Origin of the sequence: Shimia sp. Alg240-R146 (assembly GCF_947331465.1) — a bacterium.
In the GTDB taxonomy this organism is placed as follows: Bacteria; Pseudomonadota; Alphaproteobacteria; order Rhodobacterales; family Rhodobacteraceae; genus Shimia.
The window spans coordinates 55228-511159 of sequence record NZ_CAMZOK010000001.1; the positions used below are offsets into that span (position 1 = coordinate 55228).

The following is a 455932-nucleotide window of genomic DNA, read 5'->3' on the forward strand; positions in this document are numbered from 1 at the left end:
CACCTATGCACAAGCAGATCTAAACCTGCCGCTTTATGACGGTGATCTTGAGGACAGCGATGGCATCCCGGCTTCGGTGGACATGCTGGTGCGCCAAATAGCGGCGGCCGACGCGGTGCTGATCTCTACTCCCGAATACAACGGGGCGGTGACCGGCGTGCTGAAAAACGCGCTCGACTGGATCAGCCGCCATTCCGAGAAGCCTTTGGTTGGAAAACCCGTCGCTATCATGAGCGCCGCCGCCGGCCGCGCGGGTGGAGTACGAGCGCAAACCATGTTGCGAACCTGCCTCGTTGCATTTCGTCCCCGTATCGCGCTTGCCCCCGAAGTCGGGATAGCTGACAGCGGCAAGGCTTTTGACGACAATGGCCGCTTTGTCAGCGATCGTTCCGCGGCTTCGGTCACCGCATTGATGGACGCTCTGAAAGCTGACGTGATCTCATGACTGGGGCTTCCGAGCTCGTGGCTGAACCACATTAAGGGGCCAGCCCCTTTTTGGCTGCGCCAATTCATCCCCGGGATTTTTTTGGCAAAGGAAGTTCAGCTGGTCGGCGTGCCGATTTCAATCAGGTTGCCGTCCGGATCGCGGATGTAAATCGACAGGATCGGACCCTGCGCACCGGTGCGTTTGATTGGCCCGTCCTCGATGGGAACCCTCAAAGTGTCGAGGTGGGCTTGCCAATCGGCGACGTCTCTATTGGTCAGAAAACACAAATCTGCGGTGCCTGAGGCCACCTTTGCCGCGTGCGGCGCAAATGGCGCTGATGCGTGATGCAAGTTGATCTTCTGCTCGCCAAACTTCAGCGCCCAGCGCGTGCTGCCGTCTGCGGGCGTGAACTGTTCGGCCTGCATGCCCAGAACATCGGTGTAGAAGATGATTGTGCGCGCAATGTCGGTCACGCTTAGCACCAGATGATCGAGAGATATAACCTGTGGCACGCGCCGCCCCTTGTGCGTTGGATTGGCTCTGCTAGCCTGATGTGATGAACCATGACAGCCCTGCAGCCTTGCGTCAAAGCGACGTTCTGGATCCGGCCCGCGCGCAGGCGTTTCTGACCGCGCTGGGGCGGGACGATGAGGTTTCGGCGGGCGACGCGCTGCTGCCGTTTTTTCACCAACTTTATTTCTGGGACGCTCAACTGCCGTCCGCGTTGGGTCGTGATGGACATCCGAAGGTTGGCGGCATTATTCCCGACATGGGATTGCCACGCCGCATGTGGGCCGGCGGGCAATTGGAGTTCTTTTCACCGCTGTGTGCCGGTGAGTTGGCCACCAAAAACACAACGTTAAAGGCGGCAACAACCAAACAGGGACGAACCGGACCCTTGGCGTTTGTGACCCTGTGTCATGAGGTTACGCAAGGCGGAAAGGTTTGTGTACGTGAGTCTCAGGATTTGGTCTATCGCGAAGACCCGGACCCGACCGTGCCCATGCCTGCCGTGCCTATGGCGCGTACCGACGAAATGTTTGCCGAAACGTGGTCTTTCGACAGCACGCTGTTGTTTCGCTATTCGGCGCTGACTTTCAACGGGCATCGCATCCACTACGATCTTGATTACGCGCGCGATGTCGAAGGGTATGGCGGGCTGGTGGTGCATGGCCCTCTGCTTGCACAGCTCTTGATGTTGATAGCCGAACGCCAGCTCGGCACGCTCAAGAGGTTTACATTTCGTGCGGTATCACCGCTTATGCATATTGAAACGGCAACGTTGTGTTGGGCAAGGGACGGCACTTGTTGGGTGCGCGGTCCGGACGGGCGGCAGATTATGACCGCCAAGGCCGAATAACTGTCAAAGCGAGGCTTCAGGTCGGAACCGGTCAGGGATAGCGTCTTTGCCGTCCAGCATCAGATCCGCCATTGCCTCAGCCACGCCGGGTGCCATACCAAAGCCGATCTTGAAGCCTCCGTTTGCGATAAACTGGTCAGTGTGCAACGGATGTGCGCCCAACATCGGTGCACGGCTTTTGGCGCGCGGGCGCAGGTTGGCCCACCGCTCAATGACAGGTGCGGTGGCCAGCATGGGGAAGACCTCACAGGCACGCGCAATCAATTCCTCGAGCAAATCGTCGGTGGCGTCGGCCGACGCATATTCGCGCTCGGACGTAGAGCCAACGGCCACTGTGCCGTCCGCGTGCGGTACGACCAAAACGTCCCCCGCCGAAGTGATCGGTGCGCCACCGGCGTCCAGTCCAAAAACCGCCGCCTGTCCCTTGACGCCATTGCCCACGGTCTTGCCTTTGACCTCGCTCAGCTCTTTCAAACCAGCCACGCCTGTCGCCCAGAGCACCTGCCCTTGCAGATCGATCGCCGCCCCGACTTCCACCACGCCGCCTTTGGCGCGAATGGCTGCAACCAAGGCCTCGCAAGCACGGCGCGGATGCAATCGCGCGCTCAGCGTGTCTTCGATCAACAACCCGCTGGTCGTCTGAGGTGCCCAATCGCCTGCCGTACAGGATTCAATAACACGCCAATGCGCCTTGCCCTGCCAGAAGGTGCGCGCGCTTTCTGTTCTTTCATGTGCGAGACCCAGCGCGCGGTCCGTGTCTATCGGCTGCAACCGCCCTACACGATCGTATCCCGTCGACACGCCCCCGACGGCCTCAACCTCGCGCCAAAAAGACTCCGCGCTGATCAGGCTCTGAAACTGGAATTCCTTGGTCTCGTTCCACCGCTCGGGTGCATGAGGCGACAGCATGCCGACAACCCCGCCGCTGCACCCCGCCGCAATGCCGGTGCGATCGATAACGCGCACCCTTGCGCCGCGCTTCGCGCAGGCCCAAGCGCTGGCCAGGCCAAACACGCCCGCCCCAACAACCGTCACATCTGCTGCCAAACCCATTGCCAAATCACCTGCCTTCGCCCAAAGCTCATCTGACCTCTCAATAAGGCATGCCGACATGGGCGACCAGCACGCAGAATTGGACTGGCGGGATCAGGCCATTCCGGTCTCAACCCGGTTTGATGACCCGTATTTCAGCCTTGAGAACGGGCTGGCCGAGACGCGCCATGTGTTTCTGGCCGGCAACGACCTGCCTGCGCGGTTTGCCCCCGGGTTTCACATCGCTGAATTGGGATTTGGCACTGGGTTGAACCTATTGACTGCATGGATGGCGTGGGAGCAGGCGGGTCACACCGTCCCGCTGACATTCACCAGCTTTGAAGCTTTTCCGATGACCGCAGACGAGATGGCCCGCGCCCTTGCGGCCTTTCCGGAGGTTGCGCGCTATGCAGACCGTTTGGTCACAGCGTGGAAAGAAGACAAGACCCTCGCGACGCTAAAAGGCATCAACGCATGCGTGATCCTTGGTGATGCGCGCGAAACGCTGGCGGCAGAGAGTTTCGCCGCCGATGCGTGGTTTCTTGACGGGTTTTCGCCAGCCAAAAACCCCGAACTCTGGGATGCAAGTCTGATGGCGCAAGTCAGCGCCCACACCACATCAAGTGGCACAGCAGCCACTTACACAGCCGCCGGGTTCGTCCGCCGCAACCTGGCGGACGCGGGTTTTTCAGTAGCGCGCGTCCCCGGATTTGGGCGCAAGCGCCACATGACCACCTGCTTCAAGGCGCCCGCATGACCGTGGTTGCAGACAATCGGCGCGGCATACTGTTGATGTGCCTGACGACCTTCGTATTCGCGATGCAGGACGGGTTCTCACGGCATTTGGCGGAAACTTACAACACCTATCTCGTGGTGATGATCCGCTATTGGTTCTTTGCGGCCTTCGTCGTGGCCTTGGCCATGCGGCAGCAAGGCGGATTAGCCCGCGTGGTTCGCAGCCGATTTCCCGTGTTGCAAACCGTACGCGGCGCGCTGCTTGCGCTGGAAATCTGCGTTACGGTGTTGTCGTTTACCCTGTTGGGCCTGACCGAAACACATGCCGTGTTCATCTGTTTTCCACTGATGATTGCCGCGCTGTCCGGCCCCGTGCTGGGCGAGCAGGTCGGCTGGCGGCGCTGGGCGTCGATCGGCGTCGGCGCCTTAGGTGTGATGATCATCCTGCAACCCGGTACAGGCGTGTTTTCTCCTGTGGCGGCGATTCCGTTGCTGGGGGCGCTGATGTTTGCCGTTTATGGCCTGATGACTCGCTATGTGTCGCGCGGCGACAGTTCTGCCACCAGCCTGTTTTACACCGGCACCGTCGGCTGTCTCGTGATGACCGCAATCGGCGTGTTTTATTGGGAGCCGATGACAAGCCGCGACTGGCTTTGGATGGGGATGCTCTGTGTCTCTGGCGTGTTTGGCCACTGGTTGCTGATCAAAACCTATGAAGCCGCCGAAGCCAGCGCGGTGCAGCCATTTGCTTATCTGCAGCTACCTTTTGCGGCTGCATTGGGCATGGTCGTCTTTGGCGAGACTTTGCGGGCAAATGTTGCCATCGGCGCGTCGGTGGTGGTCGGCGCAGGCCTGTTCACGTGGTGGCGGGAACAGCGTAAGCGACCCTAACGGATGACCCGAATGGTGCCGCCTGTGATTTCTTGACCAAACGGCATTGGCAAAGCCGCTTTGCCCAGCCGCGCGCGATAAACCGGCAGACTTTCTGACACCCGCATCACATAATTGCGCGTCTCGTTGAACGGAATCATCTCGATCCAGTCCACCATCGCCTCGACAGAGCCGCCGCGCGGGTCGCCGTTGTTGGCCATCCAACGTTTGGGCCGATGCGGCCCTGCATTATATCCGGCGGAAATCATGATGATATTGCCGTCAAACTGCTCGGCCAATCCCGCCAGATAGGCGCTTCCAAGCCGCGCGTTGTATTCCGGGTCTGCGGTCAGATTGCCAATCACGTAAACCTCACCAATGTCGCGCGCCACGTCCCGCGCAGTGCCGGGCATCAGCTGCATCAAGCCGCGTGCACCTGCATGACTGACCACAACCGGGTCAAACTCGCTTTCGCGCCGCGCAATCGCCAGAGACAACTCATCCGCCACCGGCAAGTCCTGCGACACCAACGGGTGCAGCGGATAGTAGGGGCCCGGCAAGGTGATGCCGCGTTTCACAATGGTCTTGCCCATCATCACCGCGATGTGCGGTTGGCCCAAATCCTGCACCATCTCGCCCATCTGTCCCAACGCCGGACGGTCAAGACTTTCGGTCAGATGCAGCCAGAAGCGCTCCGCCAATGACAGCTCTCCGGCATCCAGCAACATCCGCGCCGCTTTGTGCACGCTGGTTGTTGTCCATGCCGCTTCACGCCAGTTGGAAAATGTTTCTTCGCCGCGCAACGCAGGATCAGCAGCCATGTTGGCCTTTTCCGCCGCCAAAAGCCCATAAAAACTCGTCTGATGCGCCGCACCGGCGACATAGGCCTGTCGCGCGGTGTCGACCTCGCCCATCGCCTCATAGGCGCGGCCCAGCCAGTATCCTGCACGGCCCAGCGAAATCGGTGTCTCCACCGATTGCGCAAAGCGGACAAAATGTGCCGCCGCCGTCTCGGGCTTGTTCAGAAAACGCAATGCCAGATAGCCGGCGAGCCACTCGCAATCGGAAAATCCATACCCCGCATCAGGCGACATGCCATGCACCGCTGCCAGATCGTAGGCCGTCTGATAGTTGCCCGCGCGCATCTGATTGCGCACCAAAGACCGTCGACGGGTTGCCCAACGATCAGCTTCGCCCAGTGTTCCTGCTTTGGAGCGCGCCAAAATAAGCTCGATCGCTCGATCGTTCAGATCCTTGCGGTGCCGCCAGACAAACCGCTCATAAGCCAGTCCCGCGTCATCCTGCAACGTGTCAGGCACCGCGGTAATCAACGCATCAACACCCGCCGCCCGATCCCGCAAGGCAATCCGCGCCTGCGACAGCGCAATCCACTCGCCCGGCACATGTTTGTACATCCGTCGCGCGTTTTCTTTCCAACCTTTCCACAACATCGCGTCCAGCCGCGCAGTGTGGTGATCCGCCAGCAATTTGCCATGCCGTTGCAGATAGACGCCCTGCGTCTCGCTATCCATCGCCATCGTGCGCCACGCCAGCACAATGCCAGCCTGCGCTGCGCCACCTTCACCTGCGGCCTGCAACACCTCGGCCTGCGTCAGCGCGCCTTGCGCGGTTTGCGGGCTGCCGTGCACATAGAACGACATCGCCATTTCGTGGCTGACACCAAAAAACGCCTCTTCGGATTGCTTGCGTAGATAGGGAAGACCGGGCCAGTCGCCACGCCGCTGCAGAAAGGCCAGCACCTCATCAGGCCGGCCCTTGCCCGCGCGCAATCGGTGCCATTCCACGATGTCTTTCGCGATCTGATCCTCTCGGCGCACTTCGGCCTTTGCCTTGTCCCAATCACGGGCGCGCACCGCATCCAATGCCGCCGAAAGATCGGCAAGCGCCAGATTTGGCGCTGCAAAATTTGCTGCAAGCGCAAGACAGAGTGCCAGAAAAGAACGCAACATGGCTTGCTTTTTCCAATGCCAGAACGGATAGAACCCGCACGATAAAACGCGCACCCATTTGCCACAACTCACAATCTTGGCAAACAAGCGACTTACCGCTAGGGTCCGCGCGATTTCTAACGGGCGTTTCCGCCCAGCTACGCAAAAAAGGAGCGTGTCATGTTCAAAGGGTCTTTCCCCGCACTCGTCACGCCGTTCACGAACGGCGAGCTGGATTTGGAAACGCTGAAGAAGCTGGTCGAATGGCATATCGGCGAAGGCAGCAACGGCTTTGTCCCTGTGGGCACCACCGGTGAAAGCCCCACCCTGACCCATGCAGAGCACGAAGCCGTGGTCGAAGAGGTCGTGCGCGCCGCCGCTGGCCGTGTGCCGGTTATTGCAGGCGCCGGCAGCAACAACACCGTCGAAGCCATCCGTTTGGCGCAACATGCCGAAAAAGTTGGCGCCGATGCATTGCTCGTGGTCACGCCTTATTACAACAAGCCAACCCAGCGCGGTCTGGTTGCGCATTTCACTGCCATCCACGATTGCTGCGACCTGCCGATCATCATTTACAACATTCCGGGTCGCTCGGTTGTCGACATGATGCCCGACACCATGGGTGAGCTGGCGAAGCTGCCCCGTATCGTCGGCGTGAAAGACGCCACCGGTGATCTGTCGCGCGTTCCGCAACAGCGCATCACCTGCGGCAAGGATTTTGTACAACTGTCCGGCGAAGACGCCACAGCACTCGGGTTCAACGCCCACGGCGGCGTCGGCTGCATCTCTGTGACCGCCAACGTCGCACCGCGCCTGTGTGCAGAATTCCAAACCGCCACGCTGGAAGGCGACTACGCCAAAGCACTGGAGCTTCAGGACCAGTTGATGCCTCTGCATCAGGCGGTCTTTACTGAACCGGGTTTGGTTGGCGCAAAATACGGCATGGCCCGTCTGAGGCTGTGTTCTGACGAGGTCCGCCTGCCTCTGACCGGTTTGTCAGACGACACCAAAGCAAAAATGGATGACGCCATGCGTCACGCGGGACTGCTGAACTAAGGCACGCTGGTCTCGTGGGCCATCGTGGCCTTACACACAGACTGTTGCCGCCGTCAGGCGGCAACGCGTTCGCCTACTTCAACCGATCACATCCGACATCAAAAAAGCCCCGACCAAAGTCGGGGCTTTTTCTGCCAGTGCCTGATGGGGAGCCAACAAAGCGCTGATCAGGAGAGACCACTCTTTAACATCAGTGCCCCGGCGTGACGGAATGGCGGGGGAACACCTGAGCCCGTCCAGCCGCGCGATCCGACCGCCACTTCATAAACCGCCTCCCGAGCCCGAACAAACCAATCAGGACATAGCTTGACTGGATCAAAAAGGCGGCAAGGTTAAAGGCGGAGGCCAGACTGATCAGAACACAAGACGCCGCACAAACAACAAGTCCGGTGTAAAGCGCGCTGTTGCCGCAGACCTTGCCAGTTTGCAAGCATGTGAACGCCACAATGTAGAGGGAAAATCCACATACACCGACCTTTTGCAAAGCGTCCGGGTGTTGCCGCAGGACATCTAAAAACTCGTACACAAAACCTCTCCCTGTTTGCACCCACACCCTAAGGTTCTGACCGGCGTCACGTCATACCCCAAACAGGGTAAGAACCAACGTAACACCCCTTTTTGTAAGGGAAAAATTGGTATGGAATGCCCTACTTTTTGGTCCAATTCACAAGAAAAGTAGGGTTTTCCGGAGGAGAAAAATGACCGAAGCGTGAGTGCGCGAGCTCATAGGCGACTTCCACCAAATCACCCGACGCTTCTGTCTTGCGGGCAATCAACACAAAGGCCGCACCCGCGGAACGTCCAGAAGGGAAACCCGCGCGCTCAGAAGCCAAGAGTTGGCAGCCAAGCCAGGCATCCCGCTCACTTTAATTGAAGGCGGGTATGTGAGTTCAGGTCAGCCAAATCGCGCAAACTGCTGCAACTGCGCCAACCACAGCGCTGCTTCCACCGGTCAACACGATCCAAAGCCAGAAGTTGTCGCGCGGCCGCATCGGGGTTTCGTTCTGCTTCATCAGAACGCCCTCCACAATGCCCGGCAAACGCGGACCAAAGCGGCTTAGGACCCGTGCGGTTTTGGCCAGATCACCTAGCACAGCCCGCGGGCCGATGCTTTTTTCGATATAGGAAGACACAACAGGCTTGGCGACATCCCAAATATTCACCCGCGGATCCAGCGAGCGCGACACGCCCTCGACCACCACCATTGTGCGTTGCAACAGGATCAGCTCGGTCCGCGTGGCCATGCCAAAGCGCTCGGTCACCTCAAACAGGTAACTTAGCAAACGACCCATCGAGATGCGGGTCGCATCCATGCCAAAGATCGGCTCCCCCACCGCGCGAAGCGCGCGGGCAAATTCGTCCACATCCTGATCGGCAGGTACATAACCGGCCTCAAAATGCACTTCGGCAACACGTCTGTAATCGCGCTGGATGAACCCAAAAAGGATCTCGGCATAAACTCGGCGGGTGTATTCGTCGATCTGCCCCATGATCCCGAAATCATAGGCAATGATGTCACCATTTGCAGCGACCTTCATATTGCCCTGATGCATGTCAGCGTGGAAAAAACCGTCCCGCAACGCATGGTTCAAAAACAGCTCCAGCACCCGATTGCCCAGCGCGTGACGATCATGCCCTGCCGCATCCAAGGCGTCATTGTCGCCAATCGGCGTGCCCTCGGCCCAGCCCAGCGTCATCACCCGCTTGGCTGAATGCTCCCATATGATGGCAGGCACCTGATAGCCGGGATCATTGACGGTATTGGCCGCAAATTCACTGGCAGAGGCGCTTTCAATCCGCAGATCAAGCTCTGAGGAAACGCCATTGTCAAAATGCTCGATTACATCGCGCGGCCGCAAGCGGCGCGACCCCGGTGACAGGAATTCGATGGTGTTGGCCGCAAAATAGAAAGCATCGATGTCCTTGCGAAACGCCTTCTCGACCCCCGGACGCAGGATTTTCACCGCAACCTCTTCTCCGGTCTCTGCCAAGCGCGCGCGGTGTACCTGCGCAATCGACGCCGCCGCAACGGGCTCGGAAAACTCGGAAAATATCTCATCGACCGACCGGCCCAGTTCGCTTTGCACTTCGGCTTTGGCGGTCGCCATATCAAACGGCGGCAGCTTGTCCTGTAACACCCGCAGTTCGGTGGCCAGATCGCCGCCCACCACATCGGGGCGTGTCGACAAAACCTGACCAAACTTGATGTAAGCTGGACCCAACGCCGTCAACGCGCGCGGCAGAGGCGGCGCATCAGGATCGCCCTTGATGCCCAGCCATTGAAACGGCCAGGTCAAACCGCGCAACACCACCCGCATCAGCTTGGGCGCTTCAAACGCGTCCAGAACCACTTTCATTGCGCCGGAGCGCTCCAACGTGGCCCCCGTGCGGATCAGTCGGATGATGTTGTGAGGACCCCTCACAATTTCCACCCCGAGTGCAGCGCCGCGATGCCCATTGTCAGGTTGCGGTATTTGGCGTTCTCAAAACCCGCCTGCCGCACCATGTCCAGAAACGTCTCCTGATCGGGGAACTTGCGGATGCTCTCGACCAGATACTGATAACTGTCGCGGTCATTCGCGATCATCTGCCCCATCTTGGGGATGATGTTGAACGAATAGAGGTCATAGACCTTCTGCATCATGTCATTCGGGATCTGGCTGAATTCCAGCACCATCAGTCGGCCACCGGGTTTGAGCACGCGATAGGCCTCATTCAGCGCCTCTTGCGGGCGGGTCACGTTTCGAATGCCAAAGCTGATGGTGTAAACGTCAAAAGTATTGTCCTGAAACGGCAGCGCCATCGCGTCGCCCGTGACCCAGTCCAGACTCTCCGCCATCTGCGCCGCCTCAGCCCGCTTGCGACCCTCAACCAGCATGGGTTCGGTCAGATCGCACACCGTGGCATGACCATGTCCTGCGCGGCCCAGAAACTTGAACGACACATCGCCCGTGCCACCGGCCACATCAAGCAACTTCTGACCGGGGCGAGGCGCCAGCCAATCCATCATCGCATCTTTCCAGATGCGGTGAATGCCCATCGACATGACATCGTTCATCACGTCGTATTTGGACGCCACAGAGCCAAAGACGCCCTGAACTTTGCCGGCTTTTTCCGACTCCGGCACAGTTTCAAAGCCAAAATGCGTGGTGTTGCTGTCTTGGGTCATCACACGGTCCCTTGTGGTTCGCGACTCTACATATCCCTCTGGCGAAAAAGGCACAATGCGGCGTTTGAGGAGAGGCCGCGTCGATCTTTCGGTCGGGCGGTTGAACGCCACCCAATTACCCGCCACAGTCTGCGTAACCAATGTTGCGAGCCACGTCATGCCTGAACTGCCCGAAGTCGAAACCGTCCGCCGTGGTCTTGCGCCGGCTATGGAAGGCGCAGTGATTGCGCAGGCGCATGTCAACCGCCCCGACCTGCGCTGGCCGTTTCCGGAGCGTATGTCGGACCGGATTACGGGCGCCACGGTCAACCAACTGCGCCGCCGATCCAAATACATCCTCGCGGACCTCGATACAGGCGAGACTCTGCTTGTTCACCTTGGCATGTCGGGCCGCATGACGGTTTCCGGCGACCCTTTGGGGCAATTTGTTCATGATCACCCGCCTGCGCAGAAACATGATCACGTTGTTTTTGACATGGACAACGGCGCACGCGTCACCTTCAACGATCCGCGCCGTTTTGGCGCGATGGATCTTCTGGACACCGCCACCGCGGACGCGCACCCATTGCTGGCCAAGATCGGGCCGGAGCCCTTGGGCAACGATTTCAACGAATCCTACCTCGCTGACCGACTCGCCGGCCGCAACACCCCAATCAAATCCGCGCTGCTGGACCAACGCATTGTTGCCGGTTTGGGCAATATCTATGTGTGTGAGGCGCTTTATCGCGCGCGCATTTCGCCCATTTGTAAGGCAGGCAAACTTTCCACTAAGCGCACGCGCAGCCTTGTCCCGATCATCCGCGAAGTTCTGTCAGACGCGATCGACGCCGGCGGCTCGTCACTGCGTGATTTCCGTCAAGCTGATGGAGAACTTGGATATTTTCAGCACAGCTTCGACGTTTACGGGCGCGAAGCCGAGCCCTGCAAGACTCCCGATTGTGGCGGTGAAATCAGCCGAATCACCCAATCAGGACGCTCATCCTTCTTTTGCCCGCAATGCCAAAGATAACTTGATCCGTTTGCCGCAAATGGTAAGGAATCACTCCTGACTGGAACAACGAAAGCACCACTCATGGCTTTTGAGACGATCATCGTCGAAGTAGAGGACCACGTGGCCCTCATCAAACTCAACCGCCCCGATGCCCTGAACGCGCTGAACCAACAGCTCATCGGTGAGGTTTTGACCGCCCTCAAAGACGCGGACAGCAACGACAAAGTGCGTTGCATTGTGCTCACCGGCTCCGAGAAAGCCTTCGCCGCCGGCGCCGACATCAAAGAGATGTCAGAGATGAGCTTTGCCGACGTGAACCTGTCGGATCTGTTCGGCGCATTTGGCGACGAGATCCAAACCATCCGCAAGCCGATCATTGCCGCCGTATCCGGCTATGCACTAGGCGGCGGATGCGAAGTGGCGATGGCCTGCGATTTCATCATCGCGGCGGACAACGCCAAATTCGGCCAACCTGAAATCAACCTCGGCGTCATCGCCGGTATCGGCGGCAGCCAGCGCCTGACCCGTGCGGTGGGCAAGGCCAAGTCGATGGACATGAACCTGACCGGCCGCTTCATGGACGCCGAAGAGGCAGAACGCTCCGGCCTCGTCAGCCGCGTGGTGCCAGCCAAAAAGCTGATGGAAGAAGCCCTCGCCGCAGCGCATAAGATCGCCGAAAAATCGATGATCGCCGCGCGCACCGCCAAAGAAGCTGTGAACCGCAGTTTTGAAAGCACCCTCTCCGAAGGTTTGCTGTTTGAGCGCCGGTCCTTTCATGCGCTGTTCGCCACTGAGGATCAGAAAGAGGGCATGACCGCCTTCATCGAAAAGCGCCAGCCGCAGTTTCGCGACAAGTAGGCTAAGCAAAAGCCTAAATGAAAATGGCCGCTCAGACAGAGCGGCCATTTTCATTTATCTGTATCAACGGCGGTGCTTAACCCGTCGTTTTATGTTGTTTCGACGTTTGTTCTTTTTGACAATTCCGGACACGGCGCCAATCGAAGCTCCAATTGCCGCGCCTTTTCCCGGATCACCGCCAGTAATTTCACCAATCACAGCGCCTGCCACTGCCCCTCGCAAGGCCTTTTTGCCAATAGATCCAGCGTCTGCAGGCACCGATAGAGCCAACAGCGATATCAGCGCAACTGCGCCACCTATAGTTTTTGCATGACTCTGCATCAGTCCACTTTGCCTCCGTCTTTCCAGGTTTCCGTGCTTTGGCTGCCATCTTGTTTGGTCACAAGAATTAGACCATCCGCCACTCCTTCAATAAACCGCCCTTGATATGTGGTCCCTTCTACATCCGTTGCCGTGCCTGTGCCGTTTGGCGCTCCGGTTTCAAATTGGCCGACGAAAGTATCCCCTGATGCGCCCTCATAGACGCCCATACCCGACGGAAATCCGTCAACAAAATCTCCCAGATAACTGGATTCATCTGCGTTGATCAGTATGCCAAATCCATTTCGAGCGTTGTCCTCTATATCGCCAAAGTACAGCTCACCTTCTTCGGTTTCGTAGTAAACGAACGCGGGCCCAATGGGTTGCCCGTCTTTGATTTTGCCCCGAAGCAGCCAACCTTCCGGCGTTTGTAGGTCGCCTTCCCCACCGGAACCATCCGCGTTCAAAGAACCGGTAAATACGTAGCCTGCCGCCGAAGTAATCGTGACTTCACCCGTCAGTTCACCCTCCGAAAACTCCCCCTGATACCGATCGAACCCGCCAACGTCATCGTTGCGAACCCACGCAGTGCCGTGACCTTCTGCTTTACCGCTCTTGAGGTCTCCGTCGTATCTGCCTTCCAGTCCGGCATCGTCCCAAAAAATTGCGGTCCCTCGCCCAATTGCTTTCCCATCGCTGCAGGCTCCACTCCAAGAAACACCCTCATCACCGGACAAAGCCCCATCGTTAAAGACTTCACAGCCTGTAATCTGATCCTCTAGCCAACCACCTTTGTCAGCTGCTTCACTTTGCCCGAAAGAAAGCGTGAGAACCGACGTCAATCCGAGCAGAACAAGTATTTTCCGCATCAAAGTACTCCTTAAAAAGCTTGTTGGAATGGATTCACCGTAAGTCCACCATCCGATTTTGTCCAATTTCTGACGGCTTAGTTCTGGGAAGCACGCTCGCCCCATTGAAGAATGACGCTTGTGTTTCATCGTCATTGTATCTAAAGAACGCCGCAATACATGCGCGTGCAGCCCGCTCTGGCTTGATCTGATTCTCTCCGAAGAACGAGAGGCCCTGTTCGGGACGTGGCACGCATTCACTAACGCACCGAACCAAGTAAAGGTCACAGATCATGGCAAATTCGCCCCAGGCAAAAAAACGCGCCCGTCAGAACGAGCGCCGTCTCGAAGTTAACAAAGCCCGTCGTTCGCGCATCCGTACGCACCTGCGTAAAGTTGAAGAAGCAATCGAATCCGGCAACAAAGACGCCGCAACCGCCGCTCTGCGCGCCGCTCAGCCAGAGCTGATGCGTGGTGTGACCAAAGGCGTTTACCACAAAAATACAGCGTCCCGCAAAATGTCGCGCCTTGCTGCGCGCGTCAAAGCGATCGCCTAAGGCGTTTACGCGCTTAGATAACTTTGTGAGGTTCCGCATCCGGTGCGGTGCCTTGCCACCCCGGCGCCAAAAAGTGCGACGCATTTGCAGCACAAAAATGCTGCACCCGCGCGGCTCCGGAAACGAATCTTATCCACAGCTAGAAATTGTTTCTCCTGCCAGAAAAACAAGCCCCGTGACGCTCGATCGTCTATTGGAACTTCCTGTGGAAAACTATGCAAATTCAATGCGTTGACTAAGGCTTCATAGATTCTTTTTTGTGAAAGCCCGAGTCAAGTTCGAAGATCAGTTGCTCGGTCCGCAGCGCACTTGCTAGGTTCGATCAGCGAGTCACATCGCCTTGGGGGGAACGAACGCCACACCGCCACGCACGACAAAGTCGTGATGCACCTCCGGCCTAGAATTTGGGGTCGGCAGAGCGGTTTTTGTGTGCGTATTGCCGTTCCTAGTGGACCAGCGCAGCTGCGCTTTGATGACCGGAATCGGATTGGGGTAGGGACGCCCCGATACCAATGGGTTTTGGTGTCCATACGGCCTTTGGGCCGACCATATGCGTTGTGACATCGTGCAAAAATGCGAAGAAAGCGGCTGGGGAACCGGCCCGACGGTGAAGGAACACGGGGACACATGACACAGGAACAATGGGGCGCACTGCGGCAAGACCTACTCAAAACGGTAGGCCAGAATAACTTTAAGACTTGGATTGAACCGATCGAGTTCTCCGACCTTGCCGATGGCGTCGCGACTTTCAGCGTCCCAACCAATTTCATTGGAAATTATGTGTCGCAAAACTACGGCGACCTGATTCTCAATCAGATGACCAACGCCGGCCATTCCGTTCAGCGCATCAAGTTTTCCGTCGCCGCCAATACGCCTGCACGCCCCGTGGCCTCTCCGGCCAAAGCCGCACCAACGGCTGCGCCCGCCGCCGAATCCCGTGGTCTGGAAATGACCGGTGCACCTCTGGACGCCCGTTTCACTTTTGACAGCTTTATCGTCGGCAAGCCCAACGAACTGGCCAATGCCGCCGCGCGCCGTGTTGCCGAAGGCGGTCCCGTCACCTTTAACCCGCTGTTCCTTTATGGCGGCGTCGGCCTTGGCAAAACCCACCTGATGCACGCCATCGCTTGGGAGCTTCAAACCCAGCGCCCCGATCTCAACGTGCTTTATCTCTCCGCCGAACAATTCATGTACCGCTTTGTACAAGCCCTGCGCGACCGCAAGATGATGGACTTCAAGGAACTGTTCCGCTCTGTGGACGTTCTGATGGTGGACGATGTGCAATTCATCGCCGGCAAAGACAGCACGCAAGAAGAGTTCTTCCACACCTTCAACGCGCTGGTGGATCAGAACAAGCAGATCATCATTTCCGCCGACCGCGCACCGGGCGAAATCAAAGACCTCGAAGACCGCATCAAGAGCCGCCTGCAATGTGGCCTTGTCGTGGATCTGCACCCGACTGACTACGAACTGCGCCTCGGCATTCTGCAATCCAAGGTCGACAACTACCGCGCGCAATATCCCGGGCTGCAACTGGCAGACGGGGTTCTGGAATTCCTCGCGCACCGCATCTCGACCAACGTGCGCGTGCTTGAAGGCGCCTTGACCCGCCTTTTCGCATTTGCCTCCCTTGTGGGCCGCGAAATCACTATGGAACTGACGCAGGACTGCTTGTCCGACGTGCTCCGCGCGTCCGAGCGCAAGATCTCCGTCGAGGAAATCCAACGCAAGGTGGCCGAGCACTACAACATCCGCCTCAGCGACATGATCGGCCCAAAACGCGTGCGCACTTTTGCCCGTCCGCGCCAGATTGCCATGTATCTCTGCAAACAGTTGACTTCGCGGTCCTTGCCAGAGATCGGCCGTCGCTTTGGCGGACGTGACCACACCACCGTTATGCACGGCGTCAAACGTGTTGAAGAGCTGCGCACAGCGGACGCCCAGATCAGCGACGATTTGGAACTGTTGCGCCGCGCGCTTGAGGCCTAACTGCCTGATTCCACCGCGACCGTGATCAAAACGCCGCGTCTTTCGGGACGCGGCGTTTTCAATTGTATCCACAACCTTGACGCCTCTGTCGAAGTGACAGACAAAGGCAAAAATGCTTGCGCCAAAAGGGGAACACGCTAGTGTGCCCCTCCCGGCAATCGAGAGGACGATGGGATGAAAATCAGTATCGAACGCAGCGTGCTGCTCAAGGCCGTCAGCCAGGCGCAGTCGGTTGTAGAACGCCGCAACACCATTCCGATCCTGGCCAACGTCCTGATCGAAGCCGAAGGCGACACCGCGCAATTCCGCGCCACTGACCTTGATATCGAGGTTGTGGACAAGGCCAACGCGATGGTGGAACGCGCCGGCGCGACCACTGTGGCCGCGACCACGCTGCACGAAATTGTCCGCAAGTTGCCCGATGGCGCGCTTGTGACCCTCACCGACGATGGCGCTTCCGGCCGACTGACAGTTGAGGCTGGCCGCTCCAACTTCTCGCTCGCCACCCTGCCGCGCGAAGATTTCCCGGTGATGGCGACTTCTGAATATTCCTCAAACTTCTCGGCCCCTGCCCCCGTGCTGCGCCGCCTGTTTGATAAATCTAAGTTTGCGATCTCCACCGAAGAAACCCGTTATTATTTGAACGGCGTCTACCTGCACATCTCGGACTCCGAAGATGGCAAGGTTCTGCGCGCTGTGGCCACCGATGGTCACCGTCTGGCCCGCATTGACGCCGATCTGCCAGAAGGCGCGCTGGAAATGCCCGGCGTGATCGTGCCACGCAAGACCGTCGGCGAGCTGCGCAAACTGCTGGACGACGACGACATGCAGATTGCGGTGTCCGTTTCGGAAACCAAAGTACGCTTTGCCACGCCGAACATCACCCTGACGTCCAAAGTTATCGACGGCACCTTCCCCGACTACACCCGCGTGATTCCACAAGGCAACACCCGCAAGCTTGAGGTGGATGCGACTGAATTCGCGCAGGCCGTGGACCGTGTGGCGACAGTGTCCTCAGAGCGGTCGCGCGCTGTCAAACTGCAACTTGATGAAGACCGCCTGATCTTGTCGGTAAACTCGCCTGACAGCGGTGCCGCCGAAGAAGAGCTCGCCGTCGCCTACAATGACGAACGTCTTGAGATCGGCTTCAATGCGAAATACCTGCTCGAGATCGCCTCTCAGGTGGATCGCGAGAACGCAGTGTTCATGTTCAATTCGGCGGGTGATCCGACCCTGATGCGCGAAGGCAGCGACGCCAGTGCCGTCTATGTCGTCATGCCGATGCGCGTGTGATCAACACCGACTTTTCGAACCAAATAGCCCGGTCCCGGACTGGGCGTCGCCCGGCCCTCTTCAGGGGCCGCTAAATGTCTCGCCTCGCTCTCACCCGCCTGACGCTCAGCCATTTCCGTTCCCACAAACTGGGCACTCTGGAAACCGATGGTCGTCCCGTGGCTATCTTTGGGCCCAATGGCGCTGGCAAAACCAACATTCTTGAGGCCGTTTCCCTGTTCTCCCCTGGCCGTGGCCTGCGCCGCGCCAGTGCTGAGGACATGACCCGCCGTCCCGAAGCCATCGGTTGGAAACTGTCGGGGCTTCTGCAATCTGGCGCCCAGAAATACGAGATCGACGTCCGCTCCGAGGAGGGCGGCGCACGACAAATCCAGATCGACGGCAAAGCCGCACCTCAGACGCAACTCGCCCGTCTCGCTCGTGTGCTCTGGCTGATCCCCTCGATGGACCGCCTTTGGATCGAAGGCGCAGAAGGCCGCCGTCGGTTTCTTGACCGCACCACGCTCAGCTTCTTCCCCGAACATGCGGAGTCCTCGCTGGCCTATGAAAAAGCCATGCGCCAACGCAACCGCCTGCTCAAGGATCAGGTTAGCGACGCCCACTGGTACGCCGCGCTGGAGCGCCAGATGGCCGTCACAGGCACCCAGATCCACACTGCCCGCGCCAAGGCCCTCGCCCGTCTGTCCAAAGCGCAGCAGCAGGCACAAACCGCTTTTCCTATCGCGGACCTCGACCTTATCCAATCAGAGGGCAGCCTGCCTGACACCACCGACGACCTGCGCGAGGCCCTCGCTGAAAGCCGCTTTCGCGACATTGCCGCTGGCCGCACCCTTGTCGGGCCGCACCGGTCCGACCTGATCGGCACCTATGCCGCCAAGGGCGTGCCCGCAAAAGACTGCTCCACCGGCGAGCAAAAGGCCCTGCTGGTGAGCTTGATCCTCGCCAATGCCCGCGCCCTGTCCGAAGACGTCGACGCACCGCCAATTGTATTGCTGGACGAGGTTGCCGCGCATCTTGATCCAACCCGCCGTGCCGCGCTTTACGACGAGATCACCGCCCTTGGCGCACAGGCCTGGATGACCGGCACCGAGACCGAGCTTTTTGACGCTCTGGGCGACCGCGCGCAGTATTTCGAAGTCACCGACGAAAATGGAATTTCCACCGTGAAACCCGCCAGCTGACTCCCGCCTCCGCGGCTTGGGAAAAATGTGCCAATCGCGTGACATCCCCCGCTGAAACAGATATAAATTCCGGAAATCAATAAAGGCGGATTGAATGTCTGACAGCGCGCAAAATCCCGAGCAATATGGCGCGGATTCCATCAAAGTTCTCAAAGGCTTGGAGGCAGTTCGCAAACGCCCCGGCATGTACATTGGTGACACCGACGACGGCTCTGGCCTGCACCACATGGTTTATGAGGTCGTGGATAACGGCATCGACGAAGCTCTGGCCAACCACGCCGACCACGTAAAGGTCAAGATTCACGCCGACAGTTCCGTGTCCGTGTTTGACAACGGTCGCGGCATCCCGGTCGACATCCACCCCGAAGAGGGCGTCTCCGCGGCCGAGGTTATCATGACCCAACTGCACGCCGGCGGTAAGTTTGACAGCAACTCCTACAAAGTCTCCGGCGGTCTGCACGGCGTGGGTGTGTCTGTTGTGAACGCGCTTTCGGTCTGGCTGGAATTGCGGATCTGGCGCAACGGCAAAGAACATTGGGCCAAGTTTGAGCACGGTGATTGCACCGAACATCTGCGTGAAGTGGCGGATTGCGGTGATGAAACCGGCACCGAGGTCCGCTTTATGGCCTCCACCGATACATTCTCAGATCTCGAATATTCTTTCGACACGCTCGAAAAGCGTCTGCGTGAACTGGCGTTCCTGAACTCCGGCGTGCGCATCATTCTAGAAGACGAACGCCCCGCCGAGCCCCTGCGCTCCGAACTGTTTTACGACGGTGGTGTGAACGAGTTTGTGAAATACATCGACCGACACAAGACCCCGCTGATGGAAGCGCCGATCTATGTCAAAGGCGAGAAAGACGACATCGGCGTCGAGGTCGGCATGTGGTGGAACGACAGCTACCATGAAAACGTGCTGCCCTTCACAAACAACATCCCGCAACGCGATGGGGGCACGCATATTGCGGGCTTCCGTGGTGCGCTGACCCGTACGCTGCAAAAATACGCGCAGGAAAGCGGCATTGCCAAAAAGGAAAAGATCACCTTTACAGGCGACGATGCCCGCGAAGGCCTGACCTGTGTGTTGTCGGTCAAAGTGCCGGATCCGAAGTTCTCGTCCCAAACCAAAGACAAGCTGGTGAGCTCCGAAGTGCGCCCCGCCGTCGAAGGTCTGCTGGGTGAAAAACTTGGCGAATGGTTTGAGGAAAACCCCCAAACTGCCAAGATGATCGTCTCCAAAATCCTCGAAGCTGCCCACGCACGGGAAGCGGCCCGCAAGGCCCGCGAACTCACCCGACGCAAATCCGCGATGGATGTGAACTTCCTTGCCGGCAAGCTCAAGGATTGCTCCGAGAAAGACCCATCGAAAACCGAAGTCTTTCTGGTGGAGGGTGACTCCGCTGGTGGCTCGGCCCAGACCGGCCGTGACCGGATGACGCAAGCCATCCTGCCGCTGCGCGGAAAAATCCTGAACGTAGAACGCGCGCGATTTGACCGCATGTTGGGCTCGCAGGAAATCGGCAACCTCGTCATGGCGCTTGGCACTGGCATTGGCCGCGATGAATTCAACATCGACAAGCTGCGCTACCACAAGGTCGTCATCATGACCGACGCTGACGTCGACGGCGCGCACATCCGTACGCTTCTGTTGACGTTCTTCTATCGCCAGATGCCCGAACTGATCGAAATGGGCCATCTCTACATCGCGCAGCCGCCCTTGTTCAAAGTGGCGCGCGGTAAGTCCGAGGTGTACCTGAAGGACCAATCTGAACTGGATGACTATCTGGTCAACCAAGGCATCGACGGCGCGTCTCTGAAACTCGGCTCCGGTGCAGAAATGCTTGGGCAGGATCTGGCCCGCGTTGTGACCGAGGCCCGCCAGCTGAAGCAGGTTCTCGACGCCTTCCCGACGCACTATCCACGTCACATTCTGGAACAAGCCGCGATCGCGGGTGCCTTTGTGCCCGGCGCGGTGGATGCCGATTTGCAAGGCGTGGCTGACAAGGTAGCCAAACGCCTGAACCTGATCGCGCTTGAATATGAGCAAGGCTGGGCAGGCCGCATCACCCAAGATCACGGCATCAAACTGGCCCGGATTCTGCGCGGCGTCGAAGAAGTGCGCACGCTGGACGGCCCGATGTTGCGCTCGGGCGAAGCCCGCAAATCCGGCAGCTTCACCGAAAGCCTGCAAGAGGTTTACGACACTCCGGCAACGCTGATGCGCAAGGACCGCAGTCAGGTCATCAACGGCCCGCTCGACCTGCTCGCGGCGATCCTTGCCGAAGGCGAAAAAGGTCTCACTCTGCAGCGCTACAAAGGACTGGGTGAGATGAACCCCGATCAGCTTTGGGAAACCACGCTTGATCCCGATGCACGTGTGCTCTTGCAGGTGAAAGTTGATGACATCGCTGGCGCAGACGATCTCTTCACCAAGCTGATGGGCGATGTTGTGGAACCTCGCCGCGAGTTTATCCAGAAAAACGCGCTTAGCGTCGAAAACCTCGACTTCTGACATTTGTCATCGGTGCACGTGGTGCGCCAAACCCAAGGTCCAAAAAGAAATGCGGCTGGCAGAGCAGAGATGCTCGCCAGCCGTGTCGTTTTGAAAAGGTCTTTGGGTCGTGTTCCCGGGGGAGGGAGGGAGGGGGGAGAGTGGGAACACGCCCAAATCTTTGGTCCGGCGAACCGGAAATAGAGTTTGCTTTGATGTATTTGTTAATTCTGGATCAGCACCCCGCAGCCCGATTGGCCATTAAGCCACCGGCAGCAGCACCACTGGCCGTCAAGATGTCTTTTCCGCTACCGCCACCCATCTGGTTACCGATAAGGCCCCCAACCACGGCACCGGTGAGGGCTGCACCTCCGCATTCAACGTCACGCTGCGACGTGCAGGCAGGTACGATGACCAAAGTCGCCATTAGGGCTGAAATTGCTACGACCTTCATGAGAGACATCCTTGTTTTTCACTCGATAGCAGTCATGTAGTATATTGATTGCGTTTTGCAAGGGACTCGATCGGACTTCTGTAAATATTTCGTCAATTTTTCGCCTACCGGCGTTAGTGCAATCATTTTACTACTGCACTAGAGGCAACCTCAATCTCTCGGCCAACCAGGCCCCGACAATCAGACTTCCCCCAGGCCTCCTTCCAATCGCGCCGCGATCGCCATACAAGGCGCACATCGCCTCATTTTCAGGACACACCAATGACCAAACGCATCGCTCTTTCCAGTGACCACGCCGCCATCGACCTGCGCCAGACGGTTGCCAAACACATCGCCGCCAAAGGCTATGAATCCGTCGACATCGGCCCCAACACACCCGAAAGCACGCACTATCCGATCCACGGCAAGGCTGCGGCTGAACTGGTGGCAAAAGGCGATTGTGACCTCGGCATCATCCTATGTGGCACCGGCCAAGGTATCATGATGGCCGCCAACAAGGTCGACGGCATCCGCTGTGGTGTGTGTTCTGATACGTTCTCCGCCGCTATGATCCGCCAGCACAACAACGCCAACATGCTGTCGATTGGCGCGCGCGTTGTCGGCGAAGGCGTCGCGCTCGAAATCATCGACGCCTTTCTGGATGCGGAATTTGAAGGTGGCCGTCACGCCACCCGCGTGGACATGATCGAGGGCTAGTTCTCTTTGCGATCGTCCACGATCGTCATCTGCGCTAACCCACTTTCGCCCAAATCGATCGCGGAAAACGGGCCGCCCTGACACATCTGCGCCGGGTCGGTGGGATCTCCCGCCGGCTCACGCGCCAGAATATCTGCGGCGAACTGTTCGGCATTGTCTTTGGGCCGATACCCCAATTGTCCGGCCTTGGTGTTGTCCACTGGCGAGCGATCGTTGTTGGACACGCCATAAATCACGCTGAACCCGACCGTGGGCGTCTCGACCGCCCGCGTCACCAACTGGATCAGATCGTCGTAACTCAGCCAGCTGCCCAACGCCCGCGAACTGGTGACCTGTGCGCAGCTCAGAATGCGCAGATGCACCGATTCCAAACCCCGCTTGTCCCAATACATCCGCCCTAGATCTTCGGTGAAACACTTGGCCAATCCGTAGAACGAATCCGGACGATGCGCGACGTCAATATCGATGCAATCCTGCTTGGCATGCATGCCCACTGCGTGGATAGAGCTGGCATAAACCACCCGCCGCGCGCCATGCTGGAACGCCGATTCCCAGACGTTGTAGGATCCCACAAAGTTCGGCCCCAACAGCGTCTCAAACGGCGCTTCATCCACGATCGCACCAAAATGCACCACCATCTCTGCGCCTTCCAGCGCCTTGTGAACGTCGTCATAGCTCGCCAAATCGGCCCGCACATAACTCTCACCAGGGTAAAGTTTGCCAATATCGTCGGCGATATCGGTGCACACCAACTCCTCTGTCATCTTCGACAAAGGTTCGCGAAGATAGGAGCCCAACCGTCCGGCCGCCCCTGTCAGAACCAGCTTCTTAAGCATCGTGCATCTCCCTGCTTATCGTTAGCGCGGCCTAAATGACCGCTTTTTCCACAAACGGCCGCCCCTCGACGATCCGCTCAAATCCAAACGGCGACAGATCGAGGCTGCGATAGCCGCCATAGGTCAGCCATTCCGCCGTGCCGCGTCCCATTGCGGGCGATTGTTGCAACCCGTGCCCCGAGAACCCGTTGAGAAACACAAAGTTCTCGACCTCTGGATGCGCGCCCAAAATCGCGTTCTGATCAAAGGTGTTAAAGGCATAGTGACCGGCCCATTCCGTCACCACTTTGATCGCCTCAAACTGCGGAATGCGCGTGGCGATGATTGGCCAGACATGATCCTGCCACCGGCTGTGATCCATGTTGAAATCATCAAATTCGACCGCCGGATCTGGATCGGCCGGACAGCCCGCGAGATAGCTTTTTGGCCCGTCCTGACGGAAATGCACACCGCTTGGATCAATGGTCAGCGGTAGGTCGCGATCCAGCGGCTGCTCGGCCGTGAAAATCCATGTGAACCGCTTGCGTGGCTCCACCGGCACTTCGATGCCCGCCATCTTGGCCGTTCGCGCGGCCCGTGGTCCTGACGCATTCACCACCTGCCCACAGGCGATCACCTCACCCGATTTCAACGTGACGCTATCGACCCGCGTGCCAGCGGCGTTTTTGGTCATCGCCACCACCTCGTTGGCGACATATTCCACACCCCGCTCGCGCGAACTGCGGCGGAACCAGTCAAACACACCGCCCCCGTCCCAATAGCCTTCGTCTTTGGTGTTGATCGACCCCAAAACAACGTCATCCACGTTGTAAAACGGATAGTCCGCCGCGATTTGCTCAGCACTCAAAAGTCGCGTTTCCGCCCCGCTTTCAAGCTGCACTTTCTGGTTCGCTCGAAGCACATCGGCAAAGCCTTCGTTGTCCGCCAAATAGAGATACCCATAGTTCTGGATATCCATCTCAGGCACCCGTGTATCGCCACCCATATAGGTCCGCAGGTTTTTGACAAAATCTGCCGCGAACTGCGAAATCTTCACGTTCAAAGGGCTGGAAAACTGCTGCCGCATGCAGGAATTTGTATGCGCGGTTGAAGAATTTTCGTAACTCGGATCACGCTCGATCACCAAGACAGATCCGTTGAAGTCCTTGTTATCACTCAAAAACCAAGCCGTGGAGGCTCCCATGATGGCGCCCCCGATGATGACCACGTCATATGACGTCTTGGTCGGCGTGCTCGCAAATCCCGCTGTCGCCATCAAAATTCCTCCCCACGTTTGGCCTGCGCCAAAACCGCGTCTATGTCCTCTTGGGTCATGCCATACTGCTCGGTCGCGAAACCGGGCGTGATGTAGCCCAATGCAAGGTCGCGCCGCACGGCTTCCCTCGCCCTCTCTTGTGGCTCGCCATAGCCTGCACCACCGGGAAAGGCCATGTCCACCCGACCGCCATGCGGCACGAATTGTTTGCCCTTGCCTTTCATCGCTGTGCCATCTCCGCGTGCGATCGTTGTGGGGGCGCCATTGCCGCCACCCCGACAGCCCAGCGCTGGATGATCGACGCGATCAAACATCGCCTGAATGTCGAATTCATGGCCCTCACGCGCCCCGACGCTCATGTATTGACCAAGACCGCCGCGATACTGCCCTGCACCGCCACTGTCAGGCCGCAACTCTTTACGCCAGATCACAACAGGCCCGACTTGTTCGGTGGCTTCAACCGGCATGGTCATCACGCCGGATGGAAAAGCCGTGGCGCTCATGCCGTCAAGCGTCGCACGCGCGCCAGACCCGCCCGAGTTAAACGTCAAAACCTCAGCCCGCACGGCATCTTCCGGCGCAGGCGCATCCATGCGCGGGCGCAGCGACACTTGGAAATTGCACAAACAGCCCGCGCCTTGCGCTGGCGCCAATCCCGGCAACAGCTTGTCGAGCGCGTCATAGACCGTGTCCGGCACCATATGGCCAATCACGTGCCGCAACGCGACAGGCGCGGGATGTACAGCGTTCACGATGGAATTGACTGGCGCGGTGATCTCAAACGGCGCAAGCGAGGCGGCGTTGTTGGGAATTTCCGGCGCGATCGCACATTTCAGCGCGTAACAGGCGTAAGCCTTGGTATAGACCAGCGGCACGTTGATGCCCTTCTTGTCCAACCCGCTGGTGCCCTCCCAATCAGTCACAATGCGGTCTTTCTCGATGCTCACTTTCACGCACAGATCAATCGGGCGGTCATAGCCATCAATCCGCATCTGCCCTTCCGCCACACCCGGCGTCAGCGCGTTGATCGCATCCAACGTGGCTTGGCGGGAATGGGTCAGGATAAAGTCGGAAATGCCGGTCAAATCGCCCAGATCAAATTCGGTTATCATCTCGATCAAGCGGCGATGCCCGATCTCGTTACAGGTCGCCAGCGCATGAATGTCACCCACCAACTGATCCGGCTCGCGCACGTTGCCACGGATGATCGCCAACAGCGTCTGATCCACCGCGCCCTTGTCGGCAAACCGCATAATCGGGATATAAAGCCCCTCTTCGTGCACATCATTGGCATCCGCGCCAAATCCGCGCCCGCCGATGTCGGTGATATGCGCGGTACAGGCGAAAAACCCGATCAACTGTCCACGGTGGAACGATGGTGTCACCACGGTGATGTCATGCTTGTGGCCCGTGCCTTCCCATGGATCGTTGGTGATATAAACATCGCCCTCGGCCATGGTGTCGCGCCCGATCCGGCGGATGAAATGCCCCACCGCATCTGCCATTGCATTCACGTGGCCTGGCGTGCCGGTCACGGCCTGCGCCAGCATCTCGCCCGCGTCGTTATACACTCCCGCCGACAGATCACCCGCCTCACGAACCGAGGTTGAAAACGCGGTGCGCACCAAGGCCTGCGCCTGTTCTTCGACGATTGAAATCAACCGGTTCCACATGACCTGAAAGACAACTTTTGACGGCTCAGACATCGGTTTTCTCCTGCACAAAGACATCAAGCGTGCCATCGGCATGGGCCGTCGCACTGCGGCTTTGCGGCACGACAATTGTGGTTTCCGCTTCGGTGATGACCATTGGCCCAGCCTTAACGGCACCTGCAGCAAAGGCCCCTCGCTCCACCACATCCGCCTGCAACACTGCGCCCTTGGCGGGGTCAAACAAGGCCCGCGTACCGCTGGCCTGAGGCGGTGCGGCGGGTGCGCTTTCAGTCACGCGATCCGCGCGTTCTTGTGCGGTAAAGGCATTCACGGACCACACCGTGATCTCAATGCCCATGCCGTCGACCACGCGCCCGAACAGCGCTTTGTATTCTGCTTCAAACAACGCTTGATAGGTCGCCGCATCCGGCTTTGCCGCTTGCTCAGCCGTCAAAGACACCGGAATCTCCCAGCCCTGCCCTGCATAGCGCATATAAACCCGATGTTCGGCCGAGATCGCCGCCTGTGCATCGCATGACCGCACAAAGGCCGTGGCTTCAGCTTCCATTTCGGCAAACAATGCTGTCACAGCGCTGCCATCAAAGGCGGCCAGACGCATGAATACCGACCGGTTGGCCTCAAAGCTAAACGGCGCCTTCAGGAACCCGATGGCCGATCCCACGCCCGCACCTTCGGGCACCAACAGCCTCCCAACGCCCAGCTTTTCGCACAATCGCGCAGCGTGCAATGGCGCGGCCCCGCCAAAGGCGATCATCGTATAATCTGCCAAGTCCTCGCCGTTCTCCACGGCATGTACCCGCGCGGCGTTGGCCATGTTCTCATCCACCACCTCGGCCAAACCAAAGGCCGCCTCGGTTGCGTCCATATCCAGCTTGGTGCCGATCACAGCCTCCAACGCCTGCGCCGACTGCGCAGCATGCAATTGGATCGACCCGCCCGCGAAATTATCGGGGTCCAGCTTGCCCAACACCAAATCCGCGTCCGTCACCGCTGGCTTGTCGCCGCCACGCCCATAGCACGCTGGTCCAGGCTCGGATCCCGCGCTTTCTGGGCCAACGCGGATCTGGTTCATCCCATCCACATGCGCCAACGATCCGCCACCCGCGCCGATCTCAACCATATCGATCACCGGAATCGAAATCGGCATGCCCGAACCTTTTTTGAACCGATACGTCCGCGCCACTTCAAACACGCGTGCCGTCTTGGGCGTCTGAGATTTGATCAGGCAAATCTTGGCGGTCGTGCCGCCCATATCAAAACTCAGCGCCTTTTCCACGCCGTGCCGCGCTGCAATGTCGGCGGCAAAAATTGCCCCGCCCGCAGGTCCGCTTTCAACCAATCGCACAGGGAATTCAGCAGCACTTTCCAGCGACATGATCCCGCCACCCGAATGCATCAGAAACACCGGACACTCCGCGCCTTCATCCGCCAACCGCGCCCGCAACCGCCCCAAATAGGACGCCATCAACGGTTTGATATAGGCGTTGGCAATCGTGGTGTTGAACCGCTCATATTCACGCATCTGTGGCGACACTTCGGACGACAGGGACACCAATATATCCGGCAAACGTTCGGCCAGCACCTCTGCAATCAGTCGCTCATGCGCGTCGTTCACGTATGAATGCAGCAAGCCCACCGCGACGCTTTCATACCCCGCCGCACCAATCTCATCGACCAGCGCCTCAACGTCCGCGCGCACCAACGGCATCAGCACATCGCCCCGCGCGTCCAGCCGTTCGCGCACCACATAGCGCCGGTTGCGCGGCAACAACGGCGCAGGCAGCGTCAGGTTCAGGTCATATTGCTCAAACCGGCTTTCGGTGCGCATCTCGATCACATCACGAAAACCCTCGGTGGTGATCAAAGCCGTCTTCGCTCCCCGCCGCTCAATCAGCGCATTGGTCGCCAACGTGGTTCCGTGGATGATCTGGCCGATCTCTTCCGGAGAAATGCCCGCCTTGGCACAAACTTGATGCATACCATCAATGATCGCATCTTCCGGCGCGCCATAAGTCGTCAGAACTTTGGTCGAGAACCACGCCCCGCCGCGTTCAAGCACAACGTCGGTAAACGTTCCGCCAATATCAACGCCCAATCGTGTTCCGGCCTGACCCATGCCCGCGCTCCTTCGTGTTCGTGACCCAAAGCCTAGCGCAGCCGTTTCAATCTATTCCAATTATTCTTTTGTATTATATCAATCAAAAAAATTTATCGTTCGTCTGTGACACCCACATCAGACCAACTGACCTGAGCCGCCAACGAGGCGGCCTCGTGCACAAAATGCGGGGCGGTCTCTTCGAAACGTGCAGAAAACCGCAACGCATCGGGACACCACAGGTACCGCAGCGCCTCAAGCTTACCGTCGGCCACTTCCTGACGCACCATGATCTCAGGCAAACAAGCGACGCCCAGACCTTCGATGGTCATCTGAATGCCCGCCGCCATATTGGTCGACGGCACCAGCCGCGCAGGCACATCGGCAAAGCCAGCCATATGATCGCTGATCTGGTCAAACGGCAATGTGCCTCGCGCATGGGTAAGGATCGAAAACGCAGCAAGATCCGGCCAGCTCAGAACCTTTTGCCCGATCCCCAACGCCGGCGATGCCACCCAGATATAAGGGAAACTGCCCAACGGCAGCGCTTGCACCGTGGTGCGCCCAAACGGCCCGCTTTGCAGTGCCAAATCCAACCCGCGATTGAACAAGGCTTCTGACAAATTGGCCGACAAATCGACTGTCAAATCTACATCAATGTTGGGAAATTTATCCTTCAAAGCACTGAGGTACGGTACCAACCAACTGTGGGCCACCATTTCAGTCACGCCCAGCCGCAACACCCCGTCAAACAGCACGTCATTGCCTGCGCCCGCGACGAAATCATCCATCGATGCCAGAACCTGTCGTGCCTTTCCCAGCATGTTTTCACCAAATGGCGTCAACCGCACCGAGCCCGCATCGCGTTCCATCAACTTGCGCTGCAACTGCGCCTCAAGTCCGGCAATCCGCGCAGACACATTGGGTTGCGTTGTGTTCAGGCGCTCGGCAGCCCGCCGAAAACTGCCCAGATCCGCGACCTGCACAAAGGTTTCGAGCTGTTTCAGGGTAATTTGCGCCAATTCCTACTCCAGCGTGCTCAGCTCGGGCCGCGCCAAACGGCCAAGTGCCTCAAGCACCACTGCCCGACAACGCGCACCAGCCCAGTCCTCGCCCAGCACCAGATCCGGCAAGTCGCCGTGCCGCAGCCGCAACCGCCGCCACTGGTGCAGGATCGCCAACCGCAACGCCGTGCGTTCCAAAACATCCACCGGAACCAGTGCGTTCAACAATGGCTTCACGACGGCTCGCAACGCGTCATATTCCTGCACAAGCGTTTCAGGCACCACCGCGGCCTCAACCCAATCAGGCAGGGCCGCCGCTTCATGCGGGACACACATCCAGTCCTCAGGGACTCCGTCTCGCCCCACAACAAGGCCCGAGCGCGAGGTCAAAACCGCGCTGTCCTTCGGCAACTGCACCGCGAAATCAGACGCCGCCAGCTGCGGCGGACCCACCACCAGAAACACGCCTTTGCGATTTGGCTGAGCTGCCCCATAAATCTGGGGTCGCACACGCTCGGTCTCGGCCCAGCCTCGCGCGGTCAGCTGGTACCGTGATCGCCGCCCCTGCCGCTGCGTCTCGACCCAACCGTCATTGCGCAACCGGTGCACGGCAACCCGCAAAGCCTGATTGTTGATCCCCATCGGCGCCACCAGCGCATCAAGCTGACTCGCACCGAGAGTGTCATCAGCCGATTGCATCAAATCGCCCAACACGGACACCACAACCGACCAGACTTTGATCGGGCCAACACCGGCCACCCGGGCAATAATCTGTTGTAGCTCAGTGGGTTCCAAAGTCTTGTTCCGCTTGGTGATCTGCGCCTACCCTAGGCGAGCCCCGCCGCCTACTCAAGACACGCCACGCCGCAACCCGCACGTGACGTCACATCCGTCGCGACTTGCCGCGTTGCCGCAGGCAGAACACACTGTAGTCAAATAGGGCCGTGTCAGGAGGAGGGCGCACCCCATGTGGACAGGACCAAAAATCACTCCGGCAGACCCTGCGTTTGCCGACAATCGCACGGCTATGCTGGCTGCTATCGACGCGCTTCGGGCGTTGGAGGCGCGCACCGCCGCGAAGTCCGAAGACCGCCGTGCTCGCTTTGAGGCCCGCGGCCAGATCACGCCACGCGATCGGCTTGCCCGCCTGCTTGATCCCGGCGCGCCATTCCTGCGCCTGCACAGCCTCGCAGGTTACATGGCCGACACCAAGGACCCGGATAAATCCTTGCCCGGCTCGACCTTCATCATGGGAATCGGCGTGGTCTCCGGCGTGCGCTGCATGATCGTGATCGACGACAGCGGTATCAACGCAGGCGCGCTGAGCCCCAAATCCCTGCAAGCCATGCTCTCCGCTCAGGATATCGCCCTGCGCCAGAAACTCCCGTTTTTGCATCTGGTGGAAAGCGCCGGTGCCAACCTGATGAACTATCAGGTCGAAGATTGGGCCTTGGGCGGCGGCGTCTTCCGCAACTTGGCCAAACTCTCCGCCGCAGGTTTGCCAACAATTGCGGTGCTACATGGCCCCTCAACCGCAGGCGGCGCCTATATGCCGGGCCTGTCGGGCTACGTGATTGGGGTCAAGAAAAACGGCATGGCGGCGCTCGCGGGGGCCGCGCTGGTGAATGCCGCCACGGGGGAGGTCGCCAAGGACGCCGACCTTGGCGGCGCTGAAATGCACGCCACCAAATCCGGCCTTGTCGAATACCTCGCAGATGACGACATCCACGCCATCGCGCTGGCCCGCCGCGTGATGGCACGGCTTGATTGGAACCGCGATCTGCCCGACCTGCCAACCCGCGATTTCGCCAACCCTACGCATCCTATCGACGACATCGCTGGCGTCGTACCTGCCGACTGGTCCAAACCTTATGACGCGCGAGAGTTGGTCGCACGGCTGGTGGATGGCTCCGACTTTGACGAATTCAAACCCGGCTTTGGTGCCGCCACGCTTTGCTTGCAGGCACAAGTCCACGGCCACACCATCGGCATCCTCGCCAACAACGGCCCAATCGATCCGGCCGGCGCCAACAAAGCCACGCATTTCATTCAGGCCTGTGATCAGGCCGGAACACCTTTGGTGTTTCTCAACAACACCACCGGCTACATGGTCGGCACCGCCTATGAACAGGCGGGCATGATCAAACACGGATCGAAAATGATTCAAGCCGTGGCCAACACCCGCGTGCCCAAATTGACCTTCTATTGCGGCGCCTCCTTTGGTGCGGGCAACTACGGCATGTGCGGCGTGGCCTATGAACCGGATTTCCTCTTTGCCTGGCCCAATTCCCGCTCCGGCGTGATGGGCGGCGCGCAAGCCGCCAAAACCATGAGCCTCGTGGCCCGCGCAGGCGCCGCGCGCAAGGGCATCGACCTTGATGAGGACCGAATGGCCCAACAAGAGACGGCTATCCAAGGCCTGTTTGACGCGCAATCCTCGCCGTTTGTGACCTCCGGCAAAGTGCTGGATCACGGCGTTATCGACCCGCGCGACACGCGCAAAGTCATCGCCTTTTGCCTCGATACCGTTGCAGACGCCCGCCGACGCAGCCTCAACCCCAACGCCTTTGGCGTCGCCAGAATGTGAGCCCCATGACACAGTCCCCAATGTTGACCCAAGCCGACGATTTTCTCACCGAATCCGAAACGCTTTATACGGCCCTCGCGGATCTCGACGCCGACAGCCTGCGCCAACCAACGCAGTTCAAAGGCTGGACCATCGAAGACGTGCTGGTGCACCTGCATTTCTGGAACATCGCCGCCGATCTGTCGGCCACAGATGAGGCCGCGCTTCAGACCCGTGTCGCCACGGTCATGGCCTCACTCAAAGAAACCGGCTCCATGCGAAAAGCCGAGAACGACACCGTGGTCGAGCGCGGCCCCGCCTTGCGCGAGGCATGGATCAGCAACGCCCGAAACATGGCGGCACGTTGGCGCGACATGGACCCCAAACAACGCCTGACGTGGGTCGGGCCGTCGATGTCCGCCCGTTCGTCAATTACCGCCCGCCAGATGGAAACATGGGCGCACGGATTTGAGGTTTTTGACACGCTTGGCAAAACCCGCTCCGAGTCTGATCGCGTCAAAAACATTGTCGTGCTGGGCGTGAACACATTTGGCTGGTCCCATCAGGTCCATTCTCTGCCTGTGCCCGAATCCATGCCACTCCTGACGCTGACTGCCCCTTCGGGCGAGGTCTGGACCTTTGGCGAAGACACCCACAACACCATCACCGGCCCCGCCACCGATTTTGCGGCTGTCGTCACGCAAACCCGCGCCTTTGCCAACACCGCGCTGACCGCCACTGGCGAAGCCGCGCAAACGTGGATGGCCAACGCTCAGTGTTTTGCTGGCCCGCCTGAAACGCCACCCGCGTCCGGCAGCCGCCATGTGCAGGAGGCGTAAATGACCAAAGCCATCCTGACCTGTGCGCTGAATGGCGTACTAACCGACCCGACACAGCATCCCGTGCCAGTGACCCCTGACCAATGCGCCGCCTCCGCCCGCGAAGCGATGGACGCAGGTGCAGCGGTGATCCACATCCATTTTCGCCAACAAGAGCACGGCAAAGGCCACCTGCCCAGCTGGGACCCAGCTGTCGCGACTGACATCGTCGACGCCATCCGCACCGCTTGTCCCGGCATCTTGATCAACGCCACCACCGGCGTTGTCGGGCCGGATTATTCTGGCGCTCTGGCCTGCGTACGCGCCCTGAAACCCGAAATCGCTGCCTGCAACGCGGGCTCGCTCAACTATCTCAAGCTGCGCTCAAATGGCGATTGGGCCTGGCCGCCGATGATGTTTGAAAACACGCCCACCAAGATCCAAGACCACATCGACGTCATGGCCGAGGCCGGAACCCTGCCGGAATTTGAATGCTTCGACACCGGCATCGTGCGTTCGGTGGCGATGTACGTCAAAAACGGCATGACCCAGCGGGCACAATACAACCTCGTGATGGGCGTCGCCTCTGGCATGCCCGTTAGTCCCGAGTTGCTGGAGTTCCTAATGCCCTTCATTCTTGAGGATAGCTTTTGGCAGGCCACACTGATTGGCCGCGAGGACATCTGGCCAACGCACCAAAAAGCCGCCGATTTGGGGGGTATGCTCCGCACCGGCGTTGAGGACACGTTCTATTTGCCTGATGGCAGCAAAACCCGCTCCAATGGCCAGTTGATTGAGGCTCTGGCCAAGTGCGCCGAAAACGCAGGCCGGGATATTGCCAGCCCTGATGAAGCGCGCGTGATGCTCAAAATCACCTAAATCAAGGCAAGTGCCGAACCCTTCCAAGAAGGCAAAACGCCCTCCCTTGGAAAGGGTTGGGCGCTGGTCTTCATCACTGGGCCAACCCTCCTTGCTCACCTAAGCAAATCGATACCTTGACCCCCGTCCACGCAGCGCCATGATCTCCCCATGCTGGACCTGATCCCGCCCGACCTGACCCAATTCGCTGCCCTTGCCCTGTTGGCGGTCAGCTTCGCAGGGTCCTTTATCACCGCGGCCTTCGGCATCGGCGGCGGCATCGCTTTTCTTGCGGCCTGCGCGGTACTGTTGCCACCCGCCGCGATCATACCAATCCACGGCGTTGTGCAACTCGGATCCAACAGCGTGCGCGCTTTGATGTTCATCCGCTACCTGATGTGGTCCGCCCTGCCCGCCTTTGTCATTGGCTCGCTTGTTGGCATCGCCGTCGGCGGCAGCGTTGTGGTCAGCCTGCCGGGCTGGGTCATTCAATCGGTAGTCGGCCTCTTCATCCTCTGGGTGGTCTTTGCCCGCCCGCCAAAATGGCTCGCGCAATGGCCCCTCGTCACGGGCGCAATCTCAAGCTTTCTGACGATGTTCTTCGGCGCCACGGGCCCCTTTGTGGCGGGCTACGTCAAAGCTTTGAAACTCGATCGCCACGCCCACACCGCCACGCATGCAGCTTTGATGACCGTTCAACACGGCCTCAAGGTCGCGATGTTCGGCGTGCTCGGCTTTGCCTTTCGCGACTGGGCACTGTTCATTGCCGGTCTGATCGCCGCTGGCGCCCTCGGCACATGGGTGGGGAAACTCGTTCTTGGCCGGATGAGCGATCACGGGTTTCATCGCATCCTGAACGTAATCCTCGTGCTGATCGCGCTGCGGCTGATCTGGGGTGGCATCAGCGCCTTTCCCTAGGTCCGAATTTCTGCCGGCGGCCTGCAGTTTTCGGAAACCCAAAGGCCAAAAACCGAACAGAAAGCTCGATTGTCGCAGCCGGCCCATCGATCTTGAAGAGAGTCTAAAATGGGCGTAATGGACCGCTATGTTTACAGTCTGCGCCCTCTATCACTTTAGCCGTTTCGACAACCACGAGGCCCTGAAACCGCCTCTCATGGAGCTCTGCCTCAAAGAAGGCATCACCGGCACGTTGCTGCTGGCCCATGAAGGCATCAATGGCACCATTGCCGGTCCGCGCAAGGGCATTGATGCGGTCATAGCGCATATTCAATCCCTACCGGGCTGTGCGAATTTTGAATGGAAACTCAGCACCGCGGCCGACAAACCGTTTCCGCGGATGAAGGTGAAGCTCAAGAAAGAAATCGTGACACTTGGGCAACCCAATGTCGATCCAACGGCGCATGTGGGTAACTATGTGCAGCCTCAAGATTGGAACGACCTGATCCAGTCCCCCGATGTCGTCACAATTGACACGCGCAACGACTACGAAGTGGCAATTGGCACCTTTCAGGGCGCCGTCGATCCGGAAACCGCCTCTTTCCGGGAATTCCCGGCGTGGTGGGAGAAGAACAAGGACCGCTTCCACAACAAACGTGTGGCCATGTTCTGCACCGGCGGTATTCGGTGCGAAAAGTCCACCAACTTCTTGATGAGCCAAGGGGTTGAAGACGTTTATCACCTCAAGGGTGGCATCCTGAAATACCTCGAAGAGGTGCCACAAGAAGACAGCACATGGGATGGAGAGTGTTTCGTCTTTGATGGCCGCGTGTCGGTTGGGCACGAATTGAAGGAAGGCCCGCACGTGCTATGCCATGCGTGCCGCCGCCCGATCTTGCCTGAGGATCTCAAGCGCCCAGAATACGAAGCAGGCGTTAGCTGCCACCAATGTGTCGATGAATACTCTGACAGCGACAAAGCGCGTTTCCGCGAGCGTCAGAAGCAGATGATGTTGGCACGCCAGCGCGGTGAACAGCATATTATCGGACTGGACTGATCCGAGGGGCAGCGCCAGTTCGTTGCCCGCTGCGTGGTCTCGACCAACAAATCAAAAGGCTGCACCGATTTCGGCGCAGCCTTTTTCGTTTTTCATCGTAAAGCTATGTCGACGGCTTAGGTCCGATAGAAATAATACCGCTCCGGCGCCACGGTTTCCGGCCCGCGCACCTGCTCAAACCCAACCAGCGGCTGACCCGAAATCAACACGCCGTTCGGGGCCATCACGTCAGCGATCATTTCAGACAACCGCGCCGCTTCGGCCACGTCTTTGGCTTTGACGCCAAACCCGAAATCATAATGCCCCAGCGCGATCTTCGTACCGTCAGCCGCAAGTTTGCGCAGCATATCCTCGGCCTCACCCTCAAGGTAGTCGGCCTTGGGGGGCACGCAGGATTCGTGACAATTCAATGCGCGATCTATCACCCAAATCCGGCGATCCGGCGCAATTTCCCGCATGTGGTCATAGGTCCGGCCATTGCCAAGCCCCATCTCGAGAAAATCGCCTTCCAGGGTGCCAATTTGGGTCAAACCCCACTCCAGCCCTTCGGCCTGTGCCGCAAGGCGACGCATCATGCTGTTGAGACGGCTCATGAAAATCCCTTTTCATCATGACGATAAAGCCGAACGGGCCCATCGCACATTTCCTGCAAAAACTGTTGTGAAAACTCCCAGATATCCGTGTCGTGCACAAGGTGGTGTGTCAGATATCCAAGCGGCTCGGCATTGTCCTGTTCGCCCGCGCGTCGCGCCTGCAACAAGGCAGCCGTCTGCGCCACCAATGTTTCAGGCGACACCAGACCGCGCGTCCCTCGCCAGAAAATCGGGTCAATATGCGTGTTGATTTGCCTAACGCCTGCCACTGGCTCCGCGACCTTGCGCGGCAAATAGGTCGAAAGCGCATCAAATTCCAACGCGGCTAAGGTCGGCAGCAAATTTACATCAAAACGGTTCCAAGGCGGCACAAACATTGGCGCCAGCCGCGCACCAAACAAGGTTTTCATCCGCGCAAGGGAATGTTCCAGATCCGCGCGCGCCGCCGCAGCATCGCGCCCGTCGCCAAACTCGGCCTTTTTGCCTTCGACCTGATTGTTGGCGTGCGCCCAGCCATGCACCACCGGCACAAACTGATCGCTCAGACTGCGCGCCAGAACCTCGGTCGCGTCATGTGGAATGACCGCCAGATGCACAGAAACGCCGGTCTTTGCACTTAGGGTTTCAAGCCGATCCAACGCCTGTGTCGGCGCAACAGCATCATCATCGCGCCACCAAAGCGGAAGCGTCATACCCGCCGCCCGCCACAGCCGGAACTCTTCTCTCAAAGGTGCCCAGTCGACTTTCATGTCCGCGCCTTCGCCAACATCTGCTCAACAATTCGCACAGCTTCCAGTGCGCCATCCAACCTGAGACCTGCCGCACTGCGTTTGCCTGCCTTTAGGACCCGAGAAAGATCGGACACCAGTGCCTCAGGCGTCATGTCCTGCGCCATCAGCACTTCAATTCCGTCCTGTGTCGACAGCGACCGCGCCCGCAGGGTTTGCTCAACTTCGCCGCCGTCATCAAACGGCACCAGCACCGCCGGAACACCGGTCTGCAACAGATCAAGCGCAGTGTTATAGCCGCACATGCTGATCGAAGCCGCCGCCCCTGTCAGCATCTCTCTGAAATCCGGACGCACAGGTTCAATGGTGATTTGCAGATTGCCGGCCTTAGCCTTCAGCGCCGCGATACGCGCGTCCCGATCTGAGCCGCCCACCAGCAATCGCCAATGCAGATGATGCCCTCGCGCGGCCTCAACCGCCGCTTCAAACAGCGCCTGCCCAACGGACCCGCCACCGGCGCTGACAATCACATCGCCCGTACCTGTGCCGTCTGGGTGTGATCCCGCCGGATCACGCGCGACATAGCCGGTGTATCGCAACAACGCTCCCACATCCGACGTGATCGGCCAGCTTTCGTCAAGCGTGGTGATTGCTGCGTCTGAATGCACCAGAACCCCGTCGTAATGCGCCAACAGAATGTCCCGTGCCCGGGTTGCTTTTTCCGGCTTACTCGGCGGCGCAAGGATGTCGCGCACCGACCCCAAAACCAGCGGCTTCACAGCCATTTCCCTGCATGCTGACAACAACGCCAGAAACTCTGCCGACAAAGACCTTCGCCCAAAAGGAAACAACTCGGTGATCACCACATCCGGCCCCTGATCATGCAGAGCACTTACGACAAACTCCTGTCGGGCCTGCAAAAAATCTGCATCCGCTTCGCTGTCGTCCTCGCGCAAAAGTCGGGTGAAATTGATGCCATCCGATGCCAAGGATGGTGCCTGAAGTAGCGTCACTCCGGACGCATCCAGATGTGGCGCAGGGCGGCCCCCTGACAACACAGCCACCTCATGGCCAGCCGCTGAAAACGCACGACCAAGCGTCAGTGCGCGGCCCAAATGTCCGGTGCCCAAAAGGTGCGTGACCGCGATCAGAACCTTCATGGGGCTACTTTCTCCAACCGCACAATATCAGGATCCGCCACCCGCAATGCATCGCCCTCGATTTCGACCAGAAACAGCCGGTTACGTTTAACGGCAAAAGGTGCAGGTCCGTCAAAATTCCAGCCGTGTGCCTTAGCCAACACCATGCGCATGATGCCGATATGACAAACCGCAAGGCTGTCCTGCCTCAAGCCCATCAACCAAGGTTCTATGCGCGCCCAGACGTCGCGCGGGCTTTCCCCGTTTGGTGGTCGATAATCCCAGCCCCAATCTTCAATATCACGAAAACCATTGGCTGGATCGGCTTTCAACTCAACGCCTTTGCGCCCTTCCCAGTCGCCCCAATCCATCTCGGTGATGGCGTCAACTGTGATTGGCGCACGCCCTGCAACGATTTCGGCGGTCTCTGCCGCGCGGCCCAAAGGACTGCTGTAAAGGTCAGCGTCACGCCAGCCCTCAGGCAGACAAAACCCGCCAAGATCGGCCCGCGCCTGATCGTCGAGCGGGATATCTGTGCTGCCTTGGATCTGACCCGCGCGATTCCACGAGGTGTGCCCATGTCTTAGCATTGCAAAACGGATCATGTGGCCTCCGAAAGCAGGGGGGCAAGCGCGTCCCAAAGTGTCGTTTGCGCGGCCCCCATCAGGTGAAACGTCCGCACACGCTCCTGCGCGGTTGACGCGCGAACGGCGTGTTGCGCCGGATCATTCAACACCTGTGATATCGCCTCCGCAAGGGCCTCTGGCGACTGTTGCGGACAAAGTCCCCCAGGCGCCACAACCTCGTTCACGCCAGGGCGATCCTGCGCCACCACGGGCACGCCATAAGCCTGTGCCTCAAGATAAACCATGCCAAAGGCTTCGTTCACACCGGGCCAAAAAAACACCCGCGCCCGCCCATAAGCCTCAGCCATACCAGACGCATCCAAAGCTCCCAAAAACCGCACCCGATCCCCAAACGGCGCCATCAAAGCCTCGACCCAACTATGTTCGGGCCCATCACCAGCAATCTCAACCTGCCAATCGCCGGTCAGGTGCGCCAAAGCCTGCGCCGCGATCTCATAAGAGGCAAGCTTGTCACCCGCCCGCATCATACCCGCCATCAAAATTATGGGCGCAGATGCCTCTGTCGCCACCGGCAAGTCGAAACGATTCAAAAACGGCGGCAAAGCCACAAGCGCCTGACCCTCCAGCAGATCCCGCCGCAAAGCGACCGCATCGCGCGACGTGAAATGAAACAAGACATCCGCCGCATCACAAGCAGCCGCCGCCTTGCGTTCAAAGCCATCCCACGGACCACCCAACCGTTTGGAGGCCCGCGTGGCCTCGATCAACACATAAGGAATGCCCAGCGCCTTGCTGACCACCGGCCCCAAAAGATCCGGTGCCTTATAATAACTGTGATAACTCACCCAAACGTCCCAGCCGCCCTGCGCGATCAACCGTTTGGCGATCTCGGCGGCCTCAGCCACAAATCCCGCCTGCACCGCCGTGTCTCCCCGCTTGTCCAACGGGCGAAACTCCGAGACGAGATCAACCGTACTTCCGGGCTGTTCCAATGCGGTCATCAGGTTTCGCGCGATGGTGCGCTCGCCTGACGCAACTGGATGATGCGGGGATTTCAGTGCAGCGTAAAATGCAATCCGGGCCATGGCTCACACCAGCCCGCGCAAACGCTCGTCCAGCTTGGCAATTCCCGGCTGCATCAGAAAATGCGACGTCAAACGGCCATAGGCTGCCTCGGCCAAGGCCGCCCGTCGCGCCGGATCGCGCGCCAAGACCTCCATGGCCTGCGCCAACGCTTCTGGTGCATCGCTGCTCAGCACGCCATGCACACCATCATCGATGAATTCCGGAATGGCGCTGACAGGTGTCGACAGCAGGCACAACTTCTGGCTGGCGGCTTCCATCAACACGTTGGGCAACCCGTCTCGGTCGCCGTCCTCGGCAATCCTGCTGGGCAAAACGAACACGTCCGCCGCGCGCATCGCTGCGATGACCTCAGGCTGGTCACAAGCGCCATGCCACGTGATGCGGTCCGCCACACCAGCAGCCACGGCTTGATCACGGAATCGGCTGTCAGAGCCGCCACCGCCGATATGGTCCCAGTGCCAATCCAAATCGTCAGGCAGCAAAGCCAACGCCGCAATCAGCCGATCAAATCCCTTTTTCTCTACCAGACGACCAACGGACAGAAACCGCACAGGGCCAGATGTATCCCGCGTGGCAGGTGGGGCAGGAAACCGCGTCAAATCCAACCCGTGATAAATCAGCTCAACCCGATCCTCACGGTCCGCCAATCCCGCCAGATGCTTTGCACCTACGCCGGTGCAGGTCGCCAAAAACGCGGCGCCGAAAGTCTCCGCTTGCAGCTTTTCGCGCTTTTCCCACTCAGGCGAAGTCCAGATATCTTTGGCATGGGCTGACACAGACCACGGCATTTGACGCAGGATTGCAGCATAACGTGCCACCGAGGCCGGCGTGTGCATGAAATGCGCATAAAGCGCGTCACCGTCACCGCTTAGTTCACGCGCCAAAACGCAGGCCTGGCCAAACCGGCGCACGCGGTTGCGTGTCCTATCGCGCCGCAAATCCTTTAGCCACGCGCCGCATGCCGCCCAAAACCCGCGCCGCGCCATCGCATGCAAAACGCCTTTGGCCACCCGCAACGGCTCCTGATGCAGGTATTCCGGCAGATAATTGACCTTAGCCTTCAGCCGGTCATGTAATGGATGGGTTTTTTTGTCCGTCGGGAACCGCAACGACCACAGGTCGAGCGTGTACCCCGCCTCTTCCAACGCCACCAATTCCTGCGCGATAAACGTCTCTGACAGGCGCGGCCAACCTTTGACCACCACCGCCAACTTGGGGCGTTGCATTATGTTCATGCCACCCCTTGCGAACGGGTCAGGCCCAAGATGTCCAACGCCCGGTTCGACACCACGTCCAACCCGTCCAACAGGCCCGGACAGAACGCCGATGACGGGCTGGGCTGTGTCGCCAGACCGTGGATCGCTTTCGCCATCGCTTCCGGTGTTAACTCACCGCGTGTTTCATCCAACATCCGCACAAGACCCAGCTCTTCGGCACGACTGGCGCGGATGAACTGTTCCAACCTTGGGCGGGTGCGCGGCACGATCACCACCGGCTTGTCAAACGACAGCACCTCACAAAAAGTGTTGTAGCCGCCCATGGACACGATGCCTTTGGCACCGCTCATCAGGTTTTCCATGCGGCTGTCGAAACCCACGGCATGCACCCGATCACCAAGTTTCGCGACTCGCGTCTCAAACTGCGCGCGCACTTCGCCGGACAGGAAAGGTCCGTAAACCAGCATTGCCCGTGGGCTCAGGGTTGGATCGGCTTCATACGCCGACAACACCAGATCCACCATTCCGGCACCATCGCCGCCTCCCCCCGGTGTTACGAGTATATAGGGGTCGGACGGAATTTCGCCATCCGGCAACTCTTCGCGCCGCAGATAGCCGGTAAAACGTGTTTTGTTGCGAAATGAGTCGGAGAAATCCAAACCCGCCGTCGGATCATGGATCGAACGCAACCCGTACACCCAGCATTCATCATAGTATTGCTCAGACGCCTCGATCGCGCCCTTGCGCTCCCATTCAGCGGCCAGAGATTCCGGATCATCCAGCACATCTCGTAAGCCAAGCACGATGTGTGCCTTACGCTTTTGACGCAGCCATGTCAGGGCCGGAATCATTTCGCCGCGAAACCCTGTGGGTTCCTTGTCGACGATCACGATGTCGGGGTCGAAATGCTTGACCGTCGCATCAATAAGACCGGCCCGTAGCTCGGTCACCTCATCGATGTGAAGGCCCAGCCGTTCGCTTTCATAATTCCCATCCGGCGTTTTGGTCACACCGGGCAGGCGGATATGGTCCACGTTGTCGGGAAAGGAAAAACGCCCCGCCACCGGTGACCCGGTCAAGATCAATGCCGACACATTGGGCGCTGCACGGGTGATCGCCCCGGCCAAAGCCCGCGAGCGGCGCAAATGACCAAGCCCAAAGGTATCGTGGCTGTAAAACAAAATGCGCGGCGATTGCGCCCGTTGCTCTGCCTTTGTCACCGCTTCTGCCAATTTTCGCCCCGTCTGAATCAATTAAAGCCGCAAGTCCGACTCGGACTTCGCCAAAACGCCTTTGATATCGTAAAGCAAAGCTTCGGGCTTTCCGAGAACCCTTATCGCCGCTCCGCCCATCTCGACAAACTGCTCGTGTCCCACGGCCAGTATGATGCTGTCATAAACGCCCACGTCCGGCGCGGAAACAAGCGTGATGCCATATTCTTCGGCAACCGCCTCGCTGTCCACACGTGGATCCCACACATCAACTTCTGCGGAAAAGCTTTGCAATTCGGTCACAATGTCGATCACCCGCGTGTTGCGCGTGTCGGCGCAATTTTCCTTGAACGCAAACCCCATGACCAGCACCCGCGCGCCAGCCGGATTGATGTCTTTGCCCAGCATCGCCTTGATGGTCTGCTGCGCCACATAGGACCCCATCTGATCGTTTATCCGCCGGCCGGCAAGGATCACTTCTGGGTGATAACCCAACTGCTCGGCGCGATACGTCAGGTAGTACGGATCCACGCCAATGCAGTGTCCACCCACAAGACCCGGCTTGAACGGCAGGAAATTCCATTTGGTGCCGGCAGCTTCCAGCACTTCAAGCGTGTCCAACCCCATCCGGTCAAAGATCAGCGCAAATTCATTCACCAATGCAATGTTCAGGTCACGTTGGGTATTTTCGATCACTTTGGCCGCCTCTGCCGTTTTGATCGATTGCGCTTTATAAAGCCCTGCCATGATGACCGGCGCATAGATCGCCTCGACTCGATCGAGGGTTTCATCATCTTGTGCCGAGATCACTTTAACGATGGTCTCAAGCGTATTATTTGTGTCGCCCGGATTCACCCGCTCAGGTGAATACCCCAGCTTGAAATCCACCTTGCGCGTCAGCCCTGTCGCCGTCTCCAGCGCTTCGCCAAGCACATCTTCCGTCACACCGGGATACACCGTGCTCTCAAGGATCACCAAGGCACCTTTGGTCAGATGCGGCGCGACTGTTTTGGCGGCCCCAAAAATCGGATCAAGATTAGGTTTTTTTGCGCGCGTGATCGGGGTGGGCACCGTCAGAATAAAGACCGTACACCCGGCAAGATCCGCGTCATCCGCACTGAATTTCGCCTTTGTCGTCGCAACGGCCGCTGAGTTGGCCTCGCCATTGGGATCACTGCCGTCAAGCAACCGCGCTATCAGGCGCGCGTTGGTGTCAAAACCAACAACCTCAAACCCTGCCTTCGCCAGCCCAAGTGTCAGCGGCAAGCCAACGTAGCCTTGACCCAAAACGGCGATTTTTTCTGCTGTGTTGTGCATCCCTGCTGTCCCACCGCAAATCGCGGCCCGTCCCTTGTGTGCCCCAAGAAATCCTCGCCTTGCGCTATCTGTTTTGTTCCGGATTGTCACGCCAAAACCATAGCCCAAAAAGCAAGCGATCCGACCAGTGCAGCTGCCACACCGTCAGTATCAACAGTTTGCCCTACAGGTGTACTCGGGTTAGACCGGAAGTAACTGTTAAGAAAGGCTTATCAATGCTGCGCTTTTTGACCGCCCTATTGATCTCTCTGCTGCTGCCTTTGGCCGCGGTAAACGCTCAAGAGGCAACTGAGGCCGAGACTTCGAATCCGGTGGCCACAATCATGCAGCAAGCCGCTGAGCAAGGCATGACTGTGATCATCATGGACGCCAACGGCGATCCATTGGCTCCTGCGGACTCCTCCGAGGAAAGCGCAGCGCAAGAAGCCCTCGAAGGCGACTCAGGCACCGCCATCATGAAAGTGCAATCCGAGGTCGATCAGTTCCGCGAACTGCTGCAACGGCGGCTCGATGCGTGGCCCGCGTCCGTGAACGAAGTGCTGTTCATCCTGCGCGCCTCCAGCCCGGACGGCAAAATTTTCACCTTCTTTGAGGTCCTTCTGTGGTGTTTAGGGCTGTTCTTTGTGGCGCTTTTTGCCGAACGCTACATCTACGGTCAGCGTATTGCCGCACGTTTTGTTGTACCACTGATTCAAGAAAACCCACACGGCTACAGCGGAAAACTCCCGTTTCTTGTCGTACGTTTTATCGCGGGCGTGATTGGCGTTCTGTTTTCGATGACCGTGGCCTTTCTGCTTGGCTTCCTGCTGCTGGGATCATCCGACGACACCGCCATCCGCTTCACCGTCGCTTCGATCTATTTCGCTTATTTCATGGCCCGTACGGCCGCCCTTATGTGGCGCATGATTCTGTCGCCATTTCTTGACCAATACCGCATCCCGGCATTCTCAACCCGCGACGCCAAGCGACTTTATCGCTGGCTCTTTCTGCTTGCAGCTTTGGATGTGTGTTCTCAGGTCTTCGGCGAGTGGCTCAAGGAACTGGGCCTGAATTACGATGTCTATGCGCTGATGACGCTTGCCTTGGTGTCGATCTTCTCGCTTGGCAACATTCTGATGGCGCTGGTGAATTACAAACCGGTGGCCAATGCTATCCGCAACGGTCGCGCCCGTGACGAAGTCAGCTTCCCGGTACGCATCATCAGCGATTTCTGGGCACCCGCTTTTATCCTGTATGTGGTCTATGGCTTCTTGGACCAGGCATTCGACCTAATCCTTGAAGTAGAAGACGCCGTACCGATGCTGGCCGCAGCCTACGCCATCTTCTCGGCCATCGTAGTGGTCTATGCGACCATCAACTTCGGCATCGAGAAATTCTTTGACCGTGCACGCCGCATTCGCGAAATGAACGCGGATCAAGACGCCAAAGACGACGCCGAGGGCGACACACCAACACCGGACCAGATCGACGAAATAGAGTCGCTAAGGCAAAAAATCGAAGGTCGTCAGATCCAAACCTTCGAACAGCTCGCTCGCCGGATTTCTGGTATTCTCGCCGTGGTTGCCGGTGTCTATGCCGCGATCCTTGCTTTTGGCGCAGGCGACATGATGGCAGATTCCCTGTCGAACCGGCTTTTGGACGTGCTGGTCATCTTGTTCTTTGGCTACATCGTTTTTCACGCGTTCCGCGTCTGGGTCGACGGCAAAATCCGGGATGAACAAGGCGACGAAGAAGAGGGCGAGCTGGGCGACGAGGGTGGTGGCAACAGCGCCAGCCGCCTAGCCACCCTGCTACCGCTGTTCCGCGCCACGATGCTGCTGGTGATCGTGATTTCGATCATTCTGATTGTGCTTTTGGAACTCGGCGTCAACGTCAGCCCGCTGTTTGCCGGTGCCGGTGTTGTCGGTCTGGCTGTGGGTTTTGGCGCGCAATCCTTGGTGCGCGACGTGTTCTCCGGGGCGTTCTTCTTGTTTGATGACGCCTTCCGCAAAGGCGAATACATCGACATCGGCGGCGTCAAAGGCACGGTCGAAAAAATCTCGGTACGGTCCTTCCAACTGCGCCACCACTTGGGGCCGCTGCACACGGTTCCGTTTGGCGAAATCCAGTACCTCACCAACTATTCTCGCGACTGGGTGATCATGAAGCTCAAGCTGCGTGTGACCTATGACACCGACGTCGAGCGGGTGCGCAAGCTGGTGAAGAATCTCGGGGTCGCACTTTTGGACGATCCGGTGATTGGCCACAACTTTATCCAGCCTCTGAAGTCGCAGGGCGTGGTCGAGATGCAAGACAGCGCCATGATCATCCGCGTGAAATTCATGACCAAGCCGGGCGATCAATGGCTGGTGCGCAAAAAAGTTTATCAGGAAATCCGCGAGCTGTTTGCCCGCGAAGGAATCAAATTCGCCCACCGCGAAGTCACCGTGCGTCTTGCTGATGGCAAAGAGGAAGAGAACCTTACTCCGAAAGAGCGCGACGCAATTGTCGGCGCCGTCGAAGCCGCGATTGACGAGGACGCCATGGAGGGTGGGCCAGACGGCGGGGACGACCGGTGATCGCGCCGCCGCTTGCGTCCCGCGGGCTTTGACCGGATCGTAACGGGTATTTTTGGCCAGAAAGAAGCCGGATTGGCAGTGCCACGGCGCGGCCACTGATTGTGTGGCGAGACCTGATCAAAAGTGGGCCCGCAGTAAGGGCAGCGCCCCGTTCTGCAGGTGTGCTCTTAGCTCCGATTCGGATCCATCGCGTCACGCAACCCGTCGCCAAAGAAGTTGAAGGCCAGCACCACAATCACAATCGGCAGCATTGGAATGGCCGTCCACCAGTAGATCTCGATTGATGCAAGATTTTGCGCATCGTTCAGCATCACGCCCCAGCTCACTGCAGGCGCCCGCAGGCCAAGCCCAAGATAGCTCAGGGCTGTTTCGCCCAAGATCATCGCGGGGATCGACAGCGTCGCGCTGGCAATCAGGTGGCTTAGGAAGTTTGGCAAAAGGTGTTTGCTGATCACGCGGGTCGGCCGCGCACCCATCATCTCGGCAGCGCGCACAAATTCCTCTTCCCGCAGGCTCAGGAACTTGGATCGAACGGCCCTCGCCAATCCGGGCCAATCCAGAATGCCCAGAATGATCGATATGATGAAAAACACCGCCACCGGGCCCCAATGGGACGGCACCGCAGCGGACAAGGCGAGCCAAAGTGGTAACTCAGGCAGACTGCGCAGAATTTCGATCACACGGTTGATGATCCAGTCCAGAAATCCGCCAAAATAGCCCGCTATCGAGCCCAGCGTGATGCCGATCAGGAAGGACACCGTGATGCCGACGAGACCGACAGTCAAAGACAGTTGCGCGCCGTACATGATCCTTGAAAACACATCCCGACCCAACCTGTCAGATCCCAAAAGGAACACCGTCGCCCCTTCGGGCGCGCAGAACAGATGTTTATTGGTGGGGATAAAGCCGGACAGTTTGTAGTCCGAACCCTCGCAGAAGAACGACAACTTCGCCGGACTGTTTGTGTCAGCCACATACTTCCAACTGAAGCTCTCAAGATCCATCTCGGCTTGGGTTTCATAGACATGCGGTCCGATGAACTTGCCGTCGTGAAACAACCGCACCAGTTGCGGCGGCGCATAAAGGTAGTCTTCCAGCCGCTCGTTGGGCGTATAAGGCGAAATGAAGCCCGCGAAAGGCAAGCTCAGGTAAGACACCAGCAGGAAGAGGGCCGAAATCAGACCCAATTTGTGTGTCTTGAACCGCAGCCACAGCAGCCTTGCGTTGGACATGTCCAATTCGGCGTTGCGTGCTTCGGCGCCGATGTCGGTTTCATAGGGGGCGTCGTCAACAAAACGCCCGTCAGGCAGAATACTCATCGCTCACGCCCTCCGAACCGAATACGGGGATCCAGCAGTGCCAGCAACAGATCCGACACCAACGTGCCGATCAGCGTCAGCAACGCCACGAACATCAACACGAAGGCCGACAGGAACACATCCTGCGATTTCAGCGCCTGCAACAACACAGGCCCGATGGTTTGTAACCCAAGAACCACCGACACCAGAACCGAGCCGGATACCAGCGACGGGATCAACGTGCCGATGTCGGCGACAAAGGGGTTAAACGCCACCCGCAGCGGGTACTTGGTCAGCATCGCGCTTTCGCGCATGCCTTTGGCACGTGCGGTTTCCACATAAGGCTTGCCCAGCTCGTCCAACAGGTTTGCCCGCAGGCGCTGCATCATTCCTGCCGCGCCTGATGTGCCGATTACAAAGGTCGGAATGATCAGGTGGATCAACACCGATTTCATTTTTTCAAACGACATCGGCTCGCCTTCAAATTTCGGATCCATCAGCCCCCCAATGGGCAGGTTCAAATAGCGGTTTCCGTAGTAAAACAGGATCAACGCCAACAAAAAGTTTGGCGTTGCGAGGCCGAGATAGCCAACAAAGGCAGAGGTATAATCAATCCACGTCTTGGAACGCGCTGCGGCCAAAACACCAAGCGGCAATGCAACTGCATAAATGAACACCACCGCCGCAAGGTTGACCAAAATGGTCATCCACAACGCGCCGCCCACCAGCTCACTCACCGGCTCGTCAAATTCAAACGACCAGCCAAATTCGCCCTGCAGCATGCCCGCAAACCCATGCGGACCGGGGACAAGCCCCATCCAGATCATGTATTGCTTCCAGATCGGCTGATCCATCGAGAATTCCTGTCTCAGGAACTCCGCCTTGGCGATGCCTGCCGACTGCCCCGTCGCGCGCAGCTCGTTGATCTGATTGGACAGAAAGTCCCCCGGCGGCAGATTGATAATCGCGTATACGAACACCGAGACCACCATCAGCGTGCTCAGCATCGTAAATAACCGGAAGACTGCAAACCGCAGCATCGCCATCAGACCGCCCTATTCCGCAAAGTAAAATTCATCGACGCGATATACGCCAAAATGCGCGCCGGGCGACCAGGCCCAGATCGCTTTCTCCGGCACGTTGCGCAGACGGTTGGACACAACCACTGGCTGGGGCGCACCATTCAACACACCAATCGCAAAGACGTTTTCGGCATGAATATCAACCATTTCCTGCCAGATCGTTCCACGTTCCACAGCGGAAAATGCACTCGCCCATTTATGCGCCAGATCATTAAGCCGAATGGCGGGGCCCATGTCAGGCGGCTCGCCACTGTCACCACTGGTCTGGTGATATTGCCCCCACTTCGGCCAGGCAAAGAACTCCTGCTGCCACGGCGCCACATAATCCGGCGAGGTGTAGGACTGCGGAAGACCGTTGTCCCACCCGAACCAGACCGCCGCCATCGATTCTCCCGCGTACACCCGGTTGCGCAGAATATCGCGCTCCAACGGACGCATCAAAAGCTTGATACCAAGGTCTTTCCAGTTGTCGATAACGATCTGCAGCGCGCTTTCGACTTCCTGCCGCTCGCCTGCGGTTTCCACCACAATCCACAGCGGACGCCCGTCGGGCAACAAACGTGTGCCGTTCTTGTCGCGCTCCGTTAGCCCCATCTCGTCCAACAAAGCATTGGCCTGATCCACATCGTAGGCCGCCCATGCCTTGCGATTTTCCTCGCGGTAAAACGGGCTGATCGGCAGCACCGTCATGCCGCCCTCTTTGGCCAGACCGAAATACAGCCCCTTGTTGATGATCTTGCGATTTATGCCCAACGACAGGGCACGGCGGAACCGCACATCGCGCAGGGTCTCACGCCAGTTGTCATCGTTATAGTTCAGGTTTGGATAAATCGCGATTTGCGATGCGGTGCCATTGCCCCACAAAAAGGTTTTGTAGTTTCCGGAGTTTTCGCCCTTTTTCAGGATCGCCGTGTCTTTGAAATCAAGACCACGCGCCTGCAGGTCCACTTCTCCGGCGTTGGCCTTGGCGGCCACAAGACCCGGCGCCACGACTTGCATTTCGACCACGTCAATATAAGGCAACTGCACACCGTTTGGATCAACGCGGTGGTAATATGGATTGCGCACAAACAAGAACCGGCTTTTGCCGTCCTTGGTGGCCAGCATCCAAGGCTGCAACGTCGGCAAATCGGGGTTGTCGAATTTGTACATGTTGTCGCTGCGATTGTGCAGCGCCGCCCAGCTGCGCACCCGCGCCTCATAAAGCGCCTCACTCAGCGTTTCTTCATCAGCATAATCCGCGTGCAGCGGCTTCAGAAAATGCGCGGGGCGATAAATGAACGGCGGCCGCGCTTCTGCCAGTTTCTGCAAAAACTGCGGGTTGGGCTTGTGCCATTCATAAATGACCGTGTGTTCATCCGGAAAGGACACAGTCGGCAATTGGCCTTCGACCCGCATAAAGTCGATAGGGCCTGAAGGCGACAGGAATTCATTGGTCGCCACGTCCTCCCACCAGTACCGGAAATCTTCCGAGGTAAAGGGATGCCCGTCAGACCATTTGTGTCCGGGGCGCAGGTGCATGGTGAACTTTATGTCGTTTTCGTTGTCGAGACTCTGAAGGATGTCAGGCACAATCTCATAGCGCTCATTATAACCCACCAGCCGCGCATAGCCGTAGACCACCATCTGGCGCACATCCTTGGCTCGGGTCACCATGGTGCGCATGGTGCCACCCGGCGTGCCCAGCTTGCGGCCACGCAGCTCCAGATCCGGAACCAACGGCACGCTTGGCAAACGCTCGGTCACAGGTGGCAGGTTGCCGGCATCAACTTCCTGTTTCCAGAACGCACCTTCGATCGGGTCCAGCGCCACCGCCACAGTGGCTACCATGCCAGTTGCCGCCCCGATGACCGCGGCCAACAGAGTTTTCTTAAACATAACAACGCACCTTGTGGTTGGGTCCGGTCTCCGTCAGCGGCGGAACCTCCAGACCGTCAAATCGGAATGCATCAGGCCAGCTTGAGGGCTCGCCGGCCCCCTGCGACACGATGTTGAGATCAATTGGGCGGTTGATGTCCGGCTCAGGCTGGGCCGCGATCAATGCCTTGGTGTAGGGATGTTGCGGATCATGAAACAGCACCTCTGGCGGGCCTTGCTCCACCACCAGACCGGACCGCATCACCGCCACTTCATCGGCAATACGTGCCACCACGGCAAGGTCATGACTGATAAACAGATAGCTCAGTTTCAGCCGGTCGCGGATGTCTTCCAGCAACTGCAAAACCTGCTCTTGAACGGACACATCCAGCGCCGAAGTCGGCTCATCGCACACCAAAAACGTCGGCCCCAGCATCAGCGCGCGGGCAATCGACAACCGCTGGCGTTGTCCGCCGGAAAAGGCGTGCGGATAGCGGGTCAGCATATTCTCACCCAACCCCACCCAACGCAGCATTTCGGCGGCCCGCTCGACACGGTCACTGACTGACCCAACGCCGTGGATTTCCATTGGTTCCACCAGCGCATCCTTGACGCGCATCCGTGGGTTCAAGGTCGAATAGGGGTCCTGAAACACCATCTGCGCCTTGCGCTGAAACGCCAGTCGCTCTGCTTTATCCAGCTCTTGGAGGTTAACAGCCTCGCCGCCCGTCTCAGCCCTGAACAGGATTGACGACCCGGCATCTGCCACCTCAGCGCCCAGCGCCATCTGCGCGGTCGTGGTCTTGCCGGACCCGCTTTCGCCCACCACAGCCAGCGTTTTGCCACGCTCAACGCCAAAATTCACGCCGCGCACGGCTTGAATGACCGACTTGGGTTTCCACGCGGAACTGCCTTTGAGCACATAGGTTTTGCTCACGTCGCGCATTTCCAGAATGTAGTCACGGTCTTCTTCGCGCTTGGCTTCCGGAATGGTTGCCGGAATTTCCGGCGCCGCCGCCATCAGATCACGGGTATAGCCGTGCTTGGGGTCGTTCAATACAAGCGGCGCAGGTCCAGCTTCCATCACGCGGCCGCGATTCATCACCACGACGCTGTCAGCCATATTTGCAACCACACCCAGATCGTGTGTCACCAGTACCACGGCCATGCCGTATTCGGCCTGCAAATCCTTGATCAATCCCAAAACCTGCGCCTGCGTCGTCACATCCAGCGCGGTCGTCGGCTCATCCGCAATCAGCACATCAGGCCGGCCCACCATCGCCATCGCGATCATCGCGCGCTGACGCATCCCGCCCGAAAGCTCGAACGGATAGCTGTCAAAAATGCGCTGCGGGTCTTTGAAACCCACCCGTTCAAACATCGCCAGAACCAGTTTAATACGTTCGGCCTTGCTGATTTTCTTGTGCAGCCGCAGCACTTCGGAGACCTGATTGCCAATCCTGTGCAATGGCGACAACGAGCGCATCGGCTCCTGAAAGATCATCGAAATACGTTCACCGCGAACATCGCACATCTGACGCTCGCTCATGGACATCAAATCCACATCCGGCGCGTCCTCGCGTCCTGCAAGCGTGATTTTACCGGACCGCATCTGCGCGGCGCCCGGCAAAATACGCAAGGCCGCACGACAACTCAGCGTCTTTCCAGAGCCGCTTTCCCCAACCAGCGCCAGCGTTTCACCACGCCGCACCGAGAAACTGACATCATTCACCACCGGCGCGGCATCGCCGAAGCCGATCGTCAGGTTTTCCACAGTCAAAAGTGCCGTCACGCCAGTTTTCCCTCACGCGCCCCGCAATCTCTCCCGAACTGCCTCATAGAACGCCAATTGGAGTGAACATGATTAATTGCGTTGTCGCAAGCGTCTCGCGCACCCCACCCGCACGTAAACGACTGAAAAAGAGCGGCTGCGCACCGCCGCGCGCACGTCTTTGACCGCTTCACACAAGGCAATCTCCGCCCCGAGACAAGAGACCGGGTGATACATCGCGCCAAAAGACGGCCCGGCATCAAAAATTGCCTGATACTGCGCCACCCACGCAGATGCGGCCATTTGATACGCATTTCGTGACGTAAATCCCTAGACCCGCAAGTAGTTACCCGTCATATTGCGAACGGAGCCCTCGGCTTGATGCCCGTTTACGGAACGTACAAAATTTCAATAGTTTGGCTGCAAAATTTCGGCCGCTCCGCAAACGGAGACGACAATGACTGACACAGACAACAGCTTTCTTGCCTATGCGGACCGACGATTCCGTCTGAGCGGTAAAGCTCTGATAGAAAACGGACATCCGTATTTCGTACCCACCGACGCGCTGGAAGCCCGCTCGAGCGAGTGGAAAGACGGCTATCTGTCGATGTCTCACTACGACTACTTGGGTCTGGCACATCACCCGGCCACCACCAACGCTGCAAAGACGGCCATCGACACGCTTGGCACCGGCGCAGGCGCCTCGCGTCTTGTGGGGGGCGAACGCCTCGGCCATCAGGCGCTGGAACGCAGCATGGCCGATTTTCTGGGCGTGGGCGGTACTTTGTCGGTGATTTCAGGCTATCTCACCAATGTGTCGGTGATTCAGCTGCTGCTTGGCCCCAAGGATCTCGTGGTTGTGGACGAATTGGCCCACAATTCCATCATGGTTGGTGCCCGTGGCGTAAAATCCGATCTCGTGACTTACGCGCACAACGATCTCGACGATCTCGAACGCATTCTGGCAGACAAACGCGACAGCTATTCGCGCGTTCTCATCTGCACCGAAGGGCTGTTTTCGATGGACGGCGACGTGACCGACCTGCCGCGACTGCTCGACATCAAAGAGCGCACTGATTGCTGGCTGCTGCTCGACGAGGCCCACAGTTATGGCGTGCTGGGTCCCACCGGCCGCGGATCTTGTGAACATTTCGGCGTTGACCCGAATCGCGTTGACGTCGCCATTGGCACTCTATCCAAAAGCTTTGCCTCATCCGGTGGCTTCATCGCTGCCAATGCGGACGTGATCGAATGGATGCGCTTCTGCTTGCCCGGATTTGTCTATTCCGTGGGTCTCGCGCCCGCCACCGTCGCATCCGCTCATGCGGCGCTCGACATTTTGCGCGCCGAACCTGACCGTGTGACGCGCCTGCGCGGCAACTCCCGCCGGTTCCTGCGCCGTGCCCGCGACGCTGGCCTGAATACCGGCACCGCCATTGGCGAGGCCGTGGTGCCCATTCTTTTTGACACTCCCGAAGACTGTGTATTTGTCGCCGAAGCCTTGATGCAACAAGGCATCTATGCGCCGCCCGTTGTGCATATCGGCGTTCCCAAAGACCTGCCTCGCATCCGGTTTTTCATCTCGGAAACCCACACCGAGGCGGATATCGACCGCGTGATCACCGCAGTGACCGAGGCCAGTTCCGCCGCCCGCGCCCTGCGCAACAGGATCAGCGCGGAATAACGCTCGTGCAAATCGCCGAGCCTAGACACACCTTCTACCTACGCTGCCTCACGACCTTTCGTCGGCTAACGGCGCTGGTCCTTTTGGGCCTGTTGCTCTCCGCGCCTGACCTGTCGGCCAAACCGCAACTGACTGTCGAGTCAGTCACCTCCAGCGCCACGCTTCCGGCGGCCAACCCCGCCTTTAAACACCCCAACGACCTGCATCAGGTCTTTTTCCTGCAACGCAACAGCAACGCCAACACCATCGTCTGGGTCGCGCAATTTGATCCGGATGGGCGCTTGAATCCCGACCGCCCAATCGCCGGATATTGGCGCCGGTTTGCGGGCCGCGGCCATGTGATGGCCTTCCGCTGGTATGAGCGTGTATTCGGATTTGGCACCAAATCCCGCGAACTTGCCGACGGATCAGGCTTTGAGGTGCGATTTAATGGCATAAAAAGCGAACAATTACTGCTCAAGCAGAACGGACCCTTTGACGCGGCGCTCTATACACGGCAAAACGGGCGCGACCTTAAAATGATCTATGGATATCTGGAAGTGGACGAAAGCGGGCTATTGCCAAAAGTTGTGCGATTGCGCCTATACACGTCTGACCCGAAAACGGGCCAGTATTCCACACACACAATTGCCGTTTCCGGTGGAGCCTTCCGCGAATGACTACTGAAGAGACCAAAACACTGATCCGCACCGTAATTGTGGGGGTTGGTAACTGTGCGAGTTCCCTCATTCAGGGCGTGTCCTACTGCCGTTCCGTCGGCGATGCCGCCATCGGGGTCAGCTTTCCCGATCTGGCAGGCTATACGCCCTCCGACATTGAACTTGTTGCCGGTTTCGACGTGGACTCGCGCAAGGTGGGCTCCACTTTGGGAGAAGCCGCTTTTGCCCCGCCCAATTGCACCGAACAATTTCACACCGACATAAGCGATCAAACCGGACCCGTGCTGCGCGGACCTGATCTCGATGGCGTCGCCGCGCATATGCTGGCCAAACCCGAAGACCGCAGCTTCCGTTTGTCGGCAGAACCCGCCCTGAGCAAAGACGAGATTGTTGCCAAACTGCGCGACCTGCAGGCCGAGGTGATGATCATCTTCCTGCCCGTCGGATCGCAAAAGGCTGTCGAATTCTACGCGGAATGCGCGCTTGAGGCCGGTGTCGCCGTGGTCAACGGCATTCCCGTGTTCATCGCCTCGCACCCCGTGTGGGCCGAAAAATTCCGCACCGCCGGCGTTCCGATCCTTGGCGACGATTTCAAAGCACAGTTTGGTGCCACAATCGTGCACCGCACGCTGGCCAACCTTGCCGAAATGCGCGGCGTCGAAATCGACCGCACCTATCAACTCAACGTTGGCGGCAACACCGACTTCCTGAACATGAGCGAAAACGCCCGGCTTGCGAACAAACGCGAAAGCAAAACCGAAGCCGTGCAAGCCGTAATGGAAGAACGTCTGGACGAGAACGACATTCGCATCGGCCCCTCCGATTACGTGCCATGGCTGAATGATCGCAAAGTTGCCTATGTGCGGCTCGAAGGCCGCCTGTTTGGCGGCGCGCGTACCAACATCGAGGTGCGTCTGGATGTCGAGGACAGCCCCAACGCCGCTGCCGAAGCATTGGTAGCCATTCGTCTGGCCCGAATCGCCTGTGACCGTGGCTTGGCCGGACCCATCGTTGACGCCTCCGCCTTTCTCTTCAAACATCCGCCGGAACAGATCGAGGACACCGACGCCCACGACGTGGTCCTCAAATTCGCGAACGGGACCGAGGACTAATCATGCCCGGTCCGGCCTTCGTCACCGGCGGCTCAAGTGGCATCGGCCTTCAAACGGCCCGCCAACTCGCCGCCCGAGGCCATGACATCGCACTGTTTGCGCGCGACCCTGGCAAACTCGCTGCGGCGCGCGAACTCATCCTATCTGAAACCCCGAATGTGACCGTGCGGGAATTCCCCGTTGATGTCTCCAGCCGCACCGAAATCACCGCAGCCGTGACCGAAGCCGTCCGCATCATGGGTGCGCCGGACTATGCCATCGCGTCAGCAGGCATTTCCGAACCGGGCCTGTTTGTCGACCAACCGCTGGACACCCACGAACGCCATATGGCGGTGAACTACTTTGGCGCGCTCTATTTCGCCCATGCGCTGGTCGACCCGATGCGCGCCAACGGCGGCGGGCGGCTTGGGTTTGTCTCTTCTGTCGCGGCGTTTTTCGGCATCTACGGCTACAGCGCCTATGCCCCCTCAAAATTCGCGCTCTCAGGATTGGGCGAAGTGCTGCATCTGGAACTGGCCGAGGCCGGTATTTCGGTCACGGTGCTGCATCCGTCTGACACTGAAACGGCGATGCTGGCCTCAGAAAACCTAACCAAGCCAGCTGCCACTGCCGAAATTGGCGAAGGCGGTGGTCTCTGGAAACCGGAAGACGTGGCAATACGTCTGATCGCTGCCATGAACGCAGGCCGCGCCACCGCGGCCACTGGCGTGCAGATGACCGCACTCGGCGCACTCTCCAGTCTGCTTGCGCCGGTTCTGCGTTGGCACCAACGCCGCATTATCAAAAAGCACCGTCGCGAATGACACCACTTCTCGTGACAGACATGGCGATGATCGCTGGCGGGCTTGTGCTCGTCGGGTATGTCCTGCTTACCACCGTGGCCCTGATCCCGGCGCGCCGTGCAGTTGGGATCGAGTTGCTCAAGGTGTTTTTCAGCGCCACGGTGATCATCTGCGTGCTTGTGGCGCTGTTTTTGACCGGCAACCCCGTGCTTATCCCCGCACTTGGCCTCGCGGCCCTTCGCATCGGCGTCGAATCCGCAGTCGTACGTATGCCGGACGGGCCTGCGCCGCTGTTGATTGGATTGCTCAGCACCGGCCTCACCGTGGCCGCGATCCTTGACGCCCGTCTTGCTGTGGCTGTGCTTGGCGTCTGGCTGTTATTGTTTGCGCGACTGGTGATTTTGCCCAACGCCTCCAATCCGCGCCCCTCAAAATCCATCCTCGACATGCTTGTGTTCCCGATCCTGCCCTTTGCGCTGTTGGCCCATGGCGCAGTGCAAGCGGATCTCGCAGGGCTGATCCTCGCCGCGTATATTCTGGTCGAGGTGTTTGACAGCCTCGCTCTGCTCTCAGGCAAACTCTTCGGCCGCACCAAAGCCTTCCCGACGCTCAGCCCGAATAAAACCGTCGAAGGCCTTATTGGCGGCGCGCTCTGTCTGATTGTGATCACCGCGCTCAGCGCGCTCATTCTAAACCAGCCGCTCTTTCTGTCCTGCGGTGTCGCGTTGCTTGTCGGCTTCTTGGCTGTTGCAGGAGATCTCTCCGCCTCCCGTCTCAAACGCATTGGCGGGGTCAAGGATTTCCCGGTTGTCCTCGCCCGTCAGGGCGGTCTTCTGGACAGCCTCGACAGCTGGATCGCGGCTGGTGCCGGGCTAACCGCGCTCCATCTTGTGGCGGCTCTGTGCTGATCGGCTTGCCAGCAAGCCCGCAGGCAGGGACTATCCCCTCATGAGTCTGCACCAAACTTTCCTGCGCCAACCGGTGCTGCGCATCATCGGCTGGCCGATCCTGTGGCGGTTGTTGCTGATTCTGGCGGTGATCGAGGCTATTTTTCTCGCCGAAGAGTTCACCGGCTTGCTGCAACTTGCACTGCGGCTGGACGGCCCCGCATCTGTGATTGGTCAGATGCTGATCTTTCGCATGCCCGCAATATTTGATCTGGCGCTGGCTTTTGGCCTTTTGATTGCCGTCTATTTCGCAGTTGGCGAAGCCCGCGACAACGGCGAACTTGTGGTTTTGGCCACAGCTGGCATTCCGTGGTGGCGGGTGGTGACTCTGGTTCTCGGCATCGGGTTGGCGGGCGGTCTGCTCAGCTTATTAAACGCCGGCTATATACTGCCTATGGCCAAGTTTTCCGAACGGGTCACAGTGGCTGAGTTGCGCAAAGACTACGTGCTGAACCGGATTCAAACGCCTGACCACAAAACCGCATTGCAAACAATCGAGGACACCACCTTTGTGTCCACCCCACCAAACGACGGCGATCCCAATCGCAACGGCAACCTTTTTGTGTTTCAGCCCGATGTGAACGGATTTTGGCGCGCGGCCACGTCGCGCAACTGGCAAATCAACGCCGTGGACTCCGACCGTCACGTCATTGCCCTGCAAAACTTGGCGGTCCACGATGTGCCGCTCGTCCCACCAAGCACACCTGCATTCATGAACCGCTACGAAGTCTCGGCAGCGGATTTCACCTTTGACATGTCCAAGGTCATTCCCGACGTCGATCGCGAACGCAGCGCTGCGGAAAGATTTCTGATGGTGTCTCAGGACCAGACCCGGCGCATCACAAACATTGCCACCCGCGCCCTGATGGTGCCGCTTGCCGGACTACTGGCGCTGGCGGCGTTGGTCGCTGCGCGCAACACCCTGACCCGCCTTCTGGCTTTGCCGTTGTCGGGCGTATTGATGTTGTCCATCGACGTGGCCAGCCGCGCCACTGTTGTTGGCTGGATCAACGCCCTGCCGGAACAGGCCATTGCCCTTCTTTCCGTGCTGCTCTACCTCGCGCCTCCGCTGCTGTTCCTTGCCTTCAAAAAGGAGGCGCTGATGAAACCGGCGGCGCGCGACCTATGAGCCTGCGTGCCCACACCGGCATCGCTATGCGGATGATGATGCGCAGCTATCTGCAAACCATCGGCTTCGTCATGTTTGCGCTGCTGGTGATCGCGCTGTCCATCGACCTGGGAAAAACCCTCGAAAGCCTGCGCGCCAAGGCGGATGCGACCGACACCCCGCTGTGGCGCCTGTTGCTGCCCTATGCCTCCTATCGGGCAACCGATATCATCACCCGCCTGCTCGGCACCGCCTGCGTTGTGGGGGGCTTTGTTGCCGTGTTGTTGCGCCATCTGCGCCGCGAGGATGTGGTTCTTGCGGCAGCGGGAATGTCGCCGCGCGTGCACTTTTCGGCCCTTCTGGCTGTCGCGCTTGTTGTCGGCAGCGTGCAATTCGGGTTTCAAAATTGGCTGCGTCCCATGGCAGTAAAAGCCCAAGTCGAAACGCAACTCGGCCGGTACGGTCGTTGGTTCGGCGCGCCTCGTCTGGACGACCAGTGGGTTCTTAACAACGACATGGCGCTGCGCGTAAGCATCATTCGCGGCGACTCCGCCCGACTGGAATCTCTCAAGATCTTCGAAGGCCTGTCTGCGCCGACCCTCACCCGCCTAATTGATGCAGACTCGGCCTTGCCTGATCCGGCCACCGGCCTTTGGGAACTGCAAAACGTCACTCTCTGGGCGCAAAATACCGGTTTTGCTCCGGTTCACGCAGACAGTTTAACCTTGGCGCTGCCGCTCAGCGCGGCGCAGCTGCAATGGTATGACGTGCATGGCTATTACCTGCCCAACGCCGTCGCCCGCGACATCTCCCAACTCACCGGCACCGCCGCAGCCACCGACGCCGCAACGGTGTTGGCCTTCCGCAAAGCCGCGCTCTTGTTGCCGGGTATTTTTGTGCTGCTCGGCGCGTCTTTGGCGCAGACAGGCATCAGGGGCCGGCGGTTCAACGCGCCGCGCCTGTTGTCCCTGGCGGCTGCGGGATATCTGTCTGTTGTGATTGTAAAATCCTTTCTCATTTTGGGCATAAACGGTCGCATCCAACCGGAATTGTCAGCCGCCCTGCCATTGGCAATTGCCTTCGCGATTGCCTGCCTCTTACAACTGCGGCACGCGGGGTATTTGTTCCGCGCCTCACCTGTCGACCGAAAGCAAGTCTCGTGAAAATCGTTCAGCTGACTCCCTATGCCATGGACCGCCCCGGCGGTGTGCAAAGCCACATCCGCGACCTGACCGGCTGGCTGCGCACCCAAGGCCATGACGTGCGTATTGTTGCGCCGCCCGGTGATACGCCGGTCGATGATCTCGACGGGTTGATCGAACTTGGCAGCGTGCGCCAAATCGCCGTGCACGGCACAAAATTTGAACTTACACGCGCCAATCGAGCTGATCTCGCGTCCTGTGTTGCGGCGTTGCGCGACTGGGGCGCCGAAGTCGCCCATTTGCACACGCCATGGACACCGATGCTGCCGCTTCAGGTATGGCGTGCACTTGATATTCCGGGGGTCGCCACTTTTCACGCGACCTTGCCCGACAGTGGCGGCTTTGATCCGCTCGCTTGGGCTTTGCGCCGGTCCGCGCATTGGTTCAACCGACGGCTTGCTGGCATTGTGGTGCCATCCAAAGCCCCGCAAGAGCAATGGCGCGCTAACAACGTTTCCCCCGTGCCGGGCATTCTCGCGCCAACCATCGATCTGTCCAAATGGCGCGCCGCCCGCGATGCCAACACCCCCGGCGACGGATTTCATGTGGTCTGCATGGGCCGGTTAGAGGAGCGCAAAGGCGCCGCCACACTGCTCTGCGCGTGGCACGAAGTGCAAACGCAACGTCCTGATGCACGGCTGACCCTCGCCGGAGACGGCCCATGCAAAGCCGACTTGCTGGAACAGGCCAAAAACCTCGACCTACACTCCGTCAGCTTTGTGCCACCACCCGACAACGCCGCCGCTCGTGACTTGATCGCCAGTGCGGATGTCTTTGCCGCGCCCGCCTTGCATGGCGAAAGCTTCGGCATCGTGCTGATCGAGGCGATGGCCGCCGGCACCCTGCCGGTTGCCGCAAGCAACGTCGGCTATGCCACCGTCATGACCGGCCCCGGCAGCGACCTGCTTGTGCCACCCGGCGACGCCCCTGCTTTGGCCCGCAAGTTGCTGGAGCTTGCCAGTCAACCAGCGCTTCAAACCAAGCTTTTGCGATGGGCCAAAGGGCACGCGGATCACTATGACGTGCGCCATCTCGGCCCTGCCTATGAGGCGTTTTTTCACGGCGCACTAGGCTGAACCAACGGTTGCCAAACCCTCTAAGGTCATGTCAGACCAAACATAGGTGTTCGTGGACACAAAAAGACTTTGAAGGACGGGGCAGCAATGCAAGGCGATCTGGTTATTTCAGCCGATTTCGGCACGTCCGGCGTCAAAGTCGGCGTGGTGGACGGCGATTTGAATGTCCTCGCCCGCGTGACCGAAACCTATCCCCTGACACTTGGCGCTGGCGGCATAGCCGAACAAAACCCTGACGACTGGTGGGGCGGCCTGACCCGCGCCGTTGCGGAGCTGCGCCAACAGGTTCCCGACCTGCGCGACCGTGCCGCGGTGGTGGTGTTTTCCGCGCAGCTCTGCGGCCTGATCTGCGCTGACGAAACCGGCCACGCCCTGCGGCCCTGCATGACGTGGCTCGACAAACGCGGCAGCGCACTTGTGCAAGCCCTGATCGGCGGCTTTCCTCAGGTGCACGGCTATCAGGTTGGCAAACTGGCGCGCTGGCTGCGTCTTGCCAATGGCGCACCCGCGAAAAACGGTATGGACGCAGCCGCCAAAATCCTGTGGATGCACCACCACGAGCCGGAGATTATGGATCGCACCCGCTGGCTAATCGACGCCAAAGACTGGCTTGTGCACCGCGCCACCGGTGTGATGACCACCAGCCCTGAAAGCGCAAACCTGTCTTGGATGATGGACAGCCGCCGCGGCCGCGAGGGGTGGTCACCACAGTTGGCAAAAATCGTCGGCGCACCGCTGGAAAAACTCGCGCCTATTGTGACCGCCGACACACTTGTCGACACCCTCACGCCGCAAGCTGCAGCCGAACTTGGCCTCTCGCCAAGCACTCAGGTTCTTGCCGGGACGTCAGATGTGACCGCCGCCGCGCTTGGATCGGGCGAGATGGAAGACGGCGCGCTGCACATTTCGCTCGCAACCTCCGCTTGGATCGCCGGTTTCCTCCCCAACCGCCGCCTCAGCGTGCCCTACTCATATGCGACTGTGACCTCCGGCCTCGACATGCGCCCGCTACTGATCGCCAGTCAGGAAAACGCTGGCTCCGCACTCGATTGGGCCGCCAAGGTCACTGCAGGCGCCAACGCCCGTCCCGGTGACGACCTCGGCGCGCCACAACCCGATGACCCGTTCTTTCTACCTTGGTTGGCGGGCGAACGTATGCCGGTCGACAACGATGCCCTGCGCGGCACGTTCTTTGGCCTGTCGCTGCACCACGACGCGACCGCCATGCGCCGCGCTGCACTTGAAGGCGTCGCGCTCAACTTGCGCTGGGCGATGTCCAAGATCAGCCGCGAAAAAGGTCTGCGCAAAACCGGCCCAGTGACGCTGGTCGGCGGCGGCGCGGCCAATCCGCAAATGGCGCAAATGCTGGCCGATGCGCTCAACCGTGACATCCTAGTTGGCGAAACCCGCCATGCCGGGATGCTGGGCACCGCAACGCTTGCCGCCAAAACGATGGGTTGGGCTGCCTCCCCTGCCGAAGCAGCCACCCGCCTGCGCAGCCGCCCGAACGCGCATTACACACCGGATTCCGCCCGCGTCGACGCACTGGCCGTCCGCGCCGCGCGCCTCGAAAAACTACGCCGTGCCGCGATCCGCAGCTATACGGCCTGAAACGGAGTTCACCATGATTGACGGGCTGCTCAAGACCAAAATCGACCCAATGTGGGAAGCGATGTCCACTCCGCTCGTTAAGGCCGGCCTGACGCCAAATCAGGTCACCGCCACGGGTCTGGTGCTGATCCTTCTGACGTCGCTGGCTTATCTGTGGCACGCCTCACCGGTGGTCTACGGCCTCTCCCTCGCGGTGGCCTTTGCCTTTGACGCGCTGGACGGCGCAGTGGCGCGCCGCACAGGTCTGTCTTCCCGATCCGGCGGCTATTTTGACGCCATGGTGGACCGCTACCAAGAACTCGCCGTTCTGGCCACTCTGGCCTTCATGCACGACCTTTGGCCACTGGCACTGGCCTGCTTTTCCGGCAGCGTAATCACCTCATATGCCAAGGCCCGCACCGCCATCGAAATGCCCGTTTCCAACACCGATTGGCCTGACTTCTTCGAACGGATGGAGCGGGTGATTTATCTCTGCGCCATGCTGTTGCTTGCCGGCGTGTTCGGCGACTGGATCATGATGGCCGGCCTTGCGGGGTTCGCCATCCTGTCTCACGCCACCGCCTTGCAACGCGCCCGCCGCGCTTTTGGCATGCTACGCGACGCCGACACAGCGCCTCAGGCCGACACCACCGATGGCCCCCGAACATAGCGCAAAATCGTCACAACACTGTCCGGCACAAAGCTCAGAACGTAGAACAGGAACGACGACAACAGCATCGGTTCTGTCGACACATAGACCGTGAACAGCGGTTTGTTGATCACGCCGAAATCAAAGTCCTTGAGAATGAAACAGCTGAGATACACCACCGCCAGCAGGACCGGCACCCAGACGTAAACCCGCCGCACCCGCGCCATAACCGGCAACATCACCTGCCCCTGCGCAGGCAACCGTCCATAGGCGGTGGTTATGAGATGCCCGACAAAAACCACTGCCGCCTGACTGAAGAAAAACAAATAGCTTCCGGTCATGTGCCCCAAATGGTGATCGGGAAAACGCCAGTGGCTCAAGATCACCAAACCCACCGATGCCATCGCCTGCAACACCACCAGCACGCAACTCACTCGCAAAAACCAGCGCAGCGTCTGCGGCGCGGCAGACCCGTTTTGCCGCAACTCATGCAACGCCGCCCAGACCAGCAGCCCGACCCCGACAAACAACACCGGTGCACAGATCGCCATCCACTCTGCAAAGGGTTCTCCGATGCGCGGATCGGAAATGGCGCGGCTGATCGTCGGCGACTTGCGTGCGGTCCTTTCCGGATGAAAGACGATGAAGTCCCACCGCGCCGTGTAAATCAACGCGTTGACCACCCAGACCACAAAGGTCGTGCACAACACCGAAATGCTCAGACCAAGTACCGTTGCTTTCTTCGGCAATTGCGTCGAAGTGCTCATGTCCGTTCCTTTGCTTTCGCGGGGTTCAGTTGCGCGTCTGAAACCACCTTGCCGCCAGCCATTTTGATAAGCCGGTCGCATTTGTGAAACTGGTGATCGTCATGTGTCACGGCCAGCACCAACTGACCCGACGCACTCAATTCCGGCACCAGCACATCATAGAAAAACGCGCGGTTTGCCGGGTCCTGATCGGCGGCAAATTCATCCAGCACAATAATCGGGCGCTTCTCCGCAAGCGCCACCGCAAGCGCCAATCGCCGGCTTTGTCCAGCAGACAGCGACCGCGTGGAAAATTTGTCATCCAACATCGATACCCGCCCGCGCAAATCCAGCTGATCGATTCGGCGCTCCAGTTCTGCCAACTCGGACTCCGACATGCCATAAGCGTGCTCAAACAGATGGAATCCGGAGAACACGCCCGTGAACAGCTCCCGATAGGCCGCCGTCATCGCATCATCCAACGCCTCGCCATTCAATCGGACTTCGCCTTTGGTCGGATGCCGCAACCCGGTGATAAGCGACAAGAGCGTGGTCTTGCCTGACCCGTTGCCGCCGCAAATAAACACGGTCTCGCCCGGCCGGAACGTCAAATCCACCGGCCCCAGATGAAACGACGTTGCATCCGGTTTGTCCGGCTCACCAATCGTGGCTTCAACTCCGGCCAATGTGATCTCGTCAAACCTGTCGATTTGCGGCCCCTCGTGGGTCAACGACGCGCTTTGCGAGCCTGCAAGGGCATGTTCCACCGAACGGATGCGGTGATACGCCGTTTCAGACTGGCTCAGGTTTGGCATGGCATTGAACAGCGTTTCAATTGGGCCATTCACCAGAAAGATGATGGACAACACCTGAAACAAAACTGTGGCATCTGCGACCTGCACAATCGGCAAGCCAATAACGACAAAACACAGCAACAGGATAATCGCGGATTGTCCCACGCCGTCGCTGGCCGCAAACAACTGCTGTGCCTGCATACGCGCACCCACGTGCTTGTCGATCACCTCTAAGGTTTCTTCTTCCAGAGCGTCCCGGCGCGTCTTTCTCAGCCGCAGCTCTTTCCAGCCGCCCAGCATGTCACCAACGCGATCGCAGTACTCCGAGAACAGTGCACTCGCCTGTGCGCCATATCTGCGGGCAGGCTTGTCCAAAAGCACGAAGCCGATTGTACCGATGCCCACCGCGACCAAAGCCGCGATCCCCGAAGCAGGGGACACATACGCCAGATAGGGCAGCGCAAACCCCAAAACGACAATCGCCCCAAATACCTCGGCCATGGACGTGACCGCGAGGGACAGCACGTTGATCTCGGTGGTCATCGCCGAATACACTTTCCCGTGCTTCTGCGACAAAAGAAAATCAATGTTGGCCCGCAGCAACAATTTCGACGTCCGCCTGCGCAACAGGCGCGACACCGAGGTGACCAAAACAAACGCCCGCATCCGCTGAAAGTATCCGGCGACCAACATCGCCAACGCGCAGACTATCAACAAAAGCGACGACCAATTGAATATGTCCCCTGCCGCCCGCGCAGTTTCGTTGATCGCAAAAATCAGACCCGCGCGTGAAAAGCTGGCAACCAGAATCAGTATCAACAGCGGATCGCGCAGCAGTCCACTGGCCCGCATCAGGAACCGAAGAACCGTCCAGCGCCGCTCGACCATCGCCCGCAAACTGCCGTCCTCGGGGCTTGGAATGTCTTTGAATTCGATGGTCATTTGCCTCACTCGCGCTCCGGTGCCACGCTAGCCGACTTCGGATTTCAGCGCCAGAGACACAATGCGTCCCGACGCGCACCACACCGACGCGATACCGACGTATTACAGCCGCGATACAGAGGCCGCTTTTTGGCTATTCCGCCCGGGCTTTGAACTCCCGCCATCGCAGCACAGCATTTGCGCCGATGTCACTAAAGGGGCGCGGTGGCAAACGCTTAGGCGGGTCTTCTTTTGCAAAGAAATCGGCAATTTCCGACGGCACTTCCGCCGCCGCCTCTGCCGCCGCAATGCCAGTCAACGTGCCTCTGGCGGTGCCCAATCCATTCTGCACACAGGCCGAAAACACGCCGCCCTCAATCTCTCGAGCCACAGCAACGCCATTGAGCGTCAAACACAGATGCCCCGCCCAGACGTGCGCCATCTCCAAGCCTTTAACTTGCGGAAAACGCTGATCAAATTTTCGCGTCATTACGCGCTTAGCCCGCGCCAAATCGCCGTGACCGGCGCGCATCCCAGGCCGCAAAACTGCACATGTTCGGGTCACAATGCGATGCCCGCCCTGACCGCCGTCGATCCGTCGCATCGTGGTGCCCATCGGGTCCGACGGCGTGATGCCCCATCGGTCCGCGCCGCCCAACTTGACCCTTGTCTCCGCGTCCAGTTCCTTTGTCATCATCGCAAACAGAAACAGCTGCATAAGCCGACCCTTGGCGACACCAAAGCTCTCCAAATGACCATTCACACCCAAGATAACCTTGCCCGCGGAAATGCCCCCTCGCGCGGTGATCACCTCCCAAGACGTTCCGTTTCTCTTGATCGCTGTCACAGGGGAATCTTCATATATTTCAACATTCTGTGCTGTCAGGCCGTTGGTCAATCCGCGCACATACCCAGCCGGCTGCAACATCACTGTGCCGGGAGTATACAGACCGGAAACATAGTGCTGCGACCCGGTCAACTCGCGCATCTGCTGCGCATCAAGCACCTCATGCGGCTCGCCCAATGCCGCCAAATGCGTCGCGTAGCTGACGTTGTGCCCATGCCCCGCATCCCCAGCGGCGCCATTCACCTTGCCAACCGGATCAAAATAATCCGCCTTGATGTCAAACTCAGAGACTGCCTGCGCCGCGAACCCAATCGCCTTGCGGTTCAGGGCCATCACCTGTCGGTCGTCACCCGCTCCCGCATAATCCTCAGACGCAAGATCATGCGGTAAGTCGATCATAAAGCCCGAATTTCGCCCAGCCGCACCCTCGGCAACGCGTCCAGCCTCAACCACCACAATTCGCGCATCTGGCGCCAGCTGGCGCAACCGTCGCGCAGCCGACAACCCTGCAAACCCCGCGCCCACAACACAAAAGTCCGCGATGATGTTTTCGTCCAAAACCCGTGCCGCAGGCTGTGGTCCAAGGATCGCATTCCACGCAGCCACACCGCGCTGCACTGGTGTGCGGCGCGCAGTGTATTCATTCACTGCACGGCCTCATCTTCGTCGTCGGACAGGTCGACCCAGATCGTCTTGAGCTGGGTGTATTGGTCGTGTGCATGCACGGAATTGTCACGCCCGCCAAAGCCCGATTGCTTGTAGCCTCCAAACGGCGTCGCGATGTCGCCTTCCCCATAGCAGTTGACCGTCACAGTCCCCGCCCGAAGCATTCGGGCACCGCGGATGGCGCGCTTGGCGTTGGCCGTAAACAGCGACGCACACAGGCCATAATCCGTGTCGTTGGCAACCTGAATCGCTTGGTCAAAGTTGTCGACTTCGATCACCCCGAGAACCGGTCCAAAAATCTCATCTCGCGCAAGAACGTGATTATTATCAGGCAGTTGAACCAGGGACGGCGCGACAAATCCACCACCGGCGGACCCACCAAAAACCACCTTCTCGGCCTTCTCAAGATACCCGCTGACCTTGTCAAAGTGCGCCTGAGAGACCAGCGCCCCGATCCGCGTTTCCGGATCCAACGGATCGCCGACATTCCATTGTTGTGCGTGGTGCTCTATCCGCTCCAGCAACTCGTCCCGCACATCGTGGTGCACGATCAACCGCGACGTGGCCGAGCAATTTTCGCCCATATTCCAATAAGCGCCGTTCACCAAATGCTGCGCTACGCGATCCAGATTTTCTGCATCGTCCATCACAATGGCGGGGTTCTTGCCACCCATCTCAAGCACAACTTCTTTGGCGTTGCTGTCCGCCGAATAGGTCAGGAACCGCTTGCCCGTCACGGTCGATCCGGTGAAAGACACCATGTCGATGTCCATGTGCCGCCCGATGGGCTCGCCGACAGCGGCCCCACCACCGGGAACAACGTTCAGCACGCCGCGCGGCAAACCGGCCTCGCTTGCGAGCTCCCCCACCCGCAAGGCCGTCAACGAAGTCTCTTCGGCAGGTTTCACGACGACCGAGCACCCCGCAGCCAAAGCCGGACCGATCTTCCAAGCCAGCATAAGCAAAGGGAAGTTCCACGGCAGCACCAAGCCAACAACGCCAATCGGCTCACGTACGACCATCGCAATATGGTCATCCGAACTCGGCGCCATCTGGTCATAGATCTTATCAATCGCCTCGGCGTGCCACTTGATGCAATGGATGGTCTCGGGGATATCCACCGTCTCGCAATCAAAAATCGGCTTACCGCTATCAAGGCTCTCCATGACCGCCAATTCCCGCGCATTGCGGGTCATCAGCTTGGCAAAACGGATCAGAATATCCTTGCGTTCTGACGGGTGCATGCGCGACCAACGCCCATCGTCAAAGGCCTCGCGGGCCTTGGCGACGGCGAATTCAACATCCTCGGCGCCACAGGCCGCAACGTCTGTCAACGCAGCGCCGGTGGCCGGATTGGTCGTCGCAAACGTCGCGCCTGACATCGCAGGCCGATAGGCCCCGTCGATATAGGCCGCGTTGGGAAAGTCCATCTGGGCCGCAATCGCCGCGTATTCGTTTTTTGTCAGCAGATCCATGTCTCAGCCCTCCGCCTGAATATTGGCAATTGTGGTTTTCAGCACGCGCACCACCTGTTCCAGCGCGCGCTTGTCATCTTTGTTCAGCCCCTTAAGCGGCGCCCGCATCGGCCCTGTGTCCATCCCGTTCAGCGTCACACCGTATTTGATGGTCTGAATGAATTTTCCGCCCTGCTCCAACACTCGCATCAACGGCATCATCGCGCTCATGATCCGGCGACCTTTGTCGAAATTCCCTTCGATGGCACAGGCTTGATAAAGCGCGATGTGTTCATCCGGCAAAAAGTTGGACCCGCCGCACACCCAAAACCGCGACCCCCACGCAAAAAACTCCAACGCCTGATCATCCATGCCACAACCCATTTGGATGTGCGGATAGTCCCGCGCCAAAAGATGCACGCGGTTGATGTCACCAGAGCTTTCCTTGATGCCGCAAAAATTGCGCGATCGACCCACGCGATCAAGGAATTCTTCTCCCATCATGGTGCCCGTACGATGCGGGTAATTATAGAGCATCACCGGAAGGTTCGCCGCCTTATCAATCGCCAAGGCATTCAACGCATTTTCGCGGTCCGTCGGCACCGCATAAGGCGGACTGGCCAGCAAAATCGCATCCGCACCCATCTCCCGCCCAGCAGTCGCAAGCGCCACGGAATCGTCTGTAAGCATCGCGCCCGTACCCATCACAAGCGGCACACGCCCCTTGATCTGCTCTTTGGTAAACCGCGCGATTTCAACGCGTTCGGCCACCGTTTGCGCATAGTTCTCACCGGTGGACCCACCTGTGATCAGCCCGTGCACGCCTCGGTCGATCAAATGCGCGACCACATTGGCCAGCGTATCGAAATTCACGCTTCCGTCCGCATAATGCGGCGTCACCACAGGCGTATAGATACCTTCGAATTGGAATAATGGCGTCATCTTGGTCCTCTAAGCTGTGCGCGCGCCAGGCAAGGCACCCAGCGGCATGTCGAGCCCGGCGGGCATCACAAAAAGTTCGATCTGGCCTCGCGACAGGTTCCAGTGGTCGATTGCTAACTGGCTGCAGGCGGCCTCATCCCGCGCCTGGATAGCGGCAATCACGTCGTCATGCTGTGCGGCGGCTTCGGTGACATTGCGTGCCATGTCATCGTCTTGCGGGCGGTAAAATGTCATCGAGATCCGCGCGTGGTCAATCAACAGGCGTTGAAAACTTGGCAGCAAATAGATGTTGTCTGCCATCTCGCCTGTGACTTCATGAAACCGGTTGTTCGCCAAAGCGCGATCCGTGCCGGAACCGCTGCGTAGCGCGGCGCGGAAATCGTCCTGCGCGGACTGCAGCGCTTCAATCTGGGCTGCGGTCCGATTGACTGCGGCCAACCGCATCACGGCACCATAGATCATCGGCGCAGCAAGGAAAAAGTCGCGTAGTGTTTTATGGCTCATCTCGCTTACACGCGCGCCGCGGTTTTCGCGCAGATCAAGGTACCCCTCGCCCGCCAAATTGCGAAACACCTCACGCAAGGGCGTGCGAGACAACGAAAACTCCTCGCTCAGCGCAGTTTCATCAAGGTCAGAACCTGGCGGCAACTCCAACGTAAGAACCGCGGCTTTCACCGACTCATAGAGCGCCTCTTTGCGGGTTTTCGGGTCGGCCGACATTGGCTCTCTCCATTCAGGAATCACATACTGTGACCACACGCTATCCATAAAAATACAATATGTATACAGAAAGAATTTCTTCTTACCCACAACCCTGTGCTAGCCTCATCACATGACCAAAACCGAACGATTTGCCATTCTTCTGGTGCCAGAATTCACGCACATCGCGTTTTCCTGCGCGATTGAGCCCTTGCGCATTGCCAATCTGATCTCCAACGAAACCCTTTATGAATGGGTGTTGGCGAGCCATGATGGCAACCGCGAGACCTGTTCCAACGGCACCGTGTCTCTGGTCGACTACAGCTTCAAAGATCTGCCAAAATGCGACCGCGTTTTTGCGCTGTCCGGAATCAATGTACACAAACACTTGGACCCCGATTTGCTTAACGCGCTGCGTCGCGAGCGTGCCACAGGGGCCAAAGTCGGCGCGCTTTGCTCCGCTGCGTTCATCCTTGCCAAGGCTGGAATGCTAGACGGCATGCGCGCGGCGATCCATTGGGATTTCCACGACGGTTTCCTTGAGGATTTCCCTGATGTGAACCTCGTCAGCAGCGTTTTTGTGGCGGATGAACCTATCATCACAGCCTCCGGCGGAACCGCCACCGCTGACTTGATGCTGCACCTGATCGAAGACACTCACGGGCCGGACCTCGCCATCGCTGTTGCCGATCAGATGGTCTATAACGCCGTGCGCGAAGGAACCGCCGAACAACGAGTGTCGCTGCAAAGCCGCCACGGCATGCGCAATCCGCATCTTGTGCGCGCCATCCAGATCATGAACGACTGTATCGAGCGCCCGCGTTCGCCGTCATTAATTGCCGAGGAAATCGGCATCTCTACCCGACAGTTGGAACGCATCTTTGGCCGCTACCTGAACTGTTCTCCGAAAAAGTACCTGATGGACCTGCGCCTCAACCGCGCCCGCAATCTGTTGGTGCAAACCGATCAATCCGTGACCGAAATAGCGCTCGCCTGCGGCTTTGAAAGCCCTGGTCACTTTGCCCGCGTCTATCGCGGGAAATTTGGCATCACGCCAACTGCACAGCAATCAAAGATCAGGTGACCAAACACCCCGCTATCTATCCTCAACCGCCGGAAACCAAACACGGAACGTTGTACCAACACCAACCTCGCTCACCACGTCAATGCTGCCGTCATAAAGCTCAACCAGCTTGCGGGTAATTGACAGCCCCAACCCCGTGCCTTCGCCGCGCTTGGTGGTGTAAAACGGGTCAAATATGCGCGCCAAAACCTCGCGCGACATACCCACACCGGTGTCCGCCACCGTGACCCTAACGCCATCCGCCTCATCAGCCACCGCAAGTGTCAGCTCGCCGCCCTCCGGCATCGCGTGGATCGCGTTCACAATGAAATTGATAAGCACTTGCTGCAATTCGGTGCGGTTGATCGCCACCGCACGAAGGCTTGGCGTATCCAGCTGCAAGGTGATCGCGGCGGTGTTCAAGAGATGCTGCACCAAGGGAATCGTGTCGCGCATTACATCCGCTGGACGGTGATGCTCCATGCCTTCGGCAAATTCATCTGGGCGAGTGAACTGCAACAGCTTGTTTACGATCAGAAAAATTGAATGCACCTGCTCATCGATCAGCTGCAGCTCGGTCCCGATACGATCCGCTTCGTCGCCAAGCTCAAGCTTCATCACATCCAGATTGCCTTGAATCACTTGAATCGGGTTGTTGATCTCATGGGCAATGCCCGCCGCGATTTCCCCCACCGCAGCAAGCTTCTCGCTTACCACCAGTTGGCGTGACGTGGCCTCCAGCTGCTGGTTCGCGGTCTCCAGATCTTTGGTGCGCGCCGCAACCCGTCGTGTCAGTTCGCGGTCACGCTCTTGGATTTGCTCCAAAAGCTCGTCCATCTGCGCTGCCACCCTTCCAATTTCATCGCCGGTATTGTCCACGCCGGTTCTGGCGCCAAGGTCTCCGCCCTCAACCCGCGTGATGGTGCGCAACATCCGTTCAAGGGGTTCAAAAATCTGCCGCGCCCAGCGCAGAAAAATCGGGACCGACATCAAAACAATGACAGCAAAAGCGACAGCAAACGTTAGGATCGTTGAAAACTTTGCATCTCGAAAGGGCTGGTCCAGAAAGCCGACGTAAAGCATTCCAACCCGATTTCCGAAACTGTCCGTCAACGGTTCATACGCCGAGATATACCAGTCGTTCACCACAAACGCGCGATCAAGCCAGACCTCGCCTTTCTCCAGCACGGTTTCGCGCACAATCGCGGACACCCGCGTGCCCAATGCGCGCTCGTTCTCAAACAGGCGCACATTGGTCGACACCCGCACATCGTCCAAAAACAGCGTCGCAGTTCCAACGCTGCCTTCGGTCAGGCTGGCACTGGGGTAAACCAGATCGTTGATGGTATCGATGAATTCCAGATTGCGGTTGAGCAGAACCCCCCCGACCAGCGCGCCGCCACGTCCCACGTTCACCGGTGTGGCCGTGTGCACCACCATGCCGCGGGTTTCCTCACTGCGATCTGTGGGCACCGCGGCCTCGGTCGGCACCAATTTGATGCGCGCCCGTTCCGCCAAATCCTGCGACACCGCCGCGAGATCCTCCCGGGCAAAAACATCGATCCGACTGGCGCCCACCCCTGCCAAGGCCTGACTGACCACCGGCCATTGCGCGAGCGTGTCGGTCTGCGCAAACCTCGGCGAGGATAAAACTGTGCCCTCGCCATTCATGTAGTACAGAAAATCCAAGCCCAAGGCGCGGCGCTCCGCCTCCAAAAGCCCTTCCAACGCCCGCACCTGTCCGCTGTCGGCCCACAGAACAAACTCGGCTGACTCCGCAACAGCGCGCATTTGCAGGTCGCTTTTGTCCAGAAGCTGCGTCAGGAACTGGTCTGCAATCGTCAGCTCACCATTGACCTTGGCGATCAACAGGTTGTCAAAACGACCACCCCAATTGGCCGCCGTGACCATGAAGAACACCGGCATAATCACCAGAGTCGGCAACAGCGCAATAGCGAGCAGACGAATGCGCACAGACCGCGCCCGCGCCACCCCGTTGTTGGGTTTGTCAGTCATTCCACATGGCGCACTTGCGGTCGATCGTCTTGCGTGACACGCCCAACCTGCGCGCCGCTTCCGCCCGGTTGCCATCGCAAGCGTCCAGCACCGTCAGGATGTGCCGGCGTTCCACCGCCGCGAGGCTGTCCACGGCCGCTACCTCGGCGTCGCTGCCGGTGGCGGCAAATTCTGCGGGCCATTCACCCACAATCAGCGAGCGTTCGACTAAGTTGCGCAGCTCACGCACATTGCCCGGCCAGTCATATCGCGACATATGCAGCAGCACACCTTCGGACAAGGCCAGCGGCGACACCCCAAGACTTTGGGAAATCTGCTGAATGAACATCAACGCCAACTCTTTCAGATCGCCAATGCGATCCTTGAGCTTGGGCATTTGCACGTTCAGAACATTGATCCGGTGAAACAAATCCGCCCGAAAACGCCCATCGGACACCGCGGCCAGCAGATCACCGTTGGTGGCAAAAATAAACCGCAGGTCCAACGGCACCTCGCGGGATGATCCCACCGGACGTACCCGTTGATGTTCAATCACCCGCAACAATGACGCCTGCACTGGGTGGGGCAATTCGATGATTTCATCCATGAAAAGCGTGCCGCCGTTGGCATTCATAAACAGCCCGTCTTGGCGCACCGTGCGACCTGCCGGATCTTGCAGAATGCGGCCAAAAAGATCCGCCTCGATAGACTCGCCTGATATGGTCGCGCAATTGATCGGCACAAACGGCTTCTCGGCTCGATCAGACATCAGGTGCAGCGCCCGCGCGCCAACCTCTTTGCCCGTACCGGTGTCCCCGGTTAGCAGCACCGGTGTCGGCAAAGGCGCGGCCCGTTCCAGCGTTGCGCGGATTTGCGCAATCTCAGGTGAGCTGCCCAGAAGGCGGGCGCGGACCTGTGTGTTGCCGCTCGCCAGTTCGTGTTTCAGCAAATAGTTCTCGCGCCGCAGGTTCACCCGATCCACACAGCGTGCCACAGCGTTCAAAATCTGGTTTGACCGGAACGGTTTGAGCACAAAATCCACAGCGCCCGCGCGCATCGCCTCGATTGCGGTGTCCATGTCAGCAAACGCGGTGATCAGGATCGTGTCGGCAAAAAATCCAAGCTTTCGTTGCTCGCCCAGCCATTCCAGCCCCGTTGTTCCGGGCATAACATTGTCGAGAATAACGATGTCATAGTGGTTGGCATCAAGCAGCCGCGAGGCCGCTTCAGCATTCGCCGCCTGTTCAATACGGCCCACGACGGGCCGCAATATTTTCATGATGAAATTCCGAATGCCCGGCTCGTCGTCCACCACAAGGACCGAGGCCGTCGCAAGGCCAATTCCAAATTCCGACGCCGCCGTGTCTCGCGGGCGGGCGCGTGTTGTTTGCGTCATCTAATCAATCCAGCCGAACGGCCTCGCCGCTTCCTTGGTCGCTGGCGGAAAAGCCGACAGCATGTAGGCCATAATAGGCGGCGATGGCGGTGCCGACGACGGCGACGCAGGCCAAGAGGAATGTCTTCATTTTAGTTTTCCCTGGTTTCGCTGTAGTGACGCAGAAATTCGATCAGGTCGGCGCGGTCTTGTGGGGCCTTGATGCGCTGAACCGGCATCTTTGTTCCCCGAATATACACATCCGGCCCCAAATCAAAAAGCGTATCAATGGTTTGCGCTGTCCAAACGATCTCGCTTTGTAAAAGTGTTGGTGAATACCTGTAATCCGAGACAGTCCCGGCGCGGCGCCCAAAAACATCCTTTAGCGTTGGGCCGGCCCGTCGCGCGCTGTCACCCGTCAGCGTATGACAAATCGAACATTTCCGCTGGAATTGCCGTTCGCCATTGCTGGCGCTGTCATTGCCATTCAAAAAACTGCGGTCGCCCTGAACCATCTTCGGCGCATCCGCCGGATCACTCAATGGCCAGCTGAACATAGCGTCATCCAATCCGCCCGCGTGAAGGTTCTTACCATCCGCCGAAAACGCCAGCGCCCAGATCGGGCCGCGATGCGTTGCCCGAAAATCCGCATGGATCGACCAATCTGACGTGTCCAGTATCATGATATACCCTTCGCCATCCCCAATCGCGAGGTACTGTCCGTCGCGGTTCTGGCTCATCGCCAGAATGGGCCGCCGGTCCAGCGTCACATCTTTGATCGTCTCCGCTGTGTGCATGTCCACCACCCGTGTGACACCATCCACCGCGCCAAAGGCCAACCAACCTCTTTCCGCATTCAAAATCAGCGTGTTCACGCCAAACCCGTTGCTTAAAAACAGCGCGTTCTGCGCGCCGCTAGCGACGTCCCATTCACGGATATCGCCATCCGATCCCGCCGAGAGGATCGCAGCGCCATCCGCTTTATATGCGATGTCATTGACGTTGCTGCCCACCTGCACCAACCGTGCCGCGCCACCATCCAAAGGCCAAATCCCGATGCTGCCGTCCCAACTGGCCGAAGCGACGCTTTGTCCATCCGGCGCCAATTTCAGCGACACCACCTTACCTTTGTGATGCCCCAGAACTGCACTGGTACCCGCGCGCAAATCCCAAAGCCGCACCGCAAAATCATCACCCGCTGAAACCGCCCGCGCGTCATCAACAAAGATCACCGCATTCACCGCCGCGTCATGGCCTTCCAGCCAGCGCGGCGCGCCGTCTTGCCAATGTCCAAGGGCGTAGTCGAAACTCGCGGTCAGGATGCTTTGACCATCCGGTGACACGGCGATCCCCTTAATGGGTCCGCCATGCCCTTCCAACGTGAAGAACGTGCCGGCAACCGCCTGCGTGGCCCAGATCATGGCCCCGAGAATCAACGCCGAGCGTCGCATTTATTCCGCCGGAGTCGCCTGATCCGCAGCGCTTGTCGCCGGATCTTTGGCCTTGGCCATCTCTTCATCGTACCAAAGCGAGTGGTGTTCCTTCGCCCATTGCTCATCGACTTCGCCGGTGCCCATCGTTTCGATCGCGCCTTCCATGCCGACGCTGCCAAGGTAAATATGCGCGATGATGATGCCCATAAACACAAAGGCGATGATGCCGTGCCACAGCTGTGCGAGTTGCATTTCACCATATGGTGTCAACATTTCCGGCAGCGCCGCCCCGCTAAAGAGTTGCGGCAGGCCCGTCATGTTCACGATCTTGAAGGTCTTGGCGAACATCGAAATTTCAAACGGGAACAGCAACGCTAATCCCGAAACCGAAATCGACACACCCAGCACAATCACGGACCAGAAAATGATCTTTTGACCCGCGTTGAATTTCTTGGCGGGCGGGTGCACCCCTTTGGAAAACAATCCCCCGGCCTTGGCCATCCACTGAATGTCGCCACGGTCCGGAATGTTGTGTTTGACCCAAAGGATGAACACAAAAATCAGGCTCAGCATAAACGCCCAGCTCATGTTGTTGTGCGCCCATTTCCCCGCCTGTGCGATCGATGAATATGTGTCATGCCCCATCCATGGGATCATGAATTTGCGCCCCGCAATAAGCACAAGACCACTGATGCCAAGCAGGATGAAACTCACCCCCATAACCCAATGGCAAAACCGCTCAAACGCATCAAAACGAATGATCATGCGGCCGGTTTTGGGGCCATCAATCATGATCTTGCCTCTAAAGGCATAAAACAGGGCAATGATCAGTACCATTCCCCCCAGAAAATACAGGCCGTACCTCAGAAGGGGACCTTCGCGGAACGTCAGCCAGCGCATACCGCCATCCTGAATGAGCAGGCCGGTCGTTGGGCCACGGGCGGTCGTGGTGGTGTCTGCACTGCCATAACGCAGCGCGCGGAACACATCCGCATCCGACGCCGCACCGCGAGTGCCAAGCTGGCCAATCAGCGCTTCGACATTGCCTTGACCGGTATTGGCTCGCCGGTCCGCATCATCGACCTTTTCACCACGTTGGCGTGCCATGATGTCTTCCAGTGTCTGCGCACCTCCGGTGGTGGCTCGCGGTTCGGTCGCATCCACAGGCGCGTCCTCCGCCGAGGCGGGAAATGCCAGCATCACACTCAAAACAATCCACAAAAGCGCGCGCATTAGGAACCTCATCCGATCAATCACCAAATGCGGGGTTCGTTTCCCAATATGGAAGACGCCCCTAAATTCAGTTTGAATTTCGTTTGTGAATGTGGCGGCCGGTGTGTCCGGCCGCCACAAATCAAGCGGCTTTAGCCACCTTTCTGTTCATAGGCTGTGCCCCAGCCCCAGGCGCCGGTGCCAAAGCCCCGTGCCACAACGCGTTCGCGATAGATGCCGGACACAACGTCCCCGTCACCCGCCAACAGCGCCTTGGTCGAACACATCTCTGCACACAGTGGCAACTTGCCTTCGGCAATCCGGTTGCGGCCGTATTTGGAGAATTCCGCATTGGAATGGTTCTCCTCCGGACCACCGGCGCAGAAGGTACACTTGTCCATCTTGCCTCGGCTGCCAAAATTGCCGGCCTGCGGATACTGCGGCGCGCCAAACGGACACGCGTAGAAACAGTAACCGCACCCGATGCACAGGTCCTTGGAGTGCAGCACCACACCTTCTTCGGTCTGATAGAAACAATCCACGGGACAAACGGCCATACACGGCGCGTCCGAGCAGTGCATACATGCCACCGAAATAGAACGCTCACCCGGGTTGCCGTCGTTGATTGTCACAACACGACGCCGGTTGATGCCCCAAGGCACCTCGTGCTCGTTCTTACAGGCGGTGACGCAGGCGTTGCATTCAATACAACGCTCGCTGTCGCAGAGAAACTTACTTCGTGCCATTTCTCTCTCTCCTTATGCTGCCCAGATTTTGCAGAGAGTACACTTGGTCTCCTGCATCTGGGTCACGCTGTCATAGCCATAGGTCTGCGCCGTGTTGGTGCTTTCACCCAACACATATGGATCGGCACCGGCGGGGTATTTGCTCCGCAGATCCTCTCCTTCGAAGTGACCGCCAAAGTGGAACGGCATAAAGGCAACGCCTTCGCCGACGCGGTTGGTGACCATGGCCATAACTTTGACCTTGGCGCCCTCCGCCCCTTCGACCCAGACCTGCGCCCGGTCACGCACGCCAAGATTATTCGCATCACGCGGATTGATCTCGACAAACATGTCCTGTTGCAGTTCCGCCAGCCACGGGTTGGATCGGGTTTCATCCCCGCCCCCTTCGTATTCCACCAGACGCCCGGAGGTCAGCACGATTGGATAATCCTTGCTGAAGTCCTGCTTCTGGATCGAGGCATACATGGTCGGCAGACGATAGAACTTCCGGTCCTCATAGGTTGGATAGTCCTCCACCAGATCGCGACGCGGCGTATACAGCGGCTCACGATGCAGCGGAATCGGATCCGGGAAGGTCCACACGACCGCGCGGGCCTTGGCGTTGCCAAAGGGCGCGCACTCATGCTTGATCGCAACCCGCTGGATCCCGCCCGAAAGGTCGGTTTTCCAGTTGGTCTTGGGACCAGCCACGGCGTCAATCGATGCACGTTCCTCATCCGTCAGATCGCCATCCCAACCAAGGTCCATCAGCATCTGCATGGTGAACTCTGGATAGCCATCCTGGATCTCGGAATCGAGGCTTGCGACACCTTCGGCCAACAGGTTGTCACCATCCCGCTCCACGCCAAAGCGCGCACGGAATGTCAGTCCGCCCTCAGAGACACGTTTGGACATGTCATAAAGGTTCGGCGTGCCCGGATGGTTCATCTCTGCGGTGCCCCAACACGGCCACGGCAGACCATAGTAGTCGCCATCCGCAGGCCCACCATTGGCGCGCAACGTCGTGCGGTCAAAGGTGTGCTGGTTCGCCATATGCAGCTTGATGCGCTCCGGCGATTGTCCGGTATAACCGATTGTCCACAGACCTTTGTTGAACTCGCGCGTGACGCTTTCAACGTTGGGTGTGTTTTCGTCTTCCATCTCGATATTGCGGAAGAACCGGTCGGCCCAGCCAAACTTGTTCGCAAACATGCCCATGATTTCATGGTCCGGCTTGCTCTCAAACAGCGGCGCCACAACGGCGTCGCGCCATTGGAAGCTACGGTTAGAGGCGGTAACAGAACCACGGGTCTCAAACTGGGTACACGCTGGCAACAGATACACACCATCGGTGCGGTCCTGCATAACGGCGGAGACCGTGGGATACGGGTCAACCACGACCAGCATGTCCAAGTTCTCCATCGCGGTTTTCATTTCTTTACCGCGTGTCTGGCTGTTGGGCGCATGCCCCCAAAGCACCATGGCCCGCACTTTGTCGGGGTTGTCCATGTTCTCGGGATCTTCAAGAACGCCATCGATCCAGCGCGACACCGGAATACCAGTGAGGTTCTGAAGCGACTTTTCCTTGCCGTCAGCACCTGTGGTCTTGGCAAACTGGTTGCCCAGCCACTCGCCATCTTCTTCCCAAACACGGGCCCAATGCGCCCACGCCCCTTTGGACAGGCCATAATAGCCCGGCAAAGTGTGGCTCAGAACGCCAAGGTCGGTCGCACCTTGTACGTTGTCGTGTCCACGGAAAATGTTGGTGCCGCCGCCTTCGGTGCCCATGTTGCCAAGGGCCAATTGCAGAATGCAATACGCACGGGTGTTGTTGTTGCCATTGGTGTGTTGCGTACCACCCATGCACCAAATCACGGTGCCGGGACGGTTGTTCACCAAGGTGCGCGCCACACGGCGCAGCTGCGTGCCGGGTGTGCCGGTCACACGTTCCACTTCCTCCGGGTTCCATTTCCGTACTTCGTCGCGGATCTGGTCCATGCCCCAAACACGGGTGCGGATGAATTCTTTGTCTTCCCAACCGTTTTCAAAGATGTGCCACAGAAGCCCCCAAACCAGCGCCACATCGGTGCCGGGACGGAACCGCACATATTCATCTGCATGCGCCGCCGTGCGGGTGAACCGCGGGTCACACACGATCAGCGGTGCGTTATTGCGCTCTTTCGCGCGCAGCACGTGCAACAGCGAGACAGGGTGCGCCTCGGCTGGGTTGCCGCCAATAATGAAGATGGCTTTGGAGTTATGAATGTCGTTGTAGCTGTTGGTCATGGCGCCGTAGCCCCATGTATTCGCCACACCGGCAACGGTGGTCGAGTGACAGATACGCGCCTGGTGATCCACGTTGTTGGTGCCCCAATATGCGGCAAACTTGCGGAACAGATACGCCTGTTCGTTGTTGTGCTTGGCAGACCCCAGCCAATATACGCTATCAGGGCCGCTTTCTTCGCGGATCTTCATCATGCCGTCGCCGATCTCGTCGATCGCTTGCTCCCAGCTGATGCGTTTCCACTCACCACCCTCTTTTTTCATCGGGTACTTCAGGCGGCGCTCGCCATGGGCGTGCTCGCGGACCGATGCGCCTTTGGCACAGTGGGCGCCAAGGTTGAAAGGACTGTCCCAACCGGGCTCTTGCCCGATCCAAACGCCGCTTTGCACTTCGGCAACTACCGTACAGCCCACAGAACAGTGGGTGCAGACGGATTTTACGGTTTGTACGGCGGTGTTGGCGGCGTCTTGCGCCTGCGCCTGTGTAACGGTGCCACCTGTGGCACCAATCGCTGCCAGCCCGCCAATGGCGAGACCGGAGCCGCGCAAAAACGTGCGGCGATCCACTGATTTTTCAGCAGCGGCAGACAGGATACTTGTCCGCTGGGGGCGTCGCGCAACCCCGTTGGTCTTTTTCCTAAGCATTGTGTTCCTCCCTTGCTGTCCCGCTTTGGGGACTGGCTCGGTATTCACGAAATCCCGACCGGTGGGCGTCACGCAACCGGTGGTCGGGGGCGGGGTGATGTCGTCCGGCTAGAACCGAGCGCTATCGAGATAGGCGCGGGTATGCGCCGTGTCCTGCATCTTGGTGCTGGACAGATCAGCAGGCTGTGCTTCGGCGCTGTCAGGCGCCATAACGGCCACGGCTGCCGCAGCAGGCGCTGCCGCGGTTGCGATTTTCAGAAAATCGCGGCGCGAAGTGCCAGTGTCATCTGCAGTCTTGCTCATTGCTTCCTCCTTGGTCGGCCGGTTGGGGTCCGGCGGTTTCGGGGTCTTTCAGATCACTCCGCCCCCATGCGGAATGCCTGCGTTTCAATCGCCATGAAGGCTTTGCCAACCGTGCCGACCGGCGCATACAGCACCGAATTTTGCGCGGCTTCGAGATCGGAAAAGAAGTGTTCGGCCCAAGGCGCGATGTGGCGAAAAAAGAAATCCTTCTGTCGGGCCACAGGCACCGCCGCGCCAAACCGGCCACGGATCATGCCCGACATCATCTCCATCAGGCTGGCGATATTGTCTTCGGGTTCGTAAACGTTGGGCGCCCGCGTGATGCGCAGCCCGGCCATATCCGCGCGCAAACTCGCCAGCGGCTTCTCATTCAAAAATCCGGTCAAATAATAGCTCGCAAAAGGCATCAACTCGCCCCGTCCAAGCCCGATGAACAGCGCGTTGAACTCGCTTTCCACCGCTTTGACGTTGGTCGCCCTCGCCACGCGGGCCAAGGTGCTCACCGCCTGTCCCAAATCGCTGTCATCGCCCGCGAGTCCGGCTGTGCGCTCCAACAAACCTTTGTCGGCTGGCCCCGCCAAAAGCGCGGACAGGAAATCATAAAGATCTGCCCGCAGCAGATCCTCTTCGGCAATAGTGGGTTGCACAGCAGTATCAGTCATTGGCTCTCCATCGCGGGGGCGGCATCTGCAAATTCAAATCTCATCCGGCGGCGCAACGTTGGCGCCATCTCCTCCGGCTCAGTCTCTTCGTCCTGGTCAACAAAAGCCGGCTCAATCGGAACAATCTCCGGCTCGGCGTCCGCCAATTCCAGACTCTCTTCCTCCGGCTCACCCTCACCCGAGGTGTCCTGAAGGTCACCATCAGCCTCCGCTGCTTTTCGGGCCATTTCCTCAACGTGTTTGAGCATGCCCTTGCCGACTTGATACGCGGTCTGAAGCCCTTCAACGACCATGGCGCTGTCGGTGAAATCTTCTCCGTAGTCCACCAGCCCGTCGACATTCGCCAACGTCGGATTGGTCAGCCAAAGCTTGCGCAACGCCCGCCGCCGCAAACGCTCCGGCACAGCTTTGGTCAAAAAGGCCGAGAAATCATCGCCCGCCTGCATATCGTCAGGGTCGCGCAACTCCAGCTCCGCCAGAATCTCTGCGTCAGGCTTTTCTTCCAGCGCCGCTTGCGCCTCCGCCTCGACCGCTTGCACCTCAGCACGGCTTTCGGCCTCTGCCTCGGCAGCAACCGCAGCCTTACGGCGCGCCCAGAAATCACCGCCGCCGTTCAATTTGGCCTCCCGGTGCGCGGCGCGCGGAAAACATCCGACAGCTGCGAAATCCGTGGATCGCCGCGCCCGTCTTCAACTCCGTCCACCCGCGACTTGTCACGCCGCCGCTTCACGAACACCTCTTCTTCGTGGTGCTCTTGAACAAAATCACGGATCAGCGCCACCAAACCTTCGGGCATTGGCACCAATTCCAACAGCTCTTCGCCGCTGTCTGCATAGTCCTGACATTCGTAAGGCGACGCCGTCGCCAACAACACGTCATAAGGATGATCTGTGTCGCCTTCCGCACCATCGCGCATCACAACACCAATGCTCGGAACGCGTGCCGACAGGCCAGTCAAATATGCTTCGGTATCGGTATGCCACAACTCTAGCGGGACTGTTGCAGCGTGGTATTCGACAACATCGCCGTCTTCGCGCAGCACCTGCCACTCAGCAGCCCCCGCGCCGGGAATAACGCTCACGGCTTTATACGCCCAAGGCGCCCACCGGCTGACCGAAGGCGTCCTGCGCACCACGATGCCCAAAGGCAAAGAGACTGGCGCTTGCCGCATAATTATCGTCTTCCTCCCAATCCGGCCAAATCGCCGGACGTCAAAAAATATTTTGATCCAGAATATGATCCCAGCGTAGACCGAGTTTGCCAAAGGATTTCAGAAAAAATGTACGGCAGAGGCAAATAACTGGACATTTTGTGCTTCTGACCTCTGCCCCTAGGGAAGGCAGGGACAGTTTGTCCCCGCAAGACAATAACCCATAGAATCACTCGGCTTTATCTCCACCCCTCAGACGCCCACCTGCGCGGGATGCAGGGGTTTACGTGGCTCAGGAAACATGCCTTTCTGACCCCCGCAAACGGGAGATTGCAGCCGGAGGAGCCAGACGACCCCATGCCCAAATCATTGATTCTATGTGATTGTTCAAACACGTCTAACGTGCATTCCGATGCGCTTTCGACCGTTGACGGCATCACCTGCTCCAAGCTCTACACCGGGCTCTGCACCCATCAGACTGACGCAGCCGCAGCCGCGCTTTCGGGTGGCGACGCAATCATCGCCTGCCAGCAAGAACGCGCCCTCTTCACCGAAATGGCAGCTGATCTGGATCTGCCTGAACCGCATTTTGTCGACCTGCGTGACCGCGCCGGATGGTCTGATGAGGCCGCAAAATCCGGCCCAAAACAGGCCGCCCTTCTGGCAGACGCCCTGCGTCCGTCCCCGCCGGTCAAGACCTTTGATATCGTCTCCGAAGGGTTGTGCCTGATCCTCGGCGCACCCGAGGCCGCGCTACAGGCCGCCGCCGACCTCAAAGACCATCTCAATGTCACCGTTTTGCTGGAAAACCCTGACGATGCCCCGCTTGATCGCAGCTTTGACGTGGTCGCGGGTCGCCTGAAGTCCGCCAAAGGCGCGCTCGGCGGGTTCACTGTTCAGATCGACGCATTACAACAACTTGAACCCTCCGGCCGCGGAGCGCTTTCCTTTGGACCTGCGCGTGATGGCGGCCGCACCGAATGCGACGTTATCCTTGACTTGCGCCGAGACCCACCGCTTTTCCCCGCACATGAAAAACGCGAAGGCTACTTGCACGCCGATCCGGGCAGCGCCCCTGCGCTGCGTGCCGCCATTCTCGAAGCATCCCACCTTGTCGGCACCTTCGAAAAACCCTTCTTTCTGGCGCTGGACCCGACCATCTGCGCCCACTCGCGGGCCGAACAAACCGGCTGCACCAAATGCTTGGATGCCTGCCCCACATCTGCGATCCGCCCTGATGGCGATCACATCGACATTGATCCCAACATCTGTGCCGGTTGCGGATCCTGCGCAGCGCTCTGTCCCTCTGGCGCCATCACCTACGACGATCCGCCCACCAGTTTTTTGTTCACCCGCATTGCTGGTCTGGCCGACGCCTTTCGGGCTGCGGGCGGCACGGAACCGCGCCTGTTGGTACATGACCGCGATTTCGGCGCTGAAATCATTTCGATGGCCGCGCGGTTTGATCGCGGCCTGCCCGCCGACGTGATCCCGATGGATCTGGAACGGGTCTCGGGCTTTGGCCACGCCGAAATGCTTGCGGCAATGGCCTGCGGCTTTGCAGGTGTTGATATCCTCGCGGCGCCAACCACAGACCGCAGCGCATTCGACACGGAACTGGGGTTGGCACAGGCGCTGTCTGGAACCCCGGAAGCTCTGCGCCTTCTGGAACCCTCAGAGCCGGCCCAACTTTGCGACGCACTCTATGGCGTCACAACCAAAGCCCCTCTGATCGAGCCTATCCTGCCGCTTGGCACGCGTCGTCAGGTCACGCGCCTCGCTGTGAAAACCCTGCAACCGGACCTCGCTGCACCGCTGCCTTTGCCAGAAAACGCCCCTTACGGCGCCGTGTTGGTCGACAAAGACGCCTGCACGCTCTGCCTGTCTTGCGCGTCCCTCTGTCCGGCTGGCGCGCTTGGCGACAACCCCGACATGCCGCAATTGCGCTTTCAAGAAGACGCCTGCCTGCAATGTGGTCTGTGCACCCACGTCTGCCCTGAAAACGCGATCACGTTGCAACCTCAGCTCAACACCGCCGACGACGCTCTGTCACAAAAGGTTGTGCACGAAGAAGCCCCCTGTGAATGCGTCGAATGTGGTAAGCCGTTTGGTGTGAAGTCCACCGTTGAGCGCATCATCGAAAAGCTCGAAGGCAAACACGCGATGTTCGCCACCTCAGACGCCGCCCGCATGATCCGCATGTGCGAAGACTGCCGTGTGAATGCGCAGTTCCATCAACAGGACAACCCATTTGCGTCCGGCGAACGCCCCCGCGTGCGCACAACGGACGATTACCTGTCCAAGCGTCGGGATCACTGATGCGCGATGGGCGCCCCAAGGTCGGCAGGGTCAATCCCCGCGACATAGGCCACGATGTCCTCGATCTCCTCCAAGGTGACCGTCACGGGCGCGATGGGCGATGGCCGCGTTTCGTCAAATTCCTCGATCACTTCGGGGATGATGGTGAACGATGGGTGCGGGTTCAGCACATAGAAGATTTCAAACCGTTCCTGCCAGTCACCCATCGTGCGCAAAACGGCAAAGGACGGCGTCGATCCGATCCCCGCCATCCGGTTGATCTCGCCAATCACGTGGCACCGTCCGCAGGCCCGCAAACTGGCGTCCTGCCCACGGCGCGCATCCCCGCTCAGCGCAACTTCCGCGACCTCTTCCTGAACCACAACCGGTTCGGAGAACACCGAGTCCCCATCAACTTTGAAGCTCAGCACCGTGCGCAATCCGATATCGCTGGTCAGCCATGCCGCGAAGGTTTCGCCGTGCGGGCTGTCCGTGGTCAGAACCAGCCCGACACCGACACCTTCCTTGGCAAAGACCGGCACGCCGGCCTCCCCCAATACCGCCTCCGCGTCACTCTCGACGACCGTGACACGCACACCATGCTTCAGCGCAAACCGAGGCAACATGAACGCCAACAATCCGCTGTCGCTGACCTCAGGGGGCGCGGACAACGTCAGTGTCTTGCCCTGTGCCGAAAGTGGCCCGGAACCCAAACCCAAACAGACACACACGCAGCAAAGAAACCGAACAAATCCCATGCACCAAGCCTAGATGCGACACTCTCCTTGCGTCAACATGGGGCAATCGCCACAAAAGGACCGAGACGATGAGCGAAGATTTCAACATGACGATGCGCAAGTTTCTCAAGCAGGTTGGCGTGACCAGCCAACAGGCCATCGAAGACGCCATGCGCTCCGCCGGATCGGACACCACGGCGGGCAAAGAGTTCTCCGCCAAAATGGTGCTCACAATCGATGGGCTGGACATGGAACATGTCGTCACCGGCAAAATCAAAGGACGCGACTGAATGGCAACTCGTGACGAAGTTCTCAATGTTCTGAAAAGCTTGAAAGACCCGGTCAGCGGCGCTGATCTGGCGTCCTCCGGCATGGTCCGCGCCCTCAATGTGGACGGCGGCGAGGTGCGGTTCGTGATGGAAATCGACCCCGCTCACGCTGCGGCGCTGACCCCGATCAAGGCTGAGGCCGAAGACAAGATCATGGCTCTGGACGGGGTGGAGAAAGTCTCCGTTGTGATGACTGCCCACGCCGCGCCCTCGGCACCGCCCGATTTAAAAGCGAACCGTCCGGCCCAGCCGCAAGGACCTCAGAAAATACCGGGAATCGACCGTATTCTGGCCGTGGCGTCCGGCAAAGGCGGCGTTGGAAAATCCACCGTCTCCGCCAATCTTGCCGCCGCGCTCGCCGCCGAAGGCCGCCGCGTGGGTTTGTTGGATGCTGATGTCTACGGCCCCTCGCAGCCGCGGATGCTCGGCGTCTCCGGCCGACCTTCCAGCCCCGATGGCAAGACAATACTGCCCATGCGCAACCACGGCGTGACGATGATGTCGATCGGCCTGATGACCCGCGAAGAGGAGGCCGTGGTCTGGCGCGGCCCGATGCTGATGGGGGCGCTGCAACAGATGCTCAATCAGGTGCAATGGGGCGCGCTGGATGTGCTGATCGTCGACCTGCCGCCCGGCACCGGCGACGTGCAGATGACGCTTGCTCAAAAAGCTGAACTGACCGGCGCCGTGATCGTTTCCACGCCGCAGGACATCGCCCTTTTGGACGCCCGCAAAGGGATCAACATGTTCGAAAAACTCGGCACGCCCATCGTTGGCATGATCGAGAACATGAGCACGCATATATGTTCCAACTGCGGCCACGAGGAACACGTCTTTGGTCATGGCGGCGTCGCGGCCGAGGCCGAAAAACTCGACGTGCCGTTGCTGGCGGAAATCCCGCTTTCCATGGACATTCGCATTGCCGCCGACGGCGGCGCGCCCATAGTGGTCAGCAAACCAAACGCACCGCAGGCACAGGCGTTCCGCACGTTGGCCCGCACTCTGATCGAAAGCGGTCACGCATGACCTCTACGCCGCAATTCCCGCCGCTCTTTGAGGGGCTTGGCCTGACCGGCGCAGCTGATCCTTTTGCCAAGGCTCAGCTACAAGCGACGATGGGCTGCGACGCGGGGCTTGTGGTCTACAACATCGCCGCCGATCAACTGCGCGCCGCGATTGTTTTCGCCCCCGAGGTCCCGCTTGAACAGGCCATGTCGGTCATGATCTGCTGCGGCATCGGCTTTCAGAACGCCCTTGGCGCATTGGCCCCGCCCGAAGTCGGCGTGCATCTGGACTGGACCGGTGGCGTCTATGTGAATGGTGCCAGCTGCGGACATATGCAGGTGGCCGCGTCCTCCTCCGATCCCGTTCAGATACCGGACTGGCTGGTCGTCGGGCTGCAGCTGCCACTGTTGCCAATCGACCCTAACACACCGGGAAACGCGCCAAATCAAACCTGCCTCTTCGAAGAAGGCTGCGTTGACATCCCGCCCGAGGATCTTCTGTCCGCCTGGGTGCGCCACACGCTGGTCTGGATCAACCGCATGGAAGATGCCGGCACAAAACCTTTGAACGATGAATGGCGCGGCCTTGTCCGCCAACTAGGCGAAGACGTGTCTTTTTCACTGGGCAACACCGCCTATGACGGCCTGTTTGTTGGCGTTGACGAATGGTTTGGCATGCTGCTGCGCAATGACGACACCACTGGCCTGATTCCGCTTTCGACCCTCTTGCAAGGAGACACCTGATGCACCTCGCCCGCGCGATCCACTTTGACGAAAGCGACCAACGCATCTTCTTTAACCCAGCCCGCACCGGCGAATGGGCCATCAGCGGTGGCTTCGAATTCTCCAACTGGGGGGACGGCGACCTGACCGGCAAAGCCCGCCAAGCTTTTGCCAACGGTTGGCTCGGTGTTGAAACCTTTGGCCGCGTGACTTTTGTGGCCGTGACCGCCATCGAAGAAGCCGAATTGGCCACTTTGGAACAAGCGCTGGCGAAACATTTCGTCGACCTCTACGGCGCGCCGTCGCTTGAGGCTGCTTTGCCCGTCGCTCGGGACGAGCTGCGCCACATGATTGAATTGTGTGATGAACATGACCCAAACACGCTTCTGACTGTCATCCGAGAGCTGTCAGACACTGGTGTGCGGGAGCAATTCAGCGCGATCAAACCGGCGGAGGCCGAGCTTGATCAATTCGCGGTGCATGCCGTGCCGGATGAATAAGCCACAATAAAAACAGTCTCTAATACGGCACAAGATGCCTATTTTGCGTTGAATGTGAACAACTGCTCTCCGTTCAGTTGATACCCGTCAATCAACTCTTTTGCGCGTTCACCGACCAACCACGCCTCCAGCTTCGCCGCCAAACCCGCCCTTACATGACTGTTCCTTTCTGCATTCACTGGCAGATAGGAGTATTGATTGAACAACACTGGATCACCCGCAAACAAGAGCGCGAGATCGCCCTTGTTGCCGAACTTAAGCCAACTGGCCCGATCCGACATGATGTAGGCGTTCATGCCCGACGCCGTATTCAACGCCGCACCCATGCCCGCGCCGACCTCGCGATACCACGACACGTCCCGCTCTACTTCGCCCGAGACCGCCCAAAGCGACAGCTCTTTCTTGTGAGTTCCACTGTCATCGCCGCGGCTGACAAATGGCGCTTCAGTCGCTGCAATGGCACCAAGAGCCTCCGCCGCCGATCCTGCATCGGAGATGTTTGCCGGATCGCTCGCGGGTCCGATCAACACAAAATCATTGTACATGATCTCTGTACGGTGCGTGCCGTAACCTGCACCAACAAACGCCTCTTCCGCAGCCTTGGAATGCACCAAAATTGCGTCCACATCGGCAGCCTCGCCCAGCCGGATCGCCTGCCCTGTGCCAACCACCAGCAACTGAACCTCAAGCCCCAGGTCGGCCTCAATTTCCGGCAACAGAACGTCGGCCAGTCCCGAGTTGTGAAACGAGGTCGTGACCGCCATCTTCATGGTGTCCGCTGCGGCCATGCCACCGGTCGCAACCAACGCGGCTGCGGCCAAAACTGCTCTGATTGTCATTCGACAATGTCTCCTTGGATAAATGCGCGCGCTTCCGGGGATTTTGGGGTCGCGAAAAAGGCCTCCGCTGGGGCGGCTTCGTGAATGAGGCCATGGTGGATAAACCAGACATCCTCTGCCAAGCGCCGTGCCTGTCCAATGTCATGGGTGGCCATCACGATACGGGTGCCTTCGGCCCGGGTCTCGGCCAACAAATCTTCGAATTCTCGGGTCGCTCGCCCGTCCAAATTGGCGCAAGGTTCATCCAGAAACACAATCTGCGGCTCGCGGATCAACGCCCGCGCCAATGCCATTTTCTGACGCTCGCCACCGGACAACACATGCGCCGGTTTGCTACCGCTGTCAGCCAATCCGACCCGCTCCAACCAGTCTGCCGAGCGCGCCCGCGCATCTGTTTGTGCAACCCCGTGCACCAATAACGGATAGGCCACGTTGTCCAAGGTCGACCGCCGCATCAGGATTGGCGTCTGAAACACAAACGCCTGCGCCGCCCGCGCCATTGGCTCGGGCACTTGCCACGTCAACTGGCCTTTGCTGACCCGCTCCATGCCGTGCAAAAGACGCAACAACGTGGTCTTTCCCGCCCCGTTCGGCCCCATCACAATTGTGAGCCCATCAGTCTCTAATTCAGCGGAAATTGGCCCAACAAGCACCTTGCCCCGCCGCCGGACAACGGCTTTGGTGACTGTCAGCGGAAGGATCGCAGCATCTACCATCTTCCGCTCCTTTCTGTGCGCGACAGGCTATGGATGATCAGGTTCACGGCGACCGCCAACCCGATCAAGACAAACCCAAGCGCCAATGCCAGCGCAAAGTTGCCTTTGCCGGTCTCCAGCGAAATCGCCGTCGTCAAAACCCGTGTTGCGTGGTCGATGTTGCCACCCACAATCATGATCGCGCCGACCTCTCCAATCCCGCGCCCGAACCCCGCCAGCGCCGCCGTCAGCAACGCCCGCCGCCCGTCCCACAACAAGGTCGCGATACGCTGTCTACGCGTGGTGTTCAGCGAAATCAGCAGGTCGTGATACTCCGCCCACAGATCCCGAATTGCCTGATGCGAAATGCTCGCGATCAGTGGCGTCAGAATGATCACTTGCGCAATAATCATCGCCGTGGGTGTAAACAGCAGCCCAAACACGCCAAACGGCCCGGACCGGCTTAGCAGAATGTAGACGATCAGCCCGACCACAACAGGAGGCAGGCCCATCAAAGCATTCAACGTGGCAATTACAAAGCGTCGAAACCGGAACCTGCGCACCGCCAACCAACAGCCCAACGGCAGACCTATGATTGACGAAATCAGCACAGCCGTCAGCGTCACCCGCAACGAGCGCAGCGAGATCTCGATCAGATCGGCATCCAGTGAGAGGATAAGTTGGCCCGCCTTCAGCAGCCCTTCGACAATCTCGTTCATTGTGGTGTTGTAATTTCCCCATCCCTTGGCCTTGTCGCCTTTTTCGCGCCCTCCTCGGCACTTTTGGCGTTTTAACCTTGATTGTTACATTTTGCTGGTTTGACAAGGGAGGGAAGCACGAATTCGAAATCTTGCCAATCAGGAGGCGCAAACAGGTGCAAAATGTCCAACCCATTGGGGCACAAAGTGACAATCTGACCCTGGCGTCTTGCGCGTGGTCCAAACCGCGTTTTCTGAATAGGTGCGACAAACGGTTGCCAGACAAAGGCAATTCGGCGTTTCATACTGGCATATGCCTGTCACGACTCAATCAATGACTAGCAATTTGAGAGCCCGGTAGCGCTGCATGCGCGCCGTCTCTCACCCGTCTGTGTAAAGGGAGGATCACATGACAACACGTAGAAACATTTTGAACTTCATCGGGGGCGCCGCCGCGCTTGCGATGACCGCAAGCACAGGGATGGCCCAAGAGGTCACTCTGCGCCTGCACCAGTTCCTGCCGCCGCAGGCCAACGTGCCAAAGCATATTCTGGACCCTTGGGCGAACAACGTCGAAGAAGCCAGCGAAGGCCGCATCAAGATCGAACGCTTCGGCGCCATGTCTCTTGGCGGTGCCCCTCCCGGACTGATGGATCAGGCCAAAGACGGCGTTGTCGATCTGGTCTGGACTGTGGTTGGCTATACTCCCGGCCGCTTCCCCTCGACCGAAGTCTTCGAACTGCCCTTCATGGTCGAAGACGCCAGCGCAGGCAGCTACGCCTACTGGAAAATGTTCGAAAGCCACATGCAGGACAGCGAATTCAAAGATATGAAAATCTTTGGCGCATGGGTCCACGGCCCTGGCATGTTCCACACCAACAAACCGGTTGCGAAACCTTCTGATCTGGAAGGCATGAAGATCCGCGGAGGCTCTCGCTTGGTGAACGAACTGCTCAAGGCCACCGGCGCTTCGCCGGTTGGTATGCCAGTTCCAGCTGTTCCCGAGGCGCTGTCCAAAGGCGTGATCGATGGCACCACGATCCCGTGGGAAGTCACCGCCGCTCTGAAAGTGCCCGAGCTTGTTGAGAATCACACAGAATTTGAAGGCACAGCCCTCTATACGCTGACCTTCGTTCTGGCGATGAACAAAGCCAAATACGACAGCTTGCCTGCCGATCTACAAGCCGTAATGGACAGCCAGTCCGGGCTTGAGTTCTCGGTCTTCGCCGGCAAAACCATGCAAGACTATGATGCCCCCGCCCGCAAAGCAGCTGCGGATCGTGGCAACAACATCTTCACCGTGTCCGAGGCCGACGCCGCGGAATGGGCTGCCGTGGTTGACCCGATCTACGCCACTTGGATTGCTGACATGAAAAAGCGCGGCATCGATGGTCAGGCGATGATCGACGAAGCCAAAATGCTCATGGAAGAGTATAAGAAAAACAACATGTAAGCGGGTCTTCCGCTTGCTTTGACCGGCCGTCTCACCTGGGGCGGCCGGTTTTCTTTTGCGCAGCCTATCCTTGCGGCGTCACATTGGGCCGCGCCTTGCCACGCTTCAATCCCAGCTGCCGTTCCCGCCAGATAATCAGGATGCCCGCAAAGATCACAATGCTTGCCCCTACCAACATCGCCGCCGTCGGCACTTCGTCAAACCAGACATAGCCGATCACCAAGGCAAACAGCATCGCCGCATAGTCAAATGGCGCCACCACGCTGGCAGGCGCAAACCGGTAGCAGGACGTCAGCAAAATCTGCGCCACCCCGCCAATCAGCCCCGCAACGATCAACATCAATGCCACGTCCCATGTCGGCACAACCCAGCCAAACGGCAGCGTCAGCAACGACAAACAGGTCGCCGTAAGTGAAAAGTAGAACACGATGGCCGATGTCTGATCCGTCTGTACCAGTTGCCGGATATGGATCTGCGCCAAGGCCCTGAACACCGCAGATCCCAACACCAACATCACGCCCAACGTGGCAACTGTCGCTTCGGGCGACTCCTGAAAAATCGTCAAACGCGGCCACAAGACGATCATCACGCCGACCATCCCAATCCCAACCGCCGACAGGCGAAAGGCGCGCACTGTTTCTCCCAAAAACATCGCCGCAAAGATGACCGTCAACAAAGGCGCCGTGAACCCGATCGCCGTGACTTCGGGCAACGGCAACATGCCCAGCGCCGCAAAATTCATCGCCATGGCGGTGGTGCCGATCACCCCGCGCCAGACGTGACCCATCTTGTTATGGGCTTTCAAACCCGACTGCAGATCACCGCGGTGCATCAGCCAAACAACGATCACAATCATCGCGAACAGCGACCGGAAAAACACTGCTTCACCGGGTGGCACGCTGTCAGCGCTGGCCTTGATCAAGGCCGCCATCACCGAAAAGAGCGCAATCGCCGTAACTTTGAGAGCTATGCCGCGAACCGGATTCATAATCTGCCTTGCCGCTTGGGAATTGCGGCGACTGTGCCGTGCCGTGGGTGCGAACACAAGGCCGCGCGGGGACTATGCAAACCCGCTCTAAAGCGTAAGCTGAGACATCACGCCAGCAACCCGCAAGGCCACCATGTCCAATGCCCCGCGCTATGAGATCGACCCCAAAGCCTTTTGGGCCGACCCTTATCCCGATCTTGCACGCATGCGCGAGACAACCCCGATTGCCTATGTGCCGCAACTGGACGCCACGCTGATCACCCGCCGCGACGATATTTTTGAGAATGAGAAGAAGACCGACATCTTTTCCTCCGACCAACCCGACGGGTTGATGACCGTGCTGATGGGGCAGAACATGATGCGCAAAGACGGCGCCGCGCATCAGGCCGAACGCCGCGCAATCTTTCCAACTGTCTCGCCCAAGACCGTGCAACGGGTCTGGAAAAAACACTTTGAGACCGCCACAGCTGACATTCTCGACCGCGTTCAACCTAATGGCCAAGCCGACATGGTCGCCGACATCGCCCGTCCGATATCCGGCGAAGCGCTCAAGGCGATGACCGGCCTCACCAACATGACGTGGCAGGAAATGGACCGCGTGTCCCAAGGCATGATCGACGGCTGCGCCAACTATGCCGGTGACCCCGAAATCACGGCCACCTGCCACGATTGCACTGCCTCCATCGACGCCCATATCGCGCAACGCAAACCCGCGCTGCACAAGGCGCCCGATTCGTCGCTGCTGTCGGTGATGATGCAGGCCGAGCTCAGCGATGCGCAGATCAGCGCCAATATCAAACTCGCAATTTCCGGCGGACAAAACGAGCCCCGCGACGCCATTGCCGGTGCCGCATGGGCGCTGCTCACCCATCCCGATCAACTGGCGAAAATCACCAACGGCAACGCTTCATGGCTCATCGCGTTCGAAGAATACGCCCGCTGGATGTCCCCCATCGGCATGTCTCCGCGCCGAATCGTTAAACCCTACGAGACCAAGGGCGTCACATTCGATCTCGAAGACCGCGTATTTTTGATGTTCAGCAGCGGCAACCGCGACGCCGCCTCCTTCACCAATCCCGACGCCTTTGACCTAAGCCAGGACGCCAGTAAGGCCATCAGCTTTGGCGCTGGTCCGCATTTCTGTGCAGGGGCTTGGGCGTCCAAATGCCTGATCGCCGAGGTTGCTCTACCTATGATCTTCGACCAGCTCGCAGGGATAGAGCTGACAGGCGACACCCCGTTTGGCGGCTGGGCCTTCCGCGGCCCTCTTAGCATGCCGGTGCGCTGGCAGGTCTAACCCCAGCTCTTGGGAACCACGGTCCCGATCTCCGCCGCCAGACCTTTGGCAAAAGCCCGCATCTGCGAAACACGTTTCTCCGCAATGACACGCCCTGTGGCGGTCGTCATCCCCTCCGACAATCGGAACAGTTTCACCGGCCAGTGATCCAACGCCCAAGCGCGATCATCCAGCGCCCGACGCTCTGCAAACGGATCAACCGGATCGTAAAGCGCCAGCTTCAAATCCCCCGCCACGGCAAATGTGCGGGCAATGCCAATCGCGCCCAACGCGTCAAGCCGGTCCGCATCCCGCAGAATGTACGCTTCCGCTGAATCAGGCTCTAAACCAGCGGAAAAGCTGTGTGTGGCAATGGCATGTTGTATTGCTTTGATCTCGGCATCCGCAAAACCCAATCCCGCCAAAATCGGCGCGGCCTGCTCGGCAGCCATGCGCGACGCTTGATCCCGTTGCGGGTTATCTTTCGGAAGATTCACAAGATCATGCAGATACGCCGCCGCCAAAAGCACGCGCATGTCCGGCGCGTCTTCACCCGCCGCTATCTCCTGACAATTTGCCCAAACCCGATCCAGATGCGCCAGATCATGTGCCGCATCCGCCGCCATATGCGCCAACACCACGTCACGCAGCGCTGCCCGCAAGGCTTCCATCAGCCGATCGTGCCTTGGTTTTCACCAACTTGGCCGCGATGCAGTAGCAGGTGATCCAGGATCACGCAGGCCATCATCGCCTCTCCGACAGGCACAGCACGAATACCAACACAAGGATCATGCCGCCCCTTGGTGATCACCTCGGTCGGGCTGCCGTCAATGCGGATCGATTGGCGCGGCGTAAGGATCGAACTTGTTGGTTTCACGGCAAATCGCACGACCACATCTTGTCCGGTGGAAATGCCGCCCAAAATGCCACCTGCGTGGTTTGAAGAAAATTCAGGCGTGCCATCGGCACCCATGTAAATTTCGTCCGCGTTCTGCGAGCCTTTCAAGGCCGCCGCCGCCATGCCTTCACCGATCTCAACGCCTTTGACCGCGTTAATAGACATCATTGCCGCCGCCAAATCAGTGTCTAACTTGGCATAAACCGGCGCGCCGATGCCGGCTGGCACGCCCCGCGCTACAACTTCGATTACGCCACCGACGCTGTCATGTTCTTTGCGCAGCGCCTGCAAGTAATTTTCCCATGCCTGCGCCACATCGGCGCCCTGCGGGATCCAGAAATCATTCTGATCAATCGCGTCCCAATCAAAAGCCGCGCGGTCAATCTCCAGCGCGCCCATCTGGGTCATATAACCCTTGATCTCAAGCTCCGGCGCCAACGCATTGATCGCCGCGCGTGCAATGCCGCCTGCGGCAACACGAGCCGCCGTTTCCCGCGCCGAACTGCGCCCGCCCCCGCGATAATCGCGGTTGCCGTATTTCAGGTGATAGGTGATGTCGGCATGACCGGGCCGGAACGTCTGACTGATCTCGCCATAGTCGCGGCTGCGCTGGTCGGTGTTCTCGATCATCAACTGGATCGACGTGCCCGTGGTCTTGCCATCAAACACACCCGACAGGATCTTCACCGCGTCCGGTTCATTGCGCTGCGTGGTGTTCTTGTTCTGGCCGGGACGGCGCTTGTCCAGCCAGTGTTGCAACATCGCCTCGTCCACCGGCACACCCGGCGGGCACCCGTCAACCGTCGCGCCCAGCGCCGGCCCATGGCTTTCACCCCATGTGGTCACACGAAAAAGATGTCCAAAGCTGTTCATCGACATAAGCCTGCCTCCAAGTCTTGGCCGACAGCCTTAGCGTCATTGACAGAAAATCAAAAGCCATTGCGCCGCATTAACGCTCACCAAAATCCAATCGTTGCGGGGCCGACACCAAGATCGCTTGCCAATTGCCAACTTGCGCCCTAGACATCGGCTTACCTCGGGGTGCCTGCGTCAAAACGCGCAGGCTGAGATGCACACTGCGAACCCGTTGAACCTGAACCGGTTAAGACCGGCGGAGGGAAGGTCGAGGGAATGAGTCCTGACTATCTCCGCCCGTCGCAATTTGGAGGATACCATGAAGTATCTGAGCTTTGCCGCGGGACTGTTTGCTGCCACCACCGCTGTGGCCGAGACACCCGTTCTCACAGTCTACACCTATGACAGCTTTGTTTCCGACTGGGGCCCTGGCCCTGCCGTCAAAGCCGCATTTGAAGAAACCTGTAACTGCGAGCTGAACCTCGTTGGCGCAGGCGATGGCGCCGCCCTTCTGGCGCGCGTGAAACTCGAAGGCGCACGGTCGGACGCCGACGTTGTGCTGGGTCTGGACACCAACCTGACCGCCGCCGCCGCAGACAGCGGCCTGTTTGCAGAACACGGTCAAACCGTGACTGTAGATGTACCAAATCCGTTTGGCGCGCCCGGCACCTGGACGGACGCAAACTTCCTGCCGTTTGACTGGGGCTACTTCGCCTTTGTTTACGACAACACCAAACTGGACACCGCGCCCACGTCATTTGACGAACTGGCCGCATCCGATCTGAAAATCGTCATCCAGGATCCACGCAGCTCCACCCCCGGTCTGGGCCTGCTGCTTTGGGTCAAAGAGCAATACGGCGACGATGCCCCCAAGATGTGGGAAGCGCTGTCTGACAACATCGTCACCGTGACCAAGGGCTGGTCCGAAGCATACGGCCTCTTCCTTGAAGGCGAAGCCGACATGGTACTCAGCTACACCACGTCGCCCGCGTATCACATCGTCGCCGAAGAAGATCAGAGCAAATCTGCCGCCGCCTTTGACAGCCACTACATGCAGATCGAAGTTGCCGGCAAATTGGCCAACACCGACCAAAACGAACTGGCCGACCAATTCCTGGCCTTCATGGTCAGCGATGCGTTCCAAACGATCATCCCGACCACCAACTGGATGTATCCAGCGGTCACGCCTGCGGCTGGTGTTCCAGACGCCTTCGCGGCACCGGTTGGCCCCGAACAGGCCCGCCTGATTGCACCGGCTGACGTGCCCGCAATCCGTGACGAGGCGCTGGCGGAATGGTCCGCAGCTCTGTCGCAATAAATCGCGCCCTTCCGGGCAAAATCGCGGCGGCGCTGGTCGCCGCGATTGTTCTCGGCACGCTTGTCGCCGTCGCCTTGCGCGCCGAAGCCGGACGCGGCCTTGGTCCCGCCGAATGGTCCGCTATCCGCTTCACCGTTTTTCAGGCCGTGCTTTCTGCCGCCTTTTCCGTTCTCCTCGCTATCCCCGTTGCCCGCGCTCTGGCACGCCGCCGCTTCTACGGCCGCCGCTTGCTGATTTCCCTCTTGGGCGCACCTTTCATCCTTCCGGTAATCGTCGCCGTGATGGGCCTACTGGCTGTTTTCGGGCGCAGCGGAATTCTCAACGAAACCCTACGCGCCCTCGGCCTGCCCGAAGTTTCCATCTACGGCCTGCACGGCGTGGTGTTGGCCCATGTGTTCTTCAACCTGCCACTGGCCACCCGACTCGTCTTGCAAGGCTGGCAAGACATCCCGTCCGAACGCTTCCGCCTTGCCGCGCAGCTTGGCTTTGGCCCCCGCGACATTTTCCGCACGCTCGAGGCGCCTATGCTGGCGCGCACCCTGCCAGGCGCTGCCGCAATCATCTTCGCCATCTGCCTCAGCAGTTTCGCAGTGGCGCTCACCCTTGGCGGCGGTCCCCGTGCCACAACAGTCGAACTCGCCATCTACCAAGCCTTTCGGTTTGATTTTGATCTCGGCCGCGCGGCCCTGCTGTCTTGCGTCCAAATCGCGCTAGTGGGTGCGGCCGCGCTCGTCGCCCTCAAACTTTCAAACCGCGACGGATTTGGCACCGGCCTTGACCGTACGGTGCAACGCTGGGACGCACAAAACACGCTCCTGCGCGCACTCGACACCACCACGATCACCTTCGCCGCTCTCTTCTTGATCCTACCAATCGCTCTGGTCATCCTACGCGGCGCACCGGCTCTCACAGACCTCCCCACCTCGGTCTGGTCCGCCGCTCTTGCCTCACTCCTAATCGCGTTGGCCTCAACGATCCTCATGCTTGCCCTCGCGCTGCCGATCGCCATTGCCGCAGGCACGGGCCGCGCCCGACTCGAAGCCATCGGACTGCTTGGCATCGCCGCCAGCCCGCTGGTAATCGGCACCGGCCTCTTCATCGTGATCAACCCGATCGCCAATCCCTTTGCACTCGCTTTGCCCGTTACGGCCACCGTGAACGCGATCATGGCGTTGCCATTCGCGCTGCGCATAATGGTGCCCGCTGTGCGTGACACTCACGCCAACTATGATCGCCTCAGCACGTCTCTGAACCTCACAGGTCTGTCTTGGCTGCGACTGTTGTTGATCCCTCGTCTGCGCCCAAATCTTGGTTTCGCGTGCGGTTTGACGGCTGCGATGTCGATGGGTGATCTCGGCGTCATCGCGCTCTTTGCTGACCCGCAAACCGCCACGCTACCATTGCAAATGTACCGGCTGATGGGCGCCTATCGGATGGAACTCGCCTCCGGCGCCGCCGTCCTTCTTCTGGCGCTGTCGTTCGGCATCTTCTGGATTTTCGACAAAGGAGGCCGCGCCCATGCTGACGCTTGACGCCCTCACACTGACCCAAGACGACTTCCAATTGACAGCTGACCTCACTGTCGCCACCGGCAGCCGCACCGCCATAATAGGCCCCTCAGGCGCCGGAAAATCCACGCTGCTCGCCGCCATCTCCGGCTTTCTCCCACCCAAGCACGGCCACATCCGCTGGCAAGACACGGATCTCACACAATTGCCGCCCGGCAGCCGCCCAATCGCGATGTTGTTTCAAGACAACAATCTGTTCCCGCATCTGACCGTGGCCCAAAACGTCGGCCTCGGCCTGCGCCCCAACCTGCGCCTGACCCAAAACGAACAAGCCAAAGTTGCGGCGGCCCTCGCCCGCGTCGGCCTCGCCGACATGCCGGACCGCAAACCCGCGCAACTCTCCGGCGGCCAACAAAGCCGCGTCGCGCTTGCCCGCGTGCTGGTGCAATCCCGCCCGCTGATCTTACTGGATGAACCTTTCGCCGCTCTGGGTCCGGCGCTCAAGACAGACATGCTCGATCTCGTCGCTGCGCTTCTGGATGAAACAAACGCCACGCTCTTGATGGTAAGCCACGATCCCACCGACGCGCGCCGGATCGCCAACCAAACTATCCTCGTGGCCGACGGCAAGGCGCACCCTCCTCAGGACACGCAAACCCTGCTCGACTCCCCACCGGATGCTCTCAAAGCTTATCTCGGCTAAGCCTTCTTCTTGCTTGAAATATCCTGAGGGGCGACAGCTCGCTGTCGCAGGGGCAAAGCCCCAAAACAAACGGGGGCCCAAAGGCCCCCGATAAATTCGCGCGCGTCATAGACGCGCCCCATACACTTACTGACGCACCAAAGCCTCATAAGCTTCGGCGATCTCGCGTGTGATGTCGCCCACCTCAAAGGTATAGTCGCCAATCTGCCCGACCGGCGTCACTTCCGCCGCTGTGCCGGTCAACCAACACTGCTCAAAATCGGTCATCTCTTCGGGCATGATATGACGCTCATGCACGGTGATGCCGCGATCCTTGAGCATGCCTATCACGGTCTGTCGCGTGATGCCGTTCAGGAAACTGTCCGGCAGCGGCGTATGCACTTCGCCATCTTTCACGAAGAAAATATTCGCGCCCGTCGCCTCGGCCACATAACCGCGATAATCCATGAACAAAGCGTCCGAACACCCTTTGGCCTCGGCCTTATGCTTGGAGATCGTGCAGATCATATACAGACCCGCCGCTTTGGCATGCACCGGAATGGTCTCGGGGCTCGGGCGCTTCCACTCAGCAATGTCCAGCTTCGCGCCCTGCATTTTGGCGTCGCCGTAATAGGCACCCCACTCCCAAACCGCGATCGCAACACGCACTGGGTTCTTCGCAGACGCGACACCCATGTCGTCCCCCGACCCGCGCCAGACAACAACGCGCACATAGGCGTCTTTCAGGCCAGATTTCTCTAGCGTCGCCACTTTCGCCGCTTCCAGCTCTTCAATGGTGATAGGCATCGGCATGTCCAGCGACTCAGCGCTCTTGAACAGACGCACATTGTGCTCATGGCTTTTAAAAATCTTGCCATTATAGGCCCGCTCGCCTTCAAAGACGGAACTTGCATAGTGCAGCGCGTGGCTCAGCACATGCACCTTGGCCTCACGCCAATCTACAAACTCGCCATCCATCCAGATGACACCGTCACGATCATCATATGCACCAGCCATGGTCGTTCCTTTCGCCAAGCGTCTTTTCCATTTATTGCGCCAATTACGGCCACTTCGGTCATAATGTTGCGCAAAACCTGCGATTCGCTACCAGTTTGCCCTTGGAGTGTCAACAAACCTGACGTATTGTGACACTCAAAGAGGCATAATGTGAATTCCGGAGGCCACATGGGCGAAGGCATCAGGAGCGACAGCCTGCTCTATCTGACAGATGAGCAACTACGTCAGGGCATCGAGGCAATGTATTTCGCCTATCGCGGCTTCACCGCCGATCCCGACAGAATTCTTGAATCGATGGCGTATGGCCGCGCCCATCACCGCGCGATCCACTTCATTAACCGCGCGCCGGGCACCACCGTAACCAACCTGCTGGCGATCCTCGGCGTGACCAAACAGTCCCTGAACCGGGTGTTGCGCACCTTGATCGAAGACGGGCTTGTCGAAAGCCGCGTCGGCAAATCTGACCGCCGCGAACGTAACCTTTATCTGACCGAAGCCGGCACCGCGCTTGAACACCGGCTGTCCGATGCACAACGCGCCCGCATGCGGTCCGCTTTTCGTGACGCAGGCCCTGAAGCCGTCTCTGGCTTTCGTCAGGTTCTGGAATCAATGATGGACGGTGAGCTGCGCCGCCAGTACAAATCGCTGCGTGACAGTGGTCGATAAGGGAACACCCACATGAACGAGGTCGACCCCCACCTACTGATTGTTGACGACGACGAACGCATCCGGAGCCTCCTGCGCAAATTTCTCATGCGCAACGGCTTCCTCGTGACCGCCGCCCGCGATGCCGCCCACGCGCGACGCATCCTGACGGGGCTCGACTTCGACCTGATCGTTCTCGACGTTATGATGCCGGGCGAAGATGGCACCTCGCTGACACGCTTCATCCGCGAAACGTCTGACACGCCTGTCATGCTGCTGACTGCCAAAGGCGAAACCGAAGACCGCATTCTTGGGCTTGAGGCTGGCGCAGATGACTATCTCGCCAAACCGTTTGAACCCAAAGAACTGCTGTTGCGCATCAATGCCATCCTGCGGCGCATGCCGGAACCCGAAGGCAACCAATCCGTGCCCAAGGTGCTGCACCTCGGCTCGATCCGTTATGACATCGACCGTGGCGAGATGTGGCAGGGCGACGAACCGCTGCGCCTGACCGCCACCGAAAGTCAGCTGATGCGGATTTTTTCCAAAACACCGGGCGAGGCCGTCAGCCGCACGCAACTGGTCGAGGAACTGGGCCGCGACAAGGGCCAGGCCCAAGAACGCGCGGTGGATGTGCAAATCACCCGCCTGCGCCGCAAGATCGAAGAAGACCCGAAACAACCGCGCTATCTGCAGACTGTGCGCGGTGCAGGCTATATGCTGGCACCGGACTAAAACTCAACAGGCGGTCAGCCCGCCTTGAGCAACGGTTTTGGCGAGGCAGAGAGGCAGCCCATGACAACAGCACTGTTCACCCACGACAGCTCTCTGAAACATCAGACGCCCGCCGGTCATCCGGAACAAATCGCGCGGATCGAGCACATCGCTGCCGCGCTCAACGCACCGCAATTTCAGACCCTAATCCGCCGTGATGCGCCTGATTGCACTGATGCGGACATTCTGCTGTGTCATCCGCAAAGCCATCTCGACGCTATAGCAGCCGCAGAACCATCGTCCGGCACTGTGGCGCTTGATGGCGACACCCATATGTCGCCCGGTTCCCTCAAAGCCGCCCGTCGCGCGGTTGGAGGTTGCGTCGCCGCAGTCGACGCAGTTCTGACAGGTGACACAAACAACGCCTTCGTCGCGTGCCGTCCGCCCGGCCACCACGCCGAACACTCCACACCGATGGGATTTTGCCTGTTTGGCAATGCCGCCATCGCCGCCAAACACGCTTTGGACCGACACGGCCTGTCGCGCGTCGCGGTTGTGGATTTCGACGTGCACCACGGCAATGGAACGCAGGCCCTGCTGTGGGACGAGCCGCGCACGCTTTTCATCACGTCACACCAGAACCCGCTTTGGCCCGGAACCGGCCTGCCCGGCGAAACTGGTGCCACCAACAACGTTCAGAACTGGCCGCTGCCGCCGCATTCTGACGGCCGCCTGATGCGGGCCACTTATCAGGCCGAAATCTTTCCAGCGCTGAACCGCTTCAAACCCGAGTTGTTGATCATATCCGCTGGCTTTGACGCCCACGCAGACGACCCGCTGGCGCAACTCAACTGGTCCACCGAAGATTTCGCGTGGCTCACGCGCGAACTTTGCGCGATTGCGGCAGAACATTGCCAAGGGCGGGTGGTCTCGACTTTGGAAGGCGGATATGATCTGAACGCCTTGGCGGCGTCGACCGCCGCCCACGTCCGCGTTTTGATGGAGACAGCCGCATGAGTGACACACCAATCAGCGAGATGAGCTTTGAAGCCGCAATGCGCGAGCTGGAACAGGTTGTCGGCCAATTGGAACGCGGCGACGTCGAACTCGAAAAATCCATCGCGCTCTATGAACGCGGGGCCGAGTTGAAAAAGCGTTGCGAAGACAAACTCAAAGAAGCCGAGGAAAAAGTCGCCGCTATCACGCTGGACGGCGACGGCAACCCCAAAGGGCTGACCCCCGTCGAAGGCATGTAATCCCCGCAGCCCAACCGCGCGACACACAATCCGCCGGATTGGGCGCTGCCCGCCCGAACAACGGGCATCAGGATCAAGACGCAGATGTTCCAAACCCGTCTCACAGAAACCGCCACTTTGATCGAAGCCCACCTGCAAATGGTGATGGCCCCGCTTGGCGACCTGCCGGTTGTCGAGGCCATGCGCTACGCCAGCGCTGGTGGCAAACGCCTGCGCGCCTTACTGGTGCTCGAAAGCGCCCGTCTACATGGCATTGCCCCCGAAAATGCGATCTGGCCGGCTGGCGCAATCGAGATGATTCACGCCTACTCCCTCGTGCATGACGATCTGCCCTGCATGGACGACGACGATCTGCGTCGTGGCCTGCCCACCGTGCACGTGAAATGGGACGAAACCACCGCCGTTCTTGCTGGGGACGCGCTGCAAACCCTCGGGTTTGAAAGCGTATCGCGCCCCGACTGTCACCCCGACCCGCTGGTGCGGGCCGATCTGACCGTGACCCTCGCCCGCGCGGCTGGCGCGCAGGGCATGGTGCTGGGTCAAGCCCTCGACATCGCCGCCGAAACCGCGCCTTTGCCGTTGACGCTCGACGAAATCACCCACCTTCAGGCGGGCAAAACCGGCGCGCTGATCGCTTGGTCTGCCACCGCCGGCGCCATGATGGCCCGCGCTGACACCGCACCACTTATGCGCTACGCCACAGATCTCGGCCTCGCGTTCCAGATTGCCGATGACATCCTCGATGTCGAAGGCGACGTTGAAACCGTTGGTAAGGCCGTTGGCAAAGACGCTGACGCCGGCAAGGCGACCTTTGTGTCCCTGCTGGGATTGGACGGTGCAAAATCCCGCGCCCGCGACCTTGTGCAGGATGCCTGCGACGCTCTATCCTCCTATGGTACGAAGGCTGATACCTTGCGGGACGCCGCCCGTTTCGTTATCTCGCGAGACAGCTAGCAAAAGGCACGCGCAATGTCCGCCAGACCTGATACCCCCCTGCTCGATCGGGTTTCTTCTCCGGAAGACCTGAAACAGTTTTCCGACGCCGAGTTAACCCAGATCGCACATGAATTGCGTTCTGAAACAATCTCAACGGTTTCCGAAACCGGCGGACACCTTGGCGCCGGGCTTGGCGTGGTCGAACTGACCGTGGCATTGCACGCGATCTTTGACACGCCACGCGACAAGATCGTCTGGGACGTTGGCCATCAGTGTTACCCGCACAAAATTCTCACCGGACGGCGCGACCGCATCCGCACCCTGCGCCAGGAAGACGGCCTGTCCGGTTTCACCAAACGCTCAGAATCTGTCTACGACCCCTTTGGCGCGGCGCACAGCTCCACATCTATTTCTGCCGCGCTTGGCTTTGCCACCGCCCGTGATCTTGGTGGTCAATGTGACGGCGGCCTTGGCGACGCGATTGCCGTGATCGGCGACGGATCGATCACCGCAGGCATGGCCTATGAGGCGATGAACAACGCCGGCCACTTGAAAAAGCGCCTGTTCGTGGTGCTCAACGACAACGACATGTCGATTGCCCCGCCCGTGGGCGCGATGTCGGAATACCTAAGCCGCCTTTACGCCGGCGAACCGTTTCAGGAACTGAAGGCCGCAGCCAAAGGCGCAGTGTCCTTGCTGCCCGAACCCTTCCGCGAAGGCGCCAAGCGTGCCAAGGAAATGATCAAAGGCATGGCCGTTGGCGGCACCCTTTTCGAAGAGCTCGGCTTTTCCTATGTCGGCCCGATTGATGGCCATGACATGGACCAGTTGCTGCCAATCCTGCGCACCCTGCGCCAACGCGCGACGGGACCGGTGATGCTGCACATCATCACCAAAAAGGGCAAAGGCTACGCCCCCGCCGAAGGTGCGGCCGACAAGGGCCACGCCACCGCAAAATTTGATGTCATCACCGGCAAACAGCACAAAGCGCCCTCTAACGCGCCCTCTTACACGTCTGTCTTTGGCAAGACGCTGGTCGATCTCGCCGCCGAAGACAGCCGCATTTGTGCCGTGACCGCCGCCATGCCCGACGGCACCGGCCTGAACCTCTTTGCCGAACGCTACCCAAGCCGTTGCTTTGACGTCGCGATTGCCGAACAACACGGCGTGACTTTCTCTGCCGCGCTGGCAGCTGGTGGCATGAAACCTTTCTGCGCGATTTATTCGACGTTCTTGCAACGCGGCTACGATCAGGTGGTGCACGACGTGGCGATCCAACGCCTGCCAGTGCGTTTCGCTATCGACCGCGCCGGACTGGTTGGGGCCGACGGTGCAACCCACGCCGGCAGCTTTGACATCGCCTTTATGGCCAACCTGCCCGGCATGGTGGTCATGGCCGCTGCCGATGAAGCTGAACTGAAACACATGGTCGCGACCGCCGCCGCCTATGACGATGGCCCCATCGCGTTCCGCTATCCACGTGGCGAAGGTGTGGGCGTCGAATTGCCGGAAAAAGGTGAGGTCTTGGAGATCGGCAAAGGCCGGATCATCTCCGAAGGCAAACGCGTGGCGCTGTTGTCCTTTGGCACGCGGCTCGAAGAGGTGCGCAAAGCCGCAGAGGCACTCGCGGCCAAAGGCATCACGCCCACCATTGCCGACGCCCGCTTTGCCAAACCTCTGGACGCGGCAATGATCCTTGATCTTGCGGCCAACCACGAGGCGTTGATCACCATTGAGGAAGGCGCCATTGGCGGATTTGGCAGCCATGTTGCCCAACTACTGGCCGAAAACGCCGTATTTGACGCGGGTCTGAAATACCGCTCGATGGTGTTGCCCGACACATTCATCGATCAGGCCTCGCCAAAGACGATGTATGACGTTGCTGCCATGAACGCCGAGCAGATCGAAACCAAAGTGCTCGACACATTGGGCATCGCCCAAATCGGAGAGCGTACGGCCTAAGGCCGTGCCCAACTTGGGCGCGACGGGGTACAAAGCGCCGGGCCGCTAAATGTTTGGGAAAAACTAGGCTTTTTCTTTGGAAAGCATCGCCTTCAACGCATCGCGATAGTTCGGATATTTCAGAACCACACCAAGTTCATGTTTGATGCGATCGTTTCTGACGCGCTTGCTGTCGGAATAGAAACTGCGCGCCATCGGGCTCATCTCTGCGTCCTCAAACGCAACTTCAGGTGGCGGCTCCATACCCAAAAGCTCGGCGGCATAGGTCAGGATATCTTGCGGTGGCGCCGGACTGTCGTCACAGACGTTGTAAATCCGCCCTGAATTGGGTTGCGTCATCGACGCCTCAAGCACCTGCGCAATGTCGTCAACATGGGCGCGTGAAAATACTTGATTCTTTTTGATGATCCGCCGCGCCGTACCACGCCGCAATTTCGCAAACGGCCCCCGACCTGGCCCGTAAATGCCAGCCAAACGGAAAATATGCAGCGGCAAGCCTTCGACAGCCTGCCATTCCGCCTCTGCTTTCACCCGCATTTGTCCACGAATGCCACCGGGATCAAGCGGGGTGTCTTCGTCGACCCAACCGCCGTCCATATCGCCATAAACACCCGTCGTTGACAGATATCCGACCCATTTCAGTCCCTTAGCCCCCGCCAAAGCCGTTCGTCCCACGCGCAGCACCGGATCGCCGTTATCATCAGGCCGAATCGAGCTCAGCACGTGGCTGACGCCACTCAGCGCCTCTTCAAAATCAACCGGCCAAAGCAGCGGCGTCACGCCATCGGCCCGCGCTGCGTCAAATTGGGTGTCATCACGCAACGTGCCGATGACCGTCCATCCCTGCGGCACCAAGCGTCGCGCCAGCGCGCGTGCTGTGTATCCATGTCCAAGCGAAAGCAGTGTCTGTGTCATGGCCGCACCCTGCCGCCCCGCGCCCAAAGCTGCAAGACCACGGCCTTGCTTTCTGCCCGTTACCGGCCTTCACTGCGTCTATGTGCCCAGAAAACGATCCCTCACTCGACGCCGCCTATGCCCTGAGTACGCCAGAGGACTCCCGACGGCTTTATGCGGATTGGGCAGGCACCTACGACAGCGATTTTGCCGCATCCTCGGATTACATACTGCACACCCAAGTTGCCCGCCATTTTGCCGCCGCCGGTGGCACCGGCCCTGTCCTTGATGTTGGCGCTGGCACCGGCCTATGCGCCAAGGCACTCGCTTTGCTTTTGGACACTGAGATCGACGGCACTGATATCTCGCCCGAAATGCTCGCCGTTGCCCGTGAGAAACACCTCTACCGGCATCTTTTCACCGGTGACCTGACCCGTACATTGCCCGTGGCAGACAACGCATATCACGGCATCATTAGCTCCGGCACATTCACAAACGGCCACGTCGGACCCGACGCCATTGATGACCTTTTGCGCATCACGGCACCGGGCGGGTTGATTGCTTTGTCTATCAACTGTCAGCACTTTGAACGCACTGGGTTTTCGAAAAAACTAGAGTCTATTACGGCCAAAACCACCGAAATTCGCTTGCCGCAGGTACGCATATACGGCGACGCCGCCACCGGCGATCACAGCGATGACACTGCCTTTGTCGCTCTCATCCGCGTCGCTTGATTACTTGCCTGTCCACACCGGATCGCGCTTCTCGGCAAAGGCCCGCGCGCCTTCGAGCTGATCTTCGCTGTCATAGAGCACGTCAACAGACCGCAACTGACGTTTGGTGATCCGGTTCATTGCATCCTGAAACTTGGCGTCTTCCGCATCGCGCACGATCTCTTTGATCGCCGCATAGACCAGCGGCGGCCCCGACGCCAACACCTCAGCCTGCTCCCAAGCCCGTGCCATCAATGTATCAGCTGCAACGATCTCGTTCACCAGCCCCCACCGATGCGCCTCTTCGGCATCAAACCATCGACCGGTCAGCAACAACTCCATCGCGATATGATACGGAATGCGCTTGGGCAACTTGACGCTTGCTGCATCCGCGACCGTACCGGATCGAATCTCCGGAAGCGCAAAGCTTGCATGATCCGCTGCAATAATGATGTCCGCCGACAACGCCAATTCCAGCCCACCACCGCAAGCGATCCCGTTTACAGCCGCAATCACTGGCTTGTTCATGTCGCGCAGTTCCTGCAGGCCGCCAAACCCGCCAACACCATAATCCCCGTCCACGGCATCACCATCCGCCGCCGCTTTCAGATCCCAACCGGGGCAAAAGAATTTCTCGCCCCCGCCGGTCAGGATCGCCACGCGTAACTCCGGATCATCGCGAAAGTCGCGGAACACCTCGCCCATCACACGGCTGGTCACCAGATCAATCGCGTTCGCCTTTGGTCGGTCCAGCGTGACTTCCAAAATGGCGCCCACGCGCCGGGTTTTTACTGGGCTCTCGTTCATTTCATCACTCCTCAAGCGCGAACGGATCGTTGTCCGCGTCTCTGTTTGCCTCATATTCTGCCCAAAACGCCGCCGCCTGCGCCGCCTCTTCGCCTAGCAAATCCGCAATCACCTGCAGGCTCATATCCGTGCCCGCCGACACGCCGGAACTTGTGTAGAATTTCCCGTCTTTGACCCACCGCGCGCTGCGACGCCAATCCACCGCGTCGGTTTGGCTAACCTCACGCACCCAATCAAAGGCCAGTTTGTTGGTCGTCGCCCCGCGTCCGTCCAACAGCCCCGCCCGCGCCAGCAACGCCGATCCGGTGCAGACGCTGGTCACAACCTCCGCCCCCGCACTGGCGGCACGCAACCACTCAAGCATGGCGGTGTTCTCAACCTCCGCCCGCACACCTTTGCCGCCCGGAACCAGCAAAACGTCATAGCGGACACCATCGGCAAACGTCGCATCAGGCATCACCGCAGGTCCGCCCGAAGACGTGACTGGTTTGGCAGCCTCGCCGACCGCTACAATCTTGAACTGATCCCGATGCATGGCAAACATCTCAAGCGGCCCGAAATAGTCGAGCATTTCAAATCCTTCAAAAATCACCGCGCCAATGGTCCGCATTACAAAGCCTTTCTGATCAATGCATCCGCCGCCACGGCACGCGTTGGCGTGCAAATCAACGGGTTCACCTCAGCCTCTTCAATGCAGTCAACGTTGGCAAGTACATAGGTTTGCAACGCCGCGATCGCATCAAGAACAGCGTCCATATCGGCCGCCGCAGCCCCGCGATAGCCACTCAGCAATTTCGCCACTTTCAGCTTGTTCAGAGACTGATTTACCTGCTCACGACTGGCCGGGATCAACAACGACGTGCTGTCGGCCAACACTTCCGTCAAAACACCGCCTGCCGCCATTGTCAGCACAAACCCATGCGCGGGATCACGCGTCACGCCAATCAGCAACTCCGCCACGCCACCAGCAATCATTTCTTCAACAAGAAAATCCTGAGTCGGCATTTCAGCCGCCGCTGCATCCACCTCTTGATGGGACAACCCCAATTTCACGGCACCCGCTTCTGTCTTGTGCGCAATGCCGCGCCCCTTCAGAACCAGCGGTGCCCGAAGGTGAGACGCGGCTTCACTAAGGCAATTTTCCCCTGAAACAGAGACTGTTTTCGGGACATCAAGACCACAAGCCGCCAGCGCGGTTTTGGCATCGCCTTCATCCAACACCTTCGCGTCACGTGCCGCACCCGGCAACGCTATTGGCTGCGCATCTGGGGCATGCAATCGGGTTGTGGCCGCAGCTGCCTCGACAGCTTCCCGCAGCCCATACATTGGCACGACGCCTCCCGCTGCCAGCTCTCGCGCTGTGTCTGCGGGCATCAGCTCTGGCAAACTCGCGACAACCGCCATCGGCCGGGCGGTCGCGGCCCGCGCCTTGATCGCGGCAGCAGTTGCACAGTCCCAGTCATGTCGGTTTTCCGGCGGATAATCGACGACCGAGACTGTCATCCCGATGTGATCCGCCATCATGGCTCCCCAGGCCCGCGCCATCGCATCTTCGTCGCGCCAGATATAGGTGTGGTAATCCAGCGGATTGGCCAACGCCACCATCGGCCCTAAAACCTTGCCCAAGGTCTGGCGTTGCGCATCTGTCAAAGCTGGAAAACTCAAGCCTGTGCCCAGCGCGGTATCCGCCATCAGGCTCGCTTCACCGCCCGAACAGCTGATCGACGACAGCGTTGGTGTTTCAAGCGGCCCGACCATGTGCAAAAGCTTCAACGTTTCCAGAAAAACAGTCAAATCCCGCACCCGGGCAAATCCCAAGCGGGATATCAGCGCCTCGGCACCGGCATCACTTCCGGCCAACGAAGCAGTGTGGCTCACGGTCGCGGCCTGCGCCTCATCGCTTGCGCCCACTTTCAGGGCAACAATTGGCACCCCTTTGGCAGAAGCCTTCGCGGCCAAAGCCTCCCAAGTCCGCAGATCGGAAAATCCTTCGATATGCAGACCGATCGCCGTGACCCGTGGATCGTCCAGAAACGCGCTGGCGATCTCCGCCTGGCTCAGCTGCGCCATGTTCCCGCACGTCGCCACATACGCAATAGGCACGCCACGCAATTGGTTTGTCAGATTGATCGCTATGTTGGAGCTTTGCGTCAGGATCGCAACACCGCGTTCAACCCGTTTGCAGCCATGTTGGTCGGGCCACAGAACGGCGCCGTCAACAGCATTGATCACACCATAGCAATTCGGCCCCAGAATCGGCATCGCCCCGGCCGCGGCCACCAAGTCTGTCTGCAAATCACTGCCGCTTGAATCCTCCGCTACTGCCTCCGAAAAACCGGAAGCAAAACACACCGCGCCTCCGGCTCCCGCCGCTGACAGGGATGCAACTGCCTCAACGGTGGCGTGCCTGTTGATACCCACAAAAGCCGCATCCGGCACGCGCGGCAAGTCTTCGATCCGCGCAAAAGCGGCGTAGCCGCCGACTTCGTCAGCCTTCGGATGTACGGGCCAGATGTCGCCCGAAAACCCGAGCTTTTCCATCTGACGAACAACTTCGCCACACCAGGCGCCGCCACCGATAACCGCAACGGACTTCGGTTGAATCAATCTCGAAAGGTCACGCTTGATCACAACGACACTCCAAAGATTCTATGCCTTCGGCGAGGATATTTTGGGCAAGAGGAAGTAAGGTTTCATTAACCATCTTCGGCCACCCTTGAGAGGCGGAACAGGCTGGGAAGCCGATGGCCGCGCAAGGGGAAGACATCATGTCTTTCACGGGAAGGGCCGCTTCGCGCAGCTCTTCCTCTTGCCCTAAATATCCCGGGGGTGTGGGGGCTGGTCCCCATCCGGCAGAAATCACAAACCATCATGCCCCCAAAGGGCGCAACAAATCGCGACTAATGATGTGGCGCTGAATCTCGCTGGTTCCGTCCCAGATCCGCTCAACCCGCGCATCCCGCCAGAAGCGTTCCAACGGGTAGTCATCCATCAACCCCATACCGCCGTGGATCTGGATGGCGGCATCTGTCACCCGCGCCAACATCTCACTGGTATAAAGCTTGGCCGACGCGATCTCGCGGTTGCACGGCAACCCGCGATCCAACCTTGCTGCCGCCGACATCGTCAACAAATCCGCCGCATCGATCTCGGTGATCATATCGGCAATCTGAAAACCAACGCCCTGGAATTTGCCGATTGGCTGACCGAATTGTTCACGCTGCGCGGCATAATCCAACGCGTAATCAAACGCGCGCCGCGCACGGCCCACGCAAAACGCCGCCACAGTCAGGCGCGTTGCATAAAGCCACTCGTTCATCACGGCAAACCCGCCATCGACCTCGCCCAAAACCTGCGCATCCGGCAGACGGCAATCGTCAAACTCCAGCACCATGTTTTTATAGCCTCGGTGGCTGACAGACTTGTACCCATCGCGCACCGTGAAACCGGGCGTATCGCGGTCCACAAGGAACGTTGTGATCCGTTTTTTCGGCCCCTTTGGTGTGTCGTCCTCACCAGTGGCCACAAACACGATGAAGAAATCGGCATGCTCTGCGCCGGAAATGAAATGCTTGTTGCCGTTCACCACCCAATCACCACCGTCGCGCACCGCACTGCATTTCATTCCGCGCACGTCTGACCCTGCCCCGGGTTCAGTCATCGCCAGCGCGTCCATGCGCTCGCCACGCACTGCGGGCAAAAGATATTTCTCACGCTGCTCTGCGTCGCACGCCATCAAAATATTTTGTGGGCGACCAAAGAAATGCGTCAACGCCATCGATCCACGCCCCAACTCGCGCTCCACCAGCGTGAATTCCAGATGGTTCAGACCAGCGCCCCCCACTTCCTCAGGGAAGTTACACGCGTAAAACCCCAGATCGAGGGTCTTTTGCTTGATCTTTTCGCCCAATTCATGCGGCACAACACCGGTACGCTCAACCTCATCCTCAAAGGGGTAAATCTCATTCTCCACAAAGCTGCGGACGGTGGAGACGATCATCTCCTGTTCTTCGGTCAGGTCAAACTGCATGGCGCGCTCCCAAATTCTGTTGCGCATAGCTCAACTGACTTGACCCGCACCATCATGCAGGATTACCCCCATGGCATGCAGTTTTGGGAAAAAACCTCCGCCGCACCGCAGCACATTGGCGTCCTTCTGTTCGAAGGTTTCTCCAATCATTGCCTTGCCAACACGGTGGAACCCATGCGCGCGGCCAACATGATCTCGGGCAAGCCGCTTTATGATTGGACTTTCCTTTCACTGGACGCCCTTCCCGTAACCAGCTCCTCTGGCCTTTCTGTTGCTCCGCACGACAAACTTGGTGCTGCGCGCGGTGATATGTTGGTGGTCATGCCCTCCTACGGCTTTCGCGACCATGGCGGCTGGAAAACCCAAGCAGCGCTTCGCTCGGCTGCCACCCGCTTTCCGACGCTTTGCGCGATGGACACCGGAAGCTGGCTGCTGGCCGAGGCGGGCCTTCTGGACCAGCACAAGGCCACCATCCATTGGGAGGAGCTCACAAATTTCGAAGAACGCTTTCCCGACATCGAAGCACTGCGCGAACGCTTCGTCATCGACGACAGGCGCCTGACCTGTTCCGGCGCGATGGCGGCTTTTGATCTGGTACTGCATCTGATCGGTCAACAACACGGCCAAGCCCTCGCACTTGAGGTCGCCCAGCTTTTCATGACCCGCGACAGCGCCCGCAGTCACACCGGCGGCGCGACACCGGCCGGTCGCGTTGTGAACCGCGCGCTCGCAGTCATGCAGGAGCACCTCGAACACCCGTTGCCGATCCCGCAAATTGCCCGCCGCGCCGGTGTCACACAAAAAACCCTCGAAGCGCGGATGAAAGCCGAACTCGGCGCCGCGCCAACAACGATCTACCGCCGCCAACGTCTTAATCTCGCGCGCAAACTGGCGATGGACACTGACCTGACTGTGGCGGAAATCGCGGTGCGCGCGGGTTACAAAAACCCGGCTGCCATGACCCGCGCGTTCAAGGCAGGGTTTGATGAGACGCCCACATCACTCAGGCACCAACGTTAGCGCGTGTACATCTGTTTCTTATGAGCCCGCGTGCGCGTTGTTCCCTCGGCCGATCCGTCATGAAACGTGCCAAACCAGCGATCAAACGGAATTTCCGAGGTGCCATAGTTGCACTCAAAATATCGGTGATGCAGCTGATGGAAGAAATCGCCGGACTTGGCGACTTCGGCGTCTTTGGCAACCAGCTTTTCAAACCCACAATGGCTGAACACCGGGCTGATTTGCTGAAAACTGGCGTGAAACACCAGATGCAGCGGGTTTGACGGCACGATCAGATGCACAAAATAGGTGGTGAAATAGAGCATGTTTTCAAACCAGTGGTTTGAAATCCCTGACCACGGTCCGACGTTCACGTTGCGATGATGCACGGCATGCACATGCTTATAAAGTCGCGGGTGGTGTTCCAGCCTGTGCACCCAGTAAAAATGCAGGCTCGACCACATCGGGATCAGCGCCAGCCAGATCACGAAGAAGACCGGACGCTCAGCGAATGTGATCACCGGCACTTTGCCAGTCGCCATAGCCCAATAAATCAGACACTGATACACCGTCGCCACCGTCATGGCGCTGCCCAGCGTCCACCAAATGTTGTCCAAAACCTGATTGTTAAAGGTGAAGCTGCCGTTCTTGCGGGTCAGATCGCGCTTGTCGAATTTCTTGCGCATGCCCTGACCCTTGCGCATATAAAGCCACCAATGCAGCCCACCCGCCACCAACGTCTGCGGGATCACATTCATCAACCAAACAGTGCCCACCCATCGCCAATGAAACGTCTGCATCTGCTCCAGCGGTGGCAAGACAAAAGCCCAGATCAAGAGCGCTATCCCAAATGGCACAGTCAAAGCTGTGATCATCAGCCACGCGCCGCGATACCACCGCACAACTGCCGTCGGCTTGGGTGGCCATGCAAAAAGCGGGTTTAAAGTGATTGGGTGCGGCGGGCGGTAATGCCACCGCTCAGCCTCAGCATCGTCAGCAAAATCATGTGGCATCGCGCGACCCTCCCAAATGGCGCATTTCACAGTGTGTCAGGTGGCGTAGTTCGACCTTTCGTCGTCCAAAATGGCCTTCAATTCCGCCAAATGCCGTTCATCCTGCTCAGGATACTCTTCCAGCTCCCGTGCGGTTTTCTCGGCGATGTCGTCAGGCAGCACGCGCAACGGCTGACCGGTTTGCAGCGCACGGATATATGTCTCGGCGGCACGCTCAAAATAATAGAGCCGGTTGAACGTATCCGCGACCGAATTGCCGATCACCAACACGCCATGGTTGCCCATGATCATCACCTTCTTCTTTGGATCGGTCAGAAGCGTGGCACAGCGCTCGCCTTCGTCCTCAAACGCCAGACCGCCATACCCGTCATCAATCACATAGCGGTTGAAAAACGTGGCACAGTTCTGATCGATCGGAGGCAAGCTGCTGTCGGCGAGGCTGGCCAGAACGGTGGCAAAAATTGAATGCACATGCATCACACAGCGTGCGTGCGGGCAATGGCGGTGAATGCCGCCGTGCAATCCCCAAGCGGTGGGGTCGGGCGCGTCGGGGCCATTCAGCGTTTCGGGATCATTGGCGTCCACCAACAGCAATTCACTCGCCTTGATGCGCGAAAAATGCACCTGATTTCGGTTCATCAGAAACTGGGTGCCTTCTTCGTTGACCGCGAGGCTGAAATGGTTGGCCACGCCTTCGTGCCAATTCAGCCGTTCAGCCCAGCGAAACGCCGCCGCCATATCCACGCGTTCCTGCCAATGCTCCATATTCGGCCGCAACTCGGTGACGCTCATGTTTATGCTCCTGCTTGGATTGGTCAAAGATCAACACTTACCCTATCAGCAGGTCTATCCTCTTTGCGACGTCGCATTTGGCTCGGCGGGCGCTCATGGCACATTGTTGCCTGTGGCGCTTTCGCAGTTATGATTTGGTCAAGCCCCCAGCCAAAGAGCCGTCCCGGGATGGAACTGCGACCACGCAAACCAGAAGGCTTCATGAGAGCCAAGGTCCTCACCATCCTTGCCCACGGCCTTGATCCCTCCAGCCTCCAGCACAAGCCTCACATTCTGAAACGCAACGACCTGCCCCGCTCGCAGAGCAAGCAATGCGGCCCCCCGTTGAAACGCAACTGCGCCTCCAGACCCTGTCACAACGCCAATGATATCTTCATGCACGGGCAGACGCGGGTCCACATCCCCAACCGGAAAAATAGGCCCGTCCGCATCCCGACCATTGCGAAAATCAGGATCGCGCCCCAACGCCAGATATTCCGCCAGCACAGTCGTGTTGGGATGCGCCGTCTTCCAGCTCGCCCAATCCGTGGTCACAACCGTGGCCTGCTCCAACTGCACCCCAATCTCCGCCAACGGACCCGTCACCGCATGACCCAGAAACGTATCGAACACCGAGTAGGTGTTGAGGTCATACATCACCTTGTTGGACCGACTCAAAAGACCGGATGTTCTCAAAACAGGCCGATCAACGCCCTCCGGCATCTGATCGGTGAAATAGGCCTGCGCGGCCCCGCATAATGTGCAGTAGGGAATACCGAGGTCGCGACCACCAAGCGTGTCGTTCACCATCTCGCGCACTTCCATAATCTGGCGCGGATAAGCTCGATACGCCCCGTTTACCTCGACGCCGAATACGATGTCATCGTCGTCCAGCCATGTTGCCTCCTCGGCCAACGTGACTTCAGGATTGTCTGCCGCAGGGATGCAATTGCAGGGCTCATCGGTTGTGTCAAAAGCCCGGTCGTCAATCAAAACTCCGCCCCAAGACACCAAGCGCCAGTCAATGTCGCCCTCAACAAAAATCTGCTCCCAGCCGGGTATGAGGCCAGTGAAAATAGCGCGCTTGATACGCAAATAGTCGGGCGGCGCCGGAATATCCCACGCAATAAGGTGATCAGTCACACCGCCCCAATGGTCCTGCTGGCCCAGATCCGCCTGCAAAAGCTCCTGCGCTGCGACAACCAGTTGCGCATTGAGCTGCGCATTGGTGATGAACCGCATCAGATCGCTGACAAGCCACGCCAACCGCGGGTCGCCTGATACTGCAACGACCTGCAACGCAGCCTGTTCCTCCGGACCCCATTGCCCTTGTTCAATACTCTGAATAAAGGCCGCTTCAATGGCCGCCGCGACCTCTTCAGAAACAGCGCCGACTGGAATTTCCGGCGGCGAGCCGAATTCTTCCACCACATAGTCCGGCAATTGCTCCGCTTGCACCGAACTTGGAACCAACAAGCTGCCCGCCGCGACAATCGCGGTCAAAACTGCGAACGCCCGCAGGTAAACTCGCTCTAAGTTGCTCATCCATTTCATTTTCAGCAGCCCTTCTTTCTTTCGGTCCGACCTCACCTGAAACGCTCTTCACATACCAATCACAGTTGCTTCAGGCCGCGTTGCCTTTCACCTGTAATTTCAAAGCGCGCTTGAAACTGTTTTCGCGAAACCTTCATCTTTGGGCCGGTTGAACATCCCCATAACAAGTGTCACCTTGGGCCATGGAACATATGCATTTTCAAAGCTGGGCCGACGTGGCCCCCCGCTTGGTCGCCGTCGCCGCAGGGCGCGAACCCGCCGACACCGTCATTCGCAAAGGGCGTTGGGTCAACGTCCACACTCGCGAGATTCTCGACAATCACGACATTGCCATTGCCGAAGGGCGTATCGCCTATGTCGGCCCTGACGCCAGCCACTGCACCGGACCCGATACCGAAGTGATCGAGGCCAATGGGCGGTTTATGATCCCCGGCCTGTGTGACGGTCACATGCACATTGAATCGGGCATGCTGACCCCCGCCGAATTTGCCCGCGCCGTGATTGGCCATGGCACCACCACCATGTTCACCGACCCGCATGAGATCGCCAACGTGCTTGGTCTTGAAGGTGTGCGCATGATGCATGACGAAGCGCTGATGCAGCCCGTCAACATCTTCACGCAAATGCCGTCGTGCGCACCATCTGCGCCTGGTTTGGAAACCACCGGTTTTGAAATCGGTCCCGATGATGTGACCGAGGCGATGAACTGGCCCGGTATCATCGGTCTGGGCGAGATGATGAACTTCCCGGGTGTGATCAACGGCAGCCAACAGATGCTTGCCGAAATCGCCGCAACCCAGAACGCAGGCAAAACCGTGGGCGGCCATTACGCCAGCCCCGACCTTGGGCCCAACTTTCACGCTTACGCCGCGGGTGGTCCTGCTGATGATCACGAAGGCACCTGCGAGGCCGACGCAATTGCCCGTGTGCGCCAAGGCATGCGTTCGATGATGCGGCTTGGCTCCGCTTGGTATGACGTGGAAACCCAAATTACAGCGATCACGGAAAAAGGCCTCGATCCACGCAGCTTTATTCTCTGCACCGATGATTGCCACTCCGGCACTTTGGTCAACGATGGCCATATGAACCGCGTGGTGCGCCATGCCATCGATTGCGGCTGCGATCCGGTTGTGGCTCTGCAAATGGCGACGATCAACACCGCGACACATTTTGGTCTGGAACGTGACCTCGGCTCCATCGCACCGGGCCGTCGCGCCGATGTCATTCTGACCAGCGACCTCAAAGCCCTACCGATTGAGCATGTCATTGCACGCGGCAAAACCGTCGCCAAAGACGGCAAAGTGTTGGTGGATTGCCCGCACTATGACTGGCCGGACCACGCACGCCAGACAGTGAACCTGGGCCGCCCTCGCACCGCTGCGGATTTTGTGATCACAGCACCTGAAGGCGCCACCAAGGTCACCGCCAACGTCATCGGCGTGATCGAAAATCAGGCCCCGACTAAGGCGCTCAGCGCCGACCTTTCCGTCGAAAACGGTATCGTTTTGCCCAATATAGAGACTGATATTGCGCAAATTGCGCTGGTAGAACGTCACCGCGCCACCGGCGGTGTGTCCAACGCGTTCGTATCTGGCTTTGGCTACAGCGGAAAAATGGCGATGGCCTCCACCGTGGCGCACGACAGCCACCATATGATCGTTGTCGGCACCGACCGCGAAATGATGGCGCTGGCCGCAAACCGCCTTGGCGAAGTTGGCGGCGGTGTGACCATATATAAGGACGGACAAGAGATCGCGCTGGTCGAATTACCCATCGCCGGCCTGATGTCTGATGCCCCTGCGACCGAGGTCGCGGCCAAGGCGCAGAATATGGTCGAGGCAATGGAGGCTTGCGGCTGCACCCTCAACAACGCTTATATGCAGCACTCGCTTTTGGCGCTTGTCGTGATCCCGGAGTTGCGGATCTCCGACCTCGGCCTTGTAGATGTAACCAAGTTTGAAATGACTGATGTGATTAAGGCTGCCGAATGACCCCTCAACAAATCCCCGTACATTCCCCCGCAGTTCCGGCCGCGCAAGCCTTCACCGATGCAAGCGCCGCCGTGGACCGGCTCGAAGAACTCTACGGCATCGCCACCACATATTTGTGTGACCAATTTCGCCACGCCTTGCGCAGTGGACCAGATGGCCACCGCATCCGCGCTTTTTACCCCGAAATCCGCATCACCACGACCAGCTTTGCCCAAGTCGACAGCCGCCTCAGCTTTGGCCACGTGTCCGAACCCGGCACCCATCGCGCCACGATCACGCGTCCGGACCTTTTCCGCAATTATCTGGAACAGCAAATCTCGCTGTTGGTTGGAAACCACGGCGTGCCCGTCACCATTGGCGTCAGCGACACACCGATCCCCGTTCATTTTGCGGTTGCCGCCAAAAGTGACATGACCGTCCCGCAAGAAGGCGCCGCCGAATTCACACTTCGTGACATTTTTGATGTGCCGGATCTGTCGACCACCAACGACGACATCGTCAACGGTATGCACAGCCACGACGAGAACGACGTCGGGCCGCTGGCCCCCTTCACCGCGCAACGCGTTGATTACTCACTGGCGCGGCTCAGCCACTATACCGCGACAGACGCCGACCATTTCCAGAACCACGTGCTGTTCACCAACTACCAGTTCTACGTCACCGAATTCGAAGCCTACGCGCGTCAAATGCTGGCCGATCCGAAAACCGGCTACACCAGCTTTGTCAGCACAGGCAATGTCGAGATCTCGGATGCAGAGACGCCGATTGCTCCGGTGGACAAACAACCGCAGATGCCGACCTATCACCTCAAACGGGCGGATGGCTCCGGCATCACTTTGGTCAATATCGGCGTCGGTCCGTCAAACGCCAAAACCGCCACCGACCACATCGCCGTACTGCGCCCTCACGCCTGGATCATGGTTGGCCACTGCGCCGGTCTGCGCAATTCGCAAAGCCTTGGCGACTTCGTTCTGGCCCACGCCTATCTGCGCGAAGATCACGTTCTGGATGACGATCTGCCGGTTTGGGTACCGATCCCTGCATTGGCCGAAGTGCAGATCGCCATGGAACAGGCCGTGGCCGAGGTCACCGAGCTTAAAGGCTACGACCTCAAACGTGTGATGCGCACCGGCACCGTCGCCACCATCGACAACCGCAACTGGGAACTGCGTGAACATGCCGGCCCCGTTCAACGCCTCAGCCAGTCCCGTGCCATCGCGCTGGACATGGAAAGCGCCACAATCGCCGCCAACGGCTACCGGTTCCGCGTTCCCTATGGCACGCTTTTGTGTGTCAGCGACAAGCCGCTGCACGGCGAATTGAAGCTTCCCGGAATGGCCTCGGACTTCTATAAAACGCAAGTCGCCCGTCATTTGATGATCGGAATTCGGGCGATGGAGACTCTTCGCGAAATGCCTCTTGAACGGCTCCATTCGCGGAAATTGCGCTCATTTGACGAGACAGCCTTCCTGTGACCCTGCGGAAACTTGCCCAAAACCCTTAAAATTGGGGTTTTTTGGCACACAATTTATTGTGTTCATCCACCATATCCCGTTAAATGCGCGACACGAGGCCCAACATTCGGGCAAATAATGGAGACCTGAAATGGCAAAACCGATGACCAAGACCCAACTCGTTGCCGCTTTGGCCGAAGAAATGGGTTCGGACAAGAAATCCGCAGGCGCGGCACTGGAAGCAGTATGCGCACTGATCACCCGCGAAGTTTCTGGCGGCGGCGCAGTGACCCTGCCCGGCGTTGGCAAAATCTACTGCCGCGAGCGCCCAGAGCGCATGGTGCGTAACCCCGCCACCGGCGAGCAGATCAAGAAAGACGCAGACAAGGTTGTGAAAATGACCATCGCCAAAGCGCTGAAAGACAGCGTGAACGGCTGATCGCGTTGATCACCTGACACTGAAAGGGTCGCCTTCGGGCGGCCCTTTTTCTTTGGCGGTCTCGCGCGATGCCTACGCGCCAACAGGGTGTGCTGCGCCTGCTCAAACAGACGCAGCCAAATTTCACAACTGCGCGCTGGGCGTAGACTGAGAAATCGCGATCTCATCGGCGTTCATGTCTTCGCCGATGCCCTCAAACAGGGGCGTCGACAAATACCGCTCGCCCGTATCCGGCAACATCACCAGAATATTGCTACCTTCAGGTGCCGTTTGTGCCACCTGCATCGCTGTGGCAAAGGTCGCACCGGCCGAGATTCCGGTGAATACTCCTTCTTCCGCCGCCAGGCGTCGCGACCACGCGATGCTGTCTGGACCGGAAACGGTCAACAATTCATCATAGAACCCGTTGTCCAACGCTTCCTGCAAAACCCACGGAATGAAATCCGGGGTCCAGCCCTGAATCGGGTGCGGCTCAAAATTCGGGTGGCTCTCTGTGGCCTGATGGGCATCGTTGCGCGTGTTCACATACCCCGATCCGATCAGCGCCGAATTCGCAGGCTCTGACAGGATGATTTTTGTATCGGGACTTTCGCGCCGCAGCACACGACCAACGCCGCTCACCGTGCCACCGGTTCCGTATCCGCTCACGAAATAGTCCAGCTTTTCACCGGCAAAATCGCTAAGAATTTCACGTGCCGTTGTGGCCTCGTGAATGTCAGCATTGTCTGCGGTCTCAAACTGACCCGCCAGAAACCAGCCATTCGCCTCTGCCAATTCCTTGGCCTTGGAATACATGCCAAAGCCCTTTTGCGCTTTGGGTGTCAGAACGACCTTGGCCCCCAGAAACCGCATCAACTGCCGCCGTTCCACGGAAAACGCTTCGGACATGGTGATCACCAGCGGATAGCCTTTGGCGGCACAGACCATCGCCAAGCCGATGCCGGTGTTGCCTGACGTGGCCTCAACCACCGTTTGTCCAGGCTTAAGCCGCCCGTCGCGTTCTGCCGCCTCGATGATGTTCAGCGCCAGCCGGTCCTTTACGGATCCGGCCGGATTGAAGGCCTCAAATTTCACAAAGACGTTCACATGCTTCGGGGCGATCCGGTTGATACGCACAACCGGCGTATTCCCGACGGTTTCCAGAATGCTGTCGTACCGCACACCGCGGCCTTGGGTTTCACGAATGCTCATGGTCTGCCACCTTGTTAAATTGCATCAGTCATTTGCCAAAAATCTAATCCCGATTGCGCGCGGCAAAAGCCCGACAAAGCCAAATAGGACCGCTATCGCGCATCTCGATCAGAATCAGAAACCAAGTCCGCAGCAAGCGGCCCAACTCTAAACCGGTTCTGCACCTTGGGCGAAATTCAAAACCGCCGTTTCACAGAAAACACTGAATTTCGATCAGATAGCCGTTCGGATCGCGAACAAAAAACGAATAGATGCCAAATCTGTCCATTTTCTCCGGGCGCCCCTGCAGATTTACACCCGCCGCCTCAAGTCGCGCGAACCAGACATCCACCGCTGCGACGCCATCGACCAACAATGTGATCATACCGCCCTCAGGGGCCACGACACGATCTTCAAAGGTTTCACACACCCCGATCCGCGCGCCCTCAGACGTAGCAAAAATCATCGCTGCGCCTGCATCCAAAAGCACCTCAAGACCCAGCGCGTCCCGATAGAACGTCACGCAAGGCGACAAGCTTTCCGTATAGACCCAACTGATCTGACCCGTGATTGCATTCATGCCGCTCTCCTGACGCTACCCTTTGGTGCATACTGATCAGAGCCCAGCGCGACAATGGCTGACCTGGACAGACCACTTCGCCGACGCGCTCCCGCCCCTTCGGGTTGGGCCTGGCCGCACCACCGCGCGGCAGAGTGTTGTGGGCCGCAACGCGCGGTGCGGTAACCACCATCCAGCCGTGTTTCTGCACCGACGCGATACCGACGTAATACTGATGGAATACAGACCCGCAAAAACCCGACGATTCAAAGTGTTAAAAATTGAGGCAAGGTGCCCCGTTGCGACTTGCTCCACAATCAGATTAGATCGCCGCGATACACATCTTCAGGACCTCCCAAAATGGATCTTCGCGCTATCGGCATGGGGCTGCTCTTTGCCTTCATCTGGTCCTCGGCCTTTACGTCTGCGCGCATCATCGTGGCTGACGCGCCTCCCTTGGCGATCTCATCTATCCGCTTTGCCATCGCAGGCCTGATCGGTGTCGCCATCGCCCGCGCTTTGGGCCAAACATGGCACCTGACCCGCGCCCAATGGCGGGCGACGCTGATCTTTGGCCTTTGCCAGAATGCCTTGTATTTGGGGCTAAACTTCACCGCGATGACCACGATTGAGGCCTCACTGGCGTCCATCATCGCCTCCACCATGCCGCTGCTGGTTGCCTTTCTCGGATGGGTCGCGCTTGGGGAAAAGCTCAGCCCAATGGCCGCCATCGGCATGGTGCTCGGATTTGGTGGCGCGGTCCTGATTATGGGCGCACGGATGGAGCAAGGCGTTGATATGTTTGGCGTTATCCTCTGTGTTATCGGCGCGTTGGCGCTGGCTATCGCCACACTCACCGTGCGCGGCGCCTCTGCTGGCGGCAACGTCATGATGATTGTTGGCCTGCAAATGTTCGTCGGCGCGATTGTGCTGTTCGCAGCGTCGCTGGCCTTTGAAACATGGGAGTTCAACTGGACACCCCGCATGCTCACGGCGTTGACCTATACCATCTTCGCTCCGGGGCTTCTGGCCACATGGATCTGGTTCGCGCTGGTCGCCCGCATCGGCGCAGTCAAAGCCGCTACCTTCCACTTTCTGAACCCGTTTTTCGGCGTCGCCATCGCCGCCGTGATCCTTGGTGAAACGCTTGGTTTCTTTGACATTATTGGCGTTGCCATCATCGCGACGGGCATCCTTGCCGTACAGCTTTCGAAACAATCGCACACGCCCAAGTGAAGCCGCGTCAGCGCGGTTTGATATGACAAAAGCCGCATGTGTTGGCACAACATGCTTATGGAATTTGTCTTTGCATATGGCGCGGGTCTGCTGACCCTGATCAACCCCTGCGTGGTTCCGGTGCTGCCGATCGTGCTGGCCACCGCTTTGCAAGCCAGCCGCCATGGCCCCGCCGCATTGGCCTTGGGCATGAGTATCAGCTTTGTTGTGCTTGGCATGGCCGTGACCGTCTTTGGGCACGCCATTGGTCTGACACCTGAAACCCTCGCCCGCGGTGGCGCCGTCCTTATGATGGTCTTTGGTGCCATCCTGCTTATCCCACAGTTTTCAATGGCGTTTTCCACCGCTACCGCCGGCGTTGCTGCGCAGGCTGACGGCACGCTTGACGCGGTGGACCGCTCCACATTGCAAGGCCAATTCCTTGGCGGCCTGCTGTTGGGCGCGGTGTGGTCGCCCTGCATCGGGCCCACTCTTGGCGGGGCGATTTCACTCGCCAGTCAGGGTGAAAGCCTCGGCAGCGCCGCGCTGATCATGGTGGCTTTCGCCGCTGGCGTGTCGACCCTGATCCTTGGTCTTGGTTATGGCGCCCGGTCGGCTTTGCAAAGCCGCCAGGACCTGATGCGCCGCATCGCGGCCAAATCCCGCCCCTTCATGGGCGCGATCTTTCTGCTCACCGGCCTCGCGCTGTTTTTCAACCTTCACCACATGATCGAATTTTGGTTGGTCGGCATCTTGCCCACCTGGTTGCTCGATCTGTCTGTATCCCTCTGATCAAAAGGATTTTTCAATGAACCGTCGCACTTTCCTCACAACAACCGTCGCCGCCTTGGCCCTGCCTGTCGTCGCGCAGGCCACCACAAACTACACACCTGGCCTTGTGAAAAAACGCCTCGCTGCAGGCGAAACCGTGTTTCTGGTTTTTGGCACCGAATGGTGCACCACCTGCGCCGCGCAAGACCGCGCCATCAACGCCTTGATGCAGTCCAATCCGGACTATGACGCCAAGGTCACTTTCATCCACGTCGATTACGATCAGTACGGTCAATCCGATCTGGCGAAAGAGCTGAAAATTCCCCGCCGCTCGACCCTCGTGGTGCTCAAAGGAAGCGAAGAACTTGGCCGCATCGTGGCAGGCACCTCCAAAAAACAGATCAAAGACCTGATGGACATTGCCCTGTCCGCAACCGTGGCATGACAGGCCGCACATCTACCGAGGCGTGTGTGCGCCTCGGATTGATCCAGACAATGCAAACATAGACACCGCCTATGTAAAACATTGGAATTTTCTAGGATCAAACCTTGGTTTCTCATTGCTAAGCTGCCCGTCACGCCAAACCAACGGGAACCGCCTGATGACCCAGACACTTGATATGTCGCGCAGCAAAGCCAGCCCCGTGGGCGAGGAAAGACCGCGCCGCTTCGTGTTTTTGCTGCTCCCGGAGTTTTCGCAAATCAGCTTCGCTTGCGCGCTCGAGGCGCTGCGCATGGCAAACGGATTTGATGGGCGCAAACATTTTGACTGGCACGTGCTCAGCAGTGATGGCACGCCTGTCGCGGCCTCAAGCGGTCTTGCCCAAATAGTCGACGGCGACCTTACAGAACTGGACCGTCAAGACACGCTGATCGTCTGTGGTGGGGACAACATCGCCACCCATTCCACACCTCAAGTGCTCAATTGGATCCGCCGCGAGGCACGGCGTGGTGTGCGCGTCGGCTCTGTTGCAAGCGCCACCTATACCCTCGCATTGGCTGGCCTGTTGACCGGCAAGCAAGCCACCGTGCATTGGGATTTTCACAACGCTATGGCCGAAAGCTTCCCCGGCATCGACCTGTTAGAACGGGTTTTTGCAATTGACGGACAGCACTTCACCTGCGCCGGCGGTGCGGCCTCGATGGACTTGATGCTTTATCTGATCGAGCGGGACCACGGCCGCGACCTTGCCAATCACGTGGCCGAGAAAATGGTCTACTCCGCGCCGCGCAGCCCGCACCACAACCAGCGCCTGTCGCTGCAACTGCGCGCCGGCAAACGCAGCAGCAAACTGACCGAAGCCGTGGAAATCATGAATGCCAACATCGAAGCGCCCCTGACCCCGTCCGAGGTCGCCACCGCCGTTGGTCTGTCCTCCCGCCAGCTCGAACGCCTGTTTCGCAAACACCTCGGCACCACGCCCAAAACCCACTACACCGGCCTTCGTCTGCGCAAGGCCCGCGACTTGATGTTTCAAACCGAAATGAAGCTCAGCGAAATTTGCTTTGCCTGCGGCTTCAACAGCCAGACCCATTTCTCCAAAGCCTACCGCGCATCCTTCGGCGTATCGCCGAGCCGCGACGATGGCCGGTTCGAACCCGCTACTCTGCGCGTCAGGTCGCGGACGATCACTATGGCTTGACCCTCCTGCGATAACTCTTTTCAAAGTAGTCTCACGTACCATATCCCCGTAGTGAGGTCGGGCAAACAAAGGCCCCAGACAAGGAGACGCGCATGACCAAGTATTTCAAAGACCCCGACGTGGTCGCCACGCTGACCGACGAACAGTTCTGGGTCACTCAGGAAAGCGGCACCGAACGCCCCGGTTCTGGCAAGCTTTTGTACAATCATGAACCTGGTATTTACGTCGACGTGGTCTCGGGTGAACCGCTGTTTGCCAGTTCTGACAAATACAACTCCGGCTGCGGCTGGCCCAGCTTTACCAAGCCCATCGAAACCACCAATGTCGCTGAATCCCACGATACGACACATGGCATGGTCCGCACCGAAGTGCGCTCCGCGCACGGCGACAGCCACCTTGGCCACGTTTTTCCGGACGGCCCCGCAGATCGCGGCGGCCTGCGCTACTGTATCAACTCCGCCTCGTTGCGGTTCGTGCATCGCGACGATATGCAGGCCAAGGGCTACGGCGCCTATCTCGACCAAGTAGAGGAGATCGACCAATGAGCGAACGCGCAGTTCTGGCCGGCGGCTGTTTCTGGGGCATGCAGGATTTGATCCGAAAAATGGACGGCGTGCTGTCCACACGGGTGGGATATACCGGCGGCGATGTGCCCAATGCGACCTACAGGGACCACGGAACCCATGCCGAAGGCATCGAGATCACCTTTGATCCGGCGCGCATCAGCTATCGCAAATTGCTGGAATTCTTCTTTCAAATTCACGACCCGACCACGCCGAACCGTCAGGGCAATGATCTTGGCATGTCGTATCGCTCTGCGATCTATTTCACGGACGACGCGCAAAAAGCCTGCGCCATCGACACCATCGCTGATGTCGAGGCGTCTGGTCTTTGGCCCGGCAAAGTGGTGACCGAAGTTGAACCGGTTGGTGACTTCTGGGTCGCAGAAGAGTTTCACCAGGACTATCTGGAAAAGAACGCAAATGGCTATACCTGCCACTTTGCGCGTCCGGACTGGGTGCTGCCAAAACGTGACGTTTCCGCCTAATCAGAGACTGTTTTAGGTCGGCCGCCTTGCGCTATCCCTCTGCGACGCGGGGCCGACCGGACGCTTCGACTGTGATCGTCGCCTCTATAAAGACCTCGCGCGCTTCTGCCATCGCGCGGGTCACGTCCCGCTCTGCACGCACCCGAATGCTCTGAGCACCCGCAGCCTCTGCGTCTGCACGCGCAAGCTCGGACAAATGCGTTTCCAGCCGCGTCAAAGCCTCTTCTTCGCTCAAAAAGTCTTCGAGCCCCACCTCCAGATGCACCCGAAATTTGCCTTCGCTGAGCGCGGTCACTGTACCCGCCCGTCGAATGGTTACACGGCCCACAACCGCGCCAATCGCGTTTGCCACGCCGCCGTGTTCTGGCAACTTCATCGCACAGCCCAACTGTTCCGCCACCGCCGGATAATAACTCCCCGCAGATGCCCCCAATCCGATCACCGCGCTTGCTAACCCGGTCTCAAGCCGGATCAAACCACGATGCCCGCCGTTTAGCCCCCGCTGCATCAAAACATGTCGCGCCAACCGTTCTGGCGGCAGATCAAACCCCAAGTCCTCTTCGGCAAAACCAGTCTCTAATAGGGCCAAACCTGTCTGATGTGTCAGTTGGTCTACAATGATCTTCGCCAAATCCTCAGGCTCCGGTGCCAACATCTGTCCTGCACCAGTGCGCCGTCGTCCAAACAACCGCAACGCCTTTTCCGCCGCCACCTGATCCCAAGCATTCACCTTGCCCAAAACGTGGGATGCGTCCGACGGCGTCACGCCAGCAACTTGCACAAGCCCACGTGTCACCAAGCGCCGCAATGCCTTGATCTCAATCCGGTTGCGCAGCACATCTCCCAAAGGAGTGACACCGGACCCAATCCGGCCAAACAACGCAGCCTCCCGGTCAGACAACCCAACAGGCTGCGCACCTTTCAGGGCGCGCACAAATCGCCCGTCATGTTCTCCCGGCACGGCCCGCACCAACTGCGCATCAAGCGCGGCGTGCACGCCGTCATGGTCATCCAGCGCCATCAGCGACACCGGCACCAACCGCCTTGGTCCAAGCGTCACACCGCCTTGCAGCCCTTCGGACACAAAATGCACCTCGCTGTCGCCGCCAAGACCAAAAGTGCGCATCGCTACGGCTTCTACCATGGTGCGAAACGGTCCGACCTGCGCACCGTCAGGATCAATCGCTGGCCGCCCTCCGCGCAACACAGCCACATCCGTAGTGGTGCCGCCAATGTCGCTGACCAATGCGTCGTCCGCCTTGGTCAACCACCGCGCCCCCACGATCGACGCCGCCGGTCCACTCAGGATGGTCTCAATCGGCCGTTCCCGCGCGAAAGCAGCGGAAATCAGCGCGCCGTCTCCGCGCACCACCATCAGCGGCGCGGTCACGCCTAGCGCGTTCAACTGCGCCTCGGCGCGTGAGATCAACCGATCAATCATGCCAATCAACCGCGCATTCAAAAGCGCGGTCAAAGCCCGCTTTGGCCCGTTCAATTTGGCCGACAAATGATGTGACGCACTCACGGGCCGCCCGGTCAACGCTGCCACCAACGCCGCCGCCTGTTGTTCGTGCGCCGGATTGCGCGTCGCAAATTGCGAGGCCACAGCAAACCCGCTGACCGCCGCGCCGTGTACGCCCACCCAATCGCGCAAGGCCGGCTGATCCAAAGGCGCGACTTCACCGCCCGCATGATCGTGTCCACCCGCCAGAACCACCACGGGATCACCGGCCAACGCCTCATCCAGCCCGTGTTTCTTCAAATCTGCGGCGTCAAAGCCAATCAAAATCAAGCCGACGCGCTCGCCTTGCCCCTCGACCAACGCATTGGTCGCCAATGTCGTGGACAGCGACGCCAACGTCACATCGCTCGGATTGACCGCAGCCTCGGTCAGAACTGCCGACACCGCCGCGCCGATACCCTCGGCAAGGTCGTGCCGCGTCGTCAACGCCTTGGCGCTCGCAATCACATCGCTTTCGTCGCGGATCAAAACCGCATCTGTATAGGTGCCGCCGGTATCGACGCCCAAAGACAAGCTCATCTTGCCATTATCCTTCTTGTTCGCTGTGAAACGGATAGCGAGGCAACGCCCGCTCGACCAGCCTGTTTGCGACACCAGAAAGAGATGTGCCCGTCACACGAGTCCGATGTCCTCGCCCAAAGCACCAGTCAAGTCGGACCAACCCTTTCGACCCATGCTTTTGTAGTGAAATGGGGCGCAACACCGCACCCGATGCAAAAAAATCCGTTTTAGTGTGAACCATCTGTGTTCTTCGACGTAGACTATGTATGCTGACCTTAAACATAGATCCCAAATGTGCAGTGTCCCACCCACCGGACGCGCCGAGACGCGAAAGAAAATTGGTGCCGCAAAAGACTCCAGAGCTTTCAGAGAACACGGTCTTGATGATCGCGGTTCGTGACCAGAGAGACCGGGACGCTTTTGCATCGCTTTTTGATTTCTTCGCTCCTCGGCTGAAGGGTTTCATCATGCGCTCTGGCACCTCCAATCACCAAGCCGAAGAGCTTGTGCAGGAGGTCATGCTGACTGTCTGGCGTAAGGCGGAACAATTTGACCCACATCGGGCGCAAGTGTCTGCATGGATCTATCAAATCGCCAGAAACCGGCAAATCGATTTGTTCCGCAAGGAAAGCCGCCCCGTGCCGGAAGAGTTGAAAGAAGACCCCGCAAGCGAACCCGATGCCAGTCAGCTTCTGGCCGTTGAGCAAGAAGCCGGTCATCTGCGCAAAGCGCTTGCAGAGCTTAAGCCGGATCAGCGGCACATCATTGAAAAGGCCTACCTCGGAGAGCTGACGCATCAGCAGATCAGCGAAGAGACCGGCCTGCCCCTTGGAACAATAAAATCTCGCATCCGGCTTGGACTGGAGAGATTGAGACATGAGTTAAAGGATCTCAAGACATGAGCGCCATTTCACATCACATACCCGATGCGATGCTGACGGCTTATGCAGCGGGCACACTGCCTCACGCCTTTTCGGTTGTTGTGGCAAGTCATGTATCCCTGTGTCTCCAGTGCCGCGCAGCGCTAGAGGCGCATCAATCCGTGGGCGGTGCGATTCTGGAAAGCAGGGAAAAAGTTTCCGTGTCCAGCAGTCTGAAATCGGACTTGTTGGCGCAACTTGATGCGCCTTTCCGCCCTGAACCTGTCTATGATCGGTCTGGCGTGTATCCCGGCCCCGTCATGGAAGCTCTGAAAGGACGTGCACCGAAATGGAAGAGTCTCGGTATGGGCGTGCGTCAGGACATTATCTCCGCTGGCGATGAGGGGTCGGTGCGCCTGCTCTATATCCCACCTGGGCAGGCCGTTCCGGATCACAGCCACAATGGGCTGGAGCTGACCCTCGTGCTGCAGGGGAGCTTTAGTGATGAAACCGGCAAGTTCGGTGTTGGTGACCTTGAGATCGCAAACGAAGATCTGGAGCATACCCCAACTGCTGATGAGGGCGAGCCATGTATTTGTTTGGCGGCAACCGATGCACCGCTGAAGTTTGCTGCCTTCATGCCCCGATTGCTTCAACCGTTGTTTCGGATTTAGGCATCTGTCCCACACCAAAGGTTCCACCAGATTGCAAATCTGAACACCCGATATCCCTCTCTACACTGTGATGACAGCCGGAGATTTCTTACGTGTTTCAAGCCACAGAAGTCGCGGTGAATGACCGGATGCAATCCGGCTATACCTACATGCGAACCGCGCCGGTCGGCGAGGCTTTTGCAGACACATTCAAGCCGCACTTTTCTCCGCAAGAGATGTTGGAAATGGGTGTGTTTGAGGGGCGCTATATGGGCGACTGCACCAAAGAGTTCCCACCTGAGTGGTTTGCAAATGCCAAGCTAAGTACCAAGGCCGATGTGTCGCTGAACTACTTTGGCGTCAAAAGCCGGCAACCCCTAAGCACGTGGCGCGAAAAGGGATGGATATATGGCCCAGATCCGCGCGGCTGGTTCCAATGGTATTGTCGGTATTACATGGGGCGGCGTCTGGATGATGTCGACCTCATCCAGATCAAACGCTGGCGCGCCTTTTCCCGCCACGCAGGTCAGATACGCGCAAACTGCTACCCCGGAGACATCTTTTGCCGTCCCCGCCAACGGCAGGGGCTGCTTCAGTGGGCTTACGACCCGTTTATCTGAGGCCGAACCGCCTATTTGAAGCCAAGAGCCAAGAAATCGGGCAAAAGGGAATACAGGCGAAGAATCCATGAAAATGGCGCAGGGAAATCCGTGCGAAAGCGCCGCTTCCGCATGGCGCGCGCAACCTTTGCCGCGGCCTTTTCGGGCGACATAAGCATCGGCATTTTGAAGGTGTTTTTCCGGGTCAGCCGTGTGTCAATAAAGCCGGGATTCACCAGCCGAACCACAATCCCACTGCCCGCCAAATCATGACGCATGGTTTCGGCCAAGCTGCGCAAAGCTGCTTTGCTGGCGCCATAGCCGATCGAATTAGGTAGCCCACGATAGGCCGCCAACGATCCAATCAAAGTCACGTCACCTTTACCGGCATTCAAGAAAGTCGGAATGATCTGTCCCAAAATGCGCATCGCACCCATAAAGTTCACGTCACACATCGTGAGAGCAGCGTCGGCGTCCCAATCCGAGGCGTTCATAGGGTCATAAGCGCCTGCATTGTAAATCACGCCGTCGATGTCACCGACCTCGGCAATGGCACCACGTACAGATTCGGCATCGGTCACATCCATCGCCAACACACGTGAGCCAGGTATATCTGCGCTCAGACTTTCCAGCCGGTCAGCACTGCGCGCAGACAACACCAGATGCGCGCCCTCGGCAGCCAACGTTCGCGCCAAGGCGCGCCCAAGCCCCTCACTCGCGCCGATAAGCCAGTAGGTTTTTCCGGAAATTGGGATCATTTTGATGTGGCTTCAACCGATGTATTGTTTGAAATCAGTACATCCGGTGCGGGTGGCTTCTTCAGGAAGGGCGCCTTTTTCACATACAGCTTCAAGGCTTGCCAATGGATTAGGGTTAGCACACGCAATGCTCCGAACGGACGGCGTATTGCGGCCCAAAGCAGCGATGCCGACGTCGCCGGACGTCTTGGTCCGGAAAGCGTGGCCAAGACCCCTTCGCTGCCGTTTTCATACGAAATTCGAATATCGATTTTGCTATCCGTGAATTCGAAATTGAAAAAGTAGCGGCCCGAAATTTTCTGAAACGGCGAGACATGCATAAGCTTGTCCGCGCTGATACGATCCGATTTTCGTATCGGCCGAAAGTCGTCATGCGCACAAAAGTAGCAGTGCCGATCCCCGAAGGTGTTGTTAACCTCAGCGACGAAAGCCACAAGTTGTCCGCCCTTCAAAGCGATCCAGAAGCTCACCGGATTGAAATGCGTCCAAAGAAAGCTGGGCTGGGTCAGCAACAACAGCCGCAAGTCAGACACAGGCGCACCGCGCTCTTCCAGAATGTCACGAAACCACGCCACTCCACGCCCCTGATTGATCGCACCACCATGTTTGTGATCCCACACCGAAAACAAGTTGAACTGGTTGCGCGACAGAAGGCTTGGATTGCTCCCGGAGTCCGGATCGCACAGCACATAATCTACGCCGTAACTGAAGGCGTTTTTGATCGGCCCGCGTCTGGCGTGAAAGCTTTGGCTCTGAATATGTTCCATCATATCAAGGTTACGCACGTCGGTGTCAGCTGGATCAAATTTCAACAAGACAATTTTAGTCAAATACATGATCCTGCACAAACCCTCCAAAACTCTGAAAACAGGCGTTTTTTGATCCAGTGCGAGAGTCCGCGCGTAACGGTCTCAAATACGCATGAAATGAGGGCCAAATGTTTGACCAGACCCACGGTGGACGAAAAAAGATAGCAATTGTTGGCGGAGGCATCTCCGGCCTTTCGGCCGCTTACTACTTGTCACCCAACCACGACATCACACTTTTTGAAGCCGCTCCAAGACTGGGCGGCCATGCGCGCACGGTATTGGCCGGAAAAAACGGCGATCAACCCGTCGACACAGGATTTATCGTCTTCAACTATGTGACGTACCCATTTTTGACGCGCCTGTTTCGTGATCTGGATGTGCCAGTGATCAAAAGCGAAATGAGCTTTGGCGCCTCAATCGACGACGGTCGCCTCGAATACGGACTGAACACCCTTCGGGCCATTCTTGCTCAAAAGCGCAATATCTTTCGGCCACAGTTCTACAAAATGATCGCCGACATCGTGCGGTTTGGCCATCGCGCCGAAGCAGCCGCACAGGATCCGGACAAAACCATCGATGAGCTGGTCACAGAGCTGCGATTGGGCAAGTGGTTTCGCAACTACTACCTGATGCCCATGTGCGGTGCGATCTGGTCGACACCCGTGAGCGACGTTGGCCAGTTCCCTGCCAAGTCCCTCGTGCAGTTTTTCCGCAACCACGCCCTTTTGGCAGGCATGCCCGAGCATCAATGGTGGACCGTCAAAGGCGGCAGCATCGAATACGTGCGTCGTTTGGAAACCGCGTTGGTGGCGCGCGGATGTACGTTGCACAAACAAGCGCCTGTGACATCGGTCACGCGCGGCCCATTTGGCGTGAAAATCTCGGCCCAAGGCCACGCAAGCGAGACATTTGATGAAATCATTCTGGCCTGTCACTCAGATCAGGCAATGACCATTTTGGGTGCCGACGCGACCTCGGCTGAGCAAGACGCCCTGGGCAGCGTTCGCTATCAAACCAACAAGGCCGTGTTGCATTGCGACGCCAACCAGATGCCGAAAAGAAAGCAGTGCTGGTCAAGCTGGGCGTACCGGTCCCAAGACGGCGATATTGGCGTCACTTATTGGATGAACAAACTGCAGGCCATTCCCGAGTCCGACCCGCTTTTTGTCACTCTCAACCCGTCCAAGGAAATCCCCGAGGCCAAGATCTACGACTCCGTGGAATACGCCCACCCAATTTTCGACGGGGCCGCGCTGAAGGCCCAGCAAACCATCCGCGACATGCAAGGTCACAACCGCACTTGGTTCGCAGGTGCTTGGAACCGTCACGGGTTTCATGAGGACGGCATTGCCAGCGCAATGCGGATTGTCGACGAGATCAACCAAATTCAACAACCACAGGAGGTTGAGGTATGTCTCTGACCACCAAGGCATTGAAATCAAAGTTTCTGTCCACCTGCGAACAGCTGCATGAAGGGCGCCTGACTTTGCGCACACCAGAAGGCGAGACGTATCGTTTTGGCAACACGGGTGATGAGGCTGAACTGGTCATTCGCGACTGGGCGGCCGTGTCCGCTCTGGCGGCCCACGGACAAGTCGGCCTGGGCGAAACCTATGTTCAGGGTCTGTGGGAAACACCCTCGATCGAAGGTCTCATGAGCCTCGCAATGCGTAATCGCGATCACTTCCCAACCTACGACAAAGGCAAGTTCGTGAACCGCGCAAAGTTCCGTTTGGTCGACACCGTTTTGCGGGCCAACTCCCGACGCGGTTCCCGGAAAAACATCCGGTCGCACTATGATGTCGGAAACGAATTCTATCAGCTTTGGCTGGACGACGGCATGACTTATTCCTCGGGCATATTCGACGGCACCGACCAAGATCTGGGCCGCGCTCAAATCCGAAAAAATGCGCGCGTGCTGTCCAAACTGGGCAATGGAGAGCGCACGCTCGAGATTGGGTGCGGCTGGGGCGGGTTTGCGGATGCCGCAACACGGGACGGTCGCAATGTGACAGGGGTCACAATTTCTCGAAATCAACACAGCTACGCCGAATGTCGGCTGGACGGCCGCGCCGATATTCAGCTGCGTGATTATCGCGACATTGACGGCACTTTCGACAACATCGTTTCAATCGAAATGATTGAAGCCGTCGGCGAAAAATACTGGCCCAGCTACTTCGCGACGCTCAAGCGCAGCCTCGCGCTTGGAGGGCGGGTGGTTCTGCAAGCGATCACCGTGAAAGACAGCTTTTTTGAGACCTATAAATCCTCATCTGACTACATCCGCCAGCATGTGTTTCCGGGTGGGATGTTGTTGTCCGACCAGGTGATCGCGGCGCAAGCAAATGCGGCTGGGCTGCAGGTGCGCGACTCCTTTGGCTTCGGACAGGACTATGCCACCACTTGCCGGATTTGGGCTGCACGGCTTGCGGGACAAAAACGCGCCATTTCGGAAATGGGATATGGCGAAGAATTTCAACGCAACTGGCAATACTACCTTGAAATCTGCGCGGCCTCTTTTGCCATTGGTCACACCGATGTCGTGCAAGTCGAGCTGGCCCATGCGTAGACTAGCGGCGATCATAGCAGGCTTGGTTTGCGCGCTTCCGGCCTATGCCTCTTCGGTGGAACGGGAACTGTCGGGCGCGCAAATGCGCGGCGCAGCAACGTTTCGATATGTTGGAGTATCCCTTTATGAAGCGCGGCTTTACACCAAAGGCGGCGCAGAGCTGAATTGGGGCGAGGATTTTGCGCTGGAAGTGACCTACCTGCGCAACCTCAAAGAGCGCGCACTTATCGACAGCACAATGAATGAATTCACGCGCGCCGGACCTGCCTTGCCGGTCCGAGACAGGCTTGAAGTCTGTTATCAGGATGTGCGCAAGGGCGACACCTACCTCGCGGTGTCTAACGGGCCGGACACGCTTGAATTCTGGCTGAATGGCGATCCCGTGTGCACGCTGCGGTACCCACAAATCAAAACACGATTTATGGCCATTTTCCTTGGCAACAACACCCGCTCCAAATCTTTCACAGCGCAGCTCAAGGGGCAGTGATGATTTACCCACGGGTCAGCCTTTTTGCCGCGATGTTGGCGATGGCGGGTATTCCCCTCTATATCCATTTGCCACGGTTCGCCTCCGTGGAGCTTGGGATCACGCTTGCCGCTCTCGGCCCTTTGTTGCTGCTTATTCGGGTTGTGGATTTGGTGCAGGACCCGGCGATCGGTTGGGCAATCGACCGTTGGCCCAATGCGCAAAACCTGTTCGCGATGCTGGCAGCTGCAGGCCTGGCAATCGGCTTTCCCTTGCTGTTTACGCTCCAATCAGGACCCTATCTCGTCGTGAAATTGGTCGGCGTGCTTGTCTTGCTGTTTTCCGCATACAGCCTTGGAATGATCCTTTTGTATGGTCGCAGCGCGACCCTTGCGGTGCGGCCGGAACGGGAAAACCTGATAACCCTAGCCGCCTTTCGCGAGGCTGGAATGCTCACCGGCGTGATTGTTGCTGCCGCGGCGCCTTCTGTTTTGGTCACAATGGGAGCGGCCGACCAGGGATACCGCGCCTATGGCTTATTCCTCGGCGCGCTGGCCGTCGGGCTTTGGGTTGTCACGATGCCAATGTGGCGCCGGCCGCCCGTCGCGGGCGAACATGTAACGGTCGCGGGTTTGGCCGATGCAGGCGCACTGAGATTGTTGGCTTTGGCCTTGGTCAACAGCTTACCGGTTGCAATTACCTCCACGCTATTCGTGTTTTTCGTCGAGGACCGCTTGCTGCTGGAGGGCATGGCCGGACCGTTGCTAATCCTTTTCTTCCTAAGTGCCGCGGCCAGCGTTCCCGTTTGGACAAAGGCGAGTCTCAGATTTGGCGCAAAGGCCGTGCTTCTCTTGGCCATGCCGCTCGCAATCCTCAGCTTTGTGGGCGCGGCAGCTTTAGCGCCGGGAAATCTGGCTGGCTTTGCGATTGTCTGCTTGATGTCGGGGGCCGCTTTGGGGGCTGACATGGTTCTTTTGCCCGCCATGTTTTCTGTTGCGCTGAACAACGCCGGACTAAACGCATCGCTTGCATTTGGCATCTGGTCCTTTGCCGGAAAATTGGCGTTGGCGCTGGCAGCATTCACAATGCTGCCTCTTCTGGATTTCAGCGGCTTTGTCCCCGGAAAATCAAACTCTGTGCAAGCCTTGACGGCACTCACTGTCGCCTACGCTGTCATACCTTGCGGTCTTAAACTCGGTGCCTTGGCGCTTGTGTGGTCACTTCCTTCAAAGGAACCTTCTGTATGAAACTGTTGTCTCTGTTTTTCTTTGCCGTCGTCTGTTTGGCTGTTGCCAAGCATATGTTTTGGAGCTTTCGCGCTCAGAACCCTAAAAACTACGCCGAAACAAACCCCGCATTCTCGCTCAAGCAACACTTGTCCGGCGACATTTTGTCGGAAGGGATCATTTTTGGGCCCAATGGCAGAATGACAAACAGTTTCGTCGCCAATATGCACGGCGCATGGGACGGAAACTCCGGGACATTGAGTGAAAATTTCGCTTATTCCAACGGCACCAAACAAGTTCGCAAATGGTATTTAAGTCTGGGCGAAAACGGCGCCTTTACAGCGACGGCTGACGACATCGTCGGCGAAGCTCAAGGGCAGGTGTCGGGATCGACGGTGAAAATGCAGTACAGAATTGTGTTGCCGGAACAGGCCGGTGGTCAGACGTTAGATGTCACGGATTGGCTGTATCTGACGGAAAACGGCACCATAATGAACAAGTCCGAATTGCGAAAATTTGGACTGAAGGTCGCGGAACTCAACGCCACCATGCGTCCAACTGCCAAGGAATCGGATTGACCACAGCCGCACAGGTTCATCCAGCGCAGCCTAGGTGACAGATACCTGTGCGCCGAGAGCAATCCGATCGATTTTCCTAAAATTCAGCCTCTCCGTGCAATACGTCTAAAATTAAGCATCAATCAACAATTCTCGTCTACGGCTCTCCTAACGGAATCAAGGACGCAGGAATGCTCTTACTTAAACGGTTGATACTCTGCCTGTCGTGGCTAATGCCGGCTCAGGCGACCCTTGCGGAGACCCTCGTGCTGGGTAGTCTTGAGAACGATGTGCGTCGCCAGTATTCAAATTTCGAATTGCTCGCCCGCTACCTCGAAGACACCCTGTCTGACACAGGCATCTCCAGCGTCGAGATCGCAGTGTATCGCGACGAACAGACCTTTATTGACGCGTTCTCCTTTGGCGAAATCGATCTCTATTTCGACAGCCCTGTCATTGCCGCCAAACTGTCTCGCGCCGTCGACGCCAAGCCTTTGTTGCGCCAATTCAAAGAAGGTGACGCCGCCTATCACTCCCACATCGTTGTGCCTCGTGACAGCCCTGTGCAGACAATCAAAGACCTGAACGGCCTCAAGATCGCTTTCGAAGAGGCCGATTCCTCGTCCGGTTTCCTGATGCCCGCCGATGTCATCACCAGCGCCGGAGGCGAACTGGTCAGGCTGCGTTCCCGCAAACGCGACGTGCCAGAGGGCAAGATCGGCTATGTATTCACCGGTGATGGCAACAATACGATGTATTGGTTGACCCGCGGCTGGACCGACGCCGCCGCACTGCATGATCGGGAAATCAACCATATTGAGACCGTGTTTCCCGGCCAGTTTCGGGTCATCAAGACCAGCCCTTCGATGCCACGTCAGGTCGTCATGCAAGGCCGCCATGTAGACGCCGATCTCTCCGCAGCGATCAAACGCACCCTGCTCGACATGCACAAAACCGAAGAAGGCCGCGTGGCAATCGGCGCATTTTTTGGAACAGAACGCTTTGTGCCTTTTGCTGATGGGCGCGCCGCGTTTGTCCCACTCTTGGACATCATTGACCGACTGACTTACGCCAAGGTGATTGCCGCCACTCCCAACACAGCCCCCAAAAACGCAAGGTGACCTCAGTGAGCATCTCCACTTCTTCTGACACGCCGACAGTTTGGCGCAAAGTCACCTACGGGCTGGAACGGCGGATGCTGTTTTACTTTGGCGCCCTGTTCACCACATGCGTTGCGTTGTTGTTCTATTCCAATGCGATCACTCAGCAGAACCTCGTCGAGGAACGCTTCAAGCAGCGGGCCTCGTCACTGGCGCATATGATCGTCGAGGTCTCCCTGCCATATCTATTTGAAGGTCACCCCTCAGAATTGGACGTGATATATGAGGAGTTAGAAGGACAGCCAGAAATTCTGTCTCTGTCCTTCGTAGACGAAAACAGCCGCTTGCTTGTTGCAGGCGCCAAAAAGCAACACACGCTCTTTCTCGGTGAAGTGGATGACCCGCTTGTAAACAAGGCACAATCTACCTCCAACGTGGCTTATCTCGTGGGACAGGAAGAAATCAATGTCGCGATCCCGGTTATCTACGGGAATTTCAATTTCGGCACGATCCGCGTAGATTTTGATGGCAGCATTCTCCATCGGGAAACCGGTGTTCTACGCCAAAAGAACATCGCTCTTGCCAGCCTTTTCATCCTCGCTGGTCTGTTGATGAGTTTCTTCCTGTCGCGACGTCTGACGACACCTCTCGCCAAATTGACACAAGCCACCGAACAGGCGGCCGCAGGGCATTTGGATCACCGCATTTTCATTCACACAAACGACGAAGTCGAAAGCCTCGCTTCGTCGTTCAACACGATGATGGATCGCCTCGCGGAGCGCGTGAAAAACCTCGAAGATACCAAAGAACAACTCAAAGTCTTCGGCGACGAAGTGCAAAAGAAAAACCAACAGCTGCAAGTCGCTGTGGAAACTGCACAACACGCCGAGACCGCCAAATCCCAGTTCCTAGCCCGCATGAGTCATGAAATCCGCACGCCCATGAACGGGGTGCTTGGCATGGCGGAATTGTTGTCAGATACCGACCTTACAGCCGCGCAGCACGGGTTGTTGGAATCGATGCATTCCTCAGGCTCGTCCCTGTTGAACATCATCAATGACATTCTGGACTTTTCCAAGATGGACAGTGGCCACATGACGGTGCGCAGCGAACCCTGCAAACCAGAAGATATCATTGAAGAAACGGTTCAGGTTTTGGCGTTTCAGGCGTCCGATGCCGGCGTTGATCTGGTCACGCGGATTGACCCTGAATTGCCGGAATTCATCCTCGGCGACAGCCCGCGACTTAAGCAGATCATCATCAATCTTGCGGGCAATGCCCTGAAATTCACAGACGATGGTTATGTGATGATCGATGCCCGCCGCACGCAGGGTGAGGACGGCACACCGATGATGCAAATCAGTGTGTGCGACACCGGCGTCGGAATCCCGCAAGACAAACTCGCCACCGTGTTTGACCAGTTCACGCAGGTCGACGGTAGTTATAGCCGCAAGCATCAGGGCACAGGCCTTGGCCTGGCCATCGCCAAAGGCTTTACCGAATTGATGGGCGGCCGCATTTGGGCAACGTCCTGCACCGGTGAAGGCTCCAAATTCTGCTTTGCGATCCCAATTTTGGAACCTGAGAAAGTGGACTTGCCTACGTCCGAAAAAATCGACCTCAAAGGCATGCGGACGCTGGTGGTACAAAACGACTCTGTGGCGCTTTTTGTGACCAACGAAAAGCTCAACAACTGGGGCGCCGCCAGTGAAAGCTTTGAAAACGGTGGCGCCGCATTGACCGCCCTCAGGGAAGCAACGCAATCGAAAACCCCTTTTGATGCCGTGCTGATCGAGGCCAAACTGCCAGACATGAATGCCGACACCTTCTTGCGCGCATGCCGCGCACTAAAAGGCGTTGCGCAGCCGCGGGTGATCTTCATCAACGACTTGAAAGAGTCTTTCACGCCTTGCTGTGACGGCGACATTTTCCCCGACGCGGAACTGCAAAAACCGCTGATCTCCGGCAATATTTTGCGGGCATTGACCGGCAACGAAACCAAAGTCGTAGATGCCATTGCCCCAACGCCAACAAGGAATCAGACGCAAAACGCACAGTCGCAGACGTCACGCGCTCAAAATAACATGAAGCCTATCCTGATCGTGGACGACAACCGCACAAACCGAAAGCTGATCGAGATCTTCCTTGAGCGTCAGGGCGTGCCATACGCCTCGGCTGAAAACGGGGTAGAAGCGATCACTCAGGCGGAAACCCTGCAACCAGATCTGATTCTGATGGACGTCAGCATGCCGGTGATGAACGGTCTTGAGGCTGCCCGCTCGATCCGGCACCGCGAAGAGGCGGCCAACGTGACCCCGACGCGTATCATCGGCCTCACTGCCCATTCTGCGCCCGAGGACCGTCAGGCCTGTCTTGATGCCGGGATGAATGACCACATGGCCAAGCCGGTAAAACTCGCCAAGCTCAGACAGATTGTGGCAGAGCTGCAATAATCACGCGCAAAACCGATTGCCAGACTCAAAAGGGGCAGGCCCATCGCCTGCCCCTTTTGTCTCATTAAGAATACCGCGCTCAAACGGCTGTTTTGGTAGCGTCCGTATCGACCTCTTCGGCCTCGACCTCAACAGTGTCCCCGTCAACCTCGGCGTCGACATCGTCTTCCGACTGATCCTCCAGCGCACCAACGATCAACGGCAGCATACCAATGCCTGCGGCCGACAAACCTTCTGTCTCCGGCGGTGCGGTCCAACTCAGCGTGTCAAAGCTGCCGCAATTGGTACAGGTCGGCGCCCATTCCGCGTGAATGTTGTGACAGGTGTCACATATCCATTGCGGACCGCGCGGCGCCGTCAGCGCCTTGGCGAGATAGCCTTTGACCACGGCGTCGCTGCCGCCTTCTCCGCGTTCGATTGCCGCCATAATGGTCAGGGCGCGCTGTGTTGGCTCGGTCTCAAAAAGATCGCCCAGCGCCCGGCGAGCACCAGGAAAATCCTCCGCCGCAATCATCAGTTCTGCGTTCAGCAGGCGGGTTTCCGAATGATCCGGCGTCGCCTTGGTGAGCGTTTTGAACCGTTTGATCCGCGCATGCGGGGTTTCGTCAGGCTCAATCGCTGCAAAAGCCGCCGCGAGATCCGGATGCGGGCTCACGTCCCATGTTTTGCGCAGCAGGCGCGTCGCATTCCGTGGTCGCCCTTGATCGACATAGCCTTTGGCCGCCAACACCGCTGCAGGCACCAGATCGGGTGACAGGCGGTTGGCCTCAATCGCCCGCTCACGCGCTTCGATCGAGTTGGCGTCATCCACAATGCCCTTGGCCTCGCCGAGCGCCAGAACAGCGTCGCGGCGACGATGTACGTCTCGCGGCATTGTGCCATGTTTGAGCTTCGCATTCAGCGTGCCACGTGCGCCGCTCCAGTCTTCGTTTTCCGTCTGCAAGCGCAGCAAAGTGTCCTGCACTTCCTCATGGCGCGGCTTCAGGGCAAAAGCCGTTTCCGCCAGCTTCAGCGCCACATCGGTTTTGCCTTCATCCAGCTTCTGTTTCATCAGCCCGCGCACCCCAACAAACCGAGTACGCTCGTCCGTTAGCAAAGTTTTGTAGACTTCTTCGGCCTTCTTGCCGTCGCCGCTCATCTCGGCCGCCTGCGCCACAATCAAATTGGTCAGCTCTGGCTTTTTAAGGAACTTCTGGGCCTTGCGCGCCTTGTCCATCGCCGCGCGCCCTTCGCCCGAAGCCAGCGCCATCAAACCATCCGCCAGCGCCTGATAGCCCTTTTTCTCGCGGTTGCGGTCAAAATAGCGGCTGATCGCGGTCTCATCGCCATTCAGGAACTTCAGTGTCGCAATCAAAAGCCCAAACAGCCTAATCACCAGCCAGGTCGCGGCCACCAGTGCAACAAGCGCCAGCGCGGTCTGGAACGGACCAAGGGTGAACTCAACGCCCCCCATGGTGATCATCACGCCGCCTTCGCTTTCCAGAAGGTGGATCGCGCCAAAGGTCACAGCACCGATGATGGCAACAAAAACAAGTATCTTAATCAAGGACCACAGCATGTTCAGACCTTCAGTTTGAGTTCAGGGCTTGCGCCAACGCGTCGGCGGCAGTTTTGGCCGCAAGGCGGGTTTGCGCCTCGGCGCGCCAGCCCTCCATCATGGCTTTGGGCGCCTCCGCGAGACTATCCAGTTCCGCCAAAGCCTCTGCCAGTTTACCGTCGCGCAGCGCCGCTTCTACCCGACTCAGGATCGCATCGGTATCACCGCCCTCTCGGACCTCAACAGAGCGCGCGCCCAATTGGTTTTTCAGAAAATTGCCAAGCTTGCTGCCCTGCGCGTCGTCAACCTTGTCAGCCCGCGCCTTAGCCAAAGCGGCCCGCGCGGCGTCGGGATAGCTTTCCAACAAGGCCGCAAGCGTGACGACACCGGTCTCCGCATGATCTGCCAGCGCTGCGCCCACCTCGGCGCCCGTCGCAGACCGATAATCCACCAAAGCACCGCTGAAAGCCGCACCGCTGTCGAGGGCAACCACGATCCGTGTCGCAGCCGACCGCGCCAACGCGGCCTTGGCTGACAAATCCGCCTTGTCCTTCAACTCGGCTGCATCTGCTTTCTGCGCAGCAACCAAGTCTTTCAGGTCATTCACTTCCCGCTCATAAGCCGCGATCGCCGCTGCGCCCAAACCTTCGTTCAGAGGACGTTTCTCGATGTCATTCAAGCGGGTTTCAAACCCGGCAACAGCATCAGACAAGGTTTGCAATTCCGCGGCTAATCCATCCACATCCGCGTGCAAACCAGCGATCTGCGCCACAGCGTCCGACACACCCTTCGCCGCTCCCGCAGCATCGTTCGTCGCCGCGCCAAGCTTGTCCTGCACGGCGGCCAACGCATCTTTCTGCGCCACCAGATCAGCCGTCACCTTGGCGATGGCGTCATCCGTCTTGGCCCCAATGCCAAGCTGATCGCCAAAATATACCGCACCGCCAAATCCAATTGCGGCCGCAACCACGCCGCCAAGCACCATCGGAAGGAACCCGCCGCGCTTCTCTGGGGCTGCAACTGGCATTGGCTCTACAAAACCCCCTTCATCGCTCACAGCTTCGTCGGCATAGGCGTCATAGTCCTCAGCCACGTCCTCATCAGCGACATCCGCCTCCCCGAACGTTTCCGCCTCAGCGTCTTCATCAGCCGCCTCATCGCTCTCTTCCGCTTCGGGATCGTTTAAAACAACCGACGCCTCGTCATGCGCGACAACCGTTTCATTTTCTGTCTCGTCAACAATCTCGGCGTCCTCGATCTCATCAACGTTGGCGTCGTCCGCCTTGACTTGATCGTCTTCCGGTTTGTTGGTCTTGTCAGAATTACCCACCTGAAGTCCTTTCGAATCCGGTTATTTCGCAGCAGCAGCACCAATCTAGGTCAGCTGTCAGCGGTCCTCAACATGATCTGATGCGTCTAACAGCCCCAACACAGCGTCAATCATCTCCGCCGCACTCGGATGTGCCACTAATTTCAGCACAAACGCATCCAGATCCTGCGCTTCCGCCGCCACCGCCGCGCTCATCGCGGCCACATACATCGGCGCCGAAACTTCGATCTTCGCCACCTCCGCTGCAAATTGCGCCGCTGAGCGGGGCGAGAAAAGGGGAACAATCACGGGGTTTTCCCGCATCAACAGTGCTTTTGCGTCCTCGGACAGGCCGCATAATTCCTGATCATAGACAATTGCTTCGCCGGTTGGCACCCCCGCCGCACTCAATCGAGTCGCCAAGTCGCCTCGCGCATACCGCCCCCTCAGGTGCAGCAGCGGCCCCTCAACAGCCCCGCGCTTCGCGTCGGCCAGAACCCGCCCGCACAGCGCCTCCGCATCGCCGCCCGCGGCCCGTGCCTGCCATCCGCGCGCCCGTGCGGCCTCGGCAGTTGCGTCGCCCACACACCACGCAGGCAAATTGCCATCCGCCATTGCCGCAACACCGCTCACCGAAGTGAAAATCACCCCTGACACCCCGTCCAACGATGGGGTTTCGCCCGTTGGCACAACCTTGATCAAAGGCGAGATCATCGCAGGCACCCCAATCCCCGCCGCGCGTATCGCCACCTCAAACCGCTCCGCCGCAGCCTGTGGCCGCGTGATCAGGATGGATGGGGACAAATCACTCATGAAAAAGGCGCCGGGATTGTTTGAGCCGCCTTCCGGTGTTACCTGCCACAAGGCACAGGCGCAACGGCAAGGACACATGACAAAGCCTCTCACCATCCTCGGACTGGAAAGCAGCTGCGATGACACCGCGGCAGCAATCCTGCGCCAATCCGGCGATCAGGCGCCTGAAATCCTTGCCTCCATCGTGCACGGCCAGACCGATCTGCACGCATCTTTTGGCGGTGTCGTGCCCGAAATCGCGGCACGCGCGCACGCCGAAAAACTTGATCACAGCGTCGAAGAAGCGCTCGCCGCTGCAAACGTAACACTGGCCGAAGTTGACGCCATTGCCGTCACCTCCGGCCCCGGTCTGATCGGCGGTGTCTTGTCTGCTGTGATGTGTGCCAAGGGCCTCTCGGCGGGCCTTAACATCCCGCTTGTGGGTGTAAACCACCTTGCCGGTCACGCTTTGACCCCGCGCCTCACCAATCAGGTTGCCTATCCTTATCTGATGCTTCTTGTATCCGGCGGCCACTGTCAGTTTCTGGTCGCGCACGGCCCGGAAGAATTCACCCGCCTTGGCGGCACCATCGACGACGCTCCCGGCGAAGCTTTTGACAAAACCGCGCGCCTGCTTGGTCTGCCACAGCCCGGCGGCCCATCGGTGCAAGCCGAGGCGCTCAAAGGCAATCCAAAAGCCTACCGCCTGCCCCGCCCTCTGCTGGATCGGCCCGGCTGCGACATGTCTTTCTCTGGTCTCAAGACCGCCCTACTGCGCGCGCGCGACGCGATCATTGCGGAAAAGGGTGGCCTCACAGTTCAGGACCGCGCCGATCTTTGCGCCAGCTTCCAAGCTGCCGTCGTGGACGTGTTGGCCAAAAAAACCCGCCGCGCGTTGGCGGTTTATATGGCCGAAGCTCCCGCAGAACCTTTGCTCGCAGTGGCCGGCGGTGTGGCCGCAAATACCGCCATTCGCGCTGAGTTAGAGACTGTTTGTGCCGAAAGTGGCGCAGCTTTCACCGCGCCTCCTTTGGCGCTTTGCACTGACAATGCGGCGATGATTGCATATGCAGGATTGGAACGCTTCAAAGCAGGCGCACGCGATGACATGAGCCTGTCGGCCCGTCCTCGCTGGCCACTTGATCAAACCGCTCCGGCGCTTTTGGGCAGCGGCAAAAAAGGAGCCAAAGCATGATTTCCGTTCTCGGAGCAGGGGCCTTTGGAACTGCCTTGGCCATCGCTTTCGCCCGAAGTGGCACGCCCGTGACACTGTGGGCCCGCGACCCCAGCGCCGCCAAGGCGATGCAAGACAGCCGCCATAACCCACGCCTTCCCGGTGTTGAATTGCCAAAAACAGTCTCTGTTACTGCCCAATTCTCCTCTGCGCTCAACGATGTGGTCCTTCTTGCGGTTCCGATGCAAAAGCTGCGTGGCCTTCTAGAAACCCACCCGGAACTTTCCGGCCGAACGCTTGTTGCCTGCTGCAAGGGCGTCGAACTTGGCACACAACTTGGCCCGGTTGCCCTGATCCGAGACGTGCTGCCTGATGCAACACCTGCGATCCTCACCGGCCCCAGCTTTGCTGCCGATATCGCACGTGGTTTGCCGACCGCACTCACGCTGGCAAGTCCCGACGAGACCGTTGGAAAAGCGCTGCAGCAGAGACTGAAGTCACCGAACATCCGCATTTATCGCACCACCGACACCGTCGGTGCAGAGCTTGGAGGTGCCCTTAAAAACGTCATCGCCATCGCTTGCGGCATCGCCATTGGTGCCGGTCTTGGCGACAGCGCCCGCGCGGCTCTCATGACACGGGGCTATGCCGAAATGCAGCGTATGGCCCGCGCCCTTGGGGCGCAGCCCGACACCTTGGCGGGCCTGTCCGGCTTTGGTGACCTCACTTTGACGTGCTCGTCCGAACAATCACGCAACTTCCGCTTTGGCCTGTCGCTGGGTCGTGGCGAAGCCTTTGATCCCACCGTCACTGTCGAAGGCGCGGCCACAGCGACCGCCGCACTTGGCCGTGCCAAGACAATGCAAATCGATATGCCCATCACCGCCGCGGTGGTTGCGATCCTTCAAGGGGGCTTGCAAATCCGCGACGCCATGGAAATGCTGCTCGCAAGACCACCCAAAGAGGAATAACCGATGTTGATCGCCCTAATCGCCAAAGACAAACCCGGCGCGCTTGAAATCCGCAAAGCCAACCGCGACGCCCATGTCGCCTATCTCAAAGGCTCTGGCGACACGATCATGATGGCCGGTCCCTTTTTGGACGCCGCGGGCGACATGTGCGGCTCGCTGATCATTCTGAACGTCGCCGATATGGCCGAGGCACAGACATGGGCCGCCAACGACCCCTATAAGGCCGCCGACCTGTTCGAAAGCGTCGAACTGAAGCCGTGGAACAAGGTGCTGGGCTGATGCGCTACTGGCTGTTCAAATCCGAACCTTCGACCTGGGGCTGGGACCAACAGGTCGCCAAAGGGGACGTTGGCGAAGAATGGGACGGCGTGCGCAACTATCAGGCCCGCAATTTCATGCGTGAGATGGCCGTGGGGGACCGCGGCTTTTTCTATCATTCGCAAAAAGAGAGAGCCGTCGTCGGCATCGTCGAAGTCTGTGCCGAGGCCCACCCCGACAGCACCACCGATGACGATCGCTGGGAATGCGTCGACATCAAAGCAATCGCACCGGTCAAAACTCCTGTGACGCTTGATATGATCAAGACTGACCCACGGCTTACCGATATGGTTCTTGTGAAAAACTCCCGCCTATCAGTGCAGCCCGTGACCGAAGATGAATGGCAAATCATCCTTGAGATGAGCGGTTCTCAAAGCTGAATTATTAGGCATAATCCCCGCATAAATATTGAACGGGGAGAAACTCATGGAATACCTTGCCGTGTTGGCCGCCGCTGCGGCCTCCTATGCATTTGGCGCAATCTGGTACATGGCACTGGCCAAACCGTGGATGCAAGCCGCAGGCGTCGAAGTCGGAGAAGATGGTCAACCTGCCAACTCCAAAAACCCGACACCTTACATTCTCGCCTTTGTTTGCGCGTTGATCGTCGCAGGCATGATGCGCCACGTCTTTGCGCTGTCCGCTATCGAAACGTTCGACAAAGGCATCATTGGCGGCCTCGGCATTGGCCTCTTTCTCGCCACGCCATGGGTTGTCACCAACTACGGTTTCGCAGGCCGCAGCCGCACGCTGATGATCATCGACGGCGGGTATGCCACCCTTGGCTGTACGATCATGGGCGCGGTTCTGACGCTTATCTAAAAGCCAGCCTCCGCAACGCAAAACGCCCGAAGGCTCATCCTTCGGGCGTTTTCACATAGAACTGTCAGACAAATCAGCCGTATACGGCCTCTTTGCCGAAATGCTTTGTCAGCATGTAATACACCACAGCGCGGTATTTGTTGCGCTCGGATTTGCCGTAGGTTTCGATCACCGAATTGATGGCTTCCATCAATGCAGGGCTGTCGGCCAGACCCAGTTTTTTCATCAAAAAGTTGGTTTTAACGGTCTCAAGTTCGCTTTCCTGCGAACCTGCCACTGTCGAGGCATCGTCGTTATAGATCGCCGGACCACACCCGATGGTCACCTTTGTCAAAAGGTCCATGTCCGGTGTCATTCCGCATTTGTTTTTCAGATCATCCGCGTATTTGGCGATCAACTCGTCACGTTTGCCCATCACTATCTCCCAGGTCGTTGGCGCAATTGCCTTGTTCGTTTTGGTGCCTCTGTTGGCTGCCTGAAACAGTAAACACGGATTTACACCAGACAAAGGGAAATCTGCCGCGCCTTTCCCCGCAAACGCGTTTGCTCTCTGGCCAATCCCAAACCGCCCGCCTAGTGTGCGCGTTTTCACGGCAACCAATGGGGTCAAAATGTTGCGTTGGGGTATCATCGGCACCGGGTTCATTTCACACGCCATGCTAGGTGCGATTGCCAAGTCCAAAGGCTCTGTTGCCACCGCGATTGCGGGCCGCAACGAGACCGCGCTGGCCGACATGCAAGCGCAGTATCAAATCCCACAGGGTTGCCCTGACACAGCTGATCTCTTGGCCTCAGACGACGTCGATGTGGTCTATATCGCCCTGCCCAACCACCTGCACGCCGACGCAACCACGGCCGCGCTCGCTGCTGGCAAACCGGTGCTGTGCGAAAAGTCCCTGACGGTGTCCATGTCCGACGCCGAGGCCCTTTCGAAGGCCGCACGCTCCAGCGGCCTATTCTTTGCCGAAGGCCTTATGTACCTCGCCCATCCCTTGATGGCTCAATTCATGTCTCTGATGCGTGACCCGACATTTGGCGAACTGCGGTCTGTATCCGGCTTTTACGCCGCCGACATCTGGCAGGTCGTGAACCCCGCAGGCGGCGGCACGCTGTATAACCTCGGCTGCTACCCCGCGTCCCTGCTGCATCTCGTGGTGCAAACCATGTGCGGCGACACGGCCTTTGGCGCACGCACGATGGCGGCGCATGGCTCCGTGAATGCCGATGGCAATATACAAGACACAACGCTGTCCGTCCGCTTTGACAACGGTGTTTTCGCCACCCTGCAAAGCAGCGACAGCCACGGCATGGCCTTTGGATTTGAGGTCATCACCACCAAAGGCGCGCTGCGGTTTGACACCAACCCTTGGCTGCCTGACGCGGGCGACAGCCGCATGATCTGGCGGCCGTTCGATGGCCCTGAACGCCCGATAGTGGTGAGCGACGCCAACGACGCGTTTTATCATCAAACCCGCATGGTCGAACGCGCTTTGATCAGCCGCACAACGGAGGCGCAACGCCCCTCGCCGCGCCTGTCTGATAGCCTAGAGATCATGCAGTTTCTGACGGATTGGGATGTGGCGGCGCAGGGATAGTCGCTTCTACGACACCAACCCTAAACGGTCTTCAAACAGATCTTCAGATTGCGAAAAGCAGATCTTCCGTTGCGCAGAGGCGACGCGCTTGTTTGTCGGTTTTAGCTCGTTTTTGCAGACCACAATTGGTCGAACGGCACGAAGAAACAGGCATTGAAAGGGGCAAGGTGGTCTCGGCCTCGAACCGTTCATTACGAGCACTTTTCTGTGCTGGGGAATTCAGGATTCCGCTAGGTATCTAACTTTTTCACACCTTCAGTTTCGAGGAGTTGGACTGTACCAAATCGGTGACGTGTAAGCGCGATCTTGAATTGAAATCGGGGCAACCGATGGAATGCTTTTTTCAAACACTGCGGCGTCTACAGTCGTCCATCGGGGCGTAGGAATTTCAAGAACGCGAACGTAATAAAAGGCCGGTTGCGACGGGTCGAAATCAGGGTCTTCCCAGTAGGTAGCAAGGTATGGGGCCCCAATACTATTGGTCCATGTCGCAGTCTCGCGGTCAACCGTGTTTCCAACATCCCCTAGACAAGCAGACTTCTCGATTTTGCGTCCTGCGCAATCGATGTCAAATATCTGTTCGGACAAGGTGCCATCCTTAGTGAGCCAGCCCTTCACAATTTGCACACGATCGAGGTTCGCACCATTCGGGTCACGCAATGCCCGGACAAGAAAACCCGGTGGACGGCCCTTTGCATCTTTGGTCAGCTCACCACCCATAGGTACGCCGTTTGCATATCCGTGGGATGCAAAGTCCGACCGCAAAGGATCACCGTCTTCAAAATCATATCCGGCAAAGACACGAACGCGCATGCGTGAACCGGTTGTCGCATAGACTTCGCGCCGCGCCATCGCATCCCAAATCGCTTCGCGAGTGTTCTCACGTGCCCATACCGCTGCAAGACCCGAAGCCGACGTTTCCCACGCATATTGCGCGACCGAAGCGTCACCCCCTACGCCTCCTACGACTTCTTCGAACCTGATGGGATCGGCGGTTGGTTCCAACGCCGTCACTTTGCCGAAATGGTTCTCCTCACGCGACGTGGCCAATGACGTGTGGCTATCCGTGGAGCCGATCATACCAAACTTCCACGGGTTGGTTCCAAGCTTTGCCTCATATGCAAGTCCGCGCTTCAAGGCTTCGCGGGCGTACTCACGAGGGATCATGTCCGGTGTTTTGGGCGCTGGTCCCAATTGCCCTTTATCCCAAGTCTCGAAATCGGCGAATGGGTCTTCAGGAGACAACATTGGGTGAGCCTCGCCGTCGCCTTTCATCTGGGTGACCTCATAGAGTGGCTCCCACTTAGCGCGTTTTCTTGCGTATTCGTCGTCTATCGGATCGCTGGTCCCCAACTTAACGTCGTCAAACATCAGCCCGTTTGACAAATTTCCGTTGTGCGGGATAGCGAGCAAACGATCCCCTGTGGCGTCCTCGTATCGCTCCATCCAATCCCAGAGGTCTTCTGGATTAGCGCTGTCGTATTGGGAAAAGGGAAGGATCGTATCCGCCGTCTCTTTTCCACCGCGAAAAATCACGTTTCGATGAAGGTTGCTGCGGTCAAATGTGGAGGTCCATTCAAAACCGATGAGCGCCGTAAATTGGCCTGGCTGATTATGGCTTTCAGCGGCTTCCGTAATTCTGTGCCAAACACTTTCGTAAAGGCCATCGACATCCGCAAGCGGGTCACTGCCCGTTGCCTTTGTCGTTGAGAAAATCTCCCAAGCTCCTGCAGGGTCGTTCGCATCCATGCGATCAATAAGGGATTTGCCAAACTCAGTCGAAGCCAGACGCGGGTCGCGTTCCACAAGAAGAGGCGCAATGCCTAGATTTTCGGCGTGATCCGCAACCACCAAAAAATCGAGAGGGCTTTGAAGCCGAGCCGGAATTCCGGTTGAGGCGGTCACCGTTTCGCCTTTGGCAAACCTGAACGCCTCATCAGGCCCGAGTGTGTTGCCAATTAAGCCGGCGTCAGCCGAGAAGCTGGTATGTAGATGAGTGTCCCCGAAGAAGACCTGATTTGGAAAATCCTGAGTTAGGTAAGGCGAGTATTCACGATCTCCAGGAACAACGAAGGGCACGTCCTCCTGTGCGATCGCAGGAACGCCAGACAACAACATAAGCGTGGCCGAAAGATATAAATGGCGCATTTGCGTTTTCCTCATTTTGTCAGGGTGTACCAGACGGACGAGGTCTGGGCGCGCCCATGGAATGTTGCTGGCTTCCCAGTTGATGCGAAATCAATGCCTGGCTTGATCGCGCTATCGATCGAAGGTCGAGCGTCGGGTTTTTGTAAAACAAACCTGACAGAATGCAGCGGCGTTTGACTTGCCTTTTGCACTGGCGATCGACGCCATGACAACCGCAGTCAAACTGAAATCATGAGCTCCTTTGCGCTCTCAAGTTTACTCAGAAATATATTTTCTCGCCAATCATCACCAACAGTGTGGTTCAACTGAAAGGCTATTGCATGAATGACCGCGAGTCTATCTGGACGACGGAGCCAATTGCCAGCAAAAACCCGCGGTGAGCACTGCCTTGGCTCTGGCAAGCAGAGGATAAAAAATCTCTTTTCTAAGGGCATCGATGACCGTTGATTTAAACTTGGCGAGCATAAAAGTTAGAGGCGCGACGATCTTCAATGTCTTCTTTTGAGGAATTCGCGGAACGAATGCCTACTACCTGCGCATAGCTGTGATCCGAGCGTTGTGCGGAATCCGTCACGACGGGCTTAACCCGACTTTCGCCGCAACCGCACCTTCCCCAAAAACCAAAAACGGCGCCCCACCTCTGGGACGCCGCTCTGTATCTCAACCAACAAAACCGCTTAGTAGCGATAGTGCTCTGGCTTGAACGGACCTTCCGCCGACACGCCGATATAGGCCGCCTGCTCCGGTGTCAGTTTCGACAGCTTCGCGCCCACTTTGGCGAGGTGCAGCGCAGCCACTTTCTCGTCCAGATGCTTGGGCAGGATGTAGACTTCATTGTCGTACTGATCACCCTTGGTGAACAATTCAATCTGCGCCAGCACCTGGTTGGTGAACGACGCCGACATCACAAACGACGGGTGGCCCGTCGCGTTGCCAAGGTTCAGCAAACGACCTTCAGACAGAAGGATCAACCGGTTGCCCGACGGCATCTCGATCATATCCACCTGTTCTTTGATGTTGGTCCACTTGTGGTTCTTCAGGTTCGCGACCTGAATTTCGTTGTCGAAGTGGCCAATGTTGCCAACAATCGCCATGTCCTTCATCTCGCGCATGTGCTCGATACGGATCACGTCTTTGTTGCCGGTGGTGGTGATGAACAGGTCCGCGTCGAGGCTCTCTTCGAGCAACACAACCTCATAGCCATCCATCGCCGCCTGAAGCGCGCAGATTGGATCAGCTTCGGTCACTTTCACGCGTGCGCCCGCACCCGACAGCGACGCCGCCGAGCCCTTGCCCACATCGCCGTAGCCACAGACAACGGCCACTTTGCCGGCCATCATCGTGTCGGTGGCGCGGCGGATGCCGTCCACGAGCGATTCTTTACAGCCGTACTTGTTGTCGAACTTCGACTTAGTGACAGAATCGTTCACGTTGATCGCAGGGAAAGGCAGTTCGCCCTTTTTGTGCAGATCATACAAGCGGTGAACACCAGTGGTGGTTTCCTCGGACACGCCCATGATCGCTTCGCGGGTCTTTGTGAACCAGCCGGGGCTTGCCGCCATGCGCTTTTTGATCTGCGCGTGAATGGCTTCTTCTTCCTCGGATGTGGCCACACCCAAATCTTCGCCCGCCTCGGCTTTGGCGCCCAGCAAAACGTAAAGTGTCGCGTCGCCGCCATCGTCAAGGATTAGGTTTGCGCCTTCTGGGAACATGAACGATTGGTCCAGGTAATCCCAATGCTCTTCCAACGACTGACCTTTGATCGCAAAGACCGGCACGCCGGATGCGGCAATCGCCGCCGCCGCGTGGTCCTGAGTCGAGAAGATGTTGCAGCTCGCCCAACGCACATCCGCGCCCAGCGCGACCAGCGTTTCGATCAGACAGGCGGTCTGGATGGTCATGTGCAATGACCCAACAATGCGCGCGCCCGTGAGCGGTTTGCTTTCACCAAACTCTTCGCGCAGCGCCATCAGGCCCGGCATCTCGGTTTCAGCAATGTCCAGTTCTTTGCGGCCGTAGTCCGCCAGTGAGATGTCTTTAACGATATAATCGGTCGCCATCGCGCCCAGCTCCTTACGAGTTATCCATCGCGTGCAGATAACACCGCAGGGTCTTTTCTACAACGGGACCTCGCCCGATTTGCCGGAACCGGATTGCGGGCGTGTTTCCTGATGCCAATCGGTGCCCGCAGCCACGATACAGCTTACACCCATGGGGTTGGTCATGATGACCGTAAATGTGCCGGTTTTTTCCGACACCCAGACTTCAACGAGCGTGGTTTTGTTGGTGGTCACACCCTGCAGCCCACCGGCGGTCAACGCCTCAGAATACTTGCTGGAAAGCCGCGCCACCACATCATCGCGCTCGGCACAATGTAGGCCCTGCGCAGCCACCGGCGGCGCGGTTGCGGCCATGCCAAAAAGCACAGCTCCACCAAAAAGTCGCTTAAACATAACAGCCTCCTTTTCACGCTGTGATCAGACAATGTGAGGAGGACACGCGGGAGGAAGCAATAAACGTGCCCCCCTCGCTATTTATGTCGGCACCACCGTGCGCGTTTGCAAAACACGGGTGATCACGTTGTTTTGTTGGCAGCACGTGATACCGGCACAAAAAAAGGATGCTCCTGAAATGTGGCATTTTTGGGGCAGTGGCAATTCCCGTTGCGCATATGCCACCCCAGCGGTAACCAAGTCCCGTTCGCAATTACCGAGGTGCACCGTGGCACGAGCCTGGCAACGCATGCTTTCGGGGCGCAGGCTTGACCTGTTGGACCCGACCCCTTTCGACATCGAGATCGAAGACATCGCGCATGGCCTTGCTTTCGTGGCGCGCTGGAATGGCCAGACCAAGGGTGACTTTGCCTATTCGGTGGCAGAACACTCTCTCTTGGTCGAAGAGCTTTTTGGCCGCATGTATCCGACGGCACCCATGAAATGGCGCCTCGCCGCCTTGCTGCATGACGCGCCCGAATACGTCATCGGCGACATGATTTCTCCGGTCAAAGCGGCCGTCGGCCCGTCCTACGGTGAACTCGACGACCGCCTGACCGCGGCCATCCACATCCGCTTTGGCCTGCCCGCCGCGACGCCCAAACGCATCAAGGCGCAAATCAAAAAAGCCGACAAGATCAGTGCATGGATGGAAGCCACCCAGATCGCGGGCTTTTCTGTGACCGAGGCCAACAAGTTGTTTGGACGCCCCGATCCAAAGGTCATCGAAGGCCTTTCAATCCGGCTGCGCCCTCCGGTCGAGGCTCGCAACGATTTTACCGCCCGCCATTCAGAACTTCTTGCCAAGATATAGGTTTTGCGCTGAATTAGTCTCTGAATTTTCCAAAAGGCCATTTGTCCGATGACCCAGATCACAGTTCGTCCCGGCGGCGAAGCCGACCTCCGCCAAGCCAAAGATCTTTTGAACGACATCATCGCGGCTGGAGGCACCACGGCCATCACCAACCCTCTGTCGCGTGAGGATCTTGGCGATTGGCTGATGGCCGATCCAGACAAAGCAATCTGGCATATTGCCGAAGACAGCGACGGCAACCTGTTGGGCTTTCAATGGATTGGCCCTTGGGGGGATCTCCCGCCCGAGGCGTGCGAGATCGGCACCTTTGTCAAATCCGGCCGCACCGGGCTAGGGATTGGCTCCAAGCTGTTTGAGGCCACCAAGCCGGCTGCACGCGGCATGGGATACAGGTGGATCGACGCCGAAATCCGCGCCGACAATACAGGCGGGCTGGCCTACTACCAATCGCGCGGGTTTGAACAGTACAAGCGCAAAGAAAACATCACGCTCGACGACGGCACCATCGTCGCAAAATGCCTAAAACGCTACATCCTCTGATCCCTATTAGGCGCTGGGCAACACATCGCGCTGCACCATCGCCCGAAGCGCGAAATTGGACCGCATGTTGCGAATGCCTTTGATCGCCATCAATCGATGCTCAAGAAACGCGTCAAACGCATCCAGATCTGCCGCCACCACACGCAACAGGATATCGCGCGAACCGCTCATCAAATAGCACTCCATCACCTCGCCCAGCGGCCGTATCGCCCGCTCAAAGGCTTCGATCGCTTCCGATCCCTGTTTCTCCAGCTCTACCGATACAAAGATCGTCACAGGCAAACCAACTTTGCGCGCGTCGACCCGTGCGCCAAAGCCGGTGATGACCCCGTCGGCCTGCAACTTTTCCAACCGCCGCGCACATGGGGTGGCCGACAGACCAACAGACTCAGCCAGATCAGACAGCTTCATTCGGCCATCATCCTGAAGCGCACTGAGAATTTTGCGATCAATCGCGTCCATAGCTGATTCCTCTAATTTTGACGCCAGAATTAGCCCAAACCCCCAATAATCGCCAGACACGGCTTGGAAGTTTGGTGAAAACCTCCATCGCACCTGTGCCAAATTCTCTCAACTTCGCGACCAGGATGACCAAAGGAAACCGCAGATGCGCATAACCCCTGTTCAGACCCCATCTCATGAAACTGTTTTGCGCGTCCATGACGCCGAAATTGGCCTGACCGGATTTATTGCGGTGCATTCCACCCACCTTGGTCCCGCAGCGGGCGGGCTACGCATGCGCCCCTATTCAAGCGAAGACGCCGCACTGACAGATGCCCTGCGCCTTAGCCGTGGCATGACCTACAAAAACGCTGCAGCGGGTCTGCCGCTCGGTGGCGGCAAGGCCGTCATTATGGGGGATGCCGCGCAAAAAACACCGGCGCAGCTGTTGTCGTTCGCCCGCGCAGTGGAATCCCTTAAGGGCCGCTACTGGACCGCTGAGGACATGGGCATGAGCCCCGCCGACATGGAACTGATGGCGCAGGAAACCAAATACGTTGCTGGCCTGCCCAACGGCAGCCATGCGTCGGGCGATCCTTCTCCAATCACCGCGCGCGGCATCTTCAATTCGATCAAAACCACCACCCGTCACCGGTTTGGAAATAATGACCTGACCGGATGCACTGTCTCCGTGCAGGGCTTGGGTCACGTTGGTGGTTACTTGTGCCAATATCTTCATGATGCGGGTGCAAAACTGATTGTGGCCGACCTCGACCAGAACCGCGTTCAGGAAATATGCGAAAAATTCGACGCCAAAGCCGCCACAGCGGATGGCATCCTGACTGCCAAAGCTGACATCTTTGCCCCCTGTGCCATCGGCGCAATCGTGAACGAGGCGTCGATTGCCGCACTTAACGTCGCCGCTGTCTGTGGTGGGGCAAACAACCAACTCGCTACACCCGAAGACGGCGACCGCCTGCACGCACGCGGCATTCTTTATGCACCTGATTTTGTCGCCAATGCCGGTGGCATCATCAACGTCGCAACCGAAATCCTGGAGATCGACAACCGCACTGCCTATGTCGACGAAAAACTCGCCACACTCGACGTCACTCTTGATGCGATGCTCACTCGCGCCAAGCAGATGAACTGCAGCCCAGACGCTGTGGCTACGTCGATTGTCGATGAAATGCTCGCTTCTAGGGCCGCCTGATACTTCAAACAGCAGCTGGCGCCGCGCGAAGTGCCAGCCTCGCCCGTTTGCGGGCTTCCTATCCCGGCCTCTTTTGAGGTCGGGTTTTCTTTTCAATGCTGGAAAGCGGCACCTACGGGTTACCGACGCAATACCGTCGCGTTGCAGACAGCCGTTTTTGCTCTAGCGCGGGCTGCGCTTTGCCAAGATGCGTTGCAGCGTTCGGCGGTGCATATTCAGTCGCCGCGCTGTCTCAGACACGTTGCGATCACACAACTCATAAACCCGTTGGATGTGCTCCCAGCGCACGCGATCCGCGCTCATCGGGTTCTCCGGTGGCGGCGGCAACTCGTCTTCCGAGCTCAGCAGCGCGTGCATGATATCCGTCGCATCCGCAGGCTTGCTAAGGTAATCCGTCGCGCCAATCTTTACGGCAGCTACAGCAGTCGCAATGGCCCCATATCCGGTCAATACAACGACCTTGGCGTCCTCACGTTTTTCCTGAAGAACCTCAACAACATCAAGCCCGTTGCCGTCCTCGAGTCGAAGATCAACCACCGCATAGGCTGGAGGTCTTGCAGTCGCAATCGCCTTACCAGCGGCAACGGACCCGGCGGTTTCTACTTGAAAACCGCGCTTTTCCATAGCCTTAGCCAAGCGTCGCAGAAACGGCTCGTCGTCATCAACGAGAAGTAGTGTTTTGTCCGGCCCGATCTCCGGCAGCTCTTTGTCCGCCATTTTGCCTCTTCCCTTCAGTATTTATCCAGTATTAGCGGGACAGACAAAGAGGGTCAAACACAGCGCCCCTACATGTTGTCGACAAAGCAGCCAACGCTTTTGGCCATATCCTCAGGCGTCGTGTCACGCCGGAAGTATTCCACAAAACCATGCCCGGGCAGGGTGAGGTAGGTGAAGGTCGAGTGATCCACGAGGTAAAACTCCTCGTCGCCATCTTCCGGCGTCTGTTTTTTGTAGTACGTGCGATAAGCTTGACTCGCCGCTTTGACCTGCTCGGCCGAGCCGGTCAGGCCAATCATGCGGGGATGCAGATACCCTGTGTATTCCTTGATCACGTCCGGTGTATCCCGCGCCGGATCGATGCTGATAAAGGCGCCGTTCACAATTTTTCCTTCTTCTTCAAGAAGATCCATCGCCTCAGCATTCCGCGTTGCATCAAGTGGGCAGACATCAGGGCAGTAGGTATACCCGAAATAGATCAGCGTGGGTTTGGTTAGAACATCCTGATCGGTGACGACGCTTCCTTCCCCATCCACAAGCGTGAACGGCCCGCCAATCGCCCCGGCCCCGCCCGCGACCTGGCTTTGACGACATTGCGCGAACTGATCGCCGTCAGATGTTGTCTGTGAAACGTACCACATCCCGCCCAAAGCAAGGATCACCACAAAAACGGCCACCGCGGCTAGCGTGCGCATCATAACACCATTCCTAATGCCAAGTTGATTGATGAGTGTCAGAGACCTAACAATTGTTAACGCGAACTCAAGGACAAAACACACCAGATGACCGATTTCTCGACCGAACTCCTGTCCAGCGACCGACGCGGCAATTGGATCCGACTGCGCACAATCATACTCGTGCGTTGGATCGCTATCATAGGCCAAGTATCAGCCCTACTGGTCGCGCAATTCGGGTTTGGGCTCGAAATCGAATACGGGCTTTGCTACCTGGCCGTCGGTGTGTCCGTCATTGGCAACCTCGTTGCGCTTTTTGTTTTCCCGGAAAACAAGCTGCTGAGCGAGACCGAAAACATGTTCATGATCCTCTTCGACATCCTGCAGCTTGGGTTTCTGCTTTTTCTGACCGGAGGCTTGAACAACCCATTTTCTTTCCTCGTTGTCGGCCCCGTGACGGTGTCTGCACTGGTTTTGTCTGTGCGTTCCTCACTGATCGTCGCGACACTTGCCATCGCAATGGTCACATTGCTTTTGAATTTCCATCTGCCACTGCGAATGCAGGAGTTTTTCATCCTGCGAATTCCCGACGTCTTCCTGTATGGAAACTGGGGCGCAATCGTCATCGCCATCATGTTTTCTTCTCTCTATTCACGTCGAGTGGTGACCGAGATGTCTTCGATGGCCGATGCCTTGGCTGCCACGCAAATGGCCTTGGCCCGCGAGCAAAAGCTCACCGACCTAGGGGGCGTCGTGGCTGCTGCTGCCCACGAACTGGGTACGCCGCTTGCCACGATCAAATTGACCAGCTCCGAATTGATGGAAGAACTGGACGACAACCCGGAACTGCGCGACGACGCCGCCTTGATCCGTGAGCAGGCCGATCGTTGCCGGGATATCTTGCGCTCGATGGGACGCGCGGGAAAAGACGACCTACACTTGCGCCGGGCACCGTTCTCCGCGGTAATCGAGGAGGCCGCTGAACCCCATTTGGACCGGGGAAAGGCCATCTATTTTGAGCACTTAGGTCTGGTCGATGGCCCCGAAATTCCGAGACCCGCAGAAATCGTGCACGGTCTGAGAAACCTGATTCAGAATGCCGTAGATTTCGCTCGCACCACCGTCTGGGTCGAAACTGAATGGGACGAAGAAAGGTTGTTTGTTCGGATCATGGATGACGGCAAAGGCTTTCCTCCACACCTTATCGGGCGCATTGGGGATCCCTTCATTCGCCGCCGGCGCTCGGAAAAGGAACGGTCACAGCGCCCCGGGTACGAAGGTATGGGTTTGGGCCTGTTTATCGCCAAAACGTTGCTGGAACGCACCGGAGCTGAACTGAACTTCGCAAACGGAACAAACGAAGAGATGGATCACAAAGACGAGGGTTTGGGCGCCATCGTAGAGGTGGTTTGGCTTCGCGCAAAATTCGACGCTGACGCATCCAATGGCGCTCTTGGACAAAACCCACGCCTAAAAGCATAATTCGGGACCTGCACCGCATTGTTAACACACTATTAACCAACCTTACGCGAAGCTTGAGAGGCGCTCCAGTGTTGGGGATTTGCTTTGTTTGATTCGAGTATCGAGTTTTTAGTTGTTTTGATTGGTGTCTGCGGCCTTGTGGTTGCAATTTTCGTGGCGGCATATTTCGCTCGCAGACATCGGCCCAGTAACGCCGTTGACCTCGGCGACGAAGCTGTTTGCATCTATAGAAACGGCGTCTTGGTTGAGGCGAACGCCGCTGGTTTGAGGCTTTTGACCAGTCGCGGCGGCACCGAAACCAATTGGCGTGCTCTGCGTCGGCTTTTGGCGGAACGCTTCCCGAACTTTCCCGAAAACCAAGGCACGGTGAAGGACCAGGACACCACCGTTCTTGCCTCACTGAATTCGCAAGATACCGACATTGTCACCATCGACCAATGGCAAGGTGTCGCACGCGTTTCCGTTCTTAATCAAAAGGTTGCCACCATAGAAGGCCCGCCCGTTGAAACCGAGATCTCGCTGCGCGCACCTTACCCGATTTGGATCTGCGACAGCGATGGCGCTGTCACTTGGTGCAATGACGCATATCACAAATTTGCCCTGTCCTTGGGCTACCTCTCGTCGCAAGAACCTCCTCAAATTTTTGACGTGCCTTCCCAAAAACCTGGGCCTCAACCGTGGCGTATCGGCATTGCTCAGCAAACCAAAGGGCTAACCCATTGGTTTGATGTCACTGCAGTTTCGTTGAAAGATGGCACGGTTTTCTTTGCAGTCGATGCCAATACAATCGTTGGCGCCGAAATGGCCCAGCGCAACATTGTCCAAACGCTGTCGCAAACATTTGCGCAGCTGCCAACCGGGTTGGCAGTGTTTGATCGAAGCAGGCAGTTGGTCTTGTTCAACCCGTCCCTCACAGCCCTTACCGATCTGCCTCCACCAATGTTGTCGGACCATCCCACAATAACCGCTTTCTTCGACGCTTTGCGCGAAAGCCGGATCGCACCTGAACCACAAAGCTCTCTGTCTTGGCAGGCGCATGTCGCCGCCATCATTCAATCAGCGGAGCAAGGCCAATATTGCGAAACATGGGAATTGCCATCGGGGAAAACCTACCGCGTCACCGGACGCCCGCAACCGGACGGCGCAATCGCAATACTGTTTGATGATATTTCGGCAGAAATGTCCCTGACACGACGGTTCCGCGCAGAGATTGACATCGCACACGCCGCGCTGGATGCGCTGGACGAACCGGTCGCGCTGTTTTCGCAATCGGGTGAGCATTTGCTCTGTAATCACGCTTACCGCAGTTTCTGGAAGGCGGATCCGGACACCAGCTTTGCAACGTACACCATCCATGACGCAACCGACCTTTGGGCCTCGGAGGTCTGTGATACGCCCGCATGGCAAGATTTTAGGAGCGCGGTTTTATCGAAAAGCTCCCGTCAAATCTGGACCGGCACACTGGCACTTCGGACATTCGGTTTGGTCGATGTCGCTCTCACCCCGATTGCCGGCGGCGCCACTCTGGTAAAGTTCCGCCGATCGGCCACGCGCGACGTTACCCTGCCCGCTTGAGACTTGCAGGCGCACACAGGGCAGGTAGTGTGGCGCCATGTCGCCAATTATTCTTTCCTCTGCCGATGATACGGCTGCTCTCGCCGTTGAGCTCGGCGCAAAATTGCAGGCGGGCGATGTGCTCTTGCTAGAAGGCGATATTGGCGCCGGTAAAACCCATTTCGCCCGCAGTTTGATCCAATCTCTTCTCACTGTTTCTGAGGACGTGCCTTCGCCAACGTTCACGCTCGTGCAAATGTACGAAACTGAACAGGCTGAGCTCTGGCACGCTGACCTGTATCGCCTTACTTCGCCTGACGAAGTGGTCGAACTGGGACTCGTGGATGCATTTGAAGACGCAATCTGCCTTGTTGAATGGCCCGACAGGCTTGCAGAATTGCGGCCCGAAAACGCGCTGACTTTGACCTTCGCGCTTGGCGAAACAACTGGGTCCCGTATCCTTACCCCAAGCTTCAACGCACCGCGTTGGGCATCTGTCGTAGGCGCGATGTCAGATGGATGAGCGCGCAGACCTAATTGGCCAGTTCCTGGCGCAGACAGAATGGCAAAACGCAACGCGCGCATTGGTGGCTGGGGATGCGTCCAACCGCCGGTACGACCGGCTCACCAAACCCAATGGCACAACCGCAATTCTGATGGATGCCCCTCCGGACAAAGGCGAAGACGTGCGGCCTTTCTGTACGTTGGCGCTTTACCTCAGAGACATCGGGCTTTCTGCGCCAGAGATTTACGACGTCGACCACCACAACGGCTTCCTGATCCTCGAAGACCTCGGAGACGCCGTTTTTGCGCGCATCATCCACGATGACCCATCTCGTGAACAAAACCTCTATGAGCGCGCGACAGATGTTCTGGTTCATATGCATGCGCATCAAGCCCCTGATCTGGATACTTTTGACAATGCGCTCATGGCGGATATGACCGACGTTGCTTTCAGTTGGTATGCCATGGCGGGGGCATCCGATTGGCAGGGTGCGTTCACAGAGTTCCATGCACTGCTCTCAGCTCTGCTGCCTCTTCATGTAGCCCCGCCAACCGTTTTCATGCACCGCGATTACCACGCAGAGAACCTGCTTTGGCTTCCACAGAGATCCGGCGTGGCTCAGGTCGGCGTGCTGGATTTTCAGGACGCCAAACGCGCCCATCCTGCTTACGATCTCGTGTCTTTACTTCAGGACGCACGTCGCGATGTATCGCCCGAAATCGAAACCGCAATGATAGCGCGATATTGCACAGCCACGGGCGTAGAGATTGCCGATTTTGACGCCGCATATCACGTGCTGGGTGCCCAGCGGAATTTGCGAATTCTCGGTGTTTTTGCACGCCTTTGCCTCCATTTCGGCAAACCTCACTACGTAGACTTCATTCCGCGCGTACACCGACTTCTCATGCGGGACCTTGATCATCCGGCGCTGGCACCGGTTTCCGCACTCTTGCGAAAAGCCCTGCCAGAACCCACCCCACGCTTCCTAAGATCGATGAAAGACAGATGCGCGACTTTCCCAACGCTGTAATGCTTTTTGCTGCCGGTTTTGGCACCCGAATGGGTGCTTTGACGCGGACCACACCCAAACCGTTGATTCCGGTCGCGGGGCGCGCACTGATTGATCATACATTGGATCATGTTCACGCGATCGACCCCGACAGAATTGTGGTCAACACGCACTACCATCACGACCAGATGGCCGCGCATTTCGACGGGTCAGACGTGCAGCTCTCTCATGAAGCGCCCGATATTTTGGAAACCGGTGGCGGACTGCGTGCCGCTCTGCCGCTTTTAGGGCAGGGGCCTGTCTTCACCTCAAATACTGACGCGATCTGGCAGGGGCCGAACCCATTTGAAGTCGCCCTGGACGCATGGCGACCGGACGACATGGACGCGCTGCTGGTTTGTGTCCCGCAAGAGCGAGCAATTGGACACAAGGGGCAGGGCGATTTTGCATTGGCTCTCGACGGACGTATCACACGCGGCCCCGGCGTGATCTATGGCGGCGTACAAATCCTTAGAACTAACGGACTAGAAGCCATCCATGAGGGCGCGTTTTCCCTCAACCTGCTTTGGAACCAGATGCTTGCAAAGGGACGTCTGTTCGGGGTCTCTTATCCAGGGCACTGGTGTGATGTCGGCTCCCCCGAAGGCATCACTCTCGCCGAACAAATGTTGGGTACTCAAGATGTTTGATCCTGCCGAGTTTCCGCGCGTCTTTGGCGTCCCCCCGGGTGCCGATTTCCCTAAGGTGCTGGTCGACGGTATGTGCCACCGCATGGCGGGCTGCCCACCTGAGGACATGGCCCGTGTAGAGGTGATCGTGAACACCACCCGCATGGCGCGGCGGGTGTCGATGCTGTTTGATGATGGGCCCGCAATGCTTTTGCCTCGCATTCGTCTGCTCGGTGATTTCTCACGCGATGCGGCGGCGGACCTACCAGCATCCGCTTCACCCTTGCGACAACGGTTTGAGCTCATCCAATTGATCACCCGCTTGCTAGAGCAACAGCCCGATCTAGCCGCGCGCGCCTCGATTTACGATCTCGCCGATAGCCTTGCTGGTTTGTTCGACGAAATGTCTGGCGAAGGCGTTGATGTGGACACCATTGAATCCCTAGACGTCTCCGATCAGTCAGGCCACTGGGCCCGTGCGCAGCATTTCTTCGCGATCGCACGCCATTTTCTTGAGGACGTGAACGCCGCACCGGGGCAGGAGGCCCGCCAACGCCTAACGATTGAACGGCTCATCAAGAAGTGGACAGATGCACCGCCGCAGCATCCGGTAATCCTTGCAGGGTCCACCGGCTCACGTGGCACGATGATGTTGTTGATGCAGGCCGTGGCAAAACTACCGCAAGGCGCCATCGTTTTGCCAGGATTTGACACTGATATGCCAGCAAACGTCTGGCAGCAGATGTCCGACGCGTTGGAAGCCGAGGATCACCCACAATTTCGATTTCGCAAATTAATGGATGCACTGGCGATCACGCCTCAACAGATCTCGCCATGGCACACCTGCACCGCGCCAAACCCAATGCGAAACCGACTTGTTTCGCTAGCAATGCGCCCCGCGCCAGTCACCGATCAGTGGTTGACCGAAGGTCCGACCCTCGGAGACCTGAAAACCGCCACCTGCGACATCACCCTAATCGAGGCAACAACCCAACGCGAAGAAGCGCTCGCCATTGCCGCGCGGATGCGCAAAGCAGCACAAGACGGTCAAACCTGCGCATTGATCAGCCCGGACCGCATGCTGACCCGTCAAGTGACGGCCGCTTTGGATCGCTGGCGCATTGTGCCTGACGACAGCGCTGGCCAGCCGCTGCAATTGTCCCCACCCGGACGATTTTTGCGCCACGTTTCGAGTCTATTTCAGCGGAATCTGACCTCAGAAGCACTTTTGACTTTGCTCAAACATCCACTCACACACAGCGGTAAAGATCGCGGCAATCATCTTTTGTGGACGCGTGAATTGGAGCTTTGGATTCGTCGCAAGGCGGTGACATATCCCGATCCGGAAACGCTGAGAGACTGCGCTCTGACCAACGACTCCATCGATGCGGGTTGGATCGAATGGGTCATCTCGGCGTTTTGCGCCAAGGAACTCTCCGGCGACGTTGACCTCTCCGACCGCCTCGATGCGCACATCGTCTTGTCGGAACACATCGCCTCCGGACAAGAAGACGGCTCGGGCGCGTTGTGGCTCGAAGGGGCAGGGCGCAAGGCAGTTCAGGTTGTAAACGACCTACGCACACACGCTCCCGTCGCAGGTCTGATCACGGCCACCGACTACAGCGATCTATTTGGCGCGGTTCTGGCCCGCGAGGAAGTGCGCGACCGCGACGAGGGCCATCCCCACATTCTAATTTGGGGCACACTAGAAGCCCGCGTTCAAGGCGCCGATCTGGTAATCCTTGGCGGCTTGAACGAAGGAAGTTGGCCCGAGGCTCCAAGCCCCGATCCATGGCTTAATCGTAAAATGCGCCACGATGCCGGATTGCTTTTGCCGGAGCGCCGCATTGGGCTTTCGGCGCACGATTTCCAACAAGCGGTTTGCGCACCTGAGGTCTGGATAACCCGTGCGATCCGCTCCGACGAGGCTGAAACCGTGCCTTCGCGCTGGGTCAACCGATTGCTCAATCTGTTAGGAGGCCTGCCAGACCAGAACGGACCAGAGGCGCTTGCGGATATGCGAAGCCGTGGGCGCGTGTGGATCAACAACATCCATGCGCTGGAGACATTCAAGGAGACGCCACCGGCGTCACGCCCTTCGCCCACACCACCACAAGCGGCGCGACCACGGCGCCTGTCCGTCACAGAAATCAAACGCCTGATCCGCGATCCATATGCGGTTTATGCCAAGCATGTGCTGCGCCTGCGGCCCCTTGATCCGCTGATGCGCTCACCTGACGCTTTGTTGCGCGGCATTATCGTCCACGAGATTCTGGAACAGCTGATCAAGGAAAGCGTGGCCGAAGATCAACCGGTCACACGAGCTCGGTTGATGGAAATATCAGAGACTGTTCTTGCCCAAAACGTGCCTTGGCCCACCGCCCGTGCACTTTGGAAGGCGCGACTTGACCGCATTGCGGACCACATCGTCACCGAAGAGGCCAAACGTCGCCAGCGCGCCACACCCATTGCATTCGAAGCCCGCGCGCGTGCCGACATAGATGACCTCGACTTCACCCTGACGGGCACTGCCGACCGGCTTGACCGCACCTCGAATGGCGACTTGATCCTATATGATTACAAGACGGGCGCCCCGCCCAGCGCGGATGAGCAAACCTATTTCGACAAGCAGCTGTTGCTTGAGGCCGCAATGGCTGAGCGCGGTGCGTTCAAAGATATAGATCCGGCCGACGTGGCAGACGCAATCTATATCGGTCTCGGCCCCAAACCCAAAGATCAACCCGCGCCGCTGGGCGAAACCCCGACCGAAACCGTGTGGGAGGAATTCACCCGCCTGATCGGTGCCTACCTCACCGACGGCAAAGGCTTCACCGCCCGCCGCGCCATGCGTTCGGATATGGACGAAAGCGACTATGACCAGCTGGCCCGTTTTGGCGAATGGGACGCCACCGATGATCCAGAACCGGAGGCGCTGACATGAGTGAAATGAATGACGCCACCCGTCAGCAGGTCATCGCAGCCCGACCTGATGCGAGCACCTGGCTCTCCGCCAACGCCGGCTCTGGCAAAACCCGCGTTCTCACCGACCGTGTGGCGCGCTTGCTGCTCGAAGGCGTGCTGCCTCAGCACATTTTGTGCCTGACCTACACCAAAGCCGCCGCAAGCGAGATGCAGAACCGTCTGTTTGACCGACTTGGCAACTGGGCAATGAAAAGCGACGCTGCACTGACACAGGAACTCGCCGAACTTGGCGCCAACCCGCAGGCAAGACCAGAAGACCTCGCCAAGGCGCGCACTCTGTTTGCCCGCGCCATCGAAACGCCCGGTGGGCTCAAAATTCAAACGATCCACTCGTTTTGCGCATCCCTTTTGCGCCGTTTTCCACTCGAGGCCGGCGTCTCGCCTTTGTTCACGGAAATGGAGACCCGCGCCGCGGCGCTGCTGCGTGAAGAGATTGTCGAAGACATGGCGCGCAGCAGTGAGGCCCCACTTATCGAAGCCATCGCATTGCATTTCACCGGACAGGATCTCGAAGAGTTGACCGGTGAGATCACCCGCAAGGCCGATCTATTCCGCACCCCGAAATCGCGCAGTGAGCTATGCGAGATCTTTGACCTCCCCACGGGCTTCGACGCGTCGTCTGTCATCAATTCGGTTTTCCTTGGCGGAGAGGCAGAGCTGATCAACAGCCTCATCGCTTTGCTACGCACTGGCAGCAGCACCGACGTCAAAGCGGCTGACAAGCTGCAATCCATTGGCGCCCTCGACGCGACAGCCATCGCCACGATGGAAGGTGTATTTCTCACTGGCGCAAGCGCCAAGGAGCCTTTTTCGGCCAAGATAGGGTCTTTTCCGACCAAAAAACTACAGACTGCCAATCCCGATCTAATCGAAAAACTCCAACCTTTAATGCTGCGGGTCGAAGCAGCGCGGGAAAACCGGATTGCTCTGACCGCCGTCGAACGCAGCGCCGCGCTGCACGGGTTTGCACACGCTTTTGTCAAGCACTACGAGCATCAAAAACAACTGCGTGGCTGGCTTGATTTCGACGATTTGATTCTGCGTGCTCGTGCACTTCTGAATGAACCGCCTGTGGCGGAGTGGGTGTTGTATCGGCTGGATGGCGGCATCGACCACATTCTTGTGGACGAGGCGCAAGATACAAGTCCGGCGCAATGGCAGGTGATCGAACGTCTGGCTCAGGAATTCACCTCAGGGACTGGCGCGCGATCCGACATCACCCGCACAATCTTTGTTGTGGGGGACAAGAAGCAGTCGATCTACAGCTTTCAAGGTGCCGATCCAGCCGAATTTGACCGAATGCGGGGCGAGTTCGCCGACCGACTGGAACCGTCGGGTCACGCCTTGCAAAACTTGAGCCTAGAGTACTCGTTCCGCTCATCTCCCGCAGTCCTGAATCTTGTGGACGAGACCTTCAAAAACCGAGAACCCGCTGGATTTCCCAACGGCAATCGCCACATCGCGTTTCACGATCAAATGCCGGGGCGCGTCGATCTTTGGCCAGTAGTCGACCCAACTCCCAAGCCGGAAAAAGATGATTGGTTTGACCCTGTTGATCGCCGCGCGGACACGCACCACACCGTCATTCTGGCCCAGCGCCTCGCCCGTGAGATCAGACGCATGATCGACACCGGCGCAACCATCGCCACAACCAAAGGCACTGACGACATTTTTGCGCAGCGACCGGTGCGCGAAGGCGACTTCCTTATACTGGTTCAGCGCCGTTCGGATCTGTTTCACGAAATCATCCGGGCCTGCAAAACCGAAGGATTGGCGATTGCGGGCGCTGACCGATTGAAGGTTGGCGCGGAAATGGCCGTACGCGATCTCGGTGCCTTGCTGAGCTTTCTTGCAACGCCCGAGGACGACCTGTCGTTGGCAACAATCCTGCGTGCGCCGCTGTTTGGCTGGTCCGAACAAGCGCTATTTGATCTTGCGCACCGACGCATACCCAAACAACACTTGTGGGAGGCCCTGCGCAAACGCCGTGAAGAGTTTTCCGACACTCTGTCGGTTCTGGACGACCTGCGCAAACAGGCGGATTTTCTGCGGCCATATGATTTGATCGAAAGGGTTCTGACCCGCCATGAGGGGCGGCGAAAATTGCTGTCGCGGCTTGGTGGTGAAGCCGAAGACGGCATCAATGCGCTCTTGTCCCAAGCGCTGGCATACGAAAAATCATCCGTGCCCAGTCTCACGGGCTTCCTGCAATGGATGGAAACCGACGATCTGGAGATCAAGCGGCAAATGGACAGCGCCTCGAACCGCATTCGCGTGATGACGGTGCATGGCTCCAAAGGCCTCGAAGCACCTATTGTTATCATGCCAGACACCGGCCGCAGGATCACGCGAACCGACACGCCCATTGTTAACGTGGACGGCAAGGCGCTTTGGAACATGTCCAAAGATATGTCCCCTAGCCATCTGAACGCAGCGCGTGACCAAATGGCGGAGAGGCTTGAGGCAGAGCGGTTGCGGTTGCTTTATGTGGCCATGACCCGCGCCGAGAAATGGTTGATTGTGGCCGCCGCAGGTGAACTCGGGAAAGACGGCAAGAGCTGGTACGACACCATCGGTGCCGCCATGCAGAGATCCGGAGCGGTGACTCACACACTGCCGGGCGGCGAGGGGCTACGGATTGATCATGGAGACTGGTCTGGACCCGTGGATCTTGCGACGCCGCGCACGGAAATCACAGAGACACATCTGCCAGACATTTTGACAACCGACGCGCCGGAACCCCATCCAATCAAGGCCGCTCTTTCACCTTCCAACCTCGGCGGTGCTAAAGCGTTGCCAGGTGATTCCGGTCTTGACGAGGACGCCGCCTTGCGACGCGGATCGCAAGTCCATTTGCTACTGGAACATTTTCCGGATCACGACCGGGCGGCATGGCCTGGCGTATCCGAAGCGCTCTTGCAGGGTGAACTGGAGCCAAGCGAGCCTGCTGACCACGAAAGCCTTCTTGCGGAAGCCATGAGTGTATTGGACAACGCTGATCTTTGCTGGCTGTTTGACAAAGAAACTCTTGCAGAGGTTCCGCTCACAGCCACTTTGGGCCAACACCGCCTGCACGGCATCATCGACAGGCTGGTGATCACACCGGACCGTATTCTGGCGGTGGATTTCAAAACAAATGCCACCGTTCCACAGACGCCAGAACAAACCCCTGAAGGAGTGTTGCGACAGATGGGAGCCTATGCCCACGGCCTTGCTCAAATCTATCCAAACCACCGAATTGAAACCGGAATTCTGTGGACCCGCTCCGCCACCTACATGCCTCTACCACACGATCTTGTGACAAAATCGCTCGCAACCACAGGATACCTTGACGCCGCGGGTCCGCAAACCTAGTTTCACTCAAACGCAAAGCTTCCCACTTTCAGGAGATCTCCAATGGCAACCGTCGCTGTCACCGATGCCACTTTCGATGAAGAAGTCAAAAATTCCGACGTCCCTGTGGTCGTCGATTTCTGGGCCGAATGGTGCGGTCCTTGTAAGCAAATCGGCCCAGCCCTCGAAGAGCTGTCCGCCGAATACGACGGCAAAGTGAAGATCGCCAAGGTCGATGTCGACAGCAACCCTGGCGCAGCAGCTGCCTTGGGCGTGCGCGGCATCCCGGCGCTGTTCATCTTCAAAGACGGCAACGTTGTGTCCAACAAAAGCGGCGCGGCCCCCAAAGCGGCGCTGCAAAGCTGGATCGACGACTCGATCTGATCTTTGTGAAATTGACGAACAAAAGGCGTCCCAGTAGGGGCGCCTTTTTTGTTGCCTAAAGCGGCCAGCCCAGCGCCAAAAGTCGGGCACGAATGCGCTCCTCGGATTCAGGACGCCCCGCATTGATCGACATCTTTTGCAAAAACCACCAGACATACAGCGCATACTCCGGCGCTGCAGCGCGAGCGGCATCAAAAGCTTCGGCTACACCCAACAAACTCACATTCGCAGCGATGTGATGAAAATCGATCAGCCCGAACAACACACACGGCTTGCCAAAGAAAAAGCCGGAGAATGCCACGCTGGAATTTTGTGTCACCACATAATCGCATCGCGACAGCAACGCCTCCATGTCCCCCATGCGCAACTCAAGCTGGCTGTATTCCGCTTCCAGTCGCTCAAGGACTGCAAACTCTTCTTCGGTGTAGCTCTCCTTGGGGTGCAATGCCGCAATCACTTTTCGATCCGGTTCTTGCGCCAAGGTATGACCGATCATCTCAACCGGGCTGCAATGCTGAAACGATCTTTTTTCCAGCAATTTCCCCTGCAAAGGCACATAGACAAAACCGTCATGTCCAAGGTTTTGAAGCGGCGCATCATACAGTCGCTTCTGCCAGAACCGATAAAATCGAACCGCCTCGTCTGGATCGATCCCATCCGTGTCAAACCGCGCGTTGGCCACATCCCAGTTCCAACGTTCATGTGTGCGCTCGATCTGCCAGAACGGATAAAAATAGTTGCGCCGAACCGTCACAGACTTTTGCGTAAACGGGCGCTCCATATGAAACAGGGAATAACCGGAACGACGCGGATCAGCCATGTTGGGGGGCTCAAAAACCACGTCGAAATCCGACGCGCGCAGCACGTCCGCCACCTTGTTCAGAAAATTATGTTCCCCCGCCTCGGCGCTTTGCCGAAGCCCCTCGGGCAGATAGAACCGGACTTTCTGTGAGCTGCTCATGCACGCGACGCTAAGCGCTCGCTGGCGCACGGGCAAGTCCAACCCTTGCCTCAACCGCAACGCAGGCTCATATAGGGCGCAAGATAACGAGGAGCGTTTTATGTCAGACGATCAATTCCCCGGTTGGCACGGCACAACAATCATGGGCGTCAAGAAGGACGGAGTGGTTGTGATTGCCGGCGACGGGCAGGTCTCGCTTGGTCAAACCGTGATCAAAGGGTCCGCCCGCAAAGTGCGCCGCCTATCCCCCGGAGGCTTTGATGTGGTCTCCGGATTTGCGGGATCTACGGCCGATGCTTTCACCCTGCTCGAACGCCTCGAAGCCAAGCTCGAAGCAACACCCGGCCAATTGGCGCGTGCCTCTGTCGAGCTTGCCAAAGACTGGCGCACGGACAAATATCTGCAAAAGCTCGAAGCGATGCTTATCGTGTCTGACGGGGAAGATATTTTTGTCATCACCGGCGCTGGCGACGTGTTGGAACCAGAACATGACGTGACTGCAATTGGCTCGGGCGGAAATTACGCACTGGCCGCAGGCCGCGCCCTGATGGACACAGATCTTTCCGCCGAAGAGGTCGCACGCAAAGCCATGGCAATCGCCAGCGATATTTGCGTTTACACCAACGGCAACCTAACTGTGGAAACGATCAAGAAATGACTGAAATGAACTACACCCGTCTGGGCAACTCCGGCCTCGTGGTTTCCCGCGTGTTGTTGGGAACAATGACGTTTACACATGGCTCCGATTGGATTCCCGGCGTCGCAAAAGTCGGCCAGAGTGATGCACAGAACATGGTTGATCTTGCCTTGGATCGTGGCGTGAACTTTTTTGACTCTGCCGACGATTACACTGGTGGCGAGGCCGAAGACATCCTTGGCAAAACCCTCAAGGGCAAACGTGAACAGGCCGTCATCTGCACCAAATTCGGGTTCCGCCAATCTGATCGGCTGGGAAACGCGGGCCTGTCGCGCAACCACATCATTTCCTCAGTCGAAGGCAGCCTACGGCGCCTTGACACTGAGTGGATCGACCTTCTTGTGCTGCACAAAACCGATTTCACCACTCCGATGGAAGAAACTCTGCGTACACTGCAAACATTGATTGATGCAGGCAAAGTTCGCTACGTCGGCGTGTCCAATTGGCCAGCATGGCAACTTGCCCGCGCGGTCCAATTCCAACGGGACAATGGCATGCAACAATTCATTGCCGGTCAATATCTCTACAACGCCGTAGGCCGCGACATCGAAGTTGACGTTTTAAGACTTGGCAAAGAAATGGGCGTCGGGCTGATGGCATGGTCGCCTTTGTCGGGGGGGCTGTTGTCTGGAAAATACGACCCGGCTGATCTTGAAAAGGGCGAAGGCCGCCTTGCGGAAGGTGATTTCCTGCAAGTGTTACCGCAACAGGCCAGCGCCGCTTTGACTGCGATGAACGCCGCCGCCGAAACGCACAATGCGTCCACCGCACAAATTGCGCAGGCTTGGATCCTGAACAAGCGCCGCGATCACACGGTGATCCTTGGCGCCTCCAAAATCAGCCAGCTTGAAACCGGCATCGCGGCTGCCAATATTTCCCTTTCGCAGGCAGAGATGGCCGCCATCGACGCCGCTGCCGCCCCCGCCCGTCGTTATCCGGAATGGTTTGACGACATGATGACCGACGAACAATTTACAAAGGCGCTGTCGTGACCGATCTGACCCCCCGTGAAATCGTTTCCGAACTTGACCGTTTTATCATCGGCCAAAGCGACGCAAAGCGCGCCGTGGCCGTCGCATTGCGTAACCGTTGGCGGCGCAAGCAACTGTCCGATGATCTGCGCGACGAGGTGTACCCCAAAAACATCCTGATGATTGGCCCCACCGGCGTCGGCAAAACCGAGATCAGCCGCCGTTTGGCCAAACTGGCGCGCGCTCCGTTTATCAAGGTAGAAGCCACCAAATTCACTGAAGTTGGCTATGTTGGCCGCGACGTGGAGCAAATCATCCGCGATCTGATGGACGCCGCCATTTTGCAAACGCGCGAGAACATGCGCGAAGACGTAAAGGCCAAGGCACACCAAGCCGCCGAAGACCGCGTGATTGAGGCTATTGCCGGCAAGGATGCCCGTGAAAGCACCCGCGAAATGTTCCGCAAAAAGCTCAAGACCGGTGAGCTGGATGACACCGTGATTGATTTGGAATTGGCCGACACATCCAACCCGATGGGCGGCATGTTCGACATCCCCGGTCAGCCCAGCGGCCAAATGGGAATGATGAACCTCGGCGATATTTTTGGCAAAGCTATGGGCGGGCGCACCACTCGCAAGTCCCTGACTGTAGCCGAAAGCTACGAAGTGCTGATTTCGGATGAGGCCGACAAACTTCTGGACGACGAAACCGTCAATCGTGCGGCACTGGAATCGGTTGAGCAGAACGGCATCGTGTTCTTGGACGAAATCGACAAAGTCTGCGCCCGCCAAGAAGCCCGCGGCGGGGATGTATCCCGCGAAGGCGTACAGCGCGACTTGCTTCCGTTGATCGAGGGCACCACCGTGTCGACCAAATACGGCGCCGTGAAAACCGACCATATCCTGTTTATCGCCTCCGGCGCTTTCCACATCGCAAAGCCATCTGATCTGCTGCCCGAACTTCAGGGTCGTTTGCCGATCCGCGTTGAATTGCGCGCCCTGACCGAAGATGACTTCGTGCGCATCCTGACAGAAACCGATAACGCGCTGACTCTGCAATATACTGCTCTGATGGGCACCGAAGAGGTCACCGTGACGTTTACTGATGACGGCATACACGCGCTGGCCCGCATCGCTGCCGAGGTCAACCAATCGGTGGAAAACATCGGTGCCCGGCGTCTTTACACTGTTATGGAGCGCGTTTTTGAGGACCTCAGCTTTACCGCGCCAGATCAATCCGGTCTTGAGGTTACTGTGGACGACGCATTTGTCGACAAGCACCTCGGCAGCCTCGCGAAATCCACCGACGTCAGCCGCTACGTGCTTTGACGACGCGGCTGGTCTCCACCAGCTTTTGGCGGCATAGTCCCGGCGAACACCATCGCCGGGGCTTTTTTGTGCGCGCTCTATTCTTTTTTCTTCTGATAGCTACTCTCAGCGCATGCGGAGCGGTGGTCTATACGCCAATCTACCCCGAGGCAATGGCGTCTCCAGCAAAGACGGACGTCTATATCGCCACGAATCGAGGGACGAACGAGGCCGGCTTTTTTGACCGGACACGCGGCGACTCGTCGGTATACCTACGCGCAACGATAAGCCTTCCATCGGACCGAAAACCCGGCGAGGCGCCAAAGCTCAGCAACAAGCCGGATTTTAGCCAGCACTACGTCGTCGCGGATCAGCAAAACTTCAGCACAGCAGGCGCTTTTTCGCGAGAAATTAGGGACGTCGCCCACAAAAGGCCTGCGGCCGAAAATGAAGTCGTTGTCTTTGTGCACGGGTTTTATAACACCCATGCAAATGCCCTGTTTCGCTCCGCGCAAATCAAACAGGACTTTGGAATTCCCGGACCGCTGGTGACGTTCAGCTGGCCAAGCGCGGGACGGGCGCTGGCTTATAATTACGACAACGAAAGCGTTCTTTATGCGCGCGACGATCTGGAAACGCTCTTGCTATCATTGGGCAGGCATGGACCGGACAAAATAACACTGGTCGGTCACTCACGGGGATCGCTGCTGATCACCGAAACATTGCGCCAGATAGAAATAAGAGAACCTGGTTGGTCCCACCGCAATTTGCACAATGTGCTTCTGATCGCGCCTGATATGCCGGTCGAAGTCTTTCGCCGCAGCGTTGCCAGGTATCAGACTTTGCCCCAACCATTCTTTCTGATGACAACAAGCGAGGACCGTGCGCTGCGATTGTCCAGTCGTATAAACGGGACCGATCAGCGTCTCGGGCAGATCACGGATCCAGCCCAACTTGGCGGCCTGCCCGTAAGCTTGATTGATGTGTCGAATTTTGCACTGTCCGATAGCAACAATCACAACCTTTTTGCGGAATCACCTGCACTCATTTCTCTGCTTAGAAATCAAACAGCAGCCGAAAATCTAATGGATTCGTTGGACACACGTGAACCAAACTCTCTGGCACAAACCGTGCAGGTCATCGGCGATACGATGGCGATCGAACTTCTTCCTACCGATGATCCGGGAGCCCTATGACCGACACGATCGCCTTTCTGCGCCAGAATCTTCGCTGGCTTGTTCCGGGGATGCTGCTGACATTTCTATCCTGCTTTGGACAGACGTTTTTCATTTCACTCTTTGCCGGCGAAATTCGCGCTGCTTTTGACCTAAGCCACAGCGCTTGGGGCAATATCTATGCGGCTGGCACGCTGGCCTCGGCTGTTCTGATGGTCTGGGCGGGCGTTTTAACCGACCACTTTCGGGTGCGCGCCCTGGGGGCGGTAGTGCTCGCGTTGCTGATTGCGGCCTGCCTCGCCATGGCCGGCGCACACGCCGTGTGGAGCTTGCCGTTTGTGATATTTGCTCTCCGTTTTGCGGGGCAGGGCATGCTCAGCCACATCGCTGTTGTGGCAATGGCCCGCTGGTTTGTCGCCACACGCGGCCGTGCTTTGGCCATTGCCGGACTGGGCTTTTCCTTTGGCGAGGCCATCCTGCCAATTGCCGTAGTTTCCGTGCTCAGCGCCGAAACATGGCGCAGCATCTGGATCATCGCCGCCTGCATCGTGTTTGCGGGCATTCCAACCCTGATCTGGCTGCTCAATCAGGAACGCACACCAAAATCCATGGTAGCCTCCCAACACGTGGCGGGCATGGGTGGCCATCATTGGACCCGCCGTGCAACACTGTCACATGGGCTCTTCTGGGTGATGGTCCCTGCATTGATTGGTCCTTCCGCCTTCAACACGGCTTTCTTTTTTCAGCAGGTGCATTTCGCTGAAATCAAGGGCTGGCAACACATCGAACTGGTCGCCTTTTTCCCAATCTTCACGCTTACAGGTATCGTTGCCATGCTGGCGACAGGCTGGGCGATCGACCGGTTTGGCACGGCCAAACTGCTGCCCTGGTTTCAGCTGCCAATGGTCGCCTCATTCCTTTTATTCGCGTCCGCGAACTCAGTTTTTGGTGTTTTCCTTGGGCTGATCCTGATGGGACTCACCGCTGGTGCAAACGGCCCGCTGGTTTCGGCTTTTTGGGCGGAGTTTTACGGCACACGCCACATTGGCGCGATCAAATCCGCCGCAGCCGCGGTCATGGTGCTTGGTTCAGCGATTGGCCCGGCCATTACCGGCACGTTTATCGATTTCGGCATCGGGTTGGAGCAACAATATGTTGGTGTCGCTTTGTACTTTTTAATTGTCTGTGCAACGGTCGGTGCGGGTATGGCGCGGTATGCGCCGACGATCGCCAGCCGAACCTAGTGCCGACGCAAATAAACGTAGTATGCGCCGCTTCCCCCGTGACTTTGATGGGCCTCCGCGACCTGCAAAACGCAAGCGGCAAGCGGCGGCATAGACAGCCATTGGGGAACTTGGTGTTTCAAAACACCCCGCCGGGTCGGAATAGGACCGTCGTCAAACTTGCTTTTGCCTTTGCCGGTGATCACCAAAACAAGCCGCTTGCCCTCGGCATGCGACCGCATCACAAAACCGGTCAACGCGCCATGTGCCTGTTGCGCTGTCAGACCATGTAGGTCAATTTTACCTTCAGGCTTCAACTTACCGCGCTTGAGCCGACCAAAGGCCTTTTTGTCCATCTGAACCGGCTGTTTGGCCACGCGCTCGGAAATAGAAGGCATCAAGTCGTGCGCCCGGCTCGGTTTCTTCGATCTGGCACCAATCTCAAACGAACCGATACGCGGCGCTATCACTTTTTCGGGTTTCGGCTTTGGTTTGGACACCTCGATGCTGCGTGCTTCCGGCAAAAGCCGCTCCGCTGAGCTGGCCACTTTGCGCCACAGCTGCATTTCTTCTTCCGTCAAACGCCGGCGTTTCACAGGATCGACTCCGGCAACATCGCATAGGCGCGTTGAATGGGCAGAAGCACAACCATCCGCCCCGGATCCTTCAGGCGCCCTGCGGCTTTCCCCGCCAGATCACCGGTGCCGAAAAAGATATCGGCCCGTTGCGCACCTTTGATCGCAGACCCTGTGTCCTGCGCAATCATCAGACGCCGCAGCGGGTTTTCCCCATCCTTCTCGATCCATACAGGCGCCCCAAGCGGTGTGAATTTCGGGTCCACTGCCACCGTACGCATCGTGGTGATCGAACGGTTCATCGCTCCCAACGGGCCTTTGTCCGCCGCAACGCGGCTGACCTCTCGAAAAAACACAAATGAATCGTTGTGTCGCAAAAGTTCGGCACCAGCGACTGGATTTCGCCGCACCCAATTTTTGATCACTTCCGCACTCACCTGATGGCGATTGTATATTCCGCGCCGCACCATTTCAGCACCGATCGAGCGATAATTGCGCCCGTTGGATCCGCCATAGCCGACTCGAACCGTCGATCCATCCGACATACGGATGCGGCCAGATCCCTGAATTTGCAGGAAAAACAGTTCAACTGAATCATCCACCCAAGCAATTTCCAGACCCCGCCCAGCCAACACGTCGCTGGTTTCAATCTCACGGCGCGTCATCCACGATCCAGCACCACGCACTTCGGGCGGCATGCGATAAACAGGAAACCGGTATTGTCCGTAAGGGCTGCGCGCACCGGTAAGCTCCGGCTCAAAGTATCCGGTAAAAAGCGGATCAGCGCCGTCTTCAATCAAAACCGGCCGAAACAGCAACTCGAAAAACTTGCGTGCGCTGCTAAACCCGCGTGCGGCGGAACAGACGCTTTGCCAATCAGGCGCGTCAAAGTCACCGCAAGTATTCAAAAACACCTGCCGGGCGGCCTCATGGTCTTCTTGAGCCCACCCGTTCAGATCGTCATATGACAGAATTTTCAGCGATGTCTCAGACACCGCACCTCCTCCCGCCATCACAAGGACAGCGGTGATTGCTGCCCGAATGCGCTGGATCATTCGCCCGTGGCAACAAGCTGCCAGTTAGGATCATCCGACCCCATGACGCGCGCAAAAGTCCAAACGTCTTTTTGGCGCTTAACCTGGCCTTCGCTGCCTTCCACGATGTCTCCGGCGCGGTCGCGTACAACCGATGTCAGCTCGCCGATGAATTTCACAGAAATCTCACCCTCACGGGTTTCGTCGTCGAAGCTTGCGGAATTGAGCGTTAATTCGCGCACGCCGATGAATTCGGCTTCGACGCTCAAACCCTGTGCCTCACGCCCATCCACAACCTGTGCAAAGCTCTCGTATACGTCCTTGCTCAGGAAGGGCAAAATCGACGCCATGTCCCCACCTTCAAAGGCCATGAGGATCATTTCGTAAGCGCCGCGTGCGCCTTGCAAAAAGTCGTTCACGCCAAAGTCTGGCTCCAAAGATTTCATCTTTGCCAATGACTTAGCGGATTCGCTGCCTTCTTCGGCATGGTCCAGAATGTCTTGATCCGGTCCACCTTCGATGACTTCGAGTGCGGGCCCGCGACGCTGTGGCGCTGATGCGCCTTCGCGCGGCGGTTCAAACCCCTCGCGGGTACCCAAAACGTTACGCAGACGCAGGATCAGAAACACGGCGATACCGGCAAGAACCAAAAGGCTAAAAAGGGGTGAGTTCATAGGAACCTCGTGAAGGGCATTTAAACAGAGCTGATTGCGACTTATGTATGTCACGCGACGGGTCAAGTCCACCTTGGCCAAGTAACGTTTGGAGTAAAGCAGACATGTGGCTTTTGTTGGCCTTTGTAGCGGTACCGCTCATCGAGATAGCCCTATTCATCAATGTGGGCGGAGCAATTGGCCTTTGGCCAACGCTTGCAATCGTCCTGGCAACCGGTTTTCTGGGCACCTGGCTGATGCGAACTCAAGGCATGATGGCACTTGGCAACCTTCAGCGGTCTTTCGCCGAGCTCAACGACCCGACCGAACCCTTGGCCCATGGGGCGATGATTCTGATTTCAGGCATGATGTTGCTGACACCTGGATTCTTTACAGACGCAATCGGGTTTTCTTTGTTGATCCCCGCAGTGCGGTCGGGCGTGTTCCACTACCTGCGGCGACGCGTAACTGTACAAAGCTTTTCGATGGGCGGCTCTCACACTACCCATCACCCCCGGACCCGCCCTGGCGATGACGTGATCGACGGCGAGTTTTCAGAGGTAGATTCACCCGACCAATCCGCCGGTGACCCCCCACGTCATCCGCCTCTTCCGCCTTCAGGTTGGACAAAGCATTGAGACGGTTGGTCTGACCTGATAAGGAGCCTTCAAAACCTTATTTCTATGGAGTTCCAAATGTCCGAAAACGGCACCGAAGCCACTCAGGCGCCACAGATCAAAATGAATGTTCTGACCCAGTTCGTGCGCGATATGTCGTTCGAAAATATCCTTGCGCAAAAGGGGGCTTCGGGCAACGCTCAGCCTGATGTGCAGGTGCAGGTCAATCTGGACGCCAAAAAGCGGACCTCAGATCACCAGTACGAAGTGGCGATCAAGCTCAACATCACCTCCAAGAACAAGGATGATGACAGCGAAATGTTCATCCTCGAGCTGGATTACGCCGGTGTTTTCCACGTCGAAGGTGTGCCAGAGGATCAGTTGCACCCGTTCCTGCTCATCGAATGCCCGCGCATCCTGTTCCCATTTGTGCGCCGCATCGTATCGGACGTGACACGCGATGGTGGCTTCCCGCCGCTGAACCTCGACAACATCGATTTTGTGGCACTGTATCGTCAGGAAATCGCCCGTCGTCAGGAGCAACAGGACCAGCCGGTCAACTAAGATTTCGGGCGCTGCCTTCCGGGGCGGCGCCTATCCCAGTTTGGACCAAAGCGCGTCCTCGCCCATCTTTTCGACAAATTCTTTGTGCGCAGCTTCTTCTTCCGATGTCAGTCGTGTCGCCAGCTTTTGCGGACGCGGGGCAGCGCGCCAATCGTCTTGCGCATTTCCGCCTTTTGACTTGTTGCCGGGACCGGACGCCAGCACCAGATCGGGCTGTCTCCCTCCAATAAGTTCAAGATAAACTTCCGCCAGAATTTCAGAGTCCAACAGCGCGCCGTGTAACGTCCGCGCCGAATTGTTTATGCCAAAGCGACGGCACAGGGCATCCAGCGACGCAGGGGATCCGGGAAATTTGGTTCGGGCAATTTCTAGCGTGTCCAACGCGCGGGCCATCGGAATTTGCGGCAGGTTCAACCAGCTCAACTCTGCATTGAGAAACTTCATATCAAACTTGGCATTGTGGATCACAAGCCGACTGTCATTGCCGATGAAATCCAGAAACTTTTGGCCAAATGCAGAAAAAACCGGTTTGTCTGTCAACGTGACCTCGCCGGCCTCCGGCGGTCTGGGTACGGCCAGCAAATCCGGACCGATCCCGTGCACACCAAACGCCTCCTCCGGCATGCCGCGCTCAGGGTTGATGTAGACGTGAAATGTTTCGCCCGTCGGCAGGTGATTATAAAGCTCCAGCGCCCCGATCTCGACAATCCGGTCACCCGAAAACGGATCAAACCCTGTGGTCTCAGTATCCAGTACGATCTCACGCATCTGCCAATTGCCCTCTGATGGTCTGCACAATCTTCTCCACTTGCGCCCGCGCATGGTCAAGCGTGTCCGTCAAAACAACATAGTCCGACTTCGCAACTTTAGCCTCATTCGGCAGCTGTTTCGCGCGAATTTGCTCAAACTGCGCCTCGCTCATCGTGCCCCGCGCCAAAACCCGTTCTCGTTGTAGTTCCGCGGGAATAGAGACGCATGCAACAGCATCCATTGCTGCGTCTCCACCTGTTTCAAACAGAATGGGGATGTCAAAAACCAGAATGTCACTTTCAGCACTTTTCACGAAATCCGCCCGATCTTTAGCAACCAACGGGTGCACAATGGCCTCAATCTGGGTCAAAAGGCTCGCATCCTTCTGGATCGCGTCCCGCAATTGATCTCGGGACACCGCGCCATCCAAAATAGCGTCGGGACAAATCGCGGCCATTGGCATGACCGCCGCGCCACCCTTTGCATACAAGCGATGCACTGCCGCATCTGCATCCCAAAGCGCACAGCCGTGATCGACGAACATCTGCGCAGTTGTCGATTTCCCCATGCCAATCGACCCGGTCAATCCCAGCTTGAAGCTCATGCCAAAACCGCTCGGCGCGTGGCCAGATCCACCGTTGGCCGCCGCCCGAACCAGCGCTCAAATCCCGGGACGGCCTGATGCAGCAACATGCCAAGCCCGTCGACTGTTTGACATCCCTTGGCCGAGGCGGCCTCCAACAAAGGTGTGCGCAAAGGTGTGTACACAAGATCTGTCACCAAGGTTTCCGCCCGAAGCCCATCCAAAGGCACGCGCAATTCCGCCTTACCAGCCATGCCAAGTGACGTGGTATTCACCAGCGTATTGGCCTCTTCAAGGATATTGCCAGCCTGTACCCATTCCGCAACTTTCACCCGCGCACCAAAATCTTCGCGAAGCTTGTCGCTGCGCACCCGCGTCCGGTTGGTCAGCAAAATTTCCGGAACACCAGCATCCAGCAAAGACGCCACAACCGCACGCGCCGCACCGCCCGCGCCAAGCACAACCGCGGGACCGCTTTTTGGTTCCCAATCCGGCGCATTCTGGCGCAAATTTTCAATGAACCCGTAGCCGTCTGTATTGTCGCCAAGAATGGTCCCGTCATCGCGAAAAATCAGCGTATTCACTGCACCGATCAACGTGGCCCGATCGGTGATCTGATCTACAAACTGCATCACGCGCTCTTTGTGAGGAATCGTGACATTGCAGCCGACAAACCCCATCTTCGGCATTGCCCTAAGTACATCACCCAGATCGTCTGCCTTCACTTCAAGCGGTATATAATGTCCAGGAAGGCCCATTTCGCGCAGCCAATGACCGTGAAGCACCGGAGATTTTGAATGGGCAATCGGATCGCCGATCACCCCTGCAAGGGGGATAGAAGGCAGTGTCATGTTTGTAGGTCTCCCCGCAGTGTAAGATAGGATAGTATTTCAACAAGCGGCATCCCGAGAACCGTAAAATAGTCTCCATCGATTTTTTCAAACAATCGCACACCCTCTTCCTCAAGTTTGTAGCAACCCACCGAATGGCGAATGCTGTCCCAGTTGCGTGCAAGGTATGCATCCAGATAGCCATCGCTAAACTTACGCATAAAAAGTCGAACCGTTCCGACAAACCTCCAAACCGGCTCTCCGTTTTCGTAAAGAACCGCTGCGGAATGCAACATGTGTCGCTGTCCGCGCAGTTGGGTGAGCTGCGTCCGAGCGTGATCCACATCGATTGGCTTGGACATCACTTTACCTTGAAAATCCAGAACCTGATCACACCCAAGCACCAATGCGCCGGGAGTTTTCGCGCTGATCTTGCGGGCCTTGGCCTCGGCCAATGCATCCGCAATGTCTCGTGGCGTGGCGCCTTCCGCTTCCAGCGATCGACGGATCATTTCCTCGTCAACGCGACCGGGGTTTATATCAAACTCAACCTCTGCATTTCGCAAAAGCTGTGCCCGAATTTCGGACCCCGACGCCAGAACAAGATTGGCATTCATGTGGAAAACTCCGTGGACAGATCACCGTGAGATAGCAGGACTCTTTTTGGAAAGACTTTGCTAATTTTGCAAGCTGGGGATTTTCCTTCCATCTCAGGAGGATTTTCAAGAATTCCCGCACAGAGGATGAGGATAACGTGTCCTGTGGGGAAAGTCCGTGTTTTTCCAATCCATCCGCAGGTTTATCCCCAGTTTCCCCTTTGGAATATTTGTCCTAAGCCATTGATATTAATATAAGTAATTCATGATTTCCCGACATGTTCAAAACTCAGAGAATGATTGTCCCTCCGTGGATAACTCCTTGGGTATCCCAATAATCCACAGAAACTGACGACCCTAAATAATCATCATCCTTTTCTATATTTCTTTATTTATTTAGAGAGGAGCAAAGCGATCCGGGAGAATGAAACCGTGGAATATATTCTGGCCGACATCTATCCATACGTTTTGTCCCTGCACATCATGGCGGTGATATCTTGGATGGCAGGATTGTTTTACCTGCCCCGCTTGTTTGTCTATCACGTTGAACGGGCTGAAACCGGCGACAATCTCGATGAAACTTTGAAGATCATGGAATTTAAGCTTCAGCGCTACATAATGGCACCTGCCAGCATTGTTGCGTGGGTTGCGGGTCTCATGCTTGTCTTCACGCCAGGTATTGTGGATTGGTCAGCGGTCTGGCCTTACACCAAAGCGATTTGCGTTATTGCCATGACCGGATTTGATCACTGGCTGATGCAGATGCGCAAGAAATTCGAACGCGGCGATAACACACTGACGGGCCGCCAATTTCGCATGATGAACGAAATACCAACGCTTCTGATGATTGTGATTGTCCTGTCAGTGGTTGTGAAGTTCTAACGTGAATTGACTCAGACCGAGTCAGCGCTTAAATATCTGCCCAACTGGCCCGTCCGGGCTATGTGTCTTCCATGTACAAAAATGACGATCCGCCCCAGCTTGGGCGGGCACAGGATATTTCCATGACACAAGAAAAGCTTGCTCTTGGCGATCTGAAGGCGAAAAGCCCCAAAGATCTTTTGGCGATGGCTGAAGAGCTCGAAATCGAAAACGCCTCTACGATGCGTAAAGGCGAAATGATGTTCCAAATTCTGCGCGAACGCGCGGATGATGGCTGGGAAATCGCTGGCGACGGTGTGCTCGAAGTGCTGCAAGATGGCTTCGGCTTCTTGCGCTCTCCTGAAGCAAACTACTTGCCGGGTCCGGATGACATCTACGTTTCGCCTGAAATGATCCGTCAGCTCTCTCTGCGCACCGGTGACACCATCTCCGGCGTAATGAAGGCTCCAGAGGACACAGAGCGCTATTTCGCTCTCACAGGTGTCTCTCAGATCAACTTTGAGGCCCCAGAGAAGGCGAAACACAAAATCGCCTTTGACAACCTTACGCCGCTCTATCCGGACGAACGTCTGAAGATGGAGATCGAAGATCCCACCATCAAAGACAAATCCGCCCGTGTGATCGACCTTGTGGCCCCAATCGGCAAAGGCCAACGCTCCTTGATTGTTGCGCCGCCACGGACCGGTAAAACCGTGATCCTTCAGAACATCGCGCATTCAATCGAGGCTAACCACCCAGAGTGCTACCTGATTGTTCTGCTGATTGACGAACGCCCTGAAGAGGTCACCGATATGCAGCGCTCGGTAAAAGGCGAGGTGATTTCCTCTACCTTTGACGAACCTGCAACCCGTCACGTTGCCGTGTCGGAAATGGTGATCGAAAAAGCCAAGCGTCTGGTTGAACACAAACGAGATGTTGTGATCCTTCTTGACTCGATCACAAGACTTGGTCGTGCCTTCAACACTGTCGTGCCATCTTCGGGCAAGGTTCTGACTGGCGGTGTGGACGCAAACGCTCTGCAACGGCCCAAACGTTTCTTTGGTGCGGCTCGCAACATCGAAGAGGGCGGCTCGCTCACCATCATCTCCACCGCGCTGATCGATACCGGATCGCGTATGGACGAGGTCATCTTCGAAGAATTCAAAGGTACAGGTAACAGTGAGATTGTGCTTGATCGTAAAGTGGCAGACAAGCGCGTCTTTCCTGCGATCGACATTCTCAAATCCGGTACCCGGAAAGAAGAACTTCTTGTGGACAAGGGCGATTTGGCCAAAACCTTTGTTTTGCGCCGTATCCTCAACCCGATGGGCACCACAGATGCCGTGGAATTCTTGCTTGGAAAACTCCGGCAAACCAAGTCCAACGGCGATTTCTTTGATTCGATGAACACCTAAAGGATGCGTGATGGCCTACGTGGCTGACACAATTTTCGCCCTAGCAACGGCCCCCGGTAAAGCGGGGGTCGCTGTCGTTCGTGTGTCCGGTTCTCGGGCGGCTGATACGGGCAGGGCACTTTTCGGGCGCTTGCCTGAACCTCGGCTCGCCGCGTTAAAGCTGTTGAAGGATCGGGACGGACGTCGCTTGGATCAGGCCCTCGTTCTCTATTTTCCGGAAAAGAACAGCTTCACCGGTGAGGAGGTTCTGGAGCTGCACTTGCACGGCTCCACCGCCGTGGTGAACGCAGTCTTGCGCGAACTGTCTGAGATGGACGGCCTGCGATTGGCTGAGGCGGGAGAATTCACCCGCCGCGCTTTGGAAAACGGGTGTTTGGATCTGGCACAGGTCGAGGGTTTGGCTGATTTGATCGATGCCGAAACCGAGGCCCAGCGGCGCCAGGCGCTGCGTGTGCTTTCGGGCGACCTTGGAAATCTTGCTGGCAAGTGGCGTACGGATCTCATCCGCGCTGCAGCGTTGATTGAAGCTACGATTGATTTCGCCGACGAAGATGTCCCTGTCGACGTAACGCCCGAAGTGACAGGTCTTCTGGCTGGTGTGCGAGCAGAGCTGGATCGCGAAATCGCAGGCGTGGATACGGCTGAACGTATTCGCACGGGTTTTGAGGTTGCGATTCTCGGTGCGCCCAACGTCGGAAAATCCACTTTGCTGAATGCACTCGCGGGGCGAGAGGCGGCAATCACATCAGAATACGCCGGAACCACGCGTGATGTGATCGAAGTGCGGATGGAACTGAATGGTTTGCCTGTGACCCTGTTGGACACGGCTGGTCTGCGCGAAACAGATGATCACGTCGAAAGCATCGGTATTGAGCGCGCTCGCCAGCGGGCTGAGGCCGCGGATTTACGGGTGTTTCTTGTTGATGGCGATACGCTTCCTGACTTTGCTCCACTTGAGAATGATGTGGTGCGCGTCGCCAAAGCCGACACGCTTTCCGATGCCAAAAATGCTATTTCCGGGAAAACTGGATTTGGCGTCGGAGAGTTGATTGCTGAAATCACGGACAAGTTGTCGGATCAGGCTGGTCGCTCTGGCGTCGCCACGCGCGAACGCCACCGTATCGCTATGAAGCGCGCCTCTGAGTCATTGAATGCAGCGCGCGCCGTTCTCGAATTGGGTCCGGACCACTATGATGTAGGGGCAGAAGAGTTGCGTACAGCGATTCGAGCTCTTGATTCCATCGTCGGCCACGTCGATGTAGAGAACCTGTTGGATGAAATCTTCTCGAGCTTTTGCATCGGCAAATAACCTCGGGACTTGGGAGTGTTTCACGTGAAACATTTTGACGTCATTGTTGTCGGAGGCGGACACGCCGGCGCAGATGCTGCCGCGGCTTCCGCGCGCATGGGCGCTTCTACGGCGCTTGTGACATTGAAAAAATCCGGCATCGGTGTGATGTCCTGCAACCCTGCCATTGGAGGGCTTGGCAAAGGCCATCTTGTCCGAGAAGTGGACGCGCTGGATGGTGTTATGGGCCGGATCGCGGACAAGGCGGGCATTCAGTTTCGGCTTCTGAACCGCCGCAAAGGCCCAGCGGTACAAGGACCGCGTGCGCAATCAGATCGCAAAATTTATCGCACTGAGATGTTGGCAGAGATTGTGGCGACGCCAAACCTGACGATTATAGAGGGAGAGGTCACCGACTTTCTCATGGACGGCTCGTCGGTGCGTGGTGTGATGCTCGTAGATGGATCGGAGATTTCGGCCCACGCCGTCGTCCTGACCACGGGCACGTTCTTGCGCGGCGTTATCCATATTGGCGATGTTTCTCGCTCCGGCGGACGTATGGGGGATGAGGCCTCCGTCAAACTGGCCGAACGCATTGATAGCTTTGCATTGCCCCTCGGCCGGCTAAAAACCGGCACGCCACCGCGATTGGACGGCAAGAGCATCAAGTGGGACCTGCTGGACAGCCAGCCTGGCGATGATGAACCCGTGATGTTCTCTTTCCTGAATAAGGCGCCGTCCGCCCGCCAGATTGCTTGCGGCATCACTCACACGAATGCAAAAACCCACGATATCATCCGAAACAACCTCGACCGCTCTGCGATGTACGGTGGGCACATTGAGGGCGTGGGCCCACGTTACTGTCCGTCGATAGAAGACAAGGTCGTGCGGTTTGCCGACAAGGAGTCGCATCAAGTATTTCTGGAACCGGAAGGGCTGGATGACGACACGGTCTATCCAAACGGCATTTCCACGTCACTACCGGTTGATGTTCAAGAGGCTTATGTCCGGTCGATCTACGGTCTTGAAGATGTTGAAATCCTGCAACCGGGTTATGCGATTGAATACGATTACGTCGATCCAAGAGCACTGGATGCTGCGCTGGGGGTCAAAGGCGTGCCAGGCCTCTATCTCGCAGGACAAATCAACGGGACCACAGGATATGAGGAGGCCGCCGCACAAGGGTTGGTGGCAGGTTTAAACGCCGCGCTTTCTGCGCAAGGCAAAGATCCGCACCACTTCAGCCGCTCCGACAGTTATATCGGCGTTATGGTGGATGATCTAATCACGCGCGGCGTGACCGAACCTTATCGTATGTTCACATCCCGCGCGGAATTCCGGCTTTCTCTTCGGGCCGACAACGCGGATCAGCGTTTGACGCCAATTGGTGTGGATCTTGGCTTAGTAGGAGAGTCGCGGCGCCGCATCTTTGGTGACAAGCAGGAGAAGCTGAACGCCGGTAGGGATATGTTGCAAAAAGAGGCGCGCACCCCAAAAGAGATCAATGCCGCAGGTATCTCTGTGAATCAGGATGGTAACCGCCGCACCGCTTTTCAGGTTCTTGCATTCCCCGAAGTAAAATTCGGCGACTTAGTTCCCCTAGACGACGGTTTCTCGTCTATTGAGCCGGAGATAGGCGAACAGTTGGAGCGGGATGCGCTCTACGCGACTTATATCGAACGACAGAAGCGCGATGTTGAAGCGATAAAGCGTGACGAGAGTCAGATCATTCCATCAAGTTTTGATTTTAGTGGCATCGAAGGCCTTTCAAACGAATTGAAAAGCAAACTGAATGCTGCGCGACCATCAAATTTGGGGCAGGCGGGTCGCCTAGATGGCATGACGCCGGCCGCCCTGACCTTGCTTTCCGCCAAGTTGCGGCAAGCCAAGCGGGAAAAATCGGCCTAATGTCGGACGCAGAAACAATTCTCGCGGACCTGAATGTTTCACGTGAAACATCGGACCGCCTAAAGAATCTCGCGGATCTACTCACAAAGTGGAACCCTCGGATCAATCTCGTTTCCAAGTCCACAATCTCTGACCTGTGGACACGCCATATTCTCGACTCCGCGCAAATCTTTCATTTGGCCCCACCGAACACATCTCATTGGGTCGATATTGGCAGCGGCGGCGGATTTCCTGGACTGGTTGTCGCCCTGATGATGGACGAACCCGGTGCTCCTCAAAAAGTCACCCTAATCGAATCCGATCAAAGGAAATGCGCTTTTCTACGGACTGTCTTGCGCGAAACCGGGGTCACAGCCACGGTTCTTACGGCCCGGATTGAACAGGCAGATCCACAAAACGCATCTGTTATGAGTGCCCGCGCATTGGCAGACCTGCCGCATTTGTTTGATTTTGCGGAACGCCACCTTGCACAAGGTGGAACGGCTCTGTTCCAAAAAGGCGCCACTTGGGAAAAAGAGGTCTCTGCCGCAAAGGAATCGTGGTCTTTTCAAGCGGATGTCATTCAAAGTAAAACAGAACCCCAAGCAGTTATTCTGAAGGTCGGAGAGCTCGAACGTGTCTGATCCCACGCGCCCAAAAGGCCCCAAAATCATCGCGGTTGCCAATCAAAAGGGCGGCGTCGGCAAGACAACAACGACAATCAACCTCGCATCTGCCTTAGCCGAAGAAGACTGCAAAGTGCTCTTGGTGGATCTTGACCCGCAAGGGAATGCGTCCACGGGCTTAGGCGTCGATGACCGTGAACTTACCACCTACGACTTGCTTTTGGGTGAGACAGACCTAAATGAGATCATTCAATCAACCAATGTCCCCGGCATTTCTATTGTTCCGGCGACGGTAGACCTGAGCTCAGCCGACATCGAGCTGATGTCCAACGAAAAGCGTAGCTTCCTTTTGCATGACGCGCTGCGACAGACCGCAATTGACCAATATTCCTTCGATTACGTTTTGATCGATTGCCCGCCATCGCTGAACCTTTTGACGGTGAATGCGATGATTGCGGCCCATTCGGTGCTTATCCCCCTCCAAAGCGAGTTTTTCGCGCTCGAAGGCCTGTCCCAGCTTATGTTGACCGTCCGTGAGGTACGCCAAACCGCGAACCAGTCCCTGCGCATTGAGGGTGTGGTGCTGACAATGTTTGATGCCCGCAACAACCTGTCCCAACAGGTTGAGCAGGATGCGCGTGACAATCTCGGCGATCTTGTCTTTGACACCAAAATCCCGCGCAATGTGCGTGTGTCTGAGGCGCCTTCATTCGCGCAACCGGTGACCGAGTATGACAGCACATCAAAGGGAGCTGAGGCATATCGGCAATTGGCCAAAGAGCTATTGATCAAACACATGAAAATCGCGGCTTAAACCGGAGGGCATCGCATGGCAGACAAGAAGAAAACACGCGGTTTGGGCCGCGGGCTCAGCGCCCTGATGGCGGATGTTACCGAAGACACTTCGCGCCAAAGCACGGACGGGCCACAGCGGCCTGATATGATTGTGCCAATTGAACGGATCGAACCCAATCCGAATCAGCCGCGTCGAAATTTTACTCCTGACCAATTGGAGGATCTTGCCAATTCCATTCGGGAAAAGGGGGTCATTCAGCCTCTGATCGTCCGTAAAAAGGGCACCGCCAACTACGAAATCGTTGCCGGTGAGCGTCGCTGGCGCGCGTCGCAGATGGCACAGCTGCACGAACTGCCCGTGGTCGTGCGTGACTATGACGACACCGAAGTGCTCGAGATCGCGATCATCGAGAACATTCAGCGCGCCGATCTCAACCCGGTTGAAGAGGCGATGGGCTATCGTCAGTTAATGGACAAGTTTGGCCACACCCAAGAGAAGCTCTCCGAAGCACTTGGCAAAAGCCGGAGCCACATTGCGAACCTGATGCGGTTGCTGAACCTTCCCGATGATGTCCTCGGTCATCTGAAATCCGGCGACCTTTCCGCCGGACACGCGCGGGCCTTGGTGACGTCAGACAACGCATCGGAATTGGCCAAGAAAGTCATCAAGGGCGGCTTGTCGGTTCGGCAGACCGAAAAAATGGCAAAAAAACCGGCCTCTCTCGTCGAGCAAAATAAGAAAACCCGCCCAAAGACCCACAAGGACGCCGACACAGTCGCGCTAGAAGGCGATCTTTCGGCAAATCTGGGCATGAAAGTCAGCGTAGATCATTTGACCGGCGGCGAATCTGGAAAAATTACTGTTTCTTATCAAACGCTTGATGAGCTTGACGAGTTGTGTCGCATTTTGACCGCTAACCGTTAGGCCGCGTCCAGATGAAAAAAAGTACCGCGCTCAAAACCACCATTTGAATGAGCAAAACGGTCGTTTTAACGCCCAAAACAAGCGAAAGCCCAAAAACAGCGACAATAGACAGTGTCGCTGCCCTTTTCGCTTTTGGACGGATCGCGCCGCTGCGATTCCAATCTTCGATCATCGGCCCGAAGACTTTGTGAGACAAAAGCCAGTCGTGAAGTCGATCGGAAGAGCGCGCAAAACAAAATGCCGCAAGCAGAAGAAACGGAACTGTCGGCAAAAGTGGCAGCACAACACCAATCAGCCCGAGACCAAGGCTCAATAGCCCACCAATAAGCCAGATGATCCGCATTTACGTCACCAACAGTTCTGCCAACACAGAGTTCAGCACCATGCGGCCCTTTGGCTGCACGCACATTCTGTCAGCCTCAACTGAGATCATGCCCAAATCGGTCAGGGTGTCCACGCGATCACCTTTTAATGGCCGGCCAGCCAAGGCTTCATATCGCGCCAGACTGACGCCTTCGCTCAAACGCAGGCCCATTAACAGAAATTCAGCCGCTTGTTCGTCCCGGGACACACCTTCGCGCAAATTTTCCCCGTTCCCTGCTTCGGCTGTGTCCAGCCATTTCGCCGGGTTGCGCCAGTTTTCAATCGCTTGGCGAGCCCCGTTCAGGGTCAATCGTGCGTGCGCGCCAGGGCCGATTCCTGCATAATCCCCATACCGCCAGTAAATCTGATTGTGACGCGATTCAGAGCCTAATGCTGCGTAATTTGACACCTCGTACGGCAACATACCGGCCTTGGCGCAAATATCCTGCGTGACTTCGTACATGTCTGCCGCCAAATCATCTTCGGGCAAACCGCGCAACTTTCCACGGTTGTAGCGGTCGCCAAATGCAGTGCCTTGTTCAATCGTGAGCTGGTACAAGGAGAGATGATCAATCGCCATGGCGAGGGCTTCTGACAGTTCCGAACGCCAGTCATCAAGGGTTTGATCTTGGCGCGCGTAAATCAGATCGAAACTGACCCGATCAAAAGTTTTCCGCGCGATATCAAAAGCTTGGCGAGCCTCTGCCACGGAATGAATGCGGCCCAATCGGTGTAGATCTCGGTCATTCAGGGCTTGAATGCCCATTGAAATACGGTTCACGCCGCCATCCCGATAAGCAGCAAACCTACCCGCTTCCACCGATCCGGGGTTCGCCTCCAGCGTAATTTCTATGTCGTTAGAGGTTGGCCAAAGGACGCGGATCCGTTCCAATATGGCGGCAACGACGTCGGGATCCATCAAACTGGGCGTGCCGCCACCAAAAAAGACAGTATTCAAAACCCGGCCAGTTGTCTCGGTGGCGACGCGATCTAGTTCAGTCAAATAGGCTCTAAGCCACCGAAATTGGTCGATTTTTTGACTGACGTGACTGTTGAAATCGCAATAGGGGCATTTGGCCTGACAAAACGGCCAATGGATATAGAGGCCGAAGCCTCCATTTTGCCAATCGTCACTCAAAACAGCCCTTCACAAAGGCCGCAACAGCACGCCCCCGATGGCTAATTTTGTTTTTTTCCCAACGGTCCATTTCGGCAAATGTGATGTCATACCCGTCGGGCACAAACATCGGATCGTAGCCAAAACCATCTTTGCCGCGCATCGGCCATACGAGATGCCCGGGCGCAACGCCTTCGAACACTTCGTCATGACCGTCCGGCCAGGCCAGAACCAGAGTCGAGCGGAACTGCGCAAGGCGCGGATGTGGCGCGTTGTTAGCTTCAAGTTCGGTGTGCGCGCGTGTCATCGCCATAACAAAATCACGCCCGCCATCAGTCTCGGCCCAATCGGCGGTGTACACACCCGGCGCGCCGCCAAGCGCGTCGATTGTGATCCCACTGTCGTCAGACAGGGCAGGGAGCCCCGTCGCCTTGGCGGCCGCATGTGCCTTGATGCGTGCATTTCCGACAAAAGTGTCTTCGGTTTCTTCGGGCTCGGGCAGATTCATTTCCGCCGCGCCCACGACCTTCACGCCGAATGGCTCAAGCAGGTGGATCATCTCCTCCAGCTTGCCCTTGTTATGGGTCGCCATCAGCAGTTTTTTGTCGGAAAACTTACGCGTCATGCGGACACCGCAGCCTCTTGTGCGGCAACCAGTTCGGCCACACCTTTCTCAGCCAAATCAAGTAGTTGGTTCATTTGGTCACGAGAGTAAGTGGAACCTTCGGCGCTCATTTGTGTCTCGATCATCTGACCATTCGCCAACATGATAAAGTTGCCGTCCACACCGGCCTCGCTGTCTTCAGGGTAGTCCAAGTCAAGCACAGGTTGACCGGCGTAGATGCCACAAGACACAGCCGCCACAGGCGAAATCAGCGGGTCAGTGATCACGTCGCCGGCCTTCATCAGCTTGTTCACAGCCAAACGCAGCGCCACCCAGCCGCCAGTGATGGATGCGCAACGTGTGCCGCCATCCGCCTGGATCACATCACAGTCGACAGTGATCTGTCGTTCGCCCAGTGCGACGCGATCGACGCCAGCCCGCAGGCTACGCCCAATCAAGCGCTGAATTTCAACGGTACGGCCACCCTGTTTTCCGGCCGCCGCTTCGCGGCGCATGCGCGACGAAGTTGAGCGTGGAAGCATACCATATTCCGCAGTGACCCAACCAAGGCCGGAGCCTTTGATGAACGGCGGAACTCGTGCTTCAAGCGAGGCTGTACACAAAACATGCGTATCGCCCATTTTGATCAGACAAGATCCTTCGGCGTGTTTGGTCACATTGGTTTCAATCGACACTTCGCGCATTTCATTAAGCTGACGGCCAGAGGGACGCATGGGCAAATATCCTTTTTTCGGTTGAGCAGGGCATAGCCGTGCAACCTATGTACACGCAACCCCGATTGACCTTTGTCTTTCAGGCTATTTTATTGGCAGGGCAAAGGCACGGGTGAATGACAGACAGCAGCAAAATTCTCGAAGAGATGAACGACCGCAGTCGCGAGGTGTTTCGCCGCGTGGTCGAAGGCTATCTTGATACCGGCGACCCGGTGGGTTCTCGCACTTTGACACGGTCATTGTCCGAAAGCGTCAGCGCGGCCACCATCCGCAATGTGATGCAGGATCTGGAGTACCTCGGCCTTCTGGACAGCCCACACGTTTCAGCTGGTCGCGTTCCCACACAAATGGGCTTACGCATGTTTGTGGACGGGCTGCTAGAAGTCGGTGATTTGAACACAGGCGACCGGGAAAAGATCGACGCCACACTCGGGAACAATTCCGGCGACGTAGGCTCCATGCTGGATCGTGTGTCCACGGCGTTGTCCGGTGTAACGCAAGGCGCTTCTCTGGTTTTGGCCCCAAAACATGAGGCCCCGATCAAACACATCGAATTCGTGTCTTTGGCCCATGATCGCGCTCTCGTGGTTCTTGTCTTCGCTGATGGTCAGGTAGAAAACCGTCTATTCACGCCCCCAATTGGGCAAACCCCAAGTTCGATGCGGGAGGCTGCGAATTTTCTGAATGCCGTGGCCGAAGGCCGCACCTTGTCAGAACTCAGCACCGCCGTGAAACAAGAGATCGCCAAACGCCGTCAGGAAATCGACAGCCTCGCCCGCGATATGGTCGAAAACGGTCTCGCGCTTTGGGCGGATGGCGAAGAACAACCCGAACGTTTGATCGTGCGGGGTCGCGCGAATCTGCTTGGATCGGAGGGTGACGAAGAAGATCTCGACCGCATCCGGACCCTTTTTGACGACCTCGAACGCAAGCGGGACATTGCCGATTTTCTGCAACTTGCCGAAGATGGCGACGGTGTGCGCATTTTTATCGGCTCAGAGAACAAACTTTTTTCACTTTCGGGTTCCTCTTTGGTGGTTTCCCCTTATATGAACGCTGATCGAAAGATCGTGGGCGCGGTCGGGGTCATCGGACCCAAGCGCCTGAACTATGGACGTATCGTGCCGATTGTGGATTACACGGCGCAACTGGTCGGAAAACTGCTCTCCGATCGCGGTTAGAGGTGCACTATGGCAGAACCGAAAGAAAATGATTTTCTGGACGACTTGGCGGACGCCGAAGCGGAAGAATTTGCTCAGTCTCTGGACGACTACGACGACGAAGCGTTGGAACTGGACGAGTTGCGCGCCGAGCGCGATCAGCTGAAAGACCGCTGGATGCGTGCGTTGGCAGATGCCGAGAACGCCCGCAAACGTGGCGACCGGGCGCGTCGCGAGGCCGAGCAGTATGGCGGCTCCAAATTGGCCCGCGATATGCTTCCTGTGTTTGACAACATGAAGCGCGCCGTCGAGACCATCACGGAGGAGCAGAAAGAAGCCTCCGCCGCGTTGATTGAAGGCATCGAGTTGACCATGCGCGGACTTCTGAAGACCTTCTCCAAGCATGGTATTGAACTGATTTCTCCGGAAGTTGGCGACAAGTTTGACCCCAACATCCACGAAGCCATGTTTGAGGCTCCTGTGCCGAACACAAAATCCGGTGAGATCATTCAGGTCTCAGCACAGGGCTTTATGTTGCACGATCGCCTGTTGCGTCCGGCTCAAGTGGGCGTAAGCTCAAACCCGGGCTAAACAATCGCTGTTTTTCTTGCTACAAAGCTCCCGAGTTTTCGGGAGCTTTTCTTTTGCGCAAACTGATTTCTGGCATCGCCACTTTTCTGATTTGGACGACTTTTGCCACCGCCCAGTCTTTTCCAGACTATGACGAGCTGTTCGTCAATGATTTTGCCTTCATTCTCAGCGTGGAAGAAGAGGCCACCATCCGGGAAAAATTGGTGGAATTGCGCGAAGAGCGCGACATTGAATTCACCGTTGTCACCATCGACAGCATGTTCAGCTACGGCCACAACGGCGACATTGAACCTTTTGCCACCGGCCTCTTCAACGAATGGGGAGTCGGCGACGCAGATCGAAATGATGGGGTTATGATGCTGATCTCGGTCAATGATCGCCTGATGCGGATCGAAGTGGGGTCCGGCTATGGCACCGACAAAAATCTCCCGATGAAAAACATTATCGACACTTCGATCACCCCGCATTTCAAGAAAGACAACTATTTCAAAGGCATGAATCTCGGCGTGGACAGTGTCATACGTGAACTTACAGGAGTCTGGCCCGGTGAATTTGATGCGACTGGGTCCGAAAAAGCTATCAACGCAACCAAGCGCATCGCTGACCGCATCGGTGATTGGATTTACGCTGTTTGGACAGCCTTGGCCGGCGGGGCATACTTCCTGTTTCGCCGCTGGCAACGCAACCGCCCACGGCGATGCCCCAACGATCGTTCCAAAATGGAACGCATTCAAGAAGACTTGGACGACGACTATCTAGAGGCAGGCCAAATCACCGAGGAACGCCTCAAAAGCGTCGATTACGACGTGTGGCACTGCATGCGCTGCGATCACCGTACCATCGAAGGCTACAAACATTGGTTTTCAGGTTACGGTGCGTGCCGCTCCTGTGGCTACAAAACCTTGGACAGCGACACCACCATTCTGGAATCTTCAACCACCACTTCGACTGGCCTCAAACGCATCGATTACGCCTGCAAGCACTGCCACGACAGTTGGAGTGTTAAGCGTGTGATCCCCAAAAAATCGTCAAGCTCATCCTCATCTGGCGGATCATCGTTTGGCGGCGGTAGCTCGTCCGGCGGCGGCGCGTCCGGCAGCTGGTAAGGACTACTTGTCCGCCAAGTCCTTCAGCTCATAGATCAGGCTCAACGCTTCACGCGGGCTCAGGCTATCGGGATGCACATCCGCCAGTTTTTCCTGAACCGGAGACGGCCCGCTTGGCGCAGCCGCAATCGGTGCCGGCGTTGCAGCAAAGAGTGGCAGATCATCGATCAGTGCCTTGTGCGCTTTGCCTTCCCGCTCGCCTTTTTCCAGCGCATCCAACACAACGCGCGCCCGATCAACGACGGCGGCCGGAAGCCCCGCCAATTGGGCTACTTGCACACCGTAACTGCGGTCTGCAGCACCTTGGATGACCTCGTGTAAAAAAATGACTTCGCCTTCCCACTCGCGCACCGTCACGGTGGCGTTGTCCACACCGGCCATCTTGCCGGAAAGTTGGGTCATCTCATGATAGTGTGTGGCGAACAGCGCGCGGGATTTGTTTACATCGTGCAGGTGTTCGAGCGTCGCCCAAGCAATCGACAAACCATCATATGTCGCCGTGCCGCGTCCGATCTCGTCCAGAATGACCAGAGCACGGTCGTCTGCCTGATTAAGAATGGCGGCCGTTTCCACCATCTCGACCATGAACGTCGACCGACCCCGTGCCAGATCGTCGCTTGCCCCGACGCGGCTGAAAAGCTGGCTCACAAGGCCGATTTTTGCGCTGTTTGCCGGCACAAAGCTGCCCATTTGCGCCAAAAGAGCGATCAAAGCGTTTTGCCGCAGGAATGTTGACTTACCAGCCATGTTTGGACCGGTCAGCAACCAGATACTTGCTGCATCACCACCTGACAGGTCACAATTGTTGGCCACAAACGGATCACCAGTTTTGCGCAGCGCCGCCTCCACAACTGGATGACGCCCGCCTTCTATTGCGAAATCATTGCTCTCGTTCACATCGGGACGCGTCCAGTTGTCATTGACTGCCAACTCGGCAAGGGCGCCCGCCAGATCAAACTCTGCAAGCGCTTTGGACGCCGTTGCCACTTCTGCAGACCGTTCCAAAATCGCGCCTTTTAAATGCTCAAACAACCGCTTCTCGATTTCCAGCGCACGGTTGCCGGCGTTCAGGATTTTGGTTTCCATCTCGCTCAGCTCGACGGTGGTAAACCGCACCTGATTGGCGGTGGTCTGTCGGTGGATAAATGTTTCACTGAGTGGCGGCGACATCATCGCATCCGCGTGTTTCGCCGTGGTTTCGATGAAGTAGCCAAGCACATTGTTGTGCTTAATCTTGAGGGCGGTAATTCCGGTCTGTTCCGAATACTGCGCCTGCATTGTCGCGATCACGCCGCGCCCCTCATCGCGCAATTCGCGGCTTTCATCCAGGTCCGGGTCAAACCCCGGCGCAATGAACCCACCATCTCGCGCCAACAAGGGTGGCTCTGCAATAAGCGCGTCTTCCAGCAGGTCGAGCAACGCGTCATGCCCTTCCAGCGCCCGCCGCGCCTCCGCCAAATCTGTGGGCAACGTACCAAGATCGCGGTCTGCAAGATCTCCGGCCTGACCCAGCCCATTGCGCACCGCCGTCAAATCCCGCGGTCCGCCACGATCAAGCGACAGCCGCGACAGCGCCCGATCCAGATCCGGAACCCGCTTCAAGCTCTCGCGGACATCTTGAGCAATATTGCGGTGCTCGGTCATGAACGAGACCGAGTCCAGCCGCCGCCGAATTGTATCCTTCACCATCGAGGGCGACGACAACCGCCGCTCCAACAATCGCGCGCCGCTGGCGGTCACGGTCCGGTCAATCGTCGCCAGAAGCGAGCCTGCACGCCCCCCCGAAAGGCTGGCAGTGAGCTCAAGGTTGCGCCGGGTCGCCGCGTCAATCTGCATCACACCTTGAGAGGCTTCACGCACGGGTGGCTGCAACAGCGGCAGCTTTCCTTTTTGTGTAAGCTCTAGGTAATCGACAATCGCGCCGAGTGCGCCTGCCTCGGCCCGCCCAAAGGTGCCGAACGCCTCCAGAGAGGCCGCCTTAAACAGCGCCGAAACCCGTTTTTCCGCCGAAACAGAGTCGAAACTGCCGCGCGACACCGACGTTGCCGACACCCCCATGTCGTCTATGATTGAGGCCAGCCCGGCTTCGGTGCCTTCCGCAATCAACAGCTCGCTTGGTGCTAGGCGCGCCAACTCCGGTCCCAACCGTACCGGCGCCAATGGCATCACGTGTAACGCGCCGGTCGAAATATCCGCCCAAGCCAAGGCCGCGTCGTCCCGCACCACCGCATAAGCGGCCAAAAAATTGTGTCGCCGTGCGTCCAACAGGCTGTCTTCGGTCAATGTGCCTGGCGTCACCAGCCGCACCACATCCCGTTTCACTACGGCCTTATAGCCACGCTTTTTGGCTTCCGCCGGGCTTTCAAGCTGTTCACACACAGCCACGCGAAACCCTTTGCGGATCAGCGTCAGAAAATATCCCTCGGCGGCATGATGTGGCACGCCGCACATGGGGATCTCGCTACCCTCGTGTTTGCCACGTTTGGTCAGCGCAATATCCAGCGCCTCTGCCGCCGCAACCGCGTCGTCAAAGAACATCTCGTAAAAATCGCCCATCCGGTAGAACAGCAACGCATCCTGATATTGTGCTTTGATGTCCATATATTGCGCCATCATCGGCGTGACGGTTGGCTTTTCGGCCTTCACTGCTCAGAACCCCCCAAGGTTTGCTCTCACTGAAATAGCAAACCACTGCCTTGGAGGAAACGCGCAAATCACGCATTCTGTCATGGACAGCGCGTCACGAAATTGATCATGTGGTCAAAAAGAGGCACAGCAAATGGCGATCTACAACCTCGGCTCCATCAATGCGGACTATTTTTACCGTGTACCCCACCTCCCGGGCCCCGGGGAAACACTTGCGGCAAACGGCCTTTCGCGTGGTCTGGGTGGCAAAGGCGCCAACATGTCCGTCGCAGCAGCGCGCGCCGGGGCGCATACAATTCACATCGGTGCTGTCGGTGTGGATGGACTTTGGGCGCGGGATCAGATGATGGAATCCGGCGTCGACACACGCCACGTGGCCACGCTTGAAGACACACCCACCGGCCATGCCATCATCAATGTCGATGATGCTGGCGAAAACGCAATTGTCCTGTTGCCCGGCGCCAACCATGAAATCCCGTCCAAAACCCGGGCCGCCGCCCTGTCAGAGGCCTCACTCGGCGACACGCTTCTGGTGCAAAATGAGACTCTAAATCAGGCCAAAACCGCCAAAACTGCCCGCGATCTCGGCCTTTATGTTGCCTATGCCGCTGCCCCTTTTGACGCAACTGCCACTGCTGCCATCCTGCCATTTCTCGATTTTCTGATCCTGAACGAAATCGAGGCCGCGCAATTGACAGCCGCAACTTCCAAGACCCCTGATGCGTTGGGCGTCGCGGACGTAATTGTCACGTTTGGCGCCAAAGGCGCGCGCTGGCTAAGCGGCGACACGATCCGCGATTTCCCTGCCATGCCGGTAACACCCGTGGACACCACCGGCGCAGGAGATACGTTCACCGGTTATGTGCTCGCGGCCCGCGATCGTGGCTTACCGATGGAGCAAGCCATCGCCTTGGCCTCCCGTGCCGCCGCTCTGATGGTCACCCGCCACGGCACCGCCGACGTGATTCCTGATCTCAAAGAAGTGGACGAAGCAAGGTTTTAGTCGGCCGCGCTTCTTTCTGGCCAAATTATCCTGGGGGAGTTCCAGCCTGCTGGGATGGGGGCAAAGCCCCCGTCAATCAATGCCCGACGAATGGCGCGGCACTTCCCCAAAGCGCTTTCACTTTGGCATCCCGCTTACAGGCCTTTCGGTATCGCTTATATGCCTCGCTCTGCTTCTTCGGGCCAAAGCGCGTCAAAACGATGTTGCTGCCTTTGTAGTAATCCTGATGATAGTCCTCTGCGTCGTAAAACCTTTTTGCACTCAAAATCGGTGTAACCACTTCGCGCTTCAAAACGGACTGAGCCTCAGCCTTTGCGGCCTCAGCCAAAGCCTTTTCGGCCTTGTTAGAGACAAAAACGGCCGTGCTGTAGCTGTGCCCGCGGTCGCAGAATTGCCCGCCAGCGTCGGTCGGATCAACAGACCGGAAAAACAAGTGCAACAGCCGTTCACGGCTGACCTTAGCTGGGTCAAAAGTGATCTTCACCGCCTCATAGTGGCCGGTTCCACCTTTCGTCACTTGCTTATAGGTCGGTTTTTTTGTTGTGCCGCCGGTATATCCGGACACCACGTCCTTCACGCCAGGAACGCCTTCAAAATCGCTTTCCACACACCAGAAACAACCTCCTGCGACAATCAGAGTTTCACTGCTTGCAGCATGAGCCTTGTGACCGTGCACGGCCGCTCCGATCAGGATCAGAACAAACAAAAGGCCGGTTTTCAGATTTTGCAGTTTCGTCATCGCACAGAACTCCTTTGACACCACCCTGCGCCTGTGTCGGCAAACCCTCAATCCCGTGAAACCGTTTGTCACAGCATGGTGAAAGAAGGTGAGCGCGTCAAAACAACCATCTTGTCCGGCCAGGGCGGTACACGGGCGCCACCCGTCGAAACACAGTGGCCACCGAAAGGCGCTGATCAAACCCTAAAGTGCGGCGCTTAGCATAAAGGATGTCCAGCCGCGCCTTACGCGGTACACAGCGCTGCTCATATACCGCCTCGGTTTCTTCAGGCGTCGTGCACTCCGCCAAAAGACGTTCTTCCGTGCGGTGATAAATCAAAGTGGCCAACCCGGTGACACCCGGTCGATCCTTCAAGACTTCCGTATATAATTCCGGGAACCGCTCGACATAGCGGCGCAACGGTGGACGGGGCCCGACAAAGCTGATGTCGCCCCTCAGGATGTTGAACAGTTGCGGCAGTTCATCCAGCCGGTAGCGACGCAAAAACGCGCCAGTCTTTGTGATCCGATGCGCCTTGTCGCCACCGGAAACGCCGCCGTCATTGGCATCCTGCGTCATGGTGCGAAACTTGTAGAGTTGAAATCCCGTATCAGGCGTTTTCATCCGCTCGGATACGTAAAAAATTGGCCGACCATCGCGGATCAGAATCAACGCTGTAATCCAAAGGAAGAGCGGCCACAAAACCAGCAACTGCACGCATACCCAAATCAAATCCACCGCGCGCCGCGCCAATGTCGTGCCTGCTCCAATCATATCGTACCTTCCTGCAGTAAGCGCCACTCAGCGATCATGTCAGCCGGAGAAACCAACCCTGTCTCTCCCGTTATTCGTTGCCACAGGGTCACGTCCAGACTCACTTCGCCAACCGCCGACTCCGGTGCCGGACGCCAAACATAGGGATAACGCGCCGCGTCCAGAAGCCCGTGCATTGGCACGGGTTTTGCCGTGGCCACGTTGATGATCTCAGGAGGAGTCTGGCAGGCAAGCAATGCGGTCACAGCGCGCCAAATTACAGTGGGCGTTGCGTAGCTTCGTATCGGGCTTTCGCCAACTGCGATACTATCAAGCGTCACCGGCTGGCCACTCTTCATGGCACCAAACAGACTGTCCGCGCCGACTGTGTTGGCCAGCCGCATCGCAATAGAGAAGGGCGCGCCTACACCTTTGTTACGATTAATCAGCCTCTGTTCCATCTCAATCTTGGCCACGCCATAGGCATTCATCGGAGCTACAGCGCTATTTTCTTCGGCTCTCATTGATGGACCGTAAACTGCGCTTGAGGAACAGTGCAAAACCCGCTTCGCGCCAACGACACTTGCAATATCAACTGCGCGGTCCGCCAGAAGGGTGTTCTCTGAAAAGTCACCGCTGCCCGGTACAGTGCCCCATAAGGCCAACACAGCCCCTGCCTTTGGCAGGCTGTCCAAATCTGTGTCCGCGTCCAATTGAAGATCGACAGGTGTTGCCAAGGATCGGCCGGACCAAATCGGGGACCAAGGTCCCAAGAGCGATGGGTTCAGTTCGGCCGACGTCTGCAACAAACGCCCTACTTTGCCCGTACTGCCCAGTACCAAAAGCCGGTTTGCTGGTGCTGCGTTTGTCCAATTCAAGTTAAGTTCCGCCGTCAAAAGCCATTTGTCCAAAACCGCACTAACGTATCTAGCGCCATGCGTGCCAAAACTGTCAACCACATCCAAATCACGGCGCGGCAGAATACCGCTTGGCGTGGCCTCAATCCGGCGCTAGCGTCGCCGCAAATCATGCGAGGGGAGCACAGTAAATGACCGATCACGTCACCACTCATCAGGCCGCTGATGACGCGCGCAACGAGGACATCAAAATCTGGCTCAACGGCCGCATTGTGCCCAAAGCCGAGGCGGTTGTCTCCGTCTATGATAGTGGCTTTATGCTGGGTGATGGCGTCTGGGAGGGGCTACGCCTTTACAACGGTCACTGGGCGTTCCTCACAGAACATATCGACCGCCTTTTTGAGGCCGCCAAGGCCATCGACCTAGACATTGGACTCGATCGGGTAGGTGTCATTCAGGCGCTTGAAGACACCCGCGCCGCCAACAATATGACCACGGATGCTCATGCCCGTCTCATGGTCACACGCGGTGTGAAAACCCGCCCGTTTCAACACCCCGGCCTGTCTCAGCAAGGCCCGACAATGACCATCATCATGGAACACTCCAAACCCTCGCTGCCGCGTCCAATTCGCTTGGCCACCGTGCCGCATATTCGCGGATTGCCGATGACGCAGGACCCCAAGCTGAATTCTCATTCCAAGCTCAACTGCATCCTCGCTTGTATCGCGGCTGAAAAGGCTGGAGCAGACGAGGCGCTGATGCTTGACATCAATGGTTTCGTGAACACCACCAACGCCTGCAACTTCTTTATCGTGCGCAAGGGCGCGGTTTGGACTTCAACTGGCGATTACTGCATGAACGGCATCACCCGCCAAAAAGTGATTGATGTGTGTCGTGCCGACGGGATTCCGGTGTTTGAACGCAACTACTCTTTGGTCGACACCTACGGCGCGGATGAGGCGTTTCTCACCGGAACCTTTGGTGCGCAAACTCCCATCAGCGAAATTGACGGTCGCCAGATCGGGTCAGGGGAGATGGGCGAAATGACCAAACACATCCGCGCGCTGTACAAGGACTTGGTGGCGCAAGACGCAGCGTAAATCGAACCTACGCAATACAGTCGCGATACCGACGCGATACAGACAGGAGTTTTGCCCCATGAAAATCGCCATGTGGAGCGGCCCCCGCAACCTTTCGACGGCCATGATGTATGCCTTTGGCAATCGCCCGGATTGCGCTGTGGTGGACGAGCCGTTTTATGCTGCCTACCTGTCGATGACGGGTCTGGATCACCCGATGCGTCGTCAAATTCTTGCGGCGCAGGTCCAAAACCCAAATGCGGTTGCTGAGGCACTTTCCGGGGCGCACCCCAATGGAAAAACTGTATTTTATCAAAAGCATATGACGCAGCACATGATCGAAGGTGTACCACGCAACTGGATGCGGGACGTGACCAACGTTTTCCTAATCCGCCATCCGGCGCGTGTCATCGCATCGTATACCGCCAAACGTGAAAACCCGACTCTTTCTGACATTGGTTTTGCCCAACAGGCGGACCTTTTTGATCTGGTCACATCTTGGGGGCATAAACCGGTGGTGATTGACAGTCACGACATCCGCGAACGCCCACGGGAAATGATTGAAAAACTATGTGATGCCATTGGGTTAGACTTTGATCCGAATATGTTGATCTGGCCCAAAGGCGGCCATGCGCAGGATGGAGTTTGGGCGCCTCACTGGTATGGCTCAGTGTGGGAGTCGACTGGTTTTGCTGGCGCCGAAGGCCCGCTTCCTCAGGTTCCAAATGAGCTCGAGTCTGTTCTGAAATCCGCTTTACCGCATTACGAAAAAATGCGGTCTGCAAAGCTGTTCTGACGTCGTCAGATCGCAAGCCAATCACCAAATGTCAGCGCAGAACAAGCAGCAAAACAACTGCAGGGTTTTCCTGCTGCGATGCAGCGTGTATGCAGAACTCAAAGTTGGTTTTCAGGGTACAAATATATGTTGGAAGTTACTGAAACGCGCTTGCCCGGGGTCGTATTGCTGACCCCCGCTAGGTTTGGCGATCACCGTGGGTTTTTTTCCGAAAGCTGGAACCGCAAGCGTATGGCTGAAGCCGGCCTGGACATTGATTTTGTTCAAGATAACCATTCTCTTTCGAGCGATGTGGGCACAATTCGGGGTCTGCATTTTCAAACCCCACCGCATGCACAAGGCAAGTTGGTGCGCTGTGGTCGAGGCGCACTATTCGACGTGGCAGTGGACATTCGCAACGGCAGCCCCACCTACGGTGAGTGGGTAGGTGAAGAATTGACGGCCGAGAATGGCAAACAGCTTTGGGTGCCACCTGGTTTTGCACATGGATTTGTCACCCGCCTGCCAGACACCGAAATAATCTACAAATGCACCGACTATTACGCACCTGATTGTGACGCAGGTTTGCGTTGGGACAGCTGCGGAATCGAGTGGGGCTTTGACGGCGATCCGGTTCTTTCGGAAAAGGATACAGCAGCACCAGCACTTGAAGGCTTCGTTAGCCCTTTCACCTTTGAGGAACCCGCAAAATGAAACTTCTTGTTACAGGCGGTGCTGGATTTATCGGGTCCGCTGTTGTGCGTTTGGCAGTGTCGCGTGGGCATGAGGTCATAAATCTTGACGCACTCACTTATGCGGCTTGCCTTGAGAACGTTGCTGATGTGGCTGAAAGCCCGCTCTATACCTTTGAAAAGGCAGATATTCGTGACCGTGCGGCTTTGGATGCGATTTTCGCTAAGCATAAGCCCGAGGTCGTGATGCACCTGGCCGCCGAGTCCCATGTGGACCGCTCGATCGACGGGCCAGGCGACTTTATCGAAACGAATATAACAGGCACTTACAACATGCTGGAAGCAGCGCGCAGCTATTGGGTGGACGCCGGTAAACCCGAGTCTTTCCGCTTCCATCACATCTCTACCGATGAGGTTTTTGGCTCACTGTCGAGCGACCCTGATGTGCAGTTCACCGAGACCACTGCATATGACCCCCGCAGCCCATACTCCGCTTCCAAGGCGGCATCTGACCACCTCGTCCGCGCGTGGCAAGAGACTTATGGCCTGCCCGTTGTCCTGACAAATTGCTCAAACAACTACGGACCTTATCACTTCCCGGAGAAGCTGATTCCGGTCGTAATTCTCAACGCACTGGCTGGAAAAGACCTGCCGATCTACGGGGATGGCTCCAACGTGCGTGATTGGCTTTACGTTGAGGATCACGCTGACGCGCTTTTGCTGGTGGCAGAGAAGGGTGCGCTGGGCCGATCCTACAACATTGGTGGTGAGAACGAGCGAAGCAACCTTGAGCTGGTGCAAACCTTGTGCGCAATCCTTGACGAGAAACAGCCAAAGGCCGGTGGCGGCTCCTACAGCGATCAGATCACGTTTGTCACCGATCGCCCCGGTCATGATGCACGATATGCCATCGACCCAACCCGCATTCGAAACGAGTTGAACTGGAGACCGAGCGTGACCGTCGAAGAAGGTTTGGCACTCACTGTTGCGTGGTATTTGGCAAATGAGACATGGTGGCGTCCCTTGCAGGAACGGCACGGAGTCGGAAAAAGGCTGGGTACCGGTTAAACACCGGTGCCCTAGCGCGAAAACCGTCATTGCAGCAGACGAAACAAGGTTTGATCATGACCCAAGTGTCGACAGCACAAAACGACCTCATTCTGGTTTTTGGCCGTACGGGGCAAGTCGCAACAGAACTGCAACGGCAAAGTGACCGCTTAATCGCACTGGGTCGGGAAGACGCGGATCTGGACGACCCCAAAGCCTGCGCAAAGATCATTGCGGAAACCAAAGCGGTCGCCGTGATTAATGCGGCGGCCTACACAGCAGTGGACAAAGCTGAAGAAGAAGAGCCTTTGGCAACACGCATCAATGGTGAATCACCAAAAGCCATGGCGGAGGCCTGTGCTGAAAGAGGCCTGCCGTTTGTGCATATCTCGACGGACTATGTGTTTGATGGCTCTGGCACGGCGCCGTGGCGCCCATCGGACCCATCGGGACCTCTCGGCGCCTATGGCCGGTCTAAATTGGCAGGCGAGAACGGCGTTTGGGCCGCAGGTGGCAATGCTGCGATCTTGCGCACAAGCTGGGTTTTCTCTGCACATGGAAACAATTTTGTAAAAACGATGCTTCGACTTGCAGAAACGCGCGATGCGTTGACGATTGTCGGCGATCAGGTGGGCGGACCGACCTCTGCCGCAGATATCGCGGGGGCCTGCCTAAAGATGACCGAAGGGATGCTCGCCGGTCAAAAAGGCGGCACCTATCATTTCTCGGGTGCACCAGACGCCAGCTGGGCGGATTTTGCCCGCGAAATCTTTGAACAGGCCGGACACATGGTGGCGATCACCGATATTCCGTCTTCCGAGTATCCTACTCCGGCTAAACGCCCCGCAAATTCGCGGATGGATTGCAGTGCATTGGCGCGCGACTTTGGCATTAAGCGCCCGGATTGGCGTGTTAGCCTCGCGGCTGTTTTGAACGATTTGAAAGGTAACTGATATGACCAAGCGCAAGGGAATTATTCTCGCGGGTGGCTCCGGCACACGACTTTACCCAATCACCATGGGCGTCTCAAAACAGCTTTTGCCGATCTACGACAAGCCGATGGTCTACTATCCTCTCAGCGTTCTAATGCTTGCGGGTATTCGGGAGGTGGCAATCATTACTACGCCCGAGGATCAGGCCCAATTTCAGCGCCTGCTGCAGGATGGAAGCCAGTGGGGCATGCAATTTACCTACATCGTGCAACCCAGCCCTGATGGATTGGCACAGGCGTTTATTCTTGCCGAAGACTTTCTGAACGGTGCGCCGTCTACGTTGGTGCTTGGGGACAATATTTTCTTTGGCCACGGACTGCCGGAAATCCTCGCCAGCGCTGATGCAAAGACCGATGGTGGAACGGTTTTTGGCTATCGCGTGGCGGATCCTGAGCGCTACGGCGTGGTCGATTTCGATGAACAAGGCAACGCGGTGTCCATCATCGAAAAGCCGGAAGTTCCGCCTTCAAATTTCGCGGTGACGGGCTTGTACTTTCTTGACGGCGATGCTCCTGCGCGTGCGCGCGATGTTGTGCCCTCGGACCGAGGTGAGTTGGAGATCACCACCCTCTTGGAAATGTATTTGAACGAGGGATCTTTGTCTGTCCAGAGAATGGGACGTGGATATGCGTGGCTGGACACGGGCACGCACGGATCACTCCTGGATGCTGGAAATTTTGTCCGCACGCTCGAGCAGCGCCAGGGTCTACAAACGGGTAGCCCAGATGAAATTGCTTTTGATCAGGGATGGATTTCGCATGATCAGCTGGCCGTGCGGGCAAAATTGTTCGCCAAGAATTCTTACGGAAAATATCTTGAACGGCTTTTGCAGGGATAACTTGGGACATCCCAGCCCAAAGGTCCTGTGACCAAGTCAATATTCTCTAAATTGGCGATTTCGGATATTTGAACGCCCTGTGCTCGCCAAACGAGCCATTGTGAAATGGCCCGTTTGCAAGGTGCGGTGTTCTGTCGTCTGCTGTTCTACAACCAGCTAGAGGGTGGTTCAAAACCCAAGTCCGTCAATTCGGATTTGATACGCGAAACATCTTCGGCAAACAGTTCAGGGAAGAAATCCGGCATCGACACTTTCACCGATTCCGTTGTGCGTTTTTCCAAGAGCGATTGCGGGTAATCAAAATTGGAGATCCCGAGAAAGTCCTCAATGGACTTCAGCGTGCCTCGTTGATCGGCATGAAGGTCCTCGTAAAACAGGGCTTTCCAAGTTTCACGCGGCAATCCGTCATTCACACGTCGCAGAACCGCACCATATTCGGCGTTGTCCCACAGAAAGTCCTTCTTGGCGAAGTCTTGGAAATCTTCGGGTTTCCAGCTGTCCAGCTTTTCAAGTTGGTTCGTGACCTGCAAATGGAACTTAGTGTGGCTCCAAAGACGTTTGATCGGATCGCGCATCGTGTACAGTACGCGCAGTTTGTCGCAGTCGCCTTGAATGTGCGGCCAGGCCTCGGCTGGAACGTGTGCGGTCAAGTTGGAAAAATCACACGCGTATTTTTGCTGCCCACGCAGATCAAAAAGGTTGCTGTACCAGTGATCGTCAACCGGGCGGCTTAAATATGAGCTGACCCAGTGCAAATTCTGGCGAATGCGATCAATGTTTGCGCGCTCAGGATCGAACCTAAACAAATATCGCTGTTTGGCATTCTGCAGCCTATTTTTGTCGCTTAGCAGACCTGAATCCACATACCGGTGATAAAAATAGTGGACTTCTTTTTCCAAAGAGAAGTGCAGCTCCGGGTGACGAGACAACACGGTGTAAAGCCACGTCGTGCCGGCTTTCATTGCGCCGATGCTGAGAAATAGATTACCAAAAAGGTGGTGGTCACTCATAGATTGCTCTCCTGAACGGACGGTCCGATGCGAGGTGCATAAGCTGGTCCGATCTCAGATATCCCAGCCAAAAGAACGGTTTAGCAGACTCTCCAGCTGGGTTAGATCGTCGCGATAGGTGCTCTTGAGGCGGGCCATTTGTTTGGGCGCCACTTCAAGGCGATTGGGGGTTGGGGACGTGGTAGTGTTCAGCAAAGACTGATCAATTAAGTCGTAAACGCGTGGGTCGATGCTCAGGTGTTCTGCCACCTTTTTCATGACCGCGCGACCGTCTTCGCGAATTTCATCTTGTGTAAGGACCAATAGCTGTTCTTTTGAAAAATGTTCCAGCCAACGGGTCAGGTGCTTTCCGTAGAGCCCGCCTTCGGTGGTGTTTTTAGAAAACAACGGGTTGCTTTGGTTTGAAGAACGTTCCTTGTTGCGGATCACTTGCGCTGCGGCAGAAATTGCGCGCTCAACAGGATTGCGCAGAATAACCATCAAGCGCACATCCGGTGCCTGCTCTTTGAATTCTTTGATAAGAGTATCAGAGATCCGCAGATAGGCCGGGGTGATGTCGCCGGTCTTTCCGCCGATATGTTTGATTTGTAAGCCGCTGAAAATACTTTCGTATTCCTTCAGGGGGCGCCCTACGGTTTCGCGACGGTCCCAGAAATGAATTTCTTTACCACGAGGGAAGTAGACGTCTGGGTGCATGCTCAAACGCTTGAACAGCCAAGTGGTTGCCGCCTTCTGAGCGCCAATACCAACAAAATCGGGTCGCGACATACCTCAAAAACTTTCTGCATTTTTCGACATGCAGGAAGTATCAGGCGCTAGATTGCCTGCGCAACCCATTTTTTCGAGTTCTTGAATATGGAAAAACCGGCAAACTCTCGCCCAAATCAGAATAAAAAGTCGTTAGTATTCAGATCGCTGAGCTGAACATCCAGCAACGTAATCTGCCCGCCATCCCCCGTCCAAATAACAACTGAATTACCGCTTGAGGATAAGATGTGATTGTCGATTAAATCTTGAAAACCGGTGATCGCGACGACGTCCCGTAAGTCCAAACGCTCATTTGAGTTCGACGTATTGAAATCAGTGATCGTGTCGTTGCCATGGCCGGTGGCGAATTCAAAGGTATCGCCGTTCAACCCCCCAGTCATGATGTCGTCGCTGACCCCGCCCACCAAAGTATCAAAGCCTGCGCCACCGTAGAGCGTGTCTTGGTCACCGCCACCACGCAAATAGTCGTTCCCAGCCTCGCCAAATGCGACGTCGTTTCCCGCGCCGCCGGAGAACCGGTCGTTTCCATTGCCACCCCAAAACCGGTCATGGCTGTAGCCGCCGTCCGCTGTATCGTCCCCGTCCCCTCCATAAAGGCGGTCGGTGCCGCCGCCACCTAAAAGCAAGTCGTCGCCGCTTTGCCCATGTAACGTGTCTGCATAGATGCCGCCGTCCAACTCGTCATCTCCAGCCCCACCCTCCAACAGGTCAAAAAGATTGCCGCCCACTAGCGTATCGTTGCCATTCCCGCCGTACAGGGAGTCATTGCCACCGTTGCCGCGCAGCATATCATTGCCGTTGCCCCCATAAAGCCGGTCGCGACCGAACTCACCCAACAACGTGTCCTGCCCAGAGTCACCCAGGAGAGTGTCGTTATCGGTGCCGCCCCGAAGGTGGTCTTGACCGTCCCCGCCTTCCAAAATGTCATTGCCTACGCCGCCTCGAAGCATATCGTCGCCATTGTTGCCTTGCAGGCTGTCCCGCCCATTGCGCCCGAAAATGGTATCGTTTCCGGAGTCCCCGGTCATTGTGTCGGCTTGGTCGCCGCCATCAAGCAAGTCGTGACCGCCCGCCCCAACCATAACGTCGGCGCCGGCATTACCAGACAGCGTGTCGCTGCCAGTGTTTCCGGTCAGGGTGTCTTCGCCGTCGGTACCAACGAGAGAAAGTCCATCCGGAGGAGGCGCCGGACTCAAAAGCTCCGCTAAGGTCATGGACCCATCCAAAAAGTCAAAAACTTCGACGTTGGTTACGAGATCGGTGCCGTTCGGACCCGCGATCTGGATCATTCCGTTTCCTAAATCAGTCACCACAACTGCGGACCGGGTTAGTTCAAAAACCAGTCGATCCGTGCCGCTGCCGCCGTCAATCGAGTCATTGCCTGCGCCGCCTGACAATACGTCGCCCTGTGCGCCCCCAAGCAGCGTGTCGGCACCACTTCCGCCTAGAAGACTGTCATTTCCGGTCCCGCCAATCAGACTGTCGTCGTCGAAACCACCATCGAGTGTGTCATTCCCTGCCAGACCAGCCAGCGTGTCGTTGCCAGTTCCCCCCTGCAAAACGTCGTTGGCAGCCGTTCCTATCAGCGTGTCATCTTGTGGGGCGGGGTCCGGGTCCGGGCTTGGATCTGGTTCAGGTTCCGGCTCTGGATCAGGAATTGGATCGGGTTGAGGCGGCTGTGTGGCAGGCGACGTCACAGGATGCTGAAGCGCTGAAATCAAGGCCGCCTGAAGTGTGGCGGCTGTCAAAGCCGTACCAGTTGAAAAAATTTCCAACGTGTCGTCCCCAAACGAGAGGACTGCACCCGAGATGGTGTAGGTTACGCTGATTTGTGCGAGTGAATAGAGGCCTGGCATCAGAGACAAATCAATCTGATCCTCTCCGACTTGAAAGTCCGTAATGACGTCATGCGCCCCGTCTGCACCGATGACAAAAATGTCTGCGCCGTCGCCACCGGTCAGGCTGTTTTGCCCGTCACCATCTCTCAAGATATCATCACCAGCGCCGCCGAGGATTGAACCGGCCCCTTCCAGCACCAGCATGTCGTCATCGGCCGTGCCAGCCAACTGCCCGGATGGTGCAACCAGAAGATCTCCAAGGTCGGAAATGTCGATCACCAACTGTGTAAGCCCAGCTTCCGTACCTGAGCCAACAAACACCTGAATTTCATCACCGATAACACAGGCTGTCAGCGCAGAGATGTTCTGGAGCCCCGTGTCATTTCCGTCTGCCAATGTGTCGAGCGCAAGCAAGTGCCCGCCCGGGATTAGGACCATAACCGTGAGTCCGTCGTCAGCGCCCGCGGCAAACACAAACACATGGCCATCGATTGTTACTGTATCTAGGGCTGTGACACCCTGAAACCGGCTGTCCTGCGTGTCCAGAACATGGTCTGTGAGTGTAAGGGCGCCGTCCGCACCCACTTGGAGGACGGACAGGCTCGAACTGGAGGCGGCAGCGACGATCAGGTATTGGGCGCCATCCAGGCCAACAGGGGTGATGTTGGTTATTGCGGAGACCGGCAGGCCATCTACAGCTCCGAATGATCCCTGATGTTGAGGTCTTCCATTGCTGTCGATGAGATATACGTCGATCCCGTGATCCGTGGATGAGCCGGTGAACAGATAATCTCCTTGAGGTGTTGTTAGGCGGCTCATGGCCGAAATAGCGTTTGTATAGTCCCCTTCGCTTCCGCCCACGGTGTCAATGAGCGACAAGGAGCCATTTGAACCTTGCTCAAAAATCTGCAGCCCAGACGCATTTGGGTTTGCCACGTACACAATCATCGCGGAACCGGCCGTGCCGGCCAGCGCCACGCCGCTATTGCCGGCGTGTGCCCCACCAGTCAGAAAGGTGTCGATGGCGGAGACCATTGTCGCGGCGGTTTGTAGCTGTAGATAGGCCAGAACCGGTTGTGACAGGCTGTCGGCAGCTGACCCGCCACCGAGCGAGACGCGCCCGCTTGTTAGTGTCGAAACATTTCCGATGCTGGCCAATGTGCCGGATTGCGGCGTCAATTCAATACCAGTGTTTGCGCCATGGTGCAGGAGCGTGATCAGACCAGTGTCCGGTGCCAAAAGGAACAAAAAAGCGTCTGAAGCGTACGAGAAGCTGCTACCGGTCAATCGACCGGTTATTTCCATTGAAATCATGAACCAAATACCTGTGCCAAAAAATTGGCGAAACCAAACACCGGTAGAGTGCCTGTCGGGCGCGTGGGGCCGTGGGCAGAAATGTGGCAAAAGGGCGGAAAGTCGCTCGGAGATTTCGAAAAACAGTTTCAAATGTGAGCTATGGGGTTTGTAGCTAAGCCGACTCGGACTACCCAGAGGACGAAACGCCAGTGCCTTTTGAATTCAGCCTTTCGGCATCTCGATGGCAACGCTAATAAGGTGATTATTAGCTTTCTAGTGCTGTGGAACGTGTGATGATTTTGTTAGATTTTTTCAAACGCGACAAACTTGCACGCTTTTCACGTGCGGTTCGCGAAGAAGGTTTGCGCGGCGCGCTGGCCCGCACCAGACAATATGTGTCGGCCCGACTGGCCGGGCGTGGCATTACGTCTGTGATCAGGCGCCGCGAGTCGCCGGGCCATCGGCTCCCGTCGGAACATCTGGCCGCGGTGTGGCTTGATCTGGCGGAACGGGACGGATTCCACATCTCTCAACCCCCTGCGATTTTAAGCCGCCGCCGAAAGGTGGCGATGATTGGCGATTTGAACTTGCCGCAATGTCGCAAATACCGGGTCGAACAATTGGATGAAATTTGGCGTTTGGCTGACGTGGACTACAGTTTTTCGCACTACGAGGATGTTGCCCGTTCGACGGCCATTTTACAGGATGCGACGCACGTGATGTTCTACCGGCTTTGCACAACGCCGGTCACAAGCATGCTGAGCTATGAGGCGCGGCGTTTGCGCTTGCCGATTCTGTATGATCTGGACGATCCTCTGTTTTCTGTGTCCGCCTATGGCACCTATGAAAACATGAAGGCGTTGCCCACTTGGCAAAAGAAGCACTTCATGAACGAGGCACCCAAATATCTGGACGTTATGAACAGCGCTGACATGCTGTCAGTGTCGACGCCGGGAATGAAAGCGCATGCTGAGCTGTACTCAACTCGTCCGGTCCATGTACGTCGCAATTTTGCCGACAGCCAAGCGTTGCAGGCGGGTGCGCGGGCGATGAAATCCCAGCCCGCGGTGGGGAACGAAGGGTTCCGCGTCGCTTTTGCCAGCGGATCACAGGGACATGAAATTGATTTCAACCTGATTGTTGACGACGTCACCGCCTTTCTGGCGGGTGGCGCAGATCGCAAGTTGGTCATTCTGGGACACTTCAATCTAAAGCTCTTGCCTGAAGGGCTTCGAGGTCAGGTCGAAACTCATCCTTTCAGCGACTACGAAACCTATCTAGAAACGTTAGCGTCTGTTGACTGCGCAGTGATGCCGTTGACGGATGACATCTTTAACCGCTGCAAAAGCGCGGTTCGGGTGATTGATGCGGCGTCTGTCGGTGTTCCCAGCATAGTCGGATCTGTCAGCGATATGGCTGAGGTTGTCGACGACGGACAAACTGGACATGTGATCCCGAAAGGTGCGAGTTGGGCAGAGTCGCTTAAAAAAATGGCGACTGACCAAACCCGCACCAAGGAAATGGGGCGCCAGGCCCGCCAACTTCTTGAAAGCCGTTGGAGCGCGCGTCTCGACGCGCCCGTGGTTGACCCCGAAATCATCCGGTGGGTGCAGGAATGACCAAGATCGCAGAAACTAAGCCCCATATTCTTGTGATCAATGTCTTTTTTGCGCCTTTCACCTACGGTGGCGCCACAGTGGTCGCAGAACAGGTTGCGCGGCGCTTGCAAAGCGAGCACGGCTTCAGGGTCAGCGCGATTTCAGTCACAAGCCAAGACGGGCTGCCACCTTATTCGGTGCTAAAGACCGAACAGGCAGGCATCGTGAATTACGTTATCAACCTGCCGTTTCACCGAAACTATGCCGAGACATACGACAACCCCCAAGTAACTGAGGTTGTGGAACGCCTTTTGCGCAGGATTGGGCCGGATGCGGTGCATATGCATTGCCTTCAAGACCTAGGTGCCGGAATTTTGCCAATGATCAAGCGTCACAACGTTCCGATGGTTCTGTCGACGCATGATTTTTGGTGGCTGTGCGAACGCCAATTCATGATCCGGATGGACGGCCGCTATTGTGGGCAAGACCCGATCCAGATTGAAGGCTGTCGCGGGTGCGTCGATGATTTCGATCAAGCCCGCAGTCGTGTTGGCCGTTTGAAAGCGGCGGCGACCGTGGCAGATGTGGTCACCTATCCCAGTCAGTTTGCCCATGACTTGAGTGTGAAGTCGGGGCTTGCCGGTCAAAAATCGATGGTTTGGCAAAACGGCGTGATCAAACCCGCCGAGGACTTCTTTGTGGCTCAAGCCAATCGCCGGGAGGCCAGCGGCGGGCGTCTCGCGTTTGGATTTGTCGGGGGACCCTCGCACATCAAAGGCTGGCCCATTATTCAAAGTGCGTTTGCCCAAATCTCACGTGAAGATTTTGACGGGTATCTGGTAGACGGCAGTATGGATGGTGGCTGGTGGCAGAACGTGGACTATTCGAAAATGAAGGGAAATTGGCAGGTTCATCCCAGATATAGTCAGGCAGAGATCGATGATTTTTATGCCAAAATTGATGTTCTCTTGTTCATGTCCCAATGGAAAGAAACCTTTGGATTGACTATTCGCGAGGCCTTGGCCCGCGGCATTCAGGTGATTCAGACCGACAGTGGCGGCACTATTGAGCATGCCGCTGTTAATCCTGATCGGTTGCTGCAGATTGGCGACGGGCCGGATGTGCTTCTGCCGCATCTTGAGGAAGTGCTAGAGCGCAATAATGCGTTTCAGTCCCCGATAGACGTTTCAAGTTTCAGCAAACAGGCCGCCGAAATGGCCGACTGCCTGAACGGTTTAATTTCCGGGTCAGATCAACGATAAAGAAGATCGCGTGAGTTTCGGTGGAGCAACAGCAACCCTAGCAAGAGCGTGACGATCGAAATGATAGAAATATAAAGAGGCGATACATAAGGCGCGTCGTAGTTGAAGTATATGCTGCGTCTCATTTGCCCTATGACATGCACAACCGGATTGTACCACAAGTAGGAATTGTAGGGCGGTGGAACGGTCTCAAACAGATAAAAGATACAAGAGAGGAACAGCAAGGGACGTGTGAAAACCCCCCAAATGCGTTCCCAAGTTGGAAATCTCAAGAAAAGGTAGCAATTTAACGTTCCGATGCCGGCAGATAGCCCAAACATAAATATCCATGCGACCAACATCTCGCTGTAGGTAATTTGCAGAGTGAGCCCATAGATCATGCCAATGGACGTAACCACGACTATAAACACGAGCAGCTGTGTCAGTGCGTTCAGCAGAAATCGCGCCAAGATGGCATCCAGATAGGAAACTGCCGGTAAAGAGAGCAATGCCCTGGAAAACTCCAGCGAGCCGGACAGTTTGTTGGAGATATCCAGAAAGATCAAAAGTGGCAGCAGGCCGGATGCATAAAACAGAGGAAAGTTCGTCCCGAGATCGGGCTGTCTGAAGGCAAGAGAGAAGATCAGCGTTAGCAACAAGATGCCAAGGGCCGGCTGTAGGATGGCCCACAAATACCCAAAGGGCGTGCGACCGTAGGTGGTCGACATTTCGCGCAGCATCAGGGCACAAAGAGTGCGGAAAGTGCGGAACGAACGCGGTTTTTGGGCTGTAAATTCAGTCTGTGGCATGGCGAGGAGTGCTGGCTTTCTAACTGTCTTATGCTATAGCTCCGATGTAATGCACTTTAGGTTTCGAGTAAACGAGAGAGCGGGTTGTGACCAAGACGACTACCTCGCCTGGTTCCCGGCAGGGCCAAGAAAAACCGGGCTCAGACAGGGACGGCCGAGCGGCTGTCCAGTCAGCGACAGGACAAAAAAACGCGGAGCAGCGCACCATGTCGTTGGATGATCAAGATAAAAAACCGCCCGCCCGTAAAGGGCAGGGTCAAAACGCTGGACAACAAAAAGGCCCAAACCAAAGGAAGGGCCAACAGCGACAGGGACAGCAACCGCAACGCCAACAGAGGCAAGGTCAGCAGGGAGCGCGCCAGCGCCAAAACCCGCCGCCCGCCGCCCAATCCGTGGCGGGACCAGCGCGCCCTCGTCGCCGACATTTCAAATTGGCACTTTTCTTTCTGCTTTGGGTTATTGCTCCGCTGTCTTGTGTGGTCGGCTATCTCTATTGGGTCGCACAGGACCAGTATGCGTCTTACGTCGGCTTCACTGTGCGGTCAGAAGAGGTTAGTTCAGGCATAGAGATCCTCGGTGGGATCTCCGACCTGTCCGGCAGCAGCACAAGTGACACTGAAATTCTCTATAAGTTCATCGGCTCTCGCCAAATGGTTGAGGCTGTGAACCGAGACTTGGACCTCGCCAGCATTTATGAAAACCCCGATGATCCGGTGTTTGGTATGCCACCGGATGGCACCATTGAGGACATGCAAGCCTATTGGCGTCGGGTGGTAAAGATCTACTTCGACACCCGAAGCGGGTTGCTGGAACTGCGTATCGTCGCGTTCACACCGGAAGATGCACAACGTGTTGCGCAGCATATTGTGAGCGAGAGTACCAGCATCATCAATGAGTTGACGGCAATCGCGCGGGAAGACACCACACGGTATGCGCGTGAGGTATTGGACCGTACAATTGAGCGCCTGAAAGAGGCTCGCCAAGCCATCAACACGTTCCGGGCACGCACGCAGATTGTGGATCCTTTGGCAGACACCCAAGGCCATCTTGGGTTGCTCAATAATCTGCAAACGCAATTGGCGATGGCATTGATTGAGTTGGACATGGTGCGCCAAACTGCGCGCTCGGGGGACCCGCGGATCACTCAGGGCGAGCGCAAAGTCCAGGTGATCGAAGAGCGTATTTCTGAGGAGCGCAACCGTTTTGGCAGCGAGACGGAAACCGAAGACGACACCTATTCTCGGCTTGTTGGGGAATACGAAGAACTTGCGGTTGAATTGGAGTTTGCCAACAGCAGCTATCTCTCGGCCTTGGCGGCCTACGATTCTGCACTGGCAGAAGCGCAACGTAAGTCACGTTATGTGGCGGCCTATCAAGACCCAACGCTGGCGCAGTCGGCTGAATATCCACAGAGATTCCTGATCAGTGCACTCACATTTGGGGCTTTGTTGCTGACTTTCATGATCTTGTGCCTTGTGTACTATTCTTTGCGGGATCGCCGATGATAAAAATCGAGAACCTTTGCAAAACCTACCATATGAATGGGCGTAGCAAAGTTGTCGCCAACAACGTAAATGCCACGCTTCCAACCCGCACTGCGGTGGCTATTCTGGGCCGTAACGGTGCAGGTAAGTCCAGCTTGATGAAGATGATCGCCGGTACAATGTCCCCGGACAGCGGACGGGTGATTTCAAGCGGAACTATTTCGTGGCCGGTGGGGTTTGCCGGTTGTGCGCACCCCCAGCTGACCGGCTTGCAAAACACCAGATTCGTGGCGCGGGTTTATGGTGTGGATAGCGATGAACTTGTTGACTCCGTTAGAGGTTTTGCGGAACTCGGACAGCACTTCTATTTGCCGGTGCGCAGCTATTCATCGGGTATGAAATCCCGTCTGGCCTTTGGCCTTTCGATGGGTATTCATTTCGACACTTATTTAGTGGACGAAGTCACGTCGGTTGGGGATGCGGTCTTCAAACAAAAGAGCGATGATGTCTTTCTGGAGCGTTTGCAACGTAGCGGGATGGTGATGGTATCACACTCAATGCAAGCGATTAGAACGCTGTGCACTGAGGGGGCTGTTTTGGATAATGGACACCTGACGTATCACACCAGTGTTGATGATGCGATCGAGCACTATCAGGACAATCTCGCCCGTCAGAACGGGAACAAACAGCGCAAACAGCAGGCCGCGCAGGGCTGAAGGTGCAAGCCGTGCGACTCAAAGGTTAACGGTCTGAAACGGTTCAGGAATCTCTGTCTGCATTTGGTCGGCAACACGTCGGTATTGCGTCGGTGCGATTTTCGCGAGACAGCATGTTTGACCACCGTGCAGCGCGCAACGGTCAGCGGCGGCCAAAAACTGTCTGATACATGATTGAAAAATCCCAGAAAACGTTGTGATTGTCCCGATAGATCACATCCAGCTTTGCCTTGCGCGGCACGCAGACGCGGCAATAGATGCGGTCGGTCTCCTCGGCAGTTTCGCAACGGTCCAGCAGCAGAGCTTCGTGCCGGTGATAGACAAGCGAGGCCAGTCCGGTGATGCCGGGCCGAGCCTTGAGCACCTCGTAGTAGATTTCAGGGAATTGCTCGACATAGCGGCGCAGAGGTGGGCGCGGCCCGACCAGCGACACGTGCCCCAGAAACAGGTTCCAGAGTCGTGGCAATTCGTCCAACCGTTTGGCCCGCAAAAACGCACCTGTTTTGGTCACACGGGATGATTTGTCGCCACCGGTCGCCATGCCATCAACGCTGCCAAGGTTCATGGTTCGGAACTTGACCAGACCGAAGCCTTTTTCCGGCGTCTTCATCAGTTCGCTGCCAAAGAATATCGGGCGTCCGTCGCGGATCAACACAAGCAGTGCAACCCAGATGATGACGGGCAACAAAACCAGCCCGAGAAACGGGGTGGACAAAATATCGATCAGGCGTTTGAAAGGCGTCATGCGTGCACAGCCCACTCTCTTGTCAGGTTTTGCAAACCGGTTCCCCCAGACTGGTTACTATCACAAATTGCTTTGGAGGAAGGTCGGTGAGGGAACCCTTAATTGTGTTCGATGCGGGTGGGGATATTTGCCAATACTCTCCGGTGCGCGCAGGTTTGCGCGGCCCTTGTGGTTCGTTGCCTTTTTGTACCTGATGGGGCACACCAAACGGGACATTTTTGATCCATCTCGATGAAATCCGGCTGAAAAACCTTTCGGTTGCGCGGTAACTTAGTCACTGATGGATAAGGCCAAATGATAAACTGATGGAAAAGCTCTGATCGTTTCCCGCAGCTTTTGAGTAGGATTTGCTTTGACGACCACTGACTTGATCACCCCTGTGCTGCTTTCCGGCGGGTCCGGAACGCGGCTTTGGCCATTGAGCCGCAAGAGTTATCCCAAGCAGTTTTCGCCACTTTTGGGAGAAACTTCGCTGTTTCAGCGCTCGGCCGAGCGCTTGAGCGGTGCGGATTTTGCTGCACCCATGGTGCTGACCAACTCGGATTTTCGGTTCATCGTGACCGAGCAGTTGGCCGGTGTCGGGATCGACCCAAGCGCAATCCTGATTGAACCGGCGGGGCGCAATACGGCGCCTGCGGTTTTGGCGGCGGCGATGTGGCAAGCGAAAAGCGACGAGAACGGATTGTTGTTGGTGGCGCCGTCAGATCATGAGGTGCCGGATGCCGCGGCGTTTCGGGCTGCGGTGGCGGCAGGCGTACCTGCGGCGCAGGACGGAAAAATTGTGACCTTTGGCATCAAGCCGACGCGAGCTGAGACCGGCTATGGCTATCTTGAACTGACGGAAGACCCCGGTGACTTTGCCGCACGGCCTTTGGCGTTGTCTCGGTTTGTGGAAAAGCCGGACGCGGATCGGGCGGCGGAGATGTTGGCGGCTGGCACCTATTTGTGGAACGCAGGCATTTTCCTGTTCGCCGCCAAAACCATCATTTCCGCGTTTGAAACCCATGCGCCCGACTTGATGGCGCCGGTGCGTATCGCGGTGGACAGTGGCAAGCCCGATCTCGGGTTTCTCAGGCTTGATCCCGAGGCGTGGGACGGCGCGGAAGATGTGTCGATTGACTATGCCGTTATGGAAAAGGCCGACAATTTGATGGTGGTGCCGTTTGGCGCGGCATGGTCCGATCTTGGCGGTTGGGACGCAGTTTGGCGTGACAGCGGTCCTGATGCGCAGGGCGTGGTGACGCATGGTGCGGCGACGGCAATTGATTGTGAAAACACGCTGTTGCGGTCCGAAGACGACGGGCTGGAGCTGGTGGGGTTGGGTGTGAAAGACCTGATTGCCGTGGCGATGCCGGACGCGGTTCTGGTGGCAGATGCGTCTCGGGCGCAAGAGGTCAAACGGGCGGTCAGCGCGCTCAAGGCCAAGTCGGCGCGGCAGGCGACCGCGTTCCCCAAGGATCACCGTCCGTGGGGCTGGTTTGAAAGCCTTGTGATCGGAGACCGGTTTCAGGTGAAGCGCATTCACGTCGATCCGGGCGCGGCGTTGAGCTTGCAAAGTCATCACCACCGGTCCGAGCATTGGATCGTCGTTGAAGGCACCGCGAAGGTGACTGTGGATGACGAGATCAAATTGGTGAGTGAGAACGAGTCGATTTATATACCGCTGGGCGCGACACATCGGATGGAGAACCCCGGCAAGGTGCCAATGGTTCTGATTGAGGTGCAGACAGGTACTTATCTGGGTGAGGATGATATCGTGCGCTACGAAGACCTCTACGCTCGAGGGTAAGGCGTCGTTGGGGGTCAGCCCGCCACCACCGCTTGCAGATCAAAGATCGGCAAAAGCACGGCCAGTACGACCAGCAAAACAAAAGCGCCAACCAGCATCATCAGCATTGGCTCTAGCAGGGCGGCGATGCGTTTGCGCTCGGCAGTCAGATCGCTTTCCACCAGAATGGCGCTGCGTTCGGCCATTGGGGCTAGACGGGCGGACATTTCACCAGCGCCGACCAGTTGGCGGGCAACGGGGGGAATGATCGACAAGCGGTCAAGCGCGTCCGACAGGCTTGCGCCTTCTTGCAGGGCGGCTTGAACGGAGTCGGCTTCGGCGCGGAACTGCGCGATGCCCAGAACACGGGCGGCATTTTCAACGGCGACCGGCACGGTTTGACGGCTGGCAAGTACCAACGCCAGCGTGCGCAGATATTGCACCGCGGCGGCACGGCGTATCAAGCGACCGACGAGTGGCAGACGCAGCAACAAGCGGTCGCGCACTGCGCGCATGGCTGGCACGCGGCTGGACAGCACAATCAGCACCACGATCGCGGCGAGGGCGATGGAAACACCTGTTATGTTGTCGCGAATCCAGTCGCTGACAGCCAGCACGCGTCGGGTCAGTGGCGGCAACGGCTGGCCCGAGATTTCGAACATTGCGACGATTTCGGGGGCGACGTTCACCATCAGGATGGCGCAAACCAGAAAGGATACAGCCGCGACAAAAGCCGGATAAACCAGTGCGCTGACGATTTCAGCGCGTTCGCTGCCAAGGCTTTCCAGGTGGCGGGCGAGTTCTTCGAAAACGGTGGCGAGTTCTCCGGCGCCCTCACCGGCGTGGATGGCGGCTGTGACATAGGCGGGAAACCCGGCGCCGGCCTCTTCCAGCGATTCCGCCAGCGTGCCGCCTTGCATCAGGCTGGCACGGGCGCGGGTGGCCACGGTTGCAAGTGCAGTGCCATCGCCGGACGTGCGGATCGCTTCGAGTGCGGATTCCACGGGCATGTCGGCGCTGAGCAGCACGGCCATCTGGCGGGTGAACACCGCTTGTAGATCCGAGTTGAGACGGGCCGCGCGGCGCAGGCGGTTGCCGAGAGACGGGCGCTGTCGGGACGCGGTGAGGTCGGACACAAACAGGCCTTGGGCACGCAAGCGCGCGGAGGCGTCTGCCTCGGTGTCGGCGAGGATCAACCCCTTGGTGCGCGCACCTTCGGCGTCAAATGCGGTGTAGGAAAACGGTCTCATGCGCCGTCGCCCACAACGCGCAGTGCTTCGGCGAGGGAGGTTTTGCCAGCGGCCACTTGCAGGAGCGCTTGGCCAATGAGGGTTTGTTCCGCGCTCAGGCCCAGACGGGTCAGTTCCATCTCAGACGCGCCACCATCGATGGCGGCGCGCAAGGTGTCGTCGACCTCGGTCATCTCGAAGATACCGACACGGCCAGCGTAGCCAGAGGTGTTGCAGGAAGCGCAGCCCTTGGGCGCATGGATCACGTCAGGCACGGCGATGTTGTGGCGGGTGAAGTGTTCGGCCTCAGCTGCTGTGGGTGTCTCGGGCTCGGAGCATTCGCTGCAGAGACGTCGCAAAAGGCGCTGGGCGATCACGCCGCGCAAGGTGGCGGAAATCAGGTAGTCGTCCAACCCAAGATCACGAAGGCGGATGATGGCCCCGATGGAGGAGTTGGCGTGCAGAGAGGAAAACACCAAGTGGCCCGTGAGAGAGGCCTGTGCGGCGACAGAAGCGGTTTCGGTGTCACGGATTTCGCCCACGAGGATTACGTCGGGGTCTTGCCGGAGAGTGGCGCGCAGGCCGGCGGCAAAGCTCATGCCGATTTCGGCGTTAACCTGTGACTGGTTCACGCCTGGCAAGTCGTATTCAACGGGGTCTTCGACCGTGACGATGTTGCGGTTGTCATGGTTGGTGAGTTTGAGCAGCGAATAGAGCGTTGTGGTTTTGCCAGACCCCGTCGGGCCGGTGGCAAGAATGATGCCGTTGGGCAAGGCAGACAAACGCTCAAGCAGCGCCACTTGATCAGCCTCAAGACCAAGCGCGTCAAGGTCCATCAGGCCGGTGGAACGGTCTAGAATCCGCAATACAATGCGTTCGCCATAGTTGCCGGGCAAGGAGCTGACGCGGGTGTCGATCAACCGCCCACCAAGACGCAGGGGGATGCGACCATCCTGCGGCAGGCGGGTTTCGGCGATGTCCAGTCCGGCCATAACCTTGAGGCGACTGACCACGCGACGCACCGGCACGTCGTCGCGCTCCATGATGGTTTGCAGAAATCCGTCGATGCGCATGCGCACGCGCAGGCCGGTTTCAGAGGGTTCGAGATGCAGATCCGAGGCGCGGGCGAGAACGGCGCGGCGCAAAAGTTGGTTCACCAGCTGGATCACGGGCGCGTCTTCGGCGTCCTCCAGAAGGTCACGTTGACGGGCGGTGCCGGTGTTGTCTTCAAGGTCAAAGGAGAGACCGTCGTCGGGCGCCGCGCCTGCGTTTGTAGACTGATAAAGCCGTTCCAACGCGCGTTCAAAGGCATCTTGGCCCAGTTGGGTGATGTTGAATGGGCCGGTAGCGCGGCGGCGCGCCTCGCGCAGGCCAAGCGATGTGGCGCGCGGGCCAATCAATAGCGCGTCGCCGTCGCGCGCGACCTGATGATCGCGGGCGAAAGAGAACGGCAGCGCGGCGGCTTGGGTGCTGTCCTGCCCGTCAGTTGTTGAAGGTGAGGCGGGTGGGGAGCGGCGGGAGGTTTCGGCTTTGGGCGACATCGTCGAGGAATCCCGCGTCAAATGGTTGGTTCAAATCCGCGCCATCAAACGGAAAGCTCGAATTGGGCGTGTTGGGGTAAAGATGACTGTCTGCGGGTTGCAAAGCAAGGCTGGCCTTGCGGGCGTCTTTGGCAACCTTTTTGGTTACCCGCTGGGCTTCGGCTTCGGTGCTGATGACCCGGGGGCGCAACATGACCAGCAACACGCTCTGATTCTTGGTGGCATTTTTGCCTCGGAACAAGCCGCCGACGAGTGGCATATTGGACAGACCGGGCACCTTTTGCGAGGTGGCGCCGCTTTCATTTTCCAGCAGCCCGCCCAGCATAATCACGTTGCCGTCACGCACCAGTACGGTGGTCGACAAGGCCCGTCGCGCGGTGATCTCACCGCCGGCTGCGGAAGCCTGACGGGTGAGATTGGAGACCTCTTGTTTGATCAGAAGGCGCACGGTTTTATCGGCGTTGATCTGTGGCGTGACGTTCAGGGTCAGGCCGACATCCCGGCGCTCGATGGTCTGGAACGGGTTTTCCGGGTTCGAGGACGTGCCCGTAGAGGTGTAGGTGCCGGTAACAAAGGGCACGTTTTGGGCCACGACAATTTCGGCTTCTTGGTTGTTGAGCGTCATGATCGACGGCGTCGACAGCAGCCGGACTGAGCTGGTGGATGCCAGCGCGGAAATGAAGCCGAAAAACGCGTTGTCTCCGCTTTGATTGCCGCCACCGATGATGCCGCCATCGCCCGGGTTCACGACGTCGCCGTTGACGGCTGCCGAAATCAGGCTAGTGAGGCTAGGGCGGCCTTCGAGGGAGAATTGTACGCCTCCGACGATGGCATTGTTGATCACGCCTGCAAACTGGCTTGAGAGATCGGAATAGCCTTCGACGGACAGTTCAAAAATCACCGCTTCTACCAGCACCTGCGTCGGGCGGCGGTCGAGGTGGCGCACCATAGCGGTGATGTCTGTCATGACATCGCGCGGCGCGGTGATCAGAAGAGCGTTGGTCTGAGGTTCGGGCACCACGCGGACAAGCTGCCCTTGATCGGATTGATCGGAAAAGCTGCGCAAGACCACGTCGGCCAGAGCGGAAGCATCGGCATAGTTGAGTTGCTCAACACTGCTGACGGTGACGGTGCCACGTTGATCCAGTTTGGAGGCGAGCGCGCGAATGGTGTGGCGCACGTCATCCGACCCGGACACAATCAGCGCGTTTGAGCGGCGATCCACAGAGATGGTCGCGCCACCACGCAGCAGGCCCATGCCCTCGATCACGCCGACCATTTCGCTGGCGTTGGCATTGTTGAGGCGGATCAGTTCGATGGTGTCTTCGCGCGGTTGGTCCAAACGGGCGATCAGGTTGGAAATGCGGCGGTGGTTCTTGCCGCGATCGGACAGAATCAACAGGCCGGCGCCGGGCACTGGGCTGATCACGGCCTCCGACGGCAAAAGCGGGCGGATCACGGTGATGACTTCGTCGAGCGAGGCATGGTTGATCTTGATCACCCGCGTTTCATATCCCGAGCTGTCGGTCGGAAGCGCAGAGCCATCAGCAAGTTCGCGGGCCACGTTCATTGGCACGATGCGGGTCACTGCGCCGCCTTCGACCACAGTCAGGCGGTTGAGTTCCAGCACGCTGAGGAAGACCTCGTAGAGTGCATCCGGCGCGAGGCCTTGCGGAGCGAGAACGGTTACTGTGCCACGCACTTGCGGGTCCAGCACAAAATTGCGGCCGGTGGCTTCTGATACGATTTGGACAAAGCTACGCAGGTCGGCGTCGCGCAGGTCCAGTTCGACCTGTGCCGACGCGGGGGCGGCGGTCAGGGTGAATTGCGACATGGCCAAAGCCAAGGCCAAAGCCAACGTGCGAATTGGGTGTCTGAACATCTGTCTGTCCGCCCTATTTGGGCTATAAATCCACACGCACAGGGCTACTTGACCGGCGAATTGCCAGAGTCAAAGGTGTCTGTGTCGCGGGATGCTCTGCCCGTGCCTCATTATAAATCGCCATTTTTGGCGTTATTTTCAGGCAGCTTACCGCAAACTGGTCGGTTTGTCGTTAGGGAATTCCCCTTCGGGGTCGAGGTCGCTGCATTCCTGTGGCCAAATCCCCTCAGTAGAGGGCTTTGCCTACTCCTCCACAAACCCCAGGAGCGCACGTTCGCCGTCTCGGTCGACCCATAGACCTTCCTCGGTGATGTCAGCCACGGTCACGCCCTCGGTCAGCAGATCCCCGACGCGCAGCAAGCGGTCGCCGGTGGGGTGGCTGACGATGGCCCAGTCGCCACGGCCGTCGTCTGAGCCGGAGCGCACCATGCCTTTGAGCGTGTATCCCAGGCTTCCGATTGGTGGTGCAGGCGGAGTAGGCGGCTGCGGTTCTCTGGCAGGGGTTGGTGGTGCGGGTGGCTGGGGCTCTTCCTTGACCGCGATACCAAAGACCGCAGGCCAACGGCGCGGAGGTTGTGGTTCTGATCGCGCAATTTGCGGCGCGCTTGTCGGGGCATTTGTCGAGGCGGTTGCAGCAGGCACGGGCGTGGTCAGTGCGGCTTGCAGTTCCAGCGCAGCGAAAGCCAGCGCCGCCAGCGCGACAAGGGTGGCAAGTGCCGCAATCAGACGCATGTCATCCACGCTGAGCTTGGGCGGGCCAAAAGGGATATGGCTGAACGCATTAACATTGGCAGCGGAAGACCTTTCGAGATTGTGGACGCGGGCGCGCGCTTCATGGTAGGGTTTTTGCAAAGAATATAAAGAGCATGTGATGCAGGCAGGATCAATTTTCAGAACCGCTTTGGCCGGCGTGTGCCTGAGTCTCGTCGTCGGGTGCGGCGGGGATGGCAACTTTGGCGGAAGCTTTTCCGACAATGGCAGTTTCCGATCGCGTTACGAATCCGCGCGGAGCGCGCTGGAAACCGGAAATTATGACCGGGCAAACCGGATTTATGCGCAGTTGGTAGAGACCGCCGGACCGTTTGAGGGCCGTATTCGACTTGAATACGCGCACAGTTTGTTGCGCGGAAACGATTATGCCGAGGCCAGTAAACAGGCGCGGTTCCTGTCGCAGGGCAGCGAAGGGTCCGAACGGGCCGCGGCTTTGGCGGTGTTGGGAACTGCTGAGCACGAACTGGGCCGTGCAGCGGCGCAAACCGGTGACCAAGTGGCCGCGCGCAGTCATTTTTCCACAGCACAATCAGCCTTGGGTGAAGCGATCAAGACCAGCCCCGACCTCGACCCGGTCGGCGCGTTAGCCAGCCGGTTGAAAGACAGCCAGTTGCGGCTGAAATCGCTGGGTTAGAGACTGTTTTTTCAGAAGTGAGGCGCCCGCTTATTGCCGTGGGCTGAGCGTCAGATCCGCCGAAATGATACCCGGAGTGTCGGTGCGCTCAAACCGGAAGCTTGGGATTTCATAGCCCCACACCGGCTCGCTTGCGGACAGCCACAAAATCAGCGGCGTGAACCCAACAGTGTCAAAGCGCAGCACCAGCGTGCCGTCGCCGGGATCTGATAGGGCGGACAGTGCGTCGCGCAAGTCGGCGTCGATCAACCGCTGCTCCACTCCTGATGCGCCGATTGGCGGAGGGGCTTTGTCGGGTGTTTCGGCTGACAAAAGGGCGTGTTCGGCGGCGCGGTCGGTGACCCACACCTCGAGTGCGCGGGCCTCTTGCAAGGAGCGCACTGCATTAGAACGGGTCTCGATCAACGGCGCGAGCCATGCAAACCAAAGCGCCAAAGGCAGTACCAGCCCAAGCAGCAACCCGAGCAAAGCGCGTTCGCGGCCTGACAGACGCCCCAGCATGTCGATCAGCCGATCGGTCACGTGCCATCCTCCAGTTGCAATTCCAGCATCACCCCGTCGCGGTCGCCACCCGCCTCAGAACGCAGAACTTCGACGCCAAGACCACTGTCGCGCAAGGCGCTGACAAGGGCCTCTGAGGCGGCGAAATCGGTGACCTCGAGCAACAGGCGCAATCCGTCCTCGGATCGGAATTCGATACGCTCAGGTGTGATGCCCGGCGCCGAAATGACGTCGACTGTGGCGGCAAACAAGGTGAGGGGCGGCAAACCGTCTTCGGTGTTCAGGGCAGCGGAGCGGGTTTCGGCAAGCGCGCGGCTGACCTGAGCGCGCACGTCCAGAACGGGGCCGCTGGGCACAAAGTTGGAGCGGACCGTTTCCAGTGTGTGCGCCTGAACGGCGCGTTTTTCGGTGGTCAGCGCATCGATGGCTAAGGTTTGGGCCGTAGCCCAGACACCTGCGGCCAGCAGTGCCACCAGCGCAGGCCAACGCCACGGTAAAACCGAGCGGCGCAGGCGGGCGCGCGTGGCAAACGGATCGCGACGCAGATCAAGCGCGAGCTCGCCATGCCCAAAAGGTTTGGCGCGGCCTGCGTCCTGTGTGAGGGGCAGGCCTGCCGCGTCAAACAGATCGGTGAGCGTTGCAAGGTCTGGCCCTTGCCAGAGAATGGATTTGGGGGCTGGACCAATTTCCAACGCGCGTTCTAGCAACAGACGCGCCAATGCGGGGTCCGCGGCGAACCCGTCGTTCAGGCCGAGACGGGCCAAGACCCTGTTGCTGTCGGCATCATGGCGCAGGCTCCAGAGATCGGGTTCGACGGGCAAGGCGAGATAATCCGGCAGAACAGCCCGGCAATTGGTCGGGGCAGCCTTGGTCCAAGCAGCGATATCGCTGCGGTCTGCGACCAGAGCATGGGACCAGCTTTCGCCGTGGCCACCCAGCAGAAAAGGGCGAATTTCTGCAGTATTAGGGTCTAATGCAGCGCTGTCACACAATTGACGACGGGCCACTTGCTCTCGGGTGCTGCCACGCAAATTTGCGGGCAGGTCAAGCGGCAGCACCGGGATCAGCTCACCGGGCACAAGCGCCACCCCATCGGGGCCGAGAGAGGGTGTGTCACCCGATTGTGTCATGCCGTTTCCTGTCTCAGGGCCTTTGGGTCAGACGATAGGCCACGCGCGGCCCAAGCGGAAGCGTGCGACGTTCAAAGACAGTGATGCGTGTCGCTTTGCGGCCACTGCCGTCAGAATTGGCGGTTGCTGTCAGGCGGGCTTCAAACCAGTCGGAACTCACGCTGAAGCGGTCTTCGTCAATTTCTCCGGCGGTCGCAAAGCCGCCGATCGCCCCTAGGCGGGTCTGGAAATCCTCGACTGAAGTGAAGGGATCTCGGGTGCGGTCAGATATCAGCTGGCTCCAGGCGGCGCGGCTGACGCCGGGCAGGACGGCGTCCAACACGTCGGCCGACGCTGTGTTGACGTTGAGTTGGCTGTCTCCGGGCAGGGCGGAGATGAAAGGTGCGAGGCGGTCAAATTCGGTGTCGCGCAAACTGGGCAGCATACGCAGTTGGTCAATCATCAGGATCGGACCACCAGCCGGAGCAATGGGCGGCACGCGTTTGCCAAATACATCCGGCGCGCTGTTTGGCGTTAGAAAACGGGTGATGTCTTCGCCACGGGAGGCGGGCACGCCAAGGCGTTGCAGCAGGCGGGCAAAGGCGGCTCGGCTGATCTCCTCTTCGGGGTTGGCGAGCCAATTGACGTTGAACCGACCCTGCAAGTCGGCGGGATCCACCGACAGCGCCCCAAGATCGAGCGGTGCGTTGTGCAGCGCGCGCGCCCAAGGTTCGCCTGCGTGGTCCACGCTGCGCCCGTCGCGCATCAGCGCGGTGCGCATCAGGGCTTCGCCACCGTCGAGCGTCAGGCGCAAACGCGCGGTGTCCTGATCGGCAAAGCGTCGGGCCTGTCCTTCGCCTGCACGCGCCAGAAGCAGCACCGCAACAGCGGCCAGCGCCCCCACAAGAATGAGCGCATTCAGCAGCACAAATCCACGCGGCGCGTTCATTGCAGCACCTCCAACACCACCAGCGTGCCATGAGCACGGGTTTGCAAGGTGACTTCGACTGCCACGGGCAACTGGTCGGTGTAGCTGTTGGTTGCGATGGGGCCACGGTCGGTGTCCTGCGCAGGCGTCGCGGCTACTATGGGCGCCGGGTCGGCGGTGCCCGAGACCCAGCCTTGCCCAGTCCAGAAACTGCGCAGCGAGAGGTCAGTCACGTCAGTCAATACAGGGATTTCCGGCGATTGTGCGGTGGCCGAAGCCGGTGACAACACTGGCCAGAGGCGACGGGCAAGCGTGCCATCCGGGGTGACCCGCCATTCGATCCGGTGGAAGCCGAGGGCCTCGATGGGCGGTAAGTCCGGTTGGCCGGTCGTCGAAAGATGAAACCCGTCCGGCGTGGAGACCAAGGCAGAGCGTGGCGCGCCGGCGTCGGGGGGCTGAAACAGCAGAGGCACTGCGGCGGATAAATCGGCGCGCAACAAGGCGAGGGCGCGTGAGAGTTCGGCGGTTTCGGTGGCGGTGGTTTCAAGCCGGTCCCGCATCCGCAGTGTGCCGGTGAGTAATTGCAGCCCCATCACCGCGACCAGCGCAAACAACGCCATGGCGACGACCAGTTCCAACAGCGACAGACCGTGGTCGCGGGGGCCTTTGAGGTGTGCGCTCATCTGCCGGGACCCGCGCCGGGACCCGCAAGCCACGTGATGCGCAGCGCACCGGGACCGCCGTCACCTTCGTTTAACTGCGCCCGTATGACGGCCTCGGTGAAACCACCGGCTGTGCCGCGCAATTCTTGGCTGACAGAAAACCGCAGGCCGCCCATTGTGACCTCGGATGGCAGCGCGCCGCCGGTGGGCAGCCGCAGGGCTTCGGCGCGGTTTTCGGCCACAATTCCCGCCAATAGCCGGACGCGTTCCTGGCCGATACTGACACCGGATTGGTCCACCGCAGCCAGCACTGCCAAAGTGCCGATTGCCATCACAAAGATAGCGACAACAAGCTCCAGTAGGGTCATGCCGGTATCGCTGTTTGGTGCGAATTTGCCTATGTTAGGGTCTAATTTGTGGCGCATGTCACCCCTGTCCACCCATCGCTTTGGCAAAGTGTGTATCCGGTGCCGCGACCGAAAAAGCGTATTTCATAAGCGCTGGTTTGGCCGTTTGGCAGAAAGGTGATGTCGGGCGCACCGAGCGGCCTGCTGGTGGCCGCGGGTCCCGTCGCGAGAAAGCTGGCGCGGCCCCGCCAGCGGATGGTATTTTCCGAGGTTTCCCACCCATCCGAGGTTTGCTGCATCAACGACACCCCTTTGGGGGTCACTCGCAAACCGCGGCGGGTTTGGCCGTGGATTGCGAGCGTTTGGCTGCGGTCAATCAAGGAGGTAAATCTGGCGGCATCTGCCGGTGCGCCGGCGGTGTCCTTGCGCAGAGGCAGGGAAATACCAACGGCCAAGACCGACATGACGGCGACCACCACAAGCAGTTCTATCAGGGTGACGCCGGTGTCGGCGGCGGGTCTCACTGGCCTTGGGTCCAGGACCCGATGTCAGCCTCCGCACCGCTGCCGCCGGGCACACCGTCGGCGCCGTAAGAGATGATGTCGAAGTCGCCATGCACGCCGGGAGAGAGGTATTGGTATGGTGCGCCCCATGGATCAACCGGCACGCGATCCATATATCCGCCGGTTGCCCAGTTTTGGGGTACGGGATCGGTCACGGGCGCGGCGACAAGCGCTGCGAGGCCCTGTTCGGTGGTGGGGTAGCGAAAGTTGTCGAGTCTGTAGAGGTTCACCGCACTGGCAATAGCGGCGATGTCGGCCTGTGCGCGGGCGGCGCGGGCCTGATCGGGGCGGTCAATGACGCGCGGTACAATCACCAAGGCCAGAACAGACAGGATCACCACCACAACCATCAGTTCCAAAAGCGAGAAACCAGCGTCAGAGGTGCTGTCGCTGCGCGTGTTGCGCTGAGTGTCTGTGTGCATGGTCTGCCCTACCTCGTCCCACCGGGTGTTGGCGGCATCATAGGCAGGGGCATGGCGTGCTGGCAATTGGCAAACGTGCGCGCGGTGCGTAGAACTTCGGTATGTTTCAGACAGATGCCACTTTGATTGATGCGGTCACGATTGCTGTTTTGCTGATTGTCCTGTCGCCTGCGGTGGGGTCCTTTCTGGCGGTTTTGGTGGATCGCCTGCCACGCGGCGAAGATGTGGTGATGGCGCGATCGCGGTGCCGAAGTTGCGAAGAGACGCTAACATGGGGGGATTTGCTGCCTTTGGTGTCGTTTGCCGTTAATCGTGGGCGATGCCGTCATTGTGGGACGAAGGTGCCACCGTGGTTGCTCGCAATGGAAGTGGCGGCGCTGGGCTTGGCGGGGTTGGCTGTCGCGCTTTGGCCGCATGGCTGGCCGGTGTCTGTGCTGGTAGTGGATGTGGTGCTGTTGTGGTTGTTGCTTGCGCTGCTTGCGGCAGACCTGCGCTGGATGCGCTTGCCGGATGTGTTGACCGGCGCGTTGCTGGGCGTGGCTTTGTTGCGGACGCTGTTGGTGCCATCGGGCGATCCTTTGCAAGCGTTGTTGGGGTCAGGGCTTGGCGTGCTGAGCTTTGCGGTCCTGCGCAGGGCGTATTGGCGGGTGAGAGGGCGCGAAGGCCTGGGGCTGGGCGACGTGAAGTTAATGGCGGGACTTGGGGCGTTCTCCGGTCCATTGGATTTACCGCTGCTGGTGCTGATCGCAGCGCTTCTGGCCCTTGCCGGAGCGGGGGCGGTGCGGTTGATGGGGCGATCCCTTGGTGCGACAACCGCCCTGCCATTTGGGGCGGCCTTGGCTTTGGCCGGTGGATTGTTGTGGCTGGCGCGGATGTTGACGCTTTGAGGTCGGCGCAATCTGTTCTGGACGTGGGCAATGGTGGAAGGCATTCTCCGGATTGACGCGCCAGAGGATGGTGGCCGTGTTTTTTACAATGGACGTAGAGATTTCATGACTCGCAGTTTTGCATTTGCATTTGCCGTATTCGCTTTGATTTCAACCGGCGCACTGGCCCAAGACGCGGCAGACGCGACTCCGGTTCCGACAACGATGGAGGAGGTTGAGGCCGCCTATCGCAGTCAGGATTTTGTCACGGCGCGCGCGGGACTAAGACATCTGGCGGAAACGGAACCGGCTGGCAATGTGATGTATCGCTATGCCCGTATTCTTCTGGATCCGCGGGCCGGACCCGTGGATGCGCCGGCGGCGGCCATCTGGTTGGAGCGCGCGGTTGAGGCAGATTATACACCCGCCAACACTTTGCTGGCGCGCGTGTTTTTGAGCGGTGGCGACGTGGAGCGGGATCCGGAACACGCTGCGCAACTGTTGCAGGACAGCGCCACCCGCGGAGATCAGGAAGCACAATATTATCTGGCGTTGCTTTATGAGGCCGGTGACGGCGTTGCCCAGAGCGAACGGGATGCCTTTGTCTGGTATCGCGCCGCAGCAGAACAGGGACATGTCGAGGCCGCGTATTCCTTGAGCAGAGCATATTCGCGCGGTGCAGGCACAGAATTGGACACGGACAAAGCTTTGCATTGGCTAGAGCGGTCCGCAGGTGACGGGCATGTTGATGCGCAGTTTTTCCTCGCTAACGCGCTGGAGACCGGCAAGGGCGCCAGACAGAACCGCAATGAGGCGCTGAATTGGTATCGGCGTGCAGCCGAAGGCGGACACATCCTGTCGATGCGCATTATCGGCACGAAATACCTTCAGGGAGAAGGGGTGTATCAAGACAATGACGCCGCCATGACGTGGTTGACCAAGGCTGCGGAGGGCGGTGAGCCGGGAGCGTTGTATAATCTGGGGGTGATTTACGGAACCGGCCAGATTGTTGAGCGCGACGATGCCAAGGCAATGTCGTATTTTGAAAGCGCCGCGGACACCGGCTTGTTGCGCGCGATTGGCATGCAGGCGGCCTTTTTGGAGGCAGGACGCGGGGCAGAGGCCGATCTGAGCCGTGCCGTGGGCTTGTATCAGACAGCTGCTCAAGAGGGGCATGTGCCTTCGCAGGCCGCTTTGGTGCGCCTGGCGGTTGGTGGTGACTTGGATGGGCTGACGACGCCTCATGACATGGTGGCGCTGGTGGCAGCCGCTGCGACGGATGGCGACGAGGCCGCATTGAAATGGTTGGAGCGGGCTTCTGAGGCTGGCGTTGGTCCGGCAACGACGGCCCTTGGCGCGCTGTTGCTGAATGATACGGCGCGTGCCGATGAAGGTGTGGCGCTGATTACGAAAGCCGCGCGTCAGGGCAATGCTTCTGCGCAGTTTCAGTTGGGCGAAGCCTTTAGCACCGGCGTGGGCGTGGCGCAGGACTATGAGGCGGCGCATATGTGGCTGAATCTGTCTGCGGCGCAGGGGCATCGTCAGGCCGGCCAAAGCCGTGATGTGTTGACCGATTTGATGACGCCAGAGCAAATCCGTGCGGCGCAGACAGCAGCACGAGAATTTCAGCCAGAGACGCCTGCTGGCGGAGTGGATCAGTGATGTCGCGGTCTTTTGGACGTGGTGCGATTGGAGTTTCCCTTGCCTTAGGATTGGCGCTGAGCGGGGCATCCGTTGCGGCGCAAATCACCCCGCAATCTGAGGCGGTGTTTGACGAAGCTAACCGGTTTCATGAAGGCACAGAGGTGCCGCAAAACCATGGTCGGGCGTCAGAGCTTTATCGTAAGGCGGCGGAACTGGGCCATGCCGGAGCGCAAAACCAGTTGGGGAAATACCTGTTTGCCGGACTGGCGCAGGGTGCGGATGGTGGCTCCGAAGAGGCCATAGATTGGTTGCGGGCGGCGGCAGAAAGTGGCGACGCGGGTTTTGTTTTTGATCTGGCAAAAGCCTTGGAGGCGCTGGGGCAGGCCGAGGAAGCGGCGGCGCTGTATTTGCAGGCTGCGGACTCCGGCAATTCCGATGCGGCCGTAAGTCTGGCGGTGCTTTATCAGCATGGGACCGGTGTGGAACAGGATTTTGAGCGGGCGCGGGAGTTGTATGAATGGCCAGCGGAGTCCGGCCATGCGCGGGCGCTCAATAATCTGGGTTTGCTGTATGTGCGGGGCGATGGCGTTGCGCAGGACTATGTCAAGGCGGCGGAGTTGTTTTCGGCGGCGGCGGAGCAGGGGTTGAAGCAGGCGATGACCAACCTCGGCGTGCTTTATGACAACGGGTTTGGTGTGCCGCAGAGCGATGAGACCGCCGCGATGTGGTATCGCCGTGGTGGGCGCGGCGTCGAAGGTGGCCGTGTTGCAGGTATTTATGACCCGCGTCTAATGGCGCTGCCGGAAGATACCCAAACGCGTGCAGCACTGCTGCCAGATCTATTGGTGCAAGCTGAGGCGGGGGATCCGGTGGCGCAGTTTCTGGCCGGTTGGCTTTTGCTGGAGCAGAGCAATCCGGTTGCCGCTGCGCGCTGGTTTACCAAAGCTGCAGAAAAAGGCCATGTGCCGTCGATGGTCAATCTCGCACGTCTGCATTTTCTGGGGCAAGGCGTTCTGCAAGACTACGTTTTGGGGCAGATGTGGGTCACCTTGGCGATGGCTGGGGGCATGCCTGAAGCCGGCGAATTGGCAGTTGGACTGGGTCTCGAATTGACGCCGATTCAGCTGAAGGATGCGCAGGCAGCCGCCGCTGCACGTTGGGTCGGGTCGGGACAAAGGTGACGCTAGGGCAATAAATTGCATATTTGGTTAAAAATAGGTTAATATTGCACCTTGTACCCGTTAGTGTCCGGCTAAGCAGGCTGGGCAATTTTTACGTCGCTTCAGATTTCACGGCCTGACCAAGCTGGCGCGACTTGTAAGGACATTTGGATGGCTCGAACCTCTATGAAACTATTTGCATTAAGCGTAGCTTTTTGCGCGGCTGTTTCGGGCGGCCTCGCTTTTGCGTCTGAACCGGTAAAACAGCACAATTCCAATGCCTTATGGTTTGAAAACTGGGGTGACATGACAAATGCCACGCTCAAGGTTCTCTCACCTGACGGCAAAATGGTTGAACTGTATCAGCCCGCCGGAACGCCGGTTTATCAGCTGCCGGGTCGGGATGTGGTGGACGGCGTGTATCAATTCGAGCTGAGCGCCGCGACGTCCGAGCGAGAAAAAATTGTCAACGTGATCGACAACGGTCGCGGCGATGCGGCCAGTGATTCGGTGGCAAAGTCGTATCACAACAGCGGGCAATTCGTGGTGTCGCGCGGGGTGATCGTTGTCCCGGAAGACATCAAAGAAGACGACAACAACTAAAATACCAAATCAAAATAACATTCGGAGAAACGCTCCGAGCACTTTTTCAGGGAGATTGAAGCATGAAAAACTTTAAGATCAATAGATTCAGAGCACTTGCGGGCAGCGCCTCGGCGCTGTGTATGATGGCCAGCGTGGCGAGCGCTGACATTGTGCACCTTGATGACGTGATCATCGAATTTAGCCTTTGTGTTGGCAACGATTGTGTGAATGGAGAAAACTTTGGCTTTGACACCATTCGCATGAAAGAAAACAACACGCGCCTGAATTTTGATGACACGTCGTCGTCAGCCAGTTTCCCGAATAACGATTGGCGGTTGATTGCGAACGACTCCTCCAACGGCGGGGCGAACTATCTTGCGATTGAGGACAGCACCGCTGGTCGCACTCCTTTCCGCGTTGAAGCTGGCGCGCCAGCCAACGCGCTGGTTGTTGAATCTGATGGCGACATTGGCGTGAAAACCCTGAACCCAGTTGTCGATATCCACGTGGTCGAAGGCAACACCCCGACCCTGCGTCTTGAGCAGGATGGGTCGGACGGCTTTACGCCACAGACCTATGACGTTGCCGCAAACGAGACTAACTTCTTTATCCGCGACGTGACCAACGGATCGAGATTGTTCTTCCGCGCCAAACCTGGTGCGCCGGAAGATTCCTTGTTCATTGCAGCCAACGGCGACATTGGTATCGGGACCGATGCGCCGGGCCGGGATTTGCATATCAGGAGCACAACTCGGACCGATGCGCAGCAGATTCTGCTTGAAAACACCGCAAACGGAGCGGTTCAGGTGCGTATGGAAACCACACTTGCGAGCAACCGCCGGTTTGTCGGGACATCGGGTGGCTCGCCTGTTTCGCAGATCAATTTGGGAGACAGCGAAGTCACAATCGCGGGTCCGTCCTACGCAGCGGACAAATATGCCGTGTTCAATGGCGCCGGCCTGACCATCAATGGCACTGGCTTGACCGTACCGGACTATGTTTTCGAAGATGACTATGACCTGCGTAGCCTGAGCCAGGTGCAGGCGTTTATCGATGAGAATGGTCACCTGCCAGATGTGCCTTCGGCGTCCGAGATCAACACGAATGGTTTGAACATGAACGACATGCAGTTGACGCTGCTGCGCAAGGTTGAAGAGCTCACACTTTATACCCTGTCCCAACAGGCAGAGATCGAGCGTCTTCGGGAAGCTGTGGAATAACGTTTACCCAGCTTAAGCTAAGCAACAAAGAAGGCACTGCGTTGATTGCGCAGTGCCTTTTTTGTTGGCTTGACCTAGAGCAATCGCGAGTCCTTACAATTCCAACCCAGCAGCTTTTCCAGACGGCGGATGTCAGGTGTAAACAGTCCCCGCAATAGGGTCGCGAGCCGTTTTGGTATTGGGTCGTGTTTTCGGGCGTGGACGGATTTTTGTTCGGGCGGTGCTGCTTCGTTCTTTGAAATTCCATAGCCCATTGTGAATAGTCGCGTTCAACGTTCCCGCGCAATCCGCGCCGCATTGGTCACCCAGTGGCTTTGGCTGAAGTCGCGGCCGGGCTCGTCGATGACGTGAACCACACCGGCCCCCGCATAGCCTTGGAGAACTTCGCGGGTGCCGTCCACAGAACCGCGCTTGCCCGCTTGCCTTACCTCTTTTCTTCAAAGCGGGTCAAAGATTTCTGTCGGCGTCGATTTGACCGAGAATTCTGATCGCTCGCGCCGATTTTGTTGCGTAAGCTGAGAGGCATGACACCTTTGATACAAAACCCTTTTCACATCCGATTTTGGATTTCCGCGACATTGATCGCCGTACTTGCCGTGCTTTTCTGGACTGGATCGCGTTATCCGGCGCTGGATGAGAAGGCGATGATGTCGGGCGCGATTCAGCTGGAAGACCCTCTGAGTTTTGACGCTGTGGTGCCGATCGATGCGGCGATGTCCACGGTGCAGAAGATTGGCTATTCGACCCTGAATTGGCTGAACACCAACAAAAAGGGCATGACGTTTGGCGTGTTGTTTGCCGCAACTTTTCTGACGTTGATGGGCTACGTCAAACAGCGCAGTTTTCGTGGCGGGTTCGCGAATGCCACGCTGGGCTTGGTCATAGGAACGCCGCTTGGGGTGTGCGTGAATTGTGCGGCTCCGATTGCGCGGGGCATGCATGCGGGCGGATTGCGCGCCGAAACTACGCTGGCGGCGATGATTGCTTCGCCCACATTGAACGTGGTTGTGTTGACCTTGGCACTGTCGCTTTTGCCGTTTTATTTGGTGGCCGTGAAAATCGCCGTGTCGTTGTTCATCATTCTGATTGCAGTGCCGCTTGTAGCGCGGCTTTTGCCAGATGAGACCCGCGCGCCTGCACCGGATATTCCTGCACCGCAGGGCTGGAGCGCGCAGGAGCTGGGGCAGCCGACGTTCGAAGGTTTCGGCGTCGCGGTCGTGGGCGTGGTGCGGGATTTTGTCCGTAACCTCTGGTTCATCTTGCGCATGACGGTTCCGTTGATGTTTCTCGCCGGATTTTTGGGAGCTGTGGCGATCACCTTGTTGCCAGGAGAGATGATCACTGCGTTACCATATGGATTTCTCGCCTTGGTGGTGATTGCCGTCGTAGGGCTGTTTTTGCCAGTGCCGATTGCGTTTGACGTTGTGGTTGTTGGCGTGTTTTTGGCCGCGGGGTTGTCGCATGGGTATGCCATGGCCTTGCTGCTCACATTGGGCAGCTTTTCGATTTATTCGTGGTTCATTGTCACGCAATCCATGGGGCCGCGCGCGGCCAATCTGATGGCGGGTGCTGTGCTGATCAGTGGAATTGTCGCAGGCGCTGCGGTGCAGGGCTGGCACAGTTACCAAAGCCGCAAGGCGCTTGAGCTTCTTACGGGCGAGGCGCCAAAGACGCAGCTGTTTATGGCAGCAGCAGCCAGTGAGGCGGATGGCAGATTGGTTGTGACAGCGACGCCATTCGCCCCTCGCTCCGCGTCCGCAGACACGCCGTTTGTGCGGCTTGAGGCCAACCAAATCGGCATCGATAAACCGGTGGAGTTTTCAATGCGGGACATGTGGCCGCCGTTTTGGGAAGGCCGCAGCCTGAGTTCGGGGGACATCGACAATGACGGGGACACTGATCTGGTGATCGCCTCAACCGAAGTCGGGCTTTATGTGTATGCCAACGACGGAAAGGGGCAGTTCAGCCGCGTGGATCTGGCGGATGGTCCGCTGGATGAGATGCCGGTGTTCAATGCGGTGCTGGTGGATGTCGACAATGATGGTTGGCGTGAGCTGGTGGTGGCCACCTATCGGCGTGGGATGTTTGTCGTCGAGAATGACGCGGGTCAGTTGCGCACGGCGGAGCCAACGCCCTTGGAAACACGCGCGGATGCGGTTCTGGCGTTGGCGCTGAGTTTTGGCGATCCGGATCAGGATGGCGATCTGGATTTGGCTTTGGGCAATTGGGCGGCCGGCTGGTATCGGCGTATCCCTGGGGAAGAATCGCGCAATCGCATTCTTTGGAACGAAGATGGCGCCCTGAGCGGCGATAAGTTTTCCGAGTTGCCGGGCATTCCGGGCGAGACATTGTCGATCCTGCTTGCGGACATCAATGGTGATGGCAACGCGGATTTGCTGGTCGGCAATGATTTCGAGATTCCGGACTATTATTATCTTGGTGACGGACAAGGTGGGTTTGGCGCGATCACCTTTCAGGATGGGATGGTCGAACACGTGCCAACCACCACGATGGGGATCAAGGTGGCGGACTTGATGAATGACGGTGTGCCCGAAATCTATGCGGTGCAGATTGCGGGCCGGTCCTCGGGTGTGTCGGATCGGCTCAAGATGCAGCCGTTGGCGCAGTACTGCGACGCGATACTGCAGGCAGACGCGCGCGCGACTTGTCAGGAGAACATGGCGATCAAACGGTGGTACAAATCGGGCAACAATTTTAACCCGAGCTACGCCAGCAAGTGCCAGACCTTGCAGGGTCGGCAAGCCGCCGAATGCAAGGCGATGTTGATCAAGGATCTGGCAATCCAGAAGCGCGACCCCAAAGTGTGCCGCCTGATCCCTGCGGACCAGTGGGTGGCGCAAAGCTATTGCGAGCTGCACTTTGCGCCGTCACGCAAGATCACCAACGCGGAGGCTGATGCCGCCTTACCCCAGATAAAGCGCGCCAACGTTTTGTTGGAAAGTGAGACAGCGGGCGGCCCGTTGATGGATACGGCGGCGGCGCGTGGGCTAGAGGTTGGCGGTTGGAGTTGGGACACCAAAGTGGGTGATTTCGACAACGATGGCTTTCAGGATGTTTACATCGTGAACGGCACTTGGGTGCCTAATGAAGTCAGTCCGTCAAATCTGTTTTTCCACAACCAAGGCGACGGCACATTTTCTGAGGCATCGGGCGCCTTTGGTCTTGAGGACTACCTTATGACGGCGGCTGCGACAGCGTTTGATATGGATGGCGATGGCGATCTGGATCTTATCAGCCAACCTGTGAACGGGCCGGTCATCGCATTTGTAAACGCAGGGCAAACCGGCAATGCGGTGGTGTTTTCGCTAAGCGACATGCGTAGCAACCGTGATGGGATCGGCGCGCTTGTGACTGTGACGGATGATCTTGGTGTTACGCGCACGCGTGAGGTGCAGCTGGGTGGCGGGTTCATGAGTTTTGATGCGCCTGAGGTACATGTGGGTCTTGGACAAGCCAGCCGAATCGTCAGCGGTTCCATTCGCTGGGCCGACGGCGAGGTGACGCCCTTGCCCGAGGATCTTGCGGCGGGCAGCCGGTATCAGGTGACCCGACACTAAAAGAAAACGGGCCCCCGAAAGGACCCGCTTTTTGGCTCATCACGGTGTGTCGGATCAGAAGATAAAGTCGCTTGCTCCCAGATCCGCAACATTCACGCCAAGCAGCGTCAAAGTGTTGCCGCCGCCGGTGTCGATCACCACATTGCCGCCCGCGGTGGACAGAATGTGGTTGTTCAACAGATCACTGATGCTGGTGATCGCGCTGACGCTGGAGAAGTCGATGTCTTCGCTGCCGTTGGTGGCGTTGAAGTCGGTGATCGTATCGTCACCGTGACCGTCCGCAAAGACAAAGACGTCAGCGTTCAGTCCGCCGGTCAGCTCGTCGTTGCCAACACCGCCGTCCAGCGTGTCGTAACCGCCACCGCCGTAAAGCGTGTCGTTGTCACCTCCGCCGCGCAGTGAGTCGTCGCCGGCTTCGCCCCAGGCTTTGTCGTCACCTGCGCCACCGGTAAAGGTGTCGTTTCCGGTGCCACCCCAGAAGCGGTCGTGGCCGTTGCCGCCTTCGCCGCTGTCGTTGTCGGCACCGCCAAACAAGCGATCCTGACCACCGCCGCCCAAAAGCAGGTCATCCCCGTTCCGGCCCAGCAGAGTGTCGGCAAAGGTGCCACCATCAAGGCGGTCATTGCCGTCGCCGCCATCAAGGCGGTCATAGAGGTTGCCACCGATTAGCGTGTCATTGCCCGCGTCGCCATTCAACGTGTCATTGCCGCCGTTGCCGCGCAGCAAGTCGTTGCCCGCGCCGCCAAACAGAACGTCCTCGCCAAACTCACCCAGCATGGTGTCCGACCCGTTGCCGCCCAACAGGCGATCGTTGTCCGAGCCACCGTGAAGACGGTCGTTGTCGGCCCCGCCGATCAGGGTGTCGTTGCCAACACCACCCAGTAGCGTGTCGTTGCCGGCATTGCCCAGCAGGCTGTCACGGCCGCCAAGGCCTCGGATCGAGTCGTCGCCTAGGGCTCCATTCACGGTATCGGCTTGGTTCGTTCCCGAGACAATCATTGCACTGTCGATGAGAGAAACCGTGGGTTCAAAGATCTGGGTGTCCATCGGGGTGCTTGACCCCGAGGCATCCACGATAAGGTCCTGCAGCGAGAACAATGCGGCCAAGGCGGTGTAGTCATCAAAAAAGTCGATGCCGTCAAATGAGTTCACAAGATCAAGGAGGCTCCAGCTGATGCCTGTGAGCGTTGCAATGGTGTTTCCGGAGGCGTCTTCAAAGGTCATGCCAGTGATCGTGCCGCTGATGGGGTCTCCGAGGGCGTTGAACGCAATGCCAGTGCCGGTCGCCGTTGTAGCCCAGCCCGAGTCATCATGCACGATTTCCAGAAGCGTGGAGGAGACTGAGACGACGGAAATGTCGCCGCTGTCGGTGTTGCCAAAAAAGGCCAGACCAACAAAGTCGTAAGAGGCATCTAGGATTGTTAACGTTGCAGGCATTTCGAAATCTCCCAAAAAAGAATGTGGCAATTTTGCGGCAAGTAATGCTTTCAGGGTGGGCCATTTCCTTAATAAAGCAACAAGAAGTTAACGGGTCGACTTCAGCTGACAGAGTCGGTGTACTCTTTGAGTTGATTAGAAATTTCACACCTCCCCTTAAAGCACCTCTGTTTCAATTTAAGAAAGATTCGATTTTATCAAACTCGCGTCATGTGTGGTCGAACCATGTCCGTTGCGGCGGCGCTAGGAGCAAGTTGCGAAGAGGTCGAGGTTCAGCTTCTGGCGAATCGCGCAAAAAAACGGGCCCCCGAAGGGGCCCGCTTTTTGGCTCATCAAGGTGTGTCGGATCAGAAGATAAAGTCGCTTGCACCCAGATCCGCAACATTCACGCCAAGCAGCGTCAAAGTGTTGCCGCCGCCGGTGTCGATCACCACATTGCCGCCCGCGGTGGACAGAATGTGGTTGTTCAACAGATCACTGATGCTGGTGATCGCGCTGACGCTGGAGAAGTCGATGTCTTCGCTGCCGTTGGTGGCGTTGAAGTCGGTGATCGTATCGTCACCGTGACCGTCCGCAAAGACAAAGACGTCAGCGTTCAGTCCGCCGGTCAGCTCGTCGTTGCCAACACCGCCGTCCAGCGTGTCGTAACCGCCACCGCCGTAAAGCGTGTCGTTGTCACCTCCGCCGCGCAGTGAGTCGTCGCCGGCTTCGCCCCAGGCTTTGTCGTCACCTGCGCCACCGGTAAAGGTGTCGTTTCCGGTGCCACCCCAGAAGCGGTCGTGGCCGTTGCCGCCTTCGCCGCTGTCGTTGTCGGCACCGCCAAACAAGCGATCCTGACCACCGCCGCCCAAAAGCAGGTCATCCCCGTTCCGGCCCAGCAGAGTGTCGGCAAAGGTGCCACCATCAAGGCGGTCATTGCCGTCGCCGCCATCAAGGCGGTCATAGAGGTTGCCACCGATTAGCGTGTCATTGCCAGCGTCACCATTCAGCGTGTCATTGCCGCCATTGCCGCGCAGCAAGTCGTTGCCCGCGCCGCCAAACAGCGTGTCTTCGCCAAATTCGCCCAACATAGTGTCCGACCCGTTGCCGCCCAACATGCGGTCGTTGTCGGAACCACCGAGCAGACGGTCAGCATCTGCACCGCCGATCAGGGTGTCGTTGCCAACGCCGCCCAGCAGCGTGTCGTTGCCAGCGTTGCCCAGCAGGCTGTCACGGCCGCCAAGACCACGGATCGAGTCGTTGCCCGCCAGACCGTCAATGGTTTCCGGGCTGGACGTGCCATCGATGATGTCGTCGCCGGTTGTTGGCGTGGGCGTGCCGCCCAGCAAGACGGCGAGGGTCACTGTGCCGTCGGAGAAGCGGAAGAGTTCGAAGTTGTCAAACACGTCGGTGCCGTCTGCCGAGGTGATCCGAACGGATCCGCCGCCCAGATCTGTTACCGTTACACTCGCCAGAGTGGCGTTGATTACGGCCGTGTCTGAGCCTGCGCCGCCGTCGATTGAATCGTTGCCGCCGCCGCCGGTGATTTCGTTGTCAGCGTCATTGCCGGTGATGGTGTCGTTGCCGGACCCGCTGATGAGGTTTTCGAGAACTGTGCCTTCAGCGATCCCAACGTTGCCAGTACCGCCGGCAATGCTCGAGAAATACCCGCCGCGCATGTCGATGCGGTTGTTGGTTGTCGCAGGCGACAGGTCAAATGTGTCAGTGCCGCCATTGTCAAAAATGGTGAACGCAACAGCGTTGTTTGCGACCGAGGAATTGTTCACACCATCAAACACTTCACCAAAGAGGGTCGCCCAATAGCCACCCAGATTGGTGTTAGCCCCCCAAGTGGTGTTGCCATTGGTGACGGTGCTCGCGCCATAAAGGTTTTGGCCAGCGACGATGTCCGCCATCATCAGGCTGACGATGTAAGCAAAGGAGGCGTTGGTCGTCGTGTTTTCTGTTTGGCTGAAGTACGACATGATCGACATCTGCCAACTGTCGTTTGAGAATGTTTCGTCAATGCCATAGGTCGCTGAGCCGTTGTATCCACCCTGGTGTCCCAGACCAAGCGCGTGGCCGATCTCGTGAATATAGGTTTGCAGGCTATATGTGCCGATTTGCGTGCCCGAATTAGACAGCCATGCTGTCGAGACGTTGATGTCGGAACTGATGATGTTGCCGCCGCTGGTACTTGTGGTGGCGTAGGCACCGCTGTCATTGTCGTCAAACGTGATGTCAGCCGAGCCGCTGGTTTCCACAAATTCCAGGTCGACGACGGCTTCCCAGACTTCCAGAGCCCAGCGGGCCAGTGCGAGGCCATCAGCGGTCAAACCGGTGAGGTTAACAGTGATGACGTTGCTGGAGGACGTGTCAAATGACCGGCCAGAGGCGCCATTAAAGTTCCAATAGCCGTCGGTGAGGTAGTTGGCGAGTTCAGTCAGCGTGGCTGGGGCAGGCGCCGCCACTTCGGTAACGCTCATCGTATATGACCCGGTGCCGGCATCGTTATATGAACCGGCGGCTACATAGAAAGTGCCGCTGTATCCAGCGATGAAAGAAACAAATGAATTGGTATTTGACGGATAACTGATGTCGTCATTTGAATAGATCAACGTGCCTGAGGAGTCATAGACACGCAAATAAGTGTCGGCAGTAAACGACGACAATGCGACTTCATAGTTTGAACCGGATGTCAGGTTGACCGCGACCCAATCGCGGTCACCAACAAAACCCAAGGATCCAGAAAACGTGTCACCAACCGACATTGTGGCCGAAGTACCCGTACTAGCGGCCGCATCACCACTTTCAAAAATGGTAGCAAGACTGGGGTCACCGCCGTCAGGGCCTTCTCCAGGGTGACGGCCGGGGTCAAATGTAGATGTTGCAGCGCACAAGAAACACATGGGGTTGCATCCTTTATTAATTTCGCTTGTCTGAAACAGGCGTTACCGAATGGTCAACGGGTGAAGAGGTCCGGCGATGACTTCAGTAAGCCTTGAGCAAACTTTGGGTAAAAAATGGCGGACATATTTTTGTCCATGACGTTGAAATCGACCGTAGGGCCGATGTTGGGTTCTGGATTTTTTGCGGTGCGCCATTCAAGGTGCCCGCCGATGCCGGTCTCTGAAATATGAGACAGACGCAGTGTCAGGGCGATGTCGCCGTTTTTCAGGGCTACGCCCGAAGCCGCATCGGTTTGGCGGATATCGGTGTTGGGCGTTGTCTCAGTGATAGCATCGATCAGCGCATCGCAAAGCGCTGCCGGGTCAGGCACATCCTGCGGACAGGACAGAGTGATCACGTTTTGAGATGAGCTGTCGCCCATTGCATACCCTCCTCCAGGGGTGAGGTGCAAAAAACAGAGAGAAAGGACACCAAACACACGCAACGAACGCGAGAAATGCAGCCACTCCCTTGGAATATCCAATGATTTTTCCCTCATAGACCCCTAAAATGTTGCTGTTTCCAGCGCATCTAAGGCCCCCACCCAAGATTTAACACAAGCATAACACTAATAGAAATTTAACCTTTTGCGAGTCTTTTTGCAGACAAAAACGCTCCGTGCAATGGAGGAATTCCTCAGCAATGCGAGTCTCTTAGAGGCGACCGAGCGCGGCGGCCACCCACAGAGCAAAGGAGCTGGCGCGGGATTGGCGGTAGAGTTTTAAATGGCGAAATTCAATCAAGCGTTGAGTGACCGGCATTTTACGCAATGCGGCGAAAGCGTCCAGCTGCGCATTGGCACGCGGAGTGAGACGCGCGCGGTGGCTCTGAAGGGCGCGGATATTCACGTCGTTCCAATCTCTGAAATCACCTTGCAGCATGCGCTTTAGGCGCTGGCCTTTGGCCCGCCAGCCGGTGTTGGCGCCGACTTCGTTGTCGGCATGCTGACGGTAAAGCAACGTCGGCGTGTCATCGTGGTACACATGTCCGCCAGCCCCTGTGATCAGTTGATAGGACCACCAGTCGTGCATCACGACTTCCTCCGCCTCGAGAGCGGCTTGCATCAACAATCGGGCGCCGACAGGGTTCAAAAGGATGGTGTTGCCAGCGGCAATATTCTGCGCCAGAGCGTTGCGAAAATCAGGCGCGCGGGGGCGGGCGGTTGACAGTTTGCGCCCGCCAAGCTGCGCATCAACCACCCATGTCCGGCTGCAATAGAGCGCGGGGTCAGTGGAGTCCAAAGTGTTCAGAGCAGACACGGCAAGCGACAGTTTCTCCGGCAACCAAACGTCATCCTGATCGCAAAACGCCAACCAGCTGTCTGTGGGCAAATGGTTTTGCGCGCGGGCCACGAGCGACATGAAATTGGCCGCAGCACCTTTGCCTGGCCCGTCCAGAACCGTCACAGGGTGGTGCTTTGCAAAAGCTTGCAGGATTGCGCGTGTCGTGTCGCTTGATCCATCGTCGCTGACCAAAAGAGACCAAGACCCGTGGGTTTGCGCCGCGAGGCTGTCGAGTTGTTCCTGCAGACACTCAGCCCCGTTGTAGACGGCCATCAGGATGCCAACGTGCGGCGTGGTCGGCTGCGATGGATCACGAACCGAAGGATCAGAGGTAACGGACATAAGTGGCCACCAAACTAGAGACTGTCCCTGTGGGGTAAAACAGTGTGGCCGACCCGTCCAGCCCTGCGATGTCCGTTTGGCGGGGTTTTGCGGTCGGGCAACACCCGTCGCACGGCCTGCGTACGGTGGCTTTAGCAGGTGTAGAGAAAGGGGCGGCAGATTTTGTGGTCACCGCAGCAACACACAGGACACCTGATGTCGGACCGATCTCCCAATTTGGACATGCCCTATTTGATGCCATCGCAGGCACAGAAACATGTCACCCATAACGAGGCGTTGCAGGTTTTGGACGCCATTGTGCAACTGACTGTGCGCGCGTTTGACGCCACGACCCCGCCTTCGGCGCCGGAGGCGGGCGACCGCTATGCGCTGGGCAGTGGAGCGACCGGTGACTGGGCTGGGCAGGACGGCTTGCTGGCGCATTGGGAGGGCACAGGCTGGATGTTTATCTCGCCGCAGTCCGGTTGGCGTGCCTGGGGGCAAGACAACTCCGAATTGCGGGTCTATGGCAGCGGTGGATGGGAGGTCCCATCGCCCACGATTTTTGGCGTAAACACCAGTGCGGACGAAACCAACCGGTTGTCGGTGTCGTCGCCCGCGACCTTGCTGACCAACGAAGGCAACGGCCACCAGCTAAAAATAAACAAGGCTGATAGGTCGGACACCGCATCTTTGCTTTTTCAGACAAACTGGACCGGCCACGCGGAAATGGGTCTTTCGGGGAATGACGACTGGTCCATCAAAGTGTCCGCCGATGGCAGCAATTGGGCCGAAGCGCTCCGCGTTGACAGTGCAACCGGTCTGGTGTCAGGCGCCGCCGTTCAGATGGATGGCACAGATCACACGCCCGGACGGTTGATGCGGGCGGACTATGGCTATGGGCCAGGAAATCTGGTGGGACCAGTTAGCCAAATCGGTAATGTCCCTACAGGCGCAGCGATCGAGCGGGGCAGCACTGCCGACGGGGACTATGTCAAATTCGCTGATGGCACGCTGGAGTGTTGGGCTACAGTGTCCCTGGCCTTTGCGGCCAATTCCCGATTGACGGTAACTTGGGATTTTCCCGTCGGTTTCGTCGCTCAGCCAATTGTGTCAGGCAGTGTTAATGCCACTTCGTTCAAGGACCATGCGACCCCGAATATCGCGGAGATCGGCGCGCTTGTGTTTGATCCCATTGGTGTTGGACCGTCTTCTATGCGGGTGGTGCTGTACCGGCTGAGCGGTACGACTAGTTTTGACCCTGCGGATTCCACCGAGGCCTATGTGCGGGCAATTGGTCGGTGGTATTAAAGGACTTCCGCACCAAACGGCGCGGCCGAAATCAATCCGACCCAAAAATGTCGCGGGTGAAAATCTTGTCCGCGACATCGTCCAGATCCGCTGAGGCCCGGTTGGCGATGATCACGTCAGCCTCGGCCTTGAACGCGTCCAGATCGCGGAATACACGCGAGTGAAAAAACTCATCACCTTCAAACGCCGGCTCATAGACAATCACTTCGATGCCCTTGGCTTTGATCCGTTTCATGATGCCCTGAATGGAGCTTTGCCGGAAATTGTCTGATCCTGCCTTCATCACCAGCCGGTGCACGCCCACCACGTTGGGCCGCCGTGCGATGATGCTGTCGGCAATGAAATCCTTGCGCGTGCGGTTGGCGTCCACGACTGCGCGGATCAGGTTCTGCGGCACTTCGGAATAATTGGCCAGCAACTGCTTGCTGTCTTTGGGAAGACAATAGCCGCCATAGCCGAAAGATGGGTTGTTGTAATGATGACCGATGCGCGGATCATGCCCGACACCTTCGATGATCTGGCGGCTGTCCATGCCAAGCGCCAGCGCATAGCTGTCCAACTCGTTGAAATAGGCGACCCGCATGGCAAGGTAGGTGTTGGCGAACAGTTTGATTGCTTCGGCTTCGTCTGAGCCGGTGAACAGAACCGGCACGTCCTGATCCAGCGCACCCTGTCGGAGCAGGCCAGCAAAGGTTTTGCCCGCATCGGTGTCTGAGCCGACGATAATGCGCGAGGGGTGCAGGTTGTCGTGAAGCGCGCGACCTTCGCGCAGGAATTCCGGGCTGAACACCACGCGATTGGTGTTCATTTCCGCGTTCACACGTTTGGTAAAGCCCACCGGAATGGTCGATTTAACAACGATCAGCGCCCTGTTATTGACCGAAAGCACATCACGTATCACCGCCTCGACTGAGGAGGTGTCAAAGAAATTGGTGTTCGGATCATAGTTGGTCGGGGTGGCCACAACCACAAAATCGGCGCCGTCGAACGCCGCATGTGCGTCTGTTGTTGCTGTCAGATCCAGCGTTTTTTCGGCCAAATACTGTTCGATCTCCGGGTCTTCGATCGGCGATTGGCGCGCGTTCAGTTGTGCGACACGATCTTCAGAGATGTCGACCGCCATAACAGTGTTATTCTGAGCCAGAAGAATGGCGTTTGAAAGCCCGACATAGCCAATACCGACAACTGCGATTTTCATGAACTGATGCGCCTGTTTTAAAGTGCTTTGGCCACAAATGCCATGAAGCAGGGCTTTGCACAAGCGAGACAGTTCTCAGCTCGGCAACCATCAAAATTCACCCACCGACCCGGTAAGTCAGCCCAACAATTTGCCCAGTTTCATAGCAACGCTCATGTCGCCCGAAACCTTGAGTTTACCTGTCATGACGCCGGTCATGGGATTGAGCTTACCGGTCAACAATTTGACCAGATTGTCCTGGGTGATCTTGATTGTGCAGTCGGTGTCGCGGTCTTGTTGCGACGCCGTGCCGTCGGCCAAAACCACGACTCCCTCGTTGCCACAATCAAACTTCAGAGATCCGTCAAAAGCCTTGGATTGCAGTTCTTTCTGCATCCGTTCGACAACCTGTTCCAGCATGAACTCTATCCTCAAAACCTGTGGTGATGCAGCCGTGGCAGGCGTTGGATAGTTAGGCAAGCGTGACGTTTCGGAACCATTAATTGGCGTTCTCGGAAAGTGATACCCACATGCGTCAGGAGTTGCGGGACGCAAGGGACAAAAGCGGTGACCGGACTGCTCTGCAGCTTGAAGTTATAGAGGTGATGTGCGGGAAGAGATGGTGCCCAGAAGAGGACTCGAACCTCCACGTCCATACGGACACTAGCACCTGAAGCTAGCGCGTCTACCAATTCCGCCATCTGGGCACGGGTTGGTGAAGCAGGCATTTAGTCCTGTGGGCGAGGGGTGTCAACGCGATTCGATGGAAATTCGCAAATTTGTTCACCCTCTAAGTGCCGGTCAAACGTATAGGTACAAAGTCGCGATGGAAAACCTGGGGTTTCATGTCGCGGTTTGGCCTTGCGACTTGTTCCGGAGCGCGCGGGGGGCTATTGCATCAGGCACGACACCAGCGGAGGCGAGCCATGTCGAAACTTGTCACTATTTACGGCGGGTCCGGATTTGTCGGACGTCACATAGCCCAACGTATGGCCAAAGAAGGCTGGCGGGTACGGGTTGCGGTGCGCCGCCCAAATGAAGCGATGTTCGTAAAGCCTTACGGGTCGGTCGGGCAAGTGGAGCCGGTTTTTTGCAACATTCGTGACGATGCCTCGGTGGCGGGCGTGATGGCTGGTGCAGATGCAGTTGTGAATTGCGTTGGCATACTGTCAGACCGAGGTAAGAACACTTTTGACTCGGTTCAGCACGAAGGCGCCGAGCGCATCGCGCGTATTGCGGCAGAGCAAGGTGTGGCGACGATGGTGCATCTGTCAGCCATTGCTGACACAGAGACGGAAAGCGATTACGCAACCTCAAAGGCGCTGGGCGAAGAGGGCGTTTTGCAGAACATGCCCAACGCGATGATTTTGCGGCCTTCTGTGATCTTTGGGCAGGATGACGGGTTCTTTAACCGGTTCGCGTCGATGTCGCGCATGGGTCCAGTTTTGCCGATCATCGGTGGCGATACGAAATTCCAGCCGGTGTTTGTGGATGATGTGGCGCAGGCCGCTGTCAAAGGTGTGCTTGGTCAGGCCGAGGGCGTTTATGAACTTGGCGGGCCGGAAACGAAAACTCTGCGCGGTTGGATCGATGAGATGCTTGCGGTGGTGCAACGCCGGCGCGCTGTGGTGAACCTGCCGTTCTGGATGGGCAATCTAATGGCCTTTGGCTTTGGTGCGTTGCAGATAGTGACCTTTGGTTTGGTGCACAATTCGGTGCTGACAAAAGATCAGGTCAAATTGCTACGCGTCGACAACGTCGTGGCAGATGGCGCCAAAGGGTTTGATGACCTAGGCATTCGTCCGCTGGCCCCTGAGACAATTATGCCTGACTATTTGTGGCGCTACCGCCCGTCCGGTCAGTATGACGCCATCAAAGATTCAGCGCGCAACTTGAAGATCTGAGCGGGACTGAAAAGACTTTCAAAGGCGGGTCCAGGTGGCCCGCCTTTTTCGTCAGCTGTAAGCAAAAAGGAGCAGCACCGCGCCAAGAATGACGCGGTAGATGACGTAGGGTGTGAAGCTGACGGATTTCAGCAGGCGCATCATCAAGGCCAGTGCGAGCAGGGCCGCAAAGAAAGAAAATACGGCGGCCAGAGCCATGTCGCGCAGCATGGCGACATCTGCTTGGGCTGCGACGTCCAGACCGAGCAAGGTGCCGCTGGCAAATATGGTCGGGATCGACATCAGCATGGCAATCTTGGCGGCATCGGAGCGCTTATAACCAAGAAACCGCGCACCGGTGATCGTTATGCCGGAGCGGGAGGTGCCGGGGATCAGAGCAACGGCCTGCCAGACACCCAGTAGCCAAGCGTCTTTGGTGGACCAGTCCGCTTCAGATTTTGTGCTGGGGCCTTTTTGGTCAGCCCACCAGAGCACAAGACCGAAACCTAACATCGTCCAGCCAATCAGGGCGACAGACCGCATAGCGTCGTTGAGACCTGTGACCTTTAGGAAAAGCCCTGCGATTATCACTGGGATTGTTGCAACGATCAGCAGATAGGCGAGCTTACTGCCGGGCGTGTCGCGCTTTCCGGTCAGGGCGCGTGGTAGGCCAAGGATGGCAAGGCGGACGTCGGACCAGAAATAGAGGATCACTGCGCCCAATGTGCCTACGTGGGCCGCGACGTCTATGGCAAGTCCCTGATCGTCTAGTCCAACCAGATTCGGCAGCAAAATCAGATGGCCCGAGGAGCTTACCGGAAGAAATTCCGTGATGCCTTGGATGACGGCGACCAAAAGAATGTGAAAGACTGGCATGGTCATCGGGTTCCTTGCATTGACACACAACGTATAAGTGCCCAATTTTTCAAAGGAAATATGCATTTTAGATCCGACTCGGACCTAAAAAACCGGCCTGATCACTAAAATTGACCCCATGCCACACAAAAAACTGATATATAGGTCAGTATGACTGACTTTTATATCCTTTCCGAACTCTTTACAGACACATTCTGACGGAAAAGTAGGAGGCAGCGACGTGGCTAAGCAACCGATGTTGAAATTTGTATCTGTGGAACGTGACATGCCGGTGAAGCGGGATGCCAGTGTGCGCAAAGAAGATTTCAATGAAATCTATGCGGAGTTCGCCAAGGCCAAGGCCGAGGAGCAGTCAAGCCGGTGCAGCCAATGTGGTGTGCCGTATTGCCAGAGCCATTGCCCGTTGCACAACAATATCCCTGATTGGCTGCGCCTGACGGCGACGGGTCGGTTGGAAGAAGCTTATGCCGTTAGCCAAGCCACCAACACGTTCCCGGAAATCTGTGGCCGTATCTGCCCGCAGGACCGTCTGTGTGAAGGCAACTGTGTGATTGAACAGTCCGGCCACGGCACTGTGACCATCGGATCGGTGGAGAAATACATCACCGATACCGCGTGGGAAAAGGGGTGGGTCAAACCCGCGTCTCCGAGCCAGGAGCGTACGGAAAGCGTGGGCATTATCGGGGCGGGTCCCGGTGGTCTTGCCGCTGCAGATCGCCTGCGCCGCGCGGGTATTCAGGTGACAATATATGACCGCTATGACCGCGCTGGCGGCTTGCTGACCTATGGCATTCCCGGATTCAAGTTGGAGAAAGAAGTGGTCATGCGCCGCAACCAGTTGCTGGCAGACGGTGGTGTGACCTTCAAGATGAACTGCGAAGTTGGCAAGGACATCTCCTTTGCCGATATTCGCGCTGCACATAACGCGGTGATCATCGCAACGGGTGTCTACAAAAGCCGTGATTTGCAGGGGCCGGGCGCCGGTGCCAAGGGCATCGTGAAGGCGATTGATTATCTGACTGCGTCCAACCGTCAGGACTTTGGCGACAGCGTACCGGAGATCGAAAGCGGTGAGCTGAATGCAGAAGGCAAGAAGGTCGTTGTGATCGGTGGCGGCGACACTGCGATGGATTGTGTGCGCACCGCGATCCGTCAGGGTGCCGACAGCGTGAAATGCCTGTATCGCCGCGACAAGGCCAACATGCCCGGCTCGCAGCGTGAAACACAGAATGCCGAAGAAGAAGGCGTGGAATTTGTCTGGCTGAGCGCGCCAAAAGGGTTCACCGGCGGCGACACAGTCGAAGGTGTGATGGTGCAGAAGATGCGGTTGGGTCAGCCCGACGCGTCGGGCCGTCAAAGCCCCGAAGTGATCGAAGGCGCGGACTATGTCGAAAAGGCCGATCTGGTGATCAAAGCGCTAGGCTTTTCCCCTGAAGATCTGCCGACCCTGTGGGACGCACCTGAGCTGGAAGTGACCCGTTGGGGCACTGTAAAGGCGCAGTTCACCACGGGTGCGACTGACCTTGAGGGCGTTTATGCGGTGGGCGACATCGTGCGCGGCGCGTCGCTTGTGGTTTGGGCCATCAAAGACGGTCGCGATTGCGCAGATGCGATTGTTGAAAAGCTTGGCGTGCCGACAGCTGTGGCCGCCGAATAAGGCAATCGGCATCGCGTCGGTAATTCGTCGGTATCGCGACGGTGCCGATGCTTGCCCCCAAAACACGAAACGTCAGAACATCTGACCAAGATGATGAAAAGGTAAACGACATGGTAACCCGGAACGGACATTGCATGTGTGGCGCGGTGAATTTCACCGCGACCGGCGTGTCGTCCGAATTCGGGGCCTGCTACTGCGACATGTGCCGCCGTTGGAATGGCGACCGTTTTGTTGGGGTGCATGTGCCGTTTGGCGCAATGCAGATCGACGGCGCGGACCAGATCACCACCCACAAAAGTTCGGATTGGGCGGAGCGGTCGTTTTGCAAAAACTGCGGATCGAACCTTTGGTATCGCCTGACCGATGGGCCGGATGCGGGAAATTATTCTGTGGCGCTGGGTCTGATTGATGATGTGACCGGCATGACGCTGGCGCGAGAGTTCTTTGTGGACCGCAAGGATTGTTTGTTCGACCTGCCGGAAGGGCGGATCCAGATGACCACCGCGGACATCCACGCGAAATACGGATTGTCAGAGGAGGCGTCCAAATGATGCGGATTGTTGGAGTTTTGGTCCTGATGGCGGGGCCAGTGACGGCGCAGACCGTTCCGGTACCAGAGAGTTGTGAGGCCTTTGCGACGGTCCATAAGGACAGTTGTGTTGCGACGTCCTATCTGCGGTGTGGCGATCAGGTGGATGCCGTGTCTTACATGTCTGGCAAATTGACGGACACGCACAGCTTTGGCCCGGATTGGGATATGGTTGCGTATTTTGCCGATGATGGCCGGATGCAGGTCGAAGCAGAAGCCGGCAGCGCGCCTGAGGCGTCGTTGACCACGGCATTTGAGACCGGTGAAAGCGTCGGTGAACGTCCGGTGATCATGACCGGAAGTGTGTTGGCGGGCAGCGCAATCGATGTGCAAAGCAAGCTGGCCTTTGGGGATGAAACCACCGAGATCAGCGGCACCACGTTTCGCATTGGCACGCTCACGCGGGTGATGACTGTGCGCAAGAACGGTGTGCGGTCGCAATATGACTTTGAGGTCTTCGCCAGCGAAGACAAATCCCTGTTCATCGAGGGATCGGCAGATGTGGACCTGTTTGGGCGCAAGAGCCGCCTGGAATGGACGCCCCGCAAGATTTCTTATCCCGGTGAGGCAGGTTTTCTGGCCACCACAAGTGACATTGCCTGCGATTGAGCAGGCCCCGATTAGAGACAAATCCAAAAGGCAGCGGTGGCTGAAAACGCCACCCACCAAAGGAACGAAGGAGAGCCCCAATGACCAAGTATGACGACAACTGGGTGCGCGAAGAAGAAGCCAAGCGCAAGTTCATGGCCGAAAACGGTCTGTATGATGAGAGCGAAGAGCACTCATCCTGTGGCGTGGGCCTTGTGGTCAGCATTGATGGCAAACCCAGCCGCAAAGTGGTTGAGGCGGGCATTACTGCGTTGAAGGCGATCTGGCACCGTGGTGCTGTGGATGCGGACGGCAAAACCGGAGATGGCGCCGGTATTCACGTGCAGATTCCGGTCAACTTTTTCTATGACCAGATCAAGCGCACTGGTCATGAGCCCATCAAGGACGAGTTGATGGCCGTGGGTCAGGTGTTCCTGCCGCGCACCGATCATGGTGCGCAGGAAAGCTGTCGGACGATTGTGGAAACCGAAGTGCTGAAGATGGGTTATCGCATCTATGGCTGGCGCCATGTGCCGGTGGATGTGACCTGTCTGGGCGAGAAAGCCAATGCGACGCGGCCCGAGATCGAACAGATCCTGATCACCAATTCCAAGGGAGTTGATGAGGAAACGTTTGAGCGCGAACTGTATGTGATCCGTCGCCGCATCGAGAAAGCTGCGTTGGCGGCTAACATCAGCGGGCTTTATATCGCGTCGTTGTCGTGCCGCTCGATCATCTACAAAGGCATGATGTTGGCCGAGCAGGTGGCGGTGTTCTATCCTGACCTGTTGGATGAGCGTTTCGAGAGTGCGTTTGCGCTGTATCACCAGCGCTATTCCACCAACACATTCCCACAGTGGTGGCTGGCACAGCCATTCCGCATGTTGGCCCACAACGGCGAGATCAACACGCTCAAGGGCAACCTGAACTGGATGAAGAGCCACGAGATCCGCATGGCGTCGGCCTCGTTTGGCGATCACGCCGAGGATATCAAGCCAATCGTGCCGGGTGGCGCGTCGGATTCGGCGGCGCTGGACGGTGTGTTTGAAGTTCTGGTGCGCGCTGGGCGGTCTGCGCCGATGGCGAAAACCATGCTGGTGCCTGAGTCGTGGTCCAAGCAGGCGGTTGAGCTGCCGCAGGCGTGGCGGGACATGTATTCCTACTGCAACTCGGTGATGGAGCCGTGGGACGGCCCTGCTGCACTGGCGATGACCGATGGTCGTTGGGTGTGTGCGGGTCTGGATCGCAACGGCCTGCGCCCGATGCGGTATGTCGTGACCGGTGACGGGCTGCTGATTTCCGGCTCCGAAGCAGGCATGGTGCCGATTGACGAGGCATCGGTTGTTGAAAAAGGTGCGCTTGGTCCGGGGCAGTTGTTGGCCGTGGATATGAAAGAGGGCAAGCTGTACCACGACACTGAGATCAAGGATAAGCTGGCCGGCGCGCGTCCGTTTGGCGAGTGGGTTGGCAAGATCCGCGACCTGGCCGGTGAGCTGCAAAGCGTGACCGAGACCGCAACGTTTGCGGGCGAAGATTTGCGGCAGCGACAAATCGCGGCCGGATATTCGATGGAAGAGGTCGAGCAGATCCTTGCGCCTATGGCTGAGGATGGCAAAGAGGCGTTGGCGTCGATGGGGGATGACACCCCGAGCGCGGTTCTGTCCAAGCTTTACCGTCCGTTGAGCCACTTCTTCCGCCAGAACTTTTCTCAGGTGACCAACCCGCCAATCGACAGCTTGCGTGAATACCGCGTGATGAGCCTGAAGACGCGGTTTGGCAATTTGAAGAACGTGCTGGGCGAAGATGGCAGTCAGACCGAGATTGTCATGCTGGAAAGCCCGTTTGTGGCCAACAAGCAGTTTGAGACATTGCTGGAAGCGTTCGACGACACTGTTGTTCGTATCGATTGTACTTTTGATGCGGGTGAAGGTGCGTTGCAGGCGGGTCTGGAGCGTATTCGCGCGGAAGCCGAAGATGCAGTGCGGTCCGGTGCCGGGCACATTGTTCTGAGCGACGAAGCGCAGGGCGCCGACAAGGTTGCCATGCCGATGATCCTCGCGACCAGCGCAGTGCATAGCCACCTGACGCGCAAAGGGCTGCGGACGTTCTGTTCGCTGAACGTGCGCTCCGCAGAATGTATCGACCCGCATTATTTTGCCGTTCTGATTGGCTCAGGCGCCACGGTGGTGAACGCCTATCTGGCCGAGGACACGCTGGCAGATCGCATTGCGCGTGGTCTGGCGGATGGCACATTGACCGAGAATATGGCGCGGTATCGCGAAGCCATCGATCAGGGTCTGCTCAAGATCATGGCGAAGATGGGCATTTCGGTGATCTCGTCTTATCGCGGTGGCCTGAACTTTGAAGCTGTGGGTCTGAGCCGCGCGATGTGTGCGGAATACTTCCCCGGTATGACCAGCCGGATTTCCGGCATTGGTGTCAGCGGCATTCAACGCAAGGCCGAGCAAGTTCACGCCAAAGGGTTCCTGAGCGGCACAGATGTGTTGCCGATCGGCGGTTTCTACAAGGCGCGTAAGTCGGGTGAGACCCACGCGTGGGGCGCACAGTCGATGCACATGCTGCAAGCGGCCTGTAACCGCGCGAGCTATGAGCTGTGGAAACAGTATAGCGCCAAGATGCGGGCCAACCCGCCCATCCATCTGCGCGACCTGCTGGACATCAAGGCGATTGGCAAGCCGATCCCGATTGAAGAAGTTGAAAGCATCACCGCGATCCGCAAGCGTTTCGTAACGCCCGGCATGTCGCTGGGGGCGTTGTCGCCTGAGGCGCACAAAACGCTGAACGTGGCGATGAACCGGATCGGTGCCAAGTCGGATTCCGGTGAGGGTGGCGAAGATCCGGCGCACTTTGTGCCGGAGCCAAATGGCGACAACCCGTCTGCAAAAATCAAGCAGGTGGCGTCGGGTCGTTTTGGCGTAACCGCTGAGTATCTGAACCAGTGTGAAGAGCTGGAAATCAAAGTTGCACAGGGCGCCAAGCCCGGTGAAGGCGGCCAGTTGCCGGGTATGAAGGTCACCGACCTGATTGCACGTCTGCGTCACTCGACCAAAGGTGTGACGCTGATTTCTCCGCCGCCGCACCACGACATCTACTCAATCGAGGACCTGGCGCAGCTGATCTATGATCTGAAGCAGATCAACCCGCGCTGTAAGGTGACGGTGAAGCTGGTGGCGTCGAGCGGCGTCGGCACAATTGCTGCCGGTGTGGCGAAAGCCAAAGCCGACATCATCCTGATCTCGGGCCACAATGGCGGCACGGGTGCATCGCCCGCGACGTCGATCAAATACTGTGGTCTGCCGTGGGAAATGGGCCTGACCGAAGCGCATCAGGTTCTGGCGATGAACAAGCTGCGCGAGCGGGTGACATTGCGGACAGACGGTGGTTTGCGCACGGGTCGTGACATTGTCATGGCGGCAATGATGGGTGCCGAGGAATACGGTATCGGCACCGCGGCGTTGATCGCGATGGGCTGTATCATGGTGCGTCAGTGCCAGTCCAACACCTGCCCCGTCGGTGTGTGTACGCAAGACGAAGATTTGCGTGCGAAATACACCGGCTCTGCGGACAAAGTGGTCAACCTGATCACCTTCTATGCGCAGGAAGTGCGTGAGATTTTGGCCAGCATCGGGGCGCGTAGCCTTGAGGATGTCATCGGCCGCGCGGACCTGTTGGCGCAGGTTAGCCGTGGATCGGCGCATCTGGACGATCTGGATCTCAACCCGCTGTTGATCACCGTCGATGGCGCGCATGACATCGTTTATAACCGCGACAAAGACCGCAACTATGTGCCTGATACGCTGGATGCGGAAATCGTGCGCGATGCGGCGCGGTTCCTTGAGGATGGCGAGAAGATGCAGTTGTCTTATGCCGTGCAGAACACGCACCGGACCGTGGGCACACGCACCTCAAGCCATATCGTGCGCAATTTCGGTATGCGCAATGCGCTTCAGGATGATCACCTGACGGTCAAGCTGACCGGGTCTGCGGGTCAGTCTCTGGGGGCCTTTGCAGCACCGGGATTGAAGATCGAAGTGTCGGGCGATGCCAACGACTATGTTGGCAAAGGCCTGTCCGGGGGCACCGTGGTGGTGCGTCCGCCAATGGCAAGCCCGCTGACGGCGGCGGATAACACGATCATCGGCAACACCGTGCTTTATGGCGCAACCGATGGCCATCTGTTTGCAGCCGGTCGCGCAGGGGAGCGGTTCGCCGTTCGAAACTCTGGTGCGAAGGTCGTGATCGAGGGCTGTGGCGCGTGTGGGTGTGAATACATGACCGGCGGCATTGCTGTGATCCTTGGCGAAATCGGCGCGAACTTTGGCGCGGGCATGACCGGTGGCATGGCTTATCTGTATGATCCGGATGGCAAAGCCGAAAACGTCATGAACATGGAAACGCTGGTGACCTGTCCTGTGACGGTTCAGCATTGGGAAGATCAGCTGAAAGGCTTGATTGAACGCCATGTTGCAGAGACCGGCAGCCGTAAGGCCGCGGATATTCTGCAGCACTGGGACATGGAGAAAGGCAACTTCCTTCAAGTGTGCCCCAAAGAGATGTTGGTGCACATCCCGCATCCGCTGACCAACGACAGCGCGGCGGTTCCGGCCGAATAAGGCAGGAATAGAGACTGAAATTGGCCCCTGCCGGTGAACAACGGCGGGGGCTTTTTGTTTGCGACTTCGGCTTTGGGCAGGAAGCCGCGCCACAGTATCTGAGGTCTCGCCGTGCTTCGGGAATTGATTTAGGATCTTTGACATCAGGTTGGGCACGGAGGAGACCTACATGCGATTTTTCAAACCGATGCTGGGCCTGGTGTTGTCGGTGCTGGCAAGCGCCTCAATGGCAGGCGAATGTGGTTACAATGTGTGCTGGGGCGCTGTGGGGATTGGGCCAAACGGCGCTTGGGGATATTCCCACAGCCAACAAAGCGAAAGTGAAGCGCGGCTTGCGGTGCGCAGTGCCTGTGAAGGTGACTGTAATGTGATCGAAACCTTTTACAACGCCTGTGGCGCCATGGCAGAGGGCAGCGATGGCAACTGGGGATTTGGTTGGGCAGAGGCGCGCGGTCCCGCTGAGGAGACAGCGCTTGATTATTGTGGCGAACACGGACCGAATTGTGCGGTTCGGGTTTGGGCGTGTTCGAAATAGGCAACGAGGCTTGCGGGGACGCGGGGGAGGCTTTACTTCCTTTGTTGAGAGCGGCAGCGGGCGTCCATGGCAAAGAAGTCAAAGAAAAAGCAGAAGAAACCTGAGTCGCGGTGGTTGCGTCGGCGGTGGTTGAAGGCGCGGTATTGGCTGCGCCGCGCGGCTGTTTGGGCGGTGTCTTTTACGGTTTTGGCCGTGGTCTTCTTTGCGATTGTGAACCCGCCAATCACTTGGACGATGTTTAGTGAAAAGCGCCGTCTAGGGCATTTGGATCATCAATGGACCCCGATGGAGCAGATTGCACCGGTGATGGCGCGGTCTGTCGTGGCGGCGGAAGATGCCAATTTCTGTTTGCACTGGGGATTTGACGTGGCTGCGATCCGCGATGCCATAGAGGATGGTGGCGGGCGCGGTGCATCGACCCTGACGCAGCAAACGGTCAAGAACGTTTTTCTGTGGCAGGGGCGCAGTTATGTCCGCAAAGCTCTGGAGGCGGTGTTGACGCCTTTGGTGGAAATCGGTTGGTCCAAGCGGCGGATTCTTGAGGTCTATCTGAATATTGCCGAATTTGACGAAGGCGTGTTTGGGATCGAAGCGGCGGCGCGGCATTACTTTGGCGTTGGGCCGGAAAAATTGAGCGCCACACAGGCGGCGCGGTTGGCGGTGGTACTGCCCAACCCGAAGGCGCGATCGGCGAGCCAGCCAACGGCGCGGTTGCGACGACGGGCGGCAGCGATCATGGACGGCGCCGAAACCATACGCGGGGAGTCGCGTGGCGCTTGTTTTGCGGATTGAATTACCCGTAAGGTCGGGGCATTGAAGGCGAAATGATCAAATCAAGTGATGTTGTGATGAATCGACTGTTCCATGTGCCTATGTCTCCGTTTTGCCGCAAGGTGCGCCTTTGCATGGGTGAAAAGCGGCTGGAGGTGGAGCTGGTCGAGGAGCGGTACTGGGAGCAAGACCCGGATTTCCTGCGCCGCAACCCCGCTGCGAAGGTGCCGATCCTGAAGATGGACGGCAAAATGATGGCCGACAGCAATGCCATTTGCGAATATCTAGAAGAAAAATACCCGGAGCCCGCGTTGATGCCGCGTGATGCGGATGGTCGCTATGAGGTGCGCCGTCTGGTGGCGTGGTTTGATGACAAATTCCACCACGAGGTCACGTCCAAGCTTTTGTATGAGCGGGTCAACAAAAAGCTGATGGGCACCGGATATCCCGACAGTGGCAATGTGAAGGCCGGTGCCAAGGCGATCAAGTATCATCTGGACTATATGGCTTGGTTGCTGGATCACCGGCGCTGGCTGGCTGGTGATGTGATGACGATGGCGGATTTCGCTGCTGCGGCGCATTTGTCGGCATTGGATTACATTTCGGATGTGGACTGGAACCGGTCGCAGGTGGTCAAGGATTGGTATGCGACGATCAAATCGCGCCCTGCATTCCGCGCCATTCTGGCGGATCAGGTACCCGGTTTCCCGCCGCCTGCGCATTATGCCGATCTCGATTTCTAGAATGCGCTCAATGGCGGGGGGCCAGCCCCTCGTACCCCTCAGGATATGTGGGGCAAGAGGAAAGGGCGCGCCGTGACGGATCTGAAGGCGCGATTGGTTGCAGAGGCGCAGGCCATCGGGTTTGACATGGCGCGGGTGTGTCGTCCGGATGCGGTGCCGCAAGTTGCGGCCGGTCTGGGTGGATTTCTGGCCAAGGATTATCACGGCACAATGGGCTGGTTGGCGGAGCGCACGCATTGGCGGTCTGATCCGGCGGCGCTGTGGCCGGAAGCGCGATCTGTGATCGTGCTGGGCGAGAGTTACACGCCGGATCATGATCCGCTGGCGGTGCATCAGATGGCGGATCGGGGCGCGATTTCGGTCTATGCGCAGAACCGGGATTATCACGACACGGTCAAAAAGCGGCTCAAGCGGTTGGCGCGGTGGTTGATTGCCGAAACAGGTGACGCGACGCAGGTGAAAGTGTTTGTGGATACGGCGCCTGTGCCGGAGAAGCCCCTGGGGCAGGCTGCGGGGCTGGGATGGCAGGGCAAACACACCAATCTGGTGAGCCGCGATCTGGGATCCTGGTTCTTTATTGGATCGGTGTTCACAACCGTCGAATTAGAGACTGATCCAGCGGAAATCGATCATTGCGGGACGTGCCGCGCCTGTCTGGATGCCTGCCCGACAGGGGCGTTTCCTGCGCCGCATCAGATCGACGCGCGGCGCTGCATTTCTTATCTGACAATCGAGCATCATGGTCCGGTCGAGGAAGAGTTGCGCGCCCTAATGGGCAACCGGATTTATGGCTGTGACGACTGTCTTGGGGTGTGTCCGTGGAACAAATTCGCCCAAGAGGCGCGGGAAGTGAAATACCACGCTCGCACAGAGTTGGTGGCACCCAAACTGGCAGACCTTGCGGCGTTCGATGATGCCGGGTTTCGAGCCCATTTTTCGGGGTCACCAATCAAACGGATCGGGCGCGACAGATTTGTCCGCAATGTGCTTTACGCCATCGGAAATTCGGGTGATTTGGCCTTACTAGAGACTGCATTGAGGTTATGTGAAGACCCTGATCCGGTTGTGGCAGATGCGGCGCAATGGGCGGCGGCGCGGCTAAGGGGCGAATAACCGGTCGTCAGTTTAGGTGTTGGCGGAGGTGGGCAGGCATGACCCGTCGGAACCTGTCAGGCCGCAAAACTTCCGCCCAGCGCGACGTTCAGATCGACGAAGTCCACAGCGCGATTGCGCCGGTCAAGCGCCAGAGCGTTCTGTGTGTCCAGAAACGCGCGCTCTGCGTCCAGAACCTGCAGGAAGGAGACCTTTTGTTCGGCATAGGCCGCGCGCGCAATTTCAAGAACCTTTGCTGCTGCCTTCTCCGCCAGAGTGGCCTTTTCAACAGCCGATGTGTTCTGATCCAGTGCATACATCGCATTGCGGACTTCTTCTACCGCGAGCACGACTTCCTTCTCCCACGCGGCCTGACGCTCATCTATCAGCCCTTGCGCAGTTTTCACCTTTCCTTGGCGGACCGGTCTGTCAAAAATCGGCAGATCAATATTCAGCCTCACAAAACCGCCCAGCGGGTCGAAGCCGGAACCTCCGTTTTCAAGATTGATGTTCCCGGTCAGGCTGAGGCTTGGATAAAGATCGGCTTCCGACACGCCAAGCAGGGCGACGGCTTCGGCCAGTTTCTTTTCGGCGTAGACGATATCAGGCCGGTTTCTGACCAGATCCGTAGGAACGCCAATGTTCAGGGATTTGTAGCTCGGCGCCGGTTGCGGCGCTTTGACGTCAAGGTCGGAACGCTGAGCGAGATTAGTGCTTCCGGCCAGTGCGGTGACTCGGTTAACCATGCGGACAAAGAACACGCGTGCGTCAGGAACGGTGGACTGCGTGCGCAACACAAGCGCTTCGGCCTGCGCCACTTCCAATTCGCTGGCCCCGCCTGTTTCCAGAAGTTTGCGTGTCGCGACCAGGGTGTCTTCCCGGCTCTTTTGGACGCGCAATAAAATCCGGATCAATTCCTGCGCATAGCGCATATCCATGTAAGCCGTGATCACTTCGTCCACAAAAAGCAGTCGCCAAACATCCACATCCGCATAGCTGGCTTCCAGTCGGGCCACGGCGGCCTCGCGCTCTCTTTGCAACTTGCCAAACAGGTCCAGTTTCCAAGTGGCTTCTGTACGCGCAAACGTCGTGGCGGTGGTAGCTTCGCCACCACCACCGGACAATTTTGCTTCGCCAACTCTGACCGTTCCGGACAAAGGGAATCCCGATGATTCTAGGATCCCCTGAGATTGCAGGATACGCGCAGCGAGGCGTTGAACGTCTTTGTTATTCTTCAGCCCATACTCAACAATCTGATTGAGAATACTGTCGTTGTAAGCGGTCCACCATGTCGCGTCATTCTTGCGCGCCGGTGTTGCGGATTCCTTTAGGAATTTGTCCGGCAGTCCAATCTTGGGTTTTTCGAATTCAGGCCCAATGGGGGCGCAACCAGAAAGCAGTCCAAGCACGACCGCCCGCCGCGAAAGAAAGAGGGCGGAAGAATTGGACCTCATGCGTCTTTGGTCTCCGGCTCTGCCGCGGGTTTGGCCTCATGCGCCAGAGGTTCGTCCCAATCAACGTCGGAAACCTTCAATTCAACAGTGTCGGCCTCATAGTTCGGCGTCATGATCTGGACGTTGTTTTCATTGAACACGTCGGTGATGTTTTTGTGCAAATCGCTGAGCAAGAGGGGGAGGTAGGAGCCACGGGTTGTAAAGGCATTGATCTGATAGTTGGTTGCGAAATCCAGCAGGCCGGTGACCAGAACAAACGGCGCGGGTGATTTTTTGAGGCCATTCGTGCGTCGGGCGGCTTCGATCAGCATGGCCTCGACCTTTTTGCGCGGTTCTTCGTATCCGATGCCCACAGTTGTGTGCAAAACCAGTCCTTTGCCGTCGATCTTGCTGGAATAGTTGATCACTTCGGTAGAGAGCAGGGTCGCATTCGGGATCGAGATCAGCTCGTTTTTGACGGACTTCAGATAGGTTTCCATTAACCGGATCTGCATCACGTCGCCATAGTGGTCGCCCACCCGAATACGGTCGCCCACGTTCATGGAGCGTTTGTAGAGCACAAACAGACCGGCCAATACGTTGGAAATCACCGAGTTTGAGCCCAACGACACCATGACCCCGACGAGAATTGTCAGCCCTTGAAAGGCCGCCGAGTCCGAGCCCGGAATATAGGGGAAACAAATCACCGCTGCGGTCAGGATCAGACCGCCACGGATCAAGTTATAGGTCGGCCAGATCCAGTGATCTTCAAAGGATTTGAGCTCCACCACCCCCTGATCAACGCTTTCAAAGAACAGATAGACGCCGCGGATCAACCAACGGGTGATCGCGATGATGATGGCGATTGTGATCAGGTTCGGCAGATACGCGACAAAGCCGTAGAGCAAGCCGAGGATCGGGTCTGTCACATAGCGGATCAGCAGTTCGGCGACCGGGCGCGTGTTGGGAAAGGATCGCAACACAAAAGACAGATAGTAATAGAAACCGGTGAACAGGGTGATGTCGACCAAAAGCCGGATCACAAATTTGGCAATGTCTGAAACGGCCTGACTTTGGACGATGTCTCGGGTGGCTTCCTGAATGGCGCGGGTGCGTCGCTTGACGATCTGCGCCACAAGGCGGGGTGCGCGTTTGCGCAGCCACAGCAAAAGGACGCAATAGAACGCGAAGGCCACCGACCAGCCGAGCGCTGTGAAGGTGCTGTGAGAAAAGGCTTCGTCCGTGCGATTGGCCCGGTAGCGCAGGATGGCTTCTTCGATGGCGTCAGATTGCAGTGAGGACAAAACCGGCAATTCCATCTGTTCAAAGTCGGAGTCGGCTTGTGTCGTGACGCTTACCAAAACGCCATCGGCGAAGATGGAGCGGCCCAACTCATTTCTCTCAACGGTCATCACAACGGTTGTGGTTTCGTTGGATTCGGCCACCTGCACGATGCGGGCGACCACCAATGCGGCGCGTTCATCTGCTGGAAGGGCTGTGGAACCACGTACGGCAAAAAGCACTTCGCCGTCCACCTCAACCTCTTGGACAAAGGTGTCGTCGTCAAGCGCGGGTTGGCCGGAGGCTTCAGGCGCGTCTTCCTGAGCCCAAACAGATCCTGCGCAAAGAAACAGAACCATCAGGATTCGCAACATGTGTGAGACAATTGCCATCCTAGCTGTCCTCCCCGGTGCAGATACGTTGCCTAAAATACTATTGAGAGAACGCTAAACGCCATGTGACGGTACTCAAAGGGATTTTTTGAAAAGGGGAAAGTCGGGCACAAAAAAAGCCCGCCGAAAAGGGCGGGCTTTTTTGTGGGTGTGCAGGGCTTAGCGGCCTCTGTGACGGTTGCGCATCGCAATCAGGCGCAGGCGCAGGGCGTTGAGCTTGATAAAGCCCGCCGCGTCGCTTTGATCGTAGGCGCCTTCGTCATCTTCAAAGGTGACGTGCTCTTCGGAATAGAGCGATTCTTCGGACCAGCGGCCCACGGTGCTCACCGAGCCTTTGTAGAGTTTCAGGCGCACGGTGCCGGAGACATGTTCCTGGCTGACGTCGATGGCGGCTTGCAGCATTTCGCGTTCCGGCGAATACCAGAAGCCGTTGTAGATCAGCTCGGCATAGCGCGGCATCAGTTCGTCTTTCAGGTGCATCGCGCCACGGTCCATGGTGATGGATTCGATGCCGCGGTGCGCTTCCAGAAGAACGGTGCCGCCGGGGGTTTCGTAAATCCCGCGCGACTTCATACCAACAAAGCGCCCCTCAACGAGGTCAAGACGGCCAACGCCATGCGCGCCGCCAACTTCGTTCAGCTTGGTAAGGATCGTTGCCGGGCTCATGGCCTCGCCGTTGATGCTGACGGGATCGCCTTTTTCAAAGCCGATTTCGATGAACTCGGGGGTGTCGGGCGCGTCTTCGGGGTGCACCGTGCGCTGATAGACGTAATCCGGTGCCTCGACGGCGGGATCTTCCAGCACTTTGCCCTCAGATGAGGTGTGCAGAAGGTTCGCATCGACCGAAAATGGCGCTTCGCCGCGTTTGTCTGTGGCGATCGGGATTTGGTTCTTCTCAGCGAAGTCGAGCAGCTTGGTGCGGCTTGTCAGATCCCACTCACGCCAAGGCGCGATCACCTTGATGTCGGGGTCCAGCGCATAGGCCGCCAGTTCAAAGCGAACCTGATCGTTGCCCTTGCCGGTGGCGCCATGCGACACGGCATCGGCGCCGGTTGCCTTGGCAATTTCGATCAGACGTTTGGAGATCAGCGGACGCGCAATCGAGGTGCCCAGAAGATACAGACCTTCGTAGACCGCGTTGGCGCGGAACATCGGGAAAACAAAGTCTCGGACGAACTCTTCTCGGACATCTTCGATGTAGATGTTCTCTGGCTTGATACCCAGCAGTTCAGCCTTTTGACGGGCGGGTTCAAGCTCTTCGCCTTGACCCAGGTCCGCGGTAAAGGTCACCACTTCACAGCCATATTCAGTTTGCAGCCACTTCAGGATGATCGAGGTATCCAGACCACCGGAATAGGCCAGCACAACTTTCTTCGGAGCCGACATGTTTATTTCCCTCTTCGTGTAACGCCAGCGCGATAACGGGTTTTGGCAGGCAGGGCAAGGTGACGGGTTAACCGGACTTGCTTTTGTTGCTCTGCATGGTGTTTTCTGCCGCAAACAAACGAAAGAAGAGGGCAGGTCATGGAAGGCTGGAACATTTTTGCGCATTCGGTGCGTATGGTTGCGCGTAATTGGAAAGAGGCGCTGAAGATATTTTTGGTGCCGGGTTTGTTGGCCGGCGTGGTGATTGTCGTGCTAATTGGGCTAATTGAGGTCGGAGACCAGGGCGACGTTGGCGCGGGTTCGTTCTTTTTGGCGGTGATCGGTTTGCTTGCAGCGTTTTTGATCATGTTTTGGAGCGTGGTCAGTTGGCATCGTTTTGTTCTCTTGGAAGAATATCCGACTGGCTGGCTGCCCCCATTTCACTTTGACCGCATCCTGTCCTATTTTGGTCACGGGCTGTTGCTGGGGTTAGTGGCAGGTGCCTTGATGCTGCCGATCGCTTTGATCATCACCGCACTTGCGTCGGCTGGGCTGGGCGTTCTTACCATCGTCGTGGCCGTCCCGGCCTATATCTTTGTTGCCGTGATCATGTACCGGCTCATTCCAATTTTGCCGGCCGCCGCTATTGGGAAACCGCTGAAGTTTCGTGATAGTCTCAACGCGACAAAGGGGGCAGCGGGGTCGATCATCGCGCTCATCATCGTACTGTTTGTGGTGAATTTCCTCGTGCAGATGGCCGCTGGATTGCTGAGCGCGCTTGCGCCACTGTTAGGTGCAATAGCTTTGCTAGGAGCGACGGTCTTTCTGTCGATGGTAAATGTAAGCGTTTTGACCTCCTTTTATGGGCTGTATGTTGAAGGCCGCGATATCGACTGACCCTTGCCACCGACACGCACTTCGGTATGTGATCGGGCATGTCTGATTTTAAATCCAGTGCCCGGTCCGCCGTTGCCGCCATGCGCGAGGTGTTTCCTGCGACGCCGCTGCAACTGAACGCTCATCTGTCGCAGCGGTTTGGCGCGGATATCTGGCTTAAACGCGAGGATTTGACGCCGGTGCGGTCCTACAAGCTGCGCGGGGCGCTTAATGCCATGCGCAAGAAGCGGGCCGAAGCGCCGGATCAGCGTATTTTTGTTTGCGCAAGTGCGGGCAATCACGCGCAGGGCGTGGCCTTTATGTGCAAGCATTTTGATGTGCAAGGCGTGATCTTTATGCCGGTGACAACACCGCAGCAAAAGATTTTCAAGACGCAGATTTTTGGTGGTGACAACGTCGAAATCCGCCTTGTTGGGGACTATTTCGACGACACGCTGGCCGCCGCCAAAGTGTATTGCACAGAGGCCGGCGCGGTTTTTCTGTCACCGTTTGACGATGAGGACGTGATCGAAGGGCAGGCGGCTGTGGCTGTCGAGGTCGAGGACCAATTGGGTCGCGTGCCGGATCACATCATTCTGCCGGTGGGCGGTGGTGGGCTGAGTTCCGGTGTGCGCAGTTATTTTGGCGAGGCCAGCCGATACACGTTTGTGGAGCCGTCCGGTGCCGCCAGCCTTGCGGCGGCGGTAGAGGCGGGGCATCCGGTCACGCTCAATCAGCTCGATGGATTCGTTGATGGCGCGGCTGTGGCCCGTATTGGCGACCTGACCTTTGCCCGACTCGCGGATGTGTCTGCTGATGATGTGATTGCCGCTTCGGAGGATCGGATCTGTGCGACGATGATGGAGATGCTCAACGTCGAAGGCATCGTGCTGGAACCTGCGGGCGCTTTGGCGGTTGATGCGCTGAGCGATGTGGCCGATCAGATCCGCGGCAAGACAGTGGTTTGCGTTGTGTCGGGCGGGAATTTCGATTTTGAGCGACTGCCCGAGGTGAAAGAGCGGGCGCAGCGGTTTTCGGGCGTGAAGAAGTATTTCATTCTGCGGATGCCGCAGCGACCGGGCGCGCTTCGCGATTTTCTTGAAACATTGGGGCCTGAAGACGATATCGCGCGCTTTGAATATCTCAAGAAATCTGCGCGCAACTTCGGGTCTGTGTTGATCGGGATTGAAACCGCGCACGCCGAAAATTTCGACGCGCTGTTTGAGCGCATCGAACAGGCCGGCATGACATTCACCGACATCACCAACGATGAAACGCTGGGCGAGTTTGTGCTTTAGGCGGCGGCCAGTTTTTGTTCGAACGCCACTTTACTGTCGACAAAGGCGTTGAGGATCGCCGGGAGGTCAACCGTTGCGGCCTTACCGGCGGCGGAGGCTGCTTCGCCCGCCTGACACAGCTGGGAAAAGGTCTCAAATCCGAGGTTAAGCGCGCTGCCCTTCAGAAAGTGCAGATCCGCCTCAAGCTGTGACAGCTCAGGCGCGGTGCGCAGACGCGCGATGACTTCTTCCACCTCATCGAGGAAAAGCTCGACAACTTCGTCAAAATCTTCAATTCCGATTTCGTCGCGCAGCTCTTGCACCCGGTCCCAATCGATCATGGGTCACTCCTTTTGTCTTTGGTTTGGAGAATCGCAGAAAAGTGTTAACAAAAGCTGGTCGATAAAATTTTTACTAAACATTGCTTTTTGTTGACGGCCCATTAAGTGGTTGCATCCTAGTGTTTTTGAAGATTCCGAAGAATCTGAAGGGTAAGTCGAACGTGTTGAACGCTAAAATGCAACCTGCAGAACAGGCGCCTGATACCGGTGTGATCCGTCGCGTTCTTGTCGTGGACGATAGCCGGGTCCAGCGCCGCATTCTGAGTGTTTCGCTGAAACGCGAAGGGTATGAGGTGATCGAGGCTGCCTCAGGCCAGGACGCGCTTGAAATTTGCCGCGAGGATTTGCCTGACCTTATTCTGTCGGATTGGATGATGCCGGGGATGTCCGGTCTGGAATTTTGTCGTGAGCTGCGTGCCCTGCCGCAGGACGCGTATTGCTATTTCATCCTACTGACCTCCAAAAGCGAAAAAGGTGAGGTCGCGCAGGGGTTTGATGCCGGTGCGGACGATTTTCTGACCAAGCCGGTCAACGGCTATGAGCTGCGGGCGCGGATCAGCGCGGGTGAGCGAATCTTGCGGATGCAGCACGAGCTGACCAACAAGAACCGCGTGATCGGCGACACTTTGGATGAGCTTCAGCGCCTTTATGACTCGCTGGATGCCGACCTTTTGGCCGCAAAGAAACTGCAGCAATCTCTGGTGCCGGATCGGTTCCGCGACTTTGGTCAGGGTGCGGTGTCCCTGCTTTTGCAATCTTCGGGCCATGTCGGCGGCGATCTTGTGGGGCATTACCGCATTTCCGACACGCGAGTCGGGCTGTATTCGATTGACGTCTCTGGTCACGGGATCAGCTCGGCGCTGATCACTGCGCGTCTGGCGGGGTATCTGTCGTCCTCGTCTCCGGAACAGAACGTCGCGATGCAGGTCTATCCGGATGGGTCACACGAACATCTGGAACCGCGCGAAGTTGTCGCCCGCCTGAACGAGATCATTCTCGATGAGATGGAGACCGAGCATTACTTCACCATGCTGCTGGCGGACGTCGATCTTGAGACCGGCAAAATTGTTATGGCTCAGGCCGGCCACCCGCATCCGCTTATTCAGCGTGTCGATGGCACCATCGAGCAGGACGGCCCGGGTGGCTTGCCTATTGGTCTGATACCCGAGGCGGAATTTTCTCAATTTGAGCTGCAAATGATGCCCGGCGATCGGCTGTTTATGATGTCGGATGGCGTGACCGAATGCCCCGACACCGAAAGTGGCATGCTGGGCGAAGACGGGTTTGAAAAGATGGTGCAAGGCCTCAAGGATCACGCCCTTGACGAAACCTTGCAAGCGATCGTCTGGCAGTTGGATTCGTTTAGCGGCGGACAGGGGTTCCCGGATGATATTTCCGGCATCCTGTTTGAGTATCGCGGCGCCTAAGCCAAATATGTCCTGACAAAATGACGGTCGCCGGAATTGGCCAATGCCTTGGTTGCGACCTCAATCGGCATCCAGACTGCCATGTGATCCGTCTCAGGTGGTGGTCCGAGGCGGCGCGCCGGGCGGGCCGCATAGATGGTGCACAGCTTCTCTGCCCATTTGTCGTATTCCGGCATAAAGGTGAACCGGCGAAACGCCCCCAATCGGCGCGGCGACGCCATGGAATATCCCGTTTCCTCATAGACTTCGCGGTGCAGCGCCGACACAGGCGATTCCCCCGCATCAATCCCGCCACCGGGCAGCTGAAACTCGTCATGTGGCGCGCCTTGGTAGGTCACCAACATGTCCTGCCCGCGCAACAAGATCGCATAGGCGCCGGGCCGCAGCACATACCGTCGACCGGCTTCTGGCGGCTTGCCAAAACGTGGTATCATTTGTGAAACCCCTTTTTGTGGCCCTTGCTGGCCCTATATAGTCGCGGTATGGCAAGCGAAGGCCGATAAGGAAACCCCATGAAACCCGCAAACACTATCGCCTGGGACGACACAGTACTGCCGTTCCAATTGGACAAATCTGACATTCGCGGCCGCGTGGCGCGTCTTGACGGCGTGCTGTCGGGCGTTCTGAAGCAGCATGCCTATCCGGAAACGGTTGAGGCGTTGGTGGCCGAAATGGCCCTGCTGACCGCGTTGATCGGGCAGACCATCAGCCTGCGCTGGAAGCTGTCGCTTCAGGTGCAGACCAATGGTCCGGTGCGCATGATTGCCACCGATTATTACGCCCCCACCGCCGAAGGCGAGCCAGCGCGCATCCGCGCCTACGCCAGCTTTGACGAAGAGCGCCTGACCGATGGTGCGCCGTTTGATCAGCTTGGCAATGGATACTTCGCGGTACTGATCGATCAAGGCGAAGGCACCAAACCCTATCAGGGTATCTCCGGTTTGACCGGTGGTTCGTTGCAGGCGTCGGCCGAGGCGTATTTTGCCCAGTCCGAGCAGTTGGCGACGCGGTTCTCGTTGAAGTTTGGCAAGTCGATTGAACCCGGTGTGGGTGAGCATTGGCGTGCCGGTGGCATCATGCTGCAGCATATGCCCAAAGCCAGCCCACATGTGTCGGGCGAAGGCGGCAGCGGCGAAGAAGGGCTGTTGTTGGCAGAAGACGTGCTGAACGAAGATGAGGCCGAGAACTGGAACCGCGCCAACATCCTGCTGGATACGGTTGAAGAGCTGGAAATGATCGGCCCCTCGGTGCCGCCGACCGACCTGTTGGTGCGTCTGTTTCACGAAGAGCAACCGCGCGTTTACGATGCGCAGGCGGTGAAATTCGGGTGCACCTGTTCCGAGGAACGGGTGCGTCAGTCGCTGTCGATCTATTCGGCGAAGGACATCAAGACCATGACCACAGACGATGGCCGCGTGACCGCTGATTGCCAGTTTTGCGGCACACATTACAACCTTGACCCCTCCACCGTCGGGTTTGAGGCCAAGACATCTGATGGAGACGCCGCGGGTGTCTGACCCCGTTGCCTCCCTGAGGGCTGCGCTGTCAATTGATAGCGCGGCCTCTTCCGATTTTGATCTCAACCCCGATGTTGTTCTGCCTAAGGGTCGCAAGCTGCGCCCCGCTGGCGTGCTGGTGCCGATCGAAATGCGCGGCGATAGCCCGCATGTGATCCTGACCAAGCGCGCCAGTCACCTCAAACATCACCCTGGCCAGATCGCCTTTCCCGGTGGCAAACAGGACGAAAGCGATGCAGATGTGATTGCTGCGGCCCTGCGGGAGGCGCGCGAAGAGATCGGCCTGCCGACCGGCCATGTCGATGTGATTGGCACGTTGCCCACACATGAAACCGTGACCAGCTTTACCATCACACCCGTTTTGGGCCTTGTTAGAGACGCATTTGACGTGAAACCCGAGCCTGGCGAAGTTGATGAAGTGTTCCGTGTTCCCCTGGCCCATGTGACGGATCCGCTGCGCTTTTCCGTGCAATCGCGTCGCTGGCAGGGTCAGCGTCGTCACTACTTTACCGTTCCCGTCGGCCCCTATTACATATGGGGGGCAACAGCCCGCATCCTGCGGGGGCTGGCGGAACGAATGGACAAGGTATGAAAGTCACCGGCGACTGGTTGACCAATCCAGCCACGCAAAAAGTCTGTGCGTCCTTGACCGATGCGGGGTTTGAGGCGCTGTTTGTTGGTGGGTGTGTACGCAACGCGTTGCTGGATGCGCCGGTGAATGACATCGACATATCCACCAACGCGTTGCCGGAACAAGTTATGGATCTGGCCAAGGCGGCTGGTCTGAACGCGGTGCCAACGGGCATCGAGCATGGTACTATTACGGTTGTGTCGCGCCATATTCCGCATGAAATCACCACTTTTCGCCGTGACGTGGAAACCGATGGTCGCCGCGCAGTGGTGGCGTTTTCCGACAGCGTCGAAGATGATGCCCGTCGTCGTGATTTCACAATGAACGCGCTTTATGCGGCGCCCGATGGCACAGTTGTTGATCCGCTGGGCGGGATGGTGGACCTGACGGCGCGCCGGTTGCGGTTTATTGATGATGCCCAAGACCGCATTCGCGAAGATTACCTCCGTATCCTTCGGTATTTCCGGTTTCACGCGATCTATGGTGATCCCAATGCCGGTATGGATTCGGATGCGTTGGCGGCGATTGCCGCGAACATTGATGGGCTTGCAGCTTTGTCGCGCGAACGGGTTGGCACCGAAATCAAAAAACTGCTTGCTGCGCCTGATCCGGCGCCCGCCGTGGCCGCGATGCGCTCCACCGGTGTGTTGACGGCTACGCTGCATGGGACCGATGACAAAGCGCTCGCGCCGCTTGTGCATCTCGAAGGAGTTTTTGGCATCGCGCCTGATCCGATGCGGCGTCTTACCTGTCTTGGTGGTGTCGGTCTGACCGAGGCGCTGCGCCTGTCCAAACGCGACTCGCGCACCTTGTCGGATCTGCGGGACGGGGTGGAAAATACGATGGGTCCCGCTGAATTGGGGTATCGGCTAGGCTTGGATGCTGGCCTGTCGGTGTTGCTCTTGCGGTCGGCGATGATGGAGCTGCCGATGGATCCGTCCGCGCCGGTCGAAATCAAACGCGGGGCTGGGGCGGAATTTCCGATCCGGCCTGCCGACCTGATGCCGGATCATTCCGGTCCAGCGCTGGGTGCCGCGCTTAAGACGTTGGAGCAGCGCTGGATCGACAGCGGGATGACGATGGGCACGGCGGACTTGTTGGCCAGTTTGGCACCTGATTAAGATCCCTTCTTCGCGACGCATTGGCGATTCAAAGGTAAGGAACCTGTCACCAAACATTCGCAACCGCGCCGATTGACAGCGTGCGGACCTTGCGGCAATCTGACCCAACCTGAAATGAAGGAGGGTGCAAGATGTATCGCGGAATCTGGTTGTCATAAGCACAAGCTGACCGCATTCGCGTGGCCGGCGGCTGCGCTTTCACATTTTGTCCTGTCTTTCTTTGGGTTTCCCCATGTTTAAATTTTTCGAAAACCTCGTCGATCCGTATTGCGACTTTGTCGAATCCGACCAGCCGCCCACCGACCTTTGGCCCTTCATGAAGGCCTATTCTGAGCCGTTCAAACGGGTGTTTTTGCTGGCCGCAATTATGTCTGTGGTGGTGGCCGCGGTCGAAATCGGACTTATCGGTTATATGGGCCGCATCGTTGATCTGCTGGTTGGTGATCCGGCTCAGGTCTGGTCCGAGAACAAGGTCGAATTCAGCCTGATCATCGCGTTTGTGCTGTTGATTCGACCGCTGTTGCAAGGGTTGGACGTGCTTTTGCTGAACAATGCCATGTTGCCGAACTTTGGCACGCTGATCCGCTGGCGGGCGCATAAACATGTTTTGCGTCAATCGGTTGGCTGGTTTGAGAACGATTTTGCGGGCCGCATTGCCAACCGCATTATGCAGACGCCTCCGGCGGCGGGCGAAGCGATGTTTCAGGTCTTTGACGCGATCACGTTTTCTATCGCCTATGTGGTTGGCGCGACGCTTTTGTTGATGGACGCCGACCCGCGTTTGGTTCTGCCAATGCTGATTTGGTTGGTGCTTTATGGTTTGCTGGTGCGGTGGACGGTTGTGCGGGTTGGTCCGGCCTCGCAAAAAGCGTCTGATGCCCGCTCGCAGGTGACGGGCCGCGTGGTGGATGCCTATACCAACATCCATTCCGTGAAGCTTTTCGCCCACAATCAGCGGGAACTCGAATACGCCAAAGATGCCATCGAATATTCGCGCGAAACATTTCAGGAAGAGATGCGGATTTTCACCATAATGGACGTCGTTTTGGTGTTCTTGAACGGTTTGCTGATTGTGAGCGTCGTAGGCTGGGCTATCTGGCTTTGGATGCAGGGGCAGGCCAGCGTGGGTGTCGTTGCGGCGGCGACGGCTTTGACTTTGCGGCTCAACGCAATGACCGGCTGGATCATGTGGGCGCTGACCTCGTTCTTCCGGCAACTGGGTGTGGTGGCTGAAGGCATGGAAACCATCGCGCAGCCAATTGATCTGGTGGATGATGCGTCAGCCAAACCCTTGCAACTGTCTGAGGGTAAAGTGGAAATCGATGAACTGTCGCATCACTATGGGCGCGGCTCCGGTGGGTTGGATGCGATTTCATTGACTATCAACCCGGGCGAAAAGATCGGCCTGATCGGGCGCAGCGGGGCAGGAAAATCGACCCTCGTGAAGCTGTTGCTGCGGTTTTACGATGTCGAATCCGGCCGTATTCTGATCGACGATCAGGACATTGCCAAAGTCACGCAAAACAGTTTGCGTGACGAGATCGGCATGGTGCAGCAGGACAGCTCTTTGTTGCACCGGTCCGTGCGCGACAACCTGTTGTATGGCCGCCCCGATGCCTCTGAGGACATGATGATTGCCGCGGCGAAGAAGGCCGAAGCGCATGATTTTATTCTTGATCTTGTCGACCCACAGGGGCGGGCGGGGTATGACGCGCACGTAGGCGAGCGCGGGGTGAAGTTGTCCGGTGGTCAGCGTCAACGGATCACGCTGGCACGGGTGATTTTGAAGGATGCGCCGATACTGCTGCTGGATGAGGCGACCAGTGCGCTCGACAGCGAGGTTGAGGCCGCCATTCAACGCACACTTTATGGCATGATGGCGGGCAAAACCGTGATCGCGATTGCGCACCGTCTTTCGACAATCGCGGAAATGGACCGGATTCTGGTTCTGGATGCTGGCAAGATTGTCGAACAGGGCAGTCACGCGGAACTGCTGGCCAAGGGCGGGCAGTATGCCGGCTTCTGGGCGCGACAGTCTGGCGGGTTCCTCAATGCGGATGAGACCGCCGAGTAAATTGACCCATGCGCGTCCGACCTGTAGGGGACGCGCATGAGCCAGATTACCATTCAGCGACTGGGCTTGCACGGCGACGGGATCGCCGACGGGCCGATTTATGTACCTCTGACCCTGCCGGGTGAGGAGGTCAGCGGCACCATCGATGGCGACCACCTGCACGATGTGCGGATTGTGACGCCGTCAGGGGATCGGGTGAAGGCGCCGTGTCGGCACTTCAAGGCTTGTGGCGGATGCCAGTTGCAACACGCGTCCGACAGTCTTCTGGAGAGTTGGAAGGTAGACGTTGTGCGCACTGCGTTGGCGGCGCAGGGGCTTGAGGCCGAGATGCGGCCGATCATTACCTCGCCCGCAGCCACACGCCGACGTGCGGTGTTTTCCGCGCGGCGCACCAAGAAGGGCGCAACGGTCGGCTTTCATGCACGCGCATCGGGCGTGATCACCGAAATACCGGATTGTCAGTTACTGGACCCTGCTTTGCTGCCTGCACTGCAGATCGTCGGGGAATTCGCCCGAATCGGTGGCTCTCGCAAGGGCGAGATCAGCGCCACGGTGACGTTGTCTGCCGGTGGACTGGACTTGTCGGTCCAAGGCGGTAAGCCTTTGGACGGTCCGTTTTTGTCGCAACTTGCACAGGAAACCGAGCGGCATAAATTGGCGCGCCTGACGTGGGACGGTGAGGTCGTTGCCACGCGCGTGACGCCATATCAAACGTTTGGTGCTGCCAAAGTTGTGCCGCCTCCCGGCGCTTTTTTACAGGCCACGCCGCAGGGCGAATCGGCGCTTTTGGCGGCGGTTCAAGACGCGATCACCCAAGGCAATAAAGGCATCGACCTGTTTGCCGGCTGCGGGACGTTCACCCTGCCGATGGCGCAGCGCGCGCAGATGCATGGCGTCGAAGGTCAGCGGGATATGCTGGACGCGCTCGACGCCGGCTGGCGTTTGGCGGACGGGCTTAAACACGTCACCACCGAGGCGCGCGATTTGTTCCGCAATCCGATCATTGCCGAGGATTTGCCGTATGATTTTGCGGTGATCGACCCGCCGCGTGCCGGCGCGGAAGCACAAGTTGCGGAGCTGGCGGTGTCTGATGTGGCCGAAATCGCCTTTGTCAGCTGTAACCCCGTGACATTTGCCCGCGACGCCGCGCGGCTGGTGCAAGGCGGGTACAAATTGGATTGGGTGCAGGTTGTGGATCAGTTCCGCTGGTCCAGCCACATCGAAGTGGCCGCACGGTTTAGTCGCAATTGAAGATATTCACGGCGACGTGACGGGTTTTTGCTACTTTCTTCTGTTATGAAATCGAGGCAAACAGGCAAAAACAATAAACCTCCGAGGCCACGTCGATGCGTTATATTCTTATGAGTCTACTTCTTGTTGTGTCCTTTGGCATGGCGGGATGTGCGTCCAAGTTCAAAACCTACAATGGTCCAGAGGTGACCAGAATTGTGGTCTTTAAGGAAGATCGGCGCATGCACTTGTTGCACCACGACAAGGTGCTGAAGTCTTATGATGTCGATCTTGGCTTTGCGCCAGACGGTCACAAGCAATTCGAAGGCGATGGTCGCACACCTGAAGGGCAGTACCTGATCGACCGGCGCAACCCAAACAGCCAGTTTTACCTCTCGATTGGCATCGACTATCCGAACAACGCCGACCGCGCCTATGCGAAGGCACAGGGAAAATCACCGGGCGGAGATATCTTTATTCACGGCCAACCGGAGGTGTTTCGCAACAAGCGACCGGATTGGACGGCAGGCTGCATTTCGGTGACCAACAAAGAGATGCGCGACATTTATGCGATGGTTCAGAAAAACACGCAGGTGTCGATCTACCCCTGATTAGCCGTCAAAATTGGCGATATCCGTGGTGGCAAAACTGGGTTGGCCCATGACCAGCGTCCACCAGATCTTGCCGTTTTGTTCTTGAAACCAGGCAAATCCCATGTCGCGGGCGTTTGGATCAAGCAGGACCGATTTAGTGTCGCTTTGTTCCATCCACGCTGCGAGAGTTTCCATTTCGGTCTCATAGGTTTCGGAGATGGTTTCACCGGTCAGTTCGCCCGCGTATCCCACGCGTGCAACCCGGTCGAGCGGTGAGGAGCCGTCGGAGCCAAAGTGCCAAGGGCGATTTTGCAATGCCATGTCGCGGGCGTGTGTGGCGGCAGCTGCGTTTAGCTGCGCGTTGTATTCTACAGGGACCGCGCCAGAAGCCTGACGCAGCGCGTTGATGCTGTCGAGGACACGGAATTGGATCTTGTTGGTCGCGCCGGACGAGATTTTATACTGTTTCGCACCAGAGTATCCGCCTGTGGTGCCACAAGCGGCAAGACCCAAGGTCAGGACAAGAAGAAGTGAGATAATCCGCATGTGGTCCCCGTTTGTGGTGGTTTTGCATTTTGCAATGATCTACCTGCAAGGAGTTGACATGAAAACCCACATCGGCGTGACTCGGCCAGTCTGACGAATGATTGATTTGCGACTGAGGCTTTCGGGCAATAATGTTACGCGAAGAACACAGTAAGGTCTGGGAGAGCACCATGACGGGTAAAAACAGTACAGAGTTGGGGCGTCGCGCCTTTTTGGCGGCAGGTGCCGCGTTTGCAGCTGGCACGCCGGCGATCGCGCAAACGGAAGACACAACCACCGAAGTTGAACGCGATATCAACGAGGCGGTCGTGCGCAACATCTCCAGCTTTCGTTCTCTGGACTGGCGGCCTTACTTTAGCTCGTTGAACAATGGCGCAGTGCTGGTGGATATCACCAGTCGGGCCTTGCATTACTGGTCCGAAGACGAGTCCGTTTATAAACTTTACCCATCGTCAGTACCGTTGACGGAGGATCTGACGCGCAAAGGCCGCACCAAGGTGGTGCGTAAAGTGGAGGGGCCGAGTTGGCGCCCGACCCCGTCGATGCTTAAACGGAACCCTGAGTGGCCACCGTATGTGGAGCCAGGCCCCGATAACCCTTTGGGCACACACGCTCTTTACCTGAGTTGGACGTATTACCGTATTCACGGCACGCACGACACGCGAAAGATTGGCCGCCGTTCGTCTAATGGTTGCATCGGTTTGTACAACGAGCACATTTCGGAGCTGTTTGCGTTGACCAAAGTGGGCACGCAAGTGTTGCTAATTTGACGACATTTCGCAGATTGGCGCTCTGATTGGCTAAACTAGTGTTTGCAAAGACTACTTTTTGCTGTTTAGACAAGGACACGAAATTTAGTCTTGGGTGCTTGCCATCGCCCTCAAACCTTTTTGATGGCAAGCGAATTCTGGAGGATACTATGAAGAAACTCGTTCTCGCTGCTGCACTGACTGCCGCTGCTTCGACTGCATTTGCTGGCACAATGGAAGATCCTATTGTTGAAGCTCCAATCATCGAAGAAGCAGCTTCCAGCTCTAATGCTGCAATCTGGGTTCCGCTGATTCTGTTGGCCGTTATCGTGGCCGCAGCAGCAAGCTAATTCACGTCTCACAACGTGTTTGGGAAAGGCGAAGCTTTGGCTTCGCCTTTTTCTTTTGGGCGCGGGTTTAGTCCGCGACCCAACCGCCCAAGTTTTGGTCGATGATTTCGCACAAAGCATCGATGTGTGGCCCGTCTGAATTCAGACAGGGGATATAGAGAAAACTCTCTCCGCCAGCCTCTTCAAAGCTCTCTTTGATCTCTTCGTTGATTTCTTCCAGCGTTTCGATGCAATCCGCCGAAAATGCAGGGGCCACAACCGCGATGCTCTTTTTGCCTTCGTCTTTGGCCAGTCGGGCAACTTCTTCCACCGTATAGGGTTGCAGCCAGTCCTCGGGACCGAATTGCGATTGGAATGTTGTGCGCAGCTCGGTTTTCTCCCAGCCCAGACGCTCCTGCAGCAGGCGCGTGGTTTTCTGGCATTGGCAGTGATACGGGTCGCCTTCCATCAGATACCGCTTGGGCATGCCGTGATAAGACACAACAAGCAGCTCCGGGCGCGTTTCTTGGGCAGCGTAGGCGGTCTCAATCGAGGTTGCGAGCGCATCAATATAGGATGGGTGGTCAAAATAGGCAGGCACAGTGCGGGCGGCAGGTTGCCACTTTTCCTGCATCAGGGCGCGGAAAAACTGGTCGTTTGCCGTGGCCGTCGTGGCGCCGGCGTATTGCGGGTAAAGCGGGAAAAACAAAATGCGTTCACAGCCAGCGGCCACCATTGCCCGCACTTTGGACATTGTGGACGGGTTGCCGTAACGCATGCAGAAATCCACCATAACCTGATCACCGTGACGGTCCTGCAATTGGGCGGCAATGGCTGCGGTTTGGTCTTTGGTAATCACCATCAGGGGGCTTTCGCCTTTTTCCTTGTCCCAAATCGATTCATAGGCTGCACCGCTGGAAAACGGGCGTTTGGTCAGAATGATCAGCTGCAGGATCGGCTGCCACTTCCACCACGGGTAATCGATGACGCGTTTGTCCGAGAGGAACTCGTTCAGATAGCGTCGCATGGGCCAGTAGGTGTGGTCATCCGGCGTGCCGAGGTTGGCCAGAAGGATACCGGTTTTGCCTTGCGGAATGGCCGGGTGATCAGCTGGGGCGTGGGCTGGGCTGGCGATGTCTTTCATCACAAATGGTCCAATGTCGTTGCGCCGTTATTTCGGCAGTTTGATTTCGGATGCGCCAAGCGCATCTGCAAGGCGGGTCGACGCGGACCCGGGGCGAAGCGGTTGCGGTTGGCTGTCATCGGGGGCCCAACCGGTCATGAAGATCATGTCAAACGTGGCCGGGATGCGGCCATTGTCCATGAAGGTCTGTACGTAGAGGTCTGCGGCGCGGATCAACACATCGCGGCGTGTCGGGCGGCGCAGACGTTGGTCCAGCGCATTGGTTTCACCCATCACGCGCAGATCTTTCATCAGGGCCCAGGGGCTTTCGTAAGTCACCTTGAGGGGCACCGAATCAGCCACCGGCAAGGCAAGCCCCGCGCGTTGTAGCAAAGCGCCCATATCGCGGATTTCACCCATCGGAACCACGCGAGGTGACAAGCCGCCGGTTATTTCGCTTTCCGCCTGCGCCAAGGAGGCGCGCAATTCGTGCAGGGTTTGTCCGCCAAATGTCACTGCCAGAAACAATCCGTCCCCACAGAGCGCACGGCGGCTTTGGATAATTTGCCCGACAGGGTCATCGGCCCAATGCAGGCCAAGGGCGTGGATCACCAGATCATGCGCGCCTTCTTGCAAGTCGAGCACATCTGCGTCGGGAACGATGACCGCGTTGGGCACAGCTTTACGCCAGACATCGGGATAGCCGGTCACGATAGCAGGTCGCGTAAACCCTCTATTAACCAAGGTTAGGCGATCCTGAACTTCCTCAATCGCGGCATCGTGCAGAAACATGCCTTTGGCATGGTCCGCACGGGCACGGTTGCGCATCAAGGCCTTGCGATCGGTGAGTTTCGGCTGGGTCTGCATGAGGCGGACAATATGACGAAGGTTGGCAAGTTTCAAACAGCGTTGCAGTGGGTTTTTCCTCCCCGTTGCGTGGCCTGTGGCGGATTGGTGGAAAGCGACTTTGGTCTGTGCGGGTCCTGCTGGGCCCAGACGCCATTTTTGGGAGGCCCACAGTGTGATTTCTGCGGGGTGCCGGTGTTGGCTGAAATAGGGGACGACACGCTGATTTGCGACGATTGCCAATCTTTTGAGAGACCGTGGCATGCTGGCGGCGCGGCTCTGGCTTATGACGGCGTGGCGCGCAAACTGGTTTTGGCGCTGAAACATGGCGATCGTCAGGACATTGCAAGGCCGGCGGCGCGTTGGATGGCTGCGGCAGCCAAACCGTTATTGTGTGGGGATACGCTTGTTGTGCCTGTGCCGTTGCATTGGAGTCGCCTTCTGAAGCGGCGTTACAATCAGGCTGCGTTGTTGGGGCAGCATATGGCGCAATATCTCGATATTCCGTTTTGTCCTGACGCTCTGGTGCGTCCCAAAGGTGGTGGCAGCACCGAAGGATTGAGCACGCAAGAGCGGTTTGAAAAGCTTTCGGGCGCGTTTGAGCCGCACCGCAAACGGGGCGCGCGGATGGCAGGGCGCCACGTGATTTTGGTCGATGATGTGATGACCAGCGGCGCCACATTGACCAGCGCGGCGCAGGCCTGTTTGCGGGCCGATGCCAAAGAAGTGTGTGTGGTAACACTGGCGCGCGTTGCAAAGGACGCCTAAATGCCTGACAAATGTTGAAACACCAAGGATCGCGCCATGTCTGCCGTTGAAATCTACACCAGCCCGCTTTGCGGGTTTTGCCACGCCGCCAAACGCCTGTTGAATCAGAAAGGTGTGGAATATTCCGAGGTGGACGTGCTTGCCAATCCGGATCGCAAACCAGAGATGATCCAGCGCGCCAACGGCGGTCGCACTGTGCCGCAGATTTTTGTTGGCGAAACCCATGTCGGTGGTTGTGACGACCTTTATGCGTTGGAGCGCGCGGGCAAACTCGACGCCCTTTTGAGCGCCTGATCTGATGCGGGTCGCGCTGCTTCAGATCACGTCGTCAGATCAACCGTCAGACAATCTGGCAATGGTCGAGGACATGATCCGCAGCGCTGCCGCCAACGGGGCGGGTTGTATGTTCACGCCCGAAGTGACGAACTGCGTCTCCATGAGTCGCCGTCACCAGTTGGAGGTGCTGCGGACTGAGGACGAGGACATGATGCTGGCACGGGTGCGCGCCATCTGTGCAGAGCTCGGTGTCTGGGTATCCCTTGGAAGTTTGGCGTTAAAAACCAATGATGCGGACGGGCGGTTTGCCAACCGGTCTTTTATGATCGACGGCACAGGCAGAATTGTTGCGCGTTATGACAAGATCCACATGTTTGATGTGGAGGTCTCACCGGAAGAAACCTATCGCGAATCCGATGGATATCGTCCGGGCACGCGCGCCAGCACGGTCGAAAGCCCGTGTGGCCATTTGGGACTGAGCATATGCTACGATCTGAGATTTCCGCATCTCTATCGCGCGCTGGCCAAAGCGGGCGCGCAGGTTCTGACGATTCCGGCGGCGTTTTCGCCAGTCACGGGCGCGGCGCATTGGGACGTGTTGCTGCGCGCACGGGCAATCGAATCAGGGTGTTTCGTGATTGCTGCGGCGCAAACCGGTCAGCATCCGGCTTCTTCAGGAAAGTCGCGCCGCACTTTTGGGCATTCGATGGTGGTTGCGCCCTGGGGAGAGGTTTTGGCCGATGCCGGAACGGAACCGGGGATCACATATGTTGATCTTGACCTGTCGATGGTGGACAAAGCCCGCAGACAAGTGCCCGCGTTGGGCCATGATCGAGAATTCGACGGACCTTGATGAACGAGAAAAGCGGCCTGGCCATCACTTTGTTTGGTGAGATCCTCATGGTGGATCAACTCGCCCGAACACGCCTGACAAAGGCGCTGCCAAAAGGCATGGAACTGTCGCATTTTTCGGTGCTCAACCATCTGGATCGCACCAACAGTGAACGCAGCCCGGCGCAGTTGGCCAAAACGTTTCATGTGACGCGCGGGGCGATGACCAATACGTTGCACAAACTTGAGCTTGCCGGACATGTACATATCCGTCCCGATTGGGACGATGCGCGGCGCAAGATGGTGGCGATCAGCCCCGCAGGTCGACAGGCGCGGGACGCAGCGCTAGCCGGAATGGAGCCGCTGATTCGTGATATTGTCGAAGACCTTGGCGATGCGCGTGTGCGCGCTGCGCTGCCGATCCTGCGGGAGCTGCGGTTGCGCCTTGAGGACGAAACCTAACGCTATTTCGCTGGTTTGGTGCTGGCAGTGACGTAGTTCACGCTGAGGTCGCGCGCAGAAATCGACCAGCTCCAGGCCACCGGGTTGAACACAAATCCCTTGCGGTCCACCGGTGTCAGGTCAGCTTTTTCCAACAGAGCAAACAGTTCGTCCGGTGTGATGAACTTGTGCCACTCGTGTGTGCCCTTAGGCAGCCAACGCATCACGAATTCCGCGCCGACAATGGCCACCGCAAAGCTTTTGGGATTGCGGTTGATTGTTGAACACAAATGCAAGCCGCCCGGTTTGAGCAGTTGACGACACGCAGTCAGAAAGCTCAGTGGATCGGCCACATGTTCAACCACTTCCATGTTCAACACGATATCGAACTGTTCGCCTGCTGCGGCCATGTCTTCGGCAGCGGTGTGGCGATAGTCGATGGTCAGACCGGATTGTTCGGCGTGCAACTGTGCCACGGGGATGTTGCCGCCAGCCGCATCCGCGCCGACAACCTCGGCCCCGAGCCGTGCCATCGGTTCGGACAACAGACCGCCACCACAGCCAATGTCCAGCAGGCGCAGACCCGAAAAGGGCTTGTCGGCTGACAAGTCACGATTGAACTCTGCCGCGATCTGGGACGTAATGTAGTCCAGACGGCAAGGATTGAGCATGTGGAGAGGCTTGAACTTGCCTTTGGGATCCCACCATTCGGCTGCCATGGCTTCGAATTTGGCAACTTCAGCAGGGTCGACGGTGGTCTGAGAGGCTTGCATTTCATTCTCTCCGTGGGTCATGTGGGCTGTCTCTAAAGTTAAGGAACGACATGGACAAAAACTCGGGCCAAAAGCGCGCAGTGCAGTACCTTTACCCTCCGGTCGAGCCATTTGACCAGAGGATGCTGGACGTGGGCGATGGGCATCAGGTTTATGTTGAGCAATCCGGCAATCCAGACGGGTTGCCAGTGGTTGTGGTGCATGGCGGTCCGGGCGGCGGGTGCAGTCCGGCGATGCGGCGGTATTTTGATCCCAATGTGTATCGTGTCATCCTGTTTGATCAGCGGGGCTGTGGTCGATCGCGACCTCATGCGAGCATCGAGGCCAACACCACGTGGCATCTGGTTGCGGATATGGAACTTATTCGTACTACGCTGGGTATCACCGATTGGATCGTCTTTGGCGGCAGTTGGGGCGCGACGTTGTCGCTGCTTTATGCGCAGACACACCCCGAAAGGACGGTATGTTTGGTCTTGCGGGGCGTGTTCCTGATGATGCAGCGCGAGCTGGAGTGGTTTTATGGCGGCGGCGCTGGGCATTTCTGGCCGGAACCGTGGGACCGGTTCACCTCCATTGTGCCCGAAGAGGAACGTGGGGATTTCATTGAGGCGTATTACCATCGCCTGTTCTGTGGTGACCGCGCGACCGAGGTGAAATACGCGCGCGCCTGGGCGTCTTGGGAGAATGCGCTGGCGTCGGTTTATTCCACCGGTGCCGGGGGCGAGGCGCCTGCGGAGTACGCACGTGCGTTCTCGCGGTTGGAGAATCACTATTTCCGCAACAAGGGATTTCTTGAGTTTGACGGGCAAATTCTGGGGCATATGGACCGCATTCGCGACATTCCCGGATTCATTGTACAGGGGCGCTACGACATGATTTGCCCGCCGAAATCGGCGCACGATCTAGCGCAAAGCTGGGGCGAGATGGCGGATCTGCGGATGGTGCGCAACGCGGGGCATGCCCTTTCCGAGCCGGGAATCAGCGCCGAGTTGGTGCGGATCATGGATCAGTTGGCCTGTGCCTGAATTGGGCGTGCTATGATGGGGCTGGACATCTGGACGTTCACATCGTCTGATCGCTGTCCGGAGTTGGAGAAATAACCATGTCACGGATCAGTAGGCGGAGCCTTTTGACCAGCGGTGCCGCAGCGGGTGTGCTTGCGGCCAGCGGTCTTGCGCTTGCGGCTGTTCCGAAAACCGGTGGGACGTTGCGGGCGGTTTTGCCCGGTGCCTCAATCGGCGACACGTGGGATGCCCGCACACACTCCGAGCTTTTCATGATGGCGGCTGCGCATGGCGCGGTGTTTGATTGTCTGACCGAGATCGGTCCTGACGGCGCTTTGCGTGGAGAACTGGCGCAAAGCTGGGACGCGAGCCCTGATGCGCGGGTTTGGACGTTTGACCTGCGCCGCGATGTGACCTTTCACAATGGCAAAGCGTTTGGCGCAGATGATGTGCTTGAGACCTTTGCCTTGCACGGGGCAGACAGCGGATCACCGGCCGCGCCTTTGCTGGCGGGTGTCCAAGACATTCGCAAGCTCACCGACCATCAGGTGCAGTTTGAACTGACCGCGCCGAATGCGGATTTTCCTTACCTTCTGTCGGACTATCATTTGGTGATTTATCCGGCGGGATATGTCGAACTGGCGATGATCGGCGGGATTGGCACGGGGCTGTATCGGGTTGCGAGCTTTGAACCTGGTGTGGTTTTTCGCGCAACACGCGTTGATGGTCACTACAAGGATGGCAAAGCGGGCTTTTTTGACAGTTTGGAGTTTCACGCGGCTTCGTCGGGTGAAGGCCTTGGGTTGCTGCAAGACGGCGCGACGGATGCCGTGGGCCAAATCAGTGCATCAGATGCTGCGCAATTGGCTGATTGGAACGGAGTTCGGCTTCAGAAAGCCACAGGCAATGCGCACGTTGCTCTGTCTGTGCTCATACACGGTGATGACGGTTTAAACCTGCGTAGGGCGTTGCAACATGGCGTTGATCGTCGCGCGCTTTTGGATAACGTGTTGCTGGGTCACGGGGACATCGGGCGGGACACGCCGGTGGGACCGGCCAATCAGTATTTCGCGACCAAACTGGACGCACCTGCGTTTGATCCCGATCTGGCGCGGCACTATTTAAAGGCATCTGGTGTCGATCGGTTGGATTTGGCGTTGAGCCAACATCTTCCGGCCCCGGCTTCGGAGCTTGGCGCTGCGATTTCGACCCAAATTGGTGCTCTTGGCTTGCCTGTACAACTGGGCAAAGCGTCTGCCGGTCTGCACGCCAGCGCCGGGCGGGCTACTGAGGATTGGGCGCTGTCGACCTATCTGACGGCAGGTGCGCCTTGGAATACGTCAAACTGGACGCATCCGGTGTTTGAAGACCTGTTGCTGTCGGCGCGGGCAGAGTTGGATTCCACGCAACGCCGGGCGCGGTACGAAGACATTCAACGCCTGCTACAAACCGAAGGCGCATTGACGGTGCCAGTGTTTGCCGACCATCTGCAGGCGGTGAGCGATCGCGTTGCCACGCCGTCGGCAATTGGCCGTCATTGGGCGATGGACAACGCACGATTTGCCGAGCGGTGGTGGCGCGCCTGAGCCGGCGCAACGATTGGCCCTTGCAGACTCAGGTCATCGGACGTATATCGCTCTCAACAGCGGCGCGGTCGGGGTAACCTGAACGCTCCACCGGGAAATATCGACGGGCCGCGCGCCCGTTTTTTTGTGCTTGGAATACATCAATGAGTGACCTGATTGCCAAAGCGGCAATTGACCGCAAACTTGCCGAGATCGTCGGCCCCATCGTCGAAGACATGGGGTTTGAACTTGTGCGTTTGCGTCTGATGGGCGGCAAGACCCACACGCTGCAGATCATGGCCGAGCGCCCTGAGGGTGGCATCGAAGTGGATGAATGCGCCCAGATTTCCAACGCGGTCAGCGCCGTGCTGGACGTCGAAGACCCGCTTGTCGACAGCTATACGCTGGAAGTTGGCAGCCCGGGCATCGACCGCCCCCTGACGCGGCTCAAAGATTTTGACACCTATGAGGGCTATGAGGCCAAACTGGAAACCAGCGAGCTGATTGATGGCCGCAAACGGTTCCGTGGCATCCTGGCCGGTGTTGAAGGTGACGAAGTCCTGATCAACATCGAAGATCAGGGCGAAGCCGTGACCGTTGGGTTGACGTTTGATTGGCTGGCTGAAGCCAAGCTGATGCTGACGGATGACCTGATCAAAGAAATGCTGAAGGCCCGCAAAGATGCGGGTGTTTTGAACGAAGATCAATTTGACGACATCGAGACCGACGCGTCCAACGACACGTCTGAGGAGTAATACCAATGGCAATCACCTCTGCAAACCAGCTTGAGCTTCTGCAAACCGCCGAAGCTGTGGCCCGTGAAAAGATGATCGACCCCAATCTTGTGGTCGAAGCGATGGAAGAGTCGCTCGCGCGTGCCGCCAAGAGCCGCTACGGCGCCGAGATGGACATCCGCGTGGCGATTGACCGTAAGACCGGCAAGGCGACGTTCACCCGTGTGCGCACCGTGGTCGAGGACGAAGAGCTTGAGAACTATCAGGCTGAGTTCACCGTCGATCAGGCCAAGCAGTACATGGAAAACCCCGAAGTCGGTCAGCAGTTCATCGAAGAAGTACCGCCGGTTGAAATGGGCCGTATCGCCGCACAATCCGCCAAGCAGGTGATCCTGCAGAAGGTGCGTGAAGCTGAGCGTGATCGTCAGTTCGAAGAGTTCCAGGACCGCGTTGGCACCATCATCAACGGTTTGGTCAAGCGCGAAGAATACGGCAACGTCATCGTTGACGTGGGTCGTGGCGAAGCCATTCTGCGCCGCAACGAAAAAATCGGCCGCGAAAGCTATCGCCCGAATGATCGCATCCGCTGCTTCATCAAAGATGTGCGCCGCGAGACCCGTGGCCCGCAGATTTTCCTGAGCCGCACCGCGCCTGAATTCATGGCCGAGCTGTTTAAAATGGAAGTGCCTGAAATCTATGACGGCATCATCGACATCAAAGCGGTTGCCCGTGACCCCGGGTCGCGCGCCAAAATCGCTGTGATCAGCCACGATGGTTCGATTGATCCGGTTGGTGCTTGTGTCGGTATGCGCGGGTCGCGTGTTCAGGCGGTTGTGAACGAGCTTCAGGGTGAAAAGATCGACATCATCCCTTGGAACGAAGATCAGCCAACGTTCCTTGTGAACGCGCTGCAGCCTGCGGAAGTGTCCAAGGTTGTTCTGGACGAAGAAGCTGGCAAGATCGAAGTGGTTGTTCCTGACGAGCAGCTGTCGCTTGCCATCGGTCGCCGTGGTCAGAACGTGCGTTTGGCCAGCCAGCTGACTGCGCTGGACATCGACATCATGACTGAAGCGGAAGAATCCGAGCGTCGCCAGAAAGAATTCGAAGAGCGCACCGCGCTGTTCATGGAAACGCTGGATCTGGACGAGTTCTTTGCCCAGCTGCTGGTATCCGAGGGCTTTACCAACCTTGAAGAGGTTGCTTACGTCGAAGTGGACGAACTGCTGGTGATCGACGGTGTTGACGAAGACACCGCGAACGAGCTGCAGGCACGCGCCCGTGACTATATCGAAGCCAAGAACAAAGCGGCGCTGGATGCTGCACGTGAATTGGGTGTCGAGGACAGCCTGATTGCATTTGAAGGTCTGACGCCCCAAATGATCGAGGCACTGGCCAAAGACAGCGTACTGACGCTGGAAGACTTTGCCACCTGCGCCGACTGGGAACTGGCTGGCGGCTGGACCAATGTGGACGGCGAGCGCGTCAAGGACGACGGCGTTCTGGAGCCCTTTGGTATGACGCTGGAAACTGCGCAAGACATGGTGATGACCGCGCGAATCGTTCTGGGTTGGGTCGATCCGGCCGAGCTGGAAGCTGCTGCCGAAGACGGCGATGGCGAGACAGCTTCTGACGAGGAGGCCGAGGCCTGATCTCAGGCCTCGGAGGTCATGACATGAGCCGCGGCGGGCGGGCCACCGAAAGGCCATCCGAACCGGAGCGTAAGTGCATCGCCACTGGCGAGGTCCTGCCCACAGTTGGGTTGGTTCGCTTTGTGGTGGGGCCGGACGAAACGGTTGTTCCGGACGTCAAAGGCAAGTTGCCGGGGCGCGGAATATGGGTTTTGGCCGATCGCGCTGCGATAACCAAAGCGGCGTCCAAGGGTCTGTTCTCTCGGGCGGCCAAACAGAAAGTACAGGTGCCGGAAGGCCTTGTAGACGAAGTTGAGCGCCAATTGGCCCATCGCGTGGTCGAGCTTGTGAGCTTGTCGCGCCGGGCGGGCACAGCGGTGACCGGATACGAAAAGGTCAAGGACTGGCTGGTCAAGGATGTGGCTGAGATTTTGCTGCAGGCGTCTGACGGATCCGAGCGCGGAAAAATGAAACTACGCCCTCCTGATGAGGGCCACTACTTTGACTGCTTGACGGCCAGCGAATTGGGTTTGGCATTTGGGCGACAAACTGTGATACATGGGGCGCTTGCGTCTGGCGGACTCACTCAACGTGTTGTAGAGGAAGCCCTAAGATTAAAAGGCGTACGCGAGAAATCGGTGGTAGCGGCCACCGGGAAGGACAAGAAATCCAGATGAGCGATAACGACGGTAAAAAAACCCTGGGCCTGCGCGGCAGTGGTCGCCCCGGTAACGTGAAGCAAAGCTTTAGCCACGGGCGTACCAAAAACGTTGTGGTAGAGACAAAGCGCAAGCGTGTGGTTGTACCGAAGCCAGGAGCAGCCAAACCGGGTGCTGGCTCTGGCAAGGTTGCGGGTGATCCTTCGCGGCGTCCAGCGGGCATTTCCGATGCCGAAATGGAACGCCGTATGAAGGCATTGCAGGCCGCTAAGGCCCGTGAGGTCGAGGAAGCAGCCAAGCGCGAAGCTGAAGAAAAGAAACGTGCGGAAGCGCGTGAGCGTCGCCGTCAGGAAGCCGAAGCCAAAGAGCGCGAACAGCGCGAGGCCGAAGAGCGTGCACGCCAGAAAGCTGAAGCAGAGGAATCTGCAAAACGCGAAGCCGAGGAAGCCGCAAAACGCGCCGCTGCCGAAGCTGCCGCGCCAGCGCCGGCACCGTCTTCTGCGCCGCAGGGCCGTGGCGCGCCGACCAACAAACCGGCACCAGCAGCCACACCGCGCAAAGCCGACCGCGAGCGCGAACAGCGCAATACGCGCGGCAAGGGTCGCGACGATGGTCGCCGGTCCGGTAAGCTGACACTGGGTCAGGCCACTGGCGGCGAAGGCAATCGCCATCGCTCCATGGCCGCGATGAAGCGCAAGCAAGAGCGCGCGCGTCAGAAAGCCATGGGTGGCACGGTTGAGCGCGAAAAGGTTGTCCGTGACGTTCAGTTGCCTGAAGCAATTGTGGTGTCCGAGCTGGCCAACCGTATGGCCGAGCGTGTTGGTGAAGTTGTGAAGTCGCTCATGAATATGGGCATGATGGTCACACAGAACGAGACAATCGATGCCGACACAGCTGAGCTGATCATCGAGGAATTTGGCCACAAAGTGGTGCGGGTTTCCGATTCAGACGTGGAAGATGTGATTTCCGAAGTCGAAGACGCGGAAAAAGATCTGAAGCCACGTCCGCCGGTCATCACCATCATGGGCCACGTTGACCACGGCAAAACCTCGTTGCTGGATGCGATCCGCGATGCCCGCGTTGTGGCTGGCGAAGCTGGCGGCATTACGCAGCACATCGGTGCCTATCAGGTGAAAACCGAAGGCGGCACAGTTCTGTCGTTCCTCGACACTCCGGGTCACGCGGCGTTTACGTCGATGCGTTCGCGCGGTGCTCAGGTGACGGACATTGTTGTACTGGTTGTGGCCGCGGACGATTCGGTCATGCCGCAGACGATTGAGGCGATCAACCACGCGAAAGCGGCAGAAGTGCCGATGATCGTGGCGATCAACAAAATCGACCGCGAAGGTGCGGATCCCAACAAAGTGCGCGCAGAGTTGTTGCAGCACGAAGTGATTGTTGAGGGCATGTCCGGTGACGTGCAGGACGTAGAAGTCTCTGCGATCACGGGTCAGGGTCTTGATGAGCTGTTGGAAGCCATCGCATTGCAGTCTGAAATTCTCGAGTTGAAAGCCAACCCTGATCGCGCAGCCCAAGGGGCGGTGATCGAGGCGCAGCTGGACGTGGGTCGTGGCCCCGTCGCAACCGTTCTGGTTCAAACCGGTACATTGCGTCAGGGTGATATCTTCGTTGTGGGTGAGCAGTACGGTAAGGTTCGTGCGCTGATCAACGACAAGGGTGAACGCGTAAAAGAAGCTGGCCCATCGGTGCCTGTTGAGGTTCTAGGCCTGAACGGTACGCCAGAGGCGGGCGACGTTCTGAACGTCACCGAGACCGAAGGCCAAGCGCGCGAGATTGCGGAATACCGCGAGCAAGCCGCCAAGGACAAACGTGCAGCAGCCGGTGCAGCGACCACGCTGGAACAGCTGATGCAGAAGGCAAAAGAAGACGAAGACGTCGCCGAACTGCCGATCCTTGTGAAAACCGACGTGCAGGGCTCTGCCGAAGCCATCGTTCAGGCGATGGAGAAAATCGGCAACGGCGAAGTTCGCGTTCGGGTTCTGCACTCCGGAGTGGGCGCGATCACGGAAAGCGACGTGGGTCTGGCCGAAGCAAGCGGCGCGCCAATCATGGGCTTTAACGTGCGTGCAAACGCATCTGCCCGTAACAGCGCCAACCAAAAAGGCGTTGAGATCCGGTACTATTCGGTCATCTACGACCTCGTGGACGATGTGAAAGCGGCGGCCTCTGGCCTGCTGAGCGCAGAAATTCGCGAGAACTTCATCGGCTATGCGAACATCAAAGAGGTCTTCAAAGTGACCGGTGTGGGCAAAGTTGCCGGCTGTCTGGTGACAGAAGGCGTTGCCCGTCGTTCGGCTGGTGTGCGTTTGCTGCGTGACAACGTGGTGATCCACGAAGGTACGCTGAAAACGCTTAAGCGCTTCAAAGACGAAGTTGCGGAAGTTCAGTCCGGTCAAGAATGCGGTATGGCGTTTGAGAACTACGACGATGTCCGCGCTGACGATGTTATCGAGATCTTCGAGCGCGAAGAAGTTACTCGGACGCTGGACTAAGCGGTCTCGACAAAATCAAAAAGAAAAGGCCGCCCGATTGAGGCGGCCTTTTCTTTTATCGGTTGAGTGTCGAAATCGGCTTTCCGGAGTAGATCTTGTCTCCGACTTGAACGGAAATTCTGCCGTCCGGCAAGTTTCCGACCACTGTGCCTTGAATAGACACACAGCTGCCCACTGTAATAGTTCGTAACATGTCAATTCCCCCAGTTGATTGACAGGTTTCTTTTGATCGTGCTGCTCGCAAGAACGTGGAAAGTCCTCACGATGCACCATTATTAACCACAAAAAAGAAACAAAAGAACCCTATCTTTGGGGGTGTGGGCCATTTCTTCCGGCGAGGCGCTTACACCCAATCCCGGATCATTGGGATCAGAGGCAAATCAGCGGGCGGCATGTCAAAGTCGCGAAGTTTTTCAGGGCGTGCCCATTTCAAAACCTGACCTTCACGCGCTCTGGGCGTGCCTTCCCACTTTCGGCAGGCAAACAACGGCATGAGCAGATGAAAATCATCGTAGGTATGTGAGGCAAACGTCAGCGGCGCCAAACAACTTTGCCACGTGTTGATGCCCAGTTCTTCTTCAAGTTCCCGGATCAGGGCCACCTCGGGTGTTTCTCCGGGCTCCACCTTGCCACCAGGAAACTCCCACAGACCTGCCATGGATTTTCCTTCTGGCCGTTGCGCCAAAAGAATACGGCCATCGACGTCAATCAGGCACACAGCGGACACAAGCACGGTCTTCACGAGCGGTAATCCGCGTTAATCGTGATGTAGCCATGCGTCAAATCGCAGGTCCAGACCGTGGATTCAAAGCCCCCCAAGCCAAGGCCAACGGTAATGTTGATGGTTTGCGCCTTCATATAGTCTGCGCCTGCGTCTTCGGAATAATCAGGGGAAACCCAGCCGGCTTCGGCCACCAGAATGTCGCCGAATTTAATCGTGAGAAGGTCGCGGTCCGCCGCAGCACCGGATTTGCCGATGGCCATGACGATGCGACCCCAGTTGGGATCTTCGCCCGCGATGGCGGTTTTCACCAATGGTGAGTTGGCAATGGCCAGCGCGTGGGTGCGCGCGTCGCCTTCTGATGCGGCGCCTTGAACGTTGATTTCCACGAATTTCGTGGCGCCTTCGCCATCGCGCACCACTTGGTGTGCCAGATCCAACATCACCTCATGCAGCGCCGCACGAAACGCGGCGTCCTCGGTTACGTCCACACCGCTTTGACCGGTGGCGGCCAACAGCAGGGTGTCAGATGTCGATGTGTCGCTGTCCACGGTGATGCTGTTGAAGGTCTTTTCGTTCAGTTCCGACAGCATCGCCTGAAGCGGGGCGCGTTCGATTTTGGCGTCGGTAAAGATGTAGACCAGCATCGTGGCCATATCGGGGGCAATCATGCCGGAGCCTTTGGCGATGCCGGCAATTTTGACCTCGCCGATGGAGGTCTGGATCACGCGGGCCGCGCCTTTGGCAAAGGTGTCGGTGGTGCGGATGGCTTCTGCGGCGTCCGGCAAATTCTGCGGGCTGAGAGAAGCCGCCATATCGGCGAGTTTCGCGGTGATGCGGTCGTGCGGCAGGGGCTCACCGATCACACCGGTTGAGCTGGAAAACACCCGTTCTTCCGGCACGTCGAGGGCCTGCGCCACTGCGTTGGTCACAGCTTTGGTCGATTGAACGCCGTTTTTGCCGGTGAAGGCGTTGGCGTTGCCCGCGTTGACCACAATCGCGGCACCCTGATCGCCGGACCTGCCAATTTTCTCCTGACAATCCAGAACGGCCGCAGAGCGTGTTGCGGATTTGGTGAAAACGCCGGTCACCACGGTGCCCGCGGCGAGTTCCGCGATCATGACGTCTTTGCGACCGGCGTATTTCACGCCAGCTTCAGTGGTGGCAAATCGGGCTCCCGCGATCTCTGGCAGCTCCGGAAACCGTGCAGGTGCCAGCGGGGAAACGTGGTCGATGGTGGCCATGATCAGTCCTGCGAAATTGGGTCAGCGATCAGATCAGAACGTTTCAGAATTTCCGGGTCGATCTCTGCTGCGTCGGTTTTTTCGATGGTCGCCTCAGCAGACAGCGTCGCGATATAGTCGCGAACCGCTTCTTCTTGCGCTTCATCGAGAAGCTCTTGGCGGGTTTCTTCAAACGACGGGGCTGTCACGGCGCGGGCATTGTTCAGCTTGATGACGTGCCACCCAAATTGCGTCTGAACCGGCGCTGAAATGTCGCCGACGGTCATACCGACCACTGCGTCCTCAAACGGCTTGACCATTTGGCCTTTGCCAAACCACCCCAATTCGCCGCCGGAGGGGCCAGACGGGCCGGTGGATTTGGACTTTGCCAGTTCTGCAAAATCGGCACCGGCCTCTAGGTCTGCGACGAGAGATTTTGCTTCGTCTTCGGTGTTCACAAGAATGTGGCTGGCGTTGAACTCGGATTCGTCGCCCAGATGCGCAAAACGACTCTCATAGATCCCTTTGAGGTCCGCGTCGGTGATTTCATGAACCGTCACAAAATCTTCGAGCGCCCTGGTCGCCAACAAGGCGCGTTTTTCGTTTTCAAGCATAAGGGCCACTGAAAGCGGTACGTCCCCGTCAAATGTGTGTGCCAGTGCTGTTTGTTGGATCAACTGTTCGAAAATGCTGTCAAAAAGCACGTTTGACGGAAGGTCTTTGTATTGGTCCGGCAAAGCATCGCGTACGGCGATCATTTGGCCGAGGGTGATGTCAATTCCGTTGACCGTGGCCATTACGGTTTCTGCGGTTGGAGCCTCTTCTGCCATGGCGGGAGTCGCAAACATCAGAGCAACGGCCCCGGCACGCAAAATATTGAGGGTTTTTGACATCGTTTCGTCCTTGGCTGTGGCCGCATGGGTCCGCGGCGTTGACACTGTTTGACACGCCCCTTACATCGCTTTGAGGCTTAGGCAAACGCTTGTTTCCCCTCTTGTATGAGGGTGACGGCGGGACAGCAAGAAATAGCCTCGCACGAATGCGTCAACGAAGGACACGACAACCATGCTCGGATTGGGAAAAATCGCCAAAAAGGTCTTCGGAACGCCGAACGACCGAAAAGTTAAGGCGACACGTCCACTCGTTGACAAGATCAACGCATTGGAGCCGGAGTTTGAAAAACTCTCCGACGCAGAGATCATTGCCAAAACAGAAGCGTTGTCGGAGCGCGCTAAGGGCGGCGAGTCGCTGGATGCGCTTTTGCCGGAAGCCTTTGCCAACTGCCGCGAGGCTGCAAAGCGCGCGCTGGGGCTGCGCGCCTTTGATGTGCAATTGATGGGCGGCATATTCCTGCACGAAGGCAATATTTCGGAAATGAAAACCGGCGAGGGTAAGACCCTTGTGGCGACCTTTCCGGCCTACCTAAACGCGCTGACCGGCAAGGGTGTGCACGTTGTGACGGTCAACGATTACCTTGCCCGCCGTGATGCGGAATGGATGGCCAACGTGTTCACCGCGCTTGGCATGACCACCGGCGTTGTTGTACCGCAGCAACCCGAAGACGAAAAGCGTGCGGCTTATGCCTGTGACATCACTTATGCGACCAACAACGAGCTGGGCTTTGACTATCTGCGCGACAACATGAAGTCCGAGCTGGCCGATATGAGCCAGCGCGAGCACAACTTTGCCATCGTGGATGAGGTCGACAGCATCTTGGTCGACGAAGCACGGACACCGTTGATTATTTCCGGCCCGTCGCAAGACCGAACTGACCTTTACATGGCGATCGACAAGTTGATCCCTGACGTGCTCGAGGAACACTACGAGCTCGACGAAAAATCCCGCAACGTGACCTTCACGGATGAGGGCAACGAATTTCTCGAAGAGCACCTTCTGGCGCGCGGCTTGTTGCCCGAAGGCCAGAGTCTTTACGATCCGGAAAGCACCACGATTGTGCACCACATCAATCAGGGTCTGCGGGCGCACAAGCTGTTCACCAAGGACAAAGACTACATCGTTCGCGACCGTCAGGTCGTGCTGATTGATGAGTTCACCGGGCGCATGATGACGGGCCGTCGTCTGTCGGACGGGCTGCATCAGGCGATTGAAGCCAAGGAAGGTTGCGACATTCAGCCGGAAAACGTGACTTTGGCGCAGGTGACCTTTCAGAACTACTTCCGCCTATATGGCAAACTTGGCGGCATGACAGGCACGGCATCGACCGAAGCCGAGGAATTTTCGGAAATCTATGGTCTTGGCGTGGTCGAAGTTCCGACCAACCGGCCCATTGCGCGCATTGACGACGACGACGCCGTGTATCGGACCGCGCGCGAAAAATTCGAAGCAATTGTCAAAACCATCAAAGAAGCGAGCGACAAGGGACAGCCGATTCTGGTGGGTACCACGTCGATTGAAAAATCCGAGTTCCTGTCCAGTGAACTCGACAAAGCTGGTGTGAAACACAACGTCCTGAACGCCCGTCAGCACGAAAAAGAAGCGCAGATCGTGGCCGACGCTGGCAAGCTGGGCGCGGTAACCATCGCGACCAACATGGCTGGCCGTGGCACGGACATCAAATTGGGCGGCAACGTCGAATTCAAAGTCCTGGAGGCGATCGCAGCCGACCCCGATGGCGATCACGAGGCCATTCGCGCCGAGATCGAAGAGGGTCACAAGGCGGATGAACAGGCGGTCAAAGAGGCGGGTGGTCTGTTTGTTCTCGCCACCGAACGCCACGAAAGCCGTCGTATCGACAACCAGCTGCGAGGCCGCTCTGGCCGTCAGGGCGACCCGGGCCGTTCATCGTTCTTCCTGAGCCTCGAAGACGATCTGATGCGCATCTTCGGTTCTGACCGGCTGGACAAAGTGTTGTCGTCGCTGGGCATGGAAGAGGGCGAGGCAATCATTCACCCGTGGGTGAACAAGTCGCTGGAGCGCGCGCAGGCCAAAGTGGAAGGCCGCAACTTTGACATCCGCAAACAGCTTTTGAAGTTTGACGATGTGATGAACGAACAGCGTAAAGTGATCTTTGGCCAACGCCGCGAGATCATGGAAGCCGAAGATCTTTCGGATGTGGCGCAGGATATGCGCCACGACGTGATCGGCGAGCTTGTTGATCAGTATATGCCGCCAAAGACCTACGCCGATCAGTGGGACACCGAGGGGCTTTATGCCGCTGCCATCGAACGGCTTGGCCTGGACGTGCCGGTGATCGAATGGGCAGACGAAGAAGGCGTTGATGACGAACAAATTCGCGAACGTCTTGAGACCAAAGCGGATGAGATGATGGCGGCCAAAGCTGTCAACTTTGGCCCCGAAGCGATGCGCATGATTGAAAAACAGATCCTGCTGCAGACCATCGACACCAAATGGCGTGAGCACCTGCTGACGCTGGAGCATTTGCGGTCAGTGGTCGGGTTCCGCGGGTATGCGCAGCGTGATCCGCTGAATGAATACAAAAACGAATCCTTCCAGTTGTTTGAGAGCATGCTCGACAGCCTGCGCGAGGATGTGACCACAACTCTGGCGCGGATTCGCCCCATTTCCGAAGACGAACAGCGCGAACTGGCGCAGCAGATGCAGCAGCGCGAAAGTGGTGCGTCGCAAGTGTCTGAGGCGGGCGCGCCGCAGGATGAGACACCTGTTCCAAACCCTGAAAATGCGGTGGAAGGCTTTGATGAAAACAACCCGGAAACCTGGGGAAATCCAGGCCGCAATGACAAGTGTCCTTGTGGGTCCGGCAAGAAATTCAAGCACTGCCATGGTCGTTTGACCTGACCTATTTGCGACAGACTTAAATCAAAAGGGCGCCTTAAGGGTGCCCTTTTTGTTTGGGAGATTGGCCTCCGTATTTTATGTATCGGAGGCTTTCATGGCCAATATGAGAAACGTGTATCGCCGCTATTCTATGGCCTGTGCGACGCTGACCATTGCCATCTTCATTGGCTTTATTATGGAACGGACCGAGGCCAGCCAAGTGCCCGTCGCGGCCCAAAGCACCGCGCCTGTGTCTGCCTTGCCTGCGATCAACGCGAGTCTCGGAGGGGGTGTTTTGTCCACTCCGAAACGGCCCAGTGCCAGCGGACTTCCGATGATGCCCAGCGACCACGGCGCGCAAGCCAGTTTGCCTGGTGTGCCCGTGTTGGTCGCGGTTGCAGAAGACGTGCCAGTCGGGCTGATTCCCCAAGAAGAAGTTGTGCCAGCCATGTCCTGTGATGTGTCGCTCGCGGCCGAAGGTACGGCTGGCGCCATGGTGCGATTGGTGCTCAATGCGCCTTGTCACACAGGAGAGCGTGTGTCGGTGCATCACGGTGATCTAAAGTTCACCGAGTTGGTTGGCGATGACGGTTTTCTGGACTTGATGGTGCCTGCGCTTTCCACCAACGCGGTGTTTGCAATGTTGTTCGCCAACGGTGACGGTGCAACTGCGACTGTCGCAGTGGACAGCCTGATGTTTTATGACCGCACGGTTATTCGATGGTCCGGTGAGAGCGGTGTAGAGCTGCACGCTCGTGAGTTTGGCGCACAATATGGCGAGGCTGGCCATGTTTGGCGGGGCCGCGCCCGCGATATTTCTGCGATGATTGGGGGCGTTGGCGGCTTTCTGACCCCATTGGGCAACCCCGAAATAGCCGAAGCGGCACGCGCCGAGGTTTATACTTTTCCCAGCGTTACAGCGGCGCAAAGCGGATCGATTGCGCTGAGCGTTGAGGCTGAAATCACCGAAAGAAACTGTGGCCGTACAATCCACGTCGAAACCGGAAAAATTGAGGCCGGTAAAACCGTGTCTTCGCGGCACATGCAGTTGGAAATTCCAGCCTGTGACGCAGTGGGACAATTTCTGGTGTTGAAAAACCTCGTCGAAGACCTGACAATCGCGCAAAAATAAGCTGGCGGTCAGGAATTCCAAATGTTGCGATTTTGTGCGGCGGTGTGCGCCGCACTTTCATTTTGTCTGAGCGCCGGAATCGTGTCGGCGCAGGATGTGACGCTCAAGTCGCACGATGGCGCCGTGGAAATCGTCGGCACCCTTTTGGGATTTGACGGCGAATTCTACCGCGTCGACACAATCTATGGCGAGTTGACGGTTGATGGGTCCGGCGTGACCTGTGACGGTCCCGGATGTCCCAATCTTATCAACTTCGTAGCGGATGTCGCGATCTCCGGCTCTGAGAGCATGGCCGAGGTTCTGATGCCAGCGCTGCTTGAGGCTTTTGCCTTGAGAAACGGGTTCACGGTGACGCGGAAAGACATCGAAGCGACCCGATTTGAGTATCATCTGAGCCAGCTGGAAACCGGTGATCTGCGGGCGCGCTTTCGGTTTCATGCCAGCAATGCGGACGAAGGGTTTGCCGATTTGCTTGCGGATGAGGCGGACATTGCAATGTCACTGCGTGAAATCCGCCCGCAAGAGGCCGCGCTTGGCTATGAAGCGGGTCTTGGCGATATGAGCGACACCAACCGCAGCCGCGTTCTGGCGCTGGACGGGATGGTGCCAATTGTGGCTGCCAACAACCCGATCTCGTCTATTTCACTAGCTCAGTTGGCAGAGGTTTTTGCCGGAGAAATCAGCAACTGGAACGAATTGGGCGGCCCTGATGCACCGATTTCGACGCATCTGGCGGCGGCGACTTCGGGATTCGCGCAAGCGGTCGAAGATCAACTGATGTTGCGAGCAAACGCGGAGTTTCAGCCTGAAGTTGCCCGTCATGATCGAAACTCCGATCTTTTGAATGCGGTGCAACGTGATCCTTTTGCCATTGGAATCACAAGCTTTTCCGACACATCCAGCACCAAAGTTTTGACACTGACAGGAAGCTGCGGCTTCTCTTTGGAAGCGTCGCGACGCACGATCAAGACCGAGGATTATCCGTTGAATGCGCCGATGTTCTTGTATTTTCCTGCGCGGCGTTTGCCCAAGTTGGTGCGGGACTTTCTGGCCTATACCCGCGGACCGTCAGCGCAGGTGGTGATCCGGCGGGCCGGATTTGTGGATCAAACCTCTGAGGAAATCGCCATAAACAGCCAAGGTGACCGACTGGCCAATGCAATTTCGGTTGTCGGCGAAGACCTGACGTTTGAAAACACGCAGGAAATGATGGCTACCCTTTTGGGCAAGACACGCCTGACGACGTCATTCCGGTTTCAGACCGGATCATCACGACTGGATGCGCAGTCACGGTCAAACGTGCAACAGTTGGCTCGCGCTATTGAAGGTGGCCGGTACGACACTAGAAAGCTATATTTCGTTGGATTTTCTGACGGAGACGGGCCGGCAAAAATCAATCGTAACATAGCCTTAAAGCGGGCTGAAACGGTCCGCGATGCTGTTTTGACGGCGGCGGAAACGGCGAATCTGGAGCGGTTGTCGTTTGACGCGATCGCCTTTGGTGAGGCCATGCCAATGGCATGCGACGACACCTCTTGGGGGCGGCAGGTAAACCGGCGGGTGGAGATCTGGGTCGACTGACCTACAGATACCCCTCGGCGCGAAAGCTAAGTTCGCGGGATTTTCCGACAATTAGATGGTCATGCAGCGTGAGGCCAAGCGCCTGCGCAGCGGCATTGATCTGATGGGTCATGGTGATGTCGCTGTCCGAAGGCGTAGGGTCGCCGGATGGGTGATTATGCACCAATATCAAGGCACTGGCGTTGAGTTCGAGCGCCCGTTTTGCCACCTCACGCGGGTAGACGGGGACGTGATTAACAGTGCCCTGCGCCTGTGCCTCGTCGGCGATGAGCGTGTTTTTGGTGTCCAAGTATAACACGCGGAACTGCTCGGTATCGCGGTGCGCCATGGTGGTGTGGCAATACGCGACCAAAGCATCCCACCCGGACAGCACGTGCCGCTGCATCACGCGGCTGCGGGCCAACCTGTGGGCTGCGGCTTCGACAATCTTAAGCTCGGTGACGACGGCATCACCGACGCCGGAAACTTCTTGCAGGCGAGGCAAAGGTGCTGACACCACGCCATTAAAATCTCCGAATGTTTCCAGCAGTTTATGGGCAAGTGGCTTGACATCCCTTCGCGGAATGGCGCGAAACAGGACCAGTTCCAGCATCTCGTAATCTGGCAAGGCAGCCGCGCCGCCAGCCAAAAAACGCGCCCTCAGGCGTTTGCGGTGATCGCCAATGTAGGACGGCACCTTGCCTGACGGCAGTGGTGTCACCGGCGCTTCGTCGGCGTCAAAAAGAGGCAAAGGGCGATCTGAAAAACTGCGGGGGTCAGACATGCTTTCAGATTGCGGGGTCATGGTAAACCAAAGGTTAATGGGGTGCGGATCGTCGGGTGACACGGGTTAATACCCTTGTCTGCATCGCGTCGGTATTGCATCGGTAAGGCGACGGTGGCGATTTCGGTTGTCGGGCGTTGGTTTCGGTGGGACAGTTGATGCAGTTTGGTGCGCCGAAACGGTGAGCCGGAATTTGCGGAGATATTCATGCGACTTTTTATTGCGGCCCTTTTTGCAACTTTATCAACCGGAGCCTTGCACGCCCAAACGATCGACCGGATTTTGGAACGTAATGAAATTCGTCTTGGGTTCCGCTCAGACGCACCACCAATGTCATTTCAGATAGAGGATGGCTCTCCCACTGGGTACACGCCGGCGCTGTGTGTGCATGTTGCGCAGGGCCTTGTGAACGCGTTGCAGGCTGACAACCTTGAAGTGCAGTTTGTCGAAGTCGATGCTAACGACCGGTTCGACAGGGTCGCGAGCGGCGAGATAGATCTGTTGTGCGGCGTGGCAACAATTACTTTGGAGCGGCGTGCGCTGGTTGACTTCTCCATCCCAGTCTACGTCGACGGTACGTCGGTTCTTTTGCCAGCGACTACGGATGAAGACCTTCGGACTTTGAACGGCAAAAGCATTGGTGTCAGGCGTGACACAACCACAGATCGGACGCTGTCCCAGATACTGGAGTTAGCCGAGATTGATGTTAAAACCACCCGGTTTGTGGATCATGAAAGCGCCATCATAGCGCTGGAGAAGCGCGAAATTGACGCTTATTTTGCGGATCAGTCCATTCTAGCCGGTCTTTGGATGTCGAGCCCGCAGCGCAATGAGTTGAAACTGGCGCGTGAAACTTTCACGTTGGAAAAGCAAGGCCTTGCGATGGCGCGCGGCGATACCGATTTCCGTCTTTTGGTGGATGGCATCCTGTCCGGTTTGTATGCCAACGGTACGGTGCGCGAGACGATGGAAAAAGCCATTCCCGGTCTGGTGCCGGGGCCCGGGTTGACCGCATTGTTTATGCTGGCGCCTGAGGTGGATTAAGTCTTTCAAATTGTCAGGTCTGGCGCGGTTCTTTTTAGTCCTACTGGTAGGTCTCTTTTGACTTGTGTCGAAAGTAGAGTTGGAGTCTTTTCCTCAAAACAACTTTGAGAAGACTATTCCATGAATCGACTAAATATCGCTATCGCGCTCATTGCCGTGTTGGCTTTGGCGGGATGTATGACGACAACGGCTGAGGCGCCAGTTCCGAGCTATGCGGGTGTGGAGAGAGAATACGTTCAATGGAACGGGAATACTTGGCGCATATACGAAAACGAAGCAGCAGGAAGAGTATTGGTCACTCCGAATGAGGAAGGTGTCGCCGCGTCAGGCCTGAGCGGAAACTCGGCCCCCAAAATTATGAGGTTGGCAGCGCAGCGGTATTTCTATGAGAGTGGTCGCAATTGTGAAGTCGGGAGCGACACTTTGCTGTCTGAAAGCGCATATGAGTTTCCATATAGCTGCGAGGCATCCACCAAATCCAAGCGCTATTGCGTGACGGAGGCGGAGTGTCGCGACTTTGCGCGCCGTGGATTCCTGGTGGATAAGAGCTTTGTGGGCATTCAGCCTGTGGCGCAGACGGTGCATTTTTTCAAAATGAAGGTTTTTGATGACCAGGACGTGGGACGTGCCCTCATTGAAAGCGAACGAACGGGACACTGGACCATCACGCCAGATGTCTTCGAGCAGAGCTTCGAAAAACACGCACGGGACACAAAAAGGCAGTGCGAAATCACCAACGTCGACGATATCGATGGTGAAAGCAAAGTGATCTTTTATCGCTGCAATTAGGGGCTTGGAGACCAGAAAAAAGCCCCGCATTGGACCATGCGGGGCTTTTCAATTTGGTGAGACAGGGCCTTACCCCTTCATCGAATCCCAGAAGCTTTTGACCGAACTAAAGAAGCTCGTGCTTTCGGGGTTGTTCTCCTCGCTGAGGTTTTCAAACTCGCGCAGCAGCTCTTTTTGGCGGCTGGTGAGTTTCACCGGAGTTTCCACCGCCAGTTCGATCATCATGTCGCCGGAGCCGCCGCCGCGCAGGGCGGGCATGCCTTTGCCGCGCAGGCGCATCTGGCGGCCAGACTGTGAGCCGGAGGGGATTTTCACCCGCGACCGGCCGCCGTCGATGGTCGGTACTTCGATGTCGCCGCCCAAGGCCGCGCTGGTCATGCTGACCGGTACGCGGCAGAAGAGGTTCACGCCATCGCGTTCAAAGATCTTGTGCGGGCCGACCTCGATAAAGATATAGAGATCGCCTGCGGGACCGCCGCGCATGCCGGCTTCGCCTTCGCCGGCAAGGCGGATGCGGGTGCCGGTTTCCACGCCTGCGGGGATGTTGACCGACAGGGCGCGGTCTTTTTCCACGCGGCCTTGGCCGCCACAGGATTTACAGGGGTTCTGGATGATCTGACCCAGCCCCGAACAGGTCGGGCAGGTGCGTTCAACGGTGAAGAAACCCTGCTGCGCGCGCACCTTGCCCATGCCAGAGCATGTCGGGCAGGTGGTGGGTTCGGAGCCGCCTTCGGCGCCGGAGCCGCTGCAGCCTTCGCACGCGACGGAGGTCGGCACGTTGATGGTTTTTTGCATGCCGCCAAAGGCGTCTTCGAGCGAAACCCGCAGGTTGTAGCGAAGGTCGGCGCCGCGTGAGGCGCGTTGGCGTCCGCCGCCGGGACGGCCACCGCCGCCTCCGCCCATGAAGTCGCCAAACAGGTCGTCAAACACGTCCGAGAAGGCCGAGGCGAAGTCGCCCTGACCGGGATGACCACCGCGTGGTCCGCCGCCCATACCGCCCTCAAAGGCGGCGTGACCATAGCGGTCGTAGGCCGCTTTTTTCTCGGCGTCTTTCAGAATTTCGTAGGCTTCGTTGGCCTCTTTGAACTGGCCTTCCGCTTCGGGATTGTCCGCGTTGCGGTCAGGGTGCAGTTCTTTGGCCTTTGAGCGGTAGGCCTTTTTGATTTCGTCTGCCGAAGCCCCTTTGGCGACGCCAAGGACCTCATAGAAGTCACGTTTTGCCATGGGTTACTCCTTTGGCTGGACTGAAATGGGCCGATCCGGAGGTCGGACCGGCCCGATTTTCAGGTCCGAAAGCGACTTAGCGCTTGCTGTCGTCGAGGTCTTCGAAGTCGGCGTCGACGATGTCGTCATCTGCCGCTGGTCCTGCATCCATGTCAGGAGCCTCTTCGCCGGCCTCTTCCTGAGCCGATTTGTAGATCGCCTCACCCAAACGCATCGCCACTTCCATGACGTTCTGGATACCGGATTTCAGTTTCTCACCGGTGATGTCCTCTTTCTCGAGGTCATCCTTGAGCGAGGCAATGGCCAGCTCAATGGCTTCCACAGTGGATGGATCCACTTTGTCGCCATGCTCTGCCACCTGTTTCTCGGTGTCGTGCACCAGGCTTTCGGCCTGGTTGCGGGCTTCGATCAGCTCGCGGCGCTCTTTGTCGGCCTCGGCGTTGTCCTCGGCGTCCTGCACCATTTTCTCGATGTCAGCATCGGACAGACCACCAGATGCCTGGATGGTGATTTTCTGCTCTTTGCCGGTGCCTTTGTCAGCCGCGCCGACGGACACGATGCCGTTGGCGTCGATGTCGAAGGTCACTTCGATCTGTGGCATGCCGCGTGGGGCTGGCGGGATGTTTTCGAGGTTGAACTGGCCGAGGATCTTGTTGTCCGACGCCATTTCGCGCTCACCCTGGAACACGCGGATGGTCACGGCGTTCTGGTTGTCTTCGGCGGTGGAGAAGATCTGCGACTTTTTGGTCGGGATCGTTGTGTTGCGATCGATCAGACGAGTAAACACGCCACCCAGCGTTTCGATGCCCAGCGACAGAGGTGTCACGTCCAGCAGAACCACGTCTTTGACGTCGCCCTGCAGAACACCGGCCTGAATGGCGGCGCCCATGGCAACAACTTCGTCAGGGTTCACACCTTTGTGCGGCTCTTTGCCGAAGAACTTGGTCACTTCCGCGATCACTTTGGGCATGCGGGTCATACCACCCACGAGAACCACTTCGTCGATCTCGTTGGCGGACAGGCCGGCATCTTTAAGCGCGGCGCCGCAAGGCTTGAGCGACGCTTTGATCAGGTCGTTGACCAGCGATTCAAGCTTGGCACGGGTCAGTTTGATAACCATGTGCAGCGGCGTTCCGGTGGCCGGATCCATCGAGATGAACGGCTGGTTGATCTCGGTCTGGCTGGAGGACGACAGTTCGATCTTGGCTTTCTCGGCAGCTTCTTTCAGACGCTGCAGGGCCATTTTGTCTTTGGTCAGATCGACGTTGTGCTCTTTTTTGAACTCACCCGCGAGGTAGTTCACGATGCGCATGTCAAAGTCTTCACCGCCAAGGAACGTGTCGCCGTTGGTGGATTTCACTTCGAACAGGCCGTCGTCGATTTCGAGGATGGTTACATCGAAAGTACCGCCACCGAGGTCATAGACCGCGATGGTTTGGGTTTCTTCTTTGTCCAGACCATAGGCCAGCGCAGCCGCGGTCGGCTCGTTGATGATGCGCAGCACTTCGAGGCCAGCGATTTTGCCGGCGTCTTTGGTGGCCTGACGCTGTGCGTCGTTAAAATAGGCAGGAACGGTGATCACGGCCTGCGTCACGTCTTCGCCAAGATAGGACTCGGCGGTTTCTTTCATCTTGCCGAGGATGAAGGCAGAGAGTTGCGAAGGAGAGTATTTCTCATCCTTGGCTTCGACCCATGCGTCACCGTTGCCACCGTCGATCACAGAGAACGGCATGTTCTTGAGGTCTTTGGCAAGGTTCGCATCATCGACGCGGCGACCGATCAGGCGCTTGACGCCGAATACGGTGTTTTCCGGGTTGGTGACGGCCTGACGTTTTGCCGGCTGGCCTACGAGGCGCTCGTCATCCGTGAACGCAACGATGGACGGCGTGGTGCGCGCGCCTTCGGCGTTTTCAATTACTTTTGGCTGCGAACCATCCATGATGGCGACGCAGGAGTTTGTTGTACCGAGGTCGATACCGATCACTTTGCTCATTCTGTATCCCTTCTACTTAAGGCGATGTATGGTGCCCGGACCCGATTTGGCATCCGTGCCCCGATCCAGTTGCTTTCCCGCAGGACGGAAAAGCGCTTCGGAGCGTATATAGGGCCACGAAATAAGCCCTGCAACCGCAAGGACGGAACGATTGGGCCTGAATCACGACATTTGTTTTGGCAATTGGGCAGAGAACGCGCACGAAGATGAACAAAAGGTTGAAAATTCGCGGATTCGAGGTGGCAAAGGGTTTGCTGTCACCAGACGCGCAACAGCGGTTGGTGGACGATTTGCGCGCCGTTGCGCGGGTCGCACCGATGCGGTCACCCGTGACTCGGTGGGGAAAACCGATGAGCGTGAAGATGACCAGCGCCGGTCGGCTTGGCTGGATTTCGGATCGGCGCGGTTATCGATATGAGGCGCGACATCCGGACGGGATGGCCTGGCCTCCGATACCAGACTCGATTCTGGCGCTGTGGCGCGAGGTCACGGCGTTGGACCGGCAGCCTGATTGCTGTCTGATCAACTACTACGGCGAAGACGCACGGATGGGGCTGCATCAGGACAAAGACGAAGGCGACTTTGACTGGCCGGTGGTGTCGGTGAGCCTTGGGGATGACGGGCTGTTCCGCATAGGGGGCACGGAACGGGGCGGCAGCACCGAGTCGGTGTGGCTGCAATCAGGCGATGTGGTGGTGATGGGAGGCGCTGCGCGGCTGGCCTATCACGGGGTGGACAGGATCCGGTTCGGCTCATCACGTTTGTTGCCGGATGGCGGACGGATCAACATCACACTGAGGGTGGTGGACCTTTAAACTCGGCACGTGCGGACCGCGTTTCAGAGACCGGTTCAGTATCCAGTGATCGAACAGCAGCCTGACAGCAACGACACTTCGCCGCCGTGGCGTTTGAACACCGCAACCGACAGGCCGAACAACCGGTCTGACATACCATCAGAGCATTCTTCGCGACGGAAGGTGGCAACGGAGTCGCCATAAGCCAAGGCCCAAAGGCCGGGCACACCGGAGGCGGAGACCATTAGGCCCGCACCGGGGGTTTCATAATCACCGGCAGGCGTTGAGAACTGCACGCGCTGGCCTTGGACAATGTCGGCGGACCAGAACGGTTCGGTGCCATAACAGCTGAGCCGTTGTGCGAGGGAGTAGTCGGGATTGGGCTCTTGCCGTGCCAGATAGCGCAGCGATACCCAACCGGAGCCTTCGCCTGTGTTGACGCGGCCCCATCTGCCATCTGCGGCGATAACTTCGACGTCTGTCGCGTTGTGGACAAGTGTGCCGACGATGGGCGCGCCGGAGGTCGCTTCTGCGCGGATGTTGAGCACATCGTCGCTGGCGACGTCGGTCACATCATGCAACGCCGGATACTCCTGTGCCCAAAGCAGCGTTGGCAAAAGCAGGAGGGCGGCGATCAGGCGAATCATCTTTTTGCATTCCAGCTAACGGAGGCATGGCGTCGGGTGTAAAATTCACCCATCAGGCCGATCATCAACAATACGATCCCAACCATCAGCGGATACATCACGGATGAGTTGCGGGGGAAGTAGTTGATGAAGGCAAAGCCACGCGATTGATCAATGCAGTGAAACAGCGGGTTCCAGTCAAACATCGCCAGCATGAAGCCCGGCAAGGTGTTGGCAACGAACATTTTGCCCGACGCAATCATATTGGCGCGGGCATAGATGGTGGACGCAATCGACACAAACGTCGGAAACCACGGTTTGAGGGCGAGAAACACAGTGCCAATCGCGAGGCCGGTGAACCAGCCCAGCAGCAACATACCAAAGGTGGGGATCGGTTGGTCAAACGAGATCGGCGTAAAGGCAACGTGATAAACAAACAGGATCGCAAAGAGCGACAAAATCTGAATGTAGAGCGTGCCAAGCGCAGCGGATGCGATCGCGATGATCGTGTTCATTGGCGCGTGTTTCATCATGGGCGACGACGGACCTTCTGATCCGACGACCGCGCCCAGCGTTTTGGTGTGCGTCAGAAACAGAAACACACCGGACATAAGATAAATCAGAAAGTCGCCGCGCAATGCCGCGCTTCGCAGGCCGAGAACCGAGAACATAACGTAGAAGGCGAGCACAAAAATGATCGCCTGAAGCATGTTCATGACAATCGACAGAACCGCATTGCCGTGTGATTTGCGCACGTCCCGCACAATCGAGTGATAAATCAGCTCGAAGATGCCAAGTGCCGACGAGAGCGTCGTTTTATGTACCGTTTGCTGAAACATGACCTGTGCCGTTATGGGGGTAGTGCTGTTATGTCAGGGAAATCTTGCCGTTCTGTTACACTGCTATCATAAGGGGCGCTGTAGTGCAGTTCAACAAATGCCCGTGTAGGAGAGTTCTTTTGAATTACGATGTGTTGATTCCGATTATCCGCAAGCTTGCAATCGAAGCTGGTGAGAAAATCATGGAGATTTACAACGCCGATGATTTTGACGTGAAGGTCAAATCTGACGACAGCCCGGTGACAGCCGCCGACGAAGCCGCCGACGCGTTGATTTCTGCTGGCCTGCGGGCGGCGTTTCCCGATGTGATGCTGGTCACCGAAGAGCAGTCCGAGAGCCACACCGCCAAGGGTGAGACGTTCCTGATTGTGGACCCGCTGGACGGCACCAAAGAATTCATCCACCGCCGTGGCGATTTCACCGTGAACATCGCGTATGTGGAAAAAGGTGTGCCGCAACGTGGTGTGGTCTATGCGCCTGCGAAAAATCGTATGTTCTTTACCCAAGCCGATGGGCAAGCGGTCGAAGAAGTTGGCGCATTTGATCCCGAAGTTGTCGGTGAAACCAGCCCGATCAACGTTGCAAAATCGGACAATGCCGCGCTGTTGGTTGTGGCCTCCAAGTCGCACCGCGATCAGGCGACGGACGACTACATCAACAAGTACAACGTCAAAGACAGCAAATCCGCTGGCAGTTCGCTGAAATTCTGCCTTGTGGCCACCGGCGAAGCGGACATCTATCCGCGCGTGGGTCGCACCATGGAGTGGGACACGGCCGCAGGGCATGCGGTTCTGTTGGGCGCGGGTGGTCAGGTTGTGCGGTTTGATGACCACACGCCACTGACCTATGGCAAAGAAGATTTCGCCAACCCGTTCTTTATCGCCTATGCGCCTGACGTGGCGCTCAAGACCGCCTGATGTCTGTTCTGATCGTCATCCCCGCGCGCTATGCCTCGTCGCGCTATCCCGCCAAACCTCTGGCGGAATTGCGCGGGGCGACCGGTGAGGCCCGCAGCCTGATCCGGCGCAGTTGGGACGCGGCCTGTGCAGTCAAAGGCGTGGACCGCGTTGTGGTGGCAACGGATGACGATCGCATCAAAGACGCCGCCGAAGCGTTCGGCGCCGAAGTGGTGATGACCTCGGAGGCCTGCGCCAATGGCACAGAGCGTTGCGCCGAAGCGTTTGATGCGCTGGGCGGTGGTTTTGACATTGTCGTCAACTTGCAGGGCGATGCCCCGCTGACCCCCGCATGGTTTGTCGAAGACCTTGTCGAAGGGCTGCGCAAGGACACGATGGCCGAAGTGGCGACCCCTGTTCTGCGTTGTGATGGCCGAGCGCTGAACGGGTTTCTTGAAGACAGGCGCGACGGGCGTGTGGGTGGCACCACAGCGGTGTTCACCACGGACCGTCACGCGCTTTATTTCTCCAAGGAAGTGATCCCGTTCACCTCCGATACCTACAGCGACGATGACGCGACGCCGGTGTTTCACCATGTTGGCGTCTATGCATATCGCCCGTCAGCTTTGGGGGCCTATCCGCGCTGGGCGGTGGGTCCGCTTGAGCAGCTGGAAGGGTTGGAGCAATTGCGGTTCATGGAGCATGGGCGGCAAGTGCTGTGCGTCGAGGTTGAGGCGCGGGGGCGGCAGTTCTGGGAGCTGAACAACCCCGAAGATGTGCCTCGACTTGAGGCGATGATGGCCGAGATGGGCGTCGCATGACGCAACCACCGGTCAGCGTGATCGTTGTAAGCCGAGGTCGCCCCAAGGCACTGCGACGGACGCTGATGGGCATTTCGCAGCTGGTTTATTCACAGTTTGAAGTGATTGTCGTGACCGATGCCGAAGGCATGGACGCGGTGCAGTTTCTTGACTTTAGCCATCAGCTAAAGCTGGTCCTGTTTGACGAGGCCAACATTTCGGCCGCGCGCAATCACGGGATTGCCGCCGCTGCGGGTGAAATTGTTGCGTTCATCGACGATGACGCAGTGCCGGAAACCGGATGGCTCTGGCACTTGATGGCGCCTTTTGATCAACCCGAAGTTTCTGCCGCCGGTGGCTTTGTACGCGGGCGCAACGGGATCACGTTTCAATGGCAGGCCCGAAGCGTGGATGGTGCCGCGCGGCATAGCGATATTGCGCTGAACAGTGACAAACCCGTGGAAATGAGCCCGGCCCAAGGGCGCGCGATCAAGACCGAGGGTACCAATATGGCCTTTCGCCGGGATATGATCGCCGAGATGGGCGGCTTTGATCCGGCGTTCCATTTTTATCTTGATGAAACCGATCTGAATATGCGCTTCGCAGAGATGGGCGCGGTGACGACGATTGTGCCGTTGGCCGAGGTGCACCACGGATATTTGGAAAGTGCACGGCGGTTGGCCAGTCGGGCGCCGCGTGACCTAAGCGGAATTGGTGCCAGCATGGCGGTTTTTCTGCGCAAACACTGCCCAGAAGCGGAGCGAGCGGCCGTTTGGAAAGCGTTTCAGCGCAATCAAAGGCTGCGGCTGGTGGATTTTATGGTCCGCGGAGAGATGATGCCGGGCGATGTAGCGAAATTGATGCGTGGGTTACGGCAGGGCTACGGTCAGGGGCTTGAACGTGACATCGCGGTATTGCCAAGGATCCCCCGGGCCGCTGATGGGTTTCGCAGTTTTGAAAGTATTTCGTCCGGTTCCGTTGTGGTGGGTGGCCGCTTTTGGCGCCGCCGCGCGATTTTGCGCGAGGCGCGCTGTCATGCGCGGGCGGGGCGGGTGGCGTCGGCTTTTGTCTTTTCGCGTACGGGACTGTTTCATCGGGTTGCCTACGATGCGGAGGGCTATTGGGTGCAGACCGGCGGGTTGTTTGGTCGATCCGGCAGAGGCGGGAAGCTGTTTCGCCTTGTCGGGTTTCGCAAGAGGCTGCAGCAGGAAAAACAAAGGGTTGCCCGACAACGTATGTTGTTGGATGAAGGCGCGATTGCCTTTGGAAAGGACAAGACATGACACAGCATCAGCGCACCGCTTTGGTGACCGGATCAGCCGGATTTATCGGCTATCACACGGCCAAGCAGCTGTTGGCTGATGGCTGGCGGGTGATTGGTCTGGACGCGATGACCGACTATTACGACGTATCACTCAAGGAGCGTCGTCACGCGATGCTTTTGCAAAACGCCGGTTTCAGCGCGATCAACGCGCGACTGGAAGAACCCGGCACGTTGATGGCGATTTTTGAGGAACATCAGCCGGATGCCGTGATCCATTTGGCGGCCCAAGCTGGCGTTCGGTATTCGATTGATGCGCCGCGGTCTTATCTTGAGGCCAACCTGATGGGCACGTTTGATTTGCTGGAAGCGGCGCGGGCCTTTCCTCCTGCGCATATGCTGATGGCGTCGACCAGCTCGGTGTATGGCGCAAACACGGAAATGCCTTATGCCGAGACCCATAAGGCGGACAGTCAAATGTCGTTTTATGCGGCCACCAAGAAGGCAAACGAGGCGATGGCGCATTCCTATGCCCATCTTTATGATCTGCCGATCACCATGTTCCGGTTCTTCACGGTTTATGGACCTTGGGGGCGGCCGGATATGGCACTCTTCAAATTCACCAAGGCGATTTTGGAAGGTAATGCGATTGATGTTTATAACCACGGCGACATGAAGCGGGACTTCACCTTTATCGACGATCTGGTGGCAGGCATTGTGGCGTTGATCGAGGCGGTTCCGGCAAAGCCGGACGCGCGCGAGACAGTCTATGAAGCCGACAGTCTGAGCGCGGTGGCGCCTTGGCGGGTGTGTAATATTGGTAACGGCCAACCGGTGCAGTTGATGGATTACATCAAGGCGATTGAAACCGCGTTGGGCCAAGACGCCGAGAAGAATTTCATGCCGATGCAGGCGGGCGATGTGCCGGCGACATGGGCAGATGCGAGTTTGCTGGAACAATTGACGGGGCAGATCCCGCAGACTCCGGTGGAGACAGGCGTGGCGAAGTTCGTGGCGTGGTATCGCGACTTTTACAACGTCTGATCAGCTTTCGCCGACGACGGTCAGCCCGACCTTTTCCGGTTTGTCGTGGGATTCAACCCAACGCGCCAAAGTGGCCTCGAGCAATTCTGTGTCGCGCTGTTGCACCGCGCGGCGCAGGTCCTGCATCGCGCCGGCAATCTCCAGTTCGGACAGGTAGTTTTCCTGCGCCCGAAGGATTTTGGGGTGTGGCGTCGTCAACATGTCGGAGCCGATCAGCAGCTCTTCGTGAATTTTTTCGCCGGGTTGCAAGCCGCTGATCACAACCGGAATGTCGCCGTTTGGATTGCGGTCATCGCGTGGAGTATAGCCCGCCGCCTCGATCATCTTATGTGCGACATCGAGGATTTTGACCGGCTTGCCCATGTCGAGTACAAAGACGTCCCCGCCACGCGAAAAGCTGCCGGTGAGCAGAACGAGGCGCACGGCCTCGTCAACGGTCATAAAATAGCGGGTGACATCGGGGTGGGTGACTGTGACCGGTCCGCCATTGCGGATTTGATCCTGAAACAGCGGGATCACCGAGCCGGAGGAGCCCAAAACGTTGCCAAAGCGGACCATGGAAAACTTTGTGGTCTCCGCGCGGGTGGCAAGATCCTGAATGACCAGTTCTGCCAGACGTTTGGACGAGCCCATGACAGATTCCGGACGCACAGCTTTGTCGGTGGAGACAAGAATGAAGCGGCGCACACCGGCGCGGCGGGCTTCTTCTGCGACGATGCGGGTGCCAAACACGTTGTTTCGCACACCTTCAAAAGCGTTGCCTTCAACGATGTTGACATGTTTGTAGGCTGCGGCGTGAAACACCACGTCGACGTCGTATTTCTCAAGGGTTTCGCGCACCAGTTCGGGGTTTACTACCGATCCCAATATGGCCACCAGTTTGACGTTCAACCCCATACCGACCAGCTCACGCTGAACCCGGTAGAGTGCGTGTTCGCTGTGATCGAGCAACACGACCTGTGCGGGCTGCAATCGGATCAACTGACGGCACAACTCGGACCCGATGGAACCGCCAGCGCCGGTCACCAGAATGTTCTGGCCGCGGTAAGTGGAGTTTGACGAGGGCAGGTCGGTTTCCAGCGCGTCACGTCCAAGCAAAGCGCGCATTTGCATGGGCTTTGACGAGGTCACTTTTTCGCCACGCAGAACCATGTCCGCAAAGGACGGTAGGGCCAGGACCTCACACCCCAGACCGCGCAGTTTTTGGGCAAGGCGCAGGCGCACCGTCTGTTCGGCAGAGGGCATGGCCAGTATCACCCGGTCAATACCGATCCGCTGCACCAACATGGCGATGTTGTTGGGCGAATGCACCCGCAAGCGAAGCACTGAAAGGTTGTGAAGGTTGGGGTTGTCGTCGACAAAACACGCCACTTCGAATTCGTCGTCGGTCTGAAGGGCGGCAGCCAGCTGCTGACCGGTTTGTCCGGCACCGTAGATCAACACCAGTTTGCGTTTGCGGCGGCTGGCGTAAATGCGTTGCACAATTTTGCGCAGTGTGATCCGCGAGGCCACCGACAAAACCGCGTAGATGATGCCGAAATTCAGCAGCGCGGCAAATGGGACATGGGGGAAAACGCCTGATACCCGGGTCAAGGCCTCACTGGCGAAGGTCAGCACACCGGCGACGATCAGGGTTTGGCCGATGTCGTCCAGCCCGTAGGCGTTGAGCTTGACCCTGTGCAGGCCGAAGAATTTGATGAGACCAGCAGCCAGAGGCAAGAGAATCACCAGATACAAAGAGAGGTCGAGGATTCGAAAAGAGCCCGTCGCGCCACGGGTTAAAAGTGCATCGCCAATTACAACTGCTGCGATCACAAGGACCAGATCCAGACAGATCAGGATGAGCCCTTTTTGTGAGCGTTTTAAGTTGGTTAGGAACTCATAGAGCATAGTTGGTCTCAGTATAAAGCATTCAGGCCGTCGGTTTTGCTTTGCCTGTAAAAAATCACTAATGGAACAAAAAGAAATTTCCCTTAAAGCAGTTATAGCATTGTTTGTGACGAAAATGGAAAATCCGCCAACGTCGATCCTGTTATGACCGAAATCGGCGGAGACTTGCACAAAATTCTGGCGTTGCGGCGCTGTGTCCGGTTGGATGCTGATGCGGCAGCCGGTTTCGACCGATTTGCAACATTAAATCTGCAATTGACCTACTTAAGCGACCAATATGATAGCCAAAACGATACAAACCTGTCATTCACTGGCCGCTAAAAGGCCGGTGCAAGCTGCAAGTATTGAGGCGACGTGAATGAATTCCAAGGCTGTTATCGCTGTGATGCTTCTGGCAGTGGGTTTGCTGGGTGGCTGTTCTCTTCCGCGTGGGGGCCCGATTAAGTCCGAAATTACAGGAAGTTCCGCGCCGGATGACATCGCGATTGAACAGGTTACCCGCGCCAGCGTTCGCGAAATTCAAAAATGGCCTGCGGCGGGATGGCATGGACACTATCATTGGTTCGCTCGCCAACCTGGCCCCGGCAACCGGATCATCCGCCCCGGTGATCTGATCACCCTGACCATTTGGGACAATCAAGACAACTCGCTGCTGCTTGGCCCCGAGCAGCGCAGCGCGCCCTTGCGGCCTGAAGAAGTGACGCTCGAAGGCTCGGTTTTTGTGCCCTACGTCGACAACATTCAAGTCAACGGTTTGACGCCACAGGAAGCACGTAGAGTCATTCAAGACCGCCTCACGCCCATTGCGCCGTCGGCGCAGGTGCAGATCGAGGTGAAGTCAGGCCGCCGTAACTCGGCAGACCTGGTGTCTGGTGTGCGCGCTCCGGGCAGTTATCCCCTGATGGATCGTAACGTTTCGCTGTTGTCGCTGATTGCGCAGGCGGGCGGAGTGGACGAGTCGGTCGACAACCCGCTTATCCGTTTGGTGCGCGGCGGCCAATCATATGAAATCCCTGTGGACAGCCTGTACAAGGATCCGGCCAAAAACGTCATCGTGCGTGGTGGCGATCAGGTGATCGTAGATGAGGAGGAACGCTTCTTCCTGGCTGTGGGATCCACGCAGAAAGAGGAGCAGGTGTTCTTCCACAAAGAGCACATCTCGGCGATGGAGGCGTTGGCCATTCTCGGAGGACTTGTGGATACACGAGCCAATCCGCAAGGCATTCTGATTCTGCGGGAATATCCTGAGTCCGCACTGCGGACAGATCGCAGTGGGCCGCAGATGCGCCACATGGTGTTCGTGTTTGATATCACAAATGCAGATGGCATTTATGGCGCGAAGAACTTCCAAATTCAGCCGAGTGACATCGTGATTGCATCGGAATCCGCTGTGAAACCGGCGCAGGCCGTGATCGCGTTGGCTGGGTCGTTGTTTGCCATAAACAACTTGTTTGACTAGGCAGGCATAGCCTGCTTCGCGGCTGTGTAGGGAAAAGGCGAGCAATTTTTCCCCTGCCTAGACGGATTGTTGTAGGTATGAGTGGCATAGTTGGCGCAGGGAGCAGAATGTTCCTTGTCTAGAAAAAGAGGTGAGTGATTCATGCGTAGAAAAGTGACCAAGGCGATTTTCCCGGTTGCGGGACTTGGCACCCGATTCCTGCCGGCGACCAAATCAGTGCCGAAAGAGATCATGACGCTGGTGGACCGGCCGTTGATTCAATACGCAATCGACGAGGCCCGCGAAGCCGGAATCAAGGAATTCATCTTTGTCACATCGCGTGGCAAAGGCGCATTGGAAGACTATTTTGACCACGCTCCGGTGTTGGAGCAAGAGCTGCGCAAGAAGGGCAAAGGCGACCTTCTTAAAGCGCTCAAAGATACCAATATGGAAAGTGGCGCGATTGCCTATATCCGCCAACACAAGGCACTGGGCCTTGGGCACGCTGTGTCCTGTGCGCAGCGTTTGATTGCCAATGAACCCTTTGCGGTGATTTTGCCTGACGATGTGATCGCGGGCGAGCATGGCTGTTTGAAGCAGATGGTTGACGCGTATGAAGAAACCGGCGGCTGCATGGTCGCCGCGATGGAAGTGCCGCCCGTAAAGGCGTCGGCCTATGGTGTGCTGGACGTCAAAGAGGATATGGGCGCGTTGGTGTCTGTCAAAGGGATGGTTGAAAAGCCGAAAGCCGATGAGGCCCCTTCAAACCTCGCGGTGATTGGCCGCTATATCCTGACGCCGGATGTTTTGCGCAGCCTGAACAGGCAGGAATCCGGCGCAGGTGGAGAGATCCAGCTGACGGATGCGATTGCCAAAGAGATTGAAGCAGAGCGCAACGTTTTTGGCTTTCGTTTCAAAGGACAGCGGTATGACTGCGGGTCCAAGGCGGGTTTCTTGCAAGCAACCGTGGCGTTTGCATTGGCACGTGATGAACTGCGGGACGAATTGGAAGTTTATCTCGAAGAGATGCTTGCAGCACGCAAGGCAGCACAATAAGCCCGTGGCCATGACTGGCTTGGAGGTTTTGGCGTGAGCAATGTTCTGGTAACCGGAGGAGCGGGCTATATCGGCTCGCACGCCTGCAAAGCGCTGCGCGTGGCCGGTTTCACGCCGGTCACCTACGACAATCTCTGCACCGGCTGGCAAGATGCGGTCAAATTTGGCCCGTTTGAGCTAGGAGATTTGCAAGATCGCGCCCGTCTGGATGAGGTGTTTGCCACCTATCAGCCGGTTGCGGTGATGCATTTCGCAGCGCTCAGCCAAGTTGGCGAGAGCATGGCCGAGCCGGGTCGGTATTGGCAGAACAATGTGGGCGGGTCGCTGACGTTGTTTGAGGCGGCCATTGCGGCGGAGTGCCTGAACGTTGTTTTCAGCTCGACCTGCGCGACCTATGGCGATCATGACAACGTCCTGTTGGACGAAACCATCGGGCAGCATCCAATCAACGCCTATGCAAGTTCCAAGCGGGCAATCGAGGATATGTTGCGCGATTTCGAAGGCGCGCACGGGTTGCGCAATGTGATCTTCCGCTACTTCAATGTGGCGGGTGCCGACCCCGAGGCCGAGGTCGGTGAACATCATTTGCCGGAAACACATTTGGTGCCGCTGATGCTGGAGGCGATTGCGGGCAAACGCGATGCGCTGACCATTCATGGTACGGATTACGATACGCCGGACGGCACGTGTATTCGCGATTACGTTCATGTGTGCGACCTGGTGGATGCACATGTGCTTGGCCTGCGCTGGCTGCTGGATGGCAAGGCAAGTCGCGTGTTCAACCTTGGCTCGGGCACTGGGTTTTCTGTCCGCGAAGTGGTGGACCACTCCCGCGCTGTTACCAACAAGGCTGTGCCCGTCATTGACGGTCCGCGTCGCGCCGGAGATTGCACCAAGCTGGTTTCCGGCTCGACACGTGCCGAGAAAGAGCTAGGCTGGACGCCAACACGCTCCAAAATGGACATCATGATTGCAGATGCATGGAGATGGCACCAAACCGGCCATTACGACCGCTAACCCGCCCGCCCGCCTGTTTGAACTGACGCGGGTCCTGACGCTCAAGGGCCGTCCACCCACAGGGGTGGATCGGGTGTGTCTGGCGTATTTGCGCGCCATTGTGCAGGACGCGACGCCCGCTTGGGGATTGGCGCGCACCAAGCTGGGATATGTGCTGGTCGACAAAGATGGCATGCGCCAACTTTTGGCACGACTGGATGGCCAGACGCCGTGGGGCAAAAGCGACTGGCTCTCGCGTTTGACACGGGATGCCGACAATTCAAAAAGCGAAACAGAGGCCGACCTGCGCCGGATTTGCGTGGCACGCACGGCGCCCTCGGGCTTGTCCCGTATGTTGCGGCGGCATCTGCCAGCGGGAAGCGTTTATATCAACGTGGATCACGCCAATTTTCCGGACCGTGTTATGAAGGCCGTGAAGTCCATCAAAGGCGGCAAGGTGGTGGCCTTTATTCACGATACTATTCCATTGGATCTCGCGGATTTTGAGGTGTCCAAACCGACAGCCGAGTTCGCCCGCATGTTTGAGCGTATGCGACTGAATTGCGATCTGCTGCTCGCCAATTCAGAGGCCACGCGACAGGATGTGGTCCGGCATATGTCAAAGGCGGGTGACGTGCCGCCCATCGTCGTGGCGCACTTGGGCATAGAAGGCGACTTGTTCCAAATCGTGAACAATGCGCCGGCGCTGGTGCCTGCGCCCTACTTTGTTTTTGTCGGCACGATCTCACCCCGAAAGAACGTTAATGTGTTGCTGGATTTGTGGGAGCAGATGGCGACAGAACGGCCCGCGGATATGGTGCCGCATCTGGTGATTGCGGGGCGGCGCGGGTGGAAAAGCGAGGCGCTGTTTGAACGACTGGATGCAAGCCCGCTGAGAGGGATATGTCTGCACGAGTTCAACCAGTTGGATGACGCCTCTCTTGGCAACCTTGTGGCGGGGGCATCAGGGCTGCTGTTTCCAAGTGGCGCGGAAGGTTTTGGTCTGCCGCCAGTTGAAGCTGCTGCTGCCGGGGTGCCGGTGGTCTGTAATGAATTGCCCGTGATGCGGGAAATTCTCGGAGATTATCCCATTTACGCAAGCGTTACAGACAGTTATTCATGGTTGCAGGCAATAAAGACGTTGGCGCAGGCTGACCGGGATGCACAGGGTGCGGACGGTCGGCCCAAGACGCGTTTTGAGCCGCCAACTTGGGAGGCGCATTTCAACGCCGTCTTAAGGGTCACGTGATAGACCGGTGAGTCAAATCCCGGGGAACTGGTTGAAGGTAAGGAAACGGATTGGGCGTTTGGCAATCATATCGGCTTCGGGTCAGACGCCGTTATCGGCTTGGCCGCTCGATCCGGAAGCGGCGCGAGCTGCGCCCGATTGTCAATCGTACTGGCAACATCAAACGCGACGATCTGCTGCTGTTTTCGACCCTGCGAAACGAGTTGATCCGCCTGCCGTTTTTTCTCGACTACTACCGTAACAAAGGCATCAATCATTTCCTGATCGTGGACAATGACAGCGATGATGGCTCGCTTGAGTATTTGTCAGAGCAGCCTGATGTGTCTGTCTGGCACACCCGCAACAGCTATAAGAAGTCGCGCTATGGCGTGGATTGGCTGAACTGGTTGCAGTTCCGCTATGGGCACGAGCATTGGTGTCTTGTGGTCGATCCCGATGAGTTCTTTATCTATCCGTTCTGCGACACGCGCCCCATTCGGGCCCTGACGGACTGGCTGGATGCGTCCTCCATCAAATCCTTCAGCGCGATGTTGCTGGATATGTATCCGCGCGGTCCGATCACCGAAACGCCCTATCGCTCGGGGCAGGACCCGATGGACATCGCGTGCTGGTTTGACGCGGGCAACTACACGATGTCCAAAAACGCCGCTTATGGAAATCTTTGGATTCAAGGCGGCCCGCGGTCGCGAGTGTTTTTTCCTGACAATCCCGAGTTGGCGCCTGCGTTGAACAAGATCCCGTTGGTCAAATGGAACCGGCGCAATGCCTATGTGAGTTCCACCCACATGCTGCTGCCGCGCGGGCTCAATCAGGTTTACGATGAATGGGGTGGCGAAAAGGCCTCCGGCCTGCTGTTGCACGCCAAGTTCATCGATACGTTTACCGCCAAAGCCGAGGAAGAACTGCAACGCAACATGCACTATTCGGCGAGCGTGGAATATCTGGCTTATGCTGAGCGGTTGCGCGACAACCCCGAGCTTTGGTGCAAGTGGAGCGAAAAATACATCAATTGGCGCCAGCTTGAGATTCTGGGCCTCATGTCCAAGGGGAACTGGGCATGAGTGTGGGAATTCTGATGTTGGTGCACACTGCTTTTGGCCGGGCCGAGCAGGTGGCGCGGCATTGGAACAAATACGGTTGCCCCGTGGTGATCCACGTGGATGCCACCGTGAAACCCAAGCAATACAAACGCTTTGTCAAAGCGCTGGAAGACCTGCCTGACGTCAAATTCTGCAAACGCCACAAATGTGAATGGGGCGCCTGGGGACTGGTGGCGGCGTCACAATCGGCGTCCGAGTTGATGTTGCATGAGTTTCCCAGTGTGCGGCACGTTTATCTGACGTCGGGGTCCTGTTTGCCGCTGCGACCCGTGCAGGAATTGAAAGACTACCTCAAGGCCCGCCCGCGCACAGACTTTATCGAGAGCGCGACAACGGCGGATGTGCCGTGGACGGTTGGCGGTCTGGATGCGGAACGCTTCACTCTGCATTTCCCATTCTCGTGGAAGCGCAACCGCTATCTGTTTGACAAATGGGTCGATATTCAGCGGTTCCTGCGCATCAAGCGGCGCATTCCGCATGGCATCGTGCCGCATATGGGCAGCCAGTGGTGGTGCCTGACGCGTCAGACCCTGTCCGCCATCCTCGAAGACCCCGAGCGGGCCACGTTTGACAAATATTTCAGCCGCGTCTGGATCCCGGATGAGAGCTATTTTCAAACCCTCGCACGTCTTTATTCGACCAAGATCGAAAGCCGGTCTTTGACGCTGTCGAAGTTCGATTTTCAGGGCAAGCCGCATATTTTCTACGACGACCACCTGCAATTGTTGCGGCGGTCTGACTGTTTTGTAGCGCGCAAGATCTGGCCGCAGGCCAACAAGCTATACAATGGCTTCATGCGCGACCCCGAGGGCGCCATCAAGATGAGCGAACCCAACCCCGCCAAGATCGATCGGATCTTTGCCAAGGCGGTGGAGCGGCGGACCAAGGGCCGCACCGGGCTTTATATGCAAAGCCGCTATCCCAACGAGGGGTGGGAAAACGGCATGACCTTTGGCCGCTATTCGGTGTTTCACGGCTTTACCGAGTTGTTTGAGGATTTTGAGCCCTGGCTGGCGCGCACCACTGGTGCGCAGGTGCATGGCCACGTATTTGCACCGGAGCGGGCGGAGTTTTCAGGGCGGCAACGGGTGATCAACGGCGCGCTTAGCAGTTCTCCGAAGCTGCGCGATTACAATTCGATTGCCTTTCTGTCGAACCTGATTTGGAACACCCGCGGTGAGCGGCAGTGTTTTCAAGTTGGGCCCCGCGACGAGGGTGCGCCGGTCTGGTTCATCGCCAAAGACCCCAACGCGCAGGTCAGCGTGATCAGTGGCGCGTGGGCAGTACCGCTGTTTAAGTCGAACCTGAATTTCACCGATATCCGGGCGGAGGCCGCGCGGCTGCAAAAGTTGGAAAACCTGCAATTGTTTGCATTGCGATCGCCTTACGCCAAGGCGCGGGTGCGGATTTGGACCATGGCGGAGTTTATCGAAGCCCCGATGGAGCCGTTGCAGACCATTATCGACGAAATCGGCATAGATCGGGCGCGCCGCCTGTCAGAAGCACCGCGCATGACCGACCTGAGCGGTTTTGGCCAGTTCCTGCAAAACCTCAAGAACCAGGGGATGCACCCCTATCTGATGGGCGATTTCCCTGTCGAACAACCCGAAGGCGGGCAGAAAAAGCCACCTCGCAAACCTTATCTGGTGCAGTAAACCCGTATGTCCAAGTTTGATTATTTTGTGGTGTTCGCAGAGATGCGCACCGGGTCCAACTTTCTGGAAACCAACATCAACGCCTTTGATGCGCTCAGCTGTCACGGCGAGGCGTTCAATCCGCATTTTATCGGCTATCCGAACCGCGATGACGTGCTTGGCGTCACATTGGAACAACGTACGGCCGATCCGGTAACCCTTTTGCGGGCCATCAAGGAAGAGCCAGGTGTGTTGTCGGGGTTTCGCTACTTTCACGATCATGACCCGCGCGTGCTGGACACCTGCCTGAATGATCCGCGCTGCGCCAAGATTGTGCTGACGCGCAATCCGCTGGACAGTTACGTCAGCTGGAAAATCGCGCAGGCCACCGGACAATGGAAGCTGACCGATGTGCGGCGGCGCAAAGACAGCAAGGTGCGGTTTGACGGGCCGGAGTTTAAACGCCACGTCGAGGATTTGCAGGATTTTCAGGTGACGCTGATGAAGGCCCTGCAGACCAGCGGGCAGACGGCGTTTTACGTGGCCTATGAAGACCTGCAGGACATCGATGTGATGAACGGTCTGGCGAAGTATCTGGGCGTTGATGAAACGCTGCCGGCCTTGGACAAGTCTCTCAAGCGGCAAAACCCCAGCGCGTTGTCGGAGAAAGTGTCCAACTTTGCCGAAGTGTCCCTGGCCCTGGCGGATTTGGATCGGTTCAACCTGAACCGGACCCCGAATTTTGAGCCCCGTCGCGGGTCGGTGGTGCCGAGCTATCTGGCAGGGGCCGTGGTGCCGCTGATGTATATGCCAGTGCGCTCTGGGCCGGAGGAAGAGGTCGCGGCATGGCTGGCGGCGTTGGACACTGTGCCAACCACCGGCTTGTTGACGGATTTCTCGCAGAAAACCCTGCGCAAATGGAAGCGCGGCAACAAAGGGCATCGCACCTTTACCGTTGTCCGCCATCCTGTGGCGCGGGTGCACGCGGCTTTCTGTTCGCGCATTTTGAAGACCGACGAGGGCAGCTACACCAAAATCCGCAACACGCTGCGCCGGGTGCACAAGCTGCCGCTTCCCAAAGATGGACCTGGGCCGGATTATGATGTTGCGGCGCATCGGGCGGCCTTTTTGGCGTTTCTGGATTTTGTAAAAGCGAATCTGCTGGGGCAGACCGGCATCCGGCAAGACGCGCATTGGGCGACTCAGTCTGGCGCGGTGAGGGGATTCGGTGATCTCGCCTTGCCGGATATGATCATCCGCGAGGAGGAAATGGGCAGCTATCTGCCCGCGTTGGCGATGCAGGTTGGGCGCAAATCCGTGCCTGATTTGCAGCCGGCAAAACCGGACGCGCCGTTTGCGTTGGAGGCGATCTATGACGAGGAGATAGAGAGCCGCGTACGCGACATCTATCAACGCGACTATATGATCTTTGGATTTGAAAAGTGGCGCTGACGTTGCGGCCCTAATGCGGGCGCGACGGTTGATCAGCGGTCAGGTCGTTCAGGCGAATTACGCCGCCTGAACCTTGTCGGTCTCAGTCAGAATAGCGAACAGGGTGTTGGCATTCTGGTTGGCCCGCAGCTTGGCACAGATCGCAGGATCCCGCAGGCTGCGCGACACGCGCGCCAAAGCCTTTAGATGTTCAACACCGGCGTCTTCGGGCGCAAACAGCGCAAAGGCGATGTCCACCGGTTGACGGTCTACGGAGTTGAAATCAACGGGTTTTTCCAAAAGGATAAAGGCGCCGATGACGCTGTCTATCTCAGGCAGACGGGCATGTGGCAGCGCAACGCCCTGACCAACACCAGTTGGCCCGAGAGCCTCACGTTCTTGCAGGGCTTCAGCGACGCGAGACGCCGACAGGTCATAGGTCGACGCTGCGAGGTCGCCGAATTCCTGAAGCAAACGTTTTCTGCTTGAGGCGGCCGTAACAACTTTGACCGCCTCTGGCTTGAGGATCGAAGATAGGTCCATCTTGCCTGTTTCTCCGGATGGGGGCTGTGCCCCTCATCGCATTAAGTCTGCGGATCAACCCAGCCTATATTGCCGTCTTCACGGCGATAGACCACGTTCAACCCACCTTTGGCTTCGTTCTTGAAAACCAATACGGGGGCTCCGGCAAGTTCCATCTGCATAACGGCCTCGCCAACGCTCAGGGATGGAATCTTGGTTTCCATCTCAGCGACGATGACAGGCTGCAGAGTCTCGGGCTCGGCCTCGTGGTCTTCTTGTTCAGGCGCGAGGATATACGCGGCTGCTCCGAAAAGTTCAACCGGATCTTGCCGTTCCTTGTGGTGATCTTTCAACCGGCGCTTGTAGCGGCGCAGTTGTTTGTCCATCTTTTCGCCGCACTGGTCAAAAGCCGCATAGATTTCAGTGGCATGAGCCTTTGCTTGTGCAGTCAGGCCAGTCGACAGGTGGACGGTGGCCTCGCATACATATTCATGAGCGCTTTTGGAAAAAACAATATTCGCATCAGTTGGGCGACCGGCATATTTTTCTAAAATTTCACTGAGCTCGGTTTTTACGTGAGTCTGCAGGGCTTCGCCGACGTCGATTTGTTTTCCGGTAATTTGGTAGCGCATCCTGTCTCCTTTTCGATGACATGTCGAACCACGGGCCACAGGCCCCAAAAATACTCAGGTTCGAATGCTGGAATTCGACACTTCCCACTCTGCAGTCTGACTTGGCCTTTTGAAGAAGGTCATTTGCGTCACTGCGAAGGGTGGCTGAAGTGTCATAATCTATATTTGAGTATTCTGACGGCTGAGAGTCAATGATGCGCGTCAATTATGCGCCAATTTTCGCTGCCAAAAATTACGAAATCCGGAAGTTGTCGCCCAGATAAACCCGGCGTACGTTTTCGTTTTCGACAACCTCTTCGGGCGTGCCTGACATCAGAACCTTACCGTCATGCAGAATATAGGCGCGGTCCACGATTTCGAGGGTTTCGCGGACGTTGTGGTCCGTGATCAGAACCCCAATGCCGCGTTTTCTAAGATCGGACACCAAGTGGCGAATGTCGCCCACCGAGATCGGGTCAACGCCGGCAAAAGGTTCATCCAACAAAAGGTATTTTGGATCCGCCGCCAGACAGCGCGCAATTTCGACGCGCCGCCGTTCACCACCGGACAGCGCCAGCGCGGGCGCGCGGCGCAGGTGTTCGATGGAAAACTCGCTGAGCAGTTCTTCGAGCCGCTCGCGCCGTTTGTGGCGATCTTTTTGAGTGATATCGAGAATGGCAGTGATGTTGTCTTCGACAGATAGGCCGCGAAAGATCGACATTTCCTGCGGCAGATAGCCAATGCCCAGTTTGGCGCGGCGGTACATCGGCAAGGTGGTGGCGTCCACGCCATCAATGACCACGCGACCGCCTTCGGGCTGCAAAAGCCCGGCAACCGCGTAAAACGTGGTGGTCTTGCCGCTGCCGTTTGGGCCGAGCAAACCAACGACTTCGCCACGGTTCAATTTCATCGAAAAATCGCGGATCACAACGCGCTTGCGATAGGCCTTGCGCAGGCTTTCAACCTTTAGGCCTGACTGGCCTTCGGTCACAGCAAGATCGGGCTTCGCCATGCTCACTGGTTCCTCAGAATAGTTTTGACCCGCCCGTGCATTTCGGCGGTGTTCGAATTCAAATCAACCGTCATTTCATCTGCAGTAATTGAGGTATTTTCCTGCAATACCATGACGTTACCCGACATGCGTACCGAGCCGTCCTCGATGCTGTATTCAGCCTTCTCGGCTTCTGCGATGTCTTTGCCTTGCACCAGAAGAACGTCCCCTTCGGCGATCAGGCGGGCAATGCCAACCGTACCGGCGCTGCTGTAATGCACATTCACTTTGTTGGCGGTCATATGCATCTCGCCCTGAACGATTTTGACATTGCCGGAGAACACCGCGCTGCCGTCGTTTTGATTGACGGAAAGGCTGTCGGCGGTGACCTCGACCGGCAAGCCGCTGTCTTGTTGCATGTTGCCAAATCCAACTTGGAACCCTTGGGCAGATGCCATTGCCGGAAACAGGCTGATGGCCAGAATGAGCAGGGTGCGCAGCATGTCTTATGGGTCCTTTGTCGTCGTTTGGGGCGTATATAGCAGTCGCACACCTTTTGTGAAAAACAAATAGATATCATCACTTTCGCCTGCGGGCCGAATTGCCATGCGGCCCGCGTCGAGCCGGCCGATGCCCAGTGTTGCGCTCACCGGTCCGCCGGTCTCGGCGCGCACCTGATCCAGGCTCATGATCAACGAGTCTGTGTCCAGTTTCAGCCCGGAACTTGTGGTGATGCGCACGCCGTCCTCAAGCACCAGGTCCTGAAAGGCGCTGTCCATCTCGCCGTGTTCGGCCAGAACGGTGATCAGTTGACCGCTGGTCAGGGTGATGCGTGTGTCCAGATCTTCGGCGACGATGCGGGAGGGTTCTTCGGGATCCGGGTTGGCCTTGGCAGCGGTGACGGCCACCAGATGACCGCGACCCGTCTGGGACGAAAACGAGGGCGCTGTCACCTGTTGGTCACGCAGGCGAGTTTCCAACTCGACGTCGGCAAAGGGGATCGCGCTTTCCAGATCGATGGTGCGGGGGACGAGGAACATGGTGGCCAACAGCACAAGCGCCAGCAAAGGCAAGATGACCTTCAACAAGGCCACCATGTTGGAATATGTGAAACCCCCTGCCATCCGGATTTAGCCGAGCCCGGCGCGCAGGCAATCGTGGATGTGTAGGATGCCCTCGGGCGTGCCGCTGCCTTCGGGGTCGACCACAAACAGACAGGTGATCTTGCGCTGGTTCATGATGGCAACGGCTTCTTCGGCAAGCGCGTTGGGCGAAATCGTCTGCGGTGCGTGTGTCATGACGTCCGCCGCAGAACGATCCAGCAAGCCGGTCATATGTCGCCGTAAATCACCGTCGGTGACGATGCCGCTCAGGGTGCCATCAGGTCCGGTCACGCCAACAACGCCAAAGCCCTTTTGGCTGATCTCGATCAGCGCGTCGGACATCGGTGTCGCCTCGGTGATCAGTGGCACGGCATGGTCAGCATGCATAAGGTCGCGTACGCGGGACAGTTGGGCGCCCAGTTTGCCACCGGGGTGAAACTCGCGAAAGTTTTCCGGCGTGAATTTGCGGTGCTCCATCAGCGCCACGGCCAAAGCATCGCCTAGCGCCAGCGTCATAGTGGTCGATGTGGTGGGCACAACGCCTGTGCCACAGGCCTCTTCGGCTTTGGGCAGGATCAGGCCAATGTCACTTTGCTTGATCAACGTGCTTTCGGCGCGGCTGGCCACCCCGATCAGCGGGATGTTGAAGCGCCGCGTGTAGGCAACAAGGTCGGCCAATTCAGGCGTTTCGCCGGAGTTGGACAGCACAAGAGCCACGTCGCCCTGCGCCATCATACCCAGATCGCCGTGGCTGGCCTCGGCGGGGTGCACGAAGTGGGCTGGTGTGCCAGTAGAAGCAAACGTCGCCGCAATTTTGCGGGCGATATGGCCGGATTTGCCCATTCCAGAGACAATCACCCGCCCCTTGGCTGATAAAAGCAGCGCCACAGCTTCGCCGATTTCGGCCCCAAGGCTGTCGCCCAACAGGCGCAGAGCCTCGGTTTCGATCGACAGCACACGTTGTGCCGTGGCGAGGAAGGTATGTTTCTCGGGATCAGTCATCAGTGGGAAAAGATGTCCTGTTCGGGCCAGCCTTCGATATCCAGCTGGGCGCGCATTGGCAGAAAATCAAAACAGGCCTGCGCCATGTTCATGCGGCCTTCGCGTTCCAGCCGGGTGTTCAGCTCTTCGCGCAGACGGTGCAGATACAGCACGTCAGAGGCGGCGTAATCGAGTTGCGCGTTGCTCAGCTCGGGAGCGCCCCAATCGCTCATCTGCTGGTGTTTGGAAATGTCGACACCCAGCAGTTCCTGCAACAGGTTCTTGAGCCCGTGGCGGTCAGTATAGGTGCGGATCAGCTTGGATGCGATCTTGGTGCAATAGACCGGCGCGGTCACTGCGCCAAAGGTGTGAAGCAAAGCGGCGATGTCAAAACGCCCGAAGTGGAAGAGCTTCAACACGTCGGGATTTTGCAACATACGCACAAGATTGGGCGCTTCTGTCTGACCTTTGGAGACTTGCACAAGGTGGGCATTGCCGTCGCCGCCGGACATCTGAATCACACACAGCCTGTCGCGGTGTGGGTTAAGCCCCATTGTCTCACAATCGATGGCCACGAAGGGGCCAAGGTCCAGCCCGTCGGGAAGGTCGTTTTGATACAGGAAGTTCGCCATTTTCGCCTCGGATTTGGAAGTGCCTAGGACTTACGGTGTCTGGGCCGGTGTTTCAATGTTTCATGCAGCAAAGCACATGGGATCACCTTTTGTAACAGCTCGGCGTGGGTATTGTGACGTATTTGCGAAGATCCTATATTGTCGCCATGGATTACAGCCCCACACTTTCAGTCGAAGACGAGTTGCGCATGCTGGTGGAAACCCGCGAGCGCGAAGCGGCGCCGCGGGTGGAGCGCGTGGAAACACAGAGCGGTGTGTTCTGGATCAAGCGGCCGGAACAGCTTAGCCTGCGATACCGTCTGCAAAAGGGCGATCCGCGCAAGGCGTTTGAGCGCGAGCGACTGGGATTTCATGATCTGAACGAGGCGCACGGTCCGGCGCCGATGCTCGTGGCTGAGGGAGAGGATTTTATCGTGCTGCCGGATTGTGGTGACAATTTAAGGTACCGCTTGAAGATCGAAGCCGACGCCGCAGTTCGGCGCTCATTGCTGCTGGATGCAGCGTCGTCTCTGGGCAGGATGCACGCGCTTGGGTTTGCGCACGGGCGCCCCAGCCCCAAAGACATGTGTCGCCGCGATGATCAAGAAGTCCTGCTTGATTTTGAACGGTATGACCGGCGCAACAATTCGTTGAAGGGACAAGCCCGCGATCTGGTGATCTGGGCTTTCAACGTGGCTGCGCATTCGCCGCATATGCGCGGGGATCTGACAGAGGCGCTTGAGGTGCACGGCGATTTGGCGCCCGCTGGTTTGCGCGCTGCTGCCGAACAGCTTTGCCGCCGGCTGGTTTGGGCGAATTGGCTGACCAAGCCGATCCAGATGCGCCCGGGCAACAAGGGACGCGAGTTCAAAGCGATTCCCGTTGTGTTGGATTTGTTTGGCACGCCCGCGTGATTGTGTGCCGTTTCATTTAACGCCGCACGCAAGATGTACCGGTTTTATAAGGAGCCGTCGCACGCCGTTGACAAACATGGTGCCTCAAGAGGGACTCGAACCCCCGACCTTGTCCTTACGAAGGACCTGCTCTACCAGCTGAGCTATTGAGGCGCTGGGGCGGTATATAGGTGCGGGTATTGGGCAACACAAGTCAATTTGAGTGCGGCAAATGCCTCCTCAATCAGTCAGCTTTCGGGCTCGAGGGCCACGCGTCCCTCGGGCTTTAACTGCCAAACTTTGCCGTCCTCAAACACCGCAGCACAAAGCGGGCGACCGTAAGCAGCGCCGCCGTCAAGGTCGATGCGGTTGCCAAAATGGGTCGCCTTTTGCAAGGCGGTGTGGCCGTGCACCACCAGCCAAGGATGGCGGGTGTCATCATCGATAAAGCCTTGCCGGATCCAGACGAGATCGTTTTCATGTTGATCCGCCAACGCAACGCCCGGCTTGATACCTGCGTGCACAAACAACAGGTCGTCGTGTTGGTGATAAATGTGCAGAGATTTCAGGAACTCCACATGCTCTTGCGGCACGGTGGCTTTGGCGCGTTCGTGTACGGCAAACAAACGGTCCTCGTACGACACGTCGATGCCGTAGCTTTCCAACGTTTGCACGCCACCAAGCCGCTTGTGCAGCCAGAAGAAATCCACCAACAGATGTGGATCGTGCCGTGGGGTGTCTTCCATGAACCATTCAAACATCCGGTCATGATTGCCTTTCAGGCAAATCCAGTTGCGCCCCGCATCAAGCCCCATGCGCAGACGTTCGATCACGCCCTGGCTGTCCGGCCCGCGATCCACATAGTCCCCGAGAAACACGATCTGCGCGTCAGGTCCGCCGTCTGCCTCGATGCGGGTAAGCATGTCGTCCAGCAGATCGATCTGCCCGTGAATGTCGCCAATGGCGTAGATGGGAGTGGTCATCAAAGAATTCCTGCGTCAGTCACTGGCTCATTAAACAAAAAACGCCGCCCCAAACAGGGGCGGCGTGTGAAACTCTTGTGATAGGCGCCTTAAGCGACGTCAAACACCAGCGGCTTCACCTGACGGAACATGTCGGTTTGGCACAGCTTGTCGACAACCGGCGCAGGCACCTGAGCATCGACGTAAAGCAAGGCAATCGCTTCGCCACCGACATCGGCGCGGCCAAGGGTAAAGTTGGCGATGTTCACGCCGTTTTCGCCCATGGTCTGACCCAAGGTGCCGATGATGCCCGGCACGTCTTCGTTGGTGGTATAAAGCATGTTGGCGCCGACTTCGGCGTCGATGTTGATGCCTTTGATCTGGATAAAGCGTGGTTTGCCATCGCTGAACACTGTTCCTGCAACCGAACGCTCGCGCTTGTCGGTCACCACGGTCACTTTGATATAGCCGTCAAAGGTGCCCGATTTGTCTTGGTTGGTGGTCGAGATCTTGATGCCGCGCTCTTTGGCGACAACAGGTGCCGACACCATGTTCACGTCTGGGTTGGCTTTCTTCATGATGCCAGCCACAACCGCACAGTTCAGCGCAGCAAGGTTCATGTCAGACACAACACCATCGTAAAGGATGTTGATGGCTTTGATCGGCTCGTCAGTCATCTGACCCGAGAACGCACCAAGGTGCTCGGCCAGTTTGATCCACGGGCCCATGACTTTGGCTTCTTCTGCGGTCACGGACGGCATGTTCAACGCGTTTTCCACAGCACCGGTCAGCAAATAATTCGACATCTGCTCAGCCACCTGAAGCGCCACGTTTTCTTGGGCTTCGGTTGTGGCCGCGCCAAGGTGCGGTGTGCAGACGACGTTGGGCAGGTTGAAAAGCGCGTTTTCTTTGGCTGGCTCTTCTTTGAACACGTCAAACGCTGCACCAGCAACGTGGCCGGATTTCAGCAATTCGGCCAGTGCTTCTTCGTCGACCAGACCACCGCGGGCACAGTTGATGATGCGCACGCCTTTCTTGGTTTTGGCGAGGTTTTCAGCCGACAGGATGTTGGCTGTGGCGTCGGTGAACGGCACATGCAGGGTGATGAAATCGGCGCGTGTCAGCAGCGCGTCCAGTTCAACCTTTTCTACGCCCATTTTGTCGGCTTTTTCTTCGGACAAGAAGGGGTCATAGGCGACCACTTTCATCTTCAGGCCACGCGCGCGGTCGCACACGATGCCACCGATGTTGCCCGCGCCGATCACGCCGAGTGTTTTGTTGGTCAGCTCGACGCCCATGAATTTGGACTTTTCCCATTTGCCGGCGTGTGTGGATTCGGACGCTTCGGGGATCTGGCGTGCCACGGCGAACATCATCGCAATGGCGTGCTCGGCTGTTGTGATCATGTTGCCGAACGGCGTGTTCATGACGATCACGCCTTTTTTCGACGCAGCCTCTTTGTCGACGTTGTCGGTGCCGATGCCGGCGCGACCGATGACTTTGAGGTTGTCGGCGTTCTCCAGCAGTTTCGCTGTGGCTTTGGTGGCCGAGCGGATCGCAAGGCCGTCGTATTGGCCAATCACTTCGGCCAGCGCGTCTTTGTCTTTGCCAAGATCGGGCATGAAATCTACGTCGATGCCACGGTCGCGGAAAATCTGAACGGCGGTTTCGCTGAGTTTATCAGAAACGAGTACTTTGGGAGCCATGTTGAGCGTCCTTTATGTCGGGGGCCGGATTGGCCTGAATGGGAAAGGTGGAAGCTGCCCGGCGAGGCCGGACAGGAATTCACTTAGGCTTGTGCTGCGATTTCGGCTTCAAAAGCCCATGCAAGCCACGGGAGCATCGCGTTGATGTCAGCGGTTTCCACCGTGCCACCACACCAGATGCGCAGACCGGCTGGCGCGTCACGATAAGCACCGATGTCCAGCGCGATGTCCTCAAGCTCCAGACGTGTTGCAACGGCTTTGGCAAAGGCCGCACCGTCTTGAATACGTGCGTCCGTGAACTTCAGGCAGACCGAAGTGTTGGAGCGTGTCGCATCATCCCCGGCCAGATTTGCGATCCAGTCATTGGCGTCGCAGAAATCAAACACGGCTTGCGCGTTGGCATCAGCGCGCGCGATCATGCCTTTCAGGCCGCCTACTGAGCGGGCCCAGTCCAGCGCGAACAGGTAGTCTTCGACAGCCAGCATCGACGGTGTGTTGATGGTCGCGCCGGTAAAGATGCCTTCGATCAGCTTGCCGCCTTTGGTCATACGGAAGATTTTCGGCAGAGGCCATGCAGGGGTGTAGCTTTCCAGACGTGCGACAGCGCGTGGCGACAGAACGATCACACCGTGGGCCGCTTCGCCGCCCAGAACCTTCTGCCAAGAGAAGGTGGTGACATCCAGTTTGTCCCAATCCAGATCCATCGCGAAAGCCGCCGAAGTGGCGTCGCAAATCGTCAGGCCGGTTCGGTTGGCGTCAATCCAGTCGCCGTTTGGCACGCGCACACCCGAGGTGGTGCCGTTCCAAGTAAAGACAACGTCGTTGTTGAAATCCACTGAGGCAAGATCAACGATCTGGCCGTAGTCGGCAGTCTTGGCTTCCGCGTCGATCTTCAGCTGTTTGACCACGTCGGTGATCCAGCCTGCGCCGAAAGATTCCCATGCCAGCATCTCAACCTTGCGTTCGCCAAGCAGCGACCACAAAGCCATCTCTACAGCACCTGTGTCAGATGCCGGAACGATGCCGATTTTATAGTCAGCGGGGATGCCCAGAACTTCGCGGGTGCCTTCGATGGCATCCTTCAACTTGGCTTTGCCAACAGCTGCGCGGTGGCTGCGACCCAATGGGGCGTCTGCCAGTTTGGACAATTCAAATGTGGGGGGTTTGGCACATGGGCCAGAAGAAAAACGCGGGTTTGCCGGCCGCGCTGCCGGTTGCTGAGTAGCCATCAATGCTATCCTTACAGATATATGCCTCTCGTTGGGGAGAGGTGTCCCACCGACGGGGATAAGGCGGATGCTGCGGCTGCACAACAGGGAAAATTTGCGATCACGACAGTTTGTCACGCAAAACTGACGCGCTTTGACCACTATCGGAAACTTGCGAAAGCAGTCAGTGTTGCGTCGAAGGGAGCGGTTTGTTGGTGCAAGCACATTTTGTTTGGAAATTCGGGCGAGTCGTAAATCTATTGGAGGAGCCAGAGTGGAGTGAATTAGAGCCGCTTCTTCTCAATCCAATTGAAGCCATGAAGGCCTACCGCAAGCGGACAGGGTTGAGCTTGTCGCAAGCTCGGCAAGCCTTGGATCAAGGTCACTTGCACGACGCCGCAATGCAAAAATATTTTGAACTCACCAACGAGCACATTGAAACTTTCACGGAGTTATATCACGTGCGACTGTCAATATACGGTCGGCCGTGCCCCGTTTGTCAGAAACTCATGCGAACTCCCGAGGCCAAATTATGTGCGGCGTGCGGCTACCAATTGCCCGATGGCGAGGTGGCCGGGCCGTGTAGAGCAACTGGCTAAATGCGCACCGCTTCCAGCGTGTCCTTCAACAGTTTGGCAGAGGCGGCCAGCGCCGCATGTTCCTCGGCACTGATTTCCGGCGCGACATCGGTGATCACGCCCCCTTTGCCAACCACGCGCGGCAGCGACAGTGGCACGTCTTTTACGCCTTCCATCTCGGGCGTCATGATCGACACAGAATGCACCGAGTTCTCATCGCCTTCAATCGCTGCGACCAGACGGGCGAGACCGGCACCGATGCCGTAAAAGGTCGCGCCTTTGCCTTCGATGATGCGATAGGCGGCGCGACGGACGCCCTCATCAATGGCGGCGCGCACGGTGTCGGTGATCGGTCTGCCTGTTTCACGAGCGAAGCTGAGCAAATCCCGCGCGCCCACCTGTGCCGAGGACCACGACAGAACTTCGCTGTCGCCATGTTCGCCCAGCACATAGGCGTGGATCGAACGCGGATCGATATCGAGGTGCTGACCCAACAGCACGCGAAACCGCGCCGTGTCCAGAATGGTGCCGGACCCGATCACGCGATGGGCGGGCAGGCCGGTCAAGCGCAAGGTGATGCCGGTCATGATGTCCACAGGGTTGGACGCGATTAGCAAAATGGCGTCCGGCGCATGGGTTAAAACCTGATCGGTCACGATCCGAAACACAGCCGCATTGCGCGCCAACAGATCAAGCCGCGTTTCACCGGTTTTCTGGCTGACACCGGCGGCGATGATCACCACTTCGGCGCCGGTCAGGTCACTATACCCTCCGGCACGCACTTCGGTTGTGGCGGCAAACGGCATCGCGTGGCTGATGTCTTCGGCCTGCGCTGCCGCCATTGCCGGATCAAGATCGATCAGCACGATTTCGCGGGCTTTGCCCAAAAGCGCGATGGCATAAGCCGCGGATGCGCCCACTTGTCCGGCGCCGACAATTCCGATTTTCATCACGGTCTCCAATCTGCATACCCCCAGACGTAATCCGGGGCTGGTCTTGTGCAAGCTGTCGTGGTCTATGACAGCCTGATTTTGCCGCCTCTCTGCACACAAAGGTAGATTTATGTTTGTCGCGACCCTTTTGACAGCCCCGTCCAAGCCTTCCCTTGATCCTGCGTTGGTGGAAAGCCTGCGCAACGCGTGGGGCGGCGGCGATGCACAGTGGTTGGCACCGGATGAGGCCGCCGAATTCTCGCTGTCGCAGATGCCGGACAATCGCTGGGATGTGTGGGCCGATCTTCAAGGCATGGGCGTTGATCTGGTGATCCAGCCCGCCGAGGGACGCCGCAAAAAGATGCTGCTGGCGGATATGGACAGCACCATGATCCAGCAGGAATGCATCGACGAGCTGGCGGACGAGGCCGGCGTTGGCGAACGCGTCAAAGACATCACCGCACGCGCCATGAATGGCGAGCTGGATTTTGACGGCGCGCTGACGGAACGCGTTGGCTTGCTCAAGGGGTTGGACGAGTCGGTGATCGCCAAGGTTCTGGCCGAGCGCATCACCTTGATGCCCGGCGGCCGCGCCTTGCTGGCGACAATGAAAGCCGACGGCGCGTACGCGGCCTTGGTGTCAGGCGGCTTCACAGCCTTTACTGCCAAAGTGGCCACCGAACTTGGTTTTGACGAAAACCGCGCCAACACATTGTTGGTGGCAGACGGCAAACTGACCGGCGACGTGGGTCGGCCTATCTTGGGGCGCGAGGCCAAAGTGCAAGCCCTTAAGGAAATCACCGCGCGGCTTGGTTTGTCTCATGATGATGTAATGGCCGTGGGCGACGGAGCCAACGATCTGGGTATGCTGGGTCTGGCCGGCGCAGGCGTTGCCCTGCACGCCAAACCTTCGGTGGCTGCGGAATGCGACCTCCGGATCAATCACGGCGATCTGACCGCACTTCTCTATGTTCAGGGCTACGCCAAGACCGAGTTTGTCGGGATCTGATACATGCTTGAATTTGGCTTTGAGGCGTTGCTGCTTTTGTTGGCGGCCGGGTTTTTCGCGGGTTTTGTGGACGCCATCGCAGGCGGTGGCGGGCTGATCACTTTGCCGACATTGATGATCGCGGGCGTGCCGCCGGTTCAGGCACTGGCGACCAACAAAATCCAAGGCATGTTTGGCGCCGGAACGGCTGCCTATTCATATGCCAAAAGCGGGCTGGTGGATCTGCGCGAGCAAGCCTTGCCCGCGGTTCTTGCCGGTGTGGCGTCTTTTGCAGGCGCCTTGCTGGTGTCGGTGTTGCCCACTGATTGGATCCGCCTTGTGTTGCCCTTACTGCTCATTGGCATCGCGATATTTTTTGCGTTTCGCAAGGATCCCGACGATCTCGACCGCACAGCGCGCCTGTCGCCCTTGGCGTTTACCTGGACAGCGGTGCCTTTGGTGGGCGCCTACGACGGATTGCTCGGGCCGGGTGCAGGCAGTTTTTACATGATCGCCTTTGTGGCGCTGGGCGGCTACGGCATCCTTAAGGCCACGGCACATACCAAGCTTTTGAACTTTGCGTCCAATGTCGGTGGTTTGGCCGGATTTATCCTTGTGGCGGAGCCGCTATGGGCGCTGGGTCTGATGATGGGTGCAATGCAAATTGCCGGAGCGCGGCTAGGGGCCAAGATGGCAATGGCCAAAGGGGCAAAGCTGATCAGACCGTTGTTGGTGGCGACATCCCTGATCCTCGCGGCCAAGCTTTTGTGGAATGCGCTCTGATCTCTCTCACGCAACCGTCATAATTTAACGTTTGTGTTAAATAAAGAATCGGGCGATGCTCAGTCCATGACACACCTGACCACAGCCTTCGCCGCTTTGTCCGATCAAACCCGCCTCAGCATGGTGGAGCGCTTGATGGGCGAGGGCGAACTTGCGGCTGGCGATCTGGTGTCTGACGCCACAATCAGCGGCCCCGCCATCTCGCGCCACCTGAAGGTGCTGCGCACTGCGGGTCTGATCCAACAACGCGCCGACGGCACCAAACGCTATTATTCTGTGCGGCCTGAAGCGATGCAGGCCATTGCAGGCTGGACCATGGACCACAAAGCATTTTGGCAGGCCGGACTTGACCGCTTGGACGCCCTATTTGCAGAGGAAACTGAATGACAGACGCCCGTTTGGAACGCGACTTTCCGGTGACGCCGGATCGGCTTTATGCTGCGGTGACAAACCCGGCGGAAGTATCTCGCTGGTGGGGTCCCGAAGGCATGACGCTGGGAGATCACACGCTTGAGTTCACCAAGCTCGGCCCATGGCATTCTGTGATCCAAGGCGATGAAGGGCGGACGATGAAGATGTCCGGTCAAATCACCAGTCTGGACCCACCCAAGTCCGTTGGCTTCACGTGGGCATGGCACGACGAAAACGATGCGCGCGGCCACGAAAGTCATGTCACTTTTACGATCGTTGAAACCACTGACGGTGCCAAGTTGATCATCGATCACCGCGACCTTCAGGACGAGGATCAGGCGCAAGGCCACAGCCGTGGCTGGACCAGTACCCTCAACTGTCTCGCGGCGCTTTTTGAATGAATTTCACCTAAGACCCTTCACAACAAGGAGACTTTCAATGCCCAAATTTATGTTCATCTACCACGGTGGTGGCCGACCCGAGACCCCGGAAGAAGGCGAAAAAGTTATGGCCGCCTGGGGCGCCTGGATGGAAGGCATCGGCGCCAATATGATTGACGGCGGCAACCCAGCTGGCATGTCCAAAACCGTCAGCGCCACCGGCGTGTCAGACGACGGCGGCGCCAACCCGGTCTCAGGCTACACGCTGGTAAATGCGGCTGACATGGACGCAGCCTGTGAAATGGCCAAGGGCTGCCCGATCCTTGAGGACGGCAAAGGCACAGTGGAAGTCGCAGAAGCGATGGAAATGTAGCAGACGTCCCGCCTGCTTCTTTCTGGCTCAAAATACCCACTTAGGCTCAGCGAAGCTGAGCCACGCCCAACCAAACGCAGACGCCCCTTGGGGCGTCTGCCTTGGGCGGGAGCGCCGCCGCCTTAACGCAGCGCAGCCCCTGCTTTCATCAAACCGGTTTGCAGCCCGTCCCAGTTGCGGATGGGCGCATCCAGGTATTTCTTGGCCTCGGGGTGCGCCGGATCGAGCGCACCGAGTTTGACAAGAATAGCTGCAATCGCGTTCTCGGATGCGCGGGTCGCGCCGTCCACGATTTTGAGCGCCACGCCCAACCCCTGTTCCGGCAGCATCGCCACGAAATAGGCCTCGGCGCCGGTTTTAATTGCCACAGTATGGCCCATCGCGCGCATCAGGTTGGTACAGGCACGGCCTTCGCCAGCCACATATTCAGGATGTTTCGCCATGGCGGTGCGCAGCCGCGCGGCTGCGGTTTCGCGGGTGCCGTTGCCTTCGCGCGCACTGGCATAAAACGCCATCGCGCGGGCCATGCCGTGCAGGGTGCTTGCGTGATTGGGGGCAGAACAGCCGTCGATACCGTATCCGGGGCTGTTTTCCTGCGTTAGCTCTTCGTGTGCGGCCAGAACCGCCTTTTGCACCGGATGGTCGATCTCGCAATACTCCGGACCTGCGCCAAGGTGTTTGGTCAGCGTCAGAAATCCTGAATGTTTGCCAGAGCAATTGTTGTGCACGCGACAAACCGGATCGCCACAGCGGATCAAGTCATCGCGGATCGCCAGATCACGCGGCTCTTGCGGGCCGCACCGCAGATCATCTTCGCCAAAGCCTTGCGCCGCCAGCCAATCCCGCACCATGTCGTTGTGGATTGCCGATGCGTTGTGGCTCGCGCAGGCCAATGCCAGATGTGTCTCCGTTAACCCCGCCGCATCGGCTGCACCGCTCTCAACAAGCGGCAACGCCTGAATCATTTTGGATGAACTGCGCGGCAACACCACGGCCTCGGGATCGCCCCATGCCTCAACAATCTCACCTGCAGCATTACAGACCACGGCATGCCCGTGATGCATGCTTTCAAGGATGTCTCCACGCCACATTTCGGTCATCAGCACAGGATCAGTCATGATTTCTCTCTTTTTCATGGGCAAAATCGTGCCAACGGGTCTTTCGCCCAAAGGCCAACATGGGTTAGACTCACCGCATCGAGACAAGAATGTCCAGCCTACAAGAAATGGCGCACAAGCCGGGGCGGGCAGTTATTTGAGGCAAGTCACAGCTTGGAGGCTGTTGGGTATGGGATCACGTTTGGTGAAAGCCTTGGTTGCGGCGACGGGTCTGTCGCTGTTTGGGGTTGCCGGTCAGGCACAGGAAAGCAGCGACAATCAGGTTGCGGCAATGACCGACTGGAGCGTCTTTGAACACAAAGACAGCGACAAGCGGGAATGCTGGGCGGTGAGCACCGCCAAAGAAAGCGTCAACACCCGCGGCGGGCAGGTGGTTGCGGTGAAGCGCAGCGACATCCTGTTGATGGTGTCGTATCTGCCGCATTTGAGCGTGACCGGTCAGGTCGGGTTCACCGGCGGGTATCCTTTTGCATCCGGGTCTCCGGTGAATGTGGATATCGACGGCAATACATTCTCGCTGATCACCGAAGGTGAATGGGCGTGGCCCGCCTCCGAAGGGGACGACGCGGCCATCGTTGCGGCAATGAAGCGCGGCAAATCCGCTGTGTTCTCTGCACAATCCTCGCGCGGGACCAAAACCAAAGACAGCTTTTCGTTGCTTGGCTTTACCGCAGCCGTCGAGGACGCGGGCAAACGCTGCAATTGACGTGACCGGCCCGCGTGTGCGGGCCGAATGACCTCTGCCAAGGTTAAAGACTGCCACATCGCCACAGGGGGGACGACCGTTGGACAAACCGACGGCGCCCAACAGAAGTGAGGTACAGGTATGGCAGATCCCAAGTTTACCGAGATCAAATATCGCGGCGCGGGTTCGCAGGACTTTATCGAGATCGCCGTTGACGCGGGCATGGATGTCTCCGGCATTCAGGTTGTGATTTATCACGCCAACGGCAACGTGCGTTCAACCAATGGCATTGGCGCCTATGACGACACCATGTTTGGCCAGGACGTCTATTCACTGGATGCTGCCGTACACAAGAACGGCGCGGTGGCGCTTGTGGTGGATGGCGTGGTTGTCAGCTTTGTTTCCTTTGACACCAGCGTGACACCCAGTTCCGGCCCCGCTGCGGGGATGACGTCCACCCAGATCGGTTCCACCGGCAACAACCAAAATCAATCCGTGCAACTTGATGAGAACGGCGATTGGATCACTGGTCCACTAAACGAAGGCACAATCCCTTGTTTTCTGGTCGGCACCAAGATCGCCACGCGACGCGGCGAGATCGCGGTTGAGGACCTGCGCCCGGGCGATCACGTGATGGTGCGCGATGGCGGGTTTGCTCCGATCCGCTGGATTGGCAGCTACACCACACAAGCGCGCGGTCCGGCATTTGAGAAAGCCGCTCCGATCAAAATTCCTCGAGGCGCGATGGGCAAAGGACAGCCGAGCCGTGACCTTTATGTGTCCCCAAATCACCGGATTTGGATGCGCGATGCCAGCTTTGAGATGCTGTTTGACTCGCGTGAGGTGTTGATTCCCGCCAAGCAACTGGTCGGCTGGAACGGCATCACGCAGGTGTCTTATGTGCCGCAGCCGGAGTATTTCCACTTTTTGTTTGACCAACACCAGATTGTTTTGTCGGACGGATTGCTGACCGAGAGTTTTCACCCCGGAGAGGTCACGCTGGATCAGTTCCAACACGAAGCACGCGACGAGCTGCTGGGCCTGTTCCCCGACCTGATGCAGGTGGCGACCGGCGGTAAAACTGCGCGGCGCTGTTTGAAGTCGTATGAGGCACCATTGGCGCTGGAGGCAAAATCAGTCGCCTGACGGGTGTTCGGCGTAAAAGCGCAAAAGGTAAGTGGCCAGACTTTTGTCCTCTTCTTCGACGAAGGGCTCGCCTGTGTCCAAACATGTCTTGATCCGATCGATCCGAAACACGCGAAAGTCCTGTCGCGTCTCGCACCATCCCGTCATGGTCCACGCACGGCCCCAGTACTCCATTTGCAACGGCCTGATCCGACGACGTGTGCGACTGCCATTTAGGGCCAGATACTCGATCGCCAGCACCAGTTGTTCGCGAATGGCGCGGCGGATGACTGGCATCAACTCGAAACTTGCCTCTACCTCGGGCGCTGCAAAGATTTCTTTGCCAAAGCCGTCGAGCGCACCGAACATCGGGTTGGGCATCGCCTGATCGATTTTGGTCAGCACGCGATTGGCGGCGTCTTGCAGCTCTGTATCCGCAGTTTGGCGCACCAACGCTGCGCCCAGATGCAGTGCCTCAAGCTCCACCTGTGACAATGCCATTGGCGGCATGAAAACCGGCGCGCGCAGGATGTATCCAACTCCGCGCTCGCCCTCGACGGGGATGCCGCTGGCCACCAGCGTGTCCATGTCGCGATAAATGGTGCGGACCGCCACCTCCATGTGCTCTGCCAGATCGGACGCACGGTGCAACCGCCCGTCGCGCAGGATCTGGATCAGGTCAAAAAGGCGGTCGGTCCGACGCATGTCAGGCGGTGCTTCCTTGGACGGTGTAATGGGTCATGCTCATAGAACTTTCGTCCAGAACGGCCACAAGGTCGAGCAGTTCGGGATATTTCTGCGGATCAAAGGCGTCTGCCACCGCCATTGCACTGGCCATAGTCTCCCACTCGACTTCATCGATCCATTCGCCATCGGCAGTGACAGCAATGCGCCGCGCCACATAGCCGGATTGTGCCTCGGCAAAAGGCATGGATTTTTCCCAAGCTGCCAATGCCGCTTCGGGCGTGACACCGTCTTTGACACGGTAACGAACAATTTCCAGTACAGACATGAACTCTCTCCTTTTTGAGGTGCTGATGCAGTCTGTCTGACACAGGCCAACTGACACGGTCTGTCAGTTGCGTGGCCCCGCACGTGTATTATTTGCAAATTGCCCTATATGGTGTATCTGCACCGCTTGATTTCCCAGATGAGTCCGGACCCATGAGCACCAGCGCGCCAATCACGCAGGACGTGATGACCATTCCCCGCAAGCTGCCCGAAGGCGGCAAGATCAACCTTGTCGGGTTGACCCGTGACCAGCTGCGCGAGGTTCTGATCGCCAACGGCACGAAGGAAAAGCAGGCCAAGATGCGGGTCGGGCAGATCTGGCAGTGGATTTATCAATGGGGCGTGCGCGATTTTCACGACATGACCAACCTGTCCAAGGCCTATCGCGCCGAGTTGGACGAGCTCTTTGAAATCGCGATCCCCGAGGTGATCACCAAGCAGGTGTCCGAGGATGGCACGCGCAAATATCTGGTGCGCATTGCCGGCGGTCACGAAGTCGAAGTGGTCTACATCCCCGAGGAAGACCGCGGCACGCTGTGCATTTCGTCACAAGTCGGCTGCACGCTGACCTGCTCGTTCTGCCACACCGGCACTCAGAAGTTGGTGCGCAATCTGACCTCTGCCGAGATCATTGGTCAGGTGATGATGGCGCGCGATGATTTGAACGAATGGCCCACCCCCGGCACCCGCACCACCGAGGACAGCCCGCGTTTGTTGTCTAACATCGTGCTGATGGGCATGGGTGAGCCGCTATATAATTTTGACAACGTGCGCGATGCGATGAAAATCGCGATGGATCCTGAAGGCATCCAACTGTCTCGCCGTCGGATTACTCTGTCGACCTCTGGTGTGGTGCCGGAAATCGCCCGCACGGCGCAGGAAATTGGCTGTTTGTTGGCGATTTCCTTCCACGCCACCACCGATGATGTGCGCGATATGCTGGTGCCGATCAACAAACGCTGGAATATCGAAGAGCTACTGCAATCGTTGGCGGATTATCCGAAAGTGTCCAACTCCGAACGCATCACCTTTGAATATGTGATGCTGCAAGGCGTGAACGACAGCAAAGAAGACGCGCATCGGCTGGTGGATCACATCAAACGCTTCAACATTCCGGCCAAGATCAACCTGATCCCGTTCAACGAATGGCCCGGCGCGCCCTACAAGCGCAGCTCCAACAACCGCATCCACGCCTTTGCCGACATCATCCATGCTGCAGGATATTCCAGCCCAATCCGCAAACCACGCGGCGAAGATATCATGGCGGCGTGTGGTCAGCTCAAGTCCGCAACGGAACGTGCGCGAAAGTCGCGCAAGCAGATTGAAGCGGAGACAGGCGTCAGCCAGGGTTGAAACGCGTGATTTTCTGACGGAACCGGATTAGGCTGGTCGCGAGTTTCCTTTGAAAGGTGCATTTATGCCCAAATTTGTTCTGTCCGCCGCCGCGCATTTGCTGGCCAACTTTATCGGTCTGTTGATCGCCAACCTTTTGCTGCCCGGATTTTCCATTGGCGCATTGGCGATGCTGATCGTGACCGTGGTGTTTACGGTGGTGTCGATGATCCTGTTGCCGATGATCCGTAAACTGTCCGAGAAAAAGATGCCGGAGTTGTTGGGTGGCATATCGTTGATTGTCACCTTTGTCGGGCTGCTTGTGACCGAGCTTTTGGTCAGCAATTTCACAATCGGTGGTATCTCGAACCTTCTTGCCGCCACTTTGATTGTTTGGCTGGGCGCACTAATCGCTGGGGTTTTGGTGCCGAAATACCTGTTTCCCTCTCTGAAAGTGCCAAAATCGTAAACAATAGCGGTGTTTGCCTAAAACTTTCCCCAATTGAGGACCAATTGCGCCCCGATCAACAGTCAGTTTCCTAATTGTCAACAAACAGAGAGGACTGACACATGGCACATGCAGATATTGGCGGCGCAATGATCGACGCGCCCGTTCTGGACATTCTGACCCGCGAAAAATCCAACTCGCTGAGCAATCGCGAGTGGCGTTTCCGCCTTCAGGGCTACGGTTATGCGATCAAAGACGTCGCAGGGACACAAGTTGTGACCAAGCTGCCCCAAGGTGTTGAACTGGGTGTTTTGCCCGCAAGCTTCCACTAAGCAGACGCCGCACAAACACAAGGGCTGCGCCCCGGACACATGCCGGGAAGCCAAGGCTCAAATCAACGCCCGGGAAGCGACCCGCGACGGGAGTAATCCTGCCAACCGTTGAGAATATCGACCGCCTCTTCGGCGGTTTCTACAAACTGGAACAGGTCGAGGTCATCGGCCGAAATGGTGCCCGCATCCGCGAGCGCCTCCCAGTTGATGATTTTTTCCCAGAACGCTTGACCAAACAGCAAAAACGGCACGCGATCCATGCGGCCGGTCTGGATCAGCGTTAAAGTTTCAAACATTTCATCCAACGTGCCAAAGCCACCGGGAAAGACGCAGATCGCGCTGGCGCGCATCAGGAAATGCATTTTGCGGATCGCAAAATAGTGGAAGTTGAAACACAGCTCGGGCGTTACGTACTCGTTTGGCGCCTGCTCGTGGGGCAGCACGATATTAAGCCCGATGGACCGCCCGCCGGCCTCGACCGCGCCGCGGTTGCCGGCCTCCATCACACCGGGACCGCCGCCGGTCACCACGACGTTTTTGCGTCCGTCCGAGGCCGCCGTCACAATCTGTGCAAACTTGCGGGCTTCTTCATAGTACTTCGAAAGGTCCGCCAGAGTTTTTGTGCGTGCGGTGTCTTTCTTGGCGGGCTCGGGAATGCGCGCACCACCAAACAGCACAACGGTGCTTTCGATGCCGTGCTCGTCCAGCGCCAATTCCGGCTTTAGCAATTCAAGCTGCAACCGCACCGGACGCAATTCCGGCCGACACATGAAATCTTCGTCCGCAAAGGCCAGCCGATAAGACGGCGCGCGGGTTTGCGGTGTGTCTGGCACCTGCTCTGCGGCTTCGCGATCTGAGCGGGCATAGGGCAACGGATGGGAGCGGTTTTCAGTCATAAAAGAAGTCCTCGTTAGCGCGATTTGTCGACAGCTAGCGCGTTCTTTGACCGCTGACCAGTGACAGCGCTGTGACCGGTGTGCCGCGTGCAATTCCGAACATGTCGCTTTGCAAGGTGACGTGGGCGGTTGAAGCGGGTAAGAAGCCTGCGACTTTGCCCTGACCGGAGACAAGAGACCAATGTCCAACGCCCAACTGGAAACCGCCATCGAAGCCGCATGGGATGCGCGCGACACCATCACGTCCGCCACCTCAGGCGAAACCCGTGAAGCCATCGAAGACACGCTGAACGCGCTGGACAGCGGCAGCTTGCGCGTGGCTGTAAAGCTGGAGAACGGCGATTGGCACGTCAATCAATGGGCCAAAAAAGCAGTGCTGCTTGGCTTCCGCATCAAAGATATGGAAATTCAGACCGGTGGTCCGCAAGGCGGCGGCTGGTGGGACAAGGTCGACAGCAAGTTCCTCGGCTGGGGTGAAAACCAGTGGCAGGCGGCAGGTTTTCGCGCCGTGCCGAACTGCATTGTGCGCAAATCGGCCTTCATCGCACCTGGCGTTGTTTTGATGCCGTCGTTTGTGAACCTCGGCGCTTATGTCGACGAAGGCACCATGGTTGATACATGGGCCACTGTTGGGTCCTGTGCCCAGATCGGCAAAAACGTGCACCTGTCCGGTGGCGTTGGCATCGGCGGCGTTCTGGAACCCATGCAGGCGGGTCCAACCATCATCGAAGACAACTGCTTTATCGGCGCGCGTTCTGAGGTGGTCGAAGGCTGTATCGTGCGTGAGGGCTCGGTGCTGGGTATGGGTGTTTACGTCGGCCAGTCGACCAAGATCGTGGACCGCGAAACCGGCGAAGTGATGTACGGCGAAGTGCCGCCATATTCGGTGGTTGTGTCGGGCTCCATGCCGTCCAAGAACGGTGTCAGCCTGTATTGCGCAGTGATCGTCAAACGCGTGGACGCAAAAACCCGCTCCAAAACCGGCATTAACGAGCTGTTGCGGGACTGATTAGTACCGGAAGTTGGCACCGAACCAGCGCTTTAGCAGCGTGTCATAGGTGCCATCTTCGCGCAGTTTCAGCAAAGCCTGATTGATTTCTTCGCGCATCGCGCTGTCTGCCGGCAGCGCGATGCCGTAGTTTTCGGGCCGGTAAACACGCTCGATCACCCGCGCCTTGGATTTGGGATTGGCGCGGACGTGATAGGCCAAAATAGGCCCGTCAAACACCACCGAGTCGATTGTGCCCGCGTCAAAGTCCGCCAGCATTTGCTGTGGTGAAATATATCCGGTGAAGCGGATGTCGCGCTGGTTTAGGAAATTAGCGCTGGTGGACCCAACCACCGTGCCAACGTCGCGCCCGTCCAGATCGTTGATGCTGTCCACGCTTTCTTGCAGGGCTTCGACGGTTACAGCGGCGGTGATCGTCGCGACAAAAACCGACACCACAAACAAGCTGGCCACCACAAGAATTACGGCAAAGAACCGACCCGGTTTTGTCTGGGGAACGCGTTCTTCAAAGCCGCCGTTGACCACAAGGTTGAGCGCCCACCAGAACGACGGAAACAGCGCGTCCTTGGCAGGGCGATCAAAATACGGCTGGTGGTTGCGCTCAAACAGCCACATCAGCATGCCGCCACCAAACAAGAGACCCAAGGCGATCAGGATGGCGGTGCCAATCTCTTGTGTCAGCAAGCCACCAACGCGGCCCAGCGTGCTCCCTTCTTTCGGCATCAAGATCTGAATGCCGCTTTCAAAAATCGGCTGGCTGAAATCCATTTCAACTTCGCGCGCCGCGGTGATTGAGATATTGGCAATCGCTCCATCCACGGCGTTGGTCTTTACGGCATCCAACATCGCGCTAAAGCTTTCAGCCGGGGCAAAGGTCACCGTCTTGCCAAGATCGTCCGCGATGGCACGCATCAAATCGATGCTGAACCCCTCAGGCACGCCGCTGTCGGTCTCAAGCATCGCAAATGGGGGTCGGTCCACCGTGGCAAAGACCAGCCTGTCCCCGACCTGCGCCGCAGCGCCGGTCGCCACCGAAAGAAGTGTCATGGCCGCCAATGCGACCGCTGCAAAGAGTTTCATGGCAAAGTTGGTCCCGAGTTCAGCATCCAATAGCCCCTGGGTGAAAATCCGGTCAACCGACCCAGATCAATTACCCAGGGGAAACCTGCGCAAAACACAAATAAATGTCGGGAAAGTATCAGGGAAACCACGTTTTAGGCGGCGTGCATCAAAGCCTTGGCTTCTTGTGCACGCAGCGAAACGCGTGCAACCGGCCCATATCCGTAGCCCATGAACTTGTCGGTGTTGGGCATATGCGCGAGAATTTCCTGCCGGGTTGCCGGATCAAAAGAGTCCAGCGTTTCGTGGCTTGGATGGTAGCTTTCGCAGTCCAGCCCATTGACGCGCACGATCTCGTGCCGGTCAAACAGCAGATGCACATAGGTTACCGGCAAACCATCGTTTCGCACGCGAACCGAGGCGTTGTTTACAAGATCACCGGCTTTGATCAGCACTTCCCTTTCGCCGAACAGAGTTGCCGCCGTGTCCGATAGCACCAGAACCCGATGGTTGCGGGAAAACGCGACGGCGTCGTGGGTTCCTAATGCGCCTGCCGCAATCTCGACCGGGGCGTCATCGCCCAGCGCCAAGCGGCTGGAGCGACCGATCCAGCGCAGCACCTGATACCCGTTGTCGCGGGTTAACACTTTGTCTCCGGGTGACAGGTCTTCGATGGCCACAAGGCCAGCCTGCGTCACAATTTGAGAGCCCGCCACAAAACAAGGGACCGATGTGGCCGATGTGGTTGAGCCAATTTCGTTTCGGGCCAAAGAGGCCACGTGGGTTTTGGCCAAGCCCAACCCGCTCAGCACAGACGTGGTTCGCGCAAGATCGTTGTGTGTGTCCGTCATTGTTGCCCCCTGTTTTGGCAATACAAGCTCACAGCCAATGTATGTTCTGCGGTACGTTTTGACCTTTGGCCCACTCGTCATTGATTTTGGCAAACCTGCCAAAATGACGGCGTATGCTGACGATCGACAGCAGGCGGGGTCTGGTCTTGCCAACAAAGTGCCTGTTAGGCGTTACCAAGTGATGATTGGCGGGGGGAGAGTGATTAAACTTGTCTCCAATTTTGGTCTGTATTTGGGCCGTCAGTTGACCTTGTCCCATCTGTCAGGCTAAGGGCTGATCCCATGAGCACATCCAAACCCGCCCCCAAAAAGAAATCGCGCCAGCAGGTTTTCACCCTTCTGGTTCAGGTTGGTCGCAAAGAAGACGACGGTCTGCCCGATGGGGCAACCGGCGGCGCGCTGATGATCTATGCCAGCGGTGTGGATGAGGCCGAAGCGGTACGCGAAACTGTTGCGATCCTTAAACAGGCGGACCTCAATCCTCTGGATGTGACGGGCTACGGCACCGTCGAAGAACGCGAAGCGCAAGGCCATGAGATCGACGCCGCCGAGCGTACGTTGATGCAACGGGCCTTGGATGAAAATTCTGTTGTGGTGGCGCAACTAACGCCGTTTTACCACGGCGAGGAAAGCGACGGCGACGCCGAGCAGCAACACTGAGTTACGCGGCGCGCTGGGCGGCCAACGTCAGGGCTTCGAACTCTCGCAACACCGGATAGGCCGTGCGTGAATGCTCCGGCAGGTTGGCGCGGGTGAATTGGCCCAGCAGACTGGCGCGCAGCACATCCTGACGCCGCCGGATACGGCCAAGATCCAGACTTTCCAGATAAGTTCCGGACGCCAAAAGCGCGTCGTGATCGGGCAGGATCAGCTGACAATAGGTCACCAACGGCTCTGTCTTGATCGGTTTGGCGGCCGATCCATGCAGCAGATGGCCGGCTGGCACCAGAACGAATTCTGACCCAAATGTGTATTCAACGCGCGATCCGCCAATCACCAAGCGTTGTGTTGGTCCCACGACAATCGGTTCCTGCAGACCAAAGAAAGGCGCCCGCAGCCGGATCGGGGTGAATTGCCCTGCGGCAGGCACCGTGCGTTTGATCGCGTTCAGCACCGGCACAGTGTCGCCTTGGGCCGTGTGCACCAGATCGCCGCGTCGGAGACTGCCGGCGGGCACATACCCGTCCGCCGTCATCACCGGCGTGTCCAATGTCATCGTCGGCGCCGGGCCGATGGGCTCCACCCGATCGCTCAGCGCGGCGTAAATCACGTCCGGTGACAACACGCGTGACAGATCGTCGTGCACGAACTCACACATGTCCTCAGGGCACAGCGCGATCGGATTGACCAACTCTTTGACTTCGACGCGGAAGGTGCCGGGGCGCTCCACGGACAGGCGCCCACGAAACCGGGCCAAATCCCAACTGTAGGTGATGCGGATCACGTCCGCCCGTCCGCCGGTGTCCAGATTGATCGCGGTGTGAAATGTTTCGCTGCCGGAATTCAGCACCAGAACCACGCCGCCACCAGGTACGGCCTGAAGCGACAATCGCACGCCGCTGCGGGTCTGGGGTGCATATCCCATCAACATTTGTGGCTTGTCATAGGGCGAGACGCGGGTTTCCACGACGAGGCTGCCCGTGGGCATCGGCGCGCGCAGATCCACCAGATCTTTGCCCGGTTTCTGTCCGTACCGTGCCAACCCGTCCAGCCGGAACAGGGTGCGTGTTCTGTCGATCAAAGCCAGCCAACTCATGTCCCGCTCCTCAACTCGCCATTGCCCAATTGGCCATGGCGGCCACTTCAAACGTTTTCAAACCGGGCCGCGCCATCTGCCCGTATCCGGTGCCGCCATTGTCAGCAAGTTCAGGAAACAGCGCGCAAAGTTCAGCGACGATCTCCGGATCAAAGCTCGCGGATGTCTGCGGTCCAGGCAGGTAGCTTTCGGTGGCCAACTTCTCGGAGAACACGATCTGATGGTCGTCAAACAACAGGTGATGGTATTCCACAGTGCCGCCATCGAGTTGACGGATGGTTTTGCCATTTACCAGATCCCGCGCCTTGATCAGCACCTCTTCCTCGCCAAACAACAATTCCGACCACGCGCCGCCAACCATGACGCGATGCAACGGAGACAACGTCAGGGCGCGATGATCGCCAAAGGTGCCTTCGTCAATCAGGATCGGGGCAAACTTGCCGCGCGCTTCCACCGTGCGGCTTCCGTGCCAGCGCACCGGCTGCGGCCCGTTGTCCAGCGTCTCCACCAGATCATCCACTGCGATATGTTCCACGGGCACTTCGCCAAACGGCGTCTGAATGAAGGTTCCTGCCGCAAAACAGGGCGCCTGCGTGATGGTGACGAAGCCGGTATCGGTAGTGCCGGTCGAGCTTTCGACCAGATAGGTCAGGTTGACGGTTTCTTCGTCGCCGTCGCCCTCGATTGTGACCGTGCCGTCCGCGTTCAGCGTGATGATCTGTCCGGACCCGAGCGTTATCGGCACGCCAACCGCAACAGGTTGCCCCGCGATGTGCGTGATAGTCAGTGTGCCGCCGGTGGTGTTGATGTCGTTGCCCAGCAAATCCACCGTGGTGGTGCCGTTCAGCGCGACATTCACCGTGTCGGTTTCGGCAACCAGCGCGGTCTGCACCGAATCCGCGCCAATCAACAACGAGCTGTCATAGCTGCTGTCTGATACGTCGGCGATGATGAACTGAATGGTGTTGATAACGCCTGAGTTGACCGGAATGGTCAACGTCATCGTCAGGGTAAACCCATCCATTTCGGTGTTATAGGCTCCGCCCGTGTTGTCGATGAACAGGCTTTCGTTTTCGGCACCGTTGATGTTGCCGGGATCCACTTCGCCATTTCCGATCGCCAGAGGTACAAACTCTCCGTTGATCTGGACGGCCACAAAATCCTGATAGATCGAGTTGACGTATTCCGGGTATTCCTCTGAGGCAAAGACGAACTGCATCGTCATCGTGTCGCCCGTGGGAATAAACTGCACCTCCAGAATGGCGCCGTCATAGGTATTGGCCCCGGCCAACCCGTTCAGCACGGAATTGTTGTCAATTCCGTTCATGTTGGAGGACTGGTTGGTGTCCTGATTGAAGTCTCCATTTCGGTTGGAGAAATTGCGCGCGTTGCCTGTGGACAGGATCACTCCGCTGTCGCCGGGAGTCACACCCGGAGAGACCGAGCCGCCATTGGTGTAAACACCGGACGCATTACCGTCGCCGGTATAGGTTGCGCCGACGACTTGAACGCCGTCCCCGAAGATGGTTTCCGCCATCTCCTCCGCGTCTGCACCGCGATCCACTGGTAGTCTTGGCATACCGCCTGCCTTTGATCTCTGCCTCTGCGCCAAAGCAGGACCAAACAGCGCGCGCACCACCGCTGTTGCGGTGCGACTCCTAACCATCACGCGTCATTTTTGACGTCTTTGATGAGGGCCCCTTGGGGCAAAACTGCTGGTGACCTGCCTCGGTCAATTGTTATTGAAACCAATTAACAGCAAATTTTCGCTTGTGTTAAGGGGCTTGCACCGTTTTCCGGTACGATGCCCACGGATTTGTGGCTTTCCGGTCCTGCCGCCCTATGCGAAACCAGAGACACACCGCTGCATTCACGCCACGAGGACACCATGACCGCCACAGACGCCGCACAGTTGACCGCCGACCTGATCCGCTGCCCCTCAGTAACGCCGACCGAAGGTGGCGCGCTTGTTTTGCTGGAAAAACAGCTCTCCGCAGCCGGATTTGACTGCGCCCGCGTGGACCGTGGTGAGGTTTCCAACCTCTTCGCTCGTTGGGGCGACAAAGGCCACGCCAAGACGTTTGGCTTCAACGGTCATACCGACGTTGTGCCCGTGGGCGACGAAGCCGCGTGGACAGCGGATCCGTTTGGCGCCGAAATTCGCGACGGCATTATGTTTGGCCGCGGCGCCACAGACATGAAATCCGGCGTTGCTGCTTTTGCGGCAGCGGCCATTGATTTTGTCTCTAACACACCGCCAAAGGGGGCAATTATCCTCACCATCACCGGTGATGAGGAGGGCGACGCCGTGGACGGAACCACTGCACTCCTTGAATACCTGGACACAAATAACGAACAGATGTCCGTTTGCCTCGTAGGCGAACCAACGTGCCCCAATGAGATGGGCGAAATGATGAAAATCGGTCGCCGAGGCTCGCTCACGGCCTATTTCACCTTCACTGGTATCCAAGGCCACTCGGCTTACCCGCACCGGGCCAAAAATCCGTTGCCGGCCATGGCGCGCCTGATGGATCGCCTGTCCAGCCACACGCTGGACGCAGGCACTGACCATTTTGACGCCTCTACGCTGGCCGTTGTGACCATGGACACCGGCAATCCGGCCACCAATGTGATCCCCGCGGAATGCCGCGCTACGGTCAACATTCGTTTCAACGACGTGCACTCTGGCGCGTCGCTCACGGATTGGATGCAAGGACTTGTTGATGCGGTTGCCGCCGACAGTGGCGTCGAGATCGGTATGACCGTGAAAATCTCTGGCGAAAGCTTTATCACGCCCCCGGGACCGCTCTCTGATCTGGTCGCCGCCGCAGTGCAGGCCGAAACAGGCCGCACGCCGGAACTCTCGACCTCCGGTGGTACGTCTGATGCGCGCTTTGTCAAAAACCACTGTCCGGTGGTGGAATTTGGGTTGGTCGGCAAGACAATGCACAAGGTTGATGAAAACGTGCCGGTTGATCAAATCCATCAGCTCAAAGACATCTACACTCGCATCCTGACGGAGTATTTCGCATGACATGGCACATCGATGCCGTGACCGACTACGCCCAATGCCAAGAGCTGCGCCGCATTGTTTTCCAAGGTGAACAAGGCGTTAGTGATGAGGATGAATGGGATGGGCTGGATGATCAGGCGGTGCACCTTCTGGCCACGATTGAGGGCCGTCCGGTTGGGTCTGCCCGCCTGCTGACCAAGGGTGAAACAGGCAAAATTTCCCGCGTTTGTGTGCTCAAGGATGTGCGCGGTTCCGGTCTTGGTGCCGCGCTGATCAAGGCCTCTGTGGCGCATTTTGAGGCGCAGCCTGACGTCATGCGTTGTATGTTGGGCGCGCAATGCCACGCCATCGGATTTTACGAGGCGCTGGGCTTTACCGCTTATGGGCCCGTCTATGACGACGCCGGCATCGACCATCGCGACATGGAACGCACCCTGTGAGACACCAACACCTGGTGATCATGGTCAAGGAACCGCGCGCTGGCCGCGTAAAAACCCGCCTCGGACGTGACATCGGCCTGACCACCGCTGCGTGGTGGTTTCGCCATCAGTCCGCCTCCCTGATCCGCCGCCTGCGCGACCCCCGCTGGCAGATCACACTGGCAGTTGCCCCTGACGTTGAGGGCCTCACATCGCGTGTATGGCCGCATGATCTGCCGCGCGCGCCACAAGGCACAGGTAACCTGGGTGATCGAATGCGCCGGATCATGCGCCATATGCCGCCGGGACCGGTCTGCATCATCGGCGCTGATATTCCTGGTATAACCCGCGCGCATGTACACACCGCTTTTCGCAGCCTTGGCGCCCACGACGCCGCTTTTGGCCCCGCCACCGATGGCGGTTACTGGCTGGTGGGTCTCAAACGCATTTCCCCACCTCCGCTGACGCTGTTTCAAAACGTGCGCTGGTCCACCGAGCATGCGCTGGCCGACAGCCGTGCCTCCTTGCCGAACCACCGCATCGCCACCGTTGCCACGCTTTCCGATGTGGATACCGTCCAAGACCTCCCGCCCCTTAGGGTTGGGCCCGGCTCAGCCCTGACGGCCTGAGCCTCGAAAATCTCCTCCTTTTGCGAAAAATGTCTCGGGGATGAATTGGGCTGAAAGCCCAAGAAGGGGCAGCGCCCCTTTCCCCTGATCCCGCTTGCGTGTTAGGGCAAACCCATGCGTATGCCTTCAAAAGAGGAAGTCCTTGAGTGGATTTCCGAGAACCCGACCCTCACCTCTAAACGTGACATTGCCAAAGCCTTTGGCATCAAAGGAGCTGCGCGCATTGATCTCAAGCGCCTCCTGCGCGAGTTGGAGGCCGAGGGTCACCTGCAAAAACGCGCCAAAACCTATCGTGATCCGGACAAGTTGCCGCCGGTGTCGGTTCTGCAAGTCACCGGACCCAACGATGATGGTGATCTTTTTGCCCGTCCGCTGGAATGGCATGGCGACGGCAAGGCTCCGACCATCCTCGTCATCACCCGCGCCTCTGATCCGGCGTTGGGGCAGGGCGATCGCATTCTGGGCCGCCTGACAGAAGTGCAGGACGAAGATCACGCCTATGAGGGCCGTCTGATCCGTCGCATTGGCACCAACCCGCGTCGTGTGCTCGGCGTGTTCCGCAAGACCGCAGAGGGCGGTCGCATCCTGCCAATCGACAAGGGCGACGGCAAAGAATGGCAGGTCATAACCGAGCAGGTTAACGGCGCCAAAGATGGTGAGTTGGTCGAGGCAGAACAATCCGGTCCCAAGGGTCGTATGGGCTTGCCGCGCGCCAAGGTGGTTGCACGTTTGGGTGATCCGTCGGCGCCCAAGGCTGTGTCGCTGATCGCGATTCACCAACACGGCATTCCCGACCGCTTTCCTGACAAGGTAATTGCCGAGGCCGACGCCACAAAACCCGCCCCTCTGGGCAAGCGCGATGACCTGCGGGACATGCCGTTTGTGACAATCGATCCGGCTGATGCGCGCGATCATGACGACGCCTGTTGGGCACATGCCGATGACGATCCGAAAAACGCGGATGGGCACGTGCTTTGGGTCGCGATTGCCGACGTTGCCCAATATGTGCGGCCCGACACAGCGCTGGATGGCGAAGCCCGCAAGCGTGGCAACTCCAGCTATTTTCCGGACCGTGTTGTACCAATGCTGCCTGACCGTTTGTCAGGCGATCTCTGCTCGTTGCACGAGGGCGTGCCGCGTGCCGTGATTGCCCTGCGGGTCCAAATCGACAGCAATGGTAAGAAGATCGGCCACCGGTTCTGTCGCGCCATGATCCGCTCGATTGCCTCGCTCAACTACGGAGAAGTGCAGCAAGCGCAGGACGGACATCCGAATGAGACCTGTGCCGGTCTGATGGAGACCGTGATCACACCGCTATATGCGGCTTATGATGCGCTCACCAAGGCACGCAATGAACGCCAACCGCTTGCGCTTGATCTGCCGGAGCGCAAGATCGAGCTGAATGACGCTGGCGAAGTCACGTCTGTCAATTTCCGGGACCGCTTTGACGCCCACAAGCTGATCGAAGAGTTCATGGTGCTGGCCAATGTCTGTGCCGCTGAAACCCTGATTGCCAAGAAATCGTCGCTGCTGTTTCGGGTACACGAAGAGCCCAGCCCCGAGAAACTCGACGCTCTGCGCGAGACCGCCCAAACCGCAGGCTATAATCTGGCCAAGGGACAGGTTCTGCAAACCCGTCACCTCAATCAGCTTTTGGATGCAGCGGCCGGATCGGACGCCGCCGAACTCATCAACATCTCCACGCTTCGGTCGATGACGCAGGCCTATTACACGCCGCAGAACTTCGGTCACTTCGGCCTCGCGTTGCGCGCCTATGCGCATTTCACCTCGCCTATCCGCCGCTATGCCGACTTGATCGTGCACCGCGCGCTGATCACCGCGCACGGCTGGGGCGATGACGGTCTGACACCCGAGATGGCCGAGCGGATGGAAAACACCGGCACGCATATTTCCGAAACCGAGCGTCGCTCTATGTTGGCCGAACGTGACACCACGGATCGCTATCTGGCAGCCTATATGTCCGAGCGGGTTGGCAACGAATTTACCGGTCGCATATCAGGCATTGCCCGATTTGGTGTCTTTGTGAAACTTGATGAGACCGGCGCAGACGGACTCATTCCGATGCGCGAACTGGGGCGCGAGTATTTCCACTATGATCAGGAAACCACCACGCTCATCGGGTCGGACACCGGCATTGTGATTGGCCTTGGCCAGCGTGTTACTGCCCGCCTGACCGAAGCCGCGCCTGTCACTGGCGGCATCGCGCTCGAACTGATTTCGCTGGATGGCGAGATCATCAAACGCAAAGGCGGCGGATCCCGACGCGGCAAAAGCGGTGGGCCTGCCCGTCGCAAAGCAACCAAAGCCAAGCGCAAGTCTGACAAGGTCAAACGCAAAGTGTCCCGCCGTCGGACCTGACGACGGGACACTTTCAGCCTTATTAGAGACTGTTATTAGCTCGCCAAAGCCTGCTTTGGCGCCGCGCAGCCTGTCATATTCCCACCTGGGTAAATCGCGGCTCGCACGCGGGTTACATAAGGCGCGAAGGTCGGAATGCTCTCAACAGCCACGCGAAGATCGGTTTTGGCCGGAAGCCGCAGAATCATGTCCAGAACAGGGGCAATCGCCGCGTCTGCACCGGTCGGCATGTCGCCAAATAAGAAGGCTTTGTTGCCCAATTTAGACTCTAACGTTGCCAAATCACGGCCCAATCGGCGTTTTCGATCTTCCGGCGAGAAGCGTGCAATGCCTTGCGATGTGAGACCTTCACGCACCGGCGCTTGTGCTTGGGCTGCGACCATTTCGCGGGCATCAGGCGGCACTTGCGCAAAGAACTCTTCGCGCATCACTGGCCAAACGCGGTCGTCCAGCCAACGATCATGAACCATGCCAAGGGTCAGGTTGTGCTCCACCATGCTTACCAGAGCGTGGGCCACGCCTTTTTCCTCGGCCGTAAGCGCAGGGTAAAAATCCGCGCCTTCTGCGGTCAGATGATCTTCGATGTTGGAACTGTCGGGAATCAAGCTGTCGCCAGCGCGTAAAACAGGCAGTTTGCCCAACGGCTGGACCGATACGTCGACCGAGAATTCGGGTTGCCAATCCACCCCTGCCATTTGCAGCAGGCAAATGGCTTTCATGCAGAATGGCGAATGGCTGGGCAGGGCGTCATTGCCCGGGAACATAATCAAATGCATCTGTGCACTCCTTGTTAAATGATAGGAGTGGTCTACCGAAGCCTCTTGCCAGTTTTTGTCAGTATGACACAGTATCCATCATTATGGCCCGCACCGATCGCCTCTTTCAGTTGATGCAAGCTCTGCGCGACTTGTCCCCGCCCGCAACGGCGCTGGCTTTGGCGCAGGAAACCGGCGTGTCTGAACGCACTATTTACCGCGACATCGACACGCTGCGCGGCCTTGGCGCGGTGATTGATGGCGAAGCCGGCTTTGGCTTCACCCTGATTGAGGACGCAACCTTGCCTCCGCTCGGCTTTGTCCCCGAGGAAATCGAAGCGCTGGTTGTGGGCCTGACCGAGGTCACGCAAATCGGCGATCCGGCGCTGGCCAAGGCGGCAAAAACGGCTCTAACAAAGCTGAAATCGCGTCTTCCGGCGGCTCAGGCGCATCGTTTGAAACATGCGGTGCTGACCGCCAAACGCTTCTACAAGCCGCCCAAAATCAGCATCGATGCCAGCGCCCTTCGCCAAGCTGCCTGGGAGGAGCGCACCATTGCCGTCGATTATGCCGACGTCAAAGGCGCCCGCACCCTGCGCGAGCTTGATCCGCTGACGATCACCTTTCTGGATGGCACCCACTGCCTTTTGGCTTTCTGTCATCTGCGTCAGGATTACCGCGTGTTCCGCTTGGATCGTATGGTTGATTTCACCGTCACTGACCGGTCGTTCCGCCCCCGCCGCATTCCGATGTTGCGAGAGTTCAAACAACGGCTGGAGGCCGAACCGCCCCGTCATATCCAGACCTGATCGGCAAATCCCCGCGCACATCTTTTGCGGGCTTTGCCAGAATCGCCGCCCGCGCTACCATTTGGGCAAAACGAGCAGGGAAACAGGCCATGCGAGCAGCACTTCTGGCACTGACATTAACCGCAACCACAGCCGTGGCCGAGGCCCCGATATCTTCGCCGCGTCCTGTGATGCGTCCCGAGCTGACCGTGACCAACGTGACGCCAACGGTTGCCGTGATGGCATCTGCGGGTTCTCTGGCGTCCAAACGCCCGGTCCTGCGTCCCGACGCTGCCGCGTTTGCGCCCGTTCCGGCAAAGGCTGCCACCACGGCTGGCTTACAGGACTGGATCTCGACCTATCGCGCTCGTGCGCTCAGCGCAGGTATTTCCGGCAGCACCTTTGACCGCGCTTTTGTCGGCGTGCGCTATAACAGCGACGTCATCAAGCGCGATCGCAATCAATCAGAATTTACCAAAACGATCTGGGACTATCTCGACAGCGCCGCCAGCGACCTGCGTGTCAAAAACGGCAAGGCGGCCTTGGCAAAACACAAAACCAAGCTCACCCAGATTGAACGCAAATACGGCGTCGACAAGGAAGTCGTCGTGGCGATTTGGGGATTGGAAAGCGCCTATGGCACCTTTCGTGGCAGCACCCCCATCATCGGCGCGCTCGCCACGTTGGCCTATGACGGGCGGCGCGGCGCGTTCTTTGAGGAGCAGCTGACCGCCGCGCTCAAGATCCTGCAGAACGGTGACGTTCGCGTGGCAGGCATGACCGGAAGCTGGGCGGGCGCGATGGGCCACACCCAATTCATGCCGACTTCTTTTCTGTCGTATGCCGTGGATTTCACCGGCGACGGCAAACGCGACATCTGGTCGGACGATCCAACCGATGCGCTGGCTTCGACAGCCGCTTATCTCAAGAATTCCGGTTGGATCAAAGGCCAGCCTTGGGGCGTCGAAGTGCGCATTCCCGACGGGTTCGACTATACACTGGCCAACCGCGAAACCTTGAAAATGCCAAGCGAGTGGGCGCAAATCGGTATCCGCGATATGGCTGGCCGCAAGGTGCCCAACCATGGCAACGCGTCAATTCTGTTGCCCGCCGGTGCGCAGGGCGCGGCCTTCATGATCTTCAAGAATTTCGATGCCATCGAAACCTACAACACCGCCGATGCCTATGTGATTGGTGTCGGCCATCTGAGCGATCGCATCGGGGGCGCATCCAAGATCCAAAGCGCTTGGCCGCGTGGCGACCGCGCCTTGACCTATGATGAGCGTATTGAACTGCAGGAGCGTCTGACCAAAGCAGGTTTCGACACTCAAAAGATCGACGCCAAGATCGGGCCTCTGACAATCAACGCTGTGCGCGATTATCAATTGGCCCGCGGAATGACTCCGGACGGCTACGCCTCATTGCGTCTGTTACAGACTTTGCGGTGATCAGAAGACGGTGACCTTCGTGCCAATCGGCAGCACTGTGTAAAGGTGTTCCACATGCGGGTTGTACATCCGGATGCAGCCGTTTGACGACGGCGTCCCGATAGAGCCCGGAACATTGGTGCCGTGAATGCGGAACAGCGTGTCTTTGCCATTCTGGTACAAATACAGCGCACGGCTTCCGAGCGGATTGTTCGGGCCTCCTGGCATGCCGTCTTCCCAACGGGCGTAGCCGGGATTGCGTTCAATCATCTCTTGGGTCGGGGTCCAGTTCGGCCATTCCACCTTGCGGTCGATGCTGGCATCTCCGCGAAAGTTCAGACCCTCTTTGCCGACCGCCACGCCATACCGGATGGCGGTGCGCTCATCCTGCATGTGATAAAGGTAGAAGGCTTGCAAAGTGACGACGATTTGGCCGGGCTCAAACTTGTGCTTGCGGGCAATCTTCACTTCACGTGGTTTCAGATGATCCATCAGCTCAAACGGTTCACCTGTCGCAGCGCGCAAAACGCTTGGCGCTGTCAGGGTGGCGCCGGTTGCGGCGGCCGTGCTCAAAAAGGTCCGTCGGTTGATCGATCGGGTCATCACTCGTCTCCTACTACACAGCGTAAGACTGCCACGACTTGACCGTTCGGGCAAAAAAATTGGGCGCAGGAAGCTCTCCATGCGCCCAATTTCATTGATTTGTGACTCCCAAGCCGCATTTCAGCATGGCACCGTCGCGATACCGGCGGGATACCGACGCGATGCGGACAGGGAATTTGGCTACTTATAGAGCCCTTCAGACTTGATCTGATCAAACGTTTGATCAAGTGCCTTGGTCGCCCGCGCAATCAGCATGTCGATCTCCTCGAGTTTGATCACCAACGGCGGCGAAATAACCATCCGGTCGCCCACATGCCGCATCACCAGCCCATTGGCAAAGCAATGCTCGCGGCATTTGTATCCAACAGTGCCCTTCTCGGCTGCAAATGGCGCGCGGCTTTCTTTGTTGGGCGTCAACGCGATAGAGCCCATCATGCCGACGATCTTGGCTTCGCCCACCAGCGGATGGTCAGCCAGCGCCTCCCACTTCTTCTTAAGATACGGCGCAGTGACGTCGCGAACGGTCTCAACAACCTTTTCCTCTTCCATGATCCGCAGGTTTTCCAATGCGACTGCGGAACACACCGGATGGCCGGAATAAGTATAGCCGTGGTTGAACTCTGTGGCGTTCACAACTTTGGCAATGTCGTCGGAAACGATCGATCCGCCAATCGGCGCATAACCCGAGCTAAGCCCTTTGGCTATAGTCATAATATCGGGTCGGATCCCCACGGTTTCAGAGCCGAACCAATTGCCGGTCCGGCCAAACCCGCAGATCACCTCATCGGCAATCAACAGGATGCCGTATTTGTCACAAATGCGCTGGATCTCCGGCCAATAGGTGGACGGCGGGATGATAACACCGCCAGCGCCCTGAATGGGCTCACCGATAAAGGCGGCGATGCGCCCTTCGCCGTAGAACTCAATGGTTTCTTCCAGTTCCCGCGCCCGCATCAGGCCAAATTCCTCGGGGCTCATGTCGCCGCCTTCGGACCACCAATCGGGTTGGCCAATGTGGTGCTTGTCCGGCAAAGGCAGGCCGCCTTGTTGGTGCATGGGAACCATGCCACCAAGGCTGGCGCCACCAAGCGTCGAGCCGTGATAGGCATTCTGGCGCGAGATGATGATCGATTTTTCCGGTTTGCCCATGGCAGACCAGTAATGGCGCACAAGACGAATGTTGGTGTCGTTGGCCTCGGACCCGGAGCCGGCATAAAATATCGAGTTCAGATTGGCTGGCGCAAGCTGCGCGAGCTTGGCTGACAGCGCAATGACCGGCACGTGTGTCGTCATGAAAAACGTATTGTAGTAAGGCAGTTCGCGCATCTGGCGCGCCGCAGCCTCAGCCAGCTCTTCACGGCCATACCCGATGTTCACGCACCACAGACCGGCCATGCCATCCAGGATTTCATGGCCTTCGCTGTCGGTCAGGGTCACGCCATTTGCGCGGGTGATGACCCGCGCGCCGCGCTCTGCCAGCTCGTCCTGCGTGGTGAACGGGTGCATGTGATGCGCCGCATCCAGAGCTTGAAGTTCTTCGGTTGGCATGTGGTTCGTTATCACGCTCATCGACTCTCTCACCTTTAGGAAATTGCACGTAGAGCCAAACGGCTCAGGGTTTTGATCAGGATATGATCAAATTATTTTTAGTCAATCGCCTCTCTAAAACCCTCGGCATCTTTCAAGGCTTGCAGCAATTGCTCCATGCCCTGAACCACGTCTAGCCGGATGGCTTCTGCTGCGGTTTTACTGTCCGCATCACGCAACGCTTGAATGGCCGTCTTGTGATTATCAGGAAGGTTTTGTGTGCCCATACGCCCGCAGACCACCCGCATCGCCGGGCCAAATCGCAGCCAGACGCTGCCTGCGACATCGGCGAGGATCGGCGCGTCTGCAATGTCGTTCAGCTTCATGTGGAATGCGTGATTCTGGCGCAAATAGGCAACAACGTCGCCGCGTGTGATGGCGTCATCAAGTGCCGAATCAATTCGGTCCAACGCCGCGATGTCTGCCTTTGTCGCCTTTTCTGCCGCACGCGCAGCCAATTGAGGTTCAAGGGTTTCTCGCAGAAAAATCAGTTCCTCAATTGCCTCTGGCGTGGGCATCGGCACCAACACCCGACGGTTGCCGCGAAACTCAAGTGCGCCTTCGCTGGTGAGCCGTCTTATGGCTTCCCGGATGGGTGTCATACCAGCGCCTGTGCGCTCAATAAGCCCCTGAATCGTAACAGGCTCTCCGGGTGCCAACTCTCCAAACAACACCGCCTCGCGCAGCCTTTGATAGACCAGCTGATGCGTCGGCAAGCGGGTTGGTTTTTCTGTGTTTGGTTGTCCTGAGCCGTCTTGAGGCAGGGTGCCTTGCATTTGTGCGTCCTGTTCCATTCTGAAGAAGATAAATCCAAAAACCATGATCAATATGCACATCTATGTTGCCATATCAAAAAAACTTGATCAAATTAATCTCGCACAACACAACCGGGGCACGGACCTCGGACCAACGGGAGACCACCATGAAAAAAACCCTGCTGACACTCACGGCTGGTGTTGCGATGAGCGCGATGGCCGCAGCCGCGGAAGAAGTACGCGTCTACAACTGGTCGGACTACATCGACGAAGACCTGCTAACCAAATTCACGGAAGAGACCGGCATCAAGCTGATCTATGACGTGTTTGACAGCAACGACGTGCTGGAAACAAAAATGCTGGCCGGTAAATCCGGTTATGACGTTGTTGTGCCGTCGGGCACATTCCTGCAACGCCAGATCTCTGCCGGCGCATTCCAGAAACTGGACAAGTCCAAGCTGCCGAACGCCGCCAATATGTGGGACGTGATTGAAGCGCGCACATCCAAGTATGACCCCGGCAACGAGTATTCGATCAACTACATGTGGGGCACCACCGGTATCGGTGTGAACACAGGTCAGGTTACCGAAATTCTGGGTGATGACGCGCCGATTACGTCGCTTGCGTTGATTTTTGACCCCGCGAATGCCGAGAAACTGGCAGCTTGCGGCATTCACATGTTGGACGCGGCGGATGAGATGATCCCGGCGGCGTTGGCCTATCTGGGTCTGAACCCGGACAGCCACGACACCAAAGACATCGCCAAAGCCGAAGAGGTTCTGGCGGCGGTTTCCCCGCACATCCAGAAATTCCACAGCTCGGAATACATCAACGGCTTGGCCAATGGTGACATCTGTGTGGCCATCGGCTGGTCCGGTGACATCCTGCAAGCGCGTGATCGCGCGTGGGAGGCCGAAAACGGTGTGGAGCTGGCGTATAACGCGCCGTCCGAAGGGGCGATGATGTGGTTTGACCAGATGGCCATACCAGTCGACGCACCCAACCCGGACGCGGCCCATACGTTCCTGAATTTCATCATGGATGCCGGCAACATGGCGGCGGCGTCAAACTACGTTTACTACGCCAACGGCAACAAGGCGTCTCAGCCGATGCTTGAGGAAGACGTAATTGGCGATCCGGCGATTTACCCAGATGAGGCGACGCTGGAAAATCTCTACACAACCACGCCTTATCCACCAAAAGTGCAGCGTGTGGTGACCCGCACCTGGACCAAGATCAAATCCGGCACCTAAGCCTGTGATCTCCGAAACCCGCGCCGCGCCATCTCGGCGCGGGTTTTTACTTTGCCCGACTCACACCGGAGGCCTATGCCATGGCGCTCGACGTGTTTGCCCCTTGGGATGATCCCAAAGCAAAACCGCTTATCCAGTTCAAAAACGTCACCAAACGCTTTGGCGATTTCACCGCGATTGATGATCTGACCGTTGATATTTTCGAACAGGAGTTTTTTGCGCTGCTGGGCCCATCGGGCTGTGGCAAGACCACAATGATGCGCATGCTTGCCGGGTTTGAAACGCCGTCCGAAGGCAGCATTCTGCTCGCCGGGCAGGATATGGCCCCCGTGCCGCCAAATCAGCGTGCCGTGAATATGATGTTCCAATCTTATGCGCTGTTTCCGCATTTGTCGGTTTGGGAGAATATCGCCTTTGGCCTGAGACGTGATCGCATGCCCAAGGACGAGATTGCCACGCGCGTCGAAGAAATGCTGCGACTGACGCGACTGGAGAAGTTTGCCCGCCGCAAACCGCATCAGATCTCCGGCGGTCAGCGGCAGCGTGTGGCGTTGGCGCGGTCGTTGGCCAAGGCCCCGAAACTCCTGCTTCTGGATGAACCCCTTGGCGCGCTGGACAAAAAACTGCGTCAGGAAACCCAGTTCGAACTGATGGACATTCAGGAAAGCACCGGCACCACTTTTGTGATCGTGACCCACGATCAAGAAGAGGCGATGACCGTAGCAAGTCGTGTGGCGGTCATGGACGAGGGCAAAATCGTGCAGGTGGCGACACCGGATGCGATTTATGAGGCGCCAAACTCTACCTATGTTGCTGACTTCATAGGCGATGTGAATTTGATCACCGGTTCGGTCGAAACCGAGGGTGAGACGTTGAGGTTTACGTGGGCCGAAAGCCAGCCCGCCATTGTCGGGGCCTCTACCAAGACCTTTGGCAAAGCTCAAAACGTGCACTTTGCGATCCGCCCTGAAAAGATAGCTATCTCGGCGCAAAAACCCGAAGATGCTGCCAATGCGGTGCCCGGAAAAGTGCTTGATATCGCCTATCTCGGCAATATTTCGACCTACCACGTGCAACTCGCCGGTGGTCAGGTCATCAAGGCGCAGACCGCCAACAATCGCCGGATTTCGCGGCGCAGCTTTACGTGGGAGGACGACGTCTGGCTCAGCTGGACCGACACCGCCGGCGTGTTTCTGGAGCGCTGATCGATGCGCCGGTTTGCCCTGATCCTTGTCCCTTACCTTTGGCTTTTGGCGCTGTTTCTGGTGCCGTTTGTCATTGTGTTCAAAATCTCTCTTTCGGATCTGGCGATGGCGATTCCGCCATATACGCCGACTTTGGATCTGGCCGAAGGCTGGGCAGGGCTTGTGTCCTTTTTCCGAGAGCTGGATTTTGAGAACTATGTCTGGCTGACCGAGGATGCGCTTTATTGGAAAGCCTATCTGTCGAGCCTGCAGATCGCGGTAATTTCCACGGTGCTGACATTGCTGGTGGGTTATCCGATCGCATACGGTATGGCCCGCGCGCCGGAAGAATGGCGGCCGATGTTGCTGATGCTGGTGATTTTGCCGTTCTGGACCAGTTTTCTGATCCGGGTTTACGCGTGGATGGGCATCCTCGCCAAAGAAGGCGTGCTCAACCAATTCCTGTTATGGACCGGTGTGATTTCCGAACCTCTGGTCATTCTGAACACAAACCTCGCGGTTTATATCGGCATCGTTTACACGTATTTGCCGTTCATGATCCTGCCGATCTATGCGTCGCTTGAACGTATGGACGAAAGCCTGCTGGAAGCGGCCGAAGACCTGGGTTGCTCGCGTTTGTCGGCCTTCTGGCTGGTCACGGCACCGCTGTCAAAACAGGGCGTGATTGCTGGCAGTTTTCTGGTCTTCATCCCGACGATTGGCGAGTTTGTAATCCCATCACTGTTGGGCGGATCGAAAACCCTGATGATCGGCAAGGTTTTGTGGGATGAATTCTTCGCAAACCGCGATTGGCCAGTGGCCAGTGCAGTGGCGGTGATCCTTTTGCTGATCCTGATCGTGCCGATCATCCTGTTCCAGCGCAATCAGCAAAAACAAAGGGAGGCTGAAGGATGAGACGGTTTTCCTGGTTCAACGCCACGTCGCTGACGCTTGGTTTTGCCTTCCTTTACGTGCCGATGATCATTCTGATCGTCTATAGCTTCAACAAGTCCAAACTGGTCACCGTTTGGGCGGGGTTCTCGACGCATTGGTACGGTGAATTGCTGTCCAATCAGTCGATGCTGGATGCGGCGTGGGTGACGGTCAAGGTGGCGGTGATCAGCTCGTCGATTGCGACGGTCTTGGGCACTATGGCGGCTTATGTGATTGTGCGCGCCGGGCGGTTTCACGGGCGCACGCTGTTTTCCGGCATGATCTATGCGCCATTGGTCATGCCCGAAGTCATCACCGGTCTGTCTCTTTTGTTGCTGTTCATTGGGTTGAACGTCGACCGCGGCGTGATGACCATCGTGTTGGCGCACACCACGTTTTCCATGTGCTACGTCTCGGTGGTGGTCAGCTCCCGTTTGGTGAGCTTTGATCAATCTCTGGAAGAGGCGGCATTGGATCTGGGGTGCAGCCCGCTTCAGGCCTTCAGGCTTGTGACTTTGCCGATCATCGCTCCTGCCGTGATCTCCGGCTGGTTGTTGGCCTTTACGCTTTCGCTTGATGATCTGGTGATCGCGTCGTTCACCTCCGGCCCTGCGGCGACAACCTTGCCGATGAAAATCTGGAGTTCGGTGCGGCTCGGGGTCAGCCCCGAAATCAATGCGCTGTCGACAATCATGATCGCTTTGGTGACCGTCGGGGTGATTTCTGCCTCGCTTGTCAACAAACGTCAGGCCGTGCGACAAAAACGCGAAGAGCAGGCCGCCGAACGCCAGTCATGACACGCATTTGCGATTCCTTTGCCTATGGCGATGGGCCGATTTCCGAAAGCTTTTGGGCGGACACGGTGCCCATTGCGCCGCGGCCTTCGCTTGATGGTGCGGCGACGGCAGAGGTTGCGATCATCGGGGCGGGGTTCACCGGCTTGAATGCTGCGTTGCGATTGGCACAGAACGCCGTGCCAGTGGCGGTGTTGGACGCCAAGCAGATCGGTTGGGGTGCGTCTGGTCGCAATGGCGGGTTCTGCTGTTTGGGCGGCGCCATGTTGAGTGAGCCGAAGATGCGAAAAACCTTTGGGCAGGACGCGACGCGCGACTTTCTCATGACCGAACGGGCCGCAGTGGATTTTGTCGATCGGCTTGCCACCGAGGCAAGTTGGGACGTGGACCGCCACAGCCATGGTGAGACCCTATTGGCGCACAAACCCGGGGCGATGGCGGACATCGTTGCCGAGGCTGCCAAGGTCGATTCGCATTTTGGCACGGCATCAACGGTGATCGAGAAAGACGCGTTGCGTGAAAACGGGCTTGGCGGGGAATTTCACGGCGCGGTGACGCTACCGGTCGGGTTCGCCCTCAACCCACGCAAATATGTGTCGGCGCTGGCTGACGCGTGTGAAGAAGCCGGGGCAGAGATCTATGGGGACTCTCCGGTCTCGGCTGTGGTCCATGAGAACGGTCACTGGTGTTTGAGCACACCTCAAGGGCATCTCCGCGCCAAAAAGCTGATCATTGCCACCAACGGGTATTCCAGCGAAACGGTACCGACCTGGATGGCAGGACGATATTTGCCTGCGCAATCCAGCATCATCGTCACGCGGAAACTCTCGCCCGAGGAACTGGCGGCGCAAGGTTGGACATCAGCGCAGATGGCCTATGACAGCCGCGATTTGCTGCATTATTTCCGCCTGATGCCGGATGGGCGGTTTCTGTTTGGCATGCGCGGCGGGATCACCACCACTCAAGGCGTGCATGAACGCATCCGCTACAAGATTCGCGCCCACTTTGATCGATTGTTCCCGGCGTGGCGACAGGTCGAATCGCCGTGGTTTCACACCGGATTTGTCTGCCTGTCCCGCGATATGACGCCTTTTGCAGGCGCCGTGCCGGGGCATGAGGGGCTTTATGCCGCCTTCGCCTTTCACGGCAATGGTGTGGCGATGGGCAGCTACGCAGGTGCGCTTTTGGCTGAGGACATATTGGGCCGCAAGGCTTTGCTGCACCCCGATATTATGCGGCGCACTCCGAGACATTTTCCGCTTGGGCGGTTCCGCCGGTTGTTGATGTATCCGGCCTATGTGGGCTTCGAGCTTTCCGATCTTTGAAGCGCGGCGCGTTCCAGCGCCAGGCCTTTGGCATAATCCGCCCGTCCATTTTGCATTTGCCACAAGCAATACGCCGCCATGCGCCAATGATAAAATGGCGCCAATGCCTGATACCGATGCATGATGTCTGGTGCATCATAGGCGGCAAAAAACTGCGCTTCATCGGCCCCGCTCAAGACTTGCCCGCGATAAAGGTGTTGCATCGCAGGTGACAGGAAAATGGCGATATCTTCGCAGGGATCGCCAACCGCGGGACATTGCCAATCGATCAGGTGCAGGCCGTTGTCGTTGCGAATCAGATTGCCGGGAACAATGTCGCTGTGCAGCAGACACCGCGCGCCGCTGCCACTGGGGCCGTGGGCAGGTTGTACTGTCAAAAGATCGCCGGACGTGTCGCATTTGGAAAGAATGTCCAAAGCCTGCGACGCCAATGCCGCTGCACCGTCGGGCGCAGTCCTTAGACCATCGGGGCAGGGCTGGTCATGCAAAGTTCGCATCAGCCGTGCGACGTCGCTGACGCCGTCCTGCCAAGTCTCTCCGGGGATATGGTCATACAGGTTGCAGACGCCCGCCTCTGTGGTCAATTGAGCGCGAAAGACAGGTGTGTGCCCGGTGTGAGACAGCGCTTGTAACAAAACGGATTCGGCATTGGGGTCGTTTGGAAACAGCGGGTTTAGCGCCGCTCCGCTATAAAGCTTGGCGACAAGATCGCCCGCGGTTGTCTGGCCCAGCCATGCGGCGTTTGTACGTCCGCCAAACAATGGCGTCCACGCAATGTCGCCCGCCAGCGCCAATGCTTCGCGGGTCGCCAAAATGACAGATCTTGGTGGGGAATGAGGAAGAGTGGGCAGCGCGGCGCTCCTTGATCAAAGCGCCGCGAAGCTAGTTTAGGATGCCCGGCTTATCAAGTCGCTGCGTCGTCAGGCTTGCGCAGACCAACAATGTCCGCTGAAAGGTATTTGGCACCGCCAACTCCGATCAGGACCATGCCACCGGTGCTGGCTTGGGCCTCGTTGATCAACGTGTAGGATTCGGCGAGCACTGTATCGAGCTCGTTGCCATCCGCCTTACTGAGCGTTTGGAACACGTAATTGCCTTCTGGGTGAGGATTGCCGCTGTCGTCCAGTCCATCCCAAGTCACGGTCTCTGCAGACGGATCGATCGTGACGCGGTCGATCTCATTTCCGTCAGAGTCTTTGACAATGAGATATGCCTCGTCGGCAAGCTTGTTGGCCATCGGATAGATTTCGACAGGTGTGTCACCGTCGAAATGCGCCAGGCCGGCAACACGGGCCTCCATGCCAATCCAGCTTGCCATGCCTGACGATCCCATTGCAGCCAACTGCTGGCTGACAAGGCTCAGCGTTTCATTGGTCAGAACCTGCTGTTCTACGGCCGAGAATTGCGCGAGTTGCGAGGCAAATTCGGTCGAATCAGTTGGGTTCAGCGGGTCTTGGTGCTGCATTTGAGCAGTCAGCATTTTGAGAAAAGTTTCAAAATCCGAGCTGATCGCGCCCTGCGAAGAGGCCGTTGAGGAGTTTGCTGTCGCCGAAGCGGCCGCCGTTGAAGTTGTTTGAGATGTCACAGAGTCCATGGGAAATCCTAGAGCCTTATGTCCAGACCGCCAGAGCCGGCGGTGGGTGATAGTAGGGGGGTATTCGGGGTGTCTGCAGAGATGGAATGCGCGGTCTCAGAAGATTGAGAGGTTTCCTCGCCGCCAGCGGATCCGGCCCATTGGGGCTGTTCGGAGGATTGCTGACCATTGGTGTCACCTTGTTCAAAGGTGAACGAGACGTCGTCATAACCCATCTCGATAAAGTCTTTCCGCAACAGCTCGATATGTCGGCGCATAAGGTCCGCGGTCGCCGGGTTTTCGGTCGAAATGGTGATGTTCATGACACCGGACACCTCGGTCATTGCCAACCGCAGACGCCCAAGTTCTGGGGGGTCCATTGTCAGCTCGATAATCCCTTTGTCAGAGGTCTTTACCGCCTCTGCCACTTGGCGCATGACGTGTGCGGGATTGTGCGTGGTTTGACTGAATCGCGCCTGTTGCGCCGCGTCCAAACCGGAGGCGACAAGCCGTGTTCCGCTTTCCTCGCGGGCGGCAATAAGCGCCTCGGTTGTGGGCGCAAGCTCGCCCTCTGGCTCGCCGGTCTGCAAGGCGGCGCTGCCCGCGTTCTGAAGCTGCGATTGGACGGCCTCTGCGGATGTCTGAGCCCGCCATTGCAGCGTCGCGGAGGGCGCGGTGGCCACTGGTTCCGAAGCCCGCGTCCGCGTCAATGTCAGCTCGTCGCTCTTTTTGGTCTTAACGTCTTTGTCAGTTGTTTTGGTCGCGTCGGTTTCTGGCACGCCCTGAGCCCGCTGCATCAAATTCGCTTGAACTGCCGCGCCACCTGAGGACGTCGTGCTGCGCACCTGCACCCGCATCGGCTCAAGATCGTCGGCAACTTCAATCTGGGGTCCAGCGGTTGCCGGCACAGATTTTTCGACGTCTTTAAGTATTGGAGTGGCGTCTTTAGGTACTGGAGTGGTGGCAGGTTGCGGCTTCACTTCTACCGGTTCCGCGATTTTTGCGGGTTTGGGTTTAACGTCCGGCCCAGCGCCAGAATTTTCCAAGTCGCGAATCGTTTTGGCAAAGGCAGAGGCCTGTTCAACCGGTGTGCGCACGGCCTCGGCGGCGACCTTTTCCGTCGGAGCTCTGACCGGTTCAGCGGATTTCTCTTTGGTCCCATCCGTTGTTTCAGCCTCGGTCTCGGTTGGAGTTTTCCCAAGCTTCACGGCATCAGAATCATCCGCTTCAGTTGCTGCCGGGTTTTCTCTTTTTTGAACAACTTCAACGGGTTGACGTCCATCGTCGCGACCGCGTTCTTCAAAGACATCCTTGAAGCCCGAACGTTCGTCCGCGCGATCGGAAGCTTTGGGTGTTTGGGTTTTCTGGGGGGCCGATTTGTCCGTAGAGGGCGCGTCGGTCGCAAGGAATGGCAAGTTCAACATGGTGACTCCGGGAGTTCTTCCGCTCACTCCACCTAGTCTGAATTTCCTTACCACTTCTTTACTGGTGCTGAGGCAGAAGGAGAAAACCCGCTGAAAACTGAAGAGAGTTTGAATGTTAACACCCCTCAATCCCAATGTGCCGACTCAGGGGCTGCAAGCCTCCGCGGCCCCCACCAGCACGGTGGAAGACAAGTTGCGCGAAGCCGCAAAAGAGCTTGAGACAACCTTTCTGGCCGAAATGCTCAGTTCCGCCGGTTTGGGGGAGACCAGCGAATCCTTCGGCGGCGGTGCCGGCGAAGATCAGTTTTCAAGTTTCCTGCGCATGGAGCAGGCCCGCGCCATGGTGGATGCAGGTGGCATCGGTCTGGCCGAAGCATTTTTTGACGCCCTGAAGGAGAGAACAGATGTTTCCAAATAAGAAAAAAGATCTGGTTGGTGAAATCGACGCCCTGCTGGATGAAGAACGCGATCTTTTGGCCGCTGGCGGCCTGACTCACCTTTCGGACCTTCTGGACCGCAAAGAGGCCTTGTTTGAACAACTCAAGGATCTAGAGGACGCTTCAGAAGAAGATCTGGCTGCACTGCGAGACAAGTCCGAGCGCAACCAGCCGCTCTTGCAGGCGGCGATGCAAGCTGTGCGCACTGTGGCGGATCGCATGAAAGACCTCTCCCGCGTGCGCAACTCGCTTGAGGCCTACACGAACCAAGGGGAGCGCTATGCCGTTCCGATGACCGCCGGCCGAAAGCTGGAAAAGCGAGCCTGAGCGGTTTGAGTCAAATGCGGTCTATCTCGAATGGATCGCTTAGCACTCCATTAGCATTTAGGGGGCAAAGATCGCCCAGCACCCACAGTAGGTGGCACCGATCCGAAATAAGCCGGACGGTATCTGTCAGAAAGACATTGAGGAGCGTCCCGTCTTCCGAGGCGCACAAACATGACACGACGAAAAATCGTCTTTTAAAGGAATAATGCCATGTCCAGCATTCTGACAAACAACGGCGCAATGGTTGCGCTGCAGACCCTGAAATCCATCAACAATGACCTGGGTGACGTACAGTCGCAGATTTCGACCGGTAAAAAAGTCAACTCTGCATCCGACAACGCCGCCATCTGGGCCGTGTCCAAAGTCATGGAATCGGATCAGTCCTCCTTCAAACAGATCGGTGACCAGCTGTCGCTGGGCGAAGCAACCGTAGCCGTCGCATCCAATGCGTCGGAACAGATGGTTTCGCTGCTGACTGAAATGCAGGATCTGGCCATCCAGGCGTCCGGTGACAACGTTGATCACGCCAAGATTCAAAATGACATCACTGCAAAGCATGCTCAGATTGATTCGATTATTGGTGGCGCGCAGTTTAACGGCGTGAACCTTTTGGCGACCGACGTTGACGGTGCCGGTAGTACCGGTATTGACGTGATCTCCTCGATTGACCGTGTCGGCGCAGCCGCACCGACCGTATCGACAATCGCAGTTGCCGGCGTTGACTTTGAGGGTTCCCTAACAACCGCAAACGCGGGCCTGACCGCCATCACCGATGGTGCGACTGCCCGTACGGCGATCACTGAGATCGAAGCCCTGTTGCAAACTGCCGTTAACGGCGCCGCAGCATTGGGTTCGTCGCAGAGCCGTCTGAGCGACCAAGGTGAATTCGTCTCCAAACTGGCAGACAGCCTGTCCTCGGGTATTGGCGCACTTGTTGACGCGGATATGGAAGAAACGTCCGCACGCTTGCAGGCGCTTCAGGTTCAGCAGCAGCTTGGCGCACAGGCGCTGTCGATTGCCAACCAAGCACCGCAGCAGCTTCTGTCGCTGTTCCGCTAACGCGTTGAGGGTCGGGGCGCAAAATGTGCCCCGACCCACCCCCCTATTCCCATAAAATAACCAGAAGGTAGGGCATAGACGTGAACGCTGCCATTAACGCCAGGAATGCCTACCGCGCGGCGCAAACTTCGACGCGGTCATTCAAAGAAACTGAATACGAATTGTTGGGTCAGATGACCCGTCGCATGATTGCAATAAGCAGAAAGGGCAAACCGGCTTTCGGCGAACTCGCATCTGCTTTGCACGAGAACCGGCTTATGTGGTCGACGTTTAACGTTGATCTGGCCAACAAAGATAACCCCATCCCCCAGGACCTGAAGGATAAGCTTGCCTATCTGTCAGAGTTTACACGGCAGCACACAACCAAAGTGCTTTCCGGAGAGGCGAATGTCGCGCCCCTGGTCGAAATTAACACCGCTGTGATGCGCGGTCTGCGAGGCGGAGTGAAATAATGAGTGGTCTGGTCTTAAAACTGAGCCCCAAAGAACGCGTGCTGGTGAACGGCGCGGTGATTGAAAACGGTGACCGCCGTGGTCGCCTGTCGATCATGACGCCAAACGCGCACATCCTGCGCCTGCGCGACGCGATCCACCCGGAACAGGCCAATACACCTGTCCGCCGCGCGTGTTATTCGCTGCAGCTGGTGTTGTCCGGCGATTCTGAAGCAGAAGACGTCGAGCGCACCCTGCTGCGCCACATCGAAGATCTGAGTCAGGTGTTCACCGACGCAGACAGCCGTAAACAGCTTGCCGTCGCTACCGAAGCCGTCATTGCGGGGCGTCACTATCAGAGCCTCAAGGCTTTGCGGGTTCTGTTGCCTCGAGAGGAGCGCCTTATGGCGGTTGCCAAGTAATGTATCAGCCCATGGTCGTCGGCTCCGGTCTTGCCGCGTGGTCATTGCTCAAACGAACAATGGACACGCAGACCGCAGCGTTTGAAAAATCTGCTGAAATCGTCAATGACGCGGAATACTTCGCGGCCAACATCGGCGATATCAAAACGGCCGAAGACCTTGTGGGCGATTATCGCCTTCTCAAAGTGGCGCTGGGCGCGTTCGGGTTGGAATCCGAGGTGAACAACAAGTTCTTTGTGCAACAGATTCTCGAACAGGGCACGATTGACGACAAGGCCCTGGCCAACAAGCTGGCGGATCCAAAATATGCCGAGTTTTCAAAGGCGTTTGGATTTGGCGACTTTGATGTTCCCAACACGGTGCTCTCCACCTTCGCGGCGGACATCACGGGCAAATACAATGAACGCGCGTTTGAGGCGGCTGTTGGCAATTCGGACGAAAACCTGCGTCTTGCCCTGAACTTTGAACGCGAATTGCCAAAAATCGCCGAGAGCGACAAAAGCGAAAACACGATGTGGTATACGGTCCTTGGATCGGAACCACTGCGCGCGGTTTTTGAAACCGCTCTTGGGCTGCCGAGTTCGTTTGCCACCATCGATATCGACAAACAGGTTGATGAACTGCGCAAACGCACCGCCAGCCTCATGGGGGATGGCGAGGTTGCGCAGTTTGCTGATCCGGAAGCGCTGGAAAAGCTCAATCAGCGGTTCTTGCTGATGTCACAGATTAAGGATTTCGAAGTTCAGAGTTCATCGCAGATTGCGCTGCAGCTGTTGCAATTCTGACGTCAGATCCATTTTCGACCGGTTAAAGCGCGCCCTTTCGGGCGCGTTTTTTGTTCAGCGCTCTTATGTCACCCGCGCTCCGGATCGCCGAAGCACGAGGTTCAACCGGTTGAACGCGTCCTGAATCGACGGGCTGTCCATGCCGCTCATGAAATTGTCGAGCTCCGGCCAGGCCTTGATCGCAACATCCAGAACCGGATCGGATCCTTCGTTATAGAGGCCGGCGCGGATCATGGTGGCGGACTGTTCGTAGGCGCCCAGCAAGCGCCGCACCTCGCCGATCGAGGCATTTTCCGGCGCGCTTGCTGCGGCGGGCAGGCTGCGCGACACGGACCGCAGCAAATCCACCGCAGGAAAACGCCCACGTTCGGCAATCTTGCGATCCAGCACGACGTGCCCGTCCAGAACGCCGCGCAGAATGTCGGCAATCGGTTCTTCCATATCCGAGCCTGCCACAAGCACGCTGAAAATGCCGGTGATGTCGCCCTGACCGTCACGCCCGGGGCCGGCGCGTTCGCAGAGCGACATGATCATGTGGGACGTTGATGGGGGAAACCCCCGCAGCGCCGGCATCTCTCCGCTGGACACGGCCACCTCGCGGTGCGCCTCGGCAAAGCGGGTGATGGAGTCGGCCATATAGACCACATGTCGCCCTTGATCGCGAAAATGCTCGGCGACGCTCATTGCCGCCATGGCGCAGCGGCGGCGTACCAGCGGTGACTGGTCCGATGTGGCGGCCACAACAATAGACCGCGCCAGCCCTTCAGGGCCAAGAACATGCTCTACAAACTCGCGCAATTCGCGGCCGCGTTCGCCGACGAGGGCGATGACCGCAACGTCGGCTTCCATATCTTTGGCAAACTGGCCCATCAACGTGGATTTGCCGACGCCGGATCCGGCAAACAAACCGATCCTTTGTCCGCGAACCAGCGGAAGCACCGTGTTGAAAATCGACATCCCGGTTTCAAGGCGTGCACCCAACCCCCGTCGCTCGGCCGGCGGCGGCGGTGCGTTTTTCAAATTGCGCATCGTGGCACCACGCATCAAAGGCTTGCCATCAAGCGGCCGGCCGTAGGGATCAATGATGCGCCCAACCCAATTGTCAGCAGGCGCAATCCCGATCTGATCACGCAACACCACGCGGTCACCGATTGCCACACCATCAGGCGCAACATCGGGCATCATTGTGACTTCGCTGCCGTGCAGCTGAATGACCTCGCCGGAGATGACATTTCCGTCGTGCAGGTGCACTTCCTGCAAGTCACCGATTCGAGAGATCGTACCAAGCCCTCGGACGCGCAGCAGGTTGCCCTCGACCGCACACACCCGACCTATATCTTTGGTTTTACTAACTCTTTCGAGTTCTGCACTTAAACTTTTAAAGCCGATTTCGCCCATTGGGTTCTCCAATCCAGTCTCCGCAAACACTTTCTAAAGGAATCAGGGTTAAGTCAGGTTTAAGTCACTCAAGGGAGAAACCCTGTTGTTTAAATCACTGGAAATTTTCAAGGCGTCACACGCCATGGCGACGCATGCTGCGACCCGCCAAGCGGTGGTGGCCGAGAACATGGCCAATGCGGATACGCCCAAATATCAAGCGCGCGATATCGCCCCCTTCAAAGAGGTGTATCGATCGCAAGAGGGCAATTCGGCCATGCGCGTGACCCGCGAAGGCCACACCGGCGGTGCGCTCGAAGCACGCTCTGCCTCTCCCTTTGAGTCAAAACTCGAGACCTCTCCCAACGGCAACAGCGTTTCTCTGGAAGAAGAGATGCTGAAATCCGTTGAGGTCAAACGTCAGCACGACCGCGCGCTGGCCATCTACAAACATTCGCTTGGCGTTATCCGCACTTCGCTTGGACGCTAAGCACTTTCGACAAAGGAAACCCAAGAAATGGGTGATTTTTCTTCGGCACTGGACGTGACCACAAGCGGTTTGAGAGCGCAATCTGCGCGGCTGCGGCATACGTCCGAAAACATCGCCAACGCTGACACGCCCGGCTATCGCCGCAAGACAGTCAGCTTTGAGGCTACGATGGCTGACGACAGCGCACGCGTGAAGGTGGGGCCAGTGCGTCTTGACCAAAAAGAGCGCACGCAGATTTATGATCCCGGCCACCCGCTTGCGGACGCAACGGGTCATTATTCCGGATCAAATGTTGATCTGATTGTTGAAATTGCCGACGCCCGCGAGGCGCAGCGCAGTTACGAAGCCAACCTCAAAATGTTCGATCAAACCCGCCAAATGCAGGCCGGGTTGATGGATCTGTTGCGTAAATAAGGAGACGAGATCATGGAAGTCAGCACCGTCCTAGCGGCCCAGAAATACACCGCCTCCAAACCGGCTACAGGCCCTGTCGAAGGTGGCGCAGAAACCTCTCAGAACGCGTTCGCCGGGTTCGCCAAGGAATTTGCGGCCACCCTGCGCGAAGGCGAAACCGTGGCCATGGCCTCGATGACTGGGCAGACAGATTCGCACACGCTTGTGCAGGCCCTAGCGCAAACCGAACTTGCGGTCGAAACCGCGGTGACCGTGCGCGACAAGGTTGTCGAAGCCTACAAAGAAATTCTGAATATGCCGGTCTGATGCTACAGGAAGCCATCTTTTTTGACACCCTTCGTCAGGGGCTGTGGGTTGCGGTGATCATTTCAACGCCGATCCTTGGCGTTGCGCTGGTGTCCGGTGTCACGGTCGGCCTGTTTCAGGCGCTGACGTCGATTCAGGAAATGACGCTGACGTTTGTGCCCAAACTGTTGTGCATCGTGATCGTCTTCTGGGTGTCCATGGGCTTCATGGCGCAGTCTTTGGTGTCCTTTTTTCAGAACCAAATCATTCCAATGATCATCGGAGGGTAAATTGGACAACGCACTTTATACAGGACTGACACGCCAATCCGGTCTCAACCGCGAAATGACGGTGATCGCCAACAACATCGCGAATGCGGCCACCACCGGGTATCGTTCCGAAGGTGTGACCTTCACTGAATTTGTGCACGCCATTCCCGGCAACGAAAGCCTGTCGATGGCCAAGGCAAACGTGCAAACCACTTCGATGGTGCAGGGCGCGATGACGCAAACTGGCGGCACCTTTGATTTCGCGGTCGAAGGCGACGGGTTTTTCATGGTGGAGACCCCGGACGGCGAACGTTTGACCCGAGCAGGTAATTTTACCCCCAATGCCGAGGGTGACCTGGTCAACTTCGACGGGCACCTGGTGCTCGACGCTGGCGGTGCGCCAATCTTCATCCCGCCGGATGCCGCGTCGGTTGATGTCGGCCCTGATGGCACGATCAGCGCCGATGGCCAGTTGTTGGGTCAAATCGGCGTGTTTGAACCTGTGGATCGCAATATGCTGAACCGCGAAACCGGAGTTTTGTTTGAATCTCCTGACGGTTCCGAAGTGGTGGAAGACGCCCGTGTTCTTCAGGGTTTTTTGGAAAACTCAAACGTCAATCCGATCGATCAGATCACTCGAATGATCCAGGTGCAGCGCGCCTATGAAATGGGTCAAAGCTTTATGGACACCGAAGACAAGCGGGTCCGTGAGGCGTTGAAAGCATTTGTGGGCAAGTAAGGGAAACTCATCATGCAAGCTTTAAAAATTGCGGCAACCGGGATGAGCGCCCAGCAATTGCGCGTTCAAACTATTTCCAACAACCTCGCGAACATGTCGACGACAGGCTACAACGCCCGACGCGCCGAGTTCGCCGACCTGCACTATCAACAGGTGTCACGTGCCGGCGCCGTCAGCTCTGCGGACGGGGCGGTTCTGCCTACCGGTGTTCAGGTTGGTCTTGGCGTGCGCGCCGCTGCGATCTCACTGCACCTCGAACAGGGCGCACTGAAAGAAACCGGAGGCGATCTGGACATCGCCATCGAGGGCAACGGCTACTTCGAAGTTGTCTTGCCTGGCGGCGAAGCCGGATACACCCGGGACGGTGGGTTCAAGCGCAGTGGTGACGGGCTTATCGTGACCAATGACGGTTTCCCGGTTGCGCCGGAAATCACTATTCCGGATGACACGCGCAGCATCTCGATCAATGCGGACGGCGAGGTCTACGCCTATTTCGCGGATTCAGTTGAGGCGGAACTGCTGGGCCAGTTCACGCTTGTTGGGTTCTCCAACTCGAAGGGCCTTGAGGCCATCGGAAGCAACCTGTTCCGCGAGACCGAGGCTTCTGGTGTTCCGTTTGTGGCGGATCCTGGAGAGGACGGTTTGGGCACGCTTAATCAAGGGTATTTGGAAAGCAGCTCAGTGGATTCCGTGCGTGAAATCACTGAGTTGATCGAGGCCCAGCGTGGCTATGAAATGAATGCCAAAGTCATCACCGCCGTCGACCAGATGCTTTCGGCCACAACCCAGGTACGGTGATATGAAACGGCTTTTTGTCATCTTGAGTATGATCTTTGGCGCTTCGGCGGCCTCCGCCGACATCATTGTCGCCACGCAGATCATTCGCGCAAACAGCATCATCACGCCAGACGTCATTGGCGTCAAACGTGGCACAGCCCAGGGGGTCTACGACGACCCGGCTCAGGTGTTGGGACAAGAGGCCCGCAAATCTTTGTACCCCGGGCGTCCGATCAAACAGGGCGACTTGGGACCGCCCGCATTGGTGGATCGCAACCAAATCGTGGCCCTGATTTTTGCTGGCAGCGGCCTTCAGATCGCGACCGAGGGGCGCGCCTTGGACCGCGCAGGCGTCGGCGAGCAGCTTCGTGTGATGAACATGGGGTCGCGGTCAACAGTGACGGGAACAGTTATGCCGGACGGAACAGTCCGAGTGTCAAAATAGAAGGTAGAAACCGTGCGATATTTGACAATTTTCTTGATGGGTCTGGCTCTGTTTGTGTCGGCTTGTGGGCGTACTGATCACCTGGGCAAGCCTCCGACGCTGACCCCAGTGCAACAGTCGCCGGAGCAATACGCTATGATGACGCCTCCTCTGCCGGAAACCTCGCGTGTTGCTCGCAACACCGATCAGGCGTCTCTCTGGAGCCGGAATCGGAAATCACTGTTGGGTGATCGTCGCGCAATGCGCCGAGGTGATATTCTGACGGTGGTTGTCGAAATGGATGAGAACGCCTCGATCGATAACCAAACTGAACGCAGCCGGTCAGGTTCTGAAAGCATGTCAGTGCCACAACTTTTCGGCATTCCACAGCGGGTCGATGGTGTGCTGCCGGAAGGTGCATCCATGGCAAACGCGGTGGAGCTTGGATCCTCCAGTTCAAGCAGCGGCGATGGGTCGGTTAAACGTAGCGAAAAGCTTACGTTGCAAGTGGCCGCGACGATCGTCGATGTTTTGCCCAATGGCGTCCTGTCAATTCAGGGATCTCAAGAAGTGCGTGTGAACTTTGAGCTACGTGAACTGTTGGTCTCTGGGTTTGTGCGCCCCGAGGATATCTCGCGCCAGAACTCGATCCCAATTGAAAAAATTGCATCCGCGCGCGTGTCTTACGGTGGCCGTGGTCAAATTACCGACATGCAGCAGCCTAGAATTGGTCAGCAGGTGCTTGATATCGTGTTGCCCTTCTGATCGGAGCCCGGAAAAATGAAAAAACTGCTCCCTGTTATTTTTGCCGTGATCGGCATCGGTGTCGGCCTTGGTGCGGGCATTATGCTGAGGCCTGAGCCCGAAATCTCGGCTGCCACCGAGGTAGATGCTGACGCTCACGCGGAGGCCGAGGCCGGGCTTTCAGAAGTGCCGCCAATTGCTGGTGAAATCAACGAGTCGCTTGACTACATGAAGCTGTCAGATCAGTTCATTGTGCCGGTTGTTAAAGACGGAAAAATGCGGTCATTGGTGCTGGTCAGTCTTGCGCTGGAAACACAGCCGGGCGTTCAAGAGAAAATCATTAATAATGAACCTCGCCTGAGAGGAGCCTTGCTGCAGGTGATGTTTGATTATGCCAATGTCGGGGGCTTTGACGGTGCTTTCACCAATTCCAGCCGATTGATGAAGCTGCGCCGTAACTTCTTTGAAGTTGCACAGTCGATTTTTGGCGACGACATCACGGATGTAATTGTCGTGGAAATTACCCGACAGGATCTGTCCTAGACCACGACAAATACGCAGTGATTGCTGAAACTGCAGCCACCGGGTCTCACTCGGTCGGCTGCTGCCGGCTGTCTACCGGCTTGGCTGTCCGCTGCTCAACTCCAGGTCCAAGATCGAGTTTACCAACCTGGCTTGCCGCTGTGCGCGTTGGGTCTGAATCTGATCGTCCAATAGTCTGTCCATCACGTCCGCCTTGCCAAAATGCGCCTGAAGCTCGCGAAAAGCGGCCTCCTTGCGGACCATCACATTGGCCAGTTGCATGTTCAGAATGCGCCTGCTGCGCGCGATCCAGCGCACCCAGTTTTCGTCCGCTCCGGTGCGTTGCAACGCGCTGTCGCTGGCCATCATTTCGCGGCCCGTGTTTTCCTTGTCCGTCAGCTCGGCCAGCAGGTTGCGCAGGCGAGATTCCTCCAGTTGCACGGATTGCATCGACGTCTGCGCTTTCTGGTAGTTGGCCTGCGTGATGGTCTGCAGGTCTTTCAGATCGTCGCTCATGTCACACGCCCCCGTGCTTTGCGGCGAATTTCGTCCGCAAACCGAATGGCCGCCGCCACCTGACGATAGTTTTCCGGCGGAATTTCCTGACCAATCTCGACAATCGCGTGCAGTGCCCGTGCGGTTGGCGGGTCACTGTGGATCGGCACGGCGCAATCATTGGCTTTTTCCCGAATGCGCGCGGCGATTTCATCCACCCCTTTGGCCACACAAACCGGGGCTTCTGTGGGCAGGCGGCTCCATTTCAACGCCACCGCGTAGTGGGTCGGGTTGACGATGACCACGTCCGCTGTTTCCACATCCGCGATCATCTGTTTGCTGGCGATCTCTTGCCCCTTTTGGCGCCGCTTCTGCTTCATATAAGGGTCGCCTTCAGCCTCTTTGGACTCGTCGGTTAGCTCCTTGCGCGACATCATGTTTTTGCGCATGAATTCAGCGTGTTGATACATGTAGTCGATCGCAGCGATCAGCGCGGCGACGATTGCCACAATTGTCAGAAACTCCACCAGAACGCGACCCAGCATCGCTGGCACCATCGCCGGATCGAGTTGAATAGAATGGGCCATCTCCGGCAGCCGTGCCCGAAGGAAAAAGCCAAGGCAAATTGAGTAGATCACCAGTTTGGCAAAGCTTTTTCCGAACTCAAACAGGCCGGTGCGGCCAAATTTGTTTTTGGCGTTTGAAATCGGGTTCAACCGGCTGGCCTTTGGCTTGAGCTTGGAGGGCGTGAACACCCAAGCGCGTTGCAGCACCAAACTCAGGATCACCGCCACCATCGGGGCAATAAACAAAGGCGCAACAGATCCTGCCATTTGCCACATAACGCCGCTAAAAGGTGCGGATGGACTGCCTTCAAAAAACAGCGGCGCGATGGATTCGGCTTGATCCAGAAGCACCATCAGCGATTCACCGGTGGCGTTAATCGTGGACGCGCCCAAACCGATCATCACCAGCAGCATGCCCATGTAAGCCGCGACCACCGACACATCCTGTGACTTGGCGATCTCACCTTTCTTTCGGGCGTCTTCCAGCTTTTTGGGCGTCGCGTCGTACGTCTTGTCGGTATCGTCGTCCTCCTGACCACTCACAGCATGCCCTCCGCTGGATTGATCATGAACGCCTCAAACAGGTTCCACCAAACCGTGATGATTGTGCCGGCGGTCAGCATCAGGATCGACAGGCCGCCAAAGGTGATCAGGGGCGCACCAATAAAGGCGACCATCAACTGCGGCATGGCGCGGTTGATCACGCCCAGCATGAGGTTGTAGAGGGCAGAAACCAGAATAAACGGCGCGGACAGTTTGAACGCCAGCGCAAAGGCGGATGCAATGTGTGACACGCCCCATTCGGTCAGGATCTCCGCCGCAGGGAATACCCCGGCTGGAAACAGCATATAGGACCCTATGAACATACCCGCGAGATGCACGTGCATGCCCATGGTAAAGGCCAGAGCAATTGCGGACACCATTAGCAGGTGACCGATCGCAGGCATCGGTTCGCCCGCGCCGCCCAACAGTTGGGCCAGCGACGTCGATTGCGCAGCAATGGAGCCTGCCGTCTGCAAGGCCAGAATGAACATGCGCAGGCTTATTCCTATGATCAGCCCGGCACAGGCCTCTGTCAGACAGAACCAGACGGTCGATTCCAAAGTGGGTTCCGGCGCGTCAAAGGCGGGGACGGCGGGGGCCACAATCATGGTAAAGGCAAACGCCACACCCAACTTAATGCGCGGCGGCACGAAATTCTGACCAAAAGCCGGCACCAGAGATACCGCAGTAGACACCCGTACGAACACCAAGAAGCCGTGCCAAAGCGCGGCCTGCCAAGCGGTCAACAGTACGTAGGCCTCTTCGATCACGTGGTCACGACTCCCACTAGGGCCGGCCGTGCGTCGAGGCCAATTTCCTCAAACGACAGGACAGGATTGGCGATTCCTTTGGCGCTTAGCACGGTGCGCAGGAACCTGCGGCGACGGGTTGACGTGACAAGCGCGGCAAAGGTGCCGCTGTTACCGGCTTCGTTCAGACGATCTGCCACCGATTGCGCCAGGGTGTTGAACATGTCGGGCGGCAGGGCCACATCCACGCTGCCGTTGTCCCCATCCACTTGGTAGGTGGAGAACATGTCTTCCCATTCCGGCGCCAGTTGCACCAAGGGGATGGTTCCGTCGTCGCGTTTGAGTTCGGATACAAGCTGAAAGCCCAACCTTTGGCGCACGTGTTCTGAAATCATTTCGGGCGACGCGGTCGAATGACGGGCCTCGGCAATGGCTTCCAAAATCAGCGGCATATTGCGGACAGACACCTGCTCGTCCAGCAGCATCCGTAAAACGCGGTGCAACAGATCAAGAGGCACCTTGTCCGGCACGTATTCGTCCAGCAATTTGCGGTTCGCAGCGGCGCGCATCTCGTCGCTCAGATTGGACATTTCATCCAGAATGCGGCGCAGCGCCTTGAACGTCAGCAGTCGGCCGAAGTTGGTTTTGATGGTTTCCAGCAGATGTGTCGCCATGACTTCGCCAGGGGTGACGATGGTGATGCCGGACAAAGCCATCTTTTCCTGTGCCGCGGTGTCGATCCAACGGGCAGGGGCGCCATACACTGGCTCGGACACATCATCACCGGCTGGCAACGCGGCCGGATTGTTCCCAGCCAGTGCCAGAACGCGTTCGGGCTGCAGTTGCGCACGCACCTGCTCCACGCCCTGCACACGGATCACATAGTATCCGCTTGGCAATGACGGTTCGTCCGTCAGCCGGATTTCCGGCAGGATCAGGCCAAACGTCGACGCCACGTGGGTGCGCATATTGAAAATTCGGGCATCAAGACCAGTGCCGGGATCAAGCACCATATTGATCAGGTCGGTGGAGAACTCGACATGGATGTCGTCAAGATCCAGCACGTCGCCCATCGATTTGTCTTTTGCGACAACTGGCGCGTCCTCTTCTTCGGCTATCTCTTCTTCTTCTTTTTCGATTTTCTTGTATCGGAAGTAGGCCACAGCGCCCAATGCGATACTACCGGCGATAAACGGTATGAACGGCAGGCCCGGCACCAGCGCAAACAAGGCCATCAAAATCGCAACCGTAACGATGGCTGCGGGGTGGGCGCCAAGCTGGTCTGCCAAGGCCGTATCGGTGGAGCCTCTGTTGCCGCCACGCGCCAAGAGCAATGCAGCTGCGATGGAGATGATGACCGCTGGAATCTGCGTGACCAGACCATCGCCGACAGTCAAAATGGCATAGGTTTCAAACGCCTGACCCATCGGCATGCCATGCACGGCGACACCCATCACCAGACCCATGACAAGGTTCATGAGCGTGATCAGCAGACCGGCAACCGCATCACCTTTGACAAATTTCGACGCACCATCCAACGAGCCAAAGAATGTTGTTTCCTGCTGTTCGCGCTCACGGCGCTCTTTGGCTTCGGTGTGGTCAATCGCGCCAGCGGCCATGTCGCTGTCGATGGCCAGCTGTTTGCCGGGCATTCCGTCCAACGCAAAGCGCGCGCCGACTTCGGCCATACGTGTCGCGCCTTTGTTGATCACCATGAAGTTCACGATCAGCAATACGCCGAACACCACGAGGCCCAGAAAAACGCTGCCCCCCATGACAAAATTAGCGAACCCCTGAATCACGTCCCCGGCGGCATCTGTGCCGGTGTGGCCCTGTCCGATGATCAGTTTGGTGGATGACACATTCAGCGAAAGCCGCAGCATCAGGGAGGCCAGCAGTATTGTCGGAAACGCAGAAAAATCGAGCGGACGCTCGATGAACAGGGTCACGGTAAAAATAAGAATCGCCAGCGCAAAAGACGCGGCGAGGCCAACGTCGAGCACAAACGACGGCATCGGCAAAATCATCATGACGATGATCGCCATCAGGGCGAGCGCCAAAAGGATGGTTGGGCTGAACAGGGCCTTCATTGAATTGGAATTCACAGCTTAGTCCCCTCCGCCAAACAAGGGCCGGCTCTCGCCGTTGCCCAAGGGGACCAAGGATCCCATGCCGGAGACGCCTGCGCCTTTGCGCAGCAAGGGAAATGCATTGACGCTGACCTGTTGCGCAACCTCTCGTCGTGGCGCATTCACGTTGTTGGCGGTGCGTGTTGCGACGCCAAGCGCAGGAATGTCAGGCAGATTTGCGAGGATTTGCCTGTAACGGGCTTTGTATTTGTTGGCATATTTCGGCGTCCGGGACTGATAGGCCGCCGCCGCAGAATCCCAAGACTTGGTTTCCCTGTAAAGCCGCGCCACGCGGTCGCAGGTTTCGCCATGTGACGCCTGCGCTATCGTTGGGCTCAGCAGCGCACAGAAAAGGCCCCTGAGAATGGTGGCGTAGCGCATTGCGATTCGCCGTAACGCAAGACGGATTTCTGCCGTCAAAACGTTGAAAAACTTCTGCTTTTTCATCCCGTGAGCTTTCTGCCAGTTCAGGAAACACCTAATGGCGGAATCTTTAGATTTGGTAAGCGCCGTTAAGACTTTCCGAGCCGGAAGCCGCTTATGAAGACGGCTCTGTCACCCGGTGCAATTCCAGCAGCTCGCTCAAGGTGTCACGGGCGTCTTTGCTGTCGCTCACTAGCGCGCGATTGCGTGTCAAAGCGCCGGTTTGCGCGTCGCTGTCTGCGGTGTCTGTGGCCGCAGCTTGCAACATGGCCTCTATGCGTTGGTAGACTTCGAGGTCCAGCGCGCTTAGTCCGCTGAGGTCTCCCCCCAACCAGGCCTCAAAGGCAGCCCGTTCGACTTCGCCCATCTCATGCAGGATTTCCGCTGCCGCCTGATGGTCACCCGCCATGGAACGTGCGCGAGCGCGCAGCGCATCGGCTTCTGATCCTGTGATACTCATCAACTCAGCTTCTGCGCGGCGCGGCAGCTTGTCTGCCAAAGCGACCTTGGCTTTCAGCAGATGCACCCCGGGCGTTGCATGCTCAATTGGGAGCGCTTGCAGCACACGTTTGGTTTGATCGTGAAACCCAAGGGCATATAATCTCTCTGCCAGCGTAACGGCTATTTCAGGCGCAAGCATGTCAGGGTTTGTCAGCTTTTGGGAGATGGCGTAGGTGAGGATATCGAATCCCTCCGCCTTGTCGATCAGGGCGCTGGCGACCTCGCTGCGGGTTTTTAAGGCGGCGTCCATACCGTCGATCTTGGCAATCTCTGCCACAACATCAAAAGCCGGAGTGAAGTCCTGTGCCAGCATGCGGGCCTGTGCGTGTGCGTTTCGCAAAGCCGGCCCCATCATGCCCGCCTTATGTTCTACGGCCAATGCGCTCACCAACGAAACCGTTTCGCTCGGAACAACGGTGTCCTGCGCAACGTGCGAGGCAATCAATTCCACAACGGCAGCTGGTGCCAATGTTGTGTTTTGAGCGGCCACTTTTTCCAGTTTTTGAACGGCGGCGTCAGTCTCGCCCAATTCAGCATGCAACGCAGCCTGAGCCATATCAAATTCAGGACCAGGGTCTGTGTTTGTCCGTTCGATCGAATTGAGCACAAGGCTTGCCGCTTCTACATGGCCCAATTCGACGAACCTGTTGCTCAAGACCGGTGCAAGATGTTCCCGCAAATTCACCGGCAGGCCGGCAAGCGTTTCCAGAGCACTGTCCACCGCTGTTTTTCCGGACAATTGTTGCCCGGACATGGCGGCCCAAAACGCCACGCTGGAGGCACAGTGACCTTGATCGAAAAACGGGTTGAACTTGGTCACATGGCCGGTTTCCACCAGTTGCGCCATTGCCGTCAAAACGGGATCTCTGTCGTTGTCGGGAATCCCGCGCAGGATTTGTTCGGCTTCAACCCCAAACGTGTGGGCAATGTAAAACCGCGCCAACGTGGTCATCGACTCTGACGACGTCAGGTCAAATTCGCCCACCATACCGGACCGGAGTTTTCCCAGATCGGTGGCAAAGTCGGTTTCTCCGGCCCAGCTTTCGATATCCAGTCGGCCGTCGGCAATGCATTCTGATGCACCCGCACGCCCGGCCAGCACAGTGGCGATCTCCTGAGCGGCCACGTCCATTGCATTGTAGGTGGTGACATTCAAAGGGTTCCGCATCATCTGCGACGCGTTGGCTTGGCCGTCAGTTAGCGCACGTTGGGGCGTGCCGTCAGGAGAAGTCATGTCTTCCGGCGTCTGAGGGTTCTGCGTCTGGGCCTCCAACAGGTTTTGCTCTGTTGCGCGATTGATCTGATTGATCACCTGTTGTGCGACCCGGCTAACTTTGTCCTGATCGCTCACATAGGCCTCAAAGTTCTGCGTCGGGTCGGGGACCTGGGCCTCAGGTGTCTCAACCGGTGTTGGCAGAGGAGGCGTTGGAACAGGCGTCGCTTCGGCCCAAGTGTAGCGGTATGGCTCTTTCTTGTCGGTCGACTCCATCTGCAAAAGGAAATTCGCAGGGATGGGCGCGACGGCGCGCGCGTCGGTGGCATCGCGAATGTCCATGATCACATGCCGGTCGTTGTACCAGGCGCTTGAGACCTCGCAATCGCAGCCCAGTTGCAAATGGACTTCGCCGGATTTGGGACTTGCCACAAGATTGCTCAGTCGGGTGCGCGGAATGCGCGTGAAAATGTCGTCCAGGTTAAAGGTGAAATCGTCGCCCTCAACCTTGAACGTATAGTCGCGCCCTGAGCCGGTTACACGCCATTGCGTGTCTGCCGAGGGCAAGGTGGCCACGAGACGTGTGAACCCCACGTGTTCCCCGGACTGAAACAGCACCGGCTCCGCCGACACGCTGGTCGCCAGAGCCAAAAATGAAACGGCAAGCCAATGGCGTGTCATGCGGCCTCCTTCTTCAGCGACTTGATGGCTTCCTCAAGTTCGCTGAACCCGGGACGGTTATGAGATGGGGTGTTCTGCCGTCCCACTTCGATACAGATGTTCGGAGAATGCTGATGCAGGTTTGCGACCAGAACTTCACGGATCAGCTTGTAGAAATGCGCATCCTCATCAACCACACTTTGGATCTTGGTGGCGAAGGGACCAACAAGACCATAGGCTAGGAAAACACCCAGGAAGGTTCCGACCAAGGCGCTGCCGATCATTTTACCGAGAATTTCCGGCGGCTGATCGATAGAGGCCATGGTCTTAATCACACCCAGAACGGCGGCAACAATTCCCAATGCAGGCAATGCATCCGCGACGGTCTGCAGCGCGTGCGACGAGTGGGCCATATCGTGAATATGCGCGTCGATTCGCTTCTCCAGGACTTCTTCGACCTGGTTGGGATCGTCGTAGTTCATAGAAGCCGAGCGCATGGTGTCAGCGATTAGGGCGATTGCTTCTTTGTCGGCCAGAATTTTTGGGTATTTGTTGAAGATATCCGATTCGGCGGGCGCCTCGATGTGCTCTTCAATGGCGACCGGGTTCTTGCGTGCGAGTTTTATCAACTCAAACATCAAACACAGAAGATCCCGATAATCCTCTTCTTTCCAGTGTGCCCCTTTGAAAACCTTGCCCACGTCCTTGAGCGTGTGTTTGACCACCGCGCCCGAGTTGGACACCAAAAAAGCGCCAACAGCGGAGCCGCCGATGATCATCATTTCCAGCGGAAGCGCCTTTGTGATGATTCCCAAATCGCCGCCGGACAATAAGAAGCCGCCGAAAATCATCACAAATACGACAATGATGCCAATGATACCAAGCACGCTGGTGTCTCCTGTTCTATCTTATCCAGCCTCAAACCACACAGTGGTTAAGACTGTTTTATTCCGTGGGCACATTTGCGTTCCGGCCGGCAAGAACCACGCTGATGGTATAGGCGGCATGCGGGCTCAGCCCGGCCATGACGCCGGCAGCGGAATCGGGGTTCATGCGGGCGATAAAGCCAGCGGCAAAGTCGGGGTCCATTTCCTCAAACAAGGCAGCCACATTTTTGGGCTTCATGGTTTCATAAACCCGTGTCAGTCGGCTTACGTCGTCATCCGCGGCGGATTCCGCCATGGCGATGACGTTGCGCAGACGGTCTTCGGCGGTTTTCAGTTCGGACAGTTTTCGGGCCACCTCTGCATCCGCGATGGACAATGCCTGCATACGGTTGCGGATTTCCTCTTCCTGCTTTTCAATGCGCTTCTCACGCTCATCAAATGCGGCCATCAGCGCGCGCAAATCTTCGGATTGTTCGCAAATTTGTGGCGAAGACATCGCCGCTAAGGGCGATTCCGTCGCGAAATCTTCGCGCGCGATCGCTTCGCTTGCGCCGATGCCAACACGCAAGACGGCAGAGGCCACAAGAAACGAAGATACGACAAGCAATGTACCACGCGGAGGCCGGGCCTGCGCCTGAGACTTGCCGCGAGCGCGTTTCCCGCCTTTTTCAGATTTTTGTTTGACAGCGGTCTTTTTTGACATCGTGCTGCCTCCTTTTCTTTTCGCTCAGATCAACTGGCGCGTTTGAACGCCATTTTCTGCGCGTCGCCGTTGGGTTCATCTTTTTTGACGCGCCGCTTGCGCTGTTTCCGCCGCTTGGCTTTGGGTTTGGCGGCCTCAGTTTCCATAGATTCGTCGGCAGCGTTCTGCCCTCGCTTGCCCTTTTTCGCGTCTTTCTCAGGCGCGCTGGTCTCGAGTTCATCCACCGGAGTGCCAAATTCGTTGTCATCAGAGTGACGCACGAACATCGTTGTTGATTCTGCCTTGCGGAACGCCTTCATCTCCTCGGGATCCGGAAGGTCGTGCATCGACGCGAGCAAAAGCTCCATGCGTTTGGAAGCGCCTTCGGCCCGTTTGGTCAATTCCTGCAACTGTTTGGTGGAGTTCCCCGCCGTCGCCTGCGCCGATTTTAAGGTGCGGGTCAGGTCATCTACCTGAGTCGACAAAACGGCAACCGCGCCACCAACACCTGCTTCTAGGTCGTTGAACTTGGCAAGGCGACGCGCCAGCACGTAGCAATAGACGCTGGCACCAAGCGCACCAGCCACCATCAGGATGTCTGCGATCATATTCATTTGGATTCTCCCGTTCAGCTCAGCACAAATTCCATGACCAACAGATCGCTCACGCGCTCTGATCCAGTCACGATTTGCACACGGCGCAACATCTGAGCGCGCAATTTCACCAGCGCGTCAGGCGATTCGATGTCTTCGGCGCTGAGCGCCCGTAAATATCCGTTCAGCACGTCGATAATGCGCGGCTTCACGCGTTCCACCTCATCCAGGTGCTCGTGGGGCACTTCCAATTGGGCGGCGAAGCGCAACAGGCTGGCAGGACCATCGGACGTCAGCGAAACAATGAAAGGCGCCAAGGCCACATATCCAACGTCGGGCAGGGCGTCTTTAGAGGTCTCAACGGTTTCCGCTGAGGCTGTGCTGGCAGGCTCCGAGCCGAATAGCATTCCGGAGTAGACAGCGAAAAAGCCACCGCCACCGCCAACCAGTGCCAGCACCAATCCGATGATCAGTGGGAGTTTTGATGCCTTTTTCGGCGCATCTTCAGTCTCGACGTTTGAGTCGGTCATAGCGAGAATCCAAATTCTTTGTTCTCGCTTTTCTAATCATACACTCACTAACCGATTGTTAAGTCGGATGCGTAAGAAGTCCCTGAGTGGCTGGATAGAAGATCCGGTCTGTCGGAGAATGAACGTGACACAAATTCTAAACACTTGGTCGGGTTTTGATATACGCCGCAAGGTCTTCATCATCGGTGCAACCGTGGCCGTTTTTGCGGCTGTTATGATGCTGGCAAAAATTGCGAGCCAACCGAAACTTACGCTTCTTTACAGTGGGTTAGAGAGTAGCTCCGCCGGTGATGTCGTGCGCTCCCTTGAGCAGCGTGGCGTGCCTTTCGAGGTCCGCGGCGGCTCAATTTTCGTGCCTGGCGGACAGCGGGACGAGCTGCGGATGACGCTGGCAAGCGAAGGTCTGCCGGCCAATACGACTCAGGGATATGAGCTTCTCGATTCGCTTTCCGGCTTTGGAACGACGTCACAAATGTTTGACGCGGCGTACTGGCGCGCAAAAGAAGGCGAATTGGCGCGCACCATCGTTGGCAGCCCGCAGATCAGCAAAGCGCGCGTCCACATTGCCAATGCCGGATCCAACCCGTTTCAACGCACCGTTAAATCAACTGCAAGTGTGACGGTCACGGCAACCGGTGGTGTTCTTCCCCAGAAAAATGCGCAGGCCTTACGGTTCCTGGTCGCCTCAGCAGTTGCGGGTCTGTCCCCTGAGGATGTCTCGGTGATTGATGGCAACGGTGGCCTTATCGGTGCGCTGGAAGAAACCAAAAGCTCAAACGGCGAGGATCGGGCCGATTCTATGCGGGCCTCTGTGCAACGTTTGCTCGAAGCGCGCGTTGGAGCAGGGAATGCGGTGGTCGAAGTCAGCATTGATACCGTGACCGAGTCCGAATCCATCGTTGAGCGCATCTTTGATCCCTCCAGCCGGGTCGCGATCAGTACAGAAACAGAAGAACGCAGCACCGATTCTCAAAACTCCGAAGGTCAGGTGACCGTTGCCTCCAATTTGCCGGACGGCGATGCCAACGACACCTCTGGGTCTTCAAACCAAAATCGTGAGACCCGCGAGCGGGTGAATTACGAAGTGTCGGAAACCCAGCGCGAAGTGGTACGCCAACCCGGCAGCATTCGGCGCCTGACGGTGGCCGTTTTGATCAACGGAACGCCACAGCTTGATGATGCCGGGAATCAGGTGATCGAGCCGCGCCCCGATGCCGAGCTCGAGGGCATGCGGGAACTTGTGGCCTCAGCGGTCGGCTTCGACGAGGCGCGGGGTGACGTGATCACTCTGAAATCCATGAATTTCCAACCCGCCAACCCGATGGGTACAGCAGCAGAAAGCTCGATGCTCAGCGGCATGCACCTTGATGTTATGTCGATCATCCAAATGGTGATTCTGGGTTTGGTGGCTTTGGGTCTTGGTATGTTTGTGGTGCGGCCACTGCTTGCGTCGCAAGGCGGCAGCACTGACGGCTCGGCGCTGGATGATAGCGGACCGGCGATGTTGCCCCCACTGGACGGTGGTGGTGACTTTGCGGCCTTGCCCGGGATGGGCGGCGATCTGCCGGCCATGGGCGATGTCGGGTTCCCAATGGCGCCCGCGTTTGACGGCGGCGAAATGGGCGGCTTGCCCGCGCCCGGCGGTTTGGACTCGCCCGAAGGCGATGCGGTGGAACGCTTGCGCTCTCTGATCAGCGATCGGCAGGAAGAAACCGTAGAAATCCTGCGCAGTTGGCTTGAGGACGGTCGGCAGGAGAAATCCGGATGAGCATTTCGCATTTGCTAGAAGATTTTGGCCACAGCGCAGAGATCGCAGCCAAATCCGCCACGCCTGAAACTGCGACCGAAGAGTCGCTGCTGGACAGCTACGAAACCGGCTACAAAGCGGGGTGGGAAGACGGCACCAAAGCGCGTGAAGATGCGCAAAAGTCAATCAGCGACGCTCTGGCGTCCAACCTTCAGGATCTGTCGTTCACCTATCACGAAGCCCACGAAGCCGTGCTTAGCGACATCGCGCCGATGGTGGAAAAGGCGATCATGACCGTGTTGCCGGAAATCGCCCGCAAATCCGTCGGCGCCGTCGTGGTTGAGGAGTTGCGTCAGATTATCGAGACGCACGGCGCCACAAAAGTGAAGCTTGTGACCTCTCCTGACGATCACGAAACGGTCGCCGCGATGTTGCCTCAGGACCTGCAATTCCCGGTGGCGCTGACAACCGATCCCGACTTGGCCTCTGGCCAGGCCCAATTTGAATTTGACACGCGTGAGCGCGAAATCGACCTGTCGGAGGTGCTTGGCGCCGTCGAACAGGCCTTTGCTGCGTTCACGCATGAAACCCGCAAGGAGGCCCAGAATGGCTGACGCAATGAAACCCGATGCAAGCAACCCGTTTACATCGGTTCCGGTGGAAATCACCATCTCCGTGGGCAAAGCCCGCCCTGCGATATCTGATCTGTTGAAACTTGGTCAGAACTCGGTTTTGCAACTGGATCGTCGTGTGGATGACCCGGTTGAGCTCTATATTGGCGACAAGATGATCGGTCGTGGTCAGCTTGAAGAGGTCGAAGGTGCCCAAGAAGGTCAATTGGCCGTGCGCCTGACTGAACTTGCGGACATGCAGGCCGGTCTGGGATGAGACGGGCGGCCATACTGGCCGTCGCCACAATCTTGGTTTTCGGCCTTGCGGTCGATCCGGCGATGGCCCAGGACACCTCGCTCGCGTCCAGTCTTGAGGGCTCTCTGACCTCGCGCAGCATTCAGCTTTTCCTGTTGCTCACTGTGCTGTCTCTGGCACCGGGCATCGCGATCATGGTGACCTGTTTCCCCTTTCTCATCACGGTGCTTTCCATCCTGCGACAAGGCTTGGGTCTGCAAGCGTCGCCACCCAACATGTTGCTGGTGTCGCTGGCCATGTTCCTTACGTACTTTGTGATGGAACCGGTTTTTCTCGCGGCTTGGTCTGAGGGCGTAACGCCTTTGCTGGCCGAAGAAATCAGCGCCGAGCTCGCTTTTGAACGCACGGTAGAGCCGTTCCGCATGTTCATGTCCAACCGCATGGATCCGGACACCTATCTGGCGTTGGCCGCGCTGCGTCCTGACGCGGCTGCCACCCTACCGGGACCGGATGCGCCGTTGTCGGTGCTGGTGCCAAGCTTCATGCTGTCAGAAATGGCGCGCGCGTTTCAGATCGGCTTTTTGATCTTCCTGCCGTTCCTGATCATTGACCTCGTTGTTGCCGCGGTTCTGATGTCGATGGGTATGATGATGGTGCCCCCCGCTATCGTGTCGTTGCCGTTCAAGCTCAGCTTCTTTGTGCTGGCTGATGGCTGGAGCCTGATCGCAGGCGCATTGGTGCGCAGTTACCTGTAACGACCGATTCTTACAGTATCGCATTTGTCAAAGCGGCCCTACTGGGGCCGCTTTTTGTTGTTGGCGCCAGCAGTTGGGCGTGCGGTTCCCTGACTAGGAGGGGGTGCCAGATGTGCTCAGAGTGTCTCTCAGACGCGGCTGCCGGTCCTTATGTCGAGCAAAAAGTGTCGCGGCCGACAAAAGGTCAGTCAAAGGGGATCTCTGACCATTTCGACAAACAAAAAGGGCGGAGCCATCTCTGGCCCCGCCCGTCTGACAACTCCCCAGACGTCAGACTTCCCGCGCATTTAACGTACGACAAACTCCGCATGTAGCGCGCCGGCCGCTTTGATGGATTTGAGGATGTCGATCATGTCATGCGGTGCCACGCCAAGCGCGTTCAGCCCGGCAATTACTTCAGACAAGGACGTGCCGCCCGCAACTTCCGCCAGGCCTGTGCCTTCGCCCTTGTCGATTTCGGCATCGGTGCGCGGCACCACCACTGTTTGACCGTTCGCAAATGGGTTGGGCTGCACTACCAAGGGCTGTTCTTGAATGCGCAGTGTCAGGTTGCCCTGCGACACGGCGACCCGCGAAATCCGCACGTCCTCACCCATGACGATAGTGCCGGACCGTTGATCGACCACCACCCGTGCTTTGCGTTCCGGCGCGACCAGAATGTTCTCGATTTGACCAAGCGCATGCGCAGCGGTTGGCTGACCTGTGCGTTGAATATCGACCTCTACCGTGCCGGCATCCGTCATCAAAGCAACCTGACGGCCAAAGGTGCGGTTGATCGCGTTTTCGATCCGTCCCGCAGTGGTGAAATCGGGTTCACGAAGCGCCAAGCGCATGCTCGTCAACGAGGTGAAATCAAACTCGATCTCGCGCTCGACGCGTGCGCCAGACGGTATCACACCAGCGGTTGGAACACCTTGTACCACGCCGCCGCCATCGCCCTGTGCAGAAATGCCGCCTGCAATAATTGTGCCCTGTGCCACAGCGTAGATTTCGCCGTCTGCGGCGTTCAGCGGCGTCATCACCAGCGTGCCGCCCAACAGGCTTTTGGCGTCACCAATCGCGGACACGGTCACGTCGATTTGCCCGCCAGCCCGTGAAAACGGCGGCAGCGTGGCGGTGACAAACACCGCAGCCACGTTTTTGGGCCGCAGCTGTTCGCCCGTCACGTTCACGCCCAAGCGTTCCAGAATGTTGGACATGATTTCTTCGGTGTAGGGCGCGTTGCGCAGGCTGTCGCCTGTGCCGTTCAGGCCCACAACCAGACCGTAGCCGACAAGATCGTTGTCACGCACACCGTCAAAGTTAACCAGATCCTTGATGCGAATTTCATTCGCCAAAACCAGTGAAGGCAAAAGGATCAGCGCGCTCAATACTTGAGCGACTTTCAGGAGAAGTTTCATCTCATATAATCCATAAGGGACATGCTGTTGAGCCGCGCAGTGATGGTGTAAACCATCTCCAACTGAACCTGCACAGCTTGGTATTGGCCGGCCACTTCTGTGGTGTCGACGGTCACAATATCGTTCTTGGCCATCGAGAAGCTGGCGCGAGAGGCAGCGTTGCCGGCGGCCGCAATTTCGATACGCTCTTCGGAGTAGCCAAGGTTGGCCCGCGTCTGGATGATTGCATCCTGATTGGCCAACATCGCTTTGCCCGCCGTGTCCAACAGCTCAAGCTTGTCGGTGTTATTTAGGCCAAGACCAGGGTCATTGGCGATGGCGGCAATGGCGGTGTCGCGCAACAGTTGGCGGATCTCCGCGTTGTCAGCTTTAATCTGAACAGAAGTGCTTTCGGTTTCGCTTAGCTGAAATGGGGAAAGCTGGTTTGCCGATCCAAGGTAGCCCACAGTTTCGAACCCACCACCTGGTGCCATGAACCAATCGTCGATCGCGGTAATGACGTCGTTAACGGTGGCCGACCCGGCCACAGCGGCGGACAGATGGGTCATCATATCAGTTGCAGAAATGGTGGCGGCCCCGTCCGTGGCAGCCCCGGCAAACATTGACTTGTCACCCGAACGACCGTTCAGCGCGGCGACCATCGTCTCAAAATCCTGCATAGCCAGATCGCTGACAGTGGTGGCTGAACCGCCAGTCCCGCTGCTGGCTGTGGTGATCAACGACTCGCTCAGATTGGAGGACATCGAATGCAAGCGGTCCAAAGTGGTCTGCATCGCACCTGTGAACAGCTTCGCGTCCAGCGTTGACTGGTCATAGCTGTCCAGAACTGTCAACTGACGCTCGATATCATTTAACGCACGAAAGTCGCCCCCAACCGATGACCCGATGTCCGATTTCAGACCCGACGCCAGCTCTTGGCCAAGCCGGTTGAAGTCATCTTTGACCGAGGTCATTTGGCGTTGCATCGCCAGATGCTGAGCCAACGTTCCAAATCCCGCAATTGACATGGTTTAGATCCTCAATAACGTGTCCATCATGTCGTCCACAGCCTGAATGATTTTCGCATTCGCGGCATAGGCCTGTTCGATGAGCATTAGGTTTTGCATTTCGGTGTCTGTGTCGACGCCCTGTGCCAGCTCCATAGACACAAGAGTGTCCTGTTGCGCGGCGGCAAAAGTCAGAGCTGAGTCGCTGGTGACACGGTTCGTTGTGTAGGATGAATGCAGGTTTCCGAACATTTCGGACATGCTGACGGCCTTGGACCCCAATGCGCCGGATCCCGGTACAGTGGAAGTTTGTACCGCATCCACCAGATTGGTCAGCAAGCTGTTGTCACCCACATCACCTGGCGCCGCCGCGCCCATCCCGTCACGCAGACGCCAATATTCTCCGGCTCCGTCGGGCGATACCAACCCATTGATGTCCAGTCGACCGGACAGGCCAACTTCATTGGTTGGATCAAAGGCTGCGCCGCCATCCGTAAAGAGGCCGGGGTCGCCCGGCGCAAGGGTCGGGTCTGCGCCACTGTTCTGAAAACGATCCACAAGGTCGCGGGCGATGGCGTCCAATTCGGCCTGTGCGGTCACGGCATGTTCGTCGCGAACTTGAAACTGAGCTGACAGTTTGCCGCCAGCCAAGGGTCCACGGTCCGGATCGGTACTGAGAGCTTGGCCATCGATGCTCAGACCAGACAATAGTCCATTGCCCTGAGTCATATGCGGCATGATCGTTGGTGTCGGTGTGAACTCGATTTCGAAGGCTTTGCCGTCCAAAAGCGTTGCACCGTTTGAGGAATAAAGCGCCACGCCACCGTTGTCGCGCTCCATGATGCGCACCGGCACAATTTCATTGATCTGGTCGATCACCTGCTGGCGCTGGTCCACCAAGGTTGCGGTGTCTTTGCCTTGCACCGCAGCCTGGGAGATCTTTTTGTTCAGGGTTTCGGTTTGCGACAGCAGTCCGTTCAGACCATCCACCATCTTTCCGATTTCCGAATCGGCCTGCTCGCGCATGTCTTTGATGCCGTCGGCCGATGCATTGATTCCCTGCACCAACTCGCTGGCTCTATCTGCCACGCTTTGCAGGCGTCCGTCACTTTCGGGTCCGCCTGTTGCCGAGATTAGCGCGGCTTCAAATGCCGAAAATTTGCCGGACAGGCTGGTGCTTTGATCGGGTGTTCCGACCAGCGTTTCGAGACGCGTAAAAAAGGTGTTGTTTACGCTGGCTTGGCCGGCCACCGCATCGGCAGTCCGCCGCTCCGCCAACAAAACAGGATCCGAATGACGGGTCACCCCGTTGATCAGAACGCCGCCGGTCTGTGCGTTGGTGCCCAATGACAGGCTGCGCACAGAATACCCGCGCGTCATAGCGTTGGCGATATTGTTGGATGTGACTTGCGCATTTCTGGACGCGGCCGAAAGGCCGGACATGGCGTTTGTCAGGGCTCCTGTAAGACTCATATCTTGGCTCCTACTTAAAATTCAGCCGCGTCAGTTTTTATCAGCGTTTGATGTTGGTGGTTTCCTGCAACATCTCATCCACGGTCTGGATGATCTTTGCGCTCGAGCTATAAGCCCGCTGGGTCTGGATCAGATCGGTCAGCTCTTGCGCCACATCCGTGGCAGAAGCTTCGCGCGCATAAGAAACAACTTCACCGGTTGGTCCTGTGCCAGCGTCCCACAGATAGAAAGACCCGCTTTCGTTGGTGGGCACATAGGTGCCGTAGTTCAGCGCGGTCATGCCGTTCGGGTTGGCCATGTCCACCAGAGGTACCTGAGCAATCGTTTTGGTGATGCCGGTGCTATAGTAGGCGTGCACCATCCCGTTTGCATCAATTTCGACCGACGTCATGGTGCCGACGGCCGAGCCGTCCTTGTTGATCGTGAGTGGCGCAAAATCATACCCAAGCTGGGTCAGGCCACCGGTGCCGCCAATTTCGCCGATGTTAAGTTCAAGCGGTCCGCCAGCCACAGTCAGAATCGAACTGCCAGTGAGAGGATCATACGCGCCACCCGATACCGTGGTTACAGCAGCCAAAGCGCCGCCATCGGTACGGCTGTCATCAAAGGTTAGGTTATACTCACCGACGACCGCGCCGCCAGAGGCGCTGTCGGTGACAACCATGGTCCATTGGTTCGTCGCCGGAGCACCGGCCGCGGCTACCACAGGCGTGAAAGAGATATCCAAGGTTTCAGAGAACCCGAGGTTGCCGAAATATTCGACGCTCATTGTGTGTGGCGTACCGGGTGCGCCGTCCTCAGTATCAATCGCAGGCAGGTTGACCCCAAGTTCCAGATTGGTTGTCGGAGAGCCCACCAGAGACGTGGTCGACAAGCGCACAGGTTCTAGGGAATCAGAGGAAGTTCGCGGATAAGACGGGATCGTGCCATCCGCATTCGCAGGCCAGCCCAACAAGGTCAGGCCCGTGTCCGACACAAGGTATCCCTGCGCATCAGGCAGGAACGATCCGGTGCTGGTCAGCATCATGGTCGGGTTGTTCACATTGGCGTTGATCTCGGTTGAGGACGCCACCGGCAGGAAACCACGGCCGTTCAACGCCAGGTCTGTCGGGTTGGAGGTCGACACCAGAGATCCACCTTCGGTGATCAGGCGGTTTGTCGTCGCCTTCACGCCACCTGCGGAATAGGATCCACCGCCGTTGCCGGTCACCATAGAATGAAAATCGGTTGAAGCTCGGCGATACCCATAGGTGCCCGAGTTCGCAATGTTGTCTGAAATAGCACTGAGTTTTGTTGAGTTCGCCGCGAGGCCTGCGACGCCCGCGTTGAGCGAGGATGAAAGTGACATGATACGCCTTTCTGCTGTAACCGTTAGGATTGGTGATAGGCAAACGCGATTAACAGCCTGCTAACGGATAAAATCTTACCGGTTTAAACTCCTAATCGCGCAGCAGGATGATCTCGATCCGGTTGTTGCGGACATCCCGGGGCATGTTTGACACCAATTCACGGTCAGCATTTCCGACCACACGGTGTAACCGATGCGGGAGCACACCATAAGTTTGCAGCATACCGCGCACAGCCTGCGCGCGGTCGGTCGAAGTATCCCAAACTTTTGATTCGCGTTGGACGATGGGCTCGGATCGCACGTGGCCCTTGATCGCGATACCACTGGTCACCATGTGCGAAGCTATTGCAATGATTTCAACAAGATCACCCGTAATCGGCATGGGTATGGCGGTGCCTTCCACAAACAGCGGCTCGTCTTCTGCGGCAAAGAGCTCGATCACCAGACCCTCGTCCGTCAACCGCGTGACCACGTGCTTTTTGATGTTGTCCTTCAGAAAGCTCTCGCCGCCGCCGCCGACCAGATAATCTTGGATCTCGACGAATTTTTCACTGACGCGGAACGCCGTATCATCGGACTTTTCGGTTCCGGGGGTGCCCGCGAGTTGGGTTGGCAGGCCGCCCCGACCAGAGCGGGACAGGATCTGCTCTTCGGTGACGTTTTTGCCGCCGAACATGTGGCTGCCGCCGCCGGCGATTCGGTTCAGCGGGATCGTGGGGCTGAAGTATTCCGCGAGTCCGAGACGTTGTTCTTCGGATGTGGCGTTGATCAGCCACATTAAAAGGAAAAACGCCATCATCGCCGTTACAAAGTCTGCATAAGCGATTTTCCACGCGCCGCCATGGTGACCGCCTCCGGCGATAACCTTCTTGCGTTTGATGATGATTGGCCTGTTGGAATTGTCTGCCATCTGAGAACCTGCTTGCACGTGCAGGGCCACATTTAGAGTCGAGGCATTACTCCAGCCTTAATGACAGCCAATTTTCCGCAGACAATTAACCTTCTTTTTCAGAGGGCGCGGATGGCTGTTCCAAGGCGGTGCGCAATTGCTGCATAACCTCGGTCCTTGGCAACCCCTCTGGGATGGGCGGCAACACCTCCACTTCGATTGTGCCCGGAAACTTCAATGCTGTGCCCGAAGGCCAGCAATGACCGGATGCAACCCGTACGGGCACCAGAGGCGCCTTGGCCAATTGATAAAGGACGCCAACCCCGGTTTGCAGCGCGTCGGTCCCGTCCGTGCGCCGTGTTCCCGATGGAAAAATCAACAGGTTGCGGCCAGCGGCCACGGTGTCGGCCCCATTGCGGAACCCTTCGCGCAAGGCGTCGCCACCACCGGCCCGCGCCACCGGAATATGGCCCAATTTCCGTGTTAATGGCCCAAAGACCGGAAATGAGAAGATCTCTTCTTTTGCGTACATCACCGGCCGGTTCAGCAAATACTGAAAATGCAGCGTTTCCCACGTGCTTTCGTGCTGGGACGCAATCAGAACCGGCCCGTCCGGCAGGTTTTCCAACCCGGTGATCCGATAGCGAATGCCGCAAAGATATCGCACCGCGCCGCTCTGAAGTCTCAAATACAGTGCACAAATGCGAAAGACCGTGCGTTCCGGCAGCAGTATCAGCGGATAGATCAGCAAAAACGGCACGGCTAGCGCAATTGAGACGCCGTAAAACGCAGCCGTGCGCAGGTAATCCACAAACCGCGGCGGGGCAGGAGGCACAGGTGCTTTTGGGGACATTTCACACTCCATGTCTGCGCAGGATCCCTGAACCTCGCGGCGCACCGGTTCTGTGTGTACGCTAAATAGGCCCGTTGCCCTTGTTATGATCAATCACACGCGCAACGGCTAGGGTGAATTTCGATGGTATTTGCGTTGACTGCGTGGCACGATCAAACAGAACGCAGCGGGAAGGTTTTTGGCGAATGACAGGGCGGGCATGTGAGAACCGGAATTCTTCGCGCACACGTCGTCTGCTTCCAGTCCTTTCGCTCTGCTGTGCTGCGATATTCGCCACCTCTCCGGCTTTGGCTTTTGAGGTCAAACTAACAGGCATTGCCCAAGACAGCCCTCTTCAGGACAGTCTGTCGGCCGGCTCTCTGGTCTTTCAGGCGCAAGCCGAAAACTTAACTGACGGTCAGGACATCGTTGCGGCCGCGCAGGCCGACTATCGGCGCCTGATCGGCATTCTTTACGAGGCCGGCTATTTTGGCCCGGCAATCCGAATCCGCGTAGATGGCCGAGAGGCCGCCGAGATTTCGCCATTTGCCAATATCACCTCGGTTCGACAGGTAGAAGTGAACATCGCCACCGGACCACAATTCCTTTTTGGTACAGCGCAGATCGCGCCGCTGGCCGCAGAAACGCAGCTGCCCGAATCGTTCCAAAGTGGTCAGCCGGCGTCGGTGTCCGCGATCGAGGATGCCGCCAAGTCTGCGGTGGATGGCTGGCGCGCGCAAGGCCACGCCAAGGCGCAGATCGCAGGTCAGTCCGTTACCGCAGATCATCGCGCCGCGGAGCTGGATGCAAAGGTCGACGTCGACCCAGGACCGGAACTGAGCTTTGGCACGCTGATTTACGAAGGCGGTTCTGATGTGCGGGACAGTCGTGTACGACGCATCGCCGATTTGCCAACCGGAGAGAAGTTTAGCCCCGAAGAAGCCCGCCGCGTGGCCTCCCGACTTCGACGCACGGGCACATTTCGGGCGGTTGATTTGCGCGAAGGCGAAACTCCAAATCCGGACGGCTCTTTGGACATGCACCTGACACTGGTGGATGACAAAAAACGGCGCATCGGATTTGGCGCCGAACTCGAAAGCCGTGATGGCCTCAGCCTGTCGGCATTCTGGCTGCACCGCAATCTGCTTGGCGGTGCCGAGAATTTGCGTTTTGACGCGTCCATCGAAAACATTGGCGCACAAAGTGGCGGCATGGGTTTTCGCATTGGCACACTGTATACCCGCCCGGCTACTTTTGACCCCAACACTGAATTGACGGTTGGCTTTGAAATCAAACAAGAAGATGAACCGCTTTATTGGCTGCGTCAGGTAGGCTCCTCTGTGTCTTTGCGCCGCGTGCATTCGGAGAGGTTTGAGACCGAGATTGGACTGGCCTTTGCCATCTCGGAAGTCGACGACAACTTCGGCACCCGACATTTTTCGATCTATGGCCTGCCGGTTCGGATGAAATACGACGCGCGTGACGACATCGTCGACCCGACACGCGGCTACTTCCTCAGCGCAACCGCCTTTCCGTACCTCGGTTATTCGGATGCCACCAACGGCTTGATGCTGACGGGTGACCTGCGCGGCTATCGCGGCGTTGGTTCTGACAATCAGGTGATTTTTGCGGGTCGTTTGCAAGTTGGGTCAATCATAGGCCCAACCATCCGTGAAACACCGCCCGATCTGCTGTTCTTTTCCGGCGGCGGCGGCACCGTGCGTGGTCAGCCCTATCAATCCAACTTTGTGTCGGTTGGCGGGATCGACAGTGGGGGCCTCTCCTTTCTTGGCCTGTCCGGAGAGATGCGAGTGCGCGTCAGCGAGACGATTTCCGCCGTGGCCTTTTATGACGCGGGTTTTGTCGGCGAGAGCTCTAACATCACCGGCGCGGGCAATTGGCACGCGGGTGCTGGACTTGGCGCGCGCTACAACACCGGTTTCGGGCCGTTGCGCGTTGACCTTGGCTTGCCGGTTTCAGGCGACACATCTGGTGGTCCCCAACTTTATATTGGCATAGGGCACGCATTCTGATGCGCTGGATTGTTCTCCTCCTTTTGGCCCTGCTGCCCATTTCGCTTATGGCGCAAACCGCCACAGAAGTGCCTGAAGCCAGCGAAGAAGACAAAGGCCGGCTAGCAACCTTTATCGAAAACCAACTGTCCGGCACGGGACGGGAGGTTGAGGTCATTGGCCTGCGCGGTGCGCTCAGTTCACAGGCCACGCTCCAAGAGTTGCGCATTTCTGACGACACCGGCATCTGGCTCACGTTGTCGGGCGTCACGCTCAACTGGAACCGGCTTGCGGTTTTGGCGGGCAACTTCGACGTCAATCAGCTCAAAGCCGACAAGATCGTCCTGACCCGTATTCCAACAACCACCGCTGACCCCGAAGCACCCAAGGCCGAAGCTACGCCGTTTGCCCTGCCTGAACTGCCGGTCAGCATCAACATCGCCGATCTTTCTGCGACGCGGATCGAACTTGGTGAGGCTGTGTTGGGCGAGTCGCTGGCGCTCTCGCTTCAAGCGCGTCTGATCCTTGCGGGTGGGGATGGAGAGGTGCTGTTGAATGCCACGCGGCTTGATGGCGCGTCCGGACATTTCCTGATTGATGCGGCCTACTCCAACACCACGCGCGACCTGCGACTGGATTTGAACGCCTCCGAGGCATCTGGCGGTATTGTCACCACACTCGCAGGCATCCCCGGAGCGCCTGCGATCGAATTGACCACGCTTGGCGCAGGCCCGATTGACGATTTCACCGCAGACATTCGCCTTGCCAGCGATGGTCAGGATCGATTGAAGGGGCAGGTCGTTCTGTCTGCGGAACCGGACCAGACCGACACCGAGGCTTTGGTGCGCACAGTGCAGGCCGACCTGCGCGGCGACATCGCGCCGCTTTTTGATGATGAATTCCGCCGTTTCTTTGGCAGTGACATCGGCCTGACCACTTTTGCCCGTCTGTTCCCGGACGGTCGCGTGACTCTCGAAAACCTTTCGCTTTGGACAGCCGCATTGAACCTGACTGGCGATCTGGAGTTGGCGGCCACGGGCATGCCCAGCCAGTTCGGCCTGAACCTGCGGATGCGCGATCCTGACGGCACGCCGATGCTGCTGCCAGTGGCGGGCGACCCGATTCAGCTGAATCAGGCGAACCTGACCGCCAGTTTTGACGCAGACAAAGGTGATCGCTGGACCTTGGACGGTACCCTTTCCGGTCTGGATGCGCCCGCAATCGGTCTGACCAAGCTTGGCATTTCCGGCCACGGTCTGATTAATCGGGATGCCCCCCGCAAGGTTTCCGCTGATCTGCTGCTGAACATGGCCGGATTGCGCATGGAAGACGCGGGCCTTGCCGAGGCCGTCGGCTCCGATGGCACGCTGTCAGCCAACCTGATTTGGAACGAAGGCGCGGCTCTCGAAGTCTCGGCATTTGAGCTGCTGTCCGGCGGTCTTGTGGCGCGGGGCAACGCAACCCTCAGCGGTTTGTCAAACTCCCTTGCTGTTGACGGCAAAGCCCGCCTTCTGGTGCCGGATGCAACCCGGTTTGCGGCTCTGGCTGGTCGTGATGTGTCCGGCGAAGTGTTGGCTGAGGTGTCAGGCAAATTCGCCACGTTGGACCGCGCGTTTGACGGTCAAGCCTTTGTGCGCAGCCGCGATCTCGCCCTCGGCGAGCCTCAGATTGATGCCCTAATCAAAGGCGAAGCCACGGTCACCGTTTCCGCCGCGCGCGACTTTGACGGGCTGACCCTGCGCGATTTTACGGCCAAGAGCGACGCCATTGACGTGGGCGCACAGGGCGCTCTGTCCAGCGCCGCCGGTGATCTCAGCTTTTTTGCCAAACTCACGGACGTCGCCTTGGTGGTGCCGGATATCGCCGGGCCCGCATCGCTGCGCGGTCGTGCGCAGATGGAGGACGGCGATTGGAGCATTGATGCCGCCGCAACTGGCCCTGCGGACACATCGGTTACCGTTCTCGCCACTCTGCCTCAGGGCGGCGGGGGCAAGGCGGACTTTGATCTCGAAATCGCGCGCGTTGAAACCTTCCTTCCCACCTTGCCGGGCCGCGCTCGCGTTTCCGGGTCGGCGGAGCAGGATGGACCCCTTTGGCAAGTCGCGCTTGATGCCACCGGACCGTTTGATTCCACTTTGAATGGGGCTGGCACGGTGGATCTTCAGGGTAACAAAAATGCTGTGAAGCTGACGGGCTCCTTACCGCTGGCCGTCGCCAATCGCGCGCTGTCGCCCAATTCCATTCAAGGCACTGCGCAACTCGACATGGCCCTCAACGGCGCGCTTGACCCGAAAAACCTTACCGGCACAGTCTCAATCGGCGGCGCGCGTATGGCGATGCCTGAATTGCGAATGGCTTTCAACGACATCGGCGGCACCGTCACTCTGCGCGAGTCCACAGCGGCGGTGGACTTTACCACGACATATTCCGGAGGTGGTCAAATTGCGGTGAATGGCACCGTTGGCCTGACCGCGCCGTTTAACGCCAACCTGCCGGTCCAGCTCATAAACATCACTCACCAACAAGGCCGGCTTCTGGAAACTTCGGTTGATGGCACCATCGCCCTATCCGGCCCTTTGACGGGCGGCGGCCAAATTTCCGGTGATTTGGTGTTGGGAAAAACCGATATCCGCATCAGCGCCGGCGCGCTGGGCGGTGTCGGCAGTATCCCCGACATCGTGCACATCGGAGAATCCGGCGATTCTTTGATGACAAGAACCCGCGCCGGTGTGATCAAAAAGGACAGCCAGCGCGGCGGCGGCGGCCGGCCCTTTGGTCTGGATATCAATGTTCGCACCGGAGAGCGGATCAATGTGTCCGGTCTTGGCCTGAACGCCGATTTTGATGGTGGGCTGACCCTGGGGGGCACGACCGCGAACATCGTGCCCGAAGGAGGGCTGGACCTGATCCGCGGCCGGATGAGCTTTGTCGGCAAGACGCTCGAGCTTGAGGAAGGCCGCGTTGCCTTGGCCGGAGGATTTGTGCCCACAGTGCGCATCGTCGCAATATCGGAACAGTCCGAAGCCACGATCCGTTTGATCGTTGACGGGTTTCTGGAAGACCCAGATATTGAACTGACTTCGGATCCGGAATTGCCGGAGGACGAGGTTCTGTCGCAACTGTTGTTCGGTCGCGACATCGCCAACATTTCTCCGATTCAGGCGATTCAACTGGCCCGCGCTGTGGCGTCGATGTCCGGTGGCGGCGGTGGTGGCGGTCTCTTCAGCCTCAACGTCGAGAACGGCGGCGGCGTTGGGCTGACCACAGGGGGCTATCTGAGCGAAAATCTCTACACAGAAATTGGCGTCGACAGCGAAGGCAAAAGCAGCATCGATCTGAATCTCGACCTCAACGACAAGATCACCATCAAAGGCCGCGTCAACTCCGAGAGCGAAACCGGCATTGGGATCTTTTATCAGCGCGACTATTGATCGCGGCGCAACGCTTTCAGACACATCTCACGCAATTGGTCGCGCTTTGCGTCGGTCAATTCCGCGCCTAAGGTGCGCTGCCATTTCAGCGTGTTGCGGATTGCGCCGCCGATAAAGCCCCCCATGACGCTGACGTCGCCCTCAATCAACCAGCCATCGGCCTGCAACTCAATCAACAGATCGCGGATAAACTTCGACGTGCGTTCAAAGCTGCTCAACACTTCTTCGGCTGGCAAAAGCGGTACGTTGGACAGGTATTCAAACAGGCTGGCCTGCTGCGGTTCCGCCCAGAAAAAGCTGATCTGATTGTCGATGTAACGTGCCAGTCTGTCTGGCGCATCCGTTTCGGGAACATCTCCGACCACAAGGTTTTCTTCGACCACGCGCGCCAAATTGTCGTACACCGCGCGGATAAGAACATCCTTGTTTTCAAAGTGGTTATAAAGCGAGCCCGTTGCGACCCCGGCACGACTGGCTATTCGCGCCATTGAGGCCTGCGTGCCGTGTTCCACCAGCATCGCCGCCGTGGCCTCAAGAATCTTGTCGCGCATTCTGCAAAATATCCCCGTGCGTTACACCATTGAACAAGTGTTCATTGACGGACACTAAAGCGCGGCGGCCTCTCGAACAAGAGCGGCGACTGACGCAATTAATGCGACAAAGATCGGAGAGGCTCACGCCATGCCCATGGGCAATTGCGCGGCATAGCTCCACTGCCGAGGAGATTGCCCGTACATGCGTTTGAACTCTCGGCTGAATTGAGAAGAACTCACATACCCCACATCCAGCGCTGCCTCGCTGACATTCATCCCGCCTGCGATTTTCATCGCGGCGTTGTTCAGGCGCATGGATTTGACAAATTGGATGGGCGACATAGTCGTCGCCTGCTTGAATTTACGATGAAACACCGCGCGGCTCATCCCGACCTGAGCGGCTAATTCATCAATGGTAACGGGTTTGTCCAAACAAGACGACAGATGCTCAATCGCCCGCGAGATTTCGTTCCCCGCCCCAAAGGCGCGCCGCGCCGAATCTCCTGCGGCCCCCTTTAGCACCGCGTAATAAAGCTCTCGAAGCCGACTGTCGCCGAGCACAGTCGTATCCGACGGGCTGTCCCCCAATTGCAGCAATCTCAGCAATGCGTCGGTAAAGGACACGTCCCATGGGGCAAGCGTGAGCCCCTGCGGAAGCGGCCCGCCTTTGGGCCGGCGAACGGCACCGGGTGCGTTTTCCATATGGATCGCGAGCTCGGTCATGACACGTGGGTCCAACGATATGATTACACCCAAAAGCGGGTTTTCGGGCGATGCTGCCGGTGTGCCGGCCTCCACTGGCATCGATGTGGGACAACACATGTACTGACTGCTGTCATAGACATATCGCTTGCCGTCCAAAATGGCTTCTTTGACCCCACTGACGATGGCCACCACGGTGGGTTCATAAACCGCCGGGGCACAACGAAGCGGCGACGTGATACGAAATAGCTGCACACCCTTGATACCGGTGTCGACCATGCCATCTTCGTGGGCACGGGATTCAATCAGGGATTTGATCTGCTGCTTGCTCATACAGGGACCGTAACACCGAGAAAATGCGCATTTCAATCTGGGTGACACGAATAGGCATGTATTAGCGACTATTTCGCCTGTTTTTGAGTGAAGATGAGATTTATCTTAGTTTTTGAGATTGAAGCATCCCTCGGCGCACCACCGCATCACCGTTGGCAGGAGAAACAAGATGACACCTAAAAAATTTGGACCCAACGGCTGGACCCCTGACCGGATCGGGTCTTTGACTGGCAAGACATATGTCATCACTGGCGCCAATGCCGGTGCTGGATTTGAGGCCGCGCGAACGCTCCTGTCCAAAGGCGCGCGGGTGGTGATGCTGAACCGGAGCACCAACAAGTCAAATGACGCCATCGCCACCCTGAAACAGGAATTTGGCACGGGCGCTGATGTGACATTCGTGCAAATGGACCTCGCCGTACTGGCGTCCGTTCGCGACGCCGCTGCGGAGTTGTTAGGGCAGGTGGCCCGGATCGACGCGCTCATATGCAATGCGGCTATCGCTCAGGTCGCCAATCAAGAAATCACTGTGGACGGCTTTGAAAGTCAACTTGGGGTGAACCACTTTGGTCACTTCCTGTTGTGCGGACTGCTCTTTGATCGCATCGAGGAGTCCTCAGGGCGTGTCGTGGTTGTTGGCAGCAATGCCTACAAAATGGGACTGAAGAAAATTCAGTTTGATGACCTGAATTTCGACACGAAATACACCGCGTGGAACTCCTATGCGCAAAGCAAGTTGGCACAGATGATGTTTGCCTATGAATTGCAGCGCCGGGTTCAAGCCGCAGGCAAATCGGTTCAGGTTCAGGTCTGCCATCCCGGCGCGTCGCGCACCAATTTGCTCAAAGACACGGCCAGCCGGTTCAACAAAGTTTTGTGGGCCATTCTCTCCCGCATCGTCGCACAATCCGCTGAAAAGGGCTCTTGGCCCGAGGTCATGTGTGCGACAGAAAACAGCCTTGAGTTGGAAAGGCTCTATGGTCCGACCAAGCGGTCACAGACGGTGGGCCCAATCGACGCCTGTCCCTTGGATGACTGCGCCCTCGATAAAGACATGGCCGCTAAGCTGTGGACGCTGTCAGAGGAAAAGACGTCCCTAAGCTGGGCGCCGTAAAAGCTGACTTCTGCGCGCTTAGGCCCATAAATCCGTCGACAGGTATTTTAACCCGCTGTCACAGATTACAACGCCAATGACGCCGCCCTTCTCTGGTCCCGCCAACAATTCAAGTGCGGCCGCGACATTGGCTCCGGCGGAAAATCCGCCGAAGATGCCTTCTTCTTTGGCCAGGGCCCGCGTTGTGTCGCGGGCTTTGGCGCCGGTGACAGTCACGAACCCATCTACCTGCGCGTCGCGCAAGAACTCCAAATCCGCCATAGCATAGCCGCCGCCCTGTATCGGATGATCAGGCGACGTGACCGCAGTGCCCGCCAAGGCGGCGGCGCCCTCCGGCTCCACAACATATCCACGCACCTTCGTGTCTAATCCTTTCAGCGCCTTAACGGTGCCGGCGTAAGTGCCGCCAGAGCCCGCAAAATCCACAAACGCCGTGAGTGTCTCGTCGCTGTCGCGCCAGATCTCCGGCCCCGTGGTTTCAAAATGCGCCCGCGCATTGCCGGTATGGTGAAACTGATCCGCCCGAAACGCGCCCCGCTCTGTCACGATCCGGCGTGCCACTTTGTCGACTTCTTCGAGATCGCCGCCCGATACCTGGCCTGTCACCGAACCCGGAAGTTGATCCACCAACACAACCTCAGCCCCCAACGCTTCCATCATCCGCGCCCGCTCCACTGAATTGCCTCGACTCATGACGGCAACAAACGGATAGCCTTTCAGACCGCACACAATTGCCAATCCAGTGCCCATGTTGCCGCTGGTCAGTTCCACCACCGTCTGTCCGGGCCGCAGATCCCCGCTTGCCTCTGCCATCTCAATGATGCCCTTGGAGGCGCGGTCTTTTTTGGAAAAGCCGGGGTTCAAGTAGTCCAGCTTTGCCAGAATTCGGCCTTCCAGCCCACGCGCAGCCACCAACCGGTCTAACCACACAGACGGCGTGCCGCCAATCACGTCTAACAAGCTCTCAGCTGCCATGTCGCTCTCCCCAGATTGTAAACGAGGACCACATTGGCGGCGAATCTGTCAAAGGCCAAGAGGGACAAACAGCGTGGTGTCATTGGTCGCGGCCAATCACTTGGATCACGCGCCCTCGAAATTTGACCGATTGGCCAAATTTCGCCGATTCCCGAAGCCAACTCAACCGGCTTTAGGCCACTCTTGGCCTATGGAGTTGGCTGGCTGAGCCATTCGCCGCGCAGCCAGCCGTGCGGTGTTCGACGCCGCTTTACCCTTCAAAAATGCCGATCTAGAGCCGCGTCACACCTCAAACATTGGAGCGGTATCATGCCGACAAGACCTTTGACGATCCTGCTTGCAGGGATCGGTATCAACCTTTCTATTGGCGTTCTCTACGCCTGGAGCGTCTTCAAAGACGCCCTGATCAATGACCTTGGCTGGACCGCCACACAGGCCTCCACGCCCTACAGTGTCGCCATCATTGTGTTTTCCATCGCCACGCTTGCAGCTGGCGTGATGCAAGACAAAATCGGTCCCAGACGTATCATCATGGTCGGCGGCGGCCTTGTTGGCGCGGGCATGATGCTTACCGGCCTGCTGACCAATCCGGTCGCAGTGGTCATCACCTTCGGGGTGGTCGTCGGCTCCGGTATCGGCTTTGCCTATGCCTGCGTGACACCTGCCGCGATGAAGTGGTGGCACCCCTCGAAAAAAGGCCTCGTCAGTGGCCTGATCGTGGGTGGCTTCGGCTTTGGTGCGGTCTATGTCGCTCCGCTGACCAATATACTTCTGGATGCCTACGGTGTGCAGACCGCCTTTGTGATCCTCGGCGCCGGTATCACCGTTGTTTCCGTGAGCCTCGGTATGACCGTGGTCAACCCGCCCAAAGGATACGTGGCTGAGGGCCCTAAAGACTGGGCACCGAAAGCCACCGACACTGGCATCGAAATGACATGGCGCGAAATGCTCAAGACCCGTCAGTTCTATTTCCTGTTTGTCATGTTCGCTCTGGCCTCCAGCGCCGGTGTCATGCTGATCGGCAACATCACCCAGATTGGTGCTCTCCAGGTCGGTCTAGAGGGCGCGGTTTACCTCGTCAGCCTGCTGGCGATTGCCAACGCAGCCGGTCGTGTGATCGGCGGTATGGTGTCGGACAAACTCGGCCGCGTGAACACGCTGATCGTTGTCTTCGTGCTGCAAGCCGCAAACATGTGGCTGTTCATGGGCATCTCGACCGAAGTCATGCTCATCGCAGGCGCCATCATGGGCGCGATGTTCTATGGCACGTTGCTCAGCGTCTTCCCGTCTTTGACGGCTGACTTCTTCGGCCTCAAAGGCTACGGCGCCAACTATGGCCTTGTCTATCTTGGCTGGGGTCTGTCGGGCGCATTGGGTCCGGTGATCGCCTCTCGCAGCTTTGACACTGCCGGCAACTTCACTTCGGCTTATATGATCAGCGCGGCCATGCTTGCGGCTGCGGCCTTGATCGCCTTCGTGACCAAACCACCTTCGCGTCCAAGCGAAGTCACAGAGCCTAAGGCGGTCCCTGCCGCAGTTTAAGCGAAGCCACCAAAAGCAAAGCCCCGCCCGATCCCAATGATCCGGCGGGGCTTTTTTGTTCCAAAGAAACCACGTTGTGACGGAGCCAACGCCTCTCTCAGATTCCGCGCCAGTCCAGCACCACCTTGCCTGATTTACCTGATTTCATCGCAGCAAATCCTTCTTTGAAATCGCCCAGGGGCAATTCATGGGTGATCACGCGGCTCACGTCCAACCCGTTCTGCAACATGGCAATCATCTTGTACCACGTCTCAAACATCTCACGGCCATAAACGCCTTTGATGGTGATTGCCTTGAACACGATGCGCGACCAATCCACCGGCGATTTGCCGGGTGGAATGCCCAAAAGCGCGATCTTGCCGCCCATCACCAGCGCCTCGACCATCTGGTCCAGCGCCTGCTGACTACCGCTCATCTCCAGACCCACGTCAAAGCCTTGTTTCAGGTCCAACTCGTGCATCACGTCGTTTAGGTCTTCTTGCGCTACATTCACCGTGCGCGCATTCGGCACCACATGACGGCTCAGCGCCAATCGATCCGGGTTGATATCCGTAATCACCACATGTCGTGCGCCAGCATGTTTGGCGATGGCCGCTGCCATAATGCCAATCGGACCTGCGCCGGTGATCAAAACATCTTCGCCCAGCAAATCAAAACTCAGCGCCGTGTGAACCGCATTGCCCAGCGGGTCCAGAATGGCGCCGATTTCATCAGGGATATCATCGGGTAGGGGCACCACGTTGAACGCGGGCAGGCGCAAATATTGCGCAAATGCCCCCTGAATATTCACACCAATGCCGCGCGTGCCGGGATCAAGGTGAAACTTGCCAGCGCGCGACTGACGGCTTTCATGGCCAATCACATGGCCTTCGCCGCTGCATCGCTGGCCAATCGACAACCCGTCGACATTGCGTCCCATTTCAACAATCTCACCAGCAAACTCGTGGCCGGTGATCATTGGTACCGGCACCGTTGCGCTGGCCCAATCGTCCCAGTTCCAGATGTGAATATCCGTGCCACAAATGCCGGTTTTGTTGATTTTGATCAGCACCTCGTCCGGCCCGATTTCCGGCACCGGCGCCTGTACCATCCAAAGTCCTTCCTCCGGCTTGGATTTTTCCAGGGCCGTCATGGTGTTTGGCTTGCTCATTGGATGATCCCCAACTCTTTACCCACCTTGCCAAAGGCCGCCAGCGCGCGATCCAGCTCGTCCTTGGTCAGTGCGGCATTCATCTGAGTGCGAATGCGGGCTTTTCCGCGTGGCACCACAGGAAAGAAGAAACCGCTCACATAAACGCCTTCGTCAAACAGCTTGGCGGCCATGTCTTGTGCCAACTGCGCCTCGCCCAACATAACCGGAATGATCGGATGTTCGCCGGGCAGAATGTCAAAGCCCAGCGTTTCCAAACCGGACCGCCAATACCGCGCATTTTCTCGCAACTGCACGCGGTCTTTGGCCCCGTTTTCAACCAACCGGATCGCCTCGATTCCGGCAGCCACAATACTTGGCGGCAGCGAATTAGAGAACAAATAGGGCCGCGCCCGCTGCCGCAGCAGGTCAATCACTGGCTGCGGCCCGGCGATATAACCGCCGATGGCTCCTCCAAGTGCTTTGCCCAATGTTCCCGTCAGGATGTCCACATCCACGCCAAAATGATCCGGCGTCCCGGCGCCGTTCGGCCCCATGAAGCCCGTCGCGTGACAGTCATCGACCATGACCACCGCACCATATTGTTTCGCCAGTCGCGTGATCTCCGGCAGATTGGCCAGATATCCGTCCATGCTGAACACGCCGTCCGTCGCTATCATGATGTGCCGCGCGCCTTCGTTCTTGGCGTGCTTCAGCATCTCTTCGAGATCACCCATGTCGTTGTTGGCATAGCGATAGCGTTTCGCCTTGCACAGACGGATGCCGTCAATGATCGACGCGTGGTTCAAGCTGTCCGACACAATTGCGTCCTCTGGCCCCAGCAGCGGCTCAAACAGCCCGCCATTGGCGTCAAAACAGGCGGCAAACAGGATCGAGTCATCTTTGCCCAGAAAATCCGCCAGCTTTTGTTCCAGCTTGCGGTGAATGTCCTGCGTGCCGCAAATGAACCGCACCGACGCCATGCCGAACCCACGCGGATCCATCGCGCCTTTGGCGGCCTCGATCAGTGCCGGATTGTCCGCCAGCCCAAGATAGTTGTTGGCACAAAGGTTGATGACATCCGCGTCGCCGACCGCAATCTCACCGCCCTGAGGCGAGGTGATCATTCGCTCACGTTTCATCAGCCCCTCGGCCTCGATGGTTTTCAACGTGTCGCGAATGTCGTTCAGGAATGCGTCTGACATGGGAGTCTCCATAATGATGGAATGGCTTCTAGCATAACGGATGTGCGTCCGAAAAGGTGGAAATTCAAGATAGCGGACAAAAATCCGCGATTGGGGAAATTGTTGAAAGCAGTGTAGCATGATTCCTTTGGCCCGGATCAGGCCGCAGGCCCCGGGCCGCGCCCGAGCCTCCCCCAGGGAGGGCGCATTGCTACGATTCAAAAGATGGTTAGACCAAAAACTTCGGTGATGGTTCGCCAAATTGAAACTGGAAGAAAAGCGCCCAACCAGGCTCGGGCGCGACCCTCAGTAATCAAGCATTCTTCACAATCAAAAAAACCCGCGCTGCCGCGCTGGCTTCAATCGCATGCGCGACATCCGCCGCGTAACGTGCGGTATCACCCTCGGTCAAATCCTGCGCCGCGCTGCCGCTGGTCACCCGCACCGCGCCTTTTAAAACAGTCAACTGCTCCGCCGCGCCCCGCGCATGCGGCTGGCTCTTCAAACTACCGCCCACCTCAAAGGTAATGTCATAGACCTCATGCCCGCCAGCCTCTTCGGGCGGCGACAAAACACGGATCAGACATCCCTGACCCATCTTGTCAAAACTCGGTACATCGCTGGCGCGCAGAACGTCGATCTTGTCGCCCGCATCCGCATCCAGCAGCCCTGCAAAATCCACCTGCAACGCCCGCGTCAGGTTCCACAGCGTCGCAATTGTCGGACTGCTTTCGCCGCGTTCAATCTGGCTGACCATGGATTTGCTGACACCGGACAGCTTGGCCACCGCATCCAGCGACAACCCTTGACTGCGGCGCGCCTCGCGCAATCGTGCGGGCAAAAGATCAAGTATCGGCAAGTCGTTATCCATCCCTCTGAAATGCTTTGATCGCGGCCCCTTTGTCAATCGTGCGCCCGTAAGAATACCGTGACGCGCCGTTTCTGCTGACTCCGCAATGCTGCACCTGCATAGTGCGACCAACACGAATTCATAGGAGGACACCCCATGTCAGACATCGTCATTCTCGGCGGCGCACGTACCGCCATCGGCACATTCGGCGGCGCACTTGCCAACACAGCCCCCATCGATCTTGGCGCGACCGTTGCCAAAGCCGCGATGGAAAGCGCAGGCGTTGAAGGCGGCCAGATCGGCCAAGTGGTCTATGGTCACGTCATCAATACCGAACCCCGCGACATGTACCTGTCCCGCGTGGCCGCGATGCAGGCCGGTATTCCCGACACCACACCTGCGATGAACGTGAACCGCCTCTGCGGATCCGGCGCGCAAGCCATCGTGTCCGCCACGCAGTCCCTGATGCTGGGCGATGCTGATTTCGCGCTGGCCGGTGGCGCCGAAAACATGTCCCGCTCGCCCTACATCATGCAGTCCCAGCGCTGGGGTCAGAAAATGGGCGACGTTAAAACGCTCGACATGATGCTTGGCGCGTTGAACTGCCCGTTTGGCACCGGCCACATGGGTGTGACGGCAGAAAACGTTGCGGATGAGCACGACGTGACCCGCGCCGATATGGACGCCTTCGCGCTTGCCAGCCAAGAACGCGCCGCAGTTGCGATTGAGGCCGGCTATTTCGATGACCAGATCGTGCCAATCGACGTCAAAGTGCGCCGCGACATGGTGCCCTTTGCCCGCGACGAACATCCAACGGCTTCGACTATGGAATCCTTGGGCAAACTGCGCGCGGTCTTCAAGAAAGACGGCCGCGTAACTGCTGGCAACGCATCCGGCATCAACGACGGCGCGGGCGCCATCATTCTGGCGCGTGCCGAAGCTGCCGAAAAGGCGGGCCTGACGCCAAAGTTCCGCGTGCTGGGTTACGCCCACGCGGGTGTGCGTCCCGAGGTCATGGGCATCGGTCCCGTGCCTGCCGTTGAAAACCTTCTGGCCAAAACCGGTCTGTCGATCACCGATTTTGACGTGATCGAAAGCAACGAAGCCTTCGCCGCACAAGCGATTGCCGTGAACAAAGGTCTTGGTCTTGATCCTGCCAAAGTGAACCCCAACGGTGGCGCGATTGCTCTGGGCCACCCAGTGGGCGCAACCGGTGCGATCATCACTGTGAAAGCGATGTATGAACTGGACCGCACAGGCGGCTCCAAGGGCCTCATCACCATGTGCATCGGTGGTGGCCAAGGCATCGCCATCGCGATTGAACGAATCTAAAACGCAAAACGGCGCGGAGCCCCCTCCGCGCCGTTTCTGCCCGCGTGTCGCGACCTCAGGAGGTCAGATCACACCACGCGGCATCCTCTTTGCTGGACCGCTGGCAGGCATCAATAAACGCCATACCCGCCACAGCCTCCGAAATCCCCGGAACAGTCTCTGATACAGCAGTTTTGCCGTCCAAAAGGTGGTCCGCCACTTCGCGATACAGCGTGCCAAACGCTTCCAAATAGCCTTCGGGATGGCCCGCCGGAATGCGCGACACATCTTCAGCCGCCGACATCGCACCAGCCCCGCCACGTGTCAGTCGCCGCTCGGCCGCGCCCATCGGTGTAAAGATCAGTTCGTTGGGATTTTCCTGCGCCCAAAACAGCCCGCCTTTGTCGCCATGAATGCGCAGCTTCAGACCGTTTTCCGTACCCGTCGCAACTTGGCTGGCAAAGATTGACCCCCGCGCACCCGAGCCAAACCGCAGCAGGATATTGGCGTTGTCGTCCACTTCGCGCCCGTCCACAAAGCTTTGCAAATCCGCTGCGAGATGGCTGGCGGTTTCGCCTGCCACAAAGCACGCAAGATTATAGGCATGCGTGCCGATGTCGCCAATCGCACCTGCACCACCCGTGCGCACCGGATCGGTACGCCATGCAGCCTGCACGTTGTCGGGGTCCGCAGGGCGGGACAGCCAATCCTGCAAGTACTCCGCATGGATCAACCGGATGTTGCCCAACATGCCCTCAGCCACCATCTGCCGCGCTTGGCGCACCATTGGACTGCCGGTATAATTATGCGTCAGGAAAAACTGCGCATCGTAGCCTTCGCAATCCGCCGCGAACGCCTGCGCAGTGGCCAGATCCGTGGTCAGCGGCTTGTCGCAGATCACATTGATGCCAGCTTCAAGAAAGGCCCGCGCCACCGGAATATGCATATGGTTTGGCGTCACAATCGACACTGCGTCAATACCGTCCTCCCGCGCCGCCTCGGCCTTCGCCATCTCGGTGTAAGACCCATAGCTGCGCGATAAACCAATGGCTGCGGCAGACCGTGCCGCTTTGTCTGGTGTGGACGACAGATTGCCTGCGACCAGTTCCCACCGGTCATCCAGCCTTGCAGCCATGCGGTGAACGCCGCCGATAAACGCGCCTTCACCGCCGCCGACCATGCCAAGTTTCAAGCGTCGCATTACGACAACCCCAACAATTCGCGGGTTTCCTGTTTGCTCAGCCCGCTGTCGGCAAAATCATCAAACGCTTTTTCGGTGACGTCGATGATGTGATCCATAATAAACGGCGCGCCTTCTGCGGCGCCCGTTGCGCTGTCTTTCAGGCAGCATTCCCATTCCAGCACCGCCCAGCTTTCATAGCCGTATTGCGCCAGTTTCGAGAAAATCGCGCGGAAATCGACCTGACCGTCGCCAAGGCTGCGGAACCGTCCAGCCCGATCGACCCACGGCTGATAGCCCGAATAAACACCTTGCCGCCCATCCGGACGGAACTCAGCGTCTTTGACGTGAAACGCTTTGATGCGCTCATGATAGATGTCGATGAACGCCAGATAATCCAGTTGCTGCAAAAGGAAATGGCTCGGATCATAGTTGATCGTGCATCGCGGATGGTTGTCCAGCCGCGCAAGCAGCATCTCAAACGTGGCCCCGTCAAACAGGTCCTCACCAGGATGCAGTTCAAACGCAATATCCACGCCCAGATCGTCATAGGCATCCATGACCGGCTTCCACCGCCGCGCCAATTCGTCAAACGCTTCCTCAATCAACCCCGCTGGCCGCTGTGGCCACGGATAAAGATAAGGGAACGCCAGCGAGCCAGAGAACGACACCGTCACATCCAACCCCAACTTGCGGGAGGCCTGTGCGGTCTTGATCAACTGATCATGGGCCCATTCGGTCCGTGCTTTGGGATTGCCATGCACAGCCGCAGGCGCAAACCCGTCGAACTGTTTGTCATAGGCGGGGTGCACCGCCAACAGCTGCCCTTGAATATGGGTCGACAGCTCGGTCACTTCGATGCCGCGCTCGCCCAACATGCCCTTTAGGTCGTCGCAATAGGCCTGGCTTTCGGCGGCCTTGTCCAGATCCATCAGACGCGCGTCGCCCGACGGGATTTGCAGCCCCTTATAGCCCAGACCCGACGCCCAATCTGCAATCGTCTCAAGCGAATTGAACGGCGCTTCGTCGCTGGCGAACTGCGCAAGAAAAAGCGCTGGCCCCTTCATATTCTTCGGCATCAGGTCGACTCCAGTTCCATAATGGCAAACGCGTCATCCGCACTGAACGGCGCGGGGCGTTCGCAGGTCGTCTTCATGTCCACGGCCTGGCCCGTTTCGCCCGCTTCAAGAATGGCGCCCATGACCTCGACCACATGGCCCGCCAGATCGTTATTGCAACGATGCGCATGCCCTTCGCGGATGGCGGCGGCCATATCGGCCAGACCGGCCCCGCGATAGTTGGCATTGTCGCCGTCGTTGGGTTGGCTGAACGGATGGCCGGTTGAAATGATCGCCTCCGACCCGTCGCCTTTGGCCAGTCGAAGCGGCCCGCCAAAGAAGTTTGGATCCGGCACGTACAACGTGCCCTCTTGCCCATAAAGCTCCATGTTGGAATGGCCGTGATCCTTCACGTCCCAACTGGTGCCGTAACTGATCACGGCGCCATTTGCGAACTGCAGGATCGAATGCACCGTAGTCGGTGTGGTGACCGGAATCTTCTCACCGTTGCGCGGCCCGCACCCGATTGTGCGATGGCTGTTTGGCGTGCTGCTCATGGCAACCACACGCGACACTGGCCCCAGCAATTGAACAAGGTTCGACAGGTAGTAAGGCGCCAGATCAAAGATCGGCCCCGCGCCGGGCTCAAAGAAGAAATCGGGGTTTGGATGCCAATGCTCCATACCGCCGCTCATCACGTGGATGGTGCCCGATGTCACGGCACCGATCTCGCCGCTATCAATCATCTCGCGCGCCTTTTGATGGCTGCCACCCATGAATGTGTCCGGCGCCGATCCGATCCGCAGGCCTTTTTCCTCGGCCAGAGCTTTCAGCGCAGCGCCCTCATCAGCAGTCAGGACAAAAGGTTTCTCGGAATAGACATGTTTACCAGCCTTCAGAATGTTGCTCGACACCTCAAAATGCGCGTTCGGGATCGTCAAGTTTACGACAATCTCGATCTCCGGATCGGCCAGCAGATCTTCGATGCTCAGCGCCCGAAGACCAAATTCCGCTGCCCGTGCTTTAGCGGCTTCCATGTTCAGATCGGCACAAGCCACAACTTTGTAGTCACGAAAAAATTGACCCATGCGCATATAGGTCGTGGAAATGTTGCCGCATCCGATGATGCCGACATTCACAGCGTTACTCATGACTTACATACCTTTCAGATTGGTCATCGACACGGCGGCAAACCGGTCTGCGTCATTTGGTTTGTCTTGCTCGGCCACAAGGATCGCATCAGGGGCCTTGGCGCGGATCAGCTTGAGCAATCCAGCCCAATCCACGACACCTTCGCCGATGTCGGACCATCCGTCCTCGTCCAGCCCTTCGCCTTCTTTGGCGATGTCTTTCACGTGCACGGCCACCATGCGGTCTGCCCATTTCTCGATGAATGGTGCAGGGTCTAGGCCTGCGCGGGCAACCCAGCCCAGATCGGCCTCCCAACCAATGGTCGGTGCGGCTTCCAGCATCACTTCCATCGGATAGGCGCCATCCGGCAAAGCCTCAAATTCAAAGTCGTGGTTGTGCCAGCTGAAAACTTTGCCGGTCGCTTTGACCTTTTCGCCAATCGCCGCCAGCTCTTGTGCAAACGCCCGCCAACCAGCCGTGTCCGTCGGACGCACCTCGGCGGCCAGATACGGCACGATGACATGGCTGATTCCAAGCGTATCGGCCAAAGCCATCATGCCATCGAAATTGCTGCGCAGATCGTCGATACCAAAGTGACCACTTGGCATGGTCAACCCGTTGGCCCGCAATGCCTCGGCAAAGCCGTCGGCATCGCCATAAACGCCGCCGTAGCCTTCGACGGACGTGTAGCCAAGCTCTGACAAACGCGCCAGAAAGGCTTCCTGGCTCGCCACTTCGCGCGAGCTATACAGTTGAAAAGAAAAACCCATTTCAGTCTCCGAAAATTCTGGGCGTCACAGACGCTCCTCGGTTGATTTGTCAAAAAGAGAGCCCTGCGCCGGGTCAAACCCGATGCGCAGCGTGTCACCTGCTGTCACACGCGCCTGTCCGCTCATGCGGAACCTGAACGGCGCGCCGGCCAAGGTTGTGTAGACCAGCGTGTCCGCGCCCATGGCTTCAAACAGCTCCACGGTGATTTCAGCTGTGAACGGTTGCGCATCAACATCCGTGCCGGTGATCACCGCCTCAGGGCGAATGCCCAGCCATGCGGGCCGTGGCGACAATGCGCCTTGCGAGGTCTCATAGCCGGAAAGCCCCATTTTGATGTCCGCAGTCAGGAACTCTGGCGTTTTGCCATCCGTGATCGAGCCTTCGAAGAAGTTGATCGTCGGCGAGCCGATGAAGCCAGCCACATATTTGTTGGACGGCCGGTTATAGACCTCGGCTGGGCTGGCAATTTGTTGCACCAAACCGCCACGCATGATCGCGATCCGGTCCGCCAGCGTCATCGCTTCGACCTGATCGTGGGTCACATAAATCATCGTGTTTTGCAGTCTCTGGTGCAGCAGTTTCAGCTCCACCCGCAGATCGGCCCGCAACTTGGCATCCAGATTGGACAGGGGCTCATCAAACAGGAACACATCCACGTCCCGCACCAGCGCACGCCCAATCGCCACCCGCTGACGCTGACCGCCGGACAAGGCCGCCGGTTTGCGTTTCAAAAGGGGTTCGATTTGCAGAACTTCCGCAGCCCGCGCCACGCGCTCAGCAATCTCCGGCTTTGGCACCTTGGCGTTCTTGAGGCCAAACGACAGGTTCCCCTCAACAGTCATCTGCGGATAAAGCGCGTAGGATTGGAACACCATGCCGATGCCGCGCTCGCTGGGTTCTTCCCAGGTCACATTGCGCCCGCCGATGTGGATTTCTCCATCGGTGATGTCCAGCAGGCCTGCGATGCAGTTCAAGAGCGTGGACTTGCCACAGCCGGACGCGCCCAGAAGGACAAGAAACTCGCCTTCTTCGATCTGAAGGTTCAGCTTGTCCAGAACGCGGATTGCGCCAAATTCAAGCGTGAGGTCTTTGACAGTTACATTGGTCATAGTCAGCCCTTTACCGCGCCGGCGGCGATGCCGCGCACGAAGAGTTTGCCAGAGGCAAAGTAGATGATGAGTGGAACAAGGCCGGTCAGCAACGTGGCCGCCATGTTGACGTTATATTCCTTCACGCCTTGCACCGAGTTGACGATATTGTTCAGCTGAACGGTCATCGGATACGTGTCGGGTTTGGTGAAAATCACCCCAAACAGGAAGTCATTCCAGATGCCCGTCACTTGCAGGATCATCGCCACCACAAAGATCGGCAACGCCATCGGCAACATGATCCGGAAATAGATACCCCAGAACCCCGCGCCATCGACCCGCGCCGCTTTGAAAAGCTCCTCTGGAACGGATGCAAAGTAGTTGCGGAACAGCAGAGTCAGAATGGGCATCCCAAAAACCGTATGCACGATCACAAGCCCCCAAACGCTGCCCATCAACCGAATGCGTGTGCCAGTGATGAACGACAGACCTTCACCGGCTTCGCGCAGCAGGATCACCATGGGATAGATCATCACCTGATACGGGATGAAGGCCCCAAAGATCAGGATGGTGAAGAACACCTCCGAGCCTTTGAACTTCCACAGTGACAGCGCGTAACCGTTCACCGATGCAATCGCGATCGACAGCGCCACTGATGGCACAAGGATCTGTACGGAGTTCCAGAACCCGCGACTCAAACCGTCGCAATTGATACCTGTGCAGGCTTCCGCCCAGGCTTTGACCCATGGCTCAAACGTGACTTCCACAGGCGGTGAAAACACATTGCCTAGCCGGATTTCTGGCATGCCTTTCAGGGACGTTACAATCATCACATAAAGCGGCAGCAAGTAGTACATCGAGGCGACAAACAACGTGCCGTAAAGCATGATGTTGCGCGGTGACATCCGGCGGCGTGGCTTTGTACCTCGCGGCGTGACGCCCGTATTGGTGGTTGCATCAGTCACGGCGCTTGCCTCCGAATTCAAGATAGGCCCATGGGATCAACACCACGAGAACGCTCAGCAGCATCATGGTTGAGGCCGCAAAGCCCTGACCAAGGTTTTGGGATTGGAACATCTTTTCGATCACGTATTTCGCCGGAACTTCTGACGAAATGCCCGGTCCCCCCGACGTCTGCGCCACCACAAGGTCGTAGACCTTGATGATCCCCGCTGCGATCAGCACGAGCGCCGTGACAAACACGGGCCGCATCATCGGGATGATCACCACGATGTAGGTTTTCCAAACAGGAATGCCTTCGACTCGCGTGGCCTTCCAGATGTCTTCATCAATGCCGCGCAAACCGGCTAGCATGATGACCATGATAAATCCCGACCCTTGCCAGATACCGGCGATCAGGATGCCGTAAATTACGATGTCGGCGTTGTTGAGCGGGTCAAAGGTAAAGCTCTCCCAACCCCAGCGTTGCACAACGCTCTGAATGCCGAACTGTGGGTTCAAAACCCATTGCCACACAAGGCCGGTTACGATGAATGACAGGGCAAACGGATAAAGGAAAATGGTACGAAAGATGCCTTCGCCACGGATTTTCCGATCCAGCAGCGCCGCCAGCGTGAAGCCGATCACAAGGCTTAAGACCAGAGAACAAATGCCATAGATCGCAAGGTTCTCGATGCTCACAAGCCAACGCCGCGTGCTCCAAAGGCGTTCGTATTGATCCAGCCCGACCCATTTGTCGGGCGCAGGCAACAGCCGCGATTTGGTGAACGAGTGATAGATCGTCCAGGCGGTACAGCCGATAAAGACCACCAGTGCGGTGAAAACCATCGGGATCGAGGCGAGTTTCGCCGTCATATTCTTGAAAAGGCGGTTGGGCCTCTTGGCGGATGTCCTTGCAGACTCCGTCCCCGCGCCGTCAGTCACAGCCATTGTCAGGGTCCCCCACTTGATCCCGCATTCCGGCGGGCCAAGCTGAATTCTGTGTCAGGTAAAAGGAAAAGAGCGCGGGGGCTGGCACATGCCAGCCCCCGCATCTTTTGCAATCAGTCCGCGTCGCCGATGATTTGGGCGTACTTGGCTTGCGCATCGGCAGCCGAGTAAGACGGATCGTTCCAGAATTCGACCATCAGGTCTTCGATCTGACCGGAGGTGTCTGCAGACAGAACCTGATCGCCCGACAACAGGATGTTACCCGCTGCAAGGATCTCCAGACCCTTTTTCATGCAATCGTTCGCAGCTGTCAGGTCGATGTCACCACGCACAGGCAGCGAGCCTTTTTTCAGGTTGAAGTTCACCTGAACCTCGGGGCTCAACAGCAGCGCGGCGAGCTCTTTCTGAGCCGCTTCGATGTCCGCATCACCCTGCTTGGGGAAATAGAACGCGTCGCCACCTGTGGAGATGACTTCGTTCACGCCCAGACCCGGCAGACAGGTGTAGTCTTCGCCGGCAACCTGTTCGGCCACCTGGAATTCACCCTGTGCCCAGTCGCCCATGATCTGACCGCCGGCCTGACCGGTGATCACAAGGTTGGTCGCTTGGTTCCAATCTTGAACATTGCTGTTTGCGGCCATGGCGCGCGCTGCGGCGGCGGCTTCAAACACTTTTGCCATTTCGGCGCCACCGGCGGCTTCGGCATCTTTCTGAACGTTGATCTTGTTCCAAAGCTCGACACCACCCACGGCAACGTTGATCACGCCAAACGCGCCGGACGACTGCCAAGCTTGCTGGCCCATTGCCAACGGAATTTTGCCAGCCGCTTCGAGAGCACCGGCAGAAGCCACATATTCATCCCAGTTGGATGGCACCGGCACACCGGCATCTTCATAGGCTTTGTGGCTCAGCCAGATCCACTGCCAGCTGTGAATGTTCACAGGTGCGCAATAAATCTTGCCATCAACTGTGCAGCTATCAAGCAGCGACGAAGGGTTGATAATGTCCTTCCAGCCACCGGCTTCGGCCACATCTGTAATGTCCAAGAGCAGACCGGCCTCGATCAGCTCTTCTGCCTGACGGCCGTGGTTCAGCTGCGTGGCGTGCATCGGATCACCACCGATGATACGGCTGATGATGATCGGGCGCGCTGTGCCGCCGGATCCGGCGATCGCGCCGTCAACCCAAGTGTGGCCAGTGGCGTCGAGCGCCTTGGCAAATTCTGCAACCGCTGCAGCTTCGCCGCCGGATGTCCACCAGTGTGTGACTTCCAACTCAGCCGCGGATACGGCACCAGCTGCGCAAAACGCGATGCCAGCGGTAGTGGCTTTCATAAAATTCATATCTTCCTCCCTAAATGGGGCCTAATCACCCCTTGTAATCGATTACATGTTCTCCCAAACTACTGTTTCACTCCAACGTCCCCGCTCCTCCGAGTACGTGGGATGAGATCAAACAATGTGTAATCGATTACAAAATGGTACATCGCTCTTAATTTGAGTCAAGAATTAAATGGAAGAAAAACCGAAATCACCGCGCACCGCACCGAAAGTTGTCGATGTCGCCCGCATTGCAGGGGTGTCTACGGCCACGGTCAGCCGCGTTCTGAACGACCCGGACAAAGTTTCTCAAACCACCCGCGACGCAGTTCTCGCGGCGGTCAAGGAAACCGGATATCGGGTCAACCGCGCCGCTCGCAATCTACGCACGAACAGCTCCCGTGCAATTCTCGCTTTGGTTCCCAATCTATCTAACCCGTTCTTTTCCAACATCTTGTCAGGACTTGAACGTGAGCTGAACGCCCAGGACTACAGCCTGCTTGTCACCGACAGCGGCGATGCGCCACTCACATCCGACCAGATGGACCGGCTGATTTCGGCCGGACAGGCAGACGGGTTGATTGTTCTGGACGGCAGCATTTCGCAAGCTGACTTTGCCAGAGTTCAGGCCAACAACCCGTCCTGTCCTGTGGTCTTCGCCTGTGAATGGGTCGAGGACGTAAAATGCCCGTCTGTGCGGGCTGACAACCTCGGCGGTGTGCAAAAACTGGTCGATCACCTCTGGGAAAATGGCCATCGGCGATTCGGTCATGTGATGGGACCGGCCTCAAATGTGCTTGCCCAAGTGCGGCGTGATGCATTCCAGTCGCGCGTGCAGGAGTTGGGCGGAGATATGCGCGAAGAGTGGACCATTCCCGGCGATTTTTCCATCGATGCTGGCCGCGCCGCTGCAGAGAGAGTTGGCGCGATGACTGAAGCGCCCACAGCTTGGATCTGCGCGTCAGACCAGATCGCCTTTGGTCTGATCGCCGGTCTCACCCGCGCTGGCATCAACGTGCCAAACGATGTCTCCGTCGCTGGCTTTGACAACATCGAAATGACCGAAGTGTTCAATCCGCCGCTGACCACCATCCATCAGTCCCGCAACCAAATGGGCCACAGCGCCGCCCGTGCCATTCTTGAGCTCATCCGTGGTCAGAAAAACGACGCGGAAATCTATATCCTGCCCGTGCATCTGGTGGATCGCGACAGCACCGGTCCCGCACCGCGCTGACAAACCGGGCAGCGTCTCAAAAAGTTGACCAAATCGTCAGGATGGCACGACCAAAGCTGGACAAGCCGCGCTCCGTCTCCCTAGGGTTGGGCATGCCACTGAGACTGAGGGGACTTTTATGACAAGATTTTTGACACTGACCGCCGCCGCGCTTGCGCTCACCACCACCACGGCTCTTGCAGACGGACATTGTGCTGACGGCAAAACGATGACCGAGGGCACGTTGACCGTCGCCACCGGCAATCCGGCCTATTATCCATGGGTCATGGATGACGCGCCCGAAAGCGGTAAGGGTTTTGAAGCCGCCGTTGCCTTTGCTGTCGCCGAAGAAATGGGCTTTGGCGCAGACTCTGTCACTTGGGTGCGGTCTTCCTTTGACGAAGCCATTCAGCCAGGGCCGAAAAACTTCGACGTCAATCTACAGCAATTCTCCATCACCGAAGAACGCGAGAAAGTTGTCGATTTCTCCATGCCCTATTACGCAGCGCCTATGGCCGTGCTGGTCTCGGGCAACGTCGCTGACACGCCTGCCGAAACGGAGGCTCTCAAAGGGTTGCTTTGGGGCGCAATGGGCGGCACCACGGCGGTGCCGATGCTGATGGATGCGATTGGCCCCAACAAAGACCCGCTGCTATACGGTGACAACGCCGATGTGACCGCCGCGATGCAGGCCAATCAGATCGACGCCGCCCTGTTTGACCTGCCAACCGCGCTTTATCTGTCCGCTGTTGTGGTTGAAGGCTCGTCCGTGATCGGCCAATTTGCCGCCGACCGCAGCGAAAACCCCGACCAGTTCGGTATGCTGATGGAAGAGGGCAGCCCGCTCAAGGCTTGCGTGGACGAGGCGCTGATGTCTCTCAAAGCCAGCGGCAAGCTTTCTGCGATCGAGGCAGAATGGCTGCAACAGACCACAGGCGTTCCACTGATCAAATAAAATGACTGACAAACCCTCGGCGGCGGGCAAGACCCGTCGCCAACTTTACGAAGACCGCCTCCGCCGCCGTTCCATGCTCATCGCCGCAAGCTCAACGCTCGCGGTGTTTTTGGCGGTTATCATTCTTGTGCCGATGTCGCCCGGTTGGGACAAAGTCAAAGCCAGCTTTTTCAACTGGGAGGTTTTCGTCAAAACCTTCCCTAAGTTGCTCGAGGCTTTCAAACTCGACGTGATGATCTTTCTTTGGTCCGCGCCCGCGATTGTCGTCCTCGGCCTTCTGGTCGCGCTTGCCCGTGATGTGCGCAGCCCCGCGCTTTTTCCTCTACGGATTCTTGGTGCTGCCTACACCGACATCTTCCGTGGCGTGCCTGTGGTGCTAACCGTCTATCTCATCGGCTTTGGCATCCCGGGTCTCGGTCTGCCACGGCCGTGGAATTCCCCCTACATCTGGGGCTCACTTGCGCTGATCCTGACTTATGCGGCCTATGTCGCGGAAATCTTTCGTTCTGGCATCGAAAGTGTGCACGCCAGCCAACGCTCCGCCGCGCAATCGCTCGGCCTTTCTGACACTGACTCGATGCGCTTCGTGATCCTGCCGCAAGCCATTCGCCGCGTGATCCCGTCGCAGATGAACATGTTCATTGCCCTGCAAAAAGACGTGGCCCTGCTCAGCTTTATTGGCCCCGTCGAGATCTTCCGCCAAGCGGGCGTCTTCAAATCGCTTTTGGCCAACTTCACGCCCTACGTCGGTGCCGCGCTGATCTTTCTCGCCGTGACCATCCCCGCCACACGCTATGCCGACTACCTCTTGGCCAAACAAAACCGCGAGCGCAGCTGATGCCAAAGCTTTCCCTGAAAAACGTGGTCAAACGCTTTGGCGAAAAAACCGTCTGCAATGGCATCTCACTGGACGTTGAAGAGGGCCAGATGGTCTGCCTGATCGGCGCTTCGGGCGGTGGCAAATCCACGCTCCTGCGCTGCATCAACCTTTTGGAGAACATCGAGGACGGTGAAATCTTTCTCGATGACACCGACATCTCTATCCCCGGCCTTGACCCGCAACCCGTGCGCCGCCGCATCGGTATGGTGTTCCAAAGTTTCAACCTGTTCCCGCACATGACCGCCGCCGAAAACGTCATGCTCGCCCCGCGTCGCGTCTATAAACGCAGTCGCAATGACCTGCGAGCGGAGATCACCGATCTGTTCACCCGCTTTGGTCTGGCCGATCACATGAACCATTACCCTGACCAGCTGTCCGGCGGGCAACAACAACGCGTCGCCATCGTGCGTGCCCTCGCGATGAAGCCCGAGGTTATGCTCTTTGACGAGATCACGTCGGCGCTCGATCCACAGCTTGTCGGGGAGGTGCTAGATGTGTTGCGCCTGCTCAAGGACAGCGGCATGACCATGGTTCTGGCCACCCACGAAATGGGATTTGCCCGCGAAGCCGCCGATAAGGTCTGCTTTCTTAGCAACGGCGAAATCATCGAAGAGGGTCCGGCAAAGGCACTGTTTGAAACCCCGCAACAGCCTGAAACGCAAGCCTTTCTGGCCCGCGCGATCAAGTAGCCTAACCAAAGTGACGCAGTGTCGCCAAACCGGCACCCGCGTATTTTTTCTGCGAATTCCGCATCACCTCGCCTAAGCTCACGCCAAATCTAGCCAGCGGCCCGCCTAACATGTCGGCGGCGCCCGCCAGAGGAGGCCACCCGTGAGCACCGCAAAAACCCATTATCGTACCTGCAACATTTGCGAAGCCATGTGCGGGCTTGTCATCACCCATGATGACACCGACGTTTTGTCCATCAAGGCCGATCCGGCTGACCCGTTGTCGCGCGGTCACATCTGTCCAAAGGCGACTGGCCTTCAGGATTTCCGCACGGATCCTGACCGCATTACAACCCCGCTGAAGAAAGTCGACGGAGAGTTTCAGCCAATCAGCTGGGAAGAAGCTTACGAGTTCGCCGTCGACCGTCTGCAGCTGGTGCAAGAGGCGCACGGAAAGGACGCGGTCGGCGTCTACCTCGGCAATCCCAACGCGCACAAATTTGGCAATCTGCTGAACCTTCCAACATTGGTGCGCGCGCTGGGCACACAGAACCGCTATTCCTCCGCCACCGCCGACCAGATTCCGCACCACGTCGCCTCGATCCATATGCTTGGCCACCCGATGTTGATCCCGGTTGCGGATATTGCCCGCACCGAATTTCTGATGATCGTTGGCGGCAATCCTCTGGTGTCCAATGGCTCCATGATGACCGCGCCGGGCTTTGGTAAACGTATGGATGAACTCAAGGCCCGTGGTGGCCGTGTCATCGTGATCGATCCGCGCCGGACTGAAACCGCCGTCAAAGCGAGCGAGCATCATTTCATCAAACCCGAGACTGACGCCTATTTGTTGATGGCGATGATTAACGAGATTTTCGCCGCCGATCTTGTCACGCTCGACACGCTTGCCGGCGTGGTGACCGGTCTCGACACTCTGCGCGATGCCGTGGCGCCATTTACTGCCGACAAAGCCGCCGAAATGACCGGCATTGATGCGGACACGATCCGTGGCCTTGCACGCGATTTCGCGACGTCTAACACTGGTGCGATTTACTCCCGCATGGGGGCCAGCACGCAGGCCTTTGGCTCGCTTTGCCAATGGGCCACCAACGCGCTCAACATCATCACCGGAAATTTTGACGCCGAGGGCGGCGCGATGTTCACCACGCCCGCGCTCGATTACGTCGGCATGACCTCCCGCAAAGGCAAAAACCGCAGCTACCCTGAAAAGCGCTCTCGTGTATCCGGCCAGCCGCTTTACAACGGCGAGTTCCCGATCTCGGTCATGGCCGAAGAAATAGAAACCGTAGGCGAGGGTCAAATTCGCGCCATGGTCACAGTCGCTGGTAACCCTGTACTGACCGCGCCCAATGGCCAACGCATCGACCGCGCGATGCAGAAGCTCGACTTCATGATGTCGATCGACATCCACATCAACGACACCACGCGCCATGCCGATCTGATCCTGCCCGCCACCGTTGCGCTCGAAGAGGTGGTCTACGACATGGTCTTCCACAGCTTCGCTGTGCACAACACTGCCGCTTATGCGCGGCCGATCTACGAAACACCAAATGGCAATCCGCAGGAGTGGGAGGTCATCGCGACTTTGGCCGCCAAGCTGACCGGCGCCAACAAGATCGGCCCCTCGCCGGAACAGGTTTTGGGTATGATGCTGCCCCAAGGCCACCACGCCGAAACCGTGACCGTGGATGCCATGCTGAATGCGGGCGGCTCCATCGACCTTGGCCCTCTGGTGCCGAACGTCACTGACCGGCTTGAAACCCCTGATGGCAAAATCCATCTCGCCCCGCAGGTCTTCCTTGACGACCTGCCACGCCTTGCTGATTTCGCAACGCCAACTTCAGAAGACTTCCCGATGGTGATGATCGGCCGCCGTCAGGTGCGCAGCCACAACAGCTGGACCCAAAACAGCCCACGCCTTGTCAAAGGCCGCAATCGCTGCACGGTTCAAATCCACCCGACTGACGCCGCGCGTCTGGGGCTTACGGACGCCGCTGATGTGGTGGTTCAAAGTCGCGTTGGTGAGGTCACCATGCCTGTCGAAGTGACCGAAGACATGGCGCCCGGCGTGGTGTCTATTCCACAAGGTTGGGGGCAGCGTCATGGCAACATCAACGCGGCCACCAAGACGCAAACCGTGTCGATCAACGATCTGACAGACGACAGCCGGATTGATCCCGTCAGCGGCAACGCTGCCTTCAACGGCGTGCCGGTGGCGGTGCGTCTCGTCAGCTAGGGGCCTCATGGCGGTGCCGGAATCGGCACCGCCGCGATACCGTCGCAATACCGACGCGATACAGACCTGCATTTACGGGCTTGCGTGGCACTGCTATCTGTCGCGCAAAGTCCAAGGAGTGCCTCATGTCCAACGCCCTGATCGTCATCGACGTCCAAAATGATTTCTGCCCCGGCGGCGCGCTTGCGGTGCCCCAAGGCGACCTGATCGTGCCCGGCATCAATGCGTTAATGGCGGACTTTGATGTGGTGGTTCTTACGCAGGACTGGCACCCCGCCGGCCACTCTTCCTTTGCCACCAGCCACGGCGGCAAAGCCCCCTATGACATGATCGATATGCCTTATGGACCGCAGGTTTTGTGGCCCGATCACTGTGTACAGGGCAGCACCGGCGCGGCCTTTCACCAAAACCTCAACGTGACCCGACCAGATATGGTGATCCGCAAGGGCATGAATCCGGCCATCGACAGCTATTCTGCCTTCTTTGAGAATGATCAAACCACCCCAACAGGGCTCGAAGGCTACCTGCGCACCCGTGGTGTGACCGGCTTGACATTGGTGGGTCTGGCCACGGATTTCTGCGTGAATTTCTCGGCAGTTGACGCAGCAAAACTTGGTTTTGACGTGACCGTGATTGAGACCCTCTGCCGCGCCATTGATCTGGAGGGTTCACTTGCCGCCGCACGAGACGGCATGCGTGCCGCCGGCGTCGCACTGTCCTGAATACAATCACATTAACGCATTGGCGGTTTTTTAAGTCTTTTTTGGCATTGAGTAAGAAACACCTTCGGAGATCTCCCGCCAATGGCTTCCGCAATTCAGGACCTGGAACAGGCACTCTCAGAATTTGACTTCCGTCACACGCCGGAAGGCAAGCTGATGCGCTTTCGAGGCGAAAGGCTGAAACGCTTTTATGCGCGGGCGGCCCTGCTCGCGATTGGCGCGGTGATGCTGGCCGTTTTTGTTGATCCCATTGTTGGTCTGTATGCGTTGCTGATCTACGCAGCGGGTGACGGAATAGAAAGCCTGTTTCTCAGAAAGGTGCCACGCCTGATCAAAGGCGGTATGTCCGTGCAGCGCGCGACCGATCTGGCGTTCTACGCCTCCATTATTCAGACGCTTTGCCTCGTTATCTTCGTCTACATTACGTGGAAAAACGTCCCACGAGAATCTGCCGTTATCTTATGTTTGTCCTTGATCGGTGGCAGTACTGTGAACGCAGTAGCTGCGATGTCGCTCAATCGTGCGATTGCCATTATGCGCATGTCGATTTTTGCTTTGGCCATCTGCGTCCTGACCTTTCTGGAATACGTTCGCTACGCCGATTTCCCGGACTATATGTATCTCAATTATTTTGGCGCGGTGATGCTGTGCTATCTCATTTTGCCGTTTGTGGCTCACGTCAAACGAGAGCGCGGCAAAGAGGATACCAGACAACGCCGCGTGTTGGTGCAAAGCCTTGCCCTTGCGAAAGCAAATGAGTCGCTTTTCGCCAAACAACAAGAAACTCGACGGCTGGCACTTGTGGCGCAACGGGCGTTTGACGCGATTTGCCTGGTCGACACCGAGGGCAGGGTGGTTTGGGCCAATGAGGCCTTCACGAAGCTGACCGGCTATTCCATATCCGAAGCCCTTGGGCGCAACTCAAGCGAGCTCTTCGGAAAGTCCGGCGCCGAAAGTGAGTCGACACAGATCCTCAATCAAGCCATTTCCGAAGGTGCCATTGGTCAAATTGTGAACAGCTTTATCGCCCAAGACGGGTCGGAAAAATGGCTTGAAACCAGCTACGGACCCGTTTTCGACGAAAGTGGAGACCTGGAGCTGATGTTCATCATCGACCGGGACATGACGGACACAATTCATCGTGAAATCGAACTGGAAGAGGCTCGCCTGCTAGCCGAGCAAGGCGAACACGCCAAGTCCTCTTTTTTGGCCACCATGAGCCACGAAATCCGCACGCCCATGAATGGCATTATTGGCATGTCCGAACTGCTGACCAAATCCGCGTTGTCGCCAAATGATCGACTTTATGCCGACACGATCCGCAATTCGGGCGAAGCTCTTTTGACGATCATCAATGACATTCTGGATTTTTCAAAACTCAACGACGGTCATTTGACGATCAAGCCCACTACGTTTGCGCTGCAGACATGTCTGGCTGAGGTGATGAACCTGATGCGGCCACAGGCCAAGGCCAAGAGCGTTGATCTGACGTTGGACATGGATCCCGAATTGCCGGCCGCGGTCGTCGGGGACGACGGTCGGTTGCGGCAAGTGCTGATTAATGTGGTCGGAAACGCAATAAAATTCACGGATTTCGGGTCCGTCGCCGTGCGTGTATCCGGACGCGTTGAGGGCAGCGATCTTTGCCTCACGATCGAGGTGCAGGATTCCGGCATCGGCATCCCGCAGGACCAGTTGGAGCACATCTTTGAACGGTTCGCCCAGGCCGATACCGCCAATACGCGTCGGTTTGGCGGCACGGGTCTTGGTTTGTCGATTTCCCGCCGTCTGGCGCGGTTGATGAATGGCGACATAACCGTGCACAGCGAAAGCGGAAAGGGAGCGACTTTCAACATCAAGATTGGCCTTGGCATCGCATCTTCCGGTGTTGTCAGCGCTACAGATGCAGCAGGCACCTCCGATTTTTCGACCCTCAAAGGCGTTCGCATTTTGCTGGCAGAAGACAACCGCACCAACCAGCTTGTGATCGAAAAATTCATGCAGGACACAGGCGTGGATCTGACCACCGTCAACAATGGGCAGGAGGCTGTAGATCACGTGACCAAAGAGGCGCCGGACATCGTTTTGATGGACATGTCCATGCCCGTCATGGATGGCCTCGAAGCCACCCGTCACATTCGCGCGGGCTCAGGTCCGCAGCCGATCATCATCGCACTGACGGCAAACGCTTTTGCTTCTGATCGCGAAGCCTGTCTGGACGCAGGTATGAACGGTTTCCTCAGCAAGCCGCTCAGGCGCAACCAATTGTTGCACGAACTAACACGAGCCAACGCGATGATCTCCTTAGATGAGCCAGCGGAAATCAAAGCCAGCTAAAAGGGTTGGAGCGCTTGCCAATACTGGGTATCAACGTGCGAACTTTGATTTAAAGGCTCTTAGAGACATGTCTGACATCGCAACACGCGTCTGGAATCACAAATGGAAGATCGACCCGATCGTCCGCTCGTTGATCGACAACGATTTCTATAAGCTGCTGATGTGTCAGTCGATTTTCCGCAATCGCCCTGACGCCCACGTCACCTTTAGCCTGATCAACCGATCCAAACACATTCGCCTCGCTGATCTGATTGACGAGGGCGAATTGCGTGAACAGCTAGACCACATCAAGTCGCTGTCTCTGACCCGCGGCGAAAGCACCTTCCTGCGCGGCAACACGTTTTATGGCAAGCGCCAGATGTTTCGCCCCGATTTTATGGAGTGGTTCGAAAACATGCGTTTGCCGGACTATCACCTCGAGAAACGCGATGGTCAGTATGAGCTGACTTTTGAAGGCAAATGGCACGAGGTCATGCTTTGGGAAATTCCGGCGCTTGCCGTGTTGATGGAGCTGCGTGGGCGTGCCGTTTTGCACGATATGCGTAAGTTCGAGCTGCAGGTGCTTTATGCCCGTGCCATGACCAAGATTTGGGAAAAAGTTGACGTTCTAAACAAGCTTCCAGATCTGCGCATTGCCGATTTCGGTACCCGCCGCCGCCACTCCTATCTCTGGCAGGACTGGTGCGTGCAGGCGATGGTCGAAGGCTTGGGCGACAAATTTGTTGGCACTTCCAACTGTCTGATCGCGATGAAACGCGATTTGGAGGCCATTGGCACCAACGCGCATGAATTGCCGATGGTGTTCTCAGCGCTTGCCGAGGACGACGACGCGTTGTTGCAAGCGCCCTATCAGGTTTTGGCCGACTGGCACGAAGAGCACGAAGGTAATTTGCGTATTATCCTGCCTGACACATACGGCACCAAAGGCTTTCTGGACGGCGCGCCGGACTGGCTGGCAGGCTGGACTGGTATCCGCATCGACAGCGGTGACCCGGCAGGCGGCGCCGAAACGGCCATTCGCTGGTGGAAAGACCGTGGCGAAGACCCAACCAAAAAGCTCATCATTTTCTCGGACGGTCTGGACACCGATAAAATCGCTGAATTGCACACGCAATTTGCGGGTCGCGCGCGTATCTCGTTTGGGTGGGGCACTTTGCTGACCAATGATTTCCGCGGCCTAACGCCGGATGACGGCCTCGCGCCGTTCTCGATGGTCTGCAAGGCCGTGAGCGCCAATGGCAAACCTACGGTCAAGCTGTCGGACAACCCGAACAAAGCCATGGGTCCGGCCTCCGAAATCGAGCGCTACAAACGTGTGTTTGGCGTCGGACAACAGGAAAAGATGGACGTGATCGTGTGACATCTACTCCGCCGCGGTGGCGAGCGGATGTTGAGTGTCCGTAACAAATCCGACGATCGATGAGATCACCGCGTTGTCGCGCAAAATCCGCACGTGTCCTAATCCTTCGGTCACGCAAAGCTCTGCGCCGGGCCAAGCCTCCGCAATGCGCTCAGCGCTGTCCAAGGCCACACGCGTGTCTTCGCGGTCCTGAAAGATCAGCACTGGTGCCGTCATAAACGGAGCCATTGCCGCCACGTGCAGGTCCTCAAAGGTTTCGCCATGACGCGCTTCGATCATCACCTGTGCGCGTCCCAAAACCTGGTCCGTGGCCCACAACGCTCTCCCCAGTTGGGTCAGGAAAACGCCAGCGTAATTCGGCGGCGCAATCAGCGCCAAACGTCCCAATGGACTGCCGCGATAGGCCGCTGCGGCCACAGCCACCGTACCCAAAGAGTGTGCGATGGTGCCTGCAAAGGGACCGAACTCCGCCTCAACTTGCTGCAAGGCGCGCAGGAATTCCGGAATGGCGGCACGGCTGTCTTCCGCCGCGCCATGTCCCGGCATGTCTAAGGACAGCACGTGAAATCCCGCGTCCGTCAGCGGCCCGACAAATCCGGCCATTTGGTCCGCCGTCCCGCTATGGCCATGCACAAGACAAATGGTCGGCGCGTTTCGATTAACCCGACCTACATAAACCGGAAACGCGGCTCCCTCTGCTGACACGCGCCACCGCACGTCAAAAGCAGGCGAGATAAACCGCTTCGATGCTCTTTGGGTTTTACGCTGCGGACTGGCAAACAGCCGGGCCAAAATCCGCGCGGCACGGGTCGGCGCAACCTGCGACAACGTTGCCATCTGCACCCTTAGTCCCGCCAATGTCGTCAATTTCTGCAGTTTTCGGGCCGATTTTGTCATGTCATCCTCCGAGTTAGTTCCAAAATTGAACTGACTTGACTATAAGTTCCTATTTGGAACTGAGTCAAGTCATGCTAAGAACACCTATGAAATGGAACGATCTCTCAGAAGAAGCTTGCCCCGTCGCCCGTGCCATGTCGGTGATCGGCGATCGATGGACCCTATTGATCCTGCGGGATTGCCTGTTCGGCTTTCGCCGTTTTGACGACATTCAACGTCGCCTGGGCATCACGCGCCACGTGCTTGCAGAGCGCTTGAAAAAACTCGAAACTGCTGGCCTTCTGGACCGCCGTCCCTATCAGGAGCGACCGGTGCGCCACGAGTACGTGCCCACTCAAGCTGCCAAAGATTTCATTCCGGTGATGCAGGTCATGATCGGCTGGGCCAATGATCATCTCGCGGTGAACAAGCCATCGCCCTACAAAACGCTGATGCGCGACACGCGCGAACCTATCGCGCCAAAAGTCATCGACGCCAACACGGGCACCGAAATCACATCAAAAACAATCTGGGTCGAAGAAAACGACTAGGCTAACCAACGGCGCGCCATTTCTATCGCCCGTTCCGCGTACTGCCGCACGGCAGGATGGTCGTCGGTGTACCGACCGATTACCCAACCACAGGACGCCAGCCCCCGCATCAGAGTAAACGCGTCAAGCAAGGCCGCCGCACCCGAGGGCAACGGCCGCACCGTGCCATAGCCGTGCAGCAACGCCGCTGCCAGGTCTTCGCGGTTGGGCTGGTCCCAGTTTTGCGACATCGCTACGCCCAGTTCATACATGCGAAACCCGAACACGCCGTCGTCAAAATCGATTAACCGCACAGCATCACCATCCACCAACACGTTTTCGCGCAGCGCGTCGCCGTGGATCAGGCCAAAATCACCCTCGTGGGTACGGTTGCCGATCACCTCGTGCAGAGCCATTCGGGCCGACAGCAACAGTTTGGCTTCTTCCGCTTTCAGGCTTGGGTTTTCCCAAAAACGTCCCCAACTTGGTGTCTCCCCCAACAACGCATCCGCATCCAGAACGCTACGCGTGAAATCTTCCGGTTTGTTCATCGCATCACTGGCAACATGCAGCCGCGCGAGTTCCGCTCCCAAAGCTTCATGCAGTGTTTCTTGCCGGCCCGGGTCCATCGCCAATGGCACGTCCCCTTCGCCCAAAGGCGCACCTTCCAACCAAGTCAGCAACGACGCCACGCGCGCGCCGCCGATCGCCAAAACATCGCCGGCCGTCGTGCGAATGGCCTGTGGCACAACCATTCCGGCTGCTACCAACGCTTCTGACCACCACAGCTCAGACCGGATCGCGTTATCGCTTTGATACCCGGGCCTGTGCAGCCGAAGTGCTGCACGACCGCCTTCAGGACCCATCGCCTCAAACACGATGTTCTCACGGTTTTTGACCAGTCGCGGCTGGGCGGTCACGCCCCACGCCTTCAAGGCCTCTTGCGCCGCGCTCAACGCGTCCTGATCGTTCACGTCACAGCCCTCATGGCGGCATCCAGTGTCTCGGCCAACTGATCTGCATTGGCACGGCTAAAGACACAAGGCGGACGCACTTTCAGTGTGTTCTCGTGTCGCCCCACGGAATGCAACAAGACACCGCGCTCGCGCATGGCATCCACCATCTCGGCACACAGCTCTGTCGCGGGCGCACCGTCTTGCCAAAGCTCGGCGCCAAAAAACAAACCCGACCCACGCACATCGGCAATCACGTCGTGCTGCACTTGCACCTGCCGCAACAGATCCACCGCATAGGCGCCGACGTCGGCCGCGTTCTGCACCAGATTCTCATCCTCAATGACCTGCAGGACCGCCATTGCGGCGGCTGCACTTACGGGATTGCCGCCAAAGGTGTTGAAGTATTTGAACTGTTCCTGAAACGCCGTCAGGATGTCTGGCCGCGTCACCACTGCCGCAACGGGATGCCCGTTGCCCATCGGTTTGCCCAGCGTGACGATATCTGGCGCAAATCCGAGCTTTTCATGCCCCCACCAATGGCTGCCAATGCGCCCAAAGCCCGGCTGGACCTCATCCGCAATAATCAAACCGCCCGCCTTGCGCACGGCAGCGATGGCGCGATCCAGAAAGCCACGCTCCAGCGTCGGGAAACCCTCGTTTGCAAAATACGGACAGACAATCAGTGTGGACACCCCGTGGCCTGAGGCCTCAAGCTCGGCAATCGCCTGTTCCACCCCTTTGGCGAAGGCTTCGACCTGACCCGCGCATGAGCCGCCGACGGGCTGCATGTTGTCCGGTGCAGGCACTTGCCGCACGTGGTCAAGGTAGCCGCCAATCGGAGTTTTGGAGGAGTTCAGCTGGCTCACGGCCGTTGTGTTACCATGATAGGTATTGTCGGTGCCGATAATGCCGGTCTTGCCGGTTACGGCTTGCGCCATGCGAAGCGCCACATCGTTGGCTTCCGATCCCGAACAGACCATCACCATGCTGTCTAGGTCATGGTCAAATTTTGCGGTCAGCGCTTCGCCATAATCCAGGATCGCATCGTGCACATAGCGGGTGTGGGTGTTCAGCGTTGCGGCCTGTCCGGCGATTGCCTCCACCACGCGCGGGTGGCAATGGCCGACGTGCGGCACATTGTTGTAACAGTCCAGATATCGCCGGCCGTCTGTGTCCCACAACCATACCCCTTCGCCCCGTGCGACATGCACAGGCTGGCGATAAAAGGTTGTCATATGCGGCCCCAATAGCCGTGCGCGCCGTGCCTGCAGATCGTTCACTTGAACACCCCCCTATTTGCAGGCCAAGTTCTGCGCCTGCGTCAGGGGTGATGCAAGCCCTGTCAATCCTCGCCGCTGATCTTGCCGCGCATTGACTTAACTTCGCCACGCACTTTCTTGGCCTTCAAGCGGCGCTGCTGGCTGCCATAGGTCGGCTTGGTCTTGATCCGCCGTTTGGGGGCGACCATGGCTTTGCGGATCAATTCCACCAACCGGTCCCGCGCGATGTCACGGTTTCGGGCTTGGCTGCGGGTCTCGTCACATTGAATGATCAGCGCGCCGTCTTTGGTCCAGCGTCGTCCGGCCAGCCTTTTGAGACGTGATTTCACTTGCGGTGGGATTGACGGAGAACGTTCTGCCTCAAACCGCAACTCGACGGCGGTCGAGACTTTGTTGACGTTTTGCCCGCCCGGACCACTGGCGCGCACGAATTGCTCCGTGAGCTCCCAGTCCTGAATGATGATTTCTTCGGCAACAACCAGCATGGTTTCTTGTGTTTCCAGCGCCGACGCATTGCCGACGTAATACAGACGCATTGCAGACAACGCTTTTTGCGGCCTGACTGCAATTGAAAAGGGCTGCCTTCCGCGTAGAAGACAGCCCTTCGAGATGATTGGAGGTGCAGCGGTTAGGACAGCACCAATTCGGAATAAAAATCAGCCAAGGGCTGCCTCAGCTGGTCTCCCTCCGAACTGTTCCGACAACGTTCTCCATAGCTTCTCTAGACAATGGGCACCTCCTTTCGATTGTTTCGCTATCCTCAGCCTGCCACAGGATGTGGATATGTCAAACAAAATCATGTGGTGCGAGCAGTCAAAGACCCCACGATGATGCGGAAAGGCACAAGTGCAAGCAAAGCGAGCAAAAGTTTTACCATCCAGTCGGCCACGGCGAGCGTCACCCAAAGTGGTGCCTCGGCGCCGAAGGTCATAAAGGGTGCTACGTCCCAGGCCCAGGAAATCGCAGCATCCGCATCCGCGCCAAAAACAGAGACGGATTGGGAAAAGGCGATCGTGAAGAACAGTGCTGTGTCGACCGTTGAGCCCACCAGTGTCGAAGCCAACGGTGCGCGCCACCACTTTCCATCCCGAAAGCGGTCAAAAATGGAGATATCCAACAGATGCGCAACCAAAAATGCGGTACCTGATCCTACGGCCACGCGAAGCGACACGGCAGGGCCGAATTCGAGAATGATCTGGCTGCCGATCAGTGAACAGATGATGCCGACAACAAAGCCGACAAGCACAACACGGCGTGCAGCGGACGTGCCGTAAACGCGGTTCATCACATCATTGATCAGAAAGGCGAGAGGATAGGTGAAAGCACCCCATGTCAGCAGGCCGTCAAGCAACAGGAACTGAACAAGGATGTTGGAAGCCACAACGACGGTGGCCATGGCAATAATGCCGGGAAGGTGGATTGTTTTCATGTCTAATAGCCCGTTTTGACAAGGTAGCGGCGACTTGGCCCCGCGTTCGTCGCGGGACGGACGGCGTTTACTCCTGTGTCCTCAAAGGATCAAGGAGAAACTGGAAGAGTATATTCGACTATCTCGGTTCGTTGAAGAAATCGGAAGTTGTCGTCGGAAATTGCCGTTACGCGAATGTCTCCCGCGTCATCGCGCCAAACGCTGATCCCCTCCAGGTTATCGTGTTTGCCTATCGCCATGGAAAAGATGATTTTTTCGTCTTCGGCGACGCCGCTGGCTACGTCAAAACTACGCACACGAGTGCGAAATCCGAAACCGTTAAAGCCGCGCTCCAACACATAAAGGCGATTGTCGGGCCCGAAATCCGCGCCCACAGGCTGAAACTGTTTATCGCGGGGCAAGGTAAAGGCCGTCGACCATTTACCGTGTTTCAATTGAAAAACCTGAATTTTGGTATTCGGTCCAATGGCGACTTCCGGCATCACATAAATAGTGTCGCGACCGTCCACAGCCAAAGCCTCAAAACCACCGTTTAGCGGCAAGGCGTCAAAGTCAGTGTGCCAGGGCATTTGAATCGGCAAATCGCCCGGCTTGGCAAACCGCTCCAACCTGTGCTCACCTTCGAAAGAAACGACAAGACTACCATCCGACAATCGCGCCAGTCCCTCGGAATCGCGCCAACCCGTGCGTTTGGCAAAATGCCCCCCGGGGCGCAAAACGCGGCTTTTCCGCAAGACCTCAACGCCAACAATCACCCCTGCCTCACGCTTCAGAGCCGCCTCAATAAAATAGCCGCGATCCGTCACGACCAGCATTTTGTTCCCATCCTCAGACAAATCAATCGCGGAAACTCCGCCAAACCACGTTTCAGTCAGATGCCAGTGATAGGCTCCGACAAAACGGGCTTTTTGCCGCTCGGTTCCGGCATGAATCAACGGCGACGTCAGTAGGCCAAGGCACAAAAGGAGCGTGGTGGTCAGGGCGATTGCAAAACGTCGACGCATTGGCCAGGCAGGTCCATCATTGTTAGTTCGCGACGAGGTTTGGGCTTGGGAGCATTCGGATCAGGCGGAGGCGGAAACAGAATATCCTGCACCCATTTTTCCGCGTCCTTACATCCATCTCCGGCCGGTGGCGAGTCTTGGTTCACACAGCCTTGCGCGCCCTTGGGACAGGCAAGCCGCACATGGAAATGATAATGGTGCCCCCACCAAGGTCGAATTTTGCGAAGCCACTTGCGGTCGCCTTTTTCTTCGTTGCACATCTGGACCTTAGCGCCGGGAAATACAAAAATCCGTGCCACACGTGGGTCGCTAGCAGCGGCTTTCAGCACTTCGTGATGCTGTTTCGTCCAGCTGCTATTCACAAATGCCCCGCGTTCCCGCCGCATGGAAATCGACGAAATACTCTCCCGCTCAGCAGCGCTCAGCGTCAACCGGCTCGGGGGCAACATCCATATATCGACATCGAGACCCATTTGATGGCTGCGGTGCCCAGACAACATCGGTCCGCCGCGTGGTTGGCTGATGTCGCCGATATAGAGCCCCTGCCAGCCGGGCTGTTGAGCTGCCTTTGCCGACAGGTCTTTGATATAGGAAATGGTTTCAGGGTGTCCCCAGTTGCGGTTGCGCGACAAACGCATGGCTTGCCACGTTGGCCCCGTCTCTGCCAGCTGTTCGCCGCCCGCGACACAGCCCTTTGAATAACTGCCAAACGGCGCAGGGGTTTGCGCGCTTCCGTCCGGTTTCGTACCAAAAAGCTGCTTAGCTTCAACACCTTGCATCGCCACGGGTACCGCCTGGCGGGTCGACACCGCCGGGCTATCCACAGTTTGCGTTTTGCAGGCGGCCAGCGCCACCAGCAGGGGAAGGATCAGGAAGCGGTGTCCCATTTTGCGTGATCTCCTGCAGGGTTGACCCAGCGTAGCAGGATCAGGCCCAACAGGAAAAGGGCGATCAGCGGTGTCACCCCGATTTGTTGACTGCCGGAAATCGCGGTCATAACCCCAATCAGGAACGGTGCAATAAATGATGTGGCTTTGCCGGCCAGCGCATACAAGCCAAACGATTCGGCCGTGCGCTCCGGTATGGCCTGACGCACCATCATCGACCGACTTGCTGCTTGGATCACGCCACCGGCGGCACCGATCAGCACTCCCATCACGTAAAAGGCTTGATCTGGCAAGGCAGACTCGGGGCTCACGGCTATGCCAAACACGCTTTCGCGGGAGATGAACACAATGGCAATTGCCACACCGCACAGCACCCAGATGCAGACTTTGATCACCGGTTTGGGGCCAAACCTCGTGTCGGCTCGACCGCCGATCCATGCAAACACCGCGCCTGCGATGATTGCCAGAATGCCAAAGATCCCCACGTCGATTACCGACCACTCCAGCACGCCAGCAGCGTAAATCCCGCCAAAGGTGTACATGCCATTGAGCGCGTCGCGATAAAACATCGAGCTGCCCAGATAGGCCAGAAGGGACGGCGTTTGCGGCAGGTTGCGAATGGTGCCCACGACGTCGTTCAGCGCCTTTTTGGTGGCCCCTTTGGGCGGCTTGGCGCTCTTGGGGTCACGCACCCACAAGAAGAACGGGATCATAAACACAGCATACCATATTGCCGTCAGCGGCCCGACAGAGCGCGTCCCCTCACGTTGAGCGGCGTCCAGCCCAAAGAGCGGATCGATGCCGATCAACGTTTTTCCAGTCTCTGAGTTTTCCGCAAAAAGTGTCAGCATCACAACCAGTGTGACTAATCCCCCAACATAGCCAAACGCCCAGCCATTTCCGGAAATGCGTCCGATCTCTTCTTTGGTGCCAAGATCAGGCAACATTGAATTGGTGAATATCGTCGCAAACTCCATGCCGATCATCCCGATTGCAAAGAGCGTCAGCGTCCATATCAAATCGAAATTGTCCGGCGCGGCCCACCACAGACCGAAAGATCCCACGACATACATCAGTGAAAACAGCCAGATCCAGCGCAGACGGTTGCCAAATGTATCTGCCATTGCGCCCAAAACCGGCGCCATGATCGCAATGATCACACCGGCAGCGGCAATGCCAAAACCCCATGCAGCTTGCGCTTCAGCCCCGTCCCCAATCAAATCCTTGATGTAGGGCGCAAAGATGAATGTGATCAAAAGCGTGTTGTACGGTTGACTGGCCCAATCAAAAAAGAACCATCCCCAAATGCGCTTGCGCGCGGAAACCTCAGACATCCCCATCCCCGGTCTGTTTTTCCTTACTTAGACAGGGGGCCGGATTAATAGCAAGTTAATCCTTCTGCGGCGGCCAGGGTCGCGTCGCGTCAGCGTCGATCCAGTTCTTCACCCATTCCGGCGCATCAGGTCGGGGTTCGTTTTGGGACATGGCCGCCATCACGGTTTGCGGCGACACAATGCCGTCTCGGCCGGTGATGGCTGCACGGTATAACGCTTGGTTTGCGCAGTCTCCGTCCTGCTTCCACATGGATTGTTCGAGATAGACAAACCGGTCGTCCCAATAGACCGCGCGGCTGTACATCGTGATTTTCTCAAACGTGCGGATGCGACGGCGATATTGCACCGATGCCCCCGCCATTGTCATGCCCCATCGATTCTCGCGCAGTGTGTTGATTAAGCCGTTGCGCCGCGCCAGGGGAATACGACCCAGATCAAACAGCGTTAGCGTGCGCCCGTTGTTGAGCTCCATCCACAGGTCGATGTCAGACGGCCAGCAGCGGTGCTCGGATACGTGGGTTCCCGTCAGAGGCAGCGGGGCTGCGTTTCGGTACTTCACCAGTTCCTTGATCATACGCGTGATGGGGTACATCGGTCATATCCTCAAATGGGGCGCGATGTGCGCGTTCAACGACTCTTGCAAGGGATCGTCAACCCTGTTCCCGCCTTGGCCTTGTGATTCAGGGCCTTGGTGCTTAGTTGTTGGCCGAAACCAACGAAAAGGATCCTTGGCGATGATGGCAATCTACGGCCCGTTAAAGCTCATTTTAGACGTCGCATTCTTTATCATGATCGCGCACATCATCATGAGCTGGCTGATAAACTTTCAGGTGCTCAATCTGCGTCAGCCGATCGTTGGCCAAATCTGGATGGGATTGAATCGGTTGCTCGAGCCGATATATGAGCCTGTTCGCCGCTTCTTGCCCGACACGCGCCCATTGGACCTCGCACCTTTGGTGGTGTTCATCATCATCATTTCACTGCGTGACTTTATTTTGCCGGAGCTGTTGTTCTGATCTTGGCCTCTTGCCCCTGACGGGTGGCTGTGGGACAGTCTGCCAAAGAGCAGACTGCCCCAAGAAACAGGTCCCACATGCCAGCCGCTGCCACGGTTTTGAGCGACGTATTCGGTTTTGAAAACTTCCGCCCTGGCCAGGAAGAAATCGTTGACGCGGTGACGCGCGGCGACAATGTTTTGGCGATCATGCCCACCGGCGGGGGCAAATCACTGTGTTTCCAATTGCCTGCCCTGTTGCGCGAAGGCGTGACCGTTGTGATTTCGCCTTTGATTGCCCTGATGCGTGACCAAGTGCGCGCTTTGCGCGAGTCTGGCGTCGAAGCTGGTGCGCTGACTTCCGGCAACACCGATGAAGAGACGGCACAGGTTTGGGATGCGCTAGGGGCGGGTCGTCTAAAGCTGCTTTATATCGCTCCGGAACGGCTTGGATCCCACGCAGCGATGGGCATGTTGCGCGACATCAACGTGTCGCTGATCGCGGTGGACGAAGCCCACTGCGTCAGCCAATGGGGGCACGACTTCCGACCAGACTATTTGCGCATTGGAGAGTTGCAGCGCGCGCTTGATGTGCCGATTGCCGCATTCACCGCCACGGCAGACGCCGAAACCCGTGCCGAAATTGTTCAACGGCTGTTTGGCGGGCTGGCTCCGCAAACCTTTTTGCATGGGTTTGACCGGCCGAACATTCATTTGGCTTTTGCCTCCAAGGACAATCCACGACGCCAAATTTTGCAATTTGCGGCGGCGCGCAAGGGTCAATCCGGGATCGTGTATTGCGGCACGCGAGCCAAGACCGAAACGCTGGCCAAGGCGCTGCGTGAGGATGGGCATTCTGCGCTGCACTATCACGGCGGTATGGACCCTGCCGAAAGGCGGGATACCGAAGCCAGCTTTCAGCGAGAAGACGGGCTGATTGTGGTTGCCACCGTGGCGTTTGGTATGGGCGTCGACAAGCCCGACATTCGTTGGGTCGCGCACGCGGATCTGCCGAAATCTATTGAGGCGTACTATCAGGAAATCGGCCGCGCGGGCCGTGACGGCGCGCCAGCGGAGACCCTGACATTGTTTGGGCCTGATGACATCCGCTTGCGTCGGTCACAAATTGACGAAGGCCTCGCTCCACCAGAACGCCGCGCCGCCGATCATGCGCGCCTCAACGCGCTTTTGGGGCTGGCCGAAGCGTTGGAATGCCGGCGGCAAAACCTGTTGGCCTATTTTGGCGAAACAGATGTTACCTGCGGAAAATGCGATCTGTGCGACACGCCCGCGGATGTGTTTGACGGCACCGAGGCAGTGCGCAAAGCCTTGTCTGCGATCCTTCGCACAGAAGAATGGTTCGGATCTGGTCACTTGATCGACATTTTGCTGGGCAATGAAACGGATCGCATCCGCGAACGCGGCCATGATGCGTTGCCAACGTATGGCGTTGGGCGCGAATACGACAAGCGCCAATGGCAGGCGGTGTTTCGCCAGATGATGGGCCATGATCTGGTGCGTCCCAATCCAGAACGTCATGGCGCATTGACGATGACTGACGACGCGCTGCCGGTGCTTCGCGGAGAGCAATCGGTGTGGTTGCGCCGCGATACGATCAAGACCGCTAGCCGCCGCCCCGCTGTCAAAACGTTGGTTAGCGAGGAACATGCGCCATTGATGTCGGCCCTGAAGGCCAAACGTCGCGCGCTGGCCGAAGCCGCAAAGGTGCCAGCTTATATCATCTTCAATGACAAGACCCTGGCTGAAATGGCCGAGTCTCGTCCTGCCAACCTTGACGAAATGGCACGAATCGGAGGGGTTGGCGCTAAGAAGCTTGCGACATATGGCGACGCATTTCTTGAGGTCATAAACGGTGACGTGCAAGAGATGCACCCCAGTCGCCGCAAAATTGCCGGTCGAGGCGACGCCACGCTTTATGATCAGCTGTTAGAAGCGCAATCCCAACTTCTGCGCGGGCCGGAAGGCATCGACAAACCCATGAGCTGTTCTGCCTCGCTTTTGGCCAAAGTGGCCAGCGCCCGACCGCGTGATGCGGACAATATGGCGCGCCTTCTGGGGGATCGACGCGCAGAGCGTTTCGGCACCGCGTTTTTGGATGTGTTGCGCGATGTGGACTAAGTTAACGAGCGAAGGAAACCAGCCATGCTGACAGTGATTTCTCCGGCCAAGCGCCTGAATTGGGATGCGGTGGACGGTCCCGTGACAGAGCCGGATTTTCAGGACGACGCCATTCGCCTGACAAAGACCATGCGCAACCTCACACTGACTGATTTGCGCAAGCTAATGGATCTGAGTCCGGACCTTGCCCGGCTCAATCGTGACCGGTTCAAAGCGTTTGCCGACGCGCCAACGCCGGAAACGGTTCGCCCGGCGGTGCATGCTTTTGCCGGCGACACCTATATCGGATTGGATGCCAACAGCCTTGAACCAGACGAGATGCGTTTCGCGCAAGATCATCTGCGCATCCTGTCCGGGTTGTACGGCGTGTTGCGCCCATTGGATGCGATACAACCATACCGTCTCGAAATGGGCAGCCGGCTAAAAACCCGACGAGGAAAGTCGCTATATGACTATTGGCGCGATGGCCCTGCCAAAGCCCTTCGGTCCCAAGCCGAGGCTGTGGGCACCGACACATTGCTTAATTGTGCGAGCCAAGAATACTTTGGTGCTGTGGATCTTAAGGCGCTGAAACTTCGGGTGGTGACGCCGGTGTTCATGGAAGAGCGCAACGGACAAGCCAAGATCGTGTCGTTTTTTGCCAAGAAAGCCCGTGGGTCGATGGCGCGCTTTGTGATCCAGAACCGGATTGCGAACGCCGAGAATGCCAAGGATTTCGACTTTGGCGGTTATGCCTTTCAGCCTGAGATGTCCGAGGGGGATCGCTGGGTGTTCTTGCGGGACTATCCAGAGAGCTGAGATGTCAGGTCTGGAGTGCCGTGACCGTTGAACGGGTTGCTGACATCATCGGGCAGAGATTGTGAAATCACATTGAACACTTCGGCTTTGCGCACAGGTTTGGTGAGATAAACGTCCAGACCCGCCGCACGGATTTCGTCGGCGTCGTTGGACCCCGCAAGCGCTGTCAAAGCCACGATCGGAGTTCGTTTTCCGGACTCCTTTTCGAGATCGCGAATATGGCGTGTCGCCTCTTTGCCGTCCATCTTGGGCATGGAAATGTCCATCAGGATCAAGTCGGGCGTTTTGGCCTTGTACATCTCGACCGCCTCTTCGCCGTTGTGGGCAAATTCGAGATCAAGGTCGAGCGGACGCAGCAGTTTCGTCAGCACCAGCCGGTTTGTCTTGTTGTCTTCTGCCGAAAGCACCCGCATCCGCCGCTTGTGTGCCCCATTTGGTGCCAGTTGCGCAGGAAGAGAGCTGCCGGCTGAGGTTTCTATGCAGCGACACAGCGCATTGCGCGAGATGGGTTTGCGCACCACAGCGGCAACAATCGGGATGTCGGCCGCTTTGGCGCGGATGTTTTCATCGCTGGTCATCAAAATCACTGGCGCGCCTGAGGCCTGCCTTTGAAGCTCACTGGCAAGATCCAGCGCGTCCAAATGGCCAGGGCCATGGTCAATAACTACCAAATCAGCCTGAGGTGCAAACGTCAGAGCGCGGTTCTTGTCGCCGCATATGGTTACCCGGGCGCCCAATTGCTCCAACTGTTTCTTAAGAAGATCACAGTTGATCGAGATGTCGGAGGCCACAACAATGTGTTCCACATTTTGCGGCAAAGGCGTCGGTATTTTTTCACAGTTTTCATGTACCGGCAGCGCAAGACGGAAGCCAAAGGACGTGCCTTCACCCTGGATACTGTCAACCCAGATCTCACCACCCATGCGATGGATCAATTGCCGTGTGATTGCCAGCCCCAAACCGGCGCCCTCAAACTCGCGGTTTTGGGCCTCATCAGCTTGGGTGAACTCGCCAAAGATATGTTCGAGCCGGTCCTCGGCGATGCCGATCCCGGTATCCTGAACCGTAACATGCAGAACCGTTTCGGCGCCGTCTTTGACGATCACTCCGACGACACGCACCAGGACGTGGCCCTCGCGCGTGAACTTGATCGCATTCTCAATAAGCTTGGTCAGCACCTGGCGCACGCGCGCCGGGTCTCCGACAAACTCTGTTGGCAGGAACAGGTCATAATCGACCAACAGTTCCAATCCACGCTCACGCGCGGGGATCTGCAACATGGCAATCACTTCGTGAATGCAACGCTCTAGATCAAATGAGTCCTCCCGCAACGCCATATTGCCGGCGCCAATTTTGGAATAATCGAGCACGTCATTGATGACCGACATCAACGCCTCGCCCGAGCTTTTTATGGTTGAAGCAAAAAGATGTTGTTCTTCGGAAAGCTCAGATTCCATCAACAGGTCCGCCATACCGACAAGACCATTCATCGGCGTTCGGATTTCATGGCTCATGTTTGCAAGGAAAGCAGATTTCGCATGTTTGGCAGCCTCTGCTGCCTCCAGCGCCGTTTTCAAGGTGGTCTCATACGCGACGGCATCTGTCACATCCATGATCAGGCTTACACGATCGCCATTCTCTCCGGTTTTCAGGATGGGTTGGACGAAACGACCATTCCACAGTTTTAATGTGAACGGCTCAATGCTGTCGTCTTGCAGCCCCTGCAACAAGGCTGCGCGTACCGTTTCCGGATCTTGCCCCTGAAAATCGATGATACCGCCGTCAAAGGCATAATCCACAATTTCAGTTATGCTGGCGCCAGGCTTGACCACATCAGAATGATTGAAGCTGGCAAGGTATGCCGGGTTGGCGGCCAGCATTTCGCCCGTATCGTCAAAAAATGCAAATCCGTCGCGCACGGCGCCGATAGAACTCCACAACCGCTGTTCCGCCTGGTCCGCGCGATTTGTCGCCGCAGCGACCTCAGACTGCATCTGGTTTTTTTCGCGCAGTAACAGCGTGTGGTCAGAGCGCACTTCCCGGATTTCGGTTGTCAATTTCTGAGTTTTTGCACCAAACCTTGTCTGGAGCGTCGACAATTCAGCTTGCTTGATTGCAAGCAATTGCTCCGCCGCAAGGCGGGCGCGTCGTTCGTTTGCAATTTTTTCGGCCAGCGACATGCGGGCGCCCTCAGACTCAAGACATTGATGGGCACATACTGTGGGTGGGAAATGAACATCAACTTAAGCCATTCGTTAAAGGTGGAATCGTTGCAATAATCCGCGCAGACATGGCACCCTCTTGCCAGGTACAGCAGGAGAGACCCATGCAGCGGCTCGCATATTTTGTTTTTTCGTTTATTTCTATTATGTTACTGACGCAGGCCGCGTCCGCACAGCAAAGCTATGTGCCTGATCGGCGGATCGTCGTCAGCCGAGATCTGGATTTTTACGGCTCTGACCTGCAAAATTTATTTGATACAACCTATGAGGCATGCGTCACCGCATGTCTTTCAGATTCGAATTGCGCGGCGTTCACATTCAACTCCCGGTCCAATGCCTGTTTTCCCAAAAGCGCGATTTCTGACAAGCAACCCTATGAAGGCGCATTGTCAGCGGAGGTGCTGACCACCACGGCCAATGCACAGAAGCTTGGCCAGGCGCGGGCGGCCGAAATTGGCTTTCTCGGCGGCTCGGATTTGCGCCGCGCACAAGATTTGGCGCTGGGCATCGGTCGTATCCACGCAGCTGGACCTTGGGAGGTCGCGGAAATGCTCAGTGCGGCGGCCGAGCGGCGCAGTGCCAAAGAACTTCTGAGTGCAATGCGGTGGACCGGTGGCGCGCTAAGTAAGAAAGACAGCAGCGATCTTTGGCTGGAGTACGCTCGACTGAACGCTGTAGTTGAGGGTAACAAGTCATCTGAGACCCGCCGTTACCGCGATCGTGCTTTCTTTGCAGCGATCAACGGATATTTACGCGCAAAGCGGGATGGCGCGCGGGTTACAGCGCTTTTGGTATTGGCGGAGCGGCTGGAGCAGCGCAACCGCGGACGCAACATGGTGCAGGCTCTTCGGTTGGCCGAAACGATTGCACCACGTGACGATGTGGTCGCGGCGCTCGACAAAGCGATTGCCAAATACGGGTTTCGTATTACGGAACATTCGGTCGAAAGCGATCTGGCGGACCCTCGCCTCTGCGTGGACTTCAACGAACCGTTGGTAAAAACCGGCGTAGACTACGCGCCTTATGTAAAACTACCGGATGCCCGCTTGGCGGTTCAGGCCGAGGGCAGTAAGCTCTGCGTCGAAGGCTTGAGCCACGGTCAACGCATCACCGCAACCTTTCGTGCAGGTTTGCCTGCGGAAAGTGGTGAGGCCCTCATCAAAGATATCGAAATCACTGCCTACGTACGAGATCGCAGCCCCAGTGTCGGCTTCGCTGGCCGAGCCTATGTTTTGCCTCGTACGGCGGATGCTGGCCTTCCTATTGAAACGGTAAACTTGGATCTTGTGGATCTGACGCTGCAACGGGTGAGCGACCGCAACCTTTTGCGCGCGATTCAGGACAGCTATTTTGGCAAACCGATGAGCTATTGGCAGATCGAGGATTTTGGTCGGGATGTGGCCGAGACGATCTGGACTGGCTCCGGTGAGGTGCAAAACACCCTGAACCAAACGATGAGCACTCGCCTGCCAATTGGTGACGCATTGAAAGACCAACCGGCCGGCGTTTATGCGTTAACCGCGGATCTGCCCGGCGCAGACATCTATGATGAAACCTCCACGACGCAATGGTTCATCCTGTCTGACATCGGAATGACGAGTCTGAGCGGAGTGGATGGCTTACATGTTTTTGTGCGCCATCTCAGCGACGCCAGCGCGTGGGATAATGCAAAAGTCACGCTGTTGTCGCGGTCCAACCGAGTGTTGGGCAGCGTGCAAAGCAACGCTGAGGGGTATGCAACTTTCGCGGCGGGTCTAACCCGAGGTACAGGTGGTGCAGCGCCTGCGCTGGTGATGATCGAAGCGGGGGAGGACTTCTCTTTCCTTTCGCTCACCGATCCTGCATTTGATCTGTCAGATCGCGGCGTAGAAGGACGTCCACCGGCGCCTCCGATTGACCTTTTTGTGACTACCGACCGGGGTGCTTATCGCGCAGGGGAGACCATCTATGTCACGGCTCTGGCGCGCGGCGATGTGGCCGAAGCGCTTCCCGGCTTGCCGGTCACTGCTATCCTGACCCGCCCCGACGGCGTGGAATACGCACGCCATGTGTCGACAAATGACGCGGCCGGTGGCCATGTTTTCCGCTTGCCCCTGGGTGCAACTGTGCCGCGCGGCGCGTGGCGGATCAGCTTTAAGACGGATCTGGACGCACCGGCTCTGGCAACCCGAAAGATTCTCGTCGAAGACTTCCTGCCTGAACGCATTGATTTTGATCTCACGCTTCCTGATGCACCTTTGGATTCCGCCAACATGCCGCCGCTCAATGTTGCGGCCCGCTATCTTTTTGGCGCGCCCGGTGCGGATCTTGATATCGAAGGTGAATTGCGCTTGACCCCGCGCGCCGAGGTGGCGGGTTTTGCGGGCTACACGTTTGGTCGCCATGATGACCCATTTTATGCAAACACCGAATACTTCAGTGGGGACGTCACGGATGCACAAGGCAATGCCGACGTGTTCTTGCCGCTGCCGGATCAAACCGCCGAAGGGCTGCCGCTTCAGGCCGACATCAAAGTGCGCGTCCTCGAAGGGTCCGGCCGTCCGGTGGAGCGCAGTCTTACCCATCCTGTGGCCGCTGCGGGGGCGATGATCGGCCTCAAGCCGGGGTTTGACGATGTCGTCGCCGAAGGCACATCGGCCAGCTTCCAAGTGGTGGCCCTGAATGCGGACCTCGCGCCCACAAAAATGAAGGTGCAATGGACCGTCAACCGCGTGCGGACCACCTATCAGTGGTATCAGCTGTATGGCGATTGGCAGTGGGAGCCGACCACGCGCCGCACCCGTGTTGCCGGAGGCGAACTTGATCTCGCCGACGGGCCGGTCACCATCGAGGCACCGGTGGAATGGGGCCAATACGAAGTGGTGGTCGAGCAGATCGGCGGGGACGCCGTTGCCAGCTCAACCGACTTTTATGCCGGTTGGTACGCGCCGGTTGATGCCTCCGACACGCCAGACACCTTGGAATTGTCATTGGACAAACCGGGCTACCGCAGCGGTGACACCGCCAATTTGCGCATTGTGCCGCGCTATGCCGGCACGGCGTTGATTTCGGTGATGTCCAATCGCCTGATTGCGATGAAGGCCGTAGAAGTGGGAGAAGGCGAGAATTTGATCCCGCTCGATGTCACCGACGAATGGGGGGCTGGGGCCTATGTGACAGCCTCGGTTATTCGACCGTCGGATACGCCTGCCAACCAAAACCCTGCAAGATCTATGGGGCTGTCTTATGCCAAGATCGATCCGGGCGCGAAGCAGCTTGCGGTGTCACTGGAAACAGTCGCCAAGGCAGACCCGCGTGGTTCGCTAGATGTCGCGGTGAGCGTTGAGGGTGTTGCTGCAGGCGAAACCGCCTATGTCACCGTTGCCGCGGTGGATGTGGGCATTTTGAACCTCACACGTTTCACAAGTCCGGATCCATCTGAGCACTATTTCGGGCAGCGCCGACTGGGTATGGAAATTAGGGACCTTTATGGGCGGCTGATTGACGGAATGAGTGGAAACATGGGCGCACTGCGCTCTGGTGGGGACGCCAACGCCGGAGCGGGCTTTGATTCTCCACCGCCCACAGAAGAACTGGTTGCTTATTTCAGTGGACCTGTCGAAGTTGGCGCTGATGGCAGGGCGCAGATCAGTTTTGATCTGCCCGAGTTTAACGGCACAGTGCGCTTGATGGCGGTCGCTTGGACCGCGACGGGTGTGGGGCAAGCAGATCGCGACGTAATTGTGCGCGATCCAGTTGTGGTAACCGCGTCGCTGCCGCGGTTCCTTGCGCCGGGTGATCAATCGCGCCTGTTGTTGGAAATCGTGCATGCCGAAGGGCCAGCAGGTCAGATGCAGTTGGATGTTGTTGCCGACGGTGTGACTCTGGTCGGGGCCGTACCAAGCGAAGTGATGCTTGCCGAAAAAGGCACCGCCAAGGTGCACGTGCCGGTCTTGGCCCAAGACGTTGGGGATCATGAAATACGCGTCGCCCTGACCACACCTGACGGCAAACAGCTTGTGAAATCTTTGACACTTCCGGTGCGCGCCAACGATCCCGAGATCAGCGATACACGGCAAATCACCTTGGGGGCTGGTGAATCTCTGACCCTTGGCGCGGATCTCTTCGCCGAGCTACGACCCGGTACAGGATCAGCAGTGATTTCTTCTGGTGCGCTGGCAAAATTTGATGCACCCGGCCTGCTTCAGGCACTGGATCGTTACCCATACGGCTGCACGGAACAGGTGACATCCCAAGCCTTGCCGCTGCTGTATTTCGAAAGTGTCAGCACAGCCCTTGGTTTGACCCAAAGGGACAAGGTGCAGGAACGGGTTGATCAGGCCGTGGCCAAAGTTTTGACCCGTCAGGCCAGCAACGGTGCCTTTGGCCTATGGCGAGCCGAAAGTGGGGATTTCTGGCTGGATGCCTATGTCAGTGACTTCCTGTCGCGGGCGCGGTCCAAAGGCTACTCCGTGCCCGATCAGGCTTTCCGTCAAGCCATGGACAATCTGCGCAACCGAGTGAACTACGCTCCGGACTTTGACGAAGGCGGCGAAGATATCGCGTATGCCATATTGGTGCTGGCCCGCGAGGGTGCCGCTGCAATGGGTGATCTGCGATACTACGCGGATGTGAAATCCGAGGCTTTTGCCACACCCTTGGCAGCCGCCCAGATTGGCGCGGCCTTGGCGTATTACGGCGACCAAACCCGCGCGGACGTGATGTTCCGCCAGGCGGCGCGCCTCATCGAAGGGCAAAGCGCGGCTGAAGATGCGCAGTTGTGGCGAGCAGATTATGGCACTCACCTGCGCGACGCGGCCGGTGTGTTGACTTTGGCTATGGAGGCCGGCAGCGCCGCGATTGATGGGGATGCCTTTGCACACCGTATCGCGGCACCTGGTCAGAGCTTGTCGACCCAAGAAAGTGTCTGGTCTTTGATGGCGGTGCACGCGCTGCTCGAAGATGACGGCGCTAGCGGGTTGAGTGTTGACGGCACGCCATTGACCGGCCCTCTGCTGCGCCGGTTTGCTGGTGACATCGCGACCACACCAATGGCACTTCGTAACGAGGGCGATGTCCCCCAGAGCGTGACAGTCACTGCGATTGGTGTGCCAGATTATCCAGTGACCGCAGGCGGCTATGGGTACGCAATCGATCGAGAATACTTTGCGATGGATGGCGCGCCACTAGATCCTGAAAACGTGCGCACGGGCGATCGGTTTGTGACCGTCCTGACCGTTGAACCGTTTGAGGACGGAGGTGCACGGCTAATGGTCAATGATCCCCTGCCGGCAGGCTTTGAAATCGACAACCCCAACTTGCTGGAAAGCGGCGATGTGCGGGAGTTGGAGTGGCTGGAAACTGCGTATTCAGAATTCAGTGAATTCCGGTCCGACAGGTTTCTGGCAGCAGTTGATTGGCGCTCGGACAAGATGTTCCGACTGGCTTATATTGTGCGTGCGGTTTCGCCCGGGACCTATCACCACCCAGCTGCGTCGGTCGAAGACATGTATCGCCCGCAATACCGCGCCAACACAGAAGCACAACAGCTTGTTGTGCTTGAGTGATGCGTCGAACTTGGCCCTTTCTCTGCGTCGCGCTGCTTTTTGCAGCGGCTGCGGCGCGGGATGGGGTGGATCAGTGGGTTGACCAAACAGAACTGCCAAGCCTTATCGCGGACACCTCGGTAGAGGTCCGCGACAGACATGGTTCGTTGTTGCGGGCCTATACGGTCGAGGACGGTCTGTGGCGGCTCGGCGCGACTGTGGATCAGGTGGATCCCCGTTTTGTCGATGTCCTTTTGGCTTATGAAGACAAACGTTTCTTTCAGCATTCAGGTGTCGACGCTCGCGCGCTGATGCGGGCTGGCATGCAAGCGATGTGGCGCGGCGAAGTTGTTTCTGGCGCCTCGACTTTGACGATGCAGGTTGCGCGGTTGTTGGAGAACTCAGGCACTGGGGCCTGGCGCGGCAAGCTGCGGCAGATGCGGCTTGCGCTGGCATTGGAGCGTCGACTGAGCAAGCAGGACATCTTGGACCTTTACCTCGTCCACGCGCCGTATGGTGGCAACATCGAAGGTCTTCGCGCGGCATCAATTGCGTGGTTTGATAAAGAACCCAACAGGTTAACCCCAGCGCAGATAGCTCTATTGGTGGCTTTGCCGCAAAGCCCGAACACGCGCCGACCAGATCGGTTTGCGAGGGCTGCGTCCGAGGCGCGGGAGCGGGTCTTGCAGCGGGCTTTGGCTGAGGGGGTGTTGACTGAGGGGGACGTTGAGGCCGCACTGAGCGAGCCTCTGCCCGCCAAAAAGCGTGTCTTCCCAAGCCTTTCGCCACATCTGGCGGATCGGGCTTTGGCCGCCCGGCCGGACGCGCGCAAGCATGATTTGACGCTGGATGCCGGGTTGCAAAAAAGGCTGGAACGATTGGCGCGTCAGACCGTCGGCAGCTTGGGAAACAAGCTGTCGATTGCCATGGTTGTCGCTGATCACAGCACAGGCGAAATTCTGGCCTCAGTTGGTTCGGCACAGTTTTCCGGAGCGGATCAGCGGCAAGGCTTTGTCGACATGACGCGCGCAAAACGGTCGCCGGGTTCAACGCTTAAACCATTGATTTACGGTCTTTCCTTCGATCAAGGACTGGCGCACCCCGAGACCATGATCCGTGATGCGCCGGTGCGGTTTGGCACTTATGCGCCGCAAAATTTTGATGGCGAATTCAGGGGGGACGTGCGGGTGTCCGAAGCTCTGTCGCAGTCTCTTAATATCCCGGTGGTGATGCTCACGGAGGCCTTGGGACCCGCCAATCTGATGGCGGCCCTGCGGAGAGCCGGGTTGGAGCCGAAATTGCCGGGCGGCAAGGCTGGATTGGCCGTTGCGCTGGGCGGAGTGGGCGTGTCTCTTGAGGAGCTTGTGCAGCTTTATGCGGGGCTTGCACGAGGCGGTGATGCGGTTGACCTGCGCTGGTTAAGTGGGGAAGAATATGCGCGAAATCAAAGTGTTATCAGTCGATCTGCGGCGTGGCACTTGGGTCATATTCTGTCCAATATCGCGCCTCCTCCTGGCGCGCCGCGGAACCGGTTGGCGTATAA

At 57.8% G+C, this 455932-nt stretch carries 433 protein-coding genes, 2 tRNA genes and 1 riboswitch (2 of these 436 running past the window's edge); of the genes, 231 read left to right on the forward strand and 204 right to left on the reverse strand.

Annotated elements, in window-relative coordinates; translation table 11 throughout:
- A protein-coding gene (locus tag PG871_RS00300; protein WP_270725020.1) for an NADPH-dependent FMN reductase crosses the window boundary here: on the forward strand, window positions 1-445 show its 3' portion. 95 nt of this gene lie to the left of the window's left edge; only the last 445 of its 540 coding nucleotides appear in the window; its start codon lies off the left edge, out of view; its stop codon occupies window positions 443-445.
- Window positions 446-540: 95 nt separating this feature from the next.
- Here the strand turns inward: PG871_RS00300 and PG871_RS00305 are convergent, their stop codons facing one another.
- Entirely contained in the window at window positions 541-939 is a 399-nt protein-coding gene (locus tag PG871_RS00305) for a VOC family protein (RefSeq protein ID WP_270725021.1), read from the reverse strand.
- A 44-nt stretch (window positions 940-983) separates the two neighbouring features.
- On the opposite strand from PG871_RS00305, the gene PG871_RS00310 reads away from it, so the two are divergent.
- On the forward strand, window positions 984-1787 hold the full coding sequence (locus PG871_RS00310; RefSeq protein ID WP_270725022.1) for an FAS1-like dehydratase domain-containing protein: 804 nt from the start codon (window positions 984-986) through the stop codon (window positions 1785-1787).
- 3 nt (window positions 1788-1790) lie between these two features.
- On the opposite strand, the gene PG871_RS00315 is transcribed toward PG871_RS00310, so the two are convergent.
- Window positions 1791-2840, reverse strand: a complete 1050-nt coding sequence (locus PG871_RS00315) for an NAD(P)/FAD-dependent oxidoreductase (protein ID WP_270725023.1) — start codon at window positions 2838-2840, stop codon at window positions 1791-1793.
- 58 nt (window positions 2841-2898) lie between these two features.
- Here PG871_RS00315 and mnmD point away from each other — a divergent pair, with 58 nt between their 5' ends.
- Both mnmD and PG871_RS00325 read left to right on the forward strand, forming a co-directional pair.
- A complete protein-coding gene (gene mnmD / locus PG871_RS00320) occupies window positions 2899-3576 on the forward strand; it encodes a tRNA (5-methylaminomethyl-2-thiouridine)(34)-methyltransferase MnmD (protein ID WP_270725024.1) in 678 nt (225 codons plus the stop codon).
- Window positions 3573-4445: a DMT family transporter gene (locus PG871_RS00325; RefSeq protein ID WP_270725025.1), complete on the forward strand. Its 873-nt coding sequence runs from the start codon at window positions 3573-3575 to the stop codon at window positions 4443-4445. The genes mnmD and PG871_RS00325 overlap by 4 nt, the downstream gene beginning before the upstream one ends.
- Here the strand turns inward: PG871_RS00325 and PG871_RS00330 are convergent.
- Window positions 4442-6394 (reverse strand): lytic transglycosylase domain-containing protein, encoded by a 1953-nt coding sequence (locus PG871_RS00330; RefSeq protein WP_270725026.1) that lies wholly within the window; start codon window positions 6392-6394, stop codon window positions 4442-4444. The genes PG871_RS00325 and PG871_RS00330 overlap by 4 nt on opposite strands.
- 159 nt (window positions 6395-6553) lie before the next feature.
- Between PG871_RS00330 and dapA the strand changes: the two genes are divergently transcribed.
- The gene (gene dapA / locus PG871_RS00335; protein ID WP_270725027.1) at window positions 6554-7429 is read left to right on the forward strand and encodes a 4-hydroxy-tetrahydrodipicolinate synthase; all 876 of its coding nucleotides are present in this window, start codon (window positions 6554-6556) and stop codon (window positions 7427-7429) included.
- Window positions 7430-7619: 190 nt separating this feature from the next.
- Here the strand turns inward: dapA and PG871_RS00340 are convergent, their stop codons facing one another.
- The 3 genes from PG871_RS00340 to ubiE form a co-directional block, all read right to left on the reverse strand.
- Entirely contained in the window at window positions 7620-7955 is a 336-nt protein-coding gene (locus PG871_RS00340; protein WP_270725028.1) for a CBU_0592 family membrane protein, read from the reverse strand.
- Between the two features lie 364 nt (window positions 7956-8319).
- A complete protein-coding gene (gene ubiB / locus PG871_RS00345) occupies window positions 8320-9852 on the reverse strand; it encodes a 2-polyprenylphenol 6-hydroxylase (RefSeq protein ID WP_270728627.1) in 1533 nt (510 codons plus the stop codon).
- The gene (ubiE, locus tag PG871_RS00350) at window positions 9849-10598 is read right to left on the reverse strand and encodes a bifunctional demethylmenaquinone methyltransferase/2-methoxy-6-polyprenyl-1,4-benzoquinol methylase UbiE (RefSeq protein WP_270725029.1); all 750 of its coding nucleotides are present in this window, start codon (window positions 10596-10598) and stop codon (window positions 9849-9851) included. The genes ubiB and ubiE overlap by 4 nt, the downstream gene beginning before the upstream one ends.
- Before the next feature lie 157 nt (window positions 10599-10755).
- On the opposite strand from ubiE, the gene mutM reads away from it, so the two are divergent.
- Window positions 10756-11607 (forward strand): bifunctional DNA-formamidopyrimidine glycosylase/DNA-(apurinic or apyrimidinic site) lyase, encoded by an 852-nt coding sequence (mutM, locus tag PG871_RS00355; protein WP_270728630.1) that lies wholly within the window; start codon window positions 10756-10758, stop codon window positions 11605-11607.
- Between the two features lie 63 nt (window positions 11608-11670).
- Window positions 11671-12447 carry an enoyl-CoA hydratase gene (locus PG871_RS00360; RefSeq protein WP_270725030.1) on the forward strand — a complete coding sequence of 259 codons (777 nt, stop codon included), beginning with the start codon at window positions 11671-11673 and terminating at the stop codon, window positions 12445-12447.
- A gap of 63 nt (window positions 12448-12510) precedes the next feature.
- On the opposite strand, the gene PG871_RS00365 is transcribed toward PG871_RS00360, so the two are convergent.
- On the reverse strand, window positions 12511-12768 hold the full coding sequence (locus tag PG871_RS00365) for a YMGG-like glycine zipper-containing protein (RefSeq protein ID WP_270725031.1): 258 nt from the start codon (window positions 12766-12768) through the stop codon (window positions 12511-12513).
- Window positions 12768-13751, reverse strand: coding sequence for a hypothetical protein (locus tag PG871_RS00370; RefSeq protein ID WP_270725032.1), 984 nt, complete (start codon window positions 13749-13751; stop codon window positions 12768-12770). Before PG871_RS00370 ends, PG871_RS00365 begins: the two co-directional genes overlap by 1 nt.
- A gap of 137 nt (window positions 13752-13888) precedes the next feature.
- On the opposite strand from PG871_RS00370, the gene rpsT reads away from it, so the two are divergent.
- The 5 genes from rpsT (at window position 13889) to gyrB (ending at window position 21127) form a co-directional block, all read left to right on the forward strand.
- Window positions 13889-14152: a 30S ribosomal protein S20 gene (gene rpsT / locus PG871_RS00375; RefSeq protein ID WP_270725033.1), complete on the forward strand. Its 264-nt coding sequence runs from the start codon at window positions 13889-13891 to the stop codon at window positions 14150-14152.
- A 627-nt stretch (window positions 14153-14779) separates the two neighbouring features.
- The gene (dnaA, locus tag PG871_RS00380; RefSeq protein ID WP_270725034.1) at window positions 14780-16141 is read left to right on the forward strand and encodes a chromosomal replication initiator protein DnaA; all 1362 of its coding nucleotides are present in this window, start codon (window positions 14780-14782) and stop codon (window positions 16139-16141) included.
- A gap of 174 nt (window positions 16142-16315) precedes the next feature.
- Window positions 16316-17434, forward strand: a complete 1119-nt coding sequence (gene dnaN, locus PG871_RS00385; protein WP_270725035.1) for a DNA polymerase III subunit beta — start codon at window positions 16316-16318, stop codon at window positions 17432-17434.
- Window positions 17435-17508: 74 nt separating this feature from the next.
- Window positions 17509-18615 (forward strand): DNA replication/repair protein RecF, encoded by a 1107-nt coding sequence (recF, locus tag PG871_RS00390; protein WP_270725036.1) that lies wholly within the window; start codon window positions 17509-17511, stop codon window positions 18613-18615.
- Between the two features lie 94 nt (window positions 18616-18709).
- A complete protein-coding gene (gene gyrB / locus PG871_RS00395; protein ID WP_270725037.1) occupies window positions 18710-21127 on the forward strand; it encodes a DNA topoisomerase (ATP-hydrolyzing) subunit B in 2418 nt (805 codons plus the stop codon).
- Between the two features lie 214 nt (window positions 21128-21341).
- Here gyrB and PG871_RS00400 read toward each other — a convergent pair whose 3' ends face one another.
- A complete protein-coding gene (locus PG871_RS00400; RefSeq protein WP_270725038.1) occupies window positions 21342-21560 on the reverse strand; it encodes a glycine zipper 2TM domain-containing protein in 219 nt (72 codons plus the stop codon).
- Between the two features lie 261 nt (window positions 21561-21821).
- Here PG871_RS00400 and rpiB point away from each other — a divergent pair, with 261 nt between their 5' ends.
- On the forward strand, window positions 21822-22256 hold the full coding sequence (gene rpiB / locus PG871_RS00405; protein ID WP_270725039.1) for a ribose 5-phosphate isomerase B: 435 nt from the start codon (window positions 21822-21824) through the stop codon (window positions 22254-22256).
- On the opposite strand, the gene PG871_RS00410 is transcribed toward rpiB, so the two are convergent.
- The 6 genes from PG871_RS00410 to PG871_RS00435 form a co-directional block, all read right to left on the reverse strand.
- Entirely contained in the window at window positions 22253-23092 is an 840-nt protein-coding gene (locus PG871_RS00410; RefSeq protein ID WP_270725040.1) for an NAD-dependent epimerase/dehydratase family protein, read from the reverse strand. The genes rpiB and PG871_RS00410 overlap by 4 nt on opposite strands.
- 31 nt (window positions 23093-23123) lie before the next feature.
- Window positions 23124-24347 (reverse strand): NAD(P)/FAD-dependent oxidoreductase, encoded by a 1224-nt coding sequence (locus tag PG871_RS00415; protein ID WP_270725041.1) that lies wholly within the window; start codon window positions 24345-24347, stop codon window positions 23124-23126.
- Complete coding sequence (locus PG871_RS00420; protein WP_270725042.1) at window positions 24347-26053, reverse strand: hydantoinase B/oxoprolinase family protein; 1707 nt, start codon at window positions 26051-26053, stop codon at window positions 24347-24349. The genes PG871_RS00415 and PG871_RS00420 overlap by 1 nt, the downstream gene beginning before the upstream one ends.
- Window positions 26046-28136: a hydantoinase/oxoprolinase family protein gene (locus PG871_RS00425; RefSeq protein WP_270725043.1), complete on the reverse strand. Its 2091-nt coding sequence runs from the start codon at window positions 28134-28136 to the stop codon at window positions 26046-26048. Before PG871_RS00425 ends, PG871_RS00420 begins: the two co-directional genes overlap by 8 nt.
- A 92-nt stretch (window positions 28137-28228) precedes the next feature.
- A complete protein-coding gene (locus PG871_RS00430; protein WP_270725044.1) occupies window positions 28229-29137 on the reverse strand; it encodes a LysR family transcriptional regulator in 909 nt (302 codons plus the stop codon).
- A 3-nt stretch (window positions 29138-29140) separates the two neighbouring features.
- Window positions 29141-29914, reverse strand: coding sequence for a PaaX family transcriptional regulator C-terminal domain-containing protein (locus tag PG871_RS00435; protein ID WP_270725045.1), 774 nt, complete (start codon window positions 29912-29914; stop codon window positions 29141-29143).
- Between the two features lie 172 nt (window positions 29915-30086).
- Here PG871_RS00435 and PG871_RS00440 point away from each other — a divergent pair, with 172 nt between their 5' ends.
- The 5 genes from PG871_RS00440 to trhO all read left to right on the forward strand — a co-directional run bounded on the left by PG871_RS00440 (window position 30087) and on the right by trhO (window position 35315).
- A complete protein-coding gene (locus PG871_RS00440) occupies window positions 30087-31706 on the forward strand; it encodes an acyl-CoA carboxylase subunit beta (RefSeq protein WP_270725046.1) in 1620 nt (539 codons plus the stop codon).
- A gap of 5 nt (window positions 31707-31711) precedes the next feature.
- Entirely contained in the window at window positions 31712-32524 is an 813-nt protein-coding gene (locus PG871_RS00445; protein WP_270725047.1) for a TIGR03084 family metal-binding protein, read from the forward strand.
- On the forward strand, window positions 32525-33382 hold the full coding sequence (locus tag PG871_RS00450; protein WP_270725048.1) for a 3-keto-5-aminohexanoate cleavage protein: 858 nt from the start codon (window positions 32525-32527) through the stop codon (window positions 33380-33382).
- A gap of 150 nt (window positions 33383-33532) precedes the next feature.
- On the forward strand, window positions 33533-34279 hold the full coding sequence (locus tag PG871_RS00455; protein WP_270725049.1) for a sulfite exporter TauE/SafE family protein: 747 nt from the start codon (window positions 33533-33535) through the stop codon (window positions 34277-34279).
- A 127-nt stretch (window positions 34280-34406) separates the two neighbouring features.
- Window positions 34407-35315, forward strand: coding sequence for an oxygen-dependent tRNA uridine(34) hydroxylase TrhO (gene trhO / locus PG871_RS00460; RefSeq protein ID WP_270725050.1), 909 nt, complete (start codon window positions 34407-34409; stop codon window positions 35313-35315).
- A 116-nt stretch (window positions 35316-35431) separates the two neighbouring features.
- On the opposite strand, the gene PG871_RS00465 is transcribed toward trhO, so the two are convergent.
- Genes PG871_RS00465 through PG871_RS00500 form a run of 8 tightly spaced genes read right to left on the reverse strand, consistent with a single transcriptional unit; the run spans window position 35432 to window position 43193 of the window.
- Window positions 35432-35908, reverse strand: a complete 477-nt coding sequence (locus tag PG871_RS00465) for a class I SAM-dependent methyltransferase (protein WP_270725051.1) — start codon at window positions 35906-35908, stop codon at window positions 35432-35434.
- Window positions 35905-36657, reverse strand: coding sequence for a polysaccharide deacetylase (locus tag PG871_RS00470; protein ID WP_270725052.1), 753 nt, complete (start codon window positions 36655-36657; stop codon window positions 35905-35907). The genes PG871_RS00465 and PG871_RS00470 overlap by 4 nt, the downstream gene beginning before the upstream one ends.
- Window positions 36654-37796 (reverse strand): glycosyltransferase family protein, encoded by a 1143-nt coding sequence (locus tag PG871_RS00475; protein WP_270725053.1) that lies wholly within the window; start codon window positions 37794-37796, stop codon window positions 36654-36656. Before PG871_RS00475 ends, PG871_RS00470 begins: the two co-directional genes overlap by 4 nt.
- Window positions 37793-38380 carry a histidine phosphatase family protein gene (locus PG871_RS00480; RefSeq protein WP_270725054.1) on the reverse strand — a complete coding sequence of 196 codons (588 nt, stop codon included), beginning with the start codon at window positions 38378-38380 and terminating at the stop codon, window positions 37793-37795. Before PG871_RS00480 ends, PG871_RS00475 begins: the two co-directional genes overlap by 4 nt.
- Window positions 38377-39447 (reverse strand): glycosyltransferase family 4 protein, encoded by a 1071-nt coding sequence (locus PG871_RS00485; protein WP_270725055.1) that lies wholly within the window; start codon window positions 39445-39447, stop codon window positions 38377-38379. Before PG871_RS00485 ends, PG871_RS00480 begins: the two co-directional genes overlap by 4 nt.
- A gap of 3 nt (window positions 39448-39450) precedes the next feature.
- Window positions 39451-40683 (reverse strand): glycosyltransferase family 4 protein, encoded by a 1233-nt coding sequence (locus PG871_RS00490; RefSeq protein WP_270725056.1) that lies wholly within the window; start codon window positions 40681-40683, stop codon window positions 39451-39453.
- A complete protein-coding gene (locus PG871_RS00495) occupies window positions 40680-41885 on the reverse strand; it encodes a glycosyltransferase family protein (RefSeq protein ID WP_270725057.1) in 1206 nt (401 codons plus the stop codon). Before PG871_RS00495 ends, PG871_RS00490 begins: the two co-directional genes overlap by 4 nt.
- A 33-nt stretch (window positions 41886-41918) precedes the next feature.
- The gene (locus PG871_RS00500; RefSeq protein WP_270725058.1) at window positions 41919-43193 is read right to left on the reverse strand and encodes a nucleotide sugar dehydrogenase; all 1275 of its coding nucleotides are present in this window, start codon (window positions 43191-43193) and stop codon (window positions 41919-41921) included.
- Window positions 43194-43408: 215 nt separating this feature from the next.
- Between PG871_RS00500 and PG871_RS00505 the strand changes: the two genes are divergently transcribed.
- A complete protein-coding gene (locus PG871_RS00505; protein WP_270725059.1) occupies window positions 43409-45751 on the forward strand; it encodes a mechanosensitive ion channel family protein in 2343 nt (780 codons plus the stop codon).
- A gap of 167 nt (window positions 45752-45918) precedes the next feature.
- Here PG871_RS00505 and PG871_RS00510 read toward each other — a convergent pair whose 3' ends face one another.
- The 4 genes from PG871_RS00510 to PG871_RS00525 are packed head-to-tail and all read right to left on the reverse strand — an operon-like array spanning window position 45919 to window position 51780.
- The gene (locus PG871_RS00510; protein ID WP_270725060.1) at window positions 45919-47070 is read right to left on the reverse strand and encodes an ABC transporter permease; all 1152 of its coding nucleotides are present in this window, start codon (window positions 47068-47070) and stop codon (window positions 45919-45921) included.
- Window positions 47067-48095 carry an ABC transporter permease gene (locus tag PG871_RS00515; RefSeq protein WP_270725061.1) on the reverse strand — a complete coding sequence of 343 codons (1029 nt, stop codon included), beginning with the start codon at window positions 48093-48095 and terminating at the stop codon, window positions 47067-47069. Before PG871_RS00515 ends, PG871_RS00510 begins: the two co-directional genes overlap by 4 nt.
- A 9-nt stretch (window positions 48096-48104) precedes the next feature.
- The gene (locus tag PG871_RS00520; protein WP_443020451.1) at window positions 48105-50009 is read right to left on the reverse strand and encodes an ABC transporter substrate-binding protein; all 1905 of its coding nucleotides are present in this window, start codon (window positions 50007-50009) and stop codon (window positions 48105-48107) included.
- The gene (locus PG871_RS00525; protein ID WP_270725062.1) at window positions 50002-51780 is read right to left on the reverse strand and encodes an ABC transporter ATP-binding protein; all 1779 of its coding nucleotides are present in this window, start codon (window positions 51778-51780) and stop codon (window positions 50002-50004) included. Before PG871_RS00525 ends, PG871_RS00520 begins: the two co-directional genes overlap by 8 nt.
- A gap of 436 nt (window positions 51781-52216) precedes the next feature.
- Between PG871_RS00525 and PG871_RS00530 the strand changes: the two genes are divergently transcribed.
- The 10 genes from PG871_RS00530 to PG871_RS00575 all read left to right on the forward strand — a co-directional run bounded on the left by PG871_RS00530 (window position 52217) and on the right by PG871_RS00575 (window position 62589).
- Window positions 52217-53443 carry an aminotransferase class I/II-fold pyridoxal phosphate-dependent enzyme gene (locus PG871_RS00530; protein WP_270725063.1) on the forward strand — a complete coding sequence of 409 codons (1227 nt, stop codon included), beginning with the start codon at window positions 52217-52219 and terminating at the stop codon, window positions 53441-53443.
- Between the two features lie 5 nt (window positions 53444-53448).
- Window positions 53449-54102, forward strand: coding sequence for a DUF4833 domain-containing protein (locus tag PG871_RS00535; RefSeq protein WP_270725064.1), 654 nt, complete (start codon window positions 53449-53451; stop codon window positions 54100-54102).
- Entirely contained in the window at window positions 54099-55214 is a 1116-nt protein-coding gene (locus PG871_RS00540) for an inositol-3-phosphate synthase (protein ID WP_270725065.1), read from the forward strand. The genes PG871_RS00535 and PG871_RS00540 overlap by 4 nt, the downstream gene beginning before the upstream one ends.
- Before the next feature lie 2 nt (window positions 55215-55216).
- Window positions 55217-56017, forward strand: a complete 801-nt coding sequence (locus PG871_RS00545) for an SDR family oxidoreductase (protein ID WP_270725066.1) — start codon at window positions 55217-55219, stop codon at window positions 56015-56017.
- Window positions 56014-56904 (forward strand): phosphatidate cytidylyltransferase, encoded by an 891-nt coding sequence (locus tag PG871_RS00550; RefSeq protein WP_270725067.1) that lies wholly within the window; start codon window positions 56014-56016, stop codon window positions 56902-56904. Before PG871_RS00545 ends, PG871_RS00550 begins: the two co-directional genes overlap by 4 nt.
- A gap of 40 nt (window positions 56905-56944) precedes the next feature.
- On the forward strand, window positions 56945-58072 hold the full coding sequence (locus tag PG871_RS00555; protein ID WP_270725068.1) for an LptF/LptG family permease: 1128 nt from the start codon (window positions 56945-56947) through the stop codon (window positions 58070-58072).
- Complete coding sequence (locus PG871_RS00560; RefSeq protein WP_270725069.1) at window positions 58069-59214, forward strand: LptF/LptG family permease; 1146 nt, start codon at window positions 58069-58071, stop codon at window positions 59212-59214. Before PG871_RS00555 ends, PG871_RS00560 begins: the two co-directional genes overlap by 4 nt.
- Entirely contained in the window at window positions 59211-60329 is a 1119-nt protein-coding gene (locus PG871_RS00565) for a glycosyltransferase family 4 protein (RefSeq protein WP_270725070.1), read from the forward strand. Before PG871_RS00560 ends, PG871_RS00565 begins: the two co-directional genes overlap by 4 nt.
- A gap of 87 nt (window positions 60330-60416) precedes the next feature.
- A complete protein-coding gene (locus tag PG871_RS00570) occupies window positions 60417-61940 on the forward strand; it encodes a xylulokinase (RefSeq protein ID WP_270725071.1) in 1524 nt (507 codons plus the stop codon).
- A 13-nt stretch (window positions 61941-61953) separates the two neighbouring features.
- Window positions 61954-62589, forward strand: a complete 636-nt coding sequence (locus PG871_RS00575; RefSeq protein WP_270725072.1) for a CDP-alcohol phosphatidyltransferase family protein — start codon at window positions 61954-61956, stop codon at window positions 62587-62589.
- Here PG871_RS00575 and PG871_RS00580 read toward each other — a convergent pair.
- The 6 genes from PG871_RS00580 to PG871_RS00605 all read right to left on the reverse strand — a co-directional run bounded on the left by PG871_RS00580 (window position 62556) and on the right by PG871_RS00605 (window position 69658).
- Window positions 62556-63335, reverse strand: a complete 780-nt coding sequence (locus PG871_RS00580) for a hypothetical protein (protein WP_270725073.1) — start codon at window positions 63333-63335, stop codon at window positions 62556-62558. The two genes, PG871_RS00575 and PG871_RS00580, sit on opposite strands and share 34 nt — an antisense overlap.
- Entirely contained in the window at window positions 63332-65050 is a 1719-nt protein-coding gene (locus PG871_RS00585; RefSeq protein ID WP_270725074.1) for an ATP-binding cassette domain-containing protein, read from the reverse strand. The genes PG871_RS00580 and PG871_RS00585 overlap by 4 nt, the downstream gene beginning before the upstream one ends.
- A 133-nt stretch (window positions 65051-65183) precedes the next feature.
- Complete coding sequence (locus PG871_RS00590; RefSeq protein WP_270725075.1) at window positions 65184-66524, reverse strand: NAD(P)/FAD-dependent oxidoreductase; 1341 nt, start codon at window positions 66522-66524, stop codon at window positions 65184-65186.
- Window positions 66521-68017 (reverse strand): aldehyde dehydrogenase, encoded by a 1497-nt coding sequence (locus PG871_RS00595; RefSeq protein ID WP_270725076.1) that lies wholly within the window; start codon window positions 68015-68017, stop codon window positions 66521-66523. The genes PG871_RS00590 and PG871_RS00595 overlap by 4 nt, the downstream gene beginning before the upstream one ends.
- A 3-nt stretch (window positions 68018-68020) precedes the next feature.
- Window positions 68021-68938: a dihydrodipicolinate synthase family protein gene (locus tag PG871_RS00600; protein ID WP_270725077.1), complete on the reverse strand. Its 918-nt coding sequence runs from the start codon at window positions 68936-68938 to the stop codon at window positions 68021-68023.
- 9 nt (window positions 68939-68947) lie between these two features.
- Window positions 68948-69658, reverse strand: a complete 711-nt coding sequence (locus tag PG871_RS00605) for a GntR family transcriptional regulator (RefSeq protein WP_270725078.1) — start codon at window positions 69656-69658, stop codon at window positions 68948-68950.
- A 112-nt stretch (window positions 69659-69770) separates the two neighbouring features.
- Here PG871_RS00605 and PG871_RS00610 point away from each other — a divergent pair, with 112 nt between their 5' ends.
- Entirely contained in the window at window positions 69771-70721 is a 951-nt protein-coding gene (locus tag PG871_RS00610) for a GlxA family transcriptional regulator (RefSeq protein ID WP_270725079.1), read from the forward strand.
- Window positions 70722-70733: 12 nt separating this feature from the next.
- Here PG871_RS00610 and PG871_RS00615 read toward each other — a convergent pair whose 3' ends face one another.
- The 11 genes from PG871_RS00615 to PG871_RS00665 form a co-directional block, all read right to left on the reverse strand.
- A complete protein-coding gene (locus PG871_RS00615; RefSeq protein ID WP_270725080.1) occupies window positions 70734-72716 on the reverse strand; it encodes a sensor histidine kinase in 1983 nt (660 codons plus the stop codon).
- Window positions 72709-74091 carry a sigma-54-dependent transcriptional regulator gene (locus PG871_RS00620; protein ID WP_270725081.1) on the reverse strand — a complete coding sequence of 461 codons (1383 nt, stop codon included), beginning with the start codon at window positions 74089-74091 and terminating at the stop codon, window positions 72709-72711. The genes PG871_RS00615 and PG871_RS00620 overlap by 8 nt, the downstream gene beginning before the upstream one ends.
- Before the next feature lie 4 nt (window positions 74092-74095).
- Window positions 74096-74221 (reverse strand): hypothetical protein, encoded by a 126-nt coding sequence (locus PG871_RS00625; protein WP_270725082.1) that lies wholly within the window; start codon window positions 74219-74221, stop codon window positions 74096-74098.
- Window position 74222: 1 nt separating this feature from the next.
- A complete protein-coding gene (locus tag PG871_RS00630; protein ID WP_270725083.1) occupies window positions 74223-75521 on the reverse strand; it encodes a c-type cytochrome in 1299 nt (432 codons plus the stop codon).
- Window positions 75522-76736, reverse strand: a complete 1215-nt coding sequence (locus PG871_RS00635; RefSeq protein ID WP_270725084.1) for a formate dehydrogenase subunit gamma — start codon at window positions 76734-76736, stop codon at window positions 75522-75524.
- Window positions 76737-76867: 131 nt separating this feature from the next.
- A complete protein-coding gene (gene fdh3B / locus PG871_RS00640) occupies window positions 76868-77461 on the reverse strand; it encodes a formate dehydrogenase FDH3 subunit beta (protein ID WP_054004314.1) in 594 nt (197 codons plus the stop codon).
- A gap of 12 nt (window positions 77462-77473) precedes the next feature.
- Window positions 77474-80368: a formate dehydrogenase subunit alpha gene (locus PG871_RS00645; protein WP_270725085.1), complete on the reverse strand. Its 2895-nt coding sequence runs from the start codon at window positions 80366-80368 to the stop codon at window positions 77474-77476.
- A 108-nt stretch (window positions 80369-80476) separates the two neighbouring features.
- Complete coding sequence (locus PG871_RS00650) at window positions 80477-80671, reverse strand: ubiquinol-cytochrome c reductase iron-sulfur subunit N-terminal domain-containing protein (protein ID WP_054004312.1); 195 nt, start codon at window positions 80669-80671, stop codon at window positions 80477-80479.
- A gap of 53 nt (window positions 80672-80724) precedes the next feature.
- On the reverse strand, window positions 80725-81333 hold the full coding sequence (locus tag PG871_RS00655; protein ID WP_270725086.1) for a TorD/DmsD family molecular chaperone: 609 nt from the start codon (window positions 81331-81333) through the stop codon (window positions 80725-80727).
- The gene (locus PG871_RS00660; protein WP_270725087.1) at window positions 81330-81950 is read right to left on the reverse strand and encodes a DUF3306 domain-containing protein; all 621 of its coding nucleotides are present in this window, start codon (window positions 81948-81950) and stop codon (window positions 81330-81332) included. The genes PG871_RS00655 and PG871_RS00660 overlap by 4 nt, the downstream gene beginning before the upstream one ends.
- Window positions 81947-82504 (reverse strand): DUF3305 domain-containing protein, encoded by a 558-nt coding sequence (locus PG871_RS00665; RefSeq protein WP_270725088.1) that lies wholly within the window; start codon window positions 82502-82504, stop codon window positions 81947-81949. The genes PG871_RS00660 and PG871_RS00665 overlap by 4 nt, the downstream gene beginning before the upstream one ends.
- Before the next feature lie 336 nt (window positions 82505-82840).
- Here PG871_RS00665 and PG871_RS00670 point away from each other — a divergent pair, with 336 nt between their 5' ends.
- The gene (locus PG871_RS00670; protein WP_270725089.1) at window positions 82841-84802 is read left to right on the forward strand and encodes a 4Fe-4S binding protein; all 1962 of its coding nucleotides are present in this window, start codon (window positions 82841-82843) and stop codon (window positions 84800-84802) included.
- On the opposite strand, the gene PG871_RS00675 is transcribed toward PG871_RS00670, so the two are convergent.
- Window positions 84796-85452, reverse strand: coding sequence for a hypothetical protein (locus PG871_RS00675; protein WP_270725090.1), 657 nt, complete (start codon window positions 85450-85452; stop codon window positions 84796-84798). The genes PG871_RS00670 and PG871_RS00675 overlap by 7 nt on opposite strands.
- Before the next feature lie 155 nt (window positions 85453-85607).
- On the opposite strand from PG871_RS00675, the gene PG871_RS00680 reads away from it, so the two are divergent.
- From PG871_RS00680 to PG871_RS00695, 4 genes are read left to right on the forward strand one after another with little or no spacing between them, the layout of a single operon-like run.
- Entirely contained in the window at window positions 85608-85808 is a 201-nt protein-coding gene (locus PG871_RS00680) for a DUF6494 family protein (protein ID WP_270725091.1), read from the forward strand.
- Window positions 85809-86873 (forward strand): Mrp/NBP35 family ATP-binding protein, encoded by a 1065-nt coding sequence (locus PG871_RS00685; protein WP_270725092.1) that lies wholly within the window; start codon window positions 85809-85811, stop codon window positions 86871-86873.
- Entirely contained in the window at window positions 86870-87595 is a 726-nt protein-coding gene (locus tag PG871_RS00690; protein ID WP_270725093.1) for a biotin/lipoate--protein ligase family protein, read from the forward strand. The genes PG871_RS00685 and PG871_RS00690 overlap by 4 nt, the downstream gene beginning before the upstream one ends.
- Complete coding sequence (locus PG871_RS00695; RefSeq protein ID WP_270725094.1) at window positions 87595-88074, forward strand: DUF6505 family protein; 480 nt, start codon at window positions 87595-87597, stop codon at window positions 88072-88074. Before PG871_RS00690 ends, PG871_RS00695 begins: the two co-directional genes overlap by 1 nt.
- A gap of 38 nt (window positions 88075-88112) precedes the next feature.
- Here the strand turns inward: PG871_RS00695 and PG871_RS00700 are convergent, their stop codons facing one another.
- The 3 genes from PG871_RS00700 to PG871_RS00710 are packed head-to-tail and all read right to left on the reverse strand — an operon-like array spanning window position 88113 to window position 90327.
- Window positions 88113-88913: a substrate-binding domain-containing protein gene (locus tag PG871_RS00700; RefSeq protein WP_270725095.1), complete on the reverse strand. Its 801-nt coding sequence runs from the start codon at window positions 88911-88913 to the stop codon at window positions 88113-88115.
- Window positions 88910-89629, reverse strand: coding sequence for an ATP-binding cassette domain-containing protein (locus PG871_RS00705; RefSeq protein ID WP_270725096.1), 720 nt, complete (start codon window positions 89627-89629; stop codon window positions 88910-88912). Before PG871_RS00705 ends, PG871_RS00700 begins: the two co-directional genes overlap by 4 nt.
- Window positions 89623-90327, reverse strand: a complete 705-nt coding sequence (locus tag PG871_RS00710) for an ABC transporter permease (protein ID WP_270725097.1) — start codon at window positions 90325-90327, stop codon at window positions 89623-89625. Before PG871_RS00710 ends, PG871_RS00705 begins: the two co-directional genes overlap by 7 nt.
- 388 nt (window positions 90328-90715) lie before the next feature.
- Between PG871_RS00710 and PG871_RS00715 the strand changes: the two genes are divergently transcribed.
- Window positions 90716-91759, forward strand: a complete 1044-nt coding sequence (locus PG871_RS00715) for a TRAP transporter substrate-binding protein (protein ID WP_270725098.1) — start codon at window positions 90716-90718, stop codon at window positions 91757-91759.
- Window positions 91760-91823: 64 nt separating this feature from the next.
- On the opposite strand, the gene PG871_RS00720 is transcribed toward PG871_RS00715, so the two are convergent.
- Window positions 91824-92747 carry a DMT family transporter gene (locus tag PG871_RS00720; protein WP_270725099.1) on the reverse strand — a complete coding sequence of 308 codons (924 nt, stop codon included), beginning with the start codon at window positions 92745-92747 and terminating at the stop codon, window positions 91824-91826.
- A gap of 133 nt (window positions 92748-92880) precedes the next feature.
- Between PG871_RS00720 and PG871_RS00725 the strand changes: the two genes are divergently transcribed.
- Entirely contained in the window at window positions 92881-94044 is a 1164-nt protein-coding gene (locus PG871_RS00725; RefSeq protein WP_270725100.1) for a cytochrome P450, read from the forward strand.
- On the opposite strand, the gene PG871_RS00730 is transcribed toward PG871_RS00725, so the two are convergent.
- Together PG871_RS00730 and aroC are read right to left on the reverse strand one after the other, a co-directional pair.
- Window positions 94041-94694: an HD domain-containing protein gene (locus PG871_RS00730; protein ID WP_270725101.1), complete on the reverse strand. Its 654-nt coding sequence runs from the start codon at window positions 94692-94694 to the stop codon at window positions 94041-94043. The two genes, PG871_RS00725 and PG871_RS00730, sit on opposite strands and share 4 nt — an antisense overlap.
- Window positions 94694-95800: a chorismate synthase gene (aroC, locus tag PG871_RS00735; protein ID WP_270725102.1), complete on the reverse strand. Its 1107-nt coding sequence runs from the start codon at window positions 95798-95800 to the stop codon at window positions 94694-94696. The genes PG871_RS00730 and aroC overlap by 1 nt, the downstream gene beginning before the upstream one ends.
- Before the next feature lie 148 nt (window positions 95801-95948).
- Window positions 95949-96058, forward strand: a riboswitch (TPP riboswitch).
- Window positions 96059-96095: 37 nt separating this feature from the next.
- On the opposite strand from aroC, the gene thiB reads away from it, so the two are divergent.
- Genes thiB through thiQ form a run of 3 tightly spaced genes read left to right on the forward strand, consistent with a single transcriptional unit; the run spans window position 96096 to window position 99305 of the window.
- Window positions 96096-97094, forward strand: coding sequence for a thiamine ABC transporter substrate binding subunit (gene thiB, locus PG871_RS00740; RefSeq protein ID WP_270725103.1), 999 nt, complete (start codon window positions 96096-96098; stop codon window positions 97092-97094).
- Window positions 97070-98626: a thiamine/thiamine pyrophosphate ABC transporter permease ThiP gene (locus PG871_RS00745; RefSeq protein ID WP_270725104.1), complete on the forward strand. Its 1557-nt coding sequence runs from the start codon at window positions 97070-97072 to the stop codon at window positions 98624-98626. The genes thiB and PG871_RS00745 overlap by 25 nt, the downstream gene beginning before the upstream one ends.
- Window positions 98613-99305, forward strand: a complete 693-nt coding sequence (thiQ, locus tag PG871_RS00750; RefSeq protein WP_270725105.1) for a thiamine ABC transporter ATP-binding protein — start codon at window positions 98613-98615, stop codon at window positions 99303-99305. The genes PG871_RS00745 and thiQ overlap by 14 nt, the downstream gene beginning before the upstream one ends.
- Window positions 99306-99431: 126 nt before the next feature.
- Here thiQ and PG871_RS00755 read toward each other — a convergent pair whose 3' ends face one another.
- On the reverse strand, window positions 99432-100301 hold the full coding sequence (locus PG871_RS00755) for a branched-chain amino acid aminotransferase (RefSeq protein WP_270725106.1): 870 nt from the start codon (window positions 100299-100301) through the stop codon (window positions 99432-99434).
- A 168-nt stretch (window positions 100302-100469) separates the two neighbouring features.
- On the opposite strand from PG871_RS00755, the gene PG871_RS00760 reads away from it, so the two are divergent.
- From PG871_RS00760 to dxs, 6 genes are all read left to right on the forward strand, one after another.
- Window positions 100470-100967: a MarR family winged helix-turn-helix transcriptional regulator gene (locus PG871_RS00760; RefSeq protein WP_270725107.1), complete on the forward strand. Its 498-nt coding sequence runs from the start codon at window positions 100470-100472 to the stop codon at window positions 100965-100967.
- A 12-nt stretch (window positions 100968-100979) separates the two neighbouring features.
- Window positions 100980-101681, forward strand: coding sequence for a response regulator (locus PG871_RS00765; RefSeq protein WP_270725108.1), 702 nt, complete (start codon window positions 100980-100982; stop codon window positions 101679-101681).
- 60 nt (window positions 101682-101741) lie between these two features.
- Complete coding sequence (locus PG871_RS00770; RefSeq protein WP_270725109.1) at window positions 101742-102677, forward strand: histone deacetylase family protein; 936 nt, start codon at window positions 101742-101744, stop codon at window positions 102675-102677.
- Entirely contained in the window at window positions 102674-102916 is a 243-nt protein-coding gene (locus PG871_RS00775) for an exodeoxyribonuclease VII small subunit (protein ID WP_270725110.1), read from the forward strand. The genes PG871_RS00770 and PG871_RS00775 overlap by 4 nt, the downstream gene beginning before the upstream one ends.
- A gap of 84 nt (window positions 102917-103000) precedes the next feature.
- Window positions 103001-103870, forward strand: coding sequence for a polyprenyl synthetase family protein (locus tag PG871_RS00780; RefSeq protein WP_270725111.1), 870 nt, complete (start codon window positions 103001-103003; stop codon window positions 103868-103870).
- Window positions 103871-103885: 15 nt separating this feature from the next.
- The gene (gene dxs, locus PG871_RS00785) at window positions 103886-105814 is read left to right on the forward strand and encodes a 1-deoxy-D-xylulose-5-phosphate synthase (protein WP_270725112.1); all 1929 of its coding nucleotides are present in this window, start codon (window positions 103886-103888) and stop codon (window positions 105812-105814) included.
- Between the two features lie 63 nt (window positions 105815-105877).
- Here the strand turns inward: dxs and PG871_RS00790 are convergent, their stop codons facing one another.
- A complete protein-coding gene (locus tag PG871_RS00790) occupies window positions 105878-106729 on the reverse strand; it encodes an SDR family oxidoreductase (protein ID WP_270725113.1) in 852 nt (283 codons plus the stop codon).
- Between the two features lie 80 nt (window positions 106730-106809).
- On the opposite strand from PG871_RS00790, the gene PG871_RS00795 reads away from it, so the two are divergent.
- Window positions 106810-107442 carry a class I SAM-dependent DNA methyltransferase gene (locus PG871_RS00795; protein ID WP_270725114.1) on the forward strand — a complete coding sequence of 211 codons (633 nt, stop codon included), beginning with the start codon at window positions 106810-106812 and terminating at the stop codon, window positions 107440-107442.
- Here PG871_RS00795 and PG871_RS00800 read toward each other — a convergent pair whose 3' ends face one another.
- From PG871_RS00800 to PG871_RS00815, 4 genes are all read right to left on the reverse strand, one after another.
- Window positions 107443-108228 (reverse strand): carnitinyl-CoA dehydratase, encoded by a 786-nt coding sequence (locus PG871_RS00800; protein ID WP_270725115.1) that lies wholly within the window; start codon window positions 108226-108228, stop codon window positions 107443-107445. It abuts the gene before it with no gap.
- A 4-nt stretch (window positions 108229-108232) separates the two neighbouring features.
- Complete coding sequence (locus tag PG871_RS00805) at window positions 108233-108838, reverse strand: DJ-1/PfpI family protein (protein WP_270725116.1); 606 nt, start codon at window positions 108836-108838, stop codon at window positions 108233-108235.
- Window positions 108838-110856: an acetate--CoA ligase family protein gene (locus PG871_RS00810; protein ID WP_270728637.1), complete on the reverse strand. Its 2019-nt coding sequence runs from the start codon at window positions 110854-110856 to the stop codon at window positions 108838-108840. Before PG871_RS00810 ends, PG871_RS00805 begins: the two co-directional genes overlap by 1 nt.
- Before the next feature lie 241 nt (window positions 110857-111097).
- Window positions 111098-112258 (reverse strand): acyl-CoA dehydrogenase family protein, encoded by a 1161-nt coding sequence (locus PG871_RS00815; protein WP_270725117.1) that lies wholly within the window; start codon window positions 112256-112258, stop codon window positions 111098-111100.
- Window positions 112259-112312: 54 nt separating this feature from the next.
- Between PG871_RS00815 and PG871_RS00820 the strand changes: the two genes are divergently transcribed.
- Window positions 112313-113278 (forward strand): GlxA family transcriptional regulator, encoded by a 966-nt coding sequence (locus PG871_RS00820; protein ID WP_270725118.1) that lies wholly within the window; start codon window positions 112313-112315, stop codon window positions 113276-113278.
- Here the strand turns inward: PG871_RS00820 and PG871_RS00825 are convergent.
- The 3 genes from PG871_RS00825 to PG871_RS00835 all read right to left on the reverse strand — a co-directional run bounded on the left by PG871_RS00825 (window position 113275) and on the right by PG871_RS00835 (window position 116586).
- Window positions 113275-114270, reverse strand: a complete 996-nt coding sequence (locus PG871_RS00825) for a sterol desaturase family protein (RefSeq protein ID WP_270725119.1) — start codon at window positions 114268-114270, stop codon at window positions 113275-113277. The genes PG871_RS00820 and PG871_RS00825 overlap by 4 nt on opposite strands.
- Before the next feature lie 36 nt (window positions 114271-114306).
- Window positions 114307-115062, reverse strand: a complete 756-nt coding sequence (locus PG871_RS00830; RefSeq protein WP_270725120.1) for a class II aldolase and adducin N-terminal domain-containing protein — start codon at window positions 115060-115062, stop codon at window positions 114307-114309.
- 138 nt (window positions 115063-115200) lie between these two features.
- Window positions 115201-116586: a DUF3179 domain-containing (seleno)protein gene (locus tag PG871_RS00835; RefSeq protein ID WP_270725121.1), complete on the reverse strand. Its 1386-nt coding sequence runs from the start codon at window positions 116584-116586 to the stop codon at window positions 115201-115203.
- A 191-nt stretch (window positions 116587-116777) separates the two neighbouring features.
- Here PG871_RS00835 and ade point away from each other — a divergent pair, with 191 nt between their 5' ends.
- From ade to PG871_RS00850, 3 genes are all read left to right on the forward strand, one after another.
- A complete protein-coding gene (ade, locus tag PG871_RS00840; RefSeq protein ID WP_270725122.1) occupies window positions 116778-118586 on the forward strand; it encodes an adenine deaminase in 1809 nt (602 codons plus the stop codon).
- Entirely contained in the window at window positions 118583-120061 is a 1479-nt protein-coding gene (locus tag PG871_RS00845; protein WP_270725123.1) for an AMP nucleosidase, read from the forward strand. Before ade ends, PG871_RS00845 begins: the two co-directional genes overlap by 4 nt.
- 130 nt (window positions 120062-120191) lie before the next feature.
- Window positions 120192-120479: an HU family DNA-binding protein gene (locus PG871_RS00850; protein ID WP_054004273.1), complete on the forward strand. Its 288-nt coding sequence runs from the start codon at window positions 120192-120194 to the stop codon at window positions 120477-120479.
- A gap of 123 nt (window positions 120480-120602) precedes the next feature.
- On the opposite strand, the gene cysK is transcribed toward PG871_RS00850, so the two are convergent.
- Window positions 120603-121670, reverse strand: a complete 1068-nt coding sequence (gene cysK, locus PG871_RS00855) for a cysteine synthase A (RefSeq protein WP_270725124.1) — start codon at window positions 121668-121670, stop codon at window positions 120603-120605.
- A gap of 190 nt (window positions 121671-121860) precedes the next feature.
- Window positions 121861-122229, reverse strand: a complete 369-nt coding sequence (locus PG871_RS00860) for a VOC family protein (RefSeq protein WP_270725125.1) — start codon at window positions 122227-122229, stop codon at window positions 121861-121863.
- A 339-nt stretch (window positions 122230-122568) separates the two neighbouring features.
- Here PG871_RS00860 and PG871_RS00865 point away from each other — a divergent pair, with 339 nt between their 5' ends.
- From PG871_RS00865 to msrA (PG871_RS00890), 6 genes are all read left to right on the forward strand, one after another.
- Window positions 122569-123444 carry a DMT family transporter gene (locus PG871_RS00865; RefSeq protein ID WP_270725126.1) on the forward strand — a complete coding sequence of 292 codons (876 nt, stop codon included), beginning with the start codon at window positions 122569-122571 and terminating at the stop codon, window positions 123442-123444.
- Between the two features lie 57 nt (window positions 123445-123501).
- Window positions 123502-124215, forward strand: a complete 714-nt coding sequence (locus PG871_RS00870; protein WP_270728640.1) for a cytochrome c biogenesis CcdA family protein — start codon at window positions 123502-123504, stop codon at window positions 124213-124215.
- 16 nt (window positions 124216-124231) lie between these two features.
- Window positions 124232-124639, forward strand: a complete 408-nt coding sequence (locus PG871_RS00875) for a thioredoxin family protein (RefSeq protein WP_270725127.1) — start codon at window positions 124232-124234, stop codon at window positions 124637-124639.
- Between the two features lie 157 nt (window positions 124640-124796).
- Window positions 124797-125837 carry a GlxA family transcriptional regulator gene (locus tag PG871_RS00880; RefSeq protein WP_270725128.1) on the forward strand — a complete coding sequence of 347 codons (1041 nt, stop codon included), beginning with the start codon at window positions 124797-124799 and terminating at the stop codon, window positions 125835-125837.
- A 92-nt stretch (window positions 125838-125929) separates the two neighbouring features.
- Window positions 125930-126382: a peptide-methionine (R)-S-oxide reductase MsrB gene (msrB, locus tag PG871_RS00885; RefSeq protein ID WP_270725129.1), complete on the forward strand. Its 453-nt coding sequence runs from the start codon at window positions 125930-125932 to the stop codon at window positions 126380-126382.
- On the forward strand, window positions 126379-126885 hold the full coding sequence (gene msrA / locus PG871_RS00890) for a peptide-methionine (S)-S-oxide reductase MsrA (protein ID WP_270725130.1): 507 nt from the start codon (window positions 126379-126381) through the stop codon (window positions 126883-126885). Before msrB ends, msrA (PG871_RS00890) begins: the two co-directional genes overlap by 4 nt.
- 31 nt (window positions 126886-126916) lie before the next feature.
- Here the strand turns inward: msrA (PG871_RS00890) and PG871_RS00895 are convergent, their stop codons facing one another.
- Window positions 126917-128926, reverse strand: a complete 2010-nt coding sequence (locus tag PG871_RS00895; RefSeq protein WP_270725131.1) for a hydantoinase/oxoprolinase family protein — start codon at window positions 128924-128926, stop codon at window positions 126917-126919.
- Window positions 128927-129174: 248 nt separating this feature from the next.
- Here PG871_RS00895 and PG871_RS00900 point away from each other — a divergent pair, with 248 nt between their 5' ends.
- From PG871_RS00900 to PG871_RS00910, 3 genes are all read left to right on the forward strand, one after another.
- Window positions 129175-129810 carry a sigma-70 family RNA polymerase sigma factor gene (locus PG871_RS00900; RefSeq protein WP_443020452.1) on the forward strand — a complete coding sequence of 212 codons (636 nt, stop codon included), beginning with the start codon at window positions 129175-129177 and terminating at the stop codon, window positions 129808-129810.
- Window positions 129807-130442: a ChrR family anti-sigma-E factor gene (locus tag PG871_RS00905; protein ID WP_270725132.1), complete on the forward strand. Its 636-nt coding sequence runs from the start codon at window positions 129807-129809 to the stop codon at window positions 130440-130442. The genes PG871_RS00900 and PG871_RS00905 overlap by 4 nt, the downstream gene beginning before the upstream one ends.
- 92 nt (window positions 130443-130534) lie before the next feature.
- Window positions 130535-131041: a hypothetical protein gene (locus tag PG871_RS00910; RefSeq protein WP_270725133.1), complete on the forward strand. Its 507-nt coding sequence runs from the start codon at window positions 130535-130537 to the stop codon at window positions 131039-131041.
- An 11-nt stretch (window positions 131042-131052) separates the two neighbouring features.
- Here PG871_RS00910 and PG871_RS00915 read toward each other — a convergent pair whose 3' ends face one another.
- The gene (locus tag PG871_RS00915) at window positions 131053-131778 is read right to left on the reverse strand and encodes an SDR family NAD(P)-dependent oxidoreductase (RefSeq protein WP_270725134.1); all 726 of its coding nucleotides are present in this window, start codon (window positions 131776-131778) and stop codon (window positions 131053-131055) included.
- On the reverse strand, window positions 131775-132548 hold the full coding sequence (locus PG871_RS00920) for a DUF1365 domain-containing protein (RefSeq protein WP_270728646.1): 774 nt from the start codon (window positions 132546-132548) through the stop codon (window positions 131775-131777). The genes PG871_RS00915 and PG871_RS00920 overlap by 4 nt, the downstream gene beginning before the upstream one ends.
- A gap of 167 nt (window positions 132549-132715) precedes the next feature.
- Here PG871_RS00920 and PG871_RS00925 point away from each other — a divergent pair, with 167 nt between their 5' ends.
- The 7 genes from PG871_RS00925 to PG871_RS00955 all read left to right on the forward strand — a co-directional run bounded on the left by PG871_RS00925 (window position 132716) and on the right by PG871_RS00955 (window position 140958).
- Window positions 132716-134008, forward strand: coding sequence for an NAD(P)/FAD-dependent oxidoreductase (locus PG871_RS00925; protein ID WP_270725135.1), 1293 nt, complete (start codon window positions 132716-132718; stop codon window positions 134006-134008).
- Window positions 133999-135156 (forward strand): SAM-dependent methyltransferase, encoded by a 1158-nt coding sequence (locus tag PG871_RS00930; RefSeq protein ID WP_270725136.1) that lies wholly within the window; start codon window positions 133999-134001, stop codon window positions 135154-135156. The genes PG871_RS00925 and PG871_RS00930 overlap by 10 nt, the downstream gene beginning before the upstream one ends.
- Window positions 135149-135643: a hypothetical protein gene (locus PG871_RS00935; protein ID WP_270725137.1), complete on the forward strand. Its 495-nt coding sequence runs from the start codon at window positions 135149-135151 to the stop codon at window positions 135641-135643. The genes PG871_RS00930 and PG871_RS00935 overlap by 8 nt, the downstream gene beginning before the upstream one ends.
- Entirely contained in the window at window positions 135643-136869 is a 1227-nt protein-coding gene (locus PG871_RS00940; RefSeq protein ID WP_270725138.1) for an MFS transporter, read from the forward strand. Before PG871_RS00935 ends, PG871_RS00940 begins: the two co-directional genes overlap by 1 nt.
- Window positions 136866-137426, forward strand: coding sequence for a DUF3833 domain-containing protein (locus PG871_RS00945; RefSeq protein ID WP_270725139.1), 561 nt, complete (start codon window positions 136866-136868; stop codon window positions 137424-137426). Before PG871_RS00940 ends, PG871_RS00945 begins: the two co-directional genes overlap by 4 nt.
- A gap of 170 nt (window positions 137427-137596) precedes the next feature.
- Window positions 137597-138526, forward strand: coding sequence for a phosphate/phosphite/phosphonate ABC transporter substrate-binding protein (locus tag PG871_RS00950; protein WP_270725140.1), 930 nt, complete (start codon window positions 137597-137599; stop codon window positions 138524-138526).
- 5 nt (window positions 138527-138531) lie between these two features.
- Complete coding sequence (locus tag PG871_RS00955) at window positions 138532-140958, forward strand: response regulator (RefSeq protein ID WP_270725141.1); 2427 nt, start codon at window positions 138532-138534, stop codon at window positions 140956-140958.
- Between the two features lie 79 nt (window positions 140959-141037).
- Here the strand turns inward: PG871_RS00955 and PG871_RS00960 are convergent, their stop codons facing one another.
- The 3 genes from PG871_RS00960 to PG871_RS00970 are packed head-to-tail and all read right to left on the reverse strand — an operon-like array spanning window position 141038 to window position 144617.
- Window positions 141038-142516 carry a heme biosynthesis protein HemY gene (locus PG871_RS00960; protein WP_270725142.1) on the reverse strand — a complete coding sequence of 493 codons (1479 nt, stop codon included), beginning with the start codon at window positions 142514-142516 and terminating at the stop codon, window positions 141038-141040.
- Between the two features lie 10 nt (window positions 142517-142526).
- Entirely contained in the window at window positions 142527-143825 is a 1299-nt protein-coding gene (locus tag PG871_RS00965) for a COG4223 family protein (RefSeq protein WP_270725143.1), read from the reverse strand.
- Between the two features lie 57 nt (window positions 143826-143882).
- Entirely contained in the window at window positions 143883-144617 is a 735-nt protein-coding gene (locus tag PG871_RS00970) for a uroporphyrinogen-III synthase (protein WP_270725144.1), read from the reverse strand.
- A 76-nt stretch (window positions 144618-144693) separates the two neighbouring features.
- Here PG871_RS00970 and tsaD point away from each other — a divergent pair, with 76 nt between their 5' ends.
- The 5 genes from tsaD to PG871_RS00995 are packed head-to-tail and all read left to right on the forward strand — an operon-like array spanning window position 144694 to window position 147881.
- The gene (gene tsaD, locus PG871_RS00975; protein WP_270725145.1) at window positions 144694-145791 is read left to right on the forward strand and encodes a tRNA (adenosine(37)-N6)-threonylcarbamoyltransferase complex transferase subunit TsaD; all 1098 of its coding nucleotides are present in this window, start codon (window positions 144694-144696) and stop codon (window positions 145789-145791) included.
- Window positions 145788-146741, forward strand: coding sequence for an NAD(P)H-dependent glycerol-3-phosphate dehydrogenase (locus PG871_RS00980; protein WP_270725146.1), 954 nt, complete (start codon window positions 145788-145790; stop codon window positions 146739-146741). The genes tsaD and PG871_RS00980 overlap by 4 nt, the downstream gene beginning before the upstream one ends.
- Window positions 146742-146744: 3 nt before the next feature.
- Complete coding sequence (locus PG871_RS00985; protein WP_270725147.1) at window positions 146745-147020, forward strand: YciI family protein; 276 nt, start codon at window positions 146745-146747, stop codon at window positions 147018-147020.
- The gene (locus PG871_RS00990) at window positions 147020-147439 is read left to right on the forward strand and encodes an EVE domain-containing protein (protein ID WP_270725148.1); all 420 of its coding nucleotides are present in this window, start codon (window positions 147020-147022) and stop codon (window positions 147437-147439) included. Before PG871_RS00985 ends, PG871_RS00990 begins: the two co-directional genes overlap by 1 nt.
- Before the next feature lie 46 nt (window positions 147440-147485).
- Window positions 147486-147881 carry a DUF1761 domain-containing protein gene (locus tag PG871_RS00995; protein ID WP_270725149.1) on the forward strand — a complete coding sequence of 132 codons (396 nt, stop codon included), beginning with the start codon at window positions 147486-147488 and terminating at the stop codon, window positions 147879-147881.
- A 73-nt stretch (window positions 147882-147954) separates the two neighbouring features.
- On the opposite strand, the gene PG871_RS01000 is transcribed toward PG871_RS00995, so the two are convergent.
- Entirely contained in the window at window positions 147955-148296 is a 342-nt protein-coding gene (locus PG871_RS01000) for a DUF2853 family protein (RefSeq protein WP_270725150.1), read from the reverse strand.
- A 196-nt stretch (window positions 148297-148492) separates the two neighbouring features.
- Here PG871_RS01000 and PG871_RS01005 point away from each other — a divergent pair, with 196 nt between their 5' ends.
- Window positions 148493-149476, forward strand: a complete 984-nt coding sequence (locus PG871_RS01005) for a Gfo/Idh/MocA family protein (RefSeq protein ID WP_270725151.1) — start codon at window positions 148493-148495, stop codon at window positions 149474-149476.
- A gap of 255 nt (window positions 149477-149731) precedes the next feature.
- Here the strand turns inward: PG871_RS01005 and PG871_RS01010 are convergent, their stop codons facing one another.
- From PG871_RS01010 to PG871_RS01020, 3 genes are all read right to left on the reverse strand, one after another.
- On the reverse strand, window positions 149732-151624 hold the full coding sequence (locus tag PG871_RS01010; protein ID WP_270725152.1) for a DUF3604 domain-containing protein: 1893 nt from the start codon (window positions 151622-151624) through the stop codon (window positions 149732-149734).
- 677 nt (window positions 151625-152301) lie between these two features.
- A complete protein-coding gene (gene ahcY / locus PG871_RS01015) occupies window positions 152302-153684 on the reverse strand; it encodes an adenosylhomocysteinase (protein ID WP_270725153.1) in 1383 nt (460 codons plus the stop codon).
- Window positions 153685-153741: 57 nt separating this feature from the next.
- Window positions 153742-154077, reverse strand: coding sequence for a hypothetical protein (locus PG871_RS01020; protein WP_270725154.1), 336 nt, complete (start codon window positions 154075-154077; stop codon window positions 153742-153744).
- Between the two features lie 289 nt (window positions 154078-154366).
- Here PG871_RS01020 and PG871_RS01025 point away from each other — a divergent pair, with 289 nt between their 5' ends.
- A complete protein-coding gene (locus PG871_RS01025) occupies window positions 154367-154930 on the forward strand; it encodes an HD family hydrolase (protein WP_270728648.1) in 564 nt (187 codons plus the stop codon).
- A 48-nt stretch (window positions 154931-154978) separates the two neighbouring features.
- Window positions 154979-155470 carry a GNAT family N-acetyltransferase gene (locus tag PG871_RS01030; RefSeq protein ID WP_270725157.1) on the forward strand — a complete coding sequence of 164 codons (492 nt, stop codon included), beginning with the start codon at window positions 154979-154981 and terminating at the stop codon, window positions 155468-155470.
- A 6-nt stretch (window positions 155471-155476) separates the two neighbouring features.
- Here PG871_RS01030 and PG871_RS01035 read toward each other — a convergent pair whose 3' ends face one another.
- Window positions 155477-155932 carry an Lrp/AsnC family transcriptional regulator gene (locus PG871_RS01035; protein WP_270725158.1) on the reverse strand — a complete coding sequence of 152 codons (456 nt, stop codon included), beginning with the start codon at window positions 155930-155932 and terminating at the stop codon, window positions 155477-155479.
- A 145-nt stretch (window positions 155933-156077) separates the two neighbouring features.
- Between PG871_RS01035 and PG871_RS01040 the strand changes: the two genes are divergently transcribed.
- Window positions 156078-157124: a Glu/Leu/Phe/Val family dehydrogenase gene (locus PG871_RS01040; protein ID WP_270725160.1), complete on the forward strand. Its 1047-nt coding sequence runs from the start codon at window positions 156078-156080 to the stop codon at window positions 157122-157124.
- 162 nt (window positions 157125-157286) lie between these two features.
- Here PG871_RS01040 and PG871_RS01045 read toward each other — a convergent pair whose 3' ends face one another.
- Complete coding sequence (locus PG871_RS01045) at window positions 157287-157841, reverse strand: ActR/PrrA/RegA family redox response regulator transcription factor (protein WP_270725161.1); 555 nt, start codon at window positions 157839-157841, stop codon at window positions 157287-157289.
- Window positions 157842-157909: 68 nt separating this feature from the next.
- Window positions 157910-158539, reverse strand: a complete 630-nt coding sequence (locus tag PG871_RS01050; RefSeq protein WP_270725162.1) for an SCO family protein — start codon at window positions 158537-158539, stop codon at window positions 157910-157912.
- A gap of 84 nt (window positions 158540-158623) precedes the next feature.
- Between PG871_RS01050 and regB the strand changes: the two genes are divergently transcribed.
- The 8 genes from regB (at window position 158624) to trxA (ending at window position 170432) form a co-directional block, all read left to right on the forward strand.
- Complete coding sequence (regB, locus tag PG871_RS01055) at window positions 158624-159997, forward strand: sensor histidine kinase RegB (protein WP_270725164.1); 1374 nt, start codon at window positions 158624-158626, stop codon at window positions 159995-159997.
- Window positions 159998-160150: 153 nt separating this feature from the next.
- Window positions 160151-161572 carry a PAS-domain containing protein gene (locus PG871_RS01060; protein ID WP_270725167.1) on the forward strand — a complete coding sequence of 474 codons (1422 nt, stop codon included), beginning with the start codon at window positions 160151-160153 and terminating at the stop codon, window positions 161570-161572.
- A 37-nt stretch (window positions 161573-161609) separates the two neighbouring features.
- A complete protein-coding gene (tsaE, locus tag PG871_RS01065) occupies window positions 161610-162074 on the forward strand; it encodes a tRNA (adenosine(37)-N6)-threonylcarbamoyltransferase complex ATPase subunit type 1 TsaE (protein ID WP_270725169.1) in 465 nt (154 codons plus the stop codon).
- A complete protein-coding gene (locus PG871_RS01070; RefSeq protein WP_270725171.1) occupies window positions 162067-163086 on the forward strand; it encodes an aminoglycoside phosphotransferase family protein in 1020 nt (339 codons plus the stop codon). The genes tsaE and PG871_RS01070 overlap by 8 nt, the downstream gene beginning before the upstream one ends.
- Window positions 163062-163754 (forward strand): nucleotidyltransferase family protein, encoded by a 693-nt coding sequence (locus PG871_RS01075; RefSeq protein WP_270725173.1) that lies wholly within the window; start codon window positions 163062-163064, stop codon window positions 163752-163754. The genes PG871_RS01070 and PG871_RS01075 overlap by 25 nt, the downstream gene beginning before the upstream one ends.
- Entirely contained in the window at window positions 163747-166674 is a 2928-nt protein-coding gene (gene addB / locus PG871_RS01080) for a double-strand break repair protein AddB (RefSeq protein WP_270725174.1), read from the forward strand. The genes PG871_RS01075 and addB overlap by 8 nt, the downstream gene beginning before the upstream one ends.
- Window positions 166671-170069 (forward strand): double-strand break repair helicase AddA, encoded by a 3399-nt coding sequence (gene addA, locus PG871_RS01085; RefSeq protein ID WP_270725176.1) that lies wholly within the window; start codon window positions 166671-166673, stop codon window positions 170067-170069. Before addB ends, addA begins: the two co-directional genes overlap by 4 nt.
- A 42-nt stretch (window positions 170070-170111) precedes the next feature.
- Window positions 170112-170432 (forward strand): thioredoxin, encoded by a 321-nt coding sequence (gene trxA, locus PG871_RS01090; protein WP_054004230.1) that lies wholly within the window; start codon window positions 170112-170114, stop codon window positions 170430-170432.
- Window positions 170433-170487: 55 nt separating this feature from the next.
- Here trxA and PG871_RS01095 read toward each other — a convergent pair whose 3' ends face one another.
- Window positions 170488-171393, reverse strand: coding sequence for a hypothetical protein (locus PG871_RS01095; RefSeq protein WP_270725179.1), 906 nt, complete (start codon window positions 171391-171393; stop codon window positions 170488-170490).
- Window positions 171394-171493: 100 nt separating this feature from the next.
- Between PG871_RS01095 and hslV the strand changes: the two genes are divergently transcribed.
- The 5 genes from hslV to PG871_RS01120 are packed head-to-tail and all read left to right on the forward strand — an operon-like array spanning window position 171494 to window position 176787.
- Window positions 171494-172051, forward strand: coding sequence for an ATP-dependent protease subunit HslV (gene hslV / locus PG871_RS01100; RefSeq protein WP_270725181.1), 558 nt, complete (start codon window positions 171494-171496; stop codon window positions 172049-172051).
- Window positions 172048-173082 carry an aldo/keto reductase gene (locus tag PG871_RS01105; RefSeq protein ID WP_270725183.1) on the forward strand — a complete coding sequence of 345 codons (1035 nt, stop codon included), beginning with the start codon at window positions 172048-172050 and terminating at the stop codon, window positions 173080-173082. Before hslV ends, PG871_RS01105 begins: the two co-directional genes overlap by 4 nt.
- Window positions 173079-174389 (forward strand): ATP-dependent protease ATPase subunit HslU, encoded by a 1311-nt coding sequence (gene hslU / locus PG871_RS01110; protein WP_270725185.1) that lies wholly within the window; start codon window positions 173079-173081, stop codon window positions 174387-174389. Before PG871_RS01105 ends, hslU begins: the two co-directional genes overlap by 4 nt.
- Window positions 174386-175564 (forward strand): alpha/beta hydrolase, encoded by a 1179-nt coding sequence (locus tag PG871_RS01115; protein WP_270725186.1) that lies wholly within the window; start codon window positions 174386-174388, stop codon window positions 175562-175564. The genes hslU and PG871_RS01115 overlap by 4 nt, the downstream gene beginning before the upstream one ends.
- A complete protein-coding gene (locus tag PG871_RS01120) occupies window positions 175561-176787 on the forward strand; it encodes an MFS transporter (protein WP_270725188.1) in 1227 nt (408 codons plus the stop codon). The genes PG871_RS01115 and PG871_RS01120 overlap by 4 nt, the downstream gene beginning before the upstream one ends.
- Here the strand turns inward: PG871_RS01120 and PG871_RS01125 are convergent.
- Genes PG871_RS01125 through PG871_RS01135 form a run of 3 tightly spaced genes read right to left on the reverse strand, consistent with a single transcriptional unit; the run spans window position 176784 to window position 179049 of the window.
- Window positions 176784-177362 carry a Smr/MutS family protein gene (locus PG871_RS01125; protein WP_270725190.1) on the reverse strand — a complete coding sequence of 193 codons (579 nt, stop codon included), beginning with the start codon at window positions 177360-177362 and terminating at the stop codon, window positions 176784-176786. The two genes, PG871_RS01120 and PG871_RS01125, sit on opposite strands and share 4 nt — an antisense overlap.
- Complete coding sequence (mltA, locus tag PG871_RS01130; RefSeq protein ID WP_270725192.1) at window positions 177359-178396, reverse strand: murein transglycosylase A; 1038 nt, start codon at window positions 178394-178396, stop codon at window positions 177359-177361. Before mltA ends, PG871_RS01125 begins: the two co-directional genes overlap by 4 nt.
- Window positions 178393-179049 (reverse strand): Tim44/TimA family putative adaptor protein, encoded by a 657-nt coding sequence (locus PG871_RS01135; protein ID WP_270725194.1) that lies wholly within the window; start codon window positions 179047-179049, stop codon window positions 178393-178395. Before PG871_RS01135 ends, mltA begins: the two co-directional genes overlap by 4 nt.
- 104 nt (window positions 179050-179153) lie before the next feature.
- Between PG871_RS01135 and PG871_RS01140 the strand changes: the two genes are divergently transcribed.
- On the forward strand, window positions 179154-179666 hold the full coding sequence (locus PG871_RS01140; protein WP_270725196.1) for an FxsA family protein: 513 nt from the start codon (window positions 179154-179156) through the stop codon (window positions 179664-179666).
- Between the two features lie 57 nt (window positions 179667-179723).
- Complete coding sequence (gene secB, locus PG871_RS01145) at window positions 179724-180209, forward strand: protein-export chaperone SecB (RefSeq protein WP_270725198.1); 486 nt, start codon at window positions 179724-179726, stop codon at window positions 180207-180209.
- 30 nt (window positions 180210-180239) lie between these two features.
- Here the strand turns inward: secB and dnaQ are convergent, their stop codons facing one another.
- From dnaQ to PG871_RS01165, 4 genes are read right to left on the reverse strand one after another with little or no spacing between them, the layout of a single operon-like run.
- On the reverse strand, window positions 180240-180977 hold the full coding sequence (gene dnaQ / locus PG871_RS01150; RefSeq protein WP_270725200.1) for a DNA polymerase III subunit epsilon: 738 nt from the start codon (window positions 180975-180977) through the stop codon (window positions 180240-180242).
- A complete protein-coding gene (gene coaE / locus PG871_RS01155; RefSeq protein ID WP_270725202.1) occupies window positions 180970-181563 on the reverse strand; it encodes a dephospho-CoA kinase in 594 nt (197 codons plus the stop codon). Before coaE ends, dnaQ begins: the two co-directional genes overlap by 8 nt.
- Entirely contained in the window at window positions 181560-182393 is an 834-nt protein-coding gene (locus PG871_RS01160; RefSeq protein WP_270725204.1) for a shikimate dehydrogenase, read from the reverse strand. The genes coaE and PG871_RS01160 overlap by 4 nt, the downstream gene beginning before the upstream one ends.
- A complete protein-coding gene (locus PG871_RS01165; RefSeq protein WP_270725206.1) occupies window positions 182390-182989 on the reverse strand; it encodes a Maf family protein in 600 nt (199 codons plus the stop codon). Before PG871_RS01165 ends, PG871_RS01160 begins: the two co-directional genes overlap by 4 nt.
- A 411-nt stretch (window positions 182990-183400) precedes the next feature.
- Here PG871_RS01165 and PG871_RS01170 point away from each other — a divergent pair, with 411 nt between their 5' ends.
- The 7 genes from PG871_RS01170 to PG871_RS01200 all read left to right on the forward strand — a co-directional run bounded on the left by PG871_RS01170 (window position 183401) and on the right by PG871_RS01200 (window position 190765).
- On the forward strand, window positions 183401-183850 hold the full coding sequence (locus PG871_RS01170; RefSeq protein ID WP_270725208.1) for a CopD family protein: 450 nt from the start codon (window positions 183401-183403) through the stop codon (window positions 183848-183850).
- Window positions 183851-183972: 122 nt separating this feature from the next.
- Window positions 183973-185244, forward strand: coding sequence for a transcription termination factor Rho (gene rho, locus PG871_RS01175; RefSeq protein ID WP_270725210.1), 1272 nt, complete (start codon window positions 183973-183975; stop codon window positions 185242-185244).
- A gap of 10 nt (window positions 185245-185254) precedes the next feature.
- Complete coding sequence (gene mnmE / locus PG871_RS01180) at window positions 185255-186553, forward strand: tRNA uridine-5-carboxymethylaminomethyl(34) synthesis GTPase MnmE (RefSeq protein ID WP_270725212.1); 1299 nt, start codon at window positions 185255-185257, stop codon at window positions 186551-186553.
- 24 nt (window positions 186554-186577) lie between these two features.
- Window positions 186578-188440 (forward strand): tRNA uridine-5-carboxymethylaminomethyl(34) synthesis enzyme MnmG, encoded by a 1863-nt coding sequence (gene mnmG / locus PG871_RS01185; protein WP_270725214.1) that lies wholly within the window; start codon window positions 186578-186580, stop codon window positions 188438-188440.
- A complete protein-coding gene (gene rsmG, locus PG871_RS01190) occupies window positions 188440-189063 on the forward strand; it encodes a 16S rRNA (guanine(527)-N(7))-methyltransferase RsmG (RefSeq protein WP_270725216.1) in 624 nt (207 codons plus the stop codon). The genes mnmG and rsmG overlap by 1 nt, the downstream gene beginning before the upstream one ends.
- Window positions 189056-189859, forward strand: a complete 804-nt coding sequence (locus PG871_RS01195) for a ParA family protein (protein ID WP_270725218.1) — start codon at window positions 189056-189058, stop codon at window positions 189857-189859. Before rsmG ends, PG871_RS01195 begins: the two co-directional genes overlap by 8 nt.
- Before the next feature lie 15 nt (window positions 189860-189874).
- Entirely contained in the window at window positions 189875-190765 is an 891-nt protein-coding gene (locus PG871_RS01200; protein ID WP_270725219.1) for a ParB/RepB/Spo0J family partition protein, read from the forward strand.
- On the opposite strand, the gene PG871_RS01205 is transcribed toward PG871_RS01200, so the two are convergent.
- The 4 genes from PG871_RS01205 to rph are packed head-to-tail and all read right to left on the reverse strand — an operon-like array spanning window position 190755 to window position 193583.
- Window positions 190755-191108 carry a YbaN family protein gene (locus PG871_RS01205; RefSeq protein WP_270725221.1) on the reverse strand — a complete coding sequence of 118 codons (354 nt, stop codon included), beginning with the start codon at window positions 191106-191108 and terminating at the stop codon, window positions 190755-190757. The genes PG871_RS01200 and PG871_RS01205 overlap by 11 nt on opposite strands.
- A complete protein-coding gene (hemW, locus tag PG871_RS01210; RefSeq protein WP_270725223.1) occupies window positions 191109-192266 on the reverse strand; it encodes a radical SAM family heme chaperone HemW in 1158 nt (385 codons plus the stop codon).
- On the reverse strand, window positions 192259-192870 hold the full coding sequence (gene rdgB, locus PG871_RS01215; RefSeq protein WP_270725224.1) for an RdgB/HAM1 family non-canonical purine NTP pyrophosphatase: 612 nt from the start codon (window positions 192868-192870) through the stop codon (window positions 192259-192261). Before rdgB ends, hemW begins: the two co-directional genes overlap by 8 nt.
- Window positions 192867-193583, reverse strand: a complete 717-nt coding sequence (gene rph, locus PG871_RS01220) for a ribonuclease PH (protein ID WP_054004206.1) — start codon at window positions 193581-193583, stop codon at window positions 192867-192869. The genes rdgB and rph overlap by 4 nt, the downstream gene beginning before the upstream one ends.
- A 116-nt stretch (window positions 193584-193699) precedes the next feature.
- On the opposite strand from rph, the gene hrcA reads away from it, so the two are divergent.
- From hrcA to PG871_RS01235, 3 genes are read left to right on the forward strand one after another with little or no spacing between them, the layout of a single operon-like run.
- Window positions 193700-194764 (forward strand): heat-inducible transcriptional repressor HrcA, encoded by a 1065-nt coding sequence (gene hrcA / locus PG871_RS01225; protein ID WP_270725225.1) that lies wholly within the window; start codon window positions 193700-193702, stop codon window positions 194762-194764.
- 9 nt (window positions 194765-194773) lie between these two features.
- Window positions 194774-195334, forward strand: a complete 561-nt coding sequence (locus PG871_RS01230; RefSeq protein WP_270725226.1) for a nucleotide exchange factor GrpE — start codon at window positions 194774-194776, stop codon at window positions 195332-195334.
- Window positions 195335-195387: 53 nt separating this feature from the next.
- Window positions 195388-196440, forward strand: coding sequence for a TPM domain-containing protein (locus PG871_RS01235; RefSeq protein WP_270725227.1), 1053 nt, complete (start codon window positions 195388-195390; stop codon window positions 196438-196440).
- 3 nt (window positions 196441-196443) lie between these two features.
- On the opposite strand, the gene mutS is transcribed toward PG871_RS01235, so the two are convergent.
- Window positions 196444-199056, reverse strand: a complete 2613-nt coding sequence (gene mutS / locus PG871_RS01240; RefSeq protein ID WP_270728650.1) for a DNA mismatch repair protein MutS — start codon at window positions 199054-199056, stop codon at window positions 196444-196446.
- Between the two features lie 163 nt (window positions 199057-199219).
- Here mutS and PG871_RS01245 point away from each other — a divergent pair, with 163 nt between their 5' ends.
- Window positions 199220-200089 carry a ribokinase gene (locus tag PG871_RS01245; protein ID WP_270725229.1) on the forward strand — a complete coding sequence of 290 codons (870 nt, stop codon included), beginning with the start codon at window positions 199220-199222 and terminating at the stop codon, window positions 200087-200089.
- Between the two features lie 76 nt (window positions 200090-200165).
- On the opposite strand, the gene msrA (PG871_RS01250) is transcribed toward PG871_RS01245, so the two are convergent.
- The 3 genes from msrA (PG871_RS01250) to PG871_RS01260 form a co-directional block, all read right to left on the reverse strand.
- On the reverse strand, window positions 200166-200828 hold the full coding sequence (msrA, locus tag PG871_RS01250) for a peptide-methionine (S)-S-oxide reductase MsrA (protein WP_270725232.1): 663 nt from the start codon (window positions 200826-200828) through the stop codon (window positions 200166-200168).
- Between the two features lie 97 nt (window positions 200829-200925).
- A complete protein-coding gene (locus PG871_RS01255; protein WP_270725233.1) occupies window positions 200926-201582 on the reverse strand; it encodes a sugar transferase in 657 nt (218 codons plus the stop codon).
- A complete protein-coding gene (locus PG871_RS01260) occupies window positions 201579-202439 on the reverse strand; it encodes an NAD-dependent epimerase/dehydratase family protein (protein ID WP_270725235.1) in 861 nt (286 codons plus the stop codon). Before PG871_RS01260 ends, PG871_RS01255 begins: the two co-directional genes overlap by 4 nt.
- A 170-nt stretch (window positions 202440-202609) precedes the next feature.
- Between PG871_RS01260 and PG871_RS01265 the strand changes: the two genes are divergently transcribed.
- From PG871_RS01265 to rfbA, 6 genes are all read left to right on the forward strand, one after another.
- Entirely contained in the window at window positions 202610-203518 is a 909-nt protein-coding gene (locus PG871_RS01265; RefSeq protein ID WP_270725237.1) for a D-amino acid aminotransferase, read from the forward strand.
- A 58-nt stretch (window positions 203519-203576) separates the two neighbouring features.
- A complete protein-coding gene (locus PG871_RS01270; protein ID WP_270725239.1) occupies window positions 203577-204293 on the forward strand; it encodes an HAD family hydrolase in 717 nt (238 codons plus the stop codon).
- A 126-nt stretch (window positions 204294-204419) separates the two neighbouring features.
- The gene (rfbC, locus tag PG871_RS01275) at window positions 204420-204986 is read left to right on the forward strand and encodes a dTDP-4-dehydrorhamnose 3,5-epimerase (protein ID WP_443020453.1); all 567 of its coding nucleotides are present in this window, start codon (window positions 204420-204422) and stop codon (window positions 204984-204986) included.
- The gene (gene rfbB, locus PG871_RS01280; protein ID WP_270725241.1) at window positions 204983-206032 is read left to right on the forward strand and encodes a dTDP-glucose 4,6-dehydratase; all 1050 of its coding nucleotides are present in this window, start codon (window positions 204983-204985) and stop codon (window positions 206030-206032) included. Before rfbC ends, rfbB begins: the two co-directional genes overlap by 4 nt.
- A gap of 56 nt (window positions 206033-206088) precedes the next feature.
- Window positions 206089-206964: a dTDP-4-dehydrorhamnose reductase gene (gene rfbD, locus PG871_RS01285; protein ID WP_270725243.1), complete on the forward strand. Its 876-nt coding sequence runs from the start codon at window positions 206089-206091 to the stop codon at window positions 206962-206964.
- 1 nt (window position 206965) lies between these two features.
- Window positions 206966-207841: a glucose-1-phosphate thymidylyltransferase RfbA gene (gene rfbA, locus PG871_RS01290; RefSeq protein WP_270725245.1), complete on the forward strand. Its 876-nt coding sequence runs from the start codon at window positions 206966-206968 to the stop codon at window positions 207839-207841.
- A gap of 146 nt (window positions 207842-207987) precedes the next feature.
- Here rfbA and PG871_RS01295 read toward each other — a convergent pair whose 3' ends face one another.
- The 3 genes from PG871_RS01295 to PG871_RS01305 form a co-directional block, all read right to left on the reverse strand.
- Entirely contained in the window at window positions 207988-208851 is an 864-nt protein-coding gene (locus PG871_RS01295) for a sulfotransferase (RefSeq protein ID WP_270725246.1), read from the reverse strand.
- Window positions 208852-208905: 54 nt separating this feature from the next.
- A complete protein-coding gene (locus tag PG871_RS01300; RefSeq protein ID WP_270725248.1) occupies window positions 208906-209619 on the reverse strand; it encodes a sulfotransferase domain-containing protein in 714 nt (237 codons plus the stop codon).
- A 116-nt stretch (window positions 209620-209735) separates the two neighbouring features.
- Window positions 209736-212762: a calcium-binding protein gene (locus tag PG871_RS01305; protein ID WP_270725249.1), complete on the reverse strand. Its 3027-nt coding sequence runs from the start codon at window positions 212760-212762 to the stop codon at window positions 209736-209738.
- Between the two features lie 284 nt (window positions 212763-213046).
- Between PG871_RS01305 and PG871_RS01310 the strand changes: the two genes are divergently transcribed.
- Both PG871_RS01310 and PG871_RS01315 read left to right on the forward strand, forming a co-directional pair.
- Window positions 213047-214372, forward strand: a complete 1326-nt coding sequence (locus tag PG871_RS01310; RefSeq protein WP_270725250.1) for a glycosyltransferase — start codon at window positions 213047-213049, stop codon at window positions 214370-214372.
- Complete coding sequence (locus PG871_RS01315) at window positions 214369-215613, forward strand: glycosyltransferase (protein WP_270725251.1); 1245 nt, start codon at window positions 214369-214371, stop codon at window positions 215611-215613. Before PG871_RS01310 ends, PG871_RS01315 begins: the two co-directional genes overlap by 4 nt.
- Here PG871_RS01315 and PG871_RS01320 read toward each other — a convergent pair.
- Window positions 215604-216401: an ABC transporter permease gene (locus PG871_RS01320; RefSeq protein WP_270725253.1), complete on the reverse strand. Its 798-nt coding sequence runs from the start codon at window positions 216399-216401 to the stop codon at window positions 215604-215606. The two genes, PG871_RS01315 and PG871_RS01320, sit on opposite strands and share 10 nt — an antisense overlap.
- 431 nt (window positions 216402-216832) lie before the next feature.
- Between PG871_RS01320 and PG871_RS01325 the strand changes: the two genes are divergently transcribed.
- Window positions 216833-217906, forward strand: coding sequence for a sugar transporter (locus PG871_RS01325; RefSeq protein WP_270725255.1), 1074 nt, complete (start codon window positions 216833-216835; stop codon window positions 217904-217906).
- On the forward strand, window positions 217903-218601 hold the full coding sequence (locus PG871_RS01330) for an ABC transporter ATP-binding protein (RefSeq protein WP_270725257.1): 699 nt from the start codon (window positions 217903-217905) through the stop codon (window positions 218599-218601). Before PG871_RS01325 ends, PG871_RS01330 begins: the two co-directional genes overlap by 4 nt.
- 142 nt (window positions 218602-218743) lie before the next feature.
- Here PG871_RS01330 and PG871_RS01335 read toward each other — a convergent pair whose 3' ends face one another.
- The gene (locus PG871_RS01335; protein WP_270725258.1) at window positions 218744-219346 is read right to left on the reverse strand and encodes a sugar transferase; all 603 of its coding nucleotides are present in this window, start codon (window positions 219344-219346) and stop codon (window positions 218744-218746) included.
- 367 nt (window positions 219347-219713) lie between these two features.
- Here PG871_RS01335 and PG871_RS01340 point away from each other — a divergent pair, with 367 nt between their 5' ends.
- Window positions 219714-221135 (forward strand): mannose-1-phosphate guanylyltransferase/mannose-6-phosphate isomerase, encoded by a 1422-nt coding sequence (locus PG871_RS01340; protein ID WP_270728653.1) that lies wholly within the window; start codon window positions 219714-219716, stop codon window positions 221133-221135.
- A 14-nt stretch (window positions 221136-221149) separates the two neighbouring features.
- Here PG871_RS01340 and PG871_RS01345 read toward each other — a convergent pair whose 3' ends face one another.
- From PG871_RS01345 to PG871_RS01360, 4 genes are all read right to left on the reverse strand, one after another.
- Window positions 221150-222364 (reverse strand): type II secretion system F family protein, encoded by a 1215-nt coding sequence (locus tag PG871_RS01345; protein WP_270725260.1) that lies wholly within the window; start codon window positions 222362-222364, stop codon window positions 221150-221152.
- Complete coding sequence (locus PG871_RS01350) at window positions 222361-223884, reverse strand: GspE/PulE family protein (protein ID WP_270725262.1); 1524 nt, start codon at window positions 223882-223884, stop codon at window positions 222361-222363. Before PG871_RS01350 ends, PG871_RS01345 begins: the two co-directional genes overlap by 4 nt.
- Complete coding sequence (locus tag PG871_RS01355; protein WP_270725263.1) at window positions 223826-225766, reverse strand: secretin N-terminal domain-containing protein; 1941 nt, start codon at window positions 225764-225766, stop codon at window positions 223826-223828. Before PG871_RS01355 ends, PG871_RS01350 begins: the two co-directional genes overlap by 59 nt.
- A 243-nt stretch (window positions 225767-226009) precedes the next feature.
- Window positions 226010-226498 (reverse strand): type II secretion system protein N, encoded by a 489-nt coding sequence (locus tag PG871_RS01360; protein ID WP_270725265.1) that lies wholly within the window; start codon window positions 226496-226498, stop codon window positions 226010-226012.
- A 139-nt stretch (window positions 226499-226637) separates the two neighbouring features.
- On the opposite strand from PG871_RS01360, the gene PG871_RS01365 reads away from it, so the two are divergent.
- Window positions 226638-227171 carry a hypothetical protein gene (locus tag PG871_RS01365; protein ID WP_270725267.1) on the forward strand — a complete coding sequence of 178 codons (534 nt, stop codon included), beginning with the start codon at window positions 226638-226640 and terminating at the stop codon, window positions 227169-227171.
- 30 nt (window positions 227172-227201) lie between these two features.
- On the opposite strand, the gene gspM is transcribed toward PG871_RS01365, so the two are convergent.
- The 7 genes from gspM to gspG are packed head-to-tail and all read right to left on the reverse strand — an operon-like array spanning window position 227202 to window position 231703.
- Window positions 227202-227693, reverse strand: coding sequence for a type II secretion system protein GspM (gspM, locus tag PG871_RS01370; RefSeq protein WP_270725269.1), 492 nt, complete (start codon window positions 227691-227693; stop codon window positions 227202-227204).
- Complete coding sequence (gspL, locus tag PG871_RS01375; protein WP_270725270.1) at window positions 227690-228802, reverse strand: type II secretion system protein GspL; 1113 nt, start codon at window positions 228800-228802, stop codon at window positions 227690-227692. Before gspL ends, gspM begins: the two co-directional genes overlap by 4 nt.
- A 13-nt stretch (window positions 228803-228815) precedes the next feature.
- Window positions 228816-229730 carry a type II secretion system minor pseudopilin GspK gene (gene gspK, locus PG871_RS01380; RefSeq protein ID WP_270725271.1) on the reverse strand — a complete coding sequence of 305 codons (915 nt, stop codon included), beginning with the start codon at window positions 229728-229730 and terminating at the stop codon, window positions 228816-228818.
- The gene (locus PG871_RS01385; RefSeq protein ID WP_270725272.1) at window positions 229727-230392 is read right to left on the reverse strand and encodes a type II secretion system protein GspJ; all 666 of its coding nucleotides are present in this window, start codon (window positions 230390-230392) and stop codon (window positions 229727-229729) included. Before PG871_RS01385 ends, gspK begins: the two co-directional genes overlap by 4 nt.
- Entirely contained in the window at window positions 230389-230796 is a 408-nt protein-coding gene (locus tag PG871_RS01390) for a prepilin-type N-terminal cleavage/methylation domain-containing protein (RefSeq protein ID WP_270725273.1), read from the reverse strand. The genes PG871_RS01385 and PG871_RS01390 overlap by 4 nt, the downstream gene beginning before the upstream one ends.
- Window positions 230781-231242, reverse strand: coding sequence for a prepilin-type N-terminal cleavage/methylation domain-containing protein (locus PG871_RS01395; RefSeq protein WP_270725275.1), 462 nt, complete (start codon window positions 231240-231242; stop codon window positions 230781-230783). The genes PG871_RS01390 and PG871_RS01395 overlap by 16 nt, the downstream gene beginning before the upstream one ends.
- Entirely contained in the window at window positions 231239-231703 is a 465-nt protein-coding gene (gene gspG, locus PG871_RS01400; protein WP_270725277.1) for a type II secretion system major pseudopilin GspG, read from the reverse strand. The genes PG871_RS01395 and gspG overlap by 4 nt, the downstream gene beginning before the upstream one ends.
- A 101-nt stretch (window positions 231704-231804) precedes the next feature.
- Here gspG and PG871_RS01405 point away from each other — a divergent pair, with 101 nt between their 5' ends.
- The 5 genes from PG871_RS01405 to PG871_RS01425 all read left to right on the forward strand — a co-directional run bounded on the left by PG871_RS01405 (window position 231805) and on the right by PG871_RS01425 (window position 237178).
- A complete protein-coding gene (locus tag PG871_RS01405) occupies window positions 231805-232590 on the forward strand; it encodes a prepilin peptidase (RefSeq protein ID WP_270725278.1) in 786 nt (261 codons plus the stop codon).
- A gap of 105 nt (window positions 232591-232695) precedes the next feature.
- A complete protein-coding gene (locus PG871_RS01410; RefSeq protein ID WP_270725279.1) occupies window positions 232696-234231 on the forward strand; it encodes a tetratricopeptide repeat protein in 1536 nt (511 codons plus the stop codon).
- Window positions 234231-235394, forward strand: coding sequence for a tetratricopeptide repeat protein (locus tag PG871_RS01415; protein WP_270725281.1), 1164 nt, complete (start codon window positions 234231-234233; stop codon window positions 235392-235394). Before PG871_RS01410 ends, PG871_RS01415 begins: the two co-directional genes overlap by 1 nt.
- Before the next feature lie 285 nt (window positions 235395-235679).
- Window positions 235680-235976: a hypothetical protein gene (locus PG871_RS01420; RefSeq protein ID WP_270725282.1), complete on the forward strand. Its 297-nt coding sequence runs from the start codon at window positions 235680-235682 to the stop codon at window positions 235974-235976.
- Window positions 235977-236038: 62 nt separating this feature from the next.
- Window positions 236039-237178, forward strand: coding sequence for a hypothetical protein (locus PG871_RS01425; RefSeq protein ID WP_270725284.1), 1140 nt, complete (start codon window positions 236039-236041; stop codon window positions 237176-237178).
- 269 nt (window positions 237179-237447) lie between these two features.
- Here the strand turns inward: PG871_RS01425 and PG871_RS01430 are convergent, their stop codons facing one another.
- Window positions 237448-237579: a hypothetical protein gene (locus PG871_RS01430; protein ID WP_270725286.1), complete on the reverse strand. Its 132-nt coding sequence runs from the start codon at window positions 237577-237579 to the stop codon at window positions 237448-237450.
- Window positions 237580-237684: 105 nt separating this feature from the next.
- Here PG871_RS01430 and PG871_RS01435 point away from each other — a divergent pair, with 105 nt between their 5' ends.
- Complete coding sequence (locus tag PG871_RS01435; protein ID WP_270725287.1) at window positions 237685-240756, forward strand: FG-GAP-like repeat-containing protein; 3072 nt, start codon at window positions 237685-237687, stop codon at window positions 240754-240756.
- Between the two features lie 54 nt (window positions 240757-240810).
- Here the strand turns inward: PG871_RS01435 and PG871_RS01440 are convergent, their stop codons facing one another.
- The 4 genes from PG871_RS01440 to PG871_RS01455 form a co-directional block, all read right to left on the reverse strand.
- Window positions 240811-242193: a calcium-binding protein gene (locus PG871_RS01440; protein WP_270725288.1), complete on the reverse strand. Its 1383-nt coding sequence runs from the start codon at window positions 242191-242193 to the stop codon at window positions 240811-240813.
- A 347-nt stretch (window positions 242194-242540) separates the two neighbouring features.
- Window positions 242541-245081, reverse strand: a complete 2541-nt coding sequence (locus PG871_RS01445; RefSeq protein ID WP_270725289.1) for a M10 family metallopeptidase C-terminal domain-containing protein — start codon at window positions 245079-245081, stop codon at window positions 242541-242543.
- A gap of 53 nt (window positions 245082-245134) precedes the next feature.
- Window positions 245135-245503, reverse strand: coding sequence for a hypothetical protein (locus PG871_RS01450; protein ID WP_270725290.1), 369 nt, complete (start codon window positions 245501-245503; stop codon window positions 245135-245137).
- Between the two features lie 271 nt (window positions 245504-245774).
- Window positions 245775-246746 carry a glycosyltransferase family 2 protein gene (locus tag PG871_RS01455; RefSeq protein WP_270725292.1) on the reverse strand — a complete coding sequence of 324 codons (972 nt, stop codon included), beginning with the start codon at window positions 246744-246746 and terminating at the stop codon, window positions 245775-245777.
- Between the two features lie 195 nt (window positions 246747-246941).
- Here PG871_RS01455 and PG871_RS01460 point away from each other — a divergent pair, with 195 nt between their 5' ends.
- Window positions 246942-248036 (forward strand): DUF2793 domain-containing protein, encoded by a 1095-nt coding sequence (locus tag PG871_RS01460; protein WP_270725293.1) that lies wholly within the window; start codon window positions 246942-246944, stop codon window positions 248034-248036.
- Window positions 248037-248067: 31 nt separating this feature from the next.
- Here the strand turns inward: PG871_RS01460 and PG871_RS01465 are convergent, their stop codons facing one another.
- The 3 genes from PG871_RS01465 to PG871_RS01475 form a co-directional block, all read right to left on the reverse strand.
- Window positions 248068-249234: a nucleotide sugar dehydrogenase gene (locus PG871_RS01465; RefSeq protein ID WP_270725295.1), complete on the reverse strand. Its 1167-nt coding sequence runs from the start codon at window positions 249232-249234 to the stop codon at window positions 248068-248070.
- Window positions 249235-249351: 117 nt separating this feature from the next.
- Window positions 249352-249633: an SCP2 sterol-binding domain-containing protein gene (locus PG871_RS01470; protein WP_270725297.1), complete on the reverse strand. Its 282-nt coding sequence runs from the start codon at window positions 249631-249633 to the stop codon at window positions 249352-249354.
- Between the two features lie 200 nt (window positions 249634-249833).
- Window positions 249834-249920: transfer RNA gene (locus PG871_RS01475), tRNA-Leu, on the reverse strand.
- 219 nt (window positions 249921-250139) lie between these two features.
- Between PG871_RS01475 and PG871_RS01480 the strand changes: the two genes are divergently transcribed.
- The gene (locus PG871_RS01480) at window positions 250140-251117 is read left to right on the forward strand and encodes a complex I NDUFA9 subunit family protein (RefSeq protein ID WP_270725299.1); all 978 of its coding nucleotides are present in this window, start codon (window positions 250140-250142) and stop codon (window positions 251115-251117) included.
- 51 nt (window positions 251118-251168) lie between these two features.
- Here the strand turns inward: PG871_RS01480 and PG871_RS01485 are convergent, their stop codons facing one another.
- On the reverse strand, window positions 251169-251972 hold the full coding sequence (locus PG871_RS01485) for an undecaprenyl-diphosphate phosphatase (protein WP_270728655.1): 804 nt from the start codon (window positions 251970-251972) through the stop codon (window positions 251169-251171).
- 220 nt (window positions 251973-252192) lie between these two features.
- On the opposite strand from PG871_RS01485, the gene PG871_RS01490 reads away from it, so the two are divergent.
- The 8 genes from PG871_RS01490 to queG all read left to right on the forward strand — a co-directional run bounded on the left by PG871_RS01490 (window position 252193) and on the right by queG (window position 262602).
- Complete coding sequence (locus tag PG871_RS01490) at window positions 252193-253629, forward strand: NAD(P)-dependent oxidoreductase (RefSeq protein WP_270725300.1); 1437 nt, start codon at window positions 252193-252195, stop codon at window positions 253627-253629.
- 110 nt (window positions 253630-253739) lie between these two features.
- The gene (locus tag PG871_RS01495; RefSeq protein ID WP_270725302.1) at window positions 253740-254180 is read left to right on the forward strand and encodes a GFA family protein; all 441 of its coding nucleotides are present in this window, start codon (window positions 253740-253742) and stop codon (window positions 254178-254180) included.
- A complete protein-coding gene (locus PG871_RS01500; protein ID WP_270725304.1) occupies window positions 254177-254827 on the forward strand; it encodes a hypothetical protein in 651 nt (216 codons plus the stop codon). Before PG871_RS01495 ends, PG871_RS01500 begins: the two co-directional genes overlap by 4 nt.
- Before the next feature lie 80 nt (window positions 254828-254907).
- Window positions 254908-259440 carry a glutamate synthase large subunit gene (gltB, locus tag PG871_RS01505; RefSeq protein ID WP_270725306.1) on the forward strand — a complete coding sequence of 1511 codons (4533 nt, stop codon included), beginning with the start codon at window positions 254908-254910 and terminating at the stop codon, window positions 259438-259440.
- A 169-nt stretch (window positions 259441-259609) separates the two neighbouring features.
- Window positions 259610-259975: a DUF4189 domain-containing protein gene (locus PG871_RS01510; protein ID WP_270725307.1), complete on the forward strand. Its 366-nt coding sequence runs from the start codon at window positions 259610-259612 to the stop codon at window positions 259973-259975.
- Between the two features lie 66 nt (window positions 259976-260041).
- Window positions 260042-260767: a monofunctional biosynthetic peptidoglycan transglycosylase gene (mtgA, locus tag PG871_RS01515; RefSeq protein WP_270725309.1), complete on the forward strand. Its 726-nt coding sequence runs from the start codon at window positions 260042-260044 to the stop codon at window positions 260765-260767.
- A gap of 56 nt (window positions 260768-260823) precedes the next feature.
- Window positions 260824-261489 carry an FtsZ-binding protein FzlA gene (gene fzlA, locus PG871_RS01520; RefSeq protein ID WP_270725310.1) on the forward strand — a complete coding sequence of 222 codons (666 nt, stop codon included), beginning with the start codon at window positions 260824-260826 and terminating at the stop codon, window positions 261487-261489.
- 45 nt (window positions 261490-261534) lie between these two features.
- Entirely contained in the window at window positions 261535-262602 is a 1068-nt protein-coding gene (queG, locus tag PG871_RS01525) for a tRNA epoxyqueuosine(34) reductase QueG (protein WP_270725312.1), read from the forward strand.
- A 56-nt stretch (window positions 262603-262658) separates the two neighbouring features.
- Here queG and PG871_RS01530 read toward each other — a convergent pair whose 3' ends face one another.
- The 3 genes from PG871_RS01530 to PG871_RS01540 all read right to left on the reverse strand — a co-directional run bounded on the left by PG871_RS01530 (window position 262659) and on the right by PG871_RS01540 (window position 267073).
- Window positions 262659-263990 carry an efflux transporter outer membrane subunit gene (locus tag PG871_RS01530; protein WP_270725313.1) on the reverse strand — a complete coding sequence of 444 codons (1332 nt, stop codon included), beginning with the start codon at window positions 263988-263990 and terminating at the stop codon, window positions 262659-262661.
- Between the two features lie 41 nt (window positions 263991-264031).
- Window positions 264032-265687 carry a mechanosensitive ion channel family protein gene (locus tag PG871_RS01535; RefSeq protein WP_270725316.1) on the reverse strand — a complete coding sequence of 552 codons (1656 nt, stop codon included), beginning with the start codon at window positions 265685-265687 and terminating at the stop codon, window positions 264032-264034.
- A 159-nt stretch (window positions 265688-265846) separates the two neighbouring features.
- Window positions 265847-267073 carry an argininosuccinate synthase gene (locus tag PG871_RS01540; protein ID WP_270725318.1) on the reverse strand — a complete coding sequence of 409 codons (1227 nt, stop codon included), beginning with the start codon at window positions 267071-267073 and terminating at the stop codon, window positions 265847-265849.
- Window positions 267074-267301: 228 nt separating this feature from the next.
- On the opposite strand from PG871_RS01540, the gene PG871_RS01545 reads away from it, so the two are divergent.
- The gene (locus PG871_RS01545) at window positions 267302-267949 is read left to right on the forward strand and encodes a hypothetical protein (protein WP_270725320.1); all 648 of its coding nucleotides are present in this window, start codon (window positions 267302-267304) and stop codon (window positions 267947-267949) included.
- A gap of 38 nt (window positions 267950-267987) precedes the next feature.
- On the forward strand, window positions 267988-269226 hold the full coding sequence (gene ilvA, locus PG871_RS01550; RefSeq protein WP_270725322.1) for a threonine ammonia-lyase IlvA: 1239 nt from the start codon (window positions 267988-267990) through the stop codon (window positions 269224-269226).
- On the opposite strand, the gene PG871_RS01555 is transcribed toward ilvA, so the two are convergent.
- Window positions 269223-269546, reverse strand: a complete 324-nt coding sequence (locus tag PG871_RS01555; protein ID WP_270725323.1) for an Hpt domain-containing protein — start codon at window positions 269544-269546, stop codon at window positions 269223-269225. The two genes, ilvA and PG871_RS01555, sit on opposite strands and share 4 nt — an antisense overlap.
- Window positions 269547-269722: 176 nt before the next feature.
- Between PG871_RS01555 and PG871_RS01560 the strand changes: the two genes are divergently transcribed.
- Complete coding sequence (locus PG871_RS01560) at window positions 269723-270973, forward strand: PP2C family protein-serine/threonine phosphatase (RefSeq protein ID WP_270728657.1); 1251 nt, start codon at window positions 269723-269725, stop codon at window positions 270971-270973.
- On the opposite strand, the gene PG871_RS01565 is transcribed toward PG871_RS01560, so the two are convergent.
- Window positions 270970-271407, reverse strand: a complete 438-nt coding sequence (locus PG871_RS01565) for an NUDIX hydrolase (RefSeq protein WP_270725325.1) — start codon at window positions 271405-271407, stop codon at window positions 270970-270972. The two genes, PG871_RS01560 and PG871_RS01565, sit on opposite strands and share 4 nt — an antisense overlap.
- Before the next feature lie 78 nt (window positions 271408-271485).
- Here PG871_RS01565 and hslO point away from each other — a divergent pair, with 78 nt between their 5' ends.
- The 6 genes from hslO to PG871_RS01595 all read left to right on the forward strand — a co-directional run bounded on the left by hslO (window position 271486) and on the right by PG871_RS01595 (window position 278157).
- On the forward strand, window positions 271486-272490 hold the full coding sequence (hslO, locus tag PG871_RS01570; RefSeq protein WP_270725327.1) for an Hsp33 family molecular chaperone HslO: 1005 nt from the start codon (window positions 271486-271488) through the stop codon (window positions 272488-272490).
- A complete protein-coding gene (locus PG871_RS01575) occupies window positions 272468-273082 on the forward strand; it encodes a CoA pyrophosphatase (RefSeq protein WP_443020454.1) in 615 nt (204 codons plus the stop codon). Before hslO ends, PG871_RS01575 begins: the two co-directional genes overlap by 23 nt.
- Window positions 273079-274242, forward strand: a complete 1164-nt coding sequence (locus PG871_RS01580) for a CCA tRNA nucleotidyltransferase (protein ID WP_270725332.1) — start codon at window positions 273079-273081, stop codon at window positions 274240-274242. The genes PG871_RS01575 and PG871_RS01580 overlap by 4 nt, the downstream gene beginning before the upstream one ends.
- A gap of 232 nt (window positions 274243-274474) precedes the next feature.
- Window positions 274475-276316 (forward strand): ABC transporter ATP-binding protein, encoded by a 1842-nt coding sequence (locus PG871_RS01585; protein WP_270725334.1) that lies wholly within the window; start codon window positions 274475-274477, stop codon window positions 276314-276316.
- A 36-nt stretch (window positions 276317-276352) separates the two neighbouring features.
- Complete coding sequence (locus PG871_RS01590) at window positions 276353-277567, forward strand: class I SAM-dependent RNA methyltransferase (RefSeq protein ID WP_270725336.1); 1215 nt, start codon at window positions 276353-276355, stop codon at window positions 277565-277567.
- A 95-nt stretch (window positions 277568-277662) separates the two neighbouring features.
- The gene (locus tag PG871_RS01595) at window positions 277663-278157 is read left to right on the forward strand and encodes a L,D-transpeptidase family protein (RefSeq protein WP_270725338.1); all 495 of its coding nucleotides are present in this window, start codon (window positions 277663-277665) and stop codon (window positions 278155-278157) included.
- On the opposite strand, the gene PG871_RS01600 is transcribed toward PG871_RS01595, so the two are convergent.
- Entirely contained in the window at window positions 278158-278685 is a 528-nt protein-coding gene (locus tag PG871_RS01600; protein WP_270725339.1) for a CAP domain-containing protein, read from the reverse strand.
- Between the two features lie 170 nt (window positions 278686-278855).
- On the opposite strand from PG871_RS01600, the gene PG871_RS01605 reads away from it, so the two are divergent.
- Window positions 278856-279455 (forward strand): L,D-transpeptidase, encoded by a 600-nt coding sequence (locus PG871_RS01605; protein WP_270725340.1) that lies wholly within the window; start codon window positions 278856-278858, stop codon window positions 279453-279455.
- 149 nt (window positions 279456-279604) lie between these two features.
- Window positions 279605-279784: a hypothetical protein gene (locus tag PG871_RS01610; protein WP_270725342.1), complete on the forward strand. Its 180-nt coding sequence runs from the start codon at window positions 279605-279607 to the stop codon at window positions 279782-279784.
- 67 nt (window positions 279785-279851) lie between these two features.
- On the opposite strand, the gene hemH is transcribed toward PG871_RS01610, so the two are convergent.
- Together hemH and PG871_RS01620 are read right to left on the reverse strand one after the other, a co-directional pair.
- Window positions 279852-280907 carry a ferrochelatase gene (hemH, locus tag PG871_RS01615; RefSeq protein ID WP_270725343.1) on the reverse strand — a complete coding sequence of 352 codons (1056 nt, stop codon included), beginning with the start codon at window positions 280905-280907 and terminating at the stop codon, window positions 279852-279854.
- A gap of 27 nt (window positions 280908-280934) precedes the next feature.
- On the reverse strand, window positions 280935-281753 hold the full coding sequence (locus tag PG871_RS01620; protein ID WP_270725345.1) for an SAM-dependent methyltransferase: 819 nt from the start codon (window positions 281751-281753) through the stop codon (window positions 280935-280937).
- 12 nt (window positions 281754-281765) lie between these two features.
- Here PG871_RS01620 and PG871_RS01625 point away from each other — a divergent pair, with 12 nt between their 5' ends.
- Genes PG871_RS01625 through PG871_RS01640 form a run of 4 tightly spaced genes read left to right on the forward strand, consistent with a single transcriptional unit; the run spans window position 281766 to window position 284069 of the window.
- Window positions 281766-282500, forward strand: coding sequence for a ComF family protein (locus PG871_RS01625; protein ID WP_270725346.1), 735 nt, complete (start codon window positions 281766-281768; stop codon window positions 282498-282500).
- 36 nt (window positions 282501-282536) lie between these two features.
- Entirely contained in the window at window positions 282537-282794 is a 258-nt protein-coding gene (gene grxC / locus PG871_RS01630) for a glutaredoxin 3 (RefSeq protein ID WP_054000897.1), read from the forward strand.
- Between the two features lie 4 nt (window positions 282795-282798).
- Window positions 282799-283629 (forward strand): carbon-nitrogen hydrolase family protein, encoded by an 831-nt coding sequence (locus PG871_RS01635; protein WP_270725350.1) that lies wholly within the window; start codon window positions 282799-282801, stop codon window positions 283627-283629.
- The gene (locus PG871_RS01640; protein WP_054000899.1) at window positions 283629-284069 is read left to right on the forward strand and encodes a MarR family winged helix-turn-helix transcriptional regulator; all 441 of its coding nucleotides are present in this window, start codon (window positions 283629-283631) and stop codon (window positions 284067-284069) included. Before PG871_RS01635 ends, PG871_RS01640 begins: the two co-directional genes overlap by 1 nt.
- Before the next feature lie 2 nt (window positions 284070-284071).
- On the opposite strand, the gene ubiG is transcribed toward PG871_RS01640, so the two are convergent.
- On the reverse strand, window positions 284072-284821 hold the full coding sequence (gene ubiG / locus PG871_RS01645) for a bifunctional 2-polyprenyl-6-hydroxyphenol methylase/3-demethylubiquinol 3-O-methyltransferase UbiG (RefSeq protein WP_270728661.1): 750 nt from the start codon (window positions 284819-284821) through the stop codon (window positions 284072-284074).
- Window positions 284822-284871: 50 nt separating this feature from the next.
- On the opposite strand from ubiG, the gene pip reads away from it, so the two are divergent.
- The 6 genes from pip to infB all read left to right on the forward strand — a co-directional run bounded on the left by pip (window position 284872) and on the right by infB (window position 292924).
- The gene (pip, locus tag PG871_RS01650) at window positions 284872-285846 is read left to right on the forward strand and encodes a prolyl aminopeptidase (RefSeq protein ID WP_270725353.1); all 975 of its coding nucleotides are present in this window, start codon (window positions 284872-284874) and stop codon (window positions 285844-285846) included.
- Between the two features lie 77 nt (window positions 285847-285923).
- Window positions 285924-287411 (forward strand): ABC transporter substrate-binding protein, encoded by a 1488-nt coding sequence (locus tag PG871_RS01655; protein WP_270725354.1) that lies wholly within the window; start codon window positions 285924-285926, stop codon window positions 287409-287411.
- 143 nt (window positions 287412-287554) lie between these two features.
- Window positions 287555-288145: a ribosome maturation factor RimP gene (gene rimP, locus PG871_RS01660; RefSeq protein ID WP_270725356.1), complete on the forward strand. Its 591-nt coding sequence runs from the start codon at window positions 287555-287557 to the stop codon at window positions 288143-288145.
- 5 nt (window positions 288146-288150) lie between these two features.
- Complete coding sequence (gene nusA / locus PG871_RS01665; protein ID WP_270725357.1) at window positions 288151-289773, forward strand: transcription termination factor NusA; 1623 nt, start codon at window positions 288151-288153, stop codon at window positions 289771-289773.
- A gap of 23 nt (window positions 289774-289796) precedes the next feature.
- Window positions 289797-290429, forward strand: a complete 633-nt coding sequence (locus tag PG871_RS01670) for an RNA-binding protein (protein WP_270725358.1) — start codon at window positions 289797-289799, stop codon at window positions 290427-290429.
- A complete protein-coding gene (gene infB / locus PG871_RS01675) occupies window positions 290426-292924 on the forward strand; it encodes a translation initiation factor IF-2 (protein WP_270725360.1) in 2499 nt (832 codons plus the stop codon). The genes PG871_RS01670 and infB overlap by 4 nt, the downstream gene beginning before the upstream one ends.
- A gap of 55 nt (window positions 292925-292979) precedes the next feature.
- On the opposite strand, the gene PG871_RS01680 is transcribed toward infB, so the two are convergent.
- From PG871_RS01680 to PG871_RS01695, 4 genes are all read right to left on the reverse strand, one after another.
- Window positions 292980-293117, reverse strand: a complete 138-nt coding sequence (locus PG871_RS01680) for a hypothetical protein (RefSeq protein WP_270725361.1) — start codon at window positions 293115-293117, stop codon at window positions 292980-292982.
- 150 nt (window positions 293118-293267) lie between these two features.
- Window positions 293268-293666 carry a (deoxy)nucleoside triphosphate pyrophosphohydrolase gene (locus PG871_RS01685; RefSeq protein WP_270725363.1) on the reverse strand — a complete coding sequence of 133 codons (399 nt, stop codon included), beginning with the start codon at window positions 293664-293666 and terminating at the stop codon, window positions 293268-293270.
- Window positions 293663-294889, reverse strand: coding sequence for a bifunctional glutamate N-acetyltransferase/amino-acid acetyltransferase ArgJ (gene argJ, locus PG871_RS01690; RefSeq protein ID WP_270725365.1), 1227 nt, complete (start codon window positions 294887-294889; stop codon window positions 293663-293665). The genes PG871_RS01685 and argJ overlap by 4 nt, the downstream gene beginning before the upstream one ends.
- 2 nt (window positions 294890-294891) lie before the next feature.
- On the reverse strand, window positions 294892-295761 hold the full coding sequence (locus PG871_RS01695) for a peptidylprolyl isomerase (RefSeq protein WP_270725366.1): 870 nt from the start codon (window positions 295759-295761) through the stop codon (window positions 294892-294894).
- A 172-nt stretch (window positions 295762-295933) separates the two neighbouring features.
- Between PG871_RS01695 and secA the strand changes: the two genes are divergently transcribed.
- From secA to PG871_RS01710, 3 genes are all read left to right on the forward strand, one after another.
- Window positions 295934-298645 carry a preprotein translocase subunit SecA gene (gene secA, locus PG871_RS01700; RefSeq protein WP_270725367.1) on the forward strand — a complete coding sequence of 904 codons (2712 nt, stop codon included), beginning with the start codon at window positions 295934-295936 and terminating at the stop codon, window positions 298643-298645.
- A 94-nt stretch (window positions 298646-298739) separates the two neighbouring features.
- A complete protein-coding gene (locus tag PG871_RS01705) occupies window positions 298740-299756 on the forward strand; it encodes a translocase (RefSeq protein WP_270725370.1) in 1017 nt (338 codons plus the stop codon).
- A 21-nt stretch (window positions 299757-299777) separates the two neighbouring features.
- Window positions 299778-301337 (forward strand): phosphate ABC transporter substrate-binding/OmpA family protein, encoded by a 1560-nt coding sequence (locus PG871_RS01710; RefSeq protein ID WP_270725371.1) that lies wholly within the window; start codon window positions 299778-299780, stop codon window positions 301335-301337.
- A gap of 1 nt (window position 301338) precedes the next feature.
- Here the strand turns inward: PG871_RS01710 and radC are convergent, their stop codons facing one another.
- Window positions 301339-302100 (reverse strand): RadC family protein, encoded by a 762-nt coding sequence (radC, locus tag PG871_RS01715; RefSeq protein ID WP_270725373.1) that lies wholly within the window; start codon window positions 302098-302100, stop codon window positions 301339-301341.
- A 17-nt stretch (window positions 302101-302117) separates the two neighbouring features.
- Window positions 302118-302309 (reverse strand): hypothetical protein, encoded by a 192-nt coding sequence (locus tag PG871_RS01720; protein WP_270725374.1) that lies wholly within the window; start codon window positions 302307-302309, stop codon window positions 302118-302120.
- Here PG871_RS01720 and PG871_RS01725 point away from each other — a divergent pair.
- Together PG871_RS01725 and PG871_RS01730 are read left to right on the forward strand one after the other, a co-directional pair.
- Window positions 302308-303144 carry an amino acid ABC transporter substrate-binding protein gene (locus tag PG871_RS01725; protein ID WP_270725375.1) on the forward strand — a complete coding sequence of 279 codons (837 nt, stop codon included), beginning with the start codon at window positions 302308-302310 and terminating at the stop codon, window positions 303142-303144. The two genes, PG871_RS01720 and PG871_RS01725, sit on opposite strands and share 2 nt — an antisense overlap.
- Before the next feature lie 120 nt (window positions 303145-303264).
- The gene (locus PG871_RS01730) at window positions 303265-303933 is read left to right on the forward strand and encodes a hypothetical protein (RefSeq protein ID WP_270725376.1); all 669 of its coding nucleotides are present in this window, start codon (window positions 303265-303267) and stop codon (window positions 303931-303933) included.
- Window positions 303934-304002: 69 nt separating this feature from the next.
- Here the strand turns inward: PG871_RS01730 and dnaJ are convergent, their stop codons facing one another.
- Window positions 304003-305157: a molecular chaperone DnaJ gene (gene dnaJ, locus PG871_RS01735; RefSeq protein WP_270725378.1), complete on the reverse strand. Its 1155-nt coding sequence runs from the start codon at window positions 305155-305157 to the stop codon at window positions 304003-304005.
- Window positions 305158-305233: 76 nt separating this feature from the next.
- Window positions 305234-307150, reverse strand: a complete 1917-nt coding sequence (dnaK, locus tag PG871_RS01740) for a molecular chaperone DnaK (protein WP_270725380.1) — start codon at window positions 307148-307150, stop codon at window positions 305234-305236.
- Between the two features lie 206 nt (window positions 307151-307356).
- Between dnaK and PG871_RS01745 the strand changes: the two genes are divergently transcribed.
- A complete protein-coding gene (locus tag PG871_RS01745; protein WP_270725382.1) occupies window positions 307357-307965 on the forward strand; it encodes an alpha-ketoglutarate-dependent dioxygenase AlkB family protein in 609 nt (202 codons plus the stop codon).
- Between the two features lie 35 nt (window positions 307966-308000).
- Here PG871_RS01745 and PG871_RS01750 read toward each other — a convergent pair whose 3' ends face one another.
- Window positions 308001-308591, reverse strand: a complete 591-nt coding sequence (locus tag PG871_RS01750) for an SH3 domain-containing protein (RefSeq protein WP_270725384.1) — start codon at window positions 308589-308591, stop codon at window positions 308001-308003.
- Entirely contained in the window at window positions 308588-309409 is an 822-nt protein-coding gene (locus PG871_RS01755; protein ID WP_270725386.1) for an ABC transporter permease, read from the reverse strand. The genes PG871_RS01750 and PG871_RS01755 overlap by 4 nt, the downstream gene beginning before the upstream one ends.
- Before the next feature lie 119 nt (window positions 309410-309528).
- Here PG871_RS01755 and cysQ point away from each other — a divergent pair, with 119 nt between their 5' ends.
- Genes cysQ through PG871_RS01775 form a run of 4 tightly spaced genes read left to right on the forward strand, consistent with a single transcriptional unit; the run spans window position 309529 to window position 313410 of the window.
- Entirely contained in the window at window positions 309529-310326 is a 798-nt protein-coding gene (gene cysQ / locus PG871_RS01760; protein ID WP_270725388.1) for a 3'(2'),5'-bisphosphate nucleotidase CysQ, read from the forward strand.
- Entirely contained in the window at window positions 310326-311126 is an 801-nt protein-coding gene (locus PG871_RS01765) for a 3-deoxy-manno-octulosonate cytidylyltransferase (RefSeq protein WP_270725390.1), read from the forward strand. The genes cysQ and PG871_RS01765 overlap by 1 nt, the downstream gene beginning before the upstream one ends.
- Window positions 311123-312388 carry a glycosyltransferase family 2 protein gene (locus tag PG871_RS01770; protein ID WP_270725392.1) on the forward strand — a complete coding sequence of 422 codons (1266 nt, stop codon included), beginning with the start codon at window positions 311123-311125 and terminating at the stop codon, window positions 312386-312388. The genes PG871_RS01765 and PG871_RS01770 overlap by 4 nt, the downstream gene beginning before the upstream one ends.
- The gene (locus tag PG871_RS01775; protein ID WP_270725393.1) at window positions 312385-313410 is read left to right on the forward strand and encodes an NAD-dependent epimerase/dehydratase family protein; all 1026 of its coding nucleotides are present in this window, start codon (window positions 312385-312387) and stop codon (window positions 313408-313410) included. Before PG871_RS01770 ends, PG871_RS01775 begins: the two co-directional genes overlap by 4 nt.
- On the opposite strand, the gene PG871_RS01780 is transcribed toward PG871_RS01775, so the two are convergent.
- Entirely contained in the window at window positions 313411-315300 is a 1890-nt protein-coding gene (locus PG871_RS01780; RefSeq protein WP_270725395.1) for a nucleoside-diphosphate sugar epimerase/dehydratase, read from the reverse strand.
- A gap of 144 nt (window positions 315301-315444) precedes the next feature.
- Between PG871_RS01780 and PG871_RS01785 the strand changes: the two genes are divergently transcribed.
- From PG871_RS01785 to PG871_RS01820, 8 genes are all read left to right on the forward strand, one after another.
- On the forward strand, window positions 315445-315621 hold the full coding sequence (locus PG871_RS01785; RefSeq protein WP_270725396.1) for a hypothetical protein: 177 nt from the start codon (window positions 315445-315447) through the stop codon (window positions 315619-315621).
- A 37-nt stretch (window positions 315622-315658) separates the two neighbouring features.
- Entirely contained in the window at window positions 315659-316759 is a 1101-nt protein-coding gene (locus PG871_RS01790; RefSeq protein ID WP_270725398.1) for a polysaccharide biosynthesis/export family protein, read from the forward strand.
- 141 nt (window positions 316760-316900) lie between these two features.
- Window positions 316901-317794 (forward strand): UTP--glucose-1-phosphate uridylyltransferase GalU, encoded by an 894-nt coding sequence (gene galU, locus PG871_RS01795; RefSeq protein WP_270725400.1) that lies wholly within the window; start codon window positions 316901-316903, stop codon window positions 317792-317794.
- A gap of 33 nt (window positions 317795-317827) precedes the next feature.
- A complete protein-coding gene (gene galE / locus PG871_RS01800; RefSeq protein WP_270725402.1) occupies window positions 317828-318811 on the forward strand; it encodes a UDP-glucose 4-epimerase GalE in 984 nt (327 codons plus the stop codon).
- Window positions 318771-320039 carry a glycosyltransferase family 4 protein gene (locus tag PG871_RS01805; protein ID WP_270728663.1) on the forward strand — a complete coding sequence of 423 codons (1269 nt, stop codon included), beginning with the start codon at window positions 318771-318773 and terminating at the stop codon, window positions 320037-320039. The genes galE and PG871_RS01805 overlap by 41 nt, the downstream gene beginning before the upstream one ends.
- A gap of 50 nt (window positions 320040-320089) precedes the next feature.
- The gene (locus PG871_RS01810; RefSeq protein ID WP_270725403.1) at window positions 320090-321100 is read left to right on the forward strand and encodes a glycosyltransferase family 2 protein; all 1011 of its coding nucleotides are present in this window, start codon (window positions 320090-320092) and stop codon (window positions 321098-321100) included.
- Window positions 321097-322794 carry a DUF5927 domain-containing protein gene (locus PG871_RS01815; protein WP_270725405.1) on the forward strand — a complete coding sequence of 566 codons (1698 nt, stop codon included), beginning with the start codon at window positions 321097-321099 and terminating at the stop codon, window positions 322792-322794. The genes PG871_RS01810 and PG871_RS01815 overlap by 4 nt, the downstream gene beginning before the upstream one ends.
- A 6-nt stretch (window positions 322795-322800) precedes the next feature.
- Complete coding sequence (locus PG871_RS01820) at window positions 322801-324225, forward strand: sulfotransferase family 2 domain-containing protein (RefSeq protein WP_270725407.1); 1425 nt, start codon at window positions 322801-322803, stop codon at window positions 324223-324225.
- Between the two features lie 57 nt (window positions 324226-324282).
- Here PG871_RS01820 and PG871_RS01825 read toward each other — a convergent pair whose 3' ends face one another.
- From PG871_RS01825 to PG871_RS01855, 7 genes are all read right to left on the reverse strand, one after another.
- Window positions 324283-324747 carry a PTS sugar transporter subunit IIA gene (locus PG871_RS01825; RefSeq protein ID WP_270725409.1) on the reverse strand — a complete coding sequence of 155 codons (465 nt, stop codon included), beginning with the start codon at window positions 324745-324747 and terminating at the stop codon, window positions 324283-324285.
- A gap of 41 nt (window positions 324748-324788) precedes the next feature.
- Window positions 324789-325358 carry a ribosome hibernation-promoting factor, HPF/YfiA family gene (gene hpf, locus PG871_RS01830; protein WP_270728664.1) on the reverse strand — a complete coding sequence of 190 codons (570 nt, stop codon included), beginning with the start codon at window positions 325356-325358 and terminating at the stop codon, window positions 324789-324791.
- A 232-nt stretch (window positions 325359-325590) separates the two neighbouring features.
- Entirely contained in the window at window positions 325591-326349 is a 759-nt protein-coding gene (lptB, locus tag PG871_RS01835) for an LPS export ABC transporter ATP-binding protein (protein ID WP_270725410.1), read from the reverse strand.
- 2 nt (window positions 326350-326351) lie between these two features.
- Window positions 326352-326831: a lipopolysaccharide transport periplasmic protein LptA gene (gene lptA, locus PG871_RS01840; RefSeq protein WP_270725411.1), complete on the reverse strand. Its 480-nt coding sequence runs from the start codon at window positions 326829-326831 to the stop codon at window positions 326352-326354.
- 3 nt (window positions 326832-326834) lie between these two features.
- Window positions 326835-327425, reverse strand: coding sequence for an LPS export ABC transporter periplasmic protein LptC (gene lptC / locus PG871_RS01845; RefSeq protein WP_270725413.1), 591 nt, complete (start codon window positions 327423-327425; stop codon window positions 326835-326837).
- A gap of 33 nt (window positions 327426-327458) precedes the next feature.
- Window positions 327459-328433 carry a KpsF/GutQ family sugar-phosphate isomerase gene (locus PG871_RS01850; protein ID WP_270725414.1) on the reverse strand — a complete coding sequence of 325 codons (975 nt, stop codon included), beginning with the start codon at window positions 328431-328433 and terminating at the stop codon, window positions 327459-327461.
- The gene (locus PG871_RS01855) at window positions 328433-329044 is read right to left on the reverse strand and encodes a ribonuclease D (protein WP_270725415.1); all 612 of its coding nucleotides are present in this window, start codon (window positions 329042-329044) and stop codon (window positions 328433-328435) included. The genes PG871_RS01850 and PG871_RS01855 overlap by 1 nt, the downstream gene beginning before the upstream one ends.
- 146 nt (window positions 329045-329190) lie before the next feature.
- On the opposite strand from PG871_RS01855, the gene PG871_RS01860 reads away from it, so the two are divergent.
- Entirely contained in the window at window positions 329191-329937 is a 747-nt protein-coding gene (locus PG871_RS01860) for a hypothetical protein (protein ID WP_270725416.1), read from the forward strand.
- 77 nt (window positions 329938-330014) lie between these two features.
- On the opposite strand, the gene PG871_RS01865 is transcribed toward PG871_RS01860, so the two are convergent.
- The 5 genes from PG871_RS01865 to PG871_RS01885 all read right to left on the reverse strand — a co-directional run bounded on the left by PG871_RS01865 (window position 330015) and on the right by PG871_RS01885 (window position 335320).
- Window positions 330015-330090: transfer RNA gene (locus tag PG871_RS01865), tRNA-Thr, on the reverse strand.
- Between the two features lie 74 nt (window positions 330091-330164).
- Window positions 330165-330899, reverse strand: a complete 735-nt coding sequence (locus PG871_RS01870; protein ID WP_270725417.1) for a metallophosphoesterase family protein — start codon at window positions 330897-330899, stop codon at window positions 330165-330167.
- A gap of 89 nt (window positions 330900-330988) precedes the next feature.
- Window positions 330989-332584, reverse strand: coding sequence for a phosphoglycerate dehydrogenase (serA, locus tag PG871_RS01875; protein WP_270725418.1), 1596 nt, complete (start codon window positions 332582-332584; stop codon window positions 330989-330991).
- An 83-nt stretch (window positions 332585-332667) separates the two neighbouring features.
- The gene (locus PG871_RS01880; RefSeq protein WP_270725420.1) at window positions 332668-333813 is read right to left on the reverse strand and encodes a phosphoserine transaminase; all 1146 of its coding nucleotides are present in this window, start codon (window positions 333811-333813) and stop codon (window positions 332668-332670) included.
- A gap of 574 nt (window positions 333814-334387) precedes the next feature.
- A complete protein-coding gene (locus PG871_RS01885) occupies window positions 334388-335320 on the reverse strand; it encodes an L-lactate dehydrogenase (protein WP_270725421.1) in 933 nt (310 codons plus the stop codon).
- A gap of 112 nt (window positions 335321-335432) precedes the next feature.
- On the opposite strand from PG871_RS01885, the gene serB reads away from it, so the two are divergent.
- The 5 genes from serB to PG871_RS01910 all read left to right on the forward strand — a co-directional run bounded on the left by serB (window position 335433) and on the right by PG871_RS01910 (window position 338237).
- On the forward strand, window positions 335433-336311 hold the full coding sequence (gene serB / locus PG871_RS01890) for a phosphoserine phosphatase SerB (RefSeq protein WP_270725422.1): 879 nt from the start codon (window positions 335433-335435) through the stop codon (window positions 336309-336311).
- Window positions 336312-336314: 3 nt separating this feature from the next.
- A complete protein-coding gene (locus PG871_RS01895) occupies window positions 336315-337073 on the forward strand; it encodes a TSUP family transporter (protein WP_270725424.1) in 759 nt (252 codons plus the stop codon).
- A gap of 66 nt (window positions 337074-337139) precedes the next feature.
- Window positions 337140-337460 carry an ArsR/SmtB family transcription factor gene (locus PG871_RS01900; RefSeq protein ID WP_270725426.1) on the forward strand — a complete coding sequence of 107 codons (321 nt, stop codon included), beginning with the start codon at window positions 337140-337142 and terminating at the stop codon, window positions 337458-337460.
- Window positions 337457-337885 (forward strand): SRPBCC family protein, encoded by a 429-nt coding sequence (locus tag PG871_RS01905; RefSeq protein ID WP_270725428.1) that lies wholly within the window; start codon window positions 337457-337459, stop codon window positions 337883-337885. The genes PG871_RS01900 and PG871_RS01905 overlap by 4 nt, the downstream gene beginning before the upstream one ends.
- Before the next feature lie 37 nt (window positions 337886-337922).
- Entirely contained in the window at window positions 337923-338237 is a 315-nt protein-coding gene (locus PG871_RS01910) for a YciI family protein (RefSeq protein ID WP_270725430.1), read from the forward strand.
- Window positions 338238-338359: 122 nt separating this feature from the next.
- Here the strand turns inward: PG871_RS01910 and PG871_RS01915 are convergent, their stop codons facing one another.
- The gene (locus PG871_RS01915; protein WP_270725432.1) at window positions 338360-339355 is read right to left on the reverse strand and encodes an asparaginase; all 996 of its coding nucleotides are present in this window, start codon (window positions 339353-339355) and stop codon (window positions 338360-338362) included.
- Window positions 339356-339524: 169 nt separating this feature from the next.
- On the opposite strand from PG871_RS01915, the gene PG871_RS01920 reads away from it, so the two are divergent.
- Both PG871_RS01920 and PG871_RS01925 read left to right on the forward strand, forming a co-directional pair.
- On the forward strand, window positions 339525-340061 hold the full coding sequence (locus tag PG871_RS01920) for an invasion associated locus B family protein (RefSeq protein WP_270725434.1): 537 nt from the start codon (window positions 339525-339527) through the stop codon (window positions 340059-340061).
- 120 nt (window positions 340062-340181) lie between these two features.
- Window positions 340182-341186, forward strand: a complete 1005-nt coding sequence (locus tag PG871_RS01925) for a Hint domain-containing protein (protein WP_270725436.1) — start codon at window positions 340182-340184, stop codon at window positions 341184-341186.
- Here the strand turns inward: PG871_RS01925 and PG871_RS01930 are convergent.
- Both PG871_RS01930 and PG871_RS01935 read right to left on the reverse strand, forming a co-directional pair.
- Complete coding sequence (locus PG871_RS01930; protein ID WP_270725438.1) at window positions 341175-341870, reverse strand: helix-turn-helix transcriptional regulator; 696 nt, start codon at window positions 341868-341870, stop codon at window positions 341175-341177. The two genes, PG871_RS01925 and PG871_RS01930, sit on opposite strands and share 12 nt — an antisense overlap.
- A gap of 1 nt (window position 341871) precedes the next feature.
- Window positions 341872-342177: a hypothetical protein gene (locus tag PG871_RS01935; protein WP_270725440.1), complete on the reverse strand. Its 306-nt coding sequence runs from the start codon at window positions 342175-342177 to the stop codon at window positions 341872-341874.
- Between the two features lie 152 nt (window positions 342178-342329).
- Here PG871_RS01935 and rlmN point away from each other — a divergent pair, with 152 nt between their 5' ends.
- From rlmN to PG871_RS01950, 3 genes are all read left to right on the forward strand, one after another.
- Window positions 342330-343529 carry a 23S rRNA (adenine(2503)-C(2))-methyltransferase RlmN gene (gene rlmN, locus PG871_RS01940; RefSeq protein ID WP_270725442.1) on the forward strand — a complete coding sequence of 400 codons (1200 nt, stop codon included), beginning with the start codon at window positions 342330-342332 and terminating at the stop codon, window positions 343527-343529.
- Between the two features lie 64 nt (window positions 343530-343593).
- Window positions 343594-343977: a phage holin family protein gene (locus PG871_RS01945; protein WP_270725443.1), complete on the forward strand. Its 384-nt coding sequence runs from the start codon at window positions 343594-343596 to the stop codon at window positions 343975-343977.
- Window positions 343978-344078: 101 nt separating this feature from the next.
- The gene (locus PG871_RS01950) at window positions 344079-344288 is read left to right on the forward strand and encodes a hypothetical protein (protein WP_270725445.1); all 210 of its coding nucleotides are present in this window, start codon (window positions 344079-344081) and stop codon (window positions 344286-344288) included.
- A 62-nt stretch (window positions 344289-344350) separates the two neighbouring features.
- Here PG871_RS01950 and PG871_RS01955 read toward each other — a convergent pair whose 3' ends face one another.
- Window positions 344351-345184: a TIGR00730 family Rossman fold protein gene (locus tag PG871_RS01955; RefSeq protein ID WP_270725446.1), complete on the reverse strand. Its 834-nt coding sequence runs from the start codon at window positions 345182-345184 to the stop codon at window positions 344351-344353.
- A gap of 181 nt (window positions 345185-345365) precedes the next feature.
- Between PG871_RS01955 and dapD the strand changes: the two genes are divergently transcribed.
- Window positions 345366-346193: a 2,3,4,5-tetrahydropyridine-2,6-dicarboxylate N-succinyltransferase gene (gene dapD / locus PG871_RS01960; RefSeq protein WP_270725448.1), complete on the forward strand. Its 828-nt coding sequence runs from the start codon at window positions 345366-345368 to the stop codon at window positions 346191-346193.
- Here the strand turns inward: dapD and PG871_RS01965 are convergent, their stop codons facing one another.
- Entirely contained in the window at window positions 346194-347273 is a 1080-nt protein-coding gene (locus tag PG871_RS01965; protein ID WP_270725450.1) for a transporter substrate-binding domain-containing protein, read from the reverse strand.
- Between the two features lie 134 nt (window positions 347274-347407).
- Entirely contained in the window at window positions 347408-348103 is a 696-nt protein-coding gene (locus PG871_RS01970) for a Hint domain-containing protein (RefSeq protein WP_270725451.1), read from the reverse strand.
- 282 nt (window positions 348104-348385) lie between these two features.
- On the opposite strand from PG871_RS01970, the gene PG871_RS01975 reads away from it, so the two are divergent.
- Window positions 348386-348763: a hypothetical protein gene (locus PG871_RS01975; RefSeq protein ID WP_270725454.1), complete on the forward strand. Its 378-nt coding sequence runs from the start codon at window positions 348386-348388 to the stop codon at window positions 348761-348763.
- A 1-nt stretch (window position 348764) separates the two neighbouring features.
- On the opposite strand, the gene PG871_RS01980 is transcribed toward PG871_RS01975, so the two are convergent.
- Together PG871_RS01980 and PG871_RS01985 are read right to left on the reverse strand one after the other, a co-directional pair.
- A complete protein-coding gene (locus PG871_RS01980) occupies window positions 348765-349859 on the reverse strand; it encodes a Hint domain-containing protein (RefSeq protein WP_270725456.1) in 1095 nt (364 codons plus the stop codon).
- Window positions 349860-349869: 10 nt separating this feature from the next.
- Entirely contained in the window at window positions 349870-351438 is a 1569-nt protein-coding gene (locus PG871_RS01985; protein WP_270725458.1) for a Hint domain-containing protein, read from the reverse strand.
- A gap of 309 nt (window positions 351439-351747) precedes the next feature.
- On the opposite strand from PG871_RS01985, the gene dapE reads away from it, so the two are divergent.
- The 4 genes from dapE to rnr all read left to right on the forward strand — a co-directional run bounded on the left by dapE (window position 351748) and on the right by rnr (window position 356299).
- Window positions 351748-352893 (forward strand): succinyl-diaminopimelate desuccinylase, encoded by a 1146-nt coding sequence (gene dapE, locus PG871_RS01990; protein ID WP_270728666.1) that lies wholly within the window; start codon window positions 351748-351750, stop codon window positions 352891-352893.
- Window positions 352890-353312 carry a GNAT family N-acetyltransferase gene (locus tag PG871_RS01995; RefSeq protein ID WP_270725460.1) on the forward strand — a complete coding sequence of 141 codons (423 nt, stop codon included), beginning with the start codon at window positions 352890-352892 and terminating at the stop codon, window positions 353310-353312. The genes dapE and PG871_RS01995 overlap by 4 nt, the downstream gene beginning before the upstream one ends.
- A 20-nt stretch (window positions 353313-353332) precedes the next feature.
- Window positions 353333-353920 carry a TIGR04282 family arsenosugar biosynthesis glycosyltransferase gene (locus PG871_RS02000; protein WP_270728669.1) on the forward strand — a complete coding sequence of 196 codons (588 nt, stop codon included), beginning with the start codon at window positions 353333-353335 and terminating at the stop codon, window positions 353918-353920.
- Window positions 353921-354034: 114 nt separating this feature from the next.
- Window positions 354035-356299 (forward strand): ribonuclease R, encoded by a 2265-nt coding sequence (gene rnr / locus PG871_RS02005; RefSeq protein WP_270725461.1) that lies wholly within the window; start codon window positions 354035-354037, stop codon window positions 356297-356299.
- Between the two features lie 35 nt (window positions 356300-356334).
- On the opposite strand, the gene PG871_RS02010 is transcribed toward rnr, so the two are convergent.
- On the reverse strand, window positions 356335-357075 hold the full coding sequence (locus PG871_RS02010) for a glutathione S-transferase family protein (protein WP_270725462.1): 741 nt from the start codon (window positions 357073-357075) through the stop codon (window positions 356335-356337).
- Between the two features lie 83 nt (window positions 357076-357158).
- On the opposite strand from PG871_RS02010, the gene PG871_RS02015 reads away from it, so the two are divergent.
- Both PG871_RS02015 and PG871_RS02020 read left to right on the forward strand, forming a co-directional pair.
- Window positions 357159-357863: a helix-turn-helix transcriptional regulator gene (locus PG871_RS02015; protein ID WP_270725464.1), complete on the forward strand. Its 705-nt coding sequence runs from the start codon at window positions 357159-357161 to the stop codon at window positions 357861-357863.
- Window positions 357864-357952: 89 nt separating this feature from the next.
- Window positions 357953-359290 carry a lytic murein transglycosylase gene (locus PG871_RS02020; RefSeq protein WP_270725466.1) on the forward strand — a complete coding sequence of 446 codons (1338 nt, stop codon included), beginning with the start codon at window positions 357953-357955 and terminating at the stop codon, window positions 359288-359290.
- Here PG871_RS02020 and PG871_RS02025 read toward each other — a convergent pair whose 3' ends face one another.
- The 3 genes from PG871_RS02025 to PG871_RS02035 form a co-directional block, all read right to left on the reverse strand.
- Entirely contained in the window at window positions 359291-359872 is a 582-nt protein-coding gene (locus tag PG871_RS02025; RefSeq protein WP_270725467.1) for a L,D-transpeptidase, read from the reverse strand.
- Window positions 359873-360052: 180 nt separating this feature from the next.
- The gene (locus PG871_RS02030; RefSeq protein ID WP_270725468.1) at window positions 360053-361441 is read right to left on the reverse strand and encodes an aspartate aminotransferase family protein; all 1389 of its coding nucleotides are present in this window, start codon (window positions 361439-361441) and stop codon (window positions 360053-360055) included.
- 77 nt (window positions 361442-361518) lie between these two features.
- The gene (locus PG871_RS02035) at window positions 361519-362295 is read right to left on the reverse strand and encodes a GntR family transcriptional regulator (protein WP_333559651.1); all 777 of its coding nucleotides are present in this window, start codon (window positions 362293-362295) and stop codon (window positions 361519-361521) included.
- Between the two features lie 86 nt (window positions 362296-362381).
- Between PG871_RS02035 and PG871_RS02040 the strand changes: the two genes are divergently transcribed.
- The 5 genes from PG871_RS02040 (at window position 362382) to PG871_RS02060 (ending at window position 367703) form a co-directional block, all read left to right on the forward strand.
- Window positions 362382-363467, forward strand: coding sequence for a polyamine ABC transporter substrate-binding protein (locus PG871_RS02040; protein ID WP_270725469.1), 1086 nt, complete (start codon window positions 362382-362384; stop codon window positions 363465-363467).
- Between the two features lie 80 nt (window positions 363468-363547).
- Window positions 363548-364672, forward strand: coding sequence for an ABC transporter ATP-binding protein (locus PG871_RS02045; RefSeq protein WP_270725470.1), 1125 nt, complete (start codon window positions 363548-363550; stop codon window positions 364670-364672).
- Window positions 364673-364675: 3 nt separating this feature from the next.
- Complete coding sequence (locus PG871_RS02050; protein ID WP_270725472.1) at window positions 364676-365566, forward strand: ABC transporter permease subunit; 891 nt, start codon at window positions 364676-364678, stop codon at window positions 365564-365566.
- The gene (locus tag PG871_RS02055) at window positions 365563-366381 is read left to right on the forward strand and encodes an ABC transporter permease (protein WP_270725474.1); all 819 of its coding nucleotides are present in this window, start codon (window positions 365563-365565) and stop codon (window positions 366379-366381) included. The genes PG871_RS02050 and PG871_RS02055 overlap by 4 nt, the downstream gene beginning before the upstream one ends.
- Window positions 366378-367703: an NAD(P)/FAD-dependent oxidoreductase gene (locus PG871_RS02060; protein ID WP_270725476.1), complete on the forward strand. Its 1326-nt coding sequence runs from the start codon at window positions 366378-366380 to the stop codon at window positions 367701-367703. Before PG871_RS02055 ends, PG871_RS02060 begins: the two co-directional genes overlap by 4 nt.
- Here PG871_RS02060 and PG871_RS02065 read toward each other — a convergent pair.
- The 3 genes from PG871_RS02065 to PG871_RS02075 form a co-directional block, all read right to left on the reverse strand.
- The gene (locus PG871_RS02065) at window positions 367673-368515 is read right to left on the reverse strand and encodes a phosphotransferase (RefSeq protein ID WP_270725477.1); all 843 of its coding nucleotides are present in this window, start codon (window positions 368513-368515) and stop codon (window positions 367673-367675) included. The genes PG871_RS02060 and PG871_RS02065 overlap by 31 nt on opposite strands.
- Window positions 368516-368607: 92 nt before the next feature.
- Window positions 368608-369297: a flagellar hook capping FlgD N-terminal domain-containing protein gene (locus PG871_RS02070; protein ID WP_270725478.1), complete on the reverse strand. Its 690-nt coding sequence runs from the start codon at window positions 369295-369297 to the stop codon at window positions 368608-368610.
- Window positions 369298-369305: 8 nt separating this feature from the next.
- Window positions 369306-370700: a flagellar hook-length control protein FliK gene (locus PG871_RS02075; protein ID WP_270725479.1), complete on the reverse strand. Its 1395-nt coding sequence runs from the start codon at window positions 370698-370700 to the stop codon at window positions 369306-369308.
- Between the two features lie 112 nt (window positions 370701-370812).
- On the opposite strand from PG871_RS02075, the gene PG871_RS02080 reads away from it, so the two are divergent.
- The 6 genes from PG871_RS02080 to PG871_RS02105 all read left to right on the forward strand — a co-directional run bounded on the left by PG871_RS02080 (window position 370813) and on the right by PG871_RS02105 (window position 374161).
- Window positions 370813-371118 (forward strand): rod-binding protein, encoded by a 306-nt coding sequence (locus tag PG871_RS02080; RefSeq protein ID WP_270725480.1) that lies wholly within the window; start codon window positions 370813-370815, stop codon window positions 371116-371118.
- Complete coding sequence (locus PG871_RS02085) at window positions 371105-371464, forward strand: flagellar biosynthesis protein FlgN (protein WP_270725482.1); 360 nt, start codon at window positions 371105-371107, stop codon at window positions 371462-371464. Before PG871_RS02080 ends, PG871_RS02085 begins: the two co-directional genes overlap by 14 nt.
- Window positions 371465-371674: 210 nt before the next feature.
- Complete coding sequence (locus PG871_RS02090; protein WP_270725484.1) at window positions 371675-372523, forward strand: flagellin N-terminal helical domain-containing protein; 849 nt, start codon at window positions 371675-371677, stop codon at window positions 372521-372523.
- Window positions 372524-372603: 80 nt separating this feature from the next.
- Window positions 372604-372975: a flagellar biosynthesis regulator FlaF gene (gene flaF, locus PG871_RS02095; protein WP_270725486.1), complete on the forward strand. Its 372-nt coding sequence runs from the start codon at window positions 372604-372606 to the stop codon at window positions 372973-372975.
- Window positions 372975-373376, forward strand: coding sequence for a flagellar biosynthesis repressor FlbT (gene flbT, locus PG871_RS02100; protein WP_270725488.1), 402 nt, complete (start codon window positions 372975-372977; stop codon window positions 373374-373376). Before flaF ends, flbT begins: the two co-directional genes overlap by 1 nt.
- Window positions 373376-374161, forward strand: a complete 786-nt coding sequence (locus tag PG871_RS02105; RefSeq protein ID WP_270725490.1) for a DUF1217 domain-containing protein — start codon at window positions 373376-373378, stop codon at window positions 374159-374161. The genes flbT and PG871_RS02105 overlap by 1 nt, the downstream gene beginning before the upstream one ends.
- A 63-nt stretch (window positions 374162-374224) precedes the next feature.
- Here the strand turns inward: PG871_RS02105 and PG871_RS02110 are convergent, their stop codons facing one another.
- Window positions 374225-375559, reverse strand: a complete 1335-nt coding sequence (locus PG871_RS02110; RefSeq protein ID WP_270725492.1) for a FliI/YscN family ATPase — start codon at window positions 375557-375559, stop codon at window positions 374225-374227.
- Between the two features lie 85 nt (window positions 375560-375644).
- Between PG871_RS02110 and PG871_RS02115 the strand changes: the two genes are divergently transcribed.
- From PG871_RS02115 to PG871_RS02155, 9 genes are read left to right on the forward strand one after another with little or no spacing between them, the layout of a single operon-like run.
- The gene (locus PG871_RS02115) at window positions 375645-376028 is read left to right on the forward strand and encodes a FlgB family protein (RefSeq protein WP_270725494.1); all 384 of its coding nucleotides are present in this window, start codon (window positions 375645-375647) and stop codon (window positions 376026-376028) included.
- A 27-nt stretch (window positions 376029-376055) separates the two neighbouring features.
- Entirely contained in the window at window positions 376056-376442 is a 387-nt protein-coding gene (gene flgC / locus PG871_RS02120) for a flagellar basal body rod protein FlgC (RefSeq protein WP_270725496.1), read from the forward strand.
- 12 nt (window positions 376443-376454) lie between these two features.
- Window positions 376455-376748, forward strand: a complete 294-nt coding sequence (gene fliE, locus PG871_RS02125; RefSeq protein ID WP_270725498.1) for a flagellar hook-basal body complex protein FliE — start codon at window positions 376455-376457, stop codon at window positions 376746-376748.
- Entirely contained in the window at window positions 376748-377017 is a 270-nt protein-coding gene (locus PG871_RS02130) for a flagellar biosynthetic protein FliQ (RefSeq protein ID WP_270725500.1), read from the forward strand. Before fliE ends, PG871_RS02130 begins: the two co-directional genes overlap by 1 nt.
- Window position 377018: 1 nt before the next feature.
- A complete protein-coding gene (locus PG871_RS02135; RefSeq protein WP_270725502.1) occupies window positions 377019-377735 on the forward strand; it encodes a flagellar hook-basal body complex protein in 717 nt (238 codons plus the stop codon).
- Between the two features lie 12 nt (window positions 377736-377747).
- On the forward strand, window positions 377748-378533 hold the full coding sequence (gene flgG / locus PG871_RS02140; RefSeq protein ID WP_270725504.1) for a flagellar basal-body rod protein FlgG: 786 nt from the start codon (window positions 377748-377750) through the stop codon (window positions 378531-378533).
- A gap of 1 nt (window position 378534) precedes the next feature.
- A complete protein-coding gene (flgA, locus tag PG871_RS02145; RefSeq protein ID WP_270725506.1) occupies window positions 378535-378957 on the forward strand; it encodes a flagellar basal body P-ring formation chaperone FlgA in 423 nt (140 codons plus the stop codon).
- Between the two features lie 36 nt (window positions 378958-378993).
- On the forward strand, window positions 378994-379701 hold the full coding sequence (flgH, locus tag PG871_RS02150; RefSeq protein ID WP_270725508.1) for a flagellar basal body L-ring protein FlgH: 708 nt from the start codon (window positions 378994-378996) through the stop codon (window positions 379699-379701).
- A gap of 15 nt (window positions 379702-379716) precedes the next feature.
- The gene (locus PG871_RS02155) at window positions 379717-380223 is read left to right on the forward strand and encodes a flagellar basal body-associated protein FliL (protein ID WP_270725510.1); all 507 of its coding nucleotides are present in this window, start codon (window positions 379717-379719) and stop codon (window positions 380221-380223) included.
- A 72-nt stretch (window positions 380224-380295) separates the two neighbouring features.
- On the opposite strand, the gene PG871_RS02160 is transcribed toward PG871_RS02155, so the two are convergent.
- From PG871_RS02160 to PG871_RS02205, 10 genes are all read right to left on the reverse strand, one after another.
- Window positions 380296-380718, reverse strand: a complete 423-nt coding sequence (locus PG871_RS02160; RefSeq protein WP_270725512.1) for a hypothetical protein — start codon at window positions 380716-380718, stop codon at window positions 380296-380298.
- Entirely contained in the window at window positions 380715-381806 is a 1092-nt protein-coding gene (locus PG871_RS02165) for an EscU/YscU/HrcU family type III secretion system export apparatus switch protein (protein ID WP_270725514.1), read from the reverse strand. The genes PG871_RS02160 and PG871_RS02165 overlap by 4 nt, the downstream gene beginning before the upstream one ends.
- The gene (locus PG871_RS02170; protein WP_270725516.1) at window positions 381803-382576 is read right to left on the reverse strand and encodes a flagellar biosynthetic protein FliR; all 774 of its coding nucleotides are present in this window, start codon (window positions 382574-382576) and stop codon (window positions 381803-381805) included. The genes PG871_RS02165 and PG871_RS02170 overlap by 4 nt, the downstream gene beginning before the upstream one ends.
- Window positions 382573-384645 (reverse strand): flagellar biosynthesis protein FlhA, encoded by a 2073-nt coding sequence (flhA, locus tag PG871_RS02175; protein ID WP_270725518.1) that lies wholly within the window; start codon window positions 384643-384645, stop codon window positions 382573-382575. Before flhA ends, PG871_RS02170 begins: the two co-directional genes overlap by 4 nt.
- Window positions 384646-384663: 18 nt before the next feature.
- Window positions 384664-385131 carry a hypothetical protein gene (locus tag PG871_RS02180; RefSeq protein WP_270725520.1) on the reverse strand — a complete coding sequence of 156 codons (468 nt, stop codon included), beginning with the start codon at window positions 385129-385131 and terminating at the stop codon, window positions 384664-384666.
- Between the two features lie 91 nt (window positions 385132-385222).
- Window positions 385223-387502: a hypothetical protein gene (locus tag PG871_RS02185; RefSeq protein WP_270725522.1), complete on the reverse strand. Its 2280-nt coding sequence runs from the start codon at window positions 387500-387502 to the stop codon at window positions 385223-385225.
- Window positions 387499-388368 carry a flagellar motor stator protein MotA gene (motA, locus tag PG871_RS02190; protein ID WP_270725524.1) on the reverse strand — a complete coding sequence of 290 codons (870 nt, stop codon included), beginning with the start codon at window positions 388366-388368 and terminating at the stop codon, window positions 387499-387501. The genes PG871_RS02185 and motA overlap by 4 nt, the downstream gene beginning before the upstream one ends.
- Before the next feature lie 58 nt (window positions 388369-388426).
- Entirely contained in the window at window positions 388427-389071 is a 645-nt protein-coding gene (locus PG871_RS02195) for a MotE family protein (protein ID WP_270725526.1), read from the reverse strand.
- 29 nt (window positions 389072-389100) lie between these two features.
- Window positions 389101-389664 carry a hypothetical protein gene (locus tag PG871_RS20315; protein WP_443020455.1) on the reverse strand — a complete coding sequence of 188 codons (564 nt, stop codon included), beginning with the start codon at window positions 389662-389664 and terminating at the stop codon, window positions 389101-389103.
- Window positions 389665-389678: 14 nt separating this feature from the next.
- Window positions 389679-390173, reverse strand: a complete 495-nt coding sequence (locus PG871_RS02205) for a flagellar basal body-associated FliL family protein (protein WP_270725528.1) — start codon at window positions 390171-390173, stop codon at window positions 389679-389681.
- A gap of 118 nt (window positions 390174-390291) precedes the next feature.
- On the opposite strand from PG871_RS02205, the gene fliF reads away from it, so the two are divergent.
- From fliF to fliP, 4 genes are read left to right on the forward strand one after another with little or no spacing between them, the layout of a single operon-like run.
- Window positions 390292-391941: a flagellar basal-body MS-ring/collar protein FliF gene (fliF, locus tag PG871_RS02210; protein WP_270725530.1), complete on the forward strand. Its 1650-nt coding sequence runs from the start codon at window positions 390292-390294 to the stop codon at window positions 391939-391941.
- On the forward strand, window positions 391938-392534 hold the full coding sequence (locus PG871_RS02215; RefSeq protein WP_270725532.1) for a FliH/SctL family protein: 597 nt from the start codon (window positions 391938-391940) through the stop codon (window positions 392532-392534). The genes fliF and PG871_RS02215 overlap by 4 nt, the downstream gene beginning before the upstream one ends.
- Window positions 392527-392808: a FliM/FliN family flagellar motor C-terminal domain-containing protein gene (locus PG871_RS02220; RefSeq protein ID WP_270725534.1), complete on the forward strand. Its 282-nt coding sequence runs from the start codon at window positions 392527-392529 to the stop codon at window positions 392806-392808. The genes PG871_RS02215 and PG871_RS02220 overlap by 8 nt, the downstream gene beginning before the upstream one ends.
- Window positions 392805-393542 (forward strand): flagellar type III secretion system pore protein FliP, encoded by a 738-nt coding sequence (fliP, locus tag PG871_RS02225; RefSeq protein ID WP_270725536.1) that lies wholly within the window; start codon window positions 392805-392807, stop codon window positions 393540-393542. Before PG871_RS02220 ends, fliP begins: the two co-directional genes overlap by 4 nt.
- Window positions 393543-393829: 287 nt before the next feature.
- On the opposite strand, the gene PG871_RS02230 is transcribed toward fliP, so the two are convergent.
- The 6 genes from PG871_RS02230 to PG871_RS02255 all read right to left on the reverse strand — a co-directional run bounded on the left by PG871_RS02230 (window position 393830) and on the right by PG871_RS02255 (window position 400491).
- Window positions 393830-394942, reverse strand: coding sequence for a flagellar basal body P-ring protein FlgI (locus PG871_RS02230; RefSeq protein ID WP_270725538.1), 1113 nt, complete (start codon window positions 394940-394942; stop codon window positions 393830-393832).
- Window positions 394939-395949 (reverse strand): flagellin, encoded by a 1011-nt coding sequence (locus tag PG871_RS02235; protein WP_270725540.1) that lies wholly within the window; start codon window positions 395947-395949, stop codon window positions 394939-394941. Before PG871_RS02235 ends, PG871_RS02230 begins: the two co-directional genes overlap by 4 nt.
- 3 nt (window positions 395950-395952) lie before the next feature.
- A complete protein-coding gene (gene flgK / locus PG871_RS02240; protein ID WP_270725542.1) occupies window positions 395953-397401 on the reverse strand; it encodes a flagellar hook-associated protein FlgK in 1449 nt (482 codons plus the stop codon).
- A 40-nt stretch (window positions 397402-397441) separates the two neighbouring features.
- A complete protein-coding gene (locus PG871_RS02245) occupies window positions 397442-398749 on the reverse strand; it encodes a flagellar hook protein FlgE (RefSeq protein WP_270725544.1) in 1308 nt (435 codons plus the stop codon).
- Window positions 398750-398840: 91 nt separating this feature from the next.
- The gene (locus tag PG871_RS02250) at window positions 398841-399659 is read right to left on the reverse strand and encodes a flagellar motor protein MotB (protein ID WP_270725546.1); all 819 of its coding nucleotides are present in this window, start codon (window positions 399657-399659) and stop codon (window positions 398841-398843) included.
- A gap of 85 nt (window positions 399660-399744) precedes the next feature.
- Window positions 399745-400491, reverse strand: coding sequence for a lysophospholipid acyltransferase family protein (locus PG871_RS02255; RefSeq protein ID WP_270725549.1), 747 nt, complete (start codon window positions 400489-400491; stop codon window positions 399745-399747).
- A gap of 185 nt (window positions 400492-400676) precedes the next feature.
- On the opposite strand from PG871_RS02255, the gene PG871_RS02260 reads away from it, so the two are divergent.
- Both PG871_RS02260 and PG871_RS02265 read left to right on the forward strand, forming a co-directional pair.
- Window positions 400677-402503 (forward strand): autotransporter assembly complex protein TamA, encoded by a 1827-nt coding sequence (locus PG871_RS02260; protein WP_270725551.1) that lies wholly within the window; start codon window positions 400677-400679, stop codon window positions 402501-402503.
- Window positions 402503-405913, forward strand: coding sequence for a translocation/assembly module TamB domain-containing protein (locus PG871_RS02265; RefSeq protein WP_270725553.1), 3411 nt, complete (start codon window positions 402503-402505; stop codon window positions 405911-405913). Before PG871_RS02260 ends, PG871_RS02265 begins: the two co-directional genes overlap by 1 nt.
- Here the strand turns inward: PG871_RS02265 and PG871_RS02270 are convergent.
- Both PG871_RS02270 and PG871_RS02275 read right to left on the reverse strand, forming a co-directional pair.
- Window positions 405907-406464 (reverse strand): TetR/AcrR family transcriptional regulator, encoded by a 558-nt coding sequence (locus PG871_RS02270; protein ID WP_270725555.1) that lies wholly within the window; start codon window positions 406462-406464, stop codon window positions 405907-405909. The two genes, PG871_RS02265 and PG871_RS02270, sit on opposite strands and share 7 nt — an antisense overlap.
- Before the next feature lie 123 nt (window positions 406465-406587).
- Window positions 406588-407481, reverse strand: coding sequence for an AraC family transcriptional regulator (locus PG871_RS02275; RefSeq protein WP_270725557.1), 894 nt, complete (start codon window positions 407479-407481; stop codon window positions 406588-406590).
- A 169-nt stretch (window positions 407482-407650) separates the two neighbouring features.
- Between PG871_RS02275 and PG871_RS02280 the strand changes: the two genes are divergently transcribed.
- Complete coding sequence (locus PG871_RS02280; RefSeq protein WP_270725559.1) at window positions 407651-408595, forward strand: SDR family oxidoreductase; 945 nt, start codon at window positions 407651-407653, stop codon at window positions 408593-408595.
- 18 nt (window positions 408596-408613) lie between these two features.
- On the opposite strand, the gene PG871_RS02285 is transcribed toward PG871_RS02280, so the two are convergent.
- Complete coding sequence (locus tag PG871_RS02285) at window positions 408614-409570, reverse strand: PLP-dependent cysteine synthase family protein (protein WP_270725561.1); 957 nt, start codon at window positions 409568-409570, stop codon at window positions 408614-408616.
- A 309-nt stretch (window positions 409571-409879) separates the two neighbouring features.
- Here PG871_RS02285 and PG871_RS02290 point away from each other — a divergent pair, with 309 nt between their 5' ends.
- Entirely contained in the window at window positions 409880-411112 is a 1233-nt protein-coding gene (locus PG871_RS02290; protein ID WP_270725563.1) for an L-lactate MFS transporter, read from the forward strand.
- Between the two features lie 97 nt (window positions 411113-411209).
- Here PG871_RS02290 and tdh read toward each other — a convergent pair whose 3' ends face one another.
- The 3 genes from tdh to PG871_RS02305 form a co-directional block, all read right to left on the reverse strand.
- A complete protein-coding gene (gene tdh / locus PG871_RS02295) occupies window positions 411210-412244 on the reverse strand; it encodes an L-threonine 3-dehydrogenase (protein ID WP_270728672.1) in 1035 nt (344 codons plus the stop codon).
- 14 nt (window positions 412245-412258) lie between these two features.
- Window positions 412259-413446 (reverse strand): glycine C-acetyltransferase, encoded by a 1188-nt coding sequence (locus tag PG871_RS02300; protein WP_270725565.1) that lies wholly within the window; start codon window positions 413444-413446, stop codon window positions 412259-412261.
- A gap of 292 nt (window positions 413447-413738) precedes the next feature.
- On the reverse strand, window positions 413739-414296 hold the full coding sequence (locus PG871_RS02305; RefSeq protein WP_270725566.1) for a helix-turn-helix domain-containing protein: 558 nt from the start codon (window positions 414294-414296) through the stop codon (window positions 413739-413741).
- A 135-nt stretch (window positions 414297-414431) separates the two neighbouring features.
- Here PG871_RS02305 and PG871_RS02310 point away from each other — a divergent pair, with 135 nt between their 5' ends.
- Complete coding sequence (locus PG871_RS02310) at window positions 414432-415607, forward strand: acetyl-CoA C-acyltransferase family protein (RefSeq protein ID WP_270725568.1); 1176 nt, start codon at window positions 414432-414434, stop codon at window positions 415605-415607.
- A 55-nt stretch (window positions 415608-415662) separates the two neighbouring features.
- Here PG871_RS02310 and PG871_RS02315 read toward each other — a convergent pair whose 3' ends face one another.
- The 8 genes from PG871_RS02315 to PG871_RS02350 form a co-directional block, all read right to left on the reverse strand.
- The gene (locus tag PG871_RS02315; protein ID WP_270725570.1) at window positions 415663-416787 is read right to left on the reverse strand and encodes a Gfo/Idh/MocA family protein; all 1125 of its coding nucleotides are present in this window, start codon (window positions 416785-416787) and stop codon (window positions 415663-415665) included.
- Window positions 416787-417845, reverse strand: a complete 1059-nt coding sequence (locus PG871_RS02320; RefSeq protein ID WP_270725572.1) for a sugar phosphate isomerase/epimerase family protein — start codon at window positions 417843-417845, stop codon at window positions 416787-416789. Before PG871_RS02320 ends, PG871_RS02315 begins: the two co-directional genes overlap by 1 nt.
- Window positions 417845-418975, reverse strand: a complete 1131-nt coding sequence (locus PG871_RS02325; RefSeq protein ID WP_270725575.1) for a Gfo/Idh/MocA family protein — start codon at window positions 418973-418975, stop codon at window positions 417845-417847. The genes PG871_RS02320 and PG871_RS02325 overlap by 1 nt, the downstream gene beginning before the upstream one ends.
- 3 nt (window positions 418976-418978) lie before the next feature.
- Window positions 418979-419725: a sugar phosphate isomerase/epimerase family protein gene (locus PG871_RS02330; protein WP_270725577.1), complete on the reverse strand. Its 747-nt coding sequence runs from the start codon at window positions 419723-419725 to the stop codon at window positions 418979-418981.
- A gap of 24 nt (window positions 419726-419749) precedes the next feature.
- Window positions 419750-420835: an ABC transporter ATP-binding protein gene (locus tag PG871_RS02335; RefSeq protein WP_270725579.1), complete on the reverse strand. Its 1086-nt coding sequence runs from the start codon at window positions 420833-420835 to the stop codon at window positions 419750-419752.
- A 2-nt stretch (window positions 420836-420837) separates the two neighbouring features.
- Window positions 420838-421719, reverse strand: coding sequence for a carbohydrate ABC transporter permease (locus tag PG871_RS02340; protein ID WP_270728675.1), 882 nt, complete (start codon window positions 421717-421719; stop codon window positions 420838-420840).
- 52 nt (window positions 421720-421771) lie between these two features.
- Entirely contained in the window at window positions 421772-422629 is an 858-nt protein-coding gene (locus PG871_RS02345) for a carbohydrate ABC transporter permease (RefSeq protein ID WP_270725580.1), read from the reverse strand.
- Between the two features lie 188 nt (window positions 422630-422817).
- Window positions 422818-424038 (reverse strand): ABC transporter substrate-binding protein, encoded by a 1221-nt coding sequence (locus PG871_RS02350; RefSeq protein WP_270728677.1) that lies wholly within the window; start codon window positions 424036-424038, stop codon window positions 422818-422820.
- Between the two features lie 178 nt (window positions 424039-424216).
- Here PG871_RS02350 and PG871_RS02355 point away from each other — a divergent pair, with 178 nt between their 5' ends.
- The 8 genes from PG871_RS02355 (at window position 424217) to pncB (ending at window position 434415) form a co-directional block, all read left to right on the forward strand.
- The gene (locus tag PG871_RS02355; RefSeq protein ID WP_270725582.1) at window positions 424217-425257 is read left to right on the forward strand and encodes a LacI family DNA-binding transcriptional regulator; all 1041 of its coding nucleotides are present in this window, start codon (window positions 424217-424219) and stop codon (window positions 425255-425257) included.
- Window positions 425258-425375: 118 nt separating this feature from the next.
- Window positions 425376-426191, forward strand: coding sequence for an ABC transporter substrate-binding protein (locus PG871_RS02360; RefSeq protein WP_270725584.1), 816 nt, complete (start codon window positions 425376-425378; stop codon window positions 426189-426191).
- Between the two features lies 1 nt (window position 426192).
- A complete protein-coding gene (locus PG871_RS02365) occupies window positions 426193-427029 on the forward strand; it encodes an amino acid ABC transporter permease (protein ID WP_270725586.1) in 837 nt (278 codons plus the stop codon).
- Entirely contained in the window at window positions 427029-427760 is a 732-nt protein-coding gene (locus tag PG871_RS02370; protein WP_270725588.1) for an amino acid ABC transporter ATP-binding protein, read from the forward strand. The genes PG871_RS02365 and PG871_RS02370 overlap by 1 nt, the downstream gene beginning before the upstream one ends.
- Before the next feature lie 142 nt (window positions 427761-427902).
- On the forward strand, window positions 427903-429996 hold the full coding sequence (locus tag PG871_RS02375; protein ID WP_270725590.1) for a molybdopterin oxidoreductase family protein: 2094 nt from the start codon (window positions 427903-427905) through the stop codon (window positions 429994-429996).
- 125 nt (window positions 429997-430121) lie between these two features.
- Window positions 430122-430718: a bifunctional nicotinamidase/pyrazinamidase gene (gene pncA / locus PG871_RS02380; protein WP_270725592.1), complete on the forward strand. Its 597-nt coding sequence runs from the start codon at window positions 430122-430124 to the stop codon at window positions 430716-430718.
- Between the two features lie 81 nt (window positions 430719-430799).
- Entirely contained in the window at window positions 430800-433055 is a 2256-nt protein-coding gene (locus PG871_RS02385) for a PAS domain-containing hybrid sensor histidine kinase/response regulator (protein WP_270725593.1), read from the forward strand.
- A gap of 67 nt (window positions 433056-433122) precedes the next feature.
- On the forward strand, window positions 433123-434415 hold the full coding sequence (gene pncB / locus PG871_RS02390) for a nicotinate phosphoribosyltransferase (protein WP_270725594.1): 1293 nt from the start codon (window positions 433123-433125) through the stop codon (window positions 434413-434415).
- A gap of 3 nt (window positions 434416-434418) precedes the next feature.
- Here the strand turns inward: pncB and PG871_RS02395 are convergent, their stop codons facing one another.
- Window positions 434419-435312, reverse strand: coding sequence for an alpha/beta hydrolase (locus tag PG871_RS02395; protein WP_270725597.1), 894 nt, complete (start codon window positions 435310-435312; stop codon window positions 434419-434421).
- A gap of 71 nt (window positions 435313-435383) precedes the next feature.
- Between PG871_RS02395 and PG871_RS02400 the strand changes: the two genes are divergently transcribed.
- A complete protein-coding gene (locus PG871_RS02400; protein ID WP_241488908.1) occupies window positions 435384-435842 on the forward strand; it encodes a winged helix-turn-helix transcriptional regulator in 459 nt (152 codons plus the stop codon).
- Here the strand turns inward: PG871_RS02400 and PG871_RS02405 are convergent.
- The 8 genes from PG871_RS02405 to PG871_RS02440 all read right to left on the reverse strand — a co-directional run bounded on the left by PG871_RS02405 (window position 435839) and on the right by PG871_RS02440 (window position 443303).
- Complete coding sequence (locus PG871_RS02405) at window positions 435839-436795, reverse strand: phosphotransferase enzyme family protein (protein ID WP_270725602.1); 957 nt, start codon at window positions 436793-436795, stop codon at window positions 435839-435841. The two genes, PG871_RS02400 and PG871_RS02405, sit on opposite strands and share 4 nt — an antisense overlap.
- Window positions 436792-438012 (reverse strand): aspartate aminotransferase family protein, encoded by a 1221-nt coding sequence (locus PG871_RS02410; protein WP_270725603.1) that lies wholly within the window; start codon window positions 438010-438012, stop codon window positions 436792-436794. The genes PG871_RS02405 and PG871_RS02410 overlap by 4 nt, the downstream gene beginning before the upstream one ends.
- A 107-nt stretch (window positions 438013-438119) precedes the next feature.
- The gene (gene arfB / locus PG871_RS02415; protein ID WP_270728679.1) at window positions 438120-438542 is read right to left on the reverse strand and encodes an alternative ribosome rescue aminoacyl-tRNA hydrolase ArfB; all 423 of its coding nucleotides are present in this window, start codon (window positions 438540-438542) and stop codon (window positions 438120-438122) included.
- A 311-nt stretch (window positions 438543-438853) separates the two neighbouring features.
- The gene (locus PG871_RS02420; RefSeq protein ID WP_270725605.1) at window positions 438854-439486 is read right to left on the reverse strand and encodes a queuosine precursor transporter; all 633 of its coding nucleotides are present in this window, start codon (window positions 439484-439486) and stop codon (window positions 438854-438856) included.
- A gap of 89 nt (window positions 439487-439575) precedes the next feature.
- A complete protein-coding gene (locus PG871_RS02425) occupies window positions 439576-440490 on the reverse strand; it encodes an esterase-like activity of phytase family protein (RefSeq protein ID WP_270725607.1) in 915 nt (304 codons plus the stop codon).
- The gene (gene mepA / locus PG871_RS02430) at window positions 440463-441377 is read right to left on the reverse strand and encodes a penicillin-insensitive murein endopeptidase (protein ID WP_443020456.1); all 915 of its coding nucleotides are present in this window, start codon (window positions 441375-441377) and stop codon (window positions 440463-440465) included. Before mepA ends, PG871_RS02425 begins: the two co-directional genes overlap by 28 nt.
- Complete coding sequence (locus tag PG871_RS02435; RefSeq protein ID WP_270725609.1) at window positions 441359-442711, reverse strand: MFS transporter; 1353 nt, start codon at window positions 442709-442711, stop codon at window positions 441359-441361. Before PG871_RS02435 ends, mepA begins: the two co-directional genes overlap by 19 nt.
- A 55-nt stretch (window positions 442712-442766) precedes the next feature.
- Window positions 442767-443303 (reverse strand): acyl-CoA thioesterase, encoded by a 537-nt coding sequence (locus PG871_RS02440; protein ID WP_270725611.1) that lies wholly within the window; start codon window positions 443301-443303, stop codon window positions 442767-442769.
- Window positions 443304-443445: 142 nt separating this feature from the next.
- Between PG871_RS02440 and PG871_RS02445 the strand changes: the two genes are divergently transcribed.
- The 3 genes from PG871_RS02445 (at window position 443446) to yaaA (ending at window position 446642) form a co-directional block, all read left to right on the forward strand.
- Window positions 443446-443727 (forward strand): YggT family protein, encoded by a 282-nt coding sequence (locus PG871_RS02445; protein ID WP_270725613.1) that lies wholly within the window; start codon window positions 443446-443448, stop codon window positions 443725-443727.
- 77 nt (window positions 443728-443804) lie between these two features.
- The gene (gene recQ, locus PG871_RS02450) at window positions 443805-445844 is read left to right on the forward strand and encodes a DNA helicase RecQ (protein ID WP_270725614.1); all 2040 of its coding nucleotides are present in this window, start codon (window positions 443805-443807) and stop codon (window positions 445842-445844) included.
- A gap of 24 nt (window positions 445845-445868) precedes the next feature.
- Window positions 445869-446642: a peroxide stress protein YaaA gene (gene yaaA, locus PG871_RS02455; RefSeq protein ID WP_270725616.1), complete on the forward strand. Its 774-nt coding sequence runs from the start codon at window positions 445869-445871 to the stop codon at window positions 446640-446642.
- On the opposite strand, the gene PG871_RS02460 is transcribed toward yaaA, so the two are convergent.
- Window positions 446627-448699, reverse strand: a complete 2073-nt coding sequence (locus PG871_RS02460) for a response regulator (protein ID WP_270725618.1) — start codon at window positions 448697-448699, stop codon at window positions 446627-446629. The genes yaaA and PG871_RS02460 overlap by 16 nt on opposite strands.
- Window positions 448700-448968: 269 nt before the next feature.
- On the opposite strand from PG871_RS02460, the gene PG871_RS02465 reads away from it, so the two are divergent.
- Window positions 448969-454410: an alpha-2-macroglobulin family protein gene (locus PG871_RS02465; protein WP_270725619.1), complete on the forward strand. Its 5442-nt coding sequence runs from the start codon at window positions 448969-448971 to the stop codon at window positions 454408-454410.
- Window positions 454410-455932, forward strand: partial view of a penicillin-binding protein 1C gene (gene pbpC / locus PG871_RS02470; protein ID WP_270725621.1) — the 5' portion only. It continues 520 nt past the right edge of the window; the window shows 1523 of its 2043 coding nt (coding positions 1-1523); its start codon is at window positions 454410-454412; the stop codon falls past the right edge of the window. The genes PG871_RS02465 and pbpC overlap by 1 nt, the downstream gene beginning before the upstream one ends.

Excerpts from the sequence above, each read along its gene's own strand:
- secA (WP_270725367.1), top strand. The coding sequence starts at position 295,934 with ATGCTCGGATTGGGAAAAATCGCCAAAAAGGTCTTCGGAACGCCGAAC.
- PG871_RS01950 (WP_270725445.1), top strand. The coding sequence starts at position 344,079 with ATGGCACATGCAGATATTGGCGGCGCAATGATCGACGCGCCCGTTCTG.
- PG871_RS02040 (WP_270725469.1), top strand. The coding sequence starts at position 362,382 with ATGAAAAAAACCCTGCTGACACTCACGGCTGGTGTTGCGATGAGCGCG.
- PG871_RS00765 (WP_270725108.1), top strand. The coding sequence starts at position 100,980 with ATGAACGAGGTCGACCCCCACCTACTGATTGTTGACGACGACGAACGC.
- PG871_RS02010 (WP_270725462.1), bottom strand. The coding sequence starts at position 357,075 with ATGCATTTGATTATGTTCCCGGGCAATGACGCCCTGCCCAGCCATTCG.
- PG871_RS01820 (WP_270725407.1), top strand. The coding sequence starts at position 322,801 with ATGTCCAAGTTTGATTATTTTGTGGTGTTCGCAGAGATGCGCACCGGG.
- PG871_RS02160 (WP_270725512.1), bottom strand. The coding sequence starts at position 380,718 with ATGAGCGACGATCTGAAAGACCTGCAGACCATCACGCAGGCCAACTAC.
- gspG (WP_270725277.1), bottom strand. The coding sequence starts at position 231,703 with ATGCACACAGACACTCAGCGCAACACGCGCAGCGACAGCACCTCTGAC.
- PG871_RS00630 (WP_270725083.1), bottom strand. The coding sequence starts at position 75,521 with ATGCGACGCTCGGCGTTGATTCTCGGGGCCATGATCTGGGCCACGCAG.
- lptA (WP_270725411.1), bottom strand. The coding sequence starts at position 326,831 with ATGCTGCGCACCCTGCTCATTCTGGCCATCAGCCTGTTTCCGGCAATG.
- PG871_RS01560 (WP_270728657.1), top strand. The coding sequence starts at position 269,723 with ATGCAACCTGCAGAACAGGCGCCTGATACCGGTGTGATCCGTCGCGTT.
- PG871_RS00870 (WP_270728640.1), top strand. The coding sequence starts at position 123,502 with ATGGAATTTGTCTTTGCATATGGCGCGGGTCTGCTGACCCTGATCAAC.
- radC (WP_270725373.1), bottom strand. The coding sequence starts at position 302,100 with ATGTCTGACCCCCGCAGTTTTTCAGATCGCCCTTTGCCTCTTTTTGAC.
- fliE (WP_270725498.1), top strand. The coding sequence starts at position 376,455 with ATGGAAGTCAGCACCGTCCTAGCGGCCCAGAAATACACCGCCTCCAAA.
- PG871_RS01915 (WP_270725432.1), bottom strand. The coding sequence starts at position 339,355 with ATGACTGATCCTGTGCTGATGACCGAAATGTGGCGTGGAGACATCCTT.
- PG871_RS02315 (WP_270725570.1), bottom strand. The coding sequence starts at position 416,787 with ATGCGACGCTTGAAACTTGGCATGGTCGGCGGCGGTGAAGGCGCGTTT.
- PG871_RS01160 (WP_270725204.1), bottom strand. The coding sequence starts at position 182,393 with ATGACACTGCCTTCTATCCCCCTTGCAGGGGTGATCGGCGATCCGATT.
- rimP (WP_270725356.1), top strand. The coding sequence starts at position 287,555 with ATGAGTGACCTGATTGCCAAAGCGGCAATTGACCGCAAACTTGCCGAG.
- PG871_RS02045 (WP_270725470.1), top strand. The coding sequence starts at position 363,548 with ATGGCGCTCGACGTGTTTGCCCCTTGGGATGATCCCAAAGCAAAACCG.
- PG871_RS00790 (WP_270725113.1), bottom strand. The coding sequence starts at position 106,729 with ATGACACAGACACTGCTTTCGCTTGGACATGGATACACAGCACGCGCG.
- PG871_RS01495 (WP_270725302.1), top strand. The coding sequence starts at position 253,740 with ATGGTAACCCGGAACGGACATTGCATGTGTGGCGCGGTGAATTTCACC.
- PG871_RS01510 (WP_270725307.1), top strand. The coding sequence starts at position 259,610 with ATGCGATTTTTCAAACCGATGCTGGGCCTGGTGTTGTCGGTGCTGGCA.
- PG871_RS00490 (WP_270725056.1), bottom strand. The coding sequence starts at position 40,683 with ATGAACATAATGCAACGCCCCAAGTTGGCGGTGGTGGTCAAAGGTTGG.
- PG871_RS01730 (WP_270725376.1), top strand. The coding sequence starts at position 303,265 with ATGAATCGACTAAATATCGCTATCGCGCTCATTGCCGTGTTGGCTTTG.
- PG871_RS01670 (WP_270725358.1), top strand. The coding sequence starts at position 289,797 with ATGAGCCGCGGCGGGCGGGCCACCGAAAGGCCATCCGAACCGGAGCGT.
- PG871_RS00795 (WP_270725114.1), top strand. The coding sequence starts at position 106,810 with ATGTGCCCAGAAAACGATCCCTCACTCGACGCCGCCTATGCCCTGAGT.
- PG871_RS00930 (WP_270725136.1), top strand. The coding sequence starts at position 133,999 with ATGTCTCTGACCACCAAGGCATTGAAATCAAAGTTTCTGTCCACCTGC.
- lptB (WP_270725410.1), bottom strand. The coding sequence starts at position 326,349 with ATGGCGAAGCCCGATCTTGCTGTGACCGAAGGCCAGTCAGGCCTAAAG.
- PG871_RS01120 (WP_270725188.1), top strand. The coding sequence starts at position 175,561 with ATGACCGACACGATCGCCTTTCTGCGCCAGAATCTTCGCTGGCTTGTT.
- PG871_RS02290 (WP_270725563.1), top strand. The coding sequence starts at position 409,880 with ATGCCGACAAGACCTTTGACGATCCTGCTTGCAGGGATCGGTATCAAC.
- PG871_RS01785 (WP_270725396.1), top strand. The coding sequence starts at position 315,445 with ATGACCGAAATCGGCGGAGACTTGCACAAAATTCTGGCGTTGCGGCGC.
- addB (WP_270725174.1), top strand. The coding sequence starts at position 163,747 with ATGTTTGATCCTGCCGAGTTTCCGCGCGTCTTTGGCGTCCCCCCGGGT.
- PG871_RS01005 (WP_270725151.1), top strand. The coding sequence starts at position 148,493 with ATGTTGCGTTGGGGTATCATCGGCACCGGGTTCATTTCACACGCCATG.
- mutM (WP_270728630.1), top strand. The coding sequence starts at position 10,756 with ATGCCTGAACTGCCCGAAGTCGAAACCGTCCGCCGTGGTCTTGCGCCG.
- PG871_RS01230 (WP_270725226.1), top strand. The coding sequence starts at position 194,774 with ATGGCAGAACCGAAAGAAAATGATTTTCTGGACGACTTGGCGGACGCC.
- PG871_RS01780 (WP_270725395.1), bottom strand. The coding sequence starts at position 315,300 with ATGCTCTATGAGTTCCTAACCAACTTAAAACGCTCACAAAAAGGGCTC.
- PG871_RS00440 (WP_270725046.1), top strand. The coding sequence starts at position 30,087 with ATGTGGACAGGACCAAAAATCACTCCGGCAGACCCTGCGTTTGCCGAC.
- PG871_RS02435 (WP_270725609.1), bottom strand. The coding sequence starts at position 442,711 with ATGTCTGAGGTTTCCGCGCGCAAGCGCATTTGGGGATGGTTCTTTTTT.
- PG871_RS01405 (WP_270725278.1), top strand. The coding sequence starts at position 231,805 with ATGTTTCAGACAGATGCCACTTTGATTGATGCGGTCACGATTGCTGTT.
- PG871_RS00755 (WP_270725106.1), bottom strand. The coding sequence starts at position 100,301 with ATGGCTGGTGCATATGATGATCGTGACGGTGTCATCTGGATGGATGGC.
- PG871_RS02345 (WP_270725580.1), bottom strand. The coding sequence starts at position 422,629 with ATGACGGCGAAACTCGCCTCGATCCCGATGGTTTTCACCGCACTGGTG.
- PG871_RS01050 (WP_270725162.1), bottom strand. The coding sequence starts at position 158,539 with ATGATGCGCACGCTAGCCGCGGTGGCCGTTTTTGTGGTGATCCTTGCT.
- PG871_RS00705 (WP_270725096.1), bottom strand. The coding sequence starts at position 89,629 with ATGGTAGATGCTGCGATCCTTCCGCTGACAGTCACCAAAGCCGTTGTC.
- PG871_RS01910 (WP_270725430.1), top strand. The coding sequence starts at position 337,923 with ATGCCCAAATTTATGTTCATCTACCACGGTGGTGGCCGACCCGAGACC.
- PG871_RS02205 (WP_270725528.1), bottom strand. The coding sequence starts at position 390,173 with ATGACCGACTCAAACGTCGAGACTGAAGATGCGCCGAAAAAGGCATCA.
- PG871_RS00615 (WP_270725080.1), bottom strand. The coding sequence starts at position 72,716 with ATGACTGACAAACCCAACAACGGGGTGGCGCGGGCGCGGTCTGTGCGC.
- dnaK (WP_270725380.1), bottom strand. The coding sequence starts at position 307,150 with ATGAGCAAAGTGATCGGTATCGACCTCGGTACAACAAACTCCTGCGTC.
- PG871_RS00365 (WP_270725031.1), bottom strand. The coding sequence starts at position 12,768 with ATGCAGAGTCATGCAAAAACTATAGGTGGCGCAGTTGCGCTGATATCG.
- PG871_RS00605 (WP_270725078.1), bottom strand. The coding sequence starts at position 69,658 with ATGTCGGCCGACCCGAAAACCCGCAAAGAGGCGCTCTATGAGTCGGTG.
- PG871_RS01335 (WP_270725258.1), bottom strand. The coding sequence starts at position 219,346 with ATGACGCCTTTCAAACGCCTGATCGATATTTTGTCCACCCCGTTTCTC.
- PG871_RS02425 (WP_270725607.1), bottom strand. The coding sequence starts at position 440,490 with ATGCGTCGACGTTTTGCAATCGCCCTGACCACCACGCTCCTTTTGTGC.
- PG871_RS01270 (WP_270725239.1), top strand. The coding sequence starts at position 203,577 with ATGAAAATCGCCATGTGGAGCGGCCCCCGCAACCTTTCGACGGCCATG.
- PG871_RS00455 (WP_270725049.1), top strand. The coding sequence starts at position 33,533 with ATGCTGGACCTGATCCCGCCCGACCTGACCCAATTCGCTGCCCTTGCC.
- PG871_RS00815 (WP_270725117.1), bottom strand. The coding sequence starts at position 112,258 with ATGCAGTTTGACCTGACCGAAGAACAGGAGATGATCGTCTCCACCGTC.
- PG871_RS01605 (WP_270725340.1), top strand. The coding sequence starts at position 278,856 with ATGACGGGTAAAAACAGTACAGAGTTGGGGCGTCGCGCCTTTTTGGCG.
- PG871_RS01460 (WP_270725293.1), top strand. The coding sequence starts at position 246,942 with ATGTCGGACCGATCTCCCAATTTGGACATGCCCTATTTGATGCCATCG.
- PG871_RS01635 (WP_270725350.1), top strand. The coding sequence starts at position 282,799 with ATGCGGGTCGCGCTGCTTCAGATCACGTCGTCAGATCAACCGTCAGAC.
- PG871_RS01205 (WP_270725221.1), bottom strand. The coding sequence starts at position 191,108 with ATGCGGATCATCTGGCTTATTGGTGGGCTATTGAGCCTTGGTCTCGGG.
- PG871_RS00940 (WP_270725138.1), top strand. The coding sequence starts at position 135,643 with ATGATTTACCCACGGGTCAGCCTTTTTGCCGCGATGTTGGCGATGGCG.
- PG871_RS00895 (WP_270725131.1), bottom strand. The coding sequence starts at position 128,926 with ATGAGCTTGTCTTTGGGCGTCGATACCGGCGGCACCTATACAGATGCG.
- PG871_RS02050 (WP_270725472.1), top strand. The coding sequence starts at position 364,676 with ATGCGCCGGTTTGCCCTGATCCTTGTCCCTTACCTTTGGCTTTTGGCG.
- PG871_RS00465 (WP_270725051.1), bottom strand. The coding sequence starts at position 35,908 with ATGAGCCGTCTCAACAGCATGATGCGTCGCCTTGCGGCACAGGCCGAA.
- rfbC (WP_443020453.1), top strand. The coding sequence starts at position 204,420 with ATGTTGGAAGTTACTGAAACGCGCTTGCCCGGGGTCGTATTGCTGACC.
- PG871_RS00645 (WP_270725085.1), bottom strand. The coding sequence starts at position 80,368 with ATGCTTAGGAAAAAGACCAACGGGGTTGCGCGACGCCCCCAGCGGACA.
- PG871_RS02185 (WP_270725522.1), bottom strand. The coding sequence starts at position 387,502 with ATGACACGCCATTGGCTTGCCGTTTCATTTTTGGCTCTGGCGACCAGC.
- PG871_RS00900 (WP_443020452.1), top strand. The coding sequence starts at position 129,175 with ATGCTGACCTTAAACATAGATCCCAAATGTGCAGTGTCCCACCCACCG.
- PG871_RS01245 (WP_270725229.1), top strand. The coding sequence starts at position 199,220 with ATGGCGATCTACAACCTCGGCTCCATCAATGCGGACTATTTTTACCGT.
- PG871_RS01355 (WP_270725263.1), bottom strand. The coding sequence starts at position 225,766 with ATGTTCAGACACCCAATTCGCACGTTGGCTTTGGCCTTGGCTTTGGCC.
- PG871_RS01025 (WP_270728648.1), top strand. The coding sequence starts at position 154,367 with ATGCTTTCGGGGCGCAGGCTTGACCTGTTGGACCCGACCCCTTTCGAC.
- PG871_RS01985 (WP_270725458.1), bottom strand. The coding sequence starts at position 351,438 with ATGCCAAGACTACCAGTGGATCGCGGTGCAGACGCGGAGGAGATGGCG.
- msrA (WP_270725130.1), top strand. The coding sequence starts at position 126,379 with ATGAGCGAACGCGCAGTTCTGGCCGGCGGCTGTTTCTGGGGCATGCAG.
- PG871_RS01620 (WP_270725345.1), bottom strand. The coding sequence starts at position 281,753 with ATGCAGACCCAGCCGAAACTCACCGATCGCAAGGCCTTGATGCGCAAC.
- flgG (WP_270725504.1), top strand. The coding sequence starts at position 377,748 with ATGCAAGCTTTAAAAATTGCGGCAACCGGGATGAGCGCCCAGCAATTG.
- PG871_RS00835 (WP_270725121.1), bottom strand. The coding sequence starts at position 116,586 with ATGAGCAACTTAGAGCGAGTTTACCTGCGGGCGTTCGCAGTTTTGACC.
- tsaE (WP_270725169.1), top strand. The coding sequence starts at position 161,610 with ATGTCGCCAATTATTCTTTCCTCTGCCGATGATACGGCTGCTCTCGCC.
- PG871_RS01030 (WP_270725157.1), top strand. The coding sequence starts at position 154,979 with ATGACCCAGATCACAGTTCGTCCCGGCGGCGAAGCCGACCTCCGCCAA.
- PG871_RS01745 (WP_270725382.1), top strand. The coding sequence starts at position 307,357 with ATGAACAAAAGGTTGAAAATTCGCGGATTCGAGGTGGCAAAGGGTTTG.
- PG871_RS00985 (WP_270725147.1), top strand. The coding sequence starts at position 146,745 with ATGTTGATCGCCCTAATCGCCAAAGACAAACCCGGCGCGCTTGAAATC.
- PG871_RS02255 (WP_270725549.1), bottom strand. The coding sequence starts at position 400,491 with ATGTCCCCAAAAGCACCTGTGCCTCCTGCCCCGCCGCGGTTTGTGGAT.
- PG871_RS01265 (WP_270725237.1), top strand. The coding sequence starts at position 202,610 with ATGACCGATCACGTCACCACTCATCAGGCCGCTGATGACGCGCGCAAC.
- rpiB (WP_270725039.1), top strand. The coding sequence starts at position 21,822 with ATGACCAAACGCATCGCTCTTTCCAGTGACCACGCCGCCATCGACCTG.
- PG871_RS00585 (WP_270725074.1), bottom strand. The coding sequence starts at position 65,050 with ATGACCATCGAATTCAAAGACATTCCAAGCCCCGAGGACGGCAGTTTG.
- argJ (WP_270725365.1), bottom strand. The coding sequence starts at position 294,889 with ATGGCCACCATCGACCACGTTTCCCCGCTGGCACCTGCACGGTTTCCG.
- PG871_RS02215 (WP_270725532.1), top strand. The coding sequence starts at position 391,938 with ATGAGCATTTCGCATTTGCTAGAAGATTTTGGCCACAGCGCAGAGATC.
- trxA (WP_054004230.1), top strand. The coding sequence starts at position 170,112 with ATGGCAACCGTCGCTGTCACCGATGCCACTTTCGATGAAGAAGTCAAA.
- mnmE (WP_270725212.1), top strand. The coding sequence starts at position 185,255 with ATGGCCTACGTGGCTGACACAATTTTCGCCCTAGCAACGGCCCCCGGT.
- PG871_RS01975 (WP_270725454.1), top strand. The coding sequence starts at position 348,386 with ATGAGCACATCCAAACCCGCCCCCAAAAAGAAATCGCGCCAGCAGGTT.
- coaE (WP_270725202.1), bottom strand. The coding sequence starts at position 181,563 with ATGAGCTTCAAGCTGGGATTGACCGGGTCGATTGGCATGGGGAAATCG.
- PG871_RS00865 (WP_270725126.1), top strand. The coding sequence starts at position 122,569 with ATGGATCTTCGCGCTATCGGCATGGGGCTGCTCTTTGCCTTCATCTGG.
- PG871_RS01320 (WP_270725253.1), bottom strand. The coding sequence starts at position 216,401 with ATGCCACAGACTGAATTTACAGCCCAAAAACCGCGTTCGTTCCGCACT.
- PG871_RS01600 (WP_270725339.1), bottom strand. The coding sequence starts at position 278,685 with ATGCGGATTATCTCACTTCTTCTTGTCCTGACCTTGGGTCTTGCCGCT.
- flgA (WP_270725506.1), top strand. The coding sequence starts at position 378,535 with ATGAAACGGCTTTTTGTCATCTTGAGTATGATCTTTGGCGCTTCGGCG.
- PG871_RS01900 (WP_270725426.1), top strand. The coding sequence starts at position 337,140 with ATGACACACCTGACCACAGCCTTCGCCGCTTTGTCCGATCAAACCCGC.
- rph (WP_054004206.1), bottom strand. The coding sequence starts at position 193,583 with ATGCGTCCCTCTGGCCGTCAGCTTAATGAAATGCGCGAAGTGTCGATT.
- mepA (WP_443020456.1), bottom strand. The coding sequence starts at position 441,377 with ATGGGACACCGCTTCCTGATCCTTCCCCTGCTGGTGGCGCTGGCCGCC.
- PG871_RS00990 (WP_270725148.1), top strand. The coding sequence starts at position 147,020 with ATGCGCTACTGGCTGTTCAAATCCGAACCTTCGACCTGGGGCTGGGAC.
- PG871_RS00665 (WP_270725088.1), bottom strand. The coding sequence starts at position 82,504 with ATGCGGCAAGCGCCAGTCTCTTTGCCTTTGGGCATCGTGGTGCGCAGG.
- PG871_RS00775 (WP_270725110.1), top strand. The coding sequence starts at position 102,674 with ATGAGTGACACACCAATCAGCGAGATGAGCTTTGAAGCCGCAATGCGC.
- PG871_RS01445 (WP_270725289.1), bottom strand. The coding sequence starts at position 245,081 with ATGTGTTTCTTGTGCGCTGCAACATCTACATTTGACCCCGGCCGTCAC.
- PG871_RS01075 (WP_270725173.1), top strand. The coding sequence starts at position 163,062 with ATGCGCGACTTTCCCAACGCTGTAATGCTTTTTGCTGCCGGTTTTGGC.
- PG871_RS02340 (WP_270728675.1), bottom strand. The coding sequence starts at position 421,719 with ATGTCACCGCGCAACATCATGCTTTACGGCACGTTGTTTGTCGCCTCG.
- dnaN (WP_270725035.1), top strand. The coding sequence starts at position 16,316 with ATGAAAATCAGTATCGAACGCAGCGTGCTGCTCAAGGCCGTCAGCCAG.
- rpsT (WP_270725033.1), top strand. The coding sequence starts at position 13,889 with ATGGCAAATTCGCCCCAGGCAAAAAAACGCGCCCGTCAGAACGAGCGC.
- PG871_RS02330 (WP_270725577.1), bottom strand. The coding sequence starts at position 419,725 with ATGGGTTTTTCTTTTCAACTGTATAGCTCGCGCGAAGTGGCGAGCCAG.
- PG871_RS02355 (WP_270725582.1), top strand. The coding sequence starts at position 424,217 with ATGGAAGAAAAACCGAAATCACCGCGCACCGCACCGAAAGTTGTCGAT.
- PG871_RS00420 (WP_270725042.1), bottom strand. The coding sequence starts at position 26,053 with ATGTCTGAGCCGTCAAAAGTTGTCTTTCAGGTCATGTGGAACCGGTTG.
- rnr (WP_270725461.1), top strand. The coding sequence starts at position 354,035 with ATGCGTATGCCTTCAAAAGAGGAAGTCCTTGAGTGGATTTCCGAGAAC.
- PG871_RS00470 (WP_270725052.1), bottom strand. The coding sequence starts at position 36,657 with ATGAAAGTCGACTGGGCACCTTTGAGAGAAGAGTTCCGGCTGTGGCGG.
- PG871_RS01425 (WP_270725284.1), top strand. The coding sequence starts at position 236,039 with ATGAAAAACTTTAAGATCAATAGATTCAGAGCACTTGCGGGCAGCGCC.
- flgK (WP_270725542.1), bottom strand. The coding sequence starts at position 397,401 with ATGAGTCTTACAGGAGCCCTGACAAACGCCATGTCCGGCCTTTCGGCC.
- PG871_RS01815 (WP_270725405.1), top strand. The coding sequence starts at position 321,097 with ATGAGTGTGGGAATTCTGATGTTGGTGCACACTGCTTTTGGCCGGGCC.
- grxC (WP_054000897.1), top strand. The coding sequence starts at position 282,537 with ATGTCTGCCGTTGAAATCTACACCAGCCCGCTTTGCGGGTTTTGCCAC.
- PG871_RS01200 (WP_270725219.1), top strand. The coding sequence starts at position 189,875 with ATGGCAGACAAGAAGAAAACACGCGGTTTGGGCCGCGGGCTCAGCGCC.
- PG871_RS01500 (WP_270725304.1), top strand. The coding sequence starts at position 254,177 with ATGATGCGGATTGTTGGAGTTTTGGTCCTGATGGCGGGGCCAGTGACG.
- PG871_RS01590 (WP_270725336.1), top strand. The coding sequence starts at position 276,353 with ATGAGCCAGATTACCATTCAGCGACTGGGCTTGCACGGCGACGGGATC.
- PG871_RS00715 (WP_270725098.1), top strand. The coding sequence starts at position 90,716 with ATGACAACACGTAGAAACATTTTGAACTTCATCGGGGGCGCCGCCGCG.
- infB (WP_270725360.1), top strand. The coding sequence starts at position 290,426 with ATGAGCGATAACGACGGTAAAAAAACCCTGGGCCTGCGCGGCAGTGGT.
- PG871_RS01165 (WP_270725206.1), bottom strand. The coding sequence starts at position 182,989 with ATGAATGCCAATCTTGTTCTGGCGTCGGGGTCCGAAATTCGGGCACAG.
- PG871_RS01555 (WP_270725323.1), bottom strand. The coding sequence starts at position 269,546 with ATGATCGATTGGGACCGGGTGCAAGAGCTGCGCGACGAAATCGGAATT.
- addA (WP_270725176.1), top strand. The coding sequence starts at position 166,671 with ATGAGTGAAATGAATGACGCCACCCGTCAGCAGGTCATCGCAGCCCGA.
- PG871_RS00550 (WP_270725067.1), top strand. The coding sequence starts at position 56,014 with ATGACACCACTTCTCGTGACAGACATGGCGATGATCGCTGGCGGGCTT.
- PG871_RS02270 (WP_270725555.1), bottom strand. The coding sequence starts at position 406,464 with ATGCGCGACAAGATTCTTGAGGCCACGGCGGCGATGCTGGTGGAACAC.
- hslV (WP_270725181.1), top strand. The coding sequence starts at position 171,494 with ATGTCAGACGATCAATTCCCCGGTTGGCACGGCACAACAATCATGGGC.
- PG871_RS01000 (WP_270725150.1), bottom strand. The coding sequence starts at position 148,296 with ATGGGCAAACGTGACGAGTTGATCGCCAAATACGCGGATGATCTGAAA.
- PG871_RS01390 (WP_270725273.1), bottom strand. The coding sequence starts at position 230,796 with ATGCGCCACAAATTAGACCCTAACATAGGCAAATTCGCACCAAACAGC.
- PG871_RS02275 (WP_270725557.1), bottom strand. The coding sequence starts at position 407,481 with ATGAGCAAGCAGCAGATCAAATCCCTGATTGAATCCCGTGCCCACGAA.
- PG871_RS00445 (WP_270725047.1), top strand. The coding sequence starts at position 31,712 with ATGACACAGTCCCCAATGTTGACCCAAGCCGACGATTTTCTCACCGAA.
- PG871_RS00925 (WP_270725135.1), top strand. The coding sequence starts at position 132,716 with ATGTTTGACCAGACCCACGGTGGACGAAAAAAGATAGCAATTGTTGGC.
- PG871_RS01105 (WP_270725183.1), top strand. The coding sequence starts at position 172,048 with ATGACTGAAATGAACTACACCCGTCTGGGCAACTCCGGCCTCGTGGTT.
- PG871_RS02130 (WP_270725500.1), top strand. The coding sequence starts at position 376,748 with ATGCTACAGGAAGCCATCTTTTTTGACACCCTTCGTCAGGGGCTGTGG.
- PG871_RS02400 (WP_241488908.1), top strand. The coding sequence starts at position 435,384 with ATGCTAAGAACACCTATGAAATGGAACGATCTCTCAGAAGAAGCTTGC.
- PG871_RS00880 (WP_270725128.1), top strand. The coding sequence starts at position 124,797 with ATGACCCAGACACTTGATATGTCGCGCAGCAAAGCCAGCCCCGTGGGC.
- rfbB (WP_270725241.1), top strand. The coding sequence starts at position 204,983 with ATGAAACTTCTTGTTACAGGCGGTGCTGGATTTATCGGGTCCGCTGTT.
- PG871_RS01855 (WP_270725415.1), bottom strand. The coding sequence starts at position 329,044 with ATGGCGAACTTCCTGTATCAAAACGACCTTCCCGACGGGCTGGACCTT.
- rfbA (WP_270725245.1), top strand. The coding sequence starts at position 206,966 with ATGACCAAGCGCAAGGGAATTATTCTCGCGGGTGGCTCCGGCACACGA.
- pncB (WP_270725594.1), top strand. The coding sequence starts at position 433,123 with ATGTCTGACATCGCAACACGCGTCTGGAATCACAAATGGAAGATCGAC.
- PG871_RS00920 (WP_270728646.1), bottom strand. The coding sequence starts at position 132,548 with ATGATGGAACATATTCAGAGCCAAAGCTTTCACGCCAGACGCGGGCCG.
- PG871_RS01980 (WP_270725456.1), bottom strand. The coding sequence starts at position 349,859 with ATGAGTTGGCTGGCTTTGATCGACAGAACACGCACCCTGTTCCGGCTG.
- PG871_RS01585 (WP_270725334.1), top strand. The coding sequence starts at position 274,475 with ATGTTTAAATTTTTCGAAAACCTCGTCGATCCGTATTGCGACTTTGTC.
- PG871_RS00530 (WP_270725063.1), top strand. The coding sequence starts at position 52,217 with ATGACTGACACAGACAACAGCTTTCTTGCCTATGCGGACCGACGATTC.
- PG871_RS01035 (WP_270725158.1), bottom strand. The coding sequence starts at position 155,932 with ATGGACGCGATTGATCGCAAAATTCTCAGTGCGCTTCAGGATGATGGC.
- yaaA (WP_270725616.1), top strand. The coding sequence starts at position 445,869 with ATGCTGACAGTGATTTCTCCGGCCAAGCGCCTGAATTGGGATGCGGTG.
- PG871_RS02075 (WP_270725479.1), bottom strand. The coding sequence starts at position 370,700 with ATGTTGAACTTGCCATTCCTTGCGACCGACGCGCCCTCTACGGACAAA.
- PG871_RS02350 (WP_270728677.1), bottom strand. The coding sequence starts at position 424,038 with ATGAAAGCCACTACCGCTGGCATCGCGTTTTGCGCAGCTGGTGCCGTA.
- dnaA (WP_270725034.1), top strand. The coding sequence starts at position 14,780 with ATGACACAGGAACAATGGGGCGCACTGCGGCAAGACCTACTCAAAACG.
- mltA (WP_270725192.1), bottom strand. The coding sequence starts at position 178,396 with ATGATCCAGCGCATTCGGGCAGCAATCACCGCTGTCCTTGTGATGGCG.
- hrcA (WP_270725225.1), top strand. The coding sequence starts at position 193,700 with ATGACAGACAGCAGCAAAATTCTCGAAGAGATGAACGACCGCAGTCGC.
- PG871_RS01970 (WP_270725451.1), bottom strand. The coding sequence starts at position 348,103 with ATGACGGACACACACAACGATCTTGCGCGAACCACGTCTGTGCTGAGC.
- PG871_RS00515 (WP_270725061.1), bottom strand. The coding sequence starts at position 48,095 with ATGGCGATGCTGCGGTTTGCAGTCTTCCGGTTATTTACGATGCTGAGC.
- PG871_RS01705 (WP_270725370.1), top strand. The coding sequence starts at position 298,740 with ATGGCCAATATGAGAAACGTGTATCGCCGCTATTCTATGGCCTGTGCG.
- aroC (WP_270725102.1), bottom strand. The coding sequence starts at position 95,800 with ATGTCGATGAACAGCTTTGGACATCTTTTTCGTGTGACCACATGGGGT.
- PG871_RS00720 (WP_270725099.1), bottom strand. The coding sequence starts at position 92,747 with ATGAATCCGGTTCGCGGCATAGCTCTCAAAGTTACGGCGATTGCGCTC.
- ubiE (WP_270725029.1), bottom strand. The coding sequence starts at position 10,598 with ATGACCCAAGACAGCAACACCACGCATTTTGGCTTTGAAACTGTGCCG.
- serA (WP_270725418.1), bottom strand. The coding sequence starts at position 332,584 with ATGGCTCCCAAAGTACTCGTTTCTGATAAACTCAGCGAAACCGCCGTT.
- flgH (WP_270725508.1), top strand. The coding sequence starts at position 378,994 with ATGGGTCTGGCTCTGTTTGTGTCGGCTTGTGGGCGTACTGATCACCTG.
- dxs (WP_270725112.1), top strand. The coding sequence starts at position 103,886 with ATGTCCGCCAGACCTGATACCCCCCTGCTCGATCGGGTTTCTTCTCCG.
- galU (WP_270725400.1), top strand. The coding sequence starts at position 316,901 with ATGCGTAGAAAAGTGACCAAGGCGATTTTCCCGGTTGCGGGACTTGGC.
- PG871_RS01315 (WP_270725251.1), top strand. The coding sequence starts at position 214,369 with ATGACCAAGATCGCAGAAACTAAGCCCCATATTCTTGTGATCAATGTC.
- PG871_RS00360 (WP_270725030.1), top strand. The coding sequence starts at position 11,671 with ATGGCTTTTGAGACGATCATCGTCGAAGTAGAGGACCACGTGGCCCTC.
- flhA (WP_270725518.1), bottom strand. The coding sequence starts at position 384,645 with ATGAAGGCCCTGTTCAGCCCAACCATCCTTTTGGCGCTCGCCCTGATG.
- PG871_RS01880 (WP_270725420.1), bottom strand. The coding sequence starts at position 333,813 with ATGGCTACTCAGCAACCGGCAGCGCGGCCGGCAAACCCGCGTTTTTCT.
- PG871_RS01295 (WP_270725246.1), bottom strand. The coding sequence starts at position 208,851 with ATGAGTGACCACCACCTTTTTGGTAATCTATTTCTCAGCATCGGCGCA.
- PG871_RS00915 (WP_270725134.1), bottom strand. The coding sequence starts at position 131,778 with ATGATCCCAATTTCCGGAAAAACCTACTGGCTTATCGGCGCGAGTGAG.
- PG871_RS00415 (WP_270725041.1), bottom strand. The coding sequence starts at position 24,347 with ATGGCGACAGCGGGATTTGCGAGCACGCCGACCAAGACGTCATATGAC.
- flbT (WP_270725488.1), top strand. The coding sequence starts at position 372,975 with ATGAGTGGTCTGGTCTTAAAACTGAGCCCCAAAGAACGCGTGCTGGTG.
- PG871_RS00680 (WP_270725091.1), top strand. The coding sequence starts at position 85,608 with ATGAGCGAAGATTTCAACATGACGATGCGCAAGTTTCTCAAGCAGGTT.
- PG871_RS01465 (WP_270725295.1), bottom strand. The coding sequence starts at position 249,234 with ATGAAAATCGCAGTTGTCGGTATTGGCTATGTCGGGCTTTCAAACGCC.
- PG871_RS01610 (WP_270725342.1), top strand. The coding sequence starts at position 279,605 with ATGAAGAAACTCGTTCTCGCTGCTGCACTGACTGCCGCTGCTTCGACT.
- pip (WP_270725353.1), top strand. The coding sequence starts at position 284,872 with ATGGACAAAAACTCGGGCCAAAAGCGCGCAGTGCAGTACCTTTACCCT.
- PG871_RS00905 (WP_270725132.1), top strand. The coding sequence starts at position 129,807 with ATGAGCGCCATTTCACATCACATACCCGATGCGATGCTGACGGCTTAT.
- PG871_RS02265 (WP_270725553.1), top strand. The coding sequence starts at position 402,503 with ATGCGCTGGATTGTTCTCCTCCTTTTGGCCCTGCTGCCCATTTCGCTT.
- PG871_RS01540 (WP_270725318.1), bottom strand. The coding sequence starts at position 267,073 with ATGTCGGCTCCGAAGAAAGTTGTGCTGGCCTATTCCGGTGGTCTGGAT.
- PG871_RS01450 (WP_270725290.1), bottom strand. The coding sequence starts at position 245,503 with ATGGGCGACAGCTCATCTCAAAACGTGATCACTCTGTCCTGTCCGCAG.
- PG871_RS02090 (WP_270725484.1), top strand. The coding sequence starts at position 371,675 with ATGTCCAGCATTCTGACAAACAACGGCGCAATGGTTGCGCTGCAGACC.
- PG871_RS00600 (WP_270725077.1), bottom strand. The coding sequence starts at position 68,938 with ATGACGCCATTATTCCAATTCGAAGGTATCTATACGCCTGTGGTGACG.
- PG871_RS00970 (WP_270725144.1), bottom strand. The coding sequence starts at position 144,617 with ATGAGTGATTTGTCCCCATCCATCCTGATCACGCGGCCACAGGCTGCG.
- PG871_RS02445 (WP_270725613.1), top strand. The coding sequence starts at position 443,446 with ATGATGGCAATCTACGGCCCGTTAAAGCTCATTTTAGACGTCGCATTC.
- PG871_RS00370 (WP_270725032.1), bottom strand. The coding sequence starts at position 13,751 with ATGACGATGAAACACAAGCGTCATTCTTCAATGGGGCGAGCGTGCTTC.
- PG871_RS00505 (WP_270725059.1), top strand. The coding sequence starts at position 43,409 with ATGCTGCGCTTTTTGACCGCCCTATTGATCTCTCTGCTGCTGCCTTTG.
- PG871_RS01755 (WP_270725386.1), bottom strand. The coding sequence starts at position 309,409 with ATGTTTCAGCAAACGGTACATAAAACGACGCTCTCGTCGGCACTTGGC.
- PG871_RS00650 (WP_054004312.1), bottom strand. The coding sequence starts at position 80,671 with ATGAGCAAGACTGCAGATGACACTGGCACTTCGCGCCGCGATTTTCTG.
- PG871_RS00595 (WP_270725076.1), bottom strand. The coding sequence starts at position 68,017 with ATGGATCTGCTGACAAAAAACGAATACGCGGCGATTGCGGCCCAGATG.
- PG871_RS00945 (WP_270725139.1), top strand. The coding sequence starts at position 136,866 with ATGAAACTGTTGTCTCTGTTTTTCTTTGCCGTCGTCTGTTTGGCTGTT.
- PG871_RS01350 (WP_270725262.1), bottom strand. The coding sequence starts at position 223,884 with ATGTCGCCCAAAGCCGAAACCTCCCGCCGCTCCCCACCCGCCTCACCT.
- PG871_RS02035 (WP_333559651.1), bottom strand. The coding sequence starts at position 362,295 with ATGTGCATATTGATCATGGTTTTTGGATTTATCTTCTTCAGAATGGAA.
- PG871_RS00330 (WP_270725026.1), bottom strand. The coding sequence starts at position 6,394 with ATGTTGCGTTCTTTTCTGGCACTCTGTCTTGCGCTTGCAGCAAATTTT.
- PG871_RS00425 (WP_270725043.1), bottom strand. The coding sequence starts at position 28,136 with ATGGGTCAGGCCGGAACACGATTGGGCGTTGATATTGGCGGAACGTTT.
- PG871_RS02105 (WP_270725490.1), top strand. The coding sequence starts at position 373,376 with ATGTATCAGCCCATGGTCGTCGGCTCCGGTCTTGCCGCGTGGTCATTG.
- PG871_RS02410 (WP_270725603.1), bottom strand. The coding sequence starts at position 438,012 with ATGACAACCTTTTATCGCCAGCCTGTGCATGTCGCACGGGGCGAAGGG.
- PG871_RS01860 (WP_270725416.1), top strand. The coding sequence starts at position 329,191 with ATGGATTACAGCCCCACACTTTCAGTCGAAGACGAGTTGCGCATGCTG.
- PG871_RS01415 (WP_270725281.1), top strand. The coding sequence starts at position 234,231 with ATGTCGCGGTCTTTTGGACGTGGTGCGATTGGAGTTTCCCTTGCCTTA.
- mutS (WP_270728650.1), bottom strand. The coding sequence starts at position 199,056 with ATGATGGCGCAATATATGGACATCAAAGCACAATATCAGGATGCGTTG.
- PG871_RS02365 (WP_270725586.1), top strand. The coding sequence starts at position 426,193 with ATGACTGACAAACCCTCGGCGGCGGGCAAGACCCGTCGCCAACTTTAC.
- PG871_RS02370 (WP_270725588.1), top strand. The coding sequence starts at position 427,029 with ATGCCAAAGCTTTCCCTGAAAAACGTGGTCAAACGCTTTGGCGAAAAA.
- PG871_RS01930 (WP_270725438.1), bottom strand. The coding sequence starts at position 341,870 with ATGCGTCGGACCGACCGCCTTTTTGACCTGATCCAGATCCTGCGCGAC.
- PG871_RS00520 (WP_443020451.1), bottom strand. The coding sequence starts at position 50,009 with ATGTTTAAGAAAACTCTGTTGGCCGCGGTCATCGGGGCGGCAACTGGC.
- PG871_RS02085 (WP_270725482.1), top strand. The coding sequence starts at position 371,105 with ATGTTTCCAAATAAGAAAAAAGATCTGGTTGGTGAAATCGACGCCCTG.
- PG871_RS02300 (WP_270725565.1), bottom strand. The coding sequence starts at position 413,446 with ATGTCAGACGCATTCCTGAACGACATTCGCGACACGTTGAAAACCATC.
- pncA (WP_270725592.1), top strand. The coding sequence starts at position 430,122 with ATGTCCAACGCCCTGATCGTCATCGACGTCCAAAATGATTTCTGCCCC.
- dnaJ (WP_270725378.1), bottom strand. The coding sequence starts at position 305,157 with ATGGCAAAACGTGACTTCTATGAGGTCCTTGGCGTCGCCAAAGGGGCT.
- PG871_RS01720 (WP_270725374.1), bottom strand. The coding sequence starts at position 302,309 with ATGAATATCTCCGCAAATTCCGGCTCACCGTTTCGGCGCACCAAACTG.
- PG871_RS00825 (WP_270725119.1), bottom strand. The coding sequence starts at position 114,270 with ATGCCACATGATTTTGCTGACGATGCTGAGGCTGAGCGGTGGCATTAC.
- PG871_RS00950 (WP_270725140.1), top strand. The coding sequence starts at position 137,597 with ATGCTCTTACTTAAACGGTTGATACTCTGCCTGTCGTGGCTAATGCCG.
- PG871_RS01695 (WP_270725366.1), bottom strand. The coding sequence starts at position 295,761 with ATGTCAAAAACCCTCAATATTTTGCGTGCCGGGGCCGTTGCTCTGATG.
- PG871_RS01885 (WP_270725421.1), bottom strand. The coding sequence starts at position 335,320 with ATGAAAATCGGAATTGTCGGCGCCGGACAAGTGGGCGCATCCGCGGCT.
- PG871_RS01360 (WP_270725265.1), bottom strand. The coding sequence starts at position 226,498 with ATGCGTCTGATTGCGGCACTTGCCACCCTTGTCGCGCTGGCGGCGCTG.
- PG871_RS01310 (WP_270725250.1), top strand. The coding sequence starts at position 213,047 with ATGATTTTGTTAGATTTTTTCAAACGCGACAAACTTGCACGCTTTTCA.
- PG871_RS00960 (WP_270725142.1), bottom strand. The coding sequence starts at position 142,516 with ATGCTGTGGTCCTTGATTAAGATACTTGTTTTTGTTGCCATCATCGGT.
- PG871_RS01070 (WP_270725171.1), top strand. The coding sequence starts at position 162,067 with ATGGATGAGCGCGCAGACCTAATTGGCCAGTTCCTGGCGCAGACAGAA.
- PG871_RS00980 (WP_270725146.1), top strand. The coding sequence starts at position 145,788 with ATGATTTCCGTTCTCGGAGCAGGGGCCTTTGGAACTGCCTTGGCCATC.
- PG871_RS01365 (WP_270725267.1), top strand. The coding sequence starts at position 226,638 with ATGCAGGCAGGATCAATTTTCAGAACCGCTTTGGCCGGCGTGTGCCTG.
- PG871_RS01805 (WP_270728663.1), top strand. The coding sequence starts at position 318,771 with ATGCATGGAGATGGCACCAAACCGGCCATTACGACCGCTAACCCGCCC.
- PG871_RS02230 (WP_270725538.1), bottom strand. The coding sequence starts at position 394,942 with ATGAAACTTCTCCTGAAAGTCGCTCAAGTATTGAGCGCGCTGATCCTT.
- PG871_RS00625 (WP_270725082.1), bottom strand. The coding sequence starts at position 74,221 with ATGAAGACATTCCTCTTGGCCTGCGTCGCCGTCGTCGGCACCGCCATC.
- PG871_RS02305 (WP_270725566.1), bottom strand. The coding sequence starts at position 414,296 with ATGGATAACGACTTGCCGATACTTGATCTTTTGCCCGCACGATTGCGC.
- PG871_RS01480 (WP_270725299.1), top strand. The coding sequence starts at position 250,140 with ATGTCGAAACTTGTCACTATTTACGGCGGGTCCGGATTTGTCGGACGT.
- PG871_RS01305 (WP_270725249.1), bottom strand. The coding sequence starts at position 212,762 with ATGGAAATAACCGGTCGATTGACCGGTAGCAGCTTCTCGTACGCTTCA.
- thiQ (WP_270725105.1), top strand. The coding sequence starts at position 98,613 with ATGCTGACGCTTGACGCCCTCACACTGACCCAAGACGACTTCCAATTG.
- PG871_RS02325 (WP_270725575.1), bottom strand. The coding sequence starts at position 418,975 with ATGAGTAACGCTGTGAATGTCGGCATCATCGGATGCGGCAACATTTCC.
- PG871_RS01850 (WP_270725414.1), bottom strand. The coding sequence starts at position 328,433 with ATGACTGATCCCGAGAAACATACCTTCCTCGCCACGGCACAACGTGTG.
- dapD (WP_270725448.1), top strand. The coding sequence starts at position 345,366 with ATGTCCAACGCCCAACTGGAAACCGCCATCGAAGCCGCATGGGATGCG.
- PG871_RS01765 (WP_270725390.1), top strand. The coding sequence starts at position 310,326 with ATGTCTGTTCTGATCGTCATCCCCGCGCGCTATGCCTCGTCGCGCTAT.
- PG871_RS00545 (WP_270725066.1), top strand. The coding sequence starts at position 55,217 with ATGCCCGGTCCGGCCTTCGTCACCGGCGGCTCAAGTGGCATCGGCCTT.
- PG871_RS02250 (WP_270725546.1), bottom strand. The coding sequence starts at position 399,659 with ATGGCAGACAATTCCAACAGGCCAATCATCATCAAACGCAAGAAGGTT.
- PG871_RS02180 (WP_270725520.1), bottom strand. The coding sequence starts at position 385,131 with ATGAAAAAGCAGAAGTTTTTCAACGTTTTGACGGCAGAAATCCGTCTT.
- ahcY (WP_270725153.1), bottom strand. The coding sequence starts at position 153,684 with ATGGCGACCGATTATATCGTTAAAGACATCTCACTGGCGGACTACGGC.
- PG871_RS00580 (WP_270725073.1), bottom strand. The coding sequence starts at position 63,335 with ATGAGCACTTCGACGCAATTGCCGAAGAAAGCAACGGTACTTGGTCTG.
- dapA (WP_270725027.1), top strand. The coding sequence starts at position 6,554 with ATGTTCAAAGGGTCTTTCCCCGCACTCGTCACGCCGTTCACGAACGGC.
- nusA (WP_270725357.1), top strand. The coding sequence starts at position 288,151 with ATGGCAATCACCTCTGCAAACCAGCTTGAGCTTCTGCAAACCGCCGAA.
- PG871_RS01895 (WP_270725424.1), top strand. The coding sequence starts at position 336,315 with ATGCTTGAATTTGGCTTTGAGGCGTTGCTGCTTTTGTTGGCGGCCGGG.
- PG871_RS00315 (WP_270725023.1), bottom strand. The coding sequence starts at position 2,840 with ATGGGTTTGGCAGCAGATGTGACGGTTGTTGGGGCGGGCGTGTTTGGC.
- PG871_RS01680 (WP_270725361.1), bottom strand. The coding sequence starts at position 293,117 with ATGTTACGAACTATTACAGTGGGCAGCTGTGTGTCTATTCAAGGCACA.
- msrA (WP_270725232.1), bottom strand. The coding sequence starts at position 200,828 with ATGACGAAACTGCAAAATCTGAAAACCGGCCTTTTGTTTGTTCTGATC.
- PG871_RS02245 (WP_270725544.1), bottom strand. The coding sequence starts at position 398,749 with ATGTCACTTTCATCCTCGCTCAACGCGGGCGTCGCAGGCCTCGCGGCG.
- PG871_RS00745 (WP_270725104.1), top strand. The coding sequence starts at position 97,070 with ATGGTCCGCAGCTCTGTCGCAATAAATCGCGCCCTTCCGGGCAAAATC.
- PG871_RS01385 (WP_270725272.1), bottom strand. The coding sequence starts at position 230,392 with ATGAGCGCACACCTCAAAGGCCCCCGCGACCACGGTCTGTCGCTGTTG.
- PG871_RS00510 (WP_270725060.1), bottom strand. The coding sequence starts at position 47,070 with ATGAGTATTCTGCCTGACGGGCGTTTTGTTGACGACGCCCCCTATGAA.
- dnaQ (WP_270725200.1), bottom strand. The coding sequence starts at position 180,977 with ATGCGTGAGATCGTACTGGATACTGAGACCACAGGGTTTGATCCGTTT.
- PG871_RS01135 (WP_270725194.1), bottom strand. The coding sequence starts at position 179,049 with ATGAACTCACCCCTTTTTAGCCTTTTGGTTCTTGCCGGTATCGCCGTG.
- PG871_RS00555 (WP_270725068.1), top strand. The coding sequence starts at position 56,945 with ATGAGTCTGCACCAAACTTTCCTGCGCCAACCGGTGCTGCGCATCATC.
- PG871_RS02280 (WP_270725559.1), top strand. The coding sequence starts at position 407,651 with ATGACACCTAAAAAATTTGGACCCAACGGCTGGACCCCTGACCGGATC.
- recQ (WP_270725614.1), top strand. The coding sequence starts at position 443,805 with ATGCCAGCCGCTGCCACGGTTTTGAGCGACGTATTCGGTTTTGAAAAC.
- rlmN (WP_270725442.1), top strand. The coding sequence starts at position 342,330 with ATGAGCACCAGCGCGCCAATCACGCAGGACGTGATGACCATTCCCCGC.
- mtgA (WP_270725309.1), top strand. The coding sequence starts at position 260,042 with ATGGCAAAGAAGTCAAAGAAAAAGCAGAAGAAACCTGAGTCGCGGTGG.
- PG871_RS01580 (WP_270725332.1), top strand. The coding sequence starts at position 273,079 with ATGAAAGTCACCGGCGACTGGTTGACCAATCCAGCCACGCAAAAAGTC.
- serB (WP_270725422.1), top strand. The coding sequence starts at position 335,433 with ATGTTTGTCGCGACCCTTTTGACAGCCCCGTCCAAGCCTTCCCTTGAT.
- PG871_RS02070 (WP_270725478.1), bottom strand. The coding sequence starts at position 369,297 with ATGGACTCTGTGACATCTCAAACAACTTCAACGGCGGCCGCTTCGGCG.
- rho (WP_270725210.1), top strand. The coding sequence starts at position 183,973 with ATGACACAAGAAAAGCTTGCTCTTGGCGATCTGAAGGCGAAAAGCCCC.
- PG871_RS00695 (WP_270725094.1), top strand. The coding sequence starts at position 87,595 with ATGCACCTCGCCCGCGCGATCCACTTTGACGAAAGCGACCAACGCATC.
- fzlA (WP_270725310.1), top strand. The coding sequence starts at position 260,824 with ATGAATCGACTGTTCCATGTGCCTATGTCTCCGTTTTGCCGCAAGGTG.
- PG871_RS00690 (WP_270725093.1), top strand. The coding sequence starts at position 86,870 with ATGACCTCTACGCCGCAATTCCCGCCGCTCTTTGAGGGGCTTGGCCTG.
- PG871_RS01575 (WP_443020454.1), top strand. The coding sequence starts at position 272,468 with ATGGAGACGCCGCGGGTGTCTGACCCCGTTGCCTCCCTGAGGGCTGCG.
- PG871_RS02465 (WP_270725619.1), top strand. The coding sequence starts at position 448,969 with ATGCAGCGGCTCGCATATTTTGTTTTTTCGTTTATTTCTATTATGTTA.
- PG871_RS00860 (WP_270725125.1), bottom strand. The coding sequence starts at position 122,229 with ATGAATGCAATCACGGGTCAGATCAGTTGGGTCTATACGGAAAGCTTG.
- PG871_RS00830 (WP_270725120.1), bottom strand. The coding sequence starts at position 115,062 with ATGAGCGTCACCGAGTTGCGGCCGAATATGGAGCATTGGCAGGAACGC.
- PG871_RS01535 (WP_270725316.1), bottom strand. The coding sequence starts at position 265,687 with ATGGCAATTGTCTCACACATGTTGCGAATCCTGATGGTTCTGTTTCTT.
- thiB (WP_270725103.1), top strand. The coding sequence starts at position 96,096 with ATGAAGTATCTGAGCTTTGCCGCGGGACTGTTTGCTGCCACCACCGCT.
- PG871_RS01255 (WP_270725233.1), bottom strand. The coding sequence starts at position 201,582 with ATGATTGGAGCAGGCACGACATTGGCGCGGCGCGCGGTGGATTTGATT.
- PG871_RS02320 (WP_270725572.1), bottom strand. The coding sequence starts at position 417,845 with ATGCCGAAGAATATGAAGGGGCCAGCGCTTTTTCTTGCGCAGTTCGCC.
- fdh3B (WP_054004314.1), bottom strand. The coding sequence starts at position 77,461 with ATGGCACGAAGTAAGTTTCTCTGCGACAGCGAGCGTTGTATTGAATGC.
- PG871_RS20315 (WP_443020455.1), bottom strand. The coding sequence starts at position 389,664 with ATGAATATGATCGCAGACATCCTGATGGTGGCTGGTGCGCTTGGTGCC.
- PG871_RS00450 (WP_270725048.1), top strand. The coding sequence starts at position 32,525 with ATGACCAAAGCCATCCTGACCTGTGCGCTGAATGGCGTACTAACCGAC.
- PG871_RS00700 (WP_270725095.1), bottom strand. The coding sequence starts at position 88,913 with ATGACAATCAGAGCAGTTTTGGCCGCAGCCGCGTTGGTTGCGACCGGT.
- PG871_RS00310 (WP_270725022.1), top strand. The coding sequence starts at position 984 with ATGAACCATGACAGCCCTGCAGCCTTGCGTCAAAGCGACGTTCTGGAT.
- PG871_RS01625 (WP_270725346.1), top strand. The coding sequence starts at position 281,766 with ATGACGAAGGTTGGCAAGTTTCAAACAGCGTTGCAGTGGGTTTTTCCT.
- PG871_RS02385 (WP_270725593.1), top strand. The coding sequence starts at position 430,800 with ATGGCTTCCGCAATTCAGGACCTGGAACAGGCACTCTCAGAATTTGAC.
- PG871_RS00655 (WP_270725086.1), bottom strand. The coding sequence starts at position 81,333 with ATGACTGATACTGCTGTGCAACCCACTATTGCCGAAGAGGATCTGCTG.
- hpf (WP_270728664.1), bottom strand. The coding sequence starts at position 325,358 with ATGCGCTACCAAATTACCGGAAAACAAATCGACGTCGGCGAAGCCCTG.
- PG871_RS00820 (WP_270725118.1), top strand. The coding sequence starts at position 112,313 with ATGCAGGATTACCCCCATGGCATGCAGTTTTGGGAAAAAACCTCCGCC.
- PG871_RS01410 (WP_270725279.1), top strand. The coding sequence starts at position 232,696 with ATGACTCGCAGTTTTGCATTTGCATTTGCCGTATTCGCTTTGATTTCA.
- recF (WP_270725036.1), top strand. The coding sequence starts at position 17,509 with ATGTCTCGCCTCGCTCTCACCCGCCTGACGCTCAGCCATTTCCGTTCC.
- PG871_RS00575 (WP_270725072.1), top strand. The coding sequence starts at position 61,954 with ATGATTGACGGGCTGCTCAAGACCAAAATCGACCCAATGTGGGAAGCG.
- PG871_RS00995 (WP_270725149.1), top strand. The coding sequence starts at position 147,486 with ATGGAATACCTTGCCGTGTTGGCCGCCGCTGCGGCCTCCTATGCATTT.
- PG871_RS00570 (WP_270725071.1), top strand. The coding sequence starts at position 60,417 with ATGCAAGGCGATCTGGTTATTTCAGCCGATTTCGGCACGTCCGGCGTC.
- PG871_RS02080 (WP_270725480.1), top strand. The coding sequence starts at position 370,813 with ATGTTAACACCCCTCAATCCCAATGTGCCGACTCAGGGGCTGCAAGCC.
- PG871_RS00770 (WP_270725109.1), top strand. The coding sequence starts at position 101,742 with ATGACAACAGCACTGTTCACCCACGACAGCTCTCTGAAACATCAGACG.
- ade (WP_270725122.1), top strand. The coding sequence starts at position 116,778 with ATGGAACATATGCATTTTCAAAGCTGGGCCGACGTGGCCCCCCGCTTG.
- rdgB (WP_270725224.1), bottom strand. The coding sequence starts at position 192,870 with ATGACGCGTAAGTTTTCCGACAAAAAACTGCTGATGGCGACCCATAAC.
- PG871_RS00500 (WP_270725058.1), bottom strand. The coding sequence starts at position 43,193 with ATGCACAACACAGCAGAAAAAATCGCCGTTTTGGGTCAAGGCTACGTT.
- PG871_RS01345 (WP_270725260.1), bottom strand. The coding sequence starts at position 222,364 with ATGAGACCGTTTTCCTACACCGCATTTGACGCCGAAGGTGCGCGCACC.
- gltB (WP_270725306.1), top strand. The coding sequence starts at position 254,908 with ATGACCAAGTATGACGACAACTGGGTGCGCGAAGAAGAAGCCAAGCGC.
- ubiG (WP_270728661.1), bottom strand. The coding sequence starts at position 284,821 with ATGCAAGCCTCTCAGACCACCGTCGACCCTGCTGAAGTTGCCAAATTC.
- PG871_RS00635 (WP_270725084.1), bottom strand. The coding sequence starts at position 76,736 with ATGCGCGCGCTTTTGTGGATTGTTTTGAGTGTGATGCTGGCATTTCCC.
- PG871_RS00805 (WP_270725116.1), bottom strand. The coding sequence starts at position 108,838 with ATGCGGACCATTGGCGCGGTGATTTTTGAAGGATTTGAAATGCTCGAC.
- PG871_RS02285 (WP_270725561.1), bottom strand. The coding sequence starts at position 409,570 with ATGGCAGCTGAGAGCTTGTTAGACGTGATTGGCGGCACGCCGTCTGTG.
- PG871_RS02025 (WP_270725467.1), bottom strand. The coding sequence starts at position 359,872 with ATGACCCGATCGATCAACCGACGGACCTTTTTGAGCACGGCCGCCGCA.
- PG871_RS02195 (WP_270725526.1), bottom strand. The coding sequence starts at position 389,071 with ATGTCAAAAAAGACCGCTGTCAAACAAAAATCTGAAAAAGGCGGGAAA.
- PG871_RS01440 (WP_270725288.1), bottom strand. The coding sequence starts at position 242,193 with ATGCCTGCAACGTTAACAATCCTAGATGCCTCTTACGACTTTGTTGGT.
- PG871_RS02220 (WP_270725534.1), top strand. The coding sequence starts at position 392,527 with ATGGCTGACGCAATGAAACCCGATGCAAGCAACCCGTTTACATCGGTT.
- PG871_RS01010 (WP_270725152.1), bottom strand. The coding sequence starts at position 151,624 with ATGCGCCATTTATATCTTTCGGCCACGCTTATGTTGTTGTCTGGCGTT.
- PG871_RS00485 (WP_270725055.1), bottom strand. The coding sequence starts at position 39,447 with ATGGCCCGGATTGCATTTTACGCTGCACTGAAATCCCCGCATCATCCA.
- PG871_RS00845 (WP_270725123.1), top strand. The coding sequence starts at position 118,583 with ATGACCCCTCAACAAATCCCCGTACATTCCCCCGCAGTTCCGGCCGCG.
- PG871_RS00540 (WP_270725065.1), top strand. The coding sequence starts at position 54,099 with ATGACTACTGAAGAGACCAAAACACTGATCCGCACCGTAATTGTGGGG.
- PG871_RS02420 (WP_270725605.1), bottom strand. The coding sequence starts at position 439,486 with ATGAAAACAATCCACCTTCCCGGCATTATTGCCATGGCCACCGTCGTT.
- PG871_RS00875 (WP_270725127.1), top strand. The coding sequence starts at position 124,232 with ATGAACCGTCGCACTTTCCTCACAACAACCGTCGCCGCCTTGGCCCTG.
- PG871_RS00410 (WP_270725040.1), bottom strand. The coding sequence starts at position 23,092 with ATGCTTAAGAAGCTGGTTCTGACAGGGGCGGCCGGACGGTTGGGCTCC.
- PG871_RS01040 (WP_270725160.1), top strand. The coding sequence starts at position 156,078 with ATGCGCATAACCCCTGTTCAGACCCCATCTCATGAAACTGTTTTGCGC.
- PG871_RS02000 (WP_270728669.1), top strand. The coding sequence starts at position 353,333 with ATGGTCAAGGAACCGCGCGCTGGCCGCGTAAAAACCCGCCTCGGACGT.
- PG871_RS02395 (WP_270725597.1), bottom strand. The coding sequence starts at position 435,312 with ATGACAAAATCGGCCCGAAAACTGCAGAAATTGACGACATTGGCGGGA.
- mnmD (WP_270725024.1), top strand. The coding sequence starts at position 2,899 with ATGGGCGACCAGCACGCAGAATTGGACTGGCGGGATCAGGCCATTCCG.
- msrB (WP_270725129.1), top strand. The coding sequence starts at position 125,930 with ATGACCAAGTATTTCAAAGACCCCGACGTGGTCGCCACGCTGACCGAC.
- fliP (WP_270725536.1), top strand. The coding sequence starts at position 392,805 with ATGAGACGGGCGGCCATACTGGCCGTCGCCACAATCTTGGTTTTCGGC.
- PG871_RS02235 (WP_270725540.1), bottom strand. The coding sequence starts at position 395,949 with ATGTCAATTGCGGGATTTGGAACGTTGGCTCAGCATCTGGCGATGCAA.
- lptC (WP_270725413.1), bottom strand. The coding sequence starts at position 327,425 with ATGGTGGCCTTGTTGAAGGTCATCTTGCCTTTGCTGGCGCTTGTGCTG.
- PG871_RS01825 (WP_270725409.1), bottom strand. The coding sequence starts at position 324,747 with ATGGACCTATCTTCGATCCTCAAGCCAGAGGCGGTCAAAGTTGTTACG.
- PG871_RS02360 (WP_270725584.1), top strand. The coding sequence starts at position 425,376 with ATGACAAGATTTTTGACACTGACCGCCGCCGCGCTTGCGCTCACCACC.
- PG871_RS01020 (WP_270725154.1), bottom strand. The coding sequence starts at position 154,077 with ATGTTTAAGCGACTTTTTGGTGGAGCTGTGCTTTTTGGCATGGCCGCA.
- PG871_RS02310 (WP_270725568.1), top strand. The coding sequence starts at position 414,432 with ATGTCAGACATCGTCATTCTCGGCGGCGCACGTACCGCCATCGGCACA.
- PG871_RS01870 (WP_270725417.1), bottom strand. The coding sequence starts at position 330,899 with ATGACCACTCCCATCTACGCCATTGGCGACATTCACGGGCAGATCGAT.
- PG871_RS01790 (WP_270725398.1), top strand. The coding sequence starts at position 315,659 with ATGAATTCCAAGGCTGTTATCGCTGTGATGCTTCTGGCAGTGGGTTTG.
- tsaD (WP_270725145.1), top strand. The coding sequence starts at position 144,694 with ATGACAAAGCCTCTCACCATCCTCGGACTGGAAAGCAGCTGCGATGAC.
- PG871_RS01655 (WP_270725354.1), top strand. The coding sequence starts at position 285,924 with ATGTCACGGATCAGTAGGCGGAGCCTTTTGACCAGCGGTGCCGCAGCG.
- hemH (WP_270725343.1), bottom strand. The coding sequence starts at position 280,907 with ATGAAAGACATCGCCAGCCCAGCCCACGCCCCAGCTGATCACCCGGCC.
- flgC (WP_270725496.1), top strand. The coding sequence starts at position 376,056 with ATGGGTGATTTTTCTTCGGCACTGGACGTGACCACAAGCGGTTTGAGA.
- PG871_RS01045 (WP_270725161.1), bottom strand. The coding sequence starts at position 157,841 with ATGGCGGACAAAGAGCTGCCGGAGATCGGGCCGGACAAAACACTACTT.
- dapE (WP_270728666.1), top strand. The coding sequence starts at position 351,748 with ATGACCGCCACAGACGCCGCACAGTTGACCGCCGACCTGATCCGCTGC.
- PG871_RS00935 (WP_270725137.1), top strand. The coding sequence starts at position 135,149 with ATGCGTAGACTAGCGGCGATCATAGCAGGCTTGGTTTGCGCGCTTCCG.
- PG871_RS02260 (WP_270725551.1), top strand. The coding sequence starts at position 400,677 with ATGACAGGGCGGGCATGTGAGAACCGGAATTCTTCGCGCACACGTCGT.
- PG871_RS00800 (WP_270725115.1), bottom strand. The coding sequence starts at position 108,228 with ATGAACGAGAGCCCAGTAAAAACCCGGCGCGTGGGCGCCATTTTGGAA.
- tdh (WP_270728672.1), bottom strand. The coding sequence starts at position 412,244 with ATGACGGCCCTGGAAAAATCCAAGCCGGAGGAAGGACTTTGGATGGTA.
- PG871_RS01725 (WP_270725375.1), top strand. The coding sequence starts at position 302,308 with ATGCGACTTTTTATTGCGGCCCTTTTTGCAACTTTATCAACCGGAGCC.
- PG871_RS01955 (WP_270725446.1), bottom strand. The coding sequence starts at position 345,184 with ATGACTGAAAACCGCTCCCATCCGTTGCCCTATGCCCGCTCAGATCGC.
- ilvA (WP_270725322.1), top strand. The coding sequence starts at position 267,988 with ATGTCTGATTTTAAATCCAGTGCCCGGTCCGCCGTTGCCGCCATGCGC.
- cysK (WP_270725124.1), bottom strand. The coding sequence starts at position 121,670 with ATGAGCATTCGTGAAACCCAAGGCCGCGGTGTGCGGTACGACAGCATT.
- PG871_RS01095 (WP_270725179.1), bottom strand. The coding sequence starts at position 171,393 with ATGAGCAGCTCACAGAAAGTCCGGTTCTATCTGCCCGAGGGGCTTCGG.
- PG871_RS02155 (WP_270725510.1), top strand. The coding sequence starts at position 379,717 with ATGAAAAAACTGCTCCCTGTTATTTTTGCCGTGATCGGCATCGGTGTC.
- PG871_RS00780 (WP_270725111.1), top strand. The coding sequence starts at position 103,001 with ATGTTCCAAACCCGTCTCACAGAAACCGCCACTTTGATCGAAGCCCAC.
- PG871_RS02110 (WP_270725492.1), bottom strand. The coding sequence starts at position 375,559 with ATGGGCGAAATCGGCTTTAAAAGTTTAAGTGCAGAACTCGAAAGAGTT.
- PG871_RS00475 (WP_270725053.1), bottom strand. The coding sequence starts at position 37,796 with ATGAAGGTTCTGATCGCGGTCACGCACCTTTTGGGCACCGGACATTTG.
- trhO (WP_270725050.1), top strand. The coding sequence starts at position 34,407 with ATGTTTACAGTCTGCGCCCTCTATCACTTTAGCCGTTTCGACAACCAC.
- fliF (WP_270725530.1), top strand. The coding sequence starts at position 390,292 with ATGAACGTGACACAAATTCTAAACACTTGGTCGGGTTTTGATATACGC.
- PG871_RS01710 (WP_270725371.1), top strand. The coding sequence starts at position 299,778 with ATGTTGCGATTTTGTGCGGCGGTGTGCGCCGCACTTTCATTTTGTCTG.
- PG871_RS00710 (WP_270725097.1), bottom strand. The coding sequence starts at position 90,327 with ATGAACGAGATTGTCGAAGGGCTGCTGAAGGCGGGCCAACTTATCCTC.
- PG871_RS01470 (WP_270725297.1), bottom strand. The coding sequence starts at position 249,633 with ATGCTGGAACAGGTTGTCGAACGGATGCAGAAAGAACTGCAATCCAAG.
- PG871_RS01565 (WP_270725325.1), bottom strand. The coding sequence starts at position 271,407 with ATGATACCACGTTTTGGCAAGCCGCCAGAAGCCGGTCGACGGTATGTG.
- PG871_RS01945 (WP_270725443.1), top strand. The coding sequence starts at position 343,594 with ATGCCCAAATTTGTTCTGTCCGCCGCCGCGCATTTGCTGGCCAACTTT.
- PG871_RS00725 (WP_270725100.1), top strand. The coding sequence starts at position 92,881 with ATGTCCAATGCCCCGCGCTATGAGATCGACCCCAAAGCCTTTTGGGCC.
- PG871_RS00730 (WP_270725101.1), bottom strand. The coding sequence starts at position 94,694 with ATGGAAGCCTTGCGGGCAGCGCTGCGTGACGTGGTGTTGGCGCATATG.
- PG871_RS00760 (WP_270725107.1), top strand. The coding sequence starts at position 100,470 with ATGGGCGAAGGCATCAGGAGCGACAGCCTGCTCTATCTGACAGATGAG.
- PG871_RS01935 (WP_270725440.1), bottom strand. The coding sequence starts at position 342,177 with ATGTCTGTACTGGAAATTGTTCGTTACCGTGTCAAAGACGGTGTCACG.
- PG871_RS00325 (WP_270725025.1), top strand. The coding sequence starts at position 3,573 with ATGACCGTGGTTGCAGACAATCGGCGCGGCATACTGTTGATGTGCCTG.
- PG871_RS00670 (WP_270725089.1), top strand. The coding sequence starts at position 82,841 with ATGCCCAAATCATTGATTCTATGTGATTGTTCAAACACGTCTAACGTG.
- PG871_RS02020 (WP_270725466.1), top strand. The coding sequence starts at position 357,953 with ATGCGAGCAGCACTTCTGGCACTGACATTAACCGCAACCACAGCCGTG.
- PG871_RS02055 (WP_270725474.1), top strand. The coding sequence starts at position 365,563 with ATGAGACGGTTTTCCTGGTTCAACGCCACGTCGCTGACGCTTGGTTTT.
- queG (WP_270725312.1), top strand. The coding sequence starts at position 261,535 with ATGTGGGGCAAGAGGAAAGGGCGCGCCGTGACGGATCTGAAGGCGCGA.
- PG871_RS02335 (WP_270725579.1), bottom strand. The coding sequence starts at position 420,835 with ATGACCAATGTAACTGTCAAAGACCTCACGCTTGAATTTGGCGCAATC.
- PG871_RS01300 (WP_270725248.1), bottom strand. The coding sequence starts at position 209,619 with ATGTCGCGACCCGATTTTGTTGGTATTGGCGCTCAGAAGGCGGCAACC.
- gspK (WP_270725271.1), bottom strand. The coding sequence starts at position 229,730 with ATGAACGCGCCGCGTGGATTTGTGCTGCTGAATGCGCTCATTCTTGTG.
- PG871_RS01330 (WP_270725257.1), top strand. The coding sequence starts at position 217,903 with ATGATAAAAATCGAGAACCTTTGCAAAACCTACCATATGAATGGGCGT.
- PG871_RS01920 (WP_270725434.1), top strand. The coding sequence starts at position 339,525 with ATGGGATCACGTTTGGTGAAAGCCTTGGTTGCGGCGACGGGTCTGTCG.
- rsmG (WP_270725216.1), top strand. The coding sequence starts at position 188,440 with ATGTCGGACGCAGAAACAATTCTCGCGGACCTGAATGTTTCACGTGAA.
- PG871_RS00850 (WP_054004273.1), top strand. The coding sequence starts at position 120,192 with ATGGCAAAACCGATGACCAAGACCCAACTCGTTGCCGCTTTGGCCGAA.
- PG871_RS01905 (WP_270725428.1), top strand. The coding sequence starts at position 337,457 with ATGACAGACGCCCGTTTGGAACGCGACTTTCCGGTGACGCCGGATCGG.
- gspL (WP_270725270.1), bottom strand. The coding sequence starts at position 228,802 with ATGACACAATCGGGTGACACACCCTCTCTCGGCCCCGATGGGGTGGCG.
- PG871_RS01140 (WP_270725196.1), top strand. The coding sequence starts at position 179,154 with ATGTGGCTTTTGTTGGCCTTTGTAGCGGTACCGCTCATCGAGATAGCC.
- PG871_RS01995 (WP_270725460.1), top strand. The coding sequence starts at position 352,890 with ATGACATGGCACATCGATGCCGTGACCGACTACGCCCAATGCCAAGAG.
- PG871_RS00685 (WP_270725092.1), top strand. The coding sequence starts at position 85,809 with ATGGCAACTCGTGACGAAGTTCTCAATGTTCTGAAAAGCTTGAAAGAC.
- gyrB (WP_270725037.1), top strand. The coding sequence starts at position 18,710 with ATGTCTGACAGCGCGCAAAATCCCGAGCAATATGGCGCGGATTCCATC.
- PG871_RS02440 (WP_270725611.1), bottom strand. The coding sequence starts at position 443,303 with ATGTACCCCATCACGCGTATGATCAAGGAACTGGTGAAGTACCGAAAC.
- PG871_RS01750 (WP_270725384.1), bottom strand. The coding sequence starts at position 308,591 with ATGATTCGCCTGATCGCCGCCCTCCTGCTTTTGCCAACGCTGCTTTGG.
- PG871_RS01455 (WP_270725292.1), bottom strand. The coding sequence starts at position 246,746 with ATGTCCGTTACCTCTGATCCTTCGGTTCGTGATCCATCGCAGCCGACC.
- PG871_RS01925 (WP_270725436.1), top strand. The coding sequence starts at position 340,182 with ATGGCAGATCCCAAGTTTACCGAGATCAAATATCGCGGCGCGGGTTCG.
- PG871_RS01485 (WP_270728655.1), bottom strand. The coding sequence starts at position 251,972 with ATGCCAGTCTTTCACATTCTTTTGGTCGCCGTCATCCAAGGCATCACG.
- PG871_RS00610 (WP_270725079.1), top strand. The coding sequence starts at position 69,771 with ATGACCAAAACCGAACGATTTGCCATTCTTCTGGTGCCAGAATTCACG.
- PG871_RS02060 (WP_270725476.1), top strand. The coding sequence starts at position 366,378 with ATGACACGCATTTGCGATTCCTTTGCCTATGGCGATGGGCCGATTTCC.
- secB (WP_270725198.1), top strand. The coding sequence starts at position 179,724 with ATGTCCGAAAACGGCACCGAAGCCACTCAGGCGCCACAGATCAAAATG.
- rfbD (WP_270725243.1), top strand. The coding sequence starts at position 206,089 with ATGACCCAAGTGTCGACAGCACAAAACGACCTCATTCTGGTTTTTGGC.
- hslO (WP_270725327.1), top strand. The coding sequence starts at position 271,486 with ATGAAACCCGCAAACACTATCGCCTGGGACGACACAGTACTGCCGTTC.
- PG871_RS02015 (WP_270725464.1), top strand. The coding sequence starts at position 357,159 with ATGGCCCGCACCGATCGCCTCTTTCAGTTGATGCAAGCTCTGCGCGAC.
- PG871_RS01595 (WP_270725338.1), top strand. The coding sequence starts at position 277,663 with ATGCGTTATATTCTTATGAGTCTACTTCTTGTTGTGTCCTTTGGCATG.
- arfB (WP_270728679.1), bottom strand. The coding sequence starts at position 438,542 with ATGCTGGTTGTTGCCGAAGAAATCATCATTCAGGACTGGGAGCTCACG.
- PG871_RS00400 (WP_270725038.1), bottom strand. The coding sequence starts at position 21,560 with ATGAAGGTCGTAGCAATTTCAGCCCTAATGGCGACTTTGGTCATCGTA.
- PG871_RS01640 (WP_054000899.1), top strand. The coding sequence starts at position 283,629 with ATGAACGAGAAAAGCGGCCTGGCCATCACTTTGTTTGGTGAGATCCTC.
- PG871_RS01420 (WP_270725282.1), top strand. The coding sequence starts at position 235,680 with ATGACAAATGCCACGCTCAAGGTTCTCTCACCTGACGGCAAAATGGTT.
- PG871_RS00480 (WP_270725054.1), bottom strand. The coding sequence starts at position 38,380 with ATGATCCGTTTTGCAATGCTAAGACATGGGCACACCTCGTGGAATCGC.
- PG871_RS02030 (WP_270725468.1), bottom strand. The coding sequence starts at position 361,441 with ATGAGCGTGATAACGAACCACATGCCAACCGAAGAACTTCAAGCTCTG.
- PG871_RS00620 (WP_270725081.1), bottom strand. The coding sequence starts at position 74,091 with ATGACGCAAACAACACGCGCCCGCCCGCGAGACACGGCGGCGTCGGAA.
- regB (WP_270725164.1), top strand. The coding sequence starts at position 158,624 with ATGACCGATTTCTCGACCGAACTCCTGTCCAGCGACCGACGCGGCAAT.
- PG871_RS00560 (WP_270725069.1), top strand. The coding sequence starts at position 58,069 with ATGAGCCTGCGTGCCCACACCGGCATCGCTATGCGGATGATGATGCGC.
- PG871_RS01965 (WP_270725450.1), bottom strand. The coding sequence starts at position 347,273 with ATGAAACTCTTTGCAGCGGTCGCATTGGCGGCCATGACACTTCTTTCG.
- PG871_RS01770 (WP_270725392.1), top strand. The coding sequence starts at position 311,123 with ATGACGCAACCACCGGTCAGCGTGATCGTTGTAAGCCGAGGTCGCCCC.
- PG871_RS01775 (WP_270725393.1), top strand. The coding sequence starts at position 312,385 with ATGACACAGCATCAGCGCACCGCTTTGGTGACCGGATCAGCCGGATTT.